We start from the raw sequence: 461,373 nt of genomic DNA on the forward strand, positions 1-461,373 counted from the left end.
GATGTAATTACGTACAGTAAAGAAGAAGCGCTTCGTTTAGGGCACGACTTTATTGGTACCGAACATCTTATGCTGGGAATTTTAAGAGATGGTAACGGAAAAGCTATTCATATACTTAATAACCTGGCAGTTGATTTAGACCATTTACGCAGGAAAGTAGAAGTACTGAGTCCAGCAAATCACAGCGTTGAAATAAACACTGAAAAGAAAAACCTTCATCTTACCCGACAGGCCGAAAGAGCCCTGAAGACCACTTTTCTAGAAGCTAAAGTATTTCAAAGTTCGTCGATAAGTACGGCCCATCTGCTACTGTGTATCTTACGAAACGAAAACGATCCCACAACCAAGCTATTGAATAAACTTAAAATAGATTATGACATAGCTAAAGAACAATATTTAAATATGACGCCAAACGAAGAAGAATTCTTAGAAAACTTACCTAGAAACGAGTCTTACAACGACGATTCAGGACAAGATGACAGTTTAAAAGAAAGCAGTTTTAATAATCCCGCCAATAAGTCAAACAAAAAATCTAAGACTCCGGTTTTAGATAATTTTGGGAGAGATTTAACAGAAATGGCAGAAGAAGGAAAACTGGATCCTGTAGTGGGACGCGAGAAAGAAATCGAACGTGTTTCTCAAATCTTAAGCAGAAGAAAAAAGAACAACCCGCTTCTTATTGGAGAGCCTGGTGTTGGTAAATCTGCTATTGCAGAAGGACTGGCGCTTCGTATCATTCAAAAGAAAGTATCGCGTATTCTTTTCAACAAACGAGTTGTAACTCTTGATTTAGCAAGCTTAGTTGCCGGAACTAAATACAGAGGACAATTTGAAGAAAGAATGAAAGCCGTAATGAACGAGCTTGAGAAAAACGACGATATTATTCTTTTCATCGATGAGATTCATACTATTGTTGGAGCTGGAGGAGCAACAGGTTCACTTGATGCCTCAAACATGTTCAAACCTGCATTAGCAAGAGGTGAAATCCAATGTATTGGTGCTACTACTCTTGATGAGTACAGACAATATATTGAAAAAGACGGTGCTCTTGAAAGACGTTTCCAAAAAGTAATTGTAGAACCAACTTCTGTTGAAGAAACAATTGCCATCTTAAATAACGTAAAAGATAAATACGAAGATCATCATAATGTAACCTATACACCAGAAGCTATTGAAGCCTGCGTTAAGCTTACAGATCGTTATATGTCTGAGCGTTTCTTACCAGACAAAGCAATTGATGCTCTTGACGAAGCTGGATCTCGTGTTCACATTACTAATATTGATGTTCCAAAACAAATTTTGGATTTAGAGCGTCAATTAGAAGAAGTACGCGAAATGAAGAACATGGTAGTTAAAAAACAAAAATATGAAGAAGCTGCCAAACTTCGCGATGACGAAAAACGCATCGAAAAAGATCTTGCACTAGCACAAGAACAATGGGAAGAAGATTCTAAAAACAACCGTATTGAAGTTACAGAAGACAATGTAGCCGATGTTGTTTCGATGATGACTGGAATTCCTGTAAACAGAATTGCACAAACAGAAAGCAACAAACTGGCTCAATTACCAGAATTAATTCAAAATAAAGTAATTGGTCAAAACGATGCAGTTCTAAAAATTGCACGCTCTATCCAGCGTAACAGAGCCGGACTTAAAGACCCGAATAAGCCAATTGGTTCATTTATTTTCTTAGGTCAAACTGGTGTTGGTAAAACACAGTTAGCCAAAGTTTTAGCTAAAGAATTATTTGATTCTGAAGATGCTTTAGTTCGTATCGACATGAGCGAATACATGGAGAAATTTGCAATCTCTCGTTTAGTGGGGGCGCCTCCAGGATACGTTGGATACGAAGAAGGCGGTCAATTGACTGAGAAAGTTCGTAGAAAACCATATTGTGTAGTTCTTTTAGATGAGATCGAAAAAGCACACCCAGACGTATTCAATATGATGCTTCAAGTTTTAGATGATGGATATTTGACTGATAGTTTAGGTCGTAAAATTGACTTTAAAAATACAATCATTATTATGACATCTAACGTTGGTGCTCGTCAGTTAAAAGACTTCGGACAAGGTGTTGGATTCGGAACTGCAGCAAGAACTGCTCAGGCAGACGAAAACTCAAAAAGCATCATCGAGAACGCTTTGAAGAAAACTTTTGCTCCTGAATTCTTAAACAGAATTGATGACGTAATTGTATTTAATGCTCTTGAAAAAGCTGATATTGATTTGATTATTGAAATCGAATTGAAAAAATTATATTCTCGTATTGCTGAGCTAGGTTATAAATTAAGCCTTACTGATAAAGCGAAAGCATTTATTGCTGAAAAAGGTTTCGACAAGCAATTTGGAGCAAGACCTTTAAAAAGAGCAATCCAGAAATATGTCGAAGATTTATTAGCTGAAGAAATCATTACTTCGAAAATACATTCAGGTGATGAAATCAGAATGGATTTAAAAGATGATTCACAAGAATTATCGGTAGAAATACATAAAGCTGAAGAGCCGACTAATCAATAAATTAGTCAAAAATTATAACATAAATAACATGCCCGTTACGTTTTCATAACATAACGGGCATTTTTTTTAAATAATTTACTATCTTTAGTAAAAGCAAATAGCTATTTTTGAATTTAATTCTATAAATAAAAAAACAAAATATGCTTCAAAACAAAGTCATTTTAGGCAGCGAAGAATGGTGCTCATTTCCAGAACTAGGAATCCCAACAATCAAGGCTCGTGTGGATTCTGGCGCTAAAACTTCGGCAATGCACGCATTAAACATAGCTCCTTTTATAAAAAATGATGCCAATTGGGTTAAATTCGATATTAATCCAATTCAGAATAATATTAAAACTATTATTCACTGCGAAGCGCCCTTGGTTGACAAAAGAATCGTTAAAAGCTCAAGCGGTTTTAGAGAACATCGTTATGTAATCCAGACGCATCTTAAAATTGGAGACGCTAAATGGCCAATCGAAATGACTTTGACCAATCGTGACTCAATGGGTTTCAGAATGCTTTTGGGACGCGAAGCTATGAGCGGAAGGGTCTTGGTTGATCCAGAGCAAAAATATCTTCTTGGACAGCCTTCTCCAGAAACTTTAAAAGAATTATATCAAAACTCAGAAAAAGCTACTACAGGTTTACGAATTGGTCTTTTAGCCAGTAATCCTGAATTGTACAGCAACAAACGTATTATGGAAGCCGGCGAAATGCGCGGACATGAAATGCATTTCCTAAACATCAAGGAATGTTATATGAAATTGGACGCCAAGAAACCTGAAATTCATTATAGAGGCGGGAAAATCCTAAACCAATTCGATGCTATTATTCCAAGAATTCGTCCGAGTATTACTTTTTACGGCTGTGCTTTAACACGTCAATTCGAAGCTTTAAAGGTATTCTGTTTAAATTCTGCTTCCGCAATTACACAATCTCGAGACAAATTATATTCATTACAATTACTTTTAAACAGCGGAATTGATATTCCAACCACTGGTTTTGCCAATTCTCCGCTTGATACTGACAACTTAATCAAAATGGTGGGCGGTTCTCCCCTTATTGTAAAATTATTAGAAGGAACACAAGGAAAAGGGGTTGTTTTAGCCGAAACCAAAAAAGCTGCAGAAAGTGTTATTAATGCTTTCAAAAGTTTAAATGCCAATATCTTAGTTCAGGAATTTATTAAAGAAGCCAACGGAAAAGATATTCGGTGCTTTGTTATCGATGGAAAAGTTGTAGCCGCAATTCAGCGCGAAGCCATGCCTGGCGAATTTAGAGCAAACATTCACCTCGGAGGAACGGCTTCTGTAATCAAAGTAACTCCTGAAGAAAAAAAGATCGCTATAAAAGCCGCAAAAGCAATGGATTTAAAAGTGGCTGGTGTCGATATTATTCGCTCTTCAAAAGGACCTTTATTGTTAGAAGTAAACTCTTCTCCAGGTTTAGAAGGAATTGAAGGCGCAACCAATAAAGATGTCGCTGGAGAAATGATTAAAGCAATTGAAAAGAATTTTAAATTGTAATTAAGTTCATTAAAACTTCATTACTCCTAAATAATTTAGCAGCTTTGTCGAAGTTTAAAACTTTGACAAAGCTTTTTTATTTAACTTTAAAATAAAAAAACATGGTTTTTCCTTATCTTGATATTATTTTAAGAAGCATCGCTGTTTATTTCTTCATGACAATTGCATTACGTGTATTTGGCAAAAAAGAACTTTCCCAATTAAATACTGCCGATGTAATCCTAATTTTATTAATCAGCAACGCTGTTCAAAATGCTATGGTTGGTCCTGATACGAGCTTGTCAGGAGGTTTAATTGCTGCTTTGGTTTTATTTATTGTCAATTATATCATCAAAAAGCTGACTCACAAATACAAAATCGTTGGGAATTTATTATTAGACAAGCCACAAATTCTTATTCACGATGGAAAATTGGATTTTAAAGCTTTAAGCAAACTTGATATTTCGGATGAAGAATTAAAAGAAGCCATGAGAGAACATGGTATAGAATTTTTCAAAAACGTAAAATTAGCCATGCTGGAAATCGACGGAACAATCAGTATTATTTCTGAAGATCAGGAAAAACTAAAACAAACCCATTATAAACGCAGACATAATCGCAAGAACCTTCAAAAATTTTAATTAAAAGGCACAAAAAAAGACCAAATTTAAATGAATTAGGTCTTTTCTTTTTGATTCTATTATTACTTATTAGGAATTTCAGATTTCCCATAAAATGGCAGTATCAATCTGTTATCTGCAAATTTACCAGACAAATTAGATTCAACAGGTGTCTTCACTAATAATGTATTGTATTTCCCCTCCACATCAATGTAAATTTTCTTAGTATTAAAATAATCTACAGCTTTTAAACAGTCTTCAACAGCAAATAACAATTCTTTTCTAGAAGATTTTTCAATACCTTTCATATCTTCAACTTTAACAATAATCAGAATGGTATCGTTTTTTTCTTTTGAATAATATTTAAGTTTATCCGTTTCAATCCCTGTTAAGGTTTTAATTACACATCCTTTAAGAAAATACGAAATTGAATCTGCTTTTTGATCTGGAGCATCTGTAACCTTTTTTTGATCTTCTCTTAAATAAACTTTTCTTTTATCATCAGGTTTACCATCACATGAATAAAAAGTAATACTCGTAAATGCTACAGCAATTATCGCCGCTAAATAACCATTAAATCCTTGCACTGTATTTTATTTTAAATTAAACTTTTGAACCAAAAAATATTGTTTATTTTTTTTGCAAAGGTCTTCTGATTTTACTTTAAAAATATCCCCTAAAAGTTTTTAAAGTTTCATTTTAAGACAATTTATAACGTAAAAACAAAAAAGCTGATTTCAAATTGAAACCAGCTTTTTTTATATTGATAAATGCGACTTAATCTCACATTCCGCAAAAATCATTTTCTAAATAAATACACTTAAAACAAAGTATACTAAACCTGCTAAAATAGCCGAAATAGGAATAGTTAAGATCCAAGCCCAGATTAAACTTACAGTAACTCCCCATCTTACGGCAGATACACGTTTTGTTAATCCAACTCCAATAATAGAACCTGTAATTGTATGCGTGGTACTTACTGGAATTTTTAAATGTTCAGTAAAATAAAGCGTTAAAGCACCTGCAGTTTCTGCTGCAACCCCTTCAAACGAACTTACTTTTGTGATTTTAGAACCCATTGTTTTCACAATTTTCCATCCACCACTCAAAGTTCCAGCTGCAATTGCAGAATAACAAGCTAATGGAATCCAGCTTGGCATTACTCCTTTTATACCTAAATCATCATTTGGAAGCACAACATCCAGCCAAGCATCCATATGAACTCCTGGATTTGTATTAATATACACTGCTACAGCAGCAGCAATGATACCCATTACTTTTTGAGAATCATTACCTCCATGACCTAAACTAAATGCCGCAGAAGATAGTAACTGCATTTTCTTTAAAGCAGCATCAGCTTGATGTAGATTTAAACTGCTGAATATTAAACAAAATCCGCTTACTGTCAAGATAATAAAGGCTACTAAAAACCATTTAATATTATGAGCTTCAAAAGCAACACTCCAGAAATGAGAATCAAATCTTGGTTTTTCTATCTTATCATAAGGCACCATTTGATAGTATACAAACACAATTGTAGCTATCATTAAAACTGCAGTAAAGATTTTTGGTCCAATTGTTTTACGAGAAGCATTTAAAAGCCAGATCGAAATTAAATAAGATGCTAATGCTCCCAATAATGGTGCTAAAACAATAAATGCAATAATAATCAAAACTCCCGAAGGCATGGCTCCATCTTTTCCTGCTTTATACCAGCTTACGATTTCGTACCAATAGTGCGTTGTCCCGTCTTCTCCAACATAACCAGAGAAACCATGAACCGCAATAGCATGTGCTACAGCCGCTCCAGCAAAACCTCCAATAAGTGTATGTGAAGAACTTGAAGGAATTCCTAACCACCAAGTCAATAAGTTCCAACAGATTGCGGCTATAACTCCGGCAAGAATTACTACTAGGTTAATTTCCATCGTATGTGCAGTTTTTGCAACTGTATCTGCTACACCAAATCCGAAAACCCAATAAGCAAGGAAGTTAAAAAACGCTGCCCAGACTACCGCCTGAAAAGGTGTCAAGACCTTTGTGGCAACCACTGTCGCAATAGCATTTGCTGCATCATGAAAACCATTGATGTAATCAAAAATTAAAGCTAATACTATAATTAATATAAGTATCGTCATAAAATTATAACTTCAGATTGAAAAATTGAATTAAGAATGTTTTACAGAAATAGATTCCAGTATGTTCGCAACACTCTTACATTTATCTGTTGCTGATTCTAAAACAGATAACACTTCTTTATATTTAATAATATTTTTAGCATCTGTTTCGTTTTCAAAAATTTCAAAAACTGCTTTGTTATATACGTTATCAGATTTGTTTTCCAGCTTGTTAATTCTGGCACACGCATCTTTTATAATTTTAAAATTCTTTAAGTTTCTCAACTCTTTTACAGCACTGTCGATATTTTGGCAAGCTTCAAGGTTGATTTCTGTCATCTTTCTGATCGATTTTGTAATCTTATCAACTTGATACAATCTCATTCGGCTTGCAGCACCGTGAAGGTAATCTGCAACGTTATCAATAGAAGTAATTAATGTATGAATATCCTCTCTATCAAATGGAGTAATGAAGTTTCTGCTTAACTCAAGGTTAGTCTGACGAGTAATATCTTCTCCTTTTTGTTCTAATTCGTCAATCTTTTGAAAAAGAATTTCTCTTTCTTTTAATGGAAGGTTTACAGCTTCATGTAAGTTAGAAGCTAACTCAATTAAATTGCTTGAAGCCTCTTCAAAAAGTGGAAAGAATTTCTTGTCTTTCGGCACTAAAAATTGGAAAATACTGTTTATTGACATTTTTATATTTTTGATAGTGCAAAATTACTTCCATTAATACTTTACAATGTTAAGCCATTGTTAACAAATCGTTTTCTATTTGAAAACTCTTAAGGAACAATACGGTGTTTTCTATGTCATTATGTAAGATTCTGTCTTCCTTTACCAAAGGCACAACTTCTCTATAACTGCTTAAAAACATTTCGATGAAATCGCTTGATTTTAGAGGTTCTCTATACGCAATAGCCTGCGAAGCATTTAACAATTCGATTGCTAAAATACGTTCTATATTATCTAAAATTCGTAAGGCTTTTGTAGCGCCATTTGCTCCCATACTCACATGATCTTCTTGACCGTTGCTTGAAACAATACTGTCAATACTTGCCGGAGTTGCCAATTGTTTATTCTGGCTGGCAATACTTGCTGCGGTATACTGCGGTATCATAAATCCTGAATTTAATCCCGGATTATCAACCAAAAATGCTGGAAGATTTCGAAGTCCAGAAATTAACTGATACGTTCTTCTTTCAGAAATACTTCCCAATTCTGCCAAAGCAATTGCCAGAAAATCTAAAGCTAGAGCTAAAGGTTGTCCATGGAAGTTTCCTCCAGAAATAATCTGATCGGCTTCAATAAAGATATTTGGATTATCAGTAACTGAATTAATTTCTGTTTTGAATACTTTGCGAACATAATCGATCGCATCTTTTGAAGCGCCATGAACCTGAGGCATACAACGGAAAGAATACGGATCTTGAACGTGTTTCTTTTCCTGAGCAATAATTTCGCTTCCGTCTAAGAATTCAGTAATTCTTTGAGCCGTTACAATTTGTCCTTTGTGCGGACGTATATAATGTATCAATTCATTAAAAGGTTCAATTCTTCCATCAAAACCTTCTAGAGAAATAGTTCCAATTAAATCTGCTAAATACGAATATTTATAGGCTTTTATTAAAATATGCGCTCCGTAAGCACTCATAAACTGCGTTCCGTTTAAGAGAGCCAAACCTTCTTTTGACTGTAAAACAATTGGTTCCCAATTAAAATGTTTTAAAACTTCGGCAGAAGCCATTTTTTTTCCTTCAAAAAGAACCACTCCCTCACCTATTAATGGTAAAGATAAATGAGCCAAAGGCGCTAAATCACCAGAAGCCCCAAGCGACCCTTGAGTATATATTACAGGTAGAATATCGTTATTATAGAAATCTACTAAACGTTCTAGAGTTTTTAACTGTACACCAGAATGTCCGTAGCTTAAAGATTGTATTTTAAGCAAAAGCATCATTTTTACAATCTCGGCAGGAACTTCTTCTCCCGTTCCGCAGGCATGAGATTTTACTAAATTCTCCTGAAGTTTCGATAAGTTTTCATTAGAGATTTTCACGCTGTAAAGAGAGCCAAAACCAGTATTGATTCCATAAATTGGCGCTGTATGCGATGCCATTTTTTTATCCAAATAATCACGGCACTTTTGAACATTTACTTTTGCTTCTTCTGATAATTCCAGCGTTTTATTAAAGCTTAAAATTTCGTGTAATGTTTCTAAAGTAATGGTTTCAGTACTTATATAATGGACTTCTCTCATGATGATTTGAAATTTAAAACGTCAAAATTCAACAAATCAACATTAAAAAGCAACATTTTATCACAATAATTAAAATTTCTTCACATGTCATTCGTAAGGATTATGTATTTGTCAATCCTAAAAATGCAGATTTTTACAGTTTAAAAATCATTTTTCTCTTTAAAATCAAACCTTTGTCTCATAAAAACGATGCATTATATAATCTGAAATATATTAAAACAGCAACTTAACATATTTAATTTTAACAAAAACTCAATATTGAATAATTGAGATTTGAATTATTAAAATATTCGTAAAAAGGCTTTTTAAGTTTTTAACTTTTACAAAAAGCTGTACTTTTGAAAAATCAAAAATGAAAAGTAACAGCATAAAATATCAATCTACAACTATTACAACTCAAACAGGAGTTGCAATTGCTGCTACCACAATTTCTACTACAACAACTACTACCCCTTAGGGGTATACATTTTTACATATAATCCAGTTTGTCTATACTTTTTTCGCAAAAGAAGAAAGGTAATGGATACATGAAAACTATTGCATTCTAAGAAAATAAAAATATCAAAAATGAAAGTATTAAAATTTGGCGGAACTTCGGTAGCCAATGCTCAAAATATAAAACTCGTTCTCGAAATTGTAAAACAAAAAGCAGGAAATGATCCATTAGTTGTAGTAGTTTCAGCTTTAAGCAAAGTAACCGATTTATTGCAGTCAGCAGCAGCAAAAGCAGCAGCAAACGACGAAAGCTTTAGAGAAGTAGTTGCTGAAATCGAGAAAAAACACCTTGACACTTTAAAAGAATTAATTCCCGTAAGCGAGCAAAGCAGTCTTTTAAGCCATGTAAAAAGAATCATCAATCATTTAGAAACTTTATTAGACGGATGTTTCCTTCTGGGCGAGTTATCTCCAAGAACAGCCGATACTATTTTAAGTTTCGGAGAATTACTTTCTTCATTTATCATCGCTCAGGCATTTCAACAGACTGAAAAAGATGCTGTTTACAAAGACAGCCGCGAATTAATTAAAACTGATAATAATTTCGGAAAAGCGGCGGTAAACTTCGAAATTTCAAACCAATTAATAAAAGAATACTTTGCTGAAAATAAAGCAAAAATCAATATTCTGCCTGGATTTATCGCGCAGACTTTAGACGGAATTACTTCAACTTTAGGACGCGGCGGATCTGATTACACGGCAGCCATTATCGCCGGAGCAATTGATGCTGAACAACTAGAAATCTGGACTGACGTAAACGGAATGTTTACTGCAAATCCGAAAATTGTAAAACAAGCGCAGCCAATTGCGAATATCTCGTATCAAGAAGCAATGGAATTGTCGCACTTTGGAGCGAAAGTTTTATATCCGCCAACAATTCAGCCGGTCTTAAGAAAAAACATTCCCATTTTAATCAAAAATACTTTTGAGCCAGAAGCCGAAGGAACTTTAATTTCTGATGTTGTTTTATCAAAAGATACCGTTGTAAAAGGAATTAGCCATATCGATAATATTTCGCTTTTAACGCTTGAAGGCCCAGGAATGATTGGAGTTGCGGGTTCTTCCAGACGTTTGTTTGAAGTATTATCTCAGGAAAAAATCAATGTTATTTTTATTACTCAAGCTTCTTCAGAGCATTCAATCTGTATTGGAATTTTAAATTCGGATGCTGATAATGCCGAAGCAGCAATCAATAAAGCGTTTGAAATTGAAATTTCACAAAACAAAATCGATCCTTGTTATGTAGAAAAAGACCTTTGCATTATTGCTTTGGTGGGTGAAAATATGAAAAATCACCAAGGTTTAAGCGGAAGAATGTTCAGCACTTTAGGAAAAAACAACGTAAACATTCGTGCCATCGCGCAAGGTGCTTCTGAAAGAAACATTTCGACTGTAATTAACGAAAGAGACGTTAAAAAAGCGTTGAACACATTACACGAAAACTTCTTTGAAGAAAACACAAAACAGCTGAATTTATTTGTAATGGGTGTTGGAAATGTGGGCGAGAAATTCATCGAACAAATCCACAACCAGAAGAAATTCTTAAAAGACGTTTTAAAGATTAATGTTCGCGTTATTGCTTTATCAAATTCAAGAAAAATGGTATTTGATGAAGATGGAATTTCTTTAAAAGACTGGCAGTCAACTCTTGAAAAAGGAGAACATGCCGTTGCGACTGAATTTATTGCTCGTGCCAAAGAACTGAATTTAAGAAACAGCATTTTTGTTGATATTACAGCAAATGCAAGCGTTTCTGAAATGTATGAGAAATTCTTAAAAGAAAGTATTGCGGTTGTAACTTGTAATAAAATTGCGTGTTCATCTGCTTACGACAATTATAAAAAATTAAAAAGCTTATCACGTCAATACAATGCTCCTTTCTTGTTTGAAACGAATGTTGGTGCGGGATTACCAATTATCGATACTGTAAAAAATCTGATTGCATCCGGCGATAAAGTGCATAAAATACAAGCGGTTTTATCGGGAAGTTTGAACTTTATTTTCAACAATTTTGATGAGAATAATTCTTTCCACGATGTGGTAAAAGAAGCAGGAGTTCAAGGTTTCACAGAACCAGATCCGAAAATTGACTTAAGCGGAATCGACGTAGCGCGAAAAATCCTGATTTTGATTCGCGAAAGCGGTTACGAAATGGACATCGATGCCATTTCAAACGAATCGTTCCTGCCTGCTGAATGTTTAGCTACAGACAACAACGATGATTTCTTTGCGTCGTTAATCAAACATGCCTCGCATTTTGAGAACATCTACAAAGAAGCTTTAGCCAAAGATTCAAGATTGAAATACGTAGCGCAGTTCGAAAACGGAAAAGCAAGTGTAGGACTTCAGTTCATTCCGAAAGATCATCCTTTCTATAACTTAGAAGGAAAAGATAATATCGTGCTTTTCTACACAGATCGTTATGTAGATCAGCCATTATTGATCAAAGGAGCTGGTGCTGGAGCAGCTGTAACCGCTTCAGGAATTTTTGCGGATGTTATTAGAATTGGAAATATTTAGTGAGTTACAAAGGCACAGAGGTACAAAGGTTCAAAGGCTTATTCTTTGTCACTTTACTCTAACCTTTTAATCTTAAAATAAAAACTTTGAGAAGCAAAATCTCTGAACCTCTGAGCCTTTGCTTCTTTGAACCTTTAAAAGAATGGAAATAAAACTATTTTGCCCAGCAACTATCGCCAATCTCTCATGCGGATTTGACGTTTTGGGACTTTGCTTAGACAATGCGGGTGATGAAATGATTGTTCGAAAATCAGATCAAAAAGGAGTTCGAATTACTAAAATCGTCGGTGCTGATTTGCCTCTTGAAACCGAGAAAAACGTTTCGGGTGTGGCAGCTTTGGCGATGTTGGCGACTTTAGACGAATTGGATTTCGGATTCGAAATTGAAATTTATAAAAACATAAAAGCGGGAAGCGGAATCGGAAGCAGTGCGGCAAGTTCTGCCGGAGCGGTTTTCGGAATCAACGAACTATTAGGAAGACCTTATTCTCGTAAAGATTTGGTTCAGTTTGCGATGCAGGGCGAAAAATTAGCCAGCGGTAACGCACATGCAGATAACGTTGCTCCTGCCCTTCTTGGCGGATTTACTTTGGTAAGAAGTTATGCTCCGTTGGATATTATCAGAATTGATAGTCCAGAAGAATTGTACGCAACAGTGGTTCATCCGCAGATTGAATTAAAAACGTCTGACGCTCGTTCGGTTTTAAAACAAAACGTTTCCCTAAAAAGCGCGATCATGCAATGGGGAAATGTGGGCGGACTTGTAGCAGGTCTTTACACCAAAGATTACGAGTTGATTGGAAGATCGCTTCATGACGAAATTGTAGAACCTTTAAGAAGTGTTTTAATTCCAGGTTTTGACCAAATCAAACAAACGGCTTACGAAAACGGCGCTTTAGGTTCTGGAATTTCAGGTTCTGGTCCGTCGATTTTTGCTTTAAGCCGAGGAAAAGAAACCGCAGACCAAATCGCCAAAGCCATGAGCGAGGTTTACGAAAAAATGAATTTACCGTATGAAATTCACGTTTCGAAAATAAATCCAGACGGCGTGAGAATTCTTGAATAGAATTAAAAATTAAAAATTTAGAATTAAAAATTGTAAGCTACGTTTGTCAGGCTGAGCCCTTCGTTTCTCAGGATAAACTCCGTCGAAGCCCACGCACTGTTGTAGAGTTTCGAGTGCGATTTCTCCTTTCAGTCGAAATGACAAACTAAACGTTCATACTTTGCGCGGGCTTCGACTTCGCTCAGCCTGACAAAAATGACACACAATGAAAATATAAATTGAAATAAAAAACAGTACCACAAAGCTTTGCGTTCTCTGCTTTTTCAAAAGAAACCCATTCCTTGCGCTCTTTGCGGTTAAATAAACATAACTATCAGAATTTGGAATTTTAGCATTGGAATTTACTTCCCAAAAAATCTAAAATCTAAAATCAAAAATCTAAAATAATGAAATACTACAGTTTAAACCATAATGCCCCAAAAGTTTCTTTTCAGGAAGCTGTCATACAAGGATTGGCGAGTGACAAAGGATTATATTTCCCAGAAAGCATTACTCCGCTTGATCCTTCATTTTTTGATAAAATCGAAAGTTTAAGCCACGAAGAAATTGCGTATGAAGCGATTAAACAATTCGTAGGCGACGAAATACCTGCAGAAAAACTAAAAGAAATCATCGCTGAAACTTTAGTTTTTGATTTCCCTGTCGTGAAAGTAGAAAACGGAATCTATTCGTTAGAATTATTCCACGGACCAACAATGGCGTTTAAAGACGTTGGAGCGCGATTTATGTCACGTTGTTTGGGTTATTTTAATAAAGACAAAAAAGATTCTAAAAACACCGTCTTAGTAGCGACTTCTGGAGATACAGGAGGCGCAGTTGCAAGTGGATTTCTTGGGGTTGATGGCGTTGATGTTGTCATTTTATATCCGTCAGGAAAAGTGAGCGATATTCAGGAAAAACAATTGACGACTTTAGGACAAAACATTAAAGCGCTTGAAGTTGACGGTGTTTTTGATGATTGTCAGGATATGGTGAAAAAAGCGTTTTTAGACGAAACTTTAGCGCACAAAAACCTGACTTCGGCGAATTCTATCAATATTGCACGTTGGCTGCCACAGATGTTTTATTTCTTCTTTGCTTACAAAGCGTTGAAGAGCCAAAACAAACCATTGGTTTTCTCTTGTCCAAGCGGAAACTTTGGGAATATCTGCGCCGGAATTATGGCAAAAAAATTAGGTTTGCCAATTGTGCATTTTGTGGCTTCGACAAACGTAAACGACACCGTACCAAGATTCTTAGAAAACGGAAAATACGATCCAAAACCTTCTAAAGCAACCATTTCTAACGCAATGGACGTTGGAAACCCAAGTAACTTTATTAGAATTCAGGAATTATACAATAATGATTTAAAGGCATTTGAAAAAGATTTCTCTTCGTACAGCTACACCGACGAAGAAACGCTAAAAGCCATGAAACAAATTTACAACACCGACGGTTACATCGCTGAACCTCACGGCGCTGTGGGTTATTTAGGTTTGAAAAAAGAGCTTGAAAAATACCCGAACGCCATTGGTATTTTCTTAGAAACCGCTCACCCAATTAAATTCTTAGATGTGGTTGAACCGGCGCTAGGAATTACAATTCCAATTCCACCACAAATTGAAAGTGTTATTAATGAGGAGAAAGTTAGTGTGAAGATTGGGACTTATGAGGAGTTGAAGGGTTTCTTGGGGTAAAATCTTTTCCAATCATCATATAAAAAACGACTGAAAATAATTTCAGTCGTTTTTTTTTTGTTCATTATGGAAATCCGTAAAACACTATAAAAAATAAAAATCAACTTTACCTCATTAATAGTGGAGTTCAGAAACCACATAAATAAACGAGGAGCTACTGAAAATCCTAAGAGTAAGACAAACAAATAATTTGATTTTTATGGAAGCAACAAAAAACACAGGTAAAACAAAAACAATTATTTCAATTCTAGTTTTTATTGGAATTATATGGTACTTTTTGGGAGGAGGATTAGATTCTCAAGTCGCCACTAATATGCAAACAATAGAAAATCAGGTTGCTTTAGATGCAGAAAAGCAATATGAAATTGCAAAAAATGGTGGTGATAAAATACAAACTTATGTACAAGCTGGTATGGTCGCGGCAGCATATTTACAAGCAAAAGATGAAGTTAATTATAACAAATGGAAAGCTATAGAAAAAGAAGAAGCAAAAAATGCAGGGATGACAATTGAGTAATATTGTTTTTTTTTGAGCCAATAATAGTTCTGAATATTTTTTTAGATCTGCTTAAAAAATAAAACAATGTTCTATACTGAGATTAGAAATACTTCATATATATTTGAAATGCATGAGAATAAAAAACTGAACTTATCTAAAAGTAATATACAATTCCAAAAAAATATAACTAATAAATAACTCTTTATGAAAGAAATTGTTGCAGTAGGTTATCAATTGCCTACGAATGAAGATGATTATATTTCCATCGATAGTCAAACATCATTATCAGACGCAGATTTAGTAATTTTTTGCCCAGATTTCAAAAATGCATTTAGATATTCTAATGACAGTAATTACAGAGGTAAAAGATCATATAATCTGAACACATCTGCACGAGTTATTGAAGCTATGAAACATTGGAAAAAAGAATTAGATTCTTATTTAAAAAGTGGAAGGAATTTATTTGTCTTACTATGTAATAAAGATGAATTTTATATTGATACTGGAAAAAGAGAAACTAGTGGGACAGGACGAAACCAAAAAGTTACAAATATAGTAGAACTGATAGACAATTATAAATCTCTGCCATTTGACCTACAAGTTCATAATGCAAGTGGCAAGAAAATTTTATGTCAAAATGATTTAATAAAACCCTTTTTCAAGACTTTTGAAAAGGAATTAACTTTTGAAGCTTACATTGAATCAAATGAATTGTACACAGAATTACTAAAAACAAAAACGTTAGATAAAGTTTTATCGATTGCATTTAGAAAACAAGAAGGTAACGTTATAATTTTACCATATTTAGACAGTGATAGAGATGAATTTTATGACAAAAACGCTGATTGGACTTCAGATGCAATAATTTTTGGAAAAAAATTATTAAATGGAATAATTGAAATTGACAAACAAATTTCTTCAACTGTAGAAAAAACAACAAAACCTGATTGGTTGGATAACTCAATATACAATTTAAAAGAATCTGAAAAAACACTAAAACTATTAGAGAAAGTAAAATTTTCTATAAAAGAACTTGAGCAAGAAACCGATAGATTAGAAACTGTTCTTCAAAATGAAGAATCTCTTAAAGACCTTTTATTTGAAACAGGAAAACCTTTAGAAGTTGCAGTAATTAAAGCATTAGAAATATTAGGATATAAGGCTGAAAATTATGATGATGGAGTGTTAGAACTTGATCAAATAATTACATCTCCTGAGAACTTTAGATACATTGGAGAATGTGAAGGAAAAGATAATAAAGCTATTGATATTAGTAAATTCAGACAACTTCAAGATTCTTTAAATGAAGATTTTGAAAGAATCGAAATTGATGAAAAAGCATTCGGATTACTATTCGGTAATCCACAAAGATTACTTCCAACAGAAAGCAGAAATGAGTTTTTTACTCAGAAATGTATAAAAGGAGCCGAAAGAGAAAAAATTGGTTTAATTAAAACAATAGACCTTTTCTTTATTTGCCAATACCTTAAAGCTAATGATAATGATGATTTTAAAACACAATGTAGAAAATCAATTCACGATGGATTGGGTTCTATAATTAATTTTCCAGAAATTCCAAAATGACAACTGCATTTGAGATAGCGTAATCCCCCGCTAGCGCAAGCGACCCGCTCGTGAACACAAAGTAATTCAAAAACCAACTGGAATGGGCACGAGCGAGACGCTCGCGCTAGCAAAGGGAATATTCCAATCTTCAAAAACACGTTTTTTTAATATTTTATAAATAAAAAATGCTACAACACTTATTAGAAATTATAATTATATGCCTACTATTATACGTTGGTTATCTGGGTAAATTTTATCTTCCAAGCTATTTTAAAAGAAAAGCTGAAAATTTAGCTCAAAGTCAAGATATAGAACAATTAACTAGATTAGTAAAAGAAGTAGAATTCAAATTTGAAGAAAGAACACAAAATCTAAAAGCGAAATTAGACTTAACTAATCAATTACAATTAGGCTTACATAATGAAGAAAGAACTTCGCTGATTTCATTACACAATAAAATTTTAGAATACTACAACTTTCTAGCCGATGTTACATTTGGAGGAATTGATTTCAAAGATTATATAGCAATTAATAATCGCATGGCTCAAAGATCTACATTGCATGACTCTTTATTTGTTTTAAAAAACAACTGCATGCTTTTTATTGAAAATGAAAATGAGATTGAAGAAATTGTTATGAATATAGGTACGGATTTTCTTGAATTTACAAAAATTTTTATCAACTATTGCGGCGAACTAAACAAACACAGTTTAACATATAAAAGTAATTTATCAGTAAGTGAAATAGACATATATTATAATACTCTAGAAGAATTAAATTCAACCTATGCAAAAAATGTGAGTGAATTTATTACGATTGTTGCTCCAAAAATCAATCATGTAACAAAATCAATAAAGTTATACTTAAACAAGAGAATTAAGTAATTCTTTGTCTCGTTCGTAAACATAAAAAAGAGATCTATGAGATCTCTTTTTCTAATTATATATCTTCAAAAACGTTTATTTCCCATTCAACAACTTCTCCAAATACTCTATTTTATCTTTTTCAGCTTGCACCAAACGTTCGTAAAGTTCAACTACTTTATCTAAAGGATTAAAAATACAATTGCAATTGTAAACTGCACTTTGATCTTGAAAAGTATTTCCAATAATATTAAAAACTGCTTCTTCCGAAAAGTTTTTAATCGCTTCAACAGAAACTCCAAGAGCTTTTGCGATCTCAATTAGTTTTTGTTCGTCTACCGTTTCGCTGTTTTCAATAGCCGAAATCGTCTGCTGGCTTGTTCCTAAAGCATACGCAAGAGCATCTTGCTTCATATCTTTAAGCTCTCTAATACGGCTTATATTTCTGCCGATATGTCTTGGTTTTATTGCTGTACTCATAATTCAAAGATATTTAAAATTCTTAAACGAAAATCAATTTCGGTAAAAAACAAAGCTGTTTTTGTAAGATACGCTTTTCATTTCCTGTATAAACAATTGTTTATCAAACTTACAATTTAAATATATTTAAAAATTGTTTCGTTTGTAGTTTTAGTTTTCTTTTCAAGTTTTGAATAAGTTTATTATGTTTGATTTTAAAAACAACGAAATTCAAAATGGGTACAAACATTGTTCTGATCTTTTTAGTATTACTTATTATTTCTCTTCTCTGTTACCCGAAAATTCAATCCTGGGTTGATTATTATAAAGAACAAAGAGCAATAGAGTTTAAAAAAAGAACTGGTCTTGATTTGTGGTCTCTTTATAGATTATCAGCACCTACACCATTTTTCTGGGGTTTAGAAAAATTCATCTTTAACACAACTATTTTTTACTTCGATGAAAATAATTTATACCTAATAAAATCAAATGAACCAGTAATTAAATATCCTCTTTCATCAATTATAGAAGCCAGAAGAACAATGGTTACGATTAACAAAAGAAGAGTTTGGAAAATAATTATTAATAATTCTGGTCAGAAAATAATTTATAAGTTAAGGACTTATAGCAATTTTAGTCTTTTCTTAGAGAAAGTAAGTGAAAACCCAAATGCAATTGTAGACGATAGGTATATTTGGGGAATATTTGAGTAATCTTATAAGCAGATTTTTTGCTGGAATAACCTTTTTGCAGACATTTTAAAATTAAAAAAAAATGAAAATACTTCTAAATATATTTCTGTTTGCTTTCATTTTAAATACAAAATTCATTTTGGCTCAAACTGACAATTGTGATATAGAAAAAATTACAAAAGCCGACAAACAACTTTTAAATGAGTTTTGGGTAGACTTTAAAACTGCAATAAATGGAAATGATAAAGAAGCTCTTTCATCTCTTATAAAATTTCCAATAATTTGTGATTATTGTAAGCCTTCATCCGCAAAACAACCCTATATAAAACTTTCCGAAAAGCAATTTAAAGAAAAGTATTTTGAATTATTTCTAGATCCCAAACTGATAAAGAGAATTAATGATACCGAAAGTTTATTTTCAATTTTGGTGGTAAATAAAGATGAATCCGGAAAATGCGGTTTAGATTTCGGTTATTCATCTATTGAACCTTCAGAAACATCAGAAGGAAAACAACATTTCTTTTCTCTAAAAAAAGTAAAAGATAAATATCTAATAACTTCAGCGTGGACAATTCCTTAAAGATTTTTTCCCTTCGTTATCTATCAATCTTACTTTAATCTATATAAAGCTTCACTAAAAATCAGGAAGTTTTTGTAGATTCGTTTTCATCTAATCCAAAAACTAAACCATGAAAAAACTATTATTATTTTCATTCTTTCTTTTAATCTCTTGTCAAAAAAGCGAAAGCAATGACGGAAACAAAGAAGAACCAACAGCATTCGAAGAAAAAAGTATTGATTTAGGAAGACTTAAAAGCCGTAATGATTTAATGGAAGATTTATTTCAGGAACTTGTAGAAAAATCTCCTGAACTGAAAAATCTAGAAAATGACTTAAAAGATTTGAAAACAAGCGATACAACAAATATTTTTGATAATTACAATGAAAAATCTGAAGATTATTATGCATCGGCAAAAAGACATATTAACATGATACGAGATAGTGTAATGAAGCAGAAGATTTTAAATCTAATTAGAAAAAGTGACGAAAAATATAGCATTCAAAAATCTGATTTACAGAACCTAGTTAAGACTATAGATCAAAAAAAAATGGAGATCAAAGATTATCATAACGCTTTAAAAATTGTTTTAACGATTCCACTTATTGAAGAATATCAAAAGCAACACCTACCAAATAAGACTCCATTTGAAAAATTAATCGAAAAAGAAAATCAATTAATTAAAAAAGTCAAACAAAATACTCCAGAATATTAATTGAGAGCTAAAAATCTAGATAAACAAAAAATTCAATTGCCTCCAGTTTTAGCTGGAGGTTTTTATTTTGCAGTAGAAAGTCGGCTTTAGCCAAAAAACTTAAAAGATTAGGCTAAAGCCATTTTCTACTATAACTTTGTCTCCCACAGCTAAAGCTGTGGGCAATTCAAATGTTCTTGGCTAAAGCAAGAAACAATTCAAAATATTTTATAAATAACATGATTACAAAAGCATTACTAGAAGATATTCCCGCATTAACAACCTTAATAAATTCAGCATACAGAGGCGAATCGTCTAAAAAAGGCTGGACAACCGAAGCGCATTTACTAGAAGGAAAAAGAACCGACGAACAGGAAATGACAGAAATCTTTCTAGATTCAAAAAATACAATCCTGAAGTTTACTGAAAATGATACCATTATCGGTTCGGTTTTATTGGTAGAAAAAGGACATCAATTGTATTTGGGAATGCTTACGGTTTCGCCAGAACTTCAAAACAGCGGCATCGGAAAAAAACTTTTGGCAGCAGCCGAAAATCATGCTAAGTCTTTAGAATTATCGAGTATTATTATGACGGTTATTTCGGTTCGTGAAGAATTGGTGGCTTGGTACAAACGTCACGGTTATGTTGATACAGGCAAACGCGAAGCTTTTCCTGAAAGTGAAATTCATACTATGGTTTCTGAAGTTCCTTTGGAGTTTGTTTATTTGGAGAAAAGCATTGCGTAAAGTTTAACCGCAAAGAACGCAATGGTTTACGCCAGGTTCGCTAAGATTTTTTTAATCTCGCAAAGTCGCGAAGACGCAAAGTTTAACTGAAAAACTGCCATATAAGTAATATAAGAATTTTAAGTTTTCTGCTTACTTGAACTTATATTACTTATATGGTTCAAAAAACTTTGCGACTTGCTAGATTCTTTTTAACCTTTGCACCTTTGCCCCTCTGTCACTTTGCCCTTTTTTAAAACTAAGAAACCGTTCTCTTAATCTTAGAAAGAAACTCGTGCGAAACGCCCAAATACGATGAGAGATTCTTGTTGTTTATCGAACTTATCTTTTGCGGATAGCGTTCTTTAAAATCAAGATAACGTTGTTTTGAGGTTTTATTGAGAACATCCAAAAGCCGCTGTTGAATCGCAACATTGGCACGTTCGATCATGAGAACATGAAACTTAATCAGTTTCGGAATCATGGCAAACAAATACGTTTTTTGCTTTTTATTGATCACGACTATTTCACTGTCTTCAATGGCTTTAATGTTGTATGTGGTTGGTTTTTGGTGATAAAAACTTTCCAGATCACACATCCATTCGTTTTCGAATGAAAAGAAAATAACGGTTTCGGTTCCGTTTTCATTTAAAATGTAAGTTTTAAAAGAGCCCTTCAAAATAAATCCCTCATAACTATTATTAGAATCCTGAATCTGAAGAAACTGATTCTTTTTGAGTTTAATGAGTTCTGCCTTTGAAACAATAATGTCCCATTCTTCATCCGTGAGCGGAATTTTTCGCTCAATGTTTTGTCTAAGTAGGTTGTACATGTTGTGGTTTTTGTGAGGAATAAATTTGTTTTTCAACTCATTATTAATTAGGGGCTTAAATAATGTAATCGATTACGTAAAAGTAAACATAAAATGCATTTTTGTAAATTTACAACTGTTAAAAAAACACATTTCGTAGATTTTTTTACAAAAGTTTGAACTTGTTCAATTTTTTTCGTGCAAATTATAATCAGATTTGTACCGTTAAATTTTTTATAAACCACCAAACTTAAACTATGAAATTAAATGTAACAATCTCAATGTTTGCTTTAACATTGGCACTTGGTTTTACGGCATGTAATACTGAGGAAATCGGATCAGCGCAAGATTCACAAAGCGCAGCAATTGAAACAACAACTCCAACAAACAGCAATCTGACAGCTAAAATTGGAAACTGCGCTGAAGTTCCGGGTTGGGCTTCACAAAACGGAGGTACGACCGGAGGAGGTTCTTCGGCTGAAACAACAGTTACTACTTATGCGCAGCTGAAATCAGCGATCGAAAACACAGCTGTAAAAGTGATTAAGGTTTCGGGAACAATTACCATTACCACAAGATTGTCTTTCCAAGATCAAACTGGAAAAACAATTTATGGCGCTAATGGTGCAAAATTGGTTTCTACTAACCAGACTAAAGACGGTTCTGGAATCATTAACATCAAAAGATGTAAAAATATCATTATTCGAAACTTAATTTTTGAAGGTCCAGGCGCTTATGACACTGACGGATGGGACAATGCCATTCTGGATGAATGTACAAACGTTTGGGTTGATCACTGCGAATTTAGAGATGGTGTTGACGGAAATTTCGACATCAAGAATAAATCAGATTATATTTCGGTTACGTATTCTAAATTCCACTATTTAAAACCACCAAAAGCGGGAGGTTCTGGAGGATCAGACGATCACAGATATTCTAACTTAATAGGCTCAAGTGACGGCGCTACTGGCGACCGTGGTAAATTAAGAATCACTTTTGCAAGATGCTGGTGGGCTCCAGGTTGTAAAGAAAGAATGCCTAGAGTTCGTTTTGGACAAGTTCACATTGTAAATAGCTTTTTCAATAGTACTGTAAGCAACAAATGTGTTGCCGCAGGTTTTGAAGCGAATATTCGTGTAGAAAGCAACGTTTTTGAAGGTGTGAAAAACCCAATCGATTTAATGAGTGGTTATACTGCCGTTACCGTTACTGATAATGTATTTACAAGTGTAACAGGCACTCAGGCTGGAAGCGGCACAGCATTCACGCCGCCCTATTCTATCGTAAAATTAAATAAAACGGCTGTTAAAGCTGATATTTCCGCAAATGCAGGAGCTACTTTAGGCGGTAATACCTGTGGTTCTTTTTAATAGAATTACAATAAAAAAGTAAGTTAGTTTTTAGTTAGAACCACGGATTGCAGTTTTGTAATTCGTGGTTTTTTAGTTTTTGTTTTGTTTAGTTTGTTTCAGGTTTCAAGTTTCAGGTTTAATCGCCTAGTTTGTCATTCCGACGAAGGAGGAATGAAAATATTATTAAAAAAGAAAAAGACGCACAGCAGTGCGTCTCTACAGAAAACCTTTGTCGCTTTGTAACTCTGTACCTTTGTACCTTTTTTAAAGAACCAATTCTTCGAATAATCTCTGAATTGTTTTCTCTAAATCCTCACACAATCCTGGATGAGGTCTTGACGTTTGAATTGCTGAACTTCTAATGGCTGTTAGCCATCTGAATCTTTCTGGGATTTCAAATTCAGCAATTGGTCCGCCGTCTTTGGCTCCTTTTGCAATTTTTTCTAAAGAAGTCAAATTACATTCTAACTGTTCGATGTCGAAATCGGCAGAAAGGGCTTGTATTTTTTCTTTATTTACGTGAAAAAGAACCTTTATAAATTTGGCTTTTTTGCAAAACAAAATGATTCCAATATTCAGGAATTCTTCGCGCTCTACCCTTGGTACAACACGAATCACAGCATACTCGTATAAGTGATTATCTTGCATTTTGCGCCTGATTTACAAATATTTCTGAATTGGCTAATCTTGTCTTTAAAAACTGCAGATACACGTTTCGCAATCCTTCTGGAGTTTCGTCTGCATCTTCCCACTGCAGCCAGTCCAGCGGAATAGTGTTTACAATTTCTTCTAAAATTTCCGGCGTTAAAATCGCTTTAAACTCAGCATCGACTTCTTTTAAAAGTGAAGCTTGAGGTAATAAAACGTGATCTTTTATCAACGCAAACGGACTTTTAGCATGTTGTTCCCAGTTGCTCCAAGAATGATGGAAATACAAGCATGCACCATGATCAATCAACCATAATTCTTTGTGCCAAATCAGCATATTGGTGTTTCTGAAAGTTCGGTCAACATTGGTGATATAAGCATCCAGCCAAACAATCTGTGAAGCTAATTTTGTATCGACAGTTGTAACCGCAGGATCAAAAGTTATGGCACCAGATAAAAAGTGAAGCGCCAAGTTTAATCCCTGACTTCCTTGCAATAAATCTTGGATTTCTTCGTCGGCTTCAGTTCTTCCGAAAGCTTCGTCGAGATTGGCAAATACTAATTCTGGTAGTTGTAGTTTTAAGGCTTTTGCGATTTGTCCGCCAACTAATTCGGCTATTAAGGCTTTTACGCCATGTCCGGCACCTCTAAATTTTAAAACGTATTTAAAATCGTCGTCGGCTTCTGCTAAAGCTGGCAAGGAACCGCCTTCGCGTAATGGAGTTATATAACGGGTAACGTTTACCGTTCTGAGATCGAAGTTGTTTTTCATATTACAAACTTACGAATTTTTCTAAACCGCAAAGTGCGCTAAGGTTTACGCTGAGGACGCAATTTTTAAACCATATAAGTTATATAAGATAATTTAAGCTGGAGTAAATAAAATCTCGCAAAGTCGCTAAGATGCAAAGTTTTATTTCACGCGGATTTAAATTGATTTAAGCAGATATTGCCGATTCGCTATTCTTATATATATTTGCTCTTGCAGGTTTTACAAATTCTACAGATACTTACTCAAATTAATCTGCTCAATCTGCCAAATCTGCGGGAAACAAAAAAACATTTCACTATCCTTTGAGGAGCTACTTGCGATCCTTCGACTTCGCTCAGGAGGACAAACGTTCCGTTTCAAATTATCTAATTATCAAATTGGCACATTTCCTAATTCAAGAAAAGCTTTTCCAAGATATTTAATAATCGTTGAAGCGGTAAAAGATTCGTAACCAGTTTTGGGTAAAGCTAAATCGGCAGTTAAACCGTGGAGATAAACTCCCATTTTTGATGCGTATTTGGGTTCATAACCTTGCGCTAAAAGACTAGTGAGGATTCCAGTTAAAACATCGCCGCTTCCTGCGGTTGCGAGTGCAGCGTTTCCGCTTGTGTTTTCGTAAACTGAAGTTTTATTTATAATGAATGTTGGAGCGCCTTTCATGACTACTATGACTTTGTACTTTTCTGAAAAAGCGATTGTTTTTTGGAATTTCTCTGATTCTGAATTCCACTTTCCAATCAAGCGTTCTAATTCTTTTGGATGAGGTGTTAGAATCGTGTCTTCGGGAACTAATTCCAGCCAAGATATATTTTCTGAAATGATATTTAAGGCATCGGCATCTAAAACTAGAGGCGCTTTGTTTATTCGTAAAAATTCAAATAAGGCTTTTTGTGTGCCTAACTCCTTTCCTATTCCTGGTCCGATTCCGATGGCTTGCGGAATTAGCGGCAGATTAATATTAGTAATGAAATTGGTATTTTCGTCGGTTACGGTCATTACTTCTGGAATGGAAGTTTGAAGGATTTGATAACCGCATTTAGGTATAAAAGTCGTTACGAGTCCGCAGCCTGATTTTAGGCAGGATTTTGAAGCTAAAACGCCTGCTCCTATTTTACCATAACTTCCGGCAATAATCACCGCGTGACCTTGTGTTCCTTTATGTGCTTTGCAATCTATTGGTTTGTATAGCTTTAGAATTTCTTCTTTATTTATTAGATACGGTGATTTCATTTTTGCTGGCGTTTTATTTTAAACACATAGAATCATAGCTTTTCTTTGCGCTTAAAGGCATTTCACTTGTTTAAATGCAAATTAGCTGAATTTAAAAAAGGACTAGATTTTATATTAAAATTACATAAAAAATTGAAATCCTTAATCTTCTTTTGAAAACGTCGTTCCTAGCCCTGATAGAAGCGGTATCCTTTTACTTTTTTCTTTAAAAAGTAAAAGATATAGCGGATAGCAGGAAATAGCTCCTAATTATTGCGAAATTTATAATTTAGGCTATTTAAATTCGATATTTTTTGAATAGATTTGCATAACAATTTTATAAAACAACACAATGAAAAATACTGCGCTTACGCACATACATGAGGGTTTGGGAGCGAAAATGCTGCCTTTTGCAGGTTACAACATGCCTATTACATACGAAGGAGTTAATGCTGAACACGAAACTGTTCGTAATGGTGTGGGCGTTTTTGACGTTTCGCATATGGGTGAATTTTTGTTAACAGGTCCAAATGCTTTGGCTTTGATTCAGAAAGTGACTTCAAATGATGCTTCGACTTTGACAATTGGAAGAGCGCAATATTCTTGTCTTCCGAATAATGAAGGCGGAATTGTTGACGATTTGATTATTTATAAAATGAAAGAAGAGCAGTATTTACTGGTTGTAAATGCTTCTAATATTGAAAAAGACTGGAACTGGATTTCTTCGCACAATGATTTGGGCGTTGAAATGCGAAATCTGTCTGATGATTATTCTCTTTTAGCCATTCAAGGCCCAAAAGCAGTTGAAGCAATGCAGTCTTTAACTTCGGTTGATTTGTCTGCCATTACTTATTACCATTTTGAAGTGGGTGATTTTGCTGGAATCGAACATGTAATTATTTCTGCTACAGGATATACAGGTTCTGGCGGTTTTGAAATTTACTGTAAAAATAATGAGGTAGAACAAATTTGGAACAAGGTTTTTGAAGCTGGAGCTTCTTTCGGAATCAAACCAATTGGTCTTGCCGCTCGTGATACTTTACGTCTTGAAATGGGATTCTGTCTTTACGGCAATGACATTAACGATACTACTTCTCCACTTGAAGCTGGTTTAGGATGGATTACGAAATTCACAAAAGATTTCACTAATTCTGAAGCGCTTAAAAAACAAAAAGAAGCTGGTGTTACTAGAAAATTAGTTGCTTTTGAAATGCAGGAACGTGCTGTGCCAAGACATGATTATGAAATTGTGGATGGTGAAGGAAACGTGATTGGAATTGTAACTTCGGGAACAATGTCACCTTCTATGAATAAAGGAATTGGTTTGGGATATGTTACAACAGCTAACAGCGCCGTAGATAGCGATATTTTCATTAGAATTAGAAAAAATGACGTTCCTGCTAAAGTGGTTAAATTGCCTTTTTATAAGAAATAAATTTTACTGATATAAAACATAACAGCCTTACAGAGAATTTTGTAAGGCTTTTTTATTTGTAAAATTCATCAAATTTCCGATTATGTACGGATTTTACCGATGAAATACCGTATGAATCTAGTTTTGAGGATGTAAGATTTTTTACGAATAATATAAACCGAAATAAAAAAAATACCGTAATTTTAATATAAATCTTGATTCTGCGATTTATGAAAAAAATTGGGTTGCTTTTTTTATTGACTACCACTTTTCTATTTAGCCAAAATAGCGCCCAGACATGCGATATTCTCAACAAAATAAATGCTGTTATACAAACGGAACATCTACGTCCAAAACCTGTCGATGACAGCTTATCTGTTTATGTTTTTGATAATTTGATCAATGAGTTAGATCCTTCTAGGAATATCTTTTATAAAACTGAATATGATGAAATGGCAGCCAAATACCGCTTGAATTTAGATGATCTTATTCTCGAAAATGATTGCAGTTTTTTAAACGATATAACTTCAAAATATATTGCCGGTTTAAAAAGAACAAAAGAGGTTTTGGAAAAAATGCAAAATGTTCCCTTTGATTATTCTAAAAAAGATACCATACGCTTTTACAAAAAAACATTTCCCTTTTACTTAAAAAAAGAAGATGTAGAGAAAGTTTGGCAGAAAAAAATACGCTACCAAATCTTGGACGATATAGCTGAAAGCAGTGATAATCTGGATTCTATCAAAGCTAATTTTAAAACGATTGAAGAGAAATCACGAAAATTAATTTTATCAAATGAAATCTGCCGAATCAGCACGCTTTTAGAAACAAAAACCAAACAGGACGAAAATCTGTATAATTTTTTCTGTACGTATTTTGATCCGCATACAGCCTATTTCAGCGACGATTCTAAATCAAGTTTTGTGGCTTCATTATCTAAAGAGCATTTGTCTTTGGGTATGACGGTTAATTTAAATGAGAAAAATGAAATTATTGTTCATGAAATTGATCCAAATGGCCCAGCATACCAAACGGGGCAGATAAAAAAAGGCGATCAGATTATTTCGGTTTCCAATAATAAGGAAACACTTCAGGTTTCTTGCTCTTCTTTGGAATCTATTTCGACAATGATTTTATCAGAAGCCAATAAAAGTCTTACGCTCACGCTGAAAAGAAACTCTGGAAAAAACTTTGATGTTTACATTGAAAAGCAGGTTATGAAGGATGAAGAAAATTCGGTTTTCAGCTTTATAATTGGTAAAGAAAGTAAAATTGGATACATCAAAATACCTAGTTTTTATGCCGATTTAGACGGAAACAGCCGTAAAGGCTGCGCCGATGATGTAGCTCGTGAAGTCATTAAATTAGAACGCGATAACATTAAAGGTCTTGTAATTGATTTAATTGACAACGGTGGCGGTTCGATGGAAGAAGCGATTAAACTAGCAGGAATGTTTGTTGATTATGGTCCAATTTCGATTGTAATAGATCATACACAGGAGAAAACGGTAATAAACGATCCTTTTAAAGGTGTTATTTATAGAGGTCCAATTGTGATTCTGGTAAATAGCAATACGGCTTCTGCCAGTGAATTTTTTTCTTCAATTATGCAGGATTATAACCGCGCACTTTTATTAGGAAGCAATACACTTGGAAAAGCAACCATGCAGACCATTCTTTCGCTTGACGAAACTAAAAACACTGATTTTCTTAAAATTACAATTAATAAGTTTTATCGAGTTACCGGAAAAAGTCATCAATATATTGGTGTAACTCCAGACGTAGTTCTTCCTGAATTTTACGAAGATGTTTACCAAAAAGAAAGTGACTTTCCTACTGCAATAAAAAATGACAGCATAGCACCATTTTTGAAATACAAACCTTATGTAAAAAGAAGTTTAATCGATAAAATAGCGCAGAAAAGCAGCGCAAGACTTGCTGGCAATTATTACTTTAATGACATCAAAAAGATCAACCAGAAAATCGATCAATTGATAAATACTCCAAAGGCAGAATTACCTATGAATCTCGATGCTGTTTTCCAGCAAAAGAAAATGGTAGATTCTCTTTGGAAAGAAATCAATACTTTCAATGATGAAAATAATCCACTGGATGTTTATAATTCTACCGTGAATCAATTTTTATTAGGCGCCTATCCTAATGAGAAAACTATCAATCAATATCAAATGGATCAGCTAAAAATTAATCCTTATTTAAACGAAGCTGTAAATATAATTGTCGATTTTAATTCATCGAAATAGTTATTGATTTCCAAGTTTTAAGTTTCGGATTATCTTTTAATTGAAACAGTCTTCTTTATAAAACTTAAAACGATCAAAAAACTTTTGAAAACCTTTAAAAAGTTAAATTTTGATTTTGGATAAATAAGGAATTACTTTTATTTTTGCATCACAAAATAAAAAATTAGAAATGGGAAGAGCGTTCGAATTTAGAAAAGGAAGAAAAATGAAACGTTGGTCTGCAATGGCCAAAACATTTACCCGAATTGGTAAAGATATCGTTATGGCCGTTAAAGAAGGCGGTCCTAATCCTGATGCCAATTCTAGATTAAGAGCGGTTATACAAAACGCGAAAGCTGCCAACATGCCTAAAGACAATGTGGAGCGTGCGATTAAAAATGCCAGCAATAAAGATACTGCCAACTATAAAGAAATTTTGTTTGAAGGATATGCTCCTCACGGAATTGCAATTTTAATTGAAACTGCATCTGACAACAATAATAGAACTGTAGCCAACATTCGTAGTTATTTTAATAAATGCAATGGAACAATGGGAACTCAGGGATCTGTTGAGTTTATGTTTGATCATACTTGTAATTTCAGAATTGCTAAAGACGGGATCGATGCAGAAGAACTAGAATTAGAGCTTATTGATTTTGGTGCTGAAGAGGTTTTCGAAGATGAAGATGGAATCTTAATCTATGCTCCTTTTGGAAGTTTTGGTGCGTTACAGAAAGAGTTAGAAAACAGAGGTCTTGAAATTTTATCTTCTGGTTTTGAGCGTATTCCTCAAATCACTAAAGAGTTAACTGAAGCTCAAATCGCTGACGTTGAAAAATTAATCGAAAAAATCGAAGAAGATGATGACGTAATGAACGTTTATCACACAATGAAAGAAGAATAATTTTTTCTTTTAATAATACATTTAAAAGCTCCGGATTCGGAGCTTTTTTTGTTTGAAATCATTTTAAACTAGGGTTACCCATTTAAAAAATTAATATTTACAGTTATATTTGCCCTACCTCAAATAACAACAAAATGCAAACATCAAAAATTACAAGAATTGCAGTAATAGTATTGGTACTTCTATTTTTAGTATTAAGCGTAATAAGCTGCAGCACACATGTTCATTCTAGCCATCCGAGACCAGCAAGCGGTAAAAGAATACCTCCAGGGCAAGCTAAAAAAATGTCAGGAGATAAAAGCGCAAAAGCGTATGCTCCAGGTCAGCAGAAAAAGAGATAAAAAAAGCCTTCTGAATTTCAGAAGGCTTCTTTTTTGTAAAAATTGCTGATTTATTTTTTCCCAGCGCTATTTATGACTTTAATTAAATAAGTTCCTTCGGGCAAATCACTAATATTAGAACCATTAGTTTCCATTATCTTTTTCCCATCAGAATAGACTTCAATATTTTTACTTGTTTCAGCAGATGACGTTTTTACAGTCGGATTACTTACTTTTTTAGGGCTATTAACCACTGAGGTTTCATTTACCTTTCCAGTAGGTTTTGAGCTTTCATAAGCTTCTAAAACTTGTTCATCTGTCATAGCTACTACATATAATTTAAGATCATCAATATCTGCATTTATAGCAGTAGAAGTATTTAATTTTCCTATACTCAAGATATAACCTTTAGCTGAACGCTGAATGTCTGAGACGGATTTCAGTAATTGACCATTACGGTAAATTTTAGTTACATTTCCATCGTATGTAACACTGTACAAATACCACGTATCTTTTACAAGAGGAACGGAAATTGTAATATTGTTTGTATCTCCCCAGCCAATCAAACTTAAATCTGAATTACCTCCAGAAGCCGGCTGTTGTAATAATGCAAAATATTGTCCGTTTACTGGTGTACCATAATTAAAAATGTAATTAGCAGTATTTACAGCATTGAATTTTACCCAGATCGAAATTGTTTTTGGTTTATTGCCTTGAGGAAGATCGCCCACAACACCCTGATATGCTTTGTTGGTTAATCGTAAAGCACCTTTAGGAGTTCCCATTCTATCATTTACAAAAACAGGTGTGCCAAGAAATGAAACTGTATTATCAGCACTGTTTAGAGTCCCGTTGAAATTAAATTCCTGTACCGGATTTTGAGCATTTGCTTTAAAAAAAATAAATAACACTAAAACGAATAATACTTTTTTCTTTTTTATAGATTTCATTTGAATAGTTTGGGGGCTTAGGCAAATATTTTATTGCAAATCTGAAAAATCAAATTTCAATATTTTGTTTATTATTTTTATAAATTTTGTTAAAACTATAATTTTTATCTACCATTACCAAACAATTCCTACACGTAAATAAATAATTCTCACAAAAAAAATTTAGTAGACTTTTAAGATTCTTTATAAATACTTTTTAAATTATTTAGATGGAAACAAAAAATTGAATTCGAAAAAAAGCCTTCTAAAAATTCAGAAGGCTTTTCAACTATTCCAAAAATATTTAATTACTGTAATGGCATATAAAAGCTAACATTAAATAACATATCAGAACCGTATTTGGAAGTGATTTTTAAGATGGCGTTTTGTTATTTTCAGTAAATAAGTTTTTGGAAGATCATTTATAATCATGGAATTGTTTTTATAACTTTCGTTCTTTACAAGCTTACATTTTTAGCTTATTCTAGAAGCAGTGTATCAATTTACTTCCACTAATCTATTATATTATATCGTTTCTGAAAAGTATAACCGACAATTAGCTCAAAAACTCGTTAAAATCACTTGAGTAATCATTTTTGCTTCTAATTGAATTATAAAAGCATAAAAAAAACTCCATTCGCAAATGGAATGGAGTTTCAAATATTTAGGAAGTAACTTATATTACTTTACAAATTCAATTTTTTGAGTTTCTTCTTCATTAACACTATCAAAGAAACCTTGTTCATTCATCCAGTCATCACTAAATACTTTACTCATGTAACGTGATCCATGATCTGGGAAAATAGCTATAATATTACTGTCTTTTGTAAACTCACCTTCCTCCGCATATTGTTTAATCGCCTGCATTACTGCTCCTGACGTGTATCCAACAAAAAGTCCTTCTTTTCTAGTGATTTCTCTTGCTGAATGAGCACTTTCCTCATCGGTTACTTTCATGAATTTATCAATGATATCAAAATCTGTTGCTGAAGGAATTAAGTTTTTCCCTAAACCTTCAATACGGTATGGGTAAATTTCTTTGCTATCGAATTCTTTTGTTTCGTGGTATTTTTTCAATACTGATCCAAAAGCATCAACTCCTAAGATTCTAATATTTGGATTTTGTTCTTTTAAGAATTTTGCGGTTCCAGAGATAGTTCCTCCTGTTCCGCTGCAGGCAATTAAGTGTGTGATTTTTCCTTTTGTCTGCTCCCAGATTTCAGGACCTGTAGTGTTGTAGTGAGCATCAATATTTAATTGGTTGAAATATTGATTAATGTAAACTGAACCTTTTGTTTCTTCGTGAAGGCGTTTGGCTACATTATAGTATGATCTTTCATCATCTGCAGAAACGTGAGCCGGACAGACATATACTTTAGCGCCTAAACTTCTCAACATGTCAATTTTATCTTTGGATGATTTTGAACTTACTGCTAAAATACAGTTATATCCTTTTATTATGCTTACCATTGCAAGACTAAAACCTGTATTTCCTGATGTAGTCTCAATAATAGTATCGCCTGGAGAAAGTATTCCTTTTCTTTCGGCTTCTTCAATTATATATAACGCTATTCTATCTTTTGAAGAATGACCTGGGTTAAAAGCTTCTACCTTTGCGTAGAAATTTCCTTCTAACTCTTCGGTGATTTTATTTAGTTTAATAAGTGGGGTATTACCTATTAACTCTAAAACATTGTTATAAGCGTTTATTTCTTCTTTCATAAAAAAATAGTTAATCAAAGGCATTTTTAAATTAACCTTGATAGGTTGCAAATTTAACAAAAAAAATCTAATTAGCTTTTAATTTTTTCTAAATCTAATAAAAAACTAAATTCTTTTGCTAAGTCTTTTAAAGCTTCAAATCGCCCTGAAGCCCCGCCATGTCCGGCATCCATATTAGTATCTAAAAACAGAAGATTGTTATCTGTTTTTAATTCTCTCAATTTCGCCACCCATTTAGCTGGTTCCCAATACTGTACCTGAGAATCGTGTAATCCGGTAGATACATACATATTAGGATATTTTTGTGCTTTTACATTATCGTAAGGCGAATACGACAACATGTAATCGTAATATTTTTTATTATTTGGGTTTCCCCATTCATCATATTCTCCAGTTGTAAGCGGAATACTGTCATCCAGCATTGTGGTAATAACGTCTACAAAAGGTACTTGAGCAATAACACCATTGTACAATTCTGGAGCTTCATTTATAATAACTCCCATCAGTAATCCTCCTGCAGATCCACCCTCGGCATAAAGATGTTCAGCAGAAGTATATTTCTCGTCTATTACAAATTTAGAGCAATCGATGAAATCTGTAAAGGTATTTTTCTTTTTTAACAGTTTTCCATCTTCATACCATTGTCTTCCTAAATCCTCTCCTCCTCTAATATGCGCAATTGCGTAAACAAATCCACGGTCTAACAAAGAAAGTCTTGTTGAAGAAAAATAAGTATCCATCGTAATACCGTAAGAGCCGTAAGCATACAGCAACAAAGGATTTTTTCCGTTTTTCTGAAGACCTTTTCTGTAAATCATCGAAATGGGCACTTTTACACCATCTCTGGCTGTTGCCCAAACACGTTCTTCAACATAATTTTCTTTATCAAATTTTCCTCCTAATACCTGTTGTTCTTTTAGAATTTCTTTGGTTTTAGTTTTCATATTGAAATCAATTACAGATGACGGCGTTGCAAGCGATTGGTAGCTGTAACGCAGAATATCAGTATCAAAATCGATATTAGTAGTTGTGTAAGCATTGTAGGTTTCGCTTCCAAATGGCAGGTAATAATCTGGTTCGTCATTCCAAGGCATTATCCGGATATGATTTAAACCGTTTGAGCGCTCTTCAACCACTAAAAAGTTTTTGAATATTTCAATATCTTCCAGCAAAACATCTTCTCTATGCGGAATAACATCTACCCAGTTTTTCTTTCCTGTTTTGTTTTCCGGCGTTTTCATCAGCTTAAAGTTCGTCGCTTTATCTTTATTGGTTAAGATGTAAAACGAATCTTCATAATGCGAAATACTGTATTCTAATCCGCGCACGCGAGGTTGAAAAACTTCAAATTCTCCATCTGGATTATCTGAATTTAAAATTCTGTATTCAGTCGTCAATGTGCTTCCTGAACTAATTACAATATATTTTTTTGATTTTTCTTTGTTTACAGAAACATTAAATGTATCATCGGTTTCATGATAAACCAATACATCGTTTTTGGAATCTGTATTTAATTTATGTCTAAAAATTTTATCGGCTCTTAAAGTAACCTCATCTTGTCTGGTGTAAAACAAAGTGTTGTTATCGTTTGCCCAGACAGATCCTCCAGTTGCATTTTCGATTTTGTCTGCTAGAATTTCACCTGTCTGAAGATTTTTCACTTGAATGGTATAAATTCTTCTTCCCACGATATCGACTCCAAAACTTGCAAATTTATTATCAGGACTAATACTCAATCCGCCTAATTTAAAATAAGCATGTCCTTTTGCCAGTTCGTTGCAGTTAAATAAAATTTCTTCATCTGCCGAAAGACTTCCTTTTTTTCTTGAAAAAATAGGATAATCCTGCCCGGTTTCGAAACGTGTGATATAATAATATCCGTTGTAAAAATACGGAACAGATGAATCATCTTCTTTAATTCTCCCTTTCATTTCTTCATACAAAATCTCTTGCAGGTCTTTTGTATGAGCTGTCATTTGCTGATAATATTCGTTTTCTTTATTTAGATAATCAATTACTTCTGAATTCTCTCTATCATTTAGCCAGAAGTAGTTATCTATACGGGTTTGCTTATGTTTTTTTAAAGTTTTAGGTATGATTTGGGCCTTTGGAGCCGTTATATTTTTTTGCATTGATTGAGCATTAATTTTTAAACATGGAGAGGCAAAAATAGTACAAACACAATAGAACAAAATTATTTTTTTCATAAAATATTCTATTGAATTAACACAGCAATATACTAATTTTGTCTGAAATAATTTAAAAAATCAATAAAAATGGACTTAATGGGAATGATGGGTAAACTTAAAGAAACCCAGCAAAAAATTGAAGACACAAAAAAACGCTTAGATACCGTTTTAATCGATGAAGAAAGCGCTGACGGATTATTGAAAATTACAATTACAGCAAGCAGAAACATAAAAACAATCTCAATCGATGATTCTTTATTTGAAGATAAAGAGCAATTAGAAGATTATTTGATTGTAACTCTAAATAAAGCTATCGAAAAAGCAACTCGTGTAAACGAAAGAGAAATTGATGCTGTAGCAAGAATGGACATGCCTACTATCCCAGGAATGGATAATCTTTTTAAATAAGACTCAAAAGAACAAAGATGCAAAGGTTCAAAGTTTATCATACACATGAAAACTTTGAACCTTTTTTATATAAAAAAAGCGCACTATTGTACGCTTATATTAAACCTTTGTAACTCTGAACCTCAGAACCTTTGCATCTAGTAAAAATCAAATTTTCGAAAAGGTCTCCATCACATATGTATGCATGACTTCTTTATAATCCAAATGCGTTACAATTCGAAGTTTATTGCGTCCTAAAGAGCTGATTAAAATATTTTTTTGTTTTAATTTTTCGATTAAAAGCGTATCGCTGTAACCTTCTGCCAAAGAAAAAATCAAAATATTGGTTTCTACAGGTTCTACACTTGCCACCCATGATTTCGTACTTAAAATCGCTCCGATTTCTTTAGCTCTGCGGTGATCTTCGGCTAATCTTTCTATATTGTTTGCCAAAGCATACAAACCCGCTGCAGCCAAATAACCTACTTGACGCATTCCACCTCCCAATATCTTTCTGATTCTCAACGCCCTATGAATATCAGCTTTACTTCCAAGTAAAACAGAACCAATTGGAGCACCTAATCCTTTAGACAAACAAACTGAAATAGTGTCGAAAATAGCTCCGAATTCCTTCGGATTTTGTCTTTTAGCCACTAAAGCATTCCAGATTCTCGCACCGTCTAAATGAAATTTCAAATTATTAGCGTCACAAACCCTTTTTATATCTCGTAAATCTTCTAATTCGTAGCAAGCTCCTCCACCTTTGTTAGTTGTATTTTCAACACAAACTAAACTGGTTAACGGACTGTGATAAAATTCAGGATCATTGATTGCTGCTGCGACTTGAGCTGCGTTAATCATTCCACGGTCTCCATCCAGAAGACAGCAGGAAACACCGCTGTTAAAGGAAACGCCGCCACCTTCGTAATGAAAAACATGTGCATATTTATCGGCAATTAATTGCTCTCCTGGCTGCGTATGTAATTTAATGGCAGTTTGATTTGCCATAGTTCCAGACGGAAAAAAAAGTCCAGCTTCCATACCAAAAAATTCGGCTACTCTTGTTTCTAGTTCAATAACCGTAGGATCCTGTTTGTATACATCGTCGCCAACCTGAGCGTTGAACATATACTGAAGCATCTCATATGTAGGCTTTGTAATGGTATCGCTAATTAAATTTATTTCCATATATAACTATATATTTTTCGACAGCAAAATTACGTATTACTGTTAGTTATTAATCGTAAGTTTTAATAAATTTTAACTTAAGATTACTACACAACCAAATTAACGTAATATTTGTAAAAAACATATAAAACTATCATTAATAATTCAAAAATTGATTTCTTATTTTTCAAATCAATTGCAGATACTCTAGAATCAATACTACGAGATCTATCCTTTTTTGCTCAGTAATTTATTGCTGAATTCTAAAAACTAAATCTTATTTTTGTAGCACGAAATTACTTATTAGACTTTTAACACAGACTAATATATAATACCAACAAAAAACATCTAAAAAACAAGTTATTAATTTATGACAACAGCCGAACAAGTAAAAGGTATTGTGGAGCGCCTTGGTGCGTTGAGGAGGTATCTTTGACGTTGATGCCAAGCTAATCGAAATTGCAAACGAAGAAGAAAAAACTTTTGCTCCTGATTTTTGGAATAATCCTAAAGAAGCCGAAAACATTGTAAAAAATCTTCGAAATAAGAAAAAATGGATTGAAGATTATGACAAAGCTGCTACTCTTACAGAAGAATTACAGCTGGCTTATGATTTTTATAAAGAAGGGGAACTTTCTGTTGACGAGCTAGATGAACAATATGACACAACACAGACTCATATAGAAAACATCGAATTCAAAAATATGCTTTCTGATGAAGCCGATAGTTTAAGTGCTGTTGTACAAATTACAGCTGGAGCTGGAGGAACTGAAAGCTGTGACTGGGCTGGAATGCTGATGCGTATGTATATGATGTGGGGAGAAAGTTATGGTTATAAAATCAAAGAACTTAACTTTCAAGAAGGTGATGTTGCTGGAATAAAAACCGTAACTTTAGAATTCGAAGGAGATTATTCTTTTGGTTATTTAAAAGGAGAAAATGGAGTTCACCGTTTGGTTCGAATTTCGCCTTTTGATAGTAATGCCAAACGTCATACTTCGTTCGTTTCAGTTTATGTATATCCGCTTGTAGATGATAGTATCGAAATCGACATTAATCCTGCCGATATCGAAATTACAACTTCTCGTTCGAGCGGTGCTGGTGGACAAAACGTAAATAAAGTTGAAACTAAAGTTCAGTTAGTTCACAAACCAACAGGAATCCAGATTCAGTGTTCGGAAACACGTTCTCAGCAAGATAACAGACAGCGAGCTATGCAGATGCTTCGTTCGCAGTTGTATGAAATCGAACTGAAGAAACAACAAGCACAACGTGCCGATATTGAAGCTGGAAAAATGAAAATTGAATGGGGTTCGCAGATTCGTAATTACGTAATGCAGCCTTATAAATTAGTAAAAGACGTTCGTACAGGTTACGAAACCAGCGACGTTGATGGTGTAATGAACGGAAATATTGACCCATTCCTTAAAGCCTATTTAATGATGATGGGACAAAAAGAGGAAGAATAATAATCAGTGTTCAGATTAATGTGTTCAGTGCAGTTTGCAGTCGCAGTAACTTGAAACCTGAAACTTGAAACATTCAACTAAAAAGAAAAAGTTATGATCAAATGGGCAGATGTAATTCATTTTACAAACAAAGGAAATCCAACTCCAGATAAAAGAGTGGAAAAAACGGAGGAAGAATGGAAACAAATCTTGACTCCAGAAGAATATCAGGTAACACGTTTAAAAGGAACCGAAAGATCATTCAGCTCAGAAATGTGCAGCTTGTTTGATCCTGGTATTTACGAATGTAAATGCTGCGGAACAGTACTTTTTGATGCAAGCGAAAAGTTTGAATCCGGTACAGGATGGCCATCATTTACGCAGCCTATCAAAGAAAACGCTATTGGGTATCACGCTGATAAATCATACGGAATGATTCGTGTTGAGGTTGTATGTAATGTCTGCGATGCACACTTAGGGCATGTTTTCCCTGACGGGCCTCCTCCTAGCGGTTTACGTTATTGTATTAATGCGGTTTCACTTTCTAAAGTAAAATAGTCATCATAAAAAAGCCAGAAGATAATCTTCTGGCTTTTTGCTTATAAAGCTTCGCACTCAAAACCAATTACTTTCATTAAAAAAATTACTTTTTCGAGAATATCATCTTTACATTCAAATCGTAAAATATTGTCACAGTCTTCAAGATCAAAATTCCACTTTGAATCTGGAAATATCTTATTAAGTTTTGGAGCTGCTTTCTTTACTTTCGCAACACTGTCAACATTTGTTTTAAATACCAAAACCATAATTTAAAGGATTATGAGTTGATTTTACTTAAAATTTTAGAATCAATATAAAAAGTACCAAAAGGAATCATACAAGCCACGAGCACTTTCCAAGTTGTATCTTTAAACTTCCAATTTTGTTCAACACCTACACTTAAGGTATTAAAAACAAAAAGCAAAAATAAAGCGCCATGTATAGTGCCAATTGGTCTGGTTAAAAATGGCATTTCAAAAATATATTTCATAGGCATTGCGACAAAAAGCAATATCAAAAGTGAAGTTCCTTCTAGAAACCCAATAATTCGTAAACGTCCGGTAGTAGTCTGCAGTAAATTTTTCATGATTTATCTAATATAAGGTCGGTTTGCAAGAGGCGAAAATGGCCACGGAATGGCAATGAAAATGATAATTAAAGCAATGGTAAACCAAATAAGCATGGTTTTGAATTTCTGGCCGTCAGAAAGTTTTCTTTTTGCCAAAGCAGAACCAATTGTAATAAAAATGACCGCAGCAAGCATTAAAACAATGTGAATAAGCCCAAAGAAAGCCATATCCAAATTCTGAATTCCATCTTTAAAATTTCTCCAGAAATATTTCACAATAGGGCTCTGCACATAAACCAATATCCCAAAAAGAAGCTGAATATGGGCAATTGTTGCTGTCCAGTGCCGGATGAGGTTGTCTGTTTTGGTAAAAGAAAGTTGGAAAAAATATCCTTTGTAAGCTCTGTAAATTGAATATAATAAACTCAACAATACGAGCCATCTCATAAATGAATGGCAGATTAAAATAGATTGATGCATCGTTTTTTGATTAAAGACAATGCAAATATATTTAAAAACATACTACTTAGTATGTTTTTGAAGAAAAAAATTATTTCAGTCCATTCAAATACTTTTTAAACTCTTGTAAATAAACCAAATACACTTTTTTATCATTATGAAGTTTTCCAAAATTACGAATTCCCCAATAACCGGAAAGGATAAAAAATGCGACCTGTTCTCCTACGACATCTTTTCTAATTAATCCCTGCTCCTGCCCTTTTTCAATTGCTTTTATAATCTTCTCTTTCCATAAATTAACCAATTCGGTTAAAGCACGACTGAATTTAGTATTCCATGGAGCCATTTCTTGCGTCAAATTACCCACTGGGCAGCCATATTGCGTTTGCAAAAAAGGATCTTCCAGCAGTAAATAAGAAATCATATTGTAAAAATCTTCAATTGGATTACGCGAATTTTCTGTTGGCTTTATAAAATGTTCCTGCATTGTAGGCTTCAAAATCTCTTCAATTATAGCAACTCCCATTTCATCTTTGGTTTTAAAATGGTAATAAAAAGCCCCTTTCGTTACTTGGGTTGTAGCGATAATTTCGTCAATGCTCGTTGTTTGATATCCTTTTGTATAAATCAGTTCGAATGCTTTATGAAGAATAGTGAGTCTGGTATTTGCAGCTTTAGACATAAAAAATACTAATTAGTATAAAAAACAAATTAAAGAAAATTATTTGATTTTAAAAACTACAGAAAAGGTTTTCGTTTTCGCAAAAGCATCTTCGTTTATTTCAATTGATTTTGTAAATTAGCCAACACTATTTTGTAAAATCAATATTATATCATGGATTTAAACTTCAATAAAAACGAAGATCACAATAAATTACTCCTTTCAGAATTAAAACAAAAGTTTGCCAAAGTAAAATTAGGCGGAGGCGAAAAAAGAATCGAAAAATTACACTCAGAAGGCAAAATGACGGCACGTGAGCGTATCGATTATTTATTGGACAAAGATTCAAATCGTATTGAAATAGGTGGTTTTGCCGGCGAAGGAATGTACGCTGAACATGGCGGATGTCCATCTGGCGGTGTTGTAATAAAAATTGGCTACATTAAAGGAAAACAATGTATTGTTGTTGCTAATGATGCAACTGTGAAAGCTGGAGCTTGGTTTCCAATTACAGGAAAGAAAAATCTTCGTGCGCAGGAAATTGCTATCGAAAACAGATTACCAATTATTTATCTGGTTGACAGTGCAGGAGTTTATCTGCCAATGCAGGATGAAATTTTTCCTGATAAAGAACACTTCGGAAGAATTTTTAGAAACAATGCCCAAATGAGCAGTATGGGTATCACGCAAATTGCGGCCGTTATGGGAAGTTGTGTTGCTGGAGGTGCTTACTTGCCTATTATGAGCGACGAAGCTTTAATTGTTGATAAAACCGGAAGTATTTTCCTTGCCGGAAGTTATCTGGTAAAAGCTGCAATTGGAGAAACAATTGACAACGAAACTTTAGGCGGAGCAACAACACACTGCGAAATCTCTGGAGTTACTGATTATAAAGCCAAAGACGATAAAGATGCTTTGGATAAAATTAAAAATATAGTTGATAAAATTGGTGATTTTGATAAAGCTGGCTACAGCCGAATTAAAGCTGAAAAACCTGCTTTAAATCCTAATGATATATACGGAATTCTGCCAAAATCGCGTTCAGAACAATACGACATGATGGAAATTATCAAGCGTCTGGTCGATAATTCAGAATTTGAACCTTACAAAGATGGTTACGGACAAACCATTATTACTGGTTATGCCAGAATTGACGGCTGGGCTGTGGGAATTGTAGCAAATCAGCGAAAAGTAGTTAAAACCAAAAAAGGCGAAATGCAATTTGGCGGTGTTATCTATTCTGACAGTGCCGATAAAGCGACTCGATTTATTGCGAACTGTAACCAAAAGAAAATTCCATTGGTATTTTTGCAAGATGTTACCGGATTTATGGTAGGCTCAAAATCAGAACATGGCGGAATTATAAAAGATGGCGCAAAAATGGTAAATGCAGTAAGTAATTCTGTTGTACCAAAATTTACGGTTGTTGTAGGAAATTCGTATGGCGCAGGAAATTACGCGATGTGCGGAAAAGCATACGACCCTAGATTAATTTTTGCATGGCCAAGTGCAGAACTTGCCGTAATGGGCGGAACACAAGCGGCAAAAGTTTTAGCACAAATCGAAGCTTCTTCGCTTAAAGCAAAAGGAGAAATAATTGACGAAGCTAAAGAAACAGAACTATTCAATAAAATTAAAGCGAAATACGACGAGCAGGTTTCTCCTTATTATGCAGCTTCAAGATTATGGACAGACGCGATTATTGATCCTTTAGACACACGCACTTGGATCTCAATGGGAATCGAAGCTGCCAATCATGCTCCTATCGAAAAACCATTTAATTTAGGCGTAATTCAGGTTTGAGTCGTTTTCAAAACTCGGAATGCGTTAAATAAAAATCAAAAATCTCATTTTCAGACACTTATTTTAATAATGTCATTAAAATTTACTAATTTTAATGTACAATTCTTAATCACGTAGTATCATGGAAAATGTTAAAAGCTTGAATAAGTGGGCAAACTCGCATACTTATTTACCAGTAGATTTAGTACGTATTATATTGGGTGTTTTTTTATTTATGAAAGGCATTTCATTTGTAACAAATATCCAATATCTACATGATTTAATTTCTCCAATTGATCAATTTGGAGGCGGTATGTTTCTCTTGCATTATATTGCGCCCGCGCATATGATTGGAGGGATAATGATTGTTTTTGGATTACTTACGCGCTGGGCAATTGCAGCACAGCTTCCAATTCTTTTTGGGGCAGTTCTCGTAAATTTCATGGGAAAAATGCACTCTGAAAGTCTTATGGTCGCCATTTTGGTATTACTTCTTTGTATTTTCTTTTTATTTTACGGAGGCGGTAAACATTCTGCCGATTATTATTTTAAAATGCAGCAATAAATAAAATATATTTTTTATTCTCAGCTTAAGTAATTAAGCTGAGAATGAAACAAAAAAGCATTTTTAAGAACTAATTAGCACTTTAAAATTTCTTTTATTGTGTTTTATGAACTAAATTCGCCCCCATGAATTGGATTCGTAAAACTGTACTATTTTTATCTCTGCTGGTTATCGCATTTTTTGCTGTTCAAGCAAACGATACTCCTGTACAAATAACTGAAATTCAAAAAACCGATTCTAATTTCAGTAAAGATATTGCAGATTCTTCGGCTTTTATTCAGCCGCAAGGCAGTTATCAGTTTGCTGCGAATATCAAAACAGACTACCCTGTAGTTATCAAATGGTTTGATTCACTGTTAGTTGTTGTACCGCAGCATGAAACCGTTAAATCTTGCTTTAACTTTACTAAACAGTTTACTACGCAGAGCCGAAAAATCTCATTGATGCTCTACGCCTTCCATTTTTTCTGGTAAATAAATCCTTGAAATTTTAATTGAGAAGAATTCATTCTTCTTATAGCACTAAGCCGTTTTCCACCTGAAAACCGCTTATAATTTCATGTTTATTTTACCAAATTAAAAATCAAAAAATGGATACAACTGTAACTATAATGGGTATTGTGATCGCAATCATAGTAGCCATCCCAATTTATTTTTCAGCACGATCGAGCGCTGCAAACAAATCGAGAATCTTAAATATCAAAAAGAAATTTAACCCCAATAATCCACAAGAATTTGATCTAACAGAAACGCAAAGCAATAAAACGCTTACGATAGATCAAAAAAATAGAAAATTCATATTAATGAATTTCAACCCAAACCAACAAGAATCAACTTATGTCGATTTAAAAATCGTTTCTTCTTGTAAATTGGTTTTAACAACCGAAGGTGCTTCAGATACCATTATTAAGATTGATTACGAGTTTCAAGATAGAGAAACATCTAAAAAAATAACAATTCCATTCTATGATTTTGATGATGACCGCATTAAACAAATTAGTGCTTATCAAGATCATATGTTTGCGAAAAAATGGCTTAAAATCATACAAGATTCTATATAGTGTTAGTTATTTAATTCAGCAAAAGAGGCTCGTTTTCGGGTCTCTTTTTTTATTTACTAATATGATATTTGTCATTTTATAGCCCATTTTGGAATAGTAATTTTGGTGAAATCTAAATCCATCTTTATGAAAATTTCATTAACCCAAAAGTACAATGTACCTGGGCCAAGATATACCAGTTATCCTACAGTCCCTTATTGGAATGAAGCCGCTTTTACAGTTGAAGAATGGAAATCATCATTTCAAAAAGCATTTTCGGAGAGTAATTCAGAAAACGGAATCAGTTTATATATCCATCTCCCTTTTTGCGAAAGTATGTGCACTTTTTGCGGATGCAATAAACGAATTACAAAAAATCATTCTGTTGAAGAAAAATACATCAAAGCCGTTTTAAAAGAATGGAGTTTATACTGCAGCTTACTTCCTGAACGTCCTCTCATTAAAGAAATCCATTTAGGCGGAGGAACTCCAACTTTTTTCTCAAGTAATAATTTAGAACATCTTATTAACGGCATTTTCAGTTTTGCAAATAAAGCCGAAAATCATGAATTCAGTTTTGAAGGTCATCCTAATAACACTACTTACGAACAGCTTAAAAAATTATATGAATTAGGCTTTCGTCGAGTGAGTTTTGGCGTGCAGGATTATGCTGAAAAAGTACAAAAAGCGATTAATCGTATTCAGCCTTTTCATAATGTTGCCAAAGTGACTTTTTGGGCAAAAGAAATTGGCTATACTTCAATAGGGCACGATATTATATTTGGACTTCCATTTCAAACAATAGAAGATGTAATCGATACTGTAGAAAAAACAAATTCTGTAAAACCAGACCGATTAGCATTTTATAGTTATGCACATGTGCCTTGGATAAAAGGAAATGGACAGCGAGGTTTCAACGAAGAAAATCTTCCTAAGGATGCTGAAAAAAGACAGCTTTATGAAACTGGAAAGATTCTGCTTTCTGCAAATGGTTACCATGAAATTGGTATGGATCATTTTGCTTTAAAAACTGACAGTTTATTTCATGCTTCTCAAAACAAAAAAATGCATCGAAATTTTATGGGATATAGTGCTTCTAAAACACAACTTATGATTGGTTTAGGGGTTTCTTCTATAAGTGACAGCTGGTATGGTTTTGCTCAAAACACTAAAAATTTAGAAGATTATTATCAAATTCTAGAATGGAATCAATTGCCAGTTGTAAAAGGTCATATTTTAGATGAAGAAGATCTTATTATCCGAAAACATATTCTAAATCTTACCTGCGAACTTGAAACTTCCTGGAATAATGAAACAGGATATTTTGAAGAACTTCCTGAGGTTTTATTGTCTTTAAAAGAAATAGAAAACGATGAATTAATTATAATTGGAGAGAATTCGATTAAAATTACAGAAGCAGGACGACCATTCGTACGTAATATTTGTATGGCTTTTGATTTACACCTCAAAAGAAAATCTCCTGAAACGAATTTATTCTCAATGACGGTTTAATGACAATTAGGAGTTCCTTGAACAAACAAGCTCATATTAGAAGGAGATAAATAAGGAATTCCTAAACCTAAACCTCTTAGAATAAATAATATTCCAATTATCACGGCAACATACGGAATTGCTTTTTGAATTTTGTTTCGAAATGGTAACTTTAATAATGATTTTACGTAAACTACTGTAGTCATTAATGGAATCGTTCCTAATCCATAAAGCAGCATATACATTACTCCAAGACCAGCACTCTGCATGGCAATTGCACCAAACAAAGCCGCATAAACCATTCCACAAGGCAGAAAACCATTTAATAAGCCAATCGTAAAAAGAGATTTATAACTTTTCTTTTTAAACTGGCTTCCTAAATGGAATTTTATTTTTGAGATAATTCTGTAAACGGGTTTTGAAAAATTATATTGAGCAAAAACTTTCTCTGGAATCAAAACAATTACAATCATCGCAATTCCGATAATTATAGACATTTTTTGCTGCATTCCTGCCAGAAAGAAACCACGACCCAATAATCCAAAAATTAAACCAATTACTCCATAAGCGGTTAATCGGCCGAAATGATAGGTGAGAATTTGTGTTATTTTTTTAGCCTCATTTTGATGATCTACAGGAAGCATCATAGCAATTGGACCGCACATTCCTACGCAGTGAAGACTACTGATAAGACCCAAAAATAAAGCTGAAAATAACATTTTGTATCTATTTAATTAACGTAAATAACTTCTTTGGTTAAATATCTTTTACCTTCATACTGCCATTCCATATTGACATCCCAACGGCCTTTAATCAATTTATTCTGTGGAATAATTAATGAAGAATTGTTTAGTGCGATTTGGGTATTAAAATCGAATTTTTTATTTGAAGGTCTGTATAACTGAACATTTCCTTTTATCTTGTCACTTTCAAAACCTGCAGGAAAAGTTATTGACAAACCATTGTCAGTTGTATATTTAATTAATGGTTTGTGTTGCAAATCGTGTGCATTTTGAATTCTGGCCATTTCTTCCTGAAAATGCGTATCGTGTTTGTAGTATTCTTCTACAACCAACTCATTATCGTATTTAGAATTTGATTGTACTTCAAAAACAAAATATAAAATAAATGTCATAAACAGTGCAAATGCAATGACAATTCCGGTACCCCAATTAATTTTCATGATATATAATTTTAATTAAAACTTCGTGGTCCTAAGAAATTCGTGGTTGTTGTTTCGAGGAGTTCAGAACCATTATACACTCCTATTTTAACTTTAGTTTTATCACTTTCTAACAATACCTCATCAATTTTGATGAATAAAGTTCCTTGTGATATTCCTTCTTTTGCGACTTTAAAATGTCTTTTCCCAACATTATCAATCTCTCCTTTTTGATCGATTAGTTCAAAGTGAATATCGTTGTAGTCTTTCATGGTTTTGTTTACAATTTTATAGGTGTAAACATTACTTATTTTTTCACCTTCGTGCTGGAAAAGTTGTCCAGGTAAACGTAAAATTACTGCTTGAACGTTTGTTCTTAAAAAGAGCATTCCCACGAAAATACTTAATAGAATACATAAAACTGCTGTGTATCCTTTCATTCTTGTGGTAAATCTGAAAGGTTCTTTTTTTGCAATTTCATCTTCAGAAGCATAACGAATAAGCCCTTTGGGCAATCCTACGCTTTCCATAATGTGATCACATTCATCAATACAGGCAGTACAATTGGTACATTCGAGCTGAGTTCCGTTTCGAATGTCAATTCCCATTGGGCAGACATGAACGCATTGAAGACAATCGATACAATCACCTTTTCCAGTTAAAGCTCTGTCTTCTTTTTTATTGAATTTAGCACGTCCGTTTTCTTTTTCACCACGTACAAAATCATAAGCAACATTAATTGATTTATTGTCTAAAAGTACTCCTTGTAATCTTCCATACGGACAAGCGATAATACATACTTGCTCGCGAAACCAAACAAAGACGAAATAAAAAATACTTGTAAAAATAAGCAGTGCTATAAAATTGCTTGCTTCTTGAATAGGTCCTTGCTCAATCATTAAGAACAAAGTATCACTTCCTACCAAGTAAGCCAGAAATACATTGGCTATAAGAAAGGAAATCAGGAAGAAAATTGTCCATTTAGTCAATCTTTTTCTGATTTTCTCAGCATTCCATTCTTGTTTTGCTAAACGCGATTGTGCACCACGATCGCCATCGATCCAATATTCAATACGACGGAAAACCATTTCAAGAAAAATGGTCTGCGGACAAATCCATCCACAAAAGATTCTTCCAAAAACAACAGTAAATAAAATGATAAATACAACGCCAACAAGCATTGAAATTACGAAGAGGTAAAAATCCTGAGGCCAAAAGGGGAATCCGAAAATATTAAAACGACGTTCTAAAATATTGAACATCATAAATTGGTTTCCGTTTACTTTTATAAAGGGATTTACAAATAGAATAGCCAATAAAACATAACTGACTATTTTGCGGTAATCGTAAAACTTACCAGACGGTTTTTTAGGAAATATAAATTTTCGTTTACCACCTTCATCGATGGTTCCTATACTGTCTCTAAAAGTTTCGTCTGGTAAATTTGACATGGTATTTTATTGTAATTATTTTTTAACTTCGGCACTATCAGCTGGTTTATTAGCTGCGGCGTCTGATTTTGGTGCGGCATCGTCAACCCAAACCTCTCCTTCAGGGGCTTTTGGATCTTTAGGATTACTTCCCTGTAAAGACAGGATATAACTTGCTACTTTTTGAATTTCCTTAGGTTTTAAGGTTCCTTTCCAAGCAATCATACCTTTTCCGTCTCGTCCTCCGTTTGTAATGGTGTGGAATAGGTTTTTAATTCCTCCTCCTAAAATCCAACGGTCATCTGTAAGGTTTGGTCCAATCTGACCTCCGGCATCGGCACGGTGGCAGGCAGCACAATTTGTTGTAAATATCGTTTTACCTTCTGCTAAGCTTGGGGCATCGGTAAGTAAAACAACTGTTTTTTCATCCATTAAATCAGGTGCGGTTTTCATATATTCAGCAACATCAATTTTTGCTTGGGCTAATTCTTTTTTAAGCTCCATTTCTTGATCATCCGCTCCTAAAACATCATATCGAATTACGTACACAACTCCAAAGAAGATACAGATGTAGAATAAATACACCCACCATGGCGGTAAATTATTATCAAGTTCTTTGATTCCGTCATAATCATGATCCATCAACAAATCAGCTTCTTTAGACATTGGTTCAGTTTTAGTAAGCTTATGCATTAATTCTTTGAACCAGGTACTTTCTTTTAAGCTTAAACTGTTTTCATATTCTAATTTCGCTTTTTCTTCTGGCGTCATTAATTGATACAGCACTCTATTTACAGCACTTAGCGTAATTTCGATTGCAATCAAAATGAATAAAAAGAGAAGCAAAAACAGAGACACCATTGGATATTTTATAAAAGCTGGCTTATCGCCTGAGTCTATAAAAAATTCCATTAAAGCAAATACGATGAAGAAAATCAACGGTACTCTAACGTATACTGGGAAAAACTTTTTCATTTTTATCTATCTTTTCAATTACACCAAGCCTTCATCTAAAGGTATATTACTCATTTCCTGAATTTTTTCTTTTCTATAAGAGAACACCCAAAAGCCTAATCCTACGAAAAAAAGGAAGAAAATCAAGAGGGAAATAATCGGGTAAATTTCTATACCCGATATCGTTTCCATATTGTGTTTTATTTGTTCAAACATAATGCTGTTATTTAGTTTCTTTTACTTTAATATCAGTACCAAGTCTTTGAATGTAAGCAATCAAAGCAACTATTTCTCTTTCATTCATAGGAACGAATTTCTCTCCTTTTGCCTCAGCTTTTTTACGGCTTTCTTCGTAACTTTTGACAAAGTCAGGATCGCTTTCTAAACTTTTTTCGATTTTAACGGCTTGTTCTCTTAAAGTACGTTGTGCGTTTGCAATTTGTTCATCAGAGTATGGCACACCTAAGGTTTTCATTGCTTTCATTTTCTTTTCTGTCAATGAAATATCCATAGGTTTATTATCAAATAACCATTTATATCCTGGCATTATTGATCCAGCAGATATACTTTGCGGATTCCAGAAGTGGTTAAAGTGCCAGTTATCATTGTACTTACCACCTACTCTCAATAAATCTGGCCCTGTACGTTTTGAACCCCATAAGAATGGATGATCATAAACAAATTCTCCTGCTTTTGATTGAACTCCGTAACGTTCTACTTCACTTCTAAATGGACGTACAGATTGTGAATGACAGCCCACGCAACCTTCTCTAATGTATAAATCACGTCCCTCTAATTCTAAAGGTGTATATGGTTTTACACTAGTAATAGTTGGGATGTTCGTTTTAACCATTATAGTTGGTACAATTTGTATAATACCTCCAATTAAAATCGCGATAGTAGCCAAAATGGTTAACTGGATTGGTTTTCTTTCTAACCATGAGTGAAATTTTTCTCCGCTCAATCTATTGCTTTTTATTTTTTGTAAAGCTGGAGCTTGTGCCAATTCGTCTTCAATTGTTTCACCTGCTTTTACAGTCATTATAATATTGTAAACCAATGTTAACATACCAATTAGGTATAAACTTCCTCCAATTGCTCTCATCCAATACATTGGCATGATTGCAGTTACCGTTTCAAGGAAATTTCCGTAAGTTAAAGTACCGTCTGGGTTAAATTGTTTCCACATTGAAGCTTGTTGAAAACCTGCTACATATAATGGAATGGTGTAGATAATAATTCCTAATGTTCCAATCCAGAAGTGGAAATTCGCTAATTTCTTAGAAAACAAGGTGCTTTTGGTCATTCTCGGAATTAACCAATAAATAATACCAAATGACATAAATCCGTTCCATGCTAAAGCTCCTACGTGTACGTGAGCTACGATCCAGTCAGTATAGTGAGCGAGAGCGTTTACATTTTTAAGAGAAAGCATTGGTCCTTCAAAAGTCGCCATTCCGTAACCTGTAATCGCTACGACGAAGAATTTTAAAACTGGTTCTTCACGAACTTTGTCCCACGCTCCTCTTAAAGTTAAAAGACCGTTTATCATACCTCCCCAAGATGGAGCGATTAACATAACCGAGAATGCAACTCCTAAGTTTTGTGCCCAGCTTGGAAGAGCAGAATATAGTAAGTGGTGAGGTCCTGCCCAGATATAGATAAAGATTAAAGACCAGAAGTGAATAATTGATAATCTATAAGAGTAGATAGGTCGGTTTGCTACTTTTGGAACGAAATAATACATCAATCCCAAGAAAGGTGTTGTTAAGAAGAATGCAACCGCATTATGTCCGTACCACCATTGTACAAGTGCATCTTGAACACCTGCATAAACTGAGTAACTTTTTAAACCAGAAACTGGAATTTCAATATTATTAAAAATATGTAGAACCGCAACTGTTACGAACGTGGCAATGTAAAACCAAATGGCAACATATAAATGACGTTCTCTGCGTTTTAGCATTGTTCCAATCATGTTAATCCCCATTACCACCCAGATTAACGCTATTGCAATATCAATAGGCCATTCAAGTTCGGCATACTCTTTTGACGAAGTATATCCTAAAGGCAGTGTGATTGCTGCTGCAACGATGATTAACTGCCAGCCCCAGAAATGCAGATTAGTTAAAAAATCACTAAACATTCTGGTTTTAAGCAATCTCTGCATCGAATAATACATTCCTGCAAAAAAAGCATTTCCAACAAAGGCAAAGATAACTGCATTGGTGTGTAATGGTCTTAAACGACCATAACTAAGCCAGGAAATCCCGTCTGTAATGTTGGGAAAAAGGTACATAACCGCCAAGGTCAGTCCCACTAACATACCCACTACTCCAAAAAGAATAGTGGCGTAAATGAATTTTTTTACAATTTTGTTGTCGTAATAAAACTGTTCCATTTCCATAATTTATACTTGTTTTTCTTCAATTGGTGAATTATTATTTTGGGAAATAATTTTGGTTTCATCATCAAAAAGGATTCTGACTGATGGTGTATAATCGTCATCATACTGTCCAGACTTAACGGCAATAACAAAGGCAATAAAGAAGCAAACTGCCACGAAAATACTTACTGAAATTAAAAGATAAATAACACTCATACCGTAAATTTATAAGGACAAAATTACTAGGTCATCGGCGTTTAAAATATGATAATTATCATAGTCAAAGAAGAATGTTAAAATTAATAAAAAAATCTTTAAAAACACTTTTTACTAACTTAATTTACTCTTGCTGAAATAGTTAGACATAATCGTAACAAAACTTACAATCGTAATGGTGCTTAATGGCATAATGATAGCAGCTACTAATGGAAGGAGGTTTCCAGTAACTGCAAATGCAAGTCCAACGACATTATAAAGCAGTGATAAAGTAAAACTCATTTTAATAATTAAAATGGATTTATGAGATAGTTTCAAGAAATAATTCAGCCTTGAAAATTCGCCTGCATCAAGAATGGCATCGCAGGCTGGTGAAAAGACATTTACATTTTCAGAAACAGAAATACCAACGTTACTCTGTGCCAAAGCGCCAGCATCGTTCAAACCATCTCCAACCATCATAACATTTTTTCCTGTTTTCTGCAGTTTCTTGATAAATTCAAGTTTCTGCTCGGGTTTTTGATTAAAAATCAATTCGGTGTTTTGTGGTAAAATGGCTTCGAGATTTGCTCTTTCTCCATCATTATCACCCGAAAGTACTTTTATATCATAGTCTTTGCTAAGTGTTTTAAAAAGTTCTTCTAATCCATCACGATATTGGTTTTGGAACACAAATTTCCCATAATACTCATTATCAATTTTAATATGAAGAGCGGTTTTTTCGATCTCTGATGTATCTAAAACAGAACTTTCTACAAAAGAAGCGGAGCCAATTTTTACTTGTTTATTATCTGCTAAAGCTAAAATACCCTTACCAGTAATTTCTTCAAATTCTGCTATTTTAATTCTACCATATTCAGGCAAGAAATCATATAACATACGGCTCAACGGATGGTTAGATCCTCGCAGTACATTTTTAATCAATTCATAATTTTGATCTGAAAGTTTTTTTCCTTCATACTCAATATTAGATTTTTTATTGGTGGTAATAGTTCCAGTTTTATCAAAAACTATGGTATCTACTTTTGCCAATTGCTCAATTACCAAAGCATTTTTGAGATACATTTTCTGTTTTCCCATAATACGCAGAATATTCCCAAAAGTAAACGGAGCGGTAAGCGCCAAAGCACATGGACAAGCCACAATTAATACAGCAGTAAAGACATTAAAAGCTGTATTAGCATCAAAAAATATCCAATAACCAAAACCTACAAAGGCTATCAATAATAATATTGGGGTAAAATAACGGCTTATTTTATCTGTAATGGTTTTATGTTTTTGATCTACTTTTTTCTGGAAAATCTCATTACTCCACAATTGAGTAAGATAACTTTGTGAAACAGAATGCAATACTTCCATTTCGATTACCTTTCCAATCTGTTTTCCACCAGCAAATACTTTATCGCCAGAGACTTTAGTAATTGGCACCGCTTCGCCTGTAACAAAACTATAATCGATTTCTGCTTTTTCACTAATTAAAATACCATCAACCGGAATTAATTCTTGGTTTCTAATTAAGAGTCGGTTTCCTTTCAAAACATCATAAATTGGTACGCTTTCTTCAGATAAATCAGAATTAATTCTTGTTACGGCAATAGGAAAATAGGATTTAAAATCTCTTTCAAAACTTAAAAAACTATAGGTTTTGATCTGGAACATTTTTCCAAGAAGCATGAAGAAAACCAAACTGGCTAAACTATCAAAAAAGCCAGGCCCATGATCCATAAGCATATCGTAAGAACTACGTATAAACATGACTATAATCCCCAATGCAATTGGAATATCAATGTTTAACATTTTGGTTCTAATACTGTGATAAGCCGAAACATAATAACCACTGGCAGAATACAAGAAACTTGGCAATGCCAGAAGAAAAATCAAAAGTCTGAAAAACGGTTTGTAACTATCGAGCCAAAATTCTTTTATTTCGAAATATTCTGGAAATGAAAGCAGCATGATGTTACCAAAACAAAAGAAAGCAACCCCAAGTTTGTAGGTCAAACTACGATCAATTTTGTTTTTTCCTGTTTCATAATTTTCTAAGCTAATATAAGGTTCGTAACCAATTGAGCTGAGCAGATAAGCGATTTCTTTTAAAGAAACCGTTTCAGAATTAAATGTGATTCGGACTTTTTTTTCTGGGAAATTTACTTGTGATGTAGTAATTCCAGACTGAAGACGATTAAGGTTTTCTAAAATCCAAATACATGAACTGCAGTGTATGTGTGGAATATTTAATGAAACTATTGCAGTATTTCCTTCTTGAAATTCTAGCACTTTAGAAATAATAGCTTCATTTTCTAAAAAGTCATATTTGCCTTGAATATCCTGCGGTGTGGCTCCAGGCGATTTTTCAAAATCATAGTAGCAGGTTAAATCATTTAGACTAAAAATTTCGTAAACCGTTTTACAGCCGGTACAACAAAACTTCTTCTCATCAAAATTGATTTCTTCATTTTTTGGAATTACTAATCCACAATGAAAACAATTCTGCTCACTCATAATTTGTCTTTTTTAATCCTGCAAAGATTCCAAAACAAGAATGGTAATAACTATGATATTTATCATGTTATAAATGGATTCAAAGTTCTAATTTAGCAAATTAAAACGACCAAACATCGATAATCCCTTTTTTAAGTATTTTTTAGGTTATTAAATTACCAATGAAAGATAATTTTTGTTAATTTTGCACCTGAATTTTTTTAATTGCTATGAGTAAATGTGATCAATGTATTGTAAGACAGCTTTCTTCGTTAAAAGCTCTTAACAAAGATGAAGTTTTGAAACTCGCTAGCAGTAAAACGACTTACTCTATTAAAAAAGGTGAAGCTATTTTTGAAGAAGGCGATGTTACTAATGGTGTTTTTTGCGTAAAAGATGGAGTTGGGAAACTTTCTAAATTAAGTGCTAATGGGAAAGACCAGATTGTAAAACTGGTAAAATCTGGTGAACTTTTAGGCCAGCGTTCTATGATTAGCAACGAACCTGCCAATTTATCTGCAAAAGCAATCGCCGATATGGAGGTTTGTTTTATTCCGAAATCAGAAATTATCCATTTTTTTAATCACAACAATCAATTCTCTTTGAACTTGATGCAATCTGTATGCGAGGATTTAAAAGAATCTGAGAATAACAAAATTGCTTTAGTCCAAAAAACGGTAAAACAACGTCTGGCTGAAACATTATTACAGCTTCATGATGATTTTGGTGAGAATCCTGATAAAACTTTAAAAGTACAGCTTACCAGAGAAGAACTTGCTGGAATAATTGGAACAGCAACCGAAAGCTGTATCCGTTTATTATCTGATTTTAATAAAATGGAATTGATTGAATTAGTGGGTAAAAAAATTATGCTTAAAAATGTAAAAGCATTAAAAAAAATGGCTGAATAATTATTGCTTTTTAGCTTCGTTCCAAAAAACATCCATTTCTGCCAAAGTCATATCTGCTAAAGGTTTACCTAATTCACTTGCTTTACTTTCAAGATACTGAAAACGTTTAATAAATTTTTTATTTGTGCGTTCTAAGGCATCTTCTGGGTTTACATTTAAAAATCGGGCGTAATTGATCATAGAGAATAATACATCTCCAAATTCGGCCTCTATTTTATCCTGATCTCCAGATTTGACTTCTACTTGAAGTTCTTCTAATTCTTCTTGAACTTTATCCCAAACTTGGTGTGGTTCTTCCCAGTCAAAACCTACACCTTTTACTTTGTCCTGAATTCGGCTTGCTTTTACCAAGGCAGGAAGGCTTCTTGGAACTCCTTCTAAAACTGATTTTTTCCCTTCTTTTAGTTTTAGCTTTTCCCAGTTTTGCTTTACTTCTTCTTCGTCTTTTACCACTGTATCACTATAAATATGAGGATGACGATGAATCAATTTATCACAAATCTCATTACAAACATCTGCAATATCGAAATCATTTGTTTCTGAACCTATTTTTGCATAAAAAACAATATGGAGCAATAAGTCTCCTAGTTCTTTTTTCACTTCATTTAAATCATTGTCCAAAATAGCATCTCCTAATTCATAGGTTTCCTCAATGGTAAGATGTCTAAGGGTTTGCAAAGTCTGCTTTTTATCCCACGGACATTGCTCACGAAGTTCATCCATAATAATTAATAATCTTTCGAAAGCTTTTAATTGAAGTTCTTTGCTCATTGTGAAGTTTTTTTCTGGGTTGTAACGAATGATGTAAAATTAAAAAATCCTGTCAAGAAAATGTCTTAACAGGATTAATATATTTTGAGTTCAATGAACTACTATTCTTCTTTTTTAACTTTTGCTTTTTTAGCAGCCGGAGCTTTCTTTGGTTTTTCTTCAGCAGCAGGAGCTTCTTCTGGAGTTTCAGCAGCCGCAGGAGCTAAATCTGTCACTAAACCTTTAGCTTGTAGAGTATTGTACCAGTTTAATACTTTTTTAATATCTGAAGGATAAACTCTTTCTTCATCATATTCCGGTAAAATTTCTTTAAAATAAGCGTTCAAAGTTGCATTATCTTCTTTGTGAGAGATTGCCTGACCTTTGTTTTCTTTAACTGCAATTTTCTGCATTACTTCAGTCAATGGTTTTTCTCCTTCGTATGTATAAATTGAAATCTCTGATAATAAACTTACGTTACTTTTTAAGTTTACTGTAATTTTTTTTCCGTCTAATAATGATTCTGCCACAAAACCTGTACGAGTCTGAACTTTCAATACATATAAACCTGGTTTCCCAGAAATGGCTAAAATTTTGTCTAAATTCATGTTTATTAAAATTAGTATTAAGAATTTTCTAGTTTTTGTTTGATGCTCTAAATTTTAAGAACATTATCTGCCTTTTTTAGCAGCAGCAAATTTCATTCTGTAGTCTTGAAACGTTTTGCCTTCAGTGATATTTTTTAATTTTTTCTGAATCAAACGCTTTTTCAAAGACGATATTTTATCTGTAAATAAAATTCCTTCTATATGATCGTATTCGTGTTGAATAACTCTTGCAATCAAACCGTCAAAAACTTCAGTTTTCATTACAAAATCTTCTTCACAATATTCAATAGTAACGGTAGGTTTTCTGTACACATCTTCGCGGACATCTGGAATACTTAAACATCCTTCGTTAAAACTCCACTCCTCACCTTCTTCTTTAACGATTTTAGCATTGATAAAAGTTCTTTTAAAACCTTTTAAATCCTTTTGTTCGTTTGCTGGTAAATCCTCATCATCACTAAAAGGTGTTGTGTCTATAACAAAAATGCGAATTGGCAAACCTACCTGCGGTGCAGCAAGTCCAACTCCTGAAGCATTGTACATGGTTTCATACATGTTTGCTAACGTTTCTATAAGGTTTGGATAATCGGGTGTTATTGCCGTACCTACTTTTCTTAAAACAGGATCACCATATCCTACAATTGGTAAAATCATTTGTGTTTATTTAATGTTTTATCTAACGAAAACTGTATTAAAAGTTCGCGTAATTCAGCTGGCAAAAATAGTAAAAAATAGTCAACGATTAGCCGTAAAGCTATATTATAACATATTTTTTATATGCTTCGAAAAACTCAGCTATAATTATGCCAAAATATTTCGTACAATTCTTAACTTTGCTAGTAAACCTCTCTATATGTTTGATCGTATTTCAAAATTCACCAACAGTACTTCTTTTTTAAACGCATCAAAAGTCACTATTGCCTCTGTTGTGCCTGTGCTGGTTTTGAACTTTTTAGACCATTTTGAAATTGGTTTTACAATTGCCTTAGGTGCTTTTTATACGTATCCAAGTGATATTCCGAGTTCTTTAAGCCATAAAATAAAAGGGCTCATTGTAGCTTCTTTAATTGTTTCGGGAGTTAATTTATTGGTAAATCTTGCTTATCCTTATCCGGTTTTATTTTACCCGTTTTTAGGATTTCTATTATTTTTATGTTCGATGATTTCGGTTTATGGGCAAAGAGCAACTTTGGTATCGTTTTCTGCTTTATTGTCTATTTCTCTTTCATTTGGACATTTACATCAAGGATTAGAGGCTTTACAATATTCTAGCTATATATTTATAGGTGGAATTTTATACTTAATTGTTTCTCTTATATTTCATTTTGTACAACCTTATAAATATATAGAACTACAAATTGCTGAAGGAATAAAATTGACCGCAAAGTATTTAAAACTAAGAGGCGATTTATGGAGTCCAGAAGCTAATCGTGAAAAGATTATTGAAAAGCAATTAGCAATACAAGTAGATCTTAATTTAATTCATGAGGATCTTCGTAAAATGCTAATTGGCAATCAAAACACATCTGGAACTACGAGCCAGAATCGTAAAATGCTTTTGGTGTTTATTACTTTGGTAGAAATTCAGGAGCTGGCACTTTATACTTCATTTGACCATAGTAAGCTTCACGAGAAATTTGCCAAACATCCTGATGTTCTGCGCACGTATCAAAATGTCGCTTATAAACTGGCGTCTACTTTAAAGAAACTTTCAAAAAACGTACATCATATAGCAGTATATGTTGACAAGAACGATCTTAAAAATGAATTAGACGCTCTAGAATTTGCGATTTTTGATTATGAAAAAACGTTAGGAAGAGAAGAAGTTGCAGAAGGAGTTTTGATGCTGACCAATATGCTGAAATATGCTAAAAATCAAGTTGGTAAAATCAAGATTATTCAGCGTGCTTTATCGCTCGCTATGCAGTCTTATAAACTGAAAGACAAAGATAAAGAGCTTGAAAAGTTCCTGACACCGCAATATTATCCCATCCGAACTTTAATTGAAAACCTTAGTTATTCTTCATCTATATTCAGACATTCGTTACGATTAACGATTACCATTTTAGTGGGTTTGTTTATTGGTGAAATGCTGGATTTACAAAACGTGTATTGGATTTTATTAACGATTGTTGTTATCATGCGTCCAGGTTATGGTTTAACCAAAGAACGTTCTTACAATCGTATGTTCGGAACTATCCTGGGCGGATTACTGGCTTTCGGAATTGTTTCTGTGATTCAAAATCATGTTGCTTTAAGTATTTTTTCAATTGTGTGTATGCTTCTCGGAATTTCATTCACGCAAATCAACTACAAAATCAGCGCTACTTTTGTAACCATGTATGTGGTTTTCATTTATGGAATTTTAACGCCAAATGTGGTTGAAGTGATTCAGTTTAGAATATTAGATACTCTTACTGGAGCTACTCTGGCTTTTATTGCTAATCAGTTTTTATGGCCGGCTTGGGAGTTTATCAATACCCCTATTCACTTGGAAAACTCGATAAGAGCCAATAAAAATTATCTAAAAGAGATTGCTGATTTTTATAATACAAAAGGAGAAGTACCAACTTCTTACCGCTTATCAAGAAAAAATGCTTTTGTTGAGATTGGAAATCTAATGACATCGTTTCAACGAATGATGCAGGAGCCTAAGTCTAAACAAAAAACAATGCCTTTGGTTAATAAACTTGTGGTTTTAAATCATTCGCTTTTATCGGCTTTAGCATCACTTTCAACTTATATTCAGTCGCATCAAACTACATCTGCATCAGAATCATTCAATTATATTATTAAAACGATTTTATTGAATTTAGAACATTCTATTTCAATTTTAAGAAATGAAACTATTATTACAGATACGTTTTTTGATAAAGAAGATGTAACGCTGCAATTTGAAGAATTAAAACGTAGAAATTTCAATCGTCTTGCTGCCGATGACGAACTGGATAAAGAAACCCGTCAGGCAAAAATGCAGGAAGCACAGATGGTAATCGAGCAGTTAATCTGGATGAGTAATCTAGCCGAAAAAATATTAAAAATTACGAAAGAACTAAAAGCAACAAATCCAGATTAATTCATCTGGATTTGCTTTTTTTTTATAGAGTTTGTAAACTCAATTATTTTATTTTTAAAACCTCTGCCGTATGTTTTCTTACTTCTGCTAAAAGTTCAGGTTTATCGTTTAATGTTCTACCATAAGAAGGAATCATTTGTTTCATTTTGGCTTCCCATTCTGGGGTTTTAATTTGATTGGTAAAACATCTGCTGATTAAATCAATCATAATCGCTACAGCTGTTGAAGCACCCGGAGAAGCTCCTAATAAAACAGCTAAAGTTCCGTCATGTGTATTAATTACTTCTGTACCAAATTCTAAAACGCCGCCTTCTTTTTCGTCTTTTTTAATTACCTGAACACGTTGTCCTGCTCTTTCCAGTTTCCAGTCTTTTGAACGTGCTGTAGGCAGATATTCGCGAAGTGCTTTCATTCTGTCTTTTGGGGACTGACGCACTTGCTCAATTAAATATTTCGTTAGAGGAATATTATGATATCCAGCAGATAACATCGGAATTAAGTTATTTGCTTTTATCGATAAAGGTAAATCTAAATACGATCCATTTTTAAGGAAACGTGTTGAGAATCCTGCGAAAGGTCCGAAAAGAAGCGCTTTTTCGCCATCAATTACACGTGTATCAATATGCGGAACAGACATTGGCGGAGCGCCCACACTTGCTTTTCCATATACTTTTGCCTGGTGTTTTGCGATAACTTCAGGGTTGGTACATTTTAACCATTGACCGCTTACAGGGAAACCTCCATAACCGTGTCCTTCTGGTACATTTGCTTTTTCCAACAATGGTAATGAACCGCCACCAGCTCCAATAAAGACAAATTTTGGATATGCTTTTCGTTTTTGTCCGGTTGCAATATCGGTTATTTTAATTCTCCACGATTTATCTTCGCGCTGTCTTAATTTCTTTACTTCGTGATTGAAGAATAATTTAACCCCATCTAATTTCTCAAGGTAATTAAACATACTTCTGGTAAGAGCTCCAAAATTAACATCTGTTCCCATTTCCATGTGAGTTGCGGCTAATTTTTCTCCTTCATCTCTGCCTTCCATCACAAGCGGCATCCACTCTTTTAACTGCTCAGGATCTGTACTGAAAGTCATGTCAGCAAAAATTGGATTACTTTGAAGTGCTTCAAATCTCTTTTTAAGGTATTCAACGTTTTTATCTCCCCAAACAAAACTCATGTGAGGAACGCTTTTTATAAAATTTTCAGGAGATGGAACTTTTTTCTGTTCTACAAGATATGCCCAAAACTGACGTGAAATTTCAAAAGATTCTGCAATACTGATTGCTTTTTTAGGATCAATACTTCCGTCAGGCTTTTCAGGCGTGTAATTAAGTTCACAAAAAGCAGAATGTCCGGTTCCGGCATTATTCCAAGCATCTGAACTTTCGGCTGCTGCAACATCTAATCTTTCGTAGATTTCAATTTGTATATCCGGTTGCAGCTCTTTCAGAATAACTCCAAGAGTTGCACTCATAATTCCAGCTCCAATAAGCACTACATCACTACTGGAACGTATTGTATTGTCAGGCATAACAGTATTTGTTTTTAAAAATGCAAAGGTACTTTTTTCAAACGCAAAAAAAAACTAAAATGTGCATGATAAAAGTTAGAAAAACATATTTTTTTCTAAATAAAGTGAAATTAATCGGCTGTAAAGTCAGAATCGATTAGAAGAAAGATAGTCTTGAAGCATAATTGTTGCGGAAATTTCATCAATCAGCCCTTTATTTTGGCGCTGTTTTTTACTAAGTCCACTATCTATCATAGTTTGAAATGCCATTTTTGAAGTAAAGCGTTCATCTACTCGAATTACTTTCATATCTGGAAAAATATTTGAAAAATGAGTTACAAATCCATTAATCACTGATGCACTTTCAGATGGCTGTCCGTTCATTTGCTTGGGCTCACCAATTAAAACTGCTTCTACTTTTTCTTTAACGAAATAATCTTTTAAGAAGTCTATTAAAGTATGTGTTGGAATTGTGGTTAAACCAGATGCTATGATCTGCATTTCGTCAGTAACAGCAATTCCTGTGCGTTTTTGTCCGTAGTCTATAGAAAGAATTCTTGGCATTTTGAATTTTTTATCAAAGATAGAAAGGAAATTTCAGAAACTTATAAAGAATTTCTGTACTTAATGAAAGCAAAGAAGACAACTTTATTTTCATCAACATTTACCTCATAGATAGAAACATATCCCTTAAAAACATAATCTCTAATATTTTCATTTTCAAAGTATCTTGATTTTTTAAAATGAAAAGGGTTTTGAATATCTTTCTTTATATTTTTTATTAAATCATTTTTAAATTTTCTAGCCGCTCTTGGTTTATCTTTGGCTATATAATGAACTTGGTTATTTAAAGCAAACAAAAAATCTTCAGTAAAACTAATCTTCATATTTAGAAATTGTTTTTTCCAGAATTTCATCAACTTCTTCTACCGTATACAATTTTGAAGTTCCGCTTTTCAATTTGGTGTATGCCTCATGTACTTTCTTTTTATTATCATCAAAATCAGGATCTTCCGGTATTATCTTTAATTCATCTGAAGAAAAAGAACTCAATACTTTCAATATTTTTTCTTTAATCTCCGGTTGAAATTCCAATCTAATCGCTTCCATAACATTTTCTTTAGTATACAAATATAAGCCTTTTCAAATACATTTTATTTGAATCTAACTTAGATTGAGGATATTAATTAAAATATAAAAATCCAAAAGTCCGCCCTGAAAAATTCCAAAGCGGACTGAACCTAAATATTTAAAACCTAAAAAATTATTCTGATTTATCGATTAAATAAACGGCTGAAAAAACCTCTATGCTCCTCTTCCTCATCATTCTCTTCTTCATAGTGAGCAAATTTTGCTTGATTCTTTTCATGTTCGTAAATTAACTCCTTTATGTATTCAACATACGTTCTATTTTTTTCTTCCAAGAACCCAATTAAATATTTCTCACTGAACTCAACTCCACTTGCTGCTTCTATTTGAAGTAACTTTTTATACAATGGCTCAATATGCATGGCAATTACTTCTTGAGGAACAGATTGTCTTCTTCCAAAGTAATTTACAATCACTCCATTCTCATCTCTTGCAATATCGAAATCAGTAATTACCCAATAGTATCTTCCTGATTTTGCGAGATTTTTTACAATAGCGTGAAAGTTTTTTCCATTTTTAAGATTTTCCCAAAGTACTTTAAAAATAACTTTCGGCATATCCGGATGACGAATAATATTATGGGGCTGCCCCATCAATTCGTAATCTTCGTAACCACAAACATCAACAAAAACTTCATTGGCATATTCTATAATACCAAAAGCATTTGTTTTACTCATAATTACTTGTGTTTTGTCCCAGGTAACTTCTTTATCAATAACGGTAACTGGAGTTCGAGGCTGATTTTCCTGATTCATATCTAATCCATTAAATTAATGTTTCTTAATTCTAGCTCGTAAGAATTATTAGGTCAAAAGTAGAGAGAACAAAAAGGTCAAAATCTGATTTTTATCATATTTTGATATAAAAAAAACTTTTAGAGGTATATTAAATCCAATTAGACTATTATGAAAATAATTTATTTCTCAAATTAAAAACAAAAAGTTAAATCTATAACACTTTCAAACCGTTTAACTTTTTTGCTTTTCTGTAAATACCTTATCTTTGCCAAAAATTTAAACTATGAATTCTTTACAGACTATAATTGAACAAGCTTGGGAAAACAGAGCTTTATTACAAGAAACTACTACAACTGATGCTATTAGAGAAGTTATCGAATTAGTAGACGCAGGAAAATTACGTGTTGCTGAACCTGTTGGTGACAAATGGCAGGTTAACGAATGGGTGAAGAAAGCCGTTGTAATGTATTTCCCAATTCAAAAAATGGAGACATGGGAATCTGGTATTTTTGAATACCATGATAAAATGTTACTAAAAAGAAATTATGCTGAAAAAGGAATTCGTGTAGTACCAAACGCTGTTGCGCGTTACGGAGCTTACATTTCGAGCGGTGTGATCTTAATGCCAAGTTATGTAAACATTGGTGCTTATGTAGACGAAGGAACAATGGTCGACACGTGGGCAACTGTAGGAAGCTGTGCTCAAATTGGTAAAAACGTTCACTTAAGCGGTGGTGTTGGTATTGGTGGTGTTCTTGAGCCATTACAAGCTGCTCCAGTTATTATTGAAGATGGTGCTTTTATTGGTTCTCGTTGTATTGTTGTTGAAGGTGTCCACGTTGGAAAAGAAGCAGTTCTTGGAGCAAACGTATGTCTTACTGCATCTACAAAAATTATAGATGTTACAGGAGATGAGCCAGTTGAAATGAAAGGTTATGTCCCTGCTCGTTCTGTAGTAATTCCTGGAAGTTATACTAAAAAGTTTGCAGCTGGAGAATATCAAGTTCCTTGTGCTTTAATTATTGGTACTCGTAAACCATCTACAGATTTAAAAACTTCTTTAAACAATGCACTTCGTGAATACGATGTTGCGGTTTAACATTTAAAGAAAAACATACTAAAAAATCCAAATTCCAATTGTAATGATTGGAATTTGGATTTTTTTTGCTTCAATTTGTACCACTTAATCCGATTAAGAGTTTTACATGAAGATACTTGTTATTCAACAAAAAATGATTGGCGACGTTTTGGTCAGCAGTATTATATGCAATAATCTGCGTACAGCTTATCCAAATGCGCAAATAGATTATCTGGTTTACGCTTCTACAACTGCTGTTTTAGAAGGAAATCCAAATATTGACAATATCATTTTGTTCGAAGAAAAGCATCGTCAAAGCAAAAAAGAACTCTTAAATCTGGGCTTACAGATTAGAAAAGAAAAATATGATCTTGTCATTGATGCTTATTCTAAACTAGAAAGTTGGATTTTGGTATTTTTAAGCAACGCCAAAAGAAGAATTTCCTATAAAAAACCCGGCAGAAGTTTTCTGTATACCGATAATGTGCCTTTTAAACCTTTTCCTAAAACCAATTTAGGATTGGCAGTCGAAAGACGTTTATCGTTATTAGAACCACTTGATTTAAACATAGAAATTGATCCTGTTCCTAAATTATTTGTTTCTGAAAAAGAGAACCAAGAAGCGATTGCAATATTCGAAAAACATCACGTACGTAAAGACCGAAAAACAGTTATGATAAGTCTTTTAGGAAGTGAAAAACTAAAAACCTATCCATTAGAATTCATGTCGAAAGTAGTGGATTATATTGCTGATTATGCTGATGTAAACATTCTCTTTAACTACTTCCCAAAACAGTTAGAAGAAGCCAAAACGGTTTTTAATGCCTGTAAACCATCAACTCAGGAAAAAATTTATTTTGATTTACTAGGAGGCGATCTTCGCTCGTTTATTGGTATTGTAAATCAATGTGATCTTATTATAGGAAATGATGGTGGCGCAATTAATATGGCAAAAGCACTTGAAAAACCTTCATTTATCATTTTTTCTCCTTGGATTGAAAAGAAAATCTGGGCTACTTTTGAAGATGGAATTCACCATCTCTCTGTGCATTTAAAAGATTATCATGAAGATTTGTTTGAAGGTAAATCTGAAAAAACACTAAAAAAAGAAGCATTGTCTTTGTATCAGGAATTTAAACCTGAATATTTTAAGGATAAAATCGAGTCATTTCTAGAAAAAAACATCCGCTAAAAAAATGACTGCTCAACAATCATTATCGGCTTTATTAATAACTCATAATGAAGAACCTAATATACGCGAGGTTCTTGACAATCTGGTTTTCGCAGATGAAATTATTGTTGTTGATTCTTTTAGCACTGATAAAACTTTTGAGATTGCTTGCAGCTACAAGAATGTAAAAGCTTTCCAACGTGTTTTTGATAATTTTGCCCTTCAGCGAAATTACACTATCGCACTTGCTTCCAATCCGTGGATACTTTTTATTGATGCTGATGAAAGAGTTAGTCCTGAACTTCAGCAGGAAATCAATACGGTTATAAATCAAGAAAAAAGCGCCGCGGCTTATTTTATGTACCGTGATTTTATTTTTGAAGATAAAAAACTACGCTTCAGCGGCTGGCAGACTGATAAAATTATCCGTCTTTTTAAAAAGGAAAATGCAGCTTACAATTTAAATAAAATTGTACACGAAAAATTAATCGTAAAAGGTGAAATTAAAATACTTAAAAACCGATTAACGCATTACTCCTATTCTAATTACAAAGATTACAAGCAAAAAATGATCTTTTACGGTCAATTAAAAGCACAGGAAGAATTAATGAAAAATACCAATCCAACGTTTTTTCATTTTTACATCAGACCTGCTTATCAATTTTTGAATCAATATATTTTTCGTTTTGGATTTTTAGACGGCAAAAAAGGCATTATTATCTGCTATCTAAATGCACTGAGTGTCGCAGAACGTTTTCGAGAGTTAAAAAAAATAAAGAAAAAGAATTAAGACTTTTTCCAGAATTTCAATTTTTTCTTTAATCTTTTCTTTCTCATAAATTCCTCTTGAAAAGTAGAAGTAGCCTGCCACATTTTTTCAAAGATTTCAGATTCAGATTTACTGGTATAGAATTTTGAGTATTCATTACTCATTACTTCAATCATTTCTTTTTTAGGCGTTAAACGGCTGAAATTGTTCATTCGCTGTTCAAAAGACATTGCATTATGAAAATTCATTCGGTTTAAATCAACCAAAAAGAACTCATATTTAGAATCGTCTATTTTTTTAATTAAAGTATTTCCTGGAGAATGATCTAAAAATTCAACTCCTTTTTCATGAAGATCAAAAGTAAATTTTACAAACTGCCTTAAGATATTGTTATGATCCGGATAATCAGGAATTTCTACTAATTCTCTATAAGTAAGTTCTGTAATTAAATGCTCACTTGCATAATAACTGTCTTTTAATCCTATTAGATTAAAATTCTCGAGAAATGCAATGGGCTGTGGAGTTCCGATTCCTTTTTCTAATAAAATAGTAGCAAACTCAAATGAGCGCTTTGCTTTTGATTTTCTAAAATAACGGTAAGCTACTTTATTAATAAGGTTTGGAATTTTAAACGATTTGATATTAATCGTTTTATCATCAATGCTGAAAAGCTTTATTTTATTTCGATCACCATTACCAAAAAGAGTTCCTGAAGTATTAAACGTTTTAATTTTATCAAGAATTAATGCTGTACTAGCTTCAAAAATGGGATTTACTTTAAAATTCATCAGTAGATTTATATATAAACAAAAATACACATAGAATTTTAGACTTCAAATTATTATTGTATTTTCGTTTAAAAAAAATATGTCAGAAAAGAAAAGTGTTTTTTTAGAAACTCACAACATAAACAATCGAGCTACTGGTTTAGGCACTTTTAATTATGAACTTATTAAAGGATTAAATCAATTATCTTTTGATGATTTACAAATTCACCTAAACGCAGGTAAACCCGAATTGCTTAAAGACGAGTTTGGTGATAAATTTAAATATCACAAATACAGATCTTTTCACAGATACAAGCCTTTCAGACCTCTTGATAAATTTGATTTATGGCATTCTGTAAACCAGAATTCTAAATTAGAACCCAGAACCGATACTAAGTACCTTCTTACGATTCATGATGTCAATTTTGTAGAAGAAATATCTGCAGATATGAATCATAAACGTAATCGTTTATTCATCGAAAAACTGAATAAGGCAACCGCTATTACCTATATTTCTGAGTTTGCCAAAAAACAAACACATCAATATTTTAAAGTACCTGATGTGCCTGAGCATATTATTTACAACGGAAATCCAATATCTACTTTACTTGACACTACAAATTTTGCAAGCAACATTCCTGTAGATAAACCATTTTTTTATACCATTGGAGATTTTATCGAACGAAAAAATTATGTTTCGATCGTGAACATGATGAAATTGGTAAAAGATTTTAATTTAATCATTTCTGGAAACAATACTAAAAAATATGGTGGTGTTATTCGAAAATTAATTGATGATAATGGATTACAGAATCAAGTTTTCTTAACTGGAAAAGTAAGTGATGAAGCGAAGCAATTTTACATGAAAAATTGTACTGCATTTCTTTTTCCGTCCATAAGAGAAGGATTTGGGCTTCCGCCTATTGAAGCTATGAGCTTTGGAAAGCCCGTGTTTTTATCAGACAAGACTTCGCTTCCTGAAATTGGAGGAGATATCGCTAATTATTGGAGTGATTTTGATCCTGAATACATGAAAAATATTCTTTTTGAAGGATTAGAGCATTTCAACAATCATAAAAGCGAACTCGAGCCTTTATTGAAAAAAAGAGCTGCAAGTTTCGATTGGAAAATTGCAGCTGCAGAATATTTAAATGTTTATCATCAGATCTTGAAATAAACTATTTTTTAGTTAAATGTTTAAACCATTGCCCGAAGTTCTTTTTCCAAATGTAAAAGCCTGAGGGCAATACTTCATTAAAATCTAAATTTTTCTCGATTTCATTAAAAGTAGTGCCTTTTACGAAAGCCAGTTTTTTCCATTTTTCGGGTTCCATATAAAAAAAGTTTCTCATCGTTTTATAATTACTTTCATTTACGGTTTCCCATTTTTCTAAAAACTCTTCTTTATTAATATCGGTGTCGTGCCCCCAGTTGTTGAATTTCATTTCAAGTTCTTCTTTTGTTCTCGAAATGCATTCATGCAGAACTGCTCCTTTATAATAAATTATTCTTTTGCGGGTTTGTCTTCCTACGCGGTAACTTGGGAAATTTGTGGCAACCATAATTTTCGTTGGTCTTTCCACATATAATATACCATCATCAACCCTTTTGTAAAGATTAATTAAGTACGGAGATATTTGAATTTGGTTTTTCTGCGGGTTATCAAGATAATGATTTTTAGATCGCAGGAAATCTACAAATCCTTTGAAATCTAAAAAATACTCATCTGCATCTAATTGAATCAACCAATTACCTATACCCATTTTCTCTGCAAGTGCTTTTCGTTCTAAAACTTCACACTGCATGCTTGTTAATTCTGGATGATAAAAATTATCTTCTAAAATCTCAATTTTAGAATTAACATCAATCGATTTTATCCATTCGAAGAAATCTTCTTTAATTTCGAAAGTTTCTCCTTTCCAGGTTTTTCTCTGCTTATCAATTGCTAAAAAAATCGAATCGGATTCTTTGTAAATTTGGGGTATTGCAATTTTGAGCAATTCATAGTCGTAAGACACTAAAAATCCAACCTGAATTTTTTTCATTTAATTAAATTTGTTAGGGCAAAGATAATAACATTCTGACATTATCAATGAAAATTACTGTTTATTCTTTAAGATAATTTTAACTTAAATATTACCTTTGTTTTATCAAAACAAAAATCATGCTAGAACCTAAAATTTCTGTAATAATGCCCGTTTTTAATGCAATTCCTTTCTTAGGCGAGAGCATTCAAAGTATATTGAACCAAACTTTTTCAGAATTTGAACTTATAATTTTAAACGATAAATCTACAGATGAAAGTTTAGAAATAATTAACAAATTTAAAGCTATTGATAACCGAATTGTTTTGATTGATAAAGAACAAAATGTTGGTCCTGCAAACCTTAGAAATGAAGGAATACATATTGCAAAAGGAGAATATATTGCTTTAATGGATGCCGATGATATTGCAATGCCGAATCGTTTTGAAAAACAATTCACATTTCTAAAAAACAATCCACAAATTGGGCTTTGCGGCACTTGGTTTACTTTTTTTGGAGCTGAAAGCAAAACTATTAAACACGCTGTAGACAGCGACGCTATAAAAGTATCTTTTTTACACAGTTGTAACATTGGAAATCCAACCGTTATGTTTAAAAAAGAAGTATTAGGACATTTAAAATTCGACAATGATTACGTTCCTGCTGAAGATTATGATTTATGGAGCCGATTATTGGCTAAAACTAACTTTTATAATATTCCTGAATCATTATTAAATTACAGACAGCACAATACCAATATCAGTAAAACAAAAATCGATAATGTAAATCGATCTGTAAGAAGAGTAAAAATAAATCAGCTTAAACATTTAGAGATTTCAGATTCTGATCCGAAAATTGATGCTTACTTAAATGCTGTTTCTCTAAAGAAAAAACTTTCTCCTGAAGAAATCATTGAAGCCATAAACGCTTCTAAATATCTTGTTTCTCAAAACGCTAAAGTTCAATATTTCAATCAGGAATTATTTGAAAAACATATCAATAAGGTTTTAATACGCTCTATTAGAAATGCTGCAAGTTACAATAAGTCATTTTATAGATTTCTTAAAAATGATGCTGCTTCATTATTCAGCAAAATCAGTTTATTGGACAGAACGATTATTTATTTTAAATCTTTAAAAGGAAAATAGCGTTATAGATTTGATTTTATATAACGCCACAAAAATTTAATTTTTAACAGTAAAGATGCTTGTTCTAAAAATTCGTCAATCGCTTTTTTAGGTTCTTCGGCATTTTTAAATTCATCGTTCTTACGAAGTTTTAAAGCTTCAACAGCCGAAGCTTTTAACAAAGAACTCATCACTTTTTTAATATTCGCCGTTCTAGACTGAGGGATATTTTCGAATATTTCCTTAATATTTAAATATGAGGAATAACGTTGAAAAAATGGTGTTTTTAACGAATATACTCCTCCAGAATGCAATCTGTAAACGCCGCCTTGGAAATTCAGAAAAGCTCCTTTTCCGTGGCAAAGTGCCAATGCATAGAGTGTATTATCTTTTCCGTATTTAAATTTTTTATAATCCAATGGATCAACCGCATCTTTTTTGAAAACACAAGTCAATGTATACGTACAGTAAGGCTGGAAAATAGTATTAAAATCTATTGTATAGACTTCCGGCAAAGTATCTTTAAAATCATTTGGAACTAATTGAGTATCTTTTCTGTTAAGATAATCTGTCCATGCAATTACATAATCGTTATTGTTCTCTAAAAAATCAACCTGCTTCTGTAATTTAAATTCATCAATCCAGTAATCGTCGCCTTCACATAACGCAATATATTTCCCTTTAGCCATAGGAAAAGTGACATCACTCCAAAAATTTACTTTTTTAGAATATTGGTTTTCTTTCTGTAAAATGCATTTAACAATCTGCGGATATTTTTCTGCATATTCTTTTAAAATAGCAGGTGTATTATCTGTCGAAGCATCATCATGAACAATTATTTCAAAAGGAAAAGTTGTTTTCTGGCTTAGAAAACCGTCCAGAGTTTCTTTAATAAATTTTTCATGATTATAAGCATCACATAAAATGCTGACTACTGGTTTTGCATCATTATTTTCCCAATTTGAAATAATGGCATTTTGATCTCTCATATTATTAGATGCTTTTTACTTTTTGAATATTCATGAATTAATAGTTTTATTATATATCGGAATTATTTTTTCTTTAAATGCTTTGATTCCAAAACTTGCAATAGCATTTTTAGATATTAATTCTGAATTAAACTTTAATTCATTATTTAATATTTTTATAATATTTTCTGCAATGGCTTTAAAATCCTTGACTGGAACAATAACTCCATTTTCTTCATTGATAAATTCATTTACACCACCAGATTGAGTAGTAATTACTGGCACTCCAGTAAATAAAGCCTCCAAAGGTGAGATTCCAAAGGTTTCACATAAACTTGTAAATACAAAAACATCTGACTTTTGTAATGCTGAAACGATTTCTTGCTTTGAAGCTGTTTCTACTACTTTTATTTTAATATTTTTAAAATTAAAACTTTGGATTAAGTTAGTAACTTCTTCTTTGCAATTATTTCCCCAAGCATTAATACCAATCCAAGTGAATCTAATATTTTTGTAATTTAAATCATCAATGATCTTTAGTGCTCTTAAAGCCTTTATTTGATTTTTTATTGGTGCGTATGCGCCAACAGTTATAATTTCAAAAAAATTACTTTTCGTTCTATTGCAATTATTAAACAGCTTTTCATCTACTGTGTTTCCAATGTTTATGAAATCGCTAAAAAAATAATTTGTTGCAAATTGTCTTATTACATCATTGCTTACAACTAAATTAAATTTAGATTTTTTCAAAACCATATCCAGCTTTTTAATCTTTTGCTTATCAACATTCCTCAATGTAAATTGATTGTGTTCGGTTAACAAATATGGCGTTTTATATTCTTGATTATAACTTAAAGCCCAAAATGCAGCGTCAAAAACACTTTGTGCGTGAATTAAATCAATTGTAATTTTATCTTTCTTTAAGTACTTATGTAAAACTCTAAAAGCTTTCTTTTCAATCCATTTTAAAAAATACTTATTTTTTAAAATTTTAAACGATGGATAGTATAAATACAGAATACTAATTTTATTCTCATAGATATTCTTTTCTATCTTAAAAAACTTCTTGTAATTTTTAATTTTAAATTTGACTGGCCTAAAATTTATTAGAACAAAATTGAAATCATTACTTAATATTGCAGCTTGTTCCATAAAAAAACTTCCTAAGTTTAGCTTGTAATCAAGCCAGGAACAAATCATTAAAACAGTTTTATTTTTATTCACTATATTCTTATTATAAAAACGTTTTTCTTAAACGAATTTATAAGAATTTTATTATAAAAAATAAATTTAAAATTCTATTTTCTTAGCCGGAATACCAAAAACAGTTGTATTTTCTTTGACGTTTTTAATAACCAGACTCGCGGCCCCAACCGTAGCTCCTTTACGAACAATAACGTTTGGCAATATTGTAGCTCTTGTGTTTAAGGTTGCTTCTTCTTCCAAAACAACAAAACCGCCTGTAAAAGAATAGGAACTTAAATGTGCCCATTTGCATATTTTTGTATCGTGTCCTAAACCTACATAACCTTGAATTGTGACAAAATCTTCTATAATACAATCATTGCTGATATTAGCATACATAAAAACCAGCAAACCAGTTCCTACAGTGGCATTGGTATTTAATTTTGTCGAAGGATGAATTAAATTGATGAACTTCCCTCCTTTTGCAAGAATTAATTCTGCATAATGTTTTTTCCATTTTATAGATCCCATCGCGCAGACAAAAACATCGTTTTCTTCAATTTTATAATCTTCTACAGAAGATAATATCTGCGGATAGTTTGCAAATCCTTCTAAAGCATCGGATTTATCATCCAAAAATCCTTTTACAACATATTCTATATTAAAACCAGCACACTGAGTGGCAAGATCATAAACTTCTCTGCCAAAACCTCTTGCTCCTACAATTACTAAATTCTTCATTATTCGATAATTAAATTACAAGCTGCCCACGAATATCCCACGCCAAAACCTGCCAATACTACATTTTTTATATCCGTTAACTTCTCTTGTTTCTGAGCTTCATAAACAGCAATAGGAATGGTCGATGAAACGGTATTTCCGCAATGATCCATGGCGATGAAAAATTTATCTTCAGGAATTTTTATCTTTTTCCTTAAATGATTCAGCATGTATTTATTGGCCTGATGAAAAATAAAAAGGTCGATATCGTCTTTTGATAAATTCGATTTTTCCAGAATTGATTCGGTAAGTTTAGGAACAAATTCTCCTGTAAAATTGAAAATTTCTGTTCCGTTCATGTATAGGTTTTTATCGTTTCGGATGTTTCCAAATTCATCTTCAATGTCATTACTATCTGAAACTGGAAAACGCATTCCGCCTTGTTTTACAATAAGATTTTCAGCTCCTTTTCCATCTGTTCCAAAAATAAAATCACCAATCGAACAAAAGCCTTTTTCGCTTGATATTAGCGTTGCGGCAGCGGCATCTCCAAAAATGGTTTTATTGCTTTTATCTTTTGGATGAATGAATTTAGAATAAGTTTCGGATGTAATCAGCAGAATATTTCTAGCCATTCCACCAGCGATTAATCCTTTTGCCAAACTTAATCCGTATACAAAACCAGAACATCCTAAATTATAATCTAATGCTCCAATTGAAGTATTTAAACCTAATTTTTCTTGAATAATACAAGCTGTCGTTGGCAGAAAATAATCTGGACTCTGCGTGCAAAACAATAAAAAATCGATCGTTGATCTATCAATATGATGTTCTGCAAAAAGCTTTTCAGCTGCTTTTACAGCCATATCTGACGAGAACTCATCTGAAGCACTTATATGACGAGAATTAATTCCAGTTTTAGAACTAATTTTTTCAATATCCCATTCTGGAAAATCCTTGTTGATTAAATCATTTGATAAAACTGCTTCGGGCAGATAATACGAAATGGCTTTTATATTCGCTTTCATCTTTGATTTATATTGTTGAAGTTCTTCCTCCGTCTAAAACTAAATTCTGACCTGTAATCCAGCTCGAAGCATCTGATAGTAAAAACACGATTGGATCAGCAACTTGTTCAGGTGCTCCATAACCCAGCGGGTATTTCTTTTCGTCTTCTTGAATTACTTCCAGAGATAAATTTTCGATAGATTTTGAGGTTATTTCTGTTTTTACCATACCAGGCGAAACACAATTAACACGGGTTTTGCTGACTGCAAATTCATTTGCCCAGACTTTTGAAATCGCAATTAAAGCTCCTTTACTGGCAGCATAAATTCCGTTTCCTTTCATTCCGAATAAACCTGCAACAGATGAAACCAAAACAATTGAACTTCCTTTGTTTATTTTTTTCTTTTTAAAAATCAAATTAACGAGATAGGTAATAGAATCGAAATTGATACTTCTCATTTCCTTCATTAACTGTTCTGAATAGAATTTAACTGGAGCCAAAGAAACAATTCCAGCCGAATGAACAATTCCATCGATGTTTTCAATAGCATCTACAATAGCTTTTATATCGTCCATTTGAGACAAATCAGCAGCTATAAAACTATTCTGGCTACCGCATTCTTCGATTAATTTCTCAAGAAAATCAGTACGTCTGGCCACAGCGATAAAAGTACCGCCTTGTCTTACAATGGCACGGCAAGTCTCAAAGCCAATTCCAGAAGAGGCTCCGGTCACTAAAATTTTCTTTCCTGATAAATCGAATGGGTTCATTGTTCTTATTTTAATTCGTGTTTTGTATTTAAATAATCGTAGTACTTTAAAATCCTAAATTCTTCTTCACCAAATATTGGCGAATGATCTTTAAAGTTTGCCAGATTTGACTGCACGCTTTCAATGATTTTTTTATCTTCATTTAAAACCAAATCCAAGGATTCATTTGAACTATTATTAATAAAATCAATAATATTCTGTTCTGATTCGCTTAATTCTTTTTCAAATTTTGCAGCGAAATAACGAACTCTTAAAATGGTTTTCGATGGAGATTGTGGCAGCATAAAACCTAAATAAAATCCTTTTCCTTCAACAGTACTTACAAAAGCATTTGGGTAAATATGGAAATGAAGATATCCTTGTGTTTTAAAAGTTCTTGCTGAAAGGGCTTTTTCTATAATTTTATTGGGTTTTACATCTTCTCCTTTTGGAAACTCACACCAACTGTGCGCATTATAAAAATCGAATTTTTCGGGTGGTAATGAACCAAATCCCATTTTTGCAAATGAGTTTTCATGTACTGCCGTACAATGATAACATTCTAAAACGTTTTCAACCAGAAGTTTCCAGTTTACTTTATGTTCAATAGAATAATCAATTGTTTTTGATCCAAAATGTCTGCTTATTTCTTCAAGCGGAGTATAAATATTTCCTAAATATTCTTCTAAAGTATCATTGAATTGATCATTCAATTTTAAAAATATAAAATCGCCACATTGAGCCACTTCGTATTCTTTTAATTTCAATTCATTAATATGATCCCTTTCAAATGAATTTCGACACATTAAACCAATTACATTTCCTTTCTTTCCGTATGTCCAGTTGTGATACAAACAAGACGAAACACGATTCCCAAAAGGTTCTTCGTGAATGGTATTAAACCTGTGAAGGCAAACATTTTGAAAAGACTTTATCGCACCGTTAAAATTTTGAATGAAAATTTTATTCTCGTAGTATTCAAAAGTTACAAAATCGTTGTTATTTAGTAATTCGTTTTTGTGCGCGGCTAAAATCCAGGATTCATTTAAAAATAAAGACTTCTCTTTCAGGTAAATTTCTTCGTCTATGTAATTTAAATTCTTTATCATATTTCGATTAAATCTGAAATCACAATGTTATCAAGCTTTACTTTCGCTGTTCCCCAAGATAAACCAACGCCGAAACCGCAAAGTATTAAACTCTGAGAAGTATTGGCTAAATTGTCTTTTAATTGCGTAACTATTGTTAACGGAATTGTTGTAGAAGAAGTATTTCCAAATTCTTTTAAGGAGTATGGTACTTTTTCTGCAGGTAATTTTAATTTTTTGGCAATCATTTTATTCATCATTAAATTGGCCTGATGAAATACAAAATGATTGATATTGTCCTTATCGATTTCAAATTTTTCAATAAGTTTATTTACTGTTTTGGGTGCTTGCGAAATACCAAAACCAAAAACATCCATACCATCTAAAATAAGCTGGCATGCATTTCTTTCAATTCCCGGAGAAATTGTTTGATAAATTAAAGATTCAGAACTAATTCTATTTCTTGAACCTCCGTCATTAATCATAATCGTTTTATAGCCTGAACCATCAGTACCTAAATCAAACTGTAAGCTTTCTGCGCTTTCATCCAATTCAAATGCTGTAGCACTTCCTCCATCTCCAAAAAGCGGAACGGTACTTTTATCAGTTTTCGAAAGTAATTTACTGCTAGTGTCGCCGGCTAATAAAAGTCCTTTCTTTAAACCAGAAGCTTTCATCATTCCGGCAATAATAGAGATTCCGTACACATAACCGGAACATCCCAGAGGCACATCAAAAGCAATGCAGTCTGTAGAAAGTCCTAATCTGTCCTGAAGTATAGCTGCAGAAACAGGCAAAATATAATCAGCAGTCTGCGAAACAAAAACCAGAATTTCTATTTCACTTTTCTGCCAATTTAAATCTGTAATTAATTTTTCAGCAGCTTTGCAACATAAATCAGATGTACAAAGATCTTTTGGTGCAATACGTCGTTCTTCAACTCCGGTTGCCTCAATAAATTTTTGAATTTCTTCTTGTGTTAGTATATCAAGGTCTACATTGAGTTCCTTATTTTTAGGAACACTGCATGAAATACCTTTTATTGCAACATCATTTACTGAAAAAGCTGCCATTTAATTATGCTTTATTTTTAATAATTTCAAAAATGTCTTGTAAAGAATTCGAAGATTTAATATCATCTCCTGTTAATTTTACATCATATTCTTCATCTGCCATAGCGATTAATGAAAGAGCCGTTAGCGAATTCCATTCGTCTAAATCTCTAAAAACAGTTTCTTGAGTAATTAAAGCTGCATCTGTATCATCTAAAATATCTGCAAAATTTTTCAAAAAGGCATTGATTTCCATAGTAATCTTAAATTTATTTTGTGTTCATTTTTCACATTAATCATACCAAATATCAAAAAAACATTCTTGTACTATCATCAAAAATCTAATGTACTGTCAACCAATACTGTTATCTAGAAGTTTTAATTCTTAAAATGTTATAATATTTAGTTATATCAAAAATTAAGGTTTCTTTTCCTAATTTTACCGCACAAATATAACAATAGTTACCCTCAAAGATAAATTAAACGCACTAAATCTGTAATAAAATGATTGCTGTAACCAAAACTTTTCTTCCTCCGCAAGAAGAATACAATTCTTATCTAAAACGCGCATGGGACAAAGTGTGGCTTACCAATCGAGGTGAACTTACCCTTGAATTAGAGGAAAAACTGAAAACGTTTTTAAACAGTTCTTCTATAATTATTACTAATAATGGTACGATTCCTATTCAAATTGCATTAAAGCTTTTTGGAAATGGAGGCGAAATAATTACGACTCCATTTTCGTATGTAGCAACATCAGCAGCTATAGTCTGGGAAAACTGTACTCCTATATTTGTAGATATCGACCCCGATTATTTAACTATTGACGAAAGCAAAATAGAAGCTGCCATAACACCTAAAACGACAGCAATTCTAGCTACTCATGTTTTCGGAAATCCGTGTCATGTAACTGAAATTGAAAAAATCGCTAAAAAACACAATCTAAAAGTGATTTATGATGCGGCGCATTGTTTTGGTGTAAAATACAATGACGAATCTGTTTTTAATTATGGAGATGTCAGCACTTGTAGTTTTCATGCTACGAAAATATTCCATACAGGCGAAGGCGGTGCCATGTTTTGCAACGATGCCGAAACGTATCACAAATTATATTACAGCCATAATTTTGGACACAATGGCCCTTTGGCTTTTCATGGATTAGGAATTAATGCTAAAATTTCTGAATTACAATCGGCAATGGGACTGGCTGTTTTTCCTTATATAAATCATATTTTTGCAGAGAGAAAAAAAGTGGTTGATTTTTATAACGAACATCTTGATTTACAAAAGGTAAAACCTTTAAAAATAAGAGAAAACACAGAATGGAATTACAGTTATTATCCTGCCGTTTTTGATTCTGAAGAAACTTTATTAAAGGTCATAGAGGCTTTAGCTAAAGAAAATATTATACCAAGGCGTTATTTTTATCCCTCTTTAAATACGATTGATTACACCAAAGGAAAAGAAATGCCAATATCTGAATCGATTGCATCTCGAATTTTATGTCTTCCGCTTTATGTGGGAATGGCACAAGAAGATTTAGAAAAAATCACACAAATTATAAACACACAAATACAATAATTTTGGCTGTCCGTATAAAAACATTATTAAATTATGAATCAAGATATTAATACCGAAGTTCACAACGCTTTTGAAGTTATCAAAGAAGGCGGCATCATTCTCTATCCAACTGATACGGTTTGGGGAATTGGGTGCGATGCCACAAATCCTGATGCTGTAGCTAAAATTTACAAACTAAAACAGCGTGCCGAAACACAAAGTATGATCGTTTTGATGAATGGTGAAAAAATGATGTACAACGTTTTTAAAGAAATCCCTGAAGTTGCTTGGCAGATTCTGGATTTATCTGAAAAACCAACGACACTTATTTTAGATGACGCCAGAAATGTAGCACCAAACGTTATTTCTGCCGATAAATCGCTTGGAGTACGATTGGTAAAAGAACCTTTTTGTTACAAATTAATGGAAAGAATGAAAAAGCCTTTGGTTTCAACATCGGCAAATATTTCAGGACAACCTACTCCAATGTCGTTTAAAGATATTAGTCCAGAAATCATAAATGGCGTTGATTATGTCGTAAAATTAAATCAGGATAAAGTTTCTGGAAAATCGTCAACGATCATAAAATTGACTAAAGATTCACAAGTAAAAATAATCAGAAAATAGATTTAGATTTTAGATTTTAGATTTTAGATTTTAGATTTTAGATTTTAGATTTTAGATTTTAGATTTTAGATTTTAGATTTTAGATTTTAGATTTTAGATTTTAGATTTTAGAAAAAAACTCCGTTCAAATTGAAAATTTGAACGGAGTTTTTTTCTTATAAACTTTAGCCTTTGCCCCTTTGAACCTTTGCCTCTTTGAACCTTAGAACTTTGCACCTTTCCCTAAACACTTTTCAAGCTCTCAATCAGCCAATCAATATCTTCTTTTGTGTTATAATGGCTAAAAGAAATTCGGAGGTTTGGTAATTTTAAATCTTCTTCAGAAAGCATTTCTTTTAAAACATGTGAAGGTTTAATACTCCCTGACTGGCAAGCACTTCCTCTTGAAACGGCAATTCCTTTCATGTCTAAACTAAACAAAAGCATCGACGTTTTGTCTGAAGAAAAAGGCAGTGTTATATTGATAATATTATAAAAATCATCTTTTTTCCCATTGATTCTGAAACCTGGAAAATGAACTTCCAATTGTTCGATCAAATACTTTTTTAAATCTGAAATATAACTTCTTTCTTCTTCTAAATTTTCATACGAAAGAGACAGTGCTTTTGCCATTCCTGCAATTTGATGTACGGCTTCTGTTCCGGCACGAAGGCCTTTTTCTTGTTCGCCTCCAAAAATCAAAGGCTGTAATCCAGTGTTTTTTCGCACAAAAGCAAAACCAACGCCTTTAGGTCCGTGAAATTTATGAGCACTTGCTACAATAAAATCAACTGGAATATTTTGAAGATCGATTTCGGTTTTACCAACAGATTGAACCGTATCTGAATGAAATAATGCGTTGTATTGTTTACAAATCGTTCCAACTCTTTCTAAATCTAGAATTGTTCCCGTTTCGTTATTAACATGCATTAAGCTGACAATGGTTTTCTTTTCCTGAGATAATAAATTAGAAAGATGTGTCAAATCAAGACTTCCATCTTCCTTTACATTCACATAATCAACTTGAATGTTGTAATCGGATTGCAATGCTAAAATCGCATGCAAAACCGCATGATGTTCAATTTTAGAAGAGATAATACGTTCGACTTTTAAATCCTCAACTGCCGATCTTAAAATCCAGTTATCAGCTTCCGTTCCACCAGAAGTAAAAATAATTTCCTGTGCAGCACAATTAAAATGTTTGGCAATGCTTTTTCTGGAAAGTTCTAAAATGGTCTTTGCATTTCTGCCAAAACTATGTGTAGAAGACGGGTTACCAAAGTCTTCTGCCATAACTTTTGTCATTTCCTGAATAACTTCAGGTCGCATAGCAGTTGTTGATGCGTTATCGAGATATACTTTTTTCATTATTGCAAAGTTATAAAATATCAATTGTCGAATCTTAAATATCTTTTGCCAAATTTTTCACTATTTTTGGCACAAATAAAACAACGATGAAAAAATATGCAAGCCTATTATTTCTGGCTCTTTTACTAAACGGCTGTGACGACGGCGACCTAACTGTTGATACAATCGATTTTGATGCTGCAACTGCAGCAAGCTGTCCTGAAAATAATATTAATACTTTAATATATAAAACCAAATCACAGGAATCGTTAATACTTCAATTGCCATTAAACAGCATTCCAAATGATGCTACCCCTGTAAATGATTCAATTGTATATGACATTAACAATTCAACGTATCGTGTTGTTTATAGAGCATATGACGGTACGGTAGGCACTGAAAACATTTGTGGAACAATTCCGCCTAGGACTCCAAATATTACAGAAGAATGGCAGGCAACTGCAGGAAAAATTGTCATTAAATCAATTGCTAATATAGGAGATCCAAGTCCAACAGATGGAAGCACGAGAATTACCGGATATACACATAATATTGTTTTTAGAAATATAACTTTCCTAAAACCGGCCGGACCTCAAACTGAAGAAGAATTTGTTTTTGGAGATTACAAAACTTCTCCTGAAAACATGAGTTTTACATTTCCTGAAAATGCATCGCAATGCTCTGATAAGAAAAACGTTTACAATTTTAACTCAACATCTTATCTAATGGTAAGCAACCTTGATGCAGATCTTATTGTAAAACAAGCTGGAACAAGAAGTGCTCCAATTTCATCGACAACCAATAAAGTAAATTATACGACTTTCAAATCAAATACAGGAACTTTGACTTCGTCTTATTTCTGTGTTAGTCCTGTACCTTCTACTCCAACAATTTCTGGAACTTGGGATGGCACAACAGATACTTCAGGAACCATCGAAGTAACTACCGTAACAGCCGGAACAACTAACATTACGTATACGCATACTATAACACTGAAAAATGTTACTCTGAAAAAAGGAAATACGAAATTTTTCCTAGCCAATAGTTTCGTTTTAGGTACCATAACCGAAACATCTGCAAGTAACTAAAAGACATTTTTTACAGATATAAAATCTGAATTTTATTCTTACAAAAAACGTCTGTTTTTCATCTCTGATTTCATAATAAAACCGGGATAAAAAACAGACGTTTTTTTTATGCTTTTAAGTTAAATTTTCAAACCTGAAAATAATCGTATTATCTATTGTTTTGTCTGAAATAAACTTCGGTTGCACCGAGACCATATTTCTGATAATTGGCATCTTGGAAATCCACTCCATCATAACGGCCTAATAAAAAATCAAGCTCTGCTTTCAATACGCCTTCGCCAACACCGTGAATAAAAACGATTTTTGGAATGCGGTTTTTAATCGCAAATTCAATGTGTCGTTTTGCCGTTTCAGTCTGTAAAGTCAAAATATCATAATTCGTCATGCCGCGTTTATTGGGAACTAATTTTTCAATGTGAAGATCAAATTCCGGTACTGCAACATCACGTTTATCTTTCTTTTCTTTCACAAAACTACGTGGTTTAGGCTCCGTTTTCTCTTTTGTCACTTCTTCTAAATTAATTCTTTTAATAGAATTCATTAAATCACTGGAATCTTGAATCTTAACCAATTCATTGACAAAAAATGTCATCATAAATCCATCCTCCGTTTCTATAGAAACTTCGTTATTTTTAACCGAAAGTACGGTTCCATTAATCGCTTCGTCTAAAACCGAAACCTTATCTCCTTTACTCAGCATCTTGCTCCTCTTTTTCTTGATTCTTACTTGGTGTTTTTGCACTCAGCTGCATCATTCCGTACATAAAAACGACAATAGCAACTACCGTTATATACACATTTTTATCATCAGAAACCTGCTCATACAAGGCAACTGAGATGGCAAGAATCATGATTAAAATTTTAAAGATTTTCATTTTTCAAAAGTTTGAGATTTCAAAAGTAAAAAACTTTAAAATAGAAGTTCCTCTTCTTCTGAAATGTTATGCAATATTTTTTGTAAAATTGTAAAAAAATTATCCTGTGAATTTAGAAAAATATATGATTCCCTGCCTCTTCAAAAAGTTCTTCGGAATTGAGTGTTTGGGCTGTGGTTTTCAGCGTTCAGTTGTCTTACTTTTTCAGGGTGAATTTTCGGCCGCTTTTAAAATGTATCCAGCTCTCTATACTACTCTTTTATTTCTAATTTTATTAGCCTTATATTTTTTGGACAAGTCCAGAAATTATCAAAAAATAATCTGGAAAGCGGCAGGCATAAATCTTATTTTTATGTGCATTGGCTATTACTATAAACACTTTTATTTATAGCTTTCTATTTTTTAATCTGATTCAAAATATCGTTCATCATCTCAATCTGTACTTTTTGAATTTCGATTAATTCCTGCTGCTGATGCATAATCAAATGATCAATTTTATCATGAATCATTCTAATTTCCAACTCAGATTTCAGGTTAATCATATAATCTTTTTTAGCTCTATTCCGGTCTTTTTCTTCCTGACGATTTTGGCTCATCATAATCACCGGAGCTTGAAGCGCTGCAATACAAGATAAAATTAAATTGAGCAAAATAAACGGATAAGGATCAAAACCCTTATTCATCAAAATGTAAACATTAGAGCCAATCCAAACAGCAATAAAAACTACAAATGAAATAATAAAAGTCCAGCTTCCGCCAAAATCGGCCACTTTATCTGCTACAATTTGTCCGATGTTCCTTGTTTCCTCTTCGTCTTCAACAATATTTACAATCGATTTATCTTCTTTTAAAGAAGCAATCACACTTTTCTCTAAGTCGGAAAGCATTCCAATTTCGGTAGACAAATAATTCGAAATGTATTTTTGACGGTATTCATTCAGCTCTTGAACCGAAATGCAATCTGTATCACAAAAAGAAGGATGATCTTTTACAATAAGGCTTAAAATAGGATTATGAATATCTTTTCCGCAGATTTTCTCACTTTCTGAAAAAGAATCACCGGAAATTGCACTTTTAAAAACTGCATTATTTTTCATTTTTTTAGAAATTTTATCTGCTAATTTACACAATTAAGTTCTTAAGAATCCTATAAAATATCTCGATTTAAAAATCCCTGATTTATCACAAATCCAATTATTAGAGCAAAATTTCTTTATACAATTCATGTCCTTATTAACAAAAAACACCTTAATTTTAGCGTTTTAAATTATCCACTCAATTTTTCAATTGTGACAAAAGAAAATATCATACAAAACATAAAGGCTTTAAAGAGTCATTCTAACATAAACTACGGTATCAAAACCAAGACCGAAGACTTTACAGAAAAGCTTTTTTACACTCTTTTTGATTCAAATGCTGCTTTGGACGAAAGCATCGACGACCTTGAAGTCCGATTCAAAGAGATTGCTGTTTTGGCCTGCAAAAAACCTCAAAATTTATGCGCTTCTATCTGGGACAGATTTGTTGAAAAACTTCCCGGAGTTTTAGAAAAATTAAATCAGGATGCCGAATATATTCTAGAAAACGATCCGGCGTCGAACAGCATCGATGAGGTATATTTAGGATATCCGGGATTTTATGCCATTGCAATTTACAGATTGAGCCACGAATTATATCATTTGGATTTACTATTGTTTTCAAGGCTGATGAGCGAATATGCACACCGAATTACGGGAACTGATATTCACGCAGGTGCCGATATCGCTTCTCCGTTTTTTATCGATCATGCCACGGGAATCGTAATTGGTGAAACAACCGTTATAAAAAAACATGTAAAAATTTATCAGGGAGTTACATTGGGAGCTTTAAGCGTAAGCAAAGACATGAAAAACGCTAAAAGACATCCAACCGTTGAAGCCAATGTGTGCATTTATGCCAATGCAACAATTTTGGGAGGAGAAACAATCATAGGAAAAAATAGTATTATTGGCGGAAATGCCTGGGTAACCAAATCTATTCCCGAAGATTCGATCGTTACCAATACCACCACAACAGAAGTCAAAATAAAAGAAAAAAAATAAAATGGGTCCACAGAAATTATTAAACCTGATTGGAAATACACCATTGATGGAAACAGTCAATTTGGTTAAAAATAAAAACGTAAAACTTTTACTGAAACTTGAAGGAAACAATCCCGGAGGAAGTGTAAAAGACCGTGCTGCATACAACATGATTGCCGCTGCTCTTGAGAGAGGCGAAATTAAAAAAGGGGATAAACTTATTGAAGCAACCAGCGGAAATACGGGAATTGCTCTGGCAATGATTGCTCAATTATTTGGAATAGAAATCGAATTGGTTTTACCAGAAGATTCTACAAAAGAACGTACACAAACCATGCGTGCTTACGGCGCGACAGTTATTTTAACGCCTGCCGAAGATGGAATTATTGGTTCTAGAGATTATGCTGATAAAAAAGTCGCTCAAGGTGGTTATTTAATGCTAAACCAGTTTGCCAATGACGACAACTGGAAAGCGCATTACAAAACTACAGGCCCCGAAATCTGGAATGATACAGAAGGAACAGTAACTCATTTTGTTTCGGCAATGGGAACTACAGGAACCATTATTGGAACTTCGACTTATTTAAAAGAAAAAAATCCTGCCATTCAAATTGTTGGTGCACAGCCAAGCGACGGATCTCAAATTCCGGGAATTCGTAAATGGCCTCAGGAATATTTACCAAAAATATTTGATCCTTCTAAAGTTGATACCGTTATTGATATAAGCGAAGAAGAAGCACGCGAAATGACCAAAAGATTAGCACTAGAAGAAGGTGTTTTTGCTGGAATGAGCAGCGGGGGTTCTGTTGCTGTGGCTTTAAAAATAGCAGAACAGCTGGAATCAGGAGTTGTGGTTGCCGTAATCTGCGACAGAGGCGATCGTTATTTGTCTTCGGATTTATTTGACTAAAAGGCTCAAAGAGACAAAGGTTCAAGGGACAAAGTTTAATCTCAATGGAAACCTTTGAACCTTTGCAACTCTGTATCTTTATAACTAAAAAGAAAAAAATGAACTACAGAAAACTAGGAAAAACCAATTTTAATATTTCTGAAATCTCACTTGGAACCTGGCAGGTTGGAGGAAAATGGGGATCAGGATTTAATGATAAAACTGCCGACGAACTTATCAATACGGCAATTGACAATGGTGTTAATTTTATTGATACTGCCGATGTCTATGAAAACGGATTAAGCGAAACTGCTGTCGGAAGGGTTGTTCGTTCACGCTCTGAGCGTATTTATGTGGCTACAAAATGCGGTCGCCAGATTAATCCGCATGTAAATGAAGGATATCAGCCAAAAGTGCTTCAGAAATTTGTAGAAGACAGTTTAAAAAGAACAGGATTAGAAACCCTGGATTTAATTCAATTGCACTGTCCGCCAACAGAAGTATATTATCGCCCTGAGATTTTCGAACTTTTTGACCGTTTAAAAGATCAAGGAAAAATACTAAATCTTGGTGTAAGTGTCGAAAAAGTGGAAGAAGCTTTAAAAGCCATCGAATATTCGAATGTAACTACGGTTCAGATTATCTTCAATTTATTCCGTCAGCGACCTTCACAATTGTTTTTCTCAGAAGCCAGAAAGAAAGATATTGGAATAATTGCGCGTGTACCATTAGCCAGCGGACTTTTAACGGGTAAATTTGATACAAAAACCACTTTCGATGTACAAGATCACCGCAATTTTAATCGTAACGGAGAAGCTTTTGATAAAGGCGAAACTTTTTCTGGTATTGATTACGAACTGGGATTAAAAGCGGTTGAAGAATTAAAAGCATTATTTCCAGAAACCGAAAACCTTGCTCCTATTGCTTTACAATGGATTTTAAGTTTTAATGATGTAAGCTGTATTATTCCAGGAGCATCAAAAGAAAGTCATGTACTTTCTAATTTGTCTGTTTATGATTTTCCTCAATTAACCCCTGAGAAAATTGCAGCAATGAATGAAATTTACGAAAAGTATATAAAAACCTCCGTTCACCATTTGTGGTAGAATTTAAAAGGTACTGAGGATCTGAGAGGCTAAGGCTCTAGGGTTTAAACTATTTAAAAATCTTAGAACCTTAGTATCTTAGCACCTTAGAGCCTAAAAAAAAACTAGATTTCAAATTCAATTTTAAACTCGGCTCCTTTGTTTTTTCCTTCGCTTAAGGCACTGAGTTTTCCTTTATTTTTCTCGATTATCTTTTTACATAAATAAAGCCCGATTCCAGTCGAAGTTTCGTTTGCGGTTCCAAGACGGCTCATTTTGGTAAACTTCTTAAAAAGTTCGTCAATTTGTGTTTTATCAAAGCCAATACCTTTATCGGCTACGGTTATGACTAAATGAGAGTTTTCTTTGTAAATCCGTACTTTAACTTCACTGTCAAAATAAGAAAATTTGATTGCATTACTTATTAAGTTTACTAAAACCTGAACCAGCAGACCTTCATCAATTTTAAGTCTGGCTTCATCTGTTTCTACACTTAAATTCAATGTTATGTTTTTATCCAGCAAGCGTTGTTCTACCTGTTCGTTAATAAAAGGAACAACGTTTGAGAATGAAATAGTCCTGATTTCCTGATTGACTTTTACAACCTGATCCTGCTCTTTTAAAAGCTTAATAAAGTTTTCGATGTATCGAAATTGCAGATTAGTCGATTCGCATATTAAATCTGCCAAATGTTTAATAGATTCAGAAGGATTTTCGCTTAAAATTAATTTAGCCAAACCCTGCGGATTTCCTGCAAAGTTTTTTAAATCATGTGAAAGCATATAAATCAAATCCTGTTTTTCGTTTATAAAACTCTCCGATTCGTAAATAGACTCTTGAATATTGCACATTAACAAACCTGCTTCATCTGTATAATCTGTTGGCAGAACCGATAATTTTCGGCTGTTTCTGTAATCATCCAATGATTTTGATGCAATAGAGATAGGATAAATAAGCTGTTTTAAAACCAAAAGTGTAACTGCCGTTGCCAATAAAGTCATAATTAAAGAAAAAATCAAAATAGACATTGGTGAAACGGTATGTTCGAAGAAAAGTACAAAAAACAAAATCCCAATCAGCGGAATATGAATCCCTATAAATGCGACAAATAAAAATTTAAACGCATAGCTTTTCTTTAAAAAGCCAATTTGTGAAAGATTATGATATAACTTCATAAATACATAACAAGACTATAGGTTATTATCGTAGCATTTTGGGGTAATACTAAGGCAAAGTTAGCTTTTAAAGTTCAGCAAACCAACAAATTCAATAATTTGATAAAATATTTTGAAAATTAAATTTGTAAAAGTTTACAAAGGCTTATTTTTGCGCTATGGGAAGAAAAAATACAGACAAAGTTGTCTTTCATCAAATTGAAGTTTTAGATGCCGGAGCAAAAGGAGTATCAGTAGCGAAAGCTCCAGACGGAAAAGTAATCTTTATTCCGAATGTAGTGCCTGGCGATGTTGTTGATGTACAAACATTCAAAAAAAGAAAAGCCTATTACGAGGGAAAGGCCGTGAAATTTCACGAATTATCCAAACATCGTATTGATCCAATCTGCGAGCACTTTGGCGTGTGTGGCGGATGCAAATGGCAGAATATGAAATACAGCCAGCAGTTGTATTACAAACAAAACGAAGTAAAAAATCATTTACAGCGAATTGGGAAAGTAGAACTTCCTGAATTTGAAGATATTTTAGGTTCAGAAAAACAGTTTTTCTATAGAAACAAAATGGAATTTTCGTTTTCGAACAGCCGTTGGTTAACCGAAAAAGAAATTGGAAGCACAGAAGATTTAGGCAACAGAAATGCCTTAGGTTTTCATATTCCGAAAATGTGGGATAAAATTCTGGACATTGAGAAATGCCACTTACAGCAAGATCCTTCAAATGCTATTAGAAACGAAATCAGGGCTTTTGCCAACGAGCATAATCTTGCTTTTTTTAATCCGAGAGAACATTCAGGTTTATTGCGAACTTTAATGATTCGTACCGCTTCAACTGGTGAAATCATGGTTTTGATTCAGTTTTTTGAAGATGACAAAGCAAATCGTGAATTGATTTTAGATCATTTGTATGAAAAATTTCCACAAATTACTTCTTTACAATATGTGGTAAATGCAAAACAAAACGATACTATTTACGATCAGGATATTAAACTTTACAAAGGAAGAGATTATATTCTGGAAGAAATGGAAGGTTTGAAATTCAGCATCAACGCTAAATCGTTCTACCAGACCAATTCTGATCAAGCATATGAATTATACAAAATAACACGCGATTTTGCAGGGCTTACAGGAAACGAAACAGTTTATGATTTATACACTGGAACGGGAACTATTGCACAATTCGTTTCTAAAAAAGCCAAAAAAGTAATTGGAGTAGAAAGTGTTCCTGAAGCTATTTTAGACGCTAAAGCAAATGCGGAACGCAATAATATTACGAATTGTGAGTTTTTTGTTGGTGACATGAAAGTGGTATTCAATGAAGCTTTTATTGCACAGCACGGAAAACCAGATGTTATTATAACTGATCCGCCAAGAGACGGAATGCACGCACTGGTTATTGATCAGATTTTAAAAATTGCTCCTAAAAAAGTAGTATATGTAAGCTGTAATTCTGCTACACAAGCAAGAGATTTAGCTTTAATGGATGAAAAATACAAAGTAACACGTGTTCGTCCTGTTGATATGTTTCCACAGACGCATCATGTTGAAAATGTTGTACTTTTAGAACTTCGTTAATTATAAAATTATAAATGAGAAAAATAGTTGCTTTTTTATTGCTTTTTACTTTTGGATTGTCCAGCTGTGAGAAAGATGATATTTGTGATGCAAATACACCTACTACTCCCCGATTAGTAATTAAATTCTTTGATATTGCAGATCCTGCCACGCCAAAAAATGTTCTGAACTTAAAAGTTGTTGGACAGGGTGGTGATGCAAATGGAATTGTATTTAATAAATCTGCTGCTGGAGATGCTAAATATTTAGCAAACGGAAATACTATTTCTATTCCGTTAAAAATTGATGCTGATTCTACTACTTATAGTTTTATATACAATGCTGCAAGTACAGATCCAACAGCAATAAATACTGATGTAATTACTTTTAACTACACCCGCCAGAATGTTTATGTTTCGAGAGCATGCGGTTTCAAAACGATTTTCACATTAAATTCAAGAACTAATCCTGACCGAAATACATGGGATTATGTATTAACAGACGGACCTTCTGGTGATGGTCTTTGGATACAGAATTCATTATTACAAACCCATAACATAGATTCAGAAAATGAAACACATCTTGAAATATACTTTTAGTCTTTGTTTTCTTTTATCAATGTTTTTGGTACATTCTCAAGTAACAAAAGATACCATAACTCTAAAAGATCTTGACGATAAAAAACCAAAAGTAACGGCTCCAAAATCAGCAACTACAGAAGTTAAAAAAGACAGTGTTCCTGTTCCTCCTAAAACAGATCGTTATGGTTTACGTGTAGGTGTAGATTTGTATAAATTAACACGTGCTTTTTACGATAAAGATTATAAAGGAATTGAATTTACTGCCGACTGGCGTTTGACTAAAAGATACTATATCGCAGCCGAACTAGGTTTTGAAGATAAAACTACAGACGACGACCGATTAAACTCTACAGCGACAGGAACTTATATTAAAGGAGGTTTCGATTACAACTTGTACGACAACTGGCTTGATATGGAAAACCTTATTACGATTGGTCTTCGCGGAGGATTCAGTTCTTTCAGCCAAGATTTAAATAGTTATAAGATTTACAATCCAAATCCGTATTGGGGCGAACAGCCTTCAATTGCTGCAAATGAGAAACACAGCGGACTTTCTGCTGCTTGGCTTGAAGTTGCAATGGGAATAAAAGCAAAAGTTTTCAATAATATATTTGTTGGTTTTGGAGTGCAGCTAAAGCTTTTAGCTATGAACAACAAACCAGCCGGTTTTGACAACCTTTATATCCCGGGCTTCAACCGAACTTACGACGGAAGTTTTGGAGTAGGCTTCAACTATACGGTTTCGTATTTTATTCCGATTTACAAGAAAAAAGTAATTGTACCGGAAATCAAAAAAGAAGAAGCACCTAAAAAAAAGAAATAGAGTTTTCCAGATCATAAAAAAGCCTCGAATAATTATTTCGAGGCTTTTTTTATTTGTCAAGACAACTGAAATTCAACAGCCGCCTTTGCATGTATAAGTGTCGTATCAAAAATAGGAACTGATAAATCTTCGGTTTTAATAACCAAAGGTATTTCGGTACAACCTAAAATAATACCTTCAGCTCCATTTTTAATTAGTTCATTGGCTATTTCTAAATAACGCTTTTTCGTTTCATCGGTTACAATTCCTCTTCCTAATTCTTCGAAAATAGTATAATGAATAAAATCTTTATCCTCTTCGCTGGTTGGAATTATGGTTTCAATTCCTTTTTCGGCCAGTTTATTTTTAAAGAAATCAAGTTCCATTGTAAACTTAGTTCCCAATAAACCCACTTTTTTAAGGTTTTGTTTCTGGATTTCAACAGCCGTTTCAACTGCGATATGAATAACCGGAAGTTTAATCGCATCTTGAAGTTTATCGGCAATTAAGTGCATCGTATTGGCACATAAAACAATTGCTTCTGCTCCACCCGACTTTAAAAATTCACAGCCTTTTAAAAGCATATTAAAAGTCGAATCCCAATCGTTATTGTCGTTGTTCTTTTTAATATCAGCATAATTAAAAGAATAAACCAAACATTCCGAGAAATTCAATCCTCCCAGCTTTTCATTTATTCCCAGATTTATAAGTTTATAATAATCTGTTGTTGAGACCCAGCTTATTCCGCCTATAAGTCCAATTTTTTTCATAATGCTGATTTAAAAATTATCCAATTTCTCTAATTCCTTTTACAAATATCCATTTCATGAAAAGCTTTTCACCATCTTTTGTTTTTACAGCCTGAAATTTAGGACCAATAATGGTTGCGATAACAAAAGAAGTCATCGGAATCCAAATTCCAGTTAAACCTATGTACATGGCAATTATAAACCTTCCAGCTATAAATAAAATTGCAAATGTTCCTAATTGATATAAAAAAGCTCTTACTTGTAGTTTTGTCATTTTTTTTATTTTTAAGGTTCAAAGGGACAAAGAAACAAAGGGACAAAGTTTTAACTCTGTACCTTTGTCCCTTTGTTAATTTGTCTCTTTGTTACTATTCGTTTACTTGAAACTTCGTTCTCTTACTTCCTTCGTACATTTCGTATTTTACCAAGCGCGCTTCAAGACTTCCGTTGTAGAGTTTGATTTTTCTAGAAGGTTTTAAACCAACAAATTTTAAAGCTTCGAGATTTGCAGTTATAAACCACGCATTTGTTCCTGGATAATTTTTCTTTAAAGTATCGCCGATATTACTGTAAAATCTTTCCATATGAATATCCAAACGCTCATCATACGGCGGATTGAAAACAATATGCAGTTTCCCTTCTGTTTCTTTTTCGCTGTCAAAAAAGTTATTTTCAGAAACCGAAATATAATCTTCCAGATTAGCGTTTCTAATATTATCTTTTGCTTTGCTTACCGCACTTGGCGCTTTATCAAAACCTTTTATCGTATAATTAAACTCCCTTGTTTTCTTCATTAAACTATCGATAATAGTATCAAACAAGTCGTTGTCCCAATCTTTCCATTTTTCAAAAGCAAACTCTTTTCTATTGATATTCGCTGGAATATTGCAGGCAATCATTGCAGCTTCAGCCAAAAATGTTCCTGAACCACACATTGGATCCAAGAAATGACTCTGTCCGTCCCAACCAGACAATAAAAGAATTCCCGCTGCTAAAACCTCATTAATAGGAGCAATATTGGTAGCCGTTCTATATCCACGCTGATGAAGTGAATTTCCAGAAGTATCCAAAGAAACCGAAACCTGATCTTTATCGATATGAACATTGATTCTTAAATCTGGATATTGTTTGTCGATGCTTGGTCTTTGTCCAGTTCTTTCTCTAAACTGATCCACAATAGCATCTTTACACTTTTGAGAAACAAACTCAGAATGATTAAAAAAAGTAGAATGAACCGTTGTGTCGATTACAAAAGTCTGGTTGGCATTTAGATATTTTGACCAGTTTAAACCCGAAATACCTTTGTACAACGCTTGTTCATTATTAGCTCTAAACGAATAAATGGGTTTTAAGATTTTCAAAGCCGTTCTAAGCGATAAATTGGCTTTGTACATAAAACCTTTATCACCCTTAAAACTTACCATTCTCACGCCTTTTTGAACATCTTGAGCGCCAAGCGCCAGCAATTCTTTTTCTAATATCTCCTCAAAACCAAAAAAACATTTGGCTATCATTCTAAAATTTTCTTCCATCTTTTCTTTTAAATTAAAAAAAACTAAAATTTAAAAAGATGCACTAGTGTACATCTCCGATTAACGAACGATTATTGACGTATCGCTGTTTAATAGTTATTTTTCGGCAAAAATACACTAAATTTGCCGGACTTTGAATTAATTGAAATAGAATAAATGTCAGAACCACATAACTCATCAACGCCAAATCAAGACCGTAACACCGAAAATTGGTTTACGTCATGGTTTGATACTCCGTATTATCATATTTTATACAAAGATAGAAACTACCGAGAAGCTCAGATTTTTATGGATAATCTGACCCACTATCTCAACCTTCCTGAAAAAGCAAAAGTGCTTGATTTAGCCTGCGGAAAAGGGCGTCATTCTATTTATTTAAATCAATTAGGATACGACGTTTTAGGAGCCGATTTATCTGAAAACAGCATTGCCGAAGCCAGCAAAAACAGCAACGATCACCTGCATTTCAAAGTACACGATATGCGTGAACCGTTTGAAGAAAAATTCGATGCTATTTTTAACCTTTTTACCAGTTTTGGTTATTTCGAAAACGACGATGACAACCTAACTACTTTAAAAGCAATCAAGGAAAGTTTATCTGACTATGGTTTTGCCGTAATCGATTTTATGAACGTCAATCAGGTAATCGAGACTTTGGTTCCTCAAGAAGTGAAAACCGTAGACGGAATCGATTTTCATATTAAACGATATGTTGAAGACGGGCATATTTTCAAAGAAATTGACTTTGAAGATCAAGGCAGAAAGTTTCATTTTACCGAAAAAGTAAAAGCTTTATCTTTAAAAGACTTTCAGGAATTAATGGACGAAGCTGGAATTTACCTTTTGGATATTTTTGGAGATTACAAACTCAAAAAATTCCATAAAACAGAAAGCGAAAGATTAATCATGATTTTTAAGTAAATTGGTTAATCGTTTACTTGTTTAACCGTGTAATCGGACACAAAAACAATGAAACGATTAAACGAATCAACGATTAAACAAATACAAATGAACTATTTACTACCCTTATTTTCTGTACTTTTAGGATATAGTGTGGCTTTGTTTATAAAACCTCAAAACAAAACCAATTTAAAATTACTGCTAGCCTTTAGTGGTTCTTTTTTATTGTCATTAACCGTGATGCACCTTCTTCCTGAAGTTTACGAATCACACAATCACAATATTGGGATTTTTATAATGGTCGGGATTTTATTTCAGATCATACTCGAATTTTTTTCAAAAGGAGCCGAACACGGTCACGTACACGGACACGCAAAAATGTCTCAGATTCCGTGGTTACTTTTTATAAGCCTTTGCATTCATGCCTTTTTAGAAGGATTTCCCGTAAGTCATCATCACGGTTTGGCGGTCGGAATTGCCATTCATCACCTGCCAATTGCCGTTATCTTAACCACATTTTTCATCAATGCCGACTTAAATAAAAAAGCCATTTTTGCCTTCATGGTCACTTTTGCACTTATGACGCCTCTTGGTACAATTGCATCCGAATATTTAGCTTTTTTAAATCAATATTACACCGAAATCACTGCCATCGTAATTGGTATTTTATTCCATATTTCATCAACTATTATTTTTGAAAGCAGTGAAGGACATAAATTCAATATTGCCAAAGTTTCGATGATCGTACTCGGAATAGTATTGGCATTCATTTTATAATTAGGGCGTGCCACTATTTACTAAAAGACCCAATCAACTCTGCGTTCATTGGGTCTTTTAGTAAATACTGTCGGGCTATCCGCATTACTTCGGTAATTTGCTCCTATCCCTCACGCAACAAGAATTGGAAAAATAGTTTTAAAAACTTGTTAGGATAAATTATCTAATTGCCACATTTCCAAATTATCTAATTATTTTCCAGCTCGCTTTTTCTCCTCCTTATTTCCAAAATCTCTTTCCTGCACTTTTATCTTCTTGTTTCCAAAATTATACACAACAGATAATCTTAAGAATCGGTTGCTTTCATTTTGGCTGTATACCTGAGCAACACCATTTACAACTGATGTATATCCTTTTAAATAAGACGTATTAAAAAGATCATTCACCAAAAAAGTAAACTGAAGACTGTTTTGGAGAAAACTCTTTCTCACCGCAATATTCAAACCAGCCATATATCCAATTTCATACAGCCCTTTTTTAAACGGAGAACTGTAAAAATATTCTACCTGCAGTTTTGTAGTTTCATTCAACGAAAAAGTATTTTCGGTTGTAAAATAAAGTTGTTCAGTATTAGAACGAACAGCATTCAATTGAGAAATAAAACTCGTTTTAGATCCTAAAAAATAAACCGAACTCTGTGTTTCAAACCAGCTTGTCACTTCAACACTATAACTCTCGCCTATTCCAAATGAATTTTCATTAAAATAATTTTCACGGCTGATAATCTGTGTGTTGATTTCAGGATTTGATTTAAAAACGACACCAAAACCATCTGTTGTTCTATTAAAGAAAATATTCGTTCTAAAACTCTTTTTAAACGTATACGTAAAATCAAAATTATTGCTGAATGAAGGTCTTAAAAATGGATTCCCTTCAGAATAACTATTACTGTTGATATACGAACGAAACGGATTTAACAATCCAAATCCCGGACGGTTGATTCGTTTTCCATAATTCAAATTAAAACCATGATTTTCACTCAACTGATAATCAATATAAAAACTCGGAAACAACTTTAAATAATCATTTTTAATTTCCTGATTTAAGGTTTCAGAATAACCGTTTGTCTGCGTATTTTCAAATCGTAATCCCAGCTGAAGTGTCAATTTATCATTGATTTTCTTATTTCCGTTCAAATAAACCGCCTGATTATTTTCTTTGTATTCAAACACATTCGACTGATTGGGATCTAATTCTGGAGAACCGCTGATGGTATTGTAATAAAACACGTCGCTGTTGCTTTTTATAAAACTAATTTTAGCGCCATACGACAAATCTATTATGCTTAAAGGATAATCAAAATCTGTTTTCAAACTAATATTATCAATATTCTGATTCGAATTATTTCTCGCTGCTTGATTCGTGTTTCTATAAGTTCCTTCAGGTGAATAAGATGTAGCAGTGAAGTTCTTATCAAATCTTGAATTATAAGTAAAGTAATCCAAATCAACGCTTACTTTTCTTCCCACAGAATCCAATTTCGAAATCAAATGGGCATTGTACGTCTGGCTTCCTGAATATTTCCTATTGAAACCTTTATTTACCAAAAGCGAATCAATGGTATTGGCATTATTAAAAATATGAATCATTGTATTCGATTTCATATCAGGAGTATAATTTTCATTTAAATACTGAATTCCAATTGTTGTTTTATCCGAAATATCATACTCCAGCGAAATACGGCCAGAAAGGCTATTTTCTTTTTGTTTTGAAACATCTCGCAACTGCCAAAGACCTGTTGGATAATACACATCTAAATCTTCTGTATTGTTTGTATTTCCAATTCGCCCATTTCCGCTTAATGCCATTCTGAATTTATTTTTATTGTAGAAAAAGCTGTTTCTAAGCGTAAAAATTCCGTATTTATTCTGATCGTATGAAAGAGTTGAAGTATTTTTCCATGAATTAACCATTCCTTTTTTCATAATGATATTGATAATTCCGCCTGTTCCGTTTGCTTCGTATTTTGCTGGTGGATTGGCAATAACTTCAATACTTTTAATATCATTTGCCGAAATAGATTTCAAAAAACTATTCAATTCTTCACCAGATAACTCAATCATTCTGCCATCGATCATGACCCTCGATGCGCCTTTTCCTAATATAGTGATCGCATTACTTTGCACCACAACACCAGGCGCATTATTAATTGCGCTTAAAGCATCACCGCTTACTGCCGAAATATTGTTTTCTATAGTATATACAACACGATCAATTTTTTGTTCAATTGTATTCTTTTTCGTTTTCACAACTACTTCGTTTAAACTTGTCGTGTTTTCTTTTAAAATTATAATTCCTAAATCGGTATCTTTTTCAAGTGCAATTTCCTGTTGATATTCTGAAAATCCTAAAAGACTAATTCCAATTTTATAACTCCCTTTTTTAAGAACGATTTCAAAAGTTCCATCTGGTTTGGTCGTAGTTCCGTCGATAATTTTTCCTTCTGAATTGAATATCGAAATATCTGCCCATTCCAAAAGAGCTTTTTCACTTGATACTTTACCTTTTAATTGCAATGTCGACTGTGCCAAACAAAATAAAGGCAATACTAATAGAATAAGGAGGTTTAATTTTGTCATGATTTCTAATGTTAACTTGTTCGATTAATTTGAAGCAAAGCTCTATCAGAAATTTTCGGAATTCGACCGACAAAAAAAGTCGAACCATTTTATTCTCAAGAAATGGGTTCGACTTTATTTAGCATCAAGTTCGACTTTTTACAAAACCTTTATTTTCAACTATTTCTATAAGCTGTTGGTGTTAAATTAGTATATTTTTTAAAAGCAGTATTAAATGAAGATTTAGAATTAAAACCAACTTCGTACAGAATTTCCAAAACCGTAAGATTGCTTTTTGACGAATCTTTTAAAATCTTCATGGCTTTTTGAATGCGATATTCATTGACAAAATCAAAAAAATGCTGATCGATATGATGATTAATTAAAACCGACAATTCACGAACCGGCATATTAATTTGATTACTTAATTCTTGAATGGTCAACGAAGGATCAAGAAAAGGTTCCTTCTGATCCATATATTCTCTTAAACTCAAAATCTGATTTTTGATTACGTCATTTTCAAAAGTATCAGAGGTTTGTTTTTCTTCAGTTTCCGGAAGAATGTCTTTTGCTAGTTTTAATTTTGAATTTATGCCTCTAAAAAGTTCAGGATGATTTAAAGCTTTCATTATAAACCAACACGTAACGAGCAGCGCAATACTTCCCACCAAAACATTAGCCCAAATAAAGGTTTCCTTGAAATTTGTGTAACGCAATAAATTTTTCAATACCACAATTGAATGTGCAATAAGAAAAACCGTAGTCATTTGAAAAAGCCATCTGTAGGTTGAAAAGCCTGTTCTGGCATAATTCTCTAAATAAAGCTCTTTATATTTCTTTAAAATCAAATAAACACTTACAATGTAAAACAAATACTGAACTTCGACTACGACACGAAAAAACAGCATTTCAGGCATTTGATTGTGCACTTCGAAAAACTGAATTTTCTGCAATTCATCTGCTGCATAAAATCGGGGAATGAAAATTAAATTCACAACCAAAAAAGGAATCACATGCCATAAATGTTTCCATTTTAATTGAAAATCAGAATAGCATACTGCCAAAACAAACAAATAAAACAACGGCATTCCTAATAAGCATGTTGTCCATCTAAAAGCTTCTAGATTTAATTGTCCTTCGATAAATTTGTAAAAAAAGAAACCACTTAGATCCAGCGCACTTAAAATAAAAAAGAAGGCAAATAAACGGTTCGCCAGTTTATTCTGTGTTTTTACAGTAAAAAGAAAAAACGCAAGCAAGAGCGAAACAAAAACGGCAATCCATGCGATTACATTTAAAAAATTTAATTTGTCCATTGGGGTTTATTATAAAACAAATATAGCATTTTACTTCATTTAGACAGAAGTTCAAAACAATTCGAAGACGCAAAAGCATTTGAAAAAAGGCTAAAAATCTTGCTCAGTTTAACTTTGATTTTTTACTGAGTTGCCATAAAAAAGTTTAATTTTGGAGGATAACTATTTCTACAAAAAATGACGTTTACAAAAACAACCGAACAATCTTCAAAATACGAACATTTAGAAAAAATGTCAGTTAATGAACTACTGACCAATATTAATAACGAAGACAAAACTGTGCCTCATGCAGTCGAAAAAGCCTTACCGCAGATCGAAGCTTTGGTAGCACAAACTGTGGCAAATTTAAAATTGGGCGGACGTATTTTTTATATTGGAGCTGGAACATCTGGCCGTTTAGGTGTTGTAGATGCTTCTGAATGCCCGCCAACTTTTGGCGTTCCATTTGATTTGGTAAACGGAATTATCGCAGGAGGTGACACCGCTATCCGTCGTGCTGTAGAAAATGCCGAAGATAATCCAACGCAAGCGTGGCTTGATTTACAAGCGCACAACATCAATCAAAATGATATAGTAATTGGAATTGCGGCTTCGGGAACCACTCCGTATGTTATTGGTGGTTTAGAAACTTGTAACGAAAATAATATTGCAACAGGTTGTATAACGTGCAATGCAGGAAGTCCACTGGCATTAACGGCTAAATTTCCTATTGAAGTAGTAGTTGGGCCCGAATTTGTCACTGGAAGTTCAAGAATGAAAGCAGGAACTGCACAGAAATTGGTTTTAAACATGATTTCGACTGCATCAATGATTCAGCTTGGAAAAGTAAAAGGAAACAAAATGGTCGATATGCAGTTAAGTAACATTAAACTAGTTGACCGAGGTGTAAAAATGATTATGGGAGAAATTCCAGTTTCATACGAAGAAGCATCAGAATTATTAAAAAAATACGGCAGTGTAAGGAACGCTGTTGATAATTATAATAAGTAAAAGGTTTGTTTAACCGCAAAGCACGCGAAGTTTTACGCAAGGTTCGCAAGTTTTTGTAAAAGCTTTGCGAACTTTGCGCTTTAGTTAAAGTTCTAATAAAAAACTTTGCGTGCTTTGCGGTTGAACACAAGTCAAAGAAACTTAAAACCTGAAACAAAAAACATGGCAACAAACAAACAATTACTAATGAAAGGAATAAAATATTTACCTGGTGCATTGCCGTTAATGTTTATCGGCCCTTCACTAATTTACAATGCATTTCAAAATCAGCATACCAATTGGCATTATTTGGTTTTAGGAATCGGAATTATTGCCTGCTTGTCTTCGATGGTTTTAATCTTTTTGGGATTGAGAATCATCATGAAAGGTATATTTAATGACTAAATAATTCATAAATCAACCTAATCAATTTCAAATCCTTAATCACATTATCAACAAAAACATTCATGGAAAGTCTAATTCACATTCAAAAAACATTCGATAAAGTTGTTTACATTGATAAAAAAATAAACAACCGGGAGTTCGAAGATTGTGTATTTAAAAACTGCGACTTTTCAAACAGTAATTTTGGATACAATACTTTTCTGGATTGTGAATTCATCGATTGCAATCTTTCTATGACAAGTCTGGCTGGAACGAGTTTAAAAAATGTCACTTTTGGAAACTGCAAACTTTTAGGGATTGCATTTAACGAATGCGACGATTTTTTATTTCAAGTTCATTTTGAAGAATGTGTTTTAGATTATGCGTTGTTTTCGAATAAAAAAATGCCTAAAACCAAGTTCATTAATTCTTCAGTTCGCGAAGTAACCTTTATTGGAACCAATTTAACCAGTTCGGTTTTTGACAATTGTAATTTAGACGGAGCCATTTTTAATGAAACCCAATTAGCTGGAGCTGATTTTAGAACGGCTTACAATTTTAAGATTGACCCTGAATTTAATCCGATGCGAAAAGCGCAATTTTCTACCAGTGGAATTGTTGGATTATTAGACAAATATGATATTAAAATCGTTTGATTTAATTAAAAATTAAACTCTATGAGCGCAGATCAATCCTATCTGGAAAGTGCCAAAAAACAGTTTTTGTATTATAAAATGCTTGGCGAAAAAGCAATGGACCAATTAGAACCTCAACAGCTTTTTGTTACTGTAAATGAAGATACTAACAGCATTGCTTCCATTGTAAAACATATTTCGGGCAATATGCTTTCGAGGTGGACCGATTTTCTAAGTTCTGACGGCGAGAAAGAATGGCGAAACCGCGATGCCGAATTTGAAAATGATTTACAATCGAAAGAGGAAGTTTTAGAAATTTGGAACAAAGGCTGGAACTGTCTGGAAAATGCATTGGAAAGTTTAAAACCAGAACAACTCTCTGATATTATTTACATCCGAAATGAAGGTCATACGGTTATTGAAGCTATAAATCGTCAATTAGCGCATTATCCTTATCATGTTGGACAGATGATTTTTTATGCCAAACAGCTGAAAAACAGCGAATGGAACAGCTTGTCGATTCCGAAAAATAAATCAAGTAATTACAACGCTGAAAAGTTTGCCAAAGAAAAAGAAATTAAGAACTTTACCGATGACGAACTAAAAAGGTTAAAATGATTGACTATCATGTCGTTTAGGAGGATTTTGGTATTTGGGTTATAATTAAATTCTGCCAGACAGAATTATCAGCTGAACAAACTGTTGATAATAAAAGACGTAATTTAATTTTTCTCGGGATTCTCAATATTATTTTTGCTTTTTTTATTGGCTCAATTCTTATTTACAATGTCCTTTTCTAGCCCTGATGGAAGCGGCATCCTTTTTCTGGCTTCTTTAGCCAGGAAAAGATATAGCGGACAGCAGGAATAGCTCCTAAAAAATAACTTAATTAAAATGAAAAAAATTATATTCTTATTTCCAGTTCTAGCGTTAGTATCTTGTTATAACGCAGAACACAATTGCAAAGATTTCAAAAACGGAAAATTTAAATTTGAGACTGAAGTCAACGGAGTTAAAAAAACAACTTTCTTTGAACGCAAAGACAGTATTGAAATCGAAACTTTTGAAGGAAAAACAGATACCGCAACTATCCGTTGGGTAAGTGACTGCGAATATATACTGCAAAAAAAACACCCCAAAAATATGGCTGAAGAAAAAGCAATCAGCATGAAGATTTTAACCACTTCTAAAGATTCTTATACGTTCGAATATGGCTTAGTTGGTTCTGAAGAAAAACAACGAGGCACGGTTCATAAAGTGGATTAAAACCTAATTTTAAATATATTTAAAGCTCCAATTTTGGAGCTTTTTTTAAACTATGAAGTTAATAATTCACAAAGTTTAATATCTTCATTTTTTAAAACTTATAACTCTACAACTTTGTCTCTTTGTAACTAAAAAATAAAAGGTGTTTCTTTTACATTTCTATTTTAAATAGTATTTTAGAACCTAAATCTAACCAAATGAAAAATACCATTTCGCAAAGAGTTGCTGACTTTTTAAAGAGTTATCCGCCGTTTAATTTTCTTCATCAAAAAGATTTAGAAAAATTATCGGAACAGATTTCTATTATCTACAAAGAAAAAGACGCTGTCATTTTTGCTGAGAATGATAAAACCCACGATTCTTTTTATGTTGTTCATAAAGGCGCAGTGGCTTTGAAAAAAAGCACTAAAAATACCGTTCTAGATATGTGTGACGAAGGTGATATTTTTGGTCTTCGTCCGCTTTTGGCACAGGAAAACTATATAATGGAAGCAGTCGCTCATGAAGAAAGTATTTTGTATGCGATTCCGATTGCCGTTTTTAAACCTTATGCGCTAGAGAACAGAAATGTTGGCAATTTCCTGATTGAAAGCTATGCTTCGAACACCCGAAATCCATATTCTGATATTCATAAAGATAAATTATACGGAGATGATGATTTGAATGAAAATCTTCAAACGAGTAACCATTCTTTTGATTTAACACCCATAAAATATTCGAAAAAAATTGTAACCTGCAGTCCGTCTACAACTGTAAAGGACATTGCGAAAATCATGGGCAAGAAAAAAGTCGGTGCGATTTTGATTGTTGATGAAATGCTTCCAATTGGTATTTTAACCGATAAAGATCTTCGAAATAAAATCGTAACGGGAGATTTCCCGATAACGACAACCGCCGAAACGATCATGACAAAACCCGTTATTACGTATCCCAAAAAAATGACGGTTACAGAGGCGCAAATGGCAATGATGAAAAGTGATATCAGTCATTTATGTTTAACAAAAGACGGTACGGTAAATACCAAAGCAGTGGGAATTCTATCGAAACATGATGTTATGGTAGCGCTAGGAAATAATCCAGCGGTATTGATTAAAGCGCTAAAACGAACCAAAAAAATCAAAGAAATAAAACCAATCCGTAACCAGATTATGCAGTTACTGCAAGGTTATCTGGATCAAAATATTCCAATGACTTTGATTACCAAAATCATTACAGAACTTAATGAAGCTTGTACAACGCGGGTTATTGAAATCTGTTTGGATAAAATGAGCAGTCCGCCACCGGCTAAATTTGCTTGGTTAGCCATGGGAAGCCAAGGTCGAGGCGAACAAATGCTTCATACCGATCAGGATAATGCCATTGTATACGAAAATGTAAATGAGGTTTTTAGAGATGAAACGAGAGTTTATTTTCAAAAATTTGCCGGGCTTGTCAACAAAGGTCTTTTTGAAATTGGCTACGATTATTGTCCTGCCGAAATGATGGCATCAAACCCCAAATGGTGTATGAGTCTTGATGAATGGAAAAGTCAGGTATATCATTGGATTACCAATCCAGGGAAAAATGAGGTTTTATTATCGTTCATTTTCTTTGATTATAGTTCTACCTATGGCGATACTGAAATTGTGAGTCAATTATCGGATTATATTTTTGAAACTATAAAAGCCAATCCTATTTTTTATATGCATTTGGTAAGCGGTGCTTTGCAAAGCCCTTCTCCTACTGGTTTCTTCAGACAATTTTTAGTAGAACAAGATGGTGCTAACAAAGATAATTTTGACATTAAACGACGAGCTTTAATGCCTCTGACTGATGCTGCACGAGTTTTAATTTTGTCACATTCAGTTAAAGGAATCAGCAATACCGCTGAACGTTTCGAAAAACTGGCTGAACTAGAACCTAATAATAGAGAATTGTATTTATCCTGTTCGTATTCATTTAAAGCCTTACTGAAATTCAGAACCAAACAAGGTTTACTGCACCATGATTCTGGTCAATTTATCGAATTGGAATCTTTAACCAAAATGGAAAAAATTAAGCTGAAACGTACTTTTAAAACCATTAAAGAACTTCAGGAATTGATTTCGGTGCGCTTTAATATTTCAAATCTGGTGTAATGATGGGATTATTCAATTTTTGGAAAAAGGAAGAGAATCTATTCGATGAAAATATTACAATCGAAGAAACACGTTTTGTAGTTTTAGATACAGAAACAACAGGTTTTGATTATGATAACGACCGAATTTTATGCATTGGAGCATTGGTTCTTCAAAATGGAATTATTGCAGTTCAAAACAGTTTTGAAGTTTATCTCGAACAAGAGCATTATGATAAAGCGACCGCTCAGATTCATGGAATTTTGAAAGCTTTCATTATACAACGTCCAACCGAATTAGAAGCTTTGCAACAGTTTTTAGATTTTTTAGGTGATTCGATCATCATTGCACATCACACTATTTTTGATATCATGATGATCAATAAAGCTTTGGAACGAAATGGTCTTCCACAGTTGACCAACAAAACTTTAGACACAGCTTATTTGTACAAAAAGACACTAATAAAATCGCATTTGTTTGAACGAAAAGATCATTACACTCTTGATGATCTTGCTGATAAATTCGACATTTCAAAAAAAGACCGTCATACTGCTTTAGGCGACGCTTATATTACCGCTATTGCATTTTTAAAAATTATTAAAAAGTTAAAAGAGAAAAAAGCGATTAATTTGAATTTCTTGTTTAAATAAGCTGTCAGGAGTATTCTGATAGCTTATTAAAAAAACAATTATACTCTAAAATTATTCATTACTATAAAAATCACTTTCTTTTTTAAACAAATAAATCTTAGATTTTTTTAAACTTCTTTCACTAAACATTCCCAATGAATCTGGTTTTCGATATACTTTTTTAATTTCATATTCTTCTTTGTGCAATACTATCAAGCAATCTTCATTTGATTTTATATTGGCACTAAAATATCCAAAATCGTCTGTTTTCGTCACAATTCCATTTACTTTTACGTATACATCTTTAATCGGTTTATCTGTATCATAATCGTAAACATAACTATAGAATTTATTATTAGTACAACTGGATAACAATACTATTAAAATAAGAAAATATCTGATCTTCATACTAAATTTAATTTCTATTTAAAAAATAGAAATAAATATAAAACTAGAGTTTTGGTATAAAGTCTACAATAAGTTAAAAAAATACAACAATAAGTTTTTTAACTTTAAATGAAAGATATAAAAAACGCTAAGAAATCAATCTTAGCGTTTTACATTTATTTTAGTCTAAAACCAAACCAATCTGACCATCATCATCTAATTCAGTTTCGACTGGATCATCTTCTGAAATTTCTGTTTTTTCTGGAGCTTCTTCTACAGGTTCTTCATATGGAAGCGGATCTAATAAATTGACTTGTCGTAATTTATCAGTTGTTAATTGATTTCCTAAGGCTTTAAAACCTTTTACGGCTATAAAGTCTTCAACATCAATATGAAGATCGTCTTTTTGAACTCCTTTTACTTTTGCAAAAACCAATTGGGCTACCGGACGATAATCTGTAGATACAATTTCTAATTGCGAATTTGGATGATCAGTTATAAAGCTTTCCTCTTTTCCTTCGTTTTCTACTAGGAAACGTTTTAAGAAATATCGTTCCTTTTCACCATCATAGTAAATGGCAGAAATTGGTTTCTTAGGCTTCCATTTTTCCAGCACAATCATATCTTCCTCAAAGTGAGTCGATAATTCTGGAATAATCACCTTTAGTTTACCTGATTGACTAATAACTAATATTTTATCTGTCGGTTTAAATTCACCCAGAAGTTCTCCTCTTCCATCAACATTTAAACGTTTTACGGTATCATCAAACCAAACTTTTCTTGGGAGTAAAGTCGAAATTCCTTTCTCTTTTAATTCAATTTTCTTGATTGGATATTTGGTTACCAAGTTTCCTTTTGATGCTCGGCCTTTAATCGCCAATTTAGCAAAATCAATATCGAATTTCAGTTTTTTAATTGTTCCTATTTGGCGTAATAAAATCGTTACAACCTCAGCTTCACCATTTGGATTATGTGAGAAATAAACAACTTGTGAACCGTTTGTTCCATTTGTTAAATCATACGCTTTATCACGAGTGACTCCAGTAACATTAAAGCGTTTTATATAGGATGGTCCTGATTTTCCATCACGATAAATCATGTTGTAAATGGTACGTTTATCACCTTTATCGAACACGGCGACGTGAATAATATCTTTTCCAACAAATGTTTTGGAATCAACTTTGGTAATCATCATTTTACCGTCGCGCAAAAACACAATTACATCATCAATATCAGAACAATCGGCTACATATTCGTCTTTCTTTAAGCTTGTTCCAACGAAGCCTTCTTCGCGGTTTACGTATAGTTTTGTGTTACGTAAAACTACTTTTGTAGCCTCAACGTTATCAAAAACACGAAGTTCTGTCTGACGCTGACGCCCTTTTCCGTATTTCTCTTTTAATTTGGTAAAATAAGAAATAGCAAAATCAGTCAGATGTTCCAAATTGTATTCTACCTCTTTCATTTCTTCTTCAAGCTTCGAAATCAATTCGTCTGCCTTATCAGAATCGAAACGAGTAATACGAATCATCGGAATTTGAGTCAAACGCTGTAAATCATCATCGTTGATTTCTCTAACAAATGACTTTTTGAAAGGCTCAAATCTGTCATACAAGTATTTGTATAATGATTCTCTGTCTCCATATAATTTGAAATCAATGTACATTTCTTCACGAATGAAGATTTTCTCCAAAGTAGAAAAATGCCATTTATTTTTTAATTCTTCTAATTGAATTTCAAGTTCCTGCTTAAGTAAATCAACCGTTCTTTCTGTCGAAATTTTCAACATTTGAGAAACTCCAATAAACAACGGTTTGTTATCTTCAATAACACAACCTAAAGGCGCTATAGAAGTTTCACAAGCTGTGAACGCAAATAAAGCATCGATTGTTTTATCTGGCGAAACACCTGGGAAAAGGTGAATTAAAATTTCAACATCGGCAGCGGTATTGTCTTCAATTTTCTTGATTTTGATTTTACCTTTTTCATTGGCTTTCAAAATACTATCAATCAAACTAGAAGTATTGGTCGAAAACGGAATCTGTGTAATTACCAATGTATTTTTGTCTAACTGCGAAATTTTAGCTCGCACGCGTACACGTCCGCCACGCATTCCGTCGTTATAATTTGAAACGTCGGCTATACCAGCAGTCATAAAATCAGGATAAAGCGTAAACGGTTTTCCTTTTAAAATTTTAATCGAAGCGTCAATTAATTCGTTAAAATTATGCGGCAAAACTTTTGTTGATAGACCTACCGCAATACCTTCTGCTCCCTGCGCCAAAAGCAAAGGGAATTTTACTGGAAGATTAATAGGTTCTGCTTTCCTACCATCGTACGATAATCCCCATTCTGTAATTTTTGGAGAGTACAGAACCTCCAAAGCAAATTTAGATAAACGTGCCTCGATATAACGGGGAGCGGCCGCACCATCACCAGTTAAGATATTTCCCCAGTTTCCTTGGCAGTCAATCAATAAATCTTTTTGTCCAATCTGCACCATTGCATCACCAATACTCGCATCTCCGTGTGGGTGATACTGCATAGTGTGTCCTACTACATTGGCAACTTTATTATAACGACCATCATCCAACTCTTTTAATGAGTGCATAATACGACGCTGAACAGGCTTGAATCCGTCTTCGATAGCAGGAACGGCGCGCTCCAGAATTACGTACGAAGCGTAATCCAGGAACCAGTCTTTATACATTCCGGTTACCTTCGTAATAACATCTTCGCCTTCTTCTTCTTGATTTTCGTAAAAATGCTGTCCTTCAAAATGTTTAGCATCTACGTCGATAATTTCATCGTCATCTCCATTTTGATTGCCATCAATCTGGTTTTCATCCTGATTATTCTCGTCGTCGCTTGGAATCAAGTTGTCGTCTTCTTCGTCTTTCATTTTTTATGCTGAATTATTTCAGTATTTTTTCAATTTAATTTTAACAGAAGTATTTTCTTTAAGCTTCCTCAAGCTCATCAATTTCAACCTTCAAATTCTTAATAATAAAATCTTGTCTGTCAGGAGTGTTTTTTCCCATATAGAAAGATAACAACTGTTCAATCGAAGTATGTTTATCCATCATAACTGGATCAAGACGGATCGTATCTCCAATAAAGTTTTTGAACTCATCTGGCGAGATCTCTCCCAAACCTTTAAATCGGGTAATTTCTGGTTTTGGTTTTAGTTTTTCGATTGCTTCTTTTCTTTCTTCTTCAGAATAACAGTAAATCGTTTCTTTTTTGTTACGAACCCTGAAAAGTGGAGTTTGTAAAATATACAAATGTCCTTCTTTGATTAATTCTGGAAAAAACTGCAAAAAGAAAGTAATCAAAAGCAAACGAATGTGCATTCCGTCGACATCGGCATCGGTTGCGATTACGATGTTATTGTAACGTAATTTTTCTAACCCGTCCTCGATATCCAATGCTGCTTGAAGCAAGTTGAATTCTTCGTTTTCATACACGATTTTTTTAGACATTCCGTATGAATTCAAAGGCTTACCACGTAAACTGAAAACTGCTTGTGTGTTTACATCACGTGATTTAGTGATTGATCCAGAAGCCGAATCTCCCTCGGTAATAAAAAGTGTACTTTCTAAGTTTCTTGGATTTTTGGTATCTGGAAGATGCGCACGGCAGTCTCTTAATTTTTTATTATGAAGATTGGCCTTTTTAGCACGATCTGTTGCCAGTTTTCTAATTCCTGATAATTCTTTACGCTCGCGTTCTGCCTGAAGAATTTTACGCAATAAAGCTTCGGCAGTTGCTGGATTTTTATGCAGGTAATTATCTAATTTCGTTTTGATGAAATCATTAACGAAAGTACGAACAGAAACAGCTGGGGTTCCATCATCAGATCCCATATCGGTTGAACCTAATTTTGTTTTGGTTTGAGATTCAAAAACTGGTTCCATTACTTTAATGCTAATCGCACTTACAATCGATTTACGAACATCTGATGCTTCGAAATTCTTATTGTAAAATTCGCGAATAGTTTTTACAACTGCTTCACGATAAGCCGCTAAGTGCGTTCCTCCCTGTGTTGTATTCTGACCATTTACGAAAGAGTGATATTCCTCACTGTATTGCGTTTTACTATGCGTTAACGCTACCTCAATATCGTGGTCTTTCAGGTGAATAATTGGATATTCTAAGTCTTCTTCGTTGATGGTTTCTTCTAACAAATCACGAAGTCCGTTTTCTGAATAGTATTTTTCTCCGTTGAAAATAATCGTCAAACCATTGTTCAAATAACAGTAGTTTTTGACCATTTTTATAACATATTCTAAACGGAACTTATAATTTTTGAAAATAGTTTCGTCTGGCGTAAAAGTTACTTTTGTCCCTTTACGTTTTGTAGTTTCTATTACGTCTTCTTCTAAAACTAAATTTCCAGCAGAAAATTCAGCTGCTTTTTGTTTCTCTTCACGAACTGATTCTACACGAAAATAAGTCGAAAGTGCGTTTACCGCTTTTGTTCCGACACCATTCAAACCTACCGATTTCTGGAAAGCTTTAGTATCGTACTTTCCTCCTGTGTTCATTTTCGAAACGACATCGACCACTTTTCCCAACGGAATACCACGTCCGTAATCACGAACTGTAACCGTTTTTTCTTTAATACTTACCTCGATAGTTTTCCCTGAGCCCATAACGAACTCATCGATACAGTTATCTAAAACCTCTTTTAGAAGAATGTAAATACCATCATCTGGTGCAGATCCGTCTCCAAGTTTTCCGATGTACATTCCCGGACGCATACGGATATGTTCTTTCCAATCGAGTGACCGAATATTATCTTCGGTATATTGATTTTGCTCTAGCATAAATGAATTAAGGATTTTTGGCTAATGTACCATTTATCGGTAAAAAATAAAAGCGTATTATTTTTTTGTTACGAATAATAACAGTTTAAGTCTATTTAAATTGATTTTAAAATAAATCGGGGGCTAAAGATATAAAAAAACTGCTTTTTCAGCAAAAAAATACTATTTGATTCCGAGTACTTGCTTCGCCAGCGCAATCATTTCGGGTGTTCCCGTATTTTTGTTTTTTTCGTCGGATAATTTTACAACTCCCTGCCAATGTGTACTATCAGGTTTTGTATCTGTTAATTTTATGACCATGTTCATGGAAGGCAATCCTACATCATTTGTAAAATTAGTTCCTATTCCGAAAGACATTTTTATTTTGTCTTCACAGAAATCAGAAATGATTTTAACTTTGTCATAATTAAGCGAATCCGAGAAAACAATTGCTTTCGATTTTGGATCGATTCCCATTTTGGCGTAGTGGGAAATTACTTTTTGAGCAAATTCTACAGGATCGCCGCTGTCATGTCTAACGCCATCAAAAAGTTTGGAATATTTTTTATCAAATTGATTAAAAAATATGTCGGTTGTATACGTATCTGTTAACGCAATTCCGAGATCTCCACCATACACCTGTGTCCAATGTTCAAGGCTCATTGAATTGGCCATTTTAAAACCATATTGCGCGGCATGAAACATAAACCATTCATGCGCATGCGTTCCTAAAGGTCTTCTATTATTGACCATCGCAAAATGCACGTTACTGGTTCCTATAAAGCTTTGTCCGCCGTAGGTTCTCAGCGTTTCATTAATTAAATTATGAACATCGTATGAATGACGACGTCTGGTACCAAATTCTAAAACCGAAACTCCGAGTGTATTGTAATTATCGATTTTTTCTTTGGTCAGATTTTTTATAGCTTCATCATTTAAACGAATTAAATGGCTGGCTTTATAAAAAAGTTCCGAAATTAACGCCATAAGAGGCACTTCCCATAAAATTGTTCGGTACCAAAATCCTTCAACAGTAACGTTAATTTCTGAACCTTCTTGACTTATTTGCACTTCTGAAGGATCAAAGCTATATCCCTGAAGAAAATCCAGATAAGTTGGATCAAGATAAGGACAGTAATGTGCTAGATAATTTTTTTCGTCTTTGGTAAGTTTCAAATCTGCCATCGCATCGACTGAACGACGAAGTAAATCTGCAAAACCAGCTGGAAAAATATGTTTTCCACGGTTTATAAATCCGTAACGGACTTTAGCCTTTGGAAAAAGTTTTATTACAGCATGCTGCATTGTAAATTTGTAGAAATCATTATCTAAAATCGATTTCAAAAAAGTAGTTTCCATGGCAATAAATTCGAATCATTTACTGCTAAGGTACGGTAAATTAAGGAAAGATGAAAATCTTACAATACAGAATAGGAATCTATTTATGAACTATTTTAAACGAAACAATGCTATTGGTATTTACAAAAATAGTAATGTAATCTCCCAAATTATTATCGGCAAGAATTTGAAATTCCAAGCTGCCTCTTTTCTCTTTCGGGTTTTGAACTTTAACGGGCTGATTCCTTTTATTTAAATAGAAAACCTGATCTGATTTAGAAATGTTTTTGATTTCGACCGTAATTTTATCGCCACTTTTTACTTCCAGTATTCCTGAATCTGGGGATTTAATTTTATTATCATTTTCTATAGTCTTATTGTAAATCAGCGGACCATTTAAAAAATCATCTTTACTTATTCTATTTCCTAAATAAGTACCGGAATCTGGATAGTGTTTTGCGAAAAAATAATCTGGATCAGTATCAAAGTAAACTGGATTAAAATCATTTACCATTCGTCCTTTGCTGCTGTCATAATATCCTTGTCCCCAAGTTACATCAATCAATCGCCATTTTTTATCAATTAAAACAATATTCCAAGCGTGGTTTGAAGATGTATTTTTTCTGCCGATATCTGCCAATCGGGTCTTAGAATCCCCTCTTATTATTTCACATTCAATTCCGACTAATTCTGCCAAATGCTGATACAAAGCCGTGAATCCTTCGCAGACTGCTTTTTGTGATTTGAAAGCTTTCTGAATCAGGTTGTCATTGAGCTGTTTCAGTTTTCGTTGTTTTTCAGCTTCTGTTGAATAACTAAATCCTTGTATTTTAGGTGGATTTAGAAATGCATTATAATCGTATTTAATATTTAAGGCGATCCAGCTGTAAACAGCGCGTGCTTTGTCATAGTCAGAACTAAAATCTTTATTGATTTTGTCTGCTAATTTTTCTGTGCTGGCAAAACTTTTAGAATATTTTGCAACAATTTTATCGACTTCAGTTAGCTTTTGCGCTAAAGCGGAATTCAAAAAAATTATGTTGAAAAAAAGGAATATAAAAGCAATCTTTTTTATGGGCATTGATTTAAAAACTTGATTTGATAATTTCTTTTAATTGTTGATCCAATTCAGGATTTGATATTTTATTTTCCTGTAAATCAAAATTCGCGCCAAAAGCTGGTAATGAGAAAGTTCCTTTAATTTCGGCACCATAACGCGGGAAAAGATTTTGAGCGATTCCTAAAACTGATGCACCGCCTCTGCCTCCAGGAGAAGTTGCTAATAATAACATTGGTTTATGCTGAAAAACATCTTTTTCAATTCGCGAACTCCAGTCGAAAACATTTTTGAAAGCAACAGAATAATTCCCGTTGTTTTCAGCCATTGAAACTACCAGAATATCAGCTTCTTTCAGTTTATTCAAAAAAGCTTGAGCGATTTGATGCTGTCCTACTTCTTTTTCTAAATCAACACTGAATAGCGGCATGGCATAATCGTTTAAATCTAAAACTTCAACATCGGCATTTTCAAATAAACTTGATGCATAAGTTGCTAAACGTTTATTAATTGACTGTGTACTGTTGCTTCCTCCAAAGGCTATAATTTTCATATTTTCTCGTTTGTTAATCTTTGTTGTGTGGATTCTTGGGTTACATCTTCGATTTCGTAAACTTCTTTTGCAATCTCTACAGAATATTCATTTGGATAAATTTTTCCTCCATATGATTTTGCATAGACTTTTGTAAATTCTGCTCCAAAGTAAAGAATTATTGCGGAATAATAAACCCAAACTAAAATAATGATTACAGATCCTGCAGCCCCATAAACTGAAGCTACTGTAGAACTACCCAAATAGAATCCAATGGCAAATTTACCAATCATAAATAGTACTGCGGTTACACTCGATCCAATAATAGCATCTTTCCATTTAATTTTTCCGTCAGGTAAAGTTCTGAAGATTATGGTAAATAAAAGGGTTATACTAGCCAGCACAATAACTATATTAACTACATAAAATAAATAAACGGTACTTTCTGGAAAATATATTTTTAAACGCGCACTCACTAAATCTAATACTGTATTAATAAACAAACTGACGATCATTAAAAAACCTACAGATGCAATCATAGAAAATGACATTAATCTGTTTTGTATAAATTTTCTAACTCCTTTATCAGGCTTCGCACGAAGTCCCCAAATGTAATTTATAGAACTCTGAATTTCTGCAAAAACTCCCGAGGCACCAATTAACAACATTACAATTCCAAATACAGTTGCAAAAACATTATTTCCAGACAATTGCACATTCTTTATTGCTTCTTGAATTTGCGTTGCTGCACCATTGCCTACCAAACCATTTATTTGTCCGTAGAGCTGTCCTGTAACAGCTTCTTCACCAAAGAAAAAACCACAGATTGTTATGATAATAATTAATAAAGGCGGAAGTGCAAATATGGTATAATACGATAATGCTGCACTTAGTTTGATGGCATTGTCATCATTAAACTCTAAAAATGTATTCTTTAGTAGAAACCATGTTTTTGAAAAGATATTTTTGGATTTCATTTTGCTGATTTTTTGATATACTCTCAAATTTAAGCAATAATCAAAAAAACGGTATTCTTGGATTTTATTCAGATTTTACATTTTTTTCATGTCAAACTTATATAGCCCCTACGGGACAAATTTAATTGCGTAAAAATCTTTTCTACCGATATTATACTCCTGACGGAGTTTTTTTCAATGAATTATATATCTCGCTAGAGATTTTATTTTGGTAACAACTAAAAATCTCATGGTTTTAATGTTCCGTAGGAACTATACTTGGTTGACCATACTATTTATAATGACAAAAAATCCCTTTATCATAAACCGTCCACAAACTTGCTTTTTGGTTTGCCGCCTTTAACGCATTGTTTGCCCAGGTATTGCAAGTATAAAAAAGACTGTAACTTCCTTTGGCTTCATAAAAAGCATCTTTCATTCCGTAGCTATGGCCTTCAATCCATTGTGGATGAACAGGATCACTGAAACTATCCGAAATATAATTAACCAAACTCTGATAGTTTTCTTTTGAAATCAAGATTCGTTTACAATCTTCGCCCTCTTTCAACTGTTTAAAAAATGTAGTGTGCATTGCCGAAGAACTCACACCAAAAGCCGCTTTTAAGGCGGTGCTTGCTTTTAAGTCCGACCATTCCGGCGTGTCTAAGTAAAAACCTTTATCACCCCAGCCAAAAGCGATATAATTCATTAAAGAATCTTTTGATTTGGTTTGATTGAACTGGATTTCATTTCGCCAGTCTTTGATTTCGTTTTTAATAGGAACTACAACATCAGTATGAACTCCATTGGAAAGAATGTAAATAGGAACCGCATTTTCTTCTTCCACTTTTGCAATATCTGAATTGACTGTTATTTTTGAAATAAGTAAAACTGATGTAACATAAAGAGCAAGGAAAGTGAAAATTCCGAATAAAGTCCAGCCCAGAAATTTGAAAGATTTTTTTAACATTTGATTGGTTGATTTTAGATTAGTAATTGGTTAATTTTTCTGTAACCAATTTTTAAGCCAAAAATTTATTTGTTGAAAATAGAATGTGGATTTTTCTGATTCGCTTTCGCGAAAGCGCAGATTTACAAGTATTTTTTTCTATTTTTTTACTCTCATTTTTTGTCCTGAGCGAGTCGAAGGACACACGAGAAACGCAACAAAGAGAATCGACAATTATTACGTTGGCTTCGACTTCGCTCAGCCTGACAAACTTTGCGTTTATTTGAAAAAATATTTCATCTCATTTTTGTCCTCCTGAGCGAAGTCGAAGGACACACAAGAAACGCAACTAAGAGAATCGACAATCTTTGCTTGGGCTTCGACTCCGCTCAGCCTGACAAACGATGACTTTTGTCTAATTTCTTTCTTCTTTCCTCTTTCCCCTTTCCCCTTTCCCCTTTCTCCTATTTTCTAAAACAAAAAACTGCCGAATTTCTCCAGCAGTTTTTTCTATTCTCTTTATTCTTTATTCTTTATTCTTTATTCTATTCTCTAAAAAAAAGACTAAACGTTGAAACGGAAGTGCATTACATCACCATCTTTTACCACGTATTCTTTTCCTTCTACTCTGAATTTTCCAGCTTCTTTTGCTTTTGCTTCAGAACCGTATTGAACATAATCGTCGTATGAAATTACCTCTGCACGGATAAATCCTTTTTCAAAATCAGTGTGGATAACTCCAGCTGCTTGTGGTGCAGTTGCTCCAATATTGATTGTCCAAGCGCGAACTTCTTTTACACCTGCTGTAAAATATGTTTGCTGTTTTAATAATTTGTAAGCTGCACGAATTAAAACTGAAGCTCCCGGCTCTTCTAATCCCATATCTTCAAGGAAAACCTGACGCTCTTCGTAGCTTTCTAATTCAGTGATATCAGCCTCTGCTCCTACTGAAAGCACAATAACCTCAGCGTCTTCATCTTTTACTAATTCACGAACCTGATCTACATATTTGTTTCCGCTTACTGCAGAACTTTCATCAACGTTGCAAACGTATAAAACTGGCTTTGCTGTAATCAATTGGAAACTTTCTAATAAAACTTCTTCGTCATTATTTTGAGGCACAATTGTTCTTGCAGATTTTGCCTGCAATAAAGCCTCTCTAATTCTATTTAATAAAGCTTCTTCAGTCTGTGCTTCTTTATTTCCTGTTTTAGCAGCACGTTTTACTTTTTCTAAACGTTTTTCAACAGTTTCTAAATCCTTTAACTGTAATTCGATATCGATAGTTTCTTTATCACGAATTGGGTTTACGTTTCCATCAACGTGTACAATGTTATCGTTGTCAAAACAACGTAAAACGTGAATAATAGCATTACACTCTCTAATGTTTCCTAAAAACTGGTTTCCTAGACCTTCACCTTTACTAGCCCCTTTTACCAAACCTGCAATATCTACGATATCTACAGTTGCCATTTGAACACGCTCTGGTTTTACTAATTCTTCTAATTTATTAATTCTTGGGTCTGGAACGTTTACAACACCAATATTTGGTTCGATTGTACAAAACGGAAAGTTCGCACTCTGCGCCTTTGCATTAGATAAACAATTAAATAATGTTGATTTTCCAACATTTGGTAATCCTACAATTCCTGCTTTCATCTGTTTGTTTCTATTTATTTTAGTCGGTCTTTTTTAGGCTGAGACACGGACGTTTTAACTTGTAATTTAATGAATTATAACCTATTTATAATTTTTGCTTTCTGCTAAAATGATATTTTTTGGCTTTAAAATTTTGCAAATATAAGATTTAATACCTCGTGAGCGAAGTAAAAATGTGCATTAATATAATTTTAAGGTTATTCCTAAAAATTTTTAAACTTTTTATTAAGCTTTTGTTAAAAAATGGTAATTTTAGAAAAATTTCCAACAAAAAACAAACCAAAAAACCAACAACCATGAAAAAGATTGCATTATTATTATTCCTGTTGAATTCAGCGTTTCTATTTGCCCAAAAAGAAGTTTCGGGTGTCGTAAAGGACAAAACAGGAAATCCCCTCCCTGGTGTGAATATTGTCGAAAAAGGAACTTCAAATGGTGTTTCAACCGATTTTGAAGGAGGCTTTAGAATTAAAGTTAAAGAAGGTGCAATTTTAGTTTTTAGTTATGTAGGATTTGCTACTATAGAAAAAACAGCTTCAGATCAATTAAGTGTAACTCTTGATGAAAGCAACGGACAAGTTTTAAATGACGTTGTTGTCGTAGGATCAAGAAACACGAAAAGAACAGTTGTAAATTCGGCAGTTCCTATTGATGTTATTAATGTGAAAGAAGTAACGACTCAAAGTGGAAAAATAGAAATCAACCAGCTTTTGCAGTATGTTGCTCCTTCATTTAACGCCAATAAACAATCTGGTTCTGACGGTGCCGATCACGTTGATCCAGCTTCCTTAAGAGGTATGGGACCTGACCAAACGCTGGTTTTGATTAATGGAAAAAGAAGACATCAATCTTCATTAATAAATTTATTTGGAACTCGCGGACGTGGTAATACTGGAACAGATTTAAATGCAATTCCTGCAGCGTCTATTAAAAGAATCGAGATTCTACGCGACGGTGCTTCGGCTCAATATGGTTCTGATGCTATTGCAGGAGTTATTAATATTGTAACAAATGACAATGTAGATGAACTTACAGGTTCTATCACCTATGGAGCTTTCAATACACATGCAAAAGGCGATTTTCTGCCGGGAACTCCCAATACAGAAGGATATCGATTAGACCAGCATGGTAATGGAAATTCATACGGAAAAGATCAAGATTTTGACGGAGGTTCTGTAAGAGTTGCCGCAAACTATGGTACCGCAATTGGAACTAAAGGCGGTTTTGTAAACCTTACAGGAGAATTTCTAAACAAAAATAAAACTCTTCGTCCAGCTTACGATTTTAGAAAAGGTTTCGGAGATGCCGAAATGAGAGGCGTTAATTTATTTGCCAATCTGGCGATTCCTATTGCTGATAAAACCGAATTCTATGCTTTCGGAGGCAGCAACTTTAGAGATACTGATGCTTATGCTTTTACACGTAACGATGGTGAACGAGTAGTAGAATCGGTTTATCCGGGAGGATATACTCCAAGAATCACTTCAAAAATAAATGATAATTCAGTTGCGGCTGGAATCAGAACTCAGTCTTCGGGAGGATGGAAATTTGATTTAAGTAATACATTCGGAATGAATAAATTTCAGTACGATATTAAAGGAACTATCAATGCCTCTCTTGAAGAAAAATCACCGCATGAATTCGATGCCGGAGGACATAGTCTGCTTCAAAATACAACTAATTTTGATGTTTCTAAAAACTACGACAGTGTTCTTAATGGTTTGAATATTGCTTTTGGAACTGAATTCAGAGTAGAAAAGTTTGAAATTTTTGCTGGTGAAGAAGGTTCCTATACTACTTATGACACCAATGGAAAACCTATAACCGATCCAACTACACAAAGTGCTCCCATAGATCCTGTTTCTGGAAACCCAAGACCAGGAAGTTCGCAAGGTTTTCCAGGTTACAGTCCTGCCAACGAAGTAAATGAAAGCCGTACTAACTTTTCTTTATATGCTGATGGTGAGTTAGATATTACCGATGCTTTAATGGTAAGCACTGCGGTTCGTTTTGAAAACTACAGCGATTTTGGAAGTACCGTAAACGGAAAATTAGCATCAAGACTTAAAATTACAGATCATATTAATGTAAGAGGATCTATCAGTACAGGTTTTCGTGCACCTTCTCTAGCACAGATTTATTACAATCTACGTTTTACCAACTTTAACTCAAGCGGTGCCACCGAAGTTTTATTGGCTCCAAATAACAGTCCTGTAACCAGAGCTTTTGGAATTGACAAATTAAATGAAGAAAAAGCAGCAAATGCTTCTTTAGGCTTTACAGCTTCTTTCGGAGATTTTACAGCTACTGTTGATGGTTATTATATTCAGGTAAAAGACCGTATCGTTTTAACCGGATATTTTGATGCAAGTTCTTTAAATCTTGGTGTTTCTGAAGCACAGTTTTTTGCCAATGGTGTAGACACCAGCACACACGGTTTAGACTTGGTTTTATCATGGAAGAAAAAATTTGGTTCTTCTCAGTTTGGTGCCACTTTGGTTGGAAACATCAACGATATGAAAATCGACAAAGTAAAGAATGGTTCACTTGATGAAGCTACATTCTTTGGAAAACGTGAAAAAGCATTTTTATTAGCTTCAGCTCCAGATAACAAATTTGGATTGAACTTAAATTATGCTTTCAAAAAATTCGACGCAGGATTAGCCTTTACACGTTTCAGCAAAGTAGTTTTGGTTGATTATGCTGATGAAGACGATGTTTATAATCCAAGATTAATTACAGATCTTACTTTAGGATATCAATTCACTAAAAGTTTGAAACTAAGCATTGGAAGCAACAACTTATTTAATGTATATCCAACTAAACAGGATGAACAAGGAAATACAGAAGCTGGTGGTTATTGGGATGCTGTACAAATGGGTTTCAGCGGTGCTTATTACTATGCCAGACTTGGATTTAATTTCTAAAAAACAATTTAAATCATAAAAAAATCCTGAGCCGAAAGCTCAGGATTTTTAATTTCTGCTTTTTTTTGAAACTATAATTTATAATCTAAAGATGCAATAATTGCTTTTTCTTCATCAGTAGCTACAAAGCCCGAAATATCCCAGTAATTGGTTAGGATTTTATTCCTTTTATTGAAAAGAGATTTCTCTTTAAAAACGTCGCTTTCTTTATACGTGAAATTTTGTCTGTTAAAACCCGTAGTTGTAAAACTATTTCTAACGTGGATTTTTTTCTTTCCTTCTTTTAAAATAAGATTGTAAGCAATTTCTTCATTTGAACCAAGCAAATAATAATCTTCCCCATCAAGTCTGTAATCTACTTTGATGAATGATTTCGTAATATTTTTAGAATTCACCGCTGTTTTCTCTTCTATCTTATCGAGATTTTGAGGCGTTATATCGATTGAAAATTCAATGATAAGTTTCTTTTCCGGATCGTAAACAATTTCAAATTTATCTACGGCTTCTTTTGCTTTGTCCAAAGGCGTAATATACATTACATAATAATCCTTGTTTTTATCGTGGCCGCGAATAATAAAATCGTATTCCTTTTTCGCCTTCGGATCTAAAAGCGGATCAAAATATTTCAAATCCGTATAATTGCTCATAATATTATTGAGATCATAACCTCGTAAATCTGAACTGACATCAGTTTCTAATAAACCATACGATCTGTTCTGCTCGACCAAAAGTGTAGTTCCCGATTTTCCGCTGAATTGAAAATTTACTAATCCGTCATTATAATACGAATATTTATTATCCAGCATAAAAAACTCTCTTACATATACCTTTAAACGATACGACGAAGCTAATTTTTTCGCTGAGTTGGAAACGATTTTTTGAAGTACTTTTTGAGGAGATTGTTTCGACAATACGATTTCATCCAGTTTATTATCCTTATTATTTAGATAAACGACAAAACCATTTTCTTTTAATGATGCCCAACGCATCGTTAAACTTTCATAATTAGTTTCAGAAACTTCAACATTTGAAGCGCCATTTACTATAAAAGTAACTTTTCCCTCTTTATTGCTCGATAAGATCTGCTTGGTTTTCAAAATAACAACCGTTGCGTTTTCAATAGGCTGAAGCGTTTCTATATCTTTTACAATTATAGAATACTCTTCATTTTGAGCAAAAACACTTACATAGTTGAGTAAAACGACAAATAAGAGTAGTAATTTCTTCATAGGCGTTATTATTTTTTCAACTAAAGTATAGTTTTTTTAACAATAAAGCAACACTCGATAAATAAAACATTCGTTATCAGTAAACTAACTTTAAAAAATACCTGATTTCAGGATAAAAAAAATCCTGAGAAAACTCAGGATTTTATAGATATATTAAGAAGCTTAAGATTACTCGCCATGCAAGAATGCCTGTCTATTTAATAGCGTTTCTTCATCTTCTACGTGATTATCATCGGGTACACAACAATCAACTGGACAAACCGCTGCACATTGAGGCTCGTCATGGAAACCTTTACATTCTGTACATTTTCCTGGAACGATATAATAGATTTCGTCAGAAATTGGAGTTTGAGCTTCATTAGCATCCACCTCAGTTCCGTCAGGTAAAACTACAGTTCCTGTTAAACTTGTTCCATCTTTATATCTCCAGTCATCTGCTCCTTCATAGATTGCTGTATTAGGGCATTCCGGTTCGCAAGCCCCACAATTTATACACTCGTCAGTTATAATTATTGCCATCGTTTATTGATCTTAAAGTTAAAAGTCTTAAAGTTCCAAAGTCAAAATAAAGACAAGCATCGCTTTTGACTTTATGGCTTTTGACTTTCGACTTAATTATGCTTATTTTTGTTGCAAAATTACAATCAAAACAATTCATAAGCAAACATTATGACATTAGAAACAAAAAAAAGTGTTTTTGTTGAATTAGGAAAATTTTTAAGTCAGTTTTCTGAAGGAAATTCCACGAAGAAATCCGACGTTTTATATAATGATATCTTTTTTGATGATTTCGAAAAGCTGATTCATCTATCACAATCCCACAATGGCTGGTATACGCCAGAACAAGTTTATTTTTCGGTACAATCGTGGGCAGAAGCGTTGACAGAAGAAAACATCAACAAATGGCTTTCCGCTTATAAAATTGATGAGAATAACGAAAATCCAAAAACTGTCGCTTTGATTCTAGCAGGAAATATTCCGTTAGTTGGTTTTCATGATTTTCTATCGGTTTTAATAACTGGAAACAAAGCTTTGGTTAAAACCTCGTCAAACGATCAGCATTTATTGCCATTCTTGGCAAAATATTTAATTGCTGTTGATGAAAATTTAAAAGAGAAAATTACTTTCGTGGAAGGAAAACTAGAAAATTTCGATGCAGTAATAGCCACCGGAAGTAATAACACGTCTCGTTACTTTGAATATTATTTTAAAGACAAACCTTCAATTATCCGCAAAAACCGAAATTCGGCAGCTGTTTTAAACGGAAAAGAAACCAAAGAAGAATTAGAAGCTCTAGGAGAAGATATTTTTAGATATTTTGGTTTAGGATGCCGAAATGTCTCTAAACTTTTTGTTCCAAAAGGGTATTCTTTTGATGATTTTTTTCAAGCCGTTTTCAAATATCAAGATGTTATTCAATACGAAAAATACGCCAACAACTACGATTACAACAAAGCCGTTTTCCTAATGAGTAATTTTAAACTTATCGACAACGGTTTTCTGACATTAAAAGAAGATTCGAGTTATGCCTCTCCTATTTCGAGTGTTTTTTATGAATATTATGAAAATCTAGAAGAATTAGAAAAGCGTCTTCAGGCAGATCAGGATCAAATTCAATGCATCGTTGGAAACGATTTTGTATCCCATAGCATCCCATTCGGAAAAACTCAAAAACCGCAATTGTGGGATTACGCAGATAATGTCGATACTATAACGTTTTTGTTAACAACAAAGTAATAAATTGTTTAATTATTTCGAATATTTTAACGCTTTTTCGGCTCTTATTACCGAAATTTGCGTCTTTAAAATTTTCGACTATTAACAACAACCATGAAAAAACACAACTACAGCGCAGGACCAAGTATTTTACCTCAGGAAGTTTTTGAGAAGGCATCAAAAGCAATTTTAAATTTTAATGATTCAGGGTTATCTATTCTTGAAATCTCGCACCGAAGCAAAGATTTCGTTGCAGTTATGGAGGAAGCTCGTTCCCTTGCTTTAGAATTATTAGGTCTTCAAGGAAAAGGTTATCAGGCTTTATTTTTACAAGGTGGTGCAAGTACAGCATTCTTAATGGCACCATACAATTTATTAAAAGAAAACGGAAAAGCAGCTTATTTAGATTCAGGAACGTGGGCAACTGCGGCCATTAAAGAAGCTAAACTTTTCGGTGAAACTGTTGTCGTAGCTTCTTCAAAAGAAGACAATTATACTTATGTTCCTAAAGGTTACGAAATTCCAGCTGATGCTGATTATTTCCACTGCACAAGTAACAATACCATCTTTGGAACACAAATGAAAGAATTCCCAACAACAAATGTTCCTGTTGTTTGCGATATGAGTTCTGATATTTTTTCACGTGAATTAGATTTTTCTAAATTTGATTTAATCTATGCTGGAGCTCAAAAAAATATGGGACCTGCAGGAACGACATTAGTAGTAATTAAAGAAGAAATCTTAGGCAAAAATGGAAGAACTATTCCTAGTATGCTAGATTATGCTAAACACATTAAAGGAGAAAGTATGTACAATACTCCACCTGTATTTGCAGTTTACGTTTCTCTTTTAACTTTGCAATGGATTAAAGAAAAAGGCGGAATCGCTGCTGTTGAAAAATTAAACAACGCCAAAGCAGAATTACTTTACACTGAAATCGACAGAAACCCATTATTCAAAGGTGCTGCAAAAGTAGAAGACCGTTCTAACATGAACGTGACTTTCTTATTGAACAATCCAGAACACACAGAAACTTTTGACGCTTTATGGAAAGCAGCAAACATTTCTGGTTTACCTGGGCACCGTTCTGTTGGTGGTTACAGAGCTTCAATCTACAACGCTATGCCTATCGAAAGTGTTCAGGTTTTAGTTGATGTAATGAAAGCTTTGGAATCTAAAGTTTAACCGTTTATACGTTTAATCGTTAATTTGTTTAACTGTTTAATCGTAAAAATATTTCCTTTAAAATATCAAAAAAGAAAAATCAAATACTGGTTTATCGATTAAACGATTAACCAAATAAACATAAAAATACAATGAAAGTATTAGCAAATGACGGAATTTCTAAAAGCGGAATTCTAGCCTTAGAAAAAGGTGGTTTTGAAGTTATCACTACAAAAGTAGCTCAAGAACAAGTAGCTAACTATATAAACGAAAACAATATTGACGTAATTTTAGTTCGTAGTGCCACTAAAGTTCGTAAAGATATTATCGATGCTTGCCCAGGTATTAAAATCATCGGTCGTGGTGGTGTTGGTATGGATAATATCGATGTTGATTATGCTAAAAGCAAAGGAATTCATGTAATTAATACTCCGGCTTCATCTTCAGAATCTGTTGCTGAATTGGTATTCGGACACTTATTTTCTGGTGTACGTTTTTTACATGATTCTAACAGAAATATGCCTCTTGAAGGAGATTCTAACTTTGAAGGTTTGAAAAAAGCATATGCTAACGGAACTGAATTAAGAGGTAAAACTTTAGGTATTGTTGGTATTGGCCGTATTGGACAAGCTACTGCAAAAATGGCTCTTGGTCTTGGAATGAAAGTTATCGCTGCTGATAGCTTTATTCCTCAAGTTGATGTAAAAGTTGAATTTTTCGACGGACAATCAATTACTACTACAATCGTTTCTCAATCTTTAGAATCTTTATTCAAAGAAGCTGATTTCATTACATTACACGTTCCTGCACAAGATGGTTACATTATTGGCGAAAAAGAACTTGAAATCATGAAAGACGGTGTTGGAATCGTAAACTGTGCTCGTGGTGGTGTAATTGATGAAGTAGCATTAGTAAAAGCTTTAGATTCAGGAAAAGTGGCTTTTGCAGGTTTAGACGTTTTCGAAAGCGAACCAAAACCAGAAATGGCAATTTTAATGCACTCTAAAATCTCTTTAACGCCTCACATTGGAGCTGCAACTGGAGAAGCACAAGATAGAATTGGTACTGAGTTAGCTTCACAAATTATTACTTTGTTAAGCTAGATAAAATAAAAAAGTTATCTTTAAAGGGATTTATTACAATTTTGTAGTAAATCCCTTTCTTTTTGTTATTTTTGGAGTATAATTTAAACCTTGATATTATGTTTGAACAATTAACCCAATTAGTAAAGCAGTACGGAGGTGATGCAGTTGTAAACAACGCCGCTGTCCCAAATGAACACAATGAAGCTGTAATCAACGAAACCAGTTCGTCTATTTTCTCAGGATTGCAAAAAATAGCTTCAGAAGGAGGAGTAGAACAACTTGCCGGTTTATTCAACGGAAATGCATCAATTGATAATTCTAATCCTGTGGTAAAGCAGATTTCACAGCAATTGAGCGGCAGTTTAGGAGAAAAATTCGGTTTAAGCAGTTCAGATGCATCGGGAGTTGCTTCAAGCATGATTCCACAAATTTTAAGCTCGTTAGTAAATAAGGCAAAAGATCCAAACGATGGAAGTTTTCAAATTTCAGATATCATCAATTCCATCTCAGGAAACAGCGGACAAGCGTCAAGTATAATGGATACCATTTCAAAATACGGAATGCAGTTTGGACTTGACCAAAACGGAGACGGAAAAGTAGACTTAGAAGATGCCATAGCAGTTACCAAAAGTAAAGGAGGAATTTCTGGACTTTTCGGAAAATTGTTTGGGAAATAGTTTTTTTTTGCGCAAAGGTTCAGAGCGACAAAGGTTCAAAGTTTAAAAATTGATCTTAAAACCTTTACTTCTTTGAGCCTTTGTTCCTTTGCTCCTTTAAAAACTGTTAAAATACATCTCCCCTTTCCATTTTATTCGTAATTTTAAGTTTCTAAACTCAGATTATGAAAAAATTCATTTCCATATTGATTGTTTTACTTACAATTATAGCATGTTCTACAACTTCGCAGAATATTGCTAGTACAGACACGACGCCAATTAAAAAAGGAAATGATACCGTAAGAATTGCAAATGATTCATTAGAATACGAAGTCATCATAATTGATAACGGATTTACCAATTGGCTTGCTTCAAGAGCCTATCCAAGAAATTATTATTCATTACAATACCTTGAAAATAAAAACTATTTATATGTAACCGAGTGGAATAATCGCGTTTTACAACCACAGCGATATAATCCAAACTTATATGAAATATCGATTAATTATCGTCCGGACATACATTACGGTTATGAAGTAAATTATTTAATTTACAATTACATGATTTATTTTCAAAATACTTACAAACAAAAGCTTTGGGGTTATGTTCCATCAAGATAATATACTATATTTGTAATCATTACAAATAGCGATGAACAAACTAAAAGAACGCTGGGGAATCACCTCAAATTTACAAGCCATAATTATATTTATCGTTTTTGCCATTACAGGATCGGCATCTGCTTGGCTGTCTAAACCATTCTGTGTTTGGCTGGGTATTACCAAAGAAGATTTTGGAGGCTGGTTTACCCTAATTCGTCTTATTATTATATTCCCAATTTATCAAGTCTTACTAGTTTTTATTGGAACTATTTTTGGGCAGTTTAAATTCTTCTGGAATTTTGAAAAGAAAATGCTTAAAAACATGGGACTTGGATTTTTATTTAAAGACAAAATTTAAACCTTTTATCTTTTAAAGAAAAATAGATTTTATTCAAAATCATTAGGTTGTCTTGTAAAAAAATAGGTGTAAATCCAAGTTAAAGTAAAAGATGGAATCACATCTGTAAACGGAATAATCTCTTCAAGAAAAGTCAAAATTCCCGCAACCTTTCCTACTCTGCCTTTATACATTCTAGTCATAATAATACCTGCAATTGGAGCCCAGATTACATCCGAAAACTCTCCAAGTAATGGAATCGAAAAAGAAATCATACCAATTCCGTCCAAAATTAGCCCAATGATTAATTTTGACATTCTATTATCTTCTACTACTTTCAAATCTTGCATGTTACAATTATTTAAAGTTTAATCGAATTTAAAAATTATACTCGAAATCAATATTATTTCATTATGAAATTTAATTTCTAAATTCCCATATCAAGAAACATACCGATTTAGTAATTGTATATTCTAAGATTTTAGATTTTAGATTGTAGATTGTAGATTTTAGATTTTAGATTTTGAATTATAATTAGACCATTTGGAATTTGGAATTTGGAATTTTCAATTTGAATATTGATTATAATCTTCGTTTCTTTGTAAAAACAGTTTCACTACATGATACAAGCAAAAAACATACATAAATTCTACGATAAACTTGAAGTTTTAAAAGGAGTTGATTTACATATCAAAAAAGGCGAAATTGTTTCGATTGTTGGGGCATCAGGTGCCGGAAAAACCACTTTGTTACAAATTTTAGGAACTTTAGATAAACCCGAACGCAATCCTGATTCATCATTAACTATAAACGGTAAAAATGTACTTGCTTTGCAAGATGTCGAGAACGACAATTCAAAACAAGAAAGAACTTTTAAAATCATTACTTGGTCAGGATTAATTTATATTCTAGCCTTAGCAGTCTTTTTATTGTTTTTTAGAGGTAAAATCTTCGATGACACAATGCGTTACGTAACAACAGCCATATTAATACTTCCCATAATTTTAATGCTGATTTATTACAACAGATATTTTTCTAAAAAAAGCAAACAAGATAAAATCTTATCTGATTTCAGAAACCTGAATTTAGGTTTTATCTTCCAGTTTCATCAATTATTACCCGAATTTACTGCTTTAGAAAATGTATGCCTCCCTGCTTTTATGGCCAATAAACCAAAGGCAGAAACTGAAAAAGAAGCCAAAAAAATATTAGAATATTTAGGTTTATCCCATAGAATTAATCATAAGCCAAGCGCTCTTTCGGGCGGAGAACAGCAGCGTGTAGCAGTTGCGAGAGCTTTAATCAATAAACCTGATGTCATTTTTGCCGATGAACCTTCTGGAAATCTCGATACCCATTCAGCCGAAAACCTCCACCAGTTATTTTTTAAACTTCGTGATGAATTCGGACAGACCTTTGTAATCGTAACGCATAACGAAGAATTAGCCAATATGGCCGACAGAAAATTAGTTATGGTCGACGGGCAGATTAGTAATTAGAAGCTGTTTCCTGCTGTCCGCTATATCTTTTACTTGCTAAAGAAGCCAGTAAAAGGATGCCGCTTCCATCAGGGCTAGGGCACTCGAATAATAAGAACATTTCATTTCACATGAATCAAAAAGAACTCAAAGAATTTCTTGACGAAAAAGTCATTCAATATAACAATCAGGATTTTATAGAAAGTGATCCTGTGCAGATTCCGCATTTATTTACGCTAAAAGAAGATATCGAAATTGCTGGTTTCTTAAGTGCTTCTATTGCTTGGGGAAACCGAAAAATGATTATCAAAAATGCGCATAAAATGATGGAATTGATGGGTAATACACCTTACGATTTTGTTATGTCGCATTCTGAAGAAAATCTCGCTGATCTTGAAAATTTTGTTCACAGAACCTTCAACGGAAAAGATTTTGGCGGATTTATTAAAGGCTTACAGCATATCTATAAAAACCACAACGGATTGGAAGCAGTATTTGCCAAAAATCAAGAAAATAACAGTTTACAGAAAAGCATCAGCGAATTCAAAAAAATATTCTTCGAAATCGATCATTTAGCCAGAACACAAAAACACATTTCAGACCCAATGAACAATTCGGCGGCAAAACGAATTAATATGTACCTGCGATGGATGGTTCGTCAGGATGCAAAAGGTGTCGATTTAGGAATCTGGAAAAGTATTTCCCCAGCCGCATTGTCCTGTCCGCTTGATGTGCATTCTGGAAATGTAGCCCGTAAACTTGACATCTTGAAACGAAAACAAAACGACGCAAAAGCGTTAGCCGAATTAGACAAAAAACTCCGCGAAATGGATGCTTTAGATCCCGTAAAATACGATTTTGCTTTATTTGGATTAGGCGTTTTTGAAGGGTTTTAGTTTTGTAAATCAAAACATCATTAAAGAATTAATTCTAAACACATAGAAACATAGTCTTAACAAACTTAAAAAAGGTGTTTCACTTAATTTAAATACACATAGCAATCTATGCGAAAGAAATATTTTTCTCTTTTATCATATTTTTGCAGATAAAAAATCTATGTTTCTATGTGTTAAAAATTTCATCGTCTTACTTAGCGTCCCGAGACTTCTGATGTACAAAAAGACATCTAAAATTACAAATTCAACAAAAAACCATCATTTTAACGTACATTTGCAAAAATTTTATGCAGATGAGCACTTTCGAAAAATTCAATCTTCCAAAATCATTACAAAAAGCCGTTGACGAATTAGGATTTGTTACGCCTACTCCTATTCAAGAAAAATCTTTCTCTGTAATCATGTCTGGACGCGATATGATGGGAATTGCACAAACCGGAACTGGTAAAACATTTGCGTACTTACTGCCTCTCTTAAAGCTTTACAAATTCACAAATACTAATACACCAAAAATCGTAATTCTGGTACCCACACGTGAATTAGTCGTTCAAGTGGTTGAAGAAGTAGAAAAATTGACCAAATATATGTCCGTTAAAACCCTTGGAATTTACGGAGGTGTTAACATCAATACACAAAAAAAAGCCGTTTACGAAGGTGTTGATATTTTAGTAGGAACGCCAGGCCGTACAATGGATTTAGCGCTTGATGCTGTAGTTCGCTTTGACGAAACACAAAAACTTGTGATAGACGAATTTGACGAAATGCTGAATTTAGGTTTCAGACCTCAATTGACTGCGCTTTTTGCGATGATGAAAACCAAACGTCAAAACATTCTGTTCTCAGCAACTATGACAGATGAAGTTGATAATCTTTTGAATGATTATTTCGATTTTCCTGAAGAAGTTACTTTGGCTCCGTCAGGAACTCCGCTTGAAAAAATTACACAGCTTACTTATAATGTTCCGAATTTCAATACTAAAGTAAATCTGCTGAAACATTTATTGGAAACCGACGAAAGTATGAGTCGTATTTTGGTTTTCGTAAACAACAAGAAGATTTCAGATATGCTTTTCAATCGTATTGATGAGCTTTTTGAAGGACAATTTGGTGTAATTCACTCTAATAAATCTCAAAATTACCGTTTGAGTACGATGGCTGAATTTCAAGAAGGAAATCTTCGCGGATTAATTACAACCGACGTTATGGCAAGAGGTTTGGATATTTCTAATATTACTCACGTAATTAACTTCGAACTTCCTGAAGAACCTGAATTATATATGCACAGAATTGGGCGTACAGGTCGTGCCGATGCCACCGGAACTGCAATTAGTTTTGTTACTCCAAGAGAAGAAGAATATAAAATCGAAACTGAACTTTTAATGGATCAGGAACTTGAAATTGTTGATTTGCCTGAAGAAGTCGAAATTTCAGAGAAATTAATCGAACCTGAAAAAGACAAATTACCAAGGAAGTTCTTAATGAAAAAACCAAAACTAGAAGGTGATGGTGCTTTTCATGAAAAATCAAAAAAGAATCAAAAAGTTAATCTGGGCGGACCATCAAAAACCAAAAAGAAAACCCACGGTTCTGTCAATAGAAATATGTTGAAAACAAGAAACGAGAAGAAAAAGAAAAATAAATAATTTCTCATAGGCACAGAGGTTCAAAGGACCAAAGTGGCAAAGTATTAAAAAGGCTCAAAAGTGCAGGTTTAAAAACCTTTGCACCTTTGAGCCTTTGTTACTTTGAACCTAAAAATTAAATTTTCGTAAACACCAACCCAACCGGCGAACACAACTCGATTCTTTTTCCAGTATCCGTTAATTTTCCTGTTGTGGCGTTTCTTTTGAAAATGACAATATCGTTGGTATATTGATGTCCCACTAAAACATAATTTCCTGTTGGATCAATTGCAAAATCTCTTGGGCCTTTCCCTAAAGTACTTTGCTGTTCAACTAGTTCAACACTTCCGTTTTTCTGGATTTTGTAAACCGAAATAGTATTAGCATCTACACGATCTGTAAGATATAAAAATTTTCCGTCTGGCGAAAGTTTAATCGCCGCTGCACCAGTTCCACCTTTAAAATCTTTGGCAAGTATACTCGTTTCAGCTATAATTTTTAGACTTCCTGCTTTATCATAGCTTAGAGTCGTCAATGTGCCATCTAATTCCTGAAGCAAATACACAAATTTCCCGTCTTTACTGAACGTTAAATGTCTTGGTCCGCTTCCTTTTTTCACGTCAACACTTCCTTTTAAAGTCAGTATTTCGTTTTTTGAAGTTGGATTATATTTGTAGATGAATACTTTATCCAAACCTAAATCATTTACCAAAACAAACTTTTTATCTGGAGAAAAAGTCACCATGTGTACGTGAGCTTTTTCCTGACGTGCTTTATTTGGTCCTTTTCCTTCATGCTGAATTAACTGCTGAACTTCTGTAATTCCTCCGTCTGCCTTTTTTTTGTAAACGACAATACTTCCCCCAGAATAGTTCGCAACAATTACATTTTTATCATCATTAATCAAATGACATGGATCTGCTCCTAATGCATCATTTTTATTAATTACACTTATTTTTCCCGAAGCTGAATCGTATTTAAAAGCACTCACGGTACTCTGAGTTCCATTTTCGTTTACAGCATACAAAAATTTATTATCTGCAGAAACTGATAAATAACTTGGACTGACAACATTTTCAGAAGATTGTTTTAATTTAAAATCACCTGTAGCCGAATTGAATTCATAAACATAAATTCCGTTACTCTGACACGTATTGGTATACGTTCCAACCAACAAGTTAAATTTATTCTGAGCTTTTGTAGTTGTGATTGCCAAAGCCGAGAATAATATTAAAGATATTTTTTTCATAGTTTGTTTTTTAGAATTAGCTAAAATACGCATTAATATCTTTTTGTAATAGTTTGTTTGTTACAAAAGAAATTACAAAAGTTACATTTTTACGCCTTTTAAACCATATAAGTTCATTTAAGATGTATAAGCAATATTTCTCTATTCTCTATTCTCTATTCTCTATTCTCTATTCTCTATTCTCTATTCTCTATTCTCTATTCTCTATTCTCTATTCTCTATCGATTCACTTTTTATTTTTAATTTCCCACTAATAATCTCTTATGCGAACTTATAGGGTTTAAATAATTTTTAATTCGTATTTTTGACCAGCATCTTCGCGAAAAACAAAACGTAGCGAAGTAAATCGAAGCCAGAATGCATTTTAAACATCCCGAAATTCTATACTTTCTTTTTTTATTGATTGTTCCAATTTTGGTTCATTTATTTCAATTACGACGTTTTAAAACTTCATATTTCACGAACGTTCGTTTTTTAAAAGAGCTTGCTGTTCAAACCCGTAAAAGTTCAAAAATCAAAAAACGATTATTGCTTACCACTCGTTTGTTACTGTTAACGTGTGCGATTATCGCTTTTGCCCAGCCATTTTTCGAAGCAAAAGACAGCAAAAATGCCACAAACGAAATGTACATCATTCTGGATAATTCGTTCAGTATGCAGGCAAAAGGCAAAAAAGGCGAATTACTGAAACGTGCCGTTCAGGAATTATTAGAAAACACACCCGAAACCGCTCAATTCTCCCTTTTAACCAACACAGAAAACTACTGGAATACCGATATAAAATCGTCTAAAAGCGCTTTACAAAACCTAAAATACAGCGCAACACCATTTGAACTTTCGTCCATATTGGCAAAAGTAAAAGCACATAAATCAGCCTATAAAAAAGATATCGTAATTATTACTGATGCTGTTGGTTTAAGTGAAAAAGACACTAAAAATATTGATTTTGAAGAAAAGCCTTATCTCATAATTCCAGAAGCTGAACAGAAAAACAACATTTCGATTGACAGCGTGTACATCAATCAAACTTTAGAAAACTTCTACGAAATTGGTGTGAATTTATCGGCATATGGTGAAGATTTCAAACCTGTTTCAACGGCTTTGTACAATCAAAATAAATTAATTGCCAAAACGATTATCAATTTTGACGCAAAGAAAAAGAAAATCAATTTTACCATTCCAAAAGAAGCTTTTCACGGTTATGTTTCCATAGAAGACAATGGATTGGCTTATGACAATAAATTGTTTTTCAGTATTTCTAAAAACAAAAAAACAAATGTAATCAGTATTGGCGAACCTGAAAAAAGCAATTTCTTATCTAGAATTTATACACCCGCCGAATTCAATTACAACAATTACGCAATCGGCTCTTTAGACTATAATAGTTTAGAAAAACAAAACACGATTATTTTAAATGAATTAGCCGAAATTCCTCAGGCTTTACAAACCACTTTAAAAGCTTTTGTTGCAAAAGGAGGCAATTTGGTTGTGATTCCTTCCGAGAAAAGTTCGGTTTCCAACTTCAATTCTTTCTTGGCGAATTTTGGAAAAATCCAATTCAACAATCTTAAAACAGAAAGCAAACTGATTACAAAAATCAATTTTGATCACCCTTTATTTTCAGGTGTTTTTGAGAATAAAATCACGAATTTCCAATATCCCAAAACGAATTCTTCTTTTGATATATCAAGTCCATATCCGGCCGTTTTATCTTACGAAGACCAAAGTACTTTTGTAACTGCAGTTCAAAACCCAACAGCTGGAATTACTGTTTTTTCGGCACCAATAAACAGCAGCAATTCCAATTTTCAGCAATCGCCTTTAATTGTTCCGCTATTTTATAAAATCGCTCAGAACAATCAGAAAACTGGTGTAAATGCTTTAACTATTGGCAATAATCAGCCTTATTTTGTTGATGTTTTATTGACAAAAGATGCCATTCTTGAAGTAAAAGGCACAGACGATCAATTTATACCAATCCAGCAGATATTGAATAATAAAGTCAAACTCACCTTCAATGATTTTCCTGAAACAGCTGGAAATTATAGTGTTTTTGATAAAAAAGAATGGGTTGAAAATTTAAGTTTTAATTACAAAAGAACCGAAAGCAATTTGAGTCAAATAAACACAAATGTAGTTTCTGATTTCAAGACGGCCGATACGATTTCGACCATTTTTAACACCTTACAAACTGAACGTACCGACAGCCAGATTTGGAAATGGTTTGTTATCTTTGCACTGTTATTTTTAGCATTAGAAATAGCAATTATAAAATTTGTAAAATGATTTTTTTTACCATTAAGACATTAAGATTATTAAGTTTTTCCTTTATGATCTTATTATAAATGTCCAGAGAATTAAGCTCTTTCTCTTTATGAACTTAATTTCTTCATGGTAGAAAATAAAAAACATTTAATGTTTGAATAAAATAAATATCCAAAATATGAAACTAATCATCAAAAGCGCCAAAATTATCGACTCAAAAAGTCCGTTTCACAATCAGACTGTTGATCTTTTAATTGCAGATGGTGTAATAGAAAAAATAGGAGTTTCTCTTCCAAATGATGATGCTCAAGTTGTTCGTTTTGAAGATCTTCATGTTTCTCAAGGGTGGTTTGATAGCAGTGTTTCACTGGGCGAGCCAGGTTACGAAGACCGAGAAACTATTGCTAACGGATTACAAGTTGCAGCCAAAAGCGGTTTTACAGCAATTGCATTACAACCCAATTCATTACCAATTATTGACAATCAATCTCAGGTAAATTTTGTGAAAAATAAAGCAAATGGATTTGCTACAGAAATTTTCCCAATCGGTGCTTTGACAAAAGCCAGTGAAGGAAAAGATATGGCGGAGCTTTTTGACATGAAAAATTCTGGAGCGATTGCTTTTGGAGATTACAACAAAAGTATCGACAACGCCAATATTCTGAAAATTGCTTTACAATATGTACAGGATTTCGACGGATTGGTAATCGCTTATTCGCAAGATTCAAACATTAAAGGAAATGGTGTAGCAAACGAAGGAATTGTTTCTACAAGATTAGGTTTAAAAGGAATTCCAAATTTAGCCGAAGAACTTCAGATTTCTAGAAACTTATTTTTATTAGAATATACAGGCGGAAAACTTCACATCCCAACTATTTCTACAGCAAAATCAGTGGAATTAATTAGAGAAGCGAAAGCGAAAGGTTTACATGTAACCTGCAGTGCATCTGTGCATCATTTGGTTTTAACCGATGAAAAACTAGACGGATTTGATACACGTTTCAAAGTGACACCGCCGTTAAGAACTGAAGTTGACAGACAAGCTTTATTAAACGGAATTGCTGACGAAACAATTGACATAATTACTTCAGACCACAACCCAATCGATATCGAATTCAAGAAAATGGAATTTGACACAGCCAAAAACGGAACTATTGGTTTAGAAAGTGCTTTTGGAGCTTTATTAACGGTTTTACCAGTAGAAACTATAATTAAAAAACTTACAGCAGCAAGAAGTGTTTTTGGTCTTGAAAGCCCTGTTATTCAAGAAGGTGCAAAAGCGAATATTACGTTATTTTCAACTGAAGGAAAATCAACTTTTACAAAAGAAAACATTCTTTCAAAATCTAAAAATTCTGCTTTCTTAGGAACTGAAATCAAAGGTTCTGTTTATGGAATTTTAAATCAAAATCAACTTGTTACAAAATAATAAAATGAATAATTCAGTCGAAGAAGGAAAATCAATCGCGATAACCAGCTACATTTTAATTATTGGCGTTTTAATCGCTATGAGTATGAATTCTGAAAACAAAAATAGTTTTGCTTCTTTTCACATTCGTCAAGCTTTAGGTTTGTCTTTAACTTTTATCTCCTTTGGAGCCATCATCAGTAATTTTGATAGTTTTTTCATCACGTTCCCAATGTGGATTTGTATTTCAATTCTGTGGACTTTTGGTATTTTTAATGCCATTCAAGGTCAAATGAGACCAATTCCTTTAGTTGGAGAATTGTTTCAAAAATGGTTTAAAAAGATTGGGTAATTTTTTAAATTCCAATTCCAAATTCCAAACTTGGAAGCTAAAACTTGGAAATTAAAAACTTTGACAAAGTTCCACAAAAGGAAACTCATAACTTATAACTCAAAACTCATAACCTCCTCTAAAATGAATCTATCTTTAGAATATAAAATACAAGAACCAAAAGTAATTTTAGATAAAAATCCGTTATTACTTTTATTACACGGATACGGAAGCAACGAAGCCGATTTATTCTCTTTTGCTTCAGAACTTCCTGATAACTATTATGTCATTTCGGCAAGAGCACCTTACGATTTGCAATACGGAGCTTATGCTTGGTATGCCATCAACTTTGATGCTGATCAAAATAAATTTTCGGATAATGAGCAAGCAAAAACTTCTAGGGACAGAATCGCTTCTTTCATTGATGAATTAGTCGCAAATTATCCAATTGATGCCAATAATGTAACTTTAATAGGATTTAGCCAAGGATCGATTTTAAGTTATGCAACAGCACTTTCTTATCCAGAAAAAATTCAGCGAGTTGTCGCAATGAGTGGCTATTTCAATGAAGAAATCATTAAAGAAGGATTTGAGAACAACGATTTTAAAAACCTAAAAATATTCGCTTCACACGGAACTGTCGATCAAGTTATTCCAATTGATTGGGCAAGAAAAACACCGGCCATTTTAGAGAAGCTAAACATTCCTGTGGTTTACAAAGAATATCCTGTTGGCCATGGAGTTTCGCCACAAAATTTCTTTGATTTTAAAAATTGGCTGATTGGCTAGTATTCAGTCACAGTTTTAAGTCGCAGTTTCTCACTAAATCTTTTATAAAATGAGCATTTCAAAACTAGATAATCCAGCATTAATTTTAATTGATATTCAAAAAGGATTTCTTGACGTCGCTTATTGGGGCGGAGATCGAAATAATACAAATGCTGAGCAAAAAGCAGGTGAACTTTTAGAAATCTGGAGAACTAAAAAACTCCCTATTTTTCATATAAAACATTGTTCTTCAAATCCGAATTCGATTTTAAATGAATCAAATCCAGGTAATGAATTTCAAGATGTGGTAAAACCTCTTGAAGGAGAAATCATTATTAAAAAAAATGTCAACAGCTCTTTTATTGGAACCAATTTAAAAGAACTTATTGATAATGCCAAAATAACGAATCTTGTAATTGTAGGTTTAACTACCGATCATTGTGTTTCTACAACAAGTCGAATGGCAGGAAATTTTGGTTATTCAGTTTACCTGATTTCAGATGCGACAGCAACTTTCAATAAAAAAGGGATAAACGGTGAAGTTTTCTCTGCTGAATTAATTCACCAAACCGCTTTAGCAAGTTTGAACGAAGAATTTGCTCAAGTAGTAACTTCTGATTTTATTAAAGGAATTGTTTAGTCGCAGTATTCAGTCGCAGTCACAGTTTTCATTGAAGGTCCAGCTTTGTCAAAGTTTGAAATTTTGACAAAGTTTTTCAGGTTCCAACTTTGGAATTTTGAATTTCAAAAAATTGGACCCGAGCGATAGCGAACAGGCGAAGCAATTTAAATTTATTCTCCCGTATAAAGAATATCTTTTCCTTTCTTAAGCACATAACCTTTCCAAGGAATTAATTGCCAATCGCCATTAACCCACGAATCACCTTCGAATTTTCTTTCTAAAATGATAGATTCTTTTTGGGTATCTAAGAAAAGCTCAGCTTTATTTCCGTCAAAAATTACGTATGATGCAGTGGTATACGTTTTTCCATCATCGTAGTGTGACAATTTTGTTCCTTCAAAAACTCTGATACATTCTTTTTTAAGTATTGACCATGTATATCCAGCTGAGGCTTTACAACCATGAGAATCGGAATCAGCTCCTACAATTGCTTCTTTTTGAGGTTCTTTTGAAGTTATATTTACTTGGGAAACTTTTTTACCACATGAGATTACAGCAATTGCCATAACCAAAAACATCTTTTTCATATATCCTATTTATTTTGAGGTCAAAAAAAATAGGATTTAAAATCCTATTTTTGATATAACCAAGTTTGATTTACTTCAAAAGTAATGTTTTCTTTATCGTCAACAAAGTATTTTAACAAGACTTCTCCCCATAATTCCCCATTGCTGTAATCTGCAATAATCCATCTATGGTTTAAGATTTTTACTTTATTGATAATAAATTTATTGGGACCAATCTGGTCTTGTCCAGTATAAGGATTCCCTTTAGGATTAGAGTTGAAATCTAATAATTTCTCTGTTACAACTGGAATCAGTTTTTCGAATAAAATTACTTTTCCTCCAGAAGCACTGTTATCGAAATAATTTTGTGCATTTTCATTGTGTTCTAAAGAAAAATAATCTGCTTCAGCTAGTTTTGTTGACACAAGAGTAATGCTGTCTCTTAACTTTTTAGTCGTCTTTTCATATCTGTCCTGCTCAAATTTTACCTCACGGCTGTAAAACATATAGGTAAAAACATTCATTAATATCGCAAGGATAAAAAGATAAAGCATTAAGGATTTTTTCATTTTGTGGTATAATTAAATTGTAATTTCAAGATTATCGTAAGCCAAAAAGACGTTTTCAGGAAGTTTTTGCTGTACTTCTTCATGAAAGCCTAATACATGACTAATATGTGTTAAATACGCCTTTTCAGGTTTAACCAGATTAATAAAATCAAGTGCTTCCTGCAGGTTAAAATGAGTGTCATGAGGTTCAACGCGCAGCGCATTTACGACTAAAACTTTTAAGCCTTTTAGCTTATCAGTTTCGGTTTTTTCGATTGTTTTTACATCGGTTAGATAAGCAAAATCATCAATTCTGTATCCAAAAACCTGTAAATCTCCGTGCATGGCGTTTATTGGAATGGCCATTTTATCGCCAACCTCAAATGGTTGGTCGTTTAGAACTTCGATTGTTTTTACACTTGGCGCACCTGGATACTTGTTTACAGTTTCGAAAACATAATCAAAACGTCGTCTTAAATTGTCTAACACGCGTTTGTGTCCGTAAATTGGAATTTCGCCTTGTCTGAAGTTAAACGGACGTATATCATCCAATCCAGCAGTGTGATCGGAATGTTCATGTGTAAACAAAATCGCATCGAGTTTACGGCAGCCGCAGGAAAGCATCTGCTGTCTGAAATCAGGGCCGCAATCTATTACATAGGAATGCTCGTCCCACGAAATCCAAATGGATACGCGGAGTCTTTTATCCTTAGCATCAGTGCTTTTACAAACGGGATGATCGATTCCGATAATCGGAATGCCTTGGGAAGTACCAGTACCTAAAAAATAGACCTTCAATTGAACTTAATTTTTTTACAAAAATAGGATTATTTCTCTTTCATTAGAAGCCTAATTTGCTAACTTTGTAACAAATCTATTTAAAATAAAATGGGTACAGAAATAAAACTCAAAGGTGACAGGGTCATCGAACAGATTCCTTCTATAAAAGACAAAGCATTACGCATTAATTTAAACGAGAATATTTACGGAACATTTGCTGAAATTGGCGCTGGACAAGAGACAGTTAGACATTTTTTCAGATCCGGAGGTTCATCGGGAACAATTGCAAAAGCAATGTCTGCCTATGATAAAGATTTTAGCGACGCCATTTATGGTACCGAAACCGACGGAAGATATGTAACCGAAGAGCGTCTTAAAAAAATGCTTACTCATGAAGGACAAATCATCGAAGAGCGTTTAAGCCGAGAAAAACACCCTACAAAACTTTTTTTTAGTTATGCCAATACGGTAGCCACAATAGATTTTGCCAAACAATTTAAAGGCCATGGCTGGGTAGGAATTCGATACCAAATAGAACCGGACGAGGCTTACAACGAAATTATTCTTCACATTCGTTTTAGAGAAACCGACGCAAGATTACAACAAGAAACACTAGGAATTTTAGGGGTTAACTTAATTTACGGTGCTTTTTACAAATACAACGATCCTAAACGTTTACTGCGTTATTTATACGATCACTTAGACAAAGATCAATTAGAGATCGATACCATTAACTTTTCTGGACCTCGTTTTGCCGATGTTGACAATCGTTTGATGAGTTTACAGTTGGTTAAAAACGGAATGACTGATGCCGTAATGTTCAATCCTGAAGGAAAAAACATTCTTCCGGCTGCTATTCTTTACAAAAAGAACCTTTTAGCTTTACGAGGAAGTTTCCGTCCTGTTACAAAAGTGAACATGGATATGTATGAGAAATCATTAGAAATGTTTCTCAAAGAAAATAAGGTTGAAAAAAATAATACACTTGTTGTTTTTGAAATCACACTTTCGAATTTACGTTCTGATGGAGAAATCGACGAACGTGACTTTATGGACAGAGCTGAATTACTTTGTTCGCTTGGACAAACGGTTATGATTTCGAATTTCCAAGAATACTACAAAGTGGTTGAATACTTCGCTAATTATACTAAATCTCGTATGGGATTAGCAATGGGTGTCAATAATCTTGTTGATATTTTTGATGAGAAATATTACCGTCATTTAAGTGGAGGAATTCTGGAAGCTTTTGGAAAATTATTCTACCGTGATATGAAGGTATTCTTGTATCCAATGTTAGATGAAGATGGTGTATTAATGAATTCAAACAACTTAAAAGTGCATCCGAGAATGAAAGAATTGTACAAGTTCTTCAAGTTTAACGGAAAAGTTGTGGATATTGAAGATTATGATCCTGATAATTTATCTGTTTTCTCTCGTGAAGTTTTAAAAATGATCAACCAAGGAAAAAAAGGCTGGGAACCAATGCTTCCGCCGGGTATTTCGGAAATCATCAAAGAACATCATCTTTTTGGATATCATCCACAGAAAGAATTAGAACAAAATACGTAATAAAAAAAGTCCCAGAAAAAGGGACTTTTTTTGTTTTAGGTTTTTCTTGTTTCAGGTTTCAAGTTGTTTACTTGATGTTTAATTTATCGCAAAGCACGCTAAGTTTTTCTTTTGAGCCAAACTTAATATAAACGCAAAGTTCGCAAAGCGTTGTGTAGATTTAGCTTTGCGAACTTTGCGTATTTAGCAGAAACTTAAGTAAAAAAACTTAGCGTGCTTTGCGGTAAAAAAATATCCGCTACAACAATAACTTGAAACGTGAAACCTGAAACTTGAAACAAAAAACTCTACTTCAAAATCTGCGAAGCGTGCTCTTTGGTTTTTACGTTTTCAATTACTTCTTCAATGATTCCTTTTTCATCTATTACGAAAGTAGTTCTGTGAATTCCGTCATATTCTTTTCCCATAAATTTCTTTGGTCCCCAAACTCCAAAAGCATTAATTACCGATTTATCTTCGTCAGCTAATAAGGGAAATGGCAATTCATATTTTTCTTTGAATTTTACCTGTGCTTTTGGGCTGTCGGCACTTACTCCAAGAAGTTCGTAATTATTGGCTTGAAAACGGTGAAAATTATCTCTTAAATCGCAAGCTTCAGCTGTACAGCCTGGCGTACTTGCTTTTGGATAAAAGAAAACTACCAATTTCTTTCCTGCATAATCAGATAATTTGTGAGTTTTCCCATCTTGATCTGTTCCTGAAAAACTAGGTGCTTTGTCTCCAGCTTTTAATGTTGTCATAATTTCTATTTTTAGATTGTTGATTTTAGATTCACTCACAAAGATAACTTATAACTTATAAACTATAATTCCTTATTTTTACCAATATTTAAATTACAAAAATGAACAAAGAAGCACGTGTACAATTTGTTATTGACACTTTAAAAGAACTCTACCCTACTATACCTGTTCCGCTTGACCATAAAGATCCTTATACATTATTAATTGCTGTACTGCTTTCTGCGCAATGTACAGATGTGCGTGTAAATCAAATTACACCTTTGTTATTTGCTAAAGCAGATAATCCGTATGATATGGTAAAAATGACGATTGAAGAAATTAAGGAAATTATTCGTCCGTGTGGTCTGTCTCCTATGAAATCAAAAGGGATTCATGGTTTGTCCGAAATTTTAATTGAAAAACATAATGGCGAAGTTCCTCAGAGTTTTGAAGCACTTGAAGCATTACCAGCTGTTGGACACAAAACGGCCAGTGTTGTAATGTCTCAGGCTTTTGGAGTGCCCGCATTTCCAGTTGATACGCACATTAATAGATTAATGCACAGATGGAATCTTTCTAATGGAAAAAGTGTCGTTCAAACAGAAAAAGATGCTAAACGATTATTCCCAAGAGAGTTATGGAATGACCTCCATTTACAGATAATCTGGTATGGACGTGAATATTCTCCCGCAAGAGGATGGAATTTAGAAAGAGATATTATTACCAGAACTATTGGTAAAAAATCAATATTAGAAGAAGCTGCTAAAAAGAAAGTTTAGCAGCTTCTTTTTTATTTTTATTTACTGTTTTTTAATGCATTATACTCGTTCATCATATCTAACGAACGATAAACACCTAAAAGAGATTTTATAACATCTTCATTTTTAGGTTCTATTGTTAGCGCTTTTTGAAGATACGGAATAGCGCTTTTTACAATTTCATCTTTTTGCGCATTCAGTTTATCATATTCTTTTAAATCTTTAGGAGTATTTCCCAAAAGATCCATTTGATTGACTAACTCCTTTTTCTGCTGCATTTTTACATACGTGAGGTTAATATAACAATCCATGCAATTTGCATTTAACTGCAAATCTGTTTCATAATATTTTGCCGCATTTACATAATCATTTCGCTCAAGATAACAGAAGGCAAGTGAGGTTAATACTTCTTCTTTTTTAGAAGGAGGATAAACGTTTCTCGGCTTTTCATAAAATCCTGCCTGAATGTTTGATTCTCGTGCACTATACGAAATAAAAGCTTCTTCTACTTTTGTTTTTTTGTTTGTTGCATAATAAACGACTCCTTTTCCGGTATAATTAATTCGTCTAAGTTCATCAAAATACTTTATTGCCGAGACATAATCTTTACCTGAAAGAGCCGCTCCAGCAGCGTTCATTAAGTTTAAAGTGTCTTTTTTATCGATTTGGTACACTTCATAACTTTTAGCCGCGCTTTCTTTGAACTTTCCAGCATTGTAGTCATTAAAAGCTCCATCTACTAATGTTGATTTCATTGCTTTTAACGCTTGATTGGCTTTAAACGCATACTTGTAATTTCGGGAATCATTTTCATACAAAAGGATATCCTGATAAGCACTTGATGCCAAAGCGAAATTAGTAACAGCATCAATGTTTTTGGCTGCTAAATCTTTACAAACATTTCCTTTTATAAAAAAGAAATCCGATTTATCAGTATCAGAAGCATTTACGATGAGATATTCTATTTTTTTCAAAACTGCCAATGCCTCTTCGTTTTTTCCTTTATCATATAAAGCTTGCGCTTCTTTAATTTGCTCTTTTTGAGCAAATACTCCAATGGTTACCAATAATGAAATTGATAACATTTTAAGGTTATTTTTCATTTCTTGTTAGGTTTTGTTATTTAAAATAGATTAGGTTTTTGGGAAAGATTTTTCAGATGTAAAATCAGATCATAATAAAAAATTAGGATCTACAAACAACAAAACAGAAATGCAGGTGAGTAGTTTTTTGTCATATAAATACTGGTTTTTAGTTAAAATTTTTATTTTGGTTTTGGTTATCAATTATATTAAAAATAGCTTATCCTCGTTTTGCATGAGATAAAATTTACTTTTTAACTAAAATAAAATTAATTATCGAATAAAGTAATAAATACATTAAAAAATTTAAAACTTTAACAATAAATATTAAAATACAACCAAAAAACTTACATCTAGAGTTAATTCTTATTACGAAGAGGTGTACATAAAAAAACTCACTATCTGTATTTGCATACAAATAGTGAGCTTTTAAACCAAAACGACCATTTGGTTTTATCAGAATAAACATCCGACCATAGCGGCGGGCTGTTTAATTAGCTATGATTTCAAAACTTTTATTGTCTTGTGTTTTCACCACTTTTAGAGCCTGTGAATAACTAAGCAAAAAAGAAACAACTTCTTTTTTAGGTTTTAAATCGTTTGAAGCTAATGCTTTCTTTGAGTAAATTTTCGCCATACTATGAAAATGTTTATACCAAGTATAACGGACTTATTTTCAAATTAGTATTAGTTGGTCAAAATAATTTGATGTTTGTCGATAATTTTTCTCAAATTCATTAGCGCATAACGCATTCTTCCTAATGCGGTGTTGATACTTACGTCGGTTAATTCTGATATTTCTTTAAAACTCATATCCTGATACATACGCATAATTAAAACTTCTTTTTGATCTTCAGGAAGTTCTTCAATCAATCTTTTTAGATCGACCTCAACTTGATCTAAAATCATTTTCCCTTCTACATTTAATGCATCATCAGACATGATAGAGAAAATCGAAAATTCTTCGGTTTCTCTGTACATGGGCATTTTTTTAGTTTTACGGAAATGATCCACAATCAGGTTGTGTGAAATACGCATTACCCACGGAAGAAATTTACCTTCTTCATTATAGGAGTTGCTTTTTAAAGTTTTGATTACTTTAATGAAAGTATCTTGAAAAATATCATTTGAAATATCTCTATCAGCAATTTTTGAATATATAAATCCATATATTTTAGATTCATGTCGCTTAATCAATGTCGCAAGAGCAGTTTCGTTGCCTTCGACATAATTTTTCACTAATAGAGCGTCTGGAATGTGCAGATCTGCCATAATACTACTTTTTTAGTTTTAAATAATTTGGAGTAATTTCTAAAAAGTAGTTTTATATAATAGGCGTATCTTTTATTGGGGTATGTTAATATTCTGAACCAAATTTAACAAATATTTATTTTATAAAGCAAACAAAAGCAATAATAATTAACAATAAATCGTTAAGTTTTTTATTGGAGCGTTGTTTTTTAGTCGAAATCGTTAAAAAATAATGCGAAAAACAGGCTAATAAAAAGCTTTTAAAACAGTTGTAAACATTTAACAATAAAAGACTTAAAGAAGATTACAACTGTTCTGTCCAGCTTTGGCTGTTTTGTACTATATTATTGATAAACGCGAACGTAATCTACATAATATTTTTGCGGTAAAACCGAATCATCGACTTCAGGTCCGCCAAAATTACCTCCTATTGCGAGATTTACAATTATATAAAACGGCTTATCGAAAGGCCAGGTATCTTCATTTTTATTTTCAGGATTAAAAGTATACACCAAAGTAGTATCTACGTAAAACTCAATTTTATCTTTATCCCATTCTATGGCATAAACGTGATATCCTTCCTCAATAGTAGGAAATTCAGTTCGTTTTGTATTGATTGTATTTCCGTGACTGTCTTGAGTATGTAAGGTAGTGTAAACCATGTGAGGATCTCTTCCTATGTACTCAAGAATATCAATTTCTCCTGTTTTTGGCCATTTTACTTCGTCGATATTGGCCCCTAACATCCAAAATGCAGGCCATAAACCATGTCCGATAGGAAGCTTTGCTCTTGCTTCTATTCTGCCGTATTTAAATTCTTTTTTTCCTTTGGTTGTAATTTTAGTTGAAGTATATTTTTCGCCTTCTTTTCTAGCTTCGATTACTAAATTGCCGTCTTTAAACTCGTGGTTGTTTTTGGTATAAATTTGTCTTTCGTTATTTCCCCAGCCACAAAGATTTGGACAGCCGTCTCCAAGTTCGAAATTCCAGACTTTTTCGTTTAAAGTTTTTTTGTTGAAATTTTCTTCCCATACCAGTTTTCTCTTTGTTTGTTGTGCAAAAGCGAAACTGCTGATTAATAAAACCAAAATTACTTTTTTCATGTTATTTGATTGCGTTTTAAAACATAAGAAGGCCAGTCGCAAAACTGACCTTCTTACTTAAAATTACTAATTAATTAACCTATTGATACACTCTAACATAATCAACTTCAAAAGTTGCCTGTGAAAAAGCAGGATCAATATTACCTCCAAAAGTACCTCCCATAGCAAAATTCAATATTAGGAAGAAGTCGCTGTTGAAAGGCAGTGATGCATCGTTTGGCACCGTATGTATCAATGTATCATCAACGTAAATAGCTACAGATGCTGGACTCCATATTGTTTTGTAAATATGGAATTCTGTTGAAACATTCGGAATTGTTTTAGAGCCTGTGTTAGCATTTCCGGCAGAATGTCCAGGGTAATGCAAAGTTCCGTGAATCAAATTCTGACTGTTTCCTACGTGTTCCATTATATCAATTTCTCCGCATTCCGGCCAGATTTTAGTAGCATAATTTTGTCCTAACATCCAGATTGCCGGCCATGTTCCTCCACCTGCTGGAAGTTTAGCACGCACCTCAACTTTCCCATAGGTAAAGGAGTATTTTCCATCCGTTTTAATTCTTGCTGAAGAATAATTTGCTCCGCCAGAAGCTTCTTTTTTAGCAGTGATTTTAAGAACTCCACCTTGTACCACAATGTTCGATGCTGAATTGGTATAGTTTTGTTGTTCGTTATTTCCCCAACCATTATTACCTCTTCCTAAATCATAACCCCATTTTGCTGGATCTGGTGCTCCGTCAGTATTAAATTCTTCTGACCATACTAAATTGGTGTAATCTGTAGTTGGATTTTGGTTTGGAGGTGTCGTTGTAAAAATATGGTACCAAGCTAATGCTGGATTTCCTCCCATAACGGCTCTAACAACCATACGGTTTGCTGTGATAGAAAGGATTTCATACGAACTTTGTCCGATATAGTAGCCCATAAATCCACCATCTGAGAAGTTCATTGTTGTTCCTCTTGTTTGTGTTGCATGATCTGGATTAGACATTACAACTGATTCTGAAGGGCTTAATGAAACTGTTTTCACTCCGCTTGTGTTATATGATAAACAAGCATCATCTGGTCCACTTCCTCCTGCTACGCTTGAAAAAGCTGCGTTAAAGAATGTTGATCCGCCATTGTCTAATTGAAATTTCAATTGTTCTCCATCTAAAGAGAAAGTCAATACATTTTCATACAAACAGCTGCTTGTTGGAGAACCTGCTTTTTCAAATGGTCCTGCTTGATAGTAATTAGCATAGAAGTTTTTGGTCGCATCGCCATCATTTTGTCCAACACCTAAGTGACCCGGCTCACCTGCTGCCCAATACCATTTTTTAGAACTTCCACCAGTTAACAATTGTACTGCTTGATCGTCGCTGAAATCACTTTTTACCTCAACATCAATTGTAGTGTTGCTTGCAGATCCGCCTTTTCCGGTAGCAACTACAGTTACAGTATAGGTATTGACTCCGGTTTTAGTGAATCTTTTAGTGATTTTACCATTTGGTGCATTATCAGAAGTTCCATCGCTGTACACATATTTGTATGAAATGGCGTTATCTGCTGCCGCTGTAAATTTTACAGTTCCAGAACCGTCTCCGTAAGGATCATCGGCTGTTTTACCTACAATCTCGGCTGTTACCTTAAGATTAGATGGTGCATTTATTGATCCGAATGTATAATCATCTTTCTGACAACCCGTCATCAAGAGAATCGTAAATAAGGATACTATCTTTATAATTAATTTATTGCTCATGATTTCTTGTTTTAGTTGGATTGTTTGATATCATCAAAGTAGTAAGTCGCTCCCGTTCCGTTTTGTCCAAAATCAGGGAACAATATTACTCTGTCGTATTTAATGCTTGTACTGAATGAAGCTGCACTGGTAAGATCAAATGTTAATACTTCCCATGCATTGGCAACTGTGGTAGCTGCGTGTACTTCAAAATTAACACTTGGATTTCCGTTTCCATCTTTTGGAGAAGTCGAAAGTTCCATTTTGTATAAAATATCAGCTCCAACTTTTGGAGACCAAACCAATACTTTTACTTTAGTTCCTTTAGTAAAATCTAAAGTATTTTCTAAATTCAAGCTTGCACCAGCCCAAGTTTCTGCTCCTGATTTTTTGTCTAGTTTTACAACTTTATTTGAAACGTTCAATCCCGTTTTATTAGGGTTTGTTACTACCGAAGCATCCACATTTCCAAATCCGCCCCAAGTATAGTTTAGGTTTGCTGATTCAAAATCAAGTGGTAATGCAATTGATTCTGCTGGAGTTTTATAAAAATAGATGTTATCTATAAATACAGTTCCGCCAGCCCATGGTGTTCCAACAAATTTCAATTGAAATATATCAGCCACCGTTAATCCTTGGCTTGTAAATGCCGAAATAGGAATATCAATGCTCGTCCATTGGTTTGCTGTTAAATCTTTTACAACTGGTTTTTCACCATTTGTTTTACTGATTAACGATGTTTCAATTTTTTGCAAATCTGGTGTCCAAACATCCATGTGGAAATATTCCATTCCAGAAACATCAATTGTTACATTGTCTGCCAAAGCAATTCCTTGATAACTTAATTTAATATAATTCAGCATTTTATCGCCGTTTAAGTCAAATTCAGCCCAGCTGCTTCCTTGTCCTGCCTGTCCCCAATCTGGGAAGTAGTTTGTTCCAGCCACATTTGCATATTTTGTTCCGTAAATTGAAATCACATCAGAAGCTTGTCTGTTTGGAGGAGTTGGTGCCGATGTAGATGGCGCCACTACCAATTTAGCAGTAACTTCTTGAGTATATTCAGTCGTTTTAATAGCAGCACTTTTAGAAACTACTCTAATAGTATATGTTCCAGCTTCTTGGTACGTGTATGAAACTGATTCGCCATTATTAGCTGAAATAGGATCTGGATGTCCAGTTTCTCCAAAATAAACATCATAGAACAAAGCAAAATCTGCTGTTGCTGTTACAGTTATTTTTTTAGAAACTGATAAGTCATTGGTTACTACAACTACTAAATTTTCAGGAGCTCTAAAAGAAACTACTACTTCTTTCTCAACTTCAGTTGTTTTTCCGTTTAGTCCATAAGCAATAATTTTAGATTTGTAAACTCCTTCTTTATAAACGTGAGAAACGGTTCCTCCTATTGATACATAATCAGAAACAGGACTTCCGTCACCAAAATTGATTTTGTATTGTGTTGCTCCTTCCCCTTTTGGTAAGAAAGTCACTTTTCCTGTATTGTCCTGCGTTACGGTTGTTAAGGCCGAAATATTGGCAGGAGCTGCTATACCATCTAAATCAATATCCAGATCATCGTTTGCACAACCCATAATTGTGGCCAAAACGAATAGGTTTATAATAAAATATATCTTTTTCATAATTGCTGTTTTTTAGTATCCAGGATTTTGTGCCCAGTTTCCGTTTGCAAACTGAATTTCTTCAATAGGAATCGGGAATAATTCGTTTTTATTCGCTTTAAAGCCCGGTATAGTTCCGGCAGCTTTTCCAGTTCTTACAAGGTCAAAGAAACGGTGTCCTTCACCAAAAAGTTCTACTCTTCTTTCTGCTAAAATAGTTTCTGTTAAAGCAGTTCCAGAAGCAGTTACATCGTGGTTGTTATCACCAAAAGCACGTCTTCTTACTTCATTTAAATATGTTCTCGCTTTTGCATCGTTGATTGATCCTCTGTTATACGCTTCTGCAGCCATTAAAAGAACGTCGGCATAACGAATTGCTCTGTAATTGTTTGGATTCGTAAGATTTAAATCTCCTTGAGCTGCTGAACTTCTTTTTCTAGGAAGGTATTTTCTGTTGAAGAAACCTGTATCTTCATTTCCTTTTCCGAAAGTGATTCCGTTTCCATTGTCATAAGAAGCATTTGCCAGTGCCCATGCATTAATATCTAAAATAGCAACATCTTTACGTTTGTCGCCGCTTTCAAAAGCATCAGCAGATTCCTGAGTTGGAATATTAAAGCTGTATCCTGAAGAAAATAATGGTCCTGAATAGTTACGAATACCGTTGAAACCAACTGCTACGTTTCCTTCACTACATTGTAAACATCCAAATCCTGCTCCTTCTACGTCTGTGTATTGCACTTCAAAAACAGATTCTGATCCGTTTTCTCCATCCATTTCAAACATGGCATTATAATCAGACACTAATGTGTATTTTCCTGAAGTAATTACGGCATCAAGTGCTGTAGCTGCTTGTGCAAATTTATTTTGATACAAATAGGCTTTTCCTAGTAAAGCTTGAGCAGCTCCTTTTGTAATTCTCCCTTTTTGAGCCGCATTTGGAGATAAATTCTCTGATGCAAAAATCAAATCGGCTTCGATTGAAGCGTATACTTCTGCAACAGAAGAGCGTCCGATTGTTTTCTCATCTCCAATTTTAAATCTCGCATCGCCTTTCATTGGAATTCCGCCAAACCATTTTACCAATTCAAATTGATAGTAAGCTCTTAAAAAACGAGCTTCAGCAATTACCTGAGTTTTTCCAGGAAAATCTGTTTTGTCTTTGAATTCTAAAATATAGTTTGCTCTTTGTACTCCAGCAAACATCCAGTTCCAAATATCTCTTAAGTTACTGTTTACAGGAGTATGAATCATATCATCAATCTGCTGGAAACCAATTACGTCTGTTGGGCTTTCTCCACCGCAAAGTGTATTATCTGAAGCGATTTCGCCTAATAAAACATTTACATAAGAAGCCTGAAGCAAATCGTAAGCGGCAATCAAAGCGTTATCGTACTCTTCTTTAGAATTAAAATAATTCTCTGAATCTATTGAATATTCAGGTTTTGGATCTACAAACTCATCTGAACAGGAAGTAGTTACCGCCGAAATCAGAGCTAGTGCTATAATGGATTTTATAAAATACTTTTTCATTTTAATTCAAATTAAAAATTAACATTTAAGCCCAATAAAAAGGTTCTTGGGATTGGATAGAAACCGTAGTCGATTCCGCCTCCAATTGGAGCTCCGTTGGAAGCACCCGGATCAAAACCCTTGTATTTTGTAAATGTGTAAAGGTTATTTACTCCCGTATAAAGCCTTAATTTTGTAATTCCAGCTTTTTGGGAAATATTTGGATTTAGCGTGTATCCAAGCTGTACATTTTGAATTCTGATGTATGAAGCATCTTCAACAAAATAATTAGAGAAAACATTGTTTGCAGTTGCTCCAGTTGTAACTCTTGGTGTAGAATTACTTGTTCCTGGTCCTGTCCATCTGTCTAATACATAGTTGATACGGTTGGCATCAGAAAGTGTTCTTTCGTAGTTTCGTACCATATCATTCCCCACTGAAGCGAATGTAAATACAACAAAATCAAGTGCTTTGTAGTTCAATTGTAAATTGAAACCCATTGTAGCATCTGGAATTGGATCTCCAATGTTTGTTTTATCTTTTGTATCAATTACACCGTCGCCGTTTACATCTACATAACGAATATCTCCAGGCGCAGCATTTGCTCCTAAAGCTAACTGAGAAGGATGCGCATCAATTTCTGCTTGATTCTGGAAGATTCCGTCTGTTTTATATCCGTAAAAATATCCCATTGGTTTTCCAACTTCCATTCTTGATGGTGCAGGCTGTCCAACTCCAAAAGCTCCTCCTTCAATAAAACCTGTTCCGTTGTTTACTTCCGTTACTTTGTTTTTAAGGAAAGTAACGTTGTAACCTACGCTGAAAGAAAATGCATCTGAGAATTTATCTTTATAATCGATCGCAAACTCGAAACCTGAGTTTTTAACTGTTCCTGCATTTAATGTTGGTGCGCTTGCTCCCGGTGCTCCTGTACCGTTAATCCCTGAAACTGGAATATTTGGAATTAATAAATCTTTTCTGGTATCGATAAAGTAATCGGCTACAACAGAAACTTTATCACTTAATAATTTTAAATCAAGACCAACGTCAAATTTCTGTGCTTCTTCCCATTTTAAATCTGGGTTTGGTACTTGCCCAGTTGCTGTTCCATTTACTAAAGATCCGTCGAAAACATATGTTGCTTCTCCAGATAATAATCCAAGGTAACCGTAATTTGGAATCTGGTCGTTTCCTAATGTTCCGTAACTAGCTCTGAATTTTAAGAAGTTGATGAATTTTGGCTGTCCGAAGAAATTTTCATCAGATACTACCCAACCTGCGGTGAAAGAAGGGAAATATCCAACTTTGTTTCCGGGACCGAATTTCGTAGAAGAATCGCGTCTTAACATTGCAGAAAGTAAATATCTTCCTTTATAATCGTACTGAAGTCTTCCAAAATAAGAAAGTCTTCTTTGATCGTAGATGTAAGAACTGTTTGTTAGGGTTTCAGAAATTCCTTTTGTTAAAGAAATATCAGCATAATCCCATGAGTTGTTTGGAACATCAAAACCTGTAGCATACAAACCGTTACCCCATTCTTTGAAGATAGTTGTACCAACAGTTCCCACTAAATTATGGCTGTCTGCAATTTTTGTTGAATATGTTCCGAAAAGGTCAAATGAGTAGTTATTGTCGTTTACAGCTCCTTGAGTAACAGAACTTCTTTGTACGTCAAATACTTTTCCGCCGTAGCTGATTTGTTTTCCGAAAGTTTTTGATTCGCTGTTCGAAGTATTGAAACCAATCGATCCTGATAACGTGAATCCTTTGAAGATTTTATAATCAAGACCAAAGTTTCCGTTCAGTTTTTTATAGTTGTAATCATTATACGTATTCGCAATTTGTGCCAATGGGTTAATGATTTCAGTTCCTAAACCTGTTGTACTTGGTACTAAAGTGTACGTTCCGTCAGCATTATACGGTTTTAAAGTTGCTGGAACGTTTAATGCATTAAAAAGTACAGATCCTAAACCATTTTCATTTAATGTATTTCTGGTAAAATAGGTATAAATTACGTTAGTCTTTAATTTGATTTTATCGCTTAAATCAGCTCCAAGGGCAATTCTGGCAGTGTTTCTTAAGAACCCAGATTTATCTCCGCCTACAATACCTTCTTGATCTAAGTGCGAACCACTCACAGAATAGGTAAGTTTATCAGAACCTCCAGAGATATTTAAGTCGTTGCTAATGATGGGTGCATTTTGAAAAACTTCATCCTGCCAATCTGTACCTTTTCCTAATCCGCTTACATTTGGATACGGAATTGGTCTTCCACCATTTGCGTAGCTTTCATTTAATAGTAAAGCATATTCTGTAGCGTTTAAAGTAGGCAGTTTTCTTGAAGTCTGCTGAAAACCTGTATAGCTGTTAAAAGACACTCTGGTTTTAGAGTTCTTTTTTCCTGTTTTGGTCGTAACCAAAATAATACCGTTTGCCCCAATAGTTCCGTAAATCGCAGCCTGGGCATCTTTTAAAACAGTAATCGTTTCAATATCACTTGGGTTTAATAGTCCTAAATCTCCAACATATCCATCAATAATCACAGTCGGTCTGTTTTCACCATTCGTAGCTATACCACGTATACGAATATCAAGAGGTGCACCCGGAGCACCAGACTGCGTTGTTACGTTAACACCCGAAATAGTTCCTTGTAATGCCTGTTCGATTCTTGCTGGTTTCAAAACATCGATAGTCTTACTGTCTAATACAGACACGGCTCCAGTAACTTCTCTTTTCTTTTGGCTACCGTAACCAATTACAACGACTTCATCTAATGATTTTGCATCGTCACTCATTTTTACAGTCATTTTGGGTCCTGAAACCAGAACTTCCTGAGTTCTGTATCCTATATAACTGAAAACAATTGAAGTTCCTTTTGGAACATCCGTTAGTTTAAAAGATCCGTCGAAGTCCGTGGTTGTACTTTTGGACGAATTTTTAACTTTTACATTTACGCCTGGTAATGATAATCCTGAGGCATCTAATACTGTTCCTGATACATCTTGATTCTGCGAGAATACAAAACCTGTGCACAGTAACAGTACTGTTAGTAATAATCTAGATTTCATAATTAGTTAGTTTTTATTGAAAGCTAAAATTATTTGTTCCGTTTATGAAAACGATAAAATTAACCTCAACAAAAAACATACATCATAAAAAAAACCAGTACAAAATCAGGATATAACAAAAAACACCGCCATTTAACTATATATTACGAATGTTAATTTCTTTAACGTTTAAGGTTAAATTTCCCAATAAAAGCTTAATGTTGTGGTAATGTATAGTTTTTTTGAGCCTATTTTTGAATTCCTATACAGATAGGATATACTCTACTAAACCGTTTTCGTGTTGCAAATCCATCTTTTTTCGCAATCGGTATCGTTTTATTTCAACACTGCGAACAGAGATATTAAATAGTGGAGCAATTTCTTTTGAAGACAGATTTAATCGGAGATAAGCACATAAACGAAGATCGTTTGGTGTAAGGGCGGGATGCATCTGTTTAATACGTTTTAAGAAATCTTTATCGGCATTATCAAAAGCTTCTTTAAAAACGTTCCAAGAATCTTCTTCTGTAATATTTTTATTGATGGTACTAATAACAGATTTAATATTTGAGCTGTCATTTTGAGCTGTTTTCTTTAAATCTTCCTTAATAAATGCCAGTAATTCATTTTTACTATTCAAACTCATTGTCGAAACTGCCAGTTCGCGATTTTTGTTATCCACATCTTGAGAAAGCTGTTCGTTGCGAAGTTTCATCAATCGCTGCTCGTTTTCAAGTTCCTGAATTTCTAATAAAAGATTGTTTTCTTCAATTAGCTTTTCTTTTTGTTTCTGATAATAGTTTCGATAGGCTTTATTAATGAAATAACCAATGGCAACCGCTAAAAGAAAATACACAAACAAAGCAAGATTTGTTCTGTACCAAGGTTTTAGAACTTCGAAATTATAAACTGCTATATTCGGCAGAATGGTATTGGCGTATTTTGCTCGTACTTTAAAAGTATATTTCCCTGGTGGAAGATTTTTAAAATTCGCTGTTGCTTTGGTACTCCACTCGCTCCATTCGTTCTGAAAACCTTCTAATAAATATTGATATTCAGAATTGATGTATTTGTTGTATTCTGGAACCGTATAATTCAGCGTAATGTTATTTTCGTTAGAATGGAAACTGCCTTCATGATATATCGCCGCATTATTAAACGTTTCGTTTTGCTTGTTTGTTGTAATGTCTGTAATTAAAACATTGTAATTTTTAAAGCTCAGATCGTCTATATTTAGGGTATAATAACCATCTGTTGTTCCTATTAAATAGGTTGATTTCGAAATCTGGGTAATGTTTTCATATCCAAGCATCGAATTGGTCAAAGAAGACGGAATTGGAATTATATTTTGTTTCAGCTGATTACTGAGTTTACTGGCAGAGAAATAATGAATGTAATTTTTAGAAAACAACCAGATTTTATTCGAATTGTCTACAATCAATTTTCCCGATGTATATTCATCTTTCTCAAAAATAGAACTCAAAAGGCTGTCTTTTTCAAACAATCTTGTTTTAGGATTTAATTTGAAAATACCGCCTTTATAAGCGTAATAAATATGATTATTAAAAGTAGTTAAACTGGCGCTCTGTCCTTTCTCTGGATTTTTATAGGCATAAAAACCATTGGTTTTCGAAAATGACGCATCTGGTTTTAGTCTAAAAATCCCTTTATATTCATGGCTGACATAAATTTCGAGATTTTTAGTGATTTCAAAATAGCGTGACGAATAATCAAACCCGTGAATTTTATTTTTGAAAACCCACTGATTATTGATTTTTTCCAAAACAGAAAGTCCAAAATAATTCCCTTGAAGAAGCAAATTAGGATGATTGGGAACCGATTCGAATTTCCAGCTTCCGGAAGCAGAAAATATAGGTCTTGCGGTATCATTTGAAACGATGAAAGTTCCAGAATCATGTCCGCAGAAAAGCGTATTATCATATTTAAAAAGTGACCAGACTTGACCTTTTGTTCCGCTAATAAATTTGAAATCAGAATTGCTTTCTGTCGGTTTACAAAACAATCCTTGATTGGTTCCTATATACAGCATTCCGTTATAAACAGCCGATGCATAAACGGTTCCTAAAGCTCCTGTATCATCAGTAAAACTATGCACAGGAGATTGAACATTAATGCAGTTTATTCCGTTATCTAAACCAATCCATAAATTTTGATCTCGGTCTTCAAAAAGTGACAGAGCGGTATTGTTGCTTAATCCTTTTCGCTGCGAAAGATGATATCGCAGTTTTCCTTTATCGGTTAAAATAAAAACTCCGTTTGAAACAGTTCCCAAAGCAAAACTTCCATCTTTTAAACGCTGGCTGCTGTACACAAAATCTGATTTTAGTTCCGAATCAATATCGGTTACAATTCTCGTAAGCGAATTCCCAACAAGTTTATAAATACCGTCTAACTGAGTTTGAAGAATTAATCCTTCATCGGTTGTAAACACATTTGCGATGGTAAACTTTTTAAGAATAGGATGATCTGAAACCAATTTAGCCTCTCCGCTTTCGATTTCAAAAAGTCCTTCTTTTATGGTTTGAAAATAAATCGCATTTTTCTGCGAAAAAGATTTTACAACTCCATTTCCTGGTGCGACTATCTTAAACTTTTTCGTTTTGGTATCGTAAATATAAATTCGGTTAAGCGACTGAAATAAAATCCATTGATCGTATTTCAAGATATTCCAAAACTGTTCATCGTCTAGAATTTTGTTTTTTATACTGTCGCTCAGCGAAGTATATTTTAGTTTTCCGTTTGCATTTCGAGTCCAATACCCAAAATTCATATAACTTCCTGTATACACCTTATTTCCAATCACTTTCACGGAACGAATAATAGTTTCATTAGGTCCTGGATATAATTGCCAGCTGGTTCCGTTGTATTCCAGAAGACCGTCATTATTGGCGAAATACAAATAATTCTTATCATCCTGCGAAATCATCCAGTTTTGGTTTCCTGCACCATAAACAGACGAAGAATATTTAATAATAGGCGGGAATTCCTGCGCAAAAAGCATGAAATTCATTAAAAACAATAAGGCAGAAAGTTTCGTTTTCAAATTTGGAAGTGGTATTAAATAGTAATAAAACAGTCCTAAAATAACGCATTTTATATTGAAACAATAACATTTTTAGTAAAAAAGTGTATTTGCAAATTGGATCGGGCTAAACCCATAATGTTAAGATTTGGAACAATATCCATAACAGAACTCTGTTCAAAATTGATTACTTTTGTGAAAATTGACTTTTTTTATGCAGAGTGATCTTTCTAAATTAGACCCAAAACAAAATATTATAATAAAAGGAGCGCAGGTACATAATTTAAAAAATGTAGATGTAGCTATTCCCCGTAATAAATTGGTTGTTATTACAGGGCTTTCAGGATCAGGAAAATCAAGTTTAGCGTTTGATACGCTTTACGCTGAAGGACAACGTCGTTATGTAGAAAGTTTATCGTCGTATGCCCGTCAGTTTTTAGGACGTTTAGACAAGCCAAAGGTTGAATATATCAAAGGTATTGCGCCGGCTATTGCTATTGAGCAAAAGGTAAATACAACCAATGCACGTTCAACTGTAGGAACTTCTACAGAAATTTACGATTATATGAAACTTTTGTACGCCAGAATTGGCCGTACGTATTCACCAATTTCTGGTCAGGAAGTCAAAAAAAATACCGTTACTGATGTTATTGCCGATGTAAAAACATTGGAAATTGACAGCAAATGGCTTCTCCTAGCCCCTATTCATCTTGAAGAAGGACGACAGCTAGAAGACAAATTAAAAATACTTTTGCAACAAGGTTTTGCCCGTATTCTGGTGGATAAAGAAATGGTGCGTCTGGATGAATTTTCATCGGATAACATGCACAATCTGGACAATAAAGATATTTTACTCATCATTGACCGTATCGTGGTTAAAGAGGAAGAAGAATTCTATAATCGTCTTGCCGATGCTGTGCAAACGGCTTTTTTTGAAGGAAAAGGAATTTGTTATTTGCAAGAAGTAGGTTCAGATAAAAGATTTTCTTATTCTAATAATTTCGAATTGGATGGCATCATGTTCCTGGAACCAAATGTTCATTTGTTCAGTTTTAATAATCCTTACGGAGCTTGTCCGGTTTGTGAAGGATACGGAAATATTATCGGAATTGATGCTGATTTAGTGGTTCCAAATACTTCTTTATCTGTTTTTGAAAGTGCTATTTATCCATGGCGCGGTGACAGCATGAGCTGGTACAAAGACGAATTGGTTAAACATGCTTATAAATTCGATTTCCCAATTCACAAACCTTATTTTGAACTTACAGAAGATCAAAAAGATATAATCTGGACTGGAAATAAGTATTTTCAAGGCTTAAATGATTTCTTTAGAGAACTTGAAGAGAAAAATTATAAAATCCAGAATAGAGTAATGCTTTCGCGCTATCGCGGAAAAACCAAATGTCATGCCTGTCGCGGTAAACGTCTGCGTGAAGAAGCATCTTACGTAAAAATTGGAGGCAAAACGGTTTCTGATTTAGTAGATCTTCCAATAAGACATTTGGTAACTTTTTTCAAAAATTTAAAATTAAATCCATACGAACAGCAAATCGCTAAACGTTTGATGGTTGAAATCAACAATCGTTTGTCATTTTTAACAGAAGTTGGTTTGGATTATCTTACCTTAAACCGAAATTCTTCTACGCTTTCTGGAGGAGAATCACAGCGTATTAATCTGGCAACTTCTTTAGGAAGTAGTTTAGTAGGATCGATGTATATTCTGGACGAACCAAGTATTGGTCTCCATCCAAAAGATTCTGAAAGACTGATTAAAGTATTGCTTTCGCTTCGTGATTTAGGAAACACTGTCATTGTGGTGGAACATGATGAAGATATCATGAAAGCCGCCGATATGATTATTGATATTGGTCCTGAAGCAGGAACATTTGGAGGAAAACTAGTCGCACAGGGAACTTATCCTGAGATTTTAAAATCAGATTCGCTTACTTCAAAATACTTAAACGGTGATTTAGAAATCAGCGTTCCAAAGAAAAGACGAAAATTCAAAAATCATATTGATATTATCGGCGCGAGAGAAAACAACTTGAAGAACATCAATGTTACTTTTCCTCTTGATGTTTTAACGGTTGTAACAGGTGTTTCTGGAAGCGGAAAAAGTACTTTGATTAAAAAGATCTTATTTCCCGCTATGCAGAAGAAACTTGAAAATGCGGCTGAAAAAGCGGGTCAGTTTACCGAATTATCAGGATCTTTTTCTCAAATAAAACATATTGAGTATGTAGACCAAAATCCGATTGGAAGAAGTTCCAGATCAAATCCTGTAACGTATATAAAAGCGTATGATGATATTCGTGATTTATATGCTAAAGAAAAACTATCGAAAATAAGAGGTTATCAGGCAAAACATTTCTCTTTTAATGTTGACGGTGGCCGATGCGAAACTTGTAAAGGAGAAGGAACGATAAATGTTGAAATGGTCTTTATGGCCGATGTTTCTCTGCCTTGCGAAACTTGTGGCGGAAAACGATTCAAAAAAGAGATTTTGGAGGTTACTTTTGATAATCAAAACATCAACGATATTCTAACCATGACTATTGATGATGCGATTGCATTTTTTGAGAAAAACAAACAATCTAAAATCACTCAGAAATTACAGCCATTACAAGATGTTGGTTTGGGATATGTGCAGTTAGGGCAGTCTTCTTCTACGCTTTCTGGTGGTGAAGCGCAACGTATTAAACTGGCTTCTTTCCTTGTAAAAGGTGCCACAAAAGATAAAGCATTGTTTGTTTTTGATGAGCCTACAACAGGACTGCATTTCCACGATATTAAAAAACTTTTAGCTTCATTTGATGCTTTAATCGAAAAAGGTCATTCTATAATTGTTATCGAACATAATCTCGATTTAATTAAATGTGCCGACTGGATTATCGATTTAGGCCCTGAAGGCGGAGAAAATGGCGGTCATTTATTGGCTGAAGGAACTCCGGAAGAAGTGGCAAAAATAAAAGAATCTGTTACTGGAATTTATTTGAAGGATAAATTATAAATTATAAATTCAATCCATAAAAAAAGCCCTGAATATAAATTCAGGGCTTTTTAATTTTCAATCTTTTTTTATGCTACTAAACATCTTTCCTCAAAAGGGAAACCATCTTCGTCAATAGCTACTAAAACCTTTTTCTGTTTCGAAGCCTCGAAAGTAAGATACAGCCATGCGAATGACCATAATCCGAGGGTTAAACAAAAAATAATGAAATTTAGACCGTGGTTAACTACTTTTCCTCCTTTAGAAAGAACAGCAAAAAGTAATTCATCATTTCTCTCTTCTAATGTAAATCCATTATCAACTTTGTTAGAGATCATATTGGAAAACACCTGTACACTTTGTTCCTGGCTAAGCGGATTGCTTTTCATAATCATTTGTTTGAGTTTGTCTGCATGTGATACTCTTAAATTTTAACATTTAAGTATAAGAACTTGATTTTCAATTTTAAACACTTCTATTACGATTTTATTGTGTTTTGCAAATGTTTTTTTACCTAAAACAATAAATGGTGTTTAAAAAATCAATTAAAGTTAATTTTTAAAAATCAAATTACAAAGAAAAAACTTCTAAATTTTAAGATTACTTTTACATTTTTAATATGTAACAAAAAAGTCTATCCCTTTTTAATGATATCAAAAAAGAATGGTTAAAAAATTTTAAAATTGAATTTTATACTTTTAAAATTATATTTTAATACCAATCTTTCTTAAGATAGTATCGATCACTTTATTAATATCTGGAGAAATATTAAAGCGGTAGTTTAAGTAAACATATAAAATAGTTACCAAAATGGATTTTAAAGCGATGCTAATTAGCTGGTAAAATGGGAATTCCCAAAAGTAAAAAACCAAAAATAACGCAAAGGTCAAAATCATTGAAGAAATCGTTTCTTTTGTAAACGGATACAAATGAAGCTTTTTAACCACAAAAAGAAGTTTTGCCAAACTATATAAAGTAATAGACAATAAGGTCGCAAACGCAGAACCAAATATTCCAAAAATTGGAATAAAAATCATATTTAGAATAACAGTTAAAACAACCAGCATCAATCCTAAATACAATACCATTCTATAATATTTGGTATTGAATATAATCGCATTGTTGTTTCCTAAAATAAGATCGAAATATTTAGATAAACCAATCATAAATACTACCGCAATACCACCGCTGTATTCTTTGGGAACCAATTCGTATAATTGATTAATGTTCACAAAAATACAAAGCATTACAAATCCACCGACAATTTGAAGATTAATTGAAGTCTTTTTATAAAGTCGATTCAATTCATCGTGTTTGTTCTCATGCATTAATTTTGCTGTAATCGGATATACGATTTGATGCATTGCCCTGCTTGGAACAGAAATCACTAAAGCAATATACGTTGCTACTGAATAATAGGCAATGTTTTCAATTTTCATGTATTGATTCAGCATCAATTTATCACCATCCAAAAGCAAATTTGCCACACTTCCTGATAGAATAATGTAAAAAGTATATTCCATTACCGCTTTCACATTTTCAGGAATAGTAATCTGGAAATTAGGTTTCTTAATGTAAAATGCATAAAACATCGTTACCAAAAAAGCCATAAAATAAATAGCTGCAGTAACATACACAAATTGTACTAAAGTAATCCAGTTAAAATACAAGCCAACTAAAGCAATTGTTGAAAGCAATCGCAATCCAACTTCTTTAATAAAATTACCAAAAACGGAATGCATATGAACTCTTGACCAAGCATAGAAAATCTCAAAATAAGCCATGCAAATCCCAATAAAAGGAATTAAAAGCATGAATTCTCTAACAACTGGGTTTTCTTTTGAAACAAAATCGGTAATATCATCATAAAAGAAAATCCCAATTAGCCCCAGCGGAATACACATTAAAACAGGAAATAAGGCGGTAAATGATAGAAACTGTTCCCTCTCCTGCTCTGTTTCATATTGCGAATAGAACTTTACGAGCGTATTCTGCATGCCAATCGCAAACAATGGCATAATTACGTTTGCCGCAGAAGTTATATAATTTGTTAGTGCGTAATAAGTTGCCCCAAGAAAAACGGGATAGAGATATAGTGTATTTATGGCTCCAATAGCAAAACCAACGTATGTTATTATAGTGTTTTTAAAAGACTGGTTTAAGACAATACCCATTTTTGATATTAAAAATTGTTGAATTCAGATTGTTGATTACTCTTTAATCAATTGTGCTAGTTGTTTTGTTAGGTTTTTTCTTGAATATTGTTGTAAACCAACACCATGGGCTTGTAAATTTCCTTCTAAAAATTGATTATAAAAGTCCAAAATTACACTTTTTAATTTCGTTTTTTCTGAATAATCAAAAAATACACCTGTATTCGTTTCAGTTATAATATCGGCAAAGTCAGAACCGTTAGGGCCAATTGCCACTATGGGACGATTTGAGACCATGTACTCAAACAATTTCCCCGGAATAATGCTTTTAGTGTCTTCAGAATTAATTTCGATTAAAAGCAATACTTGAGATTTTCTTTGATGCGCAATAGCTTCGTTATGCGAAACATAACCTAAAAGATTCAAATAATCATTCAATTTAAATTCTGAAATAGAATCCAAAACTTCCTGACTCACAGCACCAATTAATTTGATTTCTAAATAGGTTTTGAAATCGGGAATTTCATTTAGCAGTTCAACCAGACATTCCCATAAAAATTTAGGATTTCTGTCTGATAAAAATGATCCGATATGTGCCAAAGTAAACTTAGAATCTAATGGCTGTTTGTCTACATTTTCAATATCGTAACCATTTGTAATTACTGAAATGGGCTTATCAGTTATAGCCTGAAATTCTGCTTTTGTAGTTTTACTTGTTACAATAACAGTATCGGCGGAATTCAGTACTTTATGTTCTAATTTTTTGTGTTTTTTATCGGCATAAGATGAAAGACGTAATGCTTTATGATAACCAATTGTAGTCCACGGATCGCGGAAATCAGCAAACCATTTTACATTTAATTTCTCTTTTAATTCCAATCCAATTAAATGCAGACTGTGCGGCGGACCAGAAGTTACAATCGTATCAATATTGTTTTCTTGAATGTACTTTTCAAGATAAGAAACAGAAGGTTTTACCCAAAAAACACGAGCATCTGGAATAAATAAATTACCACGAACCCAAAGAAACAGTTTGTCAAGAAAGGTTTGTTTTTTCTTATGAGGGAAAATCCCTGAGCTGATTTTCTTGGTTTTATTTTTAGAAAATACAGAAGCCAATTGATACGGCTCCCATATTTTGTTTTTAAGAATAATAACTTTATCTGATATTTCGCTTACCAATCCTTCATCCACAATTGGATAAGTTGGATTTTCAGGAATATATACAATGGGCTGAACATTAAATTCAGGAAGGTATTTTACAAATTTCAGCCAGCGCTGTACCCCTGGTCCTCCAGCAGGCGGAAAGTAATAAGTAATTATTAAGAGCTTTTTTTGTTCCAATTTATTTAATTGATTTCTTAATCAGCTTAAACCGATTAAGCATTTTCATCGTTTTCTTTATTTACTTTTTTTAATTCTTCAATATCAAGAATATCTTTCGGTCTATTAGACGCTTTTTTAGCAATAATTAAATTTTCATAATCAATAAAATAAACTGGTGTTTCTCTTATCATTACAATAGTTGCATCTTCTAATAAAGAAGAAAAAGATTTATCTTCTAAACCTTTTACAGCTGTCATAATATCAAGTCTTAAACCATAATTTAATGTAAAATCAGACCACCCAGGAATAAACTGCATTGTTTCAACAGTCTCAAAATCACCTAAGTTAATAGACTTTAGAGCTTTTCTTAAATTAAGTCTATTTTCAATCGTGTCTTCCAAGTAAATATCAATATCTCCAGTATTTCTATTATAACCATAGATATTTACTGCAAAACCTCCAATTGTAATATATTTAACTTTATTTTCAAAAAAACTATTCCAAATGGCAATTATCTGCTCATTCATCGTTTTTTCGTTTGAATTATTTTAGCTGTATTTAATGTATGAGAAACTTCTATAATAGCCATCAATCGCTCCAATCTTTCTAAGTAAGAAAGCGATCTAACTTCTAAAATTCTTTTTGTCTCCAATTCTTCTGGAGGACCAAAGTTTAAAATAATATCTTTCATCACTCAACTTTTAGAATAATTAAAACAAAGATACAAAATGATATAGTAATCAGTAATTTACAAAAACTAATTAACTTTTACTTTTGAATTTCTTTCTTTCAAAATAAACACCTCCAATTAAAAGTATGAACATTCCAACTGAACTTGCTAATACAATTGTTCCTCCCGTTTTGATTACCTGAGGCTCAAATTTAAACTCAATGGTATGTTTTCCTCCCGGAATTTCCATTGCTCTTAAAACATAATCAACAGGGAAATGATCTGTTAATTGACCGTCAATATAAGCATTCCATCCATTTTTATAATAAATCTCAGAGAAAACCGCTAAACCATCTTTACCATTATTTGATTGATATTTGATGTAATTCGGTTTGTACTGTACTACTTTTATGGTTCCAGTAGTATCCCATTGTTTTTTCATACGGGCGTTTCTGAATTTCCCTTCGTGTTCACGAACGTTAAAAACAGCTACTTCTTTCGTATCAATATGATCCAAAGCTTTCATCACATCGTCTGGTTTGTTTACCAGTTTTACGCTGCTTACAAACCATGCATTTCCGTTAGCATCAGGATTAATCGTTGGGATTTCTTTTCCTTCTTTATCTGTCTGGATAACGTATTTAACATTTAACATGTTAAGGATCTCTAAATTGTTTTTAGCAATCTGATAATCAAATAACTGCTGCATTCTTCTAGGTTTTGCAGCATGATAACCTCCAATTGAATGGTGGAAATAAGAAGCTCTTGCGCTAGACATATTTCCATTTAATTCAAAAACTCTATAATGTGTTGTGTCTTGTAAAATTTGAGCATCGGCAGCTGTTTCCTGAAAAGGAGCAGCGATTTGAACCGGACTTACAAAATCTTTAGCCGAAACGTATTTTTTATCTACAAAAAACAGATCAAAAATCATAAACAGGGCAATAAAGACTAAAGTTGTAGTTTGTGATAGTTTGTTTTTGATAAACATCCATAAAATACCAAAAATCACTACTATAAAGAATCCTGAACGCAATAAATCGGCAGAATATAAAGATCTTCTGTCTTCTTTAAGAGCATCGATAAATTCCGCGCCATAATTTTGTACATAAAAATTATCACTGCTGCCTGAGAAATGGAAAAAGTTTTTCGCAATAAATAAAATTACAATCACACCTAAACCAAAAACACCTGTCTGTACTAATGCTTTCTGCTGTAATTTAGGTTCGTCTTTTGCTTTAAAAAAGGATTGGATTCCCATCACAGCCAGTACTGGAAAACACAATTCTAAAATTACCTGAATAGAAGATACTGCTCTGAATTTATCGTACATTGGAACGTAATCGATAAAAAAGTCCGTTAGTAATGAAAAGTTTTTCCCCCACGAAAGCACTAAAGAAACTAAAGCACCTGCAAGGAATACATATTTTATCCTTCTGTTATCGATAAATAATGCCAAAACAGCTAAAAAGAATACTACTATACCAATATATGCAGGAGCAGCAACAATAGGCTGATCTCCCCAATAAGTCGGCATGGCTGAAGCGTAATTCAACGCATCTGATTCTGAAGCCCCTTTTTCAAGGAAAAAAGAATACATTCTACTATCTGGGCCTAAATTTTCGTGATTAGAACCTCCAAAAAGTCTTGGAGCTATCAAGTTGAAACTCTCAGCAATTCCGTAACTGTATTCTGTGATATATTCACGGCTTAAAGCATTCTCATTTTCCTTTTTTGTCCCATCAGGATTATAAGTCAATTCACTGTTACTACGGGTACTAAATTTAGCATATTCGCTTGTTGCCAATAAGTTAGTGGCATTGGCGCCAATTGCAAAAATTCCGGCTACAGCCAGCGTTCCAATGGCTATCAAAAGCGGTTTATATTCTTTGTTTTTTATAAAAGTAAAAGCAAAATAACCTGAAAGAATCAATAAGAAAATCAGTAAATAATACGTCATTTGAAAGTGGTTCGCATTAATTTCTAATGCAACTGCAAACATGGTGAGCAGTCCTCCCCAAATGTATTTTTTCTGAAAGACAAGTATAAAACCGGCAATTACCAAAGGCATATAAGCAATGGCATGCGCTTTTGCATTATGTCCAACTCCCAAAATAATAATCAAATAAGTGGAGAAACCAAACGCCACTGCTCCAATAAAAGCTTTTAACGGATCTGTTTTTAAAACCAAAAGCAGTCCATAAAACCCGAAAAAGTATAAGAAAAGATAATCCGCAGGACGAGGAAGGAAACGTAAAGCATCATCAATTTTACCCACAAAATCGTATGGATAATTAGCCCCTAACTGGTAAGTCGGCATTCCGCCAAAAGCAGAATTTGTCCAATACGGCTCTGTATGTTCAGCAGCTCTAAAATCATTTTGCTCTTTGGCCATTCCGGTGTATTGAGCAATATCTGACTGGAAAATTTGTTTTCCCTGCAGAACCGGATAAAAATAAATTAATGAAACGAGAATAAAGCCCAGAATTACAAGGGCGTGCGGATAGAACTTATTTACTATTTTCAATTTTGGCTGGTTTGGTTAATGATGAATCCTGTTTATTAAGGATACAAACTTAATCTATTTCTTCGTAATCGACGTACTCTCCCACCTTTTTGGTTTCGCGCGGTTTTTTGGCATTTGTAGTATTAATAATTATTTCGTCATTATTATTAGTATTGTTCTGCCATGTATTGCCTTGAGTGTATTGTTGATATTGCTGCTGCTGTCTTTGAAAATTTTCTGATGCATTCTCTACAGCCTTTTTAACCAATATTGGAAAAAAGATTCTAGCTAAAAATTTAAAAATATAATAAAAGGCTATAATGCCAATAATAAATCTTAATCCTGTCATTGATGCTTCTTGCATAATCATAATCAATAATTTTTTTCAAAATTAATAAATCCGTTGTTTAAAATTAAAATAACAATCTTAAATAAATAATAAAATATGTACATTTGAAATGCGTTATTATATTTTTAATCCCCAAATTATTATGTTGAAAATTAAAAATTTACTCTTTGCACTACTTTTACTTTTACCTCAATTCTTTTTCGCACAATACACTGATGTGATTAATTCCAATCGTCCAGGCGAGACAATGTCGGCTTATGCAGTTGGGAAATCAGTTATTCAGGGCGAAATTGGTGTTTATGGTATTAAAGAAAAACACGATTTGTTAAATTATGACGCAAGCGGTTTTGGTACCGATTTAAGCATTAGATACGGTGCTTTTTTAGAAAAATTAGAATTTATTCTAGATTTGCAGTATCAAATGGAAAACTTTGACACACCCTATACCAGTTATAAAAAAAATAATTTCAGACAAACCGTTTTAGGAGCTAAGTATTTAATTTACGATCCTTATAAAAATCCAAGTAAAGAAGCTAATATTTACAGTTACAGAGCTAATCACAGCTTTAAATGGCGTGAATTAATCCCAGCTGTTTCTATATTTGCAGGAGCAAATTTTGTGGGTGCTGATAATCCGTATTACTTTTCACCCGATGGTGCCATTTCGCCTAAAGTGGCCTTAGTAACCCAAAATTTATTTGGAGGCGGAAGATGGGTTTTTGTAACCAATATTATTGCAGATTACATCGGAACAGATTATCCAAGTTATGGCTACATCTTGACTTTAACACACGGGTTTAATGCAAAATGGTCTGGTTTTGTAGAAAATCAAGGATATAAAAGTGATTTCTACAGCGATGCTATTGTTCGTGGAGGAGCTGCTTATCTATTATCCCCAAATATGCAGGTTGATGCATCTATAAGTACCAATTTTAAAAACACACCATCGATTTTGTATGGCGGAGTTGGGTTTTCATGGAGATATGATCAATGGTATAAAAATAAACAAGACGAAAATAAAGCCAGAGACAGAGCTAAAAAGAATCCAGATAATGAAAAAGCCATAGATTATCAGGAAAAAGAAAGAAAACGTAAGGCAAAATACGAATAACATTCATTAACAAAACTCTAAATCAGAGACTTAATCAATCTTAAATGATTACAATTACAGAAGCCAAAACCAAAAAAGAATTAACGGAATACATCAAATTTCCTTTTTCATTATACAAAGACAGTCCATATTGGGTACCGCCTATTATTGCTGATGAATTAGAATCATTTGATAAAACCAAAAATCCTGTTTTTGACAATGCAGAAGCATACTTCTATCTGGCTTACCGAAACAATGAAATTGTGGGCAGAATTACAGCCATTATCAATTGGTCTGAGGTTAATAATCAACACAAGAGAAAAGTTCGTTTTGGATGGTTTGATGTTATTGATGATATCGAAGTAACAAAAGCACTTCTGGAAAAAGTTTTTGAATTAGGCCGAAAACACAATTTAGAACATGTAGAAGGCCCTATGGGATTCTCAAATCTAGACAAAGTGGGTTTATTAACCGAAGGTTACGATCAAGTAGGAACCATGATTACCTGGTACAATCATGCTTATTATGTAACTCATTTAGAGCAATTGGGTTTTCAGGTAGAAAAACAATATATTGAAAGTATCTTTCCTTTCTCAAATGTAAAACCAGAATTCTTTCAAAAAGCTCAAGCATTAATCAAAAAGCGTTATGGATTAAAACCGCTTAATTTTACCAAAACAAAAGACATAATGCCTCACGTAGACAAAATGTTTGACTTGTTTAATGAAACGTATGCCAAACTAGCGTCGTTTGTAGCTATTTCTGACATTCAAAAGGAATATTTTAAAAAGAAATACATCAGCTTTATCAACCCAGAATACATCAAATTTGTTCTCGACGAAAATGATAATCTTGTAGCTTTCAGCATTGTAATGCCAAGCTTTACCGAAGCATTGCAAAAAATAAGAGGAAAATTGTTCCCTTTTGGATTTCTTCAATTATTAAAAGCGAAAAAACACAGTAAAGATGTTGTTTTCTATCTTATCGGAATTCATCCAGAGTATCAGAACAAAGGTGTAACAGCCATCATTTTTGATGAATACTATAAAACGTTTTCAGAAAAAGGAATTAAAAACTGCATTAGAACTCCTGAATTATTAGAGAATAATGCCATCCATTTGTTGTGGAAAAACTTTGACCCAAAGATCCACTGCCAAAGAAAAACGTATTTGAAAAATCTTTAATTTTAGTAATCACTTAAGCTTAATCGTTACTAAAAATTAAAACATAAAAAATCCATTCGCCCCCAAACGAATGGATTTTTCATTTTCATAAACACTTTATTACTCTACTTTACAATCTACTTTTACTAAAGTATTTTTTTGATCAAATTTTATCTGTTTTCTATCTTTAAAAGAAACTTTATCATTTGCTGTTACTACTTCTCCGTAACCTTCAATTAGAGTTCCGTCTTTTTGAAGAAAAATTACTTCTCTTACAGATGAAACTCCTTCAGAACTAAACGTATAATCGGCAATTAAAGTATCACCTTTCATGTTTCCAATCAAAGTTCCTTCGTTTTTATCTTTTCCTACTAAATCATATCTTAATTTCCCATTTACTTCCTGATGAGAATTTACATTAAAGCTCATTGCGATTACATTTCCTTTTGAACTCCATTCATAACATTGATCTCCAGCTGGTTCTACAATTTCAGCTTCTTTTGGTGGACTTGGTGTAATTTGTACTGGTTCTGTAGTGGTAATTTCTTTTTTACAAGAAACGAGAACTGTCACAATAAGACTCGATATTGCTAATACTTTTTTCATAACTCTTTATTTTTATTTTGTTGATTATGACATAAAGTTACCCCAAATAAAAAAAAATCCATTCGCATAACGAATGGATTTTTTACATAATTCCCACTTTCAGGAATATAATTTTATAAGTGATTACGAAACGTCGACTGTAGTACGTTCAGCAATTTCTTTATAAGTTCCGTTAGTCAGTTTTTCACGAATTGCTTCAAAAGCTGTCAAAGTTTCTTCGATATCTGCTAAAGTATGAGAAGCCGTAGGAATCATTCTCAATAGGATAATTCCTTTTGGAATAACTGGATATACTACGATAGAAAGGAAAATACCGTAATTTTCTCTTAAATCGTTAACCATTACCATTGCTTCTGGAATACTTCCTTCTAAGTAAACTGGTGTAATACAAGTATTTGTATCACCAATGTTAAATCCTTTTTCTTTAAGACCGTTTTGTAACGCATTTACGTTTTCCCAAAGTTTGTCTTTAATTGAAGAAGAATTACGTAATAACTCTAAACGTTTTAATGAACCAATTGTCTGGATCATTGGCAATGCTTTAGCAAACATTTGAGAACGTAAGTTGTATTTTAAGTAATCGATAACTGTTTTATCTGCTGCTACGAAAGCACCAATATTAGCCATAGATTTTGCAAAAGTAGAGAAGTAAACATCAATATCGTCTTGAACTCCCTGCTCCTCACCTGCTCCGGCACCTGTTTTTCCAAGTGTACCAAAACCGTGTGCATCATCAACTAATAATCTAAAGTTGTATTTTTTCTTTAATGCAGCGATTTCTTTTAATTTACCCTGCTGACCACGCATTCCAAAAACACCTTCAGTAATAAATAAAATACCTCCGCCTGTTTCTTCGGCCATTTTAGTAGCACGCTGCAGGTTTTTTTCCATACTTTCAAGATCATTGTGTTTGTACGTAAAACGTTTACCCATGTGTAAACGAACACCATCAATGATACAAGCATGCGAATCAACATCATATACAATAATGTCGTTTTTTGTTACCAAAGCATCAATAATAGAAACCATTCCTTGGTAACCGAAATTTAATAAATAAGCAGATTCTTTCATTACAAAAGAAGCAAGCTCATTCTCTAATTGCTCATGATAAGTAGTGTGTCCAGACATCATACGAGCCCCCATAGGATATGCCGCACCAAACTGAATTGCCGCTTCTGTATCTGCTTTACGAACTTCTGGATGATTAGCTAAACCTAAATAATCATTTAAACTCCAATTTAAAATATTCTTTCCGTGAAATTGCATTCTAGGCCCCAGCTCACCTTCCAACTTCGGGAAAACATAATAACCTTCTGCTTGAGAAGCCCATTTTCCCAATGGTCCTTTATTTTCCTGAATTCTTTCGAATAAATCTTTTACCATAATATAGTGTAGTAGTTTTTTTTACTTTAATCAGCGAGCAAAAATAATCATTATTATTCTAAAATTCAGAACCTCATTTATTTTTATTGAAAAATATTCAAAAGATCCTCTCAAACTGCGCTCAACTCTTAAGGATACAATACTAATTGCAATTTAAATCAATATTCTGGAGACAAGTATGATTTTTATCATAATAAAGGACAAAATAGTCTTTTACTTTTGATTCAAATTCAAACTTAAATAAAAACCAATGTATTATGAAAATTAGAAACAAATTCAAAATGAAGATGTATATTTTGGTGTGTTTATTCTCCATTCTTCTATTAGGAAGCTGTAAAAAAGACGAGGCTAAAAATTATGCCGATATTACAACGGAAGGCGAAATGCAAGCTGAACTTACCTCTCCACCACATGTCCCAAAACCTGTTGGCAACAGAGCAGCCATGAAACTAAAAGTGAGCATGGAAATCAAAGAACAAGAAGGTACAATGACTGATGGTGTAAAATATACGTATTGGACCTTTGGCGGTTCTGTTCCGGGAAGCTTCATCAGAACACGTGTAGGTGATGAAGTAGAATTTCACTTAAAAAACCATCCAGACAATAAATTACCACATAATATCGATTTGCATGCTGTAACCGGTCCTGGCGGTGGAGCGACATCTTCTCTTGTGGCACCGGGACATGAAAAAGTATTTAGCTTTAAAGTTCTTAATCCCGGATTGTATGTATATCACTGTGCAACAGCTCCTGTGGGCATGCACATTGCAAACGGTATGTATGGATTAATTTTGGTTGAACCAGAAGGCGGACTTCCTCCTGTAGACAAAGAATATTATGTAATGCAGGGTGATTTTTACACTCAAGGTGAATATGGAGCAAAAGGTCTTCAGCCGTTTGACATGAACAAAGCCGTGAAAGAAACTCCTGATTATGTTGTATTTAATGGAAAAGTGGGTTCATTGACAAATGGAAATGAATTAACTGCTAAAGTAGGCGAAACAGTGCGTTTATTTGTTGGAAATGGCGGGCCAAATTTAGTTTCATCTTTCCACGTAATTGGAGAAATCTTTGACACAGTTCATATTGAAGGCGGAAGCACTACCAACAAAAATGTTCAAACGACTTTAATTCCTGCAGGTGGTTCAGCAATTGTAGATTTTAAAGTCGAAACTCCGGGAACTTTCATTTTGGTTGACCACTCTATTTTCAGAGCATTTAACAAAGGAGCTTTGGGAATGCTGAAAGTTGAAGGTAAAGAAAACAAAAGCATCTATTCTGGAACTATTCAAGAAGGTATTTATTTACCTGAAGGCGGAACAATACAGAAAATGCCAGGAAATACAGCTGCAAAAGCTGAAACTCCTAAACGTACTGTTGAGGAAAAAGTAAAAATTGGTAAACAAATTTTTGGCACAACTTGTTTTGCCTGCCATCAATCTGAAGGACAAGGAATTCCAAGTACTTTCCCTCCTTTGGCAAAATCAGATTATTTAAATGCCGATTCTAAACGTGCTATTAAAACAATTCTGCATGGTTTAACCGGAGAGGTAACCGTTAATGGTAAAAAATACAACAACGTAATGCCAGCACAGAATTTATCTGACGATGAAATCGCAAATGTACTGACTTACATTTATAGCAGTTGGGGAAATAACAAAACAGAAATTACACCTGAAATGGTAAAGGCTTTAAGATAAAGCAAAAAAATAAATGCGAAAATACATTTTCATACTTACAATTTTCTTTTTCTCTGTGTTTAATGTCATGAAGGCACAGGAAACAGAGATGGTTCTCATCAAAGAGGGATCTTTTGTCCCTCTTTATGGAGCCGTTTCCAAAAAGCCTGTTGTGGTAAAATCATTCTATATGGATGTTTACCCTGTCACAAATCGTGAATATTTAGAATTTGTCAAAAAGAATCCTTCTTACCAAAAATCTAAAATTAAAGGGATTTTTGCTGATAAAAGCTATTTGTCTTATTGGAAAACTGATTTTGATTTTGGTAATGCTAAACCAAATGCTCCAGTTACAAGTGTTTCTTGGTTTGCTGCCAAAAAGTATTGCGAATGCGAAGGAAAACGATTGGCAACAATGGATGAATGGGAATATGTAGCAATGGCCGATACCAAAAAAATAGATGCCAGAACCAAAAAAGAATTCAACGAATACATTTTGTCATGGTATGAGAAATCGAAAACCTATGAAAATGAAATTGGAAAAACTTTCAAAAATTATTGGGGAGTTTATGACATGCATGGTCTAGTCTGGGAATGGACATCTGACTTCAACAGCATTTTTTTATCTGGAGAATCTAGAAAAGATAAAAGCACCGACAAAAACCTCTTCTGCGGAAGCGGATCCGTAAATGCAACTGATTTAATGGATTATGCGGCATTTATGCGTTATGCTTTCAGAGGAAGTTTAAAAGCACAATATTCAACCCGAAATCTTGGTTTTAGATGCGCCAGTACCACAAAACCAAAATTCTAATTTTAATCAATTACTAATGAAAAAAACTGTAATCGCTTTTGCTTTTTTATTCTCAATATTAGGTTGCAAAGAAGCCGATAAAAAAGAAATTAAAGCAGAAACTAAAAAAGAAATCAGCGATTTATCAATTTATAATCTGCCTTCAAAATGGACTACTCAAAACGGAAAAGATATAGAATTAAAAAGTCTTAGAGGGAATGTGTTGGTTATGGTAATGATTTATACGAGTTGCAAAGCAGCTTGCCCGAGGCTGGTAGCCGATATGCGCGACATCGAATCAAAACTTGATAAAAAGACCAAGCAGAACGTAAAACTTATTTTAGTCAGCATTGATCCCAAAACAGATACACCTGAAAGATTAAAAGCTTTCGCAATTGAAAACCACATGAATCAGGAACCATGGACTTTTCTTCGTTCATCTGAAGAAAATACTCGTGAATTTGCCGCTGTATTGGCCGTGAATTATAAACAAATTTCTCCTATCGATTTTTCACACTCAAACATTATTAGTGTTTTTAATCCTGAAGGAGAACTAATCTTTCAACAAGAAGGTTTAGGTGTCAATAATGAGAAAACAATTGAAGCAATAAATCAGGAAGCTGGAAAAATATAATTTTAAACACATAGAACATAGATTTTTCACACATAGTTATATGGAGGTGAAACACCCTTTAGGCATTTAAAAAATCAAATTTCATTACATAAATAGGTTGATTAGTCAGAAACAAGAGGAGATTTTAGGAATGGATCGACTCTTGTTTTTTATTTAATAGGGTTAGAAAAGAAACTATTTCCAATCTTCAAAGAATCAAAATAGTACAGAACATCTAGCCTCAACATTGACTGCTTTAATTTAATTCCAACTAGATTCATCATTGCTATATCTATAAAATAAAATAATCCCTTTACTATAAAAAAGCTCCAAATTTTGAAAAGAAATTTGGAGCTTATAGCTATTTATTCAACAATTAATATACCTTTCATCATGGCAACGTGTCCAGGGAAAGAACATAAAAATGGATATTTTCCTTTTTTATCAATTGTAAATTCGATGGTGTCTTCTTCTCCACCGCCTAATAATTTAGTATGAGCAATAATTGAAGCTTTTTCCGATTCAGGAATGTAGTCCGTAGCTTTGGCATCGTTTGCTTTTAAAGCAAAAGCAGCTTGATCTGTTCCTTCTTGCAAAATTACTAAGTTGTGTCCCATTGCTTCTTTTGGAATTTTACCCACATGTTTCAACGTCAATTTGATTGGTTTTCCTGCAACTGCTTTCAACTCGTTTGTGCTAAACTGCATTTGGTCATTTCCTTCAATAACCAGTACGTTTTCTTCTGTTTTTGGAGCTGTTGTTTCTGCAGTAGATTCATTTACTTCCACAGACTCTTCTGCAGGAGCGGTTTCCTTTTTACCACAAGAAGTTATCGCTAAAAATCCCATTAGGATTACTAGTGAAGTTTTAGTTTTTGCATTCATTTTTAAGATATTTATTTAATATTAATTATTTGTATTTATTGTTTTAAGGAAAAAACCACCTGATTTTACATCAGAAGCAAGTTGTTCCAAAGTGGTTTTGGTAAGCATATCAAGAAGAAGTTCTCTTATTTTTTTAAATTCATAATGAACCGGACAAGGATGTTCTTCTGAACATTCTTTTAGTCCAATACCACAGCCGCTGTAAATTTTATTTCCGTCAATGGCATCTACAATCTGAATTAGTTTTATAGATCTTGAAGCTTCGGGAGAGACTTCAAAACCACCACCCACTCCTTTTGCCGAATATATGATTCCACTTTTAGTTAAAATCTGCATAATCTTGGCCGTAAATGGTTCTGGAGAGTCAATTTCTTTTGCAACATCTTTTATGCCGACTCTAATTCCTTTCGAAGATTTTGATGCAATAAAAATTGAAGCTCTGATTCCGTATTCGCACGCTTTTGAAAACATACATTTTTTTATTAATTCTCTACAAAAATATAGAGTCTTTACATAAAAGACAAATTTATCTTTAATTAATTTCTTAAAGAAAATCCTTATTTATAATGAAAATAATTAGTGTCGCAAAAATCACTTATTCGGTTATGATTTCATCTAAAAACCAATTTTAGTTTTAACTTTGAGAGTACAAATTTCTAATTTAAAAATAATGGCTTTAAGCAGCTCACGAGATTTAAAGCTTGCGGTTCTTATCGACGCTGATAATGTGCCGTACAGCAATGTAAAAGGCATGATGGAAGAAATTGCAAAGCTGGGAACTCCTACCACTAAAAGAATTTACGGCGACTGGACCAAACCAAATGCTAATGGCTGGAAAAGCGTTTTACTGGAACATGCCATTACTCCTATTCAGCAATACAGTTATACAGTTGGAAAAAATTCCTCTGATTCTGCTCTTATCATTGATGCCATGGATTTGCTTTATTCAGGAAAACTAGATGGTTTTTGTATTGTATCGAGCGACAGCGATTTTACCCGTCTGGCGGTTCGTTTACGAGAATCTGGCATGAAAGTTATTGGAATTGGCGAAAAAAAAACACCAAATTCCTTTATTGTTGCCTGCGACCGATTTATTTATTTGGAGGTTTTGGATGGCGCTATTCAAAAGAAAAAACCAAAAGCGGCGGACACCAAAAAACCTATTGAAAAACCTGCGGAAAAAGCACTCCATAAAGTTGACAAGCAAACTATTGAACTTATAGAATCTACAATTGAAGATATCGAAGATGATGACGGCTGGGCATTTTTAGGAGATGTTGGAAACCTAATTGTAAAGAAAAAACCAGAATTTGACCCTAGAAATTATGGTTATACTAAGCTTACACCAATGCTGAAATCGCTGACAGATATTCTAGAAATCGATGAAAGGGAATCGGATAAAAAAGGCATTAAACATGTTTATGTCCGATTACGTTTCAACTAATTATTTATTACCTATTATTATTATTTAAAAACATGAGAAAAAAATTCTTTATCTACGGATTCTTATTGTTTCTAATTGTTGCTGCAATTTACTATTACACCGGAAGAGGTTACCTTTTAGTGTTTATTCTTCCTATTTTACTGATTATTGGAGCTTATAATGCTTCGCAAAAAAAACATGCTATTTTAAGGAACTTTCCTGTTTTGGGGTATTTTAGATATTTATTTGAAATGATTGCGCCAGAAATCCAGCAGTATTTTATTGAAAGATCTACTGATGGAAAACCTTTCTCGAGAAACCAACGTTCTTTGGTGTATCAAAGAGCTAAAAATATTGATTCGAGTACTCCCTTTGGAACACAGCAAAACTTAAATACAGAAAGCTACGAAGGAATAAAACATTCCATTTTTCCAGCAAAAGTAAATGAAGAATTACCTCGTGTTATAGTAGGCGGAAAAGATTGCAAACAGCCTTACTCTGCTTCTTTATTTAATGTTTCGGCTATGAGTTTTGGTTCGTTAAGCGAACATGCAGTAAGAGCCATTAATATTGGAGCTCAAAAAGGAAATTTTTATCAGAATACGGGTGAAGGAGGTTTAACGGATTATCATTTAGAAGGCGGAGGCGATATTACGTGGCAGATTGGTACAGGGTATTTTGGATGCCGTGATGCAGAAGGAAATTTCAGTCCTGAAAATTTCAAAGCAAAAGCCAATCTTCCAAATGTAAAAATGATCGAAATTAAGCTTTCGCAAGGCGCAAAACCAGGTCACGGAGGTGTACTTCCTGCTGCTAAAAATACAGAACAGATTGCTAAAATTAGAGGTGTTGTTCCTCATACCATGATTCTTTCTCCTCCGGGACATACGGCCTTTTCTGATTCAAAAGGATTAATTCAGTTTATTAAACAATTACGTGAATTATCAAATGGAAAACCAATTGGATTTAAATTATGCATTGGTAATACCGCCGAGTTTGAAGCAATCTGCCAAGAAATGATAAACGAAGACACGTATCCTGATTTCATTACTGTTGATGGTGCTGAAGGCGGAACCGGAGCGGCGCCGCTTGAATTTGCTGATGGTGTTGGAATGCCATTTGAACCTGCTTTGATTTTTGTAAACAAAACTTTAGTAAGTTTAAATATCCGTGATAAAATACGCATTATTGGAAGCGGAAAAATTATTTCAGGATATTCAATTCTGCATGCTATTGCTTTGGGAGCTGATATGTGCAACAGCGCAAGAGGTTTTATGTTCTCTTTAGGGTGTATACAGGCTTTGCGTTGTCATAATAACGAATGTCCAACAGGAGTTGCCACACAAAACAAAATGCTGATGAAAGGTTTAGTAGTAACCGATAAATCAGACCGTGTGTACCATTTCCATAAAAATACACTTCATTCTGCCAATGAACTTTTGGCCGCAGCCGGAAAAACTTCATTTGCAGATGTTGATATTAACATCTTTATGCGCGGTGATGAATTTACCAATTTATCAGAGTTGTATTTCCCAGATAACTTGACAAATGTTACGAAACGAAACTAAAAACAAAGCCTCTTTACATTTACAAAGAGGCTTTTGTTTTTATATCTATTTTTTAGTTTCTTTCATATTCTGAGCAAAAAAATCGATTGCCCTAATTTTTAAAGTTGCTGGTGTAAGCTGATCACTTTCAAATTCATAATAATTCTGAAAATCGGCTACTTGAAAACAAAGTACATATCCATTATATTTTTTATTTCCTCTCTTAATTTTATACGATATTGCTTTGAGTTGCCCAATCGTGTTTTCAACTTTATGTTTCAGGAAATCACTTCCTCTTTTTAAACTTTTAAGGTTTTGGACCAAATCACCTTTGGATTCAAAATCATGAATAAAAACCGTTAGATTATCTGGTGATTTAAAGGCTATTCGCAGGGAATCATCATGGTTATTCTGTAGAAAATAATTTTTTAAGATTTTCATCTGCGTATTTAATCCTATATAAATCAACGAATCTTTTTCGAGTTTTCGAATACCAAAATTTTCACGCTGCAAAACAGATAAACTATCCAGACCTTGATAACTCGAATATAATACTGCATTTGAAAGCTGTTTCTGCGCTTCTCTCTGGCGTATTAAATTTTCCTGCATGATTTGCTGTGAATTTTGAAAATTCTGCATGACCGGATCAATTTCCCTAGAAGTAGATTTATTCATATTTGAGCACGTAAACAATAATCTGATGATTATAAATATTACTACTAGTATACTGAGTACACTTCTCCATGTAGACCCTTCTTCCATTATTTCAGGTCTTTTTCAGTCAGGATAACATCGTTTACCGGTTTTCCCTTATCATCTAGATATTCATATTTTATAGTCGAAATCCCATAACGTTTAATAGAACCTATTATAGTTTTTAAGTCACTGCTTCTCAAAATACTTTCTTTCATAATTGCTTTAGCTCCTTCTCCTTTTAAAACCGAAGCATATTGTTTTGGCACTTCTATTTTATAAACTACTTGATTTTCTTTGTTTACTTCTATTTTAATGATTTTAGTTCCATCTTCATTTACAATCGGCATGCTTCTATTCATTACTGTCAGTAGTTGCTGTAATTCTGAATCTGTACTTGATTCTGGACTTAATATATCTTTTATGCCTTTAGGTTCTGATTTTTTTGTACTTAAAATTTTCTTTAATTCTTTGCTGTCAACTTTAGATTCGGCAAGTACTGATGCATCATTGGCCAAAAAGTAAATTTCGAACAATACACCTTCTTCTATTAAATCCATAGAAGCATGATCTTTACCCAGCATTTCTCCCATCAAACCGGGAAGCATCTGAGCATATATCGATTTCATGGATGGATTAGGTTCTAGATTAGTATCAATTTTTATCTCAACCTTTTTTTCGTTTAAAAATGCTTTTGCTGCCGCACCGCTTATAATATCACTTTTAAAAAGTTCAGAAGAGTTATTAAAGGTATTCACGTATGCCTGAATTTTCTGTTTTGTATCTCGACAGCTTATTAAAAATAATGTGATGGCAAGTGTACATGCAATTTGAGTAATTTTCTTGATCATAGGTTTAAATTTATTTAGGTATAACACAAACATACTGGAATAGTAACAGTTAACCAAACCAAAATTCTTTTCTTAACAAAAGAAAAAAACAGTCTCCTAAATAGTTATAAAAAGAGACTGTTTTTACATTTTACGGAAGTTCCGAATCCGAATTGTCAACTAAAGTTTAGCGGTTTCTTTATTAGGTTCTGCGGTTCCTTCTAATACCGCTAATTCTTCTTTATTTACCAATTGCTGGGCAAGAATAGCGTTATTATAAGCCAAAAAGTAAACATCAAATGTTACTCCTTCATCAATCAAAGAAGCAGAAATTTGGTCGTTTTTAATCATTTCTCGTAACAAATCAGGAAATGAATCTTTATAAGTTGCTTTATTCGAATCGTTTTCTTCAAGATTGGTTTCGATTCTTATTTCAATTTTATTGTCATTTAAAAAAGCTTTTGCAGCTGTACTTGTAATTCCGTGCCCCTTAATAGAAGACGAATTATTGTACTCACTTACATGTTCCTGAATTTTCTGCTTGGTGTTCTTACAGCTTACCAGCAGTAATGCAAAGGCAAAAGCAAATGCGATTTGAGTAATTTTTTTGATCATAGTTTTTGGTTTTATAGTTAAACTTGTAACTCAAACATAACAAACTTTTAACACAAAAACAACATTCACAAGATTAAAGTTAATTATGTAATTATTTGACTACAAATTAATTAAATTAAAAAAGTATTCACATCACATTAACAAAATCATTGCAATTTCAAACAAAAAAACATAAAAAAAAAGCCTCTTTAATCAGTTATAAAGAGGCTTTAAGTATAATTTAATTTTTATTTCAACAAATCTGAGACAGTCTGTTTGTTTACTATTTCTTTGAGAAGTACGGTATTATCGTTGGCTAAATAATAAGCATGAAATTCAACTCCTTCGTCTATTAATTCTTTTAGATTTTGATCTTTATTGATAAGATCTTTCAATAAAGCAGGAAAATCAGTATTCGCCTTCACTTTATTTGCTTCATTTAATTCTAAACCTGTTTCAAATCGTAATTCGATTTTGTTATCATTTATGTATCCTCTGGCAGTAGTAAGTGTAACATTATCTGCTTTAAAGTTTGCAGCAGAAGCGTTGTAAGTAGTTACAAATTCCTGAAGTTTCTGTTTGGTATTTTTACAGCTTACCATCAGTAATATCATTATTAGAGCAAATGCAATACGGCTTATTTTCTTTCTCATGATTTTATTATTTTATTTTCTGAAGTCTTAAAAGTGCTTCAAGATAATAATAATCTGCGTAATTTATAGAACAATCAATTTCACTTCCTGCAGGTTTATGTCCAGTTGAATGAAGTAGAAATGCCGAATTTACATCATGACTTTGATATTGATCTGAAAGCGAAACGATCATTTTTTTTGCTTTTGTCAGGTATTCTGATTTCAAAGTTTTGCCTTTTGTATATAAACTTAACTCTAAAAGTGCCGAAGAAACAATCGCAGCGGCTGAAGCATCTCTTGGTTCATTTGGAATATTTGGCGCATTAAAATCCCAATACGGAATCAAATCTTCGGTTGTTAATTTATCCAGATATACTCTTGCTAGTTTATGAGCAAAATCTAAAAACTTCGTGTCTTTCGTTTCTCTGTACGTCATCGTAAAACCATAAATCGCCCAAGCTTGCCCTCTAGCCCACATACTGTCGTCGCTATAACCTTGAGCGGTTCTTCCTTTGATTTTTTTTCCTGTTTCAAAATCATAAATAATAACGTGATACGATGTATTATCAGGTCTAAAATGATTTGCCATTGTGGTTTCAGCATGTTTTACAGCAATATCATAGAGTTTTTTACTGCCTCCGTTTTTTGAAGCCCAAAACAACATTTCCAAATTCATCATATTGTCAATAATGGTATTGTGTCCGCCCATTTTATTATGAGGCCATGATTGAATTGTTCCCACTTTTGGATTGAAAAGTGTTGCTAAAGTATCAGCTGTTTTTAGAATGATTTCTTTGTATTCTTTGTTTTTAGTCAAACGATATCCGTTTCCAAAACTATTAAATACCTGAAATCCTAAATCATGGTCTGTCGCTTTACTAACTGATAACGGCGTTAAGAAACGTGAAAATTTATCAGCTTCTTTTTCCCATTTTTTATCTTTTGTTGCTTCATACAAATACCATAATTCGCCTGGCCAGAATCCGCTTGTCCAATCTTTATAATTTACAAATTTCCATTCTTTACTCCCGTTTGGAACCGTTCTTGGCGAAGTTCCATCATTTGGAATAACTTTTAAAGTCTTTGAAGCCTGTTCTGCACAGTAATCCAATTGTTTTTTGATATTAAAAGAATTTTCTTTTTGAGAATAGCCCTGATTTGCAAGCAGAAACAAAGCGGTAATCAGTGTAAAAAATTTTACATTCATGTGGTTATTTTTAGATAGATAGTTTATTGAACCGATAAATTTATAAAATAAACCAAACCTATTTGAATCTTTGTATTTTTGTTTAACCAAAAATGTACTAATTTTTCTTAAGTCAAATCAAATTTGAGCCGATCCAGAATTTCATATTTCATTTCATTTCTATTTGCAATCTTTCTTGGAATCCTCTCCAGAAAAATTTCATTTGTTCCTTTATGGATTGGTGATTTCTTATATGCTGTCATGATTTACATTTTGATACGGGTAGTTTTTCCTAGTAAAAAAGTTTTTTATATACTATTATTTTCAGCATTGACTTGTTATAGTATAGAATTTTTACAGCTTTATGAAGGTCAATGGATGATAGAACTTAGGAAAACGTTTTTGGGGCGGTACGTTCTCGGACAGGGATTTTTATGGTCTGATATCGTGGCTTATACATTTGGAATTCTATTTATATTTTCAATCGAAAGACTCATTTTAAAATATCATAATCATGAAACTCGTTTTTGCATCAAACAATAAAAATAAAATCAAAGAAATTCAAAGCATTCTAAATGGCACTATTCAATTATTAAGTTTAGAAGATATTGGCTGTCACGAAGATATACCAGAAACTGCTGACACCATTGAAGGGAATGCCATTTTAAAAGCCAATTATGTAACCGAAAGATACGGTTATGATTGTTTTGCCGATGATACAGGATTAGAAGTTCGTGCCTTAAACGGAGAACCTGGCGTATATTCTGCCCGATATGCCGGAGAACAGAAAAATGCCGACGACAATATGAATAAACTTCTAGAAGCTTTAAAAGATCAAGAAAACAGAAGTGCTCAGTTCAAGACCGTTATCGCTTTAAACTTAAATGGTGAACAACATCTTTTTACAGGTCTGGTTCAGGGAAATATTACCTTAGATAAAACTGGAAATCATGGTTTTGGATATGATCCAATTTTTCAGCCTGAAGGTTATCATGAAACTTTTGCCGAATTATCTGCCGAAATCAAAAACAAAATCAGTCATCGCGCGAAAGCAACTGAGCAACTTATTGATTTTCTGAACGCAAGAAAATAATTGTTTAAAATACAACATTTTAGTGTTTAAAATTGATATTTCACGACGTGTTTTTTAGAGCAATTTAGTATTCTCACAGAAAAATGATTTTAGCAAAAATGTAACTTTTTGATAATCAAAACATAACAAATACATAAATCTTAAAATAGCATTAGCATATCTGAATAATTAAAAGTAATTTTGCACCCTATTTTAAAAACATATATGAACAAATTTGAACAATTAGGATTGAATGAATCGTTACTGAAGGCGATTTTAGATCTAGGATTTGAAAATCCGTCAGAGGTACAGGAAAAGGCGATTCCCCTATTATTGGAAAAAGACACGGATATGGTTGCGTTGGCTCAAACAGGGACAGGGAAAACAGCAGCTTTCGGTTTTCCGTTAATCCAAAAAATTGATGCTGACAACAGAAATACACAGGCATTAGTTTTATCGCCAACAAGGGAGCTTTGTTTACAGATTACTAACGAACTTAAAAACTACTCAAAATACGAAAAAGGTATTAATGTGGTAGCAGTTTACGGAGGAGCTAGTATAACAGAGCAAGCTAGAGAAATTAAAAGAGGAGCACAAATTATTGTGGCTACTCCAGGAAGAATGCAAGACATGATTAACAGAGGTTTAGTAAACATTAAAAACATAGATTACTGTGTTCTTGATGAGGCTGACGAAATGTTAAACATGGGATTCTATGATGACATCGTATCTATCTTATCAGATACTCCAGACGAAAAAAGCACATGGTTGTTCTCTGCAACAATGCCGCAAGAAGTTGCTAGAATTGCAAAACAATTCATGAGCGAACCATTAGAAATTACTGTTGGAGCTAAAAACTCAGGTTCTTCTACTGTATCTCACGAATTTTATTTAGTAAATGCTCGTGACCGTTACGAAGCTTTAAAAAGATTGGCTGATGCTAATCCAGACATTTTTTCTGTAGTTTTCTGCCGTACAAAAAGAGACACTCAGGCTATTGCCGAGAAATTAATTGAAGACGGATACAGCGCTGCAGCTTTGCACGGAGACTTATCTCAAGCACAACGTGATGGTGTAATGAAATCATTCCGTGGAAGACAAATTCAGATGCTTGTTGCTACTGACGTTGCTGCACGTGGAATTGACGTTGATAACGTAACACACGTTGTAAACTACCAATTACCTGATGAAATTGAAACATACAACCACCGTTCTGGACGTACAGGTAGAGCTGGAAAATTAGGAACTTCTATTGTTATAGTTACAAAAAGTGAGTTGCGTAAAATTTCTTCTATTGAGAGAATCATCAAACAAAAGTTTGTTGAAAAAACTATTCCTTCTGGAATCGAAATCTGCGAAATTCAGTTATTGCACTTAGCAAACAAAATTAAAGATACTGAGGTTGATCACGAAATTGATAACTATTTACCAGCAATCAACAATGTTCTTGAAGATTTATCGAAAGAAGAGTTGATCAAGAAAATGGTTTCAGTAGAATTTAACCGTTTCATTACTTACTACAAGAAAAATAGAGATATTTCTGTTCAATCTTCTAGCGAGAGACGTGAAAGAGGTGATGCTGAGCCAAGAGAATTCAACAACAACGGAGCAGTTCGTTACTTTGTAAACATTGGTTCAAGAGACAATTTCGACTGGATGTCGTTAAAAGATTACTTAAAGGAAACATTAGACTTAGGTCGTGACGATGTTTTCAAAGTAGATGTAAAAGAAGGATTCTCTTTCTTCAACACTGATCCAGAGCATACTGATAAAGTAATGGACATCTTAAACAATACTCAGTTAGAAGGACGTCGCATTAATGTTGAGATTTCTAAAAATGACGGTGGCGGAAGACGCGATCACAACAACCGTGGCGGAAGACGTAATTCTGGAGGAGATTCAAGAAGAGACGGAAACTTTGCTCCAAGACGTGAAGGCGGATTTAGAAGCGATAGAAATTCTTCTAGAGATGGAGGTTCTCGTGACGGAGGTTTCAGAGGCGACAGAAATTCTTCTTCTAGAAAAGAAGGAGGTTTCAGAAGAAACGAAGGAGGTTCTGATAGAGCTCCAAGACGTTCCGAAAGCTTCGGGGATTCATCAAGACCAAGAAGACCAAGAAGAGATTAAATTTATTTAATCCCTTAAAATACAAATCCCAAATTCCAGATATAATTGGAATTTGGGATTTTTTCTTATATCTAACAATGTTATCAATGCCTTTGTTAATTTTCTTATAATTATATTGATAGACTGCGAAATATTTAATCTCGATTTACTACTTTTAGTGCTTTAAATCAGGATATGAAATATTTCGCAGTTTTCTTTTTTTTACTATTCTCTACGATCACTTTTGCGCAGGACAACGAATCTACTACACCGCAAAGGGTTTCGGGTTATATTATAAACGATGATAGTAAACAACCTCTTCCAAATGTAAATATCATTAACACCAACAAAGTGCGCGGTGCAAAATCAGATGCAAAAGGGTATTTTGAAATTGATGTACAGCCAAATGATACTATCCATTTTTCTCTTTTAGGGTTTCAATCCCTCCGAATTAGAGTAACAAATGACTGGATTAAAAATAAAGTAACTCGAATTCAGCTTACCGAAAAAGCAATTGCGCTTGAAGAGGTTATTATTGCTCCTTTCAGTTTAACAGGATATCTTGAAATCGATTCTAAATTAATTCCAACCAAAGAAAATTACCGTTACAGTATTTCGGGTCTAACACAAGGTTACGAGGCCGGCGAATATTCTCCAAATGCTTTTGGTAAAGTATTAGGTTCTATTTTCAACCCTGCAGATATGTTGTACAATTTCTTTGGAAAAAATGGAAAAGAGCTCAAAAAACTCAAGGATATGAAAAAAGACGATACGATTAGAAACCTTTTGGAAACGAAATACGATCGCGAAACTATAGCAGTACTATTAGGAATTAGTAAAGATGAAATTCCTGAAATTTTACAGCGATGTAGTTATTCAGATGCCTTTATCCAAACCGCAAATGACTTACAAATATTAGATGCCATCAGCGGATGCTACGAACAATATAAAGTACTGAAACGTAATTAGAGAGTTTTTAGTCACGGTATTCAGTATTCAGTATTCAGTCGCAGTATACGATGATCAGTTATAAAAAAAGAGAGCAATCATAATGATTAATGATTGCTCTCTTTTTTAGTTTTCAGTCACAGTTTTCAGTTTCGCAAAGCTGAGCACTCAGACCATAAACTGTGACTAAATACTGTATACTGAGACTGAATACTGTAAACTTATTTAACCGGTATATTCGAAAGAATTTCCAACACAAATTTCCAATATTTTTGAGCAGATGAAATACTTGCTCTTTCATCAGGAGAGTGAGCTCCGTGAATAGTTGGACCAAAAGAAATCATATCCATATCAGGATAATTTGTTCCTAAAATTCCACATTCTAAACCTGCGTGACAAGCTACCACTTTGGGTTGTTCACCGTTTTGTTTTTCGTAAATATCTTTTAAAACTTCTAATATTTCAGAATTTACATTTGGAGTCCATCCTGGGTAAGAACCAGAAAGTTCTACTTCACAGCCTACTAATTCAAAAGCAGAACGTAAAGAATTTGCTAAATCAAATTTTGACGATTCAACAGAAGATCTTGTCAAACATCCCACTAATATTTCTCCGTCTTTAATAACTACACGGGCAATGTTATTTGAAGTTTCAACTAAATCGGCCATATCAGCGCTCATTTTGTAAACTCCGTTATGAGCTGCGTAAATAGCTCTTATAATACCTTCTTGAACACCTAAATCCATTACTTTTTCAGGTAAATCGCTCTTTACAATTTCAATAGACAGGTTGGGTTCAGTTGTTTTGTATTCTGCTTTAATATCCGAAATTATCTCCTGCATGTCATACACATACGCTTCATCAAACATCTGAGAAATAATAACTTTAGCAGTACTTTCTCTCGGAATCGCATTTCTAAGACTTCCACCGTTAATTTCAGTAATCTGTAAACCAAAATTTTCAAAACCGTCAAATAATAAACGATTCATGATTTTATTGGCATTCCCTAAACCTTTATGAATATCCATTCCAGAATGCCCGCCGTTTAAACCTTTTACGGTAATAGTATATCCAACAGAACCTTCAGGAACTTCTTCTTCGTTATAATTTCTTGTTGCTGTTACATCAATTCCTCCCGCGCATCCAATATCAATTTCGTCATCTTCTTCAGTATCTAAATTCAAAAGAATCTGACCTTGTAAAATTCCGCCTTTAAGATTTAAAGCTCCTGTCATTCCCGTTTCTTCATCAATTGTGAACAAAGCTTCGATTGCTGGATGCGGAATATCTTTACTTTCTAAAATCGCCATAATAGTCGCTACTCCCAGCCCATTATCAGCTCCAAGAGTTGTTCCTTTTGCACGAACCCAGTCACCATCCACATACATATCGATTCCCTGCGTATCGAAATCAAAAACAGTATCGGCATTTTTTTGGTGCACCATATCAAGGTGACCCTGCATTACTATTGGCTTACGGTTTTCCATCCCAGGAGTTGCTGGTTTTCTTATGATTACGTTTCTAATTTCGTCTTCAAAAGTTTCTAAACCTAAACTGTTACCAAAGTTTTTCATAAACTCAATAACACGTTCTTCTTTTTTAGACGGACGCGGAACGACATTTAAATCTGCGAATTTATTCCAAAGTGCTTTTGGCTCCAGATTTCTTACTTCTTGACTCATTATGTTTTGTTTGAAGTTTAACAATTAAGAATGTCAAAGTTACAAAGTTTAATTTCTATTTTGCCACTATTTTTTTTGAAAACCAGTATTAAAACAGATAAAAACAATGATCTAATTTTTTTTAAATTTCAATAGTTTTTTGAGAAACACTTATTCCTTTTCCTCCTGCCATAAGTTTTGTAATTTGTTCATTTTGTATAGTTAAATCAACATATATCAAACTTGGAGATGGAATAGACATAAAATTCCCCTGTTCTATTAGAAAACTATTTTTCTTACTATTTAATTTATCATATAAAAAACAAGCCAAAGGTCCAGCCGCCATTCCTGTTCCAGATTCTTCTTCGATACCATATCTAGGAGCAAACATTCTTGTTGTTGCATCACTTTCAGAATTTTCACTATTGGTAAAAACATAATATCCTATTAAATCTAAATCGTTACTGATATCATTAATCAAATCGAAATTAGGTTTTATTTTTTTTAGAATTTCTGAATTTAATACAGGAATAATAACAAACGAGTTTCCTGTATTTACCAACGAAATTGGCGCATTCTCAATAAGATCATTTTCATTTAAGGATAAAGATTCTAGAATTAATTTTCTTTTTTCTGAAACATCAACATATTTTGGTGCTTGTTGCTCCATAAATGCGAGCTCTCCTTTCAGAATGATTTCTTTTATTCCATCTATGGTTTCTTTTGAAGATTGAAAACCATTTATTTTATTCAACTGGCTTAAATGAGAAAAAGCTGCAATTGTCGCATGACCACAATGGGCGATTTGTCTGTTTGGAGTAAAAAAATCGAGTTTAAAATCTGCTTTAGCTGATTTCGAAACGAAGGCTGTTTCAGACAATCCAACTTTTGCAGCAATAAGCAGTTTTTCTTCATTTGTTAAATCATCAGCATCAAGAACTACGCCTGCTGGATTACCTCCTTTGTTTTCACGAACAAAAGCATTTACTATTTGTACGTTAACTTTTTTAAGTTTATTCATGTTTTGCAATTTTGAATTAATTATACATTCATAAACCATAGACGCAGTATATCGTAAAAAGACGCAAAATTATTGTAAAGAAAAATCATCAAGATTCATTTCATCTTTATTCTTGCAATTTAAGACTTGTGTTTTTACTTTTTCTTTTCCTCTCTGAACTCTTGATTTAGCGCCAGAATGAGATATTCCAAGATATTCGGCTAATTCAATTTGAGAAAAATCTTTTAGAATAGTAAGCAATAAAGCTTGTTTGTATTTATCAGGAAGATTATTTATTTTACTATTAATGCAATCAGACAATCTCGAAAAATCTAAATCTACTTCATCTTCCGCCATGTCATTATTATCAAGAAATAAAACTGAATTATTTTTTCGAAAATGATCGATAACACTATTTCTTGTAATTTGATATACCCACGAAGTTAACTTCGAAGAATCCTTTAAAGTGTGAACGTTCAACTGAATCTTCAAAAAAACATCCTGCAATATATCTTCACTTATCTCTTTGTTCTTTACTTTCAAAAAAATAAATTTTTGAAGTTCTAGATGAAAATCTTTCCATATATTTTGAATTTCATTTTTCATGTTCTTCCCTTTTACATACTACAAAACTATATATGCAAAAATAATGATAAAAAGAGTACAAAATAGTTTATTATATTTACGATAATTATATTCTTTTAAAATGTTAAAACGAAAATACATCCTGCCTTTATTTCTTTTAGTTCAGATCATTTTTTACAAAATACTTCCGTTTTTTCCGGATTTCGTAGAAGGTTTTTACAGCAACAATCTCTACATTCGAATTTCGCATTTTTCAAGATCTGTTTTAGGAAGATTTCCATTTTCGGTTGGCGATTGCATTTATGCGATTTTGATTTTATCCATTATTAGCTGGTTTTGGAAGATTCGAAAAACATGGAAAACAGATTGGAAAGACCATCTTTTAAAAATAACAGGCAAAATTTCTGTTTTTTATTTTTTCTTTCACCTGCTTTGGGCGTTTAATTATTATCGTGAGCCTCTTTTCCAAAAAATGGATATTAAAAGAGAATATACAGATGCCGAATTATTAGTTTTTACCAAAAAATTAATTGCAAAAACTAATGAAATTCAGCTGAAAATAACAAAAAATGACAGCGCAAAAATTGTTCTTCCGTATTATCAGAAAGAAGTGTTCACAATGAATGTAAACGGATATAACAATCTATCAAAAGAGCATCCATATTTTAAATATGAGATTTTAAGCGTTAAGCCATCCTTATTCAGCGTGCCATTGACTTATATGGGTTTTGGTGGTTATTTAAATCCGTTTACCAATGAAGCTCAGGTTAATGATTTATTGCCAATGTATAATTTTCCGCTTACGAGTGCTCACGAAATGGCACATCAAATTGGTTTTGCCAGCGAAAGCGAATGTAATTTCATTGGCGTTTTGGCTTGTGTAAACAACGACAATTTGTATTTTCAATATTCGGGTTATAGTTTTGCTTTGCGCTATTGCCTTAGTATTTGGAAATTTAAAAATGAAAAACTGTTTGACCAGTTAAAAAAACAAGTAAACGTTGGAATTTTGAAAAATTATCAGGAAAGTCAGGATTTCTGGAAAAAATACGACACTTTTATCGATGAAGGTTTTCATTTTTTATATGATAGTTTCCTGAAAACCAACAATCAAAAAGACGGCATGGAAAGTTACAGTAAGTTTATTGACCTGATGGTGAATTATTACAAAACCAGAGAATTATAATTTTTTATTAGATAGCTATAAATTGATTTAATCTTTAGTAAAAAAATTAAATTCCAACTGTAACAAAAATGATTTCAATACTACTAATACTTTTATGAGCGAAAATCTAGAACAGTCATTTGTTGCGCAATTGCAGGCAAATCAGAATATAATCCACAAGATTTGTAGATTATATACTGCCGGTGAAGACGCACATAAAGATTTGTTTCAGGAAATTACCATTCAGCTCTGGAAGGCTTATCCAAAATTTAGAGGCGACAGCAAGTTCTCAACCTGGACATACCGTGTAGCCTTAAATACTGCCATTACCTTATACCGTAAAACCAAAAGAACCATATCTACCGTAGATTATGAAAGTCATCAGCATTTTGTAAAAGATGTTGATTACAACTATGAAGAGGAGGAACAGATAAAATTGATGTACAAAGCTGTTTACCAACTTAATGACATCGAAAAAGCATTAGTGTTTATGTATTTAGAAGACAAAGATTATCAAGAAATAGCCGAAACTTTAGGTATCAGCGAAGTAAATGCCCGCGTGAAAATGAACCGAATTAAAGGAAAGCTGAAAAAAATATTAAATCCTTAAATTGTATTATGAAAGAACTGGATTTACTAAAAAAAGACTGGAAAAAGAACTCGGATTCTTTTCAACAAATTTCTGAAAAAGAAATCTACAAAATGATTCACAAGAAATCATCTTCTATTGTAAAATGGATTTTGATTATCAGCATTTTAGAGATTTCATTTTGGACGTTTTCTAATATTTTCATTAATACTGATGATGTTCTTAGAAAAATCAATCATCCAGAAATTGTAACGACACTTGAATATTTAACGTATTTTAATTATTTAGTGGGTCTTGTCTTTGTATTTATCTTCTATAAAAACTACACGACGATTTCGACAACTGTCGCTACCAAATCGTTAATGAGTGCGATTTTAAGAACTCGTAAAACGGTACAATATTATGTATGGTACAATCTGGGAATGATTGTAGTGACCTCTATTTTAAGTTTCTTTATTGCTTTTGTCTACAATCCTGATATGGCTTTTTTAAGAGATAAATTAGCCTTAAGCGGAAAAGCGATGTTTACCACAATAGGGATATTACTATTGGTAATATTAGGTTTCTTTGGATTGTTCTGGTGTTTCTACAGATTATTATACGGAACTCTGTTACGCAGATTGTATGTGAATTATAAAGAGCTGAAGAAGATTGATTTTTAATTAAGTTCTGAGATACCCTAAGATACTAAGGCGCTAAGTTTTTTTTAGTGGCAAAGGAACAAAGGTTTAAAGGCGATTTGACTTAAAAAAATAAATCTAAAATCAGAAATCTAAAATTTTTAATAATCCCAGCGTCTCATTTGGTTTAGTTCTTCCTGAGCTTTTAGTTCTTCGGCTGGAATTACCTTTAAGAATGATGGGTGTTGTTCGATTGCGTATTCTACTTTTTCTACGATTTGTTCGATCGTATCGTTTTCATAATCAATATCAAGAGGTTCTTTGATGATGAAAGATTGAAGGATATTTTTCTTTTTCATACGAAGTCCTTTTTTGTCAAAAGAACGACGGAATCCATCGATTACAATAGGAATTACAATGGGTTTGTGTTGTTTGATGATGTGGGCAGTTCCCTTTCGAACTGGCTTAAAGGATTTTGTAGTTCCTTGCGGGAAAGTAATTACCCAGCCGTCTTCAAGTGCAATTCGGATATTTTCAGTGTCATTTGGGTTTACTTCGCGTTTTTCGGTTACATCTACTCCTTTTGAACGCCAAGTTCTTTCCACAGTGATAGCTCCAACATAAGCTAAAATTCGAGGCAGTAATCCAGCCTGCATGGTTTCCTTTGCAGCAACATAATAAATATTCATTTTGGGCTGCCATAAATAACCAATATTCTTAATCGTATCTTGACGTCCGCTTAAACTTGCGTTAAACACATGAAACATCGCTACAACGTCGGCAAAATACGTTTGGTGATTTGAGATAAACAATACGTTAGTGTCCGGCAATGTTTTAATAATTTCAGATCCGTCAATCTGCAATTCATTAAAACCTCTATATCTTCGGTGGGTCATGGCTCCCAAAATACGGATTAACCATTTCTTGATGAATAATATATGTCCAAAAGGATTTCGTTTAAACAATCCCATAACGTTGTTTTTACATTTTTAGTTAAGTCGCAAACATACAAAATTTATTCGTTTAGCAATAGTTTAAAAGATTCTCTAATATTAATCACTATTACCATGATTATCAAATTGTTATTTTTATAATTTTATATTTTCTGCTCAAATGTGAGTTTCAAAACATCTCTCAGCTCGCTCAAAATCATCGCTGTAGCGCCCCATACAATATGATTTTGTATACCAAACGCCGGAACCACTGCATCAATTGCATAAGAAGTTGACAATGTGGTTTCAATAATAATATCGTCATTTAAAAAGTCCGAAAGTGGTAATTCAATAATTCCCGCAACTTCGCGGACATCTGGATAAAATGAAAGCTCTTCTTTTGCAATTCCTAAAAAAGGATGCACCAAAAAATTACTTGGCGGAATATACATTGGCGAGAAGTGTTTAATAACTTCAATTTTTTCTGGAAGAACACCAATTTCCTCATTAGTTTCTCTTAAAGCAGTGTCTTTGAAATCAAAATCTGAAATTTCATATTTTCCTCCTGGAAAAGCAATCTGCGAAGAATGTACTCCGTTGTAAGCATTTCGGACAATCAAAACAAGATGTGTTTTTCCATTCTTGGGATAAAACAACATCATTACAGCAGCGATTCTTGGATTTCTTGCTTCAACATCTAGATTTTTCAAAGCTTGGATGCGTTCTTTGGGAGCCATTTTAATATGTGACAGCTCTGCTGGAAGTTCAACTGGAATTAAATTAGGAACATATTGCAAAAAATCTTGAAAATCCATATTCAAAGTTTATTTTTGTACTTTCAATTAAAATATAAATATACTCCAGAAAATGCGGTTCTACAAGTTTTCGGGAACAAAGCCATAAAAATGTACAGCAGAGAAGAATCACAACGAATAAAGAGAGAATTTTGGGTAGCTTTTGCAGAAAAATATCCTCGTAAATGGGTGCTGTATGATACCAAAATAAAAGATTTCTCTTTTAAGTTTTATGTTGATAATAAAAAAGCACAGGTTTTAATTGACATTGAACACCGAAGCGACGAAAAACGAAATGCTTACTTTGAAAAACTGGAAGCTTTAAAAGGTATTTTGGAAGAAGAATTTATTCAAGATTTGGTTTTTGAGAAAAATTATACTCTTGAAAGTGGTAAAACAATCAGCCGAATTTGGGTTGAAAAACTGGGTGTTGGTTTCAGTAATAGAAATCATTGGGATGCTATTTTTGATTTCTTTAATGAAAAAATGCATGCTCTTGAAATGTTTTATCTAGAATACGACGAGTTTATTAAAGATATAGAAGTGTAAAATTTTTAAGTCTTATACAAAAAACCCCGACATTTATAGTGCCGGGGTTATTTTTATACCATAAAAAGGTTATACACTATAATATGATCGTCGTAATTGATATAAAGCTGTTTGCGGTAATCTTGTTTTTTTCTGGTGATAATAGAAAGCTTACATTCACGTCCGTCATTGTCCTTGCACATAAATGAGTACACAATATCGGTTTCATTTTCTTCTCTTTCAATGTAATCCAAAATGTTATACAACTGTATTTCTTGAGAATATACCACAATTCGGTGTTTATCGGTGTCTAAAACAACTGAAAGGTTTACCAAGTCAAGATCGGACCATTTGCCCCACTTCCCTCTTTCTGTTTTTTCTAAAACGCTAAATCCTGATGTTTTAAAATGATAACTCTGGCTTTGAACGTTGTGTACGCCAAAACCTAAAAACAAAAAAAGTATATATATTCGTATAGAATTCATAAAATATTTCTTACCAGCAATTAAAAGTCAAATGTAGCTTTTTCTTCGCAGGCATTTTTAAAATCAGACATCATTTCCTGAATTATTTGTTCTACAGGCAAAATTTCGTGAATTAAACCGGCAATCTGGCCAATTTCAAGTTCTCCTTCTTCAAGATCTCCTTCAAACATTCCTTTTTTAGCTCTTGCTCTGCCTAATAACTGAATTAAATCTTCTTTTGAAGGACATTTTTCATACAATGCCTGAACATCATTATAAAACTTATTTTTTACTAACCGAACTGGAGCTAATTCTTTCAATGTCAATTGAGTATCACCTTCTTTTATACTAACTATTGTTTCCTTGAAATTATTGTGAGCCGATGATTCAATTGAGGCGGCAAAACGGCTTCCTACTTGAACTCCGTCGGCACCTAAAACCATTGCGGCAAGCATTCCTCTTCCTGTGGCAATTCCGCCGGCAGCGATAATAGGAATTTGGATTTTTTCTTTCACCATCGGAATCAGCGTTAAAGTCGTCGTTTCGTCACGGCCGTTGTGTCCGCCTGCTTCAAAACCTTCGGCAACAATAGCGTCAACTCCAGCTTCCTGCGCTTTTAAGGCAAAAATACTGCTGCTGACTACATGTACGACTGTGATTCCTTTTTCTTTCAAAAATGAAGTCCATGTTTTGGGATTTCCGGCAGAAGTAAAAACGATTTTCACGCCTTCTTCTACCACAATACTCATAATTTCATCAATGTTAGGATACAACATTGGAATATTCACTCCAAAAGGTTTATCGGTTGCATTTTTACATTTCTGAATATGTTCTCTCAAAACATCTGGATACATAGATCCTGCTCCAATTAATCCTAAACCTCCAGCATTACTTACCGCAGATGCTAATTTATAACCACTGTTCCAAATCATTCCTCCCTGAATAATTGGATATTTTATATTGAAAAGCTTCGTAATTCTATTCATTAAAAACGTTTATTGTTTTAGTATTTTTCCGGTTTTCTTTTGACCATTTGATTCAAAAGTATAAAAATAAAGTCCGCTTGTTAAGTTTTCTACCGAAAGAACCGGATTCTGGTTTGTTATTTGTTTCTCAATCAGCTTTTGCCCTAAAATAGAATAAACACTTACAGAAGCTGTCTCATTTTGAAATGAAAAAGAAATGGTTGATTTTGCAGGATTTGGATACACCGAAAAATCTGATTGAAATCTTTCTACACTTAAAGTCGATCCAAAATTTGGGATTCCGTAGCCATAATTATTGTCTGGATTAGTAAATCGGTCGGAAGAAGCCAAAATCATCTGTCTGATTTGCTGATTGGTTTTATTTGGAAAAGCCTGCCACAAACAAGCCACCATTCCTGCCATAATTGGACAAGAAAATGAAGTTCCGTTTGCGGTACCAATATTTCCCGAAGTATCTGAAACTACAGATGCAGTTCCCTGAGCCATAATATCAGGTTTGATTCGATTATCATAACTTGGTCCCATGGAACTAAAACTTGATTTTACTTTCGCAGAAGTTACTGATCCTACTGTTAGTACCGAAACTGCATCTGCGGGTCCGCCTATATGTTTTTCTGTTGTATTTCCTTCATTTCCTGCCGAGGCCAAAACGATCATTCCTTTACTAAAAGCAATTTCCGCTCCTTTTGAAATGAAATTTGTCGTTCCGTTCATATCGCTGTAAGTATGGCTGTAATTGGCATTATCAAAAGCAAAATATCCTAATGAAGTAGTTATAATATCAGCACCTAAAGCATCTGCTTGTTCTGCGGCTTCTACCCAATACGATTCTTCAACTGGATTTTCGGAAGCATTATCTTCAGTTATAAATAAATAATACGAAGCGTCTGGCGCAGTTCCCACTAAAGCATTTTCTTTATAACCTCCCATAGTTGACAGCACTTCGGTGCCATGATCGTTTCCTGAATAAAAATTGGCGTTTCTGTTAACAAAATCGTATCCGCCTAAAATCAGGTTATTATCTCGTAATCTCTGAAATGGCTGAGCAGTATTTACTCCTGGAAAACCTGCATCGAGAACTGCAATTATTTTTCCTGTTCCCGTAAAATTCTGCTGATGCAGAACTTGTCCGTTTAACATCTGGATTTGATTTAATGAATTTCCGTAAGAGTAATCGATTGTGGTTTTTAATTTGTCTTTAACCTTGTAAACTGAATTTTCAGAAACTTTTTTAGCCGTTGTATTTAAGGCTTTATTGGCAAAAACTATTTTGTTTACAAAAGAAAGTGATGCAAGTGCATTAATATCGCTTTGAGTTCCTCTTATATGAAGCGCATTCATCCATTTAGATTGTGCTAATACTGTAATTCCAGTACTAGCTTTCACCTGATTTACATACGTGATTTCAAGCGGCGCATCGGAAATATCCAAGGCAATATTTTGGTTTGTACGACGATCTAGTGCTCTCTGCGAAAGTGTTTGCGACGGATTATTGAAGAAATCCTGAGCATTGGGTTTTCCTGTAAAATAAACCCATGCATCTTCCTGTGCGAAGATTGAAAACGAAACAAATACTAAAAGAAAAGTAAAGGTATATTTCATAGCATACTTTTTAGCGGAATTTCTTCCTAAGAAAGTATAAAGCTAAGAAATTACTCCCGAACCAACTAATTCATTTTCTAAATACCAAGCTACAAATTGTCCTTCTGTAATAGCCGATTGAGGTTCTTCAAAACGAACGTACATTCCGTCTTCAAATTGATATAAAACGGCTTTTTGCAAAGGCTGGCGGTAACGGATTCTGGCCATTACTTCCATTGATTCTCCCGGCTTTAAAGCCATATCAGTACGAACCCAATGCACTTCTGAGTTACCTACAAACAGCGCTTTTTTAAACAAACCTGGGTGATTGCTAGACAAACCGGTATAAATAGTATTCGTATCGACATCTGTGGCAATTACAAATAACGGATCTGTAGTTCCTCCTACATTCAGACCTTTTCTTTGTCCAACTGTAAAATAATGAGCCCCTTGATGTTTTCCCACAACTTTACCCATTGTTGGAAGATATTCTAGTTTTTTAGCTTCTATTTTTAATTCTTCTTCTAATGATAGTCCTGCTGGAATTTCATTATTATAAATCGGGTCATTTTTATCGATTTGAACTATTTTACCTTCTTTCGGTTGTAATTTTTGCTGTAAAAATTCCGGTAAACGTACTTTTCCAATAAAACATAATCCTTGAGAATCTTTCTTTTCTGCTGTTACCAATTCCATTTCAGCCGCGATTTCGCGTACTTCAGGTTTTGTTAAAGCTCCAATTGGAAACAACGCTTTTGATAATTGTTCTTGTGACAACTGACATAAAAAGTAAGACTGGTCTTTATTAACGTCGTTTCCTGCAATTAATTGATAAACAGTTTTCCCGTCAACTTCAGTTTCACTTTTTTGGCAATAGTGTCCTGTAGCCACATAATCGGCACCAAGACTTAAAGCGATTTTCATAAAAACATCAAATTTGATTTCGCGGTTACAAAGCACGTCAGGATTTGGAGTTCTTCCTTTTTCATATTCGTTGAACATATAATCAACAATTTTTTCTTTGTATTCTTCGCTTAAATCAACAGTCTGAAACGGTATACCAAGTTTTTCGGCCACTAATAAAGCATCATTACTATCTTCTAACCAAGGACATTCATTAGAGATTGTAACCGAATCATCGTGCCAGTTTTTCATAAAAAGCCCAATAACTTCGTATCCTTGCTGCTGCAATAAATATGCGGCAACACTAGAATCTACTCCACCAGAAAGACCAACTACTACTCGTTTCATTTTAAAACTTTTAATTTTTTATAAGGGTGCAAAGGTACGTCATATTTTAGAAAATTTAAGGGGTTTCAATTAGTTTATATAATCCAGCGGTAGATAAAACTTATGGTTTAAATACTTACTTTTAATATTCAAATAAAGCATTATGAAAAAATACATATACAGTTTATTTCTATTTTTCACTTTACTGTCGGTAAGTGCGCAGCGATATTCGTCATCATTAGCTGATTACGAAGCGTATAAAGCATTTAGAGGCAAGCCTTTATCGGATAAATTTTCGAATATTGAATCTGTAAAAGTGATTTATGATTTAAGAAAGCAAAAAATGTATTACTTCAACAGTAAGCTGATTTCACTTCATTATGATTTTGTCACAAATTATCTGCATTACAATCATGATTTAGAAGTTTTTAATAATGAAAATTACAGTAATACAGAGAAAAATCGTGATTTCCTTCTTGGAAACCTTAATCATATTAAAGGAACTGATAAATGGATTTTCGAACTGGCGGCTTCAGATTACATGCCTATTGAATTGATTGAACGCTTTTTTTACCTCGTTAAAAAATCCACTTTTATTGGAGATAATTTAAAATTCTATTTGAACAATCCCGAAAAAATGGAATGGTTCCGATTGGAAAAGTTTAAAATTCCGTGTGTCAAATCAGATTATATTTTTAATGAATTAAAATATCAGGAAGTTGTAGGTGGAACTAATGTTGGCATCTTAAAGCAATACAAAATCAAAGATTTAGAGAAAACAAAACCTAATCCTGATGAAATTGTAATTCTTGACGGAACACCAGATATACTTCCAAATGTCCGTGGAATTATTGTGACTGAACTGCAGACACCTTTAAGTCATTTAGTACTTTTAGGTAAAAACAGAAAAATTCCAATTATGGCATATACACAAGCTTTTACTGATCAAAATATCAGTCGATTTCTTTCTAAAAAAGTGGAATTAAAAATCGAAGTCGATACATTTTTCATTAAAGAAAGTACTAAGAAAACAGCACTGAAAACAAATTCCAAAAAGAAAAAATTAACAATCGATACCACTATTACCAATTTGGTCGATTTGTCTAAAATTCCTAAAAAAGGGGTTAATTATATTGGATCGAAAGCGCAGAATATGGCGTATTTAATAGCAGTTTCAAAAGAAATTCCTTTTAAAGTTCCAGAAAACGCACATGCGATTCCGTTTTATTATTATACCAAACACATTCAGAAAAAATCGATTTCACCTTTAATACAGGAACTTTTGGCTTTTCCCAAGAAAGATTCGATTGCTTGGATAAACAATCAGCTGAAAAAAATTCGTGACGCAATTAAAAAAGAATCTATTGATCCAGAATTAATTTCGAAGTTAAATCTCGCATTTAAAAATGCTAAGTTTAAAAATTTCAGATTTCGATCTTCTACAAATGCCGAAGATTTAGATGATTTTAACGGTGCTGGATTATACGATTCTAAAACCGGAATTATGGGCGACAGCATCAAAACATTTGAAAAAGCAATTAAACAAGTCTGGGCAAGTGTATGGAATGAAGCTTCTTATAATGAAAGAGAAATTTACGGCATTGACCAGCATAATATTGCAATGGGCGTTTTGGTGCATCGTTCTTTTCCTGATGAACTGGCCAATGGCGTTATTATTACCAAGAATATATTCAGACAAAACTTTCCTGGAATTACGGTCAACATTCAAAAGGGTGAAAATTCAGTTGTAAAACCTGAAAAAGGAGAAGTCTGCGAGCAGTTTGTGGCGTATCACTTTAATTCAGGAACGAGCGACGAAGATTTTGATGTGGATTATACTTCCAATTCTAATCTTAATAACAATGAGCCATTATTAAGCCGAACCGAAATGAGCCGTCTTTTTATGGTCAGCAAGAAAATTGAAGAAAAAATGTATCGTTACTGGCGAAAAAACGCATTTCATCCAGTAGATATTGAATTTAAAATTGTGGGCGAAAGTCGTGATTTGTATATCAAACAGGTTCGTCCATTTAATGACTAATCAATAAAAAACCAATACATCTATTTCATTGGAAACGGTGTTTATCAGTACAATCTTGAATTCAAAGTCATCAATATTAATTTTTTCCTGAATGTTTTTTCTAATGGTTTTATGATCTAAGGAAAAACCGTTTGACAGGGCTATTTTTACATCAACAGTATTTAAATATTTTGAGGCTTTTTTATTTACAATCACCGAAGCTGCAATGTAAAAACCAATGATTATAATTTGAAAAAAGAGGAGTAATTCTATTTTCTCAAACGGATACATAATATCGAGAATAGAAAGCGTAATGGTTGCAAAAAGAAAAATAATGGCATTTACAGTAAAGGATTGTGTTCTAAATCTCAGGATTGAAAATATCGCAAACAAACCAAATCCAATGCCAACGCCAATTTCGATTTTGGTGAACAAATAGCAAAGCGAAAAAGTACACAATCCAACAATAACCATTAACGGATTTATGGTTTCATTGTCTTTTCTGTTGGAGAAAAAATACAAAACCAAAATCGAAAAAAACAATAATAAAAATCGTCCGACAAGTTCGTTTAAATCCATTCAATCAAAGTATAATTGAGTTCAAATTTAAAAAAATCAGCCACGAATTCACGAATCTTTTATATTTAAATAAATTCGTGAATTCGTGGCTGGAAATTGTTTCTTTTATATCCGCCTATTTATTTTTAGGTTTTGAATCGGCTTGGTAACTGCTTTTCGGATCGCTCATATTAACTTCTTTGGTTAATTTGCCTTTAGTATAAAACTGCCACATTCCGGCTTTTTTTCCGTTTACAAACTTTCCTTTCGAAGCTACAGCACCATCGGCATCATAAAAAACAGCATCGCCGTTAAATTCGTTGTTTTTATAAGTGGTTAATTCTAAAGGCGTACCATTCTGACCCATTTTTTTATAGGTTCCCTCTCTTGAGCCATTAACATAAGTCATTTCTTCAGCAACTTTAGCATTTGGATAATAAACTGTTCTCGGGCCGTCAAGTTTTCCTTTTTTATAATTTTCAGAAATCATTAGAACTTTAGAAGCCTTATGATAATATTTCCATTCCCCTTCTCTGTCTTTTCCAATTTCTTTTCCTTCACTTACTTTATTTTTACTCTGATCGTAAAAAATTGTGTACGAACTACCATCATTTGCTGTAAAATCACGTGTTGCAATCACATCACCTTTTTTAGTATCATCAAAAAACTTGAATATTCCAGTCTCTTTTCCATGACTAAAAGTTCCTTCATATCTTGGACGTTTTGATTCGTAAAATCCTTTCCAGACACCATCCTTTTTACCATCAGCATCTACTTTATTAAACTCTGTCTGAGCATTTACTAAAAAGACATTTATGAATGCCAATACTATTAAAATTCTTTTAGAAGTCATGTTTTAATCAATTTTAAACTTTAACGAAATTTAGCTTCAGAAAGTATACAATACTATCACGAAAGTTAAAATTTTGATTTTACTTTTATATCACAAAAGTTTCTTCAAAAAAAAATCCCGATAAAACGGGATTTTTTAAGTTTTTATTTCTTTTTATTTTGAGCTTTTTTAGCCGCTTCCTGCTGTTCCATCACTTCTTGAAGACGTTGTTGGAATTTGCTTGGTTTTTTAGGCTCTCTCTGTTTGTTTTCTTGAATTTGAGCGTGAATTTTTTCACTGTCTACAATATAATTTTTAATTACAAACATAATTCCGATTGTAATTAAATTTGAAATAAAGTTGTACAAACTCAATCCTGCTCCGTAGCTGTTGAAGAAAATTAACATCATCAACGGTGATACGTAGATCATGATTTTCATCATTTTCGCCATATCCGGCATACCTTCCTGCTGTGGAGCTGCCATTTGCTGATCTCCTGAAGTCATTTTCATGTAGAAGAAAATCGCAATTGCTGCCAAAATTGGGAACAAACTAATGTGATCTCCATACAATGGAATATGGAAAGGTAATTTTACAACTGAGTCAAAAGAAGATAAATCATCTGCCCAAAGGAAGCCTTTTTGTCTTAGTTCAAATGCAGCAGGGAAAAACTGAAACGAAGCGTACATAAAAGGAAGCTGGATCAATGCCGGAATACATCCTGCCATTGGGTTTACTCCTGCTTTGTTGTACAGTTTCATAGTTTCCTGTTGTTTTTTCATTGGGTCTTTTTTGTATTTTTCGCCCAACTCATTAATATCAGGTCTTAAAACTTTCATTTTAGCCTGAGACAGGAATGATTTATAGGTAATTGGCGACATAGCCAATTTGATTATAATGGTAAAAATAATAATCGCAATTCCTAAAGACAATCCAATTGTTGAACTTAAGAATCCAAATAACGGAACGAAAATTAATTTGTTGATCCAACCAAAGATTCCCCATCCTAGTGGGATAATTTTTTGGAAATCTTTATCGTAAGATTTTAATACTTTGTAATCTGCTGGTCCAAAATACCAGTTCATTTTATAATCGATCTCACCATTTGTAAAAGCTAAAGGAACTGTAGCATTAAATTGTTTGGTGAAAACAGTATCAATTTTCTCGTCTTTTACTAAATTCTGAGATACTAAATCAGCTTTTGCAAAAGCAGTATTCGTTTGAAGGATGGTAGCAAAGAAATGCTGTTTGAAAGCGATATAATCTACTTTTTCAGGATTTTCTTCTTTGTGGTCTCCTTGACCTACATAACTTTCTTTTCCATCTTCATAATTATAATAAATTTCAGCATAACGGTTTTCATACGAAACACTTTTTTCGTTTCTGTACGTTTTTAAATCCCACTGTAAATTTACTGGTTTAGAAGAATTTAGAACTCGGTTTAATCCTTGAGAACGAATATCAAAACCAACTAAGTAATCATTTGGTTTTAAGATGTATTTGTATTCTAAAAATTCGTTAGCACCTGCTTTTAAACGCATAGATAAAACTTGATCTGCTCCTACTTTTTCTAATGTAGGTTCAAAAAACAAATCTTTCGAATTTAAAGTTCTATTATCAGTAGTTTGTAACTGAAGGTTTAAATTAGAATTGTTGTCTTTAATCAACTCTACTAATTGTTTTGATTCTTTTCTAAATTTCTCAAATTCTTTTAAAGTTGCTTCAACAATGTACCCACCTTTATTAGCAATTTTAAGTTTGATCTTTTCGTTTTCAATAGTCGTAAAAGATTCTTTTGCAGAAGGAAGTGTCGCAGAATAAGCGAAACCACCTAATGTTTTTTGCAATTGCGCCAATTGCATTGTATCTCCAGGAGTTACAGCAGCAGCTGGTAATGATGTAGTTTTTGCCTTATCAGCTTTCGCTTGAGCTTCTTGTTTAGCTACTAATTCTTTCTTGGCTTTTTCAGCAGCGATTTCTTTTTCAGACGGTTGATTTTGGTACATAATCCAAATCAAAAGTCCAAATATCAATACAAAACCAATGATCGAATTGAGATCTAATTTTTTTTCTTCCATTATTTTAAAAAAAAGTTATTCGTTTGAGGTTATTAGTTATTCGTTTAATTTAAATGTTACACCTCTTAGAATGAATTATTATTTTTTATGTGCGTTTACAGCTGCAGCCACAAAGTTTACAAAAATTGGGTGCGGATTGGCAACGGTACTTTTGTATTCAGGATGGTATTGTACTCCAATAAAAAATGGGTGGTTTTCTAGCTCTACGATTTCAACTAAACCTGTGTCAGGGTTAACTCCAGAAGCTTTTAAACCCGCTTTTTGTAATTCATCAGCGTATTTATTATTGTACTCATAACGGTGGCGGTGACGCTCCGAAATAGTTTTTTCTCCGTAAATTTTATGTGCTAAAGTGTTTGGTTTAATATCACATTTCCAAGCACCTAAACGCATTGTTCCACCTTTATCCGTTATGTTTTTCTGCTCTTCCATTAAGCTTACTACCGGATGAGTGGTTTTCTCGTTCATCTCAGTAGAATTCGCTTCTGCATACCCTAAAATATTTCTAGAATATTCGATAACAGACATCTGCATTCCTAAACAAATTCCAAAGAAAGGAATGTTGTTTTCACGCACAAAACGCACTGCTTCGATTTTTCCTTCAATTCCTCTTTCTCCAAAACCTGGAGCAACTAAAACTCCATCAAGAGAACCTAATTTTTCTTCCACATTATCAGCATTGATATGCTCTGAGTGAATAGAAATCACGTTTACTTTCGTTTCGTTTGCAGCACCTGCATGAATGAACGCCTCTAAAATAGATTTGTAACAATCCTGCATTTCTACATATTTCCCAACCAAACCAATGTTTACAGTTTGTTTTGGACTTTTTAATCTTTTTAAGAACGTATTCCAAGTTTTAAGATCTGGAGATGCTTTTTTAGGAAGATCTAATTTCTTTAATGCCACAACATCTAATCCTTCTTCAAGCATTAAATTTGGAACTTCATATATTGTAGAAGCATCAATAGATTGAATAACTGCTTCTTTCTTCACATTACAGAATAAAGCTAATTTCTGGCGTAATTCCTGAGACAATTCGTGCTCTGTTCTACAAACCAAAATATCGGCTTTAATACCGCTCTCCATTAATGTTTTAACAGAGTGCTGTGTTGGTTTTGTTTTTAGTTCACCTGCAGCAGCCAAATATGGAACTAATGTCAAATGAATCACAATTCCGTTGTTTTCGCCCAATTCCCAAACTAACTGACGAACAGATTCTATATAAGGTAGCGATTCGATATCACCAACAGTTCCACCAATTTCAGTAATAACAATATCATAATCGCCAGATTTTCCTAGCAATTGCATTCTGTCTTTGATTTCGTTTGTGATATGAGGAACAACTTGAACCGTTTTTCCTAAAAATTCTCCTCTTCTTTCTTTTTCAATAACCGAAAGATAAACTCTTCCAGTAGTAACATTATTAGCCTGAGAAGTAGGAACGTTTAAGAAACGCTCATAGTGTCCTAAGTCTAAGTCAGTTTCAGCTCCATCATCTGTTACATAACATTCTCCGTGTTCATACGGGTTTAGTGTCCCCGGATCTACGTTAATGTATGGATCAAATTTCTGAATAGTTGTACGGTATCCTCTTCCTTGTAACAATTTTGCCAAAGATGCCGCGATAATCCCTTTTCCTAATGAAGAGGTCACACCTCCTGTAACAAAAATATATTTTGTTTGATTCATTCTGTTGTTTGTTTGTAAGTAGTTGTGTAAAAAACTTGGCAAAAGTACAAATTTAATTAGACAATTTGCTAATTAGAAAATTAGAAAATTTATCAATTAAAAAATTTAAGAAATAGATAAGTTATAATTAGAAAACAATGAATTAAATTCACTTTAAAGTGACATTTTAATGTTATCTCTCTAAAACATTATCTAATTTTCTAAATTTCCATTATCTAATTATTTTAAGGCTTTGGATACTGCTTCTTTATATTTCTGATCAATTCTTCTAAACCATTTAGTTTCAATTCATAAATAAGCTGCAATTGCTGTCCTAATTCTCCTTTTGGAAATCCTTTACTATGATACCAAACGACGTAATATTCGGGTAAATCAATTAGATATCGGCCTTCGTATTTCCCGAAAGGCATTTTGGCGTGTGCTAATTTTATGAGTTGTTTTTTGTCTGGATCCATAGTTTAGAAGAAAAAAGAAGCAAGAAGAAAGATTTAGCCTTCTTCTTGCTTCAATTATATGCAAAGCTATTATTTTTTTGCCACAGATTAAAAGGATTAAAATGATTTTCTAATCTGTGTGTTTTTTTGCCGCGAATTTCACAAATTTCCACTAATTATTTTTTTTTATAATTGTTGCGAATATAAAAAGCTTAGAACCTCAGCATCTCAGCGTCTTAGAACCTTAAAAAAAGAAGCAAGAAAAAAGAACTTATTCAATTCTCTTTTCCTGCTTCAAATTTTTGCTTAAGATTATAAATTCACATAAAAGCCAAAGATTCACACAAAGATTAGAAACCTTTGCACCTTTGCCCCTCAGCGCCTTAGAACCTTTTTAGTAATGCCATCTCACAAATGCTTCCATTGCCGCATAAGTCGCTAAACCTAATTGGTGGTACAATTCAGCAGTTTCGCGGTTTCTGTCTTCGGCTCTCTGCCAGAACTCTCTTGAATCAGTTCCCTGGAAAACAACGCCGTCTTTCTGCGACTGGTGTTTGAAGATTCCGTGGCGTTTCGCCAGAACCTGGTCGGGACTCATCGGAACTGCCATTTCAACTTCGTCAATCCCCCATTCCTGCCATGCGCCTCTGTACAGCCACAGCCAGCAGTCATTCATGAATGCTTTCGGTTTCAGGTTTTTAACCGACTCAAAAACCGCGTCAAGGCATACCTTATGCGTGCCGTGCGGATCTGCTAAATCGCCTGCCGCATAAATCTGGTGCGGTTTGATTTTTTCAATCAGATCCATCGTAATCTGGATATCTTCCTGTCCGATTGGTTTCTTCTCAATAGTTCCGGTTTCATAAAAAGGAAGTTCCATAAAATGGATCTGTTCATCCGGAAGCCCCACAAAATGGCTCGTTGCCCTTGCCTCTCCTTTTCTGATCAGTCCTTTTATATAGCGGACTTCAGGAATATCAATCTCGCTGTTCTTTTTGTTTTCTAAAAAAGTCTGTGCTTTTTTGTAGATATTGTCGGCTTCCCCGCTTTTAATCCCGAATTTTTCGTTGTAGTCAATCACGAATCTGGCAAAACGGAGCGCTTCATCATCGGCAACTGCAATATTTCCAGATGTCTGGTACGCTACATGCACTTCATGCCCCTGCTCCTGCAGACGCATAAAGGTTCCTCCCATGCTGATAATATCATCATCTGGGTGCGGACTGAAAATCAGAACACGTTTTTTTGCAGGCTCTGCTCTTTCAGGACGGTTGGTATCGTCTGCATTGGGTTTTCCGCCCGGCCAGCCCGTAATGGTATTCTGCAGTTTATTGAATATTTTGATATTGATATCGTAAGCCGGACCTGAATCTGCCAGCAGGTCACTCATTCCGTTTTCGATATAATCAGCATCGGTAAGCATTAAAATTGGTTTTTTAAGGTCTAATGCCAGACCTAAAACCGCTTTTCTGGTCAGTTTATCCGTCCAGACAATTTTCTCCACCAGCCACGGTTTGTTGATTCTGGTAAGTTTTGAAGAAGCTTCTTTATCCAGAATAAAAACAGCATTATCATGTTCCTGTAAAAATGAAGCCGGAACTCTGTTCGTTACTTCATCTTCAACTGATCTTTTAACAATATTCGCTTTTCCTTCTCCCCAGGCCAGTAAAATCACTCTTTTCGCTTCCATGATTTTTTTCACGCCGAGTGTGATTGCCGTTCTCGGCGTATTGTTCAATCCGAAGAAATCTTTGCTTGCCGCCACTCTTGTGATATGGTCCAGAGCCACCAGACGTGTTTTTGAGTTCTGGAGCGATCCCGACTCATTAAAACCAATGTGCCCGTTTCCTCCGATTCCCAGAATCTGCAGATCGATTCCGCCCAGTTCTTCGATTTTGGCTTCGTACTCATGGCAGTAATCCGCGATCTGTTCTTTGGTTAAAAGTCCGTCCGGGATATGGCAGTTTTCAGGTAAAATATCGACATGGTCAAACAGAAGCTCTTTCATAAAACGGACGTAGCTGTTGATTGAGTTCGGCTCCATCGGATAGTATTCGTCCAGATTAAAACTGATTACGTTTTTGAAACTAAGGCCTTCTTCTTTATGAAGACGAACCAGTTCGGCATAGAGTCCTTTTGGGGAAGATCCTGTTGCCAGACCTAAAATACACGGTTTGTTTTCTTTTTGTTTTGACTGGATTAAAGCGGCAATTTCCTGCGCAACAGCTTTTGAAGCTTCACCCGAATTTTCAAATACAACCGTATTGATGTTTTCGAAGCGTTTTTCAAATCCTGTCGCTTTGTCTATTTTACTTTTTAACATGATATAGTTTTTTTTATTCTATTAGCTGATATGCGTATTTCATCTTATAAAGATAAAACCTTTATATGCGATACGAGTATAAATTATTGATTTTAAGCAGAATATTATTTTTTATCTTTCCCATAAAGATAAAATTACCTATCAAAACTGAATCTCATTTCGCCTTGATATATTGCATTATTTTTGCATAGAAATGCGTATTTTTTGCAAAGCAAAGATAATTCAATTTATTAGTAATTTCCCAAATTCAATATGAATATTTTGTTAATATTCGTTTGAATTGTATTTAATGTGTTATAAAAAGAAAGCCATACAATCATGTATGGCTTTTCTTTTTGTAAGTATTAATTCCATTTAAAACTAATCTTTTTTTCAATTTCTGAACTTAAACTCAAAAACACCGGACAGGTCATGGCTACACGTTCTAAGATTGTTCTTGCCTTTTGATCTGCATTGCTTTTCATTTCAAAAACAATTTCAATTACGCCAATACGACGAGGTTCTGCATTCATGATTTTGGTTACTTCTGCAGTAGAACCAACAAAGTCTACTTCAATATCTCGAGCTTTAATTCCCATTACGGTCATCATGCAGCTAGCCAATGCATTAGCAACTGTATCTGTTGGAGAAAAAGCTTCTCCTTTTCCGTTATTATCTAAAGGCGCATCCGAAACGATTTCGCTTCCTGACTGCACATGAACTGATTTCGTTCTTAAATCGCCCAAATAGGTTACTTTTGATGTCATTAATTTGCTACTTTTAAAGTTAAGTCTGAATCGTAATATAAAATGTAGACGCCTTTATTGGCATGCCCTCCATCTTCTTTTTTATAAAACTGAAATTTATTATCTACTTGCTGCGTAGTCATTAAATCTGTTGTTTCTTGATATGTTTTTCCTTGAACCAAACGCATCATTGTATCAAAAGTAACATCAAAACCTCTGGTTGCGTAAGTATTTGGATACGTTTTATTTTTCAGCTTGTATTCTTTCTTAAAGATCGATGCCGATTGTTCATCGCTGTCACGTGTAACTGAAGGATACATCAATTTTAATTTTACCAGATTGTCAAAACTAATTTCATCTGTATCTAATGTGCTGTTTTGTTCTAGAATCACCAACTGTACCTGACAGGTTTTCTGAGCATCTATTAAAGCTTTAATCACCGTTTTAATCATAGCTGTATTTCCAGTTTCCATTACCACATAATTCATTCTATTAGGCAGCAGCAAACTTTTTAGATTAGCAGCATCTAAAGCACCAGTTTCTGTTAAAGATGCAAAAACAACTCCTCTTTGGTTTTGCTTGATATAACTGATAACGGATTCTTTTTTCTTATCTACAACAGCTACAATATTTCCGTTTTTAGATCTCATGTAATCAAAAATTGCATTTCGAACCACATCATTAGACGGAATCGTTTGATACAAGTTATCAATAGGATTTGCAACATCTTTAGACAATGGAGAAATTACGGGAACATTAAACAAACGAAGTGAATTCGCTGTCGTTTCAGCATTGTTTTGATAAAACGGTCCAATAACAGCATCCACATTTTGTAATTTATTCTGAGCAATTAAACTCGAAACATTAGAAGTTGTTTTCGTTTCCTGAGAATCATAAATCGAAACATCAATTGGCAGTTTCAATGTTTTAGCCGAATCAATCGCCATCATTGCTCCAGAATAAAAATCAAGGGTCATATTTAAAAATTTATCTGTTTTTAATCGGGCAGCCATTCCAGTTGTATCGCTTTGTAATTTTGCTAAATTAAATGGCAGTAATAAAACAACTTTTTTACGATCAATCTGACCTCTCTTTTTAGTCAGCTCTACAATTTCAGGATCAATAGAAACGGTTTCTGATTTTACTTTATCTACAATTTTAATCCCGCCACCAGTATTTTCATATGATTTTTCAGCAGGTTTTTCAACTTCTTTAGTCGCTATCGTTTCAGATGGTTTTTCTTGTGGCGTTACGATTGGCTGCGGTGCTACATATCCAGCAGGAACTTTCAAAACCATTCCTTCTTTTACTCCTTCAGAAAGTGAAGGATTTAAAGCAATTAGTTCATCTTGCGTTAAATGAAAAACGCGCCCTAAACTATAAAATGTTTCTTTGGGCTTAACTTGATATTCCATATAACTAACTGCTTTTTTAGAAGTCTCAGCAGTTTTTTTAGGTTCTTCGGTTTTCACAGCTGTTGTTGTTTCTGTTTTTGGCGCTTTACCTTTAATAGTCAGTCTATATCCAACAGGCAGACCTGAAACAATATCCGGATTACGTTTTTCTAATTCTTCAACAGTCATATTATACTGTTTAGCAATACCGAATTTAGTTTCTTTTGGCTGAACATCATGAAAAACATATTTTTCAGATCCACTTTCTTTCGGTTTTTTATCAGCTGTTACAGCTGTTTTGGGTGTGCTTCCTTTTGCAGGAATCACTAATTTCTGTCCTGTTTGAATGCCATCTTTTTCTAAAAACGGATTTGCTGCTTTTAAGGCTTCATCTGAAATACCATATTTATGTTCGATGCTCCAAAATGTTTCTTTTGGCTGTACTTCATGAATTATTTCTTTTGAATTACCTGCTGATTTTACCGCAGCTGTTTCTTTTTTATCCACACCTTTATTAGTTGTTGACGGAATCAATAAAACAGTATTAGGTTTTATGCCGCTTCTTGCATCAGGATTTAATTCGTAAATATCATAAGGGGTAACTTTAAATTTTTGAGCAATCTGATTGATTGTTTCACCACTCGAAACAGTATATTTAACCACTTTTCCCTGTGAAAAAGCAGAGCAGGTTACAAAAAAAACAAAGAATACTAATGTTGAAAAATATTTCATAATATGGCTTAAAACAATTTAATTTTTAATTCAATTCACAAGCTAATACTTCCTCTTATACAAGATTCACGCCATTTGTTTACTCTTCAAAAATATTATCGAAGATCGACTTCTAACTTAGCAATAATAATGTTCTTATATAACTCATCTTCTTCTTTTTTCTTGCATTGGTACAAAAGTTCTTCCATGTTTTCGAACTTATCTGCGTAAACATAATACGAAAGACTGTTTACATTGAAGAAAAAACAAGCATTAAAATCGCCTGAATCAATGAGTTTCATAATTAACTTATCTCTCATCATTGAATCTGTAAATATACCCAAAACTAAGTAATAGCCATTCGAAACTTCTTTAAGATTATCATAAACTTCAATCTTTATATTTTTTTCGTTTTTAAATGGGTTTTCTTTCAACTCTTTGCGCATTTCTTCTATCGAAATTGCTTTTGAAGTTTCTTCAGAAACTGGTTTATTTTGCTTTTTAATGGCTTCACCTTGGTATTTTTTTAGTTTTACCAAAGCCAGTTTATCATCAAATTTTCGGGCTTCCATACTATAATAAGAAGCTTTACTGATGTGACGTTTTACTTCAATTTGTTTTTGAGTATCTAATGAATCAATCTTGGCAATTAAAAGCTGGTTTTGAGCGTCGCCTTTTTCCTGATCTATTTTATAACGTTTAATTTCTTCTAACGAAAGTCGCTGTTGTAACGAGGTTACGTTATTATTTTTTTCGCTTTCGCGGACTTTTTTCTTGTACTCCTGATTTTCTTCTACGGCTATTTTTTCCACTTTATTCATTAAACCAGCATATGCTTTTCTGTTTTCTGCCAATTCTTTTTTTAGTTGAGAAGACAAATCACTTGTTTTACCGATGCTTTCATAAGAAAGTTTTTCTAAACGTTTAGATTCATCTACATTCAAGATATCCATGCGTTTTAATTCTTTCAAATCGCTGTTCATCGCATTTACCAATGAATCTAATTTTGCCATTAAAATATCCTGAACATTTTTATTGGCTTCTAAAACCAAACGTAGTTTTTCAACCGAATTTTCTTTTGAACCATTCATATCATTCAGATTCACTTTCAAATCGTTAATCTTTATAATTTTCTGGTTCATTTCTTTTTGAACCACAAGTCGGTCTTTTAAATCTTCAATTTCAACTGTTTTGGCTTTTGTTTTTTCAACCACAACTTGTTTTTCGGCTAAAGCCAGCATCAATTCTTCGCTTTCGTTTGCTGGTTTTATTGCTGTAGTATTGATGGCCAACTTATTTCCAACAATCAATCCGTTTACAATTTCAGGATTTTGCGATTCCAATTGATCAATTGAAATTCCGTATTTCTTAGCAATCGAAAATTTAGTTTCTTTTGGTTCTACAACATGAAAGACCGTTTCTTGATTGATTACACGAACTCTTCCGTCTATTGTTTTTCGTTTATTTGGGATGGTAATTGTCTGACCAATCTGTAAGCCATTTACCAAGATATCTTTATTGAGGTTTTCTAAATCCTGAACCGAAACATTGTATTCTCTAGCAATGCTGAACAACGATTCTTTTGCTACTACTTGATGTGTCGTTTTTGAAGAAGCTGCATTTTCTATTTTAGATGAATTTACAGTATGGGGAATAATTAATTCTTGTCCGATTTGAAGTCCGTTTACAAGAACAGCCTGATTGGCATTTTGAATAGCTTCAACTGAAACATTATATTGTTTAGACAACCCAAAGAGTGTTTCTTTTGGCGCAACAATATGGGTTTGCTGCTTTGAATTTGTATTTTCTGAGGAATGAACTGGAATCTTTATAATTTGATTGTCTTTGATTCCGTTTTGAGATTCTGGGTTGAGTTTGTAAATCTCGTCAATAGAAACCTTGTATTTCTGGGCAATAAAATAAGCGGTTTCTCCTTTTTGAATTTTATGTTCAATAATTGAATCTTGCGCAGCTATTTTGTTAAAAGACAAAATAAACACAAGAGAAATCGTTAAAAGTTCTCTCATAAATAGTAGGTTATAAAAAATTAAGGCCTTACAAATGTAAGACCTTAATTTTAATTTATGCTACTATTCCCACTCAATTGTTGCTGGTGGTTTTGAACTAATATCGTAAACGACACGGTTTACACCTTTTACTTTATTAATAATATCATTTGATACTTTCATTAAGAAATCATACGGTAAATGAACCCAGTCAGCAGTCATACCATCTGTTGACTCTACCGCTCTAAGTGCCACTACTTTTTCATAAGTACGTTCATCACCCATAACACCAACAGAGTTTACAGGAAGCAAAATTGCTCCAGCCTGCCAAACTTTATCATATAATCCCCAAGACTTTAATCCTTCAATGAAAACAGAATCTACATCTTGTAAAATTCTAACTTTCTCTGGTGTAATATCTCCTAAAATTCTAATTGATAATCCAGGTCCAGGGAAAGGATGTCTTCCTAATAATTCTGGATCTATTCCTAATGTAGCTCCCACTCGTCTTACTTCATCTTTGAAAAGCATTCTAAGTGGTTCTACAATTTTTAATTTCATATAATCTGGCAATCCACCAACGTTGTGGTGCGATTTAATGGTCGCTGATGGTCCTTTTACAGAAACCGATTCGATAACGTCTGGATAAATTGTTCCTTGCGCCAACCATTTTACGTCTTCTAATAAGTGTGATTCATCATCAAAAACTTCGATAAATACACGACCAATTGTTTTACGTTTGGTTTCAGGATCGCTGATTCCTGCCAATTCAGAAAGGAAACGGTCTCCAGCGTCAACACCTTTTACATTTAATCCCATTCCTTTGTATTGATCCAATACATTTTGGAATTCGTTTTTACGTAAAAGTCCGTTGTTTACGAAAATACAATATAAGTTTTGTCCGATTGCTTTGTTTAATAAAACTGCCGCAACAGTAGAATCTACTCCTCCAGATAAACCAAGAACTACTTTGTCGTTTCCTAATTTTTCTTTCAATTCTCCTACCATTTCTTCTACGAAAGCGTTTGGAGTAAAGTTTTGAGGAACTTCAGCAATTTTCACTAAGAAGTTTTCTAACATTTTTGATCCATCTGTAGAATGGTAAACTTCTGGATGGTATTGAATTGCATAAGTAGTTTCGCCTTCAATTTTGTAAGCTGCGTATTCTACATCATGCGTACTTGCTAATTTTACGGCATTTGTTGGAAGTGCTTTGATACTATCGCTATGGCTCATCCAAACTTGGCTGTTTTCTGAAACTCCTTCAAAAAAAGTTTCATTTTCTTTAATATAAGACAAGTTGGCTCTTCCGTATTCTCTAGTGTTTGAAGCTGCTACTTCTCCACCGCTGAAATGCGCTAAATATTGTGCTCCGTAACAAACGGCAAGCAAAGGCATTTTACCTCTAATTTGCGATAAATCAGGATGTGGCGCATCTTCTCCTCTAACAGAGAAAGGGCTTCCTCCTAAAATTACGGCTTTATAACTTGATAAATCACTTGGAATGTGATTGTAAGGAAAAATTTCGCAGAATATATTTAATTCGCGAACTCTACGCGCAATAAGCTGTGTATATTGCGATCCGAAATCTAAAATAAGTACGTTGTGTTGCATGCGCAAAAATACTTTTTAAATTCGAAATTGAAAAATCGGAACAATGAAAAAATTTATTTTTTTTTAATCGTCCGATTTTTAGGTGCAAAGGGATAAAGTGACAAAGGTTCCTAGGCAAAATTTAAAGAACCTTAACCTTTGTAACTTTGGACCTTTGTAACTTTGTAACTTTACAGAAAATCCAAACCACTCAAAAATTCGTATCTACAGAAAAACCATTTAAATTTAACTATGAAATCAAAACTTATTGCTCTGACAGTTCTTGTGTCAGTATTTTTTTCATCTTGTAATGCAGTCGATGATTTATTATCTTTTACTATTTCGAATGAAACTTCGATTAAAATCCAGAGTACATCGCCTATTAATCTGCCTTCGGAAATTATCACACCAGAAGTTACCACCAATTCTTCAGCAGAATTTGCAAACAACAAAACAAAAGCAAGTCTGGTAAAAGATGTAAAAATCAGATCGTTGAAATTATCAATCTCTGATCCTTCAGACAAAACGTTTACTTTTTTGAAATCAGTACATCTTTATATTTCAACCAACAATTCTAACGAAATAGAATTAGCGTATCAAGACAATATCAATACCTCTTCAAACACGATTGATTTAATCTGTACGGATAAAAGACTGGATGAATATATTAAAGCAGACAGTTACAAAATCAGAACACAGGTTACTTTAAAAGAAACTTTAACTAAAGACGTAACGGTAAAAGCAGATATGAAGTTTAGAGTGACTGCAGATCCATTTTAATTTTCAGGTTCAAAGCAACAAAGCGACAAAGGTTCAGAGGTAAGTGTAAAACTCTGCTTCTCTGAACCTTTGTCGCTTTGCAACTATAAAAATTACTCTTTAGTAACAATAATCGATGCCTTAAATCCTGCTGCTAGATTATCCCAGTAATCATTGGTAACCAACTGGCCTTTATCATCGTAAACCTGAATTTCGGCTGTATTTCCTCCTAAAGTTCCAATATTTAAAGCTTCGAAATCTAATTTATTGAAACCATTAGCTAGATTTATTTTTACTTGTTTAAAGTTTGCATCTAATAATATTCGCTCTGCAATAACCATATCATTTGAAGAAACTTTCACCAAATCGCCGTCAATTGCTCCAAAATCACGGAATTTGACAATAAAATATTCGGCTTTTGTTTTAAAGTCTCCTAATGAAATATTCTTCTTCACAAGTGTACCGCGACCTTCACGCAAACCAGCATCTTTTAAAGCTTTGTCTACATCTTTTTCCATTTTTGCTACATACTGATCACCCGGATTCGCAAATTCATTTTTTTCATACATCGAAAATTTGCTTTTCTCTGCACCAACCTGCAATTGAGATTTTGGCGTTATGCTGGTATTATCAAAAACGTTTGGCGTTTTTATACTCGGCATATCTGTAGTTTCTGCTTGGGGATCTTTTACAGGAGTGGGAATCTTTTTGGGTTTTGCGCTAAATTTTGGTGCAGCGATAGGTTTGTATTTGGTTCCAAATTCTGTTTGTGCTGAAACCGTTACAGCAGCAAAAAATAATATGAAAAATAAAATATGCTTCATTGAAAAAGTTTTATCGAATGGGCTTTTAATTTTTTAATAGAATCAAGTACCTCACAAAAATAACATAAATAAATTTGGCGCGACAACTTTAAGACTATTATAACAATATATTAGGCAATTTTTTGGAATCAAAAAACCTGCCAAAAATCCAAGAGTTGACTCATAATACAAAAATCTAAATTTCAAACCTGCAGCGGCGTTTCGTTATTTTTTTGTTTAAAAAGAACACACCATTTTGATTCTTACCAACTTATTCTTAACTTCATTATCAAATTTATTTTATCTTAAAATACAAACAAGATGGACTATATTGACTATTACAAAGTATTGGATGTTACAAAATCTGCTACGGAAGCCGAAATAAAAAAAGCGTATCGAAAACTGGCACGTAAATATCATCCTGATTTGAATCCGAATGACAAAGAAGCGGAAAAAAAATTCAAGGAAATCAATGAAGCAAACGAAGTTTTAAGCAATCCCGAAAACCGAAAAAAATACGATAAGTACGGAAAAGACTGGCAGCATGCAGACGAATTTGAAAAAGCCGGTTACAATCCAAACCAGCAACAGCAAAGACAATATTCAAGACAAAGCAGTCAGGATTTTTCAGGTTTTGGTGATGAATTTTCAGGAAGCGATTTCTCAGATTTTTTCAATTCTATGTATGGATCTGGAAGAAGCAGTCGAAGTCAATCCAAATATAGAGGACAAGATTTTAATGCCGAACTGCAACTGGATTTGACTGCAGCTTATACCACTCACAAACAAAATTTAACCGTAAACGGAAAAAATATCAGAATTACTATTCCGGCTGGAGTTGAAAACGGACAGGTTATAAAAATTCCGGGACATGGCGGACCAGGTGTTAATGGTGGTCCAAATGGTGATTTATATATTACTTTTTTAATCGATAATAACTCCGATTTTAAACGTGAAGGCAATAATTTGTATTCAAATGTTGATCTGGATTTATACACGGCAATTTTAGGCGGTGAAATTAACATTAAAACTTTTGATGGAAAGGTAAAAATCAAAGTTCCTGCCGAAACTCAGCCGGGAACTAAGATCAAATTAAAGGGAAAAGGTTTTCCGGTTTATAAAAAAGAAAATCAGTTTGGTGATTTGTATGTGACTTATAATTTAAAAATCCCAACCAATCTATCGCAAAAAGAAAAAGAGTTATTTGAAGAATTATCTAAAATTAGAAAGTCATGAGCAGTAAAAATTTAATTCAAATAAAACAATTTTGTCTGTATCACGAAATTGAAAATACTTTTATAAAAGACCTTAATAATTATGGTCTGGTTGAAATTATTATTCAAGAAAATGATGAATTTCTACAGTCGGAACAACTGCCGACAATCGAAAAAATGATGCGTATGCATTATGACCTCAATATCAACATGGAAGGAATTGATGCTATTTATCACCTTTTAAACAAGATCGAAGTTTTGCAGCAGCATTTAACCAATACACAAAACAAACTCCGGATTTACGAAGAAAACCAAAGTGAATAAATATCACAAAAAAGAACCATTTATAATGTGATTTCAACTTATTATAATTCTTTTATACGAGCCTTATTTCATAAATTGCAGCGCATTAATTAATCTGAATTTGTTTCTAAAATCTAAAGAAAGAATTCAAAAAAACTCATAAAATGAAAAGAGAAAACATCTTAACAGGATCACCTTGGGAAGACAAAATGGGATACTGCCGCGCTGTAAGAATTGGTAATATTATTGAAGTTTCGGGAACTGTTGCGATTGTGGACGGCGATAAAGTAAAAGCCGATGATGCTTATGCACAAACGTATAATATTATAGAGCGTGTCGAAAAAGTATTAGAAGACTTAAATGTAGGCATTAAAGATGTTATCAGAACCCGAATTTTCACAACAGATGTTTCTACTTTTGAAGAAGTAGCCAGAGCGCATTCGGCATTTTTTAAAGATGTAAAACCTACAACTGGTTTTTATGGAATCAGCAAACTGGTTGCTCCAGAATATTTGGTTGAAATAGAATTTACTGCTGTGGTTCAGTAATTATTTTATAGCCACGAATTCACGAATTATTATATTCTATAACCCGTTGGGTGAAATTAAAAAATTCAAATATTTTAACACATAGGGACACAGATTTTTGTGTCGAAAAAGAAAATGGAAGAAACAAGTTTCCAACATAGCTAAACTATGTGCATTTAAACTAGTGAAACGCCTTTTTTTTAAGTTTAGATAAACTATGTTTCTATGTGTTGAAAATAATTTCCAACGAGTATTCTATAGTAATTTTTTAAATTTGTGAATTCGTGGCAAAAAAAAAGCCTCTTCATATTAATGAATACTCCAAATCCAAAACAATTACTGCTTGATATTCCGAAATGGATTCTTATTTGTCTCTTAATCGGTATATTTTCAGGATCGGCTTCAGCTTTCTTTTTAGTTTCTTTAGAATGGGTGACACAATTCAGAATGGCGCATGATTGGATCATTTGGCTTTTGCCTGTGGGTGGATTTCTAGTAGGTTTAAGTTATTATTACTGGGGAGAATCTGTCGTAAAAGGAAATAACCTTTTATTGGAAGAATATGAAAATCCAAAGAAAGTAATTCCGTTTAAAATGGCACCTTTAGTCCTTCTGGGAACTTTGCTAACTCACTTGTTTGGAGGATCAGCAGGACGTGAAGGAACAGCAGTACAAATGGGAGGTGCTATTTCTGATCAGTTCACGAAAATTTTCAAACTCAAGAATACCGAACGCAAAATTTTAATCATTTTAGGAATCAGTGCTGGTTTTGCATCAGTTTTCGGAACACCATTGGCAGGAGCTATTTTTGCCTTAGAAGTTTTATACTTCAGTAAAATTAATTTCAAAAGCATCCTCCTTTCTTTTTTAGTCGCTTACGCCGCTTATTTTACCGTAGAATTTTGGGAAATCAAACACACACATTACAGCATTCCTGTTATTCCTGAACTGAGTGTAAACAATTTATTCTTTACCCTAATTGTAGGAATTTTATCTGGATTTGCTGCCTTATTATTTGCCAGAAGCACTCATTTCTGGGGATCTCTTTTTTCAAAAAATATTAAATATCCGCCGCTTCGTCCTGTTATAGGCGGTGCAGTTTTAGCTATTGCAATTGCAGGATTGGGATTTACTAAATTCTCTGGACTTGGCGTTCCAGTAATCGTAGATTCTTTTTCAACACCAAATGAATGGTACGATTTCCTGCTTAAAATCTTGTTTACAGGATTTACATTGGGAGCTGGTTTTAAAGGTGGAGAAGTAACACCGTTATTTTTTGTTGGAGCTACTTTAGGAAGTGCTTTATCGGTTTTTATTCCAATGCCAATTGCTCTTTTAGCCGGAATTGGATTTGTTGCTGTTTTTTCAGGCGCCACCCACACTCCTATCGCCTGCACGATTATGGGAATGGAATTATTTGGAATTGCTCCGGGAATTTTTATAGCCATTGCTAGTATTGCGGCTTATTTTTCATCAGGCTCTGTGGGGATTTACAAATCTCAAATTGTAAAAGGTCCAAAATACAAATTTTATCAAAGATTTCAGAAAAAAGAATTAGAGAATCTTTAAAAAAATTGAAATTTCAAAAATTCCAAAATTTAAAATTCAAATTCCTTCAATTTATATGTTTCGTTCCTATGGAACTTTTGTACGACACTTTTATATTTTCAACGGATTAAAATCCGTTGCTACAAAATAAACGTTCCTACGGAACTTAGAAACTTTATAAATAAAAATCCGTTTAAATCAGCGTTTTCACGATAGCGAATCCTTTTCATCAGCGTTCAATATTAAGCATATAAAAAATTAAAAAAACATTTGATGAGACTGAACACAAAAATGCGGAACACTGAACACTATCACTGCCTACTAAAAATATTTTCAGCATTACATTAAAAAAATGTAAATTCGCACACTATGAAAATACAAGATATTCAGGCGATACAATTATTGCTTGCAACACCAAAGAAAATAGTCATAATTCCACATAGAGGACCAGATGGTGATGCCATGGGTTCTACTTTAGGTTTATATCATTTTTTACTAAAAAACAATCACCACCCAACCGTGATTGCTCCTAATGATTTTCCAGATTTTCTAGCTTGGCTTCCAGGATCAGAAACAGTGAAAATATTTGAAAAAGATACCGAAAACTGCACTAAAATATTAGAAGAAGCCGAGATAATTTTTACACTTGACTTTAATGCATTTCATCGTACAGGCGAAATGGAGCATACTTTAGCAAAACTGACTGCTCCGTTTATCATGATCGATCATCATGAAAAACCACACGATTATGCGACTTATATGTATTCTGATACATCGTATGGTTCTACTTGTGAAATGGTTTATAACTTTATTTCTTTCCTAAACAAAAAAGAAGACATCGATAAAACCATTGCTACTTGTATCTATACAGGAATTTTAACCGATTCAGGTTCATTTCGTTTTCCAGGAACTACAGGAAACACACACCGTATTATTGCTGAATTAATTGATTTAGGAGTCGAAAATACACAAATTCCTGTTTTATTATACGACAACAGCTCATTCAGCCGTTTACAGCTTTTAGGACGCGGACTTCAAAACATGAAAATTTTTGAAGAACATAAAACTTCTTATACAACCCTTACGCAGGAAGAACTAGATTCTTTTAATTATGTTAAAGGTGATACAGAAGGAATTGTTAATTATGGTTTGAGCATTCGTGGAATAGTTTTTACTGCTATCTTTATCGAAAATAAAGATGAAAAAATAATCAAGATTTCTTTCCGTTCGCAAGGAGGATTCGATGTTAACCAGTTTGCAAGAGATCACTTCAACGGAGGCGGACACATGAATGCCGCAGGCGGAAGATCTGAAGCTTCAATGGAAGAAACCGTTAAAAAGTTTGAGGATTTAGTAACTAAATTAAAATTATAGCCCCAATATGAACTACTTGAAACTTAGTATTTACACCTTGCTTCTGGCAGTTATATTGGCTGGATGCAAGCACCATGAAGAAGCACGCAGACCCATTTCGAGAGCGTCTGGTTCTTTCATGAAAAAATCTGCCGACCGAAATAAAAAACTGGTAGCAAGTGAAGAAGATGTTATTAAAAAAATCATCAAAAGCAATCCAAAAGTAAAGTACTATGCGACTAAAAAAGGATATTGGTTTTGCTATGACGAAAAAAGCAATGCAGAAACTGGTGCTCCAAAAAAAGGAGATATTGCTTACTTCAATTTAGAAATTAAAGACATTACAGGTAAAATCATTTATTCTGAAGCCGATTTAGGTCCGCAGACGTATTATGTTGACAAACAAGACATCATGATGGGATTACGCGACGGAATTAAATACATGAAGAAAAATGAAGTGGTTACTTTCTTGTTTCCATCGCATATGGCATACGGTTATCATGGTGACAACAAAAAGATTGGACCTAATCAGTCATTAATCTGCACTGTAACTTTACGAAATTTTGTTCCAGATCCAGCGCAAGCTCCAACTTCTGCTAATGCTGTAAAACCTTCTGGTTCGACTACGCCAACATCAAAACCTGCAGTTGCAAAACCTGCAGCCCAAACTAAAAAAGATACCTTAAACCCATAAAAAACGTATTAAAAAATGAAGAAGATTTTTCTATTGTTATTAGCCGTTAGCTCGTTTTATTCATGCAAGGACGAACACAGTAATCTGCCTGATGGTTTATATGCTGATATCGAAACGAATAAAGGACACATCCTTGTTGAATTAGACTATAAAAAAGCGCCCGTAACGGTGGCAAACTTCGTAACCTTAGCAGAAGGTAAAAACGAATTTGTAACAAAAGATTACTTAAAAAACAAACACTTTTACGACGGATTAAAATTCCACAGAGTAATTGAAAACTTCATGATTCAGACGGGAGATCCTGAAGGAACAGGTTCTGGAGATGCAGGATATAAATTTAAAGACGAATTTTCAGATTTGAAATTCGACAAAGCTGGTGTTTTAGCAATGGCAAACAATGGTCCAGGAACCAACAGCAGCCAGTTTTTTATTACACATGTTGAAACTCCTTGGTTAACTAATCTTCATACTATTTTTGGACATGTAGTTGACGAAAAAGGACAAGAAGTGGTAAACAAAGTGGTTCAAGGTGATACTATTGTTTCTGTAAACATCATTAGAAGCGGCGAAGCAGCTAAAAAATTCGATGCTGTAAAAGTATTACGTGATTATTTTGGAGAAGCTTCTAAATATACTTTAGCTCAAAAACAAAAAGTAGAATACCTAGAATCTTTAAAACCAAAAGCTACTAAAACAGCAAGCGGATTAGAATATGTAATTACAGAAAAAGGCGCTGGAAAAAAACCAGCAACTGGAGCTCAATTGTACATTCACTATGCAGGTTTCTTAGAAAACGGAACATTATTTGACTCAAGCATTGAAGAAGTAAATAAAACATTTGGAAAATTTGACGCTGCAAGAGCAGAACAACATGGCTATCAGCCAATTCCTTTTCAAGCAGGCCGTAAAGACGGTATGATTCCGGGATTTATTGAAGGTATCGAAAAACTTTCTTTTGGAGACAAAGCCGTTCTTTTTATTCCATCTCATTTAGCTTATGGAGAAGCTGGTGCTGGAGGAGTAATTCCACCAAATGCAAATATTATTTTTGAAGTTCAATTATTAGAAAAACCATAATTATCTCAGTATAATTTAAAGACTTAAATTCGAATACGATGAAATTTAAATTTCTATTTTTATTCTGTCTGGCTGTTGTAAATATTCAGGCACAAACTAAAAAAACAGCTGCAAAACCTACAGCTGCAAAAGCAAAAACAGTAGCAGCAACAGATCCAAATGACGGAATTTTTGCTACAATTTCAACCACAAAAGGCGATATTGTAGTAGCATTAGAATATGTAAAAGCTCCAGTAACAGTAGCAAACTTTATTACACTTGTAGAAGGTAAGAATCCTTACGTAAAAGTGGAAAGATTAAAAGGAAAACCATTTTATGATGGATTAAAATTCCACCGTGTTATCAATGATTTCATGATTCAAGGAGGAGATCCGGAAGGAAATGGAACTGGAGGCCCAGGTTATTCTTTTAAGGATGAATTTGTAGAGGAATTACGTTTTGAAAAAGGCGGTGTTTTGGCAATGGCTAATTCAGGACCTGCAACAAACGGAAGCCAATTCTTCATTACGCATAAAGATACGCCATGGTTAAACGGAAAACACACGATTTTTGGTCATGTAGTTTCAGGAATGGACAATGTAAACAAAATTGTTCAAGACGATGTGATGACAAAAATTACCATTACGCGCAAAGGCGCTGCGGCAAAGAAATTCGACGCTGTTAAAGTTTTTGCTGAAGATGTAAAAAAACAAGAGGCTAAAAAAGAAGAAGCTAAAAAAGTGGTAACTGCAAAAGCAGCTTACTTCGCAGCAACAAAAGCAAAAGCGACTACAACTGCTTCTGGTTTAAAATATGTAATTACTAAAAATGGAACTGGTGTAAAAGGAGCTGAAGGTTCAACTATTTACTTTCACTACGCAGGATATTTTGAAGATGGAAATCTTTTTGACAGCAGCATGTCAGAAGTAGCTAAAGCTTATGGAAAATACGACCCAAACAGAGATGCACAAGGTGGTTATAAAGCTTTCCCTTTTACAGTGGGTAAAAAAGACGGAATGATTCCTGGATTTATCGAAGCATTAGACATGATGACAGATGGTGAAAAAGCGATTTTCTTCCTTCCTTCTAATTTAGCTTATGGAGAAAAAGGTGCTGGAGGTGTTATCCCGCCAAATGCTACTTTAATTTTCGAAATCGAAACATATCAAAATCAACCGGTGAAATAATCTCGGTTTCAAATATTTAAAAAGCCATCAAAATAATTTTTTGATGGCTTTTTTTCTTTTCAGTATTCTGCTGAATCTTCAAATTTCAACATTTCAAATACTCTGAAACACAAACAATGATAACGTTTCCGCATATTTTCTATTAATTCCTAAATAAAATAGCTTACCTTTGCCGGCTTGAATTTTTTAAAACAAATTATCAAAATGTCACAAAATAACGTATTAAAAGGAGTATTTTTAGTTGCTTTAGGAGCTACAACTTACGGAATGTTAGCCACTTTCGTCAAAATGGCCTATTCAGAAGGTTATACAACTGCAGAAGTAACTACCTCTCAATTTGTACTTGGACTAATTGGTATTTTGATCATTAACGCTTTTCAAAAAGCAAAAAACAAAGATAAAGTCGTAAAAGCAACTAGAAAAAACATCTTTAGTTTAATGCTTGCTGGTACTTCACTGGGAATGACAAGTTTGTTTTATTATCTGGCAGTAAAATTCATTCCTGTTTCTATTGGAATCGTTTTATTAATGCAGACGGTCTGGATGGGTGTTCTACTCGAAATGATTCTAGAAAAGAAATTACCTTCCAAACAAAAAGTAATCGCTGTTTTTATAGTACTTACAGGAACTGTTCTAGCAACGAATATCCTAAACAATGATATCAAATTAGACTGGCGCGGAATTGTCTGGGGAATTTTAGCCGCAGCTTCGTTTACTACTACTATGTTTACGGCAAATCGTGTGGCAGTTGGAATTTCTTCGGCTCAACGCAGTTTATACATGCTTATGGGCGGAGCAATCATTGTTTTTACTTTTGGCTTTTTTACTCAGGTAACTCCTTTTAATCTGGCAATTTTCTTAAAATGGGGAATTGTATTGTCACTGTTTGGAACGATTATCCCACCGCTTTTAATGAATTTAGGTTTTCCATTAACCGGAATTGGTTTAGGAAGTATTGTTTCGGCATTAGAACTTCCTGTTTCAGTTATGATGGCTTTTATCTTGTTAGATGAAAAAGTAATTCTGACGCAATGGCTTGGAATTGTTTTAATTATTCTTGCGATCATCATAATGAATGTCAATTTTAAACGCAAAATTTAACACTTTTTAGCGCTCATTAAAAAACTAAGCTTTGTAGTGTAATAATTGTTAATTTTTTTATAATTTCGTTATAAATAATTAGCTATTATGAATTTACCTTGGCATCTATACGTAATGTCTATTCTCTATATACTTGCTGGAGTTAATCATTTTAGAAAACCCGGAATGTATATTAGGATCATTCCCCCGATTTTTAAAAACCCTAAAACAATAAATATCATTAGTGGAGCTGCCGAAGTCATACTAGGCATTCTGCTTATGATTTCTTCTACAAGCCAATTGGCAGCATGGGGCATCATTGTGCTGCTTATAGCCGTGTTTCCGGCAAATTTATTCATGTTTCAAAATAAAAAAGCAGGTTTTGGTCTGCCAAAATGGATTTTATTTGTACGTTTGCCCTTACAAATTGTTTTGATTTTTTGGGCTTATCAGTATACCCTATAACAATCAAATCTATTAATCTAAATTTATTTTACTATGAAAAAATTGTTTGCAGAGTTCTTCGGAACTTATTGGCTGGTGTTTGGAGGCTGTGGAAGTGCCATTTTTGCAGCAGCGTATCCTGAATTAGGAATTGGATTTGCAGGTGTTGCATTAGCATTTGGTTTGACCGTTTTAACAATGGCGTATGCTGTAGGGCATATTTCGGGAGGGCATTTTAATCCTGCTGTATCATTTGGATTATGGGCTGGCGGAAGATTTTCGGCCAAAGAACTCATTCCGTATATCATTGCTCAATGTATTGGAGCAATTGCTGCGGCCGGAACTTTATACACAATTGCTTCCGGAAAAGCAGGTTTTGTAATCGATAATACCAAAGCTGGAGCTTTTGCCTCAAATGGTTATGGAGCTTTTTCTCCCGATGGCTATTCATTGCAATCCGCTTTCATTGCTGAGTTTGTGCTGACTTTATTTTTCTTATTGATAATTTTAGGAGCTACTGATAAATTTGCCAATACTAGTTTCTGCGGTATTGTCATTGGTTTGGGATTGACTTTAATCCACTTAATTAGTATTCCTATTACCAATACTTCTGTTAATCCTGCGAGATCGCTTTCTCAAGCTATTTTTGCTGGCGGTGAACCGCTTTCGCAAGTCTGGTTGTTTTTAGTTGCGCCTATTTTAGGTGCGATAGCAGCTGGATTTATTTATAAAACATTGTTACAGAAGACTGAAGAAGCTTAAAAATATTTCATAAAATTTAAAATGGAAGGAGAAAATCAAATATATTTATATTGATTTTCTCTTTTTCTTTGGATAAAATCGGAAAAGGAAATCGTCATTTCACTCCAAATATTATTGTTATGAACGAAATTATTTCTTACTTCAGTACCATTCCGTCCTCGCATCGGAGTTTAATTTTAATTGGAGGAATTACTATTTTCTGGATGATTGAAAATACATTTCCATTGTTTCAAATGCAGTATCGAAAATGGCATCATGCGGGAATCAATATTTTCTTTACTCTGACTACAATAATCGTCAATTTTGTTTTGGCTTTTATTTTAATCAAAACGGCAAACTGGACTACCGAAAATCATTTTGGAATTCTTCAATGGATTCCTGAAATTCCGCTCTGGCTTTACACCATTATCGGTTTGCTTTTATTGGACTTAATTGGGGCTTATTTAGCGCATTTGGTGCAGCATAAAATAAAGTTTCTTTGGCGTTTTCATCTTATTCATCATACCGATACTTGGATTGATACCACAAGCGCCAACAGACATCATCCGGGCGAAAGCGTAATCCGTTTTATTTTTACAACACTCGGAGTTCTCGTAGTTGGAAGTCCTATGTGGATGGTTTTTCTGTATCAATCCTTATCCGTTATTGCTTCGCAATTCAATCATGCCAATATTTCACTGCCTCATAAGGTAGATCTTTTTTTAAGTTATTTTATTGTATCGCCAAATATGCATAAGGTGCACCATCATTATGTTCTGCCTTACACCGACAGTAATTATGGAAATATTTTTTCTGTCTGGGATCGTATTTTTGGCACTTTTACCTCTCTTCCAAAAGAGAAAATAATGTATGGAGTTGACACGCATATGCTGGCAGAAGAAAACAATCAATTGAAAAATTTACTGCAAATTCCGTTTCAAAAATCAAGATCAGCAAAAAACATGAAAAATCATTAAAAAAATGCAATGCAGCGAACCAACTAATTATTTTTTTTATTAATATTGAAATATAAAATGAAAGTCAATCTATTAAACATTAACCCACTATTGAATTAATTTTCACGAGATGAAAAAGAGTAACCGCAAAGAGTTAACTGTGGAACAAACTGAGAAGCTTGTTTCTTTAGCCTTAGAAGAAAGAAATCCATTTGAAATAATCAAAAAAGAATTTGGATTGGCAGAAAAAGAAGTTCTTGAAATCATGAAAAAGAAAATGCCTCTTGAAAAATTTGAGATGTGGAAAAAGAAGGCTATTGCGAATAAACCAAAACCAAAACCAATTAAAATTGATGATTTTGATGAAGATCTAGACGGAAAATATTATATAAAAAATAAATTTGACTAATATAAAGCTCCTGTAAATCAGGAGTTTTTTTATTATATTCAATTTTTTGTAACTTTTTGATATTTTTTAAGTCAAATATCTATAACTAAACATAAACAGATGAAGAAAATACTTTACACCCTGGCTCTTGCGGTAACATTTTGGAGCTGTAAAACGGGTAGTTCTGCCGCTGGCGGAAAAAATGTCGTAGAAGTTAATATCAATCTAACAGACGTAAAAGATGATAAAGTTTTAGTAACTGTAACTCCTCCACCAATTAAAACTGACGAAGTGGTTTACAGCATTCCTAAAACTGTTCCTGGAACGTATTCTACTGACAACTACGGAAAATATTCAGAAGATTTTAGAGCTTTTGATGCCAAAGGAAATCCATTAACCGTAAAAAGACTTGATGATAACTCATGGTCTATTTCAAATGCTAAGGCGTTACATAAAATCACGTATTTAGTCAATGACACTTTTGATACTGAAAAAGGAACTGGATTTGGTAATGATGACGTTTTCTCACCAGCAGGAACTAACATTAAAGCCGGAGAAAATTTCATGGTTAACACACACGGTTTTGTTGGATATTTTAAAGACAAATTAGAAATTCCGTACAAAGTTACCATTACACATCCTGAAACACTTTGGGGAGCGACTTCGATGACAGACCAAGATGCGAGCAAAACAAGTGATGTTTTTACAACTCCACGTTATGCTGTTTTAGTTGAAAACCCAATTATGTATTCTAAACCAGATTATACTACTTTCAACGTAAACGGAATGGATATTTTGATTGCTGTATATTCTCCAACAGGAAAATTTACAGCAGAGAGCATCACACCGGAAATGAAAACGATGATGACGGCTCAGAAAAACTTTTTAGGAAAAGTAAATTCTAATAAAAAATATACTGTTTTATTGTACTTGTCAAGTATGGCAAAAGACGATGCACATGGTTTTGGGGCGTTAGAACACCCAACAGCTACTACAGTTGTGCTTCCTGAGTCAATGCCAAAAGAAAAATTGGTTGAATCTATGAAAGATGTAGTTTCTCACGAATTCTTTCATATCGTAACGCCATTAACGGTTCACTCAAAAGAAATCCAATACTTTGACTATAACGCTCCACAAATGTCTGAACATTTATGGATGTACGAAGGAGTTACTGAATATTTCGCGAATCTTTTCCAGATCAATCAAGGATTAATTGACGAAGCTGAATTCTACACTCGTATTGCTGATAAAATCGAGCAGTCAAAAAGATTAGACGATACGATGTCGTTTACAGTAATGAGTAAAAATGTATTGGAGCAGCCTTATAAAGACCAATACTTAAACGTATACCAAAAAGGTGCTTTAATTGGAATGTGCATCGACATTATCATTAGAGAAAAAAGCAATGGAGAAAGAGGAATTCTTGACTTAATGCATAAATTATCAATGGAATACGGCGTTGAAAAGCCATTTAATGATGAGGATTTATTCGCAAAAATCACGCAGCTTACTTATCCAGAAGTTGGCGATTTCTTAAACAAACATGTAAAAGGAACAACGCCAATTCCGTATGATTTCTATTTGGCTAAAGTGGGTGTAACAAAAGCTACTGAGAAAAAAGCGGGGGCAATTTTCTTGAAAGGACAAACTCCATATATCAAAATTGATAAGCAAACAAAAGAAATTGCTGTTCGTCCTGATATTGAGCCAAATGATTTCTTTAAAAATTTAAATTTAAAAGGAGGCGATATCATTTTAGCAATCAACAACAAATCGTATTCTTTAGACAACATTTACGATTTAATTGGTGAAAGTGAAAATTGGAAAGAAAATGATCCTATTACTTTAAAAGTGAAACGTGGCGGTAAAGAAGAAACTATTAAAGGAACTGTAAAACTTCCTTACGAAGAATCTGAAACTTTTAAAGCTACTGATGCTTCAAAAGAAAAACTTAAAAATGCATGGCTGAAAGGATAATCTTTTCAGTTTATAAAAAAAACCGACAAGTGATTGTCGGTTTTTTTTATGTTTTGTCAGACTAAGCGAACTCGAGGTCTAACGCTGTGATTTGTGATTCAGTTTGTGTGGCTTCAACTTCGCTCAGCCTGACAATGCTAGATTCAACTTCTTTCCTCTATATTCTATATTCTATATTCTATATTCTATATTCTATATTCTATATTCTTATTTCTTCACAGGAAATTTCCAGTCAAATTCATCTTTATTGTTGATGATTGCTCCTATTTCGAATTTTACAACCTCATCAAATTCAGTTTGAAGAATGAACCAATTGTCTTCATTGAAATAGTTTTCGAAAGTGTCAAATGTTTCCTGATTATATTTTGTGATTCCCTTTACAGCGAAATCTTTCTTTACATCAGTGATTTTTCTTCCAATAATTTTGAATCCGAAAACTTCTAGATTGTTGCTAGAAGCCACAATATACCCTAATTTAAAATCTTCTTCTTCATAAAATGTCAATCTCATTTTGTGCGCATTGTACACAAAAATCACATTTTCGTCTTCGTCTTTATAGTTCTTATCAGGTTTTCCTAAAACAGCTGTAACATCATTCTGCTTCATTCCGAATAATAATTTATCAATTCCTGATTTTAAATTTATTTTCATATTTCGTTTTCTTTATTTGAAATGCAAATTTCGTGAAGTTTTTTGGTGTTCTGCCACGAATTACACAAATTTTCTCGAATTTTTAAATGTCTTATTGTCTAGCTGAGCGGAGTCGAAGCTTTAATTTAACTTTTATAATTCTTTTTATTAGGTTTTGATGTCATATAAAAAGTAATTTTCCCTCCATTTACAACATCAGCATGTTTTAAGAAAGGTCTTGAAAGTTCTTTCCCATTCAATAAAACTTTGCTAACAAAAACATTTTTATCGGATTGATTTACCGTTTCAACTTCGAAGTTTTTTCCGTTTTCTAAATTGAAAATGGCTTTTTTAATCAGCGGACTTCCCAATGCATATTCATCAGAACCCGGCGCAACCGGATAAAATCCTAAACTGCTGAAAATATACCAAGCACTCATTTGTCCAAAATCGTCATTTCCTCCTAAACCATCGGCTCCATTTCTATACATTTTTTTCAGAATCATTCTGATTTTGTCCTGCGATTTCCAAGGTGAATCTGTCCAATTGTATAAATACACTACGTGATGCGAAGGTTCGTTTCCGTGCACATAATTTCCAATAATTCCATCTCTTGTAATGTCTTCTGTATTTTCAAAATATTTGTCTGGAAGATGCATATTAAACAACGAATCCAGACGCACTTTAAACTTATCATTTCCTCCCATCATTTTGATCATATCAGCCGGATCTTGCGGTACATATAAACTGTAATTCCATGAATTCCCTTCAATAAAACCTTGTCCGTGTGTATCAAGCGGATCAAATTCTTTTTTGAAAGTCCCGTCATTTAATTTGGGACGCATAAAACCCGTTTTCTCGTCGTACACATTTTTATAATTCTTCGATCTTTCGATAAATTCATTGTAAATTTCTGTTTTGCCTAATTTCTTTGCTGCTTGTGCAATCGCCCAGTCATCATAAGCATATTCTAAAGTTTTAGAAACCGATGAACCATTTTTATCTTCAGGAACATAGCCTTTTTTCATGTAATATTCCAATCCATCGAAATAAGGCACTTTTGCTGTATTTACACAGGTTTGAAGTGCTTTTTCAGCATTAAAATTACCATTTCCTTTTACAATCGCGTCAGCAACAACAGAAACGGAATGATAACCAATCATACACCAGTTTTCATTGGCATAATGTGACCAGATTGGCAGCATTTTATGAACACTTTGATCTGAATGTGCCAGCATAGAACTAATCATATCTGAATTTCTAGAAGGCTGTACAATATTAAATAAAGGATGCAGCGCTCTGTAAGTATCCCATAACGAATAACTTGTGTAGTTGGTAAAATTATCTGCTTTATGAACATTCATGTCCAAACCTTTGTAATTTCCATCTAAATCCATGTATTCTGTAGGTCCCAAAAAGGCATGATACATTGCGGTATAAAAGTTTACTAAATCTTCTTTTTGAATGGTTTCTACTTGAATTTTATTCAGTTCTTTGTTCCAAATTTCCTGACTTTGTTTTTTCACGCGTTCGAAATCCCAATCTGGAATTTCTTTTTTCATGTTTTCTAAAGCTCCTGCAGAACTTACAGGCGATAACGCCATTTTTATTTTGATTTTTTCTCCTTCCTGCGTATCAAAGTCAAAGAACAATTTTAGGTTTTGCCCTGCCATTTCTGGAAAGTTTTTGGTTTGATCAAATCTTCCCCAAAATCCTCGATAAACACTTTTTTCTAATGGCGCTTGTCCGTAGCTTTTTATGGGTTTGCTGAAAGACATTGCAAAATAAACCGTTCTGGTTCTTGCCCAGCCATTTGTCTGACGATATCCGGTAATTAAAGTATCGTTTTCAACACGAACAAAAGTCCAAACATTCTTCTTATCATAATTGTAAATTCCAGAAGTTAAATCCAGAATAATATGGGCTTCATCTGATTTTGGAAAAGTATATTGATGCATTCCAACTCTTGTTGTAGCTGTAAGTTCGGCTTTAATGTTATGATCTTCTAAAAGAACACTGTAATATGCTGGTTCAGCTTTTTCTGTTGAATGTGAAAAAGCCGATCTATATCCCGATAATGGTTTTGAAGCAACTCCTGAATTTAGCTGCAATTTTCCTGTTGTGGGCATAATTAAAAAATCACCTAAATCAGAATGTCCGGTTCCGCTGAAATGGGTGTGGCTGAAACCTACAATGGTTTTATCTTCATATTGATAACCCGCACAGTATTTATAGACTTCTCCATTGTATTTTCCATTTAAACCGTATGCGATCGTATCGGTTTCGGGACTTAACTGAACACTTCCAAAAGGAACTGTTGCTCCTGGATACGTATGCCCCATTTTCGCAGTTCCAATCATAGGATCAACATATTGAATTAGGTTTTTTAATTTCTGTGCATTTACATTTCCAATGCTTAACAGTAAAACTGAAAAAACCAAAATGCTTTTGCATTCTCTTAAAATCGTTGAAATACTTTTTTTCATTTATCTATAATTTATTTTCATTTGAAAGTGAAAATGGAACTTCACTTTTGCGGTTCTCGCGGTCTTTATTTTCGGAATTATTCATTTCAAAATGTATGGCAGCTCCATTCATTAAATCTTGATGGCTGAAATAATTTTTATTGTATTCTGTTCCATTCAGAAAAATATTCTGAACATATTTATTTTCTTGGCTGTTGTCTGGCGCATTGATTACAATCTGTTTTCCGTTTTCTAAATTAATTGTCACACGTTTAAAGAGGGGTGCGCCAATAACATATTCGTTGCAGGTTGGGCAAACGGGATAAAATCCTAAAGCAGAAAACACATACCAAGCCGATGTTTGTCCGTTATCCTCATCTCCGCAATATCCATCAGGTGTTGGTTTGTACATTCTGTTTAAGGTTTCACGCACCCAGTATTGCGTTTTCCATGGTGTACCAGCGTACATGTACAAATATATCATGTGATGAATAGGGTGGTTTCCATGAGCGTATTGTCCCATATTGGCAATCTGCATTTCGCGGATTTCGTGAATCACACTTTTATAATACGTTTCATCAAAAATAGGTTCGAGTGAAAAAACCTGATCCAGTTTTTTTACAAACTTATTTTTACCGCCCATTAAATCAATCAATCCCTGGACATCGTGAAAAACCGACCATGTATAATGCCAGCTGTTGCCTTCTGTAAAAGCATCTCCCCATTTATAAGGATTAAACTGGCTTGTAAATTTTCCGTTTTCCAGTTTTCCGCGCATTAATTTCGTTTCAGGATCAAACAGATTTTTATAGTTCAAACTTCTGTTTTTATACAAATCGATTTCTTCTTTTGGTTTTCCTAATGCTTTTGCAAGCTGGTAAATTGAGAAATCATCATAAGCATATTCCAATGTTCTGGCTGCACTTTCGTTAATGGAGACATCATACGGAACATATCCTAATTTATTATAATAATTTACTCCAAATCGTCCCACAGCATTAAGCGGACCTTCGCTGTTTGCTCCGTGTTTTAATGCTTCATACAATGTCTCAATATCGTATTTGTAGGTGTCTTTATTTTTAAGATAAGCTTCGGCAACCACCGAAGCAGAATTATTTCCAATCATTACATTACGAAGTCCGGGACTTCCCCATTCTGGAAGCCAGCCGCTTTCTTTGTAAGCATTTATAAGTCCTTCTTGAATATTGGCATTCAAATTCGGACGCATTATATTTAACAGCGGAAATAATGCTCTGAAAGTGTCCCAAAATCCAGTATCGGTAAACATATATCCCGGCAATACTTTTCCGTTATAAGGACTGTAGTGAGTAATATTTCCATCTTTATCAAGTTCGTAAAACTTTCTTGGAAAAAGCATTGTTCTGTACAAACAAGAATAAAACATTTGATTCTGGTCTTTTGTACCGCCTTCAGTAATAATAGCGCCTAGGCTTTTGTTCCAGATTTCTCTTCCTTTTTTCTTGGTTTTTTCGAAATCATCAGAACCAATTTCTTTCAGATTTAATTCAGCTTGTTCAATACTAATAAACGAAGAAGCAACTTTTGCGGTAATTATTTCACCTTTTTTAGTTTTAAAACCTACAACAGCTCCAACATGATCGTTTGTTACTTCACTGGCTTTGCTTAAGGATTTTCGGTTAAAAGTATTTATCTCTTCAAAAGGTTCATCAAACTGAATGACAAAGTAATTTTTAAAATTTGCAGGAACGCCTTTGCTGTTTTTGGTAGAATACCCAATGATTTTATTTTCTTTCGGAAGGATTTTTATATACGAACCGCCGTCGAATGCATCAATAACAACATACGATTTATCGTTTTCAGGAAAAGTAAATTTAAAATAGGCCGCTCTTTCAGTCGGTGTTATTTCGGTCGTAATATCGTAATCGGCTAAATAAACGCTGTAATAATAGGGTTTTGAAATTTCTGATTTATGCGAAAACCAGCTTGCTCTCTCATCTTCATTAAAAACAGGTTTTCCAGTTACTGGCATAATCGAAAATTGTCCGTAATCGTTCATCCACGGCGAAGGCGCATGTGTTTGTTTGAATCCGCGGATTTTATCAGCTGAATAGGTATAAATCCATCCATCGCCCATTTTTCCTGTTTGTGGTGTCCAGAAATTCATTCCCCATGGCAGTGCAATTGCGGGATAAGTGTTTCCGTTTGAAAGACTGGGTTTAGAATCACTACCTATTAATGGATTTACAAAATCTACGGGTTCATTAAATTCTGTTGAAATGATGGTTTGGGCTTCAATAAGCTGACTAGAGAAGAATATAAAACCCAACAAAAATAATCTCATAATAAAAAAATGTAGCAAAATAATTAAAGCTAGAAAATTACGACAAAATAGAGTTTTTAGTATAATAAAATTCTAAACTTTTTAAACCGAAAAACATGTAATCTTTTTCTTTCTTTTTATTAAATTTGCTAAAAAATATTCTAATGAAAATAAAATTAATTTTTAGTCCATCAATAATTGATTTCCCTAATCTTTATAAGGAACGGCAATCATTAGAAATATGTATTACTAAAGTTTTAAACGAACATCATTTTGTAAATCAACTTCCAGATTGGACACTTCAATTTACAATTATTTTAGGAAAAGGAAACTGGAATGGAATTTACAAAAAAGGAACAACAACATCTTCCCTATTACAAAGGAATAACTCTTTATATATTTCTATTCCATTTGATAAACAAATTGATTGGGGAATCCCTGAGAAAAAGTTCGCCCCCAGACCAGAATTAGATAAAAACAAATTCAACATATTACCAGCTACTGATTTGAATTTATATAAAAGTTTAAATGATTACATATTTGAAGAATCTTACAGTGCAATTATATCATTATTAATGTCGGGAATTAAAATAAAAAATGTAAACATAAAAATATAGCATTTGAATATCTTTGACTCTATAAAATAAGCGCCTAATGAAAAAAGTCCTTTTAATTTTTTTACTAATGAATTCAGCTTCTATTTTCTCTCAAAAAACAGAAAGCTACAAATTGACTAAAGAACAAATTTCTCAAAGAGAACTTAACGAAATTGCAGATTTTCCAATTTACAAAGCAATCGAATTTAGCGATAAAGGAGGAGTTTATGATTTAGTTTTCACCGAAAACCAAAAAACAATTTCTAAAAAAGATACTTTGAATACCAAAATTCAAGCAATTTGCGTGATTAATGATCATGGCGGTTTTTTAGAAAAATGGAGAATTACTGATTTGTTAGAAGATACTGATCCAAAAGAAACCAGCATTTGGTTTTGGACAAAATATTGCAGTGCAAAAGATCTTGATGGAGATGGTTATGCTGATCCTGTAATTGTATATGGATCAAAAACTGAAGACGATTATACCAGACGTGTAAAAATAATTACAGTTTACAAAAACAAAAAATATGCAATCCGTGCCGTAGAATGTGATTTAGATTATTGCAGAAGTTTTAAAAAGGATAGTAATTGGAATTCGCTTCCGCAGAAAATTAAAACCTATATTGATCAATTGGTTGTGAAATTGAGAAAAGAGCAGAATTTAATTTTGAAGGATGGGTAAGATTCTTTGTGAGTTATGAGTTATAAATTGTGAATTGTGAGTTGTGAGTTATGAATTTTAATCTAATTGTAATAAAAATTCCGTAGGAATGATTACTATTGTAGCAACGGATAAAATCCGTTGAAAAAATAATAGCAACAGAAACTGAGTTCCGTAGGAACGGAATATATTTAATTATTGAAGACTAAGATTCTAAAGTTTTTTCTTTAGGTTTTCCTTTACTTCGTTAAACCATTCGTCTTTTAGAATACTTAAAACTATGGAATCGCGACGAATAGCTCCTTCTCGTGTAGGCATATTGCTTCGTAGAATGCCTTCGACTTTACAGCCAATGCTTTTCATTGCGGCAATGCTTCGTTCGTTATTATTATCGGCGCGGAATTCTACTCGTTCCATTCCAAGAGTTTCGAAAGCAAATTGTAATAATAAAAATTTGCAGTGTTTGTTTAAACCGGTTCCTCTAAAAGCTGAACCGTACCAAGTGTAGCCTAACTGAAGTGTTTTGAACTCCAAATTGATATCATAAAAACGAGTTGATCCAGCGTATCTTTGCGATTTTTTATCGAATACAATAAATGGAAATTCTTTTTGATTTTCTCTAGCTTTTACTGCTAATTGAATATAATGAATCAAATTTTCTTTTCCTTCAGCACCAACTAAAGAATATTTCCATGTTTCAGGTTCGTTGATTGAGATTTCCAAAAGATTTTCAACATCTGATTCCTGAATAGGACGCAGTAAAACTAAATTATCTTCTAAAATTACCTTATCGGAGAAACTGAAATTTGAAGCTGTATTCATATTTTTTAGTCTTTATATATCGTTATTTAAACTCTTAAAAATTCTATTTTTTTTCAGTTGTCTTAACTGCCATATAACTGCAATTACAACACCAATTCCTCCGCCTGCATAACTAAAACTATGCATTTCAGAAACTGCAATAAAATTTTTCACATTTATAATTTGAAGAGGGAAACAACAATTTGATTCTAAATTTGAAAAACCAAGAAAACCATAACATAAACCTAATAAACCTATTATTATAGTGGTAGTCAGCATTATCAGAATGGCATAACTAATGCTTTTTATCATTGCTTTTGCATTAGCAGAAAACAGACCGATAAATGCAAAGATAAATCCAGCATATAATCCAATCCACCAAACACACCATACGCCAATTAGTGAAGCGGTTAATCTTGGAGTAGTTCTTCCGTATTCTACAAAACCGAATCTTTCAAATAATACTTCGGTAAAAAATTCGCTTGAAATGGTAAATGTAAATTGATTATGTAAAATCCCGAAAAGTGAAGCTACAATAATGCTTAAAAGGATCGAACAAACAAAAATAAGGGCTTTTTTCATCTCACATTCACAGTAAACAAAACCTACTCACTCATTTCGTCATAACGTTCCGGAACTTGCGGGTCGTAAAGCGGACATTTGAATTCTTCCATGATATCTACTAATTTATTCATGGTTTTTCCTTCTGTACCGTAGCAGTCGATTTTTATACTTTGAGGTGTTGTAATAACTTGAAATGCGCCTTTTCCTTTTGGATTTTTCCAGCTGTTTTCATCGACTCTTTCCCATTCAGAAAAGACCGAATTGATTCTGTTTACGATTACTTCGACTTGAAGAACAGCCAGACCTTCCACTTCTTGTTTTTCTACAAGAGCTTCATAAACTTCCTGATTGTTCAGATACATTTCGTCTAGATATCTCCAAAAAAGTAATTCGTACATATTATGTGTTTTTTGAAACCATATAAGTTATATAAGTAAATATAAATTCTTTCTGAATGAAATTGAAGAGTCAAATCAAAATTGGGCTTCGACTTCGCTCAGCCTGACAAATCTGATCTGTCAAATTAAAATGAACTTATATAACTTATATGGTTTAAGTATTTTTTAATAATTGAATGTTCCGTATTCGCTTGTAATAGTAAGTTTCTTCTCTTCAGAAGCTTCTACTCTACCTACGATTTGCGCATCAACATTGAATGATTTCGAAATTTCGATAATATCTTCTGCAATGTTTTCCGGAACGTAAAGCTCCATTCTGTGCCCACAGTTAAAAACTTGGTACATTTCTTTCCAATCTGTTTTTGACTGCTCCTGAATTAATTTGAACAATGGCGGAACTGGAAATAAATTGTCTTTTATAACGTGTAAATCTTTTACAAAATGTAAAATTTTAGTCTGTGCACCACCGCTGCAGTGTACCATTCCATGAATATCTTCTGGAGTGTATTTGTCTAAAATTTTCTTGATAATAGGTGCGTAAGTTCTCGTTGGAGAAAGCACTAATTGTCCGGCATTGATTGGACTGTTTTCAACTTCATCTGTTAAATTAACTTGTCCAGAATAAATTAATTCTTCAGGAACTGCCGCATCATAACTTTCTGGATATTTTTTAGCTAAATATTTCCCGAAAACATCGTGACGTGCAGAAGTAAGTCCGTTACTTCCCATTCCTCCGTTATAACTTTTCTCATAAGTTGCCTGTCCGAAAGAAGCCAAACCAACAATTACGTCACCCGCTTTGATGTTTGCATTATCTACAACATCAGCACGTTTCATACGAGCGGTTACGGTAGAATCTACAATAATAGTACGAACCACATCTCCAACATCTGCAGTTTCGCCACCTGTTGAGTGAATGGTAACACCGAATGATTTTAATTCGTTGATTAATTCTTCTGTTCCGTTGATGATAGCCGAAATAACTTCGGCAGGAATTAGGTTTTTATTTCTTCCAATAGTAGAAGAAAGTAAAATATTATCTGTTGCACCAACACATAACAAATCGTCGATATTCATGATTAAGGCATCTTGGGCGATTCCTTTCCAAACCGAAAGATCTCCGGTTTCTTTCCAATACATATAAGCCAAAGATGATTTTGTACCCGCTCCATCGGCATGCATAATAAGGCAGTGTTGGTCGTCCTGAGTTAAATAGTCAGGAACAATTTTACAGAATGCCTGCGGAAATAAACCTTTGTCGATGTTTTTTATAGCGTTATGAACGTCTTCTTTTGATGCCGAAACACCTCTTTGTGCATATCTTTTACTAGAATCTGAACTCATGAAAATTAGTTTGTGTTGATGTGGTGCAAAGATAATCCCTTTTTTTAATTCTTTGGCTTATTCAAATATAGGTTTCTAAAAAAATCAAATATTTTGGCATAAAAAAACCTGTCTTATAAAAGACAGGTTTGTAAATTGGGTTTCAGAAAACTATTATTTGGTAAATAATAATTCTCTGTATTTAGTCAAAGTCCAGCTTTCGTCATCAACTAAAAGTTCTAGCTTATCGCAGTGATTACGAATATCTTCAAAATATGGTTTCACATTATTGCAATAGGCTTCGGCCATTTTTTGAGCGTCTGTTAATTGATTGGCTTTTTTTCTTTCGTTAGTCATTGCCAACACTTTAGAATTTATGCCTTCAATATGACCTGAGATTTCTTTAATTAAAACAATCTGCTCTCGTGCAATGTCTTCAAAGTCTTTTCCGAAAATTTCTTTTAAACCTTTTACATTTTCAATTAAAGTATTTTGGTAACGGATTGCAGTTGGAATAACGTGGTTTCTAGCAATATCACCTAAAACACGTCCTTCAATCTGGATTTTTTTAGTGTATTCTTCCAATTCAATTTCATAACGGGCTTCGGCTTCAACATGATTAAAGATTCCTAATTCAGCAAATAAATCCAACGCTTGTTTCGAAACTTTTGCTTTGATCGCTTCTGGAGTTGTTTTAAAGTTGCTCAATCCTCTTTTTTTCGCTTCTTTTTCCCAAGCTTCGCTGTAACCATCTCCTTCAAAAAGGATTTTTTTAGATTGTTTGATGTATTCTCTTAGTACGTTGAAAATAGCATCGTCCTTTTTCATGTCTTTTGTATCAATTAGTTTTTCAACTTCATTTTTAAAGTCAATTAACTGTTTTGCTACAATAGCATTTAAAGTTGTCATCGCATTTGAACAGTTTGAATTTGAACCAACTGCTCTAAATTCGAATTTATTTCCTGTAAAAGCAAAAGGGGAAGTTCTGTTACGATCAGTATTGTCTAATAATACATCTGGAATTTTACCAACAACGTTTAATTTAAGATCTGTTTTTTCTTCTGGCGAAAGTTTTCCTGTCGTTACGCTCTCTAATTCTGATAGAACTTTAGTCAATTGTGCTCCAATGAAAACCGACATAATGGCTGGCGGCGCTTCGTTTGCTCCCAACCTGTGATCGTTACTTGCAGTTGCAATAGAAGCTCTTAATAAAGTTTCGTTATCATTTACCGCTTTAATCGTATTAATGAAGAAAGTCAGAAACTGTAAATTACTCATTGGCGTTTTACTCGGACTTAATAAGTTAACTCCCGTATCTGTAGCCAACGACCAGTTATTGTGTTTTCCAGAACCGTTTACTCCTTTAAATGGTTTTTCGTGAAATAAAACTTTAAAATCATGACGTTCTGCCACTCTCTGCATTACATCCATCAATAAAGAGTTGTGGTCTACCGCTAAATTTGTTTCTTCAAAAATTGGAGCCAGCTCAAACTGATTTGGCGCAACCTCATTGTGACGCGTTTTTACTGGAATACCCAACAACATACATTCTTGCTCTAAATCTCTCATATAAGTTAGTGCACGAGTTGGAATAGAGCCAAAATAGTGGTCGTCTAATTGTTGTCCTTTTGCAGAAGTGTGTCCTAATAAAGTTCTTCCTGTCATCATTAAGTCAGGGCGAGAATTTGCCAAAGCTTTATCAATCAAGAAATATTCCTGCTCCCATCCTAAAGTTGCAGTTACTTTTTTTACGTTTTTATCAAAATAGCGGCAAACCTCTGTGGCAGCTTCATCAATTGCAGATAAAGCTCTTAATAAAGGTATTTTGTTGTCTAAAGCTTCACCTGTATATGCAATAAATACAGTTGGAATACACAAAGTTGTACCATATATAAAAGCAGGCGAAGTTGGATCCCAAGCAGTATATCCTCTTGCTTCAAAAGTATTTCTTATTCCTCCATTTGGAAAACTTGACGCATCTGGTTCTTGCTGTACCAATTGTGCCCCTCCAAATTTTTCTACAGGATCGCTACCGTCATAAGACGTTTCAAAAAAGGCATCATGTTTTTCTGCGGTTGTTCCTGTAAGCGGCTGAAACCAGTGTGTATAATGTGTAACTCCTTTTGCCAGAGCCCATTCTTTCATTCCCATGGCGATATAATCGGCCATTTTTCTGTCGATTTTAGTTCCGTGCTGAATGGCATCTCTTACTCCTTTAAAAGCATCAGGAGTTAAGTACTGCTTCATCGCTTTTTCATTAAACACATTTGAGCCAAAAAGATTTGATTTTCGGTCCATTTCTTCAAAATGCAGCGGCTTTCTATTAGAAGCTTCTTGTAAAGCCTGGAAACGTAATGTTGACATTGGTTATATATTTTAAATTCGTAATAATTTTCATTAAAAAAATGAGGAACAAATATAAACAATTAAAGTCCCTTTTTAGAATATAAAATTTAGATTTTTGAACTCTAATTTCACAATGGAAGACGGTTTTTTCAGAGAATATACATTGTCGTATGCAGAAATATAACAAAAAACCGCAATATTATTCATTAAATAAACATTTTTTCATAATTCCTTAACCCAAAAAATCAAAAATACCCCTTAATTATTACGAATTTATTTTTTTACCCTATAAAAAATTACTTATTTTAAAATATACCCCTTCGAAAATTGCGCTTCTCCAAAAAATCACACTCGCCAAAACAAAATAGCCCCCTAATTTTTAGGACTAAAAAAATAAATCTATATTTGACCCAGCGAAAAAACAAAAAAAATAAATTTATATTATTATGGCTAAAATTAAGTTAGAGTACATTTGGTTAGACGGATACGAACCAACTCAAAATCTTAGAAGTAAAACTAAAGTTGAAGAGCACGAAAATTTCAAAGGAACATTAGAAGAACTTGGAAATTGGTCATTTGATGGTTCGTCAACTAAACAAGCTGAAGGTGGTTCTTCTGACTGTCTTTTAGTTCCTGTTGCAATTTATCCTGATCCAACTCGTATCAACGGATGGTTAGTAATGTCTGAAGTTATGTATGCAGACGGAACACCACACCCTTCTAACGGAAGAGCTACAATTGATGATGAAGATGATGATTTTTGGTTTGGTTTCGAACAAGAGTATTTCATCATGGATACTAAAACTCAACTTCCACTTGGTTTCCCAGTTGGAGGATACCCTGCTCCACAAGGGATGTACTACTGTTCAGTAGGTGGAAAAAACACTCACGGTAGAAAATTAGTTGAAGAACACGCTGATTTATGTATCGCCGCAGGAATTAACTTTGAAGGAATCAACCAAGAGGTTGCTTGTGGACAATGGGAATTCCAATTATTCGCTAAAGGAGCTAAAAAAGCTGGAGATGAAATCTGGGTTGCTCGTTACCTATTAGACCGTTTAACTGAGAAATATGGTTACTATATTGAATATCACCCAAAACCTCTAGGAGATACTGACTGGAATGGTTCTGGAATGCACGCTAACTTCTCTAACTCAGTTCTTAGAACTTGTGGTTCTCAAGAAACTTACGAGAAAATCTGTGAAGCTTTCCGTCCTGTTACTAAAGAGCATATCGCAGTTTACGGAGCTTACAATGAACAGCGTTTAACTGGTAAACACGAAACTGCTTCTATCAATGATTTCTCTTATGGAGTTTCAGACAGAGGATGTTCTATCAGAATTCCTTTAATGACTGTTCAAAAAGGTTGGAAAGGTTGGTTAGAAGACAGAAGACCAGCTTCAAACGGAGACCCATACAAAATTGCTGCTAGAATTATCAAAACTGTTAAATCAGCTCTATAATTTAAAGCTTACCATATATTGTAAAAATGCCTGCAAAAACTGCAGGCATTTTTTATTAGAAACTATAAGGACATCTATCTTAAGAATTAAAAATTAAAAATTAAGAACTAAGAATTCACAACCGTCAACCATCAACTACCAACTACCAACCACCAACAATCAACCATCAACCATCAACCATCAACTACCAACAAAAACCAAAAATTTTAAAAGTACCTTTCGTACTAATTAATTTTTAATTTAAACATCAAAAGTTATCTTTGTAAATCATTTAAAAAAATCATTATGATAGTCTGGACTTTGTTTTTACTGGCAGTTGTTTTTATCCTTGCTTTGGATTTGGGAGTTTTTAATAAAACCCCACATATCATCAGCACTAAAGAAGCCAGTAAATGGACTTTAATCTGGGTAACTTTATCCTTTATTTTCTCAGGTGTTATATACTGGTTGTATACGACCGATTATATCGAAAATCCAGATCAGTTAAAACCGGCAGTGGCTTCTATGAAATTCATTACTGGATATTTGATCGAGCTTTCGTTAAGTGTTGACAATATCTTTGTTATTGCTATTATTTTTGCTTCGTTCAAAATTCCACAGAAATACCAGCACCGTGTTTTATTCTGGGGAATTCTAGGAGCTGTTATTTTTCGCGGATTAATGATTTTCTTTGGGGTAATGCTGATTAATAAATTTACATGGACGACTTATTTATTTGGTGCGTTCTTGTTATTTACCGCTGTAAAAATGCTGTTTTCTGGAGAAGATGAGGATTTTCACCCAAAAGATTCTTTTATATATAAGGCTTTAGGAAAAATTATACCAATTACTTCAGAGACTGACGGCGAGAAATTTTTCATTAGAACCGAAAAAGGAAAAAAAGCGGCAACTTCATTATTTGTTGCTTTGATTGTAATTGAAGTTATGGATGTCCTTTTTGCAGTCGATAGTGTTCCTGCTATTTTAGCCATTACTTCAGATCCGTTTTTAGTATTTAGTTCTAATATTTTTGCTATTCTTGGATTGCGTTCTATGTATTTTTTCTTAGCCAATATGTTAGCAAAATTCAGTTATTTAGAATACAGCTTAGTCGCTATTTTAGCATTTGTTGGTTTAAAAATGCTTTTACACGATTGGATTCACGTACCAGAATGGGCTTCTTTAGGATTTATTGCTCTTTCTCTTTTAGTTGGAATTCTAGTTTCTTTAAAATTTGGAGAAGAAAAAGAACTTACGGATTCAGATTCTACTGAAGAATAAGTTTTAGAAATATATAAGTAATAAAAAAAGGGAATCTTTCGATTCCCTTTTTTTATTACTTATATATCCAAAATATTAAAGTTTAATTTTTTGGACTTGGCTCTCGCTTAATTTTGCAGCCTTCATTACATCAGTAAGACTATTTTTATTTATTGTTGAAGCTAAAGCAGAAGGAATTATAACAATACGAAAAGATTGGCTATTTATATAACTAGGAGTTTCTGCTAGATTATAATTTGCTCCTACATAAATTTGAAAATCTTTTTTACTAAAATCATAATCATACGTTATTTCATCTCCATTATCAAAATAAAGTGTAGTTGGAATTAATTGCCAAATTGGAGTTTGAGAATTTATTGTTCCTTTCAATCTATAAATCAAAACTGTTTCATCATCAAATAAATCACCCCCAACTTTACTTTGAAAAGTTCCAGATATAAAATAACCGTCATTAGCATTATACGAAAAATTTGTATTCAAAATTTCAAATGCTTGAGCTCCTATTCCATCTTGTCCCGGAGGCCCTTCTGGTCCTTCGCAACTTGAGAATGCAACTAATCCAATAACTGCAAATAAGGTAAGTATCTTTTTCATAATAATTATTTTTTAAGGTTTGTATTATAAAGGTATTCCAAAAATCAAACCAAAAAAAATGTTAAGTCTTAAAATCGGCTATTTTTTCTTACTTTTTTGTAACCGTTTGGTTTTTAAGCAGAATTTTGCTGAAAAATAATACGTGATATGGTAAAGAATTTTCCCAATATTCCCATGTATGTGCGCCTGGACGTTCGGTATAATCGTGTTCAATTTTATTGTAAACCATTCTTCTGTGCAATTCTCTGTTTGGCTCTATCAAGAAATCATCAACACCGCAGTCAATAATCAAAGGAAGTTTGTTGGCTTTTATTTTATCCAGCATTCCTAAAACAGCATGCTGTTCGTACATTTCGGTACTGCCGCTTTTATCGCCAAAAACGGGCTGCATTAATTTTACCACCTGAGCCGAAGAATCTCTGTTAAGCATTGCTCCCATATCTACAGCGCCACTCATACTTCCTGCAGCACAGAATAAATCTGGATGTCGGGTTGAAAGATACAAAGCACCATGTCCGCCCATTGAAAGTCCTGTTATAACACGTCCTGTTCGATTGCTAATGGTTTTATAGGTCTGATCTACTTTTTGAATTACTTCCTGTGTAATGAAAGTTTCAAACTGACTTTCTTTATTTACAGGACTATCCAGATAAAAGCTGAATGTTTCACCTTCTGGCATTACGATAATCAAGTTATATTGATCTGATAAGCTTTGAACCAATTTTTTATTTGGAGTATTTTTTAACCAGTCACTAAAATGTCCGTAAGCTCCATGTAATAAATACATCACTGGAAAAGCGGTTTTACTTTTGGCATAGGTATTTGGCAGCACGACAGCCGCTTTATAGGTTTTTCCCATAGCCGTACTTGCAATTTGTAAAGTGTCTACTTTTGCCGCATAGGACATTGACGAAGCGAAAAGCAAAACTGCAAATACTAAAATTTTAAGGTTTTTCATTTTGATAGTTTTTCGATTAAGGATTGTAAATATAGGTCTTTTTCTCAATAAACTATCTGAAAAATCCGACTTGCTTTTCTGTCGTAATTTCCATTAAAAAAACCATCAAAAAGATTTGATGGTTTTTATAATTATGATTTTGCTATGCAGCCTACCAGATTGACACTCTAAGGCTATCAGGCAAATAAATTTTATTGTTTTCTTTTACGTTAAATGCTTTATAGAACTGCGGAATATTGCTCATGGGTCCGTTAACTCTAAATTGTTCTGGAGCATGAACATCAGTCATGATTTGATTAATTTTCGCTTCGTCACGTCGGTTAATCATCCACGAATAAGCATATGCTAGAAAATAACGCTGATCTGGAGTTAATCCGTTTATTTTTTCATTTTCTTTAAACTGTTTTGTTTTCTGAAAAGCTTCGTATCCCATTACTACTCCACCTAAATCAGCAATGTTTTCACCTTGGGTAGCATCGCCGTTTACATTTTTACCTGAAATAGAATACTTACTATATTGAGAAACAATTAATTTTGTTTTGGCTTTAAACTTTTTCAAATCTTCTGCTGTCCACCAATTATTTAAATTTCCTTTTTCGTCGTACTGACTTCCTTGATCGTCAAAGCCGTGTGTGATTTCATGTCCAAAAAACGAACCTCCAATTATACCATATATAATAGCATCATCCGGCATACGTCCTTCATATCCTGGAACTATTATATTACAAGCGGGAATCACAATTTCGTTGTTACTCGGACTATAATATGCATTATAAGTATGAGGCTGCATTCCCCATTCGTTTTTATCAACAGGTTTTCCGTATTTATTAATCATATGTTTGTAAGCCCAGTTATTCGCTTTTAAAACATTACCACAAAACGAAGTTCTGTCAATCGAAAGCTGGCTCATGTCTTTCCATTTATCAGGATATCCCAGCTTCATTACAATTTTACTCAACTTGTATAATGCTTTTTTCTTGGTAGGTTCGCTCATCCAGTCCAGCTTTTTAATGTGGTCTGCAAATACATCACGAATATTGTTTCCTACTTCCTGCAGTTTTTCTTTTACCCCTTTTGGCATATATTCGGCAACATATACTTGACCAATTAAATCGCCTAAGTAATCATCTGTGTGCGAAACTATCCTTTCCCAGCGTGGTTTTTGAGCTGTTACGCCCATTAAAACGGTACGGAAAAATTTAAAATCCTGTTTTTCGAATTTTTTAGGAAGATATTCAGCATATGCATTTATCAAATTCCATTTTAGATAGGTTTTCCAGTCGTTTATACTATATGTTTTTAAAGTTTCATTAAGAGCTTTAAAAAACTCAGGCTGACCCACGATAACAGAATCCGCTTTTGCAATACCTAAAACTGGCAGGACTTTTTTCCAGTCAATATTAGAAGTTAAGGTATTGAATTTATCAACGCTAAGTTTATTATAGTTTTTCAAAGGATCTCTCAAATCTTCCAATTTTCTTGAAGATTTTGCCAATTCCGTTTCAAGCTTCATAATTACATCGGCATTTTTTGAAGCCGCAGCATCCTCTTCGCCTGTAAATTGCATCATAGCTTTAAGATGTTTCAGATATTCTGCACGGATGGCAACATTACGCTTATCATTATCAAGATAATAATCTCTTTGTTTCATCCCAAGTCCGCCCTGATTGAAGAACAATGCATATTTACTGCTTATTTTATCATCTTGGGAAACATAAAATGAAAATGCCGGATTGGCGCCAATTGTCTGCAAATGTGCAATTACATTTACCAGTTCGGGAACATCTTTTATGTCATTAATCTTTTGGAATTCGGCGTTTAAAGGAGTTAAACCTGCTTTTTCAATTGCAAGAGTATCCATACCTGTAGCATAAAAATCACCAATTTTTTGTTTGTTGCTTCCTTTAGGAGCGTTTTCTTCTGCTGATTTTTCGCAAATGTTTTTGATTTGCTTGTTAATGGTATCCATGACAATTTTCATGATACCATTACTGCTTTCGGTGCCGGGAATTGGATTTTTTTTGAACCAGCCGCCATTTGCATACGTAAAGAAATCATCTGCTGGATTAACAGTCGTATCGCGATTGGTAAGTAAAGGGTCTGAAAATGCTGTTTCTTTTTTATTACAGCTAAATAATGCCAATCCTAAAAACAGGAAGACAAGAGGTTTTCTGAATAAATTCATTTAGTTCTTGGTTTTTTGTTAGGTTATATTTTGCTCCTTATTATCTTGTTACGTTTTTAAAATAATAAGGAGTAAATATAATTTTTATAACAATACAATCAATAACTATTGAATAATTATCTTATGTTCAAGGCGGTACTGCGAAGCACTTTTACCTGTATATTGCTTGAAAGATTTACTAAAGTGGCTGAAATTATTAAATCCGCTTTCATAACAAACTTCGTTAATACTCATTGGTTTCTCGGCCAGAAGTTTTGAAGCGTGCACCAAACGGTATTCGTTTACAAACTCAGTAAAGGTTTTATTGGAAATCTTTTTAAAATAACGACAAAATGATGGCGTGGTCATGCTTACCAAATTTGAAACCTCATCGATGGCAATAGACTGCTGAAAATTATCTTTTACATAATTAAAGACTACATTCATACGGTCGTTATCCTGTGTTTGAAGTTCCATCGTAAAACCATCGGCATTGAGCATGGTGTATTCTTCAGAAGAATCTAATTCATCTAAAATACTTAAAAGTGTCAGCAGGCGCTCAAATGGCTGCTGGGTTTCCATCATTTCAATCTTATCTCCTATTCTTTTTTTTGTATCTCCTCCAAAAGCAATTCCGCCTTTGGCCTGACTCAAAATATTTTGAATCTTTCTCATTTCAGGAACATCAAAAAAACCATTTCCTAAAAATTCAGGTTTAATGTGAATAACGGTTTCATTTATATTTCCCGTTTGTTCATTTGTAAAACCGCAGTGCGGTAAATTAGAGCCTATCAGAATCAAACTACCATTTGTATAATAGGAAACGTGGCTTCCTATTTGTCTTTTTCCTGCCCCGCCATTTATATACACCAACTCAATCTCTGGATGATAATGCCATAAATGAGCTTTACTATTGGTCTTTTCGGCGTGTTTGGTGTAGGTAAAAGAACTTCCGTATGAGTTAGTTATCACTTCAAGAGCTGGGGCAATTGTTTTCATGATAAATATCTTTAGATAATAATAGCAAATTTAACAAAAACATCTAAAAAAACGCAATCTTTAACCTATAACGGTTTCGCAAATGAGAATTTTTCATCAAAATTTAAAAATTACAGCTTAAAATTAACAATCAAAACAACCATTTTTTCTCTGACTGATATTTTTATCCCATTTTTTTTTAACATATCGCATTTTATAAAATGAATTTATACCAATCTCACATTTTTGTAGGAAATATAGAAATTTTCAAAAAATATCGTTTTCGTAAAAACGTTGAAAAATTATACCGTAATTAACAAAAACACCTAAAATAATTCAAATTTTAACCTATAACGGTTTCGTAAATGAGAATATAGCACATAAATAGGAAAATAGAGTTGTGTTTTAAATTGAACTTCCGAAGTAATTTTACATCAGAGAAATGAACTAAGAATTTAAACATAAGTGAATATGAAAACGATTTTAAAATTAAGTTTAGTAGCAGCAGTACTTTTAACAACTGTAAGTACATATGCAATTGATGGTGGTAATGCTTTTAATTTACACGTATTAAAGAATGACGGAAAAAAAATAACGTTTGCAATGAACCAAGTTCAAAAAGCAAATATTAGTATATATGACCAATACGGAAGCTTAATCTATTCTGAAATTGCTTCTGGTAAAGAAGGTATTTTAAGAACTTTCAGTTTAGAAGAATTTCCAGCTGGAACTTACTTTTTAGAAATTCAAGATAATTCTAAAAAATCAAGACACGAAATCACCATTACTGACGAGAGCACTGTTTTATCTGCAAAAGCTCTTTAAGAATGAAATAAGCAGATTTTCTGCTATACCATACAAGCGTTATCCTTGCGCTTAAAAAGTTATACTTCTCATAAGTATAAAATAAGGTTAGATAGTTAGTAAAGTTTAAAAACGTAAGTTTTAGAAACAGCTCTTTGTGGTTATTGAGCTGTTTTTTTTGCTCTATACTTTTCCTTTTTGAACCTAAGACACCAAAGATTTTACACAAAGTTCGCAAAGTTTATATATAAAGCTTTTGCGAACTTTGTGTTTTTTTCATTGCGCACTTTGCGGTTAAAAGCGGTTGAAAAAAACTGTGATATTCTATTTTTTATTAGCAAGTACAAAACCTACATATTGCCGAAACGTTGAAAAATAATAACCGAATTAACGAAAACGATAAATATAATTCAAATTTTAACCTATAACGGTTTCGTAAATGAGAATATAGCATAGAAATTGGAAAATAGAGTTGATAAAAAACAAGGATAACTAAAGTAATTTTACATCAGAGAATTAGACACAACAACACAACAAAAACAAATAGTTATGAAAAAGAGTTTAAAATTAAGTTTAGTAGCGGCAGTGCTCCTTTCAGGTTTAAGTACGTATGCAATTGACGGAGGAAATAGTTTTAACCTTCATGTATTGAAAACAAATGGAAAAATGATCACGTTTGCCATGAACCAAGTTCAAAAAGCAAGCATTAGCATTTATGACAAAGACAATAATTTAATTTATTCTGAAAATGCTTCTGGCAAAGAAGGTATTTTAAGAACTTTCAGTCTTGAAGAATTTCCAACCGGAACTTACTTTTTAGAAATTCAAGACAATTTTAAAAAATCAAGACACGAAATCACAGTTACTGCTTCGGCAACAGTATTGTCGCCAAAAGCATTACAAAAATAATAACAGATTTTCTGTAAAAATATAGCGGAAACGCTAAAAACTTATACTTGTTCATACAGTATAAAATGAGGTTAGATAGTTAGTAAAGTTTAAAAACGTAAGTTTTAAAAACAGCTCTTTGTGGTTATTGAGCTGTTTTTTTTTGCTCTTTACTTTTTGGTAAAACCAAGTTTACAAAGCCCTAATTTTTACTCGCAATGTATTACCCAAAAGTTAGTTCAACGTAAAATTATTATTTTGCAAAAACGTTGAAAAAAAATAGCCGAATTAACAAAAACGATAAAAATAATTTAAATTTTAACCTATAACGGTTTCGTAAATGAGAATACAGCATCGAAATTGGAAAATAGAGCAACTAAAAAACATGCCTTCTTGTAGTAATTTTACATCAGAGAATTAAACTAATAATTTAAAAACTAAGAACTATGAAAAAGATTTTAAAATTGAGTTTAGTATGTGCAGTACTTTTTACAGGAAGTACGTATGCAATTGATGGAAATGGAGATTTTAATCTTCACGTTATAAAAGCTAACGGAAAGCTAATCACTTTTGCAATCAACAGAGTGCAAAAAGCAAATGTGGCGATTTATGATAAAGACGGTTCTCTAATTTATTCTGAAACTGCTTCAGGTAAAGATGGAATTTTACGAACATTCAGCCTTGAAGAATTTCCAGAAGGAACTTACTTCTTAGAAGTTGAAGACAACGTAAAAAAAGTAAAACACGAAATTAAAATTACTGATACAAATACTGTTTTATCTTCAAAAGCAATATCATCAGTGTACAAAGCAGGAGTTTCTGCTAAAAATACAAGCGTAGCAGTACGCTAAAAAAGTTATACTTCTCATAAGTATAAAACAAGGTTAGATAGTTAGTAAAGTTAAAAACGTGATTGTTTTAGAAACAGCTCTTTGTGGTTATTGAGCTGTTTTTTTTTACATTTTACTGAAGCAAAAAATGCATTTTTATTTTTTTTGAAAAATTATTCTTAATAAATGTATTCCCTTGATTTCTACACCATTAAAAATTTCAAAAAAAATAATCCGTAAGCCCTTTATTTACGTACATAGCGTAAATAAAACGTCGAAAGAGTTTTAATTCAGCATTTTAAGTATCAAAAAAGATATTATTTTTGCAAAAAATTAAATTTCTATTTGTAGTTTTATAACGTTCCACATTTAGTAATATTAATAATTAATTTCAAAAAAAACATGACAAAATTTACCAAAGCAGGTTTGGTTGCGGCCTTTTTTTTAGCAACAGTATTTACTTATGCCATTGATGGAAATGGAGACTACATTTTAAACATTAAAACTGGAAAAGGAAAAGTAGTTAGCTTTACTTTAGACACAGTAGAAAATGCATCATTCTCTATCTTTGACGAAAATCACAATTTACTTTATGCGGGCGAGTCTGCAGCAAACAAATTAGAAATCTCTAAAACAATTAGTCTAGAAGGTTTTCCTGCTGGAACTTACGTTTTGGAAGTAAAAGCAAACGAAAAAGTTGCTAAACACGAAATTAAAGTTGCTGCCAAGAGGGTAAAAACAGTTAAGTTAGACGAATCTGTGAACTATAGTCCAGGATTTCGTCGTTAAACCACCTTTTTTTGCCCCCACAAAAAACGATTAAAGCAGTTCTCCTACCAAGAACTGCTTTTTTTATGTTCATGATTTTTATGATGGATTAAAATCCATATTTACAATATGTTTTCCATTGGAACTTTTTATAGAACCACAATATTGTCATTTCGACGAAAGGAGAAAACTATGGGTAAATTTATTCTTTAACTTTCTTTAAAAATAAAAACCTTTCATTTCTGAAAAGTTTTTCTATGCTTGTAAAATACTCGTTATCTCTCTTTTAGTAATTTCTCCAAATATTCAATTTTATCTTTTTCTGATTGAAGCAAACGCTCGTAAAGCTTTTTATTTTCTTCTACAGATTCCATTAATTTATCTAATGGATTGAAAGTGCAAGAATTATAGTCTCCAAAAGTATTATTTCCTGATTCGTTAAAAGTATTGAAATAGTTAATCACGCCTTCTTCTGAAAAGTTTTTAATTGCTTCTGCTGTTACACCAAGTGCTTTTGCAATTGCGATAAGTTTATCTTCATCTATCGTTTCGCTATTTTCTAAAATAGAAATCGCTTGTTGGTTTGTTCCCAAAGCCTGCGCCAAAGCTTCCTGCTTCATATCTCGAAGTTCACGAATACGGCTTATTTTTCGCCCTATATGATTTGGTTTTGTTAGTGTGCTCATAATTCAAAGATAATAATTAAGTATAACAACTCGCGAAATGTAAAAAACATATTTATTCCTGTACCAAACACAAAAATTTGATTTGCTACAGCAAAATCTATTTCTTTCTTCGCCGAGTCAAACAAAAGTACAATTTTTCTTATAATTATTCTATAAAAGTCAAATTGTAAACACATTAACTTATAAGCCAATAAAAACAAAAATTATGGAAACTAACGAAACTAAAAACCTAAATCGTCTAAAAGAATTAACTGCTTTGTATTTCACAACGCTAAAACCAGCCGAAGACAATTCACAAAAACAAATCGCCCAAATCAAAGTTTTAAATTATTTCGAACTCGGCTGTCTTATTACCGATCTATTAAAACTCTGTATTCTAGCGCTAGAACACGATATGCATAACGTCGAAAAGAAAAGATCTGATTCTATAAATGTGGGTTTGGTTCTGGAAACGGTTCTTTCTATTTTTCCTTTGGATGAAATGGAGTTCTTGGGGTTTGCTGGGGAGATTGTTAGAGAATAATAGTTAAAAAAGCAGTTCTTCGTGAACTGCTTTTTAATTGTAATTTAAGATTCTTTAAAACTCTGCTCTATTCCCATTTGTCTAACTTTATCCAACCAGTCAGAAATCATTTTGGAATTATATTTCGGTTTTCCAAATTCGTCTTTTTCTTTTTCTAAAGCAATAGCCATTAATGCATATTCATTTTCCAATGAAGTAGAAAAAATACCTTGATCATCTGTATTTATTGAAACTGAAAGCTGTGGACAATCTTTTACTACACTATGGTCCATCTCTAAACCTAAATTAAAAAATTTAGTTATCGGGTGTTTAGCATATCTTTTAAATGTTCCAATTAAATAATTTGATGTTGGATTACATTCTATTCCAATATTCAAACTTGCGATAGCATGCATCATACTTTTTTGAACTGCCTCTACTAGTAAAATGTAATCATGACTAATTTCAAGCTGTTTAATCATTTTACCTTGTTTTTTAATATCTGAATTAAAATGATATTGTTGATACAAAAATTTCACATCAACATTACTTCTAACGTTTTTAACTATTGACGGAATTTCATTTATTCGGCATCTTTCCCAATAAGTCAAATTTATTTTATTATAAACTTCTTCCTCTAAATTATCAAGATAAAGATAAGGATCATCTCCTCTTAATTTCCATGAATCAAAGTATATTGTTTGATGAAAATATTTTTTCTTAAAACTACTATCATTATCAAAATTCTGCTGATACAATTCATAAAATAAAACTTCATAGAGTCTTTCTAATCTATTAACCTCATTTCTACAAATTGAAATTCCATACTTTCTAATCTTTGCCAACAACCAAACTGTATTATCTAATACGGTTTGTTTTGGTAACATTAACTTATACTTTTTAAATTCATAATATTCCTTAACATCAACTCCAAGCGCCAAAGCATGACCAATTCTATCTCCTTGGTTTAAATTTAAAAATAGTACACATTCATCAATTGCTCGCAAACCATCTACCACATCATAAAAATCTTCACCTGCATGATATGTCGCAGACATTTTATGCTCACTTATTTTTTCTTTTAAATGATTTAAAGTTCCTTTTAAGTTGTGGTTTTTCAAATACCTAAAGCCCTGGGCAAAAACTTCAGGTGAAGCAGCAAACTCGCTTGATGCAGCATCAATTCCACGAATTAATTCAGAATATTGTTGATTACTTTCACGTAAGTTACGTATTGCAATAGATTGCTTTTTTATTTCCTTACGCAGCTTGAAGTGTCTGCAGGTAACATAACTTGAGATAGTAGAGTTTTTAAACTTGTCTTCTTTTTTTATATAATGTATAGTATAAAAATGCTGTTGTGTTGAAACAATATTTAAATTATTGAAATCAGGACTAAACTCTTTTTCTGATTCAATAGCATTCTTAGTTAAGACAGTATTATATGATTTTATACTCTTAGTTAAGTCAATATAACTCTCTTTAGGTGCTATTCGTACCTCAAAGGATTTTATTTTACTATGAATTAATGTATCATGTACTGCTAAATTTACAAATGCCGTGTGATATATGGATTTATCCGATAAAAAAAATTCTTTCCTGTCTTGATACTTTGAAAAATTTCCAAATCCAACTTTGTCATTTATCTGAATTAATTCGGCTCTAAATTGTGCTTTAATTAATAAATAACTATGAAACAAATAATGGAATTTTTTAAAATCACTTTCTTTATTGAAAATCTTTTTAAAACAATCGTAAAGAAATTTACGTTCCCCATAAAAAATGTATGAATTCTCTAAATTTTGTTTGTGAATATTTTTAGGAATAGCATAATCAATAACTTCAATACTCTTAAAATGTTTAAACCGATGTCCACAATCTTTTTTATTAAGACTGATTTCCCTATTAAGCTCATTTAATTTTATAACTAAATCATGAGAATCTGTTGGATTAGAATCTTTCGATAAATCAATTTTAAATTCTTTATTTTTATCATCCTCAACATATTGATCAATATTATTTAAAAAATTGAAAAGTTTTAACCTAATATAAGCAGCTTTATAAACTAAGATTTTTAATGATTTTCTTGATGTTTCAGATGAATTTGAAATTTTTGTAAAAAGTGATATTTCTGCTTCTAGATTTGTAAATTCATTTTCGAATTTATTTACGTTATTCATTATATTAATCCAGCTTAAATCGAAAACAGGACCAGATCCTTTTAAATGAAAATGATTTTCCGCAATTCCTTTTTTTAATAATATCCTTAATTGCTTATTATTTGAAAATGAAGTCGGTCTCCACGAAAAAAAATCTCGTTCTCGTTGTGAAATAGTATCTGAATATGCAAAATGGGAACATGTTAGTAAATCTTCACCTACATAATAAGACAAATCTCTCCATTTCAATAAATGTTCAAAAACTACAAAAGGCTCCAAGTTTTCTTCTACTAATATTTTAGAATTAAAATGTGTAAGTATATTGAAAACTGATTTACTTTTAGTTTTATCATTTATCAAAAACCAGTCATTTTCAAGTTTAACAAAAACGTTACTAATTTCATCCAATGAATAATTAGAAAACGAATGAAACCCATTTTCTAAAAAATTTTGTTTACAAATGTATTGTTCTTCATTTTTCAGCTTCAAAATTTTATCCGAACAATAATTTGTAAATAAAAGACGAATAGACTTACGAAGATTGTCCATTAATTTTTTCCTTTAAGTATATTTTTAAATCATCTTTAATTTCTTTAATTGTATCTTCGGTTGAGTTATTAATCTTATTTTTAAACAGATTTAATTCCTCAACAATCGGATGAAATTCATCAATTGCCTTAATTTCATTTATAATAGTTGACAATGTTACTACTTTATATTTTGGATTTTTATTAATCCTACTACTCAAAGTTTTTAATTTCTTACTAATAATCTCTTCTTTTTCAAGCCTATTGTTATTAGCTTTGTCATCATAAGAATTTTCATATATTTTATCAATTTCATCTGTTAAAAATTTTGAAATCACATAGGAGTCTTCAATATTAATATAGGATAGATACATCTCATTTAATTCTTTTACTTTCTTATATTTCAAATTTTCAGGATTTTTCATAAAATATTTAACTAAAGCTGAAATAATTGGAAATTTAAGATAATCTTTGGTTATTCCCTTAACATTATGCTTCTCTTCAATGTTATGTAAAGAATTAAGAATACCATAAACAAAAAGTAGACAAACGACATCAATATATTTTTTTGGTAGAGTTTCTTTTATTTCCTTTTTTCTAAACTTATTAAGTTCTGAAAAAAGGCTAATACTAAAATAAGGATTAAATAGTTGGCTTATAAACTTAGAGTTTTCAAACCATTTTAAATTCTCTAAAACAAATTCATTCTTAACATCATATTTAAAAATTTCAGAAAGTTCATCAACATTTTTTAAATTACTAAAAATTGAATATGGAGATAGTATTCCTTTCTTAAATCCTGGCACAAACAATTCTTGATCAAAATCGTTTCTATAATTTTCTCCGTCTCCTAATTGAAACATAAACGCACTAATAATAAATCTTTCTTCTACATTTAATCTATCTAATATGATAGGTGTATCAAACCTAACAATCTCTCTTGATTTGTTACCTGATTCTTCCGATATAATTTTCAATTTACCATTATAAAAACCATATTTCAAAAATTCTAATTCTTTTAAATTAGGATTTATACAGTACAATCTAATTATATAGTACAATTTTAAATAATCAATAAATTCTAAATTATAAATATTATCAATAGGAGTAAAATTTTCTAGTTCATGTATACAATATATTACATCTCCTGTTGAAATATTTTCTGGAATTTTACTTCTTGACAGTCTAAAAACTTCTTCTCTGTCACGTAAACCTCTCGGTGAAACCAAAACATCATTAATCTTTTTGATTAGAAGAAGATTGAAAATTAAATCACTGCAGTTATCTAACTCAAAGAAAATTTCATTATAAATATCCTTTTTATATATTTCATCTAAAATGAACTTTCTTAATTGTTCGTATTGATTTTTTGTTTGAAGTAAATTGAAAACAGACTGAGTTTCTCTTATTGTTTTAGGAAAGATAGAATTAGATTTTATATAACTTTTTGTTATTAATATTTCCTTATTTTTATAGAACATTTCAGTGAGACATTCTATTACATCAGAATGGCTATTATCAAAAATTATATTATCCTCGTTTCTAATGACAAGATTTAATTTTTTTATTAAGTCTATTTGAGGGAGAATAATTCTTCGATTAAAAGGAATTAATTTATCTAAATATCTTACAGCCCTATTTTTATTCTTATTTACATCTTCTTTTAAATGAAAATTAGAAAAATGTAATTCCAAAGCATCACTTAATTGTTCTATTTTACAAGCTATTAAAATAATAATCTTATTTTGAATTAAAAATTGACGAATATCTTCAAGCATTTCATATGCACCTGAAATATTTAAATCAAAATCATCTATGGCAATGACTAAAAAATCTTTCTTTTCAAAATCTTTTAAATATTGCTGAACTAAATCTTTAAAGTATTCTCTCAAGTTACTGCTTGTTGCTAGTTTACTTAATGCTTCAATAGTTTCCAGTTCATAAAGTTCTTTTCTATCAGATTTGATAATATGTAAATTGTCAAAAACATTATAAAATAGTTTGATTAAGCTTCTTCGGCTTTCATCTTGAAGACTTGAATTATTACTTTTCATTTCCTTTTGAAACTTTGAAAACATTTTAGCCAAAACAATTTCAAATAGTGCTTCGCTATTTCTAAAACGTGATGGGTCAATAATATCGATTTCAGCAAATGTTTTATCTTTTAATATTTCAAAAGTTTTATTTGAAACATTTTTCTTGTTAAAAAAATCAATATGCTCATGACTTCTACTATTAATTAATGCATTTCTAAAAGAAATCATGGAAGATGATTTGCCTTTTCCACGTTCACCTGTAAAAGCTATAATATTATTGAAATCGTCATATTCACTTTTTATTTCAGATTGTTTAATAATTTCAATTACATTATTAGCAGCGTTTACATACACATTTTCAAATATTGATTCATAGAAATCATTTCCATTTTCAATCTTTATTTTGTATTCTTCATTTAGTTTTATGGTTAATGTTGACATTTATTTTTTGAGTTTTTTAATTGGTTAGTATTATTATTTTTTTGTTTTAAAATTTCAATGTTCTTCAAACATAATAATATTTTTACATTTCAGTCTTTTTGGGTTAATGTTTTTACATCAAATTAATAAAATAAATTACCGAATAATTTACGGTTTTCCTCAATTTTACATAATTTCTAACAAAAAAACCTCCCATTTACATGAGAGGTTTTTCCATAAATCTATACGTACAAAAATTACATATTCCTTCTATACTGCCCACCAACCTCAAACAAAGCCGAAGTAATCTGACCTAACGAACAAACTTTTGTAGCTTCCATTAAATAATCGAATAAGTTTTCGTTTTTAATTGCGGCTTCTTGTAACTGGCTTAAATGCTCGTTTACTTTTGCTTCGTGAAAATTATGCAGGTTGTCCAGCATCGTAATCTGGTATTGTTTTTCTTCTTCTGTGGCACGAATTACCTCAGCCGGAATTACCGTTGGCGATCCTTTTGAACTCAGAAATGTATTTACACCCACAATTGGGAAATCTCCGTTGTGTTTTAAGGTTTCGTAATACAAACTTTCTTCCTGAATTTTAGAACGCTGATACATCGTTTCCATTGCGCCTAGAACTCCGCCTCTTTCTGTGATTCGGTCGAATTCTTGTAGAACAGCTTCTTCAACTAAATCGGTTAATTCTTCGATGATGAACGAACCTTGAATTGGGTTTTCGTTTTTCGCCAAACCTAATTCTTTATTAATAATCAGCTGAATCGCCATCGCACGACGTACAGACTCTTCTGTTGGTGTGGTAATCGCTTCGTCGTAAGCATTCGTGTGCAATGAATTACAGTTGTCGTAAATGGCATACAAAGCTTGTAAAGTCGTTCTAATATCGTTGAAATCAATTTCCTGTGCGTGTAACGAACGTCCAGAAGTCTGAATATGGTATTTCAACATTTGTGCCCTTTCGTTGGCTCCGTATTTCAATTTCATGGCTTTTGCCCAAATCTTACGCGCCACACGACCAATAACCGAATATTCTGGATCTACTCCGTTTGAGAAGAAGAACGATAAGTTTGGTCCAAAATCGTTGATATTCATTCCTCGGCTCAAATAATATTCCACGTAAGTGAAACCATTTGAAAGCGTAAATGCCAATTGCGTAATTGGATTGGCTCCCGCCTCGGCAATATGATATCCTGAAATCGAAACCGAATAGAAATTACGAACGTTTTTGGTAATAAAATATTCCTGAACGTCTCCCATTAATCGCAACGCAAATTCAGTTGAGAAAATACAAGTATTTTGTGCTTGATCTTCTTTTAAAATATCGGCCTGAACCGTTCCACGAACTTGAGCTAAGGTTTTTACTTTTATTTCGTTATAAACCTCCAAAGGTAAAACCTGATCTCCCGTAACGCCCAATAGCATTAATCCCAAACCGTTGTTTCCTGCTGGAAGTTCACCTTGGTACTTCGGTCTTTCGATTCCTTTTTCTTTATATAATTTGTTGATTTTCGCTTCAACTTCTTTTTCTAAATCCTTTTCTTTAATGTAAATCTCACATTGCTGATCGATTGCGGCATTCATAAAAAAACCTAAAAGCATTGGCGCAGGTCCGTTGATCGTCATACTTACCGAAGTCAACGCATGAACCAAATCGAAACCTGAATATAGTTTTTTAGCATCATCTAAACAACAGATTGAAACTCCCGCATTTCCGATTTTCCCGTAAATATCCGGACGTAAATCTGGATCGTTTCCGTACAAAGTCACACTGTCAAAAGCTGTAGAAAGTCGTTTTGCAGGCATTCCCGCACTTACATAGTGAAAACGTTTGTTGGTTCTCTCTGGTCCTCCCTCGCCCGCAAACATTCTCGACGGGTCTTCGCCTTCACGTTTAAACGGATACAATCCAGACGCGAAAGGAAATTCTCCAGGAACATTTTCCTGTAAATTCCAACGCAGAATATCGCCCCAACCTTCATATTTAGGCAAAGCAATTTTCGGAATTTGCAAATGAGATAAACTTTCAGAATGTGTCGCGATTTTAATCTCTTTATCACGAACCTTAAAGCTGTAAACTGGATTTTTATATTTCGCTACTTTATCAGCCCAATTCAGAATAATTTCCCAATTGTACGGATCTAAATCCATTTTTACTTTATCAAATTGATTTAGTAAAAGATTTAAAAAGATTCTGTTTTCGTCAAGTCCTTCGACTCCGCTCTGGATGACACTATTGTCATCGATTCCTGCTTTTGTAATCTGCGGAATTTTTCCAGAAACCGATTCTATCGTTTTAAAGATTCCGTATAATTTCTGAGCTACTTTTTGCTGTGCAATTGCAGTCTCATCATAATTTCTATTATTCTCAGCAATTTCAGATAAATAACGTGTTCTTCCCGGCGGAATTACGAATATCTTTTCGCTCATTTCTTTAGTAATCTCAAAAGTCGATTTCAAGTCAGAATCGGTTTTTTCGGCTACTTTATCCATGATCGCTTTATAAAGCGTGTTCATTCCCGGATCGTTGAACTGCGAAGCAATGGTTCCGAAAACTGGCATTTCATCTGGATTTTTATCCCAAAGATTGTGGTTGCGCTGGTATTGTTTTTTTACATCGCGTAAAGCATCTAAAGCCCCGCGTTTATCAAATTTGTTTAAAGCCACTAAATCAGCAAAATCAAGCATGTCGATTTTCTCCAATTGCGTTGCCGCTCCAAATTCTGGTGTCATTACATATAAAGAAACGTCTGAATGATCCATAATTTCGGTATCAGACTGTCCGATTCCGGAAGTTTCCAAAATAATCAAATCGTATTTTGCGGCTTTCAAAACCTGAATCGCTTCGGCTACATATTTAGATAAAGCCAAATTCGACTGACGTGTCGCCAGCGAACGCATATATACTCGAGGATTGTTAATCGCATTCATACGGATTCTGTCTCCTAAAAGTGCACCTCCTGTTTTTCTTTTCGAAGGATCGACAGAAACCAATCCAATTGTTTTTTCTGGAAAGTCAATTAAAAAGCGACGAACCAATTCGTCTACCAAAGAAGATTTTCCGGCACCGCCCGTTCCTGTAATTCCTAAAACTGGAATTTTAGAAGTAGTGTTGCTATCGTGAATTTTATCAAAAACTGGTTTTGCAATTTCTGGAAAGTTTTCTGCTGCCGAAATCAAACGAGCAATTGCCGTTGGAACTTTATTTTCGATATGATCGATTTCTCCGTTTAATTGATCTCCAATAGGGAAATCGGCACGCTGCACCAAATCATTAATCATTCCTTGAAGTCCTAAAGAACGGCCGTCATCTGGAGAATAAATTCTGGTGATACCATATTCATGTAATTCTTCGATTTCGCTTGGCAGAATAACGCCGCCGCCGCCTCCGAAGATTTTAATGTGTCCTGCTCCTTTTTCGCGAAGCAAATCATACATATATTTAAAGTATTCGTTGTGTCCGCCTTGGTAAGAAGTCATGGCAATTGCATTGGCATCTTCTTGAATGGCGGTATTTACTACTTCTTCAACACTTCTGTCGTGGCCTAAGTGAATCACTTCAACGCCCGTAGATTGTATGATACGACGCATAATATTGATGGCAGCGTCATGTCCGTCAAAAAGCGAAGCAGCAGTAACAATTCTTACTTTATTTTTAGGAATATATGGTATTTGTTGTTCCATTTTATGAATATGATAATTTTATGCGACCAATGTACAAAATATTTTAATATTTGATGAAGGCTATAGCTTTATGTTAACAAAATTAAATCGATTTCGTAAACCAAAGAGGTAACAATTTGCGTAACTAACTGATATAGTTAAGGAAAGCTTAAAGACATGGCAATTTCGCAACATTTAATTAAAATCTGAAAACATCTTTTGTGCCTTCCTAAATTAATTTAGCATTGTTGAAAAGCCCCAAATTTTTACCACGACTTAAACATGAAAAAGTATAACGTAAAAATTTTAAAAATGAGAACATTTTATTCATTCACCGTAATTTTAGGTTTGAGTTTTTTTGTATCTTCTTTTGCAACAATTGAAAATGACAATTTAAAATATAAAAAAACATCAAACACCATTTCTTTTAAAAATTCAGATAATGATGACGTAAAAGAAAACATTTCAAATGACTTCTTTAAGAGGTATTCTGATTTAAAAAAGTATAAATCTGAAGTAATGTCATTATATAAAAACAGAACTCTTGGAACCATTTGGTATGATGAAGATGAGATCAACGAGTTTGGAAGTATTTTATACCAAAAAGCAAAGAAAACAAATGATTTGGTTATTCCATATCAAAAAGAAATAGATCAGTTATTTGATTCTTCATCAGATGCCAATTTTTCCAGAACAGATGCTGATATGTTATTAAGTTCTTTATATGTAGTGTACACCAAAAAAAATAATGCTGACAAGAAAAAAATAGCTTATGATGCTATGCTTAAAGATTTTCTGAACTACAGTACAATCGAAGAAGCAACAGCTAAAGTGGAAGACGACGGAAATTTATACGACCAATATTATAAACTTCAGGATGTTTTAAAAAAATATAAAAAACTTGAAAGATCAAGCAAATGGAAACCTATCGTAACCGAAGTGCCTTATAAAGAGTTACGTCCAGATGCTGTTTCGAGCACTATTGCACAAGTTAGAACTCGCTTATATTTATTAGGCGATTTAAAACAAGATTCTAAAAGTGATTTTTATGATCGTGAATTGATGGATGCTGTTATGAAATATAAAGTTCGTAATGGTTTTAAACCCAACTACATTCTGGCCGAAGAACACATTAAAGAAATGAATATTCCAGTTTCAGACAAGGTAAAAACATTGATGCTGAACATGGAAAGAATCAGAGCTATATCTCCTCAATTGGTTAATAATGATGAGTTTGTAATGGTAAACGTGCCTTCTTATGAATTGATTTATGTAAAAAATGGAAAAGTCGTTTTAACATCAAGTGTATTCGTAGGATCGCCTTTAACTAAAACCACTATTTTTAACGGAGAAATTGACAGAATTGTTTTTAGTCCATATTGGACAGTACCTCAAAGTATTGTTGACAATGAGTTGAAATTGAAAATCGCAGCCGATAAAAATTATCTAGCCGAACATAACATGGAAGTCGTGAACGGTCAGGTAAGACAAAAACCAGGACCTGGAAATTCATTAGGATTGGTAAAATTCATGTTCCCAAACCCAGATGATATTTATATGCACGATACACCGTCTAAAACCTTATTCGATTTCGAAAAAAGAACATTCAGCCATGGTTGTATTAATGTGAAAATGGCAAAAGAATTAGCCGCAGCGATGTTGCAAGATTATCCTGAATGGACTCAGGAAAAAATCGACAAAGCAATGGCAGGAAAAGTAGAAAACAGTTTTAAACTTTCTAAAAAAGTGCCAATTTACATCTGTTATTTTACTTCATTGGTTAATGAAAACGGAGAAGTAGGTTTCTTTCCGGATGTCTATGAAAAAGACGCTGAATTAAATCCAGAAAAAACTCTTACTGCAAATTAATTTACTATAAAATAAAACAAATCGGGAATTCATATAATGGGTTTCCGATTTTTTTATCACTTTTAAAAACAGCTTATTTTATTGTTTTTAAAACTTTTTTTTCCCAGCAGGACATTTTTTTCTTCGGACTTTTACAGAAGATTACATACCCAACTATTATTTAAAATTACTCAGCATGAAAACAAATAATACAGAAGGTTTAACCCTATTCGAAATAAATCTATTGGTGCAGCAAGGTGGGAAATTCGTAATTTTTCCGAATACCATTTCAAAACTCTTTAAAAAATTTAAACTTTCGAATATTTATTTTATCCGTCCAAACGAAACTACTTTCAAATATGCTTTAAAGCATTTCTTTTTAAATTTATCTTTAAGCTGGCGTATTATTCCGTATGGTCCCATCTATGTTATTAAATCCATTTATTTTTTAATTAAAGGCGGAAAAGATTATACTCAGAATATATTGAATGAATTAAAAAATAACAATCCGGTTTATAGTCCCGATCCTCAATATCTACAGTAAAACTTTTTTACCTTAAATTATTATTTTAAAATCTTTTTGAGGCAGAGAACGTGATTAGTTAGAATGAGATTTGCACAATCTTTTTTAATGAATCATAATGAAAAAACACGTTTTCTTTTTTAGTTGTATTGCATCATTCCTATTTATTACATGTAATAACTTTACTTCTGAGAATCCAATTTCGGCAGATGGAATACGTAAACCAAAAGCCCCAAAAGCTGTAGGTCCTCCCCGCATATTATTTATAGGCAATAGTCAGATAGAATATTTTGTAAGCGCTCCCACTTTATTTCAAGAATTATGTAACGCGAATAATGTAAATATAAATGTCCAACAATTGATAACGATGGGAGTTGGACTTGACAAAGTATATTATACCAATAAGACAGAAGCCAATCAGAATTTTTCAAATATAGATAAAGATGGAAATTATTATGATTATGTGGTCTTACAGGAATCAACGCCAACCGCATTAACAAATGTGGAAAAATATAGAACAAATCTAAAACTGATTGCAGAAAAAATACATAAAAACAGCCCAGATGCGGCAATTTATGTGTATCAAAACATACCTCCTCTACCTTATACAAATTCTGATTATAACGAGTACTATAAAGAATTACGAAAAAATACAATTTTAGCGACCGCGTTCATAAAAAATGCAGGGATGCTGAGAGTTGGTGATGCTGTTACAGATGCTTACGAGGGAAAACATGGCTATCAGTATTTGAAAAACAACAAAGATAATCTTCGCTTTGGCCAAAGTACACTTCATTTTTTAAATGATGGCGGATTTTTACAGGCAGTTTTATTGTATGTCACCCTATTTGATAAAAAGCCTATTATTCCTAAAAAATTAATTTTAAGCACTGGAACAGGTGATCATGACAATTTAAGAAAACAAGAAGTTTCAAAAGCTATTAGCAATCCTAAAGCTTTAGAAGAAATTGCTCTTAGTAATCGATAAGATGTAACATCATTTCAAAATTAAATCACCTTTAAATTTATAGGTGATTTTTTTTATTTACGACATAACTTTTAAGACTCAATAAATTTCTTATTTTAGCCTCAACTAATTCAAACCAAAAACAATTTTATGGAAGATTCTAATGAGTTGATACAAAGAAAAAACTGGTGGGACAGAAACTGGAAATGGTTTGTTCCAACTGGATGTTTAAGCCTGATTATCCTTTTTGGATTATTTATTGCCGGAATTTTCTTTGGCGTTACTTCAATGATGAAAGATTCTGATGCTTACAAAGAATCTATAGCAGCCGTAAAAAAGAATAAAATTGTAACCGAAAAACTAGGAAATCCAATTGAAACCGACGGAATGATTTCTGGCAGCATAAACGTAAGCGGCGACAAAGGCGAATGCGATCTGCAGATTCCTATAAAAGGTCCAAAAGGAAAAGGAACTTTATTTGTGGTAGCTCATAAAAGAGGAAAATGGAATTACGAAGAAATGTCTGTTTACGTTGAAAAAACAGAAGAAGAAATTAATTTACTTCAAAAATAAAAACATATATTCTTTAGATTATATCCTAAATAAAAGACTTAATATGTTATTTTAAAAACGTATTGTGGTAGTATCAAAGGGATTTTAAAAAATACTTTTGCAGTCATTTTAAAATCTGACTACCATGATAAATGATACTTTAGGAAACCTTGCTTTTACCTGCAAACCGGGAAGAATTTTGCTGATAACTGCTATTGTGGTTTTTATACTTTTTACAGCTGCTTCAGTTTTTATTTGTTTTACAACGATTCTCCCTATTGATGGTGTGCACTTTAGCGGTGATGTTTTTATAATTTACAAAACAATTGCCCTTCTTATGGGGATTGGCATTTTGTTATTGTCAGTTGCCATTTATCTTTCCAAAAAGCCTATTTTTTCTTTATATCAAAATGGAATCGTTTCGTCGTTTAATGCAGTCGAAAAAAAACTGTATTTTGATGAAATAAAAGACATTTACCCATATACATCTGGAAAAAAACTTTTTATGCCTAACAATATTATGTTTAGAGGATCTGATCAAGATTCTTGGCAGGTTATTTCTCCTGATTATTCCAATAATATTGAAGCTTTAGATTTTATAATCGATCAGCATGCGTCACAGTACACACCAAAAATCGTAGAACAGTTAAAAAACGGCGAGGAAGTCACTTTTCATTATATGAATTTACAGCAAAAACTATTAAATCAGTTTTTCGTTGTCAGCAATAAATCATTCCAAAATATTGATTCTAAAAGTTTCAGATTATTTAAAGATAAAATCATTAAAGATGATAATGTTTACCATTTTGATGATTTTAGACGCATTACTCTTAATACTATCTTGAATACTATTAATTTTATCAACTACGAAGGCAAAATAGTTTTATCCTTTACACATACCTTAATCTTTAGCCGAAATACTTTTATGGATGCTATTAGAGAATTCAATAAAGAAAAAGTAGAGTTTTAATACCTCCGATACAATGAAGTCTTATTTACTTGTGCTTGCAACGCTTTTTCTATGTTTTTCCTCATGGGCTCAATCAGCTCAAAATTATCAATCCTACACAAACCGAATCACCAAGTTTTCAAAACCTGCCAGAATACTTCATAATAATGTGAATGCTCAGGGAAATGGCAATATCGAATTTACAAATTCTAAAAACCAGATACTTCGTTTTCGATTAAATAACCATAAAGTACAGCCGGGATCTTGCCAAATTGCTTTTGAAATATATTATTATGAAAATAAGTATTTGAACAAAATTGAATCATACGATATTAAAGGAAATTTAATTGGATGCGATTTAAAATTAGATGGAGAAGCAGTAACCCAATTTATCATCGAAAAACCTACTCTTTATTTAAAGAAAAAGAAATTAATTGATAATGCAGATGGCAATATCGAAATGAATGACACCAAAGAAAAGATCATTCGTGTACTGATATTTGATGCCAATAACAGACCCATACTACAACTGCAGCCTGCTTATATTTCTAGTAAAGAATTTTGGCAATATAATAGTAGAATGTCTTGGCCATAGTTTTTAATTGTTAATTAACTTCAATAAGCAAAATCTAAGATTATTATAACAAAATGTTATTGGCCTTTGAATAAATTTGTGGCGTTATTTTTGAATAAAATACTACATTTGAAACTTAAACAAATCCCCACAATGAAAAAGATTTTATTATTAGCCGTTGCATTTTCACTTACCTCTTGTGCACAGGTACAACAAACTCTAAATCAATTCCCTCAAATATCTTCTCAGGTTCCTGGAGTTGGAGGCGTAGACATTGCTTCTGGATTAAGAGAAGCACTTAACAAAGGAATTACACAGCAAGTGAGTAAATTAACCGCAGTAGATGGCTTTTATAAAAATGAAGCTGTAAAAATTCTAATGCCAGAAGAACTGCAAAAAGTAGACGCCACTTTAAGAAAAGTCGGGTTGAGTTCTCTTGCCGATGAAGGTATTAAAATGCTAAACCGCGCTGCCGAAGATGCCGTAAAAGAAGCTACTCCGATTTTCGTTTCGGCTGTAAAAAATATGTCATTTACAGATGCAAAAAATATCCTTTTAGGAAATGACAGCGCTGCAACTACGTACTTACAAGGAACTACAACTACAGCTTTATATTCAAAATTCAATCCTGTAATTAAAAGCTCTTTTGAAAAAGTAGGTGCCGATGCCGTGTGGACAAAAATCATCAATAAATACAACACCATACCATTGGTAAAAAAGGTAAATCCAGATTTAACAGATTATACAACCAATCAGGCTTTATCAGGTGTTTTTAAAATGATTGCTGTAGAAGAAAAAGAAATCCGTAACAATATCAGCGCCAGAACAACTCCTTTATTGAAAAGTGTTTTTGCCCTGCAAGACGGAAAATAGTTTTTTTATACCTGCCAAGGCTCAAAGTTGCAAAGGTTTATCTTCTCGAATCTTTCATAATTTTCAACATCTATATTGCAGTTAAACAAATTAACGATTAACCGATTAAACCAAAACAAACCAAAATGCAAAAAATAACCATTCTGATTCACTGTAAAGACCAAAAAGGTATTATTGCCGCAGTGACTGCTTTTATTGCCAGAGTAGAAGGAAATATTATTTATATCGATCAGCATGTTGATGTCGAGCAGAATGTCTTTTTTATGCGATTGGAATGTGAATTTACCAATCACAGAAATACAATCGATGATATAAAAGCTGAATTTGAAAAAACACTTGCTGTGGATTTCAATATGTCATGGGATTTGTACAATCAAGAACAAAAACCCAAAATGGCATTGTTTGTTTCTAAATACGACCACTGTTTATTTGATATTTTAGGCCGATACAGCGCCGACGAATTAAATGTTGAAATTCCAGTGATCATAAGCAATCACAATGATTTAAGAGGAATTGCCGAACGCTTTGATATTCCGTTTCACTGTGTTCCTTTTACAAAAGACAATAAAGAGGAAGGTGAAGCCAAACAAATTGAATTATTACGAAAATACGATATCAATTTTATTGTTTTAGCCCGCTACATGCAAATTATAACACCAAAGTTGATTGAACTTTACGAAAATAGAATTATAAATATCCACCATTCGTTTTTGCCAGCTTTTCCGGGCGCAAAACCTTATCATTCGGCTTTTAAACGCGGCGTGAAAATTATTGGTGCAACAAGCCATTACGTAACCGAAGAATTAGACGAAGGTCCAATTATTGAACAGGATATTGCCAGAGTTTCACATATTCATTCTGTTGAAGATTTTATCATGAAAGGACGTGATTTAGAGCGAATAGTTTTGGCAAGAGCAATTAAATTACATTCCGAAAGAAAAACAATGGTGTATAGTAATAAGACAGTTGTTTTTTCTTAGGTGCAAAGTTTTTTAAAAAGAATTATACTTTGCTTTTATAATAACAAAACCCGACAGTTTAAAAAACTTGTCGGGTTTTATTTTTATTAATGTTTAAAAACCTCTTAACCTTTACAACTTTGTACTCTTAACCTAGCTTTACAATATTCAAAAATAGGTTTCTAAAAATCTTAACTTATGGTCAACAAAGTAATAACAAAACCTTAACAGCATAAGATTGATATATGTCGGACATTTGTAATGTAATAAACTGGTTATTTATTATTTTGGTTTTGGTTAGTTAAATGATGCCGGCGTCTTCGAGATGCCGGCATTCTTTTTTAGATAAATTCTGATGGATTATTTAGATTCCAATGAAAAAATTCCAAATTCTAAATTCTTGTAAAATTCCAATTTAAAAGTAACTCACATAAAAAATTCCAAATTCCAATTGCGAAGTTGGATTTTGGAATTTAAATATTGGAATTTATTTTCCCAATACACATTAACTTATATTCAACAAAGTAATAACAAGATCTTAACAGCTTAAGATTGATATATTTCGGACATTTGTAATGTAATAAACTGGTTATTTATTATTTTGGTTTTGGTTAGTTAAATAATGCCGGCGTCTTCGAGATGTCGGCATTCTTTTTTTACAACTATTTGCTTTGAACATATTTTAACCGCAAAGAGCGCTAAGTTTTCTCCAAAGTATTATGAATACAAACGCAAAGTTCGCAAAGCTATCACAGCTTTGCGAACTTTGCGTTTTATAAAATTACTCCACGTAAAAAATCTTAGCGCTCTTTGCGGTTAAATTCACATTCCAACAATTTGAAACCTGAAACAAAAAAACTAATTTTTAAGCCTCTCATGTAGAAGTTTAAAATACTGGAAAGCTTTTAAAAGTCGGCTGCCGTGCCAAGAGAACATTTCACCATCTACGAAAATGGTTTTGGCATGATGGGTGAATCTTCCTATTTCAAAAGCGTCTTCTTCTTTAAAAGGATACGGTTCAGAAGAAAGAAATACAATATCTGGATCACCTTCGAGACGCATCTTCTTTAATTCGATTTCAGGATAACGGCCTTTATCTTCGTAAATATTTTTAAAATGATTGAGTTTTAGCAACTCATTTATATAGGTATCATTTCCGGCAACCATATATGGATTCTTCCAAATAAAATAAGCGGCTTTTTTAACAGCAATATCTTGAATGTATTTTTTGAAATCGCTCAAGGCGAAAGATAATTTATCATTCCACTTTTGCGCTTCGGTTCTGCAGTTGAATAACTGTCCGAAGTCGGTTATCATCTGGAAATTATCTTCAATAGAAACTATATTCGTTACCCACACTGGACAAATTGTACGCAATTGTTCGACAATTTCGATTGTATTTTCTTCTTTATTACAAATAATAATATCGGGTTCTAGAAGCTTTATTTTTTCAAAGTGGATTTTTTTCGTACCACCCACCATTTTTTTGGTTGATTTGAAATGAAACGGATGGACACAGAACTTCGTAATTCCGATGATTTTTTCTTCTAAACCTAAATCATATAATAATTCAGTTTGCGAAGGAACAAGCGAAATAATACGTTTTGGAGGCGTTTCAAAAGAATGAATCGTTCCTATTTGGTCGGTTAATTGTTTCATGTTTATTTAAGAAGAAGTTTTTTCAGCCACGAATTCACTAATTTTTTTATTCGTGTAGATTTTAGTTGCGAATTTCACTAATTCCTCAAATTAAAAAGAAATTCGAGAATTCGTGTCTAACAATTATTAAACCTGAAACTTCAAATCAATAATCTCTTCCATTTCTTTTTGTACTTTGAGAGCTTCTTCCCTTGCCTTTTCAGCAAAATCAGTTCCTTTTGAAGCATAGATAATTGCTCTTGCTGAGTTTACCAAAAGTCCCACTTTATCATTCATTCCGTATTTGCAAACTTCAGACAAACTTCCGCCTTGAGCGCCAATTCCTGGAACCAACAAGAAACTGTCTGGAACAATTTTTCTGATTTCAGTAAAATATTCGGCTTTAGTAGCTCCGACTACGTACATTAAGTTTTCGCTATTTTTCCACGTTTTAGAAGTTTCTAAAACTTGTTTGTAAAGCTCTTGTCCGTTTGTATTTAAGGTCTGAAAATCAAATGCTCCTTCATTTGATGTTAGAGCCAGCATAATAGTATGTTTATTTTCGAAAGCCAAGAAAGGTTCAACCGAATCTTTCCCCATATAAGGAGCAACTGTTACACTATCAAAATTTAAATCTTCAAAAAAAGCTTTGGCATACATACTCGAAGTGTTTCCTATATCACCTCTTTTGGCATCGGCAATCGTAAAAATATCTGGATAATTCTCGTTGATGTAATTAATTGTTTTTTGCAGCGACATCCAGCCTTTTATTCCATATGCTTCAAAAAAAGCGGTATTAGGTTTATATCCAACCGTTAAATCGTGTGTAGCGTCGATGATGGCTTTATTAAATTCGAAAATTGGATCTTCGGTTTCTAATAAATGCTGTGGAATCTTAGTAAGATCTGGATCTAAACCTACGCATAAAAATGATTTTTTTTGAAGAATTTGTTCGTGCAGTTGTTGTGTTGTCATATTGCTTTTTTTGTTGTGCGGCAAAATTACAAATAATATTAATGTATTGCGAATTTGAGCTTCACATTGGATTCATATAACATCTTAGAAAAATTGTGTAAAATTAAATGCGTAGTCGTCATCTAATTTTGATTTGTAACCTACAAAAAGAAATTATGACTCCAAATATCGGAATATCGGCTGCGAACCTTAAAAAAAGCACAACCATATTAGCTACTATTTTATCGAACGAAATGACTCTTTATGTAAAAACAAGAAAATTTCACTGGAATATTTCAGGAAATAGCTTCATGGAATTGCATAAACTATTCGAAGATCAATATAGAATTCTAGAAGCTAATATTGATGAAGTAGCCGAAAGAATCAGCCAGCTTGGCGAAAAAACGATTGGAACCATGAAAGAGTTTATCGAAAACTCAACACTAAAAGAATCTCCAAAAGAATATGCTTCACAAAAACATATGCTGGAAGAACTTTTAGAAAATCACGAACAGCTGGTTACTGAATTTAGAGATTACATTCCGATTTTTGAAAATGAAACCAAAGACGCAGGTTCTGCTGATTTTGTAACCGGATTGCTGCAGGAGCATGAAAAAATGGCTTGGATTCTGCGCCGTTATCAGGTTTAAAAGCAAAAATGTGAATTATGCAAATTAACCGGGAATTAATGTAAAAAGGTCTCAATTTTAAAACAGAACTTTACTTTACTATTAATTACAAACAAAATGCAATCATGAATACCACAGAAATAAAAGGAAACTGGAATGAGTTGAAAGGCAAACTAAAGCAGAAATATGCTGAGCTGACAGACGATGATTTGATGTTTGCTGAAGGAAAAGAAGACGAAATGTACGGAAGACTTCAGCAGAAACTGGGAAAAACAAAAGAGGAATTTCATCAAATCCTGTCAGAATTGTAAGTCTTTAAGACTCAATCAGGAAATACCGTCTAGTAAAGCAATATTAGACGGTATTTTTTTGAAGATTTTACTTCTTTTTGCATCAATTTCTACATTCTAAAACACATTAAACACTGTAACCACGAATAATTTAATTATCTTTAACCAAAATTTTCTAAAAAATGAAGCTATTTATAAAGTTCGACATAAATACCATTTGTTCGCTTTATCTCAAACAAAACCTCGATCAGCAAGGCATTAATTTTACCAGTCTGGGTTTTGGGGAGATTGAGATTGACGACAATCTGGATGCAGATGCACTCGAAGCTTTAAAAAATAATTTAAGTCCGTGCGGATTTGAAGTAGTTGAAAATCAGAAAAGCGTCTTAGTTCAAAAAATAAAAGATGCTATAATCGAATTGGTTTTTATGGAAGACAGCAACAATTATAAAAGTTCTGTTTTTCTAGCCGAAAAACTCAACCATAGTTATGGCTATTTATCTAATGTTTTTTCTGAAGTAACGTATTCTTCTATTGAAAACTTTATTATCTTACAGAAAATTGAAAGAGCAAAACAATTAATTATTATCAATGAAATGAGCTTAACCGAAATTGCTTTCTTGCTAAACTACTCAAGTGTAGCGCATTTAAGCACGCAGTTTAAGAATACGACTGGTATTACGCCGTCGGCATTTCAGCGAATAATTAAAAAACGAAGAGAAAATTTAAAATAAAAACCCAAATACCACACTAAAATGCAAAAAAACGCATTAAACATTTTACTGGCAGATGATGATGAAGATGACCGCCTTTTTTTTAAAGACGCTTTCGAGGAAATTAAAATACAAACAAACGTAGAGTTTGTGCATGACGGAATGCAGTTAATGGATTATTTATTAAATCCAGATAATAAACTTCCGGATATTTTGTTTCTGGATTTAAATATGCCAAAGAAAACTGGTAAAGAGTGTTTGATTGAAATTAAAAAAACAGATCATCTTAAAAACATTATTATTGCCATCTATTCTACTTCTTCATCTGAAGAAGATATTGAAGATACTTTTATTCAGGGTGCCAATATTTATATCAAAAAGCCAAGCGATTTTAATACGCTTAAAAAAATAATTAATGAAGTCGTGACCGTAAACTGGCACTATCATACCTCTGGGTTAAACCGTGATAATTTCTTGCTGCGACTAAAATAAAAATAATAGTACACCAATGAAATGGATACCAAATTTTAATTCTTCAAACTCTTTGAGAGTTATTTTTGTAATCGCAGTTTTCATTCTGTTATTTATTTCATCGGTAGCTTATAAGCATAATCAGGACTTGAATGAATCAAGCAAACTGGTCATGCATACATACGAGATAAACATTCAATTAGAACGATTGATGTCGGCTATAAAAGATGCCGAAACCGGACAAAGAGGTTATATTATTACCAGAAATGCCCGTTTTTTAACTCCGTATATTTATTCACGCGACAAGGTAAATACTTCATTTATTACTTTAAAAAAATTAACTGCTGATAATCCACAACAGCAGGAAAATCTTCGAAAGCTCTTTAAGCTTATTATACAGCGTTTTGTGTCTTTCGAAAATTGTTTAAAATATAGCGATCCCAAAACATATGATAAACGAAAACTCGATAATCATATGTTTGGGGGACGAATCTTAATGGAAAATATTCGTTTTAAAGTTGACGAAATGAATGACATTGAGAAAACCTACCTTAAAAACAGGCTGAAAATCTACGATGCTGAAATTTCGTTAAGTCCTATATTTTCTATCTCGCTATTCTTAACAGCGCTATTTTTTATCTTACTGGCTTATCGACAAATCAGTAAAGATTTCCAAAGGCTAAAACTTTACAACAAAAAGCTTTTAATTTCGAGCGGTTTAATTTCTGAATCTGAAGCAATTGGTAAATTTAGTACCTGGCAATGGGATCTTGATGCAGATAAAATCGATTATTCAGACAATCAATTTCGTTTACTGGGTTATGAACCTGGCGATTTTATTCCAAGAAGAGAAACCCTTTTAAAATCCGTACATCCTGATGACAAGGATAATGTTGCAACTGCGATTGACGGAATCCTTCAGAACAAACAACAGCCTTTTGTATATTATAAAATACTACTTCCAAGTCACGAAGTCCGTTATTTTAAATCGACCGGAAAGTTACTGACAGACCAACAGGGAAGCAAAATTTTACTGGGCATTAATTTTGACATTACCGATGAGCATCTGCTTAATATCGAACTTCAGGAACGTAATAAAGAACTTGAAAAAAGCAATAAAGAATTAGCTTCTTTCAATCACGTCGCGAGTCATGATTTACAGGAGCCGCTTCGAAAAATCCAGACTTTTATCTCTCGAGTTTCTGATGCTGATAAAGCAGTTATGTCACAAAGTGCACGTGATTATATTGCCAAAATTGAAGTTTCGGCAAAAAGAATGCGTATTCTTATCGATGATTTATTATTGTTTTCGAGAACCAATACAACCAAAAAAGAATTCATTAAGTCGAATTTAAATGAATTGCTTGAAAATGCCGAATCGGAATTAACAGAAGTTATAGAAGAAAAAAATGCAGTTATAAATACCTGCAAACTTCCTAAACTTTCGGTGATTCCCTATCAAATCGAACAGCTTTTCATCAACTTGATTGGAAATTCATTAAAATACAGCAGACCGGATGTTCCGCCGGAAATTTCAATTGATTGTGAAAAAGTAAATGCAGCTGATTATCCAGAATTAGATCAAAACATTAAAAAATACCACCGAATTACTTTTACAGATAACGGAATGGGTTTTGATCCTCAGTTTAAAGAAACAATCTTTATTTTGTTTCAAAGACTGCACTCTAAAACTGACTATCCAGGAACTGGAATTGGTCTAGCGATTTGTAAGAAAATCGTAGACAATCATAGAGGTCATATTACAGCTGATAGTGAGCCGAATAAAGGTTCGGTTTTTACTATTTTTCTACCAGATTAAACCTCGTCAGCTCCTTTAAACACTAGATATTAAAACGTTATATAAATTCTTTATGGGAATTATATAACGTTTCTTTTTTATGCTGTAAGGCAAATCATCGTATTCGTTAGCATCTTTGTATTGTAATACTTTAGGAAGTAATAATGAAAGCAAAACCCGTATTGAAAGCCATCATTTTTAAAGTGCTTTTTTTATTGATCGTGATCTTTGTAACATCGTGCCGAAAATCCAATTCAATAGAATCTAATCTTAAAAAAAATGAAGCTTTTAGTAAAAATGATAAAGAAGAAGTTGAGGCTTTCTTTTTTATTGCAACGGCAAATGTTGGAAAAACTATTATTTCTAAAAGTCAAATTGCACAACAAAAAAGTTCAGAGAGTTCAATAATGATTTTAGGTAAAAAAATCGAAAGAAGTCAAAGCAGATTACTGCAGGAAGTAACAGAATTAGCAAATAAAAAACTTATTATTATTTCTGAAATAAATGCAACACACCGCCGCGATACTTACGATCTGGTTACCGCAAAAAATTCTTCAGAATTTAACAGAGTCTATTTAAGAGCAATGAAAAAATGTCTGGAAGAACAAATTCAATTATTAGAGACCGTTTCGAAAGAAACCAACGATAAAGCAATTTTAAAGTTAGTATTGAAATATCTGCCTGAACAATTTGATCTCTTACGAGAGATTGAACAAACAATTAAGAAAGGAATTAATTAAAAGCCTAACAAATCATTAACTAAATTATTTAACTATGAAAATGCAAAACAATTTTTTATGCGCCTTAGCCCTTTTTATCTCAGCTTCATTTGGAATGCTGCACGCTCAAAATACTAATGTAGAAACAGAATTTGGTGTAAAAGGTGGATTCAACATGTCTAATCTATACAACAATGGCGATGATGTTGATGACAACAATATTCTATACGGTTTCAATGCCGGTGTTTATGCAACTTTACCAATCTCTGATTTTGTTGCTATTCAGCCTGAGCTTTTATTTACAACAAAAGGTGCCAAATTAGAATACAACAGCGCTCTTTTTAATGGAGACGCTAAATTCAAATTGAATTATATCGAACTTCCATTATTGGTAAGAGTAAATATTACTAAAAACTTTAACGTACATGCCGGTGGTTACGCTTCTTACCTAGTAAGTTCTAAAGTAACAGGAAGCGGAGACGCTGAGTTTGAACAAACTATTGATACAGACGATTTAAACAAATTTGATGCTGGTATTTCAGCTGGTATTGGAGTAGATTTTAATCCAGTTAGTATTGGAGTACGTTACAACTATGGTTTAACAACTGTGGGGAAAGAAAGAACAGCTTTAGGAACAACTTATACTTTTCCTGATGCTAAAAACAGCAACTTAACTTTATACTTATCGTATAAATTGAACTAATTCATTTAGTAACCCTAAAATAAGAAAACCATGTCAAATTTATTATACACCATAGCGGTTATTCTTGTAATACTATGGGCTCTTGGTTTCTTTGTTTACAGTTTTGGAAGTATTATTCACATACTGCTTGTAATTGCCATTATCGCAATATTATTGAGACTTATCAAAGGACGGGAAATTTAAAAACGAATCAACATTAAATAATTATATTAATCTATTAAAAATCAAATATTATGAAAGCATCTAGCACAATTTTAGGAGTAGCAGCTGCAGCTGCAGCAGGAGCATTATTAGGAGTTTTATTTGCTCCAGACAAAGGTTCAAACACTAGAAAAAAAATCAAAGATAAATCGAAAGATTACAGCGATAATTTAAAAACAAAATTTGATGGTATTGTAAACACAATCACTTCAAACGGTAAAGACATCATCGATGAAGGAAAAGCAAAATTCAACCAAGTAAAAGATGATTTCAATACAGTTAAAGACGAAGCTAAAACAGTGAAATCGAACTACTAATAAAAAGTGATTTTTTCAAACCATAAAATACTATATCATGGAACCAAATGCAACAACAAACGAGAATTTAAATCTTTATGAAAAAGCTGAAACTTATGCAAAAACAAGTTTAGAATTATTAAAACTTAAAACAGTATGTTCAGTGGCTGATGGTGTTTCATCATTGGCATCAAAGATAGCAGTCGGCGTTGTTGTTGCATTTTTTACCCTGTTCTTGAATATTGGTTTAAGTTTATGGATTGGAAAAGAACTTGGAGAATATTATTTCGGATTTTTTATAATGGCACTTTTCTATTTAATAGTAGCTGTTGTAATACATAAATCTCATCATAAACTAATCAAAACTCCTATTGGAAATTCGATTATTTCGAGCATCTTAAAAGAAAAATAAAAACTGATTTAAAATATTAATACTTAAAAAAGACTATTATGGAGCCTATTTACACTATTGATGAGTTAAATCAGAGAATAAAATTATTAGAAGATCGTCAGGATGCCGAATGGTGTGCTATTAAAGACCATATCGATGATATTAAAGAAAATTTAAAGCCTCTAAACCTTATTCGAAATACGGTTGAAGAAATCAACGAAACGGTTGGCTTTAAAAGTCATATGGCACAATCAGCTATCAGCATTGCGATTGGATATTTAGCCAAACGATTTATTGTTGGAAAAGGTGATACTATGTTTAAAGGAATTTTAGGCTCAATTGTCCAGCTTATTGTAACCAATCTGGTTTCGAAACCTAGCGAATCTTCAAATGAAACTTCTGAAGAAGAAGAATCATCACAATACGAACCATCATAAGAGTAATTGTCGAATTAAATACTGACTATTATGGAAAAGCTAAACGAAATAATCATAAAGAATGGTGTGACCCTCTACTCTAACTTATATAAATGTTTTGAATTTACAAGAGTATTTCTCGGTATCTAACTCGCTTATACGTTTCCAAGGCAACAAAACGATTAAACAGTTAATACATCACTATATTTTTAAGGTTATGAGATTCTAAGCTTCTAAGAAGCTAAGATTGAAAGTTTACAACTTATCTCAAACCAAAAAAGAGACTTTTTTACACTAGTAAGAAAGTCTCTTTTTCTTTTTAAGGTACTAAGGCTCTAAGAAACTGAGATTCTAAGCTTAATTTTCCCATGTCAAAATATTAGAAACTTAGTCCCTTAGCATCTCAGTTTCTTAGAACCTCAAAAATCAATTATAACTCTGATAAATAGGAATCTTCAATCCCACATATACATTGCTGGCTTTTGAATTGTTTGAAAACAAATTCGAAATCAGCGAACCTGATCCTATGAATAATGGTCCGGCTCTAAAACCAGTTCCTATCTGTGTTCCGCTGTATTCCATATAGGTAAGCGGAATGTAAAAACTAAACTGGCGAGTTTCATATCTCGGTGTAAAAGTAACCGAATTAGCAATCGCAGTTCCGTTAATTTTTTTGGCGTCGACCAATCCGAAATCACCGCTTAAATTCAGGTAAAACTTATTATCGATATTCCAGTCAAAGTTGGTATGAAGAGCGGTTGGAAGATTTGCTTTTACTCCTTTCTGCGATGAAACTTTGGTATAATGATCATTAAAAAACTGAAAAATATCACTCGCATTATCAATATCATCTTGTGTCACTCTTCCTGCGAGGTTATATGTATTCTCGATAACATTTTTATAATTCAATTTCCCAATATCTGTTATCGAAGCTGCCGCTTTTAATTTGTATCGATTTCCAATACAAGTATGGCAGTTAGTGCGGTATTCATACGTAAAACCCAAATCGATTCCCACACCTGCTGATGACATATCAAATTTTGGATCTTTTCCTGCATTGTAATCATAACTTGCAGCTGTTTTTAATGTTCCTGTTGAAAGATATTCACTTTGCGACGGAATCACATTGTCCTTTTCATAAGCAACACTCAGATTATTTCCGTTGATATAATTGTTAACTCCCGCCATTAGGTATTTTATGGTAAGACCAGCTTTCATAAAATGTACATCTTCGTCTACTAATATTGTTCCGTAACTTGCTCCAATCTCAGCCCAGGAATTGGTAACTCCATTTGGGTTACCGCCTGTAAATAAAAAACTGTTTGAAGCATCTACATCTTTATTAACCTCATCAATAAGCTGTCCGTTAATACCTGTAAGATTGGTAACACTTCGAACACGAGTAAAAATTCCAATGCTATGCTCTGGCGTAATATTCATCATACACGATGGCCCAAGAATATCGATATTCAAGTTTCCTCTGTTGTTTGTTTTAAAATTCTTTGACGCATCAGTTTCTAGACTGTAACCTCCATCAAAAACATCGGCGATATTAACGCCATACAAATCGTTTTGTCCCGTTGCGCTGACAGATGAAATGGTAATATCTGATCTGAATTTAGAATCAACAATCGCTGACGGATTAAACAAAACTCCTTGAATTCCCGCATAATTATCGTCCCGAAATCCAAAATACGACTGTCCCTGACAATAAAAAAAGCTTCCAAAGAAGCTGCATAAAAGTAAAGTTCTCTTCATAAATTAACATTGGTTGGTTGATTAGTACATTTCTCTTTTTGGTAAAAGACAAACAAATATGAAACAAAAAATGTTTTAAAAAAACTTATGCTTTTTGCAGGTTCAAAGCAGCAAAGTGGCAAAGCTTCAGAGATATACGAAAATTATTTTCAAAAAATATTATAAATCTTACTCCCCTAAAAGATCATGTAGTATTGCTCTTAGATAACACAAAAAAAGCCGAACAAATGTTCGGCTTGATTATTTTTGATATTCTATTAAAAAATATAGAATTTACATCAACTTAAAACTAAATCTAAGAAAAAACTTAAGAGTGTTTTTCCAAAGCAACAAAACCTTTGCAACTCTGAACCTTTGTACCTCTGTGTCTAGAAATTAATAAACTTCCGAAGCCTCTTTTAATTTCTCCATGTTGTTTACCAACTGAAGCTCAGAAACAATTTTCTGAATATCACCGTTCATGATGTTACCCAAATCGTAAAGCGTTAAACCAACACGGTGATCGGTTACACGGCCTTGAGCATAGTTGTACGTACGGATTTTTGCCGAACGGTCTCCAGAACTTACTTGAGAACTACGTTTTTTAGCATCTTCCTCTTGCTTTTTAGCCAATTCCATTTCGTATAAACGAGAACGTAATACCATTAAAGCTTTATCTTTATTCTTGTGCTGTGATTTCTCATCCTGACATTGCGCCACTAATCCTGTTGGAATGTGCGTTAAACGTACAGCCGATTTCGTTGTATTTACCGACTGTCCTCCAGGCCCTGACGAACAGAAGAAATCCACACGAACATCGTTCATATCTACCTGAACATCAAACTCCTCCGCTTCTGGTAAAACCATAACGGTAGCTGCCGATGTATGCACACGACCTTGAGTTTCTGTTTGAGGAACACGCTGCACACGGTGAACACCTGCTTCAAACTTCAACGTTCCGTATACATCTTCTCCAGTAACTTCAAAAATAACCTCTTTGAAACCACCTGAAGTACCTTCGTTCATATCTACAACAGAGGTTCTCCACCCCATGCTTTCGCAATATTTAGTGTACATTCTGAATAAGTCCCCTGCAAAAATACTTGCTTCATCTCCACCCGTTCCGGCACGAATCTCCACCATTACGTTTTTAGCATCTTCAGGATCTTTAGGAATCAACATAAATTTGATTTCCTCCTCCAATTCTGGCAAGCGATCTTTAGCTTCGTCCAACTGCATTTTGGCCATTTCCACCATTTCAGCATCGCTGCCGTCAGCAATGATTTCGTTAGCCTCATCGATATTTGCCAAAACTATAATGTATTCTTCTCTCTTTTCAACCAAAGCCTTAATACTTTTATATTCTTGGTTGAGCTGTTTATAACGCTTTTGATCAGAAATAACATCCGGCTGAATAATCAAATCCGAAATCTCATCAAATCGCTGCTTTACATATTGAAGTCTATCTAACATTTTCTTTTTCCTTTATTTGGACTGCAAAATTACAAAATTTTTGTGGAAAATTCTAGTGCTGATTTTTTGTGTTTTTTGAGTGAGATTTTGATAGAAAATTTGATGGGCTAAAAGATTTCGAATGTCTTTATAATTATCAACAAATATTTTCATGCCTTTACGGTTTCCCGTAAGGATATTGAACTTTAAGTAATTAGATTTGAAAACATTAAAAATTTTAATATGAAATTCAATCTAATTATATTTTTATTACTCACAACAATATCAATAAGTTATTCTCAAAACGGAAAAACAAATTCTGAAACCCGCCAATTTATTGAGAATGCAGAAATAACGCAGATAAATAAAGATTGGAATATTAAAGCCGACTTTAGATCTGGTTTAAATGAAGTCGTTTCTTTCTTTCCCGTTGAAGCAATTGATTTGAAATTAAACAAAAAAGTAAAATCAGTGCAAGTAGATATGGGATTAACTAATAATTACTTCAAATCTTCATGGATCGATTTAAATGAAGTTGATGAATTTATTTTATTTATTGAGCAATATGTTATTCCAAATCTTAAAGATAAAACAGACAGAAACCAATCGACCAAATATATTTTTAATTCCAGAGAAATAACCTTTAGTTTTTATATTGAAAAAAGTTCAAGAAGAATATCGATTTATCTTAAAGACGATGGTGTTACAGATTACAACTATTATTTCTGGACAGAAACACAAGTCAATAAAATTCCTGAATTACTTACTATGTTGAAAGAAATTAGATAACGCCATTAAAAAAAATAATAAAATGAAAAAAATATTGTTTACAGCCTTTCTTTTGATAGTTTTTAGTAAATCATTTTCCCAAACAGATGAATTTCAATATGTAACTTCAGGTCAAGACGGTACCGAAGTATATTTATTTTTTGAAAGAGATAATGATGGATACAAAGAATTTTGGTTGAAATTAGTGTCACCAACTAAAACTGTTAAAAACAAAAAAGGCAAATTAATTAAAACTGGCGGTGATTCTACTTTACAATTTTATAAACTAGATTGTTCTGAAAAAACATATTCTACTTCAGATGGTGTAATATATAATCGAAATGGAGAGGCAATAAAAAAAATATACATTAATTCTTATGATGATAAAATTATACCTGGAACAATTCTTAGTGCAGTTTATAAATTTGTTTGCGAAATTGAAATAAATTAAAAACTACCTAATTCCTCTAGTTGTTGCGAGCATCCTATTGTGTATGCAACTTAAAGAAAAACAACGTTTCAATAGTAGAAATTAAAAACTAATTAATTAAATTATTATGGGAAGACTTGGAGTAACAGAATTACTAGTAATTGGAATTCCGTTTTTAGCAATTTATTTTTTACCATCAATTATTGCATTAAGTCGCAAGAAAAATAATGCTGCTGGAATAATTTTGCTGAATTTCTTTTTGGGATGGACATTTATTGGATGGATAGTTTCGTTAATTTGGGCTTGTTTAAAAGATAACGAACCTCAAACAATTGTTGTAAATAATTCTTACCCAAAACAGCAAAATTCATTAGATATAAAAAGGAATGATTTTGATGAAAAATTAGACAGTTTACAAAAACTAAAAAATTTATTGGACTCTGGTGTTTTATCTCAGGAAGAGTTTGAACAGCAAAAAGCTAAATTATTACAATTATAAAGCGATCAAGTCTTATCTTACTCTTTATTTACGAATAGACATTCACTTTAGCAACAATGTTTTATTCTATTATTTTTATGACTTTTACTGGCACAAGCCAGATAGCGCGGATTTGCAATCCGTGCACACAAAAGCTAAACGCAATAATAGTCAATAAAAAAGCTACAAGATTGTAGCTTTTTTTATTTTTAAAGAAATAAGTCAATCTTTACAGGCACGGATTGCAAATCCGCACTATCATTGCGATAACAAAAAATACTCATATATATTAACTTAACAGCCAACAAATCTCTCCGATTATTTATATTCCTCGTCTTTAAATATACAAATCCTTCAAAAGTTCACTTGAAGTTGTATCAAGTGCTTTTGCCATTCTAATCAAAAGATTTATAGTAATACCCTGTTCTTTTCTTAAAATTCTTCGTACAGTGGTCTCAGTACAGTTACTTGCTTTTGCAAAAGCACTCTTGTTTCCTGTGTATTTTTCTAGGAAAAGCTTATAAATTCTATCGACTATTTCTGCTTCTAATTTATCAATCGTCTTCATAAAACAAAGAAAATGAAGTAACCTTTTGAATCTACAAAACAAATTCGACTTATAAGTCGAATTTTATTATATTTGCTTTATATAAGTAAATACTAAAATTAATTATAAGCGATGGAAGAAAAGCTGGAGAAACGAATAAATGATCTTTTAAAATTTGCGGCCAATGTAAATTATTTCACAAAGCTTAAACCAAATCTTAAAGATCATAATTCTCTCAAAACCGATCTAACAATAACGTGTTACAACGAATTAATGCAGACGATTTTTTCTCTAATTAGAACAAGTATCAAGATCCTGCAAAATGAAGAATCTCAAACCGCTATCGATGCCATGCTTTTACTTGAAATAGCTGTGCAGCTTCTGCCAAATGATGAAATGGAATTACTGGATGAATTGCACAAGATTTTATAAGAAATTTGCGCAGCGATGATTTGGCAAACCCGTTAGCGGGAATTTGCAATCCGTGCCCACAACAGCAAGACAAAAAACAAATTATCAAATACAAAAGCTACAAAAAAACATGTAGTTTTTTTTATATTTGACAAAGGGTATAAATCAGAGCCATCGGATTCAAAAAATAGAAACGGTAATTAATTTTAAACAAAATGAATTTAAGGACACATCCCATGCAGACAATAGGTGATTGTGCTATTTTTGCTTTTAGATTAGAGCCAGCATCAGATGATCCGACAGAAAGATTGATGCGTTCTGTATCGATCTTCGTGGATGGAGTTAACTTCACGGAACATGATTCGATTGTCTATGTTCCTCAGTTTATTCATTCTCTGAAACAGACTGTAAATAAGTTGAATAACATTGATTTGAATCGATATAAGAAAATTTGGCGTGGGGAAGATCCAGAAAATATACATACCAAGTTAACTGTTGGCAATTTGATTGAAGATTCTCAATGGGCAGATATGTTGGCTGATCTGCAATTTTTGGAATTTGGTGAGACGACCTATAATTTGTTGAGTTTCTTTATTCCGCGAGACAACAATTGCTGGATAACCTGCCAATCTGTTGAAGATCCCGAGATACAAGGAAGTATTCATTCGGTTTGTATTGATTTTGATGATTTAATTAAATGTATATCAGACACTGCGGACATAATTGAAGTGGATTTTGCAAAAGTGGAAAAGAACATGTAGTCATACCTCGATAGCGCGGATTTGTAATCCGTGCCCGCAACAATATGACACTTTGTAAATCAAATACAAACCAAACCAATCTTTACGGGCACGGATTGCAAATCCGCGCTATCGGATTATGGCTCGGAAAACTTAACTAAGATCTAAAAATTTAACCATGAAAAAAAGTCTCTTATTAGTAATAATGATTCTTCTTTTTGGAATATGTTTCTTATTCAATTCCTGTAAAGAAAAAAACAAAAACGAAATTAAGATTACAGAAAGCCAGGCTTTAAAAATTGCTAACCGATATGGTATTTCAGGAGATAATGTGCTCATTTATTTTAATACTTATACTTACTCCAAAACGAGTTTAGGATATAAAAATGGAAAAAGAAAATTATACTACTGGAATGTATCAAAAGAATGTAATCATTGTCCAATGATACAAATTGATGCCGTAACTGGAAATGTGTTTTCTGAAGGTAAATATGATTACGTTCATTAAAATAAAATTAGCAAAAAATCGTGCAGCTTTTCTATATTTACAGAAAACAAACCAAAAAACTATGACTCTAATTGCAATTTTCTTCCCGTGTGTTTCTTTCTTTTTGAGAGGGAAAATATTAACGTCGATTCTTTGTCTAATCTTGCAAGTAACCTTAATTGGCTGGATTCCTGCTGCAATTTGGGCTGTTATTTCTTTACAGAATTCAAGAGCTGATAAACGCAATAAGCAACTAATAAAAGCGATAAAATCTAAATCTTAAGTATAAATTAGATTTTATTTTTGTCTTGATGACAATTAAATTACGTTTTCTAAAACTTTAAAAAAATCAAGCAATCATCACATTATTCCACATTTTTATTCTTCTGTTATTTATATGTTGGCTATTATTAAGCAATAGTTCCTCCTTGTCATATTTGGATAAATTTTTAATCATTTCATAATATTTTTTTGAGGTAATTATCTGGTGATTTGAAAGAAAAAATTTATGGTTTATCCGTAATCCAATTAGTTTTAAACAAGGTATTTTTGAGAAACAAGTTTGTTATTTATAATTCAAATTTGGAAACTCCCCAATAGTATCTTTAACTAAATTAATAGATTATGAAAAAATCCACAAACAAGTATTACGGTAAATCGCTGCTTTTTGCGTTTGCATTTTCAGCATTGTTCTTATTCCAAAACTGCTCTGACGAAACTTCTGATTCAGCCAGTATTGAAAATGCGCTAAAAAAAGAATCAGTTTCTAAAGATGGTAAAACGTCAAAAACTGCTCTTACAAACACAATAATATCATCTCAGGTAACAGCATCTGGTCCTACTTACATTCAGGGCGGAACAACCTTATTTGAATGGCAGTATACAGGAAGTATCCCTAATCCTGATTTAAACAGCATTATCTGGTGGTATTCAAAAGTAAATAACAATGGAGAAGCTCCTTACGCTATTGGCTGGGGCGCAACTGGTTATTTTATGTCTGTACCAGATACTTATTATTCTGATCCCGGACTTCAAACTTCAAACTTTAAAATCTATCTTACTATACGTGATACTAGCGGAAACCTTTATCAAAGTTACAGTATTTACCAAATCATGAAAAAAGGAAAATATAAATTAGAAAATTCCCTTTAACAAAAAAAAGCGCAAATTCTCTAGATTTTGCGCTTTTTTACTTCTTAAACCTTAGTTAATATATGTTTTTAATATCAAAAGAAAGTTAAATTTGTTTTCTTTATGGAAACTAACCTCAAACAGAACCTACAAAACCTCACAACTGAATTGCTAAAAATGGCAAACTTGTATTGCTGGAATAGTATTTCAAAAAATACAGTTTTTATTTTGTCTAATATCTCTGAGATTAAAGAAGATAACTTTAAAAAAAATTATACTAATTCGTAGACAGAAACTATCTACATCATGCAAACAAGGAAACAAGAATATAGACAATTTTTAAATGACAATTTCAAGGGACTAAAACTACGAAAGCCTTTGTTTTATAATTGGCATTTTGCACTTCGTTTTAACTTACAAGAAGGCCGCACTAATACAGACGAATATTTTAAAGAAGCAACGAGAAGAGCCACAACAATATTTGAAAGTGCTTTTGATAACTCGGACAAAATCTTTTTGGTTTTTATGGATTTCAAATACAGACGTAGAAAAATAAGACTTTCAAATTTTCTATTTAATCAAGTTGACAATCTTGAAAAATCAGAAATTTGTTTTTCAAAAGAAATGAATCTGTATGAACCAAGTTCAAAATTTGACATTAGAAATATTGCAATCATTAAAGCAACAGCTGATAGAATTAATTATAAAATGGTCTTAAAAGCAATCTGCCATTCTGATTTTCCTTTGAGAGAACCTAGACTGGATCAAAAAGGAGCTTTTACAGAAAAAGAAATTTACTTTATAAACATTGATAAAAAGATAATACTTAACATGTACGATGATAGAGGACTTGATCTTATTTCTGCAGACAAAAAAAATCTCAGACAAATTTATAAAGATCACGAAGAATGGCTACTTGATTATGACAGAGAACAAATCAATAGCCAATTCAAGTAAAAAATATCGAAATAATGGAAAAAAAACAGAACCTAAAAAAACAATCTTGGCTCACTACAATTGTTGAAATCATACTTGAGTTTATCTTACCTTAAAACCAATAAACCCAAAATGACAAAAACCGAAATTTCTAAGGTTTTTGAAAAATTACATTTGCAGAATCACTTTCCTGATTTTACATCAAATATCCTGATGCTTTTCCATATGATAAGTTAAATATCATTCTTTAAAGAAAAACAAATTATCTTTATGTGATAATTTATAGCGATATGAAAGTACATACTACAAATTATTTTGACACTTTTATTGAAGTAGCAGAAGATACAAAAGTAGATCACGGAATTATACCACCCAGTAAAGACAAGAAAACCATTGCAGAAATGCAATACGAGCTTATTGCTAAAAATCCCTATCAATTTACTTCTGATGATATTCTTTTTCAGGTTTTTGCTGATCGAAAAGATTTAACAAAAAATGAATACGAAAAAGCTCGAGAACAATTTTTCTCAAAAGGACAAGCTTGCTTTCGCGCTTCACCTCTTACCAAAACATACGGATTTGGTATTCATAACAATCATAATGGAAAAATTGCGCTTTTCGGAATGGAAACTGATGAATATCAAAAGTTTATCAAGGACCCAAAAGTAAAAAAAGTAAAAGCGATGAAATCAAGCAGATAAATTATTTAGAATACAAACAATATACTCAAATATTATGGAAAACTTTGACTGGACTTCTTTCACCAAAAAAATAGCTGTAAAAATCTAAGATTCAGGACATTTACAACGCTTGGACAAAAGCCGATGAATTACAAAGATGGTTTCTTGAAAAAGTTTCTTCAATCTTCATCTAGACTTTGAAAATTTCTCTCATTTTTCATTTGCATTTAGAAAATTGTTCAGACATTCGCCTAAAGCATTGATTAATAAAATAACATGACTAAAAAACTAGCACTACTTCTTTTAATACTGATTTATGGTTGCAACGCTGATATAAATGATAGAGATAAAAGAAACGAAAATTGGGTATACTGGTTAGATTCAAAAACTGGTAAATCATCTTGGATTCCAGTAAGCGACCAAACAACAGTAAAAGACGGAAAATATATTTCATTTTATTCTGAAGGAACCATTTATGAAAAAGGGAAATTAAAAAACGGAAAAAATATTGATACAATTTACTGGTACGATCAAAATGAAAAACTCATACACTACGCTTTGGTTAAATCTGGGAAATTTATCCAGTATTATGTAAATGATGGACCTTATATTTCATATTTCCAAGATGGAAAAGTTTTTGAAAAAGGCATCGTAAAAAATCATAAAATAAAAGATCAATGGACAAGATATTTTAATAATGGAAATATAGAATGGAGTATCGATTTTAAAGATGGTACCGGTCTAAAAACATGGTATTTTGAAGATGGACAAATATCCGCAAAGACTGCATATATTAAAAACAAACTTAGTGGGCAAAATAAACATTGGTTTGAAAACGGTCAAGTGAAAGAAATCTCATACTGGACTAACGGAATGCAAACTGGTTTATTTGAATGTTACTTTGAAAATGGAAAACTTGAACAACGAACGAATTGGAAAAATGATGAACCAGAAGGTCTGAGTGAACGCTGGTATAATAACGGTCAAAAAAAGAACATTCAGTTTTTTAAGGGAGGACTCATTGATGGAAATGGTAAACAATGGCATCCCAACGGTAAATTACAAGTAGATCTAAATTATATTTCTGGAAAAAAGAATGGAAAAGCTCTTAAATATCATGAAAACGGAAATCTTCAAGTTGAAGGAAATTATAAAAACGATGAGCAAGATGGAGTTTGGAAATGGTATGATGAAAATGGGAAATTTATCCAAAAAGATATTTATGTCAATGGAAAATTAATTGAAATTCAAAATAATTTATAACACTTACATAATTATGAATAAATAAAGTGATGGTTTATTTTCATAATTAAAAACTTAAATCATATCATCTAAGCACCTTTGCCTCTTTGCCCCTTCCAAGAAAAATCCCTAATTTCGCTTTAAATAAGAAAAGGAGAAAATGAAGGTCTGTATTGCCGAGAAACCAAGTGTAGCACGAGAAATCGCATCTGTTTTAGGTGCCAATACCAAGCACGATGGTTATTACGAAGGCAATGGTTATGCCGTGACGTACACTTTCGGGCATTTATGCACCTTAAAAGAACCCAATGATTACAAACCACACTGGAAAAGCTGGGATTTAAACAATCTGCCCATACTTCCCGAAAAATTTGAAACTAAAGTCGTTCAGAATTCAGGAATCCAAAAACAGTTTAAAATCATTAAAAGTCTTTTTGAAAAAGCCGAAGTCGTTATAAACTGCGGGGATGCCGGACAAGAAGGAGAATTAATCCAGCGCTGGGTGATGAACGAAGCGCATTACAAAGGCGAAATTCAGCGATTATGGATTTCTTCCCTTACTACAGAAGCTATTAAAGAAGGTTTTGAAAATCTTAAACCTTCTTCTAATTACGATAATTTATATTACGCCGGATTTTCTAGAGCCATTGGAGATTGGCTTTTAGGCATGAATGCAACTCGTTTGTATACCGTAAAACACGGCGGCTATAAACAAGTTTTGTCAATCGGACGTGTGCAGACACCAACCTTGGCGATGGTTGTAGAACGCTTCAGAGAAATCGAAAACTTCAAACCTCAGCCGTATTGGGAATTACAGACTTTATATAGAGAAACACTTTTCAGCTATGAAGAAGGACGTTTTCTTAACAAAGAAGACGGAGAAATTCTGGCCGAAAAAGTAAAAGAAAGTGATTTCGAAATCATTTCGGTTGATAAGAAAAACGGAAACGAATATGCCCCAAAGCTTTTTGATTTAACAGGTTTACAAGTCTATTGCAACCAAAAATTTGGCTTTTCGGCAGAAGAAACTTTGAAAATTACACAGACATTATACGAGCAAAAAGTTATCACGTATCCCAGAGTTGATACGACTTTTTTACCAAACGATATTTATCCGAAAGTGCCTGGAATTCTGCAGAAATTAACCAATTATGCCGAATTGACTCAGCCAATTTTAGAGAAAAAAATCAAGAAATCGCCAAAGGTTTTCAACGATAAAAAAGTAACCGATCACCACGCAATTATTCCAACTGGAATTCAAAATAATCTGCCACACAATCAGCAGCAGGTTTACGATATTATTACAAGACGTTTTATTGCCGTTTTTTACGATGATTGTTTGGTTGCCAACACTACAGTAATTGGAAAAGCTGCCGATGTGACTTTTAAAGCAACCGGAAAAGAAATCCTAAAAAAAGGTTTTCGAGTTGTTTTTGAAGATCCAAATGCAAAAGAAAAGGAACCCGATTTACTGCCAAGTTTTGTGGTGGGCGAAAAAGGTCCGCATGAACCTTCTTTCCTTCAAAAAGAAACCAAACCGCCCAATCAGTTTACCGAAGCCACTTTACTTCGTGCGATGGAAACCGCAGGAAAACAAGTTGACGACGAAGATTTGCGTGAATTAATGAAAGAAAACGGGATCGGGCGTCCGTCAACTCGTGCGAATATTATCGAAACGCTTTTCAAACGCCAATATATTGTTCGAAATAAAAAACAAGTTTTACCAACTTTAACCGGAATTCAATTGATTGATACGATTCAGAACGAATTGGTAAAATCGGCCGAACTTACTGGAACTTGGGAAAAACAATTGAAAGATATTGAAAAAGGAACTTTCACTGCGGCGGCGTTTATTCGAAACATGAAAAGCATGGTGGAAGCATTGGTGTATGAAGTACGAAGTGAAACCAAACATGCCAATATTTCGCATGCGGCATCGATTCAAAAACCTGTCGTAAAAGCAGAAAAAGAGAAAAAGAAAAGTTCTGGAATTTCGGTAGAAACGTGTCCGAAATGCCAAAAGGGAAATCTGATTAAAGGAAAAACCGCTTTTGGATGCAGCGAATATAAATCAGGTTGTGATTTTGTGCTGCCTTTTGTTTTTCATGATAAAAAAATTACAGAAAGTCAATATTTACGATTGGTTCAAAAAGGTTCGACCGTAAATATAAAAGGCTTTAAAACTGATTCTGGAACTGTAGAAGGTTTAATTCGTTTTGAAGAAAATTATAAACTGAAATTAGAGCCAAAGAATACAGAGAAAAAAGCCGAAACTAAGGAAAGTTCAGATGCATTAGTTTGTCCGAAATGTAAAAAAGGAACCATTTTAAAAGGCAAAACCGCTTATGGCTGCGCCGAATATAAATCAGGTTGTGATTTTAAAGTCACTTTTGATGACGTTCGTGCAAAACTAAAAGATCAAAAACCAACGAAAGAATTGGTTTATTCAATTTTAAGTGAAAGTGTTTAGTTTTTTATAGCCACGACTCGAGCGATAGCGAATAGATGAAGTAATTCACGAATTATTTTTTTCGAATTGATTCCTAATTTTTTACTCAAAGATGGAAGAAAATAAAATTCGTGAATTCGTGGCGGAAAAAAAATTCATACTTTAGTACCTCTATTACAAACCCAAAACTCATACATATGTTTCAGAAAATTACTCTTGTAGCCCTAATAATAGCTTTTGTTTCCTGCCAGAAAAAAGAAACCGTAGAAAAAGATAAAATCAAACTAGCCGATTGGTTAATTGGAAATTGGGAAAACACATCTCCTGAAGGCATTTTATCTGAAAATTGGCAAAAACTAAACGATAGTACTTTTAGTGCATCTTCATATTTTATTAAAGGAAAAGACACTCTGCATTTTGAAACCATTGTTTTAGCACAATTAGGAGAAACGCTGACCTACAAAACAACCGTAAAAGGACAAAACGACGATAAACCAGTCTTCTTCCCTTCTACTTCTGAAACAGAGAAACAACTAGTTTTTGAAAATCCGAAACACGATTACCCTCAAAAAATCAAGTACACAAAAACTGCAAACAATACTTTAACCGCTGAAATTTCTGGAAGCTTGAATGGGAAACCAAGCTCTGAAAAATTTGTAATGACGAAGAAATAAATTTAAGATTTACCATAACGTACAAAACCAATTAATTATGAAAGTAAAAAACATTCCATTAGTTATTCTAGGTTTAATAGTTTTAACATCTTGTAAAAAAGAAAATAAAACAGAAGCTGCTGTTACAGATAAAAATATTGATAAAGCAGCATGGTTTATTGGCGAATGGGGAAATAAATCTAAAGAAGGTGAACTTACAGAACGCTGGAAAAAGGTCAATGACTCCGTATATTTTGGCGAATCGTATTTTGTAGTGAATGAAAAAGATACCGTTTTTGGAGAGCATGTAAATCTTGAAGATAAAAATGGGAAACTATCTTTTATAGTAACCGTTCCCGGACAAAATGACGAACTCCCAGTCACTTTTGAAATGACTTCATCTTCAGAAAATCAAATTATTTTTGAAAATCCAAAACACGATTATCCAAATAAAATTGTCTATAATAAAGTAGGCAATGATTCTTTAATTGCAGAAATTTTCGGAACGAAAAAGGGAAAAATGGCTTCTGAAAAATTTTTAATGGCTAAAAGGTAATAATTTTTAAAAATGAAGAATTTATTATTGATTTTTCTAGTTCTCTTTTTTACTATTTCTTGTAAAAATGAAGAAAAAAAATATGTATCAAAAAACATCAATTCTCAAAAATTAGATAATAGCAAAAAATATTTAAGAAGCACGCTAAATATTAATTATTCTGATGCAACAGAGGAAATAGAATTGTATATAAGTAAAAAAAAGGATACCATTTCAAATCAATATAAATTAATTCGAAATAACAAAATAGACACTCTCGAAAGTTGTTATTATGATTTAAAAATATCTAAATCAAATAAACCTAATTTTTATCGTGGTGTAATAACCTTACATACAAAGTATGAAAATTTAAAACTAAATAAGAAAAACAAACGTACTATAGATTTCGGATATTGTAATCAAAATAAAGATAGTGTGTACCTAAAGTATATAACATCAAAAAATTCAACAACACTAAATTTTGAATTTGAAAATTATAAAGGCGCAAATCTGAATGGCATTTTATATCAGCTCACTCAACGTGATACAACAAAAGATATGATTAATTTAAATCAAGTTCATTTGTTAGTAGACAATCTACCTCAAACAAACAATTTTTTACTAGAGTCATATAATTTAGATAAGGATAAAAGCAGAAAAATTAATCTCAAGGAAATAAAACTGAAAAAAACTAACTAAAAATGATTAAGCTTCAATGTCGATAACGAGAAGAAAGATTCTCAGCATCTTAGAACCTTAAAAAAAACCTACTCATTCTCCCCGATTTTATTCACCATAAAAATCATCAAAATACCTAGAAGCGCCATTACTAAAAATGCCCATTTCATACTTAGATATTCAGAGATAAAACCAACCATTGGCGGCACTAATAAAAATCCCAGATAACCAATTGTAGATATTGAAGTCAAAGCAGAACCGCTGCTTAATTTTGATGATCTTCCAGCAATACTAAAAACCAGCGGAACCACACAAGAAACCCCAAATCCGATTAAAACATAACCGAAAATAGTGGGGTAAGCATACGGCAGAATAAAACAAATTCCGAAACCTACAGTTATCAATATTCCGCTGTACAAGAGGATTTTTTTCGTTCCAAATTTCATCACGCCATAATCGCCAAAAATACGACCTAACGTAACTGCCGAAGCAAAAAATACAAACGCAGCACTTGTTAATTTTGGAGAAGCTTTTAATATATTTTCGAAGTAAATTCCGCTCCAGTCGTACATAGTATTTTCACAAGCCATAGAAACGAAACAAATCAAAGCAAATTTTATTAGGTTTTTCTCTGGCATTGAGAAGAACTTCTTTTTAACCGGAACTGGCTCATTGTGAATGCTCATCGGATAAAAACAAGCCGTTAGTGCCAGCATAAAAATACTCACGCCTAATAAATGATGCGATGGAGCTATTTTCTGTGTAACCATTACATATCCTAAACCTGCTCCCGAAAAAACCGCAATACTCCAAACAGCGTGAAAACGAGTTATAATCGATTTTGGATACAATTTCTGAACCTCAAGTGACTGCGCGTTAATCGATAAATTGAAAATATTTCGAGAAGCACCAAAAAATAAAAGTATAATAACCAACTGCCAGACAAATGCTGCCAAACCAGGCAATGACAATGCAACATTAAACATAACCGCTCCTAAAAGCATAATATAACGACTGCTGTATTTATTTAACAGTTTTCCGGTAAAAGGCATTGTAAGCATCAAACCAATTGGAAATGCAAATAAAACAGCTCCAAATTGAGCTTCTGACAAATGTAATTGTGCTTGTATATGCGGAATTCGCGATACCCATGACGAATACCCAAATCCAGAAAGGAAAAAAAAGACAGTATTCGCTATACGATATCCTTTAGGCGTGTACTGTAGTTTTTTTAAGAAGGGGAAAATCATACTTTCTTTTTTTCAAAGTGCAAAATTAAACCTTTTAAAATGAATAACTGTCTTTTTTACGCTTTATTAAATAAGTATGATTTTTCGCTTTTTTAATAAATCCAGTAAGAAGGGAATTCCTCTATTTTTTCTCAAAAACATATCTCCTTTAAATGAAAGCTCAGAATATTTGGCATCCAAAATAATATTTTTACATTTGCGTTGTTTTTATTTATTCTAAATAAAAGCATTTAACCAATTTTAAAAGCCAATGAAATATTTTAGCCTGAAAACACACCGTTTTCTATTTACAATCAGTTTTTTATTTTCATTCTTAACCATGTTTTCACAGCAAAACAATGGAAAAATCAAAGGAACAATTACAACTTCTGACGGTCAAGCCGCCGCTGGCGTAAACGTTGTTTTAAAAAATTCAAAATATTGGACCATTACCAATGACAATGGAACTTTTGATTTTAACAGAATAAAAAGTAATACCTATATTCTTCAGGTTTCATTAGCAGGTTATGAAACTATCGAAAGAGAAGTTATTGTAGCCGATAACGAAACAAGCGAATTGAACCTGCAGTTAAAAGTTTCAAACAAAGAATTACAAGAAGTAGTCGTAAACAGTAAAAAAAGCATTACTTCTAAAAAAACAGATTATGTAGCGAGAATGCCGATTAAAAATCTTGAAAATCCTCAAGTTTACAGTGTAATTCACAAAGAACTTTTACTGGAACAAGTTGCAGTCGATATTAAAAGTGCTGTTCAAAATTCACCTGGAGTAGTTGCAATTAGTTATCCTTCTGGAGGTGTTGGAATGATTTTCAGAGGATTTTCGATAGGTGTAAATGCTCGAAACGGAATGGAAACTGTTTCTGGCCGTTCATCTGTTGATCTTGGCAATGTCGAAAGAATTGAAATCATGAAAGGTCCTTCGGGAACTTTATTTGGTTCTACTGTATCATCATTTGGAGGTGTTGTCAATCTAGTTACCAAAAAACCACATGAAACTCCTGCTAATGAAATATCATATACTGCTGGAAGTTTCAACTTAAACCGACTTACTGCAGATGTAAACACGCCATTAAATGCCGATAAAACGGTTTTATTCAGAATAAATCTTGGAGTGAACAGAGAAAAAAGTTTCCTTGATTACGGATTCAACAATACCATTCTGGTGGCGCCAAGTCTTACATATAAAGCATCTGACAAACTTACGCTTAATTTCGATGCAGAACTTTACAACGTAAACAACACCCGACGTACTTATAATACCTATGCAGCAACATCGGGAATTACAAACCCTACTCAATTACAAATCAACTACAAAAAATCGATGTTTCATGATGATAATGATGCCAAAACATCGGCAACAAAAGTTTTCGCTCAAGCAGAATATGAAATATCAGAAAACTGGAAATCAACTACTGTATTCTCATTTGTAGGCGAAGATGTAGAACGCAGTTACCAGAGTTATGCCGTGTGGAGTTCACCTACACAAGCTGCAAGAAGAGTTGGACTTTGGGGACCAATCTATAATAACTATACTAACATACAGGAAAATATCAATGGAACTTTCTCTACTGGAAGCATCAAACATAAATTCCTTGCTGGTGCTAATTACAGATTATACAGTTCAAATTTTTCGGGAGGAACAACATTTACACTTGATAATATAGATGTAACAACCAACTTCGCTCCTATTAGAAGAAAAGCAGTTGATGCGGGACTTGTTTTAACATCTTCTCCTATTGCCGACCAGAAAACGTTGAGTGTATACGCCTGCGATGTAGTTAATTTTACCGACAGACTTTCGGCAATGTTGAGTTTGCGTTTGGATAATTTTGAACGAGCAAAAGTAGGAACTGTTGAAGGATATCATCAAACCGCTCTTTCTCCTAAATTAGGATTGGTATATGAAGTAGTTAAAGATCAGGTTTCGGTATTTGGAAATTACATGAATGGTTTTCAAAACATGCAGCCGGTTACGCAGCCTGATGCCAGCCAATTAGTTTTAGACCCAATTTATGCTGTACAATATGAAGGGGGAATAAAAGCCGAAGCTTTCAATAAAAAACTTACCGGATCTGTAAGTTATTACAATATTACTATTGACAATGCTACCAGACTTGATGGCAACGGATATACGATTCAAGATGGGAAACAAGTAAGTAAAGGTGTTGAATTTGAAGTAATATCGACTCCCGTTAACGGATTAAATATTGTTGCTGGATATGCTTACAATGACAACCGAATTGTAAAAGCCACTACAAACTCAAATATTGAAGGAAATAAAGCAACGGGAGCTCCTGAAAATGTAGCAAACTTCTGGGCAACATATACTTTTCAAGATACATTAAAAGGTTTAGGATTTGGTGCCGGAGCCAATTACGTAGACAAAAATTTCTTTACTGCCGATAACACTTTTTACATGCCATCGTATACGGTTTACAATGCAACGGTTTATTATGATAAATCTTCGTGGAGAATTGGTTTAAAATTCAACAATTTAACCAACAAAAAATACTGGGATTTCTGGGGAACTTCGCAGGCTCCGGCTAATATTCTGGCTAACTTAACGATTAAGTTTTAAAAACTAAACCTACAAAAAGCACCTTATAAAATAAATGAGGTGCTTTTTTCTAACAACAACAGCTTAACAATCAAGCTATAGAATTACAAATCATGGGATTTAAAAATTTTATAAAAAAAATACATTTATGGCTGGGATTAGCTTCGGGGATTATTGTCGTTATATTAGGCATTACAGGCTGTTTATATGTTTTTGAAGAAGAACTTCGCCCTATCGTACATGACTATTACCATGTAGATCAGATAAAAAATAAAAAACTTCCTATTAGTAAATTAATTGAAATTGCTCAGAAAGCCAACCACAAAATAAATCCTCAACAAACACTTTCAGGATGCAGAATTATTAATGATGATAAACGTACGATTATCATCTGGTTTTTTCAAGAATTAGATGAAGACGCTTTCTGGTACTGGAATAATTATCAAAATACCTACGTTTATATCGATCCGTATACGGGAAGCATAAAAAAGCTCGAAGAATACAATTTTGAGTTTTTCGTTTTTGTGCGAATGCTGCATCAAACGCTTTGCTTTAACAGTAAAATTGGCGATCCAATAGTAGGAACGGCTACTATTCTCTTTATCATTTCATTAATTACGGGATTAATACTTTGGTGGCCGAAAAATAAAAGTGCCGCGAAACAGCGTTTTTGGTTTCAATGGAAAAACACCACCAAATGGAAACGTAAAAATTACGATTTACATAATATTCTTGGATATTATATGATGGTTTTTGCTTTAATTATTGCACTCACCGGATTAGTCTGGGCTTTTAAATGTTATGATAAAGGCGTACAATGGCTTTTTAATGGCGGAAAAACGTACGAAAAAGAAAAGCTGGTTTCTGATACTACTCATTATACTGAAAACACAGCCACTGACAAAATATACACAACGACCAAAAACTTAAATCCGAATGCAAAAAGCTACTATTTATTTGTTCCGAATGCAGATGATTCACTCGCAACATTTCAAACCTTTGTACGCTATAAAAACCGTTTTGATGATGTCGCAATGGAATTTGACCGATATACAGGAAAGAATCTAAAAATCACAACCTACAACGACAGAAATAATGGTGAAAAATTCCGATTTATAAATTACGATCTGCATGTGGGCAGCATTTTAGGATTTCCCGGAAAAGTGCTGGCATTTTTTGCAAGTCTCGTATCAGCGAGTTTACCCATAACAGGTTTCTTAATTTGGTGGGGACGAAATAATAAAAAGAAGAAAAAAGCTTCTTAAGCCAAATAAAATCAAGTAAATTCCTTCTTTTAAAATCACAAAAAACCGACGAAGTTTCCAAATAATTCTTGTTAAGGATAGTATAATTTTCTACATTTGCTTTGTTTGTATTCGTTCTAAATAACAAACTGGTAACTAACTAAAAAAGACAAAATGAATTATTCAAAAACAGGCACAAAAAATGTTCTTTATACTTTCTGCCTCTTCCTATTTTTTACCACCATGTTAATTGCCCAGCAAAATCATGGAAAAATTAAAGGAACCATCACCACATCTGACAGTGAACCAGCTGTTGGAGTTAATATCATTCTTAAAAATTCTAAGTACGGAACAGTTTCCAATGAAGATGGAGCTTTTGAATTCAACAAAGTAAAAACAGGTACTTATATCGTACAAATCTCTTTAACCGGTTACGAAACCCTTGAATATCAAGTTAAAGTTGATGCCAATACAACTGAATCATTAGATTTACAATTAAAAGTTTCCAATAAACAATTAAAAGAAGTTGTTATTACCAGTAACAAGGGAAAAGCTTTTCCTAAACAAAGTACGTACGTATCGAGATTACCGCTGAAAAATATCGAAAATCCTCAAGTGTACAATGTTGTTTCTTCTGAAATCATGAAAGAGCAAGCTATTACCAATTATGAAGATGCCTTAAAAAATGTTCCCGGAATCCAGAAATTATGGGAATCTACAGGACGTGGCGGCGATGGAGGTTCTTATTATTCTTTAAGAGGTTTTGAAGTTCAGGCTAATATCATAAACGGACTTCCAGGTTTGACAAACGGAACGCTTGATCCATCAAACATTGAAAGAATCGAAGTAATCAAAGGGCCATCGGGAACTTTATTCGGAAGTAGTTTAGTGAGTTATGGAGGATTAATCAATACCGTTACTAAAAAACCTTATGAAGGTTTTGGAGGCGAAATCTCATATCTTACCGGAAGCTTCGGATTAAACAGAGCCACTGTAGATGTAAATACTCCGTTAGACGATAATAAAGCTGTTTTATTCAGAATCAACTCTTCATTTCAAACCGAAAATACATTTCAAGATGCCGGTTTTCGTACGGCTTATTTTATCGCTCCTTCTCTATCGTATAAAGTAAATGAGAAACTTTCTTTTCTTGTGAATACGGAATTTATGGAGGAAGAAAAAACAACGCCATCGATGTTATTTTTAGGAAGAGATTCCCAAGTTCAATTCGCCAATTTAAAGGAGCTGAATTACAACACCGACTTATCTTTTTACAGCAATAATTTACCTATAAAAAATCCTAGATTTAGTTTGCAGGCTCAGGCAAATTATAAAATTTCATCCAAATGGAATTCGCAGACTGTATTCTCACGAGGAACTTCTAAATCAAGAGGATACTACTCGTATATTTATGATAACGAAAACGGAAATGGGGACTTTGCGTTATGGATTACCAATGAAAATTCACAAACAGCGACTACTGATATTCAGCAGAATTTTACTGGTGATTTCAAAATTGGCAGTTTACGTAACCGTATCGTAATTGGTGCCGATTATTTCAAAAGAGATGTGGTTTTTGAAGGCACAGGATATGCTCCCGTTTATAATATTACACCACAAGGAGAAATCAGACAATTCGACGATCAGAACCCAAATTACCTGACTAAAGCATCCATTAACAAGCTTCTTTCAACAGAAGCAGGACCTGATTATCATTCAAAAGATGCGACTTACAGTGCCTATGTTTCGGATGTATTAAACATTACGCCCACTTTGCTTGCAATGGCAAGTTTAAGAGTTGATTATTTTGATACTGAAGGAAGTGTCAAAACTGACAATGATAATTACAATCAGACAGCTTTGTCGCCAAAATTTGGGTTATTATACCAACCTATTGAAGATAAACTAGCCATTTTTGGAAATTACATGAATGGTTTTAAAAACATTGCTCCAACTGCCATTTATGACAATGACGGGAATTTTTTAAGATCTCAAACCTTTAAGCCAGAACATGCCAACCAGTTAGAATTGGGCGTAAAAGGAAATCTGTTTTCAGATAAATTAACCACTACAGTGAGTTACTACGATATTAATGTTGCCAATCTTGTTACAAGCAATCCAATGTACAGTGCACAAGGTGGTAAAGCCAGAAGCAAAGGTTTTGAATTTGATTTAAACGCCGCTCCTTTAAAAGGTTTAAGCATTATTGCAGGATATAGTTATAACGACAGCAAAATCACAAAAGGAGACGAAAATAATGTTTGGTTAGATCAAGGAAAAAGACCTTTCTGGGCTGGGCCAAAAAACTTAGTAAACCTTTGGGCGAGCTATAAATTTTATGAAGGATTCTTAAATAATTTCGGTCTTGGATTTGGAGGAAACTATGCCAGCGACAATGCAATCTTAGACAGCGAAGTAACAGGAAAATTCATTTTACCAGCCTATACGGTAATCAATGGGTCGGTATTTTACAATTCAAATAAATTTCGCGTAAGCTTAAATGTCAACAATATTACCAACAAAGAGTATTTTAACGGAGGCTGGTCAACCGTAAATCCGCAAAAACCAAGAAACTTTGTGGCAAGTTTCGCGTATAAATTCTAATAAAAACACAAAATAAATAAAATCCCGATTTCATTATTTACGAATGATTTCGGGGTTTTTTATTGTTTTATTTTTAATTATTCTAAATAAAAAACTATGTTTGTATAAAATATCATTTTAAACAATTTTTTAAAACTTGATCTTATGAAATCAAATACTTTAAAAACAATCACCTTTTTATTTTTAGCTCTTTTTGCTGCACCTCAGCTTTTTGCTCATGCTCTTTGGATTGAAACCAAAACCACTGGAACAAAAGGAAAAGCTCAGGAAATTTCAGTTTATTTTGGAGAATTCTCTGATAACGATATTACAAAAGCCGATAAATGGTTTTCTGATTTAAAAGATTTTACTTTGGTGGTAATTTCGCCTTCTAAAAAGGAAACCAAACTTACTTCAAAAGCTTTAGACAATAAATACCAAGCTTTCTTTACGCCAGATGAAGATGGTGTTTACACTATTGTAATGCACCATACAGTAAAAGATGTTTACGGAACAATGAAATTAGATTATAATTCAAGCGCTACAGTCGTTGTTGGAAATAAAACCGCAGGAAATGTTGCTGCAGCGAATAATAACGTAATTAGTGTTTTTTCTGAAAATGCCGATACAGCCAAAAAGAACACTGCGATTACAGTTTCTGCATTATACAATGGTGATATTGCAAAATCTCAAAAAATAAAAGTAATTGCACCAAACGGCTGGGAGAAAGAATTATGGACAAATGATAAAGGAGAGATCACTTTTACCCCAATCTGGTCAGGAAATTATATGGTTGAGTTTGCTTACACAGAAAAATCTGCTGGAGAACACCATGGTAAAAAATACGATGAAATCTGGAAAATGGCTACGTACCAAATTGTTGTAAAATAGTTTCAAGCTATTTTTTTAGATCATACTTTACTTGCAATTAAACCTTGTTTCTTTTGAGCAAGGTTTTTTTATTTAATCTAGTTATAAATATTTTCATTTTAAAAACCCAATTCTTAAGCAAATCTTAAGAAAGAAATAATAAAGTTTTAAGCAAGAAATCGTTCTAAAAATTCTGTTCTAAGTATTGCGTGTATATATATTTGCAAAAATTTATTTTTATTAAATCTAAATAAATAACATGAAATATAATTTACTATTACTTTTATCTTTATTAAGTTTTGCATCTTACAGTCAGAATTATACAAGCACAGAAGGTGGTTCTGTAAATGATACTGTTAAAAACAAAAAAGGCGAAACTTTAAACGAGGTAATCGTTACCAAAACCAAAGAACCAAAACCTGTAACCGCTGTTCGTTCAGGCTTAAAACCAATGGACAACCCACAATCAGTACAAGTTATTGGTTCTGAAGTTATTGAACAGCAGCAGGCTATTAGATTAAGTGAAGTACTTAAAAATGCCAATGGTGTGTATGTTGGTTCTGCTCGTGGAGGCGCTCAAGAATCTTTCTTTTCAAGAGGTTATGACATGTCTGCCAACAATATGTTTAAAAACGGGTTTCGTTATAATGCAGGTTCTATTCCAGATGTTTCTGGTTTAGATAAAGTAGAATTCCTAAAAGGAGGTTCTGCCCTATTATTTGGAAACGTAGCGCCAGGCGGAATTTTAAACTTGGTCACTAAAACACCTCAATTTAAAAGCGGAGGAGAAATCTCAATGCAAATGGGAAGTTATTCTTACTACAAACCTGCTTTTGACTTTTATGGCGGTTTAAGCAAATCAATTGCCTTTAGAATCAATGGTTCTTACGAAAACTCTGAAAGCTTTAGAGATGTTGTCAAAAACGAACGTGTTTATGTAAATCCATCGTTACTTTTTGTGGTAAGTCAAAAAACACAAATTACAGTACAAGGAGATTATTTATCTGCTGACTGGACTCCAGATTTTGGAACGGGAATTATTGGAACAAAAATCCTTGATTTACCTCGAAATGCTTTTTACGGATCACTTTGGTCTAATGGTAATACAAAATCTGCCAGCGCATCCCTATTAGTAAATCATGATTTCAACAAAAACTGGAAACTAAATTTCAATAGTTCTTACCAAACTTATAATAGAACTTCAAAATCTACAGCGCAATTATCTACTGTAAAAGATAATGGAGACTGGACCAGACCATTAGTTCAAAACGAAAACCTAGAACAAATTTTAGGAGATCAATTAAGCCTTCAAGGAAACTTTAATACAGGATCTGTAAAACACCAGATTTTTACAGGTTCTGATTGGGAAAATTCATTTGCAACAGCGTATACTTTTGCTTTCACTCCAGCAAATTATGATACGATTAATCTTTTCAATTTTGATCCGTCAACGCAAAAAAATACTATTCCTGATGCCAGAACAACTCAAATTGCAAAAACAGATACTAACCGTTTTGGTGTTTATTTCCAAGATTTAATTTCCATTACAGAGAAATTCAAAGTTTTAGCAGGAATACGTTGGTCATGGCAGGAAGCCGAAGTTACCACTTATAAAGAAACTTACACTACAGCTTCTGGACAAACCGTTAAACCTGAAAATGCAGTACCTGTAGTTGGGGCAAAAAAATTAGACAATGCATTTTCTCCAAAATTTGGATTAATCTACCAGCCAAGACAAGACGTTTCTATTTTTGGTAGTTATTCTACTTCATTTACGCCAAACACAGGAACAACTGCAGATTTAAAACCAATTGCACCTTCAATCATTGATCAATATGAAGCTGGTATTAAAACTGACTTCTTACAAGGATTATTAAGCACAAATGTTACCGTTTATCAAATCGTAAACAGTAATCTTGCCCAGACAGCTGAATTTAAAGCTGACGGAAGTTTAAACACAGACACAAACGTAAAAGTTTTAAGCGGTGAAACAAAAAGTAAAGGTATTGAAGTTGACGTTACTGCGAGACCAATCGAAGGGCTTAGTATTATTGCTGGTTACAGCTACAACGATATGCGTTATACTAAAACATCTGGTTTAAACGGAAGTTTTATTGAAGGTGACCGTCTTGTTAGAACTCCTGCTAATACAGCAAACTTAAGCTTCTTTTACACAGTACAAGAAGGTTTCTTAAAAGGATTATCTGTTGGGGCAATTGGAAATTACATTGGTGATCGTTTAGGTGGCTGGAATGACCAATACAGCACAGATCTTACGAAATATCCTGACGGTATCTACCACAGAGAAATTCCAATAAAAGGATACGCAACAATCGATGCTTCGGCTGGTTATACTTGGAGAAAGTTCTCTATCTTATGTAAATTATCAAACATTACGAATGAACTTAATTACACCGTTCACGAAAATTATAGTGTAAACCCAATTGCACCACGTCAGGTTATGACAAGCCTGAAATATAAATTCTAAAAATTTGAATTAGATTTTGATTTTAATCCCGCGGTTTTCTTTCTTCATTTGAAAATAGAAATCCGTGGGATTTTATTAAAACACACAATATTTGAGTCTCATTTAGTTTTTAAATGAGACTTTTTATTTTCTAAAAAAATACTGCAATTAATACTATTTTTGCTGAAAATTAATTCCAAATACACCAATCCAAAATGACCGATTCCAAGAAGAACCAACTGAAGAAAAGTTTAGGCCTGAGTTTTAATATTGCCGTTTTAATTGGAGGAACAATTGGAGTTGGAATTTTAAGAACTCCAGGAACCATTGCCGAAATGCTTCAAAATTACTGGTTTATTATTGCTTCATGGCTTTTTGGAGGTTTGTACATTTTACTAGGCGCCAATTCATATTCAGAATTAGCTACTATGCTGCCAAAAGCTGGCGGATCTTACAATTACATTAAAAGAGCTTTGGGAGAATATGCCGGATTTCTTTCAGGCTGGTATGATTATATTACCAATGCGATTCCGCCTGCATTTTACTGTATCGTAATCAGCGAATACATTATTATTTTATTTCCTGCTCTTGCCAATTATTCAACGGTAATGGCGATTTCTTTATTGGCGGCGTTTGTGTTGTTACATTTAAGCGGTGTTAAAAACGGAAGTGTCATCCAGCAGATTACGAGTTTTTTAAAAGTAATTTGTTTTGTGGCTTTGGTTGTAGCTTGTTTCATGTATTCCGGTGTTCAAGTTCCTAAAATTGAAACTGACACTACTCTATTCCAAATTGGGCTTATATTTGGATTTTTTAAATCATTACAACTCATCATTGGAACGTATAATGGCTGGAATGCAGTTTGTTTTTTTGCTGAAGAAAATGAAAATCCAAGCAAAAACATTCCGAAATCTTTATTCAGCGGAGTACTGCTTGTCGTTGCTATTTACGTTTTAGTAAACGTAGCATTTTTTCATGTACTTCCTATTGAAACTATTGCAAAATCAAATCTTGCAGCGGCCGATGTTGCCAAGATTCTTTTCGGAGACAGTGGAGCCAAAATTGTGACAGTAATTTCAATCTTTTCGTTAATTAGTATTCTCAATGCTTTTATGATGATTCCGCCAAGAATTCTTTATGGATTAAGCCGTGACGGATTCTTCATAAAAAGCGGTACTCAGGTTAATAAAGGTGGAACACCAATCACCGCGCTTTTGGTTTCTTCATTTTTCAGTCTGTTTTTAATCTGCATTGGTTCTTTTGAGGTATTGTTTTCATTCGCTGCATTTATCTCGATTATTGTTTGGGGGCTGGCTTATTTTTCACTTTTAAAACTAAGAGCACAAGAACCAGATCTACCAAGACCTTATCGCTCTTTTTGGTATCCGTGGACGACTATAATTGCCATTATTGCATCAATTGGATTACTAGCAGGATTTATTTACAGCGATCCTAAAAGCTTTATAATTATCGTTGGGATTACGATTATTTCTTATCCTTTATTTTTGGTTTTAAGCAAAAATAAAAAAGTGTAAGACTGATAAATCTTCTTCTGAAAAAATAAATCTACATCGAATAGATTACGAAAAACGTCTCAATACTTGAGGCGTTTTTTGTTGCTGAATCATTCACTTTACACTTTTACAGCCTACAAAAAAACGCTTTTTTAAAACAAATTTTAAACAATTAAAAATCAGGTATTTATACGCTATTCCACTTCGACAATTTTAAGGAGATTTGTTTTAATTAAAGTAATTTCATACAAAATAAGATATTTATGTAAGAAAGTAAGTTTAATTATATTTTAAAAGATATTTCTTATAAATAAATATAATTATGGAAACAATAAAAAGAATTATAAAGGACAGAAGCCCACCTTTATATCATAAAAGAAACCTTAAAAAAATACCCATTTAAATCTTAAATCATATGAAAAAATTATACCTAATTATTCTATTTTGCGGTTATGGGATTACCTACGCCCAAACTCAAAATGACATTGAGATTATTAAATCTGAAACAGCTGTATCAGAACTACAGTCATTAAGTAAGCAATACAAAGCTGAATTTGACCGAAAAAAAGAAAGAGCCATAAGTCTGGCCAGAACCAACGGCTGGAGCATTACCATTATCAACAAAGACGGCACATTAAGCGAGTTGGTTGATGTAACGCCAGACGAAAAATCACCTGTGTATTTTACACCTGAAAATGCAGACGCTGCAAAATCTACTCGTACCAATTATTTAAATTCCGGCGGTGGTCTGGGGCTAAACCTCAATGGACAAAACATGACGGCTTATGTTTGGGATGGGGGTGCGACGCTGCCAACACATAACGAGTTTACTGGGAGAGTTTCTATTTTAGATGGTGTTACCACTATTAGCCCAAGTAGTAACAACAGCCAGCACGCTAATCATGTGACCGGTACTATCGTTGCCGCAGGTGTAATAGCACAGGCCAAAGGAATGGCTTATCAGGCAACAGCCAAAACCAACGATTGGAATAGTGATTTATCTGAAGCTTCATCTGCAGCTGCCAACGGGATGTTGATTTCTAATCATTCATACGGCTGGGCAACAAGAAGTTCTCCAGGAGGACCTGTATTGATTTCTCCTTGGCAGTTTGGGGCATATCAAACTATTGCCAGAGACTGGGACAATTTAATGTTTAATGCCCCTTATTACTTAATGGTTAAAGCGGCAGGAAATGATGGCAATGATAATACTGCCAATACAAGTCCAATAGGTGGTCTTGCGAGTTATGATAAACTTACAGGAGTGGCTACCAGTAAAAATAATCTGGTGATTGCCAATGCAAACGATGCTGTAATAAACAGTTCTGGAGCGCTAACCAGTGTAACAATCAATAGTTCGAGCAGTCAGGGACCAACTGACGATTTAAGAATAAAACCAGATCTTACTGGAAACGGAACTTCTCTTTATTCTAGCGCTACACTTACAAATCCAATAACGCCTTTAGCGAATAATAGTTACGGAAACGCAACAGGAACTTCAATGGCTTCTCCAAACGTAACAGGAACATTGCTTTTATTGCAGCAGCATTATAAAAACAAAACGGGAGGATTTATGCGCGCTGCCACTTTAAAAGGATTAGCACTGCATACCGCAGACGACGCCGGTACTCCTGGCCCTGACGCTATATTTGGATGGGGACTGCTGAATGCTAAATTCGCAGCCGAAACGATTACCAAAAAAGGAACATTAGCCATTATTGACGAAAACACTTTAAACAACGGAAGTTCGTACAGTTTCAGTGTCACTTCTGATGGTGTAAATCCGTTGATTGCTTCTATTTCATGGACAGATCCTGCTGGCGTAGCATATTCTGGAAGCACTCCAAATATTGCAACTGCCAAACTTGTAAATGATCTTGATATACGTGTTACAAATTCGTCAGGAACCGTTTTCCCATATAGATTAGTCACTGCCACTACCAATAATACAGGCGACAATACAAAAGATCCATATGAAAAAATTATCATCAACGGGGCTTCAGGAAATTATACTATAAATATTTCCCACAAAGGAACTTTGGTTAACAACCTGCAAAAATATTCTGTAATTGTTACCGGAATTACAGCTCCTCTAACCGATCTTTACATAAAAGACCGTCCTTTTGATACTGGAATCGAACCAAATCCAGATTCAGGACCTATGTGGATTAGCGATGATATCTGGGTAAGACAAAATCCAGATGCCGGACTTACTCACGAAAACCCTGAATACAAAGTAAGTTCTCCAAATGCCGTTTACATACGCGTTTACAATAAAGGAACTGCGCCAAATTCAGCAGCAAAAGTTAAATTGTATTTTGCGAAAGCATCTACTGGATTAACTTGGCCAACAAACTTCGTAAACTTCAGCGTAGGATCTGTATTGCATGGTGATTATATTGGAGAAGCTTACATTCCGGCAATTCCGGCAGGAAACAGCGCCATTGTAATGATTCCGTGGTATCCGCCAAACCCAGCAGATTTTACATACGATCAGCATCATTTTTGTTTAACTGCCAGAATTGAAGCTTTAGGCGATCCTATGTTCAATGAAGTAAACAATATTGGAATTGGTGCCAATGCAAAAAACAATAATAATATTGCGTGGAAGAACCTCAGCGTTTACAACTTAAATACGACTGATGTTGTTTTACCAACTGCGGTTTTCATAAGAGGAATACGATCAAAAGCAGTCAATATTAAATTCTTAGATAGAGGTTACAATGAGGAACTTAAAAATAATTTCTTTGAATTAGGAGGAACAATCGAAGCTACTCTTGATGAAAAATTATTTGAAAGAGCGCAAGCAAATGGAAGTTTAAGAAGCGTAAAAATTATCGATAAAAACAAAATCCTTATTACTTCGAGAGAAGCTGCAATTACTAATTTACCTATCGACAACGGCGAAACTTTTGGAATCACTTTTGATTTCAGGGTAGCTAAAGATTTCCCTGCTGAAGAACAAATTATTTTAGACGTAGTTCAAGAAGACCTGAAAGGCGAATTAGAAGGCGGCGAACGTTTTGCTCTTGTAAAAGCTGGAAAACCTCAACGCAGCACTGGAGATATCACGCTGAAAGAAGCAGAACAATCAAGAGTATTTACGATTTATCCTAACCCTACAAATGGCGTTTTCAAAATAAACATCAATAATGAGGAAAAAGGAACTTTAAAAATATCGAGTATCTATAACGGAACTGTTTTTGAAGAAAAAACCAACAAACAGAAAGAATTTAATGTCAATATTGCCAAACATCAGGCAGGTATTTACATTGTACAATTCTTCTCTGAAAATGGAACTGTAACGGCTAGAAAAATAATTAAAAACTAATTTCAGTGTTACCATTCTTTCATTTGAATCTGTAGAAAATATCTTTTTTGCCCTGCATTCAAATGGTTATTGAAAAGAAAATCCCAATACTAAAATAAGTATTGGGATTTTCTATATTTAGAAAACAAGTTCTTATTTCAAACCTGCTAAACTCTGCTCGATTGTAGCAATTTTTGCCAAAGCATCGGCTTGTTTTTGTTTTTCCATATTTAAAACTTTTTCCGGAGCTCCGTTTACGAATTTCTCGTTTGAAAGTTTTGCTTCAACAGATTTCAAGAATCCTTTGATGTAATCCAATTCATCTGTCAGTTTTTTAATTTCGGCTTCTACATCAATATTTCCAGTAATTGGAATGAAGTATTCATTTGATTTGACACGGAAAGATAAAGCGCCGTCAACCTTTTCAGAAACGTATTCAAAGGCGGTAATGTTTCCTAATTTCGTGATAACAGAATCAAAATAAGTCGAAACGTTTTCATTGTTAATCGCTTTTAATTCGATACTGTCTTTATTGGCAATATTTTTCTCTTTACGAATCGTTCTGATTCCAGAAATAACTTCAATTGAATTTTCAAAATCAGTAATTAATTTTGCATCAAACGGTTTTACTTCTGGCCAAGTTGAAACAATTAAAGCTTCATCAGCAGTTCTTTCTGTTATTAAATGCCAGATTTCTTCTGTAAGGAATGGCATAAACGGATGCAATAATTTCAAGTTATTTTCTAACATTTCAACCGCTTTCGCTAAAGTAACGCTGTCAATTGGCTGTTGGTAGGCTGGTTTGATCATTTCAAGGAACCAGTTACAGAAATCGTCCCAAACTAATTTGTAAATAGCCATTAACGAATCTGAAATTCTGTATTTTTCAAAATTATCTTCGATGTCAGCTAAAGTCTGCTGGAATTTAGCCTCGTACCATTCGATTGCTTTTTTCGAAGATTCTGGCTGTGCAATTTCTGCAGTTTCCCAACCTTTTATCAATTTTAAAGCGTTCCAGATTTTAGTTGAAAATGCTTTTCCTTGAACACATAATTCTTCGTCAAACATGATATCGTTTCCTGCTGAAGCACTTAAAAGCAATCCAACACGAACTCCATCGGCACTAAATTTATCAATTAAGTCCAAAGGATCAGGGGAATTTCCTAATGATTTAGACATTTTACGACCTTGTTTATCACGTACTAAACCTGTTAAATATACATTTTTAAAAGGTTTTTCGCCTGTATATTCATATCCTGCAATAATCATTCTCGCAACCCAGAAGAATAAAATATCTGGTCCGGTTACCAAATCATTTGTTGGATAGTAATACTTAAAATCAGCATTATCAGGATTTTTAATTCCGTCAAAAACTGACATTGGCCAAAGCCAAGCCGAAAACCATGTATCTAACGCGTCAACATCTTGTTTAAGATTGTCGATTGTTAATTGTGGGTTGCTGGTTTTTTCCTGTGCCAATTTTAAGGCATCTTCAATACTTTCTGCCACCACAAAATCTTCTTTTCCATCTCCGTAATAGTAAGCCGGAATTCTGTGTCCCCACCATAACTGACGAGAGATATTCCAATCACGAATGTTGTTTAACCAGTGTGCATACGTGTTTTCGAAACGTTTTGGATGTAATTTAATCTCATCTGATTCTAACACTGCTTTGATTGCTGGTTTCACCAATTCGTCCATTTTCAAAAACCATTGGTCAGATAATCTAGGTTCGATTACGGCTTTGGTTCTTTCAGATGTTCCTACTTTATTTAAGTGGATTTCGGTTTTAGCCAAAGCTCCAATTTCTTCTAATTCCTTTGCAATTTCAGTACGAACTACAAAACGATCTTTTCCTTGATAATGTAACCCGAAGCTGTTTAAAGAAGCATCTTCATTAAAAATATCAATGATTTCAAGATCGTGTTTTTCTCCTAATGTTTTATCGTTTACGTCGTGAGCCGGAGTAACTTTCAAACATCCAGTTCCGAATTCTACATCTACGTATTCATCTTCAATAATCGGAATTACTCTTCCGCAGATTGGTACGATTGCTTTTTTACCTTTTAAATGAGTAAAACGCTCGTCGTTTGGATTGATACAGATTGCAGTATCTCCAAAGATAGTTTCAGGACGTGTTGTGGCAATTGTTAAAAATTCCTCAGTTCCTTCAATTTTATACTTTAAGAAAAATAATTTCCCTTGTTGTTCTTCGTAAATAACTTCTTCATCAGATAAAGTCGTTTTTGCTTCAGGATCCCAGTTTACCATACGGTATCCTCTGTAAATTAATCCCTTATTGTATAAATCAACAAAAGAATGAATTACAGCTGCAGACATATCAGGATCCATAGTAAACTTAGTGCGCTCCCAGTCGCATGAAGCTCCAAGCTTTTTTAGCTGTTCTAATATTGTACCGCCATATTTATGCGTCCAGTCCCAAGCGTGTTCAAGGAATTCCTCACGAGATAAATCGTTTTTATTGATTCCTTCTGATTTTAATTTCGCCACAACTTTTGCCTCAGTCGCAATAGAAGCGTGATCTGTTCCCGGAACCCAGCAAGCGTTAAATCCTTTCAAACGAGCTCTACGAATTAATACATCCTGAATGGTATTGTTCAGCATGTGTCCCATATGAAGGACTCCAGTGACGTTTGGCGGCGGAATTACAATAGTGTAAGGTGTTCTATGATCTGGTTCTGAATGAAAATAATTGTTTTTCATCCAGTAATCATACCATTTGTTCTCAATCGCTTTAGCGTCAAATTGTGCTGGAATTGTCATTTACTTAGGTTGTTTAATCGTTTATTTTTTGTTTATTCGTTTAATAGTTACGTCGTTTAATCGTTTTATTTTTTTTGAAATGCATTCAGGCAGATCAATTAAACGATTAAACAGTTAAACAAATAAACGAAACTTTGGTTCAATTTTTGTAATTATAACTAACAGCAAAAGTAAATAATTAAGTAGATTATAAAAAACGAAATAATAATTTGTGTGTTAATTAAAACAATGTATATTTACTTACAACTTAAAAACAATTTCAAAATGAAAAATGTTGCCTCTTTTATTGCTGTCGTATTATTTAGTATAATAGGTTATGCACAAAATGGCCCTAAAATTGAATTTGCAGCCCCTGACAATACCATTGATTATGGAAAAATTTCTAAAACAGATAATGGGGTTCGTTCCTTTGAGTTCACTAACACCGGCGATGCTCCGCTTTTAATTACGGGTGCCGAATCGACTGTTAGTTCTATAGTTGTTACCAAACCAGCTGCTGCCATCATGCCTGGTAAAAAAGGGAAAATTGATGTGAAATATAATATGGCTACTGGGCCAATTCGTAAAACAATTACAGTTGAAACCAATGCCGTAAATTATCCTGATGGGCGTGTTGCCTTGAAAATTAAAGGAGAAGTTTTATAATAAAACCTATAAAAAAAGTAAAAGCCGTTTCAAATGAAACGGCTTTTTTTGTGGTTATAAATTATCTTTTTGATTATTTATCAGCACATTCTGCGCTATCGAATTTGTATTTTACACGTTCAAAATCAATTGGTTTGTCTTTTACCAAATACGTAACTCCCATTGTGGTCTGCATGGTTCCGTTTCCTAAAATCAATTGTTTATTGCGTTTTAAAAATGCCATTGGATTTTTAAACGTTTTATCTTTTGTGGCTAAGTCTTTAAAAGTATAATCGGCAAACAAAGTATCTCCATGAAATTCTCCAGTAATTTCACCTGTTCTTACAGTTGAAGGAGCGACTTTCATAATCATATTTCCTGTCAGTTTTCCATTTTTTAAAGTATTCAGTTTTAACTGAATGGTATCTTTTTCATAAAGAGCTTGGTAACATTCTGTACTTACCACTTTTTCGCCTTCGGCTTTTGCGGCTTCTGCTGCTTTCTGTTTTTCTTCGTTTTTACAGCTTTGCAATGCTACTAAAGGTAAAAGCAGGCAGGATAAAACTAGATTTCTCATAATTGATGATTTAAATTTTCATGGTTATACCATAAAATTACTAAAAAAGAAGCCAAATAAAAGGCTTCTTAGTCAAATTTATTATGCAGAAATCTACAAGTTTTTAATTACAAACTCTGATCTTCGATTCAGCTCATGTTCTTCTTCAGAGCATGCATCATCTGTTTTACATTTTACAATAGGTACTGATTCTCCGTATCCTTTGGCAGTCACTCTTTTAGGATCGATACCCGATTGTATGATAAAATCTCTGGTTGAGCTGGCTCTTTTTTGAGATAAGTTTTCGTTGAATTTTGCATTTCCGCGGGAATCTGTATGCGAACCAATTTCGATTACCATTCCAGGATATTTTTTCATCAATTCGACCACTCTTCCTAAAACTACTTTTGATTCTTTACGGATATACCACATATTATAATCAAAGTAAATAGGATCAGTTTTGATAATCAAACGGTCTTTGTCTTTTACAACATCTTTTTCCTTTGCCAGAATTTCTTTTACTTTTTCATTCTTTTTTACTTCAGCAGCAACAATGGCCGCTTCTTTGTCTTTTTTCTCTTTTTCTTTTAATTCAAGAGCCGCCAAGATTTCTTTTTTCTTGTTTTCTTCTTCTATAATAATCTCTTGTTTTCGTCTCTTTTCTGCCTGTTCTTTTTCTTCTTGCTTGATGGCTTCAACAGATTTAAGAGCTAGTGAACCATCATTTATTTTGTCTCTAGTTTTATCTAAAGTCAATGTTCTGGATTCATTTGTATATTTTTCTTTAAATGCCGAAATTTTATATGATGCTTCACACGGAACTGTAAAACTAAATTTTCCGTCAGCCAAAGTCGTGATGGTATTTAATGTTTTATTTTCTGAATCTTGAAGAATTACGGTTGCATTTTCTAAAGCCAATTTAGTATCAACATCCGTTATAATTCCGGCAATAAACTGTTTACAGTCTTCTACAATTAAGTCTTTTATTTCTTTAAATTGATAGATGTCGTCGCTTCCTTTTCCTCCTTCTCTATTGGATGCAAAAAATCCTTCTTTGGTATCTGAATCAATATTGAAAGCAAAATCATCGAGGTTTGAATTTAAAGGAAGTCCGATATTCACTGGTTTTGAATATACATTTCCATTAATTTCTGAAACAAAAACATCCAGCGAACCATAACCTAAGTGTCCGTCAGAAGAAAAATACAGTTTATTATCTGCAGAAGCAAAAGGAAACTGTTCTCTTTTTGCAGTATTAATTTCTGGCCCTAAATTCTTTGGCGTATCAAAAGCGCCTTTATTTACATTTACGGAATAAATATCAAAAGACCCTACAGAACCCGGCATATCCGAAGCAAAGTATAATACTTTTTCATCAGGACTTAAAGCTGGATGTTCTACAGAATAATTAGGACTGTTGAAGGGAAGCGAAGTAATGTTTCTCCATTTTCCATTTACTAATTCAGCTTTAAAAATCTGAAGGTTTGAGATTTTTTTATCGTTTTTCTTTTTCTTTCCGTTTTTAGAATTGTTTCTCGTAAAATACATTGTCTTGCCATCCTTGGTAAAAATAGCGTTTGATTCGTGCATTCCAGTTTTTAATTCTTGGGCAAAATAACGTACGATTGGTTTTTCAGCATTAATTTTATTGAGCGGAATGGTTACCAAATTTAAATAAGCAGCATTGTCCCATTTAAACTTTTTATCAAACAATCCCGGCTTTAAGTCTACTCCTGTAAAAACCAAATTTTCTTTGTATTCCACAGCCCCAAATTCAGAGTTTGGTGTATTTATCGCCAGATTTTTAATATCAAAACGTTTTCCTATTGCAGTAACATTTTCAAGTGTTTTTAGGTCTTTTTCAAAATTCTTAATGTCTGCAGAATCTGTTGATTTGCTGTAATATTCTTTTAAAACAGCATTTGCATCATCATAACTTCCAGTTGCTTTTAATGTTTGTGCGTATCTAAAATAATATTCTCTATCTAAGTTATTACTATAATTTTTAATGAGAAGACGGTAATAACGCTGCGCTTTTACAAGGTCATTTGTATAAAAATATGAATCGGCTAGATTGGCTATAATTTCCTGCGATGGTTTTTCGTCAGCTAGTTTTTGATATAAAATGATAGATTCGCTATAATACGTTTTGTCGAAAAAGCGTTTGGCTCTTGCTGATTCTTGATCTTGTGCACTTATAAACTGTATTGAAAATACGAATATAATAACGAGTAGTTTTTTCATATTTTTCATTTTAAAAGAATCTAGGTGATTTATCAAATCCTTTTCCTAATAAGTCCAAATCGAAAAGCAGCATGATTTCGTGCGTTCCTGAATTAAACTGACCTAAGTTTGTCAGTGTATGATCGTATGCATAACCCACTCTAAGCGTAGGCGTAACATTAACATTAAACAAACCGCTTACAGAATCTCCAATTCTATAGGCTGCTCCTAATTCGAATTTTTCGTTGTACAAAACATTTGCCGTAAGGTCTACAGAAATAGGAGAACCTTTTACAAATTTTGACATAAAGGCTGGTTTTATTTTCCACATATCAGTAACCTGAAAAACATATCCTGCGGTTAAAAAAGCATGAATTTCTTCAGATCCAAAAGCATTCAGACCTGATTTTTCTTGAATGTATTTTGACTTCAATAAATTAGGTGCCGAAATTCCCACATATAAATTATCTCTAAAATAATATGCTCCTACTCCAATATTCGGTTTGGTTACATTTATATTTTCTGCGAAAGCGAAATCTGTTTCGGGATCGGTAAAACGGAATCCGTTAAAATTGGTCTGCATAGAAGAAAAACCTGCTTTAAGCCCAAGGGAAAGTTTATTTCTTCCTCCTAAATTTAAAACATACGCGAAATCGGCATAGAAGTTATTTTCTTTTTTTGCGCCGTCACCAATATCATCTGATATAAATGAGAAGCCGGCTTCGACTTTATCGCTGACAGCACTATGCGCAAAAAAAGTAAATGTTTTTGGCGCTCCCACTGCTCCAACCCATTGTGTTCTGTATAATCCTCCAAAATTCATCATGGCTGGAACTCCTGTTGCATAAGCAGGATTCACGACACTCATATTATACATATAGTGTGTGTATTCAGGATCCTGCTGCGCGGAAACTGCTGTTATATAGAGGAAACTTATAAAAAGTAGTATTTTTTTCATTTGACTGCTGTTAAATAACATAAAACGGAATTATCGATTTAAATAAAGACGCCCTTGTTTTGGCGGTTTATTGTCTTTATTGAAATAGAGAATATAGAAATACACTCCGTTTGGAGCTACCCCGCTTCCAATTCCGCTCTTTTCATAATTTATTCCATCCCAAGCTGGTTTATTTTTGTCGCCTTTATACATTCCGTTGCCGTATCTATTGAAAATCTCAAGCGTGTAATCAGGATATAAAAACTCAATATCTTTGATTGCAAATGAATCGTTTACGCCGTCTCCATTAGGAGAAAATCCATCTGGTATAAAAAAGTCATTTGGTACATTATCACAATCTGTAAGCGTCACGGTAACTTCGATATGATCGTACGAAAAACAGCCTGTTGTATTTGATAAATCGAATCCGTAATATTTTCCTTGTTCGGTTAAAGGAGTTGAAGCCGTTAATAAATTTCCGTTGTTTGGAGAATCATACCAAACTACAGTTGAAGGTACATTGGTATTATTGGATAAATCTGCTATTGTTGGATTGTTTAATCCGCAGAAATTTTGTCCGTCTGTATTGAGCACCGGAGCAGGAGTATCATTTATGGTTATTAATACTGTTGCAGCATCAGAAGTACAACCTGCTGGAGAGGTTTCTTTCACATAATAATTACCCGACTGTAAAATAACTGTGTCTGCAAGAGGTGTAGTTGAAGTGGCGGAATCATACCATTTAAATTGATTTCCATTTGGAATTAAATCAGCAATTGTTGCGCCATCGACTTTACAAAATGTCTGCGGATTTAGAACTGGTGCCGCCGGAATTGGATTTATTATAAAACTGTCTAGAACATTGGTTAAATTAACATCGCAGCCTGTAATATTATTTTTCAGGTTTGTTAATGAAACTACTGTTGATCCTGAATTTAAAAGCAAAGCAGAAGGAATTACAAAATCCGCATTTCCACCTGATGCAGTTAATGTCAAAGTTTGTTCAGGTGCAGGATTACTGCCTAGTAATACGTATGAAAGCGTGATATCGGTTAAACTTCCCAGTCCCCAAACTCGTACATTGACAGGATCGTTGAGACAAACATCATTTACAATAACACCTGCAGAAGCATTTGGCAATGCATTAATTATCATGTTACCTCTTGCATTAGCATTATTGGTACAAGTGGTTACAGTATTGGTGATTTTGGTTATAGTGATGACAGATGCTCCGCTATTTGCATTTAAATTACCTGGAATAGTAAATGTTCCTACTCCGCCAGTAACCGTCATGTTGGCAGTTTGATTTAAAGCAAAATTGTCTCCGGTTAAATTATAAACAATGTCATAATTCCCATCGTCAAGGCTAGCGGCATTTGTAAGCTGTACTACAGAACTTTTATTCTGACAGGCTGGATCTGGAGTCAGTATCGCATTGTCTAAATTTGGCAGTTTGTAAATATGTAAATCGTCTGATAAATTATTGATAATATTATTACAAGCTCCTTTTCCATCGGTTGAAAAAATATCGGTTATGGTTACCGTAAAAGTTCCTGCTTGTCTAAAAAACTGCGAGTTAATTGGAAAAATTAATCTTCCGTTTACAAAACTAGAAGTTGTAGAATCTGTTCCTCCGTTTGGTCCCGATACATTAAAAACAATTCTATACTGCCCATTCGGAATTGAAGTTGTTCCTTCTGTAATTACTCCAGAATAACCTGCTGTTGCAATTTCATCTTCACAAATATCTTCGGCAATAACTAATGTGGCACCTGTAAAATCCAATCTTTCTTCGAGTGTAATTACAATATTGGCAGATTTGTCTGGACAAGTTGCATCGTTAGATAAAACAGTATAAAAATAGTTGTACACACCGGGTCCATAAGTGGCATATACTTGTTTTAAATCAACAACTGGATTTGTTGGTCCTGTTATGCCATGTCCGCTCCATCTTCCACCAGGATCTTGTCCGGTGAGTAGTGTACTAACATCAAAGGAGGTATATCCATCGAGATCAGTAGTACCGCATAAAGCCAATTCTCCCGGAGTACCAGGTTCTGGTGCTCTAAAAACGGTTAAAACTACTGTTGATGATACTGGCGAAGGTGAACAAGCTAAAACGGGCGGCACAGTATAAGTAAACTGATACGTTCCCTGCATTTCAGTAATTGAAATGGTTGACGATACTGCCTGTCCAGCGCTGTTTGTCCAAACTCCATTATTATGCGGACTCATGACTGTACTATTAAATGCCGAAAACAGATTAAACGTTTGTTCATCGCTGCATTTTGTGGCATACGGTGCAGGATCTCCTGAAAACGGACCAATTGTAATAGTTACAGTAGCTTTATTATCTGTACAGCCTGCTGTAGACGGTGCAGTATAGGTATATTGATAACTTCCCCCGCTTCGAATAAGCTGGGCATTTAAAATTCCTGTTGAAGTGTTTAATCCTCTCGAACCATTATCATCTGTCCATGTTCCGCCGGGCACAGGACTTCCTCCCAGCAAGGCAAATAAAGATACTGATTGGTTAACTGGATCGGAAATGTTACAAATTATCTGATTGCCATCATTGCCTGCACATTGTGCATTCATTTTTTCTGAAAAAAAAGACAAAAAAACAAAAAACAATACAAATTGTAAGAAATTGATGTATTTTTTGGTCATACGCTATTATTTTAAGTTAAACATAGTGAAATAATAGCAAATGACAAAAAAACTTACTTTTCTTATTAATTCTTAAAACATTTTTTAAATCAACAAATCAACCAAACAATCCTTCAGAAAATAAAATGATTTACAATTCATCTTCAAGCTTAAAGTGGAATTTTAAAATAAGGCTGTTTCTTTCAACTTCTAAAGTAATCCAGACATCATCTTCTGATTTTAAAAGCTGATTAATTTGCTGCAGAGTATATTTATAAGGACGTTCTTTATTAATACTGACTATAATATCCCCTTTCTGTAGTCCACATTTTTCCGCAGCAGAATTTTTACGAATATTGACAATTTCATAAATGGGTTTTAGGGAGAATTTGTATCTAAAGTTCCCACCATCATTTTGTGCAGCTTCACCTTCACTTAAAGATACAGCGACTTTTACGGTTTCAAGATGCACTGTTTCCTGTACCCATTGTAAACCATTATGCTGAATTGTAATTCCACTTTTGTTATACGTAAAAGGTTCTTTAAACTTGCTGTTCTTTTTTAGAAAAATTTTTTGGTCAGCATAATCTAATACTACTGTAAAGCGTTTTAAAACTTCTCCTCCTACAGAACCAATACGGTCTGGAACCATCTTAACATTACGAATAGAACTTGAATCGGGAAAAGCTACGATCGGTCTTTTAAAATCAAATTCATCGATAGTAAATGTCTTAATGCGAGCACGATGTCCTTCGATATCGCCACTAAAACCTTTACCTAAAAAATCAGGAAAATTCTTTTTAGGAAGTTTTATTTTGTTGTTTTCAAAAATCCAAAAGGCATCACTATTTCCTATATCAATCAGTAGCTTGGCAGGTATTCCAACACTATCGACAATTGCAGTAGTATAAATATACGGTTTAGACTTTTCGATGGTGATAGGAATGGCTTTAAACTTTTTTTCAAGTTTCTTTTTAAAAGCGTCATTATTCACATGTACCGTGATTTTCTTTTTCTCGTAATTTACTTCAACCAGATTGTTCTTAAAGAATTTATAACCAATAATTCCGTTTACGGGAATTCCAATATGCGATGATAAATTAAAACTTTGATCTAAAATCACATACAGCATATGGTTATCTGATTTTAGCCCGTGCGTTTCAAGAGTATTTTTGGTCGATTTTAATCCTTCAATTTCATTTTCAGAACCAAGTCCTCTAAGTTTGATTTTTTCAACATTATTAAACTTCACTTCCTGCATTTCATCCATACTGAACAAAATAGTCTCTTCAACACCAGAATCTAATAGAAAATTGAGTTCGACTCCGTTTACTTTAATCGGAATAAAAATGAGGTTATTGATCAATTTAAAAGGGATAATCGCCTTTTTATTGTTGTTTTGTATAATAAAATTATCTTGAGCTTTTATAAAAAAAGGCAGCAATAACCCAAAAAACAGGACGATATATTTTTTCATTGACAATATTTTATTATAAAATTAGCAAATATATTTATTATTGTTACATTTTTATAAGACCGTGCATTGTTTACGTTAAATTCGAAAAAAAAATGCAAATTTGCACTTCAATAAAAAATAAGATGCCAACAATTTCTAACAAAGGCAGAAACATGCCCGAATCTCCGATACGCAAGCTTGCTCCCTATGCTGATTTAGCAAAGCAGAAAGGACACAAAGTGTATCATTTAAACATTGGTCAACCGGATATCAAGACACCCGAAGTGGCCATCGAGGCGGTAAAAAATATTGATTTAAGTATTATCGAATACAGTCCGTCAGCCGGATATGAAAGTTACAGAAAAAAATTAGCTCAATTTTACCAGCGCCAAAACGTAAACGTTAACTCAGAAGACATCATTGTTACAACTGGTGGTTCTGAAGCCTTATTGTTTGCACTGGCCACAATCACGGATCCGGGAGATGAAATTATTATTCCTGAACCTTTTTATGCTAATTACCATGCGTTTGCTTCTTCTACAAGTGCGACTGTAGTGCCTCTAGTTTCTACAATTGAAACTGCATTTGCATTGCCAAGTATTGAAGAAGTTGAAAAACTGATTACACCAAGAACCAAAGCAATTTTAATTTGCAATCCTGGTAATCCAACTGGATATTTATATTCTGAAGCCGAAATTAAACAGTTAGCCGGTTTAATTAAAAAATATGATTTATATCTGATTGCTGACGAAGTATATCGTGAGTTTTTATATGATGGATATGATGTGCATTTTTCTGTAATGAATCTTGAAGATGTGCAACAAAATGTAATCATGGTTGATTCTGTTTCAAAACGTTACAGTATGTGCGGTGCAAGAATTGGCTGTTTGATTACTAAAAACAAAGAGATTTTAGCAACGGTAATGAAATTTGCACAAGCGCGTTTGAGTCCGCCAACTATTGAGCAGATTGCCTGCGAAGCTGCGATCGACACTCCGCAAAGTTATTTTGATGAAGTTATTGCAGAATACAAGGAACGACGCAACACTTTAATCGCTGAATTAAATAAAATTGAAGGCGTTGTAGTTACCAAGCCAAAAGGGGCATTTTACTGCATCGCCCAGCTGCCAATTGATAATGCTGATGATTTTGCACAATGGCTTCTGGAAAGTTACAATTTAAACGGAGAAACTGTAATGATTGCTCCTGCCAAAGGATTCTATTCTACACCAGGAATGGGACTTAATCAGGTTCGAATTGCATATGTTTTGAACAAAAAAGATCTAGTGAGTGCTGTAAATGTTCTAAAAGAGGGACTTTCGGCATACAAAAATAGATAACAACAAACTTAAACTTAACCTTTAAAAGACAATAACTAGCTTAGTTATTGTCTTTTGCTTTTTATAAAAGTCTGTTATTGGATTAAATTTAAATTATATCCAAAAAGGATCAATTAAATAATAAAAACGATAGAAAAGGTTTCCCATTTATTAATTATCTTTACCGCCTTAAAAAGATATACCACATTATAATAGTAGTTTTTAATGATAAATAACGACGATTTTTTAGACGAAATAGGTGACAGTCATTTCAGCAGCAATGCAAAAAACCCTCTTAGAGAGGATGCTTTTGAGTTAAGCGACGAAGAGAAAATAGAAAAAATAAAAAAAGATGTTGAAAACATTCTTCAGACTTTAGGAATGGATTTAACAGACGACAGCATAAAAGGAACTCCAAACCGAGTTGCAAAAATGTTTGTTAAAGAAATTTTTGGCGGTTTAAATCCTGCAAAACAGCCAAAGGCTTCTACTTTTGATAATAACTACAAATACGGCGAAATGCTGGTAGAAAAAAATATTACCGTTTATTCTACTTGCGAACACCACTTATTACCTATCATAGGACGTGCTCATGTTGCTTATATTTCAAGCGGAAGAGTAATCGGATTATCAAAAATGAACCGAATTGTAGAGTATTACGCAAAAAGACCTCAGGTACAAGAGCGTTTGACTATGCAAATTGTTCAGGAACTTCAAAAAGCTTTAGGAACAGAAGATGTTGCCTGTGTTATCGATGCTAAACACCTTTGTGTAAACTCAAGAGGAATCAAAGACATAGAAAGCAGCACTGTAACTTCTGAATTCGGAGGAAAATTCAAAGAACCTCAAACTAAAAGAGAATTTCTTGATTATATTAAGTTAGATACACAGTTCTAAAAGTTTATTGTTTTTAGTTAATAGTTTGTTGTTCTAATGGCGAAAATAGAAAAATTTGAAGATTTGGAAATTTGGAGATTAGCTCGAGAAATCTGCCAGCAGATTGAAAACTTAATTCAAAGCACCAATCTAAAAACAAATTATTCTTTAAGAGACCAAATTGACAGAAGTTCAGGCTCAATTATGGACAATATTGCAGAAGGTTTTGAACGCAACGGTAATAGAGAATTTATTAACTTTCTCAGCATTGCAAAAGGTTCAGCTGGAGAAGTAAAATCACAATCTTACAGAGCTTTTGATAAAAAATTAATCAATGAAGAACAACATTTAAAACTAAACGAAAAGGTTGAATTGGTAAAAAACAAAATTGGAGCAATGATGAACTATTTAAATAAATGTGAAATCAAGGGACTAAAATTTAAATAAATCTTCAACCAAAACAATAAACAACAAACTACAAACAATAAACAATTAGCAAATATGCCTTTATATACAAGTCAGCCCTTAAAAATATACAATTCGCTTTCTGGCGAAAAAGAAGATTTCAAACCAATCCATGAAGGAAATGTTGGAATGTATGTTTGTGGACCTACCGTATATAGTAATGTTCACTTAGGAAATGTGAGAACCTTTATGTCTTTTGACGTAATCTTCAGGTATTTTCTTCATTTGGATTATAAAGTTCGATATGTTCGAAATATTACCGATGTTGGACACATTGTAGATGATGTTGATGAAGGTGAAGATAAAATTGCCAAAAAAGCGCGTTTGGAGCAATTAGAACCAATGGAAGTTGTACAGCGATACACTGTAGATTTTCATGATATTTTAAAAGCTTTCAACTTTTTACCGCCAAGTATTGAGCCAACAGCAACTGGACATATTATTGAACAAATCGAAATCATCAAAAAAATTATCGACAAAGGAATTGGATACGTTGCCAATGGATCGGTTTATTTTGATGTTGTAAAATATAACGAAACTAATAATTACGGAATATTAAGCGGTCGAAATATCGAAGATATGCTGGCTAATACACGTGATTTAGACGGACAGTCTGATAAAAGAAATCCTCAAGATTTTGCACTTTGGAAAAGAGCAGAACCAGAACATATCATGAGATGGCCTTCTCCTTGGAGCGATGGTTTCCCTGGATGGCACTTAGAATGTACTGCCATGAGTACAAAATACTTAGGAAATCATTTTGATATTCACGGAGGCGGAATGGATTTAAAATTCCCGCACCACGAATGTGAAATTGCACAAAATGAAGCTTGCACAGGACAATCTCCAGTAAATTATTGGATGCATGCGAATATGCTTACTTTAAATGGTAAGAAAATGGCAAAATCAACCGGAAACAATATCTTACCGGGAGAAATTTTAAGCGGAGACAATACTGTTTTAAGCAAACCATTTTCTGCTTCTGTAACAAGATTTTTCATGTTACAGGCACATTACAGAAGTATATTAGATTTTTCTGATGATGCTATTACGGCTGCAGAAAAAGGTTACAAAAGATTAATGGAAGCTATTGATGCTCTTCCAACCATTACAGCAGGAAATTCAAGTTCTGTTGATTTTAATGCATGGAAACAATCTTGTTATGATGCCATGAATGACGATTTTAACACGCCTATTTTAATTGCACAATTATTTGAAGGGGTTCGTTATATCAATTTATTAAAAGAAGGAAAAGAAACAATTTCTGCCGAAGATTTAAAAACATTCTCAACGGCAATTAATGCCTTTGTATTTGATGTTTTAGGCCTAAGCGATGAAAAAGCTGCAGATGGAAACAATGATAAATTAGAAGGAGTTATAAATATGCTTATTGCTATGAGAAATCAGGCAAGAGCTGATAAAAACTTCGCATTATCTGATCAAATTCGTGACCAGCTTATTGCTTTAGGAATTCAACTGAAAGATGGTAAAGAAGGAACTAGTTTCTCCATATAAAAACAGTTACAACAAATCTAATAAATCATGAAACTGATAACACCATTTGTTTTATTAGTACGTTTTTATCAAAGTGCAATTTCGCCCTTTACTCCTGCTTCATGCCGGTTTGAACCTACGTGTTCTACTTACATGATTCAGGCTTTGCAGATTCATGGATTGTTTTATGGCGGATATCTGGGAATAAAAAGAATCTTAAGCTGTCACCCTTGGGGAAGAACCGGATACGATCCTGTTCCTGAAAAAAAATGTTCACATAAACATTAACTTATTATAAAGTTATCTCGAATTTAAATAGCTATTTTTATACACCAAAAAACATAAAAACTTATATGACACAACCCTTAAATATTGTTTGGAATCCATCTGAAGGAATCGATTTAGGATTTTTCATGATTCGTTACTACAGTTTAATGTTCGTAGTTGCCTTTGGTTTAGGCTGGTTCTTGATGAAGAAGATTTTCGAACGTGAACATGAATCTCTTGAAAAATTAGATTCTTTATTTGTCTGGACTGTTTTAGCAACGTTAATTGGAGCTCGTTTAGGGCACGTATTCTTTTATGACTGGGAGTATTTCAGAAATCATTTAATGGAAATTTTTCTTCCATTCAGATTTGAACCTGAATTCCAATTCACAGGCTTCCAAGGGTTAGCAAGTCATGGTGCAGCGGTTGCTATTATACTGGCTATGTATTTTTACAGCAAAAAAATCCTAAAACGTTCTATGTTATGGATTTTAGACCGAGTTGTAATTCCAGTTGCAAGCGGTGCTATATTTGTTCGTATAGGTAATTTTATGAACTCAGAAATTATTGGAAATGATACTACTTCAGCTTTTGGAATTCGTTTTCTGCACGATCAATTTAGTAAAAGTGAGGCTGTAAACGCAACGCAAATCGCTAATCCTAAAGATGCGTACAACGCAATCGCAACTGATCCTAAATTTGCTGATTTACTAGCACAAGTTCCAGCAAAACATCCAACGCAATTATATGAAGCATTCTGCTATATTTTTGTGTTTGCCATTTTGTTCTTTTTATATTGGAAAACCAATGCAAGACTTAAAACAGGATTTTTGTTCGGACTGTTTTTAGTGCTTTTATTTGTAGTTCGTTTTATAGTCGAATTTGTAAAAGAAAGCCAAGGCGGAATAGAAAGTTCATTAGGCTATTTCTCTACTGGACAATGGCTGAGTATTCCATTTATAATTATTGGTCTTTTCTTTATCATTAGAGCACAGAGAAATCCTTTAGCGGAATCATAATTAAAATTATCAAATATAAAAAGTCCGGTATTTTTCGAAATACTGGACTTTTTTATTAGAAAGGACACGAAACACCAAATTCAATATTTTTGGTATTATATCCTGCATTTTTACTTCCTAAGCCTGCGTTTGAAACGTGTCGTACTTCAGAACGGATATCAAAAGCTATTTTATTTACTTTAAAAGAAAAACCAATCGCAAATACATCTGCAAAAGCAAATCCTTCGGACATTCTTTCTGTTTCTGTATCGGTGATCATTGGACCCACGCTTCCCAAAACATAAAAAGAGCAAGTTTTCGATATCGGTTTTCGAATTAAAAATCCTAGATTCAAAACATATTCGCGAACATCTTTCAATTTAGTATATTCGGCTCTTTTTTCTTCAAAATTGGGCGTTTCCGGCTTTACAAAGTAAAAGTTCAGCAATTGATGTTTTCCGAAATTAATCTCGGGCTGTACAAGAATTTCATATTTAAAATTTCTGGTTTCCTTTATTGTATAATACAATTGCACTTTATAAAAATGATTCGTAAAAGTATAATCTGTATTACTGAATTCACTTCCAAAACCATAATTAAAACCCAACGCAAAACGGGGTTTTCGATCCTGAGCTATATTTTTAACGCAACACAGCAACAGGAAAACCAAAAGTAATTTTCTAACCATATTTGTTTTTCAGTATTTAAATATAGGCAAAAAAAAAGATCCGATTTTCATCGGATCTTTTACTATAATGTAAGCAGTTAATTATGCTTTATTGTGTTTGTCTTCGATTGTATGTTTCTCATCAGCAGAGATTGTATCAACCAATACTGGAGTTGCAATAAATAATGAAGAGTAAGTACCTACAATAATACCAATTAACATAGCGAAGATAAATCCTCTAATTGACTCACCACCAAAGATAAACATCGTTAATAATACGATAATCATCATTAATGAAGTATTCAAGGTTCTAGATAATGTAGTATTAATAGACGCGTTTACGATATCTTCAAAGCTACCTTTACGGTTTCCGATGATAAACTCTCTTACCCTGTCAAATACAATTACCGTATCGTTCATAGAGTAACCAATTACCGTAAGAATCGCAGCGATAAAGTGCTGATCCATTTCCATGTGGAAAGGCATGAATTTGTAACATAATGAGTAAATACCTAATACGAAGATAACGTCGTGAGCAACCGCTGCAATCGCACCTAATGAATACTGCCATTTACGGAAAGATACCATTAAGTATAAGAAAATAACTGCCATTGCACCAAGAACTGCCCAGTAAGAGTTAGTTTTGATATCTTCAGAAATAGAAGCTCCAACTTTAGAAGCCTGTAAAACTCCAACTTTTTTACCATCAAAAGAGTTGATGAATTTATCGTAAGTAGTATTTGGAAAATATTTCTGTAATCCAGCATATAATTTTTGGTTTACTTCTTCATCGATAGCTACACCGTCTTCTTTAATTTTATATTTAGTTGTGATTTTCAATTGATCGTCATCACCCAAAATTTTAGCTTCAACCGGAGTACCGAAAGCAGTAGATAACTCATCTGAAACTGCAGTAGCATCAACTGGTTTTTCGAATTTAACTTGGAAAGTTCTTCCTCCAACAAAATCAACACCTTCATCTAAACCATTAACGAAGAAGATAGAAACTAAACTTACTACTGTTACAATAGAAGAGAAGATATAAGTGAATTTTTTGATTTTAATGAAATCAAAGTGGAAGTTTGTAAACCAGTTTTTAGTAATGTTTGTAGAGAAAGTCAAATCTGCTTTTCCTGCAATATTTCTATCAATAAAGATTCTCGCAATAAAGATTGATGTAAACAATGAAGTTACGATACCAATTAATAATGTTAATGCGAAACCTTTAATAGGTCCTGTTCCGAAGATGAATAAGATTGCTCCAGTTAAAACGTGAGTAACGTTTGCATCGATGATAGAACGCATTGCACCGTGCCATCCGTAAGAAGCTTGAACTGCTTCAGACAATGATTTACCTTCACGTAATTCCTCTTTCGCTCTTTCGTATATAATAATGTTCGCATCTACCGCAGTACCTAATGTTAAAACGATACCAGCAATACCAGGTAATGTTAATACGAAACCAAAACTTGCCATAATTCCGAATAAGAATAGTAAGTTTAATAATAAAGCAAGGTTTGCATACCAACCCGCTTTACCATAATAGAATACCATCCAAACGCAAACTAATAAGAAACCTAATACAGAAGAAATTGTACCTGCATCAATAGCTGCCTGTCCTAAAGATGGACCCACAACAGTTGACTGAATAATATCTGCAGAAGCTGGTAATTTACCTGCGTTCAATACGTTAGCTAAATCTTTAGTTTCAGCAACATCAAAAGAACCTGTGATTTCAGATCTTCCTCCAGCAATAGGACCGCTTGTTACACCTGGAGCAGAATATACGATATCATCTAAAACAATAGCAATATAACTTTTTTGAGCAAATGCTCTTCCTGTTAATTCTTCCCAAATTTTAGCACCTTGGCTGTTCATCTGCATAGAAACTGCAGGTTTACCCATTTGGTCAAAAGTATCTTTTGCATCAGTAACAACACCACCGCTCATTGCAGGACTGTTATCTCTGTTTCCTTTTAAAGCATATAATTCAACAGCCTCGATATCTTTCGCGCTTTTGGGATCTTTTGATTTAGGATCTTTAATAGTTGTTGGTTTACTCCATACAAATTTTGCATAGTGTTGGTCAGCACCTAATAAAACTCTAATTTCTGGTCTTTTAAAGTAATCGTTAACAGCAGCTGTATCTTTAGGAGCGAAATAACCTAAAACTGGTCCGCCACCTTGAACGATCATTTTATCAAATAATGGATTGTTTCCTTTTTTAGTATCAACAGAATCTTTAGTATCTGTTAATAATGCGTTTAATGAATCTTTAGCAACAGTTTTAGTTTCAGTCTTTTTAACTTCTGTTTTCTTTAAAGCTTCGTTAGCTGACACTAAGAAATTACCAATTTCTTCAATTTTGAAAGTTTCCCAAAACTCTAATTGAGCTTTACCTCCCAATAATTTTTTAATTCTATCTACATCCTTAGCACCTGGAAGCTCTACTAAGATTCTTCCTGTTTCTCCTAATTTCTGAATGTTTGGCTGAGTAACACCAAATTTGTCGATACGCTCTCTTAATACTTTAAAAGCACTTTCAACAGACTCGTCAACTTTTCTTTTGATAACTTTTTGAGCTTGAGCATCAGTCATTTGAAAATCGATACCACCATCTCCTTGTAAACTTCTGTTTGCAAAAATATCTGGTGATGCCAATTTCACATTTCCTTTTGAGTTTGCATCAAAAGCTTCGAAAAATTTATTTAAATAGGTCTTATTTCCTTCTAAGTTTGCACTTGCATCTGCTAACGATTTATTAAATACTGGATTTTTAGAATTGTTAGCTAAACCTTTTAATACATCTTTAATAGAAATTTGAAGAATTACGTTGATTCCTCCTTCTAAGTCAAGACCTTTATTAAGTTGTTTGTTTTTAACTTCATCATAAGTGAAGTCTGTAAAACCAAGGTTTAATACTTTTTCTTTACCAATAGAATCTAAATATTTTAGCTCTTTATCAGGATTGTCTCCTGCAAAAGCTTTAGCTTCACTTTTGACGCCATTTGCCACAAAAGTGAACGAAAGTTGGTAAATACTTACCAATGCAAATAGAATTGCGAAAAATTTAATAAGTCCTTTATTCTGCATTATTACTAAAAATTAATTAAGTTTTATTATTTGTTTTTGTTTTAAGTTCCTGATAAAATAAGCCCTGACATGATTTTTTAAAACAAAAAAACGAGATCACGAATTACCAATTTTTTTTTAAACCGAGCAAATATATAATTAACGAAAATATTAACCAATTAATTTATTAATTAATCTCAAAAAAAAGACTGCAAAAGTGCAGCCTTTTTCTTTTTTTTCGGTTTTTATTATACTAAAATCGATTTTAGAGCGTCATTCATGCTACGAACCGCATCTGCGCTTTTAGCAAATAACGCCTTTTCCTGATCGTTCAATTTAATATCAACAATTTCTTCAACTCCGTTTTTACCTATTATACAAGGTACTCCAATACAGATATCATTTTGTCCGTACTCTCCTTCTACAAAAACAGAGCAGGCAATCATTTTCTTCTGATCGTTTAAAATACTGTCTACCAAGTACGCTACAGATGCTCCAGGAGCATACCAAGCTGATGTTCCTAATAAACCTGTAAGGGTTGCACCTCCTACCATGGTATCGGCAGCGACTTTTTGAAGCGCTTCTTCAGATAAAAACTGGGTTACAGGTATACCGTTATAAGAAGCCAGACGAGTTAACGGAATCATCGTTGTATCGCCATGCCCTCCAATTACCATTGCCGAAATATCATTTGCTGGTTTATCTAAAGCAAGAGAAAGATACGTTCTAAAACGAGAGCTGTCTAATGCACCTCCCATACCTATAATTCTGTTTTTTGGAAGTCCAGTTGCTTTTAAAGCTAAATACGTCATAGTATCCATAGGGTTGGAAACTACTACAATTATAGTATCAGGAGAATATTTTAGGACATTTTCGGCAACTGTTTTTACAATTCCTGCATTTATACCTATTAATTCTTCTCTGGTCATTCCTGGTTTTCTTGGAATTCCTGATGTAATAACCACCACATCACTTCCGGCAGTTTTAGAATAATCGTTGGTAACTCCGGAAACTTTAGTATTAAAGCCTGTGTTTGTGGCACACTGCATAATATCCAATGCTTTCCCCTCGGCAAAACCTTCTTTAATATCCAACAATACTACTTCGCTTGCAATTCCTCTATAAGAAATAACATCGGCACATGTAGCTCCAACATTTCCTGCTCCTACAATGGTAACTTTCATATTTTTTACTTTATCGGTTATTAATTATTTGTCTATTCTTTAAAAAGACAATTCGTTTAATTGTCTAGTAAATTTAAACAATTAAACGAATTGAAATTATTAATTTTTTATTTTATGCGTCAATATTTGCATAAACTGCATTTTTCTCGATAAACTCTCTACGAGGCGGTACTTCGTCACCCATTAACATAGAGAAAACACGATCTGCTTCTGCAAGACTTTCGATTGTTACCTGACGAAGCGTTCTGAAGTTTGGATCCATTGTAGTTTCCCATAACTGCTCTGCGTTCATCTCTCCAAGACCTTTATAACGCTGAATGTTGGCGCTTCCTCCCATTCTTTCGTTTGCCTGATCACGCTGAAGATCGTTCCATGCATATTCTTTTTTATTTCCTTTTTTAACTAAGTACAAAGGAGGTGCAGCGATATAAACGTGGCCTTCTTCGATAAGTTCTTTCATGAAACGGAAGAAGAATGTTAATATTAAGGTAGAGATGTGACTACCATCGACATCGGCATCACACATGATGATTACCTTATGATATCTTAGTTTTTCAATATTAAGCGCTTTACTGTCTTCTGCTGTACCTACAGTTACTCCTAAAGCGGTAAAGATGTTACGTATTTCTTCGTTTTCGAATACTTTATGATGCATCGCTTTTTCAACATTCAAAATCTTACCACGTAATGGAAGAATGGCTTGGAAGTTACGATCACGTCCTTGTTTTGCAGTTCCACCTGCCGAGTCTCCCTCGACAAGGTAAACCTCACATCTTGCTGGATCCTGCTCAGAGCAATCTGATAATTTTCCAGGTAATCCGCCACCGCCCATAACGGTTTTACGCTGTACCATTTCACGTGCTTTTTTCGCTGCGTGACGTGCTTGAGCTGCTAAAATTACTTTTTGGATAATTGTTCTGGCATCATTTGGATTTTCTTCCAAATAGTTTTCAAGCATTTCTCCAACTGCTTGAGAAACTGGAGAAACTACCTCTCTATTTCCTAGTTTGGTTTTTGTTTGTCCTTCGAATTGAGGTTCAGCAACTTTTACAGAAATAATAGCTGTTAATCCCTCACGGAAATCATCTCCAGAAATTTCGAATTTTAATTTATCAAGCATCCCAGAAGCATCGGCATATTTTTTAAGGGTTCTTGTTAAACCACTTCTAAAACCTTGCAAATGTGTTCCTCCTTCGTGTGTATTAATATTGTTTACATACGAGAAGATATTTTCGGTATAACTTGTGTTATAAATTAAGGCAACTTCAACCGGAATTTCTCCTTTTTCGTGATCCATACTGATAACATGCCCAATAATTGGCTCACGGTTTCCGTCTAAGTAACGGATATATTCTTTAAGACCTTCATCAGAATGGAATACTTCACTTCTGAATTCGCCTTTTTCATCTACTTCTCTCTGGTCTGTAAATGTAATAGTGATTCCTTTATTCAAAAATGAAAGCTCACGCATACGAGCTGACAAAGTATCATATGAGAATTCTATAGTTTGCTGGAAAATCGTGTCATCTGGAAAGAAAGTCTGGCGTGTACCTCTTTTATCAGTTTCTCCAATTTGTTTAACTGGGTATAATGATTTTCCTCTTTCATATTCCTGCTCGTAAATCTTTCCTTCTCTGAAAACGGTAGATTTCATGTGTACAGAAAGTGCATTTACAACCGAAACCCCAACCCCATGAAGACCTCCCGATACTTTATATGAATCTTTATCGAATTTACCTCCGGCACCAATTTTAGTCATTACAACTTCAAGTGCAGAAACGCCTTCTTTTTTATGTAAATCAACTGGGATACCACGTCCGTTATCTTCAACTGTAACAGAACCGTCTTTATTTATTGTAACGCTGATGGCATCACAATGTCCTCCCATTGCCTCATCAATAGAGTTATCAACAACCTCGTAAACCAAATGGTGTAGCCCTCGAACACCTACATCTCCAATATACATCGATGGACGCATTCTTACGTGCTCCATTCCTTCTAATGCCTGAATACTATCTGCTGAATAATTGTTCTTCTTGATTTCTTCGCTCATATAATCTGTTCTAAAAAATATAATTATTGTCTAACACGCAAATATATAAAAACGCGGGGTATATACCCATAAAATTCCGACTTAAAGCGCTTAAGTTATTAACACAATTGTCTGAAAAACCAAAAAATAATTTCAAAATCTAATTTTAAATTCCATTTTTTAAAAAATCTAAAACTAAATTTCAAAAACTCGGATTGAAAATTTCAAATTCTGAGATCAATAAAAAAACCGAAATAACATTTTAAAAATGCATTTCGGTTTTTTTAAAACATTCAAACCTTTATTTTGATTCGAATTTAGAATTTAAAATTGGACTTTTACTTTCTTATTTTTTATTGAAATCACCTGCATAAATTGAACTCATTTTATCTAATGAAAGGTATTTTTTCAGGACAGCGTTTACTTCTTCCACTTTTAAAGCTTTTACTTTTTCTTCTAAAGCATCATAATCTTCCAAAGGCACTCCGTATTGCAGATTCGTATTGACTAAATCCATTAAAGTATTGTCTATGCCTAATCTGGTTTTTCTTTCATTCTGCCAGCTTTTTAAATTGGTTTTTAATTCTTCTGCTGTAAATCCGTCTTTTATTGCTTTTGCAATTTCTTCTTTTGCTGCGGCTTCAACAGCATTCTTTTTCGTTGGATTTAAAAATGCATAATAACTCCATGAAGCTGTATCATTGTTAATTGGCACATCTGTAAAGGAACCTGCTCCATAACTGATTCCTTCTTTTTCTCTTAATCTCATAGGAATTCTAGCGCTTAAGAAACCTCCGCTTCCCAACATTTCATTGGCCATAACAAATGCTGGATAATCCGGATTTTTTCTGTCCATTTTAAAACTAATTCTTCCTACAGCAACTGCATTTTCTTTGTCTGGAGTAATAATTTCTTTGTCTAATTTTGTAGTTTCAAAATACGTTGGAAATGCAATTTCATATTTGGACTTAGAGTTCCATTTACCAAATGTATTTTCTAAAATTTCTGCTGTAGATTTAGGATCTAGATCTCCAACAACACTTCCGACTCCATTATTTCCACCTAAAATATTTTGATAGAAATCAACAATTTCAGATTGTTTTACCTTTTTAAAAGCATCTATCTGTTCTGGTATAGTCTGTGTGTAAAAAAAGCTGTCTTTTGGATATTTTGTTGTCTGTCTTACAATTTCTGTAAATGCTACAGCTTGCGGATCATTAAGACTTGATTCTAAATACGTATTGTACTCGTTGATTGTTTTAGTCAATTCATTTTGAGGGAAAGTTGAATTCGTTAATAAATCTCCCAAAATACCCATAACTTCTTTAAAACTTTCTTTGTAAGTACTAATATTGATTGACAAAGTTTGTCTTGAAAAATTAAAATTGATACTTGATTTTAATTCATCCAATCGATCCTGAATTTGTTCTTTGGTTCTGGTTTTAGTTCCTGTTTTTAATAACTGAGCCAGAATACCTCCTGTATCTGTTTTACCAGCTAATTCTTTTTCATTACTAACTGGGAATTTAAAACTTGCTTGAACTTTACCGCCTTTAATTTCTTTTTTAATTAAGCCGTATTTCGCCCCGTTTGTTAGTTTTCCTTCAACAAGATTTTGTTTTAGATTTTTTATTGATGCTTCAAATGGCGCTGCTTCTTTTTCAACCGCTTTACCTTTATATTCTTTAGTTAAACTTACAATTTGTTCATCAGTAAATTCAGCAGGCTTTACTCTCACTTCATCTTTTGATGGAATGAATATACCAACAGTTCTGTTATTGGATCTGAAATATTTCTCAGCAACTCTTTGAATATCTTCTTTAGTTAATTTTTCAACTGCGTCTCTGTATAAAAAACCAAGTCTGTAATCACCGGAGCCAATAATTTCTGTTAAGTTGATAGCAAACGAAATGGTATTATTTTTTTCGGCATCGATAGATTTTATAAGTTTTGCTTTTGCACGGCTTACATCCTGATCGGTATATTGGGTGGTTGCTATTTTATCTAGCTCGGCTCTAAAAGTTTCATTAACTGCTTTAACATCTTTATCATTTGGAACGGATACTCCAAAATAAATATAACTTGCATCTCTTGTGGTTGGCTGCCAGAAATAGATATTAGAAGCTTTTTGCGTTTCTATCATTGACTTATACAAATATCCTGATGGATCTGCCGTTAAAATTTCGCCTAATGCATCGACAGCAGCATAATCTTTATCGGCATAAGAAACGGTATGATAGAGAGCTCCAATATTTTTACTGTCACCTGCTCGTTTAAGTTCTACGAATTTCTCTCCGTCCTGAGCCGGCTCAATTGTATAGGTTTTATCTAAGAGTCTTTTAGGTTTTGGAATTGCTCCAAAATATTGCCCCGCATACTGCAATGCTTTTTGCTCATCAAACTTACCCGCAATTATTAAAGTAGCATTATCCGGCTGATAATATTTTTCGTAAAAAGTCCTAAGTGTATTCGCCTTTACTCTTTCAATATCTTCTTTACTTCCAATAGTACTTCGTCCGTAATTATGCCAAAGATAAGCTGCCGAAACAATTCTTTCCTGTAAAATTCTATCAGGGTCATTTTCTCCTATTTCAAATTCATTTCTTACCACAGAAAATTCTTTATCAAGATCCGTCTGCAGAATAGTGGCATTAATCATCCTATCTGCTTCCATTTCGATACTCCATTTTAAATTTTCATCGTTTGAAGGAAAAACTTCATAATAATTTGTTCTATCTAACCAAGTGGTCCCATTTGCATTTCCTCCTTTATCAGATAGCATCTTTTTAATATCACCCAAATTTTTTGTACTTTTAAAAAGCATATGTTCTAATAAATGAGCCATTCCTTTTTCTCCATAACCTTCGTTTCGAGAACCTACATTGTAAACAATATTGACAACCATATTACTTTGTGAAGCATCTGGAATCAAGAGAATTTTTAATCCATTATTTAAAGAATATTCTTTAACACCTTCAACATTTGTGATATACTTTGGTGTTTCGGATTTTTTTTGGGCATAAACTGAGCTCAATGAAAGTAATGAGCAGCATAAAACTCCACTTAATAAAAGCTTTTTCATAGATTTTGTTTAATTATTTAGTAATTGTTCATGGGTAATCAAATATAGTATTTTTCCTAAACACGTTTAATTTTTATTAACTAACTTTTAATACTTAAAACAAACATAAGTTTAATGTTTTTCACAGAAACTCACAATTATCTCAACAATATGGCGAATTCTATAAAATAATTACAAAAAAGAAAATCCGAAACTACATTAAAAAATGATTGTTTCGGATTTAGTTTTGATTCCAATTTAAAACTGGAAAGTATTTTATTAGACTGCGATTCCTGATTTTACAGTTTCAAAGTTCCCATTTAAGTGAGCCGCATTTGCTCTTCCGCTCGGGTCAAGATTTTCCTGCCATTTCGGAATCCATTTACGCACCGTTTGTGCTGCGCTGACTTGAGGATAATATTTATGAAAAATCGAACGGTACAAATACGCCTCTTTTGTTGTAGGTGTGTTATATGGAAATTCTGCACTAGCTCCTGCTAACTGTTCATCAGTAACCTGAGAAGAACAGTATTCAATTAATTCATCAACCCAATTGTATCCTACTCCATCTGAAAATTGTTCTTTTTGTCTCCACAAAACCTCAGCAGGTAAATATGGATTTTCAGGAACATCAAAAGCTTTTCTTAAAATATACTTTTCTACTCCATCGTATGTTTTAGGTTGTTTTTCTTCAGTTTTAATTCGAATGGTAACGTCTAGAAAATCTTTATCCAAAAACGGAGTTCTAGCTTCGATTCCGTGAGCCATTGTCGTTTTGTCTACACGAAGTAAATCTGCCGTAAACAGTTTTTGGACTCTTTCGATTGTTTCATCTTGAAATTCTTCTGCTGAAGGCGCATTTCTAAAATACAAATGTCCTCCAAAAATCTCATCGGCGCCTTCTCCTGACAGAATTACTTTTACTCCTTTTTCGCTGATTGCTTTAGACAATAAGTACATTGGTACTCCTGAACGAACAGAAATGATATCGTAGGTTTCTATAGCAGAAATAACTTTTTCTAAGGCTTCTACTCCTTCTTTTACAGTAAAATGTATTTCATGATGATCTGTGCCTAAAAATTCGGCTGCTTTTCTCGCGAAAATATTATCAGGCGCATCGGCATCTAAACCTATTGAAAAAGAAGGCAGTTTTTTACCACTTTCTTTTAAAATTCTAGAAGCTACAGATGTAATTAATGAGGTATCCAAACCTCCTGACAATACTACTCCTACAGGAACTTCACTCATTAAGCGTTTACGTGTTGCTTCGATCAAACTTTGGCGGATTAATTCAAAATCTAATGGCTGATCTGCTTTTAAATGATCTTCGTATTCGGGATGATAATATTTTACAAAACCGCTTTTTCCTGTGTAGTAATGACCTGGTGGAAAAGTAGAAAACGATTTGCATTGATCTGCTATAGATTTCATTTCTGAAGAAAAATAAATTCTTCCTCTTTCATCTAAACCATAATACAAAGGTTTAACTCCTATCGGATCTCTTCCGGCAATGTAATTGTCGCCATCGATAATTACGAAAGCAAAATCACCATCGAGTTTATTACAAAAATCATATCCAAATTCTTCATACAGATGTACAATTACTTCTGAATCAGAATTGGTTCTGAATGTGTGTTCTTTTAAAATTGTATTTTTTAATTCTTGATAATTATAGATTTCTCCATCGTGCACCATCCAAGCTTTATTTGTTCCTTGAATAGGTTGTTTGCCCGATTGTAAATCGATAATAGACAAACTCTCATGGCATAAAACACTGCCATTTTCCATAATATGCAAATCACTTTCATCGGGACCTCGATGTGACATTCTTTCCGAAAGCTCTTTTACAAGCTGCGGATCTTTTCCTTTACCAATAACGGCCAATAATCCAGACATACTATTTTATTTTTACTTTTTAATGAATTGAAACAAGTCTAACATTAAAAAATCATTAAAAAATTCAACTAAAAGCAAAACTAAATATTATTTTTTGCTTTCCTACATTTTAATGTTAAAATATCAGCGATTTAACTGTAAATCGATAAATGTAAATATATCAAAAGAAAGTTAAATAATTGCCGAAAACTTATTCACAAACTGCTGATTTTTAGAATTTAACATTTTAAGACAAGAAAAACGTCCTCAATTCTGAGAACGTTTTCCGCGAAAATATATACTAATTCTAAAAATTAACTTTGTTTATGCTTTTACGTAAGCATCGTCGTGAACACTTGCTACTGCTCTTCCAGAAGGATCGTTTAAGTTTTTAAAAGCTTCATCCCACTCTAAAGCAATTTTTGTACTACAAGCTACACTTGCTTCCTGTGGTACGCATAAGGCTGCCGCATCACTTGGAAAATGCTCTGAGAAGATAGAACGATAGTAATATTCTTCTTTAGAAGTTGGTGTTTGTAAAGGGAATTTATATTTCGCGTTTGCTAACTGCTCGTCTGAAACTTCTCTCGCCACTACTTCCTTCAAAGTATCAATCCAGCTGTATCCTACTCCATCAGAGAATTGCTCTTTTTGTCTCCAAGCAACACTTTCTGGAAGCATATCTTCGAAAGCTTTACGAACCACCCATTTTTCCATTGGGTGTTCTTTGTTGATCATTTTATCTTGCGGATTGATGCGCATGGCAACATCCATAAATTCTTTATCTAAAAATGGTACACGACCTTCAATTCCCCAAGCCGCTAAACTTTTATTAGCACGTAAACAGTCGTACATGTGAAGTTTTCCTAATTTACGAACGTTCTCTTCGTGGAATTCTTTTGCGTTTGGTGCTTTGTGGAAGTATAAATATCCTCCAAACAACTCATCTGCTCCTTCTCCTGAAAGAACCATTTTGATTCCCATAGATTTGATAACTCTAGCCATTAACCACATTGGAGTTGAAGCTCTAACCGTAGTTACGTCATACGTTTCAAGGTTGTAAATTACATCACGAACGGCATCTAAACCTTCTTGGATTGTAAATTTGATTTCGTGGTGGATTGTTCCGATATGGTCTGCTACTTTTCTTGCGGCAGCTAAATCTGGAGAACCTTCTAGACCAACTGAGAAAGAGTGCAATTGCGGATACCAAGCATCTGTAGTATCATCAGATTCAATTCTTTTTTGAGCGAATTTTTTAGCTACAGCTGAAGTAATAGAAGAATCTAAACCTCCTGAAAGTAAAACTCCGTAAGGAACATCACTCATTAATTGTCTGTGAACTGCTGCTTCAAGCGCTTTTCTGATTTCTGGAATGCTAGTTTCGTTATCTTTTACAGCATCATACTCCGTCCAGTCTCTTTTATACCATTGTACAAATTCTCCGTCTTTGCTTGATAAATAGTGTCCTGGAGGAAATAACTCGATTTTTGTACAATATCCTTCAAGAGCTTTTAACTCAGAAGCTACATAGAAAGTTCCATTTTGATCCCATCCAATATACAATGGAATAATTCCCATATGGTCACGAGCAACAAAATATTCGTCTTTATCAACATCATAAATTGCAAAACCGAAGATTCCGTTTAATTCATCAACAAAATTTACTCCTTTTTCTTTATATAAAGCCAAAATAACTTCGCAGTCACTTTCAGTTTGAAAGTTATATTTTCCTTCAAATTGTTTACGCAAATCTCTGTGGTTGTAAATTTCACCGTTTGCAGCCAAAACCAGTTTTTTATCTTCTGTAAATAAAGGCTGTTTTCCTGAAGCAGGATCTACAATTGCCAAACGCTCGTGAGAAAGAATTGCTTTATCATTGCTGTAAATTCCGCTCCAGTCTGGTCCACGGTGACGAATGATTTTAGACATTTCTAATACTTGAGGTCTTAAAGTCTCTGCTTTTTGTTTTAAGTCAAAGGCACATACAATTCCACACATAATTCTATATTTTAATTTTTAAGTTTAAATTTTAATTTGATAGGGCAAAGATGAAATATTAGTTACAATTGAAAAACACATTCAACAATATCAATTACAATTAGCAATCAAAATATTCAATTTACATACTAAATGTAAAATTTTAATATAAAAATATGCTCTAAACTTGAAAATTTTAATTTCTGAGGCAGAACTGCTTTAAAATTTAAAGTTTAATCTATTTTTTTGAAATAAATTTTGAGTTATTTGGATATAGATGAAAAATTCGTAAAGACAGGAAAGAAAGCTGTTCTGGAATTGCAGTTTATACAATGACAAAAGACTTACTCATAACAACAAGAGCCATCGGCTCGATTTAACATTGTAAGCCGGATTTTAATCCGGTTGTGAAAAACGTCCCGTAAAAAAGATCCGTAGGATCGAAACATATTGTGCGGTCTTTATGCTACGTCCTTCATTCAACGGATTAAAATCCGTTGCTACAATATTGGGTCATTCCTAGCGGAATTTTTAATGCGATTCCTCGTCCCTCAGAATGACGAGATTGTGCACAGGTGCTTACGCACAAAACTTTGACAAAGTTGACAAAGAAGAAAAAAACTACTCTACACTTTCAATTGTATAATGCGTTTTATTGATTTCAAACTTAAAACCAACTTTATTCCCCATTAAATGATTTCCTAAAGGAGATTGCGGAGAAAGTGCAATAACGTTAATTCCGTCAATTGTAATTTTAGGAAGTGCTACGCTTACATATAAATAAATTCCGTTTGCTTTTACCAGACTTCCTAAAACTATATTTTCTGTTGTTTTTGTCGGATCTATTTTTTCCAAGATTGCTATTTGAGCAATAGATTCTTTGAGTTTATTAGTGAGTTTTTCCTGTTCGATATGCATCATCGACAAAGCTGTTTCGTGTTTGTCTCCGGCAGAACCTTTGGCGTCGTTTTTAGAATCTTCGGTTAAATTAGAAATCATATCTCTAAAAACATCAATTCTATCTTGAACCATTTGGGTATAATGCGAATATATTTTTTCTTTAAAGGTCATTTTTTTGAAGGTACTGAGGTTCTAATGTACAAAGGTGCAAAGTTTTTTTGTTTGTCGAAGGTTTATTGGAAGAAAACATCAGGATAAACAACCTTACCGTATACTTTTTTTAATCCGTCTTTTACAAGCGGAATCACCATACAATTTTCTGCTGGAACATCAAACGGCATTTTAATATTATACTTTTCACAACGCTCATATCCAAATCTTGGATAATAACCTTCATGTCCAAGCAAAACAACAGATTCATATCCTAATCTTTCTGCTTGTTCATGACCGTATAAAATAAGTTTTGAGCCAATTTCTTTTCCTTGAAACTCTGGTAAAACTGAAACTGGTGCCAATGCTAACGATTCAAAAACATTGAGTTCGTTTACAATTTGTAGTTTTGTAAATAAAATATGTCCCACAATCTGTCCGCCAACCTCTGCCACAATAGACAACTGCGGAATAAAACCTTCTGATTTTCTTAATCTTTCGACCAAAAACTGTTCGTTGTGATCACTGTATTCTAGATCTTTAAAAGCTTTTTCTATTAACCGAAATACACTTTCGTAATCGTTTTTATTTTCTTGTCTAATTAGAACTTCCATAATCGTATAATCATCATAAAAATAGCCACAAATTCACGAATCTACTCCAAAAATTCATGAACCCATGGCTAAATAAGACACTTCCTGTTTTAGAAACTTCGTGCCCTAATACCTATAAAGTTTAGTATTTAAAAATCGAATTTGTAGTTTCCGCCTACTAAAACCTGGAATCCTTGAACCGGATAGTTCAGCCATCTTTCATAAGCCTGATTTCCAATATTGTTTAATTTAAGGAAGAAAGTCAAACGATCATTGAATTTATATCCCAAATGTGCATTGGCATCGAAATAGCTTTTTAAAGTTACCAAAACTGGATCTACACCAGCATTTAAATTAGACTGCATGTCTTTACGTTCTCCTACGTAGAAAACTTTTAAACCTGCATACCATTGTTTTGTAATGTTCACATCCAGACTAGAACTTAATTTCATTGAAGGTAAATTCCATGCTTCAACTGCGCCGTCTGTATTGTAACTGTTAAAAGTTCCGTTGATTCCAAAAGAAACATTTTCTGAAAAATCAGCTTTTAATTCTGCATAAAAACGAAGCGTTCTAATATCTTCATACACTACTCCAAATGAGTTTCCAAAAGCATAATTCTGGTTCGATAAATCTTCTGTATAATCATTGCTTTTAAACAATGCTTTGTCTTTTTCATTTAAATAAGAACCTGTCAAATTATAGCTTACATTATTGGCTAATTTTCCTTTTAATCCCGCAAATACATTGTATTGTGTACTGCTAGGTCTCATGTTTAGAGTTGGAGACAAAAACGGATTTTCGGTTACAAAATCAGCGTATGAGTTTTGATTTAAACTACCATTTACTCCTGTATAGAAAATCATTAAATCACCTACTAATTTATAGGATGCATTTACTTTTGGATAGATGTAAAATTTGTTTCCGCTGTTTTCAGAATCCAAAGCATAAAACAATCCTGCTCCTAGCTCTAATGTCCAATCGTTTTCAGTAACCACAAAACTTGGCTCAATACCAAAATTGGTTAAACTGTATTTTAAAGGTTCAACATTATCTCTTGCATAATTATTTTCGAAAGAACCACTTACGTGATCGATAATAACATTGGTATTAATCGCTTGATCCATTACATCCACTTTGAAAGTCGGTTTCAGATAAAAACGATTTTCTGAAGAAGAAAAACTATCTGAAAAATGTGTAAATCGGGTTGAAACTTTGCTGAAAACACTTTCATTAAATTCAAAATTTCCTCCTAATGAAATGGTATTGTACGAATGATTCGGATTAATTCCTGTAACTAAAGCTACTTGATCTGCAGGAGGCAAAGTTGCTCCAAAATCCGATGGTAAACCATACCAATTATAAACCTGATTTTGATATCCTAAATCGATTCCCCAAGACACATCACGATTGTTAACTCCGTAACCTACGTTTAAAGCTGTATCATAAAATTCATCGTTCAGTTTTGCATCTTTGATACCACCTTGCGAAGAATGATGACGAAACATTCCAGCTAAATAATCGTTGTTTCCTAAATCTTGAGTTACGAATAATTCACCATTTAAGGTTCCGTAATTACCAACTCCTAATGTTGCATAATTATTGAACAATCTTTCTTTTTTAGATTTATCGACAGCTTGCGCATTCCCTTTTGACGGCGTAAAAGTAGAGGCTACAGGAACGGATAAAATGCTATATTTGATCGTTTCTTTCGGCTGATTTCCAGAATCGTCAAGCGAAGGAATCTCTTTCACTTTAAACGCATCAGATATAGTTGGCGAATAAGGTTTTACTACGTTTACTGTTTCAGTTCCGATGTTTTCATTTTTCTTTTGGGCAAACGAAAGCTGAACAACAAATAACACAAGTAAAATGATGATTTTATTTCGGCAGTTTAATTTCATATTTCTTTATTTTTAGAGGATAGAGGAAAGAAAAAAAGAAAAGATATTTACAATACCTTAATTTCTTCTCCTCAAAACTCTTTGTTCTATTCTCTATATTCTATCTAAATTCTTTTCGTGATTATATTCTCTAATTAGTATGCTTCCCAATCTCCTTTGGCTACAAACTGGGCTTTTCCTCCTATTTGTATATCAAATTGGTCGTTGGTTAATTTTCCTTTGAAATAAATCTCAGACGGACGATTGATATAATCTCCCTGATAATTTGTTAGTTCTATTTCTGGTTTATGATATTTTAATAAAAAGGCTTGTAAACACGTACTGGCACTTCCGGTTGCTGCATCTTCAACTAATTGGTTGTGTTCGACACAAAGCATTCGGCTAAAGATTTTTGAACCTTCTAAATAATAGAAATACAATCCTCTGTGGTTTGTTTTACAATTCTTTTTCAACCAATCATCCGTTTTATCTTTGTCTAAAACCAAATTTTCAAGCGCTCTTTTACTGCTTAATCCAACCATTACAAACGCACTTCCCGTAGTAACTTCTTGAACCGGAAATTGATTTTCAAAATCACTGACCGTTAGATTACTAAATGTCGTAATATCTTGTTTTGAAAAGATATCCCAAAATTTTGGCTGAGCCGCTTTTAACCAAATCAAACCTTGGGACTGATGAACTGCAATTGGTCCAATTGGCACTTCCAGTTTTATTTCTGCAGGCGGATTATCAAAAATTTTATTGATTATAACCCAAGAAGTTCCAATTATTGGATGACCTGCAAACTGCATTTCCTGTGAAGGTGTAAATATTCTGATTTCGGCTTTGTTGTTTTCTCTGTCCAGCTTGGTTATAAATGTGCTTTCTGCAAAATTGATTTCGCGTGCCATCTGCTGCATTTCTTCTGAACTTAAATTTTGTGCATCTAAAAAAACCGCCAACTGATTTCCGGCATATTTTCTATCAGCAAAAACATCAACTATATAAAAAGGTAAACTCATTTCTTTTTCTTTTTAGAAAATAGAACAAAGAAAATAGAGGATAGACTTTCCAATCTTTTTTCTACCATCCATGTTCTAACTTCTATATTCCATTTTCTATTTTCTATTTTCTATTCTCTTATCGGTTAATTGACGAATTCGTTTTTGATTCTTCTACTTTAATGGCGCCCAATTCTCTTTTCGCTTCTTCAACTACATCCGGATAATCTGTAAAATTATTGATTACGTTGTCTAAGATGTAAGTTGCTTGATAACTGTCTTTTAATCCGTAGAAGTTTTTCGCCATTAAAACCAAGCCTTTTGCTCCGTAATATTTGTAAGCCGAATAGTTTTTAGCCAGTTTTTGAACCGCAGTATTCGAAGCTTCGAATTTTCCTTCTTTCGTTTTAAAGTACGCATCGTAATACAAAGCTTCTGCCGCTAATTCACCTTTTGAAGTTGCCAAAAGTTTAGCATAAGCTGTTTTTGCTTTGTCTTCGTTTCCTGTCTGCATTGCGGCACGCGCTACAATGATTTGCGCATCGGCTTTTACGCCAGCATCGGCTTTTGGATTTTCTAATACTTTTTCTGCAGAAACAACTGATTTGTCATAATCTTTTTTATCATAATAACATTTCATCAAGTTGGCTTGTGCGAAGTTTTTATTTTGAGGATAATCGGCTTCATTTTCTAAACGTGCCAAAACTGGAATTGCTTTATCACAGTCTTTTGCTTTTAAATAAATCTGAGCCAATCTGTTTAAGGCTTGTTCTGAAAATTCGCTTCTTGGCTGTTGTATTACATATTGGTAATTCGAAATTGATTTGGTTTCAGAACCTTCGGCATAATACAATTGTGCTAAATAGAAATTGGCTTCTAAAGCATGTAATCCCGAAGGAAAATTAGTGATATAACCTGCAAAACCTGTAATGGCATTTTTGCTGTTGTTTTGGCTGTATTGTTTGAAAGCGGCATCGTAAGTATCGTTATCCAATTCAGCATCTGTAACCGAAACGAAATCCAATGTTTTAACCCATGAAGCATATTCATCTACTCTTCCAGAATCGACATAAATTAATCTTGCTGTGGAAACTGCTTCTAGAGCTTCAGGCGTTTTTGGGAACTCAGCAGCGACTTTTTTGAATTTAGATAAAGCTAATTCGTCACGATCTGAATTGTAATAAATTAAACCTTGTTTTAAGATAGATTTTGACGTAAACGAACCATTTTTATATTCTGAAATTAACTGATCGTAGGTTTTAATAGCTAAATCATTTTTCTTATCAGCAACATATGTATTTCCTAATTCAAACAAAACATCATCACGATATTCTGATTTTTTATACATTTTTAAAAAGTTGTTCAGTTCGTTGATTTTCTGATCGTTTCTTGACATAAAACCATACAAAAGTGCTTTTTGAAACTGCGCATAATCAGCATCGACACTTTTGGCATCCATTGCTTTTCCGTACGCTTCCATTGCCTGAGAGTATTTCGAAGTCACAAATCTTGAATCTCCTAAACGCAGATATGAATCATTCAAACGTGTTTTATCTTCTTTATTAGTATCAATCTGAGCTTGAAATGAATTAGCTGCTTGATCGTATTCTTTTAATTTAAAATACGTGTATCCAATATTGTAATTGATGTTTTTGTATTCGTCTGTACTTTTAGCCGATGGAAGTCCCGCAAACTGTTTGTAAGTTAACAATGCATTCTGCATATCGTCGTTAAGATATTCTGTTTCGGCTTTCCAAAAAGTAGCACGTGCTGTAAATTCAGGTGTTTTTTGTTCAGCAATAGCGCTTTTGAACATTTTTCCAGCTTCAGAATAATTGGATTCGTTGTACAATTCAAGTCCTCTATAAAAAAGTACTTTTTGATACGCTGCTTTATTTTCAGGAGTTCTGTTTTTTTCTAATAAAGCCAAAGCTTCTTTGTAGTTTTTGGTAGAAATATACGAATCAACTAAAAGTTTTTCTACTTCAGCTCTGCTTGAATTGTTTGGGTATTTTTTCAAGAAATCCAATAAAATTCCCGGAACAGTCTGATATGCATTTCCAATATCATAACTTAATTTAGCGTAATTCAAGGCTGCATCTTCTTGAATCTGTGCATTAAAATCCATTTCCGAAGCATTTTTAAAAGCATTAAGCGCTTCCTGTTTTTTGCCTGTATTCAAATAACTTAAACCTAAGTGGTAGTACGCATTTTGCGCTACGAAGTCTTTTCCCTCTATAATTTTATTGAATTGAGAAATAGCCTTTTCATACTCTTTCTGTTCATAATACGCATATCCTAACTGATAGAAATCGGTATTGTTCCATTTTCCTTTTTTACCAGCGTATTTTTCTAAATACGGAATTGCTTTTCCATATTGTTTTAGGTTGAAATAACTTTCTCCAATAATTTTATTCAATTCGGATTTTTCCATTTCATTGGACTTATCCATTGCTTTTTGTCCTAAATCAATGGCTTTTTGGAAATTCCCTAATTTGAAATTCATATCGGCCTGATAATACGAAAGTTTTTCTTTGTATTTTTCTTCGCCAGAAACCTCATCAAAGTATTTGGTTGCTTCTTTATAATCGTCGCCTTCATACGCCATAAAACCTAAATAGTATTTGGCTTGCGAACCGAACTCAGGAGAATTCACGACCTTATTAAAATAAGTTGTGGCTTCTTTTTTCTTTTTAGCATTGAAATAGCTGTACCCTTTCTGGAAATTGAATTTATCCGATTCTGATTTGCTCATGTAACTTTCGTCAACTTTATCAAACCACTGCAACGCTTTTGGATAATTGCCCTGCTCGAAGAAATACTGCGCCACTTCGACATATGCTTGATTTTGTTTCGTACTTGTTGGATAATCTTCAACAAATTTTTCCATCAAAGCATCTGCATTTGGCTTATTGGTTCTAATAGCACAATTGGCAATGTAGTACGCACAGTCGGATTTTACTTCTTCGGTAACTGCCGTATTTTTTACGTTTTCGAAAATATGTTGTGCCGAAGCATATTGTTTGTCGTTATATAAAGCCAGTGCTTTGTCAAAATCCTTTAAATCGTAAATATATATAGCTGATTTTTGTGCTGAAACTGAAGACGAAATAAGGATAATTTGGAATAAAAAGAACCAGGAAAGTTTACGCATTTTAGTTATATTTAGTATTCAAATTTATCATTTTATACCGTTTATAACGAAACGTTTCCTAATTTTATTATGAACAAATGTTTTAATGATTGTTATAATACGGCATATAGTCAAGCAATTGGTTCTCAAACTTTCAAAAACTTTTATTCTTTTGGCTGTTTTATTCAGAAATGATTGAAATTTATTTTGAATACAATCGTTAACTTAGTACTTTTACCAATCAAATCAATTTTATTATGTCACAAACCGTACTATCTCTTAAAGAAGTCACTATATATCAGGAAGGAAGAAAAATTATCTCTCATATTAACTTAGACGTTGAACACGGCGAGTTTATCTACATCATCGGAAAAACAGGTTCAGGAAAAAGTACTTTCTTAAAAACTTTATATGCTGATCTTCCATTACTTGAAGGCGAAGGTCATATCGTTGAATTTGATTTGGCTTCCTTAAAAGAAAAAGACATTCCGTATTTGAGACGTAAAATTGGTATCGTTTTCCAAGATTTTAAATTACTTCCAGATCGTTCTATAAAAGACAATATGCTTTTTGTTCTTAAAGCTACTGGATGGACTGAAAAAGAGGCTATGCAGCACAAAATCGATGAAGTTTTAGACAAAGTTGGAATGAAAGATTTCTTAAACAAAATGCCTCATCAGCTTTCTGGCGGAGAACAGCAGCGTGTAGCTATTGCAAGAGCACTTTTGAATGATCCTGAATTTATCCTAGCCGATGAACCAACCGGAAACCTTGATCCGCAGACAAGTTCTGAAGTATTGGAAGTTTTAAAAGCGATTAACGCTGCAGGAAAAACGGTTATCATGGCTACTCACGATTATGCTTTATTAATGAAATTCCCATCTAAAACATTAAAATGTGAAGATGAAAGAATTTTTGAAGTGGTGCAAAGAAGTGTATAATGCTTTCCATTTTAATTCCGGTTTATAATTATAATGTTTTACCGCTTGTCAGCGAACTCGTAAAGCAGTGTAATTCTTGTGGAATTAACTTTGAAGTTCTTTGTCTGGACGATGCTTCTAATCTATATGAAGAAGAAAATCAAAAAATTAATCAATTTATAAATTGTTCTTTTATTGTTTTACCCAAAAATATAGGCCGAAGTGCGATTCGGAATTTATTAGCCGAAAAAGCCCATTATGAAAACTTATTATTTCTAGATGCTGATACAATTCCTGTTCAAGAAAATTTTATTTCAAATTATACACAAGAAATAAATCAGGAAGAAAAGATAGTTTACGGAGGTATTTTATACGAGAACATTAAACCTGAAAAAGGAAAAGTTTTAAGATGGATTTATGGAAGAAAAAGAGAAGCGTTACAAGTTTCTGATCGCATCAAAAATCCATATCTTTCTTTTTTAACTTTGAATTTTTTGATAACAAAAAGTATCTTTTCAGAAGTTCGATTCAACGAAAATATTCCAAATCTCAGACATGAAGATACGTTATTTTCATTTGAATTAAAACAAAAACAAGCCAAGATTATTCATATTGAGAATCCTGTTTTTCATTTAGGAATAGAAACCAGTGTAACTTTTTTAAAAAAGTCTGAAGAAGCTGTTTTAGGCTTAAAAAACTTAGTAGATTCAAATCTTATTTCTAAAGATTATGTAAAACTTTCGCATTATTTTCAAATGATAAAAAATTATCAACTAAGTTCTATTATTTCTTTTAGTTTTAAAATCTTTAAACCTCTATTAGTCAAGCAGCTTGTAAGTAAAAAACCTTCTCTTTTACTTTTTGATATTTACCGCTTGGGATATTATTCTAGCTTAAATTAGCTTTTACAATTTCTTCAAAGAAATTTTTCCATTGATCCATAATAAGGTCAATATCATATTTCTGAACGCTTTCTTGGGCTTTGTGTCCCATTTTTTTGCGTAAAATTTCGTCTTCCATTAATAAACTTACTTTTTCAACAAAAGATTTTTCATTCTCTTCTTCAATAAGAAATCCATTCTCGTTATTCCTAATAATCGCTTTTGGTCCAACAGGACAATCATAAGCTATGCAAGGAAGACCAACAGACATTGCTTCTATCAATACCATTGGCAGCGCTTCATTTCTCGAAGTCATTACTAATATCGAGGCAGCTTGATACACTTCCTGAATATTATGTACTGGATTAGAGAAAGTGACATTATTAATCTGTTGTTTTTCAAACTGAAGTGTTTTGTTAGGCTTTCCAAAAATTTCCAATGTCCATTCTGGATGTTTTTGTGTTATAAGTGGCCATATTTTCAATATTCTGTCAATCCCTTTTTCATAGGAATGTCTGGCAATCATTATGATCTTCTTTTCTTCCAGTTTAGCAGTTTGAGAAACCTTGAACCACAACGGATTAGAAATTATTCTTCCATTTTTAATGGACCATTCTTTTAAACTTTCCTTAGATAATGCAACAAAAAACAAAAATTTAGAAGCACAGTAATTCCGGTATTCATATTTTAACTTACCTGTAAATCTTCCAAAAAAAGTTTTTCTATATTCATTAAATCTTGAACCGTGAGCTTCAAATATAACAGGAACATCTGTTTTTAAAAATAATGGAATTGAAAACGATTTTAAGGCAAAATCACAAACTATTATACAATCAGGTTTCAAAAGACTAATATGCTTTTGAAGTTGCTTTTTATATTCAAACAAATTTAAAAGTTTCCCTTTTTTTAATGAAATATCATAAAATCTTATAGCTCTATTAAATTCGAAAAATACGTCTGAATCTCCATCATTCTGTGTAATTATAGAAATTTGGTAATTCCATTTTTCTATTAAATAATTGGTTTTTACAGAAAGTACTCTTTGAATTCCTCCTTCTTCATTAATCCTTTGAGTGATGTATAATAGTTTCATTTTTTAGACATCAAAAATTTGTCATAATCTCTTATGTAATCGTTCTCATCAAAAACATCTGACGATAAAACAAGACATACTGCTCCTGATGAAAAATCTTCAAGTTCTCGCCATAGTCCATTTACTAAATGCAGACCAGTATCTGGCTTATTTAATAAAATTTTAGTTTTTTGAAAACCATCATCCAAAGTGACATAAAAGCTACCGCTAAGCGCCACTAAAATTTCATGTTGCTGAATATGCGAATGTCCTCCTCTAAAAGCATTACTTGGAATATCAAAAAGATAGTAAATTCGTTTGAATTCAAAAGGCAGAATATCATTTTGTATAAAAGCCAAATTACCACGAACGTCCTCTACTACAGGAAATTTTATATATTGAATATCATGAATTGTCGTTTTCATATTACTATTTTAGAACATTCCTAGAAATGCTTATTGATGATATATGCTTTAGATCACAAATATTAAGTATTGATTTCTTAATTTCGTATCAAATATAACATTAATGAGGATTTTACTTGTTGGCGAATATAGTCTTTTACATAATTCTTTAAAAGAGGGACTAATTGAGCTTGGTCATGAAGTTATTTTAATTGGCAATAAAGACGGTTTTAGACAGTATCCTCTAGATTATAATTTTGAACCCAAATATCTTAATCTTAAAATATTTAATATTCCTCGAAAAATAATTTATCGTTTATTTAAATTTGATTTTGCAGGATTAGAAGCGGGATTTCGTTTTTATCTTTTTCTTTCCAAATTGCAAAACTTTGATGTGGTTCAGTTTATTAATGAAGCTTCTGTAAAAACGACTTCAAATTTTGAACTTTATCTTATGAAAAAGCTTTGTGCAACAAACAAAAAATCTTTCATGCTTTCAACTGGAATTGATTATTCTACACTGACATTTTATATTGAGAATCAATCTAAAAAATCAATTCTTCAACCTTATTTTAAGAATCCTAAAGAAGACAAAGAATTCAAAGCTTTCTATTCTTATATCAGCAAAGGTCATCTTAAAATTCACAACTTTATTAAAGAAAGATTCAATGGCATCATTGCAACTGATTTTGATTATGTAGAGGCAAATAGCAAAAATCCAAAATATTCAGGTTTTATTCCTTGTCCTGTTAATACCCAAAAACTCGGTTTCAAGGAACTTGTTACAAATGGAAAAATCATTATTTTTTTGGGCATAAGTAAATGGAGCTATCATCAGAAAGGGATTGCATTTTTTGAAAAAGCTTTGGATATAATCAAAGAAAAATATCCTGACAGAGTTGAAGTAATAACTACAAATACAATTCCTTATCCCGTTTATATCGAATTGTATAATAAGGCACATATTTTATTGGATCAGGCTTATTCCTGTGATCAAGGATACAATGCGCTTGAAGCAATGGCAAAAGGGAAAGTAGTGTTTACAGGTGCTGAATCTGAATTTGTAGAATATTACAAGATAACCGAAAAAGTATGCATTAATGCGCTCCCTGATGTTGACTACCTTGTTCAAGAATTATCTTTTCTTATAGAAAATCCTGCTGAAATTACTGCAATAGGAAAACGTGCGAGAGCTTTTATTGAGAAAGAGCATAATTATATTAAAATTGCACAGCAATATCTTGATGTTTGGAAAAGTTAAAATCTAATTTTTCTTAAAAAAACAGATCGAAAATAAAAAAGCAACAAAATAAAATAAATAAAATTATCCAGCGCGTATCCCATTACAACTCCTTCGATTCCATACATTTTAATGAAATACAGACTGAAAAAATACAGAATTGCCAGCGAAAATAGTTCGGTTAGAATAAATGCAGAGGTCTTTTTTTTCGCAAAAAACTGATATCCTAAAATAAGAGAACAAACTTTAAATACATCTCCCAAAAGCTGCCAGAAAAACAAATCAGTTACAGGTAAAAAGTCTTTTGTAAAAAGTAATTGGATAATAAAATGTCTCAAAAAATATAGGATTGTCACAGCCAAGACAAACACTGGAAGAATAAATTTGTAATACTGTAAAAAAACTTTTCTCGTTTCTAAATTATTTTCGGCTTTTGCTAATTTGGGAAGAAAATAAACACTCAGAATGGTGCTGACAAACATTAAATAATATGTAGAAATTCTCGTCATCGTTTCCCAATATCCAGCTTCGTCAATTCCTAAATTCTGAATAATATGATTTCGGATTGCCAGAAATACAAAAGGTCCAAAAACAGATGAAACCAGTGCCATTAAAGAATAAGATGATAGATTTTTTAAAATCTTGAAATCAAATAAATGTAATTTTATAATCTGAAGAAATTGAATTTCTTTTTGAACCAGATAAAAGGTAATAAGAAACAACAACGCAGGTGCAATTACAATTGACATTAAAGCTCCAATAGTTTTAAATTGTAAAATCAGGAAAATGGAAGTCAACAAACCAATGATGTTTCCGATGATGTTGATCCAGATTACTTTTTTGAATTTCCCTAAACCATTAATTACAGCTATAAAAAAAATAGAAAGTCCGTAACCTGGCAAAACCAATGCTAAAACCTTGAAAACAAGAAGATATCCTGTGTTACTTCCAAAAATTTTATAGTTCCAATAATACGCAGTTAGAAATAAAATAGAGCTTAAAAAGACTGCAATACAAAGCATCGTTATAAAAACGGTTGTAATTATCTTGTGGAGTTTGGTTTTACTTTGTTCATTTTCAGCGGTGTATTTTACGATTCCATTTTGAAAACCTAACGTACAAATCGTTTCAAGAGACGTTGAAAAATTACGGAGATTTCCAACAAGCGCCATTCCGTTTGGACCTACGAAAATGGCTAATATTTTTGATGTGATGAGTCCGATTCCGATTTTTAAAGCAACACTAAAACTGTTTAAAGAAGTAATCTTAAACAAACTGGTTTGAATTATTTTTCTATAAAAATTCAAATTAATATTGATTTAAGATTTCTATAATAAAATCAATTTCCGTTTCGGTTAAAACCGGACTGATCGGCAGACTTAAAACTTCGTTGTGAATCTTTTCGGTTATGGGAAAAGATAAATGATTCCATTCCTGGAACGCGTTTTGTTTGTGAGGCGGAACTGGATAATGAATAACAGTTTGGATATTATTTTCGCTTAAATAGTGCTGCAAATCTTCTCTATTTTCTGTTCGAACCACAAACAAATGAAAAACATGATTATTTGAAAAATTCCAAAACGGAAGTATGATTTTTTCATTTTTAATTTCAGACAAATATCGTCTTGCAATCGCTCTTCGTTTCTCGTTGTCAGCGTCTAAATTTGGTAATTTTAAATTTAAAAATCCTGCCTGTAATTCATCTAATCTTGAATTTACACCAATGTATTCGTTATAATACTTTTTCTCAGAACCATAATTCCGAAGCGTAAAAAGTACTTTTGCTAATGCCGAATCGTTTGTGGTAATTGCTCCGCCATCGCCTAAACATCCCAAGTTTTTTCCGGGATAAAAACTGTAAGCTGCTGTTGATTTTTGATTTTCTACCCCGTGAGATTGAGCAGAATCCTGAATAATCAATAGATTATTTTTTTCTGCTATTTCATTTATTTTCTCCATTTCAGCTAATTGTCCGTATAAATGAACGACCAAAATAGCTTTTGTTTTTGAAGTAATTTTTTCTTGAATTAAATCGGGGTTTATATTGTAGGTTTCGAGTTTGGGCTCAACCAAAACAGGAACTAAATCGGCTTGTAAAATCGCCAAGATACTGGCAATATAAGTATTGGCAGGAACTATAACTTCATCACCTTTTTGAAGTTTTCCGAGTTCAATATATCCTTTAAAAATAAGTACCAAAGCATCAAATCCATTCCCAACGACAATGCAATATTTTGCTCCGCAATATTCGGCGAAAGCCTTTTCGAATGTTTCTACTTCTTTTCCTAAAATATACCAGCCGTTCTCTAAAACCGATTTCAGTTTTTGCTGAAAAGCAGTTTCATACGGTTCGTTTATTTTTTTAAGATCAAGAAAAGATATCATTGTCGTTGTGTTTTAAATAAGAATATCTTCTAATTTAGTATAATTAACAGTATCAACTTCATAAAAATCGTGCACAATCGTACTAGCGCCAAAACTTTCTTTCCAATACGTTAATCCTTCGTTCAGATTTTTCCCTTGATTTTCATTTGAAATTCCAAAATCAAAAAACCGTTTTTGAGAAAATCGTTCCTCAATCAAGTAATGAAAAAGATAATCCAGACTTCCTAAATCTTCTTTATCAGGATTTTTTGAAATATACTGGCAATGCGCTACATTTTGTGTTTCAAAAACCGTTGTTCCGCCTACAATTTCATCATCTTTATAAATATTAAACTGATGGATGTTTTCAGGAAAAAAAGATTTTAAGATATGTATTTCCTCAATTGAATGAACTGGTTTTGCGTGGTGTGTTTTTTCTAAATTCGGAATAAGAATTTTGCTCCAAAATAATTCAAATTGATTTTCTTCTTTAATAATCAATTCGTTTGAAATAGCTTTTTTTATGCCTCTTTTTCTAATTTTAGAAATTGTTTTCTCCTGCTGCAAATCAATCACAGAAAGTGAATCACGTCTAATCAGTTTTGCTTCTGCCAAAAACAAAGCGTATAAAATTTCTTCAGAAGGTTTTAAATGGTAAATGGAAGGAAGTGTTTTAAGGAATAGTTTATCGAAATTATTTTCATCCAAAAAAAACAAAAGATTTCTAAAAATAGAAATCACTGATTTTAGTTTTGTCTGTTCTCTATAAACAAGTCCGCCGTAAGTAAGTCCTTGATGTGAATGAATGGAATTTCCTTGTTTATTGGCAGGAAGAATCGCTTTAAGTTTTTCTTCTTCAAAAATTAAAAGCGAAAAATCTTCAAAACGATCTTTATGGTATTCCATAAAATCACGATGAAATAAAAATGTGGCATTTTTGGCCTGATTTACAAAATCGTTCCATAACGCATAATCACTTTCCTCGTATTTTTTTATGGTGTACTGACTCACTTTTACGACTTTTTATTTGTGGTCAAATGCTTTTAAATTCCATTTGTACTTAACTGCCAGCAACCTGATTATAATGATAACCAAAGAAGTAACGAGATATAAAATATCATCGTCTAAATTTAATTTTCTGAGACCAAAAAATACAATTCCTCCTAGAATACAGATCGTTGCATATATTTCTTCTCTAAAAACATTCGGAATTTCATTGCACAAAATATCTCTGATTACGCCGCCAAAACAAGCCGTCATAGTCCCCAGCGCAATACAAATTGCTGGATGAAGTCCCGTTAAAATCCCTCTTTCAAGACCTATTAAAGTAAAAACCCCAAGTCCGATTGTGTCAAATAAAAAAAGAGAAGTTCTAAGTTTATCAAAACTTTTTCTGAAAATAATAGCTAAAAAATACCCAAGAATAATTACGTATACATATTGCATATCACACATCCATCCTACTGGCGTTCTGCCAATTAAAACATCTCGAAGTGTTCCTCCTCCAACTGCTGTTACAAATGCAATTATAAAAACCCCAAACGGATCCAGCTTTTTATGCATCGCCGTTAAAGCTCCAGACATTGCAAATGCCATCGTACCAATAATATCTAATAAATGGAACATTTCTTTTTCTTAAGGTTCAAAGGTGATAAAGGATTAAAGAAACAAAGTTTTTAGTAATTGTTACTAAATTACATATGCTGTGTATAGAAATTGTAATCTTTCAATATCACTCTGATAAAATCATTGTTATTACCAGACTGGTTTTTGATACCGCTTACACTTTCAATTTTTTCTACCAGTTTGTAAATAATCTCCTGATCGTTTTTTGCAATTGCCCTCTGATAGGTTTCTTTAATAATTCGCATATCGTTATCCGAAAGTTTGATTACTAAAGGATAAGTCGGCACATACGAATCTCCAATTTCTTCCAGAATCGTATGACTAATATTGATTTTATTTTTTAAGGTTATAACAGCTGTTCCTGCCACCATATCACCTAATCTTTGTGATTTTTTGCTGGAAACAATTGCAATTAAACCTACTAGACCGTAAAAACTAGTAAAATCTATAATTCTGAAAAACCAGCGCATCAAATAATCTCCAAAACCTGCCTGGTATCCATCTATTTTTACTACTTTTATTTTTACCAGTTTTTTTCCAAAAGACTGTCCTTCAAAAATACTTTCTAAAGTTATGGAATAAATTATGACCGGAAAATACAGCATTAGCAGCACAGCACCATACGACCATGAATCGACACCTCTCAATACTTTTTCGAAGTTTAGCACATAAAAGAAAAACCAGCTTATAAAAGCGATATAACAGCCTTTTATGAACAAATCGATAAAATAGGCACCTAATCTTTCGCCTGCTGTAGCGGCAATAAAATTTATTTTAACATTTTGTGTCGTATTAATAGATAATTCTGACATATTTTATATTTTAGCCTCCAATGAGAGAAATTGCATTTATAAAACAAAATAAAGAAAAATGGCTGGAATTTGAGCTAGCTATTTTCGGTAAAGCTAAGAAAAATCCTGACGAATTAGCTAATTTGTACATTCAATTAATGAATGACTTGTCGTATGCACAAACTTACTATCCTAAAAGTAAGACGGTTATCTATTTAAACCATCTTGCTTCACAGATTTACCAAAAAATATACAAAACGAAGCGAACAGAGAAAAACAAAATTGTCGAATTTTTCGCAACGGAAGTTCCGCTTTTGCTTTATCAATACAAAAGATACCTATTATATGCTTTTGTTCTGTTTTTTGCGACTGTAGCAATGGGAGTTGTTTCTGCCCGTTACGACCAGAATTTTGTCCGTTTGATATTAGGCGATGATTATGTAAATATGACTTTAGACAATATCAAAAAAGGAAATCCAATGGCTGTTTACGGTTCAGGTTCTAACTGGGGAAGTTTCATTGGTATTACCATGAACAACTTGTATGTAGGCGCAAGATGTTATTTATACGGAATTATTGGCGGAGTGGGAACTTTTTACGTTTTCCTTCAAAACTCATTAATGCTGGGCGCTTTTCAATATTTTTTCTATGAGCAGAATGTCTTCTGGAAAAGCGTACGCGGAATCTGGATTCACGGTTCAATGGAAATTTTTGCCATTGTAATCGAGTCTGCTGCCGGATTTATTTTAGGAGCTTCGATTTTGTTTCCAAAAACATTCTCCCGAATGAATTCTTTCAAAATTGGTTTTAAAAACAGCTTTAAAATATTCTTGAGCACGTTTCCATTTACAATAAGTGCCGGATTTCTTGAAGGCTTTATTACCAGATATTCCATAGATATGCCTAACTGGCTGAGCAGTCTTATCATATTATCTACGTTAGGAATAATTTCATTTTATTATCTGGTTTATCCTTTCATCGTTCATAAAAAAGTACACAAATTATCAGCCCAATCGAATTAACCAAAACCAGTAATGAATAGAATTTTCTTTATTTTATTTTTTATCTTTTTCTGTATTTCATCAAATGCACAGGAAGATAGTTTGTATACAGAAGATCCACCCAAAATTTCTTCCATAAAATATACCGAAAAAGACATCCAAACAGATTCAGATGCTGTTGAAGCCAAAACTTTTTCAAAAGATTATCAGAAAAAATATACTGATTCTGATTTTGTTTACGAACCAAAAGCACCCGAAAAAGGTCTTTGGGAACGTTTTAAAGATTGGCTGGCTAGTATTTTCCGAAATCTATTCTCTTTTAGTACAACTGAAGCTTCTTTAAATTTTGTTGCCATTCTGATCAGGGTTATTGCAGCCATTGTGATCATTACTGTGATTTATTTCATTGTAAAAGCGATCATCAATAAAGAAGGACAATGGATTTTTGGAAAAAATTCTAAAAAACGAACAATTCAATATTCTGATATTGAAAAGAATATCCATCTTTTAGATTTTGAAAAACTAATACAAGAAAGTCTTCAAGCAGGCGAAAAACGAACTGTTATACGATACTATTATCTTTGGCTGTTAAAAATAATGGCACAAAACAATTATATCGAATGGGATATTGAAAAAACCAATTCAGATTATTTATACGAACTTCAAAAACCGGCGCACAGAGAAGAATTCACCTATTTATCTTATCTCTACAATTATATCTGGTATGGAGAATTTGAGATTGACGAAAATACTTTCGCGAAAGCTCAAAACCGATTTAAGAATGCTTTAAAAACCTTTAACTAATGAATAAAAATATTAAACTATACATTGGTATTCTGGTTTTAATTTTCATATTAATCTTAATTTCAGATAATAATAAACAGAAACCAATTGACTGGCGACCAACTTTTTCGGTCAATGACAAAATCCCTTTTGGATTATATGTTTTTGATAAGGAAATTGGCGGTATTTTCAAAAATGAAAAAATCCAGAGAATTGCAGATGTCACTCCTTATGAATTTTTAGATTCAAAATATGTTGACGATACGCTGACTAACGGGACTTATTCTGTAAAAGGAACTTTCATCAATATTTCACCAAATAATAATATTGATGATCAGTCTATGAAAGAAATCATGTATTTCGTATCGCACGGAAACAATGCTTTTTTAAGCATGGTCGATTTTCCAAAGCCATTACTAGATACTTTAAAAATAGCTTACGCTTCTAATTTTTTAAAGACCAAAAACAATTCTGTATGGTTTGCTAATAAAAAATTGAGCACCAAAAAATACAAAGCAATTGCTGATATTGGGGATTATTTCTCAAAAATAGATACACTCAACACCACTGTTTTAGGTTATCAGGGAGAACCGGGAAGCAAAAAGAACATTAACTTTATAAAAGTTCCGTACAAAAACGGTTATTTCTTTCTGCATACGTATCCAATTGCTTTTACTAATTATAATCTGCTGAAGAAAGACCGTTATCAATATACCGAAAAAGCATTGTCGTATATCCCAAAAGGAAACATTTTATGGTACACAAAAGTGCAGAGTGAAGAAGGTATTTCTTCCTCGCCAATGCGTTACATTTTAAGTCAGCCCGCTTTAAAATGGGCGTGGTATATGTTCTTAATCGGAATGTTGATTTTTATGATTTTCAATGCCAAACGTAAACAGCGTATTGTTCCTATTTTACAGCCGCTGCCAAACCTGACCGTTGATTTCACCAAAACAATTGGAAATCTATACTATCAAGAAGGCGATCATACCAATATTATTGACAAAAAAATTATCTATTTCTTAGAAAAAATAAGAACCGAATATTTGATCGATACCACAAAACTCGATGATGATTTTATTAAAAAGCTGCATCTGAAAACTGGTAAAAACGAAGCCGATATACAAGAACTTGTGTTTTTAATTAACGAACATCGAAACAGTTATCACGACAGCATTGAAGCGGATTTAATCCGAATTAATAATGCAATTGAAAAGATTTTACACTAATATTACATAAAAAACCAATCAGAAAAACATAGCCATCATGGACGATATCAATACACCAGAAACAGGAATCGTAAACGAGAATGTAAACGAAAACGTAAATTTCGAAACCAGAATAAATCTGGCACCTTTATTAGAACATGTAAATGCGATTAAAAAAGAAATCGAAACCGTAATTGTAGGACAACATAAAATGGTTGACCAGCTTTTGGTCGCTATTTTATCAAACGGACATGTTTTATTAGAAGGTGTTCCCGGAGTTGCCAAAACTATTACCGCAAAACTGCTTGCCAAAACCTTAAATATTGATTTCAGTCGAATCCAGTTTACACCGGATTTAATGCCTTCAGATATTTTAGGAACTTCTATTTTCAACTTAAAAAATTCTGAATTTGAGTTCAAAAAAGGGCCTATTTTCTCTAATTTGGTTTTAATTGATGAGATCAACCGTGCTCCTGCAAAAACACAGGCCGCTCTTTTTGAAGTTATGGAAGAGCGCCAGATTACAATTGACGGTTCAGGTTTTAAACTTGAAGCTCCGTTTTTAGTAATTGCTACACAAAACCCAATCGAACAAGAAGGAACTTACCGACTTCCAGAAGCGCAGTTAGACCGTTTTCTATTCAAAATCACCATTGATTATCCAAAATTAAATGAAGAAATTCTGATTATCCAAAAAGAGCACCAATTACAGGATCACGGAAAACTAGAAGCGATTAAAACCATTCTTTCTTCATCTGAAATAAATGAATACCAAGGTTTAGTAAAACAAATCAGAGTAGAGCAAAACTTATTAGAATACATTGCTCGAATTGTGGTAAATACACGAGAAAATGCCTTTTTATATTTGGGAGCTTCACCGCGTGCTTCAATTGCAATTTTAAATGCCTCTAAAGGTTTTGCAGCAATTCGCGGACGTGATTTCGTAACTCCTGAAGATATTAAAGAAGCTGCAATTCCAGTTCTTCAGCACCGTGTTATCGTAACTCCAGAACGTGAAATGGAAGGCATCACAAGCTCTGAAATTATCAAACAAATCATCGAAACAGTTGAAATACCGAGATAGTTTTTTTAGTTTTCAGTTTGCAGTCGCAGTGCACAGTGACTGAAAACTGAGACCGAGACTGAGACTAAAAAAACACATTAAAAAATTAAACTAAGAAAAATTGAAATTCATAAAAAGTCTATATCTCAATAATTTCTTCTTCTATCTGCTTTTGGGCATTATAGTATTATTTGTCTGCGCTTTTATTTTTCCAAATTTATACAATGCAGTTTGGTTTGTGGTGCTGGTATTATTTTCTTTTCTGGGACTTGATCTTTTAATTTTATATCTGACAAAAACCGGAATCGAAGCTGAAAGAATAACACCAGAAAAACTTTCAAACGGAGATTTAAACCCAATCAATATTCAGGTAAAAAATCACTATACTTTTCCAATTTTGATTAAGATAATTGATGAAATTCCGTTTCAGTTTCAGGTTCGTGATTTTAAAATCGTTAAAACCGTAAAAGCTTCAGAACATAAAGAATTTGCATACGAACTGCGTCCAACAGAAAGAGGCGAATATCATTTTGGATTCTTAAATATTTACGTTTCATCGCCATTGCGTTTAATTTCCAGAAGATTTGTCTTCGGAAAAGACCAAATGGTCCCTACCTATCCTTCTTATATTCAGTTAAGAAAATACGATTTATTGGCTTTTTCAAATAATCTGTATCAATACGGAATTAAGAAAATCCGCCGAATTGGACATACAATGGAATTCGAGCAGATTAAAGAATATGTTCAAGGAGATGATCTCCGCACTTTAAACTGGAAAGCTACCGCAAAGAAAAATGCTTTGATGGTCAATCAGTTTCAGGATGAAAAGTCGCAATCGGTTTACATGGCAATTGACAAAGGTCGTGTGATGCAAATGCCTTTTGACGGATTAAGTCTGCTGGATTATGCGATTAATTCGACTTTAGTTTTATCTAATGTAATTCTAAAAAAACAGGATAAAGCCGGACTTTTTGCATTTTCAAAAAAGGTAGAAAATAGAGTTTTTGCCGAAAGAAGGGGTTCGCAGATGCAGAAAATCCTTGAAACTTTATACAACATTAAAACTGATTTCTTCGAAAGCGATTACAGCCGTTTGTATGTTGATATTAAAAAAAATATCAATCAAAGAAGTTTGATTATTCTGTATACCAATTTTGAAACAATGGACGGTTTAAATCGTCAGTTGCCGTATCTAAAAGGAATTGCGAAAAGTCATTTACTGGTTGTAGTCTTCTTCCAAAACACAGAATTGAATTCAATCATCAACAAAAAAACCGATACCATTCAGGAAGTGTATGATAAGGTAATTGCCGAAAAATTCATGTTCGAAAAACGCCTTATCGCCAACGAATTAAAGAAATACGGAATACATTCGGTCTTAACACAGCCTGAAAATCTGACTTTAGATGCTATCAATAAATATCTTGAGATTAAGTCTAGAGGGATTCTATAAATTTATTTTTATCAATTTATAGTTATGACGTTATTGCGTAAAATTGGATAAATTAAATTAATTAGTTTGAAGAAATCAAAACGATTAGTAATTTTAAATTGCTTAAAAATGCGAAAAATAGTCCTTATCCTATTTCTTTTATTTATTTCTAAAACCCAAGCTCAAAAAAGTGAAATTATTACAATACCGAAAGGCATTGTTTACAATTATGCTGACAATAAGACCATTGAAAAAGCAAAAAAACTAATTGCTGACAATCTGTCTAACAATTCTGATTATAAGTTATTACAAGACAATCTTGTTATTGGTCCTGTACTATGGAAAAGATTTAAAGATAATGAGAAAATACAAAGTATCGAAGGAAGGAAAGTACAATTTCATGTTGATAATGAAGTCTTAGAAGGAAAGTTGAGTCAGGATCTTAATGAATCAAAAATTATATGGGATGAGTTTAAAATCGAAGTTGCAAACGATTTTATAATACGAAAAGCTACTCCTCAAGAACTAATATATTATTGGTCAGTAATTTCCTTTGATATTGATGAACCGTTATTAATTATCGAAACAAAAGAACACAACTACATTTTGAATCTTTTAAAGAAAAATTTGAAATTAATGTGGTTGGACGAAGCTCCGAAATCAAACAAAATTAATGCAACTGTAGCTTATCAAAATGGAGAAAAAGAAACTAAACTTGAAAAAGTGATTTTTTTAAATTCTGATGCAGAATTAGTAGAAAATAGTTCTTTTGAAGATCTTAAATTAATCATTGAAAAAACAAATGTAATATTTGAGGAACTATTTAAAAACTCCGAAAAAGCTGGAAAAATAAGGGTTCAATTTGTTTTAAAAGAAAACAAAAATGAAATAGAATATGCCGTAAAAGATAATTTGGATTTAGATATCATGAAGGTATTTGAACAAAGAGTCAATGCAGAAAATTATCCAAACTCAAAAAAAGATCCAATTAAATTACAACTCCTCTTTAAAGTTAATTCTTTTAATGAATTAGAATAAATGAGTTTTTTGTAATCTGTTAACTTATGGTTATTTTATAGATTTACTTTGCAGCTATCGGCTATTATTAAATTAATTTTGAAAGAAAATAACAATCTGATTCTAACAATTTAAAAGCAGGTAAAAATGAAAAAAATAACCCTAATTCTATTCATTTTAATAAGCGTATCGTCTCAGGCTCAAAAAACGGAAAACATCATTATCATTACAACCGACGGCTTTAGATGGCAGGAAGTTTTTAAAGGTGTTGATCCGGCAATTGCCAATGATAAAAAATTCAATCAGGGAGACAGCACTTATATTTACAAAAAATACGCAGATTCAAATCCTGTGGCATCACGTCAAAAATTAATGCCTTTTTTCTGGTCTGAAATTGCTTCAAAAGGGCAAGTTTACGGCAATCGTGAATTGGGCAGTAAAGTTGATGTTTCTAATCCGTATTGGTTTAGCTATCCCGGATACAGCGAAATTATGACTGGAAATGTTGACCTTCAGGTAAACTCAAATGGTTACAAACCCAATCCAAATAGCAACGTTCTCGAATTCCTAAACAAACAATCAAAACTAAAAGGAAAAATAGCCGCTTTTGGCGCTTGGGACGCTTTCGACCGAATTTTAAATGAAGAGCGAAGCGGTTTTCCTGTAATTTCTGCTTTTGATAAAGTGGGCGGCAATAAACCAACTCCAGCACAAAACTTATTAAATGAAATGCGTGACAATTCATTTAAACCTTTTCATGAAGATGAATGTCTGGATGTTTTTACACATTATCAGGCAATGGATGAACTGAAAAATAAAAAGCCGAAAGTGCTTTATATCGCATACGGCGAAACCGATGAATGGGCACATCACGGTGATTACAGATCGTATCTTGATGCCGCCAATCAAGTCGATAAATGGATAAAAGAAATTTGGGATTTTGTACAAAATGATCCACAGTACAAAAATAAAACAAGTCTTTTTATAACCGTTGATCACGGACGCGGCGATAAAACCAAAACACAATGGACAGATCACGGCGCCGATGTTGCAGGCGCATCAGAAATTTGGTTTGCTGCAATGGGGCCCGAAATCGCTCCTAAAGGTGAAATCAAAATAGAATCTCAATTCTATCAAAAACAATTCGCTCAAACCATTGCAAAAATTTTAGGCTATACTTTCGCAACAAACCATCCCGTTGCCGAAGAAATAAAAGAAGTTTTTGAAAAATAGTTTTTAGTATTTTCCCCGCCACGAATTCACGAATTTGTTTAAGATCGAAATAAATTCGTGAATTCGTGGCGAAAAAACCTGTACAGCTTTTAAAAAAACTCTGTATCTTTGCAACTTTGAGCCTTAAAAATGAAACAAATCACTTCAATTCAAAATCCGTTTATCAAATCTTTGGTTTTACTTCAAGAAAAATCCAAAGCCAGAAAACAAACCGGAACATTTTTAATTGAAGGATTACGAGAAATTTCATTAGCCATAAAAGGAGGTTATGAAATCGAAACGGTTTTATTTTTACCAGAATTAGTTTCCGAAACCGAAATCAACAAACTAATTCGTTCGCCATTTCAAATAATCGAAATCAACAAGGAAGTCTATCAAAAACTAGCGTATCGCGATACTACTGAAGGAATTTTAGCGGTTGCCAAAAGCAAATCTTTAAAATTATCTGATTTAAAACTATCTGAAAATCCATTGATTTTGGTTGTAGAATCTTTAGAAAAACCAGGAAATATTGGTGCTGTTTTACGCACAGCAGATGCTGCAAATCTGGATGCCGTTTTAATTGCCAATCCAAAAAGCGATTTGTACAACCCGAATATTGTTCGTTCCAGCGTTGGTTGTCTGTTTACCAATCAAATTGCAACGGGAACCACTTCAGAAATCATTTCTTTTTTAAAAGAAAAAAAAATCAATTTCTACAGCGCTACTTTACAAAATTCAACTTCCTATCACACTCAAAACTTCACTACTCCAACAGCATTGGTTGTAGGTACAGAAGCAACAGGATTAACGCAGGAATGGCGTGATGAAGCTACTCAAAATATCATTATCCCAATGCAGGGCGAAATCGACAGCATGAACGTATCGGTTGCCGCTGCGATTTTAATTTTTGAAGCTAAACGACAAAGAGGGTTTTGATTGCAGATTTTAGATTTTAGATTTTAGATTTTAGATTTTAGATTTTAGATTTTAGATTTTAAAAATCGCTTTGCTCTTTTTTGGAATTTAGACTCGAGCGATAACGAACAAGTGAAGCAATTTAAAATTTGGATTTTTCAATTTTTAATGTCAGACTGAGCGAAGTCGATGCCCAATCCTACAGGAAAAAATCAAAAATCAATAATCTAAAATCAACAATCCTCCCCCCTTGCGTATGTTCAAACAAATTCTTATTTTTAGTACTTGAACTATGCCGTTATGACAGAAATTGATATTGAAAAAGAAAACAAAGCTATTGCGCACGAATACAAAGAATTACTTCGAATTAGCTACCAAACTTTAACTCCTGCTGACAAGAAATTAATTCGAAAAGCTTTTGATGTTGCCGTTGATGCTCACAAAGAACAACGTCGTAAATCAGGCGAAGCGTATATCTTTCATCCTATTGCAGTTGCAAAAATTGTTGCCTCAGAAATTGGTCTGGGTGCAACTTCTATTGCCGCAGCTTTACTGCACGATGTTGTCGAAGATACTCCCATTACCGTTGAAGATATCGAACGTTTATTCAATCCAAAAGTAGCGCAGCTTGTTGAAGGTTTAACGAAGATTTCCTTAGTTCAAAAAGATTTAAATGCATCGATGCAGGCGGAAAATTTCCGTAAAATGATCCTGACGCTGAATGATGATGTGCGTGTAATTTTAATTAAACTCGCCGATCGCCTTCACAATATGCAGACTATGGATTCGATGGCAGAATACAAACAAACCAAAATTGCATCGGAAACACTTTATATTTACGCTCCCCTTGCCCACCGTTTGGGACTTTATAATATCAAAACCAAACTTGAAGATTTAGGTTTAAAATATACAGAACCTGCCGTTTACGATGATATCGTAAGTAAAATCAGGGAGACAAAAGAACAGCAGGATGCGTACATAAAAGACATTTCTGAAGTCATTAAAAAATCACTTGATGCAGAAAACATCGATTATATCATAAAAGGCCGTCCAAAATCTATTTATTCGATCCGCAGAAAAATGCGTGCACAAAACGTAAGCTTCGATGAAGTGTATGACAAATTCGCACTTAGAATCGTTTATAAATCAGATCCGCATGACGAAAAATTTATTGCCTGGAAAATTTATTCCATCGTAACCGATCATTACCGACCAAGCCCTAGCCGTTTACGTGACTGGATTTCATCTCCTAAATCAACCGGATACGAAGCCCTTCACATTACTGTAATGGGACCAAAAGGCCGCTGGGTTGAAGTGCAGGTGCGAAGCGAACGTATGGATGAAATCGCCGAAAAAGGATATGCAGCACATTACAAATATAAAAACGGCGCAACTGAAGAAAGTGGTTTGGATGTTTGGTTAAATTTACTTCGTGAAGCATTAGAAAATCCTGAAACCAACGCAGTAGATTTCGTAGAAGATTTCAAAATGAATTTGTATTCTAAAGAAATCTTCATATTTACGCCAAAAGGAGAAATAAAATCGCTGCCAAAAGGAGCCACTTCTCTCGATTTTGCTTTTAGTATTCACTCAGAGATTGGAATAAAAACCAGAGGTACACGTGTTAACGGACGTTTGGTTCCATTAAACCACGAATTAAAAAGTGGTGATCAGGTAGAAGTTATTACCTCTCCTAACCAAAAACCAACCGTAAACTGGCTGGAATATGTTACGACTTCGAGAGCCAAAAATAAAATCAAAAACGTTCTTAACGAGAACACGAAAAAAATTGGTGAAGAAGGAAAAGAATTACTGACCCGAAAATTAAAACATTTAAAAATCACGCTTAACGAACAAGTTACAAACGAGTTAGTTAACTTTTTTAAATTAAAAACCAGTTTAGATTTATTTTACCGCGTTGGAATTGGTGCTATAGAAAATCAACAGCTTAAAGATTACGCAGCACAGAAAGGAAATACGTTTATTAATTTCTTTAAAAATAAAATCAAAAGAAATAAAGACACTGCCATTTCTGAAGATATTCACAAACCCGTTATCAGCAGTAATTACGACATGCTGGTTTTCGGAACTGAACACGACAAACTGGATTATAAACTTTCGCAATGCTGCAACCCAATTCCGGGTGACGATGTTTTTGGTTTCGTAACCATTAACGAAGGAATAAAAGTGCATAAAAAAGACTGTCCGAACGCTATTGGGATGCAGTCAAATTATGCCTATAGAATTATGAGTGCCAAATGGATCGATTCTTCCCAAGAAGAATTTAAAGCCATCATCAATATTACCGGAATGGACGTTTTAGGACTTACCAATCAATTGACCCGTGTAATTTCAAATAACATGAGTGTTAATATCCAGAGTATTTCTTTAAGCACTGATGCTGGAATTTTTCACGGACAGATTGCTGTAATCGTTCAGAACAACACGATTCTAAAGAAAATGATCAATGCAATTAAGAAAATTGATGGTGTTGATAAGGTTACAAGAGAGTACAGAACCTAACTTTTTAGGGAAACTATAAGAATTTTGTAACGAAACTTTAAACCCGAAACTTTTATTCATTAAAAATAAAAAATTATCTTTGCCGGATATGACACTTATCTCAACTGACAACACTAAGAATCAAGAAATTGTAAAAAATGTTTTTACAATGTATCTTGAACAAAAAGGGCATCGCAAAACTCCTGAGCGTTATGCTATACTTCAGGAAATTTACGATAGCGAGGAGCATTTTGATATAGAAAACCTTTACATCAAAATGAAAAACAAAAACTATCGTGTGAGTAGAGCAACACTTTACAACACGATTGAATTATTGTTGGACTGCGCTTTGGTTAGAAAACATCAATTTGGGCAAAATCAGGCTTACTACGAAAAATCATATTTTGATAAACAGCATGATCACATCATTATGACAGATTCTGGTGAGGTAATTGAATTTTGTGACCCAAGAATTCAAACCATCAAAAAGACTATCGAAGAAATCTTTGATATCGAAATTACAAATCACTCACTTTATTTCTACGGAAACAAAAAGCAGAGTTCAAATTCATAGTCTGAACATTTAGACTTTTTCAAAAAATTAAAAAAAGAAAATTAACTACATAATCAGTAGGACAACTTAGATTGTCCCAACGCAAATTAAAACAGAATGACCGTAGATTTATTACTAGGATTACAATGGGGAGATGAAGGTAAAGGAAAAATTGTTGACGTTCTTACCTCAAATTATGATATTATTGCACGTTTCCAAGGAGGACCAAATGCAGGACATACATTAGAATTTGATGGAATTAAGCACGTACTTAGAACCATTCCTTCTGGAATTTTTCATGAAAATTCAGTAAATATCATCGGAAATGGAGTTGTAATTGACCCAGTAGTTTTCCAAAAAGAAATCGAAGGTTTACAGAAATTCAACCTTGATATCAAAAGCAAATTAATTATTTCTAGAAAAGCACACTTAATTTTACCAACTCACCGTTTACTAGATGCGGCTTCTGAAGCTTCAAAAGGAAAAGCAAAAATTGGTTCTACTCTTAAAGGAATTGGACCAACTTACATGGACAAAACTGGTAGAAATGGTTTACGTGTTGGAGATATCGAATTAGAAGATTTTAAAGAGCGTTACAGAGCTTTAGCAGATAAGCACGAAGCTATGATTGCTTTTTACGATGTTAATATCCAATATAACTTAGCTGAATTAGAAAAAGAATTCTTTGAAGCTATCGAAGAACTTAAAAAATTAGATTTCATTGACAGTGAAGAATACATGCACCAAGCTCAAAAAGCAGGTAAATCTATTCTTTGTGAAGGAGCTCAAGGATCTTTATTAGATGTTGATTTCGGAACATATCCTTTCGTAACTTCATCAAACACTACTGCTGCTGGAGCTTGTACTGGTTTAGGAATTGCTCCTAACAAAATCAAAGAAGTGTACGGAATTTTCAAAGCGTATGTTACTCGTGTTGGTAGCGGACCTTTCCCAACAGAACTTTTTGACGAAGTTGGTGCTACAATGGCAAGAGTGGGTAACGAATTTGGCTCTGTAACAGGAAGACAAAGACGTTGCGGATGGCTGGACTTAGTAGCTTTAAAATATGCTGTACAAGTAAATGGAGTTACTCAGTTAATGATGATGAAAGGTGATGTCCTTTCTGGTTTTGAAACTTTAAAAGTATGTACCGAGTACAACTATAAAGGACAAAACATTTCTCACTTCCCTTATAACATCGAACCAGAAAACGTTACTCCGGTTTACAAAGAATTTAAAGGATGGAAACAAGATTTAACTGGATTGACAACTTACGATGCGTTGCCAATCGAGCTGAAAGAATATATTGAGTTTATTGAAAAAGAAATCGAAGTACCAATCAAAATCGTATCGGTTGGACCAGACAGAAAACAAACAATAACAAAATAATACATTTTAAACGCTCTGATTATCAGGGCGTTTTTTTTTATTTTACATTATGAGAAAGAATCCTGAAATAGAAATAACAGAAAATAAATTATTATCTGACAACTGGTACTTGTTACACAAAGTAACTTTTAATTATAAAAAAGAAAATCAGCCTGTAGAATCTCATATTCGTGAAGTGTACGATCGAGGAAATGGAGCAGGTATTTTATTATACAATACTGCTAAAAAAACAGTTATTTTAACGAGACAATTTCGTCTGCCAACCTTTCTAAATGGAAATAAAACGGGATTGATGATTGAAGTTTGTGCTGGGCTTTTAGACAAAGAAAATGCAGAGCAAGCTATTATCCGTGAAACGGAAGAAGAAACTGGTTATCGTTTAAGCAAAGTCCAGAAAGTTATCGAAACTTATATGTCTCCTGGATCTGTAACTGAGATTTTATATCTTTTTGTCGGCGAATACGACGAAAGTATGAAAGTAAGCGAAGGCGGAGGACTGGATGCAGAACAGGAAAATATTGAAGTTTTAGAATATACATTTGATGAAGCTTACGCCATGATTGAATCTGGTGAAATAACTGATGCCAAAACAATTATGCTATTACAGCACGCCAAAATAAAAAATCTGATTTAAATTTTTTTTTGAGTATTTTAGATTCATAAAACAATCTAAAATGCTCAAATCTAAAACAATACTAATTTTTCTTTTACCGTTATTTATTTTCTCGCAAAACGAAAAATGGCCTTCAGAAAAACTCAAACAAGATTTAAATATCTTTAAAGAAATAAGAGAAAAAGCCAATTCTGGATTGTATAAATACAGAACAAAACAACAGATTGACAGTATTTATTCTTGGGCATTTTCGCAGCTCGATGAACCAAAAGAACTTATAGAATTCTATAAAATACTTCTTCAAATTACCGATTTTGAAGGAAGTCTGCACAATGACACAACTCTTCCTGATGATTTTGAAAAGAAACGTTCATCAGGAAATGTTTTCTTTCCATATCCTGTAAAACTTATCAGTAAGCAGCTCATTATTAATTTTGAAAATTCAGAAATTCCGTTGGGTTCTCAAATTCACAATATTAATGGAATAGAAACTCAAAAATTACTGTCATCTCTCTACAAATACTACACGACTGACGGTTACAATATTACAGGAAAATCAATTGGAATTGGAGGTTCGTTTGCTAAATATTTCGAAATGGAATATGGCCCTCAAAAAAGTTTTTTAGTCGAATATTCGCTTCCTAATCAAACGCAAAAGCTGACCAAAATGATTGCTTCTGTTTCTAATGAAATCAGAAAAGAAAACTTTAAAAAACGATTTTCACTTCCAATGGATAGTTTGCAATACGCTCGAGCAAAAGATAAATATTCTTTTAAATTAATTTCTCCAAACGCAGCGCTGCTTTCTGTGCATACCTTTGTAATTGGAAGAAATGCGAAAGACAAAATACATATTGCCTACAAAAAGTACTTAGACAGTTGTTTTAAATACTTATCTGAGCATTCTGAAATCCAAAACTTAATTGTAGACATTAGAAACAATGGCGGCGGAACTGATCCAAATGATATTCTTACCTTCTCTTATTTGACACAAAAACCATATCGTGAAAATGCTTCGGCGTATGTCAATTTTCAAAAAATACCATTTGCTAATTACTTAGTTTATGAAGAAACTGATGCAAAAAAGCAACAGGAAGAGCGAAAAGATTTTGAAGATGAATTACTTGAAGAATTCCCAAAACTCATTAACAAAAAATATCCTCAGGATAAAAAATTTAATCCAGTTTTACAACCGGATAAAAACACTTTTAAAGGCCAGATTTATTTGCTTATTAGTCCGAGAATCGCTTCTGCTGGATCGTTGTTTGCTGCTCTTGTAGCTGGAAATACAAATGCAATTGTTATTGGCGAAGAAACGATGGGAGGTTATTTTGGTCACAATGGCCACACTCCTATCGAATATGAATTGCCAAACACCAAAATCAAAACCCAGTTTTCGATTGTAAATTTAGAGCAGGATGTTCCCCAAAAAGCCAATCAAGTCTTTGGAAGAGGAATAATTCCGGATCATGAAATCTCACAGACCTTTGAAGATTTTATGCAAAATAAAGATACTCAGTTTGAACATACTTTAAAACTTATTAAGAACAACTAATATAATCGCCTCTAAAAAAGAAGGAAAAAACTTATTTTTTTTATATTTTTACATTTTGAAAAATATAATCATGACACATCAACAAATCCTTGATAAACTGGCAGCTAAACATCTTGTAAAATCAATTGATGAAGATTTAGCGAGATTGACTTTTACGGCAATGTGCTACGAAAAAGATGTAGAAAAACAGCTTTCATATCTTTTACCTAAATTAATGAATCGCTGGAATTGTGTTTTGTTAGGTACAGGAGACATTCCTAATAGCTACAAACAAATTACAATTGTTGCCCTTTCAGTTCTTTTGCATAAATACGGTTTTCAAGTTGATGCAATAAATAAAACAGCAATTAATGCGATAGATCTTTTGAATAAAGGAGTAGTTCTAAGTGATGATTTTTTTAGGAAATCAGAAGAAATAAAACAACTTATTTTATCGCAACCAACACCTTTAAAACGAAAACCAGCAGTTCCAGATATCATTACTTTTTATAGAAAAGGTGATGTAATTTCTATTCAATTAGAAAATCATTACTACGTTGCATATATTCATGAAATTTCTGGTGCGAATGAAAGCCCAATATTAGAATTCTATGATGGTAAATTCAACAAACTGCCTACAGTTAGCGAAATAGAAAGCCTGCCAGCGAAAGGACAAATGTATAATGACGGCAAAGAACATATTTCTCATTTTTCAGTTGATGGAATAAAAAATCAGCCTGACCTAGCAGAACAATTCCAGTTAATATCAACGAATATTGCACTTAAACCTTCAAATAAACATCTTCAGAAATCAATTGGCCTTTATGAAGAAACAGATTTGTTTGAAATTCAAGATACGATAAAAAATCTTTTTAAATGAAAATCCCGAAACCAATTTAAAAAATTATGTAACCCTTTTGAGCTATCATATATATAATTTTATCATTATAAAAATACGACCTATGAAAAAGTTATATTATACAGCAAACGCCCTACTTATATTAATGTTAGTTTTAGTCGTTTCATGCAAAAAAAGCGATACTATTAACTTAACAGAAAATACCGCTGAAAAGGAAAAACCTAAGAAAACTATTGAATATAAAAAACCGGAATCTTCCGTTTCTTATCAATTTACAAAAGTGAAAGACTGGCTGAAAGCCAATGAAGCTGACAGCACTAAAATGGATATCGTTTCGGCTATAAACAGAGCCGACAAAACGAATCTAAAAAAACTAGATTCAGTGGTAATTCCATCTGATTTTAGTGGAGATTTGGTATATTATCTGCCATTTCCGTTGCATGTTTCAGCATTAGAAGAAGTTTCAAAAATTATTATTTTCTCATATCCAACCCAGACTTTTGCCGCTTATGAAAATGGTGAATTAGTCCGCACTGGTCCAACTAATATGGGAAGAAAAAAAGATCCTACTCCAACTGGATTATTTTTCACCAACTGGAAAGCAGAAAAAACAACCAGTACTTTTAATGACGAATGGGAATTAAAATGGAATTTCAATATTGAAAATAAAAAAGGGGTTGGTTTTCATGAATATGATTTACCTGGTTATCCAGCATCACATTCTTGTTTAAGATTATTAGAAAAAGACGCTAAATATTTATACAAATTTGCAGACGAATGGGTTTTAAAGGACAAAGAAAATGTAAAAGTCAAAGGAACTCCGGTAGTTGTTTTTGGAAGTTATAATTTTGATGGTCCAAAACCATGGCTGCAGTTAGCATCTGATCCAAAAGCATTAAAAATTTCGGAATCTGATGTCGAAAAAGAAGTAAAACCGTTTCTACAGGAAATTTTAGAAAATCAGACTGTAAGAGACACAGAACAAAAAACTACTTCTCTTTAAACACGAAAAATATCTAAATAAAACAGCCGAAACTATTTTAAGTTTTGGCTGTTTTTTTATTTAAACGAAACATTTTTTTATCATTCTATTGAAATGAATTTATTATTTTTGATTATAAAAATAAACTTACAATACAAAATGTCTAAAAAATTAATATTATTGTTTTTATTATCAGGTTTTTTCGCAATAGGACAAACCAAAAACAATTCAAAATCAGAAACCTATACCGGCCGAAAAGGGATTTATGAAATAAAGTACAATCCTGAACATTGGATCCAAAATCCTCAATCAGAAAATTGGGATGCCGAATTTCATGATAAGTACAATTTAGTCAATGCTTATTTTATTGAATATGATTATTTTATACCTGAGAAAAAACTCAAAAGCACTATAGAAGAGCAGTATAAAGAATATGGAAAAATTAAAAATCTAAAAATATTCAAGAAAAAACTAAATAATATTGAAGTAAATTACTTTACCTGTGAGTTAGATTATAATGATTTTTTATATAAATATCAGGGGTATATTTACAACGGAAAAGGTGGTTCGATACAATTGCAATATGGCGGTCAGGCCGAATCGATAGAACAAAATCAAAATACTATTAATGAATTGGATAACGGCATTTCAATTATTAATTAAATAAAAAAGGCGTAAAAAATTTACTTTTACGCCTTTTTTAATATTTATAAAACTAAAAATTATCTTGAATAATTTGGAGCTTCTTTTGTAATCGTTACGTTATGAGGATGACTTTCAGTGATTCCACTTGAAGTAATTCTAACAAAACGTCCAGTTTCTTGTAAAGTAGGAATATCTTTTGAACCGCAATATCCCATTCCGGCACGAAGACCTCCAATAAACTGAAGCATACTTTCATTCAATTCACCTTTATAAGGAACACGTCCTACAATTCCTTCTGGAACTAATTTCTTAACATCATCTTCAACATCTTGGAAATAACGATCTTTAGAACCTGTCTGCATAGCTTCCACAGAACCCATTCCGCGGTATGATTTGAATTTTCTTCCTTCAAAAATAATAGTTTCTCCCGGAGATTCTTTTGTTCCTGCTAATAATGAACCTAACATTACACAGTCGGCACCAGCAGCAATTGCTTTAGGAATATCTCCTGTATAACGAATTCCTCCATCTGCAATTACAGGAACACCACTTCCTTTAATGGCAGCAGCCACTTCAAGAACAGCAGAAAATTGAGGAAAACCAACACCTGCAACAATGCGTGTTGTACAGATAGAACCTGGTCCAATACCTACTTTTACACCGTCAGCGCCATTTTCTACTAAATATTTAGCCGCTTCAGGAGTAGCAATGTTTCCAACAATTACGTCTATTTGAGGAAATTTTGATTTTACTTCTTTTAAAGTATTTACAACACCTTCTGTATGTCCGTGAGCAGTATCGATAATGATGGCGTCTACACCAGCATTTACTAAAGCTTCAGCTCTTTGAACTGCATCTCCAGTAACTCCAATTGCAGCAGCAACTCTCAAACGACCAAATGAATCTTTGTTAGCGATTGGTTTTTGAGTCAATTTTGTAATATCTCTAAACGTAATTAAACCAACTAATTCGTTTTTAGCATTTACAACTGGTAATTTTTCGATTTTGTGGCCTTGTAAAACTACTTCAGCTTGTTCTAGTGAAGTTCCTTCTGCAACTGTAACAAGGTTTGAACTTGTCATAACCTCAGCGATTGGTCTCGATCCGTTTTTTTCGAAACGTAAATCACGGTTTGTTACGATTCCTTTTAGGATTTTATTTTCGTCAACGATTGGAATACCGCCGATTCCGAATTCTTTCATTGCGTTTTTTGCGTCTGCAATAGTAGAAGTCATTGGTAAAGTTACCGGATCAATAATCATTCCTGCTTCAGCACGTTTTACTTTTCGAACTTTTCCTGCTTGTTGTTCGATAGTCATATTTTTATGTAAAACACCTATTCCTCCTTCTTGCGCCATAGCGATTGCCATTGCACTTTCAGTCACAGTATCCATAGCAGCAGATACGATCGGAACGTTTAATGTTATGTTTCTTGAAAATTTTGATTTGATACTCACTTCGCGAGGAAGCACATTCGAGTAGTTAGGTACTAATAATACATCGTCGTAAGTTAAACCTTCGCCGATAATCTTGGAGTTGTGTGCTATCATGGTGCAATTTCTAGTTGAATTGCGTGCAAATATAGTGAATAAATTGCTAACTTGAATACTAACTTATTCATAAATTTAACTTTACAGGAAATAACGCACAATTTAAATTCCGAAATAAAAAATCACAAATTCCAATTAATTCTAAGAAACAATGCTAAAATTGGAATTTGGAATTTCATTGTTGAAATTCTAATCCTTATCCTGAAAGACAAAATTGAGTCCGATTTGAAATGCAGCACTATTTGCCTTCGATATATCTTTATATTCTAATACATTATTGACTAAAGCGTAAATATTGAAACTGCCGATGGTTCCTGAAAGTCCCAAACCAATATTTTTGTTTGAAAAAGTATCGAATGTGTAAGTTGCTTTAACATCTAATTTTTCGAAAATATTTCTTTGATAAAAAGCAGTAAAAGCTGCTATGGGAGTTCTTGGAGCTGACATAAAGAAGAGCTGTCCGCCAACTGCATTTTTATATCTTTTCTTAATTTGTCCTCTACAATTACAATCTTCATCAGATCGATATTCTCCAAAAGAATACTGAAGTGAGGTATACATTTTAGTAGGTCGCCAGGTCGTGTATTTATTATGCAGCGTTTCTCGTGGAATGGCTTTATCAAATTCATCAAAAATATTTTCCGGATCATTATTCCCCATAAAATCTGGGTTTGCACCTTCATAATGATAGGTTCCTTTATACGTTACTGTTTCAATATCTTTAGATTGTTTTATAAAACCAAAATCAATAATACTGGCTGTAAACTGCAGATTGTCTTTAAAATAATAGGTAAGACCGGCATCAACTCCCAATCCTAAACTACCGTTGAAAAAAGTGTTGTGGGCAATATCTGAAACAATATTTCCTTCGTATTCATCTTTTGTAAAAGTGGCAATTCCAGAAGTTTTCAATTCTAAATTAGATGAAATAGTTTGAGTATAAATATTGGGTGTTCCAGCGGTTTGACCAGTGTAAATGTATCCAGAGTTTTTAGTTGAAACAGCATTGGCGCCACTTGAATAGATTTTAGCGCGTCCGCCCAACACCAGTTTGTCGCTTACTTTTTTATGAAAACCGACATGGAAAACGGATAAAACCTCAGCTTTCAGACTTAAATCTCCCAGATTAAAAGATTTCCCTATATAATCTCGGTTTCCATCTAATCCCAGCAAAGCCAGATCTTTAGGCATAAACATAAAAAAATCAAATTCCTGATAAGCACCAAACGAAATATACGAACGACTTTCTTTACCTCCTATCCTGAATCCGGCTGAAAACAATTCCAATTGCTGATTTGTTATAACTTTGTCATTACGTGAAGATTTATTGACAACGTTTCTAACTTTATCATTGAAATCGACACCATTATCAGCAAATAAATCATAAGCAGAAAAACTGCTTGATCCTAAATTGGCAGAAATTCCAGATAATACTGGAACTCCAAAATAAAATTTATACGAAACATCGGCTCCCGGATTTACCATAGAAGCCTGCGGAATTGAAGTAAAATTATACAACACTTCTTTATTTTGTGCAAAACAAGAAAATGCGGCAAACAGCCATACAATTAAATAGGACTTTTTCATTCGATCACTAAATAAGCTGTTGCACCTGATCGTAATTTAAGACTTCCTGTACTGTTTTGATTTAAAGAAGGACCAGGCGCAATTACGATAGAAAAACCTATTTTTACAGTCTGCTTGAGGAGATCTAATCTTTGATTTTCAAAAACTTCTGTTGGATATTTTATAACATTTGGACTCCCTGCATAAGCAGGAACAGTAAAAGAAATGGTTTCCAGAACATCATTATTAGCATTCATCAATAACATATTCACCGAAAAAGCTCTTTGAATAGTATTTTCTATTTCGACATCAAAGTCGGCACGTTTTAAGCGATTATTAAAAAACTTATCTTTAAAAATATCAAAATCACGAACGTCATAAATAACATTTGTTGTTCCATTATCTATAACCTTATTCGCCTGAATATCAAAATAGGCTAAATTGGCCACGATCACTGGTTCTAATTTCAAATCCTTGACCTGATCAAAATCTAAATCACTTGAACAGGAAAAGAATAATAGAGGTAAAACCAAGATATTTAAAATTCGAAAGAAGTAAGCTTTCATGCTAATTTAGATTGAAATAGTTTATAACTCGTTTTATTACTAGTTATTGTCTAACATCAGTAAATATAACTATTTTTTAACGAATTTTCCTAACAAATTTTGAGTCATGCAAATTACATTAGTTTAAGTATTCAATTCTAACCAATGGTGAATTCCTTCAATTTAGCTTTTCAATCTTTTAATGAAATTTTCCGAATACTTTCGAAGCTTCATTGTAGGCGCTTTCAAAACTTAAAGAATTAAGTCCGGTTGCTTTTTTATTGGCCGTAAAATAAGAAACTAATTTTTCTGTTGGCATATTTCCAGTCAATTTATCGGTTGCCATTGGACAGCCTCCAAATCCTTGAATTGCACCATCAAAACGAGTACAGCCTGCTTTTGCTGCAGCATCAATTTTCTCAAACCAAGTGTCTGGTGTTGTATGCAGGTGCGCGCCAAACTCAATTTCTGGATATTTCGGAATTAAATTAGAAAACAAATAAGTAATAACTTCTGGTGTAGAACTTCCAACGGTATCAGAAAGCGAAAGGATTTTTACGCCCATTCCTGCAAGCTTTTCCGTCCATTCGCCTACTATTTCAACATTCCACGGATCTCCATATGGATTTCCAAATCCCATTGAAAGATAGGTTACGACTTCTTTATTTTTTTTATCAGCAATTTCCAGAATTTCTTCCAAAGTAATCAGAGATTCTGCAATCGTTTTATGAGTATTTCGCATCTGAAAGTTTTCAGATATGGAGAATGGAAATCCTAAATACTGAATGGCTTCGTATTCAGATGCAACTGAAGCGCCTTGAGTATTGGCAATTATAGAAAGTAGTTTGCTGGTCGTTTGAGAAAGATCAAGCTGTGCCAGAACCTCAGCCGTGTCTTGCATCTGCGGAATGGCTTTTGGCGATACAAAACTTCCAAAATCAATGGTATCAAACCCTACGCGAAGAAGCGCTTGAATATAAGTAACCTTGTTTTTTGTTGGAATAAACGTTTTGATACCTTGCATGGCATCTCGTGGACATTCGATAATCTTGATTTCTTTATTCAAAACTTTTGCTTTTGTAAAGCTAAGTTAGCTTCTTTTTTAAAGAAATAAAAATTATAGTCATTTTCGAGGTTGATTTTTTAAGCTTAATTAAAAATGCATTCCTTAATTCTGTAATAATATCAAATAGTATCGAAATACGTAATATTTATAACTATTACCTAAAAACGTAATAAATTAAAATATTACCAAAAAATGTAATAATTAAATTTATTACTTATATTTGTAATAGAAAATTTATATTTTTTTAATTATATTTGATTTATGACTAGTGTAATTACAGGCGATATAATTGGTTCAAGACAACAAGAATCAGAACATTGGGTAGAAGATTTGAAGAAAATCTTGCATCCGCTTGGTAAAACCCCAAGTCAATGGGAAGTCTATCGAGGCGATGAATTTCAAATAGAAATTACAAATCCTGAAGATGCTTTATGGACTGCGGTTTTAATAAAAGCCCGTTTAAGAGCCTTAAAATCTGATGCACGAATGAGTATTGGTTTTGGAAATAAAACTCATAATGCCGAAAAAATTTCAGAAAGCAACGGATCTGCATTTATTAACTCGGGAGAACTTTTTGAAACGCTGAAAAAGCAGAAAGTCACTTTAGCGATGCGAACTGAAGATGCTGATTTGAACGAAAGAATAAATCTTATGATACAGCTGGCGTTGACTTTTATGGACAACTGGCTGGCACAGTCGGCAGAGTTTGTGGCTTTGGCAATAGAATATCCAAATTTGTCTCAGGAAGAACTCGGGCAAAAATTGGGAATTAATCAAGCAGCGGTAAGTCGAAGACTAAAACGTTCCCACTTTGATCTGATTATGAATTTAGACCGTTATTTTAGAACACAAATAAAACAACTTACAGCCTTATGATTTTATTTATAAAACTGCTTCTGGCACATTTGTTAGGTGATTTTATCTGGCAGCCCAATTCATGGGTAGCTCATAAAGAAGCTCATAAACATAAAAGTATTTATTTATACCTTCATATCTTTCTTCATGGGATTTTGGCTGCCGTTTTAGCGGGTGAAATTTCCTTTATACCGTATGCTGTTTTAATTGCAATTACACACGGCATAATTGACTTAACCAAACTTCATTTTCAAAAAAGCAAAAATAAACGAACATGGTTTGTGGTTGATCAAATTGCACATTTATTAATTTTAATTGGAATTACGCTTTTATACGAAAATGAAAATATAGACTTTCTTTGGTTTGACAATCGGTTCTGGATTTTACTAACGGGAATTTTATTAGTAACCAAACCGGCTTCTATTTTCATCAAAACCATAATTTCAATCTGGAGTCCAGAAAGTCAAAACAGTCATCAGGATAATTCTCTTGCCAGTGCTGGAAATTATATTGGCATTTTAGAACGTTTACTTACAGTCTGTTTTATTCTAACGGGACATTTTGAAGCCATTGGATTTTTACTGGCCGCAAAATCCATTTTCAGGTTTGGAGATTTAAAAGAAGCCAAAGACCGAAAACTAACCGAATACGTTATGATTGGTACTCTGATTAGTTTTGGAATTGCGATAATTACGGGCTTAATTCTTCAAGCGCTTCTTTTACAACTGTTTTAAAACTTTCTTATTGATGGCTTTTATCAAAGCAGGACCTTCATAAATAAATCCGGTATACAATTGCACTAAACTTGCTCCTGCATTTAATTTTTCGATAGCATCGTCTGCAGAGTGAATTCCTCCTACTCCAATAATTGGAAATGCTTTATTGCTTTTTTCTGAAAGAAAACGAATTACTTCTGTAGAACGTTTTGTTAATGGCTTTCCAGATAATCCACCCATTTCTGTTTGGTTTGCAGATTGTAATCCGTCTCTTGAAATAGTGGTGTTTGTGGCAATAACACCTGCAATCTGAGTGGTTTTTACAATATCGATAATATCTAATAATTGCTCATCTGTTAAGTCTGGAGCAATTTTTAAAAGAATAGGTTTTACTTTTTGAGTACTTGTTTTTTGTTTCTCAACATTTCTGTTTTGCAAAGTCTGAAGCAAAGCTGTCAAAGGTTCTTTATCTTGTAAAGCTCTTAAATTCGGTGTATTTGGAGAACTCACATTTACCACAAAATAGTCAACATGGTCAAACAAAGCATCAAAACAAATGATATAATCGTCTACCGCACTTTCATTTGGTGTTACTTTATTTTTTCCAATATTTCCTCCAATTAAAACATTTGAATTCTTTTTCAAACGTTCTACAGCTTCCTGAACTCCGCCATTATTAAATCCCATTCGGTTAATAATTGCCTGATCTTCTTTTAATCTGAACAAACGTTTCTTTGGATTTCCTTCTTGACCAACAGGAGTAACCGTTCCAATTTCGATAAAACCAAAACCAAAATCGCCTAATTCCTTGTAAAGCTTAGCATCTTTATCGAAACCAGCAGCAAGTCCAACCGGATTTTTAAATTTAATTCCGAAAACTTCTCTCTCTAAACGAGTGTCTTTTAACTCATAAATTGATCTTATAATCGCCGAAACTCCAGGGATTTTTGAAATGAATTTTACAAATGAAAAAGTAAAGTAATGCACTTCTTCAGGATCAAACCAAAAAAGTATCGGACGGATTATCAATTTATACATAATGTTGTTGTGTTGTTTTTTTTCGGATGCAAATTTAGATATTAAACTTGAAAATGTCGGCACAAATAATTTCAATTTTGTTCAATTCTAAAACAATACATTTTCATAACTAATAAATATGCTTTTTAGGTTTCAAATTATAATATGAAACCAATTCAAACCTTCTTAAACACCTCTTTAGAACACATATAGCCTAATTTTGAAGTATTCTGTTTCATTTTTCATTCCGCAGCAAATCCATTTCATATCAACCTAAAAAATATGTGTAAGGCAGATAAAACGATTCTTGTTTCAAAAAAACTTCTATTAGTACTATGGCTGACTATTTGTTTAACAGCATCTGCACAGCAGGAAAAAGACACAACCAAGCTGATGACTGTTCGTTACGGAAACAAGGGAATCGAGCTTCGTACAAAAGACAATAAATTTCTTTTTCAGCTACAAAGCCGTTTACAATTTCGTTTTTCAACTCCTTACGATGCAGATCCTCTTACTTACGACGATTATAGTCAAGATGCACAAACCACTTTTAAAATTAACCGCGCCAGGCTCAAAATTGGCGGTCACGCTTTTGAACCTTGGCTGAACTATTATTGGGAATATGAACTAAGCCAATCCAACTTGCTGGATTTTAGAATCATGATTGAGAAATGGGAGTGGCTGAGTTTTAAAGCTGGACAATGGAAAACGGAATTTACCAGAGAACGCTACATTAGCAGCGGCGAACAGCAAATGGTTGAACGATCTTTGATCAATCGTCCTTTTACAGTTGACAGACAGCTTGGAGTTGAAGTTTACGGCCATTTAAAAGGAAATGGTATTGCTGATTTTAATTATTGGTTTGCCGCTTTAACTGGAACTGGGCGTGGCAGTACTGAAAACGATGATGGTAATTTAATGTACTTTGGAAGAACACAATGGAATTTTTTAGGAAGATTTCTCGATTTTGAAGGCAGTGATTTAGAATTCCATGAAAAACTGACTCCCATTATTGCTTTTTCTGCCATAACTAACCGAAGTCCTTACACGAGATTTTCGCAAGCTGGAGGTGGTTCTTTAGATGGTTTCGAAAATGGCGCTCCCGGTCAATACCGTGTAAATCAATGGAATTTTGAAAGCGCTTTTATGTATCGTGGCTTTTCATGGCAGAGCGAGTGGCATACCAAAGAAATTATCGACAAACTAGACAATGACCAGACCACTGTACTAAAAGGATATTATGTACAGGCAGGCTATTTTTTTCACAATATTTTTGATTGGTGGCCTAAACATTTGGAAATGGCAGGCCGACACGCCGCATACCGACCGGATAATTCTATAAGACAAAATAGGCAGGAAGAATCTACGCTGGCTTTTAACTGGTTTTTCAAAGGACACAAAAACAAACTCACTACAGAAGTCAGTTATTTTAGTTTTCAAGATAAAACACTTCCCTTAGAGCAAGGCTGGCGTTTTAGAATTCAATGGGATATTTCCTTATAATATTTACAAAGCTTTTTAAACTTTTTATCATATTAACAGTCATATCTTTTTTTTTGTCATAACTTTATTACACTTAAATCACTGAATATGAAAAACATATCCAACACAGTAAAAAAATCAGCACTATTATTATGCCTGATTGGAACATTTTTCCTTATTTCAATTGATAGTTTTGCGCAGCGCCGCGGTAATGCCGGATCGAGAGGCGGAGCCACGCATACGAGACCAGCAGCAACAAGACCTGCAACCACGAGACCAGGAGCTGGAGGCTCAGGTGTTCAAAGACCTAATAATACTGCAAACAGAGCGACAAGACCAGCCAATTCAAATAATAAGGCAACACGCCCTGCTACTCAAAACACTAGAGAACAAAATATTGCAAATCGAAACAACGGAAATAACATTAACAGAAACAATAACAACAGAACTGGAAATAGAAACACTAATATCAGTGGCAATACCGTAAACGTTAATGTAGACCGCAGTAGAGATATCAATGTCTACAATCGTAATACAGTTGTACGTCGTAATACAGTCGTTTATGCACGTCCTCCGTACAGATATGGCGGATATCGCTATTACGGCTACCATCCTTATTATTATCATCCATACCGACCTTATTATTGGGGACCTGTTTGGCATCCTTGGGGATTTTTTGTTACAACTTTGGCTGTTACAGCGATTGTTGTTAGTGTAGAAAGCACGCAATATCATTATGATCAAGGAAATTGGTATGCTCCAAGTAATGGCGGTTATCAGGTAGTTCCTGCTCCAGTGGGCGGAACCGTCAATAATATTCCAAGCGGTGCGCAGACAGTTAATACAGGAACTGTAAATAATTATTATTACGGAGGAACATTTTATGAAAAAGACGGAAGTAATTATAAAGTAGTACCGCCAACAGCAGGAACTTTAGTTGACAACCTACCGGAAGGCGGAACCGAAGTTACTATTGGAGATGTAAAATATATTAAGTTCGGCGAAACATACTATCAGCCTGTTCATGTTGACGGAAAAGACAAATACGAAGTCGTATTGGTTGAAGAAGATAAATAACAAAATATTTAAATTTTATTAATCCTATAAAATTACTATATTATAAAAGTTATTTTTTATAATTTTACTTCCATCTATTTGACATCCATACCAAATCAAAATAAAACCATGAAAAATAAAACCTTTTGGATTTTCGGTTTACTGACTTTATCGATTATTTCGATAGCGTACAGTTATACTAAATTTGCAGCACCAAAAACAGAAACAAAAGTTGCAGAATGTCATGACGTTCCCAATACCGGCGAAGCATCGGCGTTTCAGCCTACTATCGAAAACAAGAATAAACCAACTGGAAAAGCTCCAAAAGGAATGGTGTGGATTCCCGGCGGTGAATTTTCGATGGGATCAAATGTTGAAGACGAAAGTTTATGCAGCATAAAAGGCGTTACCAAAGATGCTGCTCCAATACATAGAGTATATGTTGACGGCTATTATATGGATGAGACCGAAGTAACAAACGAGGAATTCGAAAAATTTGTAAAAGCGACGGGTTATGTAACTGTTGCCGAACAAAAACCAACTAAAGAGGAATTCCCAACGGCAAATGAAGAAGATTTAATAACAGGTTCTGTAGTATTTACTCCTACACCATCTGCGGTAAATCTAAACAATTTTCTGCAATGGTGGCGTTACGAACCGGGTGCTGACTGGAGACATCCAGAAGGCCCTCAAAGCTCTATAAAAGGAAAAGAAAAATATCCTGTTGTGCATGTGGTTTATGAAGATGCTGAAGCGTATGCGAAATGGGCAGGAAAACGACTTCCAACGGAAGCCGAATGGGAGTTTGCGGCACGAGGCGGTAAAACAGGAAATCTATATGCTTGGGGAAACGATTTAAAACCTAAAGGAAAATTTCAAGCCAACATTTATCAAGGCCACTTCCCTATTCAAGATGGCGATACTGGCGAAGATGGATTTAAAGGAATTGCACCAACAAAACAATTCGCTCCAAATGCGTACGGTTTATATGATATTGCTGGAAATGTTTGGGAATGGGTGCATGATTGGTACAGCGTAGATTACTACAAATCATTAGCGGAAAGCGGAAAAGTTACCAAAAATCCGCAAGGGCCAAATGCGTATAACGATCCAAATGATCCAACACAAATAAAACGTGTACATCGCGGCGGTTCTTTTTTATGCACCGATCAATATTGCACTCGATATATGGTGGGAACAAGAGGGAAAGGCGAAATCAGATCGGCTGCCAATCATCTTGGTTTTAGATGTGTAAAAAGTATTTAAAATATATTTTGCCAAAGGATTCTTCAAAACAGAATCCTTTTTTTATTGCTTTTGTTTGAAAACTGCAAAATATATAGGCTCAAAAAATTGTCTATATTTGCTAAAAATAAAAAAGAAATGCAGCACATTATTGATCGTTTTATCAGTTATATAACAATTGATACTGAATCAGATCCGAATTCAACAACAACTCCGAGTACAGAAAAACAATGGAATCTTGCCCATAAATTAGTCGAAGAATTAAAAACTATTGGTTTAGAAGATGTTACTATAGACGACAAAGCGTATATCATGGCAACGCTTCCAAGCAATGTTGACCACGAAGTTCCTGTAATTGGATTTATTTCTCACTTTGATACTTCTCCAGATTTTAGCGGAGCCAATGTAAAACCTCAAATTGTAGAGAATTACGACGGAAAAGATATTGTTTTAAACGCAGAGAAAAACATCATTTTATCTCCTGATTATTTTAAAGATCTATTATTATATAAAGGACAGACCATTATTACCACTGATGGAACCACTCTATTAGGTGCCGATGATAAAGCTGGAATCACTGAAATCGTTTCTGCAATGGAATACCTAATTCAGCATCCGGAAATTAAACACGGAAAAATCAGGATTGGTTTTACACCAGATGAAGAAATCGGACGCGGTGCGCATCATTTTGATGTAGAGAAATTTGGTGCCCAATGGGCTTACACCATGGACGGAAGCCAGATTGGCGAATTAGAATATGAAAACTTTAATGCTGCTGGAGCCAAAATTACTTTTAAAGGAAAAAGCGTTCATCCTGGTTATGCCAAAGGAAAAATGATTAATTCGATGCTTTTAGCAAATGAATTTATCAATGAACTTCCAAAAGGTGAAACTCCGCAGGAAACTAGAGGTTATGAAGGCTTCTTCCACGTTCATCATATTAAAGGAAATATCGAAGAAACTGTTTTAGAACTGATTATCCGCGATCATAACAAAAAGAAATTCGAAAAGAGAAAAGAACTAATCACCAAAATTGCGAAGAAATTCAATAGAAAATTTGCAAAGAAATTTGGTGAAGATATTGTCATTACTGAAATAAGAGACCAGTATTACAATATGAAAGAAAAAGTACTTCCTGTAAAACACATCGTAGATATTGCCGAAAAAGCAATGCGTGACTTAAACATCAAGCCAATCATAAAACCTATTCGAGGCGGTACAGACGGTTCTCAATTATCATTCATGGGATTACCTTGTCCGAATATATTTGCGGGCGGCCACAACTTCCATGGAAAATACGAATATGTTCCAGCAGAAAGCATTCAGAAAGCAACTGATGTAATTGTAAAAATTGCTGAATTAACTGCTGTTCCAGGAATCTTTGATGCTTCAGAAAAACCTAAACGAAAAAGATAAAATTGGAATCAAAATCCGAAAATACAGGCATTTGGAAATATGGTGAAAAATGGACCGAAGAATTACTCCTGCTCAAAACCATAGTTGACAAAACAGAGCTGACAGAAACCACAAAATGGGGCGGTCCAGTATATGTTTACAACAAAAAGAATGTTGTAGGTCTCGGTGGATTCAAAGATTATTTTGCCATTTGGTTTTTCAATGGTGTATTTCTGAAAGATGACAAAAAGAAACTCATAAATGCTCAGGAAGAAGTAACAAAATCGTTGAGACAATGGCGTTTTACTTCTAAAGAAGAAGTAAACGAAAAAGAAATTCTGGAATACATTGCCGAAGCCATAGAAAACGAAAAACAAGGCAAAATCATTAAACCTTCTAAAAAAGAAACTATCGTTTCTGAACTTTTAGAAAAAGAAATGAATCAGAATCCGGCTTTGAAAGAGGCTTTTCAAAAATTCTCACCTTATAAACAATATGAGTTTTTAGAATACATCGAAAGTGCCAAACAAGAAAAAACAAAAATCTCAAGAATTGAAAAAGTAGTTCCGATGATTTTAGCAAGTGTTGGACTGAATGATAAATACAGATAATTTTTCTGAAATTCCAAGTTCTAAATTCTAAATTCCAAATTCCAAATTCTAAATTCCAAATTCTAAATTCCAAATTCTAAATTCCAAATTCTAAATTCCAAACTATACGAGACCTTTGTCAAAGTTTTAAACTTTGACAAAGGTTTTTCTTTGCAGATTTTCTTTTGCGATTTATCCTTATGCCGAAATGAGAAAATGTTGTGTATAAAATCACCCATAAAAAAATCCCAAACTCCTTTTTGGAATTTGGGATTTTATATTTTTGAAATTTTAAAAAACTTATGCTTTTTTATTCAAAGCGGCACTCAATTCTAAAGAGATAGCTGAACGCTCTAATTTTAATTTTCCTGACATTGTTTCGATTACAACAGTTGTTTCTGCTAATTCAGCAATTTTACCGTGAAATCCACTTTTTGTAACTATTTTGTCACCTACTTTTAGGCTGTTTTCAAATTCTTTTTCGTTTTTTGCTCTTTTTTGCTGTGGTCTAATCATGAAAAAGTAGATTACCACGAACATTAAAAGAAAAGGTGCAAATTGAGATAATTGTCCCATAATTAAATTCTGTTTTTGATTTATATTAATTTCTTTTTGGAATTTCGAATTTACTAATTGGAATTTCAGCTTTTAATTACATTAACCCTCTTCCAACTTTAACCATCTTTTTGTTGGCTTCAAGTTCTTTTACCAGATTGTCTAGAATTCCGTTGATAAAAATACTACTTTTTGGTGTAGAATACTCTTTTGCGATTTCTAAATATTCGTTAAGAGTTACTTTTACAGGAATTGAAGGAAATTTTAAAAATTCGCAGATTGCCATTTTCAAAATAATCGTATCGATTTCTGCAATCCTTTCGCTGTCCCAATTTGGTGTTTTATCATCGTATTCTTTTGCAAAAGCAGCTTCATTTAAAACAGTTCTTCTAAACAAATCTTTTGCAAAATCTTTATCCTCCACATCCTTATACAATTTAGGAACTCTAAATTCGTCTGGATTTTCAGTTTTAATCGCTTTTAATTGTTTAATGATATGCGTATTAACAACTGGAATATCATCAACCCATGTTAATTTATCATCTTCTAAATACTCGTATAATTTTTCATTCGGAACAATTACGTCCGAAAACAAATCAGCAATAAATTGTTTGTCTTCTTCAAATGTGTTTACATTATTCGACATGTATTTTTTGTACACATCGCTTTCTTTAATATCATTTAAAAGCAAAATGATATAATCATCGTTTAAAGCCCAATTGTTGATTTTACGATTTTCTAAAGCAATGCTTAAAGAATTACTTTCGGCAAGAAGCTGAAAGATTTTGTTTTTGATAAATTTTTCGTTTGGATTACGTTCTGCTGGAGTTGCAAGATGTTTTTTACTTGACAGATGTAAAAAAACAGATTCTTTTTTACATATTTCAATCAATGAAGAAAGCATAATCAAATATAAATCCTGAATATTATCAATACTGTAGAAAAGAAATTTTTCTTCTTTTTCCATATTATCAGAACCGCTTTGATGCATTGCATAAATGGACTGCATTACTTTAATGCGTATGTGTCTTCTATTTACCACCTCGTAAGAACATTTAAAAATTAGTCCGCAAAAGTAAAACTTTTAAGGCGTATTTTAAAATTAAATCGTAAAAAAGTGTTTAGTCGCGGTTTATAGTATTCAGTCGCAGTTTTCAGTCGCAGTTTTCAGTCGCAGTTTTCAGTCACAGTTTTCAGTCACAGTCTCAATTTGCTGCGTCAAAAAAATAATTATACCACTAAACTAAACTAAACTAAACTAAACCTGAGACTGAAAACTGAAAACTAAATATCGAAAACTTAATACCGAAAACCGAGACTGTAAACTAAAAAAAAGTCCCAGTTTCCAGCAGAACTGAAAACTGAGACTGAGACTGTAAACTAAAAAGAATTACTTAGAAGCGTTCTCGATTTTTCTTTGATCGATACGGTTTTGAGCAATTGTAAGTGCCGCTTTGTGCGTTGTAATTCCGTTTTTCGCAGCGTAATCGATAATTTCTAAAGTGGTGTTATAGATATTTTCTGTTTTCGCCATGATTTCAGCTTTACCATAGTGCTCTAATTCAGCATAAACATTAATGATTCCACCAGCGTTGATTAAGAAATCAGGAGCATATAAAATACCTCTGTCTTTCAATCTCTGACCGTGAACGTTTTCATCTGCCAACTGATTGTTTGCTGCACCAGCAATAACTTTAGCTTTAATTTTTTCTATTGTAGCATCGTTAATAGTTGCTCCCATTGCACATGGTGCGTAAATATCAACATCAGCAGTATATAAATCTTCTCCTGTATAAATAGAAGCGTTGTATTTTGAAGCAACCTGATATAATTTCTCTTCATTAATATCGGTAATGGTAACCTGTGCGCCTTCTTTAGTTAAATATTCAACCAAAGTTTCACCCACGTGTCCAATTCCTTGAACCAAAACTTTTTTACCATCTAAAACATCAGATCCAAACTGACTTTTAGCAGCTGCTTTCATTCCTAAATAAACTCCGTAAGCAGTAACTGGCGAAGGATTTCCAGAACCTCCTCTTTCCTCAGAAATTCCCGTAACGTAAGGCGTTACATCTCTTACAGTATCCATGTCTTTAGTTTCCATTCCAACATCTTCAGCTGTAATATATCTTCCGCTTAAAGAGTGAACAAATTCACCAAACTTACGCATTAATTCAGGCGTTTTTTGTGTTTTTGCATCTCCAATAATAACTGCTTTTCCACCGCCAATATTTAGACCGGTAATTGCTGATTTATAAGTCATACCTCTTGAAAGGCGCAGTACATCGTTTAGCGCTTCCCATTCAGTATTGTAATTCCACATTCTTGTACCTCCTAAAGCTGGTCCCATAACCGAATTATGAATACCAATAATTGCTTTTAAACCTGTATCTTTGTCATTGCAAAATACAATTTGTTCGTGATCATCAAAAGATAACTGACCAAAAACAGGATCCATTTTTTGAAGTTCCTTTCCAGTTGCGAAAGCTGCATTCATAGTGTTAGAATTTATTTGTTTAAAATTACGAAATCGTCAAAAAGACTTCTCAAACATAAACAAAAAATACACATGTGCTAATTTTTTATCCTTAAAATAACAATTTTACAATATAATTGTTTTGATTAAATTGCATTTTATTATAATTTTAATTAACAATAATTCATAAATTTAAATCAAATCAATATTGAATTTCTTAAAAAAATGAAAGAATTAAGCTATTTAAATAAATATTTCATCAAATATAAATACAGTTTTTCTCTTGGTATTTTAATCACCATAATCGCACAAATTTTCTTTTTGTTTACTCCAAAGCTGGTCAGCCACTCATTTGATGTCATTGAAAAATTTTTAAAATTATCAGAATCAGATCGTCACTCATCTATTATAGCTAATTTTTACAAGGAAGATTTAATTCATAACATCTTCTTAATCATAGGAAGTGCGATCGTAGGAGGATTTTTAACCTTTTTAATGCGTCAGACTTTAATTGTCATGTCTCGCCATGTTGAATTTGATTTAAAAAATGAGGTTTTCAAACAATATGAAAATCTTTCGCAGAATTTCTACAAGCAAAACCGTACCGGAGATTTAATGAATCGTATTAGCGAAGACGTTTCAAAAGTGAGAATGTATGTGGGACCAGCTGTAATGTATACCATTAATACTTTTATTCGTTTTGCGATTGTACTATTATATATGTATAATGTTTCGCCTTTGCTAACCCTTTACACCATTCTTCCTTTACCTATATTATCGTATTGTATTTTTAAACTAAGTTCTGAAATCAATAAACGAAGCACGACTTTTCAGCAATATTTGTCGAAAGTTTCTAGTTTTACTCAGGAAATATTTTCCGGGATTCGCGTCATAAAAGCCTATTCCTTAGAAAACCAGCATCAAAATAATATGGTAGATCTTGCCGAAGAAAGTAAACGAAAAAGTCTTGATCTTGCCAAAGTACAATCGCTTTTTGGCCCTTTAATGATCGCGCTTATCGGAATCAGTAATTTGGTTGTGATTTACTTTGGAGGCGTAATGTATATAAATGGAACAATTCCAAACATTGGAACCATTGCTGAGTTTATTTTATACGTTAATATGCTTACTTGGCCGGTTGCTTCTCTTGGATGGGTTTCATCGATGGTACAAGAAGCCGAAGCTTCTCAAAAACGTTTAAATGAATTTTTGAAAATCGAACCTGAAATCAAAAACAACAATCACAACTCATCAGAAATTAATGGCGAAATTGCTTTTCGAAATGTGAGTTTTACATATGAAGATACTAATATAGAAGCTTTAAAGAATGTCAGTTTTACTGTCAAAAAAGGCGAAACACTTGCTATTCTTGGAAAAACAGGTTCTGGAAAGTCTACAATATTATCATTGCTTTCCCGTTTATATGATGTTAGCGAGGGAGAAATCACAATTGACAACAAAGAAATCAGTACTTTAAATTTAAATGATCTTCGAAACAGTGTGGGTATTGTTCCTCAAGATGCGTTTTTATTTTCGGATACGATTAAAAACAATATCAAATTTGGAAATCAAAATGCAACTGATGAAGAAGTTATCGCAGCAGCCAAAAGCGCTGTTGTTCATGACAATATTATTGCATTTAACAAACAGTATGATACGATTTTAGGAGAAAGAGGAATCACACTTTCGGGCGGACAAAAACAGCGTGTTTCGATTGCAAGAGCGCTTATAAAAAACCCTGCAATTTTACTTTTTGACGATTGTTTGTCTGCTGTCGATACAGAAACTGAAGAAATCATCTTAAATAACTTATTTGAATTTTGTAAAAATAAAACTACAATTATTGTCAGTCATCGAGTTTCTTCGGCTAAAAATGCCGACAAAATCATCATTTTAGAAGATGGTGAAATAATCCAACAAGGCTCTCATAATCAATTGATAAATCAAGAAGGCTATTATGCAGCGTTATATTTAAAACAACTTTCGGAAAAAGAATTACTTTAATTGTTGCGTAATAGATAATTTTTTATGATTTTTGATTACTATTAATTCCAAAAATGATAGAACGTATTATGAGAGAAAATGACATGTTAGAAAAAGAAGAAATTTTTTCTAAAGTATTACGAGCAGGAAGAAGAACTTATTTCTTTGATGTGAGAGCTACTAAAGCTGACGATTATTACATTACAATTACCGAAAGCAAAAAGTTTACTGAAGAAGATGGTTCATTTCACTTTAAAAAACACAAAATTTACTTATATAAAGAAGATTTTAGTGCTTTCGCAGAAATATTAGAAGAAATGACTTCATACGTTTTAAACCACAAAGGCGAAGAAGTAATCTCTGAAAGACATCAAAAAGATTTCAAAAAAGAATACAGTTCTGACAAAGCTGAAACTACACGATCAAGCTTTACCGATATTGATTTCGACGATATTTAATCTATATAACTTTTTAAAAGTATAAGTCCAATTTGTTTAGCATTTTGGACTTTTTTTATATATTTAAGTTCTATTAATTCAATCGATTTTAAGTTTTAATCTTAAAATCAAACTACAAACTATAATACAATGAAAAATTTACTTCTTTTACTAAGCTTTATCTTGATTAGTATAACCTCAACTGCACAAAAATTAGAGTATGAAACCAAATCTAACATTCAATATTACAGTGCGGCCATCAACAAATCCGACAGTTACATTAACGAAAGATGTGTGCTGGATATCTATTATCCAAAAAACAGTAAAGGTTTTGCTACCATTGTCTGGTTTCATGGCGGAGGATTAACTGGTGGAAACAAAGAAATTCCTGAAGCTTTAAAAAATAAAGGTTTTGCCATTATTGGTGTTAATTATAGATTGTCTCCAAAAGCAAAAGCCGAAAAAGCGATTGAAGATGCAGCAGCGGCAGTGAGCTGGGCTTTTAACAATATTACCAGTTATGGCGGTGACGCTTCGGAAATATTTGTTTCAGGACATTCTGCCGGAGGTTATTTGGCCAGCATGATTGGTCTCGATAAAAAATGGCTTCAGAAAGAAGGAATCGATGCCAATAGAATCGCTGGATTAATTCCGTTTAGCGGACAATGTATCACTCATTTTGAAATTAGAAGAGAAAATGGAATTCCCGAAAAACAGCCTACAATTGACCAATTTGCTCCTTTGTATTACGTTCGCGCCGATGCTCCGCCCCTTTTATTAATTACAGGTGACCGTGAATTAGAAATGTTAGGCCGTTACGAAGAAAACGCTTATATGGCAAGAATGATGAAACTTGTTGGACACACTCAAACCAAATTATACGAATTAGACGGTTACGGACATGGTATGACGGAACCTGCTTTCCCACTTTTGGTAAACGAAGTAAACCGAATTTTAAAAGAGCGCAAAAAATAAATCACTAAATCACATCCACGGCAATGGAAACACAACTCTTAATACTGCCAGGACTCGGGGATTCCGGAGAAAAACACTGGCAGACCTTTTGGCATGAAAAATTTAAAAATTCAATACGTTTAATTCAAGATAATTGGGATGAACCGCTTCGCGAAGACTGGCTCGCACGTTTAAATGAAGAAATTTCGAAACTAACGCAGCCTACAATTTTAGTTGCACACAGTTTAGCCGTTTCTTTGGTTTTACATTGGGCAGAAAAAAACAGCAGCAAAAATATAATTGGAGCTCTATTGGTAGCTCCTGCCGATGTTGATTCACCAGAACATACGCCAGATGTTATCCGAAATTTTTCGCCAATGCCGCTTTATACACTTCCTTTTCCTTCTATTGTAGTAGCAAGCGAAAACGATCCGTACGCCTTATTTGAAAGAAAACAATATTTTGCCGAAAAATGGGGAAGTGATTTTGTAAACGTTGGCCAGCAAGGACACATCAACTCTGACTCTGATTTAAGATATTGGGAAGAAGGACAGTTGATTTTACAACAACTTATTAAGAAGATTAATTCTTAGTTTTCAGTATTCAGTATTCAGTCGCAGTTTTCAGTGCAAAACTGTCTAAGAACAAAAACTGTGACTGTGAACTGCGACTGAAAACTAAAAAAATCACCCAATCCTCAATCCATTTTCAATCTTAAAATCGGGAGCTAATAAAATTACGTCTCCCTCCTCGCCTACGGCGCCAAGCACCAGGCACTCACTCATAAATTTACCAATTTGTTTTCTTGGAAAATTGACAACAGCAACAATTTGTCGGTTGATTAAATCTTCTTTTTTATAACGTTTGGTAATTTGCGCCGATGATTTTCGAATGCCGATTTCTAATCCAAAATCGATCGTTAACTGATAGGCAGGTTTTCTGGCTTCGGGAAAATCATTTACTTCCAAAATTGTTCCTACACGCATATCGGTTCTTTCAAATTCATTCCAAGTTAAATCCATAATTATTAAGGTTTTATTACAAACCTATTAATTTTATAACGAATAGGACTAATTCTATAACCTCTTTTTTTGATACTCCGTTTAATTTTACTAATCAATTTCTTGAATTAATCGTAAAAAAATATACAATGGAAAATAGTGTAATTAATCCTGGTACCTCCATTAGAGATTTAGACTTTAATGTCCATCAGCAAAATACAGACAAATACATCGAAACTGCCAAAAATGTAAAACTTTATGTGAGGGATTATGGAAAGGGAAAACCCGTAATTTTAATTCATGGCTGGCCGCTTTCTAATGAAATGTGGGAATACCAAATAGAATTTTTGGTACAAAATAATTTTAGAGTAATCGCTTATGACCGACGTGGTTTTGGAAAATCATCTCAACCTTGGAATGGTTACGATTACGACACTTTAACCGATGATTTGAGCGAAATTATCGATCAGTTGCAATTAGAAAACGTTACACTTGTAGGGTTTTCAATGGGCGGTGGCGAAGTAGTTCGTTACTTCAGCCGTCATCAAGGGAAAGGAGTTGAAAAAGCGGCTTTGATATCTTCTATTATTCCTTTTTTATTAAAAACGGAAGATAATCCTGAAGGTCATCCAAGAGAGAAAAGTGATTCAACAGCCGCATCGATAAAAGAAGACCGAATTGGTTTTGTAGATAATTTTGGTAAAACCTTTTTTGGTGTTAATATTATCAACAAACCTTTAAGCACCGCTTTATTAGAATATTACAGAATGCTTTGTTCATTTGCTTCTCCTCGTGCCACATTAAAATGTGCTGAATCATTTTCATTTACTGATTTTAGAGATGAACTTCAAACTGTAAATGTACCAACACTTATTATTCACGGAAATGACGATAAAATTGTTCCTATCGATTTAACTTCTAAAAAAGCTGCAGAAAAAATAGCACGCAATAATTATATTGTTTATGAAGGCGCACCTCACGGTTTGTTTTATACAGAACGAGATAGATTGAATGAAGATTTACTTGAATTTTTAAATTCATAAGCCGTAAGAACATATTTTAGTATAAATAGAAAGATCGCAATATTTACTATTGTGATCTTTTTTTTACAGATAATAAAAGTTATTTTTGAAAACTAATTATTTGTAAAAAATGGCTCGAACTCCATCAAATATGGTTCCGCTTGGAACAATTGCTCCTGAATTCTTTTTAAAAGACACTAATTCGAATAATACGTATTCGTTTGCTGATTTAAAAGGCTCAAAAGGAACTCTTGTCATTTTTATGTGTAATCATTGCCCGTTTGTGCTTCATGTAATTAATGAGATTGTGATGATTGCAAACGATTACAGAGTTCAGGGATTGGGAATTATTGCCATTTCAAGTAATGATGTTGAAAAATATCCTCAAGATTCACCAGAAATGATGGCTGAATTTGCCTTACAGCATAAAATTGATTTTCCTTATTTATATGATGAAACTCAGGAAACAGCCAAAGCATACGATGCGGCCTGTACTCCAGATTTCTATTTGTTCGACAATCAAAACCGTTTATTTTACAGAGGACAACTAGACGATTCAAGACCTGGAAATGGAATTCCGCTGAGCGGTACTGATTTACGAAATGCTATTGATGCTTTGATATACAATAGAACTTTAAGCGAAATCCAAAAGCCGAGTATTGGCTGTAATATCAAATGGAAATAAAGCTTTTACCTATTAAAAAAAGTTTCTTATCTTTGCCATCATAACAAAATTTACTCATTGTGAGCACCATAACAATATTTACAATTGCTGCGTTGCTGTTTTCTTTTTCAAGAAGACCGCTTTCGGCTGTATTTATTTCACAGAGTAAGGCCTTTATTAATTAGGCCTCCGTCTATTTCACTTTTCTTCTTTCAGGCGGAGGATTTACATCAGTTTTAAACCTTTATTTATTTGACAAAAATCAAATTAGTCAAATATTTTTTGTTTTTATTTAAAGTTTCGTAGAAATCTGTCTTGAAAAAAGGCCTGTAAAACAACTGTCTCTTTAAATTTAAAAAGAAGAAAAATCATTCAAATAAAAATTAAAGCATAATAATAAATTCAAATAGATATGAAACCAACACCTACTTTCTGCAAAGCAGATTATCAATTTCTAAGAGAATTGATTTTAAAAAGTAAAAATGCAACAAATACAAAAGAAGCCAATCAGCTTTCACAGGAACTTGACCGCGCTGTAATAGGCAAAGAAAGTGATTTAGATTTGGTTATACGCATCAATTCCTTTGTGACTATTGAAGATGTAAAAGCCAATAAACAAATGAAAATTCAAATCGTTTTACCTTCGGCAGCCGATGTAAAACAATCTAAAATATCGATTCTAGCACCTTTAAGTGTGGCCATTATTGGTTTTAAAGAAAATGATCAAGTTGATTGGGAAATGCCTGCAGGTATTAAAACATTAAAGATTGTTGCTGTAGATAATTCGGCAGTACTTCATTCTTAATTTCAAAAACACCTCCTTTTGTGACGGTGTTTTTTTATATCTATTTGAAAAACAAAAACCGATTCAAAGTAATTGAATCGGTTTTTTATATTTTTTGAAATGAGAATTACAACTGAGAATCAATAAAATTGGTTATTGAAGCCATTTGCATATCGTCAAGTTTCGCCTTTTTCTGCATTCTTACCAAAATTGGTTTCCACTCTTCTTTGCTAAACTGTTTTGGTTCGTACCATTTATGACATTTTGCACAATTGTTATCATACAATTGTTTTCCTTCTGCCAAAGCTGTATCACCAAATACAAGATCTTTAGCAGATACTTCTTTTGAAGGCGGCGGCGGAGGTGGCGGAGCTTCTGCCATTGATTGTTTAGTACTACAGGCTACTAAAACTAAAACCGTTCCTGCTAAAATTAAAGTCTTTCTCATTACAATGTTTTTTAGTAAATATAAAAAAAATCCCATTCGGCGAGGAATGGGATTATTATTTAAAACAAAATTAAATTGTTTAGAATTCTTATTTAACGTCCATTAACTCAACGTCAAAAATCAAAGTTGCGTGTGGCGGGATAACACCTCCTGCACCTGATGGTCCGTAAGCTAAATCAGATGGAATGACAAAACGAGCTTTGTCACCAACTTGTAATAACGCGATACCTTCGTCCCATCCTTCGATAACTTGTCCAATTCCTAATTTGAATTCGATTGGTTTTTTACGTGGGTAAGATGAATCAAAAACTTTTCCGTTTTCTAAAGATCCTTCGTAGTGAACAGAAACTGTTTTCCCAGCTTCAGCTTTTTTACCTTCACCTTTCTGGATCATTTTGTAACGTAGACCACTTTCAGTTTTATCAAAACCAGCAGCTAATTGTTCCATTTTTGCTTCAGATTCTGCTTTTAAAGCTGCTTCTCTTTTCATACGAGCACCTTTTAAAGAAATGAAAGCTTCAATAGCATTCCATTTTTGAGCTTCTTCACCAACTCTGATAATTTCTACAGACTCTAAAGCATCACCTTGAGCAACAGCATCTACTACATCTTGTCCTTCAACCACATGTCCGAAAACAGTATGTTTTCCGTCTAACCAAGGAGTTGGAACGTGAGTAATAAAGAATTGAGAACCGTTTGTTCCAGGGCCTGAGTTTGCCATAGATAAAACTCCCGGACGATCGTGTTTTAAACTTGGTACAAATTCGTCGTCAAATTTATAACCTGGATCACCAGTTCCAGTTCCTTTTGGACAACCACCTTGAATCATGAAATCAGCAATTACTCTGTGGAAGTTTAATCCATCGTAGAATTTTTGCCCTTGAGGTTTTACTCTATTTTCCATGTTTCCTTCTGCAAGAGCTACAAAATTCCCTACAGTTCCAGGTGTCAAATCATGTGTAAGTTTTACTAAAATCGAACCTTTACTAGTATTGAATTTAGCGTATATTCCGTTTTCCATTGTTGTATTTTTTTTATTTGAACGCAAATTTACAAATTAATTTTTTAATCAATTTGCGCTTTCTCTTTTTTAGATTTTGATTTATAAGTCAGTCCGTAAACTGTTAATGACAGTAATGACAATACCATACAGCCAATTGTTACGGCATGCCATCCGCCCAGTTTCCATAATAATAATCCGTAAGCAGATCCTGCAGCTGTTCCTAAGAAACTGAAAGACATAAACACTGTATTAAGTCGGTTTCTAGCTTCTGGCAAAAGTGAATATACTCGCGTTTGGTTTGAGATATGAACTCCCTGAATTCCAATGTCAATAAAAACAATTCCAATCGCTACTCCTATGACACTTTCTATTGAAAAGTAGAAAATTAAAAAGCTTATTAGAATTAATAAACAGCCATATCCAACCGCAATTCTAGAATTTCCTTTATCACCAATTTTCCCCACTAAAGGCGCTGCCAAAGCTCCAGATGCACCAACAATTCCGAATAAACCAATTGTCGCACTATTGAAGTGAAATGGCTCTCCTGAAAGCAATAAAACCATTGTCGTCCAGAAAGCGCCAAATTGGGCAAAACTGAAAACATTGATTGCAGTTGCTTCACGCAAAACCGGCTGCGTTTTTATTAAAGTAAATAAAGATTGAATTAGCTGGCCGTAGGTTCCTTGAAACTGCGGTTTGTTTACTGGAAATTTGCTTTGGATAACAAAAAAGATTAAGAGACAAATTCCTGCTGCGATATAAAACATGGATCTCCAGCCTAGAACTTCGCCAATAAATCCGCTTAAGGTTCTGGAAAGTAAAATCCCGACCAAAAGTCCGCTCATGATCGTTCCAACTACTTTTCCACGTTGTTCGGGCGCACTTAAAGAAGCCGCCAGAGGCAGAATTAGCTGTGGAACAATCGAAGTAATTCCAATTAATAAAGAAGCGATTTGTAACACCAGAAAACTTTTGGCTGTAGCAGCAATTAACAATGCAATTACAGATGCAAAAGTGGTCATTAAAATCTGCCTTTTACGTTCTATTTTATCGCCAAGCGGTACCATGAAGAACAATCCAATGGCATAACCTGCTTGGGTAAGATACGTTATTGTTCCGGCACTGGCTTCGGGAATTTTAAATTCGTTAGCGATTAAGACAATCAAAGGCTGGCAGTAATACAGATTTGCAACGATAAGACCCGTGCAAACTGCCATAAAAAGTACATTAGTTTTTGATAAATTCATGTTGCAAAAATACCAATCTAATTTTTAGCAAAACTTTAAAAAATGTATAATTTTTAAGCTTTTTTTAAAACCATATAAGTCATAAAAGTTCATTTAAACTAAACACCTCAATTACTTATACAACTTATATTTTTGTTTTTTTTACTTTTAATAGTTCAAAAAGTCTTCTCTTGCAGGGCTGAAAACATCTGTAAGCATTCCTTCTTCAAGACAAACAACTCCGTGAACAGCATGAGGCGGAATATAAAAACTGTCGCCTTGCTGTAAAGTTTGGGTTACACCACTAATCGTTACATCAAATTTTCCGCTTGCTATATAGGTAAGCTGAGAATGATAATGATCGTGAAGCACACCAATTCCCCCTTTTTCAAAATGTACATTTACTAACATTACACGATCGTCAAACGCCAAGATTTTACGTTTGATTCCTTCTCCAACTACTTCCCACTCTATTTCGTTTCCTTTTATAAATTCTTTACTAGTTGCCATTTATTTACTTTTTCTAGGTCTTTTTTCATTAACGTTAATCCTTCTTCCAGATTATTTTCTTTAAAATATTTTTCCAGTTCTTGCAGCCTTTTTACATTATCATATTTAAATCCGGAATTTAATTTTCTTTGGCAAAGCGAACATAATCTAACTGAATGTTCATCAGTCTCCGGTATGCTATTGGTTCCGTTCATTACGAATTAAGAATTGGATTGGGATTTTCCTTTTTATTGGATTGACACGAACAAAGCATTACAAAAACCAGAAAAAGAATTTTCTTCATAAATCAACACTATTAGATTAGATTTTTAGCAATAAAATCACAACTCGTTTTTATAGATTCGATAGAATTCGAAGCATAATTATTTTCCTGTTCTACAAAAAAATGAACCATACCAGATTGCTTTGCTTCTTTAAAAAAGGGTTTAAAATCTATTGTTCCTGAACCTACTTCTGTATTTAACTTTTGATTCGTTTTGTCTGCATCCTTAACATGCCACATTTTAAAACGTCCTGGATTTTCGGCAAATAATCGCAAAGGATCATTTCCTGAATAGATAACCCAGTATAAATCTAATTCAAAATAAACCAAATCTTTATCGGTTTCTTTTAATAAAATTTCATAACCGGTAACTCCGTCGTGCTTTTGAAATTCAAAATCATGATTGTGATAAGCTAGTTTTAAACCCGCCTCTTTACACAACTTTGCCGCTTCATTTATTCGGAAAGCAATCTTCTTATAATCATCAATATTTTTCCTAAAAGGTTCATCAACCCACGGAACTGTCAGGAATTCGCTTTTTAAAACTTTTGCGGCTTCTATTGCTGCAATCAGCTCCGTTGTATTTCCGTCATACAAATAACTTCCTAAATTATAATGTCCGCTTACCGCTTTTAATCCATTATCATCGAGAATCTTTTTTAATTCCTTTGGAGTTAGTCCCCAAAACTGGTCTTTAATCGAATATCCGTATGTTTCGACGGTTGTAAAACCTGCTTTTGCTACTTTTTCCAAAACTACCTTTACATCTTTAGGAAGTTCTTCACGAAGCGTATATAACTGTAAACCTATTTCCTTTTTTTTCATAGTAAATGCAAATGATGGAGAAGCCAAAACTGCCGTAGCAGCCAGGCTTGTATTGATGATAAAGTTTCTTCTGGTGATCATTTTTTAAGCGGAATTTCAATTAAGTAAATCTACTATAAAAATTGATTCGCAAAGTAATTTATAAAATTTTGAAGTGCTTTTTCTGTTTCCTGATTGATGATTTTTCCATCAGCATCGATTTTACCACGTATTCCCTGAATTAAAAGTTGTGTGTTATCATCGAATTTCGCTTCAAGGGTTTTCATAATCAGTAATAATTGTTCATGTCCCATTTCACCAGAAGCAGAAGCCGTAATTAATCCTGTTTTTTTATTCGAAAATATTGTTGTTGAAACGCACCACTCCAAAGCATTTTTCAAACTTCCGGGTAAACTAAAAACATATTCAGGTGTACAGATAAGGACACCGTCTGCATTTTGGATTTTCTTTCTGAAAGATTCTACTTCTTTTGGAGGATTCTCTGTATCAAGATCGGGATTAAAGTGCGGAATAGCAGTCAGACCTTCAAAAATTTCTACTTCAAAATCAGATTTAAAATGTTCCGAAATATATTTGAGGATTTTATAATTACTAGAATTCGTTCTTGTACTTCCTGTAATGGCAAGTATTTTTATTGTTTTGAGTGACATTATTTGGTTTTATATATTTAAATTAATTCCTTAAAAATAAATTTTTCATCATAATCAACTTCGGATTTTTCGAGAAAATCGACAAACTCTTCTCTGAAAGATTGCTTTTTGTGATGTGATTCTTGGTTTTCAATATAACGTATGACAGCCTTCAATTGAGATTTGCTATACGAAAAAGCACCATATCCTTCCTGCCATTCAAAATGTGTATTTGTAAATTTATTTTGATTGATCCATTTTGAAGAGTTTTGCTTTATAGTTTTCATTAATTCAGATATAGATTGTACAGGTCGTATTCCGATTAAAATATGTATATGATCTGCAGTCCCATTTATTGCTAAAAGCTTGTGATTGCAATTTTTAATAATTCCAGAAATATATCTGTATAATTCATTTCTCCAATTTGTATGTATAATTGCTTTTCTATATTTCACTGCAAAAACAAAGTGGATATGTATCTGTGTGTAGGTGTTTGCCATAACATATTTTAGTTCTACCGAAATTAATTTTCCAGTATATTTTTTAATTTGCACAAATATAAAAAGAAAGAATTATCTTTCAATTTATACTTTTAAAATATGACAGTCACACATTTATATAATCCCTACAGGACATTATCTCTATACTGCATTATTTCTACCGAAATTATATTTCTAACAGAATACCTAATTATTGTCCTTAATCACCTTGGTTGTAAATTTTTCTCATTTCTTGTTCCGCTAGGAACAAAATATCGGTAGCAAAAAAATAGATAAACGACCTTTTGTTTTGTCCCATCAGGGACTATATTTTTTATTACAAAATCTAAATATTTATATAGTCCCTGACGGGACAATTTCCCTCTCTTCTCCTCTTTTTTCTACCAAAATTATATTCCTACGGAATATTACTATTGTCTTTAATCATCTTTATTGTAAATTTTCCCATTTCTTGTTCCGCTAGGAACAAAATATCGCTAGCATAAAATTATAGACGGTCTTTTGTTTTGTCCCATCAGGGACTATATTTTTTATTACAAAACATTTATTAAAATCCCTATGGGACATTATCTCTATACCGTATTATTTCTACCGAAATTATATTCCTAACAGAATACCCAATTATTGTCCTTAATCACCTTGGTTGTAAATTTTTCTCATTTCTTGTTCCGCTAGGAACAAAATATCGGTAGCATAAAATAGATAAACGACCTTTTGTTTTGTCCCATCAGGGACTATATTTTTTATTACAAAAACATTTATATAATCCTTTCGGGACATTATCTCTATACCGCGTTATCTTTCTACCGAAATTATATTCCTACGGAATATTTTATAATCATTAATTTCATAATATAGAAATCCATTGGTTTCATATTTATTTAAACTCTCTAATTTTAACTTGTATCTTTGCAAAAATTTTGACGAAAAATGCGAATTGATATTATTACCGTTTTACCTGAATTGTTAAGAAGTCCGTTTGAGGCTTCAATTATGAAACGTGCCATTGACAAAGGTTTAGTTGAAGTACATTTTCATAATCTTCGTGACTACAGTACTAACAAACAAAAAAGTGTAGACGATTATCAATTTGGCGGTGGAGCCGGAATGGTGATGACAATTCAGCCTATCGATGATTGCATTACGCATTTAAAGAGTCAAAGAGAATATGATGAAATTATTTATATGTCTCCTGATGGTGAAACTTTAAACCAGAAAATGGCAAATAAAATGTCGATGTACCAAAACATTATCATTTTATGCGGACATTATAAAGGTGTTGACCAGCGCGTGAGAGATCATTTTATTACGAAAGAAATTTCTATTGGTGATTATGTTTTATCTGGAGGAGAATTGGGTGCAATAGTTTTATCTGACGCCTTAATCCGATTAATTCCAGGTGTTTTAAGCGACGAAACCTCCGCTTTAACCGATAGTTTTCAAGACAATTTACTTTCGGGACCAATATACACAAGACCTGCAGATTATAAAGGATGGAAAGTTCCTGAAGTGTTAACCAGCGGACATGCAGCCAAAATCGATAAATGGCGTGAAGACATGGCGTACGAACATACCAAAAATAGACGTCCGGATTTACTCGAATAAATCCCAATCTTTAAAAACTCCAAAAACCAATTAATCAATTAGTTAAGAAATTGGGATTTGGAATTTATTTTTATTTGGAATTTATTATTTTTTATCTACATTTGCACCCGAATTAGACCAACCTCTGGCGAAACTCGTGAACGTTGCTCTAAATAAACTATAATCATAAAAATTATCATGGCAGATTTATTAAAGTTCGTTCAAAACGAATTCGTTGCTAAAAAAGATTTCCCAGATTTCGGAGCTGGAGACACAATCACTGTTTTCTACGAAATTAAAGAGGGGGAAAAAACAAGAACTCAGTTCTTTAAAGGAGTTGTTATTCAAAGAAGAGGTTCTGGAACAACAGAAACTTTCACGATTCGTAAAATGTCTGGAGCTATTGGAGTTGAGCGTATCTTCCCAGTTAACTTACCAGCTTTACAAAAAATCGAAGTGAACAAAAAAGGTGCAGTTCGTAGAGCTAGAATTTTCTACTTCAGAGAACTTACTGGTAAAAAAGCTAAGATTAAAGATAAAAGAAGATAATCAATTATCTAATTGTTATAAAAAACTCGTTTCATACCATTTGAAACGAGTTTTTTTTATGCCTCTTTTAGAGTCAATAACAATACTGTAATTTTTTAATATCAAAATCACCAATTTGACAATTTAAAGAGCACGAAATAACAATCTGATAAATCCTTTATTTCAAAATAAAACTACACCGTTTTCGGACGGTTTTTATTATATTTGCTCCGCTCGTTTTGAGCCGACTATACTTTTCAAATCGGCATTCTTATGACGATACGATTATAAAAAAAGAAAAAAAAATGACACAGAATTCAAAAATCTTTTACACCTTAACTGATGAGGCGCCATTATTAGCGACTTACTCTTTATTACCTATTGTTCAAGCTTTTACTTCTACAGCTGGTATTGCTATCGAAACCAGAGACATCTCTTTAGCAGGAAGAATTTTATCTAACTTTCCTGAATCTTTAACAGATGCTCAAAAAACAGGCGATGCCTTAGCAGAACTTGGTCAATTAGCAACTAAGCCAGAAGCTAACATTATTAAATTACCAAACATCTCTGCTTCTGTACCGCAATTAAAAGCAGCTATTGCTGAATTACAATCTCACGGATACAACGTACCAAATTATCCTGAAGATCCTCAAAACGATGCTGAAAAAGAAATTAAAGCAAAATATGCAAAAGTATTAGGTTCTGCCGTAAACCCAGTTTTACGTGAAGGAAACTCTGACCGTAGAGCTCCAAGAGCAGTTAAAAACTTTGCAAAAGCAAATCCACACTCAATGGGTGCATGGTCTGCTGACTCAAAAACTAAGGTAGCTTCTATGTCGGGAGGTGATTTTTACGGAAGTGAAAAATCATTAACTGTAAACGAAGCAAATGATGTAAAAATTGAATTCGTTGCTAAAGACGGAACAACAACTGTTTTAAAAGCAAGTACTCCGCTAAAAGCAGGAGAAATTATCGATAGCTCTGTTTTAAGCGTAAACAAATTAAAAGCATTCGCTGCTGATGTAATCGCTGAAGCTAAAGCTGCAGGAGTTTTACTTTCTGTACACTTAAAAGCTACAATGATGAAAGTTTCTGATCCGATTATCTTTGGCGCTATCGTTGAAGTATATTTTGCAGATGTTTTCAAAAAATACGAATCTTTATTCGCTGAATTAAACGTTGACACTAGAAACGGTTTAGGCGATATTTACGCTAAAATTGCTGGAAGACCTGAACAGGCTGAAGTTGAAGCTGCTATCGATCAAGCAATTGCAAACGGACCCGCTTTAGCAATGGTTAATTCTGATAAAGGAATTACAAACCTACACGTTCCATCTGATGTAATCGTTGATGCTTCTATGCCTGCAATGATTCGTACTTCTGGACAAATGTGGAACAAAGAAGGAAAAGCACAAGATACATTTGCGGTTATTCCAGATCGTTCTTACGCTGGAGTGTATACAGCAACAATCGACTTCTGTAAAAAACACGGTGCTTTTGATCCAAAAACAATGGGAAGTGTTCCTAACGTTGGGTTAATGGCTCAAAAAGCAGAAGAATACGGATCTCACGACAAAACTTTCCAAATAAAATCTGATGGTGTTGTCCGTGTGGTTGACCAAAATGGAAATGTTTTAATGGAGCAAAACGTTGAAACAAACGATATTTTTAGAATGTGTCAGGCAAAAGATGCTCCTATTCAGGACTGGGTTAAATTAGCAGTAAACAGAGCTCGTTTATCTAGTACTCCTGCTGTTTTCTGGTTAGACGAAAACAGAGCACACGATAGAGAATTAATCGTAAAAGTTCAAAAATACCTTAAAGACTACGATACTACCAACTTAGATATCCGTATTTTAAACCCAATTGCTGCTACAGAATTTACTTTAGACAGAATCATCAAAGGTTTAGATACTATCTCTGTAACTGGAAACGTTTTACGTGATTACTTAACCGATTTATTCCCAATCTTAGAGTTAGGAACTTCTGCAAAAATGCTTTCTATTGTTCCTTTAATGAACGGCGGTGGATTGTTCGAAACTGGTGCTGGAGGTTCTGCTCCTAAACACGTTGAGCAATTTACAGAAGAAGGCTACTTACGTTGGGATTCATTAGGAGAGTTTTTGGCGCTTGGCGCTTCTTTAGAACACTTAGGACAAACTTTAGACAATTCTAAAGCAATTGTTTTATCTGAAACTTTAGATCAAGCTAACGATAAATTCTTAGCAAACGATAAATCTCCTGCTCGTAAAGTAGGTCAGATTGACAACCGTGGTTCTCACTTCTATTTAGCATTCTACTGGGCTCAAGCTTTGGCAGCTCAAACTAAAGATGCTGAATTAAAAGCGATATTCACTCCAATTGCAGCGGAACTTGAAGCTAACGAAGCTAAAATCGATACTGAATTAATTGGTGCTCAAGGCAAACCACAAAACATTGGTGGATATTATCAGCCAACTCCAGAATTAGTAAGCAAAGCAATGCGTCCAAGTGAAACATTCAATGCTATTATTTCTAAAATCAAATAAATGGCGCACAGCTTGTGCATCTCATATAAATACAAAAAGGACAGCTCAAAAGGCTGTCTTTTTTTATTCTTAACTAATGTTTAACAAAAGTTCTGCCAAGATATTTAGTAAGAATCGCTATCTATGTATATCAAAACCAGTGCAATGATTACAAAAAAAATAGGTCTTTTTCTAATTATCATCCTCACGGCTTTTACCTCTTTTTCACAAGAAAAATTCACTTTAAGCGGTACCATAAAAGACTCAAAAAATAATGAAACTTTAATTGGTGTCAATATATACATCCCAGCTTTAAAAATAGGAACTACAACAAACGAATACGGATTTTATTCTTTAACCGTTCCTCGTGGCGAACATCAAATCGAAATCAGTTATGTGGGTTATCAAACCGTTCAGCAAACCATCATTTTAAATCAAAATACAAAAAGTAACTTTTCCATCAGCGAAAGCGGACAGGAACTTCAAGAAGTTATTATTACAGATAATAAAGGCAAAATAAACATTAAATCTCCCGAAATGAGCGTTAATAAACTCTCGATTTCAACTATTAAAAAAATGCCTGTTGTTTTGGGTGAAGTCGATGTTTTAAAATCCATATTACTGCTTCCCGGAGTAACCAATGCGGGCGAAGGTGCTTCAGGATTTAATGTGCGAGGCGGCGGTGCAGATCAGAATTTGATTTTATTAGACGAAGCAACGATTTTTAACTCATCGCATGTATTTGGATTTTTCTCTGTTTTTAATCCCGATGCTATAAAAGATTTAAAATTATACAAAGGCGGAATTCCTGCTCGTTTTGGCGGAAGAGCTTCATCTGTTTTAGACATTTATCAGAAAGACGGAAACAGTAAAGATTTTCATGTAAACGGCGGAATTGGTTTAATCTCAAGCCGACTGCTTTTAGAAGGTCCGATTGTTAAAGACAAAGGTTCTTTTTTAATTGGCGGACGTGCTTCCTATGCACATTTGTTCCTGAAATTTTCCGAAGAAAACAAAGACAATTCCGCTTACTTTTACGATTTAAACACCAAACTCAGTTATAAATTAAACGACAGCAACAGTTTGTATTTATCAGGTTATTTTGGAAGAGATGTTTTCAATCTCAACAAAAGTTTCACTAATATTTATGGAAATTCAACTTTGAATTTAAGATGGAATCATTTGTATTCAGACAAACTTTTTTCAAATTTATCACTAATTTACAGCGATTACTATTATGGTTTAGATCTGGATTATGTCGGTTTTAAATGGGATTCTGGAATCAAAAACTACAATTTAAAATATGATTTCAAACATTACTTTTCAGATAAATTCAAATTAAACTACGGACTTAATGGAATTTACTACGATTTTAATCCCGGAACTATAAAACCAACTGGAACCGATTCAGGAATAAATCCTGATCAATTGGATCGAAAATATGCTTTTGAACCTTCAATATATCTCGATGCCGAAAACCAGATTTCCAAAAAAATCACATTGGCTTACGGATTACGTTACAGTTTATTTTATCGTTTAGGAGCTTCAACCGTAAATTATTACGACAACAACAATCCCGTAATTTTTGATTCCGATATGCAGATTTATGAAAAAGGAACTCCAACCTCAACTCAATATTTCGGAAAAAATAAAGTAATAAAAAACTATAACAATTTTGAACCTAGATTTTCAGTTTCATATCAACTAAACGACAATCAGTCTGTGAAAGCGAGCTACAATCGTATGGCGCAATATCTGCAATTAATCTCAAACACCTCATCTCCTACTCCGCTTGATGTGTGGATGCCGAGTGATACTTATATCAAACCTCAAATTGCAGATCAAATAGCTTTAGGATATTTCAGAAATATTAAAGAAGGAGCTTATTCGCTTGAAGCGGAAACATTTTATAAAACAATTCAAAATCGTCTCGATTATATTGACGGAGCCAATTTAATTGCCAATAATGCCATCGAACAAGTAATTCTAAACGGAAAAATGCGAGCTTATGGTCTTGAAATTATGCTGAAGAAAAACACTGGAAAATTCAACGGCTGGATTTCTTACACCTTATCAAAATCCGAACAGCAGACACCTGGCAGAACTCCCGAAGAAACTGGTATCAACAATGGACAATGGTACAGTTCAGCTTATGATAAAACCCACAATCTTGCCGTAACATCGGCTTATAATTTAAACGAAAAATGGTCATTTGGGGCTAACTTTGTTTTACAATCAGGACAGCCGGTAACGTATCCAAACGGACAATACGAATATTTAGGAATTACAGTTCCAAGTTATGGTTTAAGAAACGAAAATCGTTTATCCGCCTATCATCATTTGGATATTTCGGCCACGTTAACCCCTAGAAAAAACAAAGATCGGAAATGGAAAGCTGAATGGGTTTTCAGCATTTACAACCTATACAATCGCAGCAATGCGGCATCGATTAATTTCAGACAAAATTCTGATACTGGTCTAAATGAAGCAGTCCGATTATCAATTTTTGGAATTGTTCCAGCGGTTAGTTATAATTTTAAATTCTAGAATTTATTTCTCAGAGAAAATAAAACATCATGAAAAAAGCAATTGTATTACTCGCACTCTGTATCTCTTTTTTCTTTACCAGTTGTGAAGAAGTCGTTGATGTAAATTTAGATACAGCTCCGCCAAAATTAGTAATCGAAGCGGCAATAAATTGGCAGAAAGGCACCACAGGAAAACAACAAGTAGTTAAATTAACCACAACAACCGGGTATTTTCAAGAAGTAATTCCTACGGTTTCTAATGCTGTAATCTATATCAAAAACAGCCAGAATGTGCAGTTTAATTTTAATGAAATTCAAAAAACAGGACGTTATATCTGCACTAATTTTATTCCAAAAATCAACGAAACCTACACGCTAACTGTTATAAGTGGCGGAAATACGTACACAGCAACAGAAACCTTAAAATCAGTCGCTCCGATTACTCGGATTGAACAAAATAACGAAGGCGGTTTTACAGGAAAAGACATTGAAGTAAGAGCGTACTATAATGACCCGCCAGATGAAGATAATTTCTACTTGTATAAATATGTGTATTCCAATAAAGTAACTTCTAATTTTTATGTGGATGAGGATAAATTTTATCAAGGAAATGAATTCTTCAGCGTATCTGAAGATGATGAATTAAAACCTGGAGACGAACTGGAAATAACGCATTACGGAATTTCAAAACAATACTATAATTATATGAGTATCCTGGTAAGTATTGCCAGCAGTAACGTGGGAGGTCCATTTCAATCACCGCCAGCCACAGTAAGAGGAAATATTATCAATACAACTGACAAAGCGAATTATCCATTAGGGTATTTTTCGCTTAACGAAAGTGAAACCAAAAAATACAAAATCCAATAATTTATGGAAGCCAGAATTGAAACTTTAACTGAAAAAAAACTACTAGGTAGACACATCGATATGTCTTTTATTGAAAATAAAACCTTTGAATTATGGAGTGGTTTTATGCCGAAGAAAAAAGAAATTAAAAATATCATAAGTGATAATTTATATTCATTAGAAGTTTTTTCGACCGGTCATTTTGATAATTTTGATCCCAGTAAAATCTTTCAGAAATGGGCCGCTGTAGAAGTTTCAGATTATAATGACATTGCGGTCGGTATGGAAACTTTAGTTGTTCCAGATGGATTATATGCCGTTTTTGTTCATTATGGTCCTGCATCAAATGGACATACGACTTATCATTCCATTTTTACAGAATGGCTGCCAAACTCTAAATATACAGTTGATGACAGACCGCATTTTGCTGTAATGGATCATAAATACAAAAAAGATGATCCAGATTCTGAAGAAGAAATATGGATTCCAATAAAAAATAGAAACTAATTATGGTAATCGAATCTTTAAAAACGCTTTTTAATAGAGATTTAAATAAGCTTAAAATCGAAATTGAATCGTACGAAAACGAAAATGCAATTTGGGTAATTGACAAAAACATCTCGAATTCAGCAGGAAATTTATGTCTTCATTTAATGGGAAATATCAATACTTATATTGGCGCACGTCTTGGTAACACAGGTTATATTCGCAATCGCCCGCTTGAATTTTCGCTGAAAGATATTCCAAGCGCAGAATTGATCAGCAAAATCGAAAATACAATTTTAATGGTCAATGAGATTTTCGATTCTTTAACTGAAACTGATTTAGAAACCATTTATCCTGAAATTGTTTTTGAAAAAGAAATGACAACAGGTTTCTTTCTGATTCATTTAGCGACACATTTGTCGTATCATTTAGGACAGATTAATTACCATAGAAGGCTTTTAGATTTCTGATTGTAGATTGTAGATTGCTCATTTCAAAAAATCTAAAATCTAAAATCTAAAATCTGCAATCAAAAATCTCCCTCCTCAACATATGTAAATGTTTTAAAAATTAGAATTGCGAAACCTTTGTATTCTTAATTTTAATTTTTAAAACATGAACTATTTAATTGCATTTGCAGTGTGCCTTTTTACATTCCAGACAAAAGCACAAACTTTCAAAAATCCTGATTCTTTATTCAATCCCACTCCGTATGGTTTCAGCCATGCCTCTTCTGTAAAAACATCGGGAGAACTAGTCTATATTTCGGGTCAGAGCGGCGGACTAGGCAAAGAACACCTTTTAAGTCCCGACTTTAGAGAACAAGTTCAAACGGCTTTAAAAAATCTGACAACCATTTTAAACAGCTATAATCTGAAACCAGAAAATGTCATGAAAATTACGATTTTAATAGTGGACCACTCCTCAGAAAAGCTCAAAATATGGGAAGAAGAAATGAGCAAAACGTGGCAAAACAAACCATTTCCGGCCAGTACTTTAATTCCGGTTCCAAGACTTGCGCTTGATAAAATGCAGATAGAAGTTGATGCTGTTGCTTTTAAAGCCAATTAAATAAATTCATCCAGTCAAAGCCCCATAACTTTCGTACATTTGCGGCATAATTTAAATGAACTCTAAATGTCATCACATCATATTGTCCGCGACGATCAGGAACCTGCTTTGATAATTGCCAATGGCGCTGCCTGCAACCCTGAATTATTAGGACAATTACTCGAATGGTCTCCGCTCGTAGTGGTTTTAGATTCGGCGATAGAAAGAGTAATAGAATTAGGAATAAAAGTCGATGTACTGCTAGGTGATTTTGATCGTGGTTTTGATCCCGAGTTTTACAAAACTTCTCAATATCCATTAGAAATTGTTCACACACCCGATCAAGATAAAACCGATCTTGAAAAAGCATTTGATTATTTAATCGAAAGAAAAATTCCTGCCGTAAATGTCGTTTGGGCAACTGGAAGACGTGCTGATCACACGATTACAAACCTTACACAAATTGTTCGCTATAGAGATTTACTAAAAATTGTAATTCTTGACGATCATTCGAAGATATTTCTGCTACCAACAAAATTCGAGAAATGGTATACAGCAAATACGCCAATTTCCCTTATTCCAATTGGTATTGTAAACGGAATTTCTTCTACCAATTTAAAATACGAATTAAACAACGATACACTTACAATGGGCTACAGAACCGGAAGCAGTAATTCTGTTGAAAAAGATGGAATGGTAACTATTACCCATTCTCAAGGTGATTTACTTTTGATGGAATGTTTTGATTAAAAATAACCATAAGGTCCATAAATATTTGACCGTGAATTTTAATCTGGTTAAAAAAAACATTTAAAAAATCATTGATTCGAAACAGATCTTCAAAATGAATCGTTCTTATGGAACTTTTTTAACATCATTCATTAATTACAACGGATTGAAATCCGTTGCTACAATATTTTTATTCCTACGGAATTCTTCCAAAAATTATTTCTTCGAAAAAATTTAAAATTTCCAAAAGCGCCATTAGGCTCGATTAATATTGTAAGGCCGGATTTTAATCCCGTTAGAAATATATGCACCGCATAAAAGAGCCGTAGGTTCGACTAATATATTCTAACATGAATAGGTTGCACTAAATTGAATTAAAAAACAGAATCCATACCTTTGCATCGAAATCAATAAAAATGAAAGCAGAAAAAAATTCCGAAAAAAGCAATTTACACCCAAGAAACCTTCATCGTGATCGTTACGATTTTGAAAAACTCATTTCAAATTGCCCTGAATTAAAAACTTTCGTTTCTACCAACAAATTCGGAATTGAAACTATTGATTTCAGTAATCCACTTGCTGTAAAAACTTTAAACAAAGCGCTTTTACAAACGTATTACGACATTCAAAATTGGGATATTCCTAAAAACTACCTTTGCCCTCCAATTCCAGGCCGTGCAGATTATATACATTACATTGCCGATTTGTTAACTGAAACCAATAACAATCAGCTTCCTGATGGAAATTCTGTTTTAGGATTAGATATCGGAACGGGTGCCAATTTAATCTATCCGATATTAGGAAATTCTATTTACAATTGGGCTTTTGTTGCCACAGATATTGACCAGAAAGCAATCGAAAACTGCAGTAAAATAATCGAAGCGAATCCCAGATTAATTGAAGAAATTAGTTTGCAACAGCAGACAGAACCGCGATTTATTTTCAAAAATATAATAATCCCCGAAGATCGTTTCACATTTACGATGTGCAATCCTCCTTTTCACGCATCTGCAGAAGAAGCGAATAAAAGTGCTTCCAGAAAGGTTTCTAATTTAAATCCGAAAGAAAAAAGAAATGCAAATCCAGTTTTAAACTTTGGAGGACAAAATGCTGAATTATGGTACAAAGGCGGCGAAATCGCTTTTATAACCCAAATGATTTATGAAAGTGTCAAATATGGTTCTCAATGTTTATGGTTTACAACTTTAGTTTCTAAAAAAGAAAATCTTTCATCGATTTATAAAACCTTGAAAAAGGTAAACGCCGTTTCAGTTAAAACAATTGATATGGCACAGGGACAGAAAAATAGCCGTATTGTAGCATGGAGTTTTGCAAACAATAAATAAAAGAAAAATATTACAAAAAATACTTCTTGCTATTTGTAAAATGTATCTTTGCATTTATGTAATTTATGCTTCTTCTAAAGAAGCATTTTACAAGTCAGTATATTTATTCATTTAAAATATTGAATAATGTTTAAGATAAAAGATAACTTTTTTGAAATAAAGCATGCATACTTAGATGCATTTATAAAAGAGCAAAACAATCAATTAATTTTTGGCTTACAAATAAAAGCGATAAGTACAGATGATTATGAAAATGTAGATACATCAAATTCATTCTATCCAGAAGATGAATTATTTTTTAATGCCGAAATAATATTAAAAATCAAATCTGGAGAAATTCAAAACTGGACTGATATTTCAGGCAAAATAGTTGAATGGAATGATTATCCTGAAGATGAAGAAGAACCTCATGCTCTTTTATATCTACATGAACACACACAAGTATACAATTCAAAAATTGAGTTCAAAAATGTTAATGATAAAATAGTTGTGATTATTGATGCTTTGTGCGATCTCTATCTAAATGAAGCTTTCTCAGATCATTTACCATTAAAGATTGAAACTGAAGTTGATTTTTTTGGAATATTGTGTGGAAAAAATTCTGAACAAAATAGTATAAAAAGTGTACAACCTTTTTTAGATATGAGGAATTTAAAATGGGTACAAAATAAATATGGCGTTTCTGTTATTGTACCTAAAGATACCAATATGGAGTCTAATTTATTGGTATTAGGTAAATACTAGTAAAATAAATAGTTCTTCAATTTCTATACAGAAATCAATTTTGTAATTTACTTTTATTACATTTAACATAAAACATTAAATATCAATATCATGGCAGAATATATTGGTTATCTCGCATCTGTATTTATTGTTGGAGGTTTTATGCTGAAAAATCTCAGAACAATTCGCTTTATTAATATGTTCGGCTGTATCTGCTTTGTAATCTATGGAATTTTCTTAAACGATTACAGAGATTTAAATCAATGGCTTTTACCTGTAATTATTCCTAATGCGATTCTGGCTTTGGTTCAAGTATATTATTTAACTTCCAAAAGCAACACAACCTTATAATTATGATATTTTAAAATAAAATTCTGATACAGCTTCCGCTTGTGATAATCGTAACTTTAAGCTGAAAATCGAATTTTATCACCATGTCAAAACTATATACTCGCTTAGCAGTTGTCCTTTTTTTGGTTGCAGGTTGCGCTTCAAAAAAAGCCAAATTTGAAGATTACGTTTTTAAAACCAAAAACGAAGAACAAAAATACCAAACCGCATACAACAAGTCCTTAAAACTTTGGAACGTTCCTTACACCGAAGAAGATGTCAATACCAGTTTCGGAACTGCACATGTAATTATCGCTGGACCGAAAAATGGAAAAGATTTAGTTTTATTACACGGAATGGACGCCAGTTCTACAATGTGGTATCCAAATATTAAAGCTTTAGCCAAAAACCACCGTATTTACGCCATTGATTTTATAATGGAACCTAATAAATCTAATTTAACATCAAAACCACTTTCATCAGAAGAAATTGTGATTTGGTATAACGAAGTTTTCGATCATTACAAATTAAAGAAATTTGATATTGTGGGCGCTTCAAGAGGAGGCTGGATTGCTACATTATTAGCCTCTCAAAAAAAGAATTCAATCGATAAAATCGTTTTATTAAGTCCCGCACAGACTTTTAAATTCATAGATAAAGTCGGCAAAACCACTTCTGCTTTAATGTTAAAACTTTTTCCAAGCGAGAAGAAATTCAGCAAAACTTTATCAACCTTTTCAACACATCCTGAAAACATAAGTCCAGTTTATAAAAGACAATTCTATTTAGCCAATAAATACGCCAAATCAAATTCGAGCATGCTTAAAATGCATCCATTTTCAGATAAGGAATTACAATCTATCGAAAATCCAGTTTTGGTTTTAATTGGCGATCAAGATGTTATTAATTCAAAAGAAAGTTTAGAACGAGCTCAGAAATACTTACCAAGAAGCAAAACAAAAATCATAAAAGATGCTGGACATTTTTTAACAATCGATCAGTCTAAAATTACCAATGATGCCGTCATTAATTTTTTAGATTCGAATGCAAACTTCGTATCTTTACAAAACTAAATTTTCAGCCCGCACAAATGAAATTTCAAGTAGCTTCAGAATACAGTCCAAAAGGAGATCAGCCGCAAGCCATACAAAAACTGGCGCAAGGGGTAATTGATGGAGATAAATATCAAACTTTATTGGGAGTTACAGGATCTGGAAAAACCTTTACTGTTGCCAATGTAATTCAGGAAATCCAGCGACCGACTTTGGTTTTAGCCCATAATAAAACATTGGCTGCGCAATTGTATTCAGAGTTCAAGCAGTTCTTTCCAAACAATGCCGTTGAATATTTTGTTTCCTATTACGATTATTATCAGCCCGAAGCTTTTATGCCAGTTACAGGAGTTTTTATTGAAAAGGATTTATCTATCAATGAAGAACTCGAAAAAATGCGTTTGAGCACTACCTCTGCCCTGCTTTCTGGACGACGAGATGTTTTGGTTGTCGCATCAGTTTCTTGTCTGTATGGTATTGGAAATCCAACAGAATTCAAAAAGAATGTAATTGAAGTATTTAGGGATCAGGTTATTTCTAGAACCAAATTATTACACGGTCTGGTACAAAGTTTATATGCTAGAACCGAAGCTGATTTTAATCCGGGAACTTTTAGAATTAAAGGAGATACAGTTGAAGTGTATCCAAGCTACGCGGATGATGCTTACCGAATTCACTTTTTTGGAGATGAAATCGAAGAAATTGAAGCTTTTGATGCTAAAACTTCTCAGGTAATCGAAAAATTTAAAAGACTGACCATTTATCCCGCGAATATGTTTGTGACTTCTCCCGAAGTTTTACAAGGTGCTATCTGGCAGATTCAGCAGGATTTAGTAAAACAAGTTGATTATTTTAAAGAAATAGGAAAACATCTCGAAGCCAAACGTTTGGAAGAAAGAACCAATTTTGACTTAGAAATGATTCGCGAATTAGGATATTGTTCTGGAATCGAGAATTATTCAAGATACCTTGACGGACGTGAAGCTGGAACACGACCTTTCTGTTTATTGGATTATTTTCCAAGCGATTACTTAATGGTTATTGACGAAAGCCACGTTACGGTTTCACAGGTTCACGCCATGTACGGAGGTGACCGAAGCCGAAAAGAAAATCTTGTAGAATATGGTTTCCGCTTACCTGCTGCAATGGATAACAGACCATTAAAATTTGAAGAATTCGAAGCCATGCAGAATCAGGTAATATACGTTTCTGCAACACCAGCCGATTATGAATTACAAAAATCAGATGGTATTTATGTAGAACAGATTATCCGTCCAACCGGATTATTAGATCCAATTATTGAAGTACGTCCGAGTTTAAACCAGATTGATGATTTAATTGAAGAAATCCAGGTTCGCTGCGAATTAGATGAAAGAGTTCTCGTAACAACTTTAACCAAAAGAATGGCCGAGGAACTAGCGAAATACTTGACCAAAGTAAGCATTCGTTGTCGTTATATCCACTCGGATATTGATACTTTAGAACGTATCGAAATCATGCAGGATTTACGAAAAGGACTTTTTGATGTTTTGATTGGTGTAAACTTGCTTCGTGAAGGTTTGGATTTACCCGAAGTTTCGCTGGTTGCGATTTTAGATGCCGATAAAGAAGGTTTCTTAAGAAATCACCGTTCTCTGACCCAAACAATTGGTCGTGCTGCCCGAAATTTAAATGGAAAAGCAATCATGTATGCTGATAAAATTACAGCCAGTATGCAGAGAACTATTGACGAAACCAATTACAGAAGAACCAAACAAATCAACTTTAACGTTGAAAACAATATAACACCACAGGCATTAAATAAAAAAATCGAAAGTGCCTTCACCAAAAATCCTTTGGTCGAATACGAATTAGGACACACTACAGCTATTGCCGCAGAACCAGAAACGGCGTATATGTCTAAAGCTGATTTAGAAAAAACAATTCGTGAAAAGCGTAAATCAATGGAAAAAGCAGCTAAAGAATTAGATTTTATGCAAGCCGCAAAACTTCGCGATGAAATTAAGAAACTTCAGGAACAGCTTCCTTAATTAGCGTTGTTATAAAATATTGAAAAGAAAAAAGAGGAATTTATTTTTTAAATTAATGAATAGAATTTTCAATTATACTTGTTAAAATTCATTAGTTTTAGCAAAATTTTTAAATTCTGAAATGAAATATTACTTTCTCTTTTTTCTTTTTTTAATTTTTAATCCGCTTTTAAAAGCACAATTCGACAAAAGCAATTCTTGGAACGAAGAAATAGAAAACTCTTCAGATATTATAAAACCATACGTGCTTTCCACGCATCCCTTAGGAATTTACATTTCCAGACTCTACCATAATTTTAATGTTCGTTCTCCTGAAAAATACTCGTTTTTATTTGAAGTTTCAAGCGGAAATGTGGTATTGCCTTATGTAAAATCATACGAGTTAACAGATCCAAATGATCGTGAAATATCCAAAAATATACCTTGGCATACCCGTGAATTTTCATTTGATTTAAATAAAGTTCCATCTAAAACCAAAGAGTTTACTGCTGACGGCGTTATCCGTTCGTATAGATTCACTTTTTCATTACCTCTTACCATTCATCACGAACTAAATTTCAGTCTTCGTGCCAATTCTCTTGACCGAGGAAAATATCCTTTTTCTGTTTTTACTTCAGATGAAACAATAGAATGGTTTCATCGTAACATCGCAGGCGGAAAAGATCCATTTTCACGATATCATTACGGCATCAATCAAGCCGGAATATCGTATAAAGATGAAAACAATAAAGTTCTCACAATGAACAATAATGATTTCAGAATTCCGGGAATCGATATCAATTACAATTATTATCCCGAATTGGAAATGAATAAAAAACACCGCATTTATTTAAATTTTGGTGCACAGCTTGGAATAAATACTTCTAGTTATAATCCATCGGCAGATATTGGCGTTTCTTCTTCTATTTTGAAAAAAATGATTGTAAAAGATAAAAATATTCTAAGTTTTGGTTTAAGTGCCGGAGCATTACGTCAGCATTTTATAGAATATGGCGATAGAGTAAATATCAGTAATCAAGATTTCCTGTATAGCTTTGAAGCCCTTTTCGACTACAAAGTCAAACTGAGAAACAACAATCGCATTTCGTACGGCATCAATTATAATTTTCAGACTTCGTACAACAAGAAAAAGGATTTAGACTATCTGGTTTTTACCGGAGAAAGAATCAACACACACTGGCAGAAGAGTATATATCATTTATATGAAGATCTCGAAGGATGGAGTTTTATGTGCACCTATTCGACCAAGCGATTCTCTTATTTTGTATATTTCAGAGAAGATTTGAACCTTGACAATGCCCCAGATTTTCAAACAGGAATTGGCTTAAAAATGTCCATCAAAAGAAGTTAATATATGGAACTGATTTTAAGAGAATACAATCTTAAACTAAAACATACTTTTAGAATTTCTCGAAAAACAATTGATTTTCAACCCACTTTAATTGTTGAATTACACGACAATGGATTTTCGGGATATGGCGAAGCTACCTCAAATCCGTATTACAATATTACTATTGATATTCTTCAAAACGATATTGAGAAAATCAGAAATTTAGTAACGGAAACTTCCAACGAAACTCCCGAAGAATTCTGGTCTAAAATAAGTCCGTTTTTACAAGACAATCCTTTTGCGTTATGTGCGCTCGATAATGCGTATAACGATTTATATGCACGCAAAAAAGGGCAGAAACTATACGAACTATGGCATTACAATATACATCATAATCCACTCACAAATTACACTATTGGGATTGACACTATTGAAAATATGGTTTTAAAAATGGAAGAACTTCCTTGGCCGATTTATAAAATCAAACTCGGAACTCCTGACGATATTTCGATTGTAAAAGAACTTAGAAAACACACTGACTCCGTTTTCAGGGTTGACGCCAATTGCGCTTGGACAGTTGAAGAAACACTTTTAAACGCAAAAGAATTCAAAAAATTAAATGTCGAATTTATCGAACAGCCTTTAAAAGCAGAAGATTGGGAAGGTCAGCGCGAAGTTTTTAAAAATACTGTTCTGCCCATAATCGCAGACGAAAGCTGTATTAGAGAAGAAGATGTCGCTAAATGTCATAATCATTTTCATGGCGTAAATATCAAATTGATGAAATGCGGAGGCACAACTCCCGGCCGAAGAATGATTACCGAAGCTAAAAAACTGGGTTTAAAAACCATGGTTGGCTGTATGACGGAATCTTCTGTTGGGATTTCTGCCATCGCACATCTACTTCCTGAACTGGATTATGTTGACATGGATGGTGCTTTATTATTAGCCGAAGATATTGCAAATGGCGTTAAAATTATAAACGGAAAAACTTTTTATCCTGACAGAACTGGAAACGGTGTTATTTTATTCTGAGATTTACCTTGAAAATAATGTACCTTTGTAAAAAATAAAAAAATGACGAACAACGATATATTAAAGAAACTTCGCGTGGCTCTGATGTTGCGTGACGATCAAATAGTTGAAATTTTAGAATTAGTAGATTTTAGAATTTCAAAATCTGAACTTGGTGCTTTTTTTAGAGCCGAAGATCATCCAAATTATATGGAATGTGGCGATCAGGTTTTGAGAAACTTCCTAAACGGATTGGTAATTCACTTAAGGGGAACTAAAGAAAATCCGAAAAACCCAAATGAGGTTTTAGCAAAACATAAATCAGAAATTCCAAAGAAAGAAAATTCTAAAGAAAGACCTGAATTTAAGCCAACTCCAAAAGATTCTCAAAAATACAGAGGCGATCAAAGTCCATCAAAATCAGGTTCAGCATCTGGAAAACCTAAAAAGAAATCATTCCCAAAAGGAAATGGAAAACCAGTTGTGGTAGAAAAAGTGGTTTACAAAAACGGTAATAAGAAAAAATCTTAACTGGGAGAATTAACCGCAAAGCACGCAAGGTTTTTTGCCAAGGATTTTGAATATAAACGTAAAGTTCGCAAAGCTATATGGATAAAGCTTTGCGAACTTTGCGTTTTTTAAGGCATCAAAAGTAAACAACCTTGCGTGCTTTGCGGTTAAATCTTATTTTGATCAATTTCATCAAAAAAAGCATCTTTGTAAGTCGCACCTATTGGCAATTCTTTTCCATTTATAAAAACAGAAAAATTACCCGTTGATTCAATATGCTGCAACGAAATCACATAGGATTTATGTATTTGAATAAAATCAGTTGAAGGCAGTGATTCTATTACATTCTTTAAGGACGAATGCGTAATAATCTGCTGTTTTAACGTATGAATACAAACATAATTCTGTAGACTTTCTACGTATAAAATATCATTCAAAAATACTTTCTGAAATTTATTCTTTCCATCGGTTTTTATAAATAAAAAATCCGGCGCATTATTATTGCTTGAAACTTCAACTTTTGGCTCAGAATTTAATTTGGAAACGGCCTGATAAAAACGTTCAAACGAAATAGGTTTCAGCAAATAATCCACCGCATTTAACTCAAATCCTTCCAAAGCAAAATCGGGATAAGCAGTTGTAAAAATCACTTTTATATCTTTTGAAATGATTCGGGAAATCTGCAATCCAGTTAATTGAGGCATTTGGATATCTAAGAAAATCACATCGACTTGCTGTGTGTTCAGAAATTCCAAAGCTTTCAATGCATCATTAAAAATGCCCACTTTTTCCAGAAAATTCACCTTCCCAATATAGTTTTCTAATATTCTCGTTGCAGGCGGTTCGTCATCGACTATAATGCATTTAAAAATCATTTTCTTAGTGGTATTTTGAGGTACGTTTTAAAGGTATTATTTTCTTCTGTTTTTTTCAGAATAAATTCATTTTTATAAGTGTATTCTAATCTTTTGGTGAGGTTGTCAAAACCAATTCCAGTTGAAGAATAATTCTCCCCATCCAAACAATAATTAAAGGTTGAAATCTCCAGAAAATCATTTTTTATTTCGATGGAAATCATTGCTTTTTTGGTTTCATCGTTCAATTTTCCATGCTTAAAAACATTTTCAACAAAATGAATTAAAGCCGATGAAATAATCTTTTCGTTTGCATAATTTCCTTCAACTTTAAAATCCAAAAACAGCTGATCTTCAAAACGTTTCTTCTGTAAATGAATATAATTTTTAATAAACTGAATTTCTTTCGAAAGCACCGCTTCATCTTTATCTGTTTCGGTAATAACATACCGCAGCAAATCTGAAAGCACCAAAACATCATCAGCCATTTTATCATCTTTCAGAATCAATTGACTATAAAAAGAATTCAAGGTATTAAACAAAAAATGCGGACTAACCTGCGCTTTCAACATTTGAAATTCAGCCTTTTTATTCTCTAAAAGCAATTCCTGATTTTGATGTTGTGCAGTCTGAAATTGCCAAAACAAAAAAGTCAATGCACTTAAAATCACAGCTGGCAATCCGTAAAAAAAATTATCTTTTATGTAATAGGTAATTTCTCTAGCTTCTTCATAATAGTTGTGTACTCCGGTAATATTATACACAACAACTTCTTCCACAAAATACCGAACAGCCGTAAAAAGTAATAACGAAACTGGAATGGTCAGAATATAAAAAAGTAATTTCTTTTTGTTTAAAAACCATTCACAAAAGAAATAAAAATTAAGAACATAAATACAAAATAGGGACAGCATGTAAGTTGATGTAACACCATAATAAATTCCTTTCATTATGATTTCTATTTTCCTGTCATTAAGTCCAATATCCCATAAAATATAAGTTATAAATAATAAAAAGAAAAAGACAATATGATAGTAAAAGGGGATTTTTGATTTCATAATTTTTGATAATTAACTCAAAAATACAACTAAGCCTGAAATAGAAAATTATATTTATTTGAAAGATGCTTTTTTATGGACAAACTATCAAAAACGTTATACGAAATTATTAGGATATAAATTTCATCAGTTTGTAAAACAAAATCCATGGTTCATCAAATACAAAAAAAGGAGGTAAAAAGATAGAATACATTTGCCATGAATTTAAAAACGAAAATCATGCAAAAAATCATTTTATTAATAGCTCTTATTACATTTAACGTTGCCTCTTCTCAAACTAAGAAAAAGCAAATTTTATTGGTTGGAACTTTTCATTATGCCAATCCAGGTCTTGACGTTGCGAAACTAAATAATTTTAATATCATGTCTGAAAAGAGCCAAAAAGAACTCGAAATAATGAGTGACAAAATCAAAAAATTTGGTCCAGATAAAATATTTGTAGAATGGGAATTTAGCAAACAAGCCGATTTAGATAAGTTTTACAACAAAAACACAGATAGTCTTTTTAAAGCCAACAAAAGCGAAATAACACAACTAGCTCTGCGTACTGCTAAAAAACTGAATCATAAAAAATTATACGGAATGAATCTTTACACTCCTTTTCGCTATGATAGTTTAATGATAGCAATGGAAAAAGCAGACCAGAAGGATTTAATAGCGAAAAATAAGCTGACAACAGAAAGTTTCGAAAAAAATCACAATGAGAAAATTAACAAAAGCTCATTACAAGAAATGATGTTGTACTACAATACAAAACAAGCCGAGAATGAAAATCTTCAATGGTATTTGGAAATAGCAAACAGAGCCGGAAATCCAGACGATTTTACAGGACCATCCTTAGTTGCAAATTGGTACAAAAGAAATTTATACATGTATTCTTTAATTCAGAAATTAACGGAAAGTACAGATAATAAAATAATGATTTTAGTTGGTGCCGGTCATGCTTCCATCATTAGAGAATTTATAATACACGATCCAACATTTGAAATTGTAGAATTGTCAACTGTCTTGAAATAATTGTTTTTTAACCGCAAAGCACGCAAGGAATTTTACCTAAAAGACTTAATATAAAACGCAAAGTTCGCAAAGCTATATGGATAAAGCTTTGCGAACTTTGCGTTTGTATTCACAATACTTGAAAAAATCTTAGCGTGCTTTGCGGTTAAAAAAAATCCATTCCGCAAAACGGAATGGATTTTCTATATAAATTGATTTCTTATTTTAATTAAGAAAGAGCAGCTTTAACTTGGTCAGCAGCTTCTTGGAATTGAACTGCAGATAAGATTGGCATACCAGAGTTGTCAATTAATTCTTTTGCAATTTCAGCATTTGTTCCTTGCAGACGAACGATAATTGGCACTTTAATAGCGTCTCCCATGTTTTTGTAAGCATCAACAACACCTTGAGCAACACGGTCACAACGAACGATACCTCCAAAGATGTTAATTAAGATAGCTTTTACGTTTGGATCTTTCAAGATAATTCTGAAAGCTGTTTCAACACGCTTAGCATCAGCAGTTCCTCCTACGTCAAGGAAGTTAGCAGGCTCAAAACCAGCGTATTTAATTAAGTCCATAGTTGCCATTGCAAGACCAGCTCCGTTTACCATACATCCTACAGTACCATCAAGGTCAACATAGTTAAGACCAACTTCTTTAGCTTCAACTTCGATTGGATTCTCCTCACGGATATCTCTCATTTCAGCATATTTAGGTTGTCTGTATAAAGCGTTATCGTCGATATTTACTTTAGCATCAACTGCTAAGATCTTGTTGTCAGAAGTTTTTAATACAGGGTTGATTTCGAACATAGAAGCATCAGAACCAATGTAAGCATTGTAAAGTGCATCGATGAATTTCACCATTTCTTTAAAAGCATTTCCAGAAAGTCCTAAGTTAAAAGCAATTCTTCTAGCTTGGAAACCTTGCAATCCAACAGAAGGGTCGATTTCTTCTGTAAAGATTAAGTGTGGAGTGTGCTCAGCAACTTCTTCGATATCCATACCACCTTCAGTAGAATACATAATCATGTTGCGTCCTGTACCTCTATTCAATAAAACAGAAACATAAAATTCAGAAGTTTCGCTTTCTCCAGGATAGTAAACATCTTCAGCTACTAATACTTTGTTAACTTTTTTACCTTCAGGCGGAGTCTGAGGTGTAATTAACTGCATTCCGATGATTTGTTCTGCTAACTCTTCAACTTGTTGTAAGTTTTTTGCCAGCTTCACTCCACCACCTTTTCCACGACCACCTGCGTGAATTTGTGCTTTAATTACATGCAGTCCTGTTCCCGTTTCGGCAGTTAATTGTTTTGCAGCGGCCACAGCTTCAACTGCATTATTAGCCACGATTCCGCGTTGTACGCGTACTCCGTAACTCGCTAAAATTTCTTTTCCTTGATATTCGTGTATGTTCATAATATAGAATTTGTCTGGTTCTGAATTTATTTCAGAATAAAAGTGCGACAAAAGTAGCAAAATTCAACTTAATAGTAAAATCTTTTTTAAATTAATAATGGCTCCTTTACACATTCTACATCTCAATAAATCGAAAGAAAAATTATCATTAAACAATTGTATCTAAAAAGTTAACACAAAACCGCTAAAACGTTTGAGATTTAACAAAAACTTCAACGATATCAATAGCTAACAGACGATTTTTCTTAATATATTTTAAAGGGAATTATCATTTTATTAATTCGCAATGGTTTATATAACAATATTACTAAATAAGAACCCTTTTTCTAATATTACAACAAAAATGAAAGCAAAATCATAAATTCAATACATTATGTTTAACAAAATCTTTATTTTTGTAAAAAAAATATCAAGAATGAGAGTTAAAGAACAAGGGCTTTATCTGCCTGAATTTGAACACGACAATTGTGGTGCAGGATTTATTTGTAATTTGAATGGTATTAAGTCAAATGATATTATTCACAAAGCATTAGACATCTTAATTAAATTAGAACATCGTGGTGCCGTAAGTTCTGATGGAAGAACTGGAGACGGAGCCGGAATTTTATTCGACATTCCTCATGATTTTTTTAAGAAAGTTTGTGACTTTGAAATCCCTGAAGCACGTGAGTATGCAGTAGGAATGGTTTTTTTACCAAAAAGCAAAAACCAGGTTTCTTTTTGCATCAATGCATTTGAAGCAACTATTAAAGACCAGAACTTAAAAGTTTTAGGTTGGAGAGATGTGCCAGTTGAAGTTGAAAATTTAGGTGAAATCGCCGCAGAAAAAGAACCAACAGTTAAACAGGTTTTCGTTTCTAAAAACGGTCAAGATTTAACTGAACAAGAATTTAATGCAAAACTTTTTGCAGCTAGAAAAATTGCTGAACATGCCGTAAGAGGATCTAAAACTTCTGAAAGCCACATGTTTTACTTCTCTAGCTTATCGACCACTACTATAATATATAAAGGTCTATTGATGCCAGAAGACATCAGCCGTTATTATGTAGATTTGAAAGATCCAGACTTGGTAACTCGTCTTGCACTTGTACATCAACGTTTCTCTACCAATACATTCCCTTCTTGGGACTTAGCTCAGCCGTTTAGATACATGTGTCATAATGGTGAGATCAATACCCTTCGTGGAAACGTAAGCCGTATGCGTGCTCGTGAAGAGCTTATGCAGAGCAAAGTTTTTGGCGATGATATCAAAAAACTATTCCCAATTATCTTAGAAGGAAAATCAGATTCTGCTTCTATGGATATGGTAATTGAACTTTTATTAATGACAGGCCGTTCTCTTCCTGAAGCAATGATGATGGTAGTTCCTGAAGCTTGGGAAAAACACCAAACCATGTCTGAAGAGAAAAGAGCTTTCTATGAGTACAACGCTTGTATCATGGAGCCTTGGGATGGTCCTGCTTCTATTCCGTTTACAGATGGTAACGTAATTGGAGCTTTATTAGACAGAAATGGTCTTCGTCCTTCTCGTTATACTTTAACCAAAAGCGGATTCGTAATTATGTCTTCTGAAATTGGTGTATTAGACATCGATCCAGAAGATGTAATACAGCACGGTCGTTTAGAGCCAGGAAAAATGTTCTTGGTGGATATGAACGAAGGCCGTATCATTGAAGATGATGAAGTTAAAAAAGCGATAGTTACAAAACGTCCTTATAAAGAATGGGTTGATGCTAACTTATTGCCATTAGCCAAAGTTCCTTACACAAACAACCCTACTCCTGTTGAAAAATTAGATTTCTTAACAAGACAACGTTTGTTTGGATATACTATTGAAGATTTAAAAACAATCATCAACCCAATGGGTAGCGACGGAGCTGAAGCCATCAGTTCTATGGGTAACGACACGCCGTTAGCTGTATTGTCAGATCAGCCACAATTGTTATACAACTATTTCAAACAATTGTTTGCACAGGTTACAAACCCGCCGTTGGATGGTATTCGTGAAGAAATCATTACCGATATCAGTTTAGCAATTGGAGGAGATTTCAATATTTTCGAAATCGAATCGAAACAATGTAAAAAATTAAAAATCCAAAATCCGGTTATTTCTAATGAGGATTTGGATAAAATTAGAAATATCGATCACGCAGATTTCAAATCGGCTACCATTTCTACTTTATATAAAATAGAAAAAGGAGTTAACGGTTTAGAGCGTGCTCTTGAAAAATGTGTTCAGGCGACTTTTAAAGCGGTTAATGAAGGATGCAACATCATTATCTTATCAGATAGAGGTGTGAGCGAAGAATTGGCTCCAATCCCAATGCTATTGGCTTGTTCTTACATTCACCACTCATTAAATATTTTACAAGTTCGTTCTAAATTCGGAATCATCATCGAATCTGCTGAGCCACGCGAACCTCACCATTTTGCTTTATTGTTTGGATATGGCGCAAGTGCGATCAATCCTTACATGGTAAACGAAATCATTCACGATCAAGTCGAAAAAGGTTTCATTACAAAAGTAAAAGCAGATTACGCAGTTGTAAATTACAACAAAGCAATCGCAAAAGGAATCGTAAAAATCATGAACAAAATTGGTATCTCTACATTACATTCGTATAGAGCTGCTCAAATTTTCGAGATTTTAGGATTAAACAAAACATTTACCTCTAAATATTTTCCTTACACACCTTCTAGAATCGAAGGAATTGGTTTAATGGAAGTGGAAAAAGAAGTGAAAAAACGTTTCCAAAAAGCTTTCCCAAATTCAAAAATTGCAAACTTGCTTTCTCTTGAAATTGGAGGTATTTACAGATGGAGACGTGGTGGTGAAAAACATATGTTTAACCCAACTACGATTTCTAAACTACAGCAAGCAGTTCGTTTAAACAGCCCAGAAAGCTATAAAGAATATGCTAATGCGGTAAACGAGCAAAGCTCAAACCTAATGACTATTAGAGGTTTATTTGAATTCAACAATTTAGATCCAATTTCTATTGACGAAGTGGAACCTTGGACAGAAATCGTTAAGAAGTTCAAAACTGGAGCAATGTCTTATGGTTCTATCAGCCAGGAAGCTCACGAGAACTTAGCCATTGCAATGAACAGAATTGGCGGAAAAAGTAACTCTGGAGAAGGTGGAGAAGATCCAAAACGTTTCCAGAAAGAAATTAACGGAGATTCTAGAAACTCTGCCATCAAACAAGTAGCTTCAGGACGTTTTGGTGTTTCGATCAACTATTTGACAAATGCTAGAGAAATCCAAATCAAAATGGCTCAGGGAGCAAAACCTGGAGAAGGTGGACAGCTGCCTGGAGAAAAAGTAGTGCCTTGGATTGCCGAAACTAGAAACTCTACGCCTTATGTAGGTTTGATTTCGCCTCCGCCTCACCACGACATTTACTCTATTGAGGATTTATCTCAGTTGATTTATGATTTGAAAAATGCAAACCGTGAAGCTCGCATCAACGTAAAACTAGTTTCTGAAGTTGGAGTTGGAACAATCGCTGCCGGTGTTGCCAAAGCAAAAGCTGACGTGATCTTGATCTCTGGTTATGATGGAGGAACAGGTGCTGCACCATTAACTTCATTACAGCACACAGGTATTCCGTGGGAACTTGGTTTAGCTGAAGCACAGCAAACACTTATCTTGAATGACTTAAGAAGCCGTGTAGTTTTAGAATGTGACGGACAATTAAAAACAGGACGTGACGTAGCGATCGCAGCTTTATTAGGTGCCGAAGAATTCGGTTTCGCAACGGCTCCACTTGTAGCTTCTGGATGTATCATGATGAGAGCTTGTCACTTAAATACTTGCCCGGTTGGTATTGCAACTCAGGATCCTGAATTGAGAAAAAATTTCAAAGGAACTCCAGAGCACGTAATCAACTTCATGTATTTCATTGCTGAAGAGTTAAGAGAGATCATGGCTCAATTAGGTTTCAGAACTTTAAAAGAAATGGTAGGTCAGTCTCAAAAATTAAACGTAGACAAAGCCATCAAACATTATAAAGCGAATGGTTTAGACTTATCGACTATTCTATACAAACCGGAAAAAGCGAAAACAGTTCCAAATCATAATACAACAACTCAAGATCACGCTCTTGAAAACGTATTAGATTTCGACATCATCAAAGAAGCTATTCCATCTATCTATAGAAAAGAGAAAACGAGAGTTACCTTCAAAATTAAAAATACAGACCGTTCTGTAGGTGCGATTTTGAGTAACGAAATCTCAAAAATTTATGGCGCACAAGGATTACCAGATGACACTATTTTAGTTGATTTTGAAGGTTCTGCCGGACAAAGTTTTGGTGCATTTGCAACAAACGGATTGTCATTTAAAATTCACGGAAACTGTAATGATTACTTAGGAAAAGGTCTTTCTGGAGGAAAACTAATTGTAAAAGTACCTCCTACTGCAACTTTCAATCCTGAAGACAACATCATTATTGGAAACGTTGCCCTTTACGGAGCTATTACCGGAGAGGCTTATATTAATGGTATCGCAGGAGAACGTTTCTGTGTGAGAAACTCTGGAGCAACAGCAGTTGTAGAAGGAATTGGAGATCACGGATGCGAGTACATGACAGGTGGTACAGTTGTAGTTTTAGGAAAAACTGGAAGAAACTTCGCTGCTGGTATGAGCGGTGGTGTAGCTTACATTTACGATCCGAACAAAAAATTCGATTCGACAGTATGTAACATGGAAATGGTTGCATTCGATCCAATGGAAGAAGAAGATCTTACTAAACTAAGAAAACTGATCAAAAATCATTCGTTGTACACCAGCAGTCCATTAGCAAAAAGAATTTTAGCAGACTGGGAAAATCAAACACAGCACTTCGTAAAAGTAATGCCGACAGATTACAAAAAAGCATTAAAACGAATTGCGGAAGAAAAACAAATAGAAGAATTAATAGCGGGATAAAAATCAATTTCAAAAAATAAAATTCCAAATTCCAATGGCAATATCAATGTCAACGAAAATGTCTTCCTGAGCGGAGTCGAAGGATTGGAATTTGGAAATTTAAAGAAATTGGAATTTAATTTAAGAAAGTCATGGGTAAAATAGGCGGATTTAAAGAATACAATAGAGCCGACGAAAGTAATTTAGCAGTTGCAGAACGTGTTTCCAACTACAACGAATTTACTATTCCGGTACCAAAAGATAAATTAAAAGAACAAGGATCAAGATGTATGGACTGTGGTATTCCTTTTTGCCACAGTGGATGTCCGTTAGGAAATTTAATTCCTGACTTCAACGACATGGTGCATCAGGAAGAATGGCAGAGTGCATTAGAGATTTTGCAGTCTACAAACAACTTTCCAGAATTTACAGGTCGTTTATGCCCTGCTCCATGTGAGAAATCATGTGTATTAGGAATCATCAAAGATCCAGTTTCTATCGAAAACATCGAAAAAAGCATCGTAGAAAGAGGTTTTGCTGAAGGATGGATTAAACCACAGCCACCAAAATCTAGAACTGGAAAAACTGTTGCCGTAATTGGTTCGGGACCTGCGGGTCTTGCAGCTGCTCAGCAATTAAACAGAGCGGGTCACACGGTTACTGTTTTTGAAAGAGACAACGCAATTGGAGGTTTATTACGTTACGGAATTCCAAACTTCAAATTAGAAAAAGGAATTATCGACCGTCGTGTAGCTATTCTTGAAGCAGAAGGAATCACTTTCAAAACAAATGTGAATGTTGGGGTTAACTTCAGCGTTGAAGAATTAAACCAATTCGATTCTATCGTTTTATGTGGAGGAGCAACTGAAAGAAGAAGTTTACCAACTAAAGGAATCGAAAGCAAAGGCGTAGTTCAAGCAATGGATTTCTTAACGCAACAAACTAAAGTTTTATACGGAGAGTCTATTCCAGACCAAGTTAAAGCAACTGGTAAAGATGTAATCGTTATTGGCGGTGGAGATACAGGTTCTGACTGTATTGGAACTTCTAACAGACACGGAGCTAAATCGGTAACGAACTTTGAGATTTTACCAAAACCTCCAGTTGGAAGAAGCGAAACAACTCCATGGCCTTTCTGGCCGTTACAGTTAAAAACATCTTCTTCTCACGAAGAAGGTTGCGACAGAAACTGGTTAATCAATACGAAAGAATTCATCTCCAACGAAAAAGGGGAATTAACTGGATTGAAAACGGTTGAAGTACAATGGAAAATGACTCCAGGTCAAAGACCAGAACTTATTGAAAAAGAAGGTTCTGAGAAAATCTGGCCTTGCGACTTAGCGTTGTTAGCTCTTGGATTTACAGGTCCAGAGAAAACATTAAGCGAGCAGTTAGGTATCGAAACTGATGTGAGAAGCAACTATAAAGCACACAACTATCAGACAAACGTTCCTCACATTTTCACTGCCGGTGATATGAGAAGAGGACAATCATTAATTGTATGGGCTATTTCAGAAGGTCGCGAAGCAGCAAGAGAAGTAGATTTATTCCTTATGGGATCTACAAACTTGCCTACTAAAGGAAAAGGAGATCTTCCTAGCTTGTAATTTTTAAGGTTCTGAGATGCTAAGATTCTAAGGGACTAAGGTTTTCTTGTATGCGTGATCTTTAGAACTAAAAATTAAAACTATAAAAACAACAACACATACTATTTGACAAACCCTTGAATTTCCTTTCAGGGGTTTTGTTTTTTTTGTTTTTTTTCCGCCACGAATTCACGAATTTTTCTTTTTTTTACTTTGCGCAACAATAGCCAAAGCCATTGGCTATATTTTAAGTATAATTCGTGAGATTAAAGCAAAGGATAATTTTCAGCGTAATGTAGGAATTAGAAAAATTCGTGAATTCGTGGCGAAAAAAACTTAGTATCTTAGCACCTCAGAACCTTAGCATCTTAAAAAAGGTTACAAAACTCCAAATACAACAACTTTTTGTTTAAAATAAAACAATTTGTTATAATTTGTTATTTTTCTACAATTAATTTGCAGTTACTCAAAAGAGTAATAACTTTGCTCAAAATAAGTTTAAAAATGCAAGCAAAAGATTTACTGCAGTTAGCAGACCAATTTGGAAGTCCATTGTATGTTTACGATGCTGAAAAAATCCAATCTCAGTACAACAGATTAACTAAAGCTTTCTCTAAGGTAGAAAACTTAAGAGTTAATTACGCCATGAAGGCATTGTCTAATGTTGCGATTCTACAGTTATTAAAGAACATGGGGTCTGGATTAGACACTGTATCGATTCAGGAAGTTTTATTAGGACTTCATGCTGGCTATGAACCCGAAAGAATTTTCTTTACACCAAACGGAGTTTCTTTAGAAGAAATTGAAGAAGTTGCCGCAATGGGTGTACAAATCAATATCGACAATTTATCTATTCTGGAGCAATTCGGAACAAAACATCCACATATTCCGGTATGTATTCGTATCAATCCGCACGTAATGGCGGGTGGAAATGCTAATATTTCTGTTGGGCATATCGATAGTAAATTCGGAATCTCTGTTCACCAAATTCCGCATATTTTGCGAATTGTGGAGAACACAAAAATGAGCATTGTGGGTATTCACATGCACACAGGATCTGATATTTTAGATATTGAAGTATTCTTGTATGCAGCTGAAATCCTTTTCGATACAGCGAAACATTTCAAAGATTTACAATTTTTAGATTTCGGAAGTGGATTCAAAGTACCTTACAAAAAAGACGATATCGAAACCGATATTGAAGAATTAGGTAAAAAATTATCTAAAAGATTCAACGCTTTCTGTTCTGAATACGGAAGAGATTTAACGTTGATTTTCGAACCTGGAAAATTCTTGGTGAGCGAAGCAGGTCATTTCTTAGTAAAAGTAAACGTAGTAAAACAAACCACTTCTACCGTATTTGCAGGAATCGATAGTGGTTTCAACCACTTAATCCGTCCAATGTTTTACGGATCTTCACACCATATCGAAAACATTTCGAATCCAAAAGGAAAAGAGCGTTTTTACTCTGTTGTAGGATACATTTGCGAAACCGATACTTTTGCAAACAACCGTAGAATCGCGGAAATTACAGAAGGAGATATTCTAGAGTTCAGAAACGCTGGAGCATACTGTTTCTCAATGTCTTCAAACTACAACTCAAGATACAAACCAGCTGAAGTGCTATGGATGAACGGACAAGGAATCTTGATTCGCCAAGCTGAAACATTTGAAGATTTACTTAAAAATCAAATTCCGTTGCCACAAGAAATTGCTGCTACGGTTTAACAATAGAAAAAAAGAGAATATCACCGAAGTCCCGTTTCTTAATTGAGGCGGGATTTTTTTGTTTTTAGATCCCTTAGATGTTAGACTTTTTAGATTGTTTACTAACTTTTTTATCAGATTGAACGTTCCAAGACTTTAATGAAATCCACATAAAATAACCTTTCTTTTGTGATTCCGAGAAATGAGAAGTTTTACAACAAATTTTACAAAATTATATTATTCTTAAATAATATAAAATATCTCTTTTCTTAGTTAGGTTTTATAAGAAAAAAAATATTAATAAAAATATTATATTTGAAAAAAAAAACTGCACTAAACTAACACAAAACCAACAATTTAAACAATGATTAAAAACCAACCTATAAAAGATTCTGTCGTAAAAGATTCTATCGAAATTGTAAAAGAAATTAAAAAAAGTTCAGATCACTTAACAGAGAATACTGAATTAATTTCTAATCTAATAAAGCTTATAGATGTTTTAAAATGGCCTATATTAATTTTAATAATAGTTTTAATTTTAAAAAAGCAAATCTTAGAATTAATTTCTAAAATAAAAAAAATTGGTCAAGGAGGAATAGCAGTAGAAATTGAACAACAAACTATTGCAATTATATTAGAAAAAAAACCTGTTTCGAATGTGGATAAAGCATTAGGTTTATTTAGAGAAGAAACTATCACCTTTTTTAGGAATGCAGTTTTACAAGAAACTGATATCCAAGCATACAAATCGGATGGAGAAAAAGCTCAACATTTATTAAATTATTCAATTGCTTTATACATAAACAAGCATTTTGATATGTTGTATAATTTAATTTATGGGTCTCAACTTCAAATTTTACAATTACTCAACTCAAATTATTCAAATGAAAATATGCAAACGTTAAAACGATTTTACGATATTGCAGTAGAAACTTATCCTAACTTCTATACTAACTATCCTTTTGATGAATATATTAATTTTTTAATTTCAGCGAATTTAATTGTTGAAGAAAAAACAGAAGTTAAAATAATATCTTTAGGTATAGATTTTCTTAAATACTTGACGGAAACTAGTCGCAGTTTTGATAAATCAAAATAGATTCGATTAATAATAGAATTAGAAAAATATTTTGAGAAATTATATTTATGAGAAATTTTGACTTTGAAGAATTTAACAATAATATTAATAAAAATCTTATTTCAGCACAAAAATTAATTAGTGTTATCGAAAACGTACAATGGGACGAAATCCCGATAGCGCGGATTTGTAATCCGTGCCCGCATAGATGAGCACATTCTTCTTCATTGATTTTCTTTATGGGCACGGATTACAAATCCGCGCTAACGATTCTAAGAAAGTTGAACTTCGTACTTATTTACATAAGAAAAACCGTATTTTTGTTTTGTTCAAAATAGTAACTTACTAAAACCCCATGTTTTTCACCAACCTCTATTTTTTCAGAAAAAATTAAATACCTTTGAAATATGAGTACAGCAATAAAACCAAAACATATCGGTAGAAATATCAGCCGAATCAGAGAGCTTAAAGATATGAAGCAGGAAGCGCTTGCGTATGCAATTGGTTCAAGTCAGCAGACTATATCTATTATTGAAAACAGCGAAATTGTGGATAAAGATAAACTTGAAAAAATTGCAGAAGCACTTGGAGTTACAGTTGAAGCTATTGAAAATTTTTCAGAAGAAAATGTCATAAACTATTTTAATACTTTTCATGAATCTGTTTCTGGAAGTTTTATAACAAACAATTCTTGTACTTTCAATCCTCTTGATAAAGTTGTAGAACTTTATGAACGTTTGGTTCAAGCTGAAAAAGAGAAAAACGAATATTTAGAGAAATTATTAAACGGAAAATAATTTACTTCAACAATATCAATTTTATAAAAGCACAAGTATCATTTACTTTGTGCTTTTTTTGTAATCAAAAAAACAGAAATTAAAAAAATAACAGATAAATAAAATTTGATTTCATATATTTCCAGATAATATAATATTTTAGCACCTTAAAACAGATTTTCTGAAACCCATTTACATTCTTAAAACTAAATTTAATTTTGAAAATTCAGCAACTTACATTTACAAGATTCATTGCGGCAATATCAATTGTAATCTTCCATTATGGTACAAAAAACTTTTTATTCGACAATTTCATTTTTAAACAAGCAAGTGTAGGAGTTAGTTATTTTTTTATGTTGTCTGGATTCGTAATGATTATTTCTTACGGAAACTTAGAGAAAATTGATTTTTTTGAATATCTTAAAAACAGACTTGCCAGAATTTATCCTCTGTATGCTTTAGCAGCATTATCTGTTATGGTCTCAAATCAATTTAAGAATGTCAATATTGAAAACGTTTTAATTCACTTTTCGATGTTACAAAGCTGGATTCAAGGACAAGCTCCAAAAATTAATCCGCCTGGCTGGTCATTATCTGCAGAATTATTCTTTTATATTACTTTTCCTTTTTTTGCAAACAAATTTTATTCGAAACTAAAATTAAAAACAAATGCCCTTTGGATTATTTCATTCTGGATTATTAGTTTAGTACTTTTTAATTGCATATTGTATGGTATTATAAGTTTTAAGAGTTTTCCTCCAGATCTTAACGCTTATTATCCTTTAATGTATTTAAATACATTCCTGATTGGTAATCTGGCTGGTCTCTATTTTATCAATCATCTTAAAAACCAACAGGGAAATTATTTAATTCCCATATTAATATGCCTACTGTTTTTAATTCTAGCATTGCGTTATCCAACAGGAATTGATCATCATAACGGATTGTTTGCTGTTATTTTTATTCCGCTTATAATTTTTATATCTCTAAGCACAGATAAACTAACTACATTTTTTTCTCGAAAGGAATTTGTGTTTTTAGGTGAAATTAGTTTTGGCATTTATATACTTCAATATCCTGTGTGGATTATTTTTTCAGATTTTAGATTAAATAAATTTTTAGGAACCGACAGAGAAGCAGATTATACTTTAAACTTTTTCATTAGGTTACTTATTTTAATCGCTGCATCAGCTTTAAGCTATCTGTATTTTGAGAAACCAATGAGAAATCTGATAAAAAGTTTCGGGAAACGAAAACTCGAAAATAAACAAATAAATACAACAGAAAGCATTCAAGCTTGAGAAGAATAATATTTTTTTTACAATTTCTCATATAAAACAAAATCCGATAAATTTAAATTAAAAAACTACTTTAGCCACACAAACCCAAATCCATGAAATTTACAATTACTCTATCAACCCTACTCCTACTATTTACAACCAATTTATTCAGCCAAACCATTGCTGATTTAAAACTAAAACCAAAAGAAATTCCAAAAGGTGGTTATATGGTAAGCGACGGAAATATTTGCATTACGCCGCAAGCCTGCACTTTTTATAATGATATCGAAACCTACAGCAATATTGTGGGAACTGTGAAAGGTAAAGCGATTCAGAGTTTTAAAAGCAAAGCAGATCGTGGTTCTATTATGTATTTTGAATTTGATCACGTTTTTAAAGGCGAGCGTTTTCTGCAAGGTTTATTATGGGGAAAAGACGGTCAGCCAACAGCAGAACATCCAGAAGAATATATTGCAAAAGGAAAATTTCTGGTTATTTGGAGTTTACAGCCAGATAGTCCGTTAAGAGAAAAATCCGAAACTAAAATTGAAGCGATTTTAGAATAAAAAATCCCGTTTCTTTATTGAAGCGGGATTTTTTATTATTCCTTAAATGGTATTCTTTATTAATGATTATGCATTTTTTCGTAAAAACTTGACTAATAAATATAATAGATACAGTAAAAACAAACCAAAGCCCAGAATTACAATCTGCCAAATAAATAGTCCTAACTCAAAATCATTAATTAAATTTTCCATAATTTTATCTTTTAAATATCTTATTTGGTAAAGTACAAATAAACGAAAAAGCTTTATCATTTTAAAAGTAAAAAACACAAAAATGAAACTACAAATACGAATTCTGTTTTACTCCATTTTATTCTTTTTATATCTAACCCTAACGCAGTTTATTTTATCATTAGGTGGAAAATTAAAAACAGATCCTTACATCACTTTAGGTTGTGGTTTTGCCGTTTTAAATCTTATTTATGCCTTTTTAGGCCTAAAATGGAAACCTCTTTTAAATATACTTTTTGCGATAGGAATCGCAGCTTTGGCATTGTTTCTGGCTTTAAAATTTACCGACTTACATTTGGTTATCGATTACGATCCGTATCAGGTTAAAACGGTAATATTTGCCAATGCGATTTTCTCTATTATTTTTTGGGAAATTGTGTATCAGATTAAAATTAGAAAAAAATAATTTTTGAATTGCCTTCAGCTTCAACTGGAGGCAATTTTTATTAAGCGATTGATAGAACGCTGCTCATTACGTTAGAAAATCATATATTTTCGTACGTATTTTTTTATATTAGCGCTGAATTTTTCTAAGCCAAAATAGAATTAATATGAAAATTAGAATTGTACTTCTTCTCTCTTTATTAGCCATTTCTTGTAAAAAAGAAACCAATCCTGAAACCGAAAAACCTCAAATCGTTTCAAAAGATACTATTGAAGTTTCTGAAAAACCCGAACAAGAAGCTCAAAAAAACGATACTGTTGTAATATCAACCAAACACAAAATCAACAAAATAGTCTGCGATCTCGATGGCGATAAATTAAATGAAATCGTCGAAATTGTACGAAGCACTTTAAGCGGTAAAAGTGGTCTTCGAATTACCTATGGAAACGGAAAAAAGACTGATTATTTGGGTTTGGGAAATGATGTTCTAAAACAAGGTTTTGATGAAATCGATTGGGTTGGAATATTTGAAAAAGCACCAAAAAACGAAATATATTACAACAATGTAAACGATGAAGGCGAAATTATTGGTGAAGAAGATGTAAAAGAGGAAGACAAAATAAAACTGCCAAATGACGGAATTTTTATTCATGCCGATGAAAGTTGCGGCGGCGGAATTATTTACCTGAAGAACGGAAAATACGAGTGGATTCAGCAAGAATGAATCTGTAATACCTTTGAATATGAAAAGTACGAAATTGGCATTTTAGATAATCTTCATATATAAAACATCATGAAAAACGAGATAAGTAATCTAACGAATAATTTGCGTTCCAATGATGAGATGTTTATCACCTTATTTGAAAATGGAATTCTTCGTAAAAAACTCAATCAATTTCTGCTTGAGTATACTTTTGCAAAACAAAATCAAGATGGATTTATTGTAATGCTTAATACAGATGAAAACAAAAACGCTTTTATTTCTGCAAACAGCGAGTTTTCATTGTATGCAATAAGGTCAATATCAGTTATTGAAAATGGTGATTTTTATTTTCATATCGTTTTAAATTTAAAAGATGATTATCAAGAAAAATTTTTCCTCACAATGTATATGAATTATGATCTTTCTGTCTACGATATTGAATTGAGCAGATAAATTCTTTTATTTATATTTTAAAACTTTTCTCTCAAATTAGGAGAATTTAGTATATTTATTTAAAATTATAAACTTCTAAAAATGAGAAAATTAATCTTAGGTTTTGTATTCTTAATTGGTTTATCAGTATCGGCGCAGACCTCTAAAGAGTTGATTGGAAAATGGCAGCTTATAAAATGGACCAAAAACGGAAAAGACAAAAGCATTCAAGAACGTTTTAAAACAGATCAGGTTTTTCAGGTTTTTAAACAAAATGGTGATTTCGAAAGTGTTATTGGCACTGAATCACATAAAGCATCTTGGAAACTATCTCCAGATAATTCAGAACTTACTATTATTTCTGTTTTATTGCCTATTAAATTCAAAATTGACTATTTCGATCCTCAAAAACGAATTATAAGCACACCAGGACTTGGAACTCTGGAATATAAAAAGGTGGCAGAATAATTCTTTTGCATAATATAAGTTTCTTATGAAAATAACAAGATCTTATCTAGCCCCGATGGAAGCGATATCCTTTTGTGGCAATCTCCACAACAGTTGGAAGCCACAAAAGATTTAGCGTACAGCGGGACAGTTAGTTCTTGTAAAAATGAGACCATCTGCTCCTAAAAATAATTTTAAAAAAGGCATAGTTGTTGAAAGTTAAAAAAGATATATTTACACCTTCAAATGTGACTACTATGCAAAAAACTACTTTACTATTTTCTATATTCTTTTTAGTCCTTTCATCATGCGGGGTCAAAACAACGCAGTCACTTTTAAGCGATGGTGATTATGATGGTGCTATAAATCGTGCAGTTGAAGCTTTGCGTACCAAAAAAGATTCTAAAGGGAAACAAGATTATGTATATTTACTCGAAGAAGCATTTGCCAAAGCCAAAGACCGCGATCTGCGTAATCTTGAAATGATGGCTAAAGAAGGTAATCCAGCCAATTCTGAACGCATTTACAATACGTATTTACAATTGAATAGCCGTCAGGAAAAAATCAGACCTTTATTACCGCTTCCGTTATTAAAACAAGGAAAAAATGCTTATTTCCCGTTTGATAATTATTCGGATCAAATTGTAAGCAGCAAAAACGAACTTTCGAAATATTTATACGAAAACGCCTCTGCCCTTTTGAAATCAAAAAACAAAATGGATTTTAGAAAAGCATATGACGATTTTTTCTATTTGGAAAGTATAAATCCGGGGTATAAAAACACCAAAAAATTAATGGACGATGCGCAGTTTAAAGGAACTGATTTTGTAGATGTTTATGCTAAAAATGAAACTGAAATGGTGATTCCAAAACTGCTTCAGGAGGATTTACTAGATTTTAAAACGTATGGATTAAATGATAAATGGACGGTTTACCACAACGCCAGACAAAAAAACGTTACATACGATTATAGTTTGATTATCAATTTCAGACAAATTTTAATTTCTCCTGAACAGATTAAAGAAAAGGAATTCATTAAAGAAAGGCAGATAAAAGATGGTGTTAAAACACTTCTTGACAGCCGCGGCAGACCTGTAAAAGACAGTTTGGGTAAAGAAATTAAAGTTGATAATTACAGAACACTTCGTGCGAATGTGTACGAGTTCAGACAATTTAAATCTTGTCAGGTTACTGCTAAAATTGATTACATTGATTTACGAACAAATCAATTAGTACAGACATTTCCGGTAAGCAGCGAATTTGTGTTTGAGAATATTTATTCGACATATAAAGGCGATAAAAATGCCTGCGAGGATAATTATATTGCATATTTTAACAAAAGAGCGGTTCCTTTTCCGAATAACGAGCAAATGGTTTTCGACACTGGTGAAGATCTAAAAGCCAAGCTGAAAGACATTATTGTCCGCAATAAAATAAGGCAGTAACCACATAAACAATCATTTAAAGACGCATTCAAAAGATGCGTCTTTTTTTTTTAACACTCAAAATTATAAAAAAATCGAAAAAACATTTTGCGCAACCAAAAAGTTGCGTATATTTGCAACTGATTAGTTGCTTATTTATTTTATTAAAATGAAACGAGATATTTTTCAGGCTATTGCCGATCCGACCCGCAGAGCAATTCTGGTTTTGATTTCTTCAAGTGCGTTAACTCCAAATGCAATTGCAGAACAATTTCAAACTACCAGACAAGCGGTTTCTAAACACATTAAAATACTAAGTGAATGTGATTTACTACAAGAAAAAAAAGTAGGAAGAGAAATTTATTATCAACTAAAAATCGATAAAATGAAAGAAATAGATCACTGGCTGGAACAATTCAAGAAAATATGGGAAAGCCGATTTAGTCAATTAGACCAAGTATTATTGAATTTAAAATCTAAAGAAAATGAAATCTAATCTGTTAATGAATTTTTCCATAGATAAGGAAAATAAAACTGTAAATGTAAAACGCGAATTCAACGCGTCATTGTCTAATGTATGGTCGGCTTGGACAGAAGCTGAAATCCTAGATCAATGGTGGGCGCCGGCTCCTATGAAATCCAAAACGAAAAGTATGGAATTTAAGGAAGGAGGCAGAAGACTTTACGCCATGATTGCCCCTGACGGCATTGAACGCTGGAGTACTTTTGATTATTCTTCGATTTCACCTAAAACAAATTTCAAATACGCTGCTACTTTTTGTGACGCTGATGGAAATCCAAATTCAGAATTTGGAAGTTCTTATTGGGATATAACATTCTCTGAGCAAGGAGATTCAACTTTTGTCGATATTGTGATTACAAGAGACAGTTTGGAAGAATTAGAAAAAATAGTCGAAATGGGCTTCAAACAAGGATTTACAGCGGCTATGGAAAGTTTGGATAAAATCTTTGAAACAAGAAAGTAAAACACACATTATCATATAATTAAATAAATTATTAACGACTAAAAAACCGAACGAAAATGAAATCAAATTTGTTAATGAATTTTACTGTTGATAAGGAAAATAAGGCCGTAAATGTGAAACGCGAATTCAACGCGTCATTATCCAATGTTTGGTCGGCATGGACAGAAGCAGAAATTCTCGATCAATGGTGGGCACCTGCTCCGTGGAAATCAAAAACTAAAAGCATAGAATTTAAAGAAGGCGGAAGAAGACTTTACGCAATGGTTGGACCTGAAGGTGAAGAACATTGGGCAATTGCCGATTATACTTCGATAAACCCAAAAACAAATATCAAATGGCTGGATGCTTTTTCCGACAGCAACGGAAATTTAAACAAAGAATTTCCGCGTTCTGACTGGGATATTACTTTCTCAGAAAAAGACAATTCAACTTTTGTTGATATAGTTATTAAACATGAAAAACTTTCTGATCTTGAAATGATTATTCAAATGGGATTCAAAGAAGGTTTCACAATTGCAATGGAAGGTTTGGACGCTATTTTTGCCAAACAAACAAAATAGTGCAGTACCAGATAAAAGCCAAGGCAAAAAAGCAAAGTGAACTAGTATTAAATTCGTATTTTCGTTTAATAATCACTTTTATTCTATTAAAATGAATCGTCTTTTTGCCCTGGCTTTCTTATTTTTAATTTCGATTACAGCTTTCAGTCAAAACAAAAAATCTAAAACAACCGAAACCACAAAACCTTTTGTTTTAGGTATAATCGATGAAATTCAGTCCAAAGAATTGGGCGAAAACAGAATCCTAAACATTTATCTTCCTGAAGATTATAATCCGGCGGATGCTGTAAAATATCCTGTTATTTATTTACTAGATGGTTCTGCCGATGAAGATTTTATTCATATTGCTGGATTGGTTCAGTTTAATAGTTTCGAATGGATCAATCAAGTTCCAAAATCAATTGTGATAGGAATTGCAACTGTCGACAGAAAAAGAGACTTTACCTTCCCTACTACGCTTGAAAAGGACAAAACCCGTTTTCCAACAACAGGGCACTCCGATACATTTATCTCATTTATCGAAAAAGAATTACAACCTTTCATTGAAAAAAAATACAAAACAACTGAATCTAAAATGCTTATCGGACAGTCTCTTGGTGGATTGTTGGGCTCAGAAATTCTGCTTAAAAAACCTTCTCTTTTCAATAAATATGTGATTGTAAGTCCAAGTATTTGGTGGGATAATGGTTCTATACTCAACTTAGATGCAGCAATTCTTCAGGAAAATTTTAAACAGCCTACAGAAGTATATATCGCAGTTGGCAAAGAAGGTTTAACGCCAACCGAAATTCCTAGAGTAATGGAAGTTGATGCAAATTTATTAGCTGAAAAAGTACAAGCGTCTAAAAGCAAAAATATCAAAGTTTATTTCGACTATTTTCCGAATGAAAACCATGGATCAGCTCTGCATCAAGCCGTTTCAAATTCTTTTAAATTCTTTTATCCGCAACTAGAGAATAAATAATTTCTTCATATTTTCAAAAAAATGTAAATTTATTATTCATTTTACTTTTCAAAAATTAAACACAAAATGAAGTTTCCAACGACAGCAGAAGATATCAAAGATGAGCTTTTTAAATCTGTGGATATGATAGATAAACTTGGAGATTTAAGAATTCAACAATTAATTGAAATTTTACACAAAGTAAAAGATTCAATAATTATTGAAGGCATTATTCAGATTTTTGAGAATGAAGAAAGAACTAATTCTATTTATACCGACCAAAAATATGCTGGATTGATTCTAAAAAAAATTAATCCAAAAACAGAAGAAAATATTGAATTATTAATACATCGAGTTTTAAAAAATTGGAATAAAAGTGTTGAAGAATTACCTTTTTGGCTAAAAGATAATTATGGCTTTGAAAATCTAAAAAAAGCTTTTTTTGATATTGAAAGCAAAGGTTTATCACAATTAGAATTGGAGAATTTAAAAACAATGAAATGGTTCTTAAGAATCTAAAATATTAATTTTTAAAATATGACACCAAATAAACAAACCGTAAACGAATATATGGAAGCTTTTAGAGTAAGCGACCATAAAAGAATTTTAGATTTTTGACCGATGATATTATTTGGGAAATGCCTGGAATTTATCAGCATGTAGGCAAAGAAGAATTTGATAAAGAAATCGAAAATGAAAACTTTGTGGGAAGTCCAACCATTCAAATTTTTAAATTAATTGAAGAAAACAATACCGTAATTGCTGAAGGAGCTGTTCAGGGAAATATGACAAATGGAGGCAAACTTGATGCCGTTTTCTGCGATGTTTTTGAAATGGAAAACGGAAAAATTAAAAAACTTACCTCCTATTTAATGTCGAAAAATGCTAATTTAAAATTTGAATAATCGACACTTCTGAATCATCAAAAAATATTTTTATATCTTTGCATCATTAAATAAGCCGCACAATCTCTATGTGAATAAAAATTTCTTTCGGACAATTTTAAGGTAAGCTGAAAATCGGCTTGCATATTTGTTTATTCCTTTAAGAAAGAAATTATGGTTATTTTACAGAATATCTCATACGCGCATGCGAACAAAGAACTTTTGTTTGATGCAATCACTTTTACAATCAACAATCAGGATAAAATTGCCTTAATTGGCAATAACGGTGTTGGAAAATCAACTTTATTAAAAATTATCGCTGGAGAATTACAGACTTCAGAAGGTCTTATAAAAACCGATGCCGTGCCTTATTACATTCCGCAGATTTTCGGACAGTTTAATCATTTAACAATTGCTCAGGCATTAAATGTCGAAGAAAAACTAAATGCCTTTCAGGAAATTCTAATTGGAAATGTTTCCGAAGAAAACCTTAACCTGCTAAACGACGACTGGACAATCGAAGATCGCTGTAATGAAGCTTTACACTATTGGCAGCTTGATAATTTACAACTCGATCAAAAACTGGAAACGCTTAGCGGCGGACAAAAAACAAAAGTTTTTCTGGCCGGAATTTCGATTCATCAACCTGAACTTGTTTTGTTAGATGAACCGAGTAATCATTTAGATACTGCAGGCCGAAAACTATTATATGATTTTATTAAAAGTACTTCAAGTACCTTACTAATAGTGAGTCATGATCGAAAATTGCTGAATTTATTACCTTCCGTTTTTGAGCTTACGAAACACGGAATCAATGTTTATGGCGGAAATTACGATTTTTATACAGAACAAAAGCAAATCGAAAATAATGCTTTAAGCCACGATATTCAAAGTAAAGAAAAAGCACTTCGTAAAGCCAAAGAAAAAGAGCGTGAAACGCTTGAACGCCAGAACAAACTAGATTCACGAGGCGAGAAAAAACAAAAGAAAGCCGGAGTTTCGCGCATTATGATGAATACGCTGCGAAATAATGCCGAAAACAGTACCGCAAAAACAAAAGGGGTTCATGCAGAAAAAATAGGTGGTATTGCTAAAGATTTGCAAGATCTTCGTTCGGCTTTGCCAGAAATTGACAAAATGAAATTTGGTTTCGAAAAAACGGATCTTCATAAAGGTAAAATCCTTTTCACAGCCAAAAATATTAACCATAATTTTAAAGATCAATTATTATGGAAAGAACCTCTTGATATTCAAATTACAAGCGGTGAAAGAATTGCGATAAAAGGGTTAAATGGTTCTGGAAAAACAACTTTAATCAAAATGATCACTGGGAAAATTGAACCCAAAATGGGAACAATTTCTAAAGCGGAAGCCAAAATAATTTATATCGATCAAGATTATTCCTTAATCGAAAACGAATTGACGGTTTACGAGCAGGTTCAAAAATTTAACGATTCAGGTTTAGAAGAACATACCTTAAAAATGAAACTGAATAAATTTCTATTCTCTCAAAATGATTGGGACAAATCTTGTACCGCTTTAAGCGGAGGCGAAAAAATGCGTTTATTACTTTGCTGTTTAACCATTAATACAAAAGCGCCGGATATCATTATTTTAGACGAACCAACAAACAATCTTGATATTCAGAATATCGAAATCCTAACAGCCGCAATCAACGAATATCAGGGAACTTTAATTGTAGTTTCGCATGATGATTTGTTTTTAGAAGAAATAGGAATCGAGGAGTTTATACAGGTTTAGTTTCAAGTTTCAAGTTTCAGGTTTCACGTTATTTTTTTGGAGTTATAAGCTTAATTAACTTGAAACTTGAAACTTGAAACCTAAAACAAAATCTTAAACAAAACCTTATCCCAGCCATCCTTCTCGATCCAGACTTCTGTATTGAATAGCTTCAGAAATATGATACGAAACCACATTTTCAGAATGATCTAAATCAGCGATTGTGCGTGCCACTTTCAATATTCTGTCATAAGCTCTCGCAGAAAGATTCAAGCGTTCCATGGCATTTTTCAGAAGTTCTTTTAATTGTTCATCCAAAACACAAAACTCACGGATTAGTTTACTACTCATTTGCGCATTGTAATGTATGTTTTCGATTCCTTCAAAACGTTTGGTTTGAATTTCTCTAGCGGCCGTTACACGTTTTCGGATTTCAACACTACTTTCGGCTTTGCGGTCATCAGCTAACTTTTCGAAAGAAACTGGTGTTACTTCAATATGAATATCGATTCGATCTAAAAGCGGACCTGAAATCTTGCTCATGTATCGCTGCATTTCATGCGGAGAGGAAGTATTCGGCATACTCGGATCGTTAAAAAATCCGCTTGGACTTGGATTCATACTAGCCACCAACATAAATGACGATGGATACGTAACCGTAAATTTCGCTCTTGAAATCGTAACTTCACGATCTTCAAGCGGCTGACGCATTACTTCTAAAACATCTCTTTTAAATTCCGGTAATTCATCTAAAAACAAAACACCATTATGTGCCATTGAAATTTCGCCTGGCTGTGGATAACTTCCGCCACCCACAAGTGCAACATTCGAAATAGTATGATGCGGACTTCTAAACGGACGCTGATTCATCAAACCTACTTCTTTCAGCTTTCCTGCCACACTATGAATTTTTGTTGTTTCGAGTGCTTCACGCAAGGTCATAGGCGGTAAAATACTCGGGACACGTTTTGCAAGCATGGTTTTTCCTGCTCCCGGCGGACCTATTAAAATGATGTTATGTCCCCCTGCTGCTGCAATTTCCATACAACGTTTGATGCTTTCTTGTCCGCGGACATCTGAAAAGTCAAATTCTGGAAAATCTAATGTTTTGTAAAATTCGGCGCGAGTATCGATAACGGTAGGTTCAAGAGTGCCTTTTCCATTGAAGAAATCAATTATTTCCTGAAGATTAGAAACGCCATATACATCTAAATCTGATACGATTGCGGCTTCTTTTACATTTTGAATGGGCAGAAAAAAACCTTTATATCCTTCTTCTTTTGCTTTTATGGCAATAGGCAAAGCCCCTCGAATAGGCTGTAAACTTCCGTCAAGCGAAAGTTCTCCCATAATTATATATTGTTCGATTTCAGGGGCTTCTATTTGATCTGAACCAACCAAAATCCCCATAGCAAGTGGCAAATCATAAGCAGAGCCTTCTTTTCTTAGATCAGCAGGAGCCATATTTATCGTGATTTTTTTTCCTGGAAAACTTAATCCGTTGTTTTTTAAAGCGGCTGCGATTCGGTAACTGCTTTCTTTTATGGCATTATCCGGAAGTCCAACTAAATGATAACCAATCCCTTTATCCATGTGCACTTCGATTGTAATAGTTGTAGCTTCAACTCCAAAAACGGCACTTCCGTAAATTTTTACTAACATAAATAAATTCTTATAAAAAGGTAAAAATATCTAATTAAAAAAGAATGAGAAAAAATATTTGTAAATATTTTATTACTTTTTATAATTAAATAAAATTCTAATCTTAAATTTCTATAAATGATTTCATTATTTTATTTATGTTTATAAAATAATTCTAACGACAACCAAAAACTCAATTAATGAAAAAAACTTTACTTTTAATTCTTATCGCTACAGCCACCATTGGATCTACGTTTGCTTTAGTATATTATATTAAAATAGATAAGTTTTCATTTGCCTGGGCTTTAAACTTTTTGCTGATGCTTTTTGTAACTTACTTTACGGATGCACTAAAAAGCCCGCTTGCTTCTTCGTATTACGATGAAAAAACTTGGGAAAAAAGAGGAAAGGTTTACGAGAATCTTGGTATAAATATTTTTAGAAAATTATTAGTTTTGGTTGGCTGGGAAAAAGTAATCCGAAAAACTTTTCCAATCGAAAAAAACACAAAATCTTTAGAGAAACTATATTATCAAACCAAAAAATCAGAACTGGATCATCTTATAATTTTAATTATAGTATTAGGATTTAATGTTTTCGTGGCACTTGAATTTGGATTTGTCAAATCGCTATCATTATTAGTATTAAATCTGCTGCTTAATCTTTATCCAATTTTCCTTCAAAGATATAATCGTCCAAGAATTGCGAAGGCGCTCAGATTAAGTTTGAGAAAATAACTTTATGATCTAATTCTAACTTCCTCAACTATTCTGCTTAAATCCAAACTATTTTGATGCGACCAAAGTTTGCTTTCAATTTGATTGTTTCGAATACAGGTATGGCATTCGATAATTTCATGTGAATATCCTTTTCCTAAAGTTGGCAAAGTAAAAACAGCTTCTTTTTCTTCGTTTTTAAATAAAGAATAACCATCGGCTACAAACCAAGGAGCATTTAATTCTATTCTTCCCAATGTTCCTGAGATTATAGCTTTCATATCAGAATCAGAAACAATAGACGCATGCAAAATCGCCTGCGCCGATTCGTATTGAAGTATTATCGAAGTCTGTAAATCAATATCGTTGGCATGTTTTATCGCTTTTGCTAGAATCTCTTTGGGTTTTCCAAGTAATAAATAAGACAGAAACAGCGGATAAACTCCAATATCAAACAGCGCTCCTCCTCCTAATTCTTTATCGAAAAGACGTTTGTGTTCGGTTTCACTTCCGTAGAAGGCAAAATCGGCTTTAATGTAATTTACCTTTCCAATATTACCATCATTTATTTTCTGTAAAACATCTTGAACAGATGGAATAAAACGTGTCCAGAATGCTTCCATAAAAAAGGTATTGTATTTTTTAGAAACTTCTATCATGCGTTCAGCATCTTTATAAGATAATGCCATTGGTTTTTCACATAAAACATGTTTATTATTTTCGAGTGCCTTTATTGATAATTCGGCATGTGAATTATGAGGCGTTGCAATGTACACAATATCAACTTCAGGATCATTAAAAAGTAAATCATAAGATTTGTAAGCTTTAGGGGCTTTGTATTTTTCTGCAAATTCTTTGGCTTTAGAAAGGTCTCTCGAGGCCACAGCAATTAATTGTGCATCTTCAATTAATAATAAGTCTGCTGCGAATTGATGTGCAATATTTCCGAGGCCGACAATTCCCCATTTAATCTTATGATTTTTCATTCTTAAATTTTAATTACAAAATTTGTTAAAAACATCAAATATACTTCATCAAACTTAACTATTAGATGTTTTTAAGCATTAAACTTCAACTTTAACTCAAAAAAACGTATCAAAAAATTAAGAAAAATAACCAATTTAAAAGCAATAGAAAAAAAATTGCTGCTAAAATGTAAATTTTAAGTTTGTTTTAAGAAATTCATGCAAATTTTAAGGGGTCAAATTTTAAAATTAACAAAAATTAAACATTAAACCCTATTTTTTTAGGGGGTATCAAATCATTTTATACTTTTATCAAAAATTTTAAAACTAAATAACTATGCGAAAAATTATTTTAAGTGTGATTCTTATCACTATTTTGGTACTAACCTTTATATCAAACTTTATTATTGCTGACAACCCCATTCCAGCAGAAGCTGTAAAGTTTGATACAGGAGATACTGCCTGGATGATCGTTGCAACTGCATTTGTATTGTTAATGACTCCTGGTTTAGGATTTTTCTATGGAGGTATGGTTGGTAAGAAAAACGTAATTAGTACTATGCTGCAAAGTTTTATGGCAATGGTAATTGTTACAATTTTATGGACTGTTGTTGCTTTTGGTTTGGCTTTTGGACCAACAATTGGAGGAATTATCGGAAACCCTTCTGAGAATTTGTTCTTTGCAGGAGTTGGAACTAATACTGCATGGAGCCTTGCACCAACGATTCCATTTATTTTATTCGCATTATTCCAGGCAAAATTCGCTATCATTACTCCTGCATTAATTACAGGTGCATTTGCAGAGCGTGTACGTTTCTGGGCTTATTTATTATTCATGGTTTTATTTATATTATTGATATATGCGCCGCTTGCTCATATGACTTGGCATCCTGATGGAGTTTTCTTTAAAATGGGAGTATTAGACTTCGCTGGTGGAACAGTAGTTCACATGAGTGCTGGATGGGCTGCATTAGCGGGAGCTATCTTCTTAGGAAAAAGAAAAGTTCAAAAAGTGAATCCTGCGAGAATTACATATGTATTATTAGGAACAGGTTTACTTTGGTTTGGATGGTTTGGTTTTAACGCTGGATCTGCATTAGGAGCAAATGGTCTTGCTGCTCAAGCTTTAGGAACCACTACGGTTGCTGCCGCTGCCGCTGCAATGGCTTGGGTTTTCCTTGATAAAATTTTAGGTCACAAATTATCTGCTCTTGGAGCTTGTATTGGAGCTGTTGTAGGTCTTGTGGCTATCACACCTGCTGCTGGTTTCGTAAGTATCCCTCACGCAATCTTCATCGGTTTATTCTCTGCAATTGTAAGTAACATTGTAGTAAGCAAATTCCCTAAAGGTAAAATTGATGATGCCCTTGATGTATTTGCTTGTCACGGTGTTGGTGGTATGGTAGGTATGCTTTTAACTGGTGTTTTCGCTTCAAAAGCAATCAATCCTGCTGTTGGAGATAATCAAGGTTTAATCTTCGGAACTCCAACATTATTCATCAATCAGTTAATTGCTTTAGTTGTCGTTTCAATCTTCGCATTTGTAGCTTCTTATGTATTGTTTTTCATTGTAAACAAAATTACACCGCTAAGAGTTACTGAAGAAAAAGAAGAACTAGGATTAGATATTTCTCAACACGGAGAATTCTTATAAGATTTAATTTTCACTTTCGTTACTTGATAAAAAAAGCACTCTAAATTTGACTTAGAGTGCTTTTTGATTATAAAATATTTTAGATTGTAGATTGATGATTGCTGATTTTAGATTGTGGATTTTAAATTTTCTAATATAGCTGCAGATTATAAGATAGTGTTTAAACCCAAACAACAAACAACAAACAACAAACAACAAACAACTACTACTTAAAATTCGAAATCCCTTCTTTCAGCCATTTCAAATATTCATCAGCACTTACGTAACTGATTGTTGGTTTAGAAGCGTTTAAATTGTTTGCTTCCAAATCTGTAATTACATATAAAGGCTGTGTGTTAGTTTTATATTTTGAAATCATAAAATCTGTCCATTTATCTCCTGCCGTAATGATTTTATCTCCAGCTTCAGTTGTAAACTGCTCTTCTTTTGGCAATTCACGTTTGTCATCTACATAAAGCGAAATCAAAACCACATCATTTTTCAGAATGGGAAGAATCGTTGGTTCAGACCAAACATTATTCTCCATTTTTCTACAGTTTACGCAAGCATACCCAGTAAAATCAAGCATAATTGGTTTATTAATTGCTTTTGCGTAAGCTAATCCATCCTCATAATCGTGAAAAACCATAATTCCGTGCGGACCTAATTCGGCACCTTCCGGCATTCCTTTTCCAGCTTCAGAAGAAACTCCATTAACAGAACCTCCTACTCCAAACGGGCTTTCACTGTAGGTTGGAGGCGGCGGAAATGCACTTATTAATTTCAAAGGTGCACCCCAAAGTCCTGGAATTAAATACATCGTGAACACTAAAGTCAACAATCCTAAATACAGTCTTCCAACCGAAATATGATGCGTAGGACTATCATGAGGCAATGTAATTTTTCCGAATAAATATAAAGTAAGCGCACCGAAAATAGCAATCCAAATCGCAATAAAAACTTCTCTTTCTAAGAAATGCAATTGTAAAACTAAATCAGCGTTTGATAAAAATTTGAATGCGAAAGCCAATTCTAAAAACCCTAGGACCACTTTTACTGTATTCAGCCATCCGCCAGATTTTGGTAATGAATTTAACCAGCCCGGGAACATAGCAAATAACATAAACGGAAGTGCCAGTGCAGATGAGAATCCTAACATTCCCACAATTGGAGCAATTCCTCCGTTTGAAGCCGCATCCACTAATAACGTTCCTACAATTGGTCCTGTGCAAGAAAATGATACAATTGCAAGCGCCAATGCCATAAATAAGATTCCAACTATACCGCCTTTATCTGCTTGTTGATCTGCTTTGTTTGCCCATGAATTTGGAAGCATAATTTCGAAAGCCCCCAAAAATGATGTAGCAAAAACCACTAAAATCACAAAGAAAATCAGGTTAAACCAAACATCTGTAGACAAAGCGTTTAAAGCATCGGCACCAAATATTTTAGTCACGATAAGACCTAAAATCACATAAATAGCAATAATTGAAAGTCCGTAGAAAATAGCATTTCTAATTCCTTTTGCTCGGCTTTTACTTTGTTTAGTGAAGAAGCTCACCGTCATAGGAATCATTGGGAAAACGCATGGCGTTAATAATGCCGCGAATCCTGATATAAAAGCTATAAAAAAGATTGACCACAAACTTCTTGCTGGTGCAGAGGCAGGGATTTCTTCTTTTGCTGTTTGTGCTGTTTCAGTTTTTGGCTGTGCTGCTGCTTCTTTTTTAATAGTATCAATCGCCAGACCTGTCACTTTTGTTTCATCCAATTTAGCTTCTGTTAAAGCAGGAACTTCATCCATTTTGAAAGTAGAAGGTACTGAAATTGAAAATTTCTTGCTTGAATTGATACAAACTTCTTTACAAACCTGAAAATCAAAATCAACATCAACCGTTTTTAAGTTTGGATTGATGATTTTTATTTCTTGTTCGATGTGTGCTTTTCCTTCAAAGAAAGTCTCGTCTACACCGAAAACATCATTAAAAGCCGTTCTGGTTTTACCTTCTTTGGCTTTTCCAACTAACTCATAATTTCCTTTCTGGTTTTTAAACGTAATTTCCAAAGCTAGAGGTCCGCCATCTGGTGTAAACTGCGAATACATATGCCAGTCTTTTTCGATTACGGCATCAAAAATCAATAAGGCATTGTTTCCTTTTTTCTCAATTTTTGACGTCCATTTTACAGGTTCGAGTATTTGGGCATTACTATTTAAAGCAAAAAAGAAAAACAGTAAAAAAACTGTGATTCTGTTCCAGATACTTCTTGAAGTTATCGTGTTTAGGTTTTGATTAAAGTTCATTATTGCATTTCTATTTTAAGTATTTTATTTGTGGTATTTTCAATTTTAAAACGTTCGTCCTGTCTGATTCCGATTACCCATACAATTTTATCTCCCGACCATAAAATCCATGTTTTTTCTTTTTCAATCAGGGATAATTTCTCGTCTTTAAAAAGTTTGCTGACTTTTTTTGACTTACCATTCATTCCAAAAGGCTGGAAAATATCACCCTCATTCCATTTACGTAATATAAGTGGAAAATGGATTTTTTCAGCGTCGACAAATATAGTTCTATTTGAACCGAATGTTGTGTGACCTACGTTACAAAGTGTCATTTTTAAGGGAAAATTAACTTCTGTATCGTTTTCAGAAATTTCAAATTCTTCTTTTTCTGATGTTCCCGAAAAGGGCGTTAAAATCAACATTTCTCTGTTTTTCAACAATCTGAATTCTTCTGCAAAAATTTGTTTTCCAGACTGTCCTTCCACTAAATCATAGATATCGTTCCAAGCCGAAAATCCAAATTCTTTCAGCCATTGGTACAAATATGATTTATAATTCGGAAGTTTTTTAAGCTGATTCAAATCGAAATGAATATCATCTCCAGCTTCTTTAGCAACTTGCTGATATACCATAATTGAAGCATCTTCCACCATTTCATTTGATTCCTGCAGAAAAGATTGTGTTTTCTGAAAAGCATCCAAAAAATTAGGATTGATTTCTTTTAAAATGGGAACTAAATCATGACGAATTTTATTTCGAAGATATTTAGTCGAAGCATTACTGCTGTCTTCTCTCCATTCTATTTTGTGCTCTTCAGCGTATTTCAAGATTTCATCTCTAGAAAATGGAAGCAGCGGACGGATTATTTTATCGTTTTGTTCTGGAATTCCAGTTAATCCTTCTAATCCAGTTCCTCGCGTTAAGTTGATAATAAAAGTTTCCAGATTATCATCGGCGTGATGAGCAGTTAATAGAAAATCAAAGTTTTTTTCTTCTAAAAGTTCATAAAACCAGCTGTAGCGAAGTTCTCTTGCTGCAACTTGTATCGAAACTTTGTAATCATTGGCAAAAGCTTCGGTATCAAATTGGGTCGTAAAAATTTTGATATTGTTTTGATCGCAATAGTTTTGAATAAATTCTTGATCTCCAAAACTTTCTAGTCCGCGAAGCTGAAAATTGCAATGCAGAACTGCTATTTCGTAGTTTAATTGTTTAAATAAATGCAATAAAACCATACTGTCTAATCCGCCGCTTACAGCGAGAAAAAGCTTTTTCTCTGCCAAAAAAGGAAAACGGGAAACGATATGATTTTTGAATTTTGAAAACATTCTATAAAAGTAAAAAATTAAATTCGATCTATTTTTAAATGAAATGTTAAGCATTGTTTTCTGCCACGAATTCACGAATTATTTTTTTTATGCAGATGGCGCAATTTTTACCACAAATTAGCGCAAATTATTTTTACGTTGCGATTATTAATAATTCGTAACCCGAGCGATAGCGAATAGACGAAGTAATTCGTGGCGAAAAAAAATTATTGTAAAACTTCGTGCATTGCTTTTGCTTTCAGTAAACATTCTTCGTATTCTTTTTCAGGGACAGACTGCGATGTTATGGCACTTCCTACTGAAAATGAAACGTATTGTTTTTCTTGATTGTATAAAATACTTCTGATTACGACATTAAAATCAAAATCACCTTCTGGCGAAAAATAACCAACCGCACCGCTGTACAGTCCGCGTTTGGTTTCTTCGAGGTTTTCAATAATCTTCATTACAGAAATCTTGGGAGCTCCGGTCATACTTCCCATTGGAAAAGTGGATTTTAAAACATCAACAGCCGAATATTGCTGATCTAATTTTGAAATAACCGTTGAAATCATTTGGTGTACCTGCAGAAACGAATAAATTCCGCAGAGTTCTTTTACCTCAACCGAACCTTTTTGCGCTGTGTGCGAAAGATCGTTACGTACCAAATCTGTTATCATGATATTTTCAGCACGCTCTTTTTCGTCTGAAGCTAAACTATTTTTTGATTTTTCATCTTCAATTGGATCAGCAAATCTTCTAGAGGTTCCTTTGATTGGCTGAGAAATAATGGTTTCTCCAACTTTTTTCAAATACCTTTCCGGCGATGCTGAAAGCAGAAAATGTTTGTGATTTTTAAAGAAAACTGAAAACGGCGCTTGTGAAATTTCATTTAGTTTTCTGAATTTTTCTAACGGATTTATAATGGCATTTTCGGCATAAAATTCCATACAGAAATTTGCTTCATACATATCACCAATATGAATGTGATGCAGCATTTGATTTACTTTTTCTACATATACATCTTTTGAAATTCGCTGTTTAATTTCAATTTTATTTAATGAGGCAAAAGATTCAGAATAGGTTTGTATAATTTCAGTAAAATCATCTTCAAATTCATCATCACAAAAACGCAGATATTGCATTTCAAGCTGATTCTCTTTCAATAAAAAAACTTTTTTAGGCTGAAAGAAAAATAAATCGGGAAATTCTAATCCGTCAAAATTATTGGATTTTAAATCCTCAATATCATTTTTTAAGTCATACGACAAATAACCAAAAAGCCAGTCTTTAGTCGTTTGCTTGTATTGTTTTAAATCATCAAATGCATTGTGAAAATCAGTTTTAATTGATGTAAAAGCATCAACTGCCAGAATGCAATCGAAACTCGAATATTCTTCTGGATAGCCATTGCCTTCCAAAAAAACAACCTCCCGAAACTGCTGTGACCACGTTAAAAGCTGTTGTTTAAAATCGGAAGGATTTGAAATATGTTTATGAATAGAAACTCTCAAAAATGATATTTTTTTAAACTTCAAAATTACAACAAAAAAAATCCTTCGATAAAAGAATATCTAAAATTATTGGCACGCTTTTTAGTCTATCGATTTTGAATCGATTCATAAAATATTTTACACAATCAGAAACCTTTTAACCAACAAAAGTTTATTTAATCAAATTTTTAACCTTTTATGAAAACAATTACAAAACTAGGATTAACCACTTTGGTAATCACTACATTGCTTTTTTCGTGTAAAAAAGCAGATTATGCTACATCTGAAACTGCTGATTATGCGGTAGACAGTACCGCAATTTCTTCATCGGCTGCTGTTGAAAAAAAAGACAGTAATCAGAAATTTATCCGAACCGCCGATTTAAAGTTCAAGGTTAAGAATGTGGTCAAATCAACTTATGCAATCGAAAATGCGGTTCAGAAATTTGGAGGTTTTGTAACCTATACAAATCTGCAAAGTACTATTCAGGACCAGATTAAAACTAAAATAAGTCAGGACAGCACGCTGGAAACAACCAAATTTACGGTTGAAAATAACATTACTATTAGAGTTCCTAATACGCAATTAGATACTGTAATTAAAACCATTGCAAGACAAATTGACTTTTTGGATTTTAGAGTGATTAAAGCCGATGATGTTTCGTTGAAATTATTAGGCAATCAGCTTTCTCAAAAAAGAAATAGTGAAAGTGCTGACCGAATTACAAAAGCAATTGACAACAAAGGCAAAAAAGTAAATGATATTGTTGATGCCGAAAATACACTAGCAAATCAAAAGGAAGCTAATGATAATGCTGTTTTAAACAATCTTTCTTTAAAAGATCAGATTAATTTCAGCACTGTTACTTTACAGCTTTATCAAAATCAAACCGTAAAACAAGAAGTAACGGCAAGTGAAAAAGACGGCAGCAGCTATGAGCCTAATTTAGGAATTCAAATTGTCGATGCTTTAAAAAATGGTTTGTATATCATTCAGGCAGTTTTTGTCTTTTTCCTTAATTTATGGCCTTTTATATTAATTGCAATTGGATGTTATTTAGCCTATAAAAAATATTTCAAAAAATAATCAAAACTGTTAAAATTCAGCAATTTAGTAAGCAAAAAAATCATTATATTTGATATAGCATTTAAACTAATCCCAAAATAGAATATTATTGATTATTGAATTCTCAGTAAAGTGATTCTAAAAATAGATTTTCTTTTTATTTGAGAATATAGATTTTGCATTTTCAGCACACTAATTATATCTATTAACCTATTCAAATTTTAAGTATTATGAAAATTGCTACTATTATTGTCCGCGTTTTGATTGGTCTTTTACTACTCTTTGCTTCCATTTCGTTTTTTCTAAAATTAGCTCCAGAACCGGAAACAACGGGGAATTTTAAGGCCTTTAATATGGGTTTAGTTGCTTCGACTTATTTACTGCCACTGGCAAAAACTGTTGAATTACTGTGTGGAATTTCGTTTGTAACAGGACGTTTTGTTACGTTAGCAAACATTTTAATTCTTCCAATTACAATTAATATTTTGTTTATCAATTACTTTTTAGCTCCAGATGGGCTTCCAGTTGCCGTACTTCTGTTCATCGGTAATTTATTTTTGATTTATAGATATTGGGATAATTACAAAACGGTTTTCACTCCTTGATTTTTCAAAACTAAAAATAAAAAACCCGGTTCTTTACGACCGGGTTTCTTTTTAATTTGTTTTATCGTGTTTTACCCAAACTAAATCGGTTACGTTATATCCAATATCTTGAGCTTTGATCAGAAATTCTGCTTTGACACTTTCTGGAATTGTTTTTTCTCTTGAAAGTATCCACATATATTTTAAACTTTCGCCTGCTACAAGAGCATATTTATACTCTGTATCTATGGCAATAACATTGTATCCTGAATAAAAAGGACCAAAAAATGAGACCTTAAGCATACCAATATTGTCTTTTTTGACAAATTTGGCTTTCCCGATGCTTTCTTCCCACTTGTCTTTTTTGACATCATAGCCCTTATTATCGACTTTTATGGTGCCGTTATCATTCAAAGAATATTCGGCTGTAACATTGTTTAAATCTCTTTCCCATTTGTAATCTAATCTGGCAATTTCATACCATTTACCTAAATATCTGGCTTTGTCAAAATTAGTTACAGGTTTTGCTTTATCCGGAATTCCTCCTCCACAAGAACTCAGCGCGATTCCGATTCCTGCTCCAATTAAAACTGGAACTATATATTTGCTTTTCATAACGCTATCTTTTTAAATACCATAAAGATAGCACCCGAAATACACATCTAATTTACAAAATTATTTTTGAATATTATATTTTGTGAAGCATAAAAAAACCGTCTCGTTTTTTAATGAGACGGTTTATAAATATGATTTAAAGTAAAAATTATACGTGTAAAGCTCTATTTTCTGTAGCTGCCAATGCTGCCTCTTTTACCGCTTCCGCGAAAGTTGGGTGCGCATGGCTCATTCTTGAAATGTCTTCAGCAGAAGCTTTGAATTCCATTGCAGTAACTGCTTCAGCAATTAAATCTGCTGTACGAGCACCAATCATGTGAACTCCTAAAACCTCATCTGTTTTCTCATCAGCCAAGATTTTTACGAATCCGTCTAAGTCAGCACTTGCTCTCGCACGTCCTAAAGCTTTGAATGGGAAACTTCCTGATTTGTATTTAACTCCAGCCGCTTTCAATTGCTCTTCAGTTTGTCCAACTGCAGCAACTTCTGGCCAAGTGTAAACTACACCAGGAATTAAGTTATAATCGATATGTGGTTTTTGGCCCGCTAAGATTTCAGCAACCATCACTCCTTCTTCTTCCGCTTTGTGTGCCAACATCGCTCCGCGAACAACATCACCAATTGCGTAGATATTTGGAGTACTGGTTTGTAAATGATCATTTACTTCAACTTGTCCTCTATCTGAAATTTTAACTCCAGCTTTATCAGCGTTTAATCCGTCTGTGTAAGGACGACGACCAACAGAAACTAATGAATAATCTCCTTCAAGAGTAATAGTTTCTCCTTTTGCGTTTTCAGCTTGAACTACAACAGCATCACCGTTTCTTTCAACTGATTTTACTTTGTGAGAAACATAGAATTTCATTCCTTGTTTTTTCAATACTTTAGTTAATTCTTTAGAAAGCGCCCCGTCCATTCCTGGAATAATTCTGTCCATGAATTCTACTACAGAAACCTGAGCTCCTAAACGAAGATACACTTGTCCAAGCTCGATTCCGATAACTCCTCCACCAATAATAACTAAGTGTTTTGGAACTTCTTTTAAAGCTAAAGCTTCAGTCGAAGTGATGATTCTTTCTTTATCAATTTTGATGAATGGCAAAGAAGATGGTTTTGATCCTGTAGCAATTACAGTATATTTTGCTTCAATAGTTTCTGAAGTTCCGTCAGCTTTTGCAACAGCAATGTGAGTTGCGTCTACGAAAGAACCTATACCATTGAAAACAGTGATTTTATTTTTATCCATTAAGTAGTTGATTCCACCTACGGTTTGATCTACAACAGCTTGTTTGCGCGCGATCATTTTCTCTAAATTGATTTTTACATCACCAGAAACTTCGATTCCGTGATCTGCAAAATGAGCAATTTCTGAATAGTGGTGAGAAGATGATAATAATGCTTTTGAAGGAATACAACCTACGTTAAGGCAAGTTCCGCCTAATGAAGTATATTTTTCTACAATAGCAGTTTTGAAACCTAATTGTGCGCAACGAATTGCTGATACATATCCGCCAGGACCTGAACCTATAATGACTACGTCAAATGAACTCATAGTTTATCTATTTTATTTTAAGCGTCACAAATTTAAGGAATAAAGTTTTGTTTAAAGTTTAAATTTCAATGTTTTTTGCGTGAAATTTGGGGTTTTTATTAACCGCAAAGAGCGCTAAGATTTACGCAAGGTTCGCTAAGTTTTATTTTATCGTGACAAAATTTTGCTCGCAAAGACGCTAAGTCGCAAAATTTTTTTTGAATTGCCTTCCTGCTTTAGCTGGAGGTTTCAAATTGAAAACATATCAGGCTTTAGCCAAACTTTGAGAATTTTGACTAAAGCCTCTTGCTTATAACTATACTTTACATCTAGCTAAAGCTGGACGCAATTCAGCTATACAAAATTCACAAAAGAACTTCGCGACTTAGCGTCTTTGCGAGATTAAAAAACTTAGCATCTCAGAACCTTAAACCTTAAAAAGAAATCACCGTAGAGTTCTTCACTTCGCTAATCATAAACATACTTTGTGTGCTCCCGATATGCTGTAAAGAAGTTAGTTTGGTTACTAAAAATTCTCGATAGGCTTCCATATCTTTTACTAGAACTTTTAAAATATAATCGTAATCGCCGCTTACGTGGTGGCATTCTAAAACTTCATTTAGTTTGATGACTTCACTTTCGAATTTGGTTAAGAATTCTTTGGTATGCTGAATCAATTTTAAATGACAGAAAACTACAAATCCTTTTTCGATTTTAGATTTATCGACTAAAGCCGCATAGTTTTTTATAATGCCTTCGCGCTCCAGCTTTTTAATTCGTTCATAAACTGCTGTTACAGAAAGATTCAATTTTAAAGACAATTCTTTATTGGTCTTTTTGCTGTCGGTTTGAAGCAAAACGAGGAGTTTTTTATCTATTTCGTCAAGAGTCATTTTGGTTGATTGTTTTTACTTGATTGTTGATGGATTACTTAAGTGAAAGAAAATCTATTGACATGTATTTTTTAGAACAAATTTAGATTAAAAATCATTATTAATTTAATTTAATAGTTTTAAAATCTAAATAAAAACGAAACAATTGATTAATTATCTAAAACACTCTTTCTTTGACTGGAATTTCTTTTGAAAAACAAATGTCCTAGCCCTGATAGAAGTGGAAATCCTTTTGCTTTTTTCTTTAAAAAGTAAAAGATTGAAACGGATAGCAGGAAGCAGCTCCTTATCCTTCGACTTTGCTCAGGATGACAATGGCAACTTGAAACTAACAAAAAACTAACTATAATGAAAGACTTTAATCCAGCAGATAAAATTCAGGATTTGCAATACTTTGGGGAATTTGGCGGTGTGAATCCATCAATTTCTGATTCTTCTACTTATACTTTTTTATCGGCAAAAACGATGTTCGATACTTTTGAAGGCAATATGGAAGGCTGTTATTTGTATTCGCGCCATTCTTCACCAAGTAATTTGTACTTGGATCAGGCTTTGGCCGCAATGGAGGGAACAGAAACGGCAAATGTTTCAGCTTCTGGTATGGGCGCTATTACACCTACTCTATTGCAATTATGCGGTGCGGGAGATCATATCGTTTCAAGCCGAACGATTTATGGCGGTACCTATGCTTTTTTGAAGAATTTTACGCCTCGTTTTGGTATCGAAACCACTTTTGTTGACATTACTAAACTGGATGTTGTAGAAGCTGCAATTACTTCTAAAACTAAAGTTTTGTACTGCGAAACCGTAAGTAATCCGTTATTGGAAGTAGCAGATATTCGTGGTTTGGCTGCAATTGCCAAAAAGCACCATTTGAAATTAGTTGTAGACAACACGTTTTCTCCATTATCAGTTTCTCCTGCAAAATTGGGGGCTGATATTGTAATTCACAGTTTGACGAAATACATTAACGGAAGCAGTGATACCGTTGGTGGTGTAACGTGTGCTTCGAAAGAATTTATTAATTCGCTGAAAACTGTCA

At 33.3% G+C, this 461,373-nt stretch carries 422 protein-coding genes and 2 pseudogenes (2 of these 424 only partly in view); 234 read left to right on the forward strand and 190 right to left on the reverse strand.

Translation table 11 applies throughout. The features are described 5' to 3' along the window. From J0383_RS02465 to J0383_RS02475, 3 genes are all read left to right on the forward strand, one after another. On the forward strand, positions 1–2,517 hold the 3' portion of the coding sequence (locus tag J0383_RS02465) for an ATP-dependent Clp protease ATP-binding subunit (RefSeq protein WP_207296867.1). Its footprint begins 30 nt before the window's first position; 2,517 of the gene's 2,547 nt are visible here — the last part of the coding sequence; its start codon lies off the left edge, out of view; it ends in the stop codon at positions 2,515–2,517. A gap of 140 nt (positions 2,518–2,657) precedes the next feature. Further along, complete coding sequence (gene rimK / locus J0383_RS02470; protein ID WP_207296868.1) at positions 2,658–4,025, forward strand: 30S ribosomal protein S6--L-glutamate ligase; 1,368 nt, start codon at positions 2,658–2,660, stop codon at positions 4,023–4,025. Between the two features lie 101 nt (positions 4,026–4,126). Continuing rightward, the gene (locus J0383_RS02475; RefSeq protein ID WP_207296869.1) at positions 4,127–4,645 is read left to right on the forward strand and encodes a DUF421 domain-containing protein; all 519 of its coding nucleotides are present in this window, start codon (positions 4,127–4,129) and stop codon (positions 4,643–4,645) included. Positions 4,646–4,707: 62 nt separating this feature from the next. On the opposite strand, the gene J0383_RS02480 is transcribed toward J0383_RS02475, so the two are convergent. The 4 genes from J0383_RS02480 to hutH all read right to left on the reverse strand — a co-directional run bounded on the left by J0383_RS02480 (position 4,708) and on the right by hutH (position 9,001). Then, positions 4,708–5,211 (reverse strand): RNA-binding protein, encoded by a 504-nt coding sequence (locus tag J0383_RS02480; RefSeq protein WP_207296870.1) that lies wholly within the window; start codon positions 5,209–5,211, stop codon positions 4,708–4,710. A 219-nt stretch (positions 5,212–5,430) separates the two neighbouring features. Next, positions 5,431–6,762, reverse strand: coding sequence for an inorganic phosphate transporter (locus tag J0383_RS02485; RefSeq protein ID WP_207296871.1), 1,332 nt, complete (start codon positions 6,760–6,762; stop codon positions 5,431–5,433). Between the two features lie 30 nt (positions 6,763–6,792). Continuing rightward, entirely contained in the window at positions 6,793–7,437 is a 645-nt protein-coding gene (locus tag J0383_RS02490; protein ID WP_207296872.1) for a DUF47 domain-containing protein, read from the reverse strand. A gap of 49 nt (positions 7,438–7,486) precedes the next feature. Next, on the reverse strand, positions 7,487–9,001 hold the full coding sequence (gene hutH / locus J0383_RS02495; RefSeq protein ID WP_207296873.1) for a histidine ammonia-lyase: 1,515 nt from the start codon (positions 8,999–9,001) through the stop codon (positions 7,487–7,489). A 567-nt stretch (positions 9,002–9,568) separates the two neighbouring features. Here hutH and thrA point away from each other — a divergent pair. From thrA to J0383_RS02525, 6 genes are all read left to right on the forward strand, one after another. Then, complete coding sequence (gene thrA, locus J0383_RS02500) at positions 9,569–12,016, forward strand: bifunctional aspartate kinase/homoserine dehydrogenase I (protein ID WP_207296874.1); 2,448 nt, start codon at positions 9,569–9,571, stop codon at positions 12,014–12,016. 142 nt (positions 12,017–12,158) lie between these two features. Beyond that, positions 12,159–13,082 (forward strand): homoserine kinase, encoded by a 924-nt coding sequence (locus tag J0383_RS02505; protein ID WP_207296875.1) that lies wholly within the window; start codon positions 12,159–12,161, stop codon positions 13,080–13,082. Positions 13,083–13,468: 386 nt separating this feature from the next. Continuing rightward, the gene (gene thrC, locus J0383_RS02510; RefSeq protein ID WP_207296876.1) at positions 13,469–14,758 is read left to right on the forward strand and encodes a threonine synthase; all 1,290 of its coding nucleotides are present in this window, start codon (positions 13,469–13,471) and stop codon (positions 14,756–14,758) included. A 199-nt stretch (positions 14,759–14,957) separates the two neighbouring features. Then, on the forward strand, positions 14,958–15,275 hold the full coding sequence (locus tag J0383_RS02515) for a hypothetical protein (protein WP_207296877.1): 318 nt from the start codon (positions 14,958–14,960) through the stop codon (positions 15,273–15,275). Between the two features lie 186 nt (positions 15,276–15,461). Continuing rightward, on the forward strand, positions 15,462–16,841 hold the full coding sequence (locus J0383_RS02520; RefSeq protein ID WP_207296878.1) for a V-type ATP synthase subunit I domain-containing protein: 1,380 nt from the start codon (positions 15,462–15,464) through the stop codon (positions 16,839–16,841). A gap of 167 nt (positions 16,842–17,008) precedes the next feature. Beyond that, positions 17,009–17,707, forward strand: coding sequence for a hypothetical protein (locus J0383_RS02525; RefSeq protein ID WP_207296879.1), 699 nt, complete (start codon positions 17,009–17,011; stop codon positions 17,705–17,707). A gap of 75 nt (positions 17,708–17,782) precedes the next feature. Here the strand turns inward: J0383_RS02525 and J0383_RS02530 are convergent, their stop codons facing one another. Continuing rightward, complete coding sequence (locus J0383_RS02530; protein WP_207296880.1) at positions 17,783–18,166, reverse strand: helix-turn-helix domain-containing protein; 384 nt, start codon at positions 18,164–18,166, stop codon at positions 17,783–17,785. Positions 18,167–18,381: 215 nt separating this feature from the next. Here J0383_RS02530 and J0383_RS02535 point away from each other — a divergent pair, with 215 nt between their 5' ends. The 4 genes from J0383_RS02535 to J0383_RS02550 all read left to right on the forward strand — a co-directional run bounded on the left by J0383_RS02535 (position 18,382) and on the right by J0383_RS02550 (position 20,839). Then, entirely contained in the window at positions 18,382–18,858 is a 477-nt protein-coding gene (locus J0383_RS02535) for a hypothetical protein (RefSeq protein ID WP_207296881.1), read from the forward strand. Positions 18,859–18,919: 61 nt separating this feature from the next. Then, positions 18,920–19,417, forward strand: a complete 498-nt coding sequence (locus J0383_RS02540) for a hypothetical protein (RefSeq protein WP_207296882.1) — start codon at positions 18,920–18,922, stop codon at positions 19,415–19,417. Between the two features lie 109 nt (positions 19,418–19,526). Further along, positions 19,527–20,111 carry a hypothetical protein gene (locus J0383_RS02545; protein WP_207296883.1) on the forward strand — a complete coding sequence of 195 codons (585 nt, stop codon included), beginning with the start codon at positions 19,527–19,529 and terminating at the stop codon, positions 20,109–20,111. Positions 20,112–20,329: 218 nt separating this feature from the next. Then, positions 20,330–20,839, forward strand: coding sequence for a GNAT family N-acetyltransferase (locus J0383_RS02550; protein ID WP_207296884.1), 510 nt, complete (start codon positions 20,330–20,332; stop codon positions 20,837–20,839). 238 nt (positions 20,840–21,077) lie between these two features. Here the strand turns inward: J0383_RS02550 and J0383_RS02555 are convergent, their stop codons facing one another. After that, positions 21,078–21,650: a Crp/Fnr family transcriptional regulator gene (locus J0383_RS02555; protein ID WP_207296885.1), complete on the reverse strand. Its 573-nt coding sequence runs from the start codon at positions 21,648–21,650 to the stop codon at positions 21,078–21,080. Between the two features lie 236 nt (positions 21,651–21,886). Between J0383_RS02555 and J0383_RS02560 the strand changes: the two genes are divergently transcribed. Then, positions 21,887–22,999 (forward strand): pectate lyase family protein, encoded by a 1,113-nt coding sequence (locus J0383_RS02560; RefSeq protein WP_207296886.1) that lies wholly within the window; start codon positions 21,887–21,889, stop codon positions 22,997–22,999. A 246-nt stretch (positions 23,000–23,245) separates the two neighbouring features. On the opposite strand, the gene J0383_RS02565 is transcribed toward J0383_RS02560, so the two are convergent. From J0383_RS02565 to J0383_RS02575, 3 genes are all read right to left on the reverse strand, one after another. Further along, positions 23,246–23,629, reverse strand: coding sequence for a DUF3037 domain-containing protein (locus J0383_RS02565; protein WP_207296887.1), 384 nt, complete (start codon positions 23,627–23,629; stop codon positions 23,246–23,248). Continuing rightward, complete coding sequence (locus J0383_RS02570; RefSeq protein WP_207296888.1) at positions 23,619–24,401, reverse strand: HipA family kinase; 783 nt, start codon at positions 24,399–24,401, stop codon at positions 23,619–23,621. Before J0383_RS02570 ends, J0383_RS02565 begins: the two co-directional genes overlap by 11 nt. A gap of 372 nt (positions 24,402–24,773) precedes the next feature. Then, a complete protein-coding gene (locus J0383_RS02575) occupies positions 24,774–25,631 on the reverse strand; it encodes an NAD(P)H-hydrate dehydratase (RefSeq protein WP_207296889.1) in 858 nt (285 codons plus the stop codon). A gap of 331 nt (positions 25,632–25,962) precedes the next feature. Here J0383_RS02575 and gcvT point away from each other — a divergent pair, with 331 nt between their 5' ends. The 4 genes from gcvT to J0383_RS02595 all read left to right on the forward strand — a co-directional run bounded on the left by gcvT (position 25,963) and on the right by J0383_RS02595 (position 30,509). Further along, entirely contained in the window at positions 25,963–27,045 is a 1,083-nt protein-coding gene (gene gcvT, locus J0383_RS02580) for a glycine cleavage system aminomethyltransferase GcvT (RefSeq protein WP_207296890.1), read from the forward strand. Positions 27,046–27,254: 209 nt separating this feature from the next. Next, complete coding sequence (locus tag J0383_RS02585) at positions 27,255–29,285, forward strand: carboxy terminal-processing peptidase (RefSeq protein WP_207296891.1); 2,031 nt, start codon at positions 27,255–27,257, stop codon at positions 29,283–29,285. 169 nt (positions 29,286–29,454) lie between these two features. Next, entirely contained in the window at positions 29,455–30,168 is a 714-nt protein-coding gene (locus tag J0383_RS02590; RefSeq protein ID WP_012024626.1) for a YebC/PmpR family DNA-binding transcriptional regulator, read from the forward strand. Positions 30,169–30,302: 134 nt separating this feature from the next. After that, positions 30,303–30,509 (forward strand): hypothetical protein, encoded by a 207-nt coding sequence (locus tag J0383_RS02595; protein WP_207296892.1) that lies wholly within the window; start codon positions 30,303–30,305, stop codon positions 30,507–30,509. Positions 30,510–30,559: 50 nt separating this feature from the next. Here the strand turns inward: J0383_RS02595 and J0383_RS02600 are convergent, their stop codons facing one another. From J0383_RS02600 to J0383_RS02610, 3 genes are all read right to left on the reverse strand, one after another. Then, the gene (locus J0383_RS02600) at positions 30,560–31,438 is read right to left on the reverse strand and encodes a LamG domain-containing protein (protein WP_207296893.1); all 879 of its coding nucleotides are present in this window, start codon (positions 31,436–31,438) and stop codon (positions 30,560–30,562) included. Between the two features lie 660 nt (positions 31,439–32,098). Further along, positions 32,099–33,139, reverse strand: coding sequence for a PLP-dependent cysteine synthase family protein (locus J0383_RS02605; RefSeq protein ID WP_207296894.1), 1,041 nt, complete (start codon positions 33,137–33,139; stop codon positions 32,099–32,101). Between the two features lie 71 nt (positions 33,140–33,210). Further along, the gene (locus J0383_RS02610; protein ID WP_207296895.1) at positions 33,211–35,346 is read right to left on the reverse strand and encodes a S9 family peptidase; all 2,136 of its coding nucleotides are present in this window, start codon (positions 35,344–35,346) and stop codon (positions 33,211–33,213) included. A 69-nt stretch (positions 35,347–35,415) separates the two neighbouring features. On the opposite strand from J0383_RS02610, the gene J0383_RS02615 reads away from it, so the two are divergent. Then, the gene (locus J0383_RS02615) at positions 35,416–35,736 is read left to right on the forward strand and encodes a YbaB/EbfC family nucleoid-associated protein (RefSeq protein ID WP_207296896.1); all 321 of its coding nucleotides are present in this window, start codon (positions 35,416–35,418) and stop codon (positions 35,734–35,736) included. 147 nt (positions 35,737–35,883) lie between these two features. On the opposite strand, the gene J0383_RS02620 is transcribed toward J0383_RS02615, so the two are convergent. Then, the gene (locus J0383_RS02620; RefSeq protein WP_207296897.1) at positions 35,884–36,903 is read right to left on the reverse strand and encodes a threonine aldolase family protein; all 1,020 of its coding nucleotides are present in this window, start codon (positions 36,901–36,903) and stop codon (positions 35,884–35,886) included. A 349-nt stretch (positions 36,904–37,252) separates the two neighbouring features. Here J0383_RS02620 and prfB point away from each other — a divergent pair. After that, positions 37,253–38,351, forward strand: a protein-coding gene (gene prfB / locus J0383_RS02625) for a peptide chain release factor 2 (RefSeq protein ID WP_207296898.1) whose coding sequence is annotated in 2 segments (ribosomal slippage) — positions 37,253–37,315 and positions 37,317–38,351 — 1,098 coding nt in all. Because the reading frame shifts where the segments join, the coding sequence is not laid out codon by codon here. Between the two features lie 93 nt (positions 38,352–38,444). Beyond that, positions 38,445–38,888 carry a peptide-methionine (R)-S-oxide reductase MsrB gene (gene msrB, locus J0383_RS02630; RefSeq protein ID WP_207296899.1) on the forward strand — a complete coding sequence of 148 codons (444 nt, stop codon included), beginning with the start codon at positions 38,445–38,447 and terminating at the stop codon, positions 38,886–38,888. 41 nt (positions 38,889–38,929) lie between these two features. Here msrB and J0383_RS02635 read toward each other — a convergent pair whose 3' ends face one another. The 4 genes from J0383_RS02635 to J0383_RS02650 form a co-directional block, all read right to left on the reverse strand. Further along, positions 38,930–39,136, reverse strand: a complete 207-nt coding sequence (locus tag J0383_RS02635) for a hypothetical protein (RefSeq protein WP_207296900.1) — start codon at positions 39,134–39,136, stop codon at positions 38,930–38,932. Positions 39,137–39,147: 11 nt separating this feature from the next. Further along, positions 39,148–39,456, reverse strand: coding sequence for a DUF3817 domain-containing protein (locus tag J0383_RS02640; RefSeq protein ID WP_207296901.1), 309 nt, complete (start codon positions 39,454–39,456; stop codon positions 39,148–39,150). Between the two features lie 3 nt (positions 39,457–39,459). Then, positions 39,460–39,918: a hypothetical protein gene (locus tag J0383_RS02645; protein WP_207296902.1), complete on the reverse strand. Its 459-nt coding sequence runs from the start codon at positions 39,916–39,918 to the stop codon at positions 39,460–39,462. A gap of 70 nt (positions 39,919–39,988) precedes the next feature. After that, on the reverse strand, positions 39,989–40,579 hold the full coding sequence (locus J0383_RS02650) for a TetR/AcrR family transcriptional regulator (protein ID WP_207296903.1): 591 nt from the start codon (positions 40,577–40,579) through the stop codon (positions 39,989–39,991). 153 nt (positions 40,580–40,732) lie between these two features. Between J0383_RS02650 and J0383_RS02655 the strand changes: the two genes are divergently transcribed. The 5 genes from J0383_RS02655 to hemN all read left to right on the forward strand — a co-directional run bounded on the left by J0383_RS02655 (position 40,733) and on the right by hemN (position 45,456). Then, positions 40,733–42,361, forward strand: a complete 1,629-nt coding sequence (locus tag J0383_RS02655; protein ID WP_207296904.1) for an acyl-CoA carboxylase subunit beta — start codon at positions 40,733–40,735, stop codon at positions 42,359–42,361. Between the two features lie 121 nt (positions 42,362–42,482). Continuing rightward, positions 42,483–42,905, forward strand: coding sequence for a DoxX family protein (locus J0383_RS02660; RefSeq protein WP_207296905.1), 423 nt, complete (start codon positions 42,483–42,485; stop codon positions 42,903–42,905). Positions 42,906–43,030: 125 nt separating this feature from the next. Beyond that, positions 43,031–43,378: a hypothetical protein gene (locus tag J0383_RS02665; RefSeq protein ID WP_207296906.1), complete on the forward strand. Its 348-nt coding sequence runs from the start codon at positions 43,031–43,033 to the stop codon at positions 43,376–43,378. A 116-nt stretch (positions 43,379–43,494) separates the two neighbouring features. Beyond that, positions 43,495–43,965, forward strand: coding sequence for a hypothetical protein (locus tag J0383_RS02670; RefSeq protein WP_207296907.1), 471 nt, complete (start codon positions 43,495–43,497; stop codon positions 43,963–43,965). A 126-nt stretch (positions 43,966–44,091) separates the two neighbouring features. Next, complete coding sequence (gene hemN / locus J0383_RS02675; protein ID WP_207296908.1) at positions 44,092–45,456, forward strand: oxygen-independent coproporphyrinogen III oxidase; 1,365 nt, start codon at positions 44,092–44,094, stop codon at positions 45,454–45,456. On the opposite strand, the gene J0383_RS02680 is transcribed toward hemN, so the two are convergent. The 8 genes from J0383_RS02680 to J0383_RS02715 form a co-directional block, all read right to left on the reverse strand. Beyond that, entirely contained in the window at positions 45,453–46,154 is a 702-nt protein-coding gene (locus tag J0383_RS02680; RefSeq protein ID WP_207296909.1) for a sulfite exporter TauE/SafE family protein, read from the reverse strand. The two genes, hemN and J0383_RS02680, sit on opposite strands and share 4 nt — an antisense overlap. 11 nt (positions 46,155–46,165) lie before the next feature. Next, on the reverse strand, positions 46,166–46,618 hold the full coding sequence (locus tag J0383_RS02685) for a FixH family protein (RefSeq protein WP_207296910.1): 453 nt from the start codon (positions 46,616–46,618) through the stop codon (positions 46,166–46,168). 11 nt (positions 46,619–46,629) lie between these two features. Beyond that, complete coding sequence (gene ccoG / locus J0383_RS02690) at positions 46,630–48,048, reverse strand: cytochrome c oxidase accessory protein CcoG (RefSeq protein ID WP_207296911.1); 1,419 nt, start codon at positions 48,046–48,048, stop codon at positions 46,630–46,632. A 15-nt stretch (positions 48,049–48,063) separates the two neighbouring features. Continuing rightward, complete coding sequence (locus J0383_RS02695; protein ID WP_207296912.1) at positions 48,064–49,002, reverse strand: cbb3-type cytochrome c oxidase N-terminal domain-containing protein; 939 nt, start codon at positions 49,000–49,002, stop codon at positions 48,064–48,066. Positions 49,003–49,020: 18 nt separating this feature from the next. Further along, the gene (locus tag J0383_RS02700; RefSeq protein ID WP_207296913.1) at positions 49,021–49,197 is read right to left on the reverse strand and encodes a CcoQ/FixQ family Cbb3-type cytochrome c oxidase assembly chaperone; all 177 of its coding nucleotides are present in this window, start codon (positions 49,195–49,197) and stop codon (positions 49,021–49,023) included. A 7-nt stretch (positions 49,198–49,204) separates the two neighbouring features. Further along, entirely contained in the window at positions 49,205–51,388 is a 2,184-nt protein-coding gene (gene ccoN / locus J0383_RS02705; protein WP_207296914.1) for a cytochrome-c oxidase, cbb3-type subunit I, read from the reverse strand. 3 nt (positions 51,389–51,391) lie between these two features. Then, positions 51,392–51,583, reverse strand: coding sequence for a cbb3-type cytochrome oxidase assembly protein CcoS (ccoS, locus tag J0383_RS02710; RefSeq protein ID WP_207296915.1), 192 nt, complete (start codon positions 51,581–51,583; stop codon positions 51,392–51,394). A gap of 114 nt (positions 51,584–51,697) precedes the next feature. After that, positions 51,698–54,085: a heavy metal translocating P-type ATPase gene (locus tag J0383_RS02715; protein ID WP_207296916.1), complete on the reverse strand. Its 2,388-nt coding sequence runs from the start codon at positions 54,083–54,085 to the stop codon at positions 51,698–51,700. 209 nt (positions 54,086–54,294) lie between these two features. On the opposite strand from J0383_RS02715, the gene J0383_RS02720 reads away from it, so the two are divergent. Next, positions 54,295–54,975 (forward strand): Crp/Fnr family transcriptional regulator, encoded by a 681-nt coding sequence (locus tag J0383_RS02720; protein WP_207296917.1) that lies wholly within the window; start codon positions 54,295–54,297, stop codon positions 54,973–54,975. Here J0383_RS02720 and mazG read toward each other — a convergent pair whose 3' ends face one another. From mazG to def, 3 genes are all read right to left on the reverse strand, one after another. Next, positions 54,976–55,746 (reverse strand): nucleoside triphosphate pyrophosphohydrolase, encoded by a 771-nt coding sequence (mazG, locus tag J0383_RS02725; RefSeq protein ID WP_207296918.1) that lies wholly within the window; start codon positions 55,744–55,746, stop codon positions 54,976–54,978. A gap of 101 nt (positions 55,747–55,847) precedes the next feature. After that, the gene (locus tag J0383_RS02730; RefSeq protein ID WP_207296919.1) at positions 55,848–56,333 is read right to left on the reverse strand and encodes a DUF5606 family protein; all 486 of its coding nucleotides are present in this window, start codon (positions 56,331–56,333) and stop codon (positions 55,848–55,850) included. Between the two features lie 63 nt (positions 56,334–56,396). Further along, complete coding sequence (gene def / locus J0383_RS02735; protein WP_207296920.1) at positions 56,397–56,987, reverse strand: peptide deformylase; 591 nt, start codon at positions 56,985–56,987, stop codon at positions 56,397–56,399. Positions 56,988–57,186: 199 nt separating this feature from the next. On the opposite strand from def, the gene J0383_RS02740 reads away from it, so the two are divergent. Further along, positions 57,187–59,409 (forward strand): FUSC family protein, encoded by a 2,223-nt coding sequence (locus J0383_RS02740; RefSeq protein WP_207296921.1) that lies wholly within the window; start codon positions 57,187–57,189, stop codon positions 59,407–59,409. Positions 59,410–59,452: 43 nt separating this feature from the next. On the opposite strand, the gene J0383_RS02745 is transcribed toward J0383_RS02740, so the two are convergent. From J0383_RS02745 to J0383_RS02765, 5 genes are all read right to left on the reverse strand, one after another. Further along, positions 59,453–60,946: a malate:quinone oxidoreductase gene (locus tag J0383_RS02745; protein WP_207296922.1), complete on the reverse strand. Its 1,494-nt coding sequence runs from the start codon at positions 60,944–60,946 to the stop codon at positions 59,453–59,455. 126 nt (positions 60,947–61,072) lie between these two features. Further along, positions 61,073–61,489, reverse strand: coding sequence for a Holliday junction resolvase RuvX (gene ruvX, locus J0383_RS02750; RefSeq protein WP_207296923.1), 417 nt, complete (start codon positions 61,487–61,489; stop codon positions 61,073–61,075). 41 nt (positions 61,490–61,530) lie between these two features. Then, positions 61,531–61,812, reverse strand: coding sequence for a type II toxin-antitoxin system RelE/ParE family toxin (locus J0383_RS02755; protein WP_207296924.1), 282 nt, complete (start codon positions 61,810–61,812; stop codon positions 61,531–61,533). Further along, the gene (locus J0383_RS02760; protein ID WP_207296925.1) at positions 61,802–62,035 is read right to left on the reverse strand and encodes a hypothetical protein; all 234 of its coding nucleotides are present in this window, start codon (positions 62,033–62,035) and stop codon (positions 61,802–61,804) included. The genes J0383_RS02755 and J0383_RS02760 overlap by 11 nt, the downstream gene beginning before the upstream one ends. A gap of 164 nt (positions 62,036–62,199) precedes the next feature. Next, positions 62,200–62,829, reverse strand: coding sequence for a PAS domain-containing protein (locus J0383_RS02765; protein WP_207296926.1), 630 nt, complete (start codon positions 62,827–62,829; stop codon positions 62,200–62,202). Between the two features lie 265 nt (positions 62,830–63,094). Between J0383_RS02765 and J0383_RS02770 the strand changes: the two genes are divergently transcribed. From J0383_RS02770 to J0383_RS02780, 3 genes are all read left to right on the forward strand, one after another. Then, positions 63,095–63,910: a 2,3,4,5-tetrahydropyridine-2,6-dicarboxylate N-succinyltransferase gene (locus J0383_RS02770; protein WP_008462641.1), complete on the forward strand. Its 816-nt coding sequence runs from the start codon at positions 63,095–63,097 to the stop codon at positions 63,908–63,910. Positions 63,911–64,016: 106 nt separating this feature from the next. Beyond that, positions 64,017–65,081, forward strand: coding sequence for a glycosyltransferase family 9 protein (locus J0383_RS02775; RefSeq protein ID WP_207296927.1), 1,065 nt, complete (start codon positions 64,017–64,019; stop codon positions 65,079–65,081). A gap of 4 nt (positions 65,082–65,085) precedes the next feature. Continuing rightward, complete coding sequence (locus tag J0383_RS02780; protein WP_207296928.1) at positions 65,086–65,850, forward strand: glycosyltransferase family 2 protein; 765 nt, start codon at positions 65,086–65,088, stop codon at positions 65,848–65,850. Here J0383_RS02780 and J0383_RS02785 read toward each other — a convergent pair. Further along, positions 65,847–66,617 (reverse strand): Kdo domain containing protein, encoded by a 771-nt coding sequence (locus J0383_RS02785; protein WP_207296929.1) that lies wholly within the window; start codon positions 66,615–66,617, stop codon positions 65,847–65,849. The genes J0383_RS02780 and J0383_RS02785 overlap by 4 nt on opposite strands. A gap of 79 nt (positions 66,618–66,696) precedes the next feature. Between J0383_RS02785 and J0383_RS02790 the strand changes: the two genes are divergently transcribed. Continuing rightward, positions 66,697–67,773 (forward strand): glycosyltransferase family 4 protein, encoded by a 1,077-nt coding sequence (locus J0383_RS02790; RefSeq protein ID WP_207296930.1) that lies wholly within the window; start codon positions 66,697–66,699, stop codon positions 67,771–67,773. A gap of 1 nt (position 67,774) precedes the next feature. Here J0383_RS02790 and J0383_RS02795 read toward each other — a convergent pair whose 3' ends face one another. Next, positions 67,775–68,641 (reverse strand): hypothetical protein, encoded by an 867-nt coding sequence (locus J0383_RS02795; RefSeq protein ID WP_207296931.1) that lies wholly within the window; start codon positions 68,639–68,641, stop codon positions 67,775–67,777. Positions 68,642–68,760: 119 nt separating this feature from the next. Here J0383_RS02795 and J0383_RS02800 point away from each other — a divergent pair, with 119 nt between their 5' ends. Then, positions 68,761–69,768 carry a glycosyltransferase family 2 protein gene (locus J0383_RS02800; protein WP_207296932.1) on the forward strand — a complete coding sequence of 336 codons (1,008 nt, stop codon included), beginning with the start codon at positions 68,761–68,763 and terminating at the stop codon, positions 69,766–69,768. A 2-nt stretch (positions 69,769–69,770) separates the two neighbouring features. Here J0383_RS02800 and J0383_RS02805 read toward each other — a convergent pair whose 3' ends face one another. The 8 genes from J0383_RS02805 to J0383_RS02840 form a co-directional block, all read right to left on the reverse strand. Further along, a complete protein-coding gene (locus J0383_RS02805) occupies positions 69,771–70,736 on the reverse strand; it encodes a glycosyltransferase (RefSeq protein ID WP_207296933.1) in 966 nt (321 codons plus the stop codon). A 30-nt stretch (positions 70,737–70,766) separates the two neighbouring features. Further along, a complete protein-coding gene (locus tag J0383_RS02810) occupies positions 70,767–71,939 on the reverse strand; it encodes a glycosyltransferase family 4 protein (protein ID WP_207296934.1) in 1,173 nt (390 codons plus the stop codon). 66 nt (positions 71,940–72,005) lie between these two features. Beyond that, positions 72,006–72,641, reverse strand: a complete 636-nt coding sequence (locus J0383_RS02815) for a PglD-related sugar-binding protein (protein WP_207296935.1) — start codon at positions 72,639–72,641, stop codon at positions 72,006–72,008. Beyond that, positions 72,641–73,648 (reverse strand): ketoacyl-ACP synthase III, encoded by a 1,008-nt coding sequence (locus J0383_RS02820; RefSeq protein WP_207296936.1) that lies wholly within the window; start codon positions 73,646–73,648, stop codon positions 72,641–72,643. The genes J0383_RS02815 and J0383_RS02820 overlap by 1 nt, the downstream gene beginning before the upstream one ends. Positions 73,649–73,655: 7 nt before the next feature. Beyond that, complete coding sequence (locus tag J0383_RS02825; protein WP_207296937.1) at positions 73,656–74,399, reverse strand: SDR family NAD(P)-dependent oxidoreductase; 744 nt, start codon at positions 74,397–74,399, stop codon at positions 73,656–73,658. 5 nt (positions 74,400–74,404) lie between these two features. Continuing rightward, the gene (locus J0383_RS02830) at positions 74,405–75,487 is read right to left on the reverse strand and encodes an aromatic ring-hydroxylating oxygenase subunit alpha (RefSeq protein ID WP_207296938.1); all 1,083 of its coding nucleotides are present in this window, start codon (positions 75,485–75,487) and stop codon (positions 74,405–74,407) included. After that, a complete protein-coding gene (locus J0383_RS02835; RefSeq protein WP_207296939.1) occupies positions 75,484–76,539 on the reverse strand; it encodes a 3-oxoacyl-ACP synthase III family protein in 1,056 nt (351 codons plus the stop codon). Before J0383_RS02835 ends, J0383_RS02830 begins: the two co-directional genes overlap by 4 nt. 4 nt (positions 76,540–76,543) lie before the next feature. After that, positions 76,544–76,774 carry a phosphopantetheine-binding protein gene (locus J0383_RS02840; protein ID WP_207296940.1) on the reverse strand — a complete coding sequence of 77 codons (231 nt, stop codon included), beginning with the start codon at positions 76,772–76,774 and terminating at the stop codon, positions 76,544–76,546. A 248-nt stretch (positions 76,775–77,022) separates the two neighbouring features. Here J0383_RS02840 and J0383_RS02845 point away from each other — a divergent pair, with 248 nt between their 5' ends. Both J0383_RS02845 and J0383_RS02850 read left to right on the forward strand, forming a co-directional pair. Further along, entirely contained in the window at positions 77,023–78,099 is a 1,077-nt protein-coding gene (locus tag J0383_RS02845) for a DegT/DnrJ/EryC1/StrS family aminotransferase (RefSeq protein ID WP_207296941.1), read from the forward strand. 33 nt (positions 78,100–78,132) lie between these two features. Beyond that, positions 78,133–78,705: an L-threonylcarbamoyladenylate synthase gene (locus tag J0383_RS02850; protein WP_207296942.1), complete on the forward strand. Its 573-nt coding sequence runs from the start codon at positions 78,133–78,135 to the stop codon at positions 78,703–78,705. A gap of 222 nt (positions 78,706–78,927) precedes the next feature. On the opposite strand, the gene J0383_RS02855 is transcribed toward J0383_RS02850, so the two are convergent. After that, positions 78,928–80,052: a cysteine desulfurase family protein gene (locus J0383_RS02855; RefSeq protein ID WP_207296943.1), complete on the reverse strand. Its 1,125-nt coding sequence runs from the start codon at positions 80,050–80,052 to the stop codon at positions 78,928–78,930. An 86-nt stretch (positions 80,053–80,138) separates the two neighbouring features. On the opposite strand from J0383_RS02855, the gene J0383_RS02860 reads away from it, so the two are divergent. Continuing rightward, positions 80,139–81,119, forward strand: coding sequence for a hypothetical protein (locus J0383_RS02860; protein WP_207296944.1), 981 nt, complete (start codon positions 80,139–80,141; stop codon positions 81,117–81,119). 148 nt (positions 81,120–81,267) lie between these two features. On the opposite strand, the gene J0383_RS02865 is transcribed toward J0383_RS02860, so the two are convergent. Next, positions 81,268–81,819 (reverse strand): Smr/MutS family protein, encoded by a 552-nt coding sequence (locus tag J0383_RS02865; RefSeq protein ID WP_207296945.1) that lies wholly within the window; start codon positions 81,817–81,819, stop codon positions 81,268–81,270. Then, positions 81,809–81,994: a hypothetical protein gene (locus tag J0383_RS02870; RefSeq protein ID WP_207296946.1), complete on the reverse strand. Its 186-nt coding sequence runs from the start codon at positions 81,992–81,994 to the stop codon at positions 81,809–81,811. Before J0383_RS02870 ends, J0383_RS02865 begins: the two co-directional genes overlap by 11 nt. Positions 81,995–82,118: 124 nt before the next feature. Here J0383_RS02870 and J0383_RS02875 point away from each other — a divergent pair, with 124 nt between their 5' ends. Continuing rightward, entirely contained in the window at positions 82,119–82,385 is a 267-nt protein-coding gene (locus J0383_RS02875) for a DUF2752 domain-containing protein (protein ID WP_317196756.1), read from the forward strand. 4 nt (positions 82,386–82,389) lie between these two features. On the opposite strand, the gene J0383_RS02880 is transcribed toward J0383_RS02875, so the two are convergent. Next, positions 82,390–83,091, reverse strand: coding sequence for a DUF1003 domain-containing protein (locus J0383_RS02880; protein WP_207296948.1), 702 nt, complete (start codon positions 83,089–83,091; stop codon positions 82,390–82,392). 192 nt (positions 83,092–83,283) lie between these two features. Between J0383_RS02880 and epsC the strand changes: the two genes are divergently transcribed. The 3 genes from epsC (at position 83,284) to J0383_RS02895 (ending at position 86,049) form a co-directional block, all read left to right on the forward strand. Then, positions 83,284–84,075 carry a serine O-acetyltransferase EpsC gene (epsC, locus tag J0383_RS02885; RefSeq protein WP_207296949.1) on the forward strand — a complete coding sequence of 264 codons (792 nt, stop codon included), beginning with the start codon at positions 83,284–83,286 and terminating at the stop codon, positions 84,073–84,075. Between the two features lies 1 nt (position 84,076). Continuing rightward, positions 84,077–84,964, forward strand: a complete 888-nt coding sequence (gene cysM / locus J0383_RS02890) for a cysteine synthase CysM (RefSeq protein ID WP_207296950.1) — start codon at positions 84,077–84,079, stop codon at positions 84,962–84,964. 98 nt (positions 84,965–85,062) lie between these two features. After that, positions 85,063–86,049, forward strand: a complete 987-nt coding sequence (locus J0383_RS02895; RefSeq protein ID WP_207296951.1) for an aldo/keto reductase — start codon at positions 85,063–85,065, stop codon at positions 86,047–86,049. Positions 86,050–86,153: 104 nt separating this feature from the next. Here the strand turns inward: J0383_RS02895 and J0383_RS02900 are convergent, their stop codons facing one another. Then, entirely contained in the window at positions 86,154–87,203 is a 1,050-nt protein-coding gene (locus J0383_RS02900) for a sensor histidine kinase (protein ID WP_207296952.1), read from the reverse strand. Between the two features lie 158 nt (positions 87,204–87,361). Between J0383_RS02900 and rlmD the strand changes: the two genes are divergently transcribed. Genes rlmD through J0383_RS02915 form a run of 3 tightly spaced genes read left to right on the forward strand, consistent with a single transcriptional unit; the run spans position 87,362 to position 90,157 of the window. Continuing rightward, positions 87,362–88,774 (forward strand): 23S rRNA (uracil(1939)-C(5))-methyltransferase RlmD, encoded by a 1,413-nt coding sequence (rlmD, locus tag J0383_RS02905; protein ID WP_207296953.1) that lies wholly within the window; start codon positions 87,362–87,364, stop codon positions 88,772–88,774. Between the two features lie 14 nt (positions 88,775–88,788). Further along, the gene (locus tag J0383_RS02910) at positions 88,789–89,352 is read left to right on the forward strand and encodes a DUF6452 family protein (protein WP_207296954.1); all 564 of its coding nucleotides are present in this window, start codon (positions 88,789–88,791) and stop codon (positions 89,350–89,352) included. Further along, positions 89,324–90,157, forward strand: coding sequence for a DUF6048 family protein (locus J0383_RS02915; RefSeq protein ID WP_207296955.1), 834 nt, complete (start codon positions 89,324–89,326; stop codon positions 90,155–90,157). Before J0383_RS02910 ends, J0383_RS02915 begins: the two co-directional genes overlap by 29 nt. A gap of 56 nt (positions 90,158–90,213) precedes the next feature. Here J0383_RS02915 and J0383_RS02920 read toward each other — a convergent pair whose 3' ends face one another. The 3 genes from J0383_RS02920 to J0383_RS02930 form a co-directional block, all read right to left on the reverse strand. Then, positions 90,214–90,906 (reverse strand): aspartate/glutamate racemase family protein, encoded by a 693-nt coding sequence (locus J0383_RS02920; RefSeq protein ID WP_207296956.1) that lies wholly within the window; start codon positions 90,904–90,906, stop codon positions 90,214–90,216. A 16-nt stretch (positions 90,907–90,922) separates the two neighbouring features. Next, the gene (locus J0383_RS02925) at positions 90,923–91,159 is read right to left on the reverse strand and encodes a hypothetical protein (RefSeq protein ID WP_207296957.1); all 237 of its coding nucleotides are present in this window, start codon (positions 91,157–91,159) and stop codon (positions 90,923–90,925) included. Between the two features lie 94 nt (positions 91,160–91,253). Continuing rightward, positions 91,254–92,417, reverse strand: coding sequence for a THUMP domain-containing class I SAM-dependent RNA methyltransferase (locus J0383_RS02930; protein WP_207296958.1), 1,164 nt, complete (start codon positions 92,415–92,417; stop codon positions 91,254–91,256). Between the two features lie 156 nt (positions 92,418–92,573). Between J0383_RS02930 and J0383_RS02935 the strand changes: the two genes are divergently transcribed. Next, positions 92,574–93,338 carry a class I SAM-dependent methyltransferase gene (locus tag J0383_RS02935; protein WP_207296959.1) on the forward strand — a complete coding sequence of 255 codons (765 nt, stop codon included), beginning with the start codon at positions 92,574–92,576 and terminating at the stop codon, positions 93,336–93,338. Between the two features lie 87 nt (positions 93,339–93,425). Beyond that, complete coding sequence (locus tag J0383_RS02940) at positions 93,426–94,094, forward strand: ZIP family metal transporter (RefSeq protein WP_207296960.1); 669 nt, start codon at positions 93,426–93,428, stop codon at positions 94,092–94,094. Between the two features lie 191 nt (positions 94,095–94,285). Here J0383_RS02940 and J0383_RS02945 read toward each other — a convergent pair whose 3' ends face one another. Together J0383_RS02945 and J0383_RS02950 are read right to left on the reverse strand one after the other, a co-directional pair. Beyond that, complete coding sequence (locus J0383_RS02945) at positions 94,286–96,673, reverse strand: TonB-dependent receptor domain-containing protein (RefSeq protein WP_207296961.1); 2,388 nt, start codon at positions 96,671–96,673, stop codon at positions 94,286–94,288. A gap of 155 nt (positions 96,674–96,828) precedes the next feature. After that, positions 96,829–97,968 carry a helix-turn-helix domain-containing protein gene (locus J0383_RS02950; RefSeq protein WP_207296962.1) on the reverse strand — a complete coding sequence of 380 codons (1,140 nt, stop codon included), beginning with the start codon at positions 97,966–97,968 and terminating at the stop codon, positions 96,829–96,831. Between the two features lie 177 nt (positions 97,969–98,145). Here J0383_RS02950 and murQ point away from each other — a divergent pair, with 177 nt between their 5' ends. The 7 genes from murQ to J0383_RS02985 all read left to right on the forward strand — a co-directional run bounded on the left by murQ (position 98,146) and on the right by J0383_RS02985 (position 103,968). After that, positions 98,146–98,958: an N-acetylmuramic acid 6-phosphate etherase gene (murQ, locus tag J0383_RS02955; RefSeq protein ID WP_207296963.1), complete on the forward strand. Its 813-nt coding sequence runs from the start codon at positions 98,146–98,148 to the stop codon at positions 98,956–98,958. Between the two features lie 162 nt (positions 98,959–99,120). Further along, entirely contained in the window at positions 99,121–99,342 is a 222-nt protein-coding gene (locus J0383_RS02960) for a DUF6095 family protein (protein ID WP_207296964.1), read from the forward strand. 62 nt (positions 99,343–99,404) lie between these two features. Continuing rightward, positions 99,405–99,977, forward strand: a complete 573-nt coding sequence (locus J0383_RS02965; RefSeq protein ID WP_207296965.1) for a pentapeptide repeat-containing protein — start codon at positions 99,405–99,407, stop codon at positions 99,975–99,977. Positions 99,978–99,998: 21 nt separating this feature from the next. Beyond that, positions 99,999–100,574: a DUF1572 family protein gene (locus tag J0383_RS02970; RefSeq protein ID WP_207296966.1), complete on the forward strand. Its 576-nt coding sequence runs from the start codon at positions 99,999–100,001 to the stop codon at positions 100,572–100,574. A gap of 276 nt (positions 100,575–100,850) precedes the next feature. Continuing rightward, positions 100,851–101,222 carry a DNA topoisomerase IV gene (locus J0383_RS02975; RefSeq protein WP_207296967.1) on the forward strand — a complete coding sequence of 124 codons (372 nt, stop codon included), beginning with the start codon at positions 100,851–100,853 and terminating at the stop codon, positions 101,220–101,222. 197 nt (positions 101,223–101,419) lie between these two features. Continuing rightward, complete coding sequence (locus J0383_RS02980) at positions 101,420–103,339, forward strand: DUF294 nucleotidyltransferase-like domain-containing protein (protein WP_207296968.1); 1,920 nt, start codon at positions 101,420–101,422, stop codon at positions 103,337–103,339. A 2-nt stretch (positions 103,340–103,341) separates the two neighbouring features. Beyond that, positions 103,342–103,968: a 3'-5' exonuclease gene (locus tag J0383_RS02985; RefSeq protein WP_207298642.1), complete on the forward strand. Its 627-nt coding sequence runs from the start codon at positions 103,342–103,344 to the stop codon at positions 103,966–103,968. A 51-nt stretch (positions 103,969–104,019) separates the two neighbouring features. Here the strand turns inward: J0383_RS02985 and J0383_RS02990 are convergent, their stop codons facing one another. The 9 genes from J0383_RS02990 to ychF all read right to left on the reverse strand — a co-directional run bounded on the left by J0383_RS02990 (position 104,020) and on the right by ychF (position 115,633). Further along, on the reverse strand, positions 104,020–104,355 hold the full coding sequence (locus J0383_RS02990) for a hypothetical protein (RefSeq protein WP_207296969.1): 336 nt from the start codon (positions 104,353–104,355) through the stop codon (positions 104,020–104,022). Positions 104,356–104,515: 160 nt separating this feature from the next. Then, complete coding sequence (locus tag J0383_RS02995; RefSeq protein ID WP_207296970.1) at positions 104,516–107,236, reverse strand: DNA gyrase/topoisomerase IV subunit A; 2,721 nt, start codon at positions 107,234–107,236, stop codon at positions 104,516–104,518. A gap of 58 nt (positions 107,237–107,294) precedes the next feature. Beyond that, positions 107,295–109,163: a DNA topoisomerase IV subunit B gene (locus J0383_RS03000; RefSeq protein ID WP_207296971.1), complete on the reverse strand. Its 1,869-nt coding sequence runs from the start codon at positions 109,161–109,163 to the stop codon at positions 107,295–107,297. A gap of 162 nt (positions 109,164–109,325) precedes the next feature. Further along, a complete protein-coding gene (gene pncB / locus J0383_RS03005; protein WP_207296972.1) occupies positions 109,326–110,501 on the reverse strand; it encodes a nicotinate phosphoribosyltransferase in 1,176 nt (391 codons plus the stop codon). Between the two features lie 79 nt (positions 110,502–110,580). After that, entirely contained in the window at positions 110,581–111,510 is a 930-nt protein-coding gene (locus J0383_RS03010) for a transglutaminase domain-containing protein (protein WP_239023226.1), read from the reverse strand. Positions 111,511–111,565: 55 nt separating this feature from the next. Beyond that, a complete protein-coding gene (locus tag J0383_RS03015; RefSeq protein ID WP_207296974.1) occupies positions 111,566–112,090 on the reverse strand; it encodes an NADPH-dependent FMN reductase in 525 nt (174 codons plus the stop codon). Continuing rightward, complete coding sequence (locus J0383_RS03020; RefSeq protein ID WP_207296975.1) at positions 112,087–113,046, reverse strand: YihY/virulence factor BrkB family protein; 960 nt, start codon at positions 113,044–113,046, stop codon at positions 112,087–112,089. Before J0383_RS03020 ends, J0383_RS03015 begins: the two co-directional genes overlap by 4 nt. Before the next feature lie 271 nt (positions 113,047–113,317). After that, on the reverse strand, positions 113,318–113,995 hold the full coding sequence (locus J0383_RS03025; protein ID WP_207296976.1) for a TIGR02117 family protein: 678 nt from the start codon (positions 113,993–113,995) through the stop codon (positions 113,318–113,320). Positions 113,996–114,538: 543 nt separating this feature from the next. After that, entirely contained in the window at positions 114,539–115,633 is a 1,095-nt protein-coding gene (gene ychF / locus J0383_RS03030) for a redox-regulated ATPase YchF (protein WP_207296977.1), read from the reverse strand. A gap of 296 nt (positions 115,634–115,929) precedes the next feature. On the opposite strand from ychF, the gene J0383_RS03035 reads away from it, so the two are divergent. After that, the gene (locus tag J0383_RS03035; RefSeq protein ID WP_207296978.1) at positions 115,930–118,560 is read left to right on the forward strand and encodes a TonB-dependent receptor; all 2,631 of its coding nucleotides are present in this window, start codon (positions 115,930–115,932) and stop codon (positions 118,558–118,560) included. A gap of 71 nt (positions 118,561–118,631) precedes the next feature. Here the strand turns inward: J0383_RS03035 and J0383_RS03040 are convergent, their stop codons facing one another. Both J0383_RS03040 and J0383_RS03045 read right to left on the reverse strand, forming a co-directional pair. Beyond that, positions 118,632–119,789 (reverse strand): hypothetical protein, encoded by a 1,158-nt coding sequence (locus J0383_RS03040; protein WP_207296979.1) that lies wholly within the window; start codon positions 119,787–119,789, stop codon positions 118,632–118,634. Between the two features lie 168 nt (positions 119,790–119,957). After that, the gene (locus tag J0383_RS03045; protein ID WP_207296980.1) at positions 119,958–120,308 is read right to left on the reverse strand and encodes a 4Fe-4S dicluster domain-containing protein; all 351 of its coding nucleotides are present in this window, start codon (positions 120,306–120,308) and stop codon (positions 119,958–119,960) included. Between the two features lie 150 nt (positions 120,309–120,458). On the opposite strand from J0383_RS03045, the gene J0383_RS03050 reads away from it, so the two are divergent. The 6 genes from J0383_RS03050 (at position 120,459) to J0383_RS03075 (ending at position 125,370) form a co-directional block, all read left to right on the forward strand. Beyond that, positions 120,459–121,526, forward strand: coding sequence for an acyl-CoA reductase (locus J0383_RS03050; protein ID WP_207296981.1), 1,068 nt, complete (start codon positions 120,459–120,461; stop codon positions 121,524–121,526). A 93-nt stretch (positions 121,527–121,619) separates the two neighbouring features. Then, positions 121,620–122,690, forward strand: a complete 1,071-nt coding sequence (serC, locus tag J0383_RS03055) for a 3-phosphoserine/phosphohydroxythreonine transaminase (RefSeq protein WP_207296982.1) — start codon at positions 121,620–121,622, stop codon at positions 122,688–122,690. Positions 122,691–122,821: 131 nt separating this feature from the next. Then, positions 122,822–123,772, forward strand: coding sequence for a D-2-hydroxyacid dehydrogenase (locus J0383_RS03060; RefSeq protein ID WP_207296983.1), 951 nt, complete (start codon positions 122,822–122,824; stop codon positions 123,770–123,772). A gap of 98 nt (positions 123,773–123,870) precedes the next feature. After that, the gene (locus tag J0383_RS03065; RefSeq protein ID WP_207296984.1) at positions 123,871–124,431 is read left to right on the forward strand and encodes a DUF937 domain-containing protein; all 561 of its coding nucleotides are present in this window, start codon (positions 123,871–123,873) and stop codon (positions 124,429–124,431) included. Between the two features lie 164 nt (positions 124,432–124,595). Continuing rightward, on the forward strand, positions 124,596–125,030 hold the full coding sequence (locus J0383_RS03070; RefSeq protein ID WP_207296985.1) for a DUF6146 family protein: 435 nt from the start codon (positions 124,596–124,598) through the stop codon (positions 125,028–125,030). Between the two features lie 31 nt (positions 125,031–125,061). Beyond that, the gene (locus tag J0383_RS03075; RefSeq protein ID WP_207296986.1) at positions 125,062–125,370 is read left to right on the forward strand and encodes a DUF6787 family protein; all 309 of its coding nucleotides are present in this window, start codon (positions 125,062–125,064) and stop codon (positions 125,368–125,370) included. 29 nt (positions 125,371–125,399) lie between these two features. On the opposite strand, the gene J0383_RS03080 is transcribed toward J0383_RS03075, so the two are convergent. Next, positions 125,400–125,699: a hypothetical protein gene (locus J0383_RS03080; RefSeq protein WP_207296987.1), complete on the reverse strand. Its 300-nt coding sequence runs from the start codon at positions 125,697–125,699 to the stop codon at positions 125,400–125,402. Positions 125,700–125,969: 270 nt separating this feature from the next. Here J0383_RS03080 and J0383_RS23785 point away from each other — a divergent pair. From J0383_RS23785 to J0383_RS03095, 4 genes and pseudogenes are all read left to right on the forward strand, one after another. Continuing rightward, positions 125,970–126,191 (forward strand): annotated as a pseudogene (locus tag J0383_RS23785) (ATP-binding cassette domain-containing protein); the annotation flags it as partial. A gap of 207 nt (positions 126,192–126,398) precedes the next feature. Then, a pseudogene (locus J0383_RS23790) lies at positions 126,399–126,848 on the forward strand (ABC transporter ATP-binding protein); the annotation flags it as partial. A 110-nt stretch (positions 126,849–126,958) separates the two neighbouring features. Further along, positions 126,959–127,723, forward strand: coding sequence for a TIGR02757 family protein (locus J0383_RS03090; RefSeq protein WP_207296989.1), 765 nt, complete (start codon positions 126,959–126,961; stop codon positions 127,721–127,723). 293 nt (positions 127,724–128,016) lie between these two features. Beyond that, positions 128,017–129,366: a DEAD/DEAH box helicase gene (locus J0383_RS03095; protein ID WP_207296990.1), complete on the forward strand. Its 1,350-nt coding sequence runs from the start codon at positions 128,017–128,019 to the stop codon at positions 129,364–129,366. 115 nt (positions 129,367–129,481) lie between these two features. Here the strand turns inward: J0383_RS03095 and J0383_RS03100 are convergent, their stop codons facing one another. Next, a complete protein-coding gene (locus J0383_RS03100) occupies positions 129,482–130,594 on the reverse strand; it encodes a lactonase family protein (protein ID WP_207296991.1) in 1,113 nt (370 codons plus the stop codon). Between the two features lie 357 nt (positions 130,595–130,951). Between J0383_RS03100 and J0383_RS03105 the strand changes: the two genes are divergently transcribed. From J0383_RS03105 to J0383_RS03125, 5 genes are all read left to right on the forward strand, one after another. After that, positions 130,952–132,880 (forward strand): vWA domain-containing protein, encoded by a 1,929-nt coding sequence (locus tag J0383_RS03105; RefSeq protein WP_207296992.1) that lies wholly within the window; start codon positions 130,952–130,954, stop codon positions 132,878–132,880. 157 nt (positions 132,881–133,037) lie between these two features. After that, on the forward strand, positions 133,038–134,288 hold the full coding sequence (locus tag J0383_RS03110) for a dihydroorotase (protein ID WP_207296993.1): 1,251 nt from the start codon (positions 133,038–133,040) through the stop codon (positions 134,286–134,288). Between the two features lie 4 nt (positions 134,289–134,292). Then, entirely contained in the window at positions 134,293–134,619 is a 327-nt protein-coding gene (locus J0383_RS03115) for a hypothetical protein (protein ID WP_207296994.1), read from the forward strand. Positions 134,620–134,742: 123 nt separating this feature from the next. Next, a complete protein-coding gene (locus tag J0383_RS03120; protein ID WP_207296995.1) occupies positions 134,743–135,387 on the forward strand; it encodes an alpha/beta hydrolase in 645 nt (214 codons plus the stop codon). Between the two features lie 49 nt (positions 135,388–135,436). Continuing rightward, positions 135,437–136,006 (forward strand): cysteine hydrolase family protein, encoded by a 570-nt coding sequence (locus tag J0383_RS03125; RefSeq protein WP_207296996.1) that lies wholly within the window; start codon positions 135,437–135,439, stop codon positions 136,004–136,006. A 152-nt stretch (positions 136,007–136,158) separates the two neighbouring features. On the opposite strand, the gene J0383_RS03130 is transcribed toward J0383_RS03125, so the two are convergent. From J0383_RS03130 to J0383_RS03140, 3 genes are read right to left on the reverse strand one after another with little or no spacing between them, the layout of a single operon-like run. Further along, positions 136,159–136,575 (reverse strand): hypothetical protein, encoded by a 417-nt coding sequence (locus tag J0383_RS03130; protein ID WP_239023229.1) that lies wholly within the window; start codon positions 136,573–136,575, stop codon positions 136,159–136,161. Between the two features lie 44 nt (positions 136,576–136,619). Beyond that, positions 136,620–137,123 (reverse strand): hypothetical protein, encoded by a 504-nt coding sequence (locus J0383_RS03135; RefSeq protein WP_207296997.1) that lies wholly within the window; start codon positions 137,121–137,123, stop codon positions 136,620–136,622. A gap of 12 nt (positions 137,124–137,135) precedes the next feature. After that, positions 137,136–137,900, reverse strand: a complete 765-nt coding sequence (locus J0383_RS03140; protein ID WP_207296998.1) for an MBL fold metallo-hydrolase — start codon at positions 137,898–137,900, stop codon at positions 137,136–137,138. A gap of 90 nt (positions 137,901–137,990) precedes the next feature. On the opposite strand from J0383_RS03140, the gene J0383_RS03145 reads away from it, so the two are divergent. Then, a complete protein-coding gene (locus J0383_RS03145) occupies positions 137,991–139,451 on the forward strand; it encodes a TonB-dependent receptor (protein ID WP_207296999.1) in 1,461 nt (486 codons plus the stop codon). A gap of 287 nt (positions 139,452–139,738) precedes the next feature. On the opposite strand, the gene bcp is transcribed toward J0383_RS03145, so the two are convergent. Then, complete coding sequence (bcp, locus tag J0383_RS03150; protein WP_207297000.1) at positions 139,739–140,191, reverse strand: thioredoxin-dependent thiol peroxidase; 453 nt, start codon at positions 140,189–140,191, stop codon at positions 139,739–139,741. 101 nt (positions 140,192–140,292) lie between these two features. On the opposite strand from bcp, the gene J0383_RS03155 reads away from it, so the two are divergent. Next, on the forward strand, positions 140,293–140,949 hold the full coding sequence (locus J0383_RS03155) for an endonuclease III domain-containing protein (protein WP_207297001.1): 657 nt from the start codon (positions 140,293–140,295) through the stop codon (positions 140,947–140,949). Between the two features lie 17 nt (positions 140,950–140,966). Here the strand turns inward: J0383_RS03155 and J0383_RS03160 are convergent, their stop codons facing one another. The 9 genes from J0383_RS03160 to J0383_RS03200 form a co-directional block, all read right to left on the reverse strand. Further along, positions 140,967–142,031 (reverse strand): tetratricopeptide repeat protein, encoded by a 1,065-nt coding sequence (locus J0383_RS03160; RefSeq protein WP_207297002.1) that lies wholly within the window; start codon positions 142,029–142,031, stop codon positions 140,967–140,969. Between the two features lie 469 nt (positions 142,032–142,500). Next, positions 142,501–142,647: a hypothetical protein gene (locus J0383_RS03165; protein ID WP_207297003.1), complete on the reverse strand. Its 147-nt coding sequence runs from the start codon at positions 142,645–142,647 to the stop codon at positions 142,501–142,503. 50 nt (positions 142,648–142,697) lie between these two features. Further along, the gene (locus J0383_RS03170; protein ID WP_207297004.1) at positions 142,698–143,282 is read right to left on the reverse strand and encodes an RNA polymerase sigma factor; all 585 of its coding nucleotides are present in this window, start codon (positions 143,280–143,282) and stop codon (positions 142,698–142,700) included. A 323-nt stretch (positions 143,283–143,605) separates the two neighbouring features. Then, the gene (locus J0383_RS03175; protein ID WP_207297005.1) at positions 143,606–144,364 is read right to left on the reverse strand and encodes a glycoside hydrolase family 16 protein; all 759 of its coding nucleotides are present in this window, start codon (positions 144,362–144,364) and stop codon (positions 143,606–143,608) included. A 79-nt stretch (positions 144,365–144,443) separates the two neighbouring features. Continuing rightward, positions 144,444–146,105 (reverse strand): family 16 glycosylhydrolase, encoded by a 1,662-nt coding sequence (locus J0383_RS03180; RefSeq protein ID WP_207297006.1) that lies wholly within the window; start codon positions 146,103–146,105, stop codon positions 144,444–144,446. Positions 146,106–146,116: 11 nt separating this feature from the next. Beyond that, complete coding sequence (locus tag J0383_RS03185) at positions 146,117–147,727, reverse strand: hypothetical protein (protein WP_207297007.1); 1,611 nt, start codon at positions 147,725–147,727, stop codon at positions 146,117–146,119. Positions 147,728–147,739: 12 nt separating this feature from the next. After that, complete coding sequence (locus tag J0383_RS03190) at positions 147,740–149,239, reverse strand: RagB/SusD family nutrient uptake outer membrane protein (RefSeq protein WP_207297008.1); 1,500 nt, start codon at positions 149,237–149,239, stop codon at positions 147,740–147,742. A gap of 11 nt (positions 149,240–149,250) precedes the next feature. Further along, on the reverse strand, positions 149,251–152,286 hold the full coding sequence (locus J0383_RS03195) for a SusC/RagA family TonB-linked outer membrane protein (RefSeq protein ID WP_207297009.1): 3,036 nt from the start codon (positions 152,284–152,286) through the stop codon (positions 149,251–149,253). A gap of 241 nt (positions 152,287–152,527) precedes the next feature. Continuing rightward, the gene (locus J0383_RS03200) at positions 152,528–155,296 is read right to left on the reverse strand and encodes a triple tyrosine motif-containing protein (protein ID WP_239023343.1); all 2,769 of its coding nucleotides are present in this window, start codon (positions 155,294–155,296) and stop codon (positions 152,528–152,530) included. 226 nt (positions 155,297–155,522) lie between these two features. Here J0383_RS03200 and uvrA point away from each other — a divergent pair, with 226 nt between their 5' ends. Next, positions 155,523–158,318, forward strand: a complete 2,796-nt coding sequence (uvrA, locus tag J0383_RS03205; RefSeq protein ID WP_207297010.1) for an excinuclease ABC subunit UvrA — start codon at positions 155,523–155,525, stop codon at positions 158,316–158,318. A gap of 68 nt (positions 158,319–158,386) precedes the next feature. On the opposite strand, the gene J0383_RS03210 is transcribed toward uvrA, so the two are convergent. From J0383_RS03210 to J0383_RS03240, 7 genes are all read right to left on the reverse strand, one after another. Beyond that, on the reverse strand, positions 158,387–158,686 hold the full coding sequence (locus tag J0383_RS03210) for a hypothetical protein (protein ID WP_207297011.1): 300 nt from the start codon (positions 158,684–158,686) through the stop codon (positions 158,387–158,389). Positions 158,687–159,001: 315 nt separating this feature from the next. After that, entirely contained in the window at positions 159,002–160,471 is a 1,470-nt protein-coding gene (locus J0383_RS03215; protein ID WP_207297012.1) for an oligosaccharide flippase family protein, read from the reverse strand. 36 nt (positions 160,472–160,507) lie between these two features. Then, positions 160,508–161,794, reverse strand: a complete 1,287-nt coding sequence (locus tag J0383_RS03220; protein WP_207297013.1) for a glycosyltransferase family 4 protein — start codon at positions 161,792–161,794, stop codon at positions 160,508–160,510. A 35-nt stretch (positions 161,795–161,829) separates the two neighbouring features. After that, positions 161,830–162,303, reverse strand: coding sequence for a nucleotidyltransferase (locus J0383_RS03225; protein WP_207297014.1), 474 nt, complete (start codon positions 162,301–162,303; stop codon positions 161,830–161,832). Beyond that, the gene (locus J0383_RS03230; protein WP_207297015.1) at positions 162,300–162,467 is read right to left on the reverse strand and encodes a hypothetical protein; all 168 of its coding nucleotides are present in this window, start codon (positions 162,465–162,467) and stop codon (positions 162,300–162,302) included. The genes J0383_RS03225 and J0383_RS03230 overlap by 4 nt, the downstream gene beginning before the upstream one ends. 70 nt (positions 162,468–162,537) lie before the next feature. Next, a complete protein-coding gene (locus J0383_RS03235; protein ID WP_207297016.1) occupies positions 162,538–164,973 on the reverse strand; it encodes a YfhO family protein in 2,436 nt (811 codons plus the stop codon). 49 nt (positions 164,974–165,022) lie between these two features. After that, positions 165,023–165,316: a DUF4834 family protein gene (locus J0383_RS03240; RefSeq protein WP_207298645.1), complete on the reverse strand. Its 294-nt coding sequence runs from the start codon at positions 165,314–165,316 to the stop codon at positions 165,023–165,025. Positions 165,317–165,443: 127 nt separating this feature from the next. Here J0383_RS03240 and J0383_RS03245 point away from each other — a divergent pair, with 127 nt between their 5' ends. After that, positions 165,444–166,412, forward strand: a complete 969-nt coding sequence (locus tag J0383_RS03245; RefSeq protein ID WP_207297017.1) for a transporter — start codon at positions 165,444–165,446, stop codon at positions 166,410–166,412. Positions 166,413–166,456: 44 nt separating this feature from the next. Then, positions 166,457–167,575: a GTP cyclohydrolase gene (locus J0383_RS03250; protein WP_207297018.1), complete on the forward strand. Its 1,119-nt coding sequence runs from the start codon at positions 166,457–166,459 to the stop codon at positions 167,573–167,575. Positions 167,576–167,674: 99 nt separating this feature from the next. On the opposite strand, the gene J0383_RS03255 is transcribed toward J0383_RS03250, so the two are convergent. Together J0383_RS03255 and J0383_RS03260 are read right to left on the reverse strand one after the other, a co-directional pair. Continuing rightward, positions 167,675–168,160: a hypothetical protein gene (locus J0383_RS03255; RefSeq protein ID WP_207297019.1), complete on the reverse strand. Its 486-nt coding sequence runs from the start codon at positions 168,158–168,160 to the stop codon at positions 167,675–167,677. A gap of 123 nt (positions 168,161–168,283) precedes the next feature. Further along, a complete protein-coding gene (locus tag J0383_RS03260; protein WP_207297020.1) occupies positions 168,284–169,543 on the reverse strand; it encodes an aminotransferase class I/II-fold pyridoxal phosphate-dependent enzyme in 1,260 nt (419 codons plus the stop codon). A gap of 257 nt (positions 169,544–169,800) precedes the next feature. Between J0383_RS03260 and nirK the strand changes: the two genes are divergently transcribed. The 3 genes from nirK to J0383_RS03275 are packed head-to-tail and all read left to right on the forward strand — an operon-like array spanning position 169,801 to position 172,649. Beyond that, positions 169,801–171,243 (forward strand): copper-containing nitrite reductase, encoded by a 1,443-nt coding sequence (gene nirK / locus J0383_RS03265; protein ID WP_207297021.1) that lies wholly within the window; start codon positions 169,801–169,803, stop codon positions 171,241–171,243. A 13-nt stretch (positions 171,244–171,256) separates the two neighbouring features. Continuing rightward, entirely contained in the window at positions 171,257–172,036 is a 780-nt protein-coding gene (locus J0383_RS03270; protein ID WP_207297022.1) for a formylglycine-generating enzyme family protein, read from the forward strand. A gap of 16 nt (positions 172,037–172,052) precedes the next feature. After that, entirely contained in the window at positions 172,053–172,649 is a 597-nt protein-coding gene (locus J0383_RS03275) for an SCO family protein (RefSeq protein WP_207297023.1), read from the forward strand. Positions 172,650–172,993: 344 nt separating this feature from the next. Here the strand turns inward: J0383_RS03275 and azu are convergent, their stop codons facing one another. Both azu and J0383_RS03285 read right to left on the reverse strand, forming a co-directional pair. Beyond that, entirely contained in the window at positions 172,994–173,512 is a 519-nt protein-coding gene (gene azu / locus J0383_RS03280) for an azurin (protein ID WP_207297024.1), read from the reverse strand. Positions 173,513–173,533: 21 nt separating this feature from the next. Next, positions 173,534–173,983, reverse strand: a complete 450-nt coding sequence (locus tag J0383_RS03285; protein ID WP_207297025.1) for an RrF2 family transcriptional regulator — start codon at positions 173,981–173,983, stop codon at positions 173,534–173,536. Positions 173,984–174,182: 199 nt separating this feature from the next. On the opposite strand from J0383_RS03285, the gene J0383_RS03290 reads away from it, so the two are divergent. Further along, positions 174,183–174,956, forward strand: coding sequence for an NYN domain-containing protein (locus J0383_RS03290; RefSeq protein WP_207297026.1), 774 nt, complete (start codon positions 174,183–174,185; stop codon positions 174,954–174,956). Between the two features lie 32 nt (positions 174,957–174,988). After that, on the forward strand, positions 174,989–176,503 hold the full coding sequence (locus tag J0383_RS03295) for an FMN-binding glutamate synthase family protein (protein WP_207297027.1): 1,515 nt from the start codon (positions 174,989–174,991) through the stop codon (positions 176,501–176,503). Positions 176,504–176,548: 45 nt separating this feature from the next. On the opposite strand, the gene J0383_RS03300 is transcribed toward J0383_RS03295, so the two are convergent. The 5 genes from J0383_RS03300 to J0383_RS03320 all read right to left on the reverse strand — a co-directional run bounded on the left by J0383_RS03300 (position 176,549) and on the right by J0383_RS03320 (position 180,438). Then, entirely contained in the window at positions 176,549–177,157 is a 609-nt protein-coding gene (locus tag J0383_RS03300) for a hypothetical protein (protein WP_207297028.1), read from the reverse strand. A gap of 86 nt (positions 177,158–177,243) precedes the next feature. After that, on the reverse strand, positions 177,244–178,026 hold the full coding sequence (locus J0383_RS03305) for a hypothetical protein (protein WP_207297029.1): 783 nt from the start codon (positions 178,024–178,026) through the stop codon (positions 177,244–177,246). Between the two features lie 159 nt (positions 178,027–178,185). Continuing rightward, positions 178,186–178,620, reverse strand: coding sequence for a hypothetical protein (locus J0383_RS03310; RefSeq protein WP_239023232.1), 435 nt, complete (start codon positions 178,618–178,620; stop codon positions 178,186–178,188). A 227-nt stretch (positions 178,621–178,847) separates the two neighbouring features. Beyond that, complete coding sequence (locus J0383_RS03315) at positions 178,848–179,252, reverse strand: hypothetical protein (RefSeq protein WP_207297030.1); 405 nt, start codon at positions 179,250–179,252, stop codon at positions 178,848–178,850. 7 nt (positions 179,253–179,259) lie between these two features. Then, the gene (locus J0383_RS03320; RefSeq protein WP_207297031.1) at positions 179,260–180,438 is read right to left on the reverse strand and encodes a glycoside hydrolase family 88 protein; all 1,179 of its coding nucleotides are present in this window, start codon (positions 180,436–180,438) and stop codon (positions 179,260–179,262) included. 240 nt (positions 180,439–180,678) lie between these two features. On the opposite strand from J0383_RS03320, the gene J0383_RS03325 reads away from it, so the two are divergent. From J0383_RS03325 to J0383_RS03340, 4 genes are all read left to right on the forward strand, one after another. Continuing rightward, positions 180,679–180,960: a ribosomal maturation YjgA family protein gene (locus J0383_RS03325; protein WP_239023345.1), complete on the forward strand. Its 282-nt coding sequence runs from the start codon at positions 180,679–180,681 to the stop codon at positions 180,958–180,960. After that, positions 180,932–181,510, forward strand: a complete 579-nt coding sequence (locus tag J0383_RS03330) for a non-canonical purine NTP diphosphatase (RefSeq protein WP_207297033.1) — start codon at positions 180,932–180,934, stop codon at positions 181,508–181,510. The genes J0383_RS03325 and J0383_RS03330 overlap by 29 nt, the downstream gene beginning before the upstream one ends. A 204-nt stretch (positions 181,511–181,714) precedes the next feature. Then, positions 181,715–183,616, forward strand: a complete 1,902-nt coding sequence (locus tag J0383_RS03335) for a DEAD/DEAH box helicase (RefSeq protein WP_207297034.1) — start codon at positions 181,715–181,717, stop codon at positions 183,614–183,616. Between the two features lie 174 nt (positions 183,617–183,790). Continuing rightward, complete coding sequence (locus tag J0383_RS03340; RefSeq protein WP_207297035.1) at positions 183,791–184,564, forward strand: carboxypeptidase-like regulatory domain-containing protein; 774 nt, start codon at positions 183,791–183,793, stop codon at positions 184,562–184,564. A gap of 200 nt (positions 184,565–184,764) precedes the next feature. Here the strand turns inward: J0383_RS03340 and J0383_RS03345 are convergent, their stop codons facing one another. The 3 genes from J0383_RS03345 to J0383_RS03355 form a co-directional block, all read right to left on the reverse strand. Then, complete coding sequence (locus J0383_RS03345) at positions 184,765–186,225, reverse strand: aminoacyl-histidine dipeptidase (RefSeq protein ID WP_207297036.1); 1,461 nt, start codon at positions 186,223–186,225, stop codon at positions 184,765–184,767. A gap of 121 nt (positions 186,226–186,346) precedes the next feature. Continuing rightward, positions 186,347–187,225: a PhzF family phenazine biosynthesis protein gene (locus J0383_RS03350; RefSeq protein ID WP_207297037.1), complete on the reverse strand. Its 879-nt coding sequence runs from the start codon at positions 187,223–187,225 to the stop codon at positions 186,347–186,349. Positions 187,226–187,294: 69 nt separating this feature from the next. Then, on the reverse strand, positions 187,295–187,810 hold the full coding sequence (locus J0383_RS03355; protein WP_207297038.1) for a sigma-70 family RNA polymerase sigma factor: 516 nt from the start codon (positions 187,808–187,810) through the stop codon (positions 187,295–187,297). Between the two features lie 100 nt (positions 187,811–187,910). Between J0383_RS03355 and J0383_RS03360 the strand changes: the two genes are divergently transcribed. The 3 genes from J0383_RS03360 to J0383_RS03370 all read left to right on the forward strand — a co-directional run bounded on the left by J0383_RS03360 (position 187,911) and on the right by J0383_RS03370 (position 190,205). Further along, positions 187,911–188,975, forward strand: a complete 1,065-nt coding sequence (locus tag J0383_RS03360; protein ID WP_207297039.1) for a DUF3810 domain-containing protein — start codon at positions 187,911–187,913, stop codon at positions 188,973–188,975. A 94-nt stretch (positions 188,976–189,069) separates the two neighbouring features. Then, positions 189,070–189,564 (forward strand): RNA polymerase sigma factor, encoded by a 495-nt coding sequence (locus J0383_RS03365; protein WP_007810116.1) that lies wholly within the window; start codon positions 189,070–189,072, stop codon positions 189,562–189,564. Positions 189,565–189,572: 8 nt separating this feature from the next. Beyond that, positions 189,573–190,205, forward strand: coding sequence for a hypothetical protein (locus J0383_RS03370; RefSeq protein WP_207297040.1), 633 nt, complete (start codon positions 189,573–189,575; stop codon positions 190,203–190,205). Between the two features lie 119 nt (positions 190,206–190,324). Here the strand turns inward: J0383_RS03370 and J0383_RS03375 are convergent, their stop codons facing one another. Continuing rightward, positions 190,325–191,134, reverse strand: a complete 810-nt coding sequence (locus J0383_RS03375) for a lysophospholipid acyltransferase family protein (protein WP_207297041.1) — start codon at positions 191,132–191,134, stop codon at positions 190,325–190,327. Positions 191,135–191,259: 125 nt separating this feature from the next. After that, entirely contained in the window at positions 191,260–191,910 is a 651-nt protein-coding gene (locus J0383_RS03380; RefSeq protein ID WP_207297042.1) for an NUDIX hydrolase, read from the reverse strand. Positions 191,911–192,000: 90 nt separating this feature from the next. Between J0383_RS03380 and J0383_RS03385 the strand changes: the two genes are divergently transcribed. After that, positions 192,001–192,438, forward strand: a complete 438-nt coding sequence (locus tag J0383_RS03385; protein WP_207298647.1) for a DUF4268 domain-containing protein — start codon at positions 192,001–192,003, stop codon at positions 192,436–192,438. 53 nt (positions 192,439–192,491) lie between these two features. Here the strand turns inward: J0383_RS03385 and J0383_RS03390 are convergent, their stop codons facing one another. Genes J0383_RS03390 through mnmA form a run of 4 tightly spaced genes read right to left on the reverse strand, consistent with a single transcriptional unit; the run spans position 192,492 to position 196,699 of the window. Continuing rightward, positions 192,492–192,902, reverse strand: coding sequence for a hypothetical protein (locus J0383_RS03390; protein ID WP_207297043.1), 411 nt, complete (start codon positions 192,900–192,902; stop codon positions 192,492–192,494). 20 nt (positions 192,903–192,922) lie between these two features. Further along, positions 192,923–193,867: an NAD(P)H-dependent flavin oxidoreductase gene (locus tag J0383_RS03395; protein WP_207297044.1), complete on the reverse strand. Its 945-nt coding sequence runs from the start codon at positions 193,865–193,867 to the stop codon at positions 192,923–192,925. 9 nt (positions 193,868–193,876) lie between these two features. Further along, positions 193,877–195,469 (reverse strand): S8 family serine peptidase, encoded by a 1,593-nt coding sequence (locus J0383_RS03400; RefSeq protein WP_207297045.1) that lies wholly within the window; start codon positions 195,467–195,469, stop codon positions 193,877–193,879. 42 nt (positions 195,470–195,511) lie between these two features. Further along, complete coding sequence (gene mnmA / locus J0383_RS03405; RefSeq protein ID WP_207297046.1) at positions 195,512–196,699, reverse strand: tRNA 2-thiouridine(34) synthase MnmA; 1,188 nt, start codon at positions 196,697–196,699, stop codon at positions 195,512–195,514. Positions 196,700–196,841: 142 nt separating this feature from the next. Between mnmA and J0383_RS03410 the strand changes: the two genes are divergently transcribed. Further along, positions 196,842–198,719 (forward strand): PEP/pyruvate-binding domain-containing protein, encoded by a 1,878-nt coding sequence (locus tag J0383_RS03410; RefSeq protein WP_207297047.1) that lies wholly within the window; start codon positions 196,842–196,844, stop codon positions 198,717–198,719. On the opposite strand, the gene J0383_RS03415 is transcribed toward J0383_RS03410, so the two are convergent. From J0383_RS03415 to guaA, 10 genes are all read right to left on the reverse strand, one after another. Beyond that, complete coding sequence (locus tag J0383_RS03415; RefSeq protein ID WP_207297048.1) at positions 198,720–199,277, reverse strand: DUF4956 domain-containing protein; 558 nt, start codon at positions 199,275–199,277, stop codon at positions 198,720–198,722. 115 nt (positions 199,278–199,392) lie between these two features. Beyond that, the gene (locus J0383_RS03420; RefSeq protein WP_207297049.1) at positions 199,393–200,109 is read right to left on the reverse strand and encodes a toxin-antitoxin system YwqK family antitoxin; all 717 of its coding nucleotides are present in this window, start codon (positions 200,107–200,109) and stop codon (positions 199,393–199,395) included. A 143-nt stretch (positions 200,110–200,252) separates the two neighbouring features. Further along, positions 200,253–202,166 (reverse strand): membrane protein insertase YidC, encoded by a 1,914-nt coding sequence (gene yidC / locus J0383_RS03425; protein WP_207297050.1) that lies wholly within the window; start codon positions 202,164–202,166, stop codon positions 200,253–200,255. Positions 202,167–202,244: 78 nt separating this feature from the next. Beyond that, complete coding sequence (locus J0383_RS03430) at positions 202,245–203,858, reverse strand: CTP synthase (protein ID WP_207297051.1); 1,614 nt, start codon at positions 203,856–203,858, stop codon at positions 202,245–202,247. Between the two features lie 224 nt (positions 203,859–204,082). Next, positions 204,083–204,313, reverse strand: a complete 231-nt coding sequence (locus J0383_RS03435) for a DUF3820 family protein (protein ID WP_207297052.1) — start codon at positions 204,311–204,313, stop codon at positions 204,083–204,085. A gap of 373 nt (positions 204,314–204,686) precedes the next feature. Further along, the gene (gene nagB / locus J0383_RS03440) at positions 204,687–206,615 is read right to left on the reverse strand and encodes a glucosamine-6-phosphate deaminase (RefSeq protein ID WP_207297053.1); all 1,929 of its coding nucleotides are present in this window, start codon (positions 206,613–206,615) and stop codon (positions 204,687–204,689) included. 344 nt (positions 206,616–206,959) lie between these two features. Continuing rightward, the gene (locus tag J0383_RS03445) at positions 206,960–207,361 is read right to left on the reverse strand and encodes an OsmC family protein (protein WP_207297054.1); all 402 of its coding nucleotides are present in this window, start codon (positions 207,359–207,361) and stop codon (positions 206,960–206,962) included. Continuing rightward, entirely contained in the window at positions 207,361–209,466 is a 2,106-nt protein-coding gene (locus J0383_RS03450; RefSeq protein WP_207297055.1) for a PBP1 and LysM peptidoglycan-binding domain-containing protein, read from the reverse strand. The genes J0383_RS03445 and J0383_RS03450 overlap by 1 nt, the downstream gene beginning before the upstream one ends. Before the next feature lie 95 nt (positions 209,467–209,561). Further along, positions 209,562–211,472, reverse strand: coding sequence for a lytic transglycosylase (locus J0383_RS03455; protein ID WP_207297056.1), 1,911 nt, complete (start codon positions 211,470–211,472; stop codon positions 209,562–209,564). Positions 211,473–211,535: 63 nt separating this feature from the next. Beyond that, positions 211,536–213,065 carry a glutamine-hydrolyzing GMP synthase gene (gene guaA, locus J0383_RS03460; RefSeq protein ID WP_207297057.1) on the reverse strand — a complete coding sequence of 510 codons (1,530 nt, stop codon included), beginning with the start codon at positions 213,063–213,065 and terminating at the stop codon, positions 211,536–211,538. A 231-nt stretch (positions 213,066–213,296) separates the two neighbouring features. Between guaA and J0383_RS03465 the strand changes: the two genes are divergently transcribed. Then, the gene (locus J0383_RS03465; protein WP_207297058.1) at positions 213,297–213,824 is read left to right on the forward strand and encodes a hypothetical protein; all 528 of its coding nucleotides are present in this window, start codon (positions 213,297–213,299) and stop codon (positions 213,822–213,824) included. A 92-nt stretch (positions 213,825–213,916) separates the two neighbouring features. On the opposite strand, the gene J0383_RS03470 is transcribed toward J0383_RS03465, so the two are convergent. After that, positions 213,917–214,627, reverse strand: coding sequence for a hypothetical protein (locus tag J0383_RS03470; protein WP_207297059.1), 711 nt, complete (start codon positions 214,625–214,627; stop codon positions 213,917–213,919). Between the two features lie 300 nt (positions 214,628–214,927). Here J0383_RS03470 and J0383_RS03475 point away from each other — a divergent pair, with 300 nt between their 5' ends. The 14 genes from J0383_RS03475 to J0383_RS03540 all read left to right on the forward strand — a co-directional run bounded on the left by J0383_RS03475 (position 214,928) and on the right by J0383_RS03540 (position 228,074). Continuing rightward, on the forward strand, positions 214,928–215,842 hold the full coding sequence (locus J0383_RS03475) for a DnaJ C-terminal domain-containing protein (RefSeq protein ID WP_207297060.1): 915 nt from the start codon (positions 214,928–214,930) through the stop codon (positions 215,840–215,842). Then, the gene (locus J0383_RS03480; RefSeq protein WP_207297061.1) at positions 215,839–216,144 is read left to right on the forward strand and encodes a chaperone modulator CbpM; all 306 of its coding nucleotides are present in this window, start codon (positions 215,839–215,841) and stop codon (positions 216,142–216,144) included. The genes J0383_RS03475 and J0383_RS03480 overlap by 4 nt, the downstream gene beginning before the upstream one ends. 143 nt (positions 216,145–216,287) lie before the next feature. After that, entirely contained in the window at positions 216,288–216,671 is a 384-nt protein-coding gene (locus J0383_RS03485) for a RidA family protein (protein ID WP_056204327.1), read from the forward strand. Between the two features lie 291 nt (positions 216,672–216,962). Next, positions 216,963–218,219: a voltage-gated chloride channel family protein gene (locus J0383_RS03490; protein ID WP_207297062.1), complete on the forward strand. Its 1,257-nt coding sequence runs from the start codon at positions 216,963–216,965 to the stop codon at positions 218,217–218,219. Between the two features lie 348 nt (positions 218,220–218,567). After that, positions 218,568–219,572 (forward strand): DHH family phosphoesterase, encoded by a 1,005-nt coding sequence (locus J0383_RS03495; RefSeq protein WP_207297063.1) that lies wholly within the window; start codon positions 218,568–218,570, stop codon positions 219,570–219,572. Positions 219,573–219,579: 7 nt separating this feature from the next. After that, entirely contained in the window at positions 219,580–220,245 is a 666-nt protein-coding gene (gldI, locus tag J0383_RS03500) for a gliding motility-associated peptidyl-prolyl isomerase GldI (protein WP_207297064.1), read from the forward strand. A gap of 15 nt (positions 220,246–220,260) precedes the next feature. Then, positions 220,261–221,322 (forward strand): peptidylprolyl isomerase, encoded by a 1,062-nt coding sequence (locus J0383_RS03505; RefSeq protein ID WP_207297065.1) that lies wholly within the window; start codon positions 220,261–220,263, stop codon positions 221,320–221,322. 38 nt (positions 221,323–221,360) lie between these two features. Beyond that, positions 221,361–222,488, forward strand: a complete 1,128-nt coding sequence (locus J0383_RS03510; RefSeq protein WP_207297066.1) for a peptidylprolyl isomerase — start codon at positions 221,361–221,363, stop codon at positions 222,486–222,488. 204 nt (positions 222,489–222,692) lie between these two features. Further along, on the forward strand, positions 222,693–223,589 hold the full coding sequence (locus tag J0383_RS03515) for an EamA family transporter (RefSeq protein ID WP_207297067.1): 897 nt from the start codon (positions 222,693–222,695) through the stop codon (positions 223,587–223,589). A gap of 87 nt (positions 223,590–223,676) precedes the next feature. Continuing rightward, positions 223,677–224,033 (forward strand): DoxX family protein, encoded by a 357-nt coding sequence (locus J0383_RS03520; RefSeq protein ID WP_207297068.1) that lies wholly within the window; start codon positions 223,677–223,679, stop codon positions 224,031–224,033. 33 nt (positions 224,034–224,066) lie between these two features. Further along, positions 224,067–224,774, forward strand: coding sequence for an aquaporin Z (gene aqpZ / locus J0383_RS03525; RefSeq protein WP_207297069.1), 708 nt, complete (start codon positions 224,067–224,069; stop codon positions 224,772–224,774). Between the two features lie 119 nt (positions 224,775–224,893). Beyond that, positions 224,894–225,730 (forward strand): sterol desaturase family protein, encoded by an 837-nt coding sequence (locus J0383_RS03530; RefSeq protein ID WP_207297070.1) that lies wholly within the window; start codon positions 224,894–224,896, stop codon positions 225,728–225,730. A gap of 109 nt (positions 225,731–225,839) precedes the next feature. Continuing rightward, entirely contained in the window at positions 225,840–226,118 is a 279-nt protein-coding gene (locus tag J0383_RS03535; RefSeq protein WP_207297071.1) for a DUF2805 domain-containing protein, read from the forward strand. Positions 226,119–226,217: 99 nt separating this feature from the next. Further along, positions 226,218–228,074, forward strand: coding sequence for a M61 family metallopeptidase (locus tag J0383_RS03540; RefSeq protein WP_207297072.1), 1,857 nt, complete (start codon positions 226,218–226,220; stop codon positions 228,072–228,074). 207 nt (positions 228,075–228,281) lie between these two features. On the opposite strand, the gene J0383_RS03545 is transcribed toward J0383_RS03540, so the two are convergent. The 3 genes from J0383_RS03545 to J0383_RS03555 form a co-directional block, all read right to left on the reverse strand. Next, the gene (locus J0383_RS03545; protein WP_207297073.1) at positions 228,282–228,725 is read right to left on the reverse strand and encodes a hypothetical protein; all 444 of its coding nucleotides are present in this window, start codon (positions 228,723–228,725) and stop codon (positions 228,282–228,284) included. Between the two features lie 125 nt (positions 228,726–228,850). Continuing rightward, positions 228,851–231,190 carry a GH92 family glycosyl hydrolase gene (locus J0383_RS03550; RefSeq protein ID WP_207297074.1) on the reverse strand — a complete coding sequence of 780 codons (2,340 nt, stop codon included), beginning with the start codon at positions 231,188–231,190 and terminating at the stop codon, positions 228,851–228,853. 4 nt (positions 231,191–231,194) lie between these two features. After that, positions 231,195–233,492, reverse strand: coding sequence for a GH92 family glycosyl hydrolase (locus tag J0383_RS03555; protein ID WP_207297075.1), 2,298 nt, complete (start codon positions 233,490–233,492; stop codon positions 231,195–231,197). 143 nt (positions 233,493–233,635) lie between these two features. On the opposite strand from J0383_RS03555, the gene imm9 reads away from it, so the two are divergent. Beyond that, positions 233,636–234,088, forward strand: coding sequence for an Imm9 family immunity protein (gene imm9 / locus J0383_RS03560; protein ID WP_207297076.1), 453 nt, complete (start codon positions 233,636–233,638; stop codon positions 234,086–234,088). 37 nt (positions 234,089–234,125) lie between these two features. After that, positions 234,126–234,749: a M949_RS01915 family surface polysaccharide biosynthesis protein gene (locus tag J0383_RS03565; RefSeq protein WP_207297077.1), complete on the forward strand. Its 624-nt coding sequence runs from the start codon at positions 234,126–234,128 to the stop codon at positions 234,747–234,749. A gap of 192 nt (positions 234,750–234,941) precedes the next feature. Here the strand turns inward: J0383_RS03565 and J0383_RS03570 are convergent, their stop codons facing one another. From J0383_RS03570 to J0383_RS03590, 5 genes are all read right to left on the reverse strand, one after another. Beyond that, on the reverse strand, positions 234,942–235,550 hold the full coding sequence (locus J0383_RS03570; RefSeq protein WP_207297078.1) for a GNAT family N-acetyltransferase: 609 nt from the start codon (positions 235,548–235,550) through the stop codon (positions 234,942–234,944). Between the two features lie 12 nt (positions 235,551–235,562). Continuing rightward, the gene (locus J0383_RS03575; RefSeq protein WP_207297079.1) at positions 235,563–236,111 is read right to left on the reverse strand and encodes a hypothetical protein; all 549 of its coding nucleotides are present in this window, start codon (positions 236,109–236,111) and stop codon (positions 235,563–235,565) included. Between the two features lie 23 nt (positions 236,112–236,134). Further along, on the reverse strand, positions 236,135–236,491 hold the full coding sequence (locus J0383_RS03580; RefSeq protein ID WP_207297080.1) for a hypothetical protein: 357 nt from the start codon (positions 236,489–236,491) through the stop codon (positions 236,135–236,137). A gap of 165 nt (positions 236,492–236,656) precedes the next feature. Continuing rightward, entirely contained in the window at positions 236,657–237,835 is a 1,179-nt protein-coding gene (locus J0383_RS03585; RefSeq protein ID WP_207297081.1) for an AIR synthase related protein, read from the reverse strand. Between the two features lie 153 nt (positions 237,836–237,988). After that, positions 237,989–240,178, reverse strand: coding sequence for a glutamine synthetase III family protein (locus tag J0383_RS03590; protein WP_207297082.1), 2,190 nt, complete (start codon positions 240,176–240,178; stop codon positions 237,989–237,991). Positions 240,179–240,606: 428 nt separating this feature from the next. Between J0383_RS03590 and J0383_RS03595 the strand changes: the two genes are divergently transcribed. Both J0383_RS03595 and J0383_RS03600 read left to right on the forward strand, forming a co-directional pair. Beyond that, positions 240,607–241,623 (forward strand): glutamine synthetase beta-grasp domain-containing protein, encoded by a 1,017-nt coding sequence (locus tag J0383_RS03595; RefSeq protein WP_132990016.1) that lies wholly within the window; start codon positions 240,607–240,609, stop codon positions 241,621–241,623. A 285-nt stretch (positions 241,624–241,908) separates the two neighbouring features. Next, entirely contained in the window at positions 241,909–242,883 is a 975-nt protein-coding gene (locus J0383_RS03600; protein ID WP_207297083.1) for a TerC family protein, read from the forward strand. A gap of 75 nt (positions 242,884–242,958) precedes the next feature. Here the strand turns inward: J0383_RS03600 and J0383_RS03605 are convergent, their stop codons facing one another. The 4 genes from J0383_RS03605 to J0383_RS03620 all read right to left on the reverse strand — a co-directional run bounded on the left by J0383_RS03605 (position 242,959) and on the right by J0383_RS03620 (position 247,598). Continuing rightward, a complete protein-coding gene (locus J0383_RS03605; RefSeq protein ID WP_207297084.1) occupies positions 242,959–243,477 on the reverse strand; it encodes a hypothetical protein in 519 nt (172 codons plus the stop codon). An 88-nt stretch (positions 243,478–243,565) separates the two neighbouring features. Next, positions 243,566–244,435, reverse strand: coding sequence for an alpha/beta hydrolase (locus J0383_RS03610; RefSeq protein ID WP_207297085.1), 870 nt, complete (start codon positions 244,433–244,435; stop codon positions 243,566–243,568). Positions 244,436–244,586: 151 nt separating this feature from the next. Beyond that, positions 244,587–246,620, reverse strand: coding sequence for a M13 family metallopeptidase (locus J0383_RS03615; RefSeq protein ID WP_207297086.1), 2,034 nt, complete (start codon positions 246,618–246,620; stop codon positions 244,587–244,589). Between the two features lie 105 nt (positions 246,621–246,725). Further along, on the reverse strand, positions 246,726–247,598 hold the full coding sequence (locus J0383_RS03620; RefSeq protein ID WP_207297087.1) for an AraC family transcriptional regulator: 873 nt from the start codon (positions 247,596–247,598) through the stop codon (positions 246,726–246,728). A gap of 450 nt (positions 247,599–248,048) precedes the next feature. On the opposite strand from J0383_RS03620, the gene J0383_RS03625 reads away from it, so the two are divergent. From J0383_RS03625 to J0383_RS03640, 4 genes are all read left to right on the forward strand, one after another. Further along, the gene (locus tag J0383_RS03625; protein ID WP_207297088.1) at positions 248,049–248,402 is read left to right on the forward strand and encodes a T9SS type A sorting domain-containing protein; all 354 of its coding nucleotides are present in this window, start codon (positions 248,049–248,051) and stop codon (positions 248,400–248,402) included. A 528-nt stretch (positions 248,403–248,930) separates the two neighbouring features. Then, positions 248,931–249,290 (forward strand): DUF3244 domain-containing protein, encoded by a 360-nt coding sequence (locus J0383_RS03630; RefSeq protein ID WP_207297089.1) that lies wholly within the window; start codon positions 248,931–248,933, stop codon positions 249,288–249,290. A gap of 425 nt (positions 249,291–249,715) precedes the next feature. Then, entirely contained in the window at positions 249,716–250,120 is a 405-nt protein-coding gene (locus J0383_RS03635; RefSeq protein WP_207297090.1) for a DUF3244 domain-containing protein, read from the forward strand. Between the two features lie 381 nt (positions 250,121–250,501). Then, entirely contained in the window at positions 250,502–250,888 is a 387-nt protein-coding gene (locus J0383_RS03640; protein ID WP_207297091.1) for a secretion protein, read from the forward strand. 254 nt (positions 250,889–251,142) lie between these two features. On the opposite strand, the gene J0383_RS03645 is transcribed toward J0383_RS03640, so the two are convergent. Further along, complete coding sequence (locus J0383_RS03645) at positions 251,143–251,553, reverse strand: helix-turn-helix domain-containing protein (protein ID WP_207297092.1); 411 nt, start codon at positions 251,551–251,553, stop codon at positions 251,143–251,145. Between the two features lie 205 nt (positions 251,554–251,758). On the opposite strand from J0383_RS03645, the gene J0383_RS03650 reads away from it, so the two are divergent. Next, positions 251,759–252,076 carry a hypothetical protein gene (locus J0383_RS03650; RefSeq protein ID WP_207297093.1) on the forward strand — a complete coding sequence of 106 codons (318 nt, stop codon included), beginning with the start codon at positions 251,759–251,761 and terminating at the stop codon, positions 252,074–252,076. Between the two features lie 44 nt (positions 252,077–252,120). Here J0383_RS03650 and J0383_RS03655 read toward each other — a convergent pair whose 3' ends face one another. From J0383_RS03655 to J0383_RS03665, 3 genes are all read right to left on the reverse strand, one after another. Continuing rightward, entirely contained in the window at positions 252,121–254,763 is a 2,643-nt protein-coding gene (locus J0383_RS03655) for a hypothetical protein (RefSeq protein WP_207297094.1), read from the reverse strand. Next, entirely contained in the window at positions 254,747–257,218 is a 2,472-nt protein-coding gene (locus J0383_RS03660; RefSeq protein WP_207297095.1) for a hypothetical protein, read from the reverse strand. Before J0383_RS03660 ends, J0383_RS03655 begins: the two co-directional genes overlap by 17 nt. Before the next feature lie 236 nt (positions 257,219–257,454). Further along, positions 257,455–260,895 (reverse strand): methylmalonyl-CoA mutase family protein, encoded by a 3,441-nt coding sequence (locus tag J0383_RS03665; RefSeq protein ID WP_207297096.1) that lies wholly within the window; start codon positions 260,893–260,895, stop codon positions 257,455–257,457. A gap of 291 nt (positions 260,896–261,186) precedes the next feature. On the opposite strand from J0383_RS03665, the gene J0383_RS03670 reads away from it, so the two are divergent. The 8 genes from J0383_RS03670 (at position 261,187) to purU (ending at position 268,140) form a co-directional block, all read left to right on the forward strand. Continuing rightward, positions 261,187–262,743 carry a L,D-transpeptidase family protein gene (locus J0383_RS03670; RefSeq protein ID WP_207297097.1) on the forward strand — a complete coding sequence of 519 codons (1,557 nt, stop codon included), beginning with the start codon at positions 261,187–261,189 and terminating at the stop codon, positions 262,741–262,743. A 175-nt stretch (positions 262,744–262,918) separates the two neighbouring features. Then, positions 262,919–263,266, forward strand: coding sequence for a hypothetical protein (locus tag J0383_RS03675; RefSeq protein WP_207297098.1), 348 nt, complete (start codon positions 262,919–262,921; stop codon positions 263,264–263,266). Positions 263,267–263,363: 97 nt separating this feature from the next. Then, positions 263,364–264,233, forward strand: coding sequence for a hypothetical protein (locus tag J0383_RS03680; RefSeq protein ID WP_207297099.1), 870 nt, complete (start codon positions 263,364–263,366; stop codon positions 264,231–264,233). A gap of 129 nt (positions 264,234–264,362) precedes the next feature. Continuing rightward, entirely contained in the window at positions 264,363–264,785 is a 423-nt protein-coding gene (locus J0383_RS03685; RefSeq protein WP_207297100.1) for a cytochrome c oxidase assembly factor Coa1 family protein, read from the forward strand. 124 nt (positions 264,786–264,909) lie between these two features. Beyond that, a complete protein-coding gene (locus tag J0383_RS03690; protein WP_207297101.1) occupies positions 264,910–265,734 on the forward strand; it encodes a hypothetical protein in 825 nt (274 codons plus the stop codon). Positions 265,735–265,747: 13 nt separating this feature from the next. After that, a complete protein-coding gene (locus J0383_RS03695) occupies positions 265,748–266,308 on the forward strand; it encodes a hypothetical protein (protein ID WP_207297102.1) in 561 nt (186 codons plus the stop codon). 132 nt (positions 266,309–266,440) lie between these two features. Then, on the forward strand, positions 266,441–267,160 hold the full coding sequence (locus J0383_RS03700) for a DUF4197 domain-containing protein (RefSeq protein ID WP_207297103.1): 720 nt from the start codon (positions 266,441–266,443) through the stop codon (positions 267,158–267,160). Between the two features lie 125 nt (positions 267,161–267,285). Continuing rightward, positions 267,286–268,140, forward strand: coding sequence for a formyltetrahydrofolate deformylase (purU, locus tag J0383_RS03705; protein ID WP_207297104.1), 855 nt, complete (start codon positions 267,286–267,288; stop codon positions 268,138–268,140). 837 nt (positions 268,141–268,977) lie between these two features. Here the strand turns inward: purU and J0383_RS03710 are convergent. Together J0383_RS03710 and pyrF are read right to left on the reverse strand one after the other, a co-directional pair. Continuing rightward, a complete protein-coding gene (locus tag J0383_RS03710; protein ID WP_207297105.1) occupies positions 268,978–269,778 on the reverse strand; it encodes an ABC transporter substrate-binding protein in 801 nt (266 codons plus the stop codon). Positions 269,779–269,904: 126 nt separating this feature from the next. Continuing rightward, on the reverse strand, positions 269,905–270,732 hold the full coding sequence (pyrF, locus tag J0383_RS03715; protein WP_207297106.1) for an orotidine-5'-phosphate decarboxylase: 828 nt from the start codon (positions 270,730–270,732) through the stop codon (positions 269,905–269,907). A 155-nt stretch (positions 270,733–270,887) separates the two neighbouring features. On the opposite strand from pyrF, the gene J0383_RS03720 reads away from it, so the two are divergent. The 11 genes from J0383_RS03720 (at position 270,888) to J0383_RS03770 (ending at position 277,359) form a co-directional block, all read left to right on the forward strand. After that, entirely contained in the window at positions 270,888–271,361 is a 474-nt protein-coding gene (locus tag J0383_RS03720) for a Dps family protein (protein WP_207297107.1), read from the forward strand. Positions 271,362–271,465: 104 nt separating this feature from the next. Continuing rightward, positions 271,466–271,651, forward strand: coding sequence for a CsbD family protein (locus J0383_RS03725; protein ID WP_008462351.1), 186 nt, complete (start codon positions 271,466–271,468; stop codon positions 271,649–271,651). A 161-nt stretch (positions 271,652–271,812) separates the two neighbouring features. Further along, positions 271,813–272,364 (forward strand): helix-turn-helix domain-containing protein, encoded by a 552-nt coding sequence (locus J0383_RS03730; protein WP_207297108.1) that lies wholly within the window; start codon positions 271,813–271,815, stop codon positions 272,362–272,364. Between the two features lie 21 nt (positions 272,365–272,385). Next, positions 272,386–272,835 (forward strand): response regulator, encoded by a 450-nt coding sequence (locus tag J0383_RS03735; RefSeq protein ID WP_207297109.1) that lies wholly within the window; start codon positions 272,386–272,388, stop codon positions 272,833–272,835. Positions 272,836–272,851: 16 nt separating this feature from the next. After that, positions 272,852–274,633, forward strand: a complete 1,782-nt coding sequence (locus J0383_RS03740) for a CHASE3 domain-containing protein (RefSeq protein WP_207297110.1) — start codon at positions 272,852–272,854, stop codon at positions 274,631–274,633. A 143-nt stretch (positions 274,634–274,776) separates the two neighbouring features. Then, positions 274,777–275,352 (forward strand): DUF4142 domain-containing protein, encoded by a 576-nt coding sequence (locus tag J0383_RS03745; RefSeq protein WP_207297111.1) that lies wholly within the window; start codon positions 274,777–274,779, stop codon positions 275,350–275,352. A 34-nt stretch (positions 275,353–275,386) separates the two neighbouring features. Then, a complete protein-coding gene (locus tag J0383_RS03750) occupies positions 275,387–276,034 on the forward strand; it encodes a porin family protein (RefSeq protein ID WP_207297112.1) in 648 nt (215 codons plus the stop codon). Between the two features lie 30 nt (positions 276,035–276,064). Then, on the forward strand, positions 276,065–276,217 hold the full coding sequence (locus J0383_RS03755) for a lmo0937 family membrane protein (protein ID WP_143102046.1): 153 nt from the start codon (positions 276,065–276,067) through the stop codon (positions 276,215–276,217). Positions 276,218–276,267: 50 nt separating this feature from the next. Continuing rightward, the gene (locus J0383_RS03760) at positions 276,268–276,552 is read left to right on the forward strand and encodes a YtxH domain-containing protein (RefSeq protein WP_207297113.1); all 285 of its coding nucleotides are present in this window, start codon (positions 276,268–276,270) and stop codon (positions 276,550–276,552) included. A gap of 37 nt (positions 276,553–276,589) precedes the next feature. After that, positions 276,590–276,943: a hypothetical protein gene (locus tag J0383_RS03765; RefSeq protein WP_207297114.1), complete on the forward strand. Its 354-nt coding sequence runs from the start codon at positions 276,590–276,592 to the stop codon at positions 276,941–276,943. A 38-nt stretch (positions 276,944–276,981) separates the two neighbouring features. Then, the gene (locus J0383_RS03770) at positions 276,982–277,359 is read left to right on the forward strand and encodes a hypothetical protein (protein WP_207297115.1); all 378 of its coding nucleotides are present in this window, start codon (positions 276,982–276,984) and stop codon (positions 277,357–277,359) included. Between the two features lie 405 nt (positions 277,360–277,764). Here the strand turns inward: J0383_RS03770 and J0383_RS03775 are convergent, their stop codons facing one another. Continuing rightward, positions 277,765–279,096 (reverse strand): DUF5723 family protein, encoded by a 1,332-nt coding sequence (locus tag J0383_RS03775; protein ID WP_207297116.1) that lies wholly within the window; start codon positions 279,094–279,096, stop codon positions 277,765–277,767. 375 nt (positions 279,097–279,471) lie between these two features. After that, the gene (gene prfA / locus J0383_RS03780; RefSeq protein WP_207297117.1) at positions 279,472–280,548 is read right to left on the reverse strand and encodes a peptide chain release factor 1; all 1,077 of its coding nucleotides are present in this window, start codon (positions 280,546–280,548) and stop codon (positions 279,472–279,474) included. Between the two features lie 222 nt (positions 280,549–280,770). On the opposite strand from prfA, the gene J0383_RS03785 reads away from it, so the two are divergent. From J0383_RS03785 to J0383_RS03795, 3 genes are all read left to right on the forward strand, one after another. Then, positions 280,771–281,316 (forward strand): hypothetical protein, encoded by a 546-nt coding sequence (locus J0383_RS03785; RefSeq protein WP_207297118.1) that lies wholly within the window; start codon positions 280,771–280,773, stop codon positions 281,314–281,316. A 22-nt stretch (positions 281,317–281,338) separates the two neighbouring features. Further along, positions 281,339–281,746 carry a surface-adhesin E family protein gene (locus J0383_RS03790; protein ID WP_207297119.1) on the forward strand — a complete coding sequence of 136 codons (408 nt, stop codon included), beginning with the start codon at positions 281,339–281,341 and terminating at the stop codon, positions 281,744–281,746. 106 nt (positions 281,747–281,852) lie between these two features. Beyond that, positions 281,853–282,224 (forward strand): superinfection immunity protein, encoded by a 372-nt coding sequence (locus tag J0383_RS03795; protein ID WP_207298648.1) that lies wholly within the window; start codon positions 281,853–281,855, stop codon positions 282,222–282,224. A gap of 316 nt (positions 282,225–282,540) precedes the next feature. Here J0383_RS03795 and J0383_RS03800 read toward each other — a convergent pair whose 3' ends face one another. Then, on the reverse strand, positions 282,541–282,771 hold the full coding sequence (locus J0383_RS03800; protein WP_207297120.1) for a helix-turn-helix domain-containing protein: 231 nt from the start codon (positions 282,769–282,771) through the stop codon (positions 282,541–282,543). Between the two features lie 111 nt (positions 282,772–282,882). Between J0383_RS03800 and J0383_RS03805 the strand changes: the two genes are divergently transcribed. The 12 genes from J0383_RS03805 (at position 282,883) to J0383_RS03860 (ending at position 292,713) form a co-directional block, all read left to right on the forward strand. Next, the gene (locus tag J0383_RS03805; RefSeq protein WP_207297121.1) at positions 282,883–283,182 is read left to right on the forward strand and encodes a hypothetical protein; all 300 of its coding nucleotides are present in this window, start codon (positions 282,883–282,885) and stop codon (positions 283,180–283,182) included. 194 nt (positions 283,183–283,376) lie between these two features. Then, positions 283,377–283,922, forward strand: coding sequence for a hypothetical protein (locus J0383_RS03810; protein WP_207297122.1), 546 nt, complete (start codon positions 283,377–283,379; stop codon positions 283,920–283,922). Positions 283,923–284,079: 157 nt separating this feature from the next. After that, positions 284,080–284,409, forward strand: coding sequence for a hypothetical protein (locus J0383_RS03815; RefSeq protein ID WP_207297123.1), 330 nt, complete (start codon positions 284,080–284,082; stop codon positions 284,407–284,409). Positions 284,410–284,470: 61 nt separating this feature from the next. Next, positions 284,471–284,671: a YqaE/Pmp3 family membrane protein gene (locus J0383_RS03820; RefSeq protein ID WP_207297124.1), complete on the forward strand. Its 201-nt coding sequence runs from the start codon at positions 284,471–284,473 to the stop codon at positions 284,669–284,671. A gap of 341 nt (positions 284,672–285,012) precedes the next feature. Beyond that, positions 285,013–285,540 (forward strand): hypothetical protein, encoded by a 528-nt coding sequence (locus J0383_RS03825; RefSeq protein WP_207297125.1) that lies wholly within the window; start codon positions 285,013–285,015, stop codon positions 285,538–285,540. A 285-nt stretch (positions 285,541–285,825) separates the two neighbouring features. Beyond that, entirely contained in the window at positions 285,826–286,476 is a 651-nt protein-coding gene (locus tag J0383_RS03830) for a DUF3885 domain-containing protein (protein ID WP_207297126.1), read from the forward strand. Positions 286,477–286,745: 269 nt separating this feature from the next. Beyond that, positions 286,746–287,156, forward strand: a complete 411-nt coding sequence (locus J0383_RS03835; protein ID WP_207297127.1) for a DUF6157 family protein — start codon at positions 286,746–286,748, stop codon at positions 287,154–287,156. A gap of 255 nt (positions 287,157–287,411) precedes the next feature. Continuing rightward, entirely contained in the window at positions 287,412–288,398 is a 987-nt protein-coding gene (locus tag J0383_RS03840; protein WP_207297128.1) for a toxin-antitoxin system YwqK family antitoxin, read from the forward strand. A gap of 139 nt (positions 288,399–288,537) precedes the next feature. Further along, positions 288,538–290,847: a type IA DNA topoisomerase gene (locus J0383_RS03845; protein WP_207297129.1), complete on the forward strand. Its 2,310-nt coding sequence runs from the start codon at positions 288,538–288,540 to the stop codon at positions 290,845–290,847. A 176-nt stretch (positions 290,848–291,023) separates the two neighbouring features. After that, positions 291,024–291,500, forward strand: coding sequence for a DUF6265 family protein (locus J0383_RS03850; protein WP_207297130.1), 477 nt, complete (start codon positions 291,024–291,026; stop codon positions 291,498–291,500). 37 nt (positions 291,501–291,537) lie between these two features. Next, positions 291,538–292,035 (forward strand): DUF6265 family protein, encoded by a 498-nt coding sequence (locus tag J0383_RS03855; RefSeq protein WP_207297131.1) that lies wholly within the window; start codon positions 291,538–291,540, stop codon positions 292,033–292,035. A 12-nt stretch (positions 292,036–292,047) separates the two neighbouring features. After that, the gene (locus J0383_RS03860; RefSeq protein WP_207297132.1) at positions 292,048–292,713 is read left to right on the forward strand and encodes a hypothetical protein; all 666 of its coding nucleotides are present in this window, start codon (positions 292,048–292,050) and stop codon (positions 292,711–292,713) included. Between the two features lie 68 nt (positions 292,714–292,781). On the opposite strand, the gene J0383_RS03865 is transcribed toward J0383_RS03860, so the two are convergent. Next, positions 292,782–293,942: an MFS transporter gene (locus J0383_RS03865; RefSeq protein WP_207297133.1), complete on the reverse strand. Its 1,161-nt coding sequence runs from the start codon at positions 293,940–293,942 to the stop codon at positions 292,782–292,784. A gap of 250 nt (positions 293,943–294,192) precedes the next feature. Between J0383_RS03865 and J0383_RS03870 the strand changes: the two genes are divergently transcribed. The 7 genes from J0383_RS03870 to J0383_RS03900 all read left to right on the forward strand — a co-directional run bounded on the left by J0383_RS03870 (position 294,193) and on the right by J0383_RS03900 (position 308,508). Continuing rightward, the gene (locus tag J0383_RS03870) at positions 294,193–296,520 is read left to right on the forward strand and encodes a TonB-dependent receptor (RefSeq protein WP_207297134.1); all 2,328 of its coding nucleotides are present in this window, start codon (positions 294,193–294,195) and stop codon (positions 296,518–296,520) included. Between the two features lie 92 nt (positions 296,521–296,612). Next, positions 296,613–297,764 carry a PepSY-associated TM helix domain-containing protein gene (locus tag J0383_RS03875; RefSeq protein WP_207297135.1) on the forward strand — a complete coding sequence of 384 codons (1,152 nt, stop codon included), beginning with the start codon at positions 296,613–296,615 and terminating at the stop codon, positions 297,762–297,764. Positions 297,765–297,917: 153 nt separating this feature from the next. After that, complete coding sequence (locus J0383_RS03880; RefSeq protein WP_207297136.1) at positions 297,918–300,347, forward strand: TonB-dependent receptor; 2,430 nt, start codon at positions 297,918–297,920, stop codon at positions 300,345–300,347. Positions 300,348–300,491: 144 nt separating this feature from the next. Beyond that, complete coding sequence (locus tag J0383_RS03885; RefSeq protein WP_207297137.1) at positions 300,492–301,217, forward strand: DUF4198 domain-containing protein; 726 nt, start codon at positions 300,492–300,494, stop codon at positions 301,215–301,217. Between the two features lie 238 nt (positions 301,218–301,455). Further along, on the forward strand, positions 301,456–303,684 hold the full coding sequence (locus J0383_RS03890; protein WP_207297138.1) for a TonB-dependent siderophore receptor: 2,229 nt from the start codon (positions 301,456–301,458) through the stop codon (positions 303,682–303,684). Positions 303,685–303,878: 194 nt separating this feature from the next. Further along, positions 303,879–305,198 carry an APC family permease gene (locus J0383_RS03895; RefSeq protein WP_207297139.1) on the forward strand — a complete coding sequence of 440 codons (1,320 nt, stop codon included), beginning with the start codon at positions 303,879–303,881 and terminating at the stop codon, positions 305,196–305,198. Between the two features lie 394 nt (positions 305,199–305,592). Beyond that, positions 305,593–308,508 carry a S8 family serine peptidase gene (locus J0383_RS03900; RefSeq protein WP_207297140.1) on the forward strand — a complete coding sequence of 972 codons (2,916 nt, stop codon included), beginning with the start codon at positions 305,593–305,595 and terminating at the stop codon, positions 308,506–308,508. Positions 308,509–308,640: 132 nt separating this feature from the next. On the opposite strand, the gene J0383_RS03905 is transcribed toward J0383_RS03900, so the two are convergent. Beyond that, entirely contained in the window at positions 308,641–311,271 is a 2,631-nt protein-coding gene (locus J0383_RS03905) for a valine--tRNA ligase (protein ID WP_207297141.1), read from the reverse strand. Positions 311,272–311,535: 264 nt separating this feature from the next. Between J0383_RS03905 and J0383_RS03910 the strand changes: the two genes are divergently transcribed. After that, positions 311,536–311,916, forward strand: coding sequence for a DUF1573 domain-containing protein (locus tag J0383_RS03910; protein ID WP_207297142.1), 381 nt, complete (start codon positions 311,536–311,538; stop codon positions 311,914–311,916). Positions 311,917–311,989: 73 nt separating this feature from the next. Here J0383_RS03910 and J0383_RS03915 read toward each other — a convergent pair whose 3' ends face one another. The 5 genes from J0383_RS03915 to J0383_RS03935 form a co-directional block, all read right to left on the reverse strand. Beyond that, positions 311,990–312,472 carry a hypothetical protein gene (locus tag J0383_RS03915; RefSeq protein ID WP_207297143.1) on the reverse strand — a complete coding sequence of 161 codons (483 nt, stop codon included), beginning with the start codon at positions 312,470–312,472 and terminating at the stop codon, positions 311,990–311,992. A gap of 93 nt (positions 312,473–312,565) precedes the next feature. After that, entirely contained in the window at positions 312,566–314,695 is a 2,130-nt protein-coding gene (locus tag J0383_RS03920) for an OmpA family protein (RefSeq protein WP_207297144.1), read from the reverse strand. Between the two features lie 10 nt (positions 314,696–314,705). Beyond that, positions 314,706–315,632, reverse strand: a complete 927-nt coding sequence (locus J0383_RS03925) for a PorP/SprF family type IX secretion system membrane protein (RefSeq protein WP_207297145.1) — start codon at positions 315,630–315,632, stop codon at positions 314,706–314,708. A 30-nt stretch (positions 315,633–315,662) separates the two neighbouring features. Next, positions 315,663–318,281: a gliding motility-associated C-terminal domain-containing protein gene (locus J0383_RS03930; protein ID WP_207297146.1), complete on the reverse strand. Its 2,619-nt coding sequence runs from the start codon at positions 318,279–318,281 to the stop codon at positions 315,663–315,665. A 130-nt stretch (positions 318,282–318,411) separates the two neighbouring features. Further along, positions 318,412–319,737, reverse strand: coding sequence for a PDZ domain-containing protein (locus tag J0383_RS03935; protein ID WP_207297147.1), 1,326 nt, complete (start codon positions 319,735–319,737; stop codon positions 318,412–318,414). Positions 319,738–319,859: 122 nt separating this feature from the next. Between J0383_RS03935 and J0383_RS03940 the strand changes: the two genes are divergently transcribed. From J0383_RS03940 to lgt, 6 genes are all read left to right on the forward strand, one after another. Next, positions 319,860–321,056, forward strand: a complete 1,197-nt coding sequence (locus J0383_RS03940; protein ID WP_207297148.1) for a pyridoxal phosphate-dependent aminotransferase — start codon at positions 319,860–319,862, stop codon at positions 321,054–321,056. Between the two features lie 204 nt (positions 321,057–321,260). Next, on the forward strand, positions 321,261–321,932 hold the full coding sequence (gene folE, locus J0383_RS03945; RefSeq protein WP_207297149.1) for a GTP cyclohydrolase I FolE: 672 nt from the start codon (positions 321,261–321,263) through the stop codon (positions 321,930–321,932). Between the two features lie 36 nt (positions 321,933–321,968). Next, positions 321,969–322,358 (forward strand): four helix bundle protein, encoded by a 390-nt coding sequence (locus tag J0383_RS03950; RefSeq protein ID WP_207297150.1) that lies wholly within the window; start codon positions 321,969–321,971, stop codon positions 322,356–322,358. A 54-nt stretch (positions 322,359–322,412) separates the two neighbouring features. After that, complete coding sequence (gene cysS / locus J0383_RS03955; RefSeq protein WP_207297151.1) at positions 322,413–323,891, forward strand: cysteine--tRNA ligase; 1,479 nt, start codon at positions 322,413–322,415, stop codon at positions 323,889–323,891. Positions 323,892–323,918: 27 nt separating this feature from the next. Next, positions 323,919–324,158, forward strand: a complete 240-nt coding sequence (yidD, locus tag J0383_RS03960; RefSeq protein WP_207297152.1) for a membrane protein insertion efficiency factor YidD — start codon at positions 323,919–323,921, stop codon at positions 324,156–324,158. A gap of 65 nt (positions 324,159–324,223) precedes the next feature. Further along, positions 324,224–325,156, forward strand: a complete 933-nt coding sequence (gene lgt / locus J0383_RS03965) for a prolipoprotein diacylglyceryl transferase (protein ID WP_207297153.1) — start codon at positions 324,224–324,226, stop codon at positions 325,154–325,156. Between the two features lie 55 nt (positions 325,157–325,211). On the opposite strand, the gene J0383_RS03970 is transcribed toward lgt, so the two are convergent. The 12 genes from J0383_RS03970 to J0383_RS04025 form a co-directional block, all read right to left on the reverse strand. Continuing rightward, positions 325,212–325,823: an acyloxyacyl hydrolase gene (locus J0383_RS03970; RefSeq protein ID WP_207297154.1), complete on the reverse strand. Its 612-nt coding sequence runs from the start codon at positions 325,821–325,823 to the stop codon at positions 325,212–325,214. Positions 325,824–325,904: 81 nt separating this feature from the next. Continuing rightward, on the reverse strand, positions 325,905–328,895 hold the full coding sequence (gene secDF, locus J0383_RS03975) for a protein translocase subunit SecDF (RefSeq protein WP_207297155.1): 2,991 nt from the start codon (positions 328,893–328,895) through the stop codon (positions 325,905–325,907). Between the two features lie 227 nt (positions 328,896–329,122). Further along, positions 329,123–330,058 (reverse strand): malate dehydrogenase, encoded by a 936-nt coding sequence (mdh, locus tag J0383_RS03980; protein WP_207297156.1) that lies wholly within the window; start codon positions 330,056–330,058, stop codon positions 329,123–329,125. A 112-nt stretch (positions 330,059–330,170) separates the two neighbouring features. Continuing rightward, entirely contained in the window at positions 330,171–332,111 is a 1,941-nt protein-coding gene (gene gyrB, locus J0383_RS03985; protein ID WP_207297157.1) for a DNA topoisomerase (ATP-hydrolyzing) subunit B, read from the reverse strand. Between the two features lie 325 nt (positions 332,112–332,436). Next, the gene (locus J0383_RS03990; protein WP_207297158.1) at positions 332,437–335,172 is read right to left on the reverse strand and encodes a M16 family metallopeptidase; all 2,736 of its coding nucleotides are present in this window, start codon (positions 335,170–335,172) and stop codon (positions 332,437–332,439) included. Positions 335,173–335,430: 258 nt separating this feature from the next. Then, entirely contained in the window at positions 335,431–337,047 is a 1,617-nt protein-coding gene (gene asnB / locus J0383_RS03995) for an asparagine synthase B (protein ID WP_207297159.1), read from the reverse strand. 303 nt (positions 337,048–337,350) lie between these two features. Further along, the gene (gene asnB / locus J0383_RS04000; RefSeq protein WP_207297160.1) at positions 337,351–339,027 is read right to left on the reverse strand and encodes an asparagine synthase B; all 1,677 of its coding nucleotides are present in this window, start codon (positions 339,025–339,027) and stop codon (positions 337,351–337,353) included. Between the two features lie 600 nt (positions 339,028–339,627). Then, positions 339,628–340,077 (reverse strand): hypothetical protein, encoded by a 450-nt coding sequence (locus tag J0383_RS04005; RefSeq protein ID WP_207297161.1) that lies wholly within the window; start codon positions 340,075–340,077, stop codon positions 339,628–339,630. Between the two features lie 62 nt (positions 340,078–340,139). Then, positions 340,140–340,670, reverse strand: coding sequence for a GNAT family N-acetyltransferase (locus tag J0383_RS04010; protein ID WP_207297162.1), 531 nt, complete (start codon positions 340,668–340,670; stop codon positions 340,140–340,142). Positions 340,671–340,798: 128 nt separating this feature from the next. Then, positions 340,799–342,553 carry a TonB-dependent receptor gene (locus J0383_RS04015; protein WP_207297163.1) on the reverse strand — a complete coding sequence of 585 codons (1,755 nt, stop codon included), beginning with the start codon at positions 342,551–342,553 and terminating at the stop codon, positions 340,799–340,801. A gap of 134 nt (positions 342,554–342,687) precedes the next feature. Further along, positions 342,688–343,554, reverse strand: coding sequence for a PhzF family phenazine biosynthesis protein (locus tag J0383_RS04020; RefSeq protein WP_207297164.1), 867 nt, complete (start codon positions 343,552–343,554; stop codon positions 342,688–342,690). Positions 343,555–343,672: 118 nt separating this feature from the next. Next, positions 343,673–346,687 (reverse strand): tetratricopeptide repeat protein, encoded by a 3,015-nt coding sequence (locus J0383_RS04025; protein WP_207297165.1) that lies wholly within the window; start codon positions 346,685–346,687, stop codon positions 343,673–343,675. A gap of 236 nt (positions 346,688–346,923) precedes the next feature. Between J0383_RS04025 and J0383_RS04030 the strand changes: the two genes are divergently transcribed. After that, on the forward strand, positions 346,924–347,607 hold the full coding sequence (locus J0383_RS04030) for a cell division ATP-binding protein FtsE (RefSeq protein WP_207297166.1): 684 nt from the start codon (positions 346,924–346,926) through the stop codon (positions 347,605–347,607). Then, positions 347,607–348,488 carry a glycosyltransferase family 2 protein gene (locus tag J0383_RS04035; RefSeq protein ID WP_207297167.1) on the forward strand — a complete coding sequence of 294 codons (882 nt, stop codon included), beginning with the start codon at positions 347,607–347,609 and terminating at the stop codon, positions 348,486–348,488. Before J0383_RS04030 ends, J0383_RS04035 begins: the two co-directional genes overlap by 1 nt. Here the strand turns inward: J0383_RS04035 and J0383_RS04040 are convergent. Both J0383_RS04040 and J0383_RS04045 read right to left on the reverse strand, forming a co-directional pair. Further along, positions 348,475–349,560, reverse strand: coding sequence for a glycosyltransferase (locus J0383_RS04040; protein WP_207297168.1), 1,086 nt, complete (start codon positions 349,558–349,560; stop codon positions 348,475–348,477). The two genes, J0383_RS04035 and J0383_RS04040, sit on opposite strands and share 14 nt — an antisense overlap. After that, on the reverse strand, positions 349,557–349,964 hold the full coding sequence (locus J0383_RS04045; protein WP_207297169.1) for a sugar 3,4-ketoisomerase: 408 nt from the start codon (positions 349,962–349,964) through the stop codon (positions 349,557–349,559). The genes J0383_RS04040 and J0383_RS04045 overlap by 4 nt, the downstream gene beginning before the upstream one ends. A 103-nt stretch (positions 349,965–350,067) precedes the next feature. Here J0383_RS04045 and J0383_RS04050 point away from each other — a divergent pair, with 103 nt between their 5' ends. Then, entirely contained in the window at positions 350,068–351,204 is a 1,137-nt protein-coding gene (locus J0383_RS04050) for a glycosyltransferase (RefSeq protein WP_207297170.1), read from the forward strand. Here the strand turns inward: J0383_RS04050 and J0383_RS04055 are convergent. From J0383_RS04055 to J0383_RS04075, 5 genes are all read right to left on the reverse strand, one after another. Continuing rightward, entirely contained in the window at positions 351,201–352,457 is a 1,257-nt protein-coding gene (locus J0383_RS04055) for an O-antigen translocase (protein ID WP_207297171.1), read from the reverse strand. The two genes, J0383_RS04050 and J0383_RS04055, sit on opposite strands and share 4 nt — an antisense overlap. 34 nt (positions 352,458–352,491) lie before the next feature. After that, positions 352,492–353,568: a DegT/DnrJ/EryC1/StrS family aminotransferase gene (locus tag J0383_RS04060; RefSeq protein WP_207297172.1), complete on the reverse strand. Its 1,077-nt coding sequence runs from the start codon at positions 353,566–353,568 to the stop codon at positions 352,492–352,494. A 12-nt stretch (positions 353,569–353,580) separates the two neighbouring features. After that, on the reverse strand, positions 353,581–354,558 hold the full coding sequence (locus J0383_RS04065) for a GNAT family N-acetyltransferase (RefSeq protein ID WP_207297173.1): 978 nt from the start codon (positions 354,556–354,558) through the stop codon (positions 353,581–353,583). Between the two features lie 12 nt (positions 354,559–354,570). Beyond that, complete coding sequence (locus J0383_RS04070) at positions 354,571–355,173, reverse strand: trimeric intracellular cation channel family protein (RefSeq protein WP_207297174.1); 603 nt, start codon at positions 355,171–355,173, stop codon at positions 354,571–354,573. Positions 355,174–355,241: 68 nt separating this feature from the next. Further along, on the reverse strand, positions 355,242–355,985 hold the full coding sequence (locus J0383_RS04075) for an RDD family protein (RefSeq protein WP_207297175.1): 744 nt from the start codon (positions 355,983–355,985) through the stop codon (positions 355,242–355,244). Between the two features lie 20 nt (positions 355,986–356,005). On the opposite strand from J0383_RS04075, the gene J0383_RS04080 reads away from it, so the two are divergent. The 16 genes from J0383_RS04080 to J0383_RS04155 all read left to right on the forward strand — a co-directional run bounded on the left by J0383_RS04080 (position 356,006) and on the right by J0383_RS04155 (position 373,693). After that, complete coding sequence (locus J0383_RS04080; protein ID WP_207297176.1) at positions 356,006–356,986, forward strand: stage II sporulation protein M; 981 nt, start codon at positions 356,006–356,008, stop codon at positions 356,984–356,986. A 12-nt stretch (positions 356,987–356,998) separates the two neighbouring features. Next, complete coding sequence (locus J0383_RS04085) at positions 356,999–357,769, forward strand: DUF4129 domain-containing protein (protein WP_207297177.1); 771 nt, start codon at positions 356,999–357,001, stop codon at positions 357,767–357,769. After that, the gene (locus J0383_RS04090; protein WP_207297178.1) at positions 357,769–358,977 is read left to right on the forward strand and encodes a DUF4350 domain-containing protein; all 1,209 of its coding nucleotides are present in this window, start codon (positions 357,769–357,771) and stop codon (positions 358,975–358,977) included. Before J0383_RS04085 ends, J0383_RS04090 begins: the two co-directional genes overlap by 1 nt. Positions 358,978–359,014: 37 nt before the next feature. Then, positions 359,015–360,040: an AAA family ATPase gene (locus tag J0383_RS04095; protein WP_207297179.1), complete on the forward strand. Its 1,026-nt coding sequence runs from the start codon at positions 359,015–359,017 to the stop codon at positions 360,038–360,040. A gap of 100 nt (positions 360,041–360,140) precedes the next feature. Next, complete coding sequence (locus J0383_RS04100; RefSeq protein WP_207297180.1) at positions 360,141–361,472, forward strand: DUF58 domain-containing protein; 1,332 nt, start codon at positions 360,141–360,143, stop codon at positions 361,470–361,472. A gap of 108 nt (positions 361,473–361,580) precedes the next feature. After that, positions 361,581–362,489, forward strand: coding sequence for a hypothetical protein (locus J0383_RS04105; RefSeq protein ID WP_207297181.1), 909 nt, complete (start codon positions 361,581–361,583; stop codon positions 362,487–362,489). A gap of 126 nt (positions 362,490–362,615) precedes the next feature. Next, positions 362,616–363,701, forward strand: a complete 1,086-nt coding sequence (locus J0383_RS04110; RefSeq protein WP_207297182.1) for a phosphoglyceromutase — start codon at positions 362,616–362,618, stop codon at positions 363,699–363,701. A gap of 129 nt (positions 363,702–363,830) precedes the next feature. Beyond that, positions 363,831–364,619 (forward strand): TrmH family RNA methyltransferase, encoded by a 789-nt coding sequence (locus J0383_RS04115; protein ID WP_207297183.1) that lies wholly within the window; start codon positions 363,831–363,833, stop codon positions 364,617–364,619. Between the two features lie 279 nt (positions 364,620–364,898). Continuing rightward, positions 364,899–367,121, forward strand: coding sequence for a RelA/SpoT family protein (locus J0383_RS04120; protein WP_207297184.1), 2,223 nt, complete (start codon positions 364,899–364,901; stop codon positions 367,119–367,121). 88 nt (positions 367,122–367,209) lie between these two features. Further along, positions 367,210–367,674 (forward strand): Fur family transcriptional regulator, encoded by a 465-nt coding sequence (locus tag J0383_RS04125; RefSeq protein ID WP_207297185.1) that lies wholly within the window; start codon positions 367,210–367,212, stop codon positions 367,672–367,674. A 96-nt stretch (positions 367,675–367,770) separates the two neighbouring features. Next, a complete protein-coding gene (locus J0383_RS04130) occupies positions 367,771–369,042 on the forward strand; it encodes an adenylosuccinate synthase (RefSeq protein WP_207297186.1) in 1,272 nt (423 codons plus the stop codon). Positions 369,043–369,091: 49 nt separating this feature from the next. Beyond that, complete coding sequence (locus J0383_RS04135; RefSeq protein ID WP_207297187.1) at positions 369,092–369,676, forward strand: NUDIX domain-containing protein; 585 nt, start codon at positions 369,092–369,094, stop codon at positions 369,674–369,676. Between the two features lie 40 nt (positions 369,677–369,716). Then, a complete protein-coding gene (locus J0383_RS04140; protein WP_207297188.1) occupies positions 369,717–371,210 on the forward strand; it encodes a S41 family peptidase in 1,494 nt (497 codons plus the stop codon). A gap of 55 nt (positions 371,211–371,265) precedes the next feature. Continuing rightward, positions 371,266–372,069, forward strand: a complete 804-nt coding sequence (locus J0383_RS04145) for a hypothetical protein (protein WP_207297189.1) — start codon at positions 371,266–371,268, stop codon at positions 372,067–372,069. Between the two features lie 82 nt (positions 372,070–372,151). Then, the gene (locus tag J0383_RS04150) at positions 372,152–373,051 is read left to right on the forward strand and encodes a L,D-transpeptidase (protein ID WP_207297190.1); all 900 of its coding nucleotides are present in this window, start codon (positions 372,152–372,154) and stop codon (positions 373,049–373,051) included. Positions 373,052–373,189: 138 nt separating this feature from the next. Continuing rightward, on the forward strand, positions 373,190–373,693 hold the full coding sequence (locus J0383_RS04155; RefSeq protein WP_207297191.1) for a hypothetical protein: 504 nt from the start codon (positions 373,190–373,192) through the stop codon (positions 373,691–373,693). A 59-nt stretch (positions 373,694–373,752) separates the two neighbouring features. Here J0383_RS04155 and guaB read toward each other — a convergent pair whose 3' ends face one another. The 4 genes from guaB to J0383_RS04175 form a co-directional block, all read right to left on the reverse strand. Then, positions 373,753–375,225 carry an IMP dehydrogenase gene (gene guaB, locus J0383_RS04160; RefSeq protein WP_207297192.1) on the reverse strand — a complete coding sequence of 491 codons (1,473 nt, stop codon included), beginning with the start codon at positions 375,223–375,225 and terminating at the stop codon, positions 373,753–373,755. 189 nt (positions 375,226–375,414) lie between these two features. Further along, on the reverse strand, positions 375,415–376,812 hold the full coding sequence (locus tag J0383_RS04165) for a DUF5723 family protein (protein ID WP_207297193.1): 1,398 nt from the start codon (positions 376,810–376,812) through the stop codon (positions 375,415–375,417). Continuing rightward, a complete protein-coding gene (locus J0383_RS04170) occupies positions 376,809–377,357 on the reverse strand; it encodes a hypothetical protein (RefSeq protein ID WP_207297194.1) in 549 nt (182 codons plus the stop codon). The genes J0383_RS04165 and J0383_RS04170 overlap by 4 nt, the downstream gene beginning before the upstream one ends. 178 nt (positions 377,358–377,535) lie before the next feature. Then, positions 377,536–378,402 carry a hydroxymethylglutaryl-CoA lyase gene (locus J0383_RS04175; RefSeq protein ID WP_207297195.1) on the reverse strand — a complete coding sequence of 289 codons (867 nt, stop codon included), beginning with the start codon at positions 378,400–378,402 and terminating at the stop codon, positions 377,536–377,538. A 261-nt stretch (positions 378,403–378,663) separates the two neighbouring features. Here J0383_RS04175 and J0383_RS04180 point away from each other — a divergent pair, with 261 nt between their 5' ends. Further along, the gene (locus tag J0383_RS04180) at positions 378,664–379,278 is read left to right on the forward strand and encodes a SatD family protein (protein WP_207297196.1); all 615 of its coding nucleotides are present in this window, start codon (positions 378,664–378,666) and stop codon (positions 379,276–379,278) included. Next, a complete protein-coding gene (locus J0383_RS04185; RefSeq protein WP_207297197.1) occupies positions 379,275–379,991 on the forward strand; it encodes a DUF3307 domain-containing protein in 717 nt (238 codons plus the stop codon). Before J0383_RS04180 ends, J0383_RS04185 begins: the two co-directional genes overlap by 4 nt. Here the strand turns inward: J0383_RS04185 and J0383_RS04190 are convergent. Beyond that, positions 379,977–381,011, reverse strand: coding sequence for a quinone-dependent dihydroorotate dehydrogenase (locus J0383_RS04190; RefSeq protein WP_207297198.1), 1,035 nt, complete (start codon positions 381,009–381,011; stop codon positions 379,977–379,979). The genes J0383_RS04185 and J0383_RS04190 overlap by 15 nt on opposite strands. 261 nt (positions 381,012–381,272) lie before the next feature. On the opposite strand from J0383_RS04190, the gene J0383_RS04195 reads away from it, so the two are divergent. From J0383_RS04195 to J0383_RS04215, 5 genes are all read left to right on the forward strand, one after another. After that, the gene (locus J0383_RS04195) at positions 381,273–382,493 is read left to right on the forward strand and encodes an OprO/OprP family phosphate-selective porin (protein ID WP_207297199.1); all 1,221 of its coding nucleotides are present in this window, start codon (positions 381,273–381,275) and stop codon (positions 382,491–382,493) included. Positions 382,494–382,580: 87 nt separating this feature from the next. Next, entirely contained in the window at positions 382,581–383,549 is a 969-nt protein-coding gene (locus J0383_RS04200; protein ID WP_207297200.1) for a DUF6515 family protein, read from the forward strand. 108 nt (positions 383,550–383,657) lie between these two features. Continuing rightward, positions 383,658–384,794, forward strand: coding sequence for a formylglycine-generating enzyme family protein (locus J0383_RS04205; protein WP_207297201.1), 1,137 nt, complete (start codon positions 383,658–383,660; stop codon positions 384,792–384,794). 117 nt (positions 384,795–384,911) lie between these two features. Next, entirely contained in the window at positions 384,912–386,189 is a 1,278-nt protein-coding gene (gene pepT, locus J0383_RS04210) for a peptidase T (protein WP_207297202.1), read from the forward strand. A 2-nt stretch (positions 386,190–386,191) separates the two neighbouring features. Then, entirely contained in the window at positions 386,192–386,779 is a 588-nt protein-coding gene (locus J0383_RS04215) for a YdeI/OmpD-associated family protein (protein ID WP_207297203.1), read from the forward strand. A gap of 279 nt (positions 386,780–387,058) precedes the next feature. Here the strand turns inward: J0383_RS04215 and yajC are convergent, their stop codons facing one another. From yajC to J0383_RS04230, 3 genes are all read right to left on the reverse strand, one after another. Further along, positions 387,059–387,334 carry a preprotein translocase subunit YajC gene (gene yajC / locus J0383_RS04220; RefSeq protein WP_207297204.1) on the reverse strand — a complete coding sequence of 92 codons (276 nt, stop codon included), beginning with the start codon at positions 387,332–387,334 and terminating at the stop codon, positions 387,059–387,061. Between the two features lie 76 nt (positions 387,335–387,410). Beyond that, positions 387,411–388,322 carry a transcription antitermination factor NusB gene (gene nusB / locus J0383_RS04225; protein WP_207298649.1) on the reverse strand — a complete coding sequence of 304 codons (912 nt, stop codon included), beginning with the start codon at positions 388,320–388,322 and terminating at the stop codon, positions 387,411–387,413. A 381-nt stretch (positions 388,323–388,703) separates the two neighbouring features. Next, the gene (locus J0383_RS04230; RefSeq protein ID WP_317196724.1) at positions 388,704–389,810 is read right to left on the reverse strand and encodes a Glu/Leu/Phe/Val family dehydrogenase; all 1,107 of its coding nucleotides are present in this window, start codon (positions 389,808–389,810) and stop codon (positions 388,704–388,706) included. Between the two features lie 204 nt (positions 389,811–390,014). Here J0383_RS04230 and J0383_RS04235 point away from each other — a divergent pair, with 204 nt between their 5' ends. From J0383_RS04235 to J0383_RS04250, 4 genes are all read left to right on the forward strand, one after another. After that, entirely contained in the window at positions 390,015–391,793 is a 1,779-nt protein-coding gene (locus tag J0383_RS04235) for an ABC transporter ATP-binding protein (RefSeq protein WP_207297205.1), read from the forward strand. Positions 391,794–391,861: 68 nt separating this feature from the next. After that, positions 391,862–392,230, forward strand: a complete 369-nt coding sequence (locus J0383_RS04240) for a PUR family DNA/RNA-binding protein (protein ID WP_207298651.1) — start codon at positions 391,862–391,864, stop codon at positions 392,228–392,230. Between the two features lie 129 nt (positions 392,231–392,359). Then, positions 392,360–393,184 carry an alpha/beta hydrolase gene (locus tag J0383_RS04245; RefSeq protein WP_207297206.1) on the forward strand — a complete coding sequence of 275 codons (825 nt, stop codon included), beginning with the start codon at positions 392,360–392,362 and terminating at the stop codon, positions 393,182–393,184. A 23-nt stretch (positions 393,185–393,207) separates the two neighbouring features. After that, positions 393,208–393,756 (forward strand): RBBP9/YdeN family alpha/beta hydrolase, encoded by a 549-nt coding sequence (locus J0383_RS04250; protein WP_207297207.1) that lies wholly within the window; start codon positions 393,208–393,210, stop codon positions 393,754–393,756. A 93-nt stretch (positions 393,757–393,849) separates the two neighbouring features. Here J0383_RS04250 and J0383_RS04255 read toward each other — a convergent pair whose 3' ends face one another. After that, the gene (locus J0383_RS04255) at positions 393,850–394,185 is read right to left on the reverse strand and encodes a tRNA-binding protein (RefSeq protein WP_207297208.1); all 336 of its coding nucleotides are present in this window, start codon (positions 394,183–394,185) and stop codon (positions 393,850–393,852) included. A gap of 128 nt (positions 394,186–394,313) precedes the next feature. Here J0383_RS04255 and J0383_RS04260 point away from each other — a divergent pair, with 128 nt between their 5' ends. The 3 genes from J0383_RS04260 to J0383_RS04270 all read left to right on the forward strand — a co-directional run bounded on the left by J0383_RS04260 (position 394,314) and on the right by J0383_RS04270 (position 396,655). Continuing rightward, positions 394,314–395,207 carry an alpha/beta fold hydrolase gene (locus tag J0383_RS04260; RefSeq protein WP_207297209.1) on the forward strand — a complete coding sequence of 298 codons (894 nt, stop codon included), beginning with the start codon at positions 394,314–394,316 and terminating at the stop codon, positions 395,205–395,207. A 109-nt stretch (positions 395,208–395,316) separates the two neighbouring features. Next, positions 395,317–395,871, forward strand: a complete 555-nt coding sequence (locus J0383_RS04265; RefSeq protein WP_207297210.1) for a thioredoxin family protein — start codon at positions 395,317–395,319, stop codon at positions 395,869–395,871. Between the two features lie 391 nt (positions 395,872–396,262). Next, positions 396,263–396,655, forward strand: a complete 393-nt coding sequence (locus J0383_RS04270; protein WP_207297211.1) for a GreA/GreB family elongation factor — start codon at positions 396,263–396,265, stop codon at positions 396,653–396,655. Positions 396,656–396,761: 106 nt separating this feature from the next. Here the strand turns inward: J0383_RS04270 and J0383_RS04275 are convergent, their stop codons facing one another. The 8 genes from J0383_RS04275 to tnpA form a co-directional block, all read right to left on the reverse strand. Further along, positions 396,762–397,082 carry a c-type cytochrome gene (locus tag J0383_RS04275; protein WP_207297212.1) on the reverse strand — a complete coding sequence of 107 codons (321 nt, stop codon included), beginning with the start codon at positions 397,080–397,082 and terminating at the stop codon, positions 396,762–396,764. 88 nt (positions 397,083–397,170) lie between these two features. Continuing rightward, positions 397,171–398,103 (reverse strand): peptidylprolyl isomerase, encoded by a 933-nt coding sequence (locus J0383_RS04280; protein ID WP_207297213.1) that lies wholly within the window; start codon positions 398,101–398,103, stop codon positions 397,171–397,173. A 44-nt stretch (positions 398,104–398,147) separates the two neighbouring features. Continuing rightward, on the reverse strand, positions 398,148–399,332 hold the full coding sequence (locus J0383_RS04285; RefSeq protein WP_207297214.1) for an MFS transporter: 1,185 nt from the start codon (positions 399,330–399,332) through the stop codon (positions 398,148–398,150). Between the two features lie 147 nt (positions 399,333–399,479). Continuing rightward, a complete protein-coding gene (locus J0383_RS04290; protein WP_207297215.1) occupies positions 399,480–399,821 on the reverse strand; it encodes a cupin domain-containing protein in 342 nt (113 codons plus the stop codon). Beyond that, positions 399,797–400,015, reverse strand: coding sequence for a hypothetical protein (locus J0383_RS04295; RefSeq protein ID WP_207297216.1), 219 nt, complete (start codon positions 400,013–400,015; stop codon positions 399,797–399,799). The genes J0383_RS04290 and J0383_RS04295 overlap by 25 nt, the downstream gene beginning before the upstream one ends. A gap of 101 nt (positions 400,016–400,116) precedes the next feature. Then, complete coding sequence (locus J0383_RS04300; RefSeq protein ID WP_207297217.1) at positions 400,117–400,989, reverse strand: sugar phosphate isomerase/epimerase family protein; 873 nt, start codon at positions 400,987–400,989, stop codon at positions 400,117–400,119. A 32-nt stretch (positions 400,990–401,021) separates the two neighbouring features. Then, positions 401,022–401,558: an NADPH-dependent FMN reductase gene (locus J0383_RS04305; RefSeq protein WP_207297218.1), complete on the reverse strand. Its 537-nt coding sequence runs from the start codon at positions 401,556–401,558 to the stop codon at positions 401,022–401,024. A 17-nt stretch (positions 401,559–401,575) separates the two neighbouring features. Further along, the gene (gene tnpA / locus J0383_RS04310) at positions 401,576–402,037 is read right to left on the reverse strand and encodes an IS200/IS605 family transposase (RefSeq protein ID WP_207297219.1); all 462 of its coding nucleotides are present in this window, start codon (positions 402,035–402,037) and stop codon (positions 401,576–401,578) included. Between the two features lie 930 nt (positions 402,038–402,967). On the opposite strand from tnpA, the gene trmD reads away from it, so the two are divergent. The 17 genes from trmD to J0383_RS04395 all read left to right on the forward strand — a co-directional run bounded on the left by trmD (position 402,968) and on the right by J0383_RS04395 (position 420,654). Continuing rightward, the gene (gene trmD / locus J0383_RS04315) at positions 402,968–403,642 is read left to right on the forward strand and encodes a tRNA (guanosine(37)-N1)-methyltransferase TrmD (protein ID WP_207297220.1); all 675 of its coding nucleotides are present in this window, start codon (positions 402,968–402,970) and stop codon (positions 403,640–403,642) included. A 177-nt stretch (positions 403,643–403,819) separates the two neighbouring features. Continuing rightward, positions 403,820–404,170, forward strand: a complete 351-nt coding sequence (gene rplS / locus J0383_RS04320; RefSeq protein WP_207297221.1) for a 50S ribosomal protein L19 — start codon at positions 403,820–403,822, stop codon at positions 404,168–404,170. Between the two features lie 284 nt (positions 404,171–404,454). Beyond that, complete coding sequence (locus tag J0383_RS04325; protein ID WP_207297222.1) at positions 404,455–406,677, forward strand: NADP-dependent isocitrate dehydrogenase; 2,223 nt, start codon at positions 404,455–404,457, stop codon at positions 406,675–406,677. Between the two features lie 144 nt (positions 406,678–406,821). Continuing rightward, positions 406,822–409,203 carry a TonB-dependent receptor gene (locus J0383_RS04330; protein WP_207297223.1) on the forward strand — a complete coding sequence of 794 codons (2,382 nt, stop codon included), beginning with the start codon at positions 406,822–406,824 and terminating at the stop codon, positions 409,201–409,203. A gap of 29 nt (positions 409,204–409,232) precedes the next feature. Continuing rightward, entirely contained in the window at positions 409,233–410,054 is an 822-nt protein-coding gene (locus tag J0383_RS04335; RefSeq protein ID WP_207297224.1) for a DUF4249 domain-containing protein, read from the forward strand. Between the two features lie 3 nt (positions 410,055–410,057). Next, on the forward strand, positions 410,058–410,540 hold the full coding sequence (locus J0383_RS04340) for a GyrI-like domain-containing protein (protein WP_207297225.1): 483 nt from the start codon (positions 410,058–410,060) through the stop codon (positions 410,538–410,540). Between the two features lie 2 nt (positions 410,541–410,542). Further along, a complete protein-coding gene (locus tag J0383_RS04345) occupies positions 410,543–410,989 on the forward strand; it encodes a DinB family protein (RefSeq protein ID WP_207297226.1) in 447 nt (148 codons plus the stop codon). 145 nt (positions 410,990–411,134) lie between these two features. After that, complete coding sequence (locus J0383_RS04350; RefSeq protein WP_207297227.1) at positions 411,135–411,590, forward strand: RidA family protein; 456 nt, start codon at positions 411,135–411,137, stop codon at positions 411,588–411,590. A gap of 66 nt (positions 411,591–411,656) precedes the next feature. Then, entirely contained in the window at positions 411,657–412,319 is a 663-nt protein-coding gene (locus tag J0383_RS04355) for a thiamine diphosphokinase (protein WP_207297228.1), read from the forward strand. A gap of 395 nt (positions 412,320–412,714) precedes the next feature. After that, the gene (gene rlmF / locus J0383_RS04360) at positions 412,715–413,644 is read left to right on the forward strand and encodes a 23S rRNA (adenine(1618)-N(6))-methyltransferase RlmF (protein WP_207297229.1); all 930 of its coding nucleotides are present in this window, start codon (positions 412,715–412,717) and stop codon (positions 413,642–413,644) included. Between the two features lie 126 nt (positions 413,645–413,770). Beyond that, positions 413,771–414,388: a hypothetical protein gene (locus tag J0383_RS04365; RefSeq protein WP_207297230.1), complete on the forward strand. Its 618-nt coding sequence runs from the start codon at positions 413,771–413,773 to the stop codon at positions 414,386–414,388. Positions 414,389–414,478: 90 nt separating this feature from the next. Then, on the forward strand, positions 414,479–414,718 hold the full coding sequence (locus J0383_RS04370) for a uroporphyrinogen decarboxylase (RefSeq protein ID WP_207297231.1): 240 nt from the start codon (positions 414,479–414,481) through the stop codon (positions 414,716–414,718). A gap of 83 nt (positions 414,719–414,801) precedes the next feature. Continuing rightward, positions 414,802–415,770 carry an alpha/beta fold hydrolase gene (locus tag J0383_RS04375; RefSeq protein WP_207297232.1) on the forward strand — a complete coding sequence of 323 codons (969 nt, stop codon included), beginning with the start codon at positions 414,802–414,804 and terminating at the stop codon, positions 415,768–415,770. A 17-nt stretch (positions 415,771–415,787) separates the two neighbouring features. Then, positions 415,788–417,779 (forward strand): excinuclease ABC subunit UvrB, encoded by a 1,992-nt coding sequence (gene uvrB, locus J0383_RS04380; RefSeq protein ID WP_207297233.1) that lies wholly within the window; start codon positions 415,788–415,790, stop codon positions 417,777–417,779. 121 nt (positions 417,780–417,900) lie between these two features. Beyond that, on the forward strand, positions 417,901–419,130 hold the full coding sequence (locus tag J0383_RS04385; RefSeq protein ID WP_207297234.1) for a hypothetical protein: 1,230 nt from the start codon (positions 417,901–417,903) through the stop codon (positions 419,128–419,130). A 3-nt stretch (positions 419,131–419,133) separates the two neighbouring features. Further along, positions 419,134–420,144, forward strand: coding sequence for a dipeptide epimerase (locus tag J0383_RS04390; protein ID WP_207297235.1), 1,011 nt, complete (start codon positions 419,134–419,136; stop codon positions 420,142–420,144). 42 nt (positions 420,145–420,186) lie between these two features. Beyond that, positions 420,187–420,654 carry a DUF1456 family protein gene (locus J0383_RS04395; RefSeq protein WP_207297236.1) on the forward strand — a complete coding sequence of 156 codons (468 nt, stop codon included), beginning with the start codon at positions 420,187–420,189 and terminating at the stop codon, positions 420,652–420,654. Between the two features lie 146 nt (positions 420,655–420,800). On the opposite strand, the gene J0383_RS04400 is transcribed toward J0383_RS04395, so the two are convergent. Both J0383_RS04400 and J0383_RS04405 read right to left on the reverse strand, forming a co-directional pair. Then, positions 420,801–421,508 carry a LytR/AlgR family response regulator transcription factor gene (locus J0383_RS04400; RefSeq protein WP_207297237.1) on the reverse strand — a complete coding sequence of 236 codons (708 nt, stop codon included), beginning with the start codon at positions 421,506–421,508 and terminating at the stop codon, positions 420,801–420,803. Next, positions 421,505–422,545 carry a sensor histidine kinase gene (locus J0383_RS04405; RefSeq protein ID WP_207297238.1) on the reverse strand — a complete coding sequence of 347 codons (1,041 nt, stop codon included), beginning with the start codon at positions 422,543–422,545 and terminating at the stop codon, positions 421,505–421,507. The genes J0383_RS04400 and J0383_RS04405 overlap by 4 nt, the downstream gene beginning before the upstream one ends. A 219-nt stretch (positions 422,546–422,764) precedes the next feature. Here J0383_RS04405 and J0383_RS04410 point away from each other — a divergent pair, with 219 nt between their 5' ends. Continuing rightward, complete coding sequence (locus J0383_RS04410) at positions 422,765–423,562, forward strand: DUF5694 domain-containing protein (RefSeq protein ID WP_207297239.1); 798 nt, start codon at positions 422,765–422,767, stop codon at positions 423,560–423,562. Positions 423,563–423,770: 208 nt separating this feature from the next. On the opposite strand, the gene sucC is transcribed toward J0383_RS04410, so the two are convergent. Then, entirely contained in the window at positions 423,771–424,964 is a 1,194-nt protein-coding gene (gene sucC, locus J0383_RS04415) for an ADP-forming succinate--CoA ligase subunit beta (protein WP_207297240.1), read from the reverse strand. 415 nt (positions 424,965–425,379) lie between these two features. Here sucC and gltB point away from each other — a divergent pair, with 415 nt between their 5' ends. The 19 genes from gltB to abc-f all read left to right on the forward strand — a co-directional run bounded on the left by gltB (position 425,380) and on the right by abc-f (position 445,625). Further along, complete coding sequence (gene gltB / locus J0383_RS04420) at positions 425,380–429,897, forward strand: glutamate synthase large subunit (RefSeq protein WP_207297241.1); 4,518 nt, start codon at positions 425,380–425,382, stop codon at positions 429,895–429,897. A gap of 131 nt (positions 429,898–430,028) precedes the next feature. Then, complete coding sequence (locus tag J0383_RS04425) at positions 430,029–431,483, forward strand: glutamate synthase subunit beta (RefSeq protein ID WP_207297242.1); 1,455 nt, start codon at positions 430,029–430,031, stop codon at positions 431,481–431,483. 483 nt (positions 431,484–431,966) lie between these two features. Beyond that, on the forward strand, positions 431,967–433,190 hold the full coding sequence (gene lysA / locus J0383_RS04430) for a diaminopimelate decarboxylase (protein ID WP_177210495.1): 1,224 nt from the start codon (positions 431,967–431,969) through the stop codon (positions 433,188–433,190). A 343-nt stretch (positions 433,191–433,533) separates the two neighbouring features. Further along, entirely contained in the window at positions 433,534–434,268 is a 735-nt protein-coding gene (locus J0383_RS04435; RefSeq protein ID WP_207297243.1) for a hypothetical protein, read from the forward strand. A gap of 386 nt (positions 434,269–434,654) precedes the next feature. Further along, entirely contained in the window at positions 434,655–435,044 is a 390-nt protein-coding gene (locus J0383_RS04440) for a helix-turn-helix domain-containing protein (RefSeq protein WP_207297244.1), read from the forward strand. 197 nt (positions 435,045–435,241) lie between these two features. After that, complete coding sequence (locus J0383_RS04445; protein ID WP_207297245.1) at positions 435,242–436,324, forward strand: acyltransferase family protein; 1,083 nt, start codon at positions 435,242–435,244, stop codon at positions 436,322–436,324. 92 nt (positions 436,325–436,416) lie between these two features. Next, the gene (locus J0383_RS04450; protein ID WP_207297246.1) at positions 436,417–436,869 is read left to right on the forward strand and encodes a hypothetical protein; all 453 of its coding nucleotides are present in this window, start codon (positions 436,417–436,419) and stop codon (positions 436,867–436,869) included. Between the two features lie 274 nt (positions 436,870–437,143). Next, complete coding sequence (locus J0383_RS04455) at positions 437,144–437,506, forward strand: hypothetical protein (protein WP_207297247.1); 363 nt, start codon at positions 437,144–437,146, stop codon at positions 437,504–437,506. Between the two features lie 145 nt (positions 437,507–437,651). After that, a complete protein-coding gene (locus J0383_RS04460; RefSeq protein ID WP_207297248.1) occupies positions 437,652–438,209 on the forward strand; it encodes a hypothetical protein in 558 nt (185 codons plus the stop codon). Positions 438,210–438,278: 69 nt separating this feature from the next. After that, positions 438,279–438,641, forward strand: coding sequence for a hypothetical protein (locus J0383_RS04465; protein WP_207297249.1), 363 nt, complete (start codon positions 438,279–438,281; stop codon positions 438,639–438,641). Between the two features lie 81 nt (positions 438,642–438,722). Continuing rightward, the gene (locus tag J0383_RS04470; RefSeq protein ID WP_207297250.1) at positions 438,723–439,088 is read left to right on the forward strand and encodes a hypothetical protein; all 366 of its coding nucleotides are present in this window, start codon (positions 438,723–438,725) and stop codon (positions 439,086–439,088) included. A gap of 236 nt (positions 439,089–439,324) precedes the next feature. Beyond that, on the forward strand, positions 439,325–440,512 hold the full coding sequence (locus J0383_RS04475; protein WP_207297251.1) for a hypothetical protein: 1,188 nt from the start codon (positions 439,325–439,327) through the stop codon (positions 440,510–440,512). Between the two features lie 148 nt (positions 440,513–440,660). Continuing rightward, positions 440,661–440,987 carry an ArsR/SmtB family transcription factor gene (locus J0383_RS04480; protein ID WP_207297252.1) on the forward strand — a complete coding sequence of 109 codons (327 nt, stop codon included), beginning with the start codon at positions 440,661–440,663 and terminating at the stop codon, positions 440,985–440,987. Beyond that, positions 440,977–441,477 carry an SRPBCC family protein gene (locus tag J0383_RS04485; protein ID WP_207297253.1) on the forward strand — a complete coding sequence of 167 codons (501 nt, stop codon included), beginning with the start codon at positions 440,977–440,979 and terminating at the stop codon, positions 441,475–441,477. The genes J0383_RS04480 and J0383_RS04485 overlap by 11 nt, the downstream gene beginning before the upstream one ends. Positions 441,478–441,533: 56 nt before the next feature. Further along, the gene (locus J0383_RS04490) at positions 441,534–442,037 is read left to right on the forward strand and encodes an SRPBCC family protein (RefSeq protein WP_207297254.1); all 504 of its coding nucleotides are present in this window, start codon (positions 441,534–441,536) and stop codon (positions 442,035–442,037) included. Positions 442,038–442,128: 91 nt separating this feature from the next. Beyond that, complete coding sequence (locus tag J0383_RS04495; protein WP_207297255.1) at positions 442,129–443,001, forward strand: alpha/beta hydrolase; 873 nt, start codon at positions 442,129–442,131, stop codon at positions 442,999–443,001. A gap of 66 nt (positions 443,002–443,067) precedes the next feature. Then, on the forward strand, positions 443,068–443,499 hold the full coding sequence (locus J0383_RS04500) for a hypothetical protein (RefSeq protein WP_207297256.1): 432 nt from the start codon (positions 443,068–443,070) through the stop codon (positions 443,497–443,499). Positions 443,500–443,594: 95 nt separating this feature from the next. After that, entirely contained in the window at positions 443,595–443,885 is a 291-nt protein-coding gene (locus J0383_RS04505) for a nuclear transport factor 2 family protein (protein ID WP_239023237.1), read from the forward strand. A gap of 153 nt (positions 443,886–444,038) precedes the next feature. Next, on the forward strand, positions 444,039–445,625 hold the full coding sequence (abc-f, locus tag J0383_RS04510) for a ribosomal protection-like ABC-F family protein (protein WP_207297257.1): 1,587 nt from the start codon (positions 444,039–444,041) through the stop codon (positions 445,623–445,625). Between the two features lie 105 nt (positions 445,626–445,730). On the opposite strand, the gene J0383_RS04515 is transcribed toward abc-f, so the two are convergent. Then, complete coding sequence (locus tag J0383_RS04515) at positions 445,731–447,266, reverse strand: YifB family Mg chelatase-like AAA ATPase (protein ID WP_207297258.1); 1,536 nt, start codon at positions 447,264–447,266, stop codon at positions 445,731–445,733. 179 nt (positions 447,267–447,445) lie between these two features. On the opposite strand from J0383_RS04515, the gene J0383_RS04520 reads away from it, so the two are divergent. Continuing rightward, positions 447,446–447,982, forward strand: coding sequence for a glycosyl-4,4'-diaponeurosporenoate acyltransferase CrtO family protein (locus J0383_RS04520; protein ID WP_207297259.1), 537 nt, complete (start codon positions 447,446–447,448; stop codon positions 447,980–447,982). 2 nt (positions 447,983–447,984) lie between these two features. Here the strand turns inward: J0383_RS04520 and J0383_RS04525 are convergent, their stop codons facing one another. Then, positions 447,985–448,947, reverse strand: coding sequence for a Gfo/Idh/MocA family protein (locus tag J0383_RS04525; protein ID WP_207297260.1), 963 nt, complete (start codon positions 448,945–448,947; stop codon positions 447,985–447,987). 316 nt (positions 448,948–449,263) lie between these two features. Between J0383_RS04525 and J0383_RS04530 the strand changes: the two genes are divergently transcribed. After that, positions 449,264–450,580 carry an ammonium transporter gene (locus J0383_RS04530; RefSeq protein WP_207297261.1) on the forward strand — a complete coding sequence of 439 codons (1,317 nt, stop codon included), beginning with the start codon at positions 449,264–449,266 and terminating at the stop codon, positions 450,578–450,580. 205 nt (positions 450,581–450,785) lie between these two features. Here the strand turns inward: J0383_RS04530 and J0383_RS04535 are convergent, their stop codons facing one another. The 3 genes from J0383_RS04535 to J0383_RS04545 all read right to left on the reverse strand — a co-directional run bounded on the left by J0383_RS04535 (position 450,786) and on the right by J0383_RS04545 (position 455,664). Further along, complete coding sequence (locus J0383_RS04535) at positions 450,786–452,861, reverse strand: protein-disulfide reductase DsbD family protein (protein ID WP_207297262.1); 2,076 nt, start codon at positions 452,859–452,861, stop codon at positions 450,786–450,788. Beyond that, the gene (gene tilS / locus J0383_RS04540) at positions 452,861–454,171 is read right to left on the reverse strand and encodes a tRNA lysidine(34) synthetase TilS (RefSeq protein ID WP_207297263.1); all 1,311 of its coding nucleotides are present in this window, start codon (positions 454,169–454,171) and stop codon (positions 452,861–452,863) included. Before tilS ends, J0383_RS04535 begins: the two co-directional genes overlap by 1 nt. A gap of 206 nt (positions 454,172–454,377) precedes the next feature. After that, positions 454,378–455,664, reverse strand: a complete 1,287-nt coding sequence (locus tag J0383_RS04545) for an anthranilate synthase component I family protein (protein WP_207297264.1) — start codon at positions 455,662–455,664, stop codon at positions 454,378–454,380. A 177-nt stretch (positions 455,665–455,841) separates the two neighbouring features. Between J0383_RS04545 and J0383_RS04550 the strand changes: the two genes are divergently transcribed. Both J0383_RS04550 and J0383_RS04555 read left to right on the forward strand, forming a co-directional pair. Beyond that, positions 455,842–456,729, forward strand: a complete 888-nt coding sequence (locus J0383_RS04550) for a DUF4349 domain-containing protein (protein WP_207297265.1) — start codon at positions 455,842–455,844, stop codon at positions 456,727–456,729. 209 nt (positions 456,730–456,938) lie between these two features. After that, positions 456,939–457,313, forward strand: coding sequence for a DoxX family membrane protein (locus J0383_RS04555; RefSeq protein ID WP_207297266.1), 375 nt, complete (start codon positions 456,939–456,941; stop codon positions 457,311–457,313). A gap of 51 nt (positions 457,314–457,364) precedes the next feature. Here the strand turns inward: J0383_RS04555 and J0383_RS04560 are convergent, their stop codons facing one another. The 3 genes from J0383_RS04560 to J0383_RS04570 form a co-directional block, all read right to left on the reverse strand. After that, positions 457,365–457,907 carry a lipocalin family protein gene (locus J0383_RS04560; RefSeq protein WP_207297267.1) on the reverse strand — a complete coding sequence of 181 codons (543 nt, stop codon included), beginning with the start codon at positions 457,905–457,907 and terminating at the stop codon, positions 457,365–457,367. Positions 457,908–458,055: 148 nt separating this feature from the next. Beyond that, positions 458,056–459,459: a dihydrolipoyl dehydrogenase gene (gene lpdA / locus J0383_RS04565; protein WP_207297268.1), complete on the reverse strand. Its 1,404-nt coding sequence runs from the start codon at positions 459,457–459,459 to the stop codon at positions 458,056–458,058. 413 nt (positions 459,460–459,872) lie between these two features. Then, positions 459,873–460,331, reverse strand: a complete 459-nt coding sequence (locus tag J0383_RS04570) for an Lrp/AsnC family transcriptional regulator (protein ID WP_053471104.1) — start codon at positions 460,329–460,331, stop codon at positions 459,873–459,875. Between the two features lie 348 nt (positions 460,332–460,679). Here J0383_RS04570 and J0383_RS04575 point away from each other — a divergent pair, with 348 nt between their 5' ends. Continuing rightward, positions 460,680–461,373, forward strand: the 5' portion of a protein-coding gene (locus J0383_RS04575; RefSeq protein ID WP_207297269.1) for an aminotransferase class I/II-fold pyridoxal phosphate-dependent enzyme. The gene runs 536 nt beyond the window's last position; only the first 694 of its 1,230 coding nucleotides appear in the window; it begins with the start codon at positions 460,680–460,682; the stop codon falls past the right edge of the window.

It is taken from the genome of Flavobacterium endoglycinae, assembly GCF_017352115.1.
GTDB lineage: Bacteria > Bacteroidota > Bacteroidia > Flavobacteriales > Flavobacteriaceae > Flavobacterium > Flavobacterium endoglycinae.

Excerpts from the sequence above, each read along its gene's own strand:
- J0383_RS02895 (WP_207296951.1), top strand. The coding sequence starts at position 85,063 with ATGAACTACAGAAAACTAGGAAAAACCAATTTTAATATTTCTGAAATC.
- ruvX (WP_207296923.1), bottom strand. The coding sequence starts at position 61,489 with ATGCCAAGAATTCTTTCTATAGACTACGGACAAAAACGCACAGGAATT.
- J0383_RS03095 (WP_207296990.1), top strand. The coding sequence starts at position 128,017 with ATGAGCACTTTCGAAAAATTCAATCTTCCAAAATCATTACAAAAAGCC.
- J0383_RS03770 (WP_207297115.1), top strand. The coding sequence starts at position 276,982 with ATGGAGCCTATTTACACTATTGATGAGTTAAATCAGAGAATAAAATTA.
- J0383_RS02825 (WP_207296937.1), bottom strand. The coding sequence starts at position 74,399 with ATGAACCCATTCGATTTATCAGGAAAGAAAATTTTAGTGACCGGAGCC.
- J0383_RS04020 (WP_207297164.1), bottom strand. The coding sequence starts at position 343,554 with ATGAGTTTACCTTTTTATATAGTTGATGTTTTTGCTGATAGAAAATAT.
- J0383_RS03420 (WP_207297049.1), bottom strand. The coding sequence starts at position 200,109 with ATGACTTCTAAAAGAATTTTAATAGTATTGGCATTCATAAATGTCTTT.
- J0383_RS04280 (WP_207297213.1), bottom strand. The coding sequence starts at position 398,103 with ATGGAAAACGGAATATACGCTAAATTCAATACTAGTAAAGGTTCGATT.
- J0383_RS04230 (WP_317196724.1), bottom strand. The coding sequence starts at position 389,810 with ATGAATGCAGCTTTCGCAACTGGAAAGGAACTTCAAAAAATGGATCCT.
- J0383_RS03605 (WP_207297084.1), bottom strand. The coding sequence starts at position 243,477 with ATGAAAAAGATACTTACCTTATTTGCAGTTATTGGATTAGTTGCATTC.
- J0383_RS03675 (WP_207297098.1), top strand. The coding sequence starts at position 262,919 with ATGAAAACAAATAATACAGAAGGTTTAACCCTATTCGAAATAAATCTA.
- gldI (WP_207297064.1), top strand. The coding sequence starts at position 219,580 with ATGAACTACTTGAAACTTAGTATTTACACCTTGCTTCTGGCAGTTATA.
- J0383_RS02595 (WP_207296892.1), top strand. The coding sequence starts at position 30,303 with ATGCAAACATCAAAAATTACAAGAATTGCAGTAATAGTATTGGTACTT.
- J0383_RS03665 (WP_207297096.1), bottom strand. The coding sequence starts at position 260,895 with ATGGAACAACAAATACCATATATTCCTAAAAATAAAGTAAGAATTGTT.
- J0383_RS03110 (WP_207296993.1), top strand. The coding sequence starts at position 133,038 with ATGAAACTAATCATCAAAAGCGCCAAAATTATCGACTCAAAAAGTCCG.
- J0383_RS02665 (WP_207296906.1), top strand. The coding sequence starts at position 43,031 with ATGAATTGGATTCGTAAAACTGTACTATTTTTATCTCTGCTGGTTATC.
- J0383_RS03320 (WP_207297031.1), bottom strand. The coding sequence starts at position 180,438 with ATGAATGTAAAATTTTTTACACTGATTACCGCTTTGTTTCTGCTTGCA.
- J0383_RS03840 (WP_207297128.1), top strand. The coding sequence starts at position 287,412 with ATGACTAAAAAACTAGCACTACTTCTTTTAATACTGATTTATGGTTGC.
- J0383_RS03345 (WP_207297036.1), bottom strand. The coding sequence starts at position 186,225 with ATGAGTCAAGAAGTAAGAAATCTGGAGCCAAAAGCACTTTGGAATAAA.
- J0383_RS02485 (WP_207296871.1), bottom strand. The coding sequence starts at position 6,762 with ATGACGATACTTATATTAATTATAGTATTAGCTTTAATTTTTGATTAC.
- J0383_RS02700 (WP_207296913.1), bottom strand. The coding sequence starts at position 49,197 with ATGTTTGAACAAATAAAACACAATATGGAAACGATATCGGGTATAGAA.
- J0383_RS03035 (WP_207296978.1), top strand. The coding sequence starts at position 115,930 with ATGAAAAAGATTGCATTATTATTATTCCTGTTGAATTCAGCGTTTCTA.
- J0383_RS04270 (WP_207297211.1), top strand. The coding sequence starts at position 396,263 with ATGAAACCAACACCTACTTTCTGCAAAGCAGATTATCAATTTCTAAGA.
- J0383_RS04515 (WP_207297258.1), bottom strand. The coding sequence starts at position 447,266 with ATGTTAGTAAAAATTTACGGAAGTGCCGTTTTTGGAGTTGAAGCTACA.
- J0383_RS03990 (WP_207297158.1), bottom strand. The coding sequence starts at position 335,172 with ATGAAAAAGCTTTTATTAAGTGGAGTTTTATGCTGCTCATTACTTTCA.
- J0383_RS04485 (WP_207297253.1), top strand. The coding sequence starts at position 440,977 with ATGAAATCTAATCTGTTAATGAATTTTTCCATAGATAAGGAAAATAAA.
- hemN (WP_207296908.1), top strand. The coding sequence starts at position 44,092 with ATGAAAATTTCATTAACCCAAAAGTACAATGTACCTGGGCCAAGATAT.
- J0383_RS02515 (WP_207296877.1), top strand. The coding sequence starts at position 14,958 with ATGGAAGCAACAAAAAACACAGGTAAAACAAAAACAATTATTTCAATT.
- J0383_RS04560 (WP_207297267.1), bottom strand. The coding sequence starts at position 457,907 with ATGAAAAGCAAATATATAGTTCCAGTTTTAATTGGAGCAGGAATCGGA.
- J0383_RS02695 (WP_207296912.1), bottom strand. The coding sequence starts at position 49,002 with ATGAAAAAGTTTTTCCCAGTATACGTTAGAGTACCGTTGATTTTCTTC.
- J0383_RS03650 (WP_207297093.1), top strand. The coding sequence starts at position 251,759 with ATGGAAACTAACGAAACTAAAAACCTAAATCGTCTAAAAGAATTAACT.
- ccoN (WP_207296914.1), bottom strand. The coding sequence starts at position 51,388 with ATGGAAATGGAACAGTTTTATTACGACAACAAAATTGTAAAAAAATTC.
- rlmF (WP_207297229.1), top strand. The coding sequence starts at position 412,715 with ATGAAAGCAGAAAAAAATTCCGAAAAAAGCAATTTACACCCAAGAAAC.
- thrC (WP_207296876.1), top strand. The coding sequence starts at position 13,469 with ATGAAATACTACAGTTTAAACCATAATGCCCCAAAAGTTTCTTTTCAG.
- J0383_RS02670 (WP_207296907.1), top strand. The coding sequence starts at position 43,495 with ATGGATACAACTGTAACTATAATGGGTATTGTGATCGCAATCATAGTA.
- J0383_RS03745 (WP_207297111.1), top strand. The coding sequence starts at position 274,777 with ATGAAAGCAAAACCCGTATTGAAAGCCATCATTTTTAAAGTGCTTTTT.
- J0383_RS04165 (WP_207297193.1), bottom strand. The coding sequence starts at position 376,812 with ATGAAAAAGTCCTATTTAATTGTATGGCTGTTTGCCGCATTTTCTTGT.
- abc-f (WP_207297257.1), top strand. The coding sequence starts at position 444,039 with ATGGTTATTTTACAGAATATCTCATACGCGCATGCGAACAAAGAACTT.
- J0383_RS04470 (WP_207297250.1), top strand. The coding sequence starts at position 438,723 with ATGAGAAAATTAATCTTAGGTTTTGTATTCTTAATTGGTTTATCAGTA.
- J0383_RS03165 (WP_207297003.1), bottom strand. The coding sequence starts at position 142,647 with ATGGCGAAAATTTACTCAAAGAAAGCATTAGCTTCAAACGATTTAAAA.
- J0383_RS02685 (WP_207296910.1), bottom strand. The coding sequence starts at position 46,618 with ATGAAAATTAATTGGGGTACCGGAATTGTCATTGCATTTGCACTGTTT.
- J0383_RS02535 (WP_207296881.1), top strand. The coding sequence starts at position 18,382 with ATGGGTACAAACATTGTTCTGATCTTTTTAGTATTACTTATTATTTCT.
- J0383_RS04440 (WP_207297244.1), top strand. The coding sequence starts at position 434,655 with ATGAGTACAGCAATAAAACCAAAACATATCGGTAGAAATATCAGCCGA.
- J0383_RS04195 (WP_207297199.1), top strand. The coding sequence starts at position 381,273 with ATGTGTAAGGCAGATAAAACGATTCTTGTTTCAAAAAAACTTCTATTA.
- J0383_RS04285 (WP_207297214.1), bottom strand. The coding sequence starts at position 399,332 with ATGAATTTATCAAAAACTAATGTACTTTTTATGGCAGTTTGCACGGGT.
- cysM (WP_207296950.1), top strand. The coding sequence starts at position 84,077 with ATGGGTCCACAGAAATTATTAAACCTGATTGGAAATACACCATTGATG.
- J0383_RS04340 (WP_207297225.1), top strand. The coding sequence starts at position 410,058 with ATGGAAGCCAGAATTGAAACTTTAACTGAAAAAAAACTACTAGGTAGA.
- J0383_RS03755 (WP_143102046.1), top strand. The coding sequence starts at position 276,065 with ATGTCAAATTTATTATACACCATAGCGGTTATTCTTGTAATACTATGG.
- J0383_RS04375 (WP_207297232.1), top strand. The coding sequence starts at position 414,802 with ATGTCAAAACTATATACTCGCTTAGCAGTTGTCCTTTTTTTGGTTGCA.
- J0383_RS04525 (WP_207297260.1), bottom strand. The coding sequence starts at position 448,947 with ATGAAAAATCATAAGATTAAATGGGGAATTGTCGGCCTCGGAAATATT.
- J0383_RS03590 (WP_207297082.1), bottom strand. The coding sequence starts at position 240,178 with ATGTCAACATTACGTTTCCAGGCTTTACAAGAAGCTTCTAATAGAAAG.
- J0383_RS03970 (WP_207297154.1), bottom strand. The coding sequence starts at position 325,823 with ATGGTTAGAAAATTACTTTTGGTTTTCCTGTTGCTGTGTTGCGTTAAA.
- J0383_RS03315 (WP_207297030.1), bottom strand. The coding sequence starts at position 179,252 with ATGAGAAAGAAAATAAGCCGTATTGCATTTGCTCTAATAATGATATTA.
- J0383_RS04030 (WP_207297166.1), top strand. The coding sequence starts at position 346,924 with ATGTCACAAACCGTACTATCTCTTAAAGAAGTCACTATATATCAGGAA.
- J0383_RS02530 (WP_207296880.1), bottom strand. The coding sequence starts at position 18,166 with ATGAGTACAGCAATAAAACCAAGACATATCGGCAGAAATATAAGCCGT.
- J0383_RS02880 (WP_207296948.1), bottom strand. The coding sequence starts at position 83,091 with ATGAAAAATAATGCAGTTTTTAAAAGTGCAATTTCCGGTGATTCTTTT.
- J0383_RS03065 (WP_207296984.1), top strand. The coding sequence starts at position 123,871 with ATGTTTGAACAATTAACCCAATTAGTAAAGCAGTACGGAGGTGATGCA.
- J0383_RS02995 (WP_207296970.1), bottom strand. The coding sequence starts at position 107,236 with ATGAAAGACGAAGAAGACGACAACTTGATTCCAAGCGACGACGAGAAT.
- bcp (WP_207297000.1), bottom strand. The coding sequence starts at position 140,191 with ATGACAACATTAAAAGCTGGAGACAAAGCACCTAGTTTTTCAGGAACA.
- J0383_RS02985 (WP_207298642.1), top strand. The coding sequence starts at position 103,342 with ATGGGATTATTCAATTTTTGGAAAAAGGAAGAGAATCTATTCGATGAA.
- J0383_RS02870 (WP_207296946.1), bottom strand. The coding sequence starts at position 81,994 with ATGAAAATCTTTAAAATTTTAATCATGATTCTTGCCATCTCAGTTGCC.
- murQ (WP_207296963.1), top strand. The coding sequence starts at position 98,146 with ATGACGTTTACAAAAACAACCGAACAATCTTCAAAATACGAACATTTA.
- J0383_RS04530 (WP_207297261.1), top strand. The coding sequence starts at position 449,264 with ATGCGAAAAATTATTTTAAGTGTGATTCTTATCACTATTTTGGTACTA.
- J0383_RS02560 (WP_207296886.1), top strand. The coding sequence starts at position 21,887 with ATGAAATTAAATGTAACAATCTCAATGTTTGCTTTAACATTGGCACTT.
- nagB (WP_207297053.1), bottom strand. The coding sequence starts at position 206,615 with ATGTTAAAAAGTAAAATAGACAAAGCGACAGGATTTGAAAAACGCTTC.
- J0383_RS04035 (WP_207297167.1), top strand. The coding sequence starts at position 347,607 with ATGCTTTCCATTTTAATTCCGGTTTATAATTATAATGTTTTACCGCTT.
- J0383_RS03915 (WP_207297143.1), bottom strand. The coding sequence starts at position 312,472 with ATGAGAAATCTAGTTTTATCCTGCCTGCTTTTACCTTTAGTAGCATTG.
- J0383_RS04070 (WP_207297174.1), bottom strand. The coding sequence starts at position 355,173 with ATGTTCCATTTATTAGATATTATTGGTACGATGGCATTTGCAATGTCT.
- J0383_RS02640 (WP_207296901.1), bottom strand. The coding sequence starts at position 39,456 with ATGAAAAATTTACTGCAGACTACTACCGGACGTTTACGAATTATTGGG.
- guaB (WP_207297192.1), bottom strand. The coding sequence starts at position 375,225 with ATGATAGCACACAACTCCAAGATTATCGGCGAAGGTTTAACTTACGAC.
- J0383_RS02770 (WP_008462641.1), top strand. The coding sequence starts at position 63,095 with ATGAATTCTTTACAGACTATAATTGAACAAGCTTGGGAAAACAGAGCT.
- J0383_RS03105 (WP_207296992.1), top strand. The coding sequence starts at position 130,952 with ATGCATTTTAAACATCCCGAAATTCTATACTTTCTTTTTTTATTGATT.
- J0383_RS04060 (WP_207297172.1), bottom strand. The coding sequence starts at position 353,568 with ATGATATCTTTTCTTGATCTTAAAAAAATAAACGAACCGTATGAAACT.
- J0383_RS04455 (WP_207297247.1), top strand. The coding sequence starts at position 437,144 with ATGAAACTACAAATACGAATTCTGTTTTACTCCATTTTATTCTTTTTA.
- J0383_RS02745 (WP_207296922.1), bottom strand. The coding sequence starts at position 60,946 with ATGCCTGACAATACAATACGTTCCAGTAGTGATGTAGTGCTTATTGGA.
- yajC (WP_207297204.1), bottom strand. The coding sequence starts at position 387,334 with ATGGGACAATTATCTCAATTTGCACCTTTTCTTTTAATGTTCGTGGTA.
- J0383_RS03655 (WP_207297094.1), bottom strand. The coding sequence starts at position 254,763 with ATGGACAATCTTCGTAAGTCTATTCGTCTTTTATTTACAAATTATTGT.
- pyrF (WP_207297106.1), bottom strand. The coding sequence starts at position 270,732 with ATGACAACACAACAACTGCACGAACAAATTCTTCAAAAAAAATCATTT.
- J0383_RS03810 (WP_207297122.1), top strand. The coding sequence starts at position 283,377 with ATGAATTTAAGGACACATCCCATGCAGACAATAGGTGATTGTGCTATT.
- J0383_RS03250 (WP_207297018.1), top strand. The coding sequence starts at position 166,457 with ATGATTACAATTACAGAAGCCAAAACCAAAAAAGAATTAACGGAATAC.
- gyrB (WP_207297157.1), bottom strand. The coding sequence starts at position 332,111 with ATGAGCGAAGAAATCAAGAAGAACAATTATTCAGCAGATAGTATTCAG.
- J0383_RS02920 (WP_207296956.1), bottom strand. The coding sequence starts at position 90,906 with ATGAAAAAAATTGGACTTATAGGCGGAATAAGCTGGGTCTCAACAACA.
- J0383_RS04155 (WP_207297191.1), top strand. The coding sequence starts at position 373,190 with ATGTCTAAAAAATTAATATTATTGTTTTTATTATCAGGTTTTTTCGCA.
- J0383_RS03670 (WP_207297097.1), top strand. The coding sequence starts at position 261,187 with ATGAGAACATTTTATTCATTCACCGTAATTTTAGGTTTGAGTTTTTTT.
- J0383_RS03900 (WP_207297140.1), top strand. The coding sequence starts at position 305,593 with ATGAAAAAATTATACCTAATTATTCTATTTTGCGGTTATGGGATTACC.
- J0383_RS03135 (WP_207296997.1), bottom strand. The coding sequence starts at position 137,123 with ATGAAAAAATCCTTAATGCTTTATCTTTTTATCCTTGCGATATTAATG.
- J0383_RS04405 (WP_207297238.1), bottom strand. The coding sequence starts at position 422,545 with ATGAAATCAAAAATCCCCTTTTACTATCATATTGTCTTTTTCTTTTTA.
- J0383_RS02615 (WP_207296896.1), top strand. The coding sequence starts at position 35,416 with ATGGACTTAATGGGAATGATGGGTAAACTTAAAGAAACCCAGCAAAAA.
- J0383_RS04465 (WP_207297249.1), top strand. The coding sequence starts at position 438,279 with ATGAAAAACGAGATAAGTAATCTAACGAATAATTTGCGTTCCAATGAT.
- J0383_RS03865 (WP_207297133.1), bottom strand. The coding sequence starts at position 293,942 with ATGATTTTCCCCTTCTTAAAAAAACTACAGTACACGCCTAAAGGATAT.
- J0383_RS04085 (WP_207297177.1), top strand. The coding sequence starts at position 356,999 with ATGAATAGAATTTTCTTTATTTTATTTTTTATCTTTTTCTGTATTTCA.
- J0383_RS03490 (WP_207297062.1), top strand. The coding sequence starts at position 216,963 with ATGAATACTCCAAATCCAAAACAATTACTGCTTGATATTCCGAAATGG.
- J0383_RS03940 (WP_207297148.1), top strand. The coding sequence starts at position 319,860 with ATGCCAACAATTTCTAACAAAGGCAGAAACATGCCCGAATCTCCGATA.
- J0383_RS03555 (WP_207297075.1), bottom strand. The coding sequence starts at position 233,492 with ATGAGATTATTTTTGTTGGGTTTTATATTCTTCTCTAGTCAGCTTATT.
- J0383_RS04265 (WP_207297210.1), top strand. The coding sequence starts at position 395,317 with ATGGCTCGAACTCCATCAAATATGGTTCCGCTTGGAACAATTGCTCCT.
- J0383_RS03775 (WP_207297116.1), bottom strand. The coding sequence starts at position 279,096 with ATGAAGAGAACTTTACTTTTATGCAGCTTCTTTGGAAGCTTTTTTTAT.
- J0383_RS02680 (WP_207296909.1), bottom strand. The coding sequence starts at position 46,154 with ATGTTATTTTCAGCTTTATTTTTGGGTCTTATCAGTAGTCTTCACTGC.
- secDF (WP_207297155.1), bottom strand. The coding sequence starts at position 328,895 with ATGCAGAATAAAGGACTTATTAAATTTTTCGCAATTCTATTTGCATTG.
- J0383_RS03660 (WP_207297095.1), bottom strand. The coding sequence starts at position 257,218 with ATGTCAACATTAACCATAAAACTAAATGAAGAATACAAAATAAAGATT.
- gcvT (WP_207296890.1), top strand. The coding sequence starts at position 25,963 with ATGAAAAATACTGCGCTTACGCACATACATGAGGGTTTGGGAGCGAAA.
- J0383_RS03535 (WP_207297071.1), top strand. The coding sequence starts at position 225,840 with ATGAAAAAGAGTAACCGCAAAGAGTTAACTGTGGAACAAACTGAGAAG.
- J0383_RS04490 (WP_207297254.1), top strand. The coding sequence starts at position 441,534 with ATGAAATCAAATTTGTTAATGAATTTTACTGTTGATAAGGAAAATAAG.
- J0383_RS04090 (WP_207297178.1), top strand. The coding sequence starts at position 357,769 with ATGAATAAAAATATTAAACTATACATTGGTATTCTGGTTTTAATTTTC.
- sucC (WP_207297240.1), bottom strand. The coding sequence starts at position 424,964 with ATGAACATACACGAATATCAAGGAAAAGAAATTTTAGCGAGTTACGGA.
- lpdA (WP_207297268.1), bottom strand. The coding sequence starts at position 459,459 with ATGAGTTCATTTGACGTAGTCATTATAGGTTCAGGTCCTGGCGGATAT.
- def (WP_207296920.1), bottom strand. The coding sequence starts at position 56,987 with ATGATTTTACCAATTGTAGGATATGGTGATCCTGTTTTAAGAAAAGTA.
- J0383_RS02790 (WP_207296930.1), top strand. The coding sequence starts at position 66,697 with ATGTCAGAAAAGAAAAGTGTTTTTTTAGAAACTCACAACATAAACAAT.
- J0383_RS03305 (WP_207297029.1), bottom strand. The coding sequence starts at position 178,026 with ATGATCAAGAAAATTACTCAAATTGCATGTACACTTGCCATCACATTA.
- J0383_RS04170 (WP_207297194.1), bottom strand. The coding sequence starts at position 377,357 with ATGAAAGCTTACTTCTTTCGAATTTTAAATATCTTGGTTTTACCTCTA.
- J0383_RS03080 (WP_207296987.1), bottom strand. The coding sequence starts at position 125,699 with ATGCAAGATTTGAAAGTAGTAGAAGATAATAGAATGTCAAAATTAATC.
- J0383_RS03455 (WP_207297056.1), bottom strand. The coding sequence starts at position 211,472 with ATGAGAGAACTTTTAACGATTTCTCTTGTGTTTATTTTGTCTTTTAAC.
- J0383_RS02765 (WP_207296926.1), bottom strand. The coding sequence starts at position 62,829 with ATGAATCAGGAAAATCAGCCTCGAACTCCAGTTACCGTTATTGATAAA.
- J0383_RS03100 (WP_207296991.1), bottom strand. The coding sequence starts at position 130,594 with ATGAAAAAAATATCTTTAATATTATTCTCGGCTTTGGCAATCACAACT.
- J0383_RS02950 (WP_207296962.1), bottom strand. The coding sequence starts at position 97,968 with ATGGACAAATTAAATTTTTTAAATGTAATCGCATGGATTGCCGTTTTT.
- J0383_RS03520 (WP_207297068.1), top strand. The coding sequence starts at position 223,677 with ATGAATTTACCTTGGCATCTATACGTAATGTCTATTCTCTATATACTT.
- J0383_RS03260 (WP_207297020.1), bottom strand. The coding sequence starts at position 169,543 with ATGGTAAAAGATTTATTCGAAAGAATTCAGGAAAATAAAGGACCATTG.
- J0383_RS03375 (WP_207297041.1), bottom strand. The coding sequence starts at position 191,134 with ATGGGATTGTTTAAACGAAATCCTTTTGGACATATATTATTCATCAAG.
- J0383_RS02930 (WP_207296958.1), bottom strand. The coding sequence starts at position 92,417 with ATGGAAGAAAATTTTAGAATGATAGCCAAATGTTTTTTTGGTTTTGAG.
- J0383_RS04245 (WP_207297206.1), top strand. The coding sequence starts at position 392,360 with ATGAAAAATTTACTTCTTTTACTAAGCTTTATCTTGATTAGTATAACC.
- J0383_RS03090 (WP_207296989.1), top strand. The coding sequence starts at position 126,959 with ATGAATCAAAAAGAACTCAAAGAATTTCTTGACGAAAAAGTCATTCAA.
- J0383_RS03890 (WP_207297138.1), top strand. The coding sequence starts at position 301,456 with ATGAAATATAATTTACTATTACTTTTATCTTTATTAAGTTTTGCATCT.
- J0383_RS03410 (WP_207297047.1), top strand. The coding sequence starts at position 196,842 with ATGAAAAAATACATATACAGTTTATTTCTATTTTTCACTTTACTGTCG.
- J0383_RS02740 (WP_207296921.1), top strand. The coding sequence starts at position 57,187 with ATGTTTGATCGTATTTCAAAATTCACCAACAGTACTTCTTTTTTAAAC.
- J0383_RS02720 (WP_207296917.1), top strand. The coding sequence starts at position 54,295 with ATGAGTAAATGTGATCAATGTATTGTAAGACAGCTTTCTTCGTTAAAA.
- guaA (WP_207297057.1), bottom strand. The coding sequence starts at position 213,065 with ATGCAACACAACGTACTTATTTTAGATTTCGGATCGCAATATACACAG.
- J0383_RS02475 (WP_207296869.1), top strand. The coding sequence starts at position 4,127 with ATGGTTTTTCCTTATCTTGATATTATTTTAAGAAGCATCGCTGTTTAT.
- J0383_RS03645 (WP_207297092.1), bottom strand. The coding sequence starts at position 251,553 with ATGAGCACACTAACAAAACCAAATCATATAGGGCGAAAAATAAGCCGT.
- J0383_RS02820 (WP_207296936.1), bottom strand. The coding sequence starts at position 73,648 with ATGAAAGCGAATATAAAAGCCATTTCGTATTATCTGCCCGAAGCAGTT.
- J0383_RS04045 (WP_207297169.1), bottom strand. The coding sequence starts at position 349,964 with ATGAAAACGACAATTCATGATATTCAATATATAAAATTTCCTGTAGTA.
- J0383_RS04345 (WP_207297226.1), top strand. The coding sequence starts at position 410,543 with ATGGTAATCGAATCTTTAAAAACGCTTTTTAATAGAGATTTAAATAAG.
- J0383_RS04010 (WP_207297162.1), bottom strand. The coding sequence starts at position 340,670 with ATGGAAGTTCTAATTAGACAAGAAAATAAAAACGATTACGAAAGTGTA.
- J0383_RS03515 (WP_207297067.1), top strand. The coding sequence starts at position 222,693 with ATGTCACAAAATAACGTATTAAAAGGAGTATTTTTAGTTGCTTTAGGA.
- J0383_RS04050 (WP_207297170.1), top strand. The coding sequence starts at position 350,068 with ATGAGGATTTTACTTGTTGGCGAATATAGTCTTTTACATAATTCTTTA.
- J0383_RS03190 (WP_207297008.1), bottom strand. The coding sequence starts at position 149,239 with ATGAAAAAGTATTTTATAAAATCCATTATAGCACTAGCTCTGATTTCG.
- J0383_RS03795 (WP_207298648.1), top strand. The coding sequence starts at position 281,853 with ATGGGAAGACTTGGAGTAACAGAATTACTAGTAATTGGAATTCCGTTT.
- J0383_RS04435 (WP_207297243.1), top strand. The coding sequence starts at position 433,534 with ATGATTAAAAACCAACCTATAAAAGATTCTGTCGTAAAAGATTCTATC.
- J0383_RS04255 (WP_207297208.1), bottom strand. The coding sequence starts at position 394,185 with ATGGATTTAACTTGGAATGAATTTGAAAGAACCGATATGCGTGTAGGA.
- J0383_RS03430 (WP_207297051.1), bottom strand. The coding sequence starts at position 203,858 with ATGAATCAAACAAAATATATTTTTGTTACAGGAGGTGTGACCTCTTCA.
- J0383_RS03690 (WP_207297101.1), top strand. The coding sequence starts at position 264,910 with ATGATAAATGATACTTTAGGAAACCTTGCTTTTACCTGCAAACCGGGA.
- J0383_RS04250 (WP_207297207.1), top strand. The coding sequence starts at position 393,208 with ATGGAAACACAACTCTTAATACTGCCAGGACTCGGGGATTCCGGAGAA.
- J0383_RS03040 (WP_207296979.1), bottom strand. The coding sequence starts at position 119,789 with ATGAAGAAATTACTACTCTTATTTGTCGTTTTACTCAACTATGTAAGT.
- J0383_RS03335 (WP_207297034.1), top strand. The coding sequence starts at position 181,715 with ATGAACAAATTTGAACAATTAGGATTGAATGAATCGTTACTGAAGGCG.
- J0383_RS03215 (WP_207297012.1), bottom strand. The coding sequence starts at position 160,471 with ATGGGTATTGTCTTAAACCAGTCTTTTAAAAACACTATAATAACATAC.
- hutH (WP_207296873.1), bottom strand. The coding sequence starts at position 9,001 with ATGAGAGAAGTCCATTATATAAGTACTGAAACCATTACTTTAGAAACA.
- J0383_RS03880 (WP_207297136.1), top strand. The coding sequence starts at position 297,918 with ATGAATTATTCAAAAACAGGCACAAAAAATGTTCTTTATACTTTCTGC.
- J0383_RS03120 (WP_207296995.1), top strand. The coding sequence starts at position 134,743 with ATGAATCTATCTTTAGAATATAAAATACAAGAACCAAAAGTAATTTTA.
- J0383_RS03495 (WP_207297063.1), top strand. The coding sequence starts at position 218,568 with ATGAAAATACAAGATATTCAGGCGATACAATTATTGCTTGCAACACCA.
- J0383_RS03905 (WP_207297141.1), bottom strand. The coding sequence starts at position 311,271 with ATGACAATTCCAGCACAATTTGACGCTAAAGCGATTGAGAACAAATGG.
- J0383_RS03700 (WP_207297103.1), top strand. The coding sequence starts at position 266,441 with ATGAAAAAGATTTTATTATTAGCCGTTGCATTTTCACTTACCTCTTGT.
- J0383_RS03160 (WP_207297002.1), bottom strand. The coding sequence starts at position 142,031 with ATGAAAAATAACCTTAAAATGTTATCAATTTCATTATTGGTAACCATT.
- J0383_RS04190 (WP_207297198.1), bottom strand. The coding sequence starts at position 381,011 with ATGTATAAATTGATAATCCGTCCGATACTTTTTTGGTTTGATCCTGAA.
- J0383_RS04395 (WP_207297236.1), top strand. The coding sequence starts at position 420,187 with ATGACGAACAACGATATATTAAAGAAACTTCGCGTGGCTCTGATGTTG.
- J0383_RS04140 (WP_207297188.1), top strand. The coding sequence starts at position 369,717 with ATGCTCAAATCTAAAACAATACTAATTTTTCTTTTACCGTTATTTATT.
- J0383_RS03245 (WP_207297017.1), top strand. The coding sequence starts at position 165,444 with ATGTTGAAAATTAAAAATTTACTCTTTGCACTACTTTTACTTTTACCT.
- J0383_RS03735 (WP_207297109.1), top strand. The coding sequence starts at position 272,386 with ATGCAAAAAAACGCATTAAACATTTTACTGGCAGATGATGATGAAGAT.
- J0383_RS02980 (WP_207296968.1), top strand. The coding sequence starts at position 101,420 with ATGAAAAATACCATTTCGCAAAGAGTTGCTGACTTTTTAAAGAGTTAT.
- J0383_RS03130 (WP_239023229.1), bottom strand. The coding sequence starts at position 136,575 with ATGAAAAAGATGTTTTTGGTTATGGCAATTGCTGTAATCTCATGTGGT.
- J0383_RS03310 (WP_239023232.1), bottom strand. The coding sequence starts at position 178,620 with ATGATCAAAAAAATTACTCAAATCGCATTTGCTTTTGCCTTTGCATTA.
- J0383_RS04105 (WP_207297181.1), top strand. The coding sequence starts at position 361,581 with ATGCGAAAAATAGTCCTTATCCTATTTCTTTTATTTATTTCTAAAACC.
- J0383_RS03505 (WP_207297065.1), top strand. The coding sequence starts at position 220,261 with ATGAAGAAGATTTTTCTATTGTTATTAGCCGTTAGCTCGTTTTATTCA.
- J0383_RS03355 (WP_207297038.1), bottom strand. The coding sequence starts at position 187,810 with ATGAAAAATGAAATTCAAAATATATGGAAAGATTTTCATCTAGAACTT.
- J0383_RS02990 (WP_207296969.1), bottom strand. The coding sequence starts at position 104,355 with ATGAAGATCAGATATTTTCTTATTTTAATAGTATTGTTATCCAGTTGT.
- J0383_RS02555 (WP_207296885.1), bottom strand. The coding sequence starts at position 21,650 with ATGTACAACCTACTTAGACAAAACATTGAGCGAAAAATTCCGCTCACG.
- J0383_RS03950 (WP_207297150.1), top strand. The coding sequence starts at position 321,969 with ATGGCGAAAATAGAAAAATTTGAAGATTTGGAAATTTGGAGATTAGCT.
- lysA (WP_177210495.1), top strand. The coding sequence starts at position 431,967 with ATGCAAGCAAAAGATTTACTGCAGTTAGCAGACCAATTTGGAAGTCCA.
- J0383_RS02965 (WP_207296965.1), top strand. The coding sequence starts at position 99,405 with ATGGAAAGTCTAATTCACATTCAAAAAACATTCGATAAAGTTGTTTAC.
- J0383_RS03470 (WP_207297059.1), bottom strand. The coding sequence starts at position 214,627 with ATGAAGCATATTTTATTTTTCATATTATTTTTTGCTGCTGTAACGGTT.
- J0383_RS03230 (WP_207297015.1), bottom strand. The coding sequence starts at position 162,467 with ATGAAAGATATTATTTTAAACTTTGGTCCTCCAGAAGAATTGGAGACA.
- J0383_RS04120 (WP_207297184.1), top strand. The coding sequence starts at position 364,899 with ATGACAGAAATTGATATTGAAAAAGAAAACAAAGCTATTGCGCACGAA.
- J0383_RS04475 (WP_207297251.1), top strand. The coding sequence starts at position 439,325 with ATGCAAAAAACTACTTTACTATTTTCTATATTCTTTTTAGTCCTTTCA.
- J0383_RS02805 (WP_207296933.1), bottom strand. The coding sequence starts at position 70,736 with ATGAGAGATCAAAATGCCATTATTTCAAATTGGGAAAATAATGATGCA.
- J0383_RS03365 (WP_007810116.1), top strand. The coding sequence starts at position 189,070 with ATGAGCGAAAATCTAGAACAGTCATTTGTTGCGCAATTGCAGGCAAAT.
- gltB (WP_207297241.1), top strand. The coding sequence starts at position 425,380 with ATGAGAGTTAAAGAACAAGGGCTTTATCTGCCTGAATTTGAACACGAC.
- J0383_RS02795 (WP_207296931.1), bottom strand. The coding sequence starts at position 68,641 with ATGAAAAAAATTCAGGTTGGATTTTTAGTGTCTTACGACTATGAATTG.
- J0383_RS03620 (WP_207297087.1), bottom strand. The coding sequence starts at position 247,598 with ATGAAAACAATTGCCCCAGCTCTTGAAGTGATAACTAACTCATACGGA.
- J0383_RS03765 (WP_207297114.1), top strand. The coding sequence starts at position 276,590 with ATGGAACCAAATGCAACAACAAACGAGAATTTAAATCTTTATGAAAAA.
- J0383_RS04300 (WP_207297217.1), bottom strand. The coding sequence starts at position 400,989 with ATGATCACCAGAAGAAACTTTATCATCAATACAAGCCTGGCTGCTACG.
- J0383_RS02620 (WP_207296897.1), bottom strand. The coding sequence starts at position 36,903 with ATGGAAATAAATTTAATTAGCGATACCATTACAAAGCCTACATATGAG.
- J0383_RS03750 (WP_207297112.1), top strand. The coding sequence starts at position 275,387 with ATGAAAATGCAAAACAATTTTTTATGCGCCTTAGCCCTTTTTATCTCA.
- J0383_RS02585 (WP_207296891.1), top strand. The coding sequence starts at position 27,255 with ATGAAAAAAATTGGGTTGCTTTTTTTATTGACTACCACTTTTCTATTT.
- J0383_RS03390 (WP_207297043.1), bottom strand. The coding sequence starts at position 192,902 with ATGAATTCTATACGAATATATATACTTTTTTTGTTTTTAGGTTTTGGC.
- prfA (WP_207297117.1), bottom strand. The coding sequence starts at position 280,548 with ATGTTAGATAGACTTCAATATGTAAAGCAGCGATTTGATGAGATTTCG.
- J0383_RS03015 (WP_207296974.1), bottom strand. The coding sequence starts at position 112,090 with ATGAAAATTATAGCCTTTGGAGGAAGCAACAGTACACAGTCAATTAAT.
- J0383_RS03595 (WP_132990016.1), top strand. The coding sequence starts at position 240,607 with ATGGCTAAAATTAAGTTAGAGTACATTTGGTTAGACGGATACGAACCA.
- J0383_RS03740 (WP_207297110.1), top strand. The coding sequence starts at position 272,852 with ATGAAATGGATACCAAATTTTAATTCTTCAAACTCTTTGAGAGTTATT.
- J0383_RS03850 (WP_207297130.1), top strand. The coding sequence starts at position 291,024 with ATGTTTCAGAAAATTACTCTTGTAGCCCTAATAATAGCTTTTGTTTCC.
- J0383_RS03615 (WP_207297086.1), bottom strand. The coding sequence starts at position 246,620 with ATGAATTTATTCAGAAAACCTCTTGTCTTCCTGTTTTTAGGATTGGCA.
- J0383_RS03475 (WP_207297060.1), top strand. The coding sequence starts at position 214,928 with ATGGACTATATTGACTATTACAAAGTATTGGATGTTACAAAATCTGCT.
- trmD (WP_207297220.1), top strand. The coding sequence starts at position 402,968 with ATGCGAATTGATATTATTACCGTTTTACCTGAATTGTTAAGAAGTCCG.
- nirK (WP_207297021.1), top strand. The coding sequence starts at position 169,801 with ATGAAAATTAGAAACAAATTCAAAATGAAGATGTATATTTTGGTGTGT.
- J0383_RS03070 (WP_207296985.1), top strand. The coding sequence starts at position 124,596 with ATGAAAAAATTCATTTCCATATTGATTGTTTTACTTACAATTATAGCA.
- J0383_RS04355 (WP_207297228.1), top strand. The coding sequence starts at position 411,657 with ATGTCATCACATCATATTGTCCGCGACGATCAGGAACCTGCTTTGATA.
- J0383_RS03640 (WP_207297091.1), top strand. The coding sequence starts at position 250,502 with ATGACAAAATTTACCAAAGCAGGTTTGGTTGCGGCCTTTTTTTTAGCA.
- J0383_RS04135 (WP_207297187.1), top strand. The coding sequence starts at position 369,092 with ATGAGAAAGAATCCTGAAATAGAAATAACAGAAAATAAATTATTATCT.
- J0383_RS03050 (WP_207296981.1), top strand. The coding sequence starts at position 120,459 with ATGACATTAGAAACAAAAAAAAGTGTTTTTGTTGAATTAGGAAAATTT.
- J0383_RS04025 (WP_207297165.1), bottom strand. The coding sequence starts at position 346,687 with ATGCGTAAACTTTCCTGGTTCTTTTTATTCCAAATTATCCTTATTTCG.
- J0383_RS02785 (WP_207296929.1), bottom strand. The coding sequence starts at position 66,617 with ATGAATTTTAAAGTAAATCCCATTTTTGAAGCTAGTACAGCATTAATT.
- J0383_RS02635 (WP_207296900.1), bottom strand. The coding sequence starts at position 39,136 with ATGGTTTTGGTATTTAAAACAAATGTTGACAGTGTTGCGAAAGTAAAG.
- J0383_RS04130 (WP_207297186.1), top strand. The coding sequence starts at position 367,771 with ATGACCGTAGATTTATTACTAGGATTACAATGGGGAGATGAAGGTAAA.
- J0383_RS04080 (WP_207297176.1), top strand. The coding sequence starts at position 356,006 with ATGAGAGAAATTGCATTTATAAAACAAAATAAAGAAAAATGGCTGGAA.
- J0383_RS03895 (WP_207297139.1), top strand. The coding sequence starts at position 303,879 with ATGACCGATTCCAAGAAGAACCAACTGAAGAAAAGTTTAGGCCTGAGT.
- J0383_RS03625 (WP_207297088.1), top strand. The coding sequence starts at position 248,049 with ATGAAAACGATTTTAAAATTAAGTTTAGTAGCAGCAGTACTTTTAACA.
- azu (WP_207297024.1), bottom strand. The coding sequence starts at position 173,512 with ATGAATGCAAAAACTAAAACTTCACTAGTAATCCTAATGGGATTTTTA.
- J0383_RS03445 (WP_207297054.1), bottom strand. The coding sequence starts at position 207,361 with ATGACATCAAAAGTAACCTATTTGGGCGATTTAAGAACGAAATCAGTT.
- pncB (WP_207296972.1), bottom strand. The coding sequence starts at position 110,501 with ATGGAAACTACTTTTTTGAAATCGATTTTAGATAATGATTTCTACAAA.
- J0383_RS02775 (WP_207296927.1), top strand. The coding sequence starts at position 64,017 with ATGAAGATACTTGTTATTCAACAAAAAATGATTGGCGACGTTTTGGTC.
- J0383_RS03180 (WP_207297006.1), bottom strand. The coding sequence starts at position 146,105 with ATGAGCAATAAATTAATTATAAAGATAGTATCCTTATTTACGATTCTC.
- J0383_RS03330 (WP_207297033.1), top strand. The coding sequence starts at position 180,932 with ATGAAACTCGTTTTTGCATCAAACAATAAAAATAAAATCAAAGAAATT.
- J0383_RS04015 (WP_207297163.1), bottom strand. The coding sequence starts at position 342,553 with ATGAAATTAAACTGCCGAAATAAAATCATCATTTTACTTGTGTTATTT.
- J0383_RS02570 (WP_207296888.1), bottom strand. The coding sequence starts at position 24,401 with ATGAAAAACAACTTCGATCTCAGAACGGTAAACGTTACCCGTTATATA.
- J0383_RS02815 (WP_207296935.1), bottom strand. The coding sequence starts at position 72,641 with ATGAAGAATTTAGTAATTGTAGGAGCAAGAGGTTTTGGCAGAGAAGTT.
- J0383_RS03885 (WP_207297137.1), top strand. The coding sequence starts at position 300,492 with ATGAAATCAAATACTTTAAAAACAATCACCTTTTTATTTTTAGCTCTT.
- J0383_RS02545 (WP_207296883.1), top strand. The coding sequence starts at position 19,527 with ATGAAAAAACTATTATTATTTTCATTCTTTCTTTTAATCTCTTGTCAA.
- J0383_RS04460 (WP_207297248.1), top strand. The coding sequence starts at position 437,652 with ATGAAAATTAGAATTGTACTTCTTCTCTCTTTATTAGCCATTTCTTGT.
- J0383_RS02565 (WP_207296887.1), bottom strand. The coding sequence starts at position 23,629 with ATGCAAGATAATCACTTATACGAGTATGCTGTGATTCGTGTTGTACCA.
- J0383_RS03075 (WP_207296986.1), top strand. The coding sequence starts at position 125,062 with ATGAACAAACTAAAAGAACGCTGGGGAATCACCTCAAATTTACAAGCC.
- J0383_RS03175 (WP_207297005.1), bottom strand. The coding sequence starts at position 144,364 with ATGAAAAAAGTAATTTTGGTTTTATTAATCAGCAGTTTCGCTTTTGCA.
- mazG (WP_207296918.1), bottom strand. The coding sequence starts at position 55,746 with ATGAGCAAAGAACTTCAATTAAAAGCTTTCGAAAGATTATTAATTATT.
- J0383_RS04095 (WP_207297179.1), top strand. The coding sequence starts at position 359,015 with ATGGACGATATCAATACACCAGAAACAGGAATCGTAAACGAGAATGTA.
- serC (WP_207296982.1), top strand. The coding sequence starts at position 121,620 with ATGAAAAAACACAACTACAGCGCAGGACCAAGTATTTTACCTCAGGAA.
- J0383_RS03720 (WP_207297107.1), top strand. The coding sequence starts at position 270,888 with ATGACTCCAAATATCGGAATATCGGCTGCGAACCTTAAAAAAAGCACA.
- J0383_RS02650 (WP_207296903.1), bottom strand. The coding sequence starts at position 40,579 with ATGTCTAAAGCTGCAAATACCAGACTCACTATTCTTCATAAAGCATTC.
- J0383_RS04400 (WP_207297237.1), bottom strand. The coding sequence starts at position 421,508 with ATGATTTTTAAATGCATTATAGTCGATGACGAACCGCCTGCAACGAGA.
- J0383_RS02935 (WP_207296959.1), top strand. The coding sequence starts at position 92,574 with ATGTCAGAACCACATAACTCATCAACGCCAAATCAAGACCGTAACACC.
- J0383_RS04235 (WP_207297205.1), top strand. The coding sequence starts at position 390,015 with ATGAAAGAATTAAGCTATTTAAATAAATATTTCATCAAATATAAATAC.
- J0383_RS03370 (WP_207297040.1), top strand. The coding sequence starts at position 189,573 with ATGAAAGAACTGGATTTACTAAAAAAAGACTGGAAAAAGAACTCGGAT.
- ychF (WP_207296977.1), bottom strand. The coding sequence starts at position 115,633 with ATGAAAGCAGGAATTGTAGGATTACCAAATGTTGGAAAATCAACATTA.
- J0383_RS03565 (WP_207297077.1), top strand. The coding sequence starts at position 234,126 with ATGAAAAAAGTCCTTTTAATTTTTTTACTAATGAATTCAGCTTCTATT.
- yidD (WP_207297152.1), top strand. The coding sequence starts at position 323,919 with ATGAAACTGATAACACCATTTGTTTTATTAGTACGTTTTTATCAAAGT.
- cysS (WP_207297151.1), top strand. The coding sequence starts at position 322,413 with ATGCCTTTATATACAAGTCAGCCCTTAAAAATATACAATTCGCTTTCT.
- J0383_RS03300 (WP_207297028.1), bottom strand. The coding sequence starts at position 177,157 with ATGAATAAATCTACTTCTAGGGAAATTGATCCGGTCATGCAGAATTTT.
- J0383_RS02830 (WP_207296938.1), bottom strand. The coding sequence starts at position 75,487 with ATGATAAAGAATTTAAATTACATAGACGAAGAAATTTACCTGAAAGAG.
- J0383_RS04425 (WP_207297242.1), top strand. The coding sequence starts at position 430,029 with ATGGGTAAAATAGGCGGATTTAAAGAATACAATAGAGCCGACGAAAGT.
- J0383_RS03285 (WP_207297025.1), bottom strand. The coding sequence starts at position 173,983 with ATGTTTTCAAAAGCGTGCGAATACGGAATCAGAGCTTCAATTTTTATT.
- J0383_RS04555 (WP_207297266.1), top strand. The coding sequence starts at position 456,939 with ATGAAAATTGCTACTATTATTGTCCGCGTTTTGATTGGTCTTTTACTA.
- J0383_RS02780 (WP_207296928.1), top strand. The coding sequence starts at position 65,086 with ATGACTGCTCAACAATCATTATCGGCTTTATTAATAACTCATAATGAA.
- J0383_RS03325 (WP_239023345.1), top strand. The coding sequence starts at position 180,679 with ATGATTTACATTTTGATACGGGTAGTTTTTCCTAGTAAAAAAGTTTTT.
- J0383_RS03815 (WP_207297123.1), top strand. The coding sequence starts at position 284,080 with ATGAAAAAAAGTCTCTTATTAGTAATAATGATTCTTCTTTTTGGAATA.
- J0383_RS04185 (WP_207297197.1), top strand. The coding sequence starts at position 379,275 with ATGATTTTATTTATAAAACTGCTTCTGGCACATTTGTTAGGTGATTTT.
- J0383_RS03925 (WP_207297145.1), bottom strand. The coding sequence starts at position 315,632 with ATGAAAAAAATACTACTTTTTATAAGTTTCCTCTATATAACAGCAGTT.
- J0383_RS04325 (WP_207297222.1), top strand. The coding sequence starts at position 404,455 with ATGACACAGAATTCAAAAATCTTTTACACCTTAACTGATGAGGCGCCA.
- J0383_RS02940 (WP_207296960.1), top strand. The coding sequence starts at position 93,426 with ATGAACTATTTACTACCCTTATTTTCTGTACTTTTAGGATATAGTGTG.
- J0383_RS02865 (WP_207296945.1), bottom strand. The coding sequence starts at position 81,819 with ATGCTGAGTAAAGGAGATAAGGTTTCGGTTTTAGACGAAGCGATTAAT.
- J0383_RS03155 (WP_207297001.1), top strand. The coding sequence starts at position 140,293 with ATGAACAAAGAAGCACGTGTACAATTTGTTATTGACACTTTAAAAGAA.
- J0383_RS04075 (WP_207297175.1), bottom strand. The coding sequence starts at position 355,985 with ATGTCAGAATTATCTATTAATACGACACAAAATGTTAAAATAAATTTT.
- J0383_RS02605 (WP_207296894.1), bottom strand. The coding sequence starts at position 33,139 with ATGAAAGAAGAAATAAACGCTTATAACAATGTTTTAGAGTTAATAGGT.
- J0383_RS04385 (WP_207297234.1), top strand. The coding sequence starts at position 417,901 with ATGAAATATTACTTTCTCTTTTTTCTTTTTTTAATTTTTAATCCGCTT.
- J0383_RS03920 (WP_207297144.1), bottom strand. The coding sequence starts at position 314,695 with ATGAAAAAACTACTCGTTATTATATTCGTATTTTCAATACAGTTTATA.
- J0383_RS04180 (WP_207297196.1), top strand. The coding sequence starts at position 378,664 with ATGACTAGTGTAATTACAGGCGATATAATTGGTTCAAGACAACAAGAA.
- J0383_RS04535 (WP_207297262.1), bottom strand. The coding sequence starts at position 452,861 with ATGAACTTTAATCAAAACCTAAACACGATAACTTCAAGAAGTATCTGG.
- J0383_RS02550 (WP_207296884.1), top strand. The coding sequence starts at position 20,330 with ATGATTACAAAAGCATTACTAGAAGATATTCCCGCATTAACAACCTTA.
- J0383_RS03115 (WP_207296994.1), top strand. The coding sequence starts at position 134,293 with ATGAATAATTCAGTCGAAGAAGGAAAATCAATCGCGATAACCAGCTAC.
- J0383_RS02655 (WP_207296904.1), top strand. The coding sequence starts at position 40,733 with ATGGATTTAAACTTCAATAAAAACGAAGATCACAATAAATTACTCCTT.
- J0383_RS04480 (WP_207297252.1), top strand. The coding sequence starts at position 440,661 with ATGAAACGAGATATTTTTCAGGCTATTGCCGATCCGACCCGCAGAGCA.
- J0383_RS03465 (WP_207297058.1), top strand. The coding sequence starts at position 213,297 with ATGAAATCAAAACTTATTGCTCTGACAGTTCTTGTGTCAGTATTTTTT.
- folE (WP_207297149.1), top strand. The coding sequence starts at position 321,261 with ATGATAAATAACGACGATTTTTTAGACGAAATAGGTGACAGTCATTTC.
- J0383_RS04365 (WP_207297230.1), top strand. The coding sequence starts at position 413,771 with ATGTTTAAGATAAAAGATAACTTTTTTGAAATAAAGCATGCATACTTA.
- J0383_RS04040 (WP_207297168.1), bottom strand. The coding sequence starts at position 349,560 with ATGAAACTATTATACATCACTCAAAGGATTAATGAAGAAGGAGGAATT.
- J0383_RS03820 (WP_207297124.1), top strand. The coding sequence starts at position 284,471 with ATGACTCTAATTGCAATTTTCTTCCCGTGTGTTTCTTTCTTTTTGAGA.
- tilS (WP_207297263.1), bottom strand. The coding sequence starts at position 454,171 with ATGTTTTCAAAATTCAAAAATCATATCGTTTCCCGTTTTCCTTTTTTG.
- J0383_RS02910 (WP_207296954.1), top strand. The coding sequence starts at position 88,789 with ATGAGAAAAATAGTTGCTTTTTTATTGCTTTTTACTTTTGGATTGTCC.
- pepT (WP_207297202.1), top strand. The coding sequence starts at position 384,912 with ATGCAGCACATTATTGATCGTTTTATCAGTTATATAACAATTGATACT.
- J0383_RS03800 (WP_207297120.1), bottom strand. The coding sequence starts at position 282,771 with ATGAAGACGATTGATAAATTAGAAGCAGAAATAGTCGATAGAATTTAT.
- J0383_RS03185 (WP_207297007.1), bottom strand. The coding sequence starts at position 147,727 with ATGAAAAAGATATATTTTATTATAAACCTATTCGTTTTGGCCACAATT.
- J0383_RS04115 (WP_207297183.1), top strand. The coding sequence starts at position 363,831 with ATGAAACAAATCACTTCAATTCAAAATCCGTTTATCAAATCTTTGGTT.
- ccoG (WP_207296911.1), bottom strand. The coding sequence starts at position 48,048 with ATGTCAAATTTACCAGACGAAACTTTTAGAGACAGTATAGGAACCATC.
- J0383_RS04240 (WP_207298651.1), top strand. The coding sequence starts at position 391,862 with ATGAGAGAAAATGACATGTTAGAAAAAGAAGAAATTTTTTCTAAAGTA.
- J0383_RS03870 (WP_207297134.1), top strand. The coding sequence starts at position 294,193 with ATGAAATATTTTAGCCTGAAAACACACCGTTTTCTATTTACAATCAGT.
- J0383_RS02490 (WP_207296872.1), bottom strand. The coding sequence starts at position 7,437 with ATGTCAATAAACAGTATTTTCCAATTTTTAGTGCCGAAAGACAAGAAA.
- J0383_RS03025 (WP_207296976.1), bottom strand. The coding sequence starts at position 113,995 with ATGTTAAAAAAATCTTTCAAATTTCTGGGCTGGACTTTATTCGGAATT.
- nusB (WP_207298649.1), bottom strand. The coding sequence starts at position 388,322 with ATGCAGTCCATTTATGCAATGCATCAAAGCGGTTCTGATAATATGGAA.
- J0383_RS03685 (WP_207297100.1), top strand. The coding sequence starts at position 264,363 with ATGGAAGATTCTAATGAGTTGATACAAAGAAAAAACTGGTGGGACAGA.
- J0383_RS02840 (WP_207296940.1), bottom strand. The coding sequence starts at position 76,774 with ATGGAAATCAATGCCTTTTTGAAAAATTTTGCAGATATTTTAGATGAT.
- J0383_RS03200 (WP_239023343.1), bottom strand. The coding sequence starts at position 155,296 with ATGAATTTCATGCTTTTTGCGCAGGAATTCCCGCCTATTATTAAATAT.
- J0383_RS03725 (WP_008462351.1), top strand. The coding sequence starts at position 271,466 with ATGAATACCACAGAAATAAAAGGAAACTGGAATGAGTTGAAAGGCAAA.
- J0383_RS03255 (WP_207297019.1), bottom strand. The coding sequence starts at position 168,160 with ATGAAAAAAGTATTAGCAATATCGAGTCTTATTGTGACAGTTCTCGTT.
- J0383_RS03530 (WP_207297070.1), top strand. The coding sequence starts at position 224,894 with ATGAACGAAATTATTTCTTACTTCAGTACCATTCCGTCCTCGCATCGG.
- J0383_RS03000 (WP_207296971.1), bottom strand. The coding sequence starts at position 109,163 with ATGCTAGAGCAAAATCAATATACCGAAGATAATATTCGGTCACTCGAT.
- lgt (WP_207297153.1), top strand. The coding sequence starts at position 324,224 with ATGACACAACCCTTAAATATTGTTTGGAATCCATCTGAAGGAATCGAT.
- uvrB (WP_207297233.1), top strand. The coding sequence starts at position 415,788 with ATGAAATTTCAAGTAGCTTCAGAATACAGTCCAAAAGGAGATCAGCCG.
- J0383_RS03395 (WP_207297044.1), bottom strand. The coding sequence starts at position 193,867 with ATGAATAGAATTACGAAGCTTTTCAATATAAAATATCCAATTATTCAG.
- J0383_RS03875 (WP_207297135.1), top strand. The coding sequence starts at position 296,613 with ATGGGATTTAAAAATTTTATAAAAAAAATACATTTATGGCTGGGATTA.
- J0383_RS02900 (WP_207296952.1), bottom strand. The coding sequence starts at position 87,203 with ATGAAGTTATATCATAATCTTTCACAAATTGGCTTTTTAAAGAAAAGC.
- J0383_RS03680 (WP_207297099.1), top strand. The coding sequence starts at position 263,364 with ATGAAAAAACACGTTTTCTTTTTTAGTTGTATTGCATCATTCCTATTT.
- J0383_RS02850 (WP_207296942.1), top strand. The coding sequence starts at position 78,133 with ATGAATCAAGATATTAATACCGAAGTTCACAACGCTTTTGAAGTTATC.
- J0383_RS03930 (WP_207297146.1), bottom strand. The coding sequence starts at position 318,281 with ATGACCAAAAAATACATCAATTTCTTACAATTTGTATTGTTTTTTGTT.
- J0383_RS02875 (WP_317196756.1), top strand. The coding sequence starts at position 82,119 with ATGATTCCCTGCCTCTTCAAAAAGTTCTTCGGAATTGAGTGTTTGGGC.
- J0383_RS03270 (WP_207297022.1), top strand. The coding sequence starts at position 171,257 with ATGCGAAAATACATTTTCATACTTACAATTTTCTTTTTCTCTGTGTTT.
- J0383_RS02760 (WP_207296925.1), bottom strand. The coding sequence starts at position 62,035 with ATGGAAGCGATTAGATTGGAATTTCAACCGGAGATTAAAGAAAAAATA.
- J0383_RS03145 (WP_207296999.1), top strand. The coding sequence starts at position 137,991 with ATGGGTACAGAAATAAAACTCAAAGGTGACAGGGTCATCGAACAGATT.
- J0383_RS03785 (WP_207297118.1), top strand. The coding sequence starts at position 280,771 with ATGAAATTCAATCTAATTATATTTTTATTACTCACAACAATATCAATA.
- J0383_RS03290 (WP_207297026.1), top strand. The coding sequence starts at position 174,183 with ATGGCTTTAAGCAGCTCACGAGATTTAAAGCTTGCGGTTCTTATCGAC.
- J0383_RS03060 (WP_207296983.1), top strand. The coding sequence starts at position 122,822 with ATGAAAGTATTAGCAAATGACGGAATTTCTAAAAGCGGAATTCTAGCC.
- J0383_RS03760 (WP_207297113.1), top strand. The coding sequence starts at position 276,268 with ATGAAAGCATCTAGCACAATTTTAGGAGTAGCAGCTGCAGCTGCAGCA.
- J0383_RS03385 (WP_207298647.1), top strand. The coding sequence starts at position 192,001 with ATGTACAGCAGAGAAGAATCACAACGAATAAAGAGAGAATTTTGGGTA.
- J0383_RS02975 (WP_207296967.1), top strand. The coding sequence starts at position 100,851 with ATGAAAAAAATTATATTCTTATTTCCAGTTCTAGCGTTAGTATCTTGT.
- J0383_RS02575 (WP_207296889.1), bottom strand. The coding sequence starts at position 25,631 with ATGAAATCACCGTATCTAATAAATAAAGAAGAAATTCTAAAGCTATAC.
- J0383_RS03125 (WP_207296996.1), top strand. The coding sequence starts at position 135,437 with ATGAGCATTTCAAAACTAGATAATCCAGCATTAATTTTAATTGATATT.
- J0383_RS04125 (WP_207297185.1), top strand. The coding sequence starts at position 367,210 with ATGACACTTATCTCAACTGACAACACTAAGAATCAAGAAATTGTAAAA.
- J0383_RS02800 (WP_207296932.1), top strand. The coding sequence starts at position 68,761 with ATGCTAGAACCTAAAATTTCTGTAATAATGCCCGTTTTTAATGCAATT.
- J0383_RS03570 (WP_207297078.1), bottom strand. The coding sequence starts at position 235,550 with ATGAATACAGCTTCAAATTTCAGTTTCTCCGATAAGGTAATTTTAGAA.
- thrA (WP_207296874.1), top strand. The coding sequence starts at position 9,569 with ATGAAAGTATTAAAATTTGGCGGAACTTCGGTAGCCAATGCTCAAAAT.
- J0383_RS03240 (WP_207298645.1), bottom strand. The coding sequence starts at position 165,316 with ATGCAAGAAGCATCAATGACAGGATTAAGATTTATTATTGGCATTATA.
- J0383_RS04290 (WP_207297215.1), bottom strand. The coding sequence starts at position 399,821 with ATGGCAACTAGTAAAGAATTTATAAAAGGAAACGAAATAGAGTGGGAA.
- J0383_RS03825 (WP_207297125.1), top strand. The coding sequence starts at position 285,013 with ATGAAAAAATCCACAAACAAGTATTACGGTAAATCGCTGCTTTTTGCG.
- J0383_RS03580 (WP_207297080.1), bottom strand. The coding sequence starts at position 236,491 with ATGTACGAATTACTTTTTTGGAGATATCTAGACGAAATGTATCTGAAC.
- rimK (WP_207296868.1), top strand. The coding sequence starts at position 2,658 with ATGCTTCAAAACAAAGTCATTTTAGGCAGCGAAGAATGGTGCTCATTT.
- J0383_RS02970 (WP_207296966.1), top strand. The coding sequence starts at position 99,999 with ATGAGCGCAGATCAATCCTATCTGGAAAGTGCCAAAAAACAGTTTTTG.
- J0383_RS03195 (WP_207297009.1), bottom strand. The coding sequence starts at position 152,286 with ATGAAATCTAGATTATTACTAACAGTACTGTTACTGTGCACAGGTTTT.
- J0383_RS02730 (WP_207296919.1), bottom strand. The coding sequence starts at position 56,333 with ATGAATTTAGACAAAATTTTAGCCATTTCTGGGAAACCAGGTTTATAT.
- J0383_RS03845 (WP_207297129.1), top strand. The coding sequence starts at position 288,538 with ATGAAGGTCTGTATTGCCGAGAAACCAAGTGTAGCACGAGAAATCGCA.
- J0383_RS04500 (WP_207297256.1), top strand. The coding sequence starts at position 443,068 with ATGAAGTTTCCAACGACAGCAGAAGATATCAAAGATGAGCTTTTTAAA.
- J0383_RS03450 (WP_207297055.1), bottom strand. The coding sequence starts at position 209,466 with ATGAAATATTTTTCAACATTAGTATTCTTTGTTTTTTTTGTAACCTGC.
- J0383_RS03510 (WP_207297066.1), top strand. The coding sequence starts at position 221,361 with ATGAAATTTAAATTTCTATTTTTATTCTGTCTGGCTGTTGTAAATATT.
- J0383_RS02915 (WP_207296955.1), top strand. The coding sequence starts at position 89,324 with ATGAAACACATCTTGAAATATACTTTTAGTCTTTGTTTTCTTTTATCA.
- tnpA (WP_207297219.1), bottom strand. The coding sequence starts at position 402,037 with ATGGCAAACACCTACACACAGATACATATCCACTTTGTTTTTGCAGTG.
- J0383_RS02590 (WP_012024626.1), top strand. The coding sequence starts at position 29,455 with ATGGGAAGAGCGTTCGAATTTAGAAAAGGAAGAAAAATGAAACGTTGG.
- J0383_RS03695 (WP_207297102.1), top strand. The coding sequence starts at position 265,748 with ATGAAGTCTTATTTACTTGTGCTTGCAACGCTTTTTCTATGTTTTTCC.
- J0383_RS04205 (WP_207297201.1), top strand. The coding sequence starts at position 383,658 with ATGAAAAATAAAACCTTTTGGATTTTCGGTTTACTGACTTTATCGATT.
- J0383_RS04550 (WP_207297265.1), top strand. The coding sequence starts at position 455,842 with ATGAAAACAATTACAAAACTAGGATTAACCACTTTGGTAATCACTACA.
- J0383_RS03170 (WP_207297004.1), bottom strand. The coding sequence starts at position 143,282 with ATGGCAGATCTGCACATTCCAGACGCTCTATTAGTGAAAAATTATGTC.
- J0383_RS02520 (WP_207296878.1), top strand. The coding sequence starts at position 15,462 with ATGAAAGAAATTGTTGCAGTAGGTTATCAATTGCCTACGAATGAAGAT.
- J0383_RS04305 (WP_207297218.1), bottom strand. The coding sequence starts at position 401,558 with ATGTCACTCAAAACAATAAAAATACTTGCCATTACAGGAAGTACAAGA.
- J0383_RS03575 (WP_207297079.1), bottom strand. The coding sequence starts at position 236,111 with ATGAAAAAAGCCCTTATTTTTGTTTGTTCGATCCTTTTAAGCATTATT.
- J0383_RS04275 (WP_207297212.1), bottom strand. The coding sequence starts at position 397,082 with ATGAGAAAGACTTTAATTTTAGCAGGAACGGTTTTAGTTTTAGTAGCC.
- J0383_RS03540 (WP_207297072.1), top strand. The coding sequence starts at position 226,218 with ATGAAGAAAATACTTTACACCCTGGCTCTTGCGGTAACATTTTGGAGC.
- ccoS (WP_207296915.1), bottom strand. The coding sequence starts at position 51,583 with ATGAGTGTTATTTATCTTTTAATTTCAGTAAGTATTTTCGTGGCAGTT.
- J0383_RS03545 (WP_207297073.1), bottom strand. The coding sequence starts at position 228,725 with ATGAAAATAAATTTAAAATCAGGAATTGATAAATTATTATTCGGAATG.
- J0383_RS02715 (WP_207296916.1), bottom strand. The coding sequence starts at position 54,085 with ATGAGTGAGCAGAATTGTTTTCATTGTGGATTAGTAATTCCAAAAAAT.
- J0383_RS04260 (WP_207297209.1), top strand. The coding sequence starts at position 394,314 with ATGGAAAATAGTGTAATTAATCCTGGTACCTCCATTAGAGATTTAGAC.
- J0383_RS03710 (WP_207297105.1), bottom strand. The coding sequence starts at position 269,778 with ATGAAACAATTAACCGACCAAATAGGAACGATTCATTCTTTTGAAACG.
- J0383_RS03935 (WP_207297147.1), bottom strand. The coding sequence starts at position 319,737 with ATGAAAAAATATATCGTCCTGTTTTTTGGGTTATTGCTGCCTTTTTTT.
- asnB (WP_207297159.1), bottom strand. The coding sequence starts at position 337,047 with ATGTCTGGATTATTGGCCGTTATTGGTAAAGGAAAAGATCCGCAGCTT.
- J0383_RS04570 (WP_053471104.1), bottom strand. The coding sequence starts at position 460,331 with ATGACTCTTGACGAAATAGATAAAAAACTCCTCGTTTTGCTTCAAACC.
- J0383_RS03350 (WP_207297037.1), bottom strand. The coding sequence starts at position 187,225 with ATGAATAAACTTAAAAAAGTTAACGTACAAATAGTAAATGCTTTTGTT.
- J0383_RS02755 (WP_207296924.1), bottom strand. The coding sequence starts at position 61,812 with ATGAAGATTAGTTTTACTGAAGATTTTTTGTTTGCTTTAAATAACCAA.
- J0383_RS03275 (WP_207297023.1), top strand. The coding sequence starts at position 172,053 with ATGAAAAAAACTGTAATCGCTTTTGCTTTTTTATTCTCAATATTAGGT.
- J0383_RS03380 (WP_207297042.1), bottom strand. The coding sequence starts at position 191,910 with ATGGATTTTCAAGATTTTTTGCAATATGTTCCTAATTTAATTCCAGTT.
- J0383_RS03435 (WP_207297052.1), bottom strand. The coding sequence starts at position 204,313 with ATGGATCCAGACAAAAAACAACTCATAAAATTAGCACACGCCAAAATG.
- J0383_RS04410 (WP_207297239.1), top strand. The coding sequence starts at position 422,765 with ATGCAAAAAATCATTTTATTAATAGCTCTTATTACATTTAACGTTGCC.
- J0383_RS02540 (WP_207296882.1), top strand. The coding sequence starts at position 18,920 with ATGAAAATACTTCTAAATATATTTCTGTTTGCTTTCATTTTAAATACA.
- uvrA (WP_207297010.1), top strand. The coding sequence starts at position 155,523 with ATGCAGAGTGATCTTTCTAAATTAGACCCAAAACAAAATATTATAATA.
- J0383_RS04520 (WP_207297259.1), top strand. The coding sequence starts at position 447,446 with ATGAAAAAAACTTTACTTTTAATTCTTATCGCTACAGCCACCATTGGA.
- J0383_RS04450 (WP_207297246.1), top strand. The coding sequence starts at position 436,417 with ATGAAATTTACAATTACTCTATCAACCCTACTCCTACTATTTACAACC.
- J0383_RS04350 (WP_207297227.1), top strand. The coding sequence starts at position 411,135 with ATGAACTATTTAATTGCATTTGCAGTGTGCCTTTTTACATTCCAGACA.
- J0383_RS03020 (WP_207296975.1), bottom strand. The coding sequence starts at position 113,046 with ATGAAATCCAAAAATATCTTTTCAAAAACATGGTTTCTACTAAAGAAT.
- J0383_RS03860 (WP_207297132.1), top strand. The coding sequence starts at position 292,048 with ATGAAGAATTTATTATTGATTTTTCTAGTTCTCTTTTTTACTATTTCT.
- J0383_RS02525 (WP_207296879.1), top strand. The coding sequence starts at position 17,009 with ATGCTACAACACTTATTAGAAATTATAATTATATGCCTACTATTATAC.
- J0383_RS04295 (WP_207297216.1), bottom strand. The coding sequence starts at position 400,015 with ATGAACGGAACCAATAGCATACCGGAGACTGATGAACATTCAGTTAGA.
- rplS (WP_207297221.1), top strand. The coding sequence starts at position 403,820 with ATGGCAGATTTATTAAAGTTCGTTCAAAACGAATTCGTTGCTAAAAAA.
- J0383_RS02860 (WP_207296944.1), top strand. The coding sequence starts at position 80,139 with ATGAAAAAATATGCAAGCCTATTATTTCTGGCTCTTTTACTAAACGGC.
- J0383_RS03855 (WP_207297131.1), top strand. The coding sequence starts at position 291,538 with ATGAAAGTAAAAAACATTCCATTAGTTATTCTAGGTTTAATAGTTTTA.
- J0383_RS02960 (WP_207296964.1), top strand. The coding sequence starts at position 99,121 with ATGGCAACAAACAAACAATTACTAATGAAAGGAATAAAATATTTACCT.
- J0383_RS03340 (WP_207297035.1), top strand. The coding sequence starts at position 183,791 with ATGAAATATTTCGCAGTTTTCTTTTTTTTACTATTCTCTACGATCACT.
- mdh (WP_207297156.1), bottom strand. The coding sequence starts at position 330,058 with ATGAAAGTTACCATTGTAGGAGCAGGAAATGTTGGAGCTACATGTGCC.
- rlmD (WP_207296953.1), top strand. The coding sequence starts at position 87,362 with ATGGGAAGAAAAAATACAGACAAAGTTGTCTTTCATCAAATTGAAGTT.
- J0383_RS03630 (WP_207297089.1), top strand. The coding sequence starts at position 248,931 with ATGAAAAAGAGTTTAAAATTAAGTTTAGTAGCGGCAGTGCTCCTTTCA.
- J0383_RS02645 (WP_207296902.1), bottom strand. The coding sequence starts at position 39,918 with ATGCATCAATCTATTTTAATCTGCCATTCATTTATGAGATGGCTCGTA.
- J0383_RS03830 (WP_207297126.1), top strand. The coding sequence starts at position 285,826 with ATGCAAACAAGGAAACAAGAATATAGACAATTTTTAAATGACAATTTC.
- J0383_RS02835 (WP_207296939.1), bottom strand. The coding sequence starts at position 76,539 with ATGGCAGCTTTTTCAGTAAATGATGTTGCAATAAAAGGTATTTCATGC.
- J0383_RS03415 (WP_207297048.1), bottom strand. The coding sequence starts at position 199,277 with ATGGATTTAAACGAACTTGTCGGACGATTTTTATTATTGTTTTTTTCG.
- J0383_RS02925 (WP_207296957.1), bottom strand. The coding sequence starts at position 91,159 with ATGACAAAACTACAAGTAAGAGCTTTTTTATATCAATTAGGAACATTT.
- purU (WP_207297104.1), top strand. The coding sequence starts at position 267,286 with ATGCAAAAAATAACCATTCTGATTCACTGTAAAGACCAAAAAGGTATT.
- J0383_RS03485 (WP_056204327.1), top strand. The coding sequence starts at position 216,288 with ATGAAAAGAGAAAACATCTTAACAGGATCACCTTGGGAAGACAAAATG.
- J0383_RS04005 (WP_207297161.1), bottom strand. The coding sequence starts at position 340,077 with ATGACCTTTAAAGAAAAAATATATTCGCATTATACCCAAATGGTTCAA.
- J0383_RS03295 (WP_207297027.1), top strand. The coding sequence starts at position 174,989 with ATGAGAAAAAAATTCTTTATCTACGGATTCTTATTGTTTCTAATTGTT.
- J0383_RS02855 (WP_207296943.1), bottom strand. The coding sequence starts at position 80,052 with ATGAAAAAAGTATATCTCGATAACGCATCAACAACTGCTATGCGACCT.
- J0383_RS04110 (WP_207297182.1), top strand. The coding sequence starts at position 362,616 with ATGAAAAAAATAACCCTAATTCTATTCATTTTAATAAGCGTATCGTCT.
- J0383_RS03045 (WP_207296980.1), bottom strand. The coding sequence starts at position 120,308 with ATGGCAATAATTATAACTGACGAGTGTATAAATTGTGGGGCTTGCGAA.
- J0383_RS03480 (WP_207297061.1), top strand. The coding sequence starts at position 215,839 with ATGAGCAGTAAAAATTTAATTCAAATAAAACAATTTTGTCTGTATCAC.
- J0383_RS03610 (WP_207297085.1), bottom strand. The coding sequence starts at position 244,435 with ATGAAAAACCTTAAAATTTTAGTATTTGCAGTTTTGCTTTTCGCTTCG.
- mnmA (WP_207297046.1), bottom strand. The coding sequence starts at position 196,699 with ATGAAACGAGTAGTAGTTGGTCTTTCTGGTGGAGTAGATTCTAGTGTT.
- msrB (WP_207296899.1), top strand. The coding sequence starts at position 38,445 with ATGATCAAATGGGCAGATGTAATTCATTTTACAAACAAAGGAAATCCA.
- J0383_RS04370 (WP_207297231.1), top strand. The coding sequence starts at position 414,479 with ATGGCAGAATATATTGGTTATCTCGCATCTGTATTTATTGTTGGAGGT.
- J0383_RS02600 (WP_207296893.1), bottom strand. The coding sequence starts at position 31,438 with ATGAAATCTATAAAAAAGAAAAAAGTATTATTCGTTTTAGTGTTATTT.
- J0383_RS03225 (WP_207297014.1), bottom strand. The coding sequence starts at position 162,303 with ATGAATGAGCAGATAATTGCCATTTGGAATAGTTTTTTTGAAAATAAA.
- J0383_RS02610 (WP_207296895.1), bottom strand. The coding sequence starts at position 35,346 with ATGAAAAAAATAATTTTGTTCTATTGTGTTTGTACTATTTTTGCCTCT.
- J0383_RS04495 (WP_207297255.1), top strand. The coding sequence starts at position 442,129 with ATGAATCGTCTTTTTGCCCTGGCTTTCTTATTTTTAATTTCGATTACA.
- J0383_RS02505 (WP_207296875.1), top strand. The coding sequence starts at position 12,159 with ATGGAAATAAAACTATTTTGCCCAGCAACTATCGCCAATCTCTCATGC.
- J0383_RS02660 (WP_207296905.1), top strand. The coding sequence starts at position 42,483 with ATGGAAAATGTTAAAAGCTTGAATAAGTGGGCAAACTCGCATACTTAT.
- aqpZ (WP_207297069.1), top strand. The coding sequence starts at position 224,067 with ATGAAAAAATTGTTTGCAGAGTTCTTCGGAACTTATTGGCTGGTGTTT.
- J0383_RS03730 (WP_207297108.1), top strand. The coding sequence starts at position 271,813 with ATGAAGCTATTTATAAAGTTCGACATAAATACCATTTGTTCGCTTTAT.
- asnB (WP_207297160.1), bottom strand. The coding sequence starts at position 339,027 with ATGTGTGGAATTGTATGTGCCTTTGACTTAAAACAAAAAGCAGAGACT.
- J0383_RS04330 (WP_207297223.1), top strand. The coding sequence starts at position 406,822 with ATGATTACAAAAAAAATAGGTCTTTTTCTAATTATCATCCTCACGGCT.
- J0383_RS04200 (WP_207297200.1), top strand. The coding sequence starts at position 382,581 with ATGAAAAACATATCCAACACAGTAAAAAAATCAGCACTATTATTATGC.
- J0383_RS03805 (WP_207297121.1), top strand. The coding sequence starts at position 282,883 with ATGGAAGAAAAGCTGGAGAAACGAATAAATGATCTTTTAAAATTTGCG.
- J0383_RS03550 (WP_207297074.1), bottom strand. The coding sequence starts at position 231,190 with ATGAAAAAAAGTATTTCAACGATTTTAAGAGAATGCAAAAGCATTTTG.
- imm9 (WP_207297076.1), top strand. The coding sequence starts at position 233,636 with ATGAAAATAAAATTAATTTTTAGTCCATCAATAATTGATTTCCCTAAT.
- J0383_RS03835 (WP_207297127.1), top strand. The coding sequence starts at position 286,746 with ATGAAAGTACATACTACAAATTATTTTGACACTTTTATTGAAGTAGCA.
- J0383_RS03790 (WP_207297119.1), top strand. The coding sequence starts at position 281,339 with ATGAAAAAAATATTGTTTACAGCCTTTCTTTTGATAGTTTTTAGTAAA.
- J0383_RS02945 (WP_207296961.1), bottom strand. The coding sequence starts at position 96,673 with ATGACAAAATTAAACCTCCTTATTCTATTAGTATTGCCTTTATTTTGT.
- J0383_RS04150 (WP_207297190.1), top strand. The coding sequence starts at position 372,152 with ATGAAAAAGTTATATTATACAGCAAACGCCCTACTTATATTAATGTTA.
- J0383_RS04390 (WP_207297235.1), top strand. The coding sequence starts at position 419,134 with ATGGAACTGATTTTAAGAGAATACAATCTTAAACTAAAACATACTTTT.
- J0383_RS03585 (WP_207297081.1), bottom strand. The coding sequence starts at position 237,835 with ATGAGTTCAGATTCTAGTAAAAGATATGCACAAAGAGGTGTTTCGGCA.
- J0383_RS03600 (WP_207297083.1), top strand. The coding sequence starts at position 241,909 with ATGATAGTCTGGACTTTGTTTTTACTGGCAGTTGTTTTTATCCTTGCT.
- J0383_RS03360 (WP_207297039.1), top strand. The coding sequence starts at position 187,911 with ATGTTAAAACGAAAATACATCCTGCCTTTATTTCTTTTAGTTCAGATC.
- J0383_RS03400 (WP_207297045.1), bottom strand. The coding sequence starts at position 195,469 with ATGAAATATACCTTTACTTTTCTTTTAGTATTTGTTTCGTTTTCAATC.
- J0383_RS03910 (WP_207297142.1), top strand. The coding sequence starts at position 311,536 with ATGAAAAATGTTGCCTCTTTTATTGCTGTCGTATTATTTAGTATAATA.
- J0383_RS03210 (WP_207297011.1), bottom strand. The coding sequence starts at position 158,686 with ATGAAAAGCAATCCGCTTAGCCAGGAACAAAGTGTACAGGTGTTTTCC.
- yidC (WP_207297050.1), bottom strand. The coding sequence starts at position 202,166 with ATGGAAGAAAAAAAATTAGATCTCAATTCGATCATTGGTTTTGTATTG.
- J0383_RS04335 (WP_207297224.1), top strand. The coding sequence starts at position 409,233 with ATGAAAAAAGCAATTGTATTACTCGCACTCTGTATCTCTTTTTTCTTT.
- J0383_RS03635 (WP_207297090.1), top strand. The coding sequence starts at position 249,716 with ATGAAAAAGATTTTAAAATTGAGTTTAGTATGTGCAGTACTTTTTACA.
- J0383_RS02845 (WP_207296941.1), top strand. The coding sequence starts at position 77,023 with ATGATTGCTGTAACCAAAACTTTTCTTCCTCCGCAAGAAGAATACAAT.